The sequence below is a fragment of the Rhodobacter sp. genome, from assembly GCA_020637515.1.
Lineage (GTDB): Bacteria > Pseudomonadota > Alphaproteobacteria > Rhodobacterales > Rhodobacteraceae > Pararhodobacter.
Window position 1 is genome coordinate 621,461 of record JACKKG010000001.1, and the last position, 396,040, is coordinate 1,017,500.

388 protein-coding genes, 3 tRNA genes and 2 pseudogenes (1 of these 393 only partly in view) are annotated in these 396,040 nt (G+C 67.0%); 159 read left to right on the forward strand and 234 right to left on the reverse strand.

All coding sequences use genetic code 11. The annotated features are described in order from the left end of the window. Positions 1-63: 63 nt before the first annotated feature. The 3 genes and pseudogenes from H6900_03005 to H6900_03015 all read right to left on the reverse strand — a co-directional run bounded on the left by H6900_03005 (position 64) and on the right by H6900_03015 (position 2,258). On the reverse strand, positions 64-1,269 hold the full coding sequence (locus tag H6900_03005; GenBank protein MCC0072239.1) for a hypothetical protein: 1,206 nt from the start codon (positions 1,267-1,269) through the stop codon (positions 64-66). An 89-nt stretch (positions 1,270-1,358) separates the two neighbouring features. Further along, positions 1,359-1,826 carry a GNAT family N-acetyltransferase gene (locus H6900_03010; protein ID MCC0072240.1) on the reverse strand — a complete coding sequence of 156 codons (468 nt, stop codon included), beginning with the start codon at positions 1,824-1,826 and terminating at the stop codon, positions 1,359-1,361. Then, a pseudogene (locus tag H6900_03015) lies at positions 1,812-2,258 on the reverse strand (GNAT family N-acetyltransferase). The gene H6900_03010 and the pseudogene H6900_03015 overlap by 15 nt, the downstream one beginning before the upstream one ends. 169 nt (positions 2,259-2,427) lie before the next feature. Between H6900_03015 and smc the strand changes: the two are divergent. From smc to H6900_03035, 4 genes are all read left to right on the forward strand, one after another. Further along, entirely contained in the window at positions 2,428-5,877 is a 3,450-nt protein-coding gene (gene smc, locus H6900_03020) for a chromosome segregation protein SMC (GenBank protein MCC0072241.1), read from the forward strand. A gap of 123 nt (positions 5,878-6,000) precedes the next feature. Further along, the gene (locus H6900_03025; protein ID MCC0072242.1) at positions 6,001-6,453 is read left to right on the forward strand and encodes a GAF domain-containing protein; all 453 of its coding nucleotides are present in this window, start codon (positions 6,001-6,003) and stop codon (positions 6,451-6,453) included. A 1-nt stretch (position 6,454) separates the two neighbouring features. Further along, on the forward strand, positions 6,455-7,495 hold the full coding sequence (locus tag H6900_03030; GenBank protein ID MCC0072243.1) for a saccharopine dehydrogenase: 1,041 nt from the start codon (positions 6,455-6,457) through the stop codon (positions 7,493-7,495). 91 nt (positions 7,496-7,586) lie between these two features. Next, positions 7,587-8,930, forward strand: coding sequence for an MATE family efflux transporter (locus tag H6900_03035; protein MCC0072244.1), 1,344 nt, complete (start codon positions 7,587-7,589; stop codon positions 8,928-8,930). 42 nt (positions 8,931-8,972) lie between these two features. Here the strand turns inward: H6900_03035 and H6900_03040 are convergent. The 3 genes from H6900_03040 to H6900_03050 all read right to left on the reverse strand — a co-directional run bounded on the left by H6900_03040 (position 8,973) and on the right by H6900_03050 (position 10,369). Beyond that, a tRNA-Lys gene (locus H6900_03040) sits at positions 8,973-9,047 on the reverse strand. A 108-nt stretch (positions 9,048-9,155) separates the two neighbouring features. Beyond that, a complete protein-coding gene (locus tag H6900_03045) occupies positions 9,156-9,872 on the reverse strand; it encodes a response regulator (GenBank protein MCC0072245.1) in 717 nt (238 codons plus the stop codon). Beyond that, entirely contained in the window at positions 9,869-10,369 is a 501-nt protein-coding gene (locus tag H6900_03050) for a MarR family transcriptional regulator (protein MCC0072246.1), read from the reverse strand. Before H6900_03050 ends, H6900_03045 begins: the two co-directional genes overlap by 4 nt. 161 nt (positions 10,370-10,530) lie before the next feature. On the opposite strand from H6900_03050, the gene H6900_03055 reads away from it, so the two are divergent. Continuing rightward, positions 10,531-11,400 (forward strand): branched-chain amino acid aminotransferase, encoded by an 870-nt coding sequence (locus H6900_03055; GenBank protein ID MCC0072247.1) that lies wholly within the window; start codon positions 10,531-10,533, stop codon positions 11,398-11,400. A gap of 248 nt (positions 11,401-11,648) precedes the next feature. Here the strand turns inward: H6900_03055 and ubiG are convergent, their stop codons facing one another. Then, on the reverse strand, positions 11,649-12,389 hold the full coding sequence (gene ubiG / locus H6900_03060) for a bifunctional 2-polyprenyl-6-hydroxyphenol methylase/3-demethylubiquinol 3-O-methyltransferase UbiG (GenBank protein MCC0072248.1): 741 nt from the start codon (positions 12,387-12,389) through the stop codon (positions 11,649-11,651). Between the two features lie 73 nt (positions 12,390-12,462). On the opposite strand from ubiG, the gene pip reads away from it, so the two are divergent. Next, positions 12,463-13,437, forward strand: coding sequence for a prolyl aminopeptidase (gene pip, locus H6900_03065; protein MCC0072249.1), 975 nt, complete (start codon positions 12,463-12,465; stop codon positions 13,435-13,437). Here the strand turns inward: pip and H6900_03070 are convergent. Beyond that, complete coding sequence (locus H6900_03070; GenBank protein MCC0072250.1) at positions 13,434-14,279, reverse strand: esterase-like activity of phytase family protein; 846 nt, start codon at positions 14,277-14,279, stop codon at positions 13,434-13,436. The two genes, pip and H6900_03070, sit on opposite strands and share 4 nt — an antisense overlap. 182 nt (positions 14,280-14,461) lie before the next feature. Between H6900_03070 and rimP the strand changes: the two genes are divergently transcribed. Genes rimP through infB form a run of 4 tightly spaced genes read left to right on the forward strand, consistent with a single transcriptional unit; the run spans position 14,462 to position 19,896 of the window. After that, on the forward strand, positions 14,462-15,064 hold the full coding sequence (rimP, locus tag H6900_03075; GenBank protein ID MCC0072251.1) for a ribosome maturation factor RimP: 603 nt from the start codon (positions 14,462-14,464) through the stop codon (positions 15,062-15,064). 3 nt (positions 15,065-15,067) lie between these two features. Beyond that, the gene (nusA, locus tag H6900_03080; GenBank protein ID MCC0072252.1) at positions 15,068-16,678 is read left to right on the forward strand and encodes a transcription termination/antitermination protein NusA; all 1,611 of its coding nucleotides are present in this window, start codon (positions 15,068-15,070) and stop codon (positions 16,676-16,678) included. A 9-nt stretch (positions 16,679-16,687) separates the two neighbouring features. Then, the gene (locus H6900_03085) at positions 16,688-17,311 is read left to right on the forward strand and encodes an RNA-binding protein (protein ID MCC0072253.1); all 624 of its coding nucleotides are present in this window, start codon (positions 16,688-16,690) and stop codon (positions 17,309-17,311) included. 8 nt (positions 17,312-17,319) lie between these two features. Beyond that, positions 17,320-19,896 carry a translation initiation factor IF-2 gene (gene infB, locus H6900_03090; protein MCC0072254.1) on the forward strand — a complete coding sequence of 859 codons (2,577 nt, stop codon included), beginning with the start codon at positions 17,320-17,322 and terminating at the stop codon, positions 19,894-19,896. A gap of 50 nt (positions 19,897-19,946) precedes the next feature. Here infB and H6900_03095 read toward each other — a convergent pair whose 3' ends face one another. The 4 genes from H6900_03095 to deoC all read right to left on the reverse strand — a co-directional run bounded on the left by H6900_03095 (position 19,947) and on the right by deoC (position 24,248). Continuing rightward, a complete protein-coding gene (locus tag H6900_03095; protein ID MCC0072255.1) occupies positions 19,947-20,447 on the reverse strand; it encodes an N-acetyltransferase in 501 nt (166 codons plus the stop codon). 1 nt (position 20,448) lies between these two features. Further along, positions 20,449-20,712, reverse strand: a complete 264-nt coding sequence (locus tag H6900_03100; GenBank protein ID MCC0072256.1) for a YjhX family toxin — start codon at positions 20,710-20,712, stop codon at positions 20,449-20,451. Positions 20,713-20,992: 280 nt separating this feature from the next. Then, positions 20,993-23,290: an aldehyde dehydrogenase family protein gene (locus H6900_03105; protein ID MCC0072257.1), complete on the reverse strand. Its 2,298-nt coding sequence runs from the start codon at positions 23,288-23,290 to the stop codon at positions 20,993-20,995. Positions 23,291-23,297: 7 nt separating this feature from the next. Further along, on the reverse strand, positions 23,298-24,248 hold the full coding sequence (deoC, locus tag H6900_03110; protein MCC0072258.1) for a deoxyribose-phosphate aldolase: 951 nt from the start codon (positions 24,246-24,248) through the stop codon (positions 23,298-23,300). Positions 24,249-24,416: 168 nt separating this feature from the next. Here deoC and H6900_03115 point away from each other — a divergent pair, with 168 nt between their 5' ends. Both H6900_03115 and H6900_03120 read left to right on the forward strand, forming a co-directional pair. Further along, on the forward strand, positions 24,417-25,505 hold the full coding sequence (locus H6900_03115) for an ABC transporter ATP-binding protein (protein MCC0072259.1): 1,089 nt from the start codon (positions 24,417-24,419) through the stop codon (positions 25,503-25,505). A gap of 71 nt (positions 25,506-25,576) precedes the next feature. Then, on the forward strand, positions 25,577-26,950 hold the full coding sequence (locus H6900_03120) for a lytic murein transglycosylase (protein MCC0072260.1): 1,374 nt from the start codon (positions 25,577-25,579) through the stop codon (positions 26,948-26,950). 4 nt (positions 26,951-26,954) lie between these two features. Here H6900_03120 and fghA read toward each other — a convergent pair whose 3' ends face one another. From fghA to H6900_03235, 23 genes are all read right to left on the reverse strand, one after another. Then, positions 26,955-27,791: an S-formylglutathione hydrolase gene (fghA, locus tag H6900_03125; protein MCC0072261.1), complete on the reverse strand. Its 837-nt coding sequence runs from the start codon at positions 27,789-27,791 to the stop codon at positions 26,955-26,957. Continuing rightward, on the reverse strand, positions 27,791-28,900 hold the full coding sequence (locus H6900_03130) for an S-(hydroxymethyl)glutathione dehydrogenase/class III alcohol dehydrogenase (protein MCC0072262.1): 1,110 nt from the start codon (positions 28,898-28,900) through the stop codon (positions 27,791-27,793). The genes fghA and H6900_03130 overlap by 1 nt, the downstream gene beginning before the upstream one ends. A 139-nt stretch (positions 28,901-29,039) precedes the next feature. After that, a complete protein-coding gene (locus H6900_03135) occupies positions 29,040-30,212 on the reverse strand; it encodes an ABC transporter substrate-binding protein (GenBank protein MCC0072263.1) in 1,173 nt (390 codons plus the stop codon). A 70-nt stretch (positions 30,213-30,282) separates the two neighbouring features. Then, entirely contained in the window at positions 30,283-32,085 is a 1,803-nt protein-coding gene (locus H6900_03140; protein ID MCC0072264.1) for an AMP-binding protein, read from the reverse strand. A 25-nt stretch (positions 32,086-32,110) separates the two neighbouring features. After that, entirely contained in the window at positions 32,111-32,881 is a 771-nt protein-coding gene (locus H6900_03145) for an ABC transporter ATP-binding protein (GenBank protein MCC0072265.1), read from the reverse strand. Between the two features lies 1 nt (position 32,882). Further along, entirely contained in the window at positions 32,883-33,650 is a 768-nt protein-coding gene (locus H6900_03150) for an ABC transporter ATP-binding protein (protein ID MCC0072266.1), read from the reverse strand. Then, on the reverse strand, positions 33,647-34,723 hold the full coding sequence (locus tag H6900_03155) for a branched-chain amino acid ABC transporter permease (protein ID MCC0072267.1): 1,077 nt from the start codon (positions 34,721-34,723) through the stop codon (positions 33,647-33,649). Before H6900_03155 ends, H6900_03150 begins: the two co-directional genes overlap by 4 nt. A 3-nt stretch (positions 34,724-34,726) precedes the next feature. Next, the gene (locus tag H6900_03160) at positions 34,727-35,611 is read right to left on the reverse strand and encodes a branched-chain amino acid ABC transporter permease (protein ID MCC0072268.1); all 885 of its coding nucleotides are present in this window, start codon (positions 35,609-35,611) and stop codon (positions 34,727-34,729) included. Beyond that, positions 35,608-36,543, reverse strand: a complete 936-nt coding sequence (locus tag H6900_03165) for a helix-turn-helix transcriptional regulator (GenBank protein ID MCC0072269.1) — start codon at positions 36,541-36,543, stop codon at positions 35,608-35,610. Before H6900_03165 ends, H6900_03160 begins: the two co-directional genes overlap by 4 nt. Then, positions 36,540-37,724, reverse strand: coding sequence for an acetyl-CoA C-acyltransferase (locus H6900_03170; GenBank protein MCC0072270.1), 1,185 nt, complete (start codon positions 37,722-37,724; stop codon positions 36,540-36,542). Before H6900_03170 ends, H6900_03165 begins: the two co-directional genes overlap by 4 nt. Before the next feature lie 55 nt (positions 37,725-37,779). Beyond that, on the reverse strand, positions 37,780-38,988 hold the full coding sequence (locus H6900_03175) for a thiolase domain-containing protein (protein ID MCC0072271.1): 1,209 nt from the start codon (positions 38,986-38,988) through the stop codon (positions 37,780-37,782). Beyond that, positions 38,985-39,902: a nitronate monooxygenase gene (locus H6900_03180; protein MCC0072272.1), complete on the reverse strand. Its 918-nt coding sequence runs from the start codon at positions 39,900-39,902 to the stop codon at positions 38,985-38,987. The genes H6900_03175 and H6900_03180 overlap by 4 nt, the downstream gene beginning before the upstream one ends. Continuing rightward, complete coding sequence (locus H6900_03185) at positions 39,895-41,487, reverse strand: aldehyde dehydrogenase family protein (GenBank protein ID MCC0072273.1); 1,593 nt, start codon at positions 41,485-41,487, stop codon at positions 39,895-39,897. Before H6900_03185 ends, H6900_03180 begins: the two co-directional genes overlap by 8 nt. Positions 41,488-41,564: 77 nt before the next feature. Further along, positions 41,565-41,969, reverse strand: a complete 405-nt coding sequence (locus H6900_03190) for a lipocalin-like domain-containing protein (GenBank protein ID MCC0072274.1) — start codon at positions 41,967-41,969, stop codon at positions 41,565-41,567. Then, positions 41,969-43,399 (reverse strand): carotenoid oxygenase family protein, encoded by a 1,431-nt coding sequence (locus H6900_03195; GenBank protein MCC0072275.1) that lies wholly within the window; start codon positions 43,397-43,399, stop codon positions 41,969-41,971. The genes H6900_03190 and H6900_03195 overlap by 1 nt, the downstream gene beginning before the upstream one ends. A 58-nt stretch (positions 43,400-43,457) precedes the next feature. After that, positions 43,458-44,954 carry a carotenoid oxygenase family protein gene (locus tag H6900_03200; protein MCC0072276.1) on the reverse strand — a complete coding sequence of 499 codons (1,497 nt, stop codon included), beginning with the start codon at positions 44,952-44,954 and terminating at the stop codon, positions 43,458-43,460. Positions 44,955-45,101: 147 nt separating this feature from the next. Beyond that, entirely contained in the window at positions 45,102-45,449 is a 348-nt protein-coding gene (locus tag H6900_03205) for an antibiotic biosynthesis monooxygenase (GenBank protein MCC0072277.1), read from the reverse strand. A gap of 9 nt (positions 45,450-45,458) precedes the next feature. Continuing rightward, a complete protein-coding gene (locus H6900_03210; protein ID MCC0072278.1) occupies positions 45,459-46,772 on the reverse strand; it encodes a TRAP transporter large permease in 1,314 nt (437 codons plus the stop codon). A 3-nt stretch (positions 46,773-46,775) separates the two neighbouring features. After that, positions 46,776-47,276 carry a TRAP transporter small permease gene (locus tag H6900_03215; protein MCC0072279.1) on the reverse strand — a complete coding sequence of 167 codons (501 nt, stop codon included), beginning with the start codon at positions 47,274-47,276 and terminating at the stop codon, positions 46,776-46,778. A gap of 72 nt (positions 47,277-47,348) precedes the next feature. Continuing rightward, positions 47,349-48,347: a TRAP transporter substrate-binding protein gene (locus H6900_03220; protein ID MCC0072280.1), complete on the reverse strand. Its 999-nt coding sequence runs from the start codon at positions 48,345-48,347 to the stop codon at positions 47,349-47,351. A 34-nt stretch (positions 48,348-48,381) separates the two neighbouring features. Next, the gene (locus H6900_03225; protein ID MCC0072281.1) at positions 48,382-50,064 is read right to left on the reverse strand and encodes an acyl--CoA ligase; all 1,683 of its coding nucleotides are present in this window, start codon (positions 50,062-50,064) and stop codon (positions 48,382-48,384) included. Next, a complete protein-coding gene (locus H6900_03230) occupies positions 50,061-50,993 on the reverse strand; it encodes a nitronate monooxygenase (protein MCC0072282.1) in 933 nt (310 codons plus the stop codon). Before H6900_03230 ends, H6900_03225 begins: the two co-directional genes overlap by 4 nt. Further along, on the reverse strand, positions 50,990-51,706 hold the full coding sequence (locus H6900_03235) for an alpha/beta fold hydrolase (protein MCC0072283.1): 717 nt from the start codon (positions 51,704-51,706) through the stop codon (positions 50,990-50,992). Before H6900_03235 ends, H6900_03230 begins: the two co-directional genes overlap by 4 nt. A gap of 233 nt (positions 51,707-51,939) precedes the next feature. Here H6900_03235 and H6900_03240 point away from each other — a divergent pair, with 233 nt between their 5' ends. Genes H6900_03240 through H6900_03255 form a run of 4 tightly spaced genes read left to right on the forward strand, consistent with a single transcriptional unit; the run spans position 51,940 to position 55,714 of the window. Continuing rightward, a complete protein-coding gene (locus H6900_03240; protein MCC0072284.1) occupies positions 51,940-53,475 on the forward strand; it encodes a carotenoid oxygenase family protein in 1,536 nt (511 codons plus the stop codon). 45 nt (positions 53,476-53,520) lie between these two features. Further along, complete coding sequence (locus H6900_03245) at positions 53,521-54,450, forward strand: winged helix-turn-helix transcriptional regulator (protein MCC0072285.1); 930 nt, start codon at positions 53,521-53,523, stop codon at positions 54,448-54,450. A gap of 54 nt (positions 54,451-54,504) precedes the next feature. Next, entirely contained in the window at positions 54,505-55,311 is an 807-nt protein-coding gene (locus H6900_03250) for an IclR family transcriptional regulator (protein MCC0072286.1), read from the forward strand. Beyond that, entirely contained in the window at positions 55,304-55,714 is a 411-nt protein-coding gene (locus H6900_03255; GenBank protein MCC0072287.1) for a PaaI family thioesterase, read from the forward strand. The genes H6900_03250 and H6900_03255 overlap by 8 nt, the downstream gene beginning before the upstream one ends. A gap of 41 nt (positions 55,715-55,755) precedes the next feature. Here H6900_03255 and H6900_03260 read toward each other — a convergent pair whose 3' ends face one another. The 8 genes from H6900_03260 to H6900_03295 form a co-directional block, all read right to left on the reverse strand. Next, the gene (locus H6900_03260) at positions 55,756-57,054 is read right to left on the reverse strand and encodes a branched-chain amino acid ABC transporter permease (protein ID MCC0072288.1); all 1,299 of its coding nucleotides are present in this window, start codon (positions 57,052-57,054) and stop codon (positions 55,756-55,758) included. Next, the gene (locus tag H6900_03265; GenBank protein MCC0072289.1) at positions 57,051-58,061 is read right to left on the reverse strand and encodes a branched-chain amino acid ABC transporter permease; all 1,011 of its coding nucleotides are present in this window, start codon (positions 58,059-58,061) and stop codon (positions 57,051-57,053) included. Before H6900_03265 ends, H6900_03260 begins: the two co-directional genes overlap by 4 nt. An 81-nt stretch (positions 58,062-58,142) precedes the next feature. After that, positions 58,143-58,493, reverse strand: a complete 351-nt coding sequence (locus H6900_03270) for a hypothetical protein (protein ID MCC0072290.1) — start codon at positions 58,491-58,493, stop codon at positions 58,143-58,145. 35 nt (positions 58,494-58,528) lie between these two features. Continuing rightward, complete coding sequence (locus H6900_03275; protein ID MCC0072291.1) at positions 58,529-59,266, reverse strand: ABC transporter ATP-binding protein; 738 nt, start codon at positions 59,264-59,266, stop codon at positions 58,529-58,531. Continuing rightward, complete coding sequence (locus tag H6900_03280) at positions 59,259-60,050, reverse strand: ABC transporter ATP-binding protein (protein ID MCC0072292.1); 792 nt, start codon at positions 60,048-60,050, stop codon at positions 59,259-59,261. The genes H6900_03275 and H6900_03280 overlap by 8 nt, the downstream gene beginning before the upstream one ends. Positions 60,051-60,127: 77 nt before the next feature. Further along, complete coding sequence (locus tag H6900_03285) at positions 60,128-61,309, reverse strand: ABC transporter substrate-binding protein (protein ID MCC0072293.1); 1,182 nt, start codon at positions 61,307-61,309, stop codon at positions 60,128-60,130. Positions 61,310-61,479: 170 nt separating this feature from the next. Beyond that, the gene (locus H6900_03290) at positions 61,480-62,952 is read right to left on the reverse strand and encodes an acyl--CoA ligase (GenBank protein ID MCC0072294.1); all 1,473 of its coding nucleotides are present in this window, start codon (positions 62,950-62,952) and stop codon (positions 61,480-61,482) included. 72 nt (positions 62,953-63,024) lie between these two features. Beyond that, a complete protein-coding gene (locus H6900_03295) occupies positions 63,025-63,789 on the reverse strand; it encodes a FadR family transcriptional regulator (GenBank protein ID MCC0072295.1) in 765 nt (254 codons plus the stop codon). 24 nt (positions 63,790-63,813) lie between these two features. Here H6900_03295 and H6900_03300 point away from each other — a divergent pair, with 24 nt between their 5' ends. The 4 genes from H6900_03300 to H6900_03315 are packed head-to-tail and all read left to right on the forward strand — an operon-like array spanning position 63,814 to position 67,785. Beyond that, the gene (locus H6900_03300; GenBank protein ID MCC0072296.1) at positions 63,814-65,652 is read left to right on the forward strand and encodes an acyl-CoA dehydrogenase; all 1,839 of its coding nucleotides are present in this window, start codon (positions 63,814-63,816) and stop codon (positions 65,650-65,652) included. Continuing rightward, complete coding sequence (locus H6900_03305; protein MCC0072297.1) at positions 65,649-66,464, forward strand: SDR family oxidoreductase; 816 nt, start codon at positions 65,649-65,651, stop codon at positions 66,462-66,464. Before H6900_03300 ends, H6900_03305 begins: the two co-directional genes overlap by 4 nt. Beyond that, positions 66,461-66,913: a MaoC family dehydratase gene (locus H6900_03310; GenBank protein MCC0072298.1), complete on the forward strand. Its 453-nt coding sequence runs from the start codon at positions 66,461-66,463 to the stop codon at positions 66,911-66,913. Before H6900_03305 ends, H6900_03310 begins: the two co-directional genes overlap by 4 nt. Further along, positions 66,910-67,785 (forward strand): SDR family NAD(P)-dependent oxidoreductase, encoded by an 876-nt coding sequence (locus H6900_03315; GenBank protein MCC0072299.1) that lies wholly within the window; start codon positions 66,910-66,912, stop codon positions 67,783-67,785. Before H6900_03310 ends, H6900_03315 begins: the two co-directional genes overlap by 4 nt. Before the next feature lie 4 nt (positions 67,786-67,789). Here the strand turns inward: H6900_03315 and H6900_03320 are convergent, their stop codons facing one another. From H6900_03320 to H6900_03330, 3 genes are read right to left on the reverse strand one after another with little or no spacing between them, the layout of a single operon-like run. Beyond that, positions 67,790-69,334: a DHA2 family efflux MFS transporter permease subunit gene (locus H6900_03320; protein MCC0072300.1), complete on the reverse strand. Its 1,545-nt coding sequence runs from the start codon at positions 69,332-69,334 to the stop codon at positions 67,790-67,792. Further along, a complete protein-coding gene (locus H6900_03325; GenBank protein MCC0072301.1) occupies positions 69,331-70,443 on the reverse strand; it encodes an HlyD family secretion protein in 1,113 nt (370 codons plus the stop codon). Before H6900_03325 ends, H6900_03320 begins: the two co-directional genes overlap by 4 nt. Further along, positions 70,443-70,883, reverse strand: a complete 441-nt coding sequence (locus H6900_03330) for a MarR family transcriptional regulator (protein MCC0072302.1) — start codon at positions 70,881-70,883, stop codon at positions 70,443-70,445. The genes H6900_03325 and H6900_03330 overlap by 1 nt, the downstream gene beginning before the upstream one ends. Positions 70,884-71,045: 162 nt before the next feature. Here H6900_03330 and msrB point away from each other — a divergent pair, with 162 nt between their 5' ends. Genes msrB through H6900_03345 form a run of 3 tightly spaced genes read left to right on the forward strand, consistent with a single transcriptional unit; the run spans position 71,046 to position 72,572 of the window. Continuing rightward, complete coding sequence (gene msrB, locus H6900_03335) at positions 71,046-71,483, forward strand: peptide-methionine (R)-S-oxide reductase MsrB (GenBank protein ID MCC0072303.1); 438 nt, start codon at positions 71,046-71,048, stop codon at positions 71,481-71,483. Position 71,484: 1 nt separating this feature from the next. Then, complete coding sequence (gene msrA / locus H6900_03340) at positions 71,485-71,988, forward strand: peptide-methionine (S)-S-oxide reductase MsrA (GenBank protein MCC0072304.1); 504 nt, start codon at positions 71,485-71,487, stop codon at positions 71,986-71,988. Further along, positions 71,985-72,572, forward strand: a complete 588-nt coding sequence (locus tag H6900_03345; protein MCC0072305.1) for a uracil-DNA glycosylase family protein — start codon at positions 71,985-71,987, stop codon at positions 72,570-72,572. Before msrA ends, H6900_03345 begins: the two co-directional genes overlap by 4 nt. Here the strand turns inward: H6900_03345 and H6900_03350 are convergent. After that, positions 72,558-73,169, reverse strand: a complete 612-nt coding sequence (locus H6900_03350) for a helix-turn-helix transcriptional regulator (protein ID MCC0072306.1) — start codon at positions 73,167-73,169, stop codon at positions 72,558-72,560. The two genes, H6900_03345 and H6900_03350, sit on opposite strands and share 15 nt — an antisense overlap. 112 nt (positions 73,170-73,281) lie before the next feature. Between H6900_03350 and H6900_03355 the strand changes: the two genes are divergently transcribed. Genes H6900_03355 through H6900_03385 form a run of 7 tightly spaced genes read left to right on the forward strand, consistent with a single transcriptional unit; the run spans position 73,282 to position 80,524 of the window. Continuing rightward, on the forward strand, positions 73,282-74,406 hold the full coding sequence (locus tag H6900_03355; protein ID MCC0072307.1) for an FAD-binding oxidoreductase: 1,125 nt from the start codon (positions 73,282-73,284) through the stop codon (positions 74,404-74,406). Next, positions 74,403-75,689 (forward strand): TRAP transporter large permease, encoded by a 1,287-nt coding sequence (locus H6900_03360; protein MCC0072308.1) that lies wholly within the window; start codon positions 74,403-74,405, stop codon positions 75,687-75,689. The genes H6900_03355 and H6900_03360 overlap by 4 nt, the downstream gene beginning before the upstream one ends. Before the next feature lie 31 nt (positions 75,690-75,720). After that, positions 75,721-76,689: a TRAP transporter substrate-binding protein DctP gene (dctP, locus tag H6900_03365; protein ID MCC0072309.1), complete on the forward strand. Its 969-nt coding sequence runs from the start codon at positions 75,721-75,723 to the stop codon at positions 76,687-76,689. Between the two features lie 16 nt (positions 76,690-76,705). Then, entirely contained in the window at positions 76,706-77,242 is a 537-nt protein-coding gene (locus H6900_03370) for a TRAP transporter small permease subunit (GenBank protein ID MCC0072310.1), read from the forward strand. Continuing rightward, the gene (locus H6900_03375) at positions 77,239-78,696 is read left to right on the forward strand and encodes a M81 family metallopeptidase (GenBank protein MCC0072311.1); all 1,458 of its coding nucleotides are present in this window, start codon (positions 77,239-77,241) and stop codon (positions 78,694-78,696) included. The genes H6900_03370 and H6900_03375 overlap by 4 nt, the downstream gene beginning before the upstream one ends. Further along, positions 78,693-79,553, forward strand: a complete 861-nt coding sequence (locus H6900_03380) for an alpha/beta fold hydrolase (protein ID MCC0072312.1) — start codon at positions 78,693-78,695, stop codon at positions 79,551-79,553. The genes H6900_03375 and H6900_03380 overlap by 4 nt, the downstream gene beginning before the upstream one ends. Further along, positions 79,550-80,524, forward strand: a complete 975-nt coding sequence (locus tag H6900_03385; protein ID MCC0072313.1) for an ornithine cyclodeaminase family protein — start codon at positions 79,550-79,552, stop codon at positions 80,522-80,524. The genes H6900_03380 and H6900_03385 overlap by 4 nt, the downstream gene beginning before the upstream one ends. On the opposite strand, the gene H6900_03390 is transcribed toward H6900_03385, so the two are convergent. From H6900_03390 to H6900_03435, 10 genes are all read right to left on the reverse strand, one after another. Then, positions 80,514-81,629, reverse strand: a complete 1,116-nt coding sequence (locus H6900_03390; protein ID MCC0072314.1) for a class II histone deacetylase — start codon at positions 81,627-81,629, stop codon at positions 80,514-80,516. The genes H6900_03385 and H6900_03390 overlap by 11 nt on opposite strands. Before the next feature lie 32 nt (positions 81,630-81,661). Next, positions 81,662-82,624: a LuxR family transcriptional regulator gene (locus H6900_03395; GenBank protein MCC0072315.1), complete on the reverse strand. Its 963-nt coding sequence runs from the start codon at positions 82,622-82,624 to the stop codon at positions 81,662-81,664. Positions 82,625-82,683: 59 nt separating this feature from the next. Next, positions 82,684-84,996, reverse strand: coding sequence for a LamG domain-containing protein (locus tag H6900_03400; GenBank protein MCC0072316.1), 2,313 nt, complete (start codon positions 84,994-84,996; stop codon positions 82,684-82,686). 4 nt (positions 84,997-85,000) lie between these two features. Further along, a complete protein-coding gene (locus tag H6900_03405) occupies positions 85,001-86,530 on the reverse strand; it encodes a branched-chain amino acid ABC transporter permease (GenBank protein MCC0072317.1) in 1,530 nt (509 codons plus the stop codon). Then, complete coding sequence (locus tag H6900_03410; protein ID MCC0072318.1) at positions 86,527-87,453, reverse strand: branched-chain amino acid ABC transporter permease; 927 nt, start codon at positions 87,451-87,453, stop codon at positions 86,527-86,529. The genes H6900_03405 and H6900_03410 overlap by 4 nt, the downstream gene beginning before the upstream one ends. Then, a complete protein-coding gene (locus H6900_03415; GenBank protein MCC0072319.1) occupies positions 87,453-88,151 on the reverse strand; it encodes an ATP-binding cassette domain-containing protein in 699 nt (232 codons plus the stop codon). Before H6900_03415 ends, H6900_03410 begins: the two co-directional genes overlap by 1 nt. Next, the gene (locus H6900_03420; protein ID MCC0072320.1) at positions 88,151-88,876 is read right to left on the reverse strand and encodes an ATP-binding cassette domain-containing protein; all 726 of its coding nucleotides are present in this window, start codon (positions 88,874-88,876) and stop codon (positions 88,151-88,153) included. Before H6900_03420 ends, H6900_03415 begins: the two co-directional genes overlap by 1 nt. A gap of 74 nt (positions 88,877-88,950) precedes the next feature. Then, positions 88,951-90,198: an ABC transporter substrate-binding protein gene (locus tag H6900_03425; GenBank protein MCC0072321.1), complete on the reverse strand. Its 1,248-nt coding sequence runs from the start codon at positions 90,196-90,198 to the stop codon at positions 88,951-88,953. A 137-nt stretch (positions 90,199-90,335) separates the two neighbouring features. Next, entirely contained in the window at positions 90,336-90,893 is a 558-nt protein-coding gene (locus tag H6900_03430; GenBank protein ID MCC0072322.1) for an ActR/PrrA/RegA family redox response regulator transcription factor, read from the reverse strand. 90 nt (positions 90,894-90,983) lie between these two features. Beyond that, on the reverse strand, positions 90,984-91,631 hold the full coding sequence (locus H6900_03435; GenBank protein MCC0072323.1) for an SCO family protein: 648 nt from the start codon (positions 91,629-91,631) through the stop codon (positions 90,984-90,986). 99 nt (positions 91,632-91,730) lie between these two features. Here H6900_03435 and H6900_03440 point away from each other — a divergent pair, with 99 nt between their 5' ends. Then, entirely contained in the window at positions 91,731-93,116 is a 1,386-nt protein-coding gene (locus tag H6900_03440) for an ActS/PrrB/RegB family redox-sensitive histidine kinase (protein ID MCC0072324.1), read from the forward strand. 86 nt (positions 93,117-93,202) lie between these two features. Further along, a complete protein-coding gene (locus tag H6900_03445; GenBank protein ID MCC0072325.1) occupies positions 93,203-94,777 on the forward strand; it encodes a PAS-domain containing protein in 1,575 nt (524 codons plus the stop codon). A 70-nt stretch (positions 94,778-94,847) separates the two neighbouring features. Here H6900_03445 and trxA read toward each other — a convergent pair whose 3' ends face one another. Genes trxA through tsaE form a run of 4 tightly spaced genes read right to left on the reverse strand, consistent with a single transcriptional unit; the run spans position 94,848 to position 101,854 of the window. Further along, positions 94,848-95,168 carry a thioredoxin gene (trxA, locus tag H6900_03450; GenBank protein ID MCC0072326.1) on the reverse strand — a complete coding sequence of 107 codons (321 nt, stop codon included), beginning with the start codon at positions 95,166-95,168 and terminating at the stop codon, positions 94,848-94,850. A gap of 54 nt (positions 95,169-95,222) precedes the next feature. Continuing rightward, a complete protein-coding gene (addA, locus tag H6900_03455; protein MCC0072327.1) occupies positions 95,223-98,519 on the reverse strand; it encodes a double-strand break repair helicase AddA in 3,297 nt (1,098 codons plus the stop codon). Further along, positions 98,512-101,406, reverse strand: a complete 2,895-nt coding sequence (gene addB, locus H6900_03460) for a double-strand break repair protein AddB (GenBank protein ID MCC0072328.1) — start codon at positions 101,404-101,406, stop codon at positions 98,512-98,514. Before addB ends, addA begins: the two co-directional genes overlap by 8 nt. Next, the gene (tsaE, locus tag H6900_03465) at positions 101,399-101,854 is read right to left on the reverse strand and encodes a tRNA (adenosine(37)-N6)-threonylcarbamoyltransferase complex ATPase subunit type 1 TsaE (GenBank protein ID MCC0072329.1); all 456 of its coding nucleotides are present in this window, start codon (positions 101,852-101,854) and stop codon (positions 101,399-101,401) included. Before tsaE ends, addB begins: the two co-directional genes overlap by 8 nt. 100 nt (positions 101,855-101,954) lie before the next feature. On the opposite strand from tsaE, the gene hslV reads away from it, so the two are divergent. Next, entirely contained in the window at positions 101,955-102,512 is a 558-nt protein-coding gene (gene hslV / locus H6900_03470) for an ATP-dependent protease subunit HslV (GenBank protein ID MCC0072330.1), read from the forward strand. Beyond that, positions 102,509-103,807 (forward strand): ATP-dependent protease ATPase subunit HslU, encoded by a 1,299-nt coding sequence (hslU, locus tag H6900_03475; GenBank protein ID MCC0072331.1) that lies wholly within the window; start codon positions 102,509-102,511, stop codon positions 103,805-103,807. The genes hslV and hslU overlap by 4 nt, the downstream gene beginning before the upstream one ends. On the opposite strand, the gene H6900_03480 is transcribed toward hslU, so the two are convergent. Both H6900_03480 and H6900_03485 read right to left on the reverse strand, forming a co-directional pair. Continuing rightward, entirely contained in the window at positions 103,795-104,256 is a 462-nt protein-coding gene (locus H6900_03480; protein ID MCC0072332.1) for an acyl-CoA thioesterase, read from the reverse strand. The genes hslU and H6900_03480 overlap by 13 nt on opposite strands. Further along, on the reverse strand, positions 104,249-105,040 hold the full coding sequence (locus H6900_03485) for a hypothetical protein (GenBank protein ID MCC0072333.1): 792 nt from the start codon (positions 105,038-105,040) through the stop codon (positions 104,249-104,251). The genes H6900_03480 and H6900_03485 overlap by 8 nt, the downstream gene beginning before the upstream one ends. A 128-nt stretch (positions 105,041-105,168) precedes the next feature. On the opposite strand from H6900_03485, the gene H6900_03490 reads away from it, so the two are divergent. Further along, a complete protein-coding gene (locus tag H6900_03490; GenBank protein ID MCC0072334.1) occupies positions 105,169-106,398 on the forward strand; it encodes an argininosuccinate synthase in 1,230 nt (409 codons plus the stop codon). A 57-nt stretch (positions 106,399-106,455) separates the two neighbouring features. Here the strand turns inward: H6900_03490 and H6900_03495 are convergent, their stop codons facing one another. The 3 genes from H6900_03495 to H6900_03505 all read right to left on the reverse strand — a co-directional run bounded on the left by H6900_03495 (position 106,456) and on the right by H6900_03505 (position 109,835). Beyond that, positions 106,456-106,596, reverse strand: a complete 141-nt coding sequence (locus H6900_03495) for a hypothetical protein (protein ID MCC0072335.1) — start codon at positions 106,594-106,596, stop codon at positions 106,456-106,458. Positions 106,597-106,692: 96 nt separating this feature from the next. Then, the gene (locus H6900_03500; GenBank protein ID MCC0072336.1) at positions 106,693-107,568 is read right to left on the reverse strand and encodes a ribokinase; all 876 of its coding nucleotides are present in this window, start codon (positions 107,566-107,568) and stop codon (positions 106,693-106,695) included. Beyond that, the gene (locus H6900_03505) at positions 107,565-109,835 is read right to left on the reverse strand and encodes an NADP-dependent malic enzyme (protein MCC0072337.1); all 2,271 of its coding nucleotides are present in this window, start codon (positions 109,833-109,835) and stop codon (positions 107,565-107,567) included. The genes H6900_03500 and H6900_03505 overlap by 4 nt, the downstream gene beginning before the upstream one ends. Positions 109,836-109,983: 148 nt before the next feature. Here H6900_03505 and mutS point away from each other — a divergent pair, with 148 nt between their 5' ends. Continuing rightward, the gene (gene mutS, locus H6900_03510; GenBank protein MCC0072338.1) at positions 109,984-112,605 is read left to right on the forward strand and encodes a DNA mismatch repair protein MutS; all 2,622 of its coding nucleotides are present in this window, start codon (positions 109,984-109,986) and stop codon (positions 112,603-112,605) included. Between the two features lie 37 nt (positions 112,606-112,642). Here the strand turns inward: mutS and H6900_03515 are convergent, their stop codons facing one another. Together H6900_03515 and hrcA are read right to left on the reverse strand one after the other, a co-directional pair. After that, positions 112,643-113,191 carry a nucleotide exchange factor GrpE gene (locus tag H6900_03515; GenBank protein MCC0072339.1) on the reverse strand — a complete coding sequence of 183 codons (549 nt, stop codon included), beginning with the start codon at positions 113,189-113,191 and terminating at the stop codon, positions 112,643-112,645. A gap of 9 nt (positions 113,192-113,200) precedes the next feature. Beyond that, entirely contained in the window at positions 113,201-114,274 is a 1,074-nt protein-coding gene (gene hrcA / locus H6900_03520) for a heat-inducible transcriptional repressor HrcA (protein MCC0072340.1), read from the reverse strand. An 85-nt stretch (positions 114,275-114,359) separates the two neighbouring features. On the opposite strand from hrcA, the gene rph reads away from it, so the two are divergent. The 3 genes from rph to H6900_03535 are packed head-to-tail and all read left to right on the forward strand — an operon-like array spanning position 114,360 to position 116,832. Beyond that, positions 114,360-115,070: a ribonuclease PH gene (gene rph, locus H6900_03525; protein MCC0072341.1), complete on the forward strand. Its 711-nt coding sequence runs from the start codon at positions 114,360-114,362 to the stop codon at positions 115,068-115,070. After that, positions 115,070-115,675: an RdgB/HAM1 family non-canonical purine NTP pyrophosphatase gene (rdgB, locus tag H6900_03530; protein ID MCC0072342.1), complete on the forward strand. Its 606-nt coding sequence runs from the start codon at positions 115,070-115,072 to the stop codon at positions 115,673-115,675. The genes rph and rdgB overlap by 1 nt, the downstream gene beginning before the upstream one ends. Further along, complete coding sequence (locus H6900_03535; protein ID MCC0072343.1) at positions 115,672-116,832, forward strand: coproporphyrinogen III oxidase; 1,161 nt, start codon at positions 115,672-115,674, stop codon at positions 116,830-116,832. Before rdgB ends, H6900_03535 begins: the two co-directional genes overlap by 4 nt. 7 nt (positions 116,833-116,839) lie before the next feature. Here H6900_03535 and H6900_03540 read toward each other — a convergent pair whose 3' ends face one another. The 6 genes from H6900_03540 to rho are packed head-to-tail and all read right to left on the reverse strand — an operon-like array spanning position 116,840 to position 123,600. After that, entirely contained in the window at positions 116,840-117,742 is a 903-nt protein-coding gene (locus H6900_03540; GenBank protein ID MCC0072344.1) for a ParB/RepB/Spo0J family partition protein, read from the reverse strand. Between the two features lies 1 nt (position 117,743). Beyond that, positions 117,744-118,532 (reverse strand): ParA family protein, encoded by a 789-nt coding sequence (locus H6900_03545; protein MCC0072345.1) that lies wholly within the window; start codon positions 118,530-118,532, stop codon positions 117,744-117,746. Further along, positions 118,529-119,170 carry a 16S rRNA (guanine(527)-N(7))-methyltransferase RsmG gene (gene rsmG / locus H6900_03550; protein MCC0072346.1) on the reverse strand — a complete coding sequence of 214 codons (642 nt, stop codon included), beginning with the start codon at positions 119,168-119,170 and terminating at the stop codon, positions 118,529-118,531. The genes H6900_03545 and rsmG overlap by 4 nt, the downstream gene beginning before the upstream one ends. Then, positions 119,163-121,025 carry a tRNA uridine-5-carboxymethylaminomethyl(34) synthesis enzyme MnmG gene (gene mnmG / locus H6900_03555; GenBank protein MCC0072347.1) on the reverse strand — a complete coding sequence of 621 codons (1,863 nt, stop codon included), beginning with the start codon at positions 121,023-121,025 and terminating at the stop codon, positions 119,163-119,165. The genes rsmG and mnmG overlap by 8 nt, the downstream gene beginning before the upstream one ends. A 12-nt stretch (positions 121,026-121,037) precedes the next feature. Continuing rightward, positions 121,038-122,315, reverse strand: coding sequence for a tRNA uridine-5-carboxymethylaminomethyl(34) synthesis GTPase MnmE (mnmE, locus tag H6900_03560; GenBank protein ID MCC0072348.1), 1,278 nt, complete (start codon positions 122,313-122,315; stop codon positions 121,038-121,040). Between the two features lie 13 nt (positions 122,316-122,328). After that, complete coding sequence (gene rho, locus H6900_03565; protein MCC0072349.1) at positions 122,329-123,600, reverse strand: transcription termination factor Rho; 1,272 nt, start codon at positions 123,598-123,600, stop codon at positions 122,329-122,331. A gap of 475 nt (positions 123,601-124,075) precedes the next feature. Between rho and H6900_03570 the strand changes: the two genes are divergently transcribed. From H6900_03570 to H6900_03590, 5 genes are read left to right on the forward strand one after another with little or no spacing between them, the layout of a single operon-like run. After that, the gene (locus H6900_03570) at positions 124,076-124,666 is read left to right on the forward strand and encodes a Maf-like protein (GenBank protein MCC0072350.1); all 591 of its coding nucleotides are present in this window, start codon (positions 124,076-124,078) and stop codon (positions 124,664-124,666) included. Then, positions 124,663-125,484, forward strand: coding sequence for a shikimate dehydrogenase (locus H6900_03575; GenBank protein MCC0072351.1), 822 nt, complete (start codon positions 124,663-124,665; stop codon positions 125,482-125,484). The genes H6900_03570 and H6900_03575 overlap by 4 nt, the downstream gene beginning before the upstream one ends. Further along, positions 125,481-126,077 carry a dephospho-CoA kinase gene (locus H6900_03580; protein MCC0072352.1) on the forward strand — a complete coding sequence of 199 codons (597 nt, stop codon included), beginning with the start codon at positions 125,481-125,483 and terminating at the stop codon, positions 126,075-126,077. The genes H6900_03575 and H6900_03580 overlap by 4 nt, the downstream gene beginning before the upstream one ends. Then, positions 126,070-126,768: a DNA polymerase III subunit epsilon gene (dnaQ, locus tag H6900_03585; GenBank protein ID MCC0072353.1), complete on the forward strand. Its 699-nt coding sequence runs from the start codon at positions 126,070-126,072 to the stop codon at positions 126,766-126,768. Before H6900_03580 ends, dnaQ begins: the two co-directional genes overlap by 8 nt. Beyond that, positions 126,758-127,948 carry a TIGR03862 family flavoprotein gene (locus tag H6900_03590; protein MCC0072354.1) on the forward strand — a complete coding sequence of 397 codons (1,191 nt, stop codon included), beginning with the start codon at positions 126,758-126,760 and terminating at the stop codon, positions 127,946-127,948. The genes dnaQ and H6900_03590 overlap by 11 nt, the downstream gene beginning before the upstream one ends. Here the strand turns inward: H6900_03590 and H6900_03595 are convergent. From H6900_03595 to H6900_03615, 5 genes are all read right to left on the reverse strand, one after another. After that, positions 127,923-128,540, reverse strand: coding sequence for a 4'-phosphopantetheinyl transferase superfamily protein (locus H6900_03595; GenBank protein ID MCC0072355.1), 618 nt, complete (start codon positions 128,538-128,540; stop codon positions 127,923-127,925). The two genes, H6900_03590 and H6900_03595, sit on opposite strands and share 26 nt — an antisense overlap. Continuing rightward, positions 128,537-133,048, reverse strand: coding sequence for an LLM class flavin-dependent oxidoreductase (locus tag H6900_03600; GenBank protein MCC0072356.1), 4,512 nt, complete (start codon positions 133,046-133,048; stop codon positions 128,537-128,539). Before H6900_03600 ends, H6900_03595 begins: the two co-directional genes overlap by 4 nt. A 1-nt stretch (position 133,049) precedes the next feature. Continuing rightward, positions 133,050-133,994: a glycosyltransferase family 2 protein gene (locus tag H6900_03605; GenBank protein ID MCC0072357.1), complete on the reverse strand. Its 945-nt coding sequence runs from the start codon at positions 133,992-133,994 to the stop codon at positions 133,050-133,052. Continuing rightward, complete coding sequence (locus H6900_03610) at positions 133,991-140,329, reverse strand: SDR family NAD(P)-dependent oxidoreductase (protein MCC0072358.1); 6,339 nt, start codon at positions 140,327-140,329, stop codon at positions 133,991-133,993. Before H6900_03610 ends, H6900_03605 begins: the two co-directional genes overlap by 4 nt. 91 nt (positions 140,330-140,420) lie before the next feature. Then, positions 140,421-141,917 carry a hypothetical protein gene (locus H6900_03615; protein MCC0072359.1) on the reverse strand — a complete coding sequence of 499 codons (1,497 nt, stop codon included), beginning with the start codon at positions 141,915-141,917 and terminating at the stop codon, positions 140,421-140,423. A 119-nt stretch (positions 141,918-142,036) separates the two neighbouring features. Between H6900_03615 and H6900_03620 the strand changes: the two genes are divergently transcribed. Further along, the gene (locus tag H6900_03620) at positions 142,037-142,846 is read left to right on the forward strand and encodes a WecB/TagA/CpsF family glycosyltransferase (GenBank protein ID MCC0072360.1); all 810 of its coding nucleotides are present in this window, start codon (positions 142,037-142,039) and stop codon (positions 142,844-142,846) included. A 188-nt stretch (positions 142,847-143,034) separates the two neighbouring features. Here H6900_03620 and H6900_03625 read toward each other — a convergent pair whose 3' ends face one another. Further along, positions 143,035-144,000 carry a glycosyltransferase family 2 protein gene (locus H6900_03625; GenBank protein ID MCC0072361.1) on the reverse strand — a complete coding sequence of 322 codons (966 nt, stop codon included), beginning with the start codon at positions 143,998-144,000 and terminating at the stop codon, positions 143,035-143,037. Positions 144,001-144,124: 124 nt separating this feature from the next. On the opposite strand from H6900_03625, the gene H6900_03630 reads away from it, so the two are divergent. The 3 genes from H6900_03630 to H6900_03640 are packed head-to-tail and all read left to right on the forward strand — an operon-like array spanning position 144,125 to position 147,707. Then, a complete protein-coding gene (locus H6900_03630; protein MCC0072362.1) occupies positions 144,125-145,294 on the forward strand; it encodes an acetyl-CoA acetyltransferase in 1,170 nt (389 codons plus the stop codon). Beyond that, on the forward strand, positions 145,291-146,889 hold the full coding sequence (locus H6900_03635; protein MCC0072363.1) for an AMP-binding protein: 1,599 nt from the start codon (positions 145,291-145,293) through the stop codon (positions 146,887-146,889). Before H6900_03630 ends, H6900_03635 begins: the two co-directional genes overlap by 4 nt. After that, positions 146,886-147,707, forward strand: a complete 822-nt coding sequence (locus tag H6900_03640) for a hypothetical protein (GenBank protein MCC0072364.1) — start codon at positions 146,886-146,888, stop codon at positions 147,705-147,707. The genes H6900_03635 and H6900_03640 overlap by 4 nt, the downstream gene beginning before the upstream one ends. 9 nt (positions 147,708-147,716) lie before the next feature. Here H6900_03640 and idi read toward each other — a convergent pair whose 3' ends face one another. From idi to H6900_03660, 4 genes are all read right to left on the reverse strand, one after another. Continuing rightward, positions 147,717-148,238 carry an isopentenyl-diphosphate Delta-isomerase gene (idi, locus tag H6900_03645; GenBank protein ID MCC0072365.1) on the reverse strand — a complete coding sequence of 174 codons (522 nt, stop codon included), beginning with the start codon at positions 148,236-148,238 and terminating at the stop codon, positions 147,717-147,719. A gap of 54 nt (positions 148,239-148,292) precedes the next feature. After that, positions 148,293-149,600, reverse strand: coding sequence for a hypothetical protein (locus H6900_03650; GenBank protein MCC0072366.1), 1,308 nt, complete (start codon positions 149,598-149,600; stop codon positions 148,293-148,295). Positions 149,601-149,612: 12 nt separating this feature from the next. Continuing rightward, positions 149,613-150,494, reverse strand: a complete 882-nt coding sequence (locus H6900_03655) for a CpsD/CapB family tyrosine-protein kinase (protein ID MCC0072367.1) — start codon at positions 150,492-150,494, stop codon at positions 149,613-149,615. Between the two features lie 109 nt (positions 150,495-150,603). Continuing rightward, complete coding sequence (locus H6900_03660) at positions 150,604-151,911, reverse strand: oligosaccharide flippase family protein (GenBank protein MCC0072368.1); 1,308 nt, start codon at positions 151,909-151,911, stop codon at positions 150,604-150,606. A gap of 246 nt (positions 151,912-152,157) precedes the next feature. Between H6900_03660 and H6900_03665 the strand changes: the two genes are divergently transcribed. Then, entirely contained in the window at positions 152,158-153,378 is a 1,221-nt protein-coding gene (locus H6900_03665) for a glycosyltransferase (GenBank protein MCC0072369.1), read from the forward strand. On the opposite strand, the gene H6900_03670 is transcribed toward H6900_03665, so the two are convergent. Together H6900_03670 and H6900_03675 are read right to left on the reverse strand one after the other, a co-directional pair. After that, on the reverse strand, positions 153,351-154,163 hold the full coding sequence (locus H6900_03670) for a glycosyltransferase (protein ID MCC0072370.1): 813 nt from the start codon (positions 154,161-154,163) through the stop codon (positions 153,351-153,353). The two genes, H6900_03665 and H6900_03670, sit on opposite strands and share 28 nt — an antisense overlap. An 8-nt stretch (positions 154,164-154,171) precedes the next feature. Beyond that, entirely contained in the window at positions 154,172-155,875 is a 1,704-nt protein-coding gene (locus H6900_03675; GenBank protein ID MCC0072371.1) for a hypothetical protein, read from the reverse strand. 118 nt (positions 155,876-155,993) lie between these two features. Between H6900_03675 and H6900_03680 the strand changes: the two genes are divergently transcribed. After that, positions 155,994-157,151, forward strand: coding sequence for a glycosyltransferase (locus tag H6900_03680; protein ID MCC0072372.1), 1,158 nt, complete (start codon positions 155,994-155,996; stop codon positions 157,149-157,151). Here H6900_03680 and H6900_03685 read toward each other — a convergent pair. The 7 genes from H6900_03685 to H6900_03715 all read right to left on the reverse strand — a co-directional run bounded on the left by H6900_03685 (position 157,148) and on the right by H6900_03715 (position 163,637). Further along, a complete protein-coding gene (locus tag H6900_03685) occupies positions 157,148-157,990 on the reverse strand; it encodes a universal stress protein (GenBank protein MCC0072373.1) in 843 nt (280 codons plus the stop codon). The two genes, H6900_03680 and H6900_03685, sit on opposite strands and share 4 nt — an antisense overlap. Positions 157,991-158,002: 12 nt before the next feature. Further along, positions 158,003-159,499, reverse strand: a complete 1,497-nt coding sequence (locus tag H6900_03690; protein ID MCC0072374.1) for a SulP family inorganic anion transporter — start codon at positions 159,497-159,499, stop codon at positions 158,003-158,005. 181 nt (positions 159,500-159,680) lie between these two features. Beyond that, positions 159,681-160,331 (reverse strand): phosphoglycolate phosphatase, encoded by a 651-nt coding sequence (gene gph / locus H6900_03695; protein ID MCC0072375.1) that lies wholly within the window; start codon positions 160,329-160,331, stop codon positions 159,681-159,683. Then, on the reverse strand, positions 160,328-161,566 hold the full coding sequence (locus H6900_03700; protein ID MCC0072376.1) for an MFS transporter: 1,239 nt from the start codon (positions 161,564-161,566) through the stop codon (positions 160,328-160,330). Before H6900_03700 ends, gph begins: the two co-directional genes overlap by 4 nt. Positions 161,567-161,674: 108 nt before the next feature. Then, a complete protein-coding gene (locus H6900_03705) occupies positions 161,675-162,238 on the reverse strand; it encodes a peroxidase-related enzyme (GenBank protein MCC0072377.1) in 564 nt (187 codons plus the stop codon). Next, positions 162,235-162,915 (reverse strand): GNAT family N-acetyltransferase, encoded by a 681-nt coding sequence (locus tag H6900_03710; protein ID MCC0072378.1) that lies wholly within the window; start codon positions 162,913-162,915, stop codon positions 162,235-162,237. Before H6900_03710 ends, H6900_03705 begins: the two co-directional genes overlap by 4 nt. Then, positions 162,912-163,637: a competence/damage-inducible protein A gene (locus H6900_03715; protein MCC0072379.1), complete on the reverse strand. Its 726-nt coding sequence runs from the start codon at positions 163,635-163,637 to the stop codon at positions 162,912-162,914. Before H6900_03715 ends, H6900_03710 begins: the two co-directional genes overlap by 4 nt. A gap of 83 nt (positions 163,638-163,720) precedes the next feature. Between H6900_03715 and sfsA the strand changes: the two genes are divergently transcribed. Together sfsA and map are read left to right on the forward strand one after the other, a co-directional pair. Further along, positions 163,721-164,419: a DNA/RNA nuclease SfsA gene (gene sfsA / locus H6900_03720; GenBank protein MCC0072380.1), complete on the forward strand. Its 699-nt coding sequence runs from the start codon at positions 163,721-163,723 to the stop codon at positions 164,417-164,419. Between the two features lie 36 nt (positions 164,420-164,455). Continuing rightward, the gene (map, locus tag H6900_03725; GenBank protein MCC0072381.1) at positions 164,456-165,307 is read left to right on the forward strand and encodes a type I methionyl aminopeptidase; all 852 of its coding nucleotides are present in this window, start codon (positions 164,456-164,458) and stop codon (positions 165,305-165,307) included. A 53-nt stretch (positions 165,308-165,360) separates the two neighbouring features. Here the strand turns inward: map and H6900_03730 are convergent, their stop codons facing one another. The 5 genes from H6900_03730 to H6900_03750 form a co-directional block, all read right to left on the reverse strand. Then, positions 165,361-165,669 carry an H-NS histone family protein gene (locus H6900_03730; protein ID MCC0072382.1) on the reverse strand — a complete coding sequence of 103 codons (309 nt, stop codon included), beginning with the start codon at positions 165,667-165,669 and terminating at the stop codon, positions 165,361-165,363. Positions 165,670-165,750: 81 nt separating this feature from the next. Next, complete coding sequence (locus tag H6900_03735; GenBank protein ID MCC0072383.1) at positions 165,751-166,683, reverse strand: DMT family transporter; 933 nt, start codon at positions 166,681-166,683, stop codon at positions 165,751-165,753. Next, positions 166,680-167,123 carry a YaiI/YqxD family protein gene (locus H6900_03740; GenBank protein MCC0072384.1) on the reverse strand — a complete coding sequence of 148 codons (444 nt, stop codon included), beginning with the start codon at positions 167,121-167,123 and terminating at the stop codon, positions 166,680-166,682. Before H6900_03740 ends, H6900_03735 begins: the two co-directional genes overlap by 4 nt. Positions 167,124-167,188: 65 nt before the next feature. Then, complete coding sequence (locus H6900_03745) at positions 167,189-167,800, reverse strand: hypothetical protein (GenBank protein MCC0072385.1); 612 nt, start codon at positions 167,798-167,800, stop codon at positions 167,189-167,191. A gap of 9 nt (positions 167,801-167,809) precedes the next feature. After that, entirely contained in the window at positions 167,810-168,631 is an 822-nt protein-coding gene (locus H6900_03750) for an ABC transporter permease (protein MCC0072386.1), read from the reverse strand. Between the two features lie 119 nt (positions 168,632-168,750). Here H6900_03750 and cysQ point away from each other — a divergent pair, with 119 nt between their 5' ends. From cysQ to H6900_03780, 6 genes are all read left to right on the forward strand, one after another. After that, complete coding sequence (gene cysQ / locus H6900_03755) at positions 168,751-169,548, forward strand: 3'(2'),5'-bisphosphate nucleotidase CysQ (protein MCC0072387.1); 798 nt, start codon at positions 168,751-168,753, stop codon at positions 169,546-169,548. A gap of 153 nt (positions 169,549-169,701) precedes the next feature. Beyond that, positions 169,702-170,595, forward strand: a complete 894-nt coding sequence (gene galU / locus H6900_03760) for a UTP--glucose-1-phosphate uridylyltransferase GalU (GenBank protein MCC0072388.1) — start codon at positions 169,702-169,704, stop codon at positions 170,593-170,595. Positions 170,596-170,708: 113 nt separating this feature from the next. Further along, a complete protein-coding gene (locus H6900_03765; protein MCC0072389.1) occupies positions 170,709-171,731 on the forward strand; it encodes a glycosyltransferase family 2 protein in 1,023 nt (340 codons plus the stop codon). Positions 171,732-171,837: 106 nt separating this feature from the next. Then, complete coding sequence (locus H6900_03770; protein ID MCC0072390.1) at positions 171,838-172,848, forward strand: glycosyltransferase family 2 protein; 1,011 nt, start codon at positions 171,838-171,840, stop codon at positions 172,846-172,848. Next, positions 172,776-174,539, forward strand: a complete 1,764-nt coding sequence (locus H6900_03775) for a glycosyl transferase (protein MCC0072391.1) — start codon at positions 172,776-172,778, stop codon at positions 174,537-174,539. The genes H6900_03770 and H6900_03775 overlap by 73 nt, the downstream gene beginning before the upstream one ends. 3 nt (positions 174,540-174,542) lie before the next feature. Further along, a complete protein-coding gene (locus H6900_03780) occupies positions 174,543-175,913 on the forward strand; it encodes a nodulation protein NodH (GenBank protein ID MCC0072392.1) in 1,371 nt (456 codons plus the stop codon). Positions 175,914-176,210: 297 nt separating this feature from the next. Here H6900_03780 and H6900_03785 read toward each other — a convergent pair whose 3' ends face one another. The 3 genes from H6900_03785 to H6900_03795 all read right to left on the reverse strand — a co-directional run bounded on the left by H6900_03785 (position 176,211) and on the right by H6900_03795 (position 178,227). After that, the gene (locus H6900_03785) at positions 176,211-176,552 is read right to left on the reverse strand and encodes a DUF2853 family protein (protein MCC0072393.1); all 342 of its coding nucleotides are present in this window, start codon (positions 176,550-176,552) and stop codon (positions 176,211-176,213) included. A 106-nt stretch (positions 176,553-176,658) separates the two neighbouring features. Next, complete coding sequence (locus H6900_03790; protein ID MCC0072394.1) at positions 176,659-177,843, reverse strand: lytic murein transglycosylase; 1,185 nt, start codon at positions 177,841-177,843, stop codon at positions 176,659-176,661. Positions 177,844-177,915: 72 nt separating this feature from the next. Then, positions 177,916-178,227, reverse strand: a complete 312-nt coding sequence (locus H6900_03795; protein MCC0072395.1) for a winged helix-turn-helix transcriptional regulator — start codon at positions 178,225-178,227, stop codon at positions 177,916-177,918. Between the two features lie 250 nt (positions 178,228-178,477). On the opposite strand from H6900_03795, the gene H6900_03800 reads away from it, so the two are divergent. The 6 genes from H6900_03800 (at position 178,478) to H6900_03825 (ending at position 181,850) form a co-directional block, all read left to right on the forward strand. Continuing rightward, complete coding sequence (locus H6900_03800) at positions 178,478-178,813, forward strand: AtpZ/AtpI family protein (protein ID MCC0072396.1); 336 nt, start codon at positions 178,478-178,480, stop codon at positions 178,811-178,813. A gap of 47 nt (positions 178,814-178,860) precedes the next feature. Then, positions 178,861-179,592: a F0F1 ATP synthase subunit A gene (locus H6900_03805; GenBank protein ID MCC0072397.1), complete on the forward strand. Its 732-nt coding sequence runs from the start codon at positions 178,861-178,863 to the stop codon at positions 179,590-179,592. A 51-nt stretch (positions 179,593-179,643) separates the two neighbouring features. Continuing rightward, entirely contained in the window at positions 179,644-179,880 is a 237-nt protein-coding gene (locus H6900_03810) for a F0F1 ATP synthase subunit C (protein MCC0072398.1), read from the forward strand. Between the two features lie 78 nt (positions 179,881-179,958). After that, positions 179,959-180,537 (forward strand): F0F1 ATP synthase subunit B', encoded by a 579-nt coding sequence (locus H6900_03815; GenBank protein MCC0072399.1) that lies wholly within the window; start codon positions 179,959-179,961, stop codon positions 180,535-180,537. Next, positions 180,534-181,091 (forward strand): F0F1 ATP synthase subunit B, encoded by a 558-nt coding sequence (locus tag H6900_03820; protein MCC0072400.1) that lies wholly within the window; start codon positions 180,534-180,536, stop codon positions 181,089-181,091. Before H6900_03815 ends, H6900_03820 begins: the two co-directional genes overlap by 4 nt. Positions 181,092-181,223: 132 nt before the next feature. Further along, positions 181,224-181,850, forward strand: coding sequence for a LysE family translocator (locus H6900_03825; GenBank protein ID MCC0072401.1), 627 nt, complete (start codon positions 181,224-181,226; stop codon positions 181,848-181,850). Positions 181,851-181,868: 18 nt separating this feature from the next. Here the strand turns inward: H6900_03825 and H6900_03830 are convergent, their stop codons facing one another. Then, positions 181,869-182,912: an FAD-binding oxidoreductase gene (locus tag H6900_03830; protein MCC0072402.1), complete on the reverse strand. Its 1,044-nt coding sequence runs from the start codon at positions 182,910-182,912 to the stop codon at positions 181,869-181,871. 55 nt (positions 182,913-182,967) lie between these two features. Between H6900_03830 and mnmD the strand changes: the two genes are divergently transcribed. Both mnmD and H6900_03840 read left to right on the forward strand, forming a co-directional pair. Next, positions 182,968-183,621 (forward strand): tRNA (5-methylaminomethyl-2-thiouridine)(34)-methyltransferase MnmD, encoded by a 654-nt coding sequence (gene mnmD / locus H6900_03835; GenBank protein ID MCC0072403.1) that lies wholly within the window; start codon positions 182,968-182,970, stop codon positions 183,619-183,621. Continuing rightward, positions 183,618-184,496 carry a DMT family transporter gene (locus H6900_03840; GenBank protein MCC0072404.1) on the forward strand — a complete coding sequence of 293 codons (879 nt, stop codon included), beginning with the start codon at positions 183,618-183,620 and terminating at the stop codon, positions 184,494-184,496. The genes mnmD and H6900_03840 overlap by 4 nt, the downstream gene beginning before the upstream one ends. Here H6900_03840 and H6900_03845 read toward each other — a convergent pair. Then, complete coding sequence (locus H6900_03845) at positions 184,493-184,801, reverse strand: hypothetical protein (protein MCC0072405.1); 309 nt, start codon at positions 184,799-184,801, stop codon at positions 184,493-184,495. The genes H6900_03840 and H6900_03845 overlap by 4 nt on opposite strands. Before the next feature lie 206 nt (positions 184,802-185,007). Here H6900_03845 and H6900_03850 point away from each other — a divergent pair, with 206 nt between their 5' ends. Both H6900_03850 and H6900_03855 read left to right on the forward strand, forming a co-directional pair. Next, complete coding sequence (locus tag H6900_03850; GenBank protein MCC0072406.1) at positions 185,008-186,585, forward strand: GMC family oxidoreductase N-terminal domain-containing protein; 1,578 nt, start codon at positions 185,008-185,010, stop codon at positions 186,583-186,585. Positions 186,586-186,645: 60 nt separating this feature from the next. Then, positions 186,646-186,969: a DUF3775 domain-containing protein gene (locus tag H6900_03855; protein ID MCC0072407.1), complete on the forward strand. Its 324-nt coding sequence runs from the start codon at positions 186,646-186,648 to the stop codon at positions 186,967-186,969. Between the two features lie 150 nt (positions 186,970-187,119). Here the strand turns inward: H6900_03855 and fahA are convergent, their stop codons facing one another. Further along, positions 187,120-188,376, reverse strand: coding sequence for a fumarylacetoacetase (fahA, locus tag H6900_03860; protein MCC0072408.1), 1,257 nt, complete (start codon positions 188,374-188,376; stop codon positions 187,120-187,122). A 59-nt stretch (positions 188,377-188,435) separates the two neighbouring features. Beyond that, entirely contained in the window at positions 188,436-189,806 is a 1,371-nt protein-coding gene (locus tag H6900_03865; GenBank protein MCC0072409.1) for a homogentisate 1,2-dioxygenase, read from the reverse strand. Between the two features lie 144 nt (positions 189,807-189,950). On the opposite strand from H6900_03865, the gene H6900_03870 reads away from it, so the two are divergent. After that, entirely contained in the window at positions 189,951-190,388 is a 438-nt protein-coding gene (locus H6900_03870; protein MCC0072410.1) for a winged helix-turn-helix transcriptional regulator, read from the forward strand. On the opposite strand, the gene H6900_03875 is transcribed toward H6900_03870, so the two are convergent. From H6900_03875 to H6900_03890, 4 genes are all read right to left on the reverse strand, one after another. Then, on the reverse strand, positions 190,385-190,990 hold the full coding sequence (locus tag H6900_03875) for an HD family hydrolase (protein MCC0072411.1): 606 nt from the start codon (positions 190,988-190,990) through the stop codon (positions 190,385-190,387). The genes H6900_03870 and H6900_03875 overlap by 4 nt on opposite strands. A gap of 66 nt (positions 190,991-191,056) precedes the next feature. Then, entirely contained in the window at positions 191,057-191,539 is a 483-nt protein-coding gene (locus H6900_03880) for a hypothetical protein (protein ID MCC0072412.1), read from the reverse strand. A gap of 255 nt (positions 191,540-191,794) precedes the next feature. Continuing rightward, a complete protein-coding gene (secB, locus tag H6900_03885; GenBank protein ID MCC0072413.1) occupies positions 191,795-192,301 on the reverse strand; it encodes a protein-export chaperone SecB in 507 nt (168 codons plus the stop codon). 70 nt (positions 192,302-192,371) lie between these two features. Then, complete coding sequence (locus H6900_03890; GenBank protein MCC0072414.1) at positions 192,372-192,824, reverse strand: FxsA family protein; 453 nt, start codon at positions 192,822-192,824, stop codon at positions 192,372-192,374. 100 nt (positions 192,825-192,924) lie between these two features. Here H6900_03890 and H6900_03895 point away from each other — a divergent pair, with 100 nt between their 5' ends. Both H6900_03895 and H6900_03900 read left to right on the forward strand, forming a co-directional pair. Continuing rightward, a complete protein-coding gene (locus H6900_03895) occupies positions 192,925-193,584 on the forward strand; it encodes a Tim44 domain-containing protein (GenBank protein ID MCC0072415.1) in 660 nt (219 codons plus the stop codon). 34 nt (positions 193,585-193,618) lie between these two features. Continuing rightward, positions 193,619-194,245: a Smr/MutS family protein gene (locus H6900_03900; GenBank protein ID MCC0072416.1), complete on the forward strand. Its 627-nt coding sequence runs from the start codon at positions 193,619-193,621 to the stop codon at positions 194,243-194,245. A gap of 7 nt (positions 194,246-194,252) precedes the next feature. Here H6900_03900 and H6900_03905 read toward each other — a convergent pair whose 3' ends face one another. Beyond that, positions 194,253-195,431, reverse strand: a complete 1,179-nt coding sequence (locus tag H6900_03905) for an alpha/beta fold hydrolase (GenBank protein ID MCC0072417.1) — start codon at positions 195,429-195,431, stop codon at positions 194,253-194,255. Between the two features lie 114 nt (positions 195,432-195,545). On the opposite strand from H6900_03905, the gene ilvA reads away from it, so the two are divergent. After that, a complete protein-coding gene (gene ilvA / locus H6900_03910) occupies positions 195,546-196,793 on the forward strand; it encodes a threonine ammonia-lyase IlvA (protein MCC0072418.1) in 1,248 nt (415 codons plus the stop codon). Positions 196,794-196,852: 59 nt separating this feature from the next. On the opposite strand, the gene H6900_03915 is transcribed toward ilvA, so the two are convergent. Then, on the reverse strand, positions 196,853-197,179 hold the full coding sequence (locus H6900_03915) for an Hpt domain-containing protein (GenBank protein MCC0072419.1): 327 nt from the start codon (positions 197,177-197,179) through the stop codon (positions 196,853-196,855). Positions 197,180-197,310: 131 nt separating this feature from the next. Between H6900_03915 and H6900_03920 the strand changes: the two genes are divergently transcribed. Continuing rightward, entirely contained in the window at positions 197,311-198,609 is a 1,299-nt protein-coding gene (locus H6900_03920) for a SpoIIE family protein phosphatase (protein MCC0072420.1), read from the forward strand. Here the strand turns inward: H6900_03920 and H6900_03925 are convergent. From H6900_03925 to H6900_03960, 8 genes are all read right to left on the reverse strand, one after another. Further along, a complete protein-coding gene (locus H6900_03925) occupies positions 198,569-199,060 on the reverse strand; it encodes a hypothetical protein (protein ID MCC0072421.1) in 492 nt (163 codons plus the stop codon). The two genes, H6900_03920 and H6900_03925, sit on opposite strands and share 41 nt — an antisense overlap. Before the next feature lie 269 nt (positions 199,061-199,329). Beyond that, positions 199,330-200,538, reverse strand: a complete 1,209-nt coding sequence (locus H6900_03930) for a class I SAM-dependent RNA methyltransferase (protein ID MCC0072422.1) — start codon at positions 200,536-200,538, stop codon at positions 199,330-199,332. A 40-nt stretch (positions 200,539-200,578) separates the two neighbouring features. Further along, positions 200,579-200,998 (reverse strand): glyoxalase, encoded by a 420-nt coding sequence (locus H6900_03935; protein ID MCC0072423.1) that lies wholly within the window; start codon positions 200,996-200,998, stop codon positions 200,579-200,581. A gap of 1 nt (position 200,999) precedes the next feature. Continuing rightward, positions 201,000-202,835, reverse strand: coding sequence for an ABC transporter ATP-binding protein (locus H6900_03940; GenBank protein MCC0072424.1), 1,836 nt, complete (start codon positions 202,833-202,835; stop codon positions 201,000-201,002). A 1-nt stretch (position 202,836) separates the two neighbouring features. Continuing rightward, positions 202,837-204,720 (reverse strand): ABC transporter ATP-binding protein, encoded by a 1,884-nt coding sequence (locus H6900_03945; GenBank protein ID MCC0072425.1) that lies wholly within the window; start codon positions 204,718-204,720, stop codon positions 202,837-202,839. 7 nt (positions 204,721-204,727) lie between these two features. Beyond that, positions 204,728-205,879 carry a CCA tRNA nucleotidyltransferase gene (locus H6900_03950; protein MCC0072426.1) on the reverse strand — a complete coding sequence of 384 codons (1,152 nt, stop codon included), beginning with the start codon at positions 205,877-205,879 and terminating at the stop codon, positions 204,728-204,730. A 10-nt stretch (positions 205,880-205,889) separates the two neighbouring features. After that, positions 205,890-206,489 carry a CoA pyrophosphatase gene (locus H6900_03955; GenBank protein MCC0072427.1) on the reverse strand — a complete coding sequence of 200 codons (600 nt, stop codon included), beginning with the start codon at positions 206,487-206,489 and terminating at the stop codon, positions 205,890-205,892. Beyond that, positions 206,473-207,462: an Hsp33 family molecular chaperone HslO gene (locus H6900_03960; protein MCC0072428.1), complete on the reverse strand. Its 990-nt coding sequence runs from the start codon at positions 207,460-207,462 to the stop codon at positions 206,473-206,475. Before H6900_03960 ends, H6900_03955 begins: the two co-directional genes overlap by 17 nt. Before the next feature lie 116 nt (positions 207,463-207,578). On the opposite strand from H6900_03960, the gene H6900_03965 reads away from it, so the two are divergent. Further along, on the forward strand, positions 207,579-208,025 hold the full coding sequence (locus tag H6900_03965) for an NUDIX hydrolase (GenBank protein ID MCC0072429.1): 447 nt from the start codon (positions 207,579-207,581) through the stop codon (positions 208,023-208,025). Next, positions 208,022-208,510, forward strand: a complete 489-nt coding sequence (locus H6900_03970; GenBank protein ID MCC0072430.1) for a L,D-transpeptidase family protein — start codon at positions 208,022-208,024, stop codon at positions 208,508-208,510. The genes H6900_03965 and H6900_03970 overlap by 4 nt, the downstream gene beginning before the upstream one ends. A gap of 32 nt (positions 208,511-208,542) precedes the next feature. Here the strand turns inward: H6900_03970 and H6900_03975 are convergent, their stop codons facing one another. Next, complete coding sequence (locus H6900_03975) at positions 208,543-209,157, reverse strand: CAP domain-containing protein (GenBank protein MCC0072431.1); 615 nt, start codon at positions 209,155-209,157, stop codon at positions 208,543-208,545. A 150-nt stretch (positions 209,158-209,307) separates the two neighbouring features. Between H6900_03975 and H6900_03980 the strand changes: the two genes are divergently transcribed. Both H6900_03980 and H6900_03985 read left to right on the forward strand, forming a co-directional pair. Next, positions 209,308-209,946 (forward strand): L,D-transpeptidase, encoded by a 639-nt coding sequence (locus tag H6900_03980; protein MCC0072432.1) that lies wholly within the window; start codon positions 209,308-209,310, stop codon positions 209,944-209,946. Positions 209,947-210,094: 148 nt separating this feature from the next. Beyond that, positions 210,095-210,271: a hypothetical protein gene (locus H6900_03985; GenBank protein MCC0072433.1), complete on the forward strand. Its 177-nt coding sequence runs from the start codon at positions 210,095-210,097 to the stop codon at positions 210,269-210,271. Positions 210,272-210,352: 81 nt separating this feature from the next. Here the strand turns inward: H6900_03985 and H6900_03990 are convergent, their stop codons facing one another. Both H6900_03990 and H6900_03995 read right to left on the reverse strand, forming a co-directional pair. Beyond that, complete coding sequence (locus tag H6900_03990; GenBank protein ID MCC0072434.1) at positions 210,353-211,417, reverse strand: ferrochelatase; 1,065 nt, start codon at positions 211,415-211,417, stop codon at positions 210,353-210,355. Between the two features lie 51 nt (positions 211,418-211,468). Then, on the reverse strand, positions 211,469-212,329 hold the full coding sequence (locus tag H6900_03995; protein ID MCC0072435.1) for a methyltransferase domain-containing protein: 861 nt from the start codon (positions 212,327-212,329) through the stop codon (positions 211,469-211,471). Here H6900_03995 and H6900_04000 point away from each other — a divergent pair. The 4 genes from H6900_04000 to H6900_04015 all read left to right on the forward strand — a co-directional run bounded on the left by H6900_04000 (position 212,328) and on the right by H6900_04015 (position 214,717). After that, complete coding sequence (locus H6900_04000) at positions 212,328-213,098, forward strand: ComF family protein (protein ID MCC0072436.1); 771 nt, start codon at positions 212,328-212,330, stop codon at positions 213,096-213,098. The genes H6900_03995 and H6900_04000 overlap by 2 nt on opposite strands. A gap of 74 nt (positions 213,099-213,172) precedes the next feature. After that, on the forward strand, positions 213,173-213,430 hold the full coding sequence (gene grxC / locus H6900_04005; GenBank protein MCC0072437.1) for a glutaredoxin 3: 258 nt from the start codon (positions 213,173-213,175) through the stop codon (positions 213,428-213,430). 4 nt (positions 213,431-213,434) lie between these two features. After that, positions 213,435-214,280, forward strand: a complete 846-nt coding sequence (locus tag H6900_04010) for a carbon-nitrogen hydrolase family protein (GenBank protein MCC0072438.1) — start codon at positions 213,435-213,437, stop codon at positions 214,278-214,280. Further along, positions 214,277-214,717, forward strand: coding sequence for a MarR family transcriptional regulator (locus H6900_04015; GenBank protein MCC0072439.1), 441 nt, complete (start codon positions 214,277-214,279; stop codon positions 214,715-214,717). The genes H6900_04010 and H6900_04015 overlap by 4 nt, the downstream gene beginning before the upstream one ends. A gap of 124 nt (positions 214,718-214,841) precedes the next feature. On the opposite strand, the gene H6900_04020 is transcribed toward H6900_04015, so the two are convergent. Continuing rightward, on the reverse strand, positions 214,842-215,972 hold the full coding sequence (locus H6900_04020) for an alkane 1-monooxygenase (GenBank protein ID MCC0072440.1): 1,131 nt from the start codon (positions 215,970-215,972) through the stop codon (positions 214,842-214,844). A 21-nt stretch (positions 215,973-215,993) separates the two neighbouring features. After that, on the reverse strand, positions 215,994-217,058 hold the full coding sequence (locus H6900_04025) for an A/G-specific adenine glycosylase (protein MCC0072441.1): 1,065 nt from the start codon (positions 217,056-217,058) through the stop codon (positions 215,994-215,996). Positions 217,059-217,204: 146 nt separating this feature from the next. On the opposite strand from H6900_04025, the gene H6900_04030 reads away from it, so the two are divergent. Genes H6900_04030 through H6900_04040 form a run of 3 tightly spaced genes read left to right on the forward strand, consistent with a single transcriptional unit; the run spans position 217,205 to position 219,548 of the window. Then, a complete protein-coding gene (locus H6900_04030; GenBank protein ID MCC0072442.1) occupies positions 217,205-217,735 on the forward strand; it encodes a DUF721 domain-containing protein in 531 nt (176 codons plus the stop codon). After that, positions 217,732-218,427, forward strand: a complete 696-nt coding sequence (locus tag H6900_04035) for a thioredoxin domain-containing protein (protein ID MCC0072443.1) — start codon at positions 217,732-217,734, stop codon at positions 218,425-218,427. The genes H6900_04030 and H6900_04035 overlap by 4 nt, the downstream gene beginning before the upstream one ends. Continuing rightward, entirely contained in the window at positions 218,424-219,548 is a 1,125-nt protein-coding gene (locus H6900_04040; GenBank protein ID MCC0072444.1) for a CoA transferase, read from the forward strand. Before H6900_04035 ends, H6900_04040 begins: the two co-directional genes overlap by 4 nt. 3 nt (positions 219,549-219,551) lie before the next feature. Here H6900_04040 and corA read toward each other — a convergent pair whose 3' ends face one another. Both corA and H6900_04050 read right to left on the reverse strand, forming a co-directional pair. After that, positions 219,552-220,619, reverse strand: a complete 1,068-nt coding sequence (gene corA, locus H6900_04045; GenBank protein MCC0072445.1) for a magnesium/cobalt transporter CorA — start codon at positions 220,617-220,619, stop codon at positions 219,552-219,554. Between the two features lie 9 nt (positions 220,620-220,628). Then, positions 220,629-221,501: a DMT family transporter gene (locus H6900_04050; protein ID MCC0072446.1), complete on the reverse strand. Its 873-nt coding sequence runs from the start codon at positions 221,499-221,501 to the stop codon at positions 220,629-220,631. 211 nt (positions 221,502-221,712) lie between these two features. On the opposite strand from H6900_04050, the gene H6900_04055 reads away from it, so the two are divergent. The 4 genes from H6900_04055 (at position 221,713) to H6900_04070 (ending at position 225,039) form a co-directional block, all read left to right on the forward strand. Beyond that, on the forward strand, positions 221,713-223,188 hold the full coding sequence (locus H6900_04055; protein ID MCC0072447.1) for an AMP nucleosidase: 1,476 nt from the start codon (positions 221,713-221,715) through the stop codon (positions 223,186-223,188). A 167-nt stretch (positions 223,189-223,355) separates the two neighbouring features. Beyond that, positions 223,356-223,640 carry an HU family DNA-binding protein gene (locus tag H6900_04060; GenBank protein MCC0072448.1) on the forward strand — a complete coding sequence of 95 codons (285 nt, stop codon included), beginning with the start codon at positions 223,356-223,358 and terminating at the stop codon, positions 223,638-223,640. A 173-nt stretch (positions 223,641-223,813) separates the two neighbouring features. Further along, complete coding sequence (locus H6900_04065) at positions 223,814-224,158, forward strand: rhodanese-like domain-containing protein (GenBank protein ID MCC0072449.1); 345 nt, start codon at positions 223,814-223,816, stop codon at positions 224,156-224,158. Between the two features lie 245 nt (positions 224,159-224,403). Next, the gene (locus H6900_04070; GenBank protein ID MCC0072450.1) at positions 224,404-225,039 is read left to right on the forward strand and encodes a porin family protein; all 636 of its coding nucleotides are present in this window, start codon (positions 224,404-224,406) and stop codon (positions 225,037-225,039) included. Between the two features lie 55 nt (positions 225,040-225,094). On the opposite strand, the gene H6900_04075 is transcribed toward H6900_04070, so the two are convergent. Genes H6900_04075 through H6900_04110 form a run of 8 tightly spaced genes read right to left on the reverse strand, consistent with a single transcriptional unit; the run spans position 225,095 to position 232,930 of the window. Further along, the gene (locus H6900_04075) at positions 225,095-227,020 is read right to left on the reverse strand and encodes a 1-deoxy-D-xylulose-5-phosphate synthase (protein ID MCC0072451.1); all 1,926 of its coding nucleotides are present in this window, start codon (positions 227,018-227,020) and stop codon (positions 225,095-225,097) included. An 11-nt stretch (positions 227,021-227,031) separates the two neighbouring features. Then, positions 227,032-227,883 (reverse strand): polyprenyl synthetase family protein, encoded by an 852-nt coding sequence (locus H6900_04080; protein MCC0072452.1) that lies wholly within the window; start codon positions 227,881-227,883, stop codon positions 227,032-227,034. Further along, entirely contained in the window at positions 227,880-228,116 is a 237-nt protein-coding gene (locus H6900_04085; protein MCC0072453.1) for an exodeoxyribonuclease VII small subunit, read from the reverse strand. The genes H6900_04080 and H6900_04085 overlap by 4 nt, the downstream gene beginning before the upstream one ends. Then, a complete protein-coding gene (locus H6900_04090; protein MCC0072454.1) occupies positions 228,113-229,048 on the reverse strand; it encodes a histone deacetylase family protein in 936 nt (311 codons plus the stop codon). The genes H6900_04085 and H6900_04090 overlap by 4 nt, the downstream gene beginning before the upstream one ends. A 38-nt stretch (positions 229,049-229,086) precedes the next feature. Then, the gene (gene htpX / locus H6900_04095; GenBank protein ID MCC0072455.1) at positions 229,087-229,986 is read right to left on the reverse strand and encodes a zinc metalloprotease HtpX; all 900 of its coding nucleotides are present in this window, start codon (positions 229,984-229,986) and stop codon (positions 229,087-229,089) included. A gap of 54 nt (positions 229,987-230,040) precedes the next feature. Further along, positions 230,041-231,030, reverse strand: coding sequence for an adenosine kinase (locus H6900_04100; protein ID MCC0072456.1), 990 nt, complete (start codon positions 231,028-231,030; stop codon positions 230,041-230,043). Then, positions 231,027-231,671 (reverse strand): endonuclease III, encoded by a 645-nt coding sequence (gene nth / locus H6900_04105; protein ID MCC0072457.1) that lies wholly within the window; start codon positions 231,669-231,671, stop codon positions 231,027-231,029. The genes H6900_04100 and nth overlap by 4 nt, the downstream gene beginning before the upstream one ends. Positions 231,672-231,709: 38 nt before the next feature. Next, entirely contained in the window at positions 231,710-232,930 is a 1,221-nt protein-coding gene (locus tag H6900_04110; protein MCC0072458.1) for an MFS transporter, read from the reverse strand. Positions 232,931-233,045: 115 nt separating this feature from the next. Between H6900_04110 and H6900_04115 the strand changes: the two genes are divergently transcribed. The 5 genes from H6900_04115 (at position 233,046) to H6900_04135 (ending at position 237,025) form a co-directional block, all read left to right on the forward strand. Then, positions 233,046-234,251, forward strand: coding sequence for a 4Fe-4S dicluster domain-containing protein (locus H6900_04115; GenBank protein MCC0072459.1), 1,206 nt, complete (start codon positions 233,046-233,048; stop codon positions 234,249-234,251). 123 nt (positions 234,252-234,374) lie between these two features. Then, positions 234,375-235,208: a bifunctional helix-turn-helix domain-containing protein/methylated-DNA--[protein]-cysteine S-methyltransferase gene (locus H6900_04120; GenBank protein ID MCC0072460.1), complete on the forward strand. Its 834-nt coding sequence runs from the start codon at positions 234,375-234,377 to the stop codon at positions 235,206-235,208. A gap of 112 nt (positions 235,209-235,320) precedes the next feature. After that, on the forward strand, positions 235,321-235,959 hold the full coding sequence (locus tag H6900_04125) for an OmpA family protein (protein ID MCC0072461.1): 639 nt from the start codon (positions 235,321-235,323) through the stop codon (positions 235,957-235,959). 112 nt (positions 235,960-236,071) lie between these two features. Next, positions 236,072-236,842, forward strand: coding sequence for an FCD domain-containing protein (locus tag H6900_04130; GenBank protein ID MCC0072462.1), 771 nt, complete (start codon positions 236,072-236,074; stop codon positions 236,840-236,842). A gap of 9 nt (positions 236,843-236,851) precedes the next feature. Next, complete coding sequence (locus H6900_04135; GenBank protein MCC0072463.1) at positions 236,852-237,025, forward strand: hypothetical protein; 174 nt, start codon at positions 236,852-236,854, stop codon at positions 237,023-237,025. Positions 237,026-237,070: 45 nt separating this feature from the next. Here H6900_04135 and H6900_04140 read toward each other — a convergent pair whose 3' ends face one another. The 5 genes from H6900_04140 to H6900_04160 form a co-directional block, all read right to left on the reverse strand. Continuing rightward, a complete protein-coding gene (locus H6900_04140; protein ID MCC0072464.1) occupies positions 237,071-237,910 on the reverse strand; it encodes a hypothetical protein in 840 nt (279 codons plus the stop codon). Between the two features lie 100 nt (positions 237,911-238,010). Then, the gene (locus H6900_04145) at positions 238,011-238,937 is read right to left on the reverse strand and encodes an IS1595 family transposase (protein MCC0072465.1); all 927 of its coding nucleotides are present in this window, start codon (positions 238,935-238,937) and stop codon (positions 238,011-238,013) included. A 196-nt stretch (positions 238,938-239,133) separates the two neighbouring features. Continuing rightward, complete coding sequence (locus H6900_04150; protein MCC0072466.1) at positions 239,134-240,243, reverse strand: site-specific DNA-methyltransferase; 1,110 nt, start codon at positions 240,241-240,243, stop codon at positions 239,134-239,136. Between the two features lie 105 nt (positions 240,244-240,348). Next, the gene (locus tag H6900_04155; GenBank protein ID MCC0072467.1) at positions 240,349-240,975 is read right to left on the reverse strand and encodes a ribonuclease HII; all 627 of its coding nucleotides are present in this window, start codon (positions 240,973-240,975) and stop codon (positions 240,349-240,351) included. A 212-nt stretch (positions 240,976-241,187) separates the two neighbouring features. Continuing rightward, the gene (locus H6900_04160) at positions 241,188-241,820 is read right to left on the reverse strand and encodes a hypothetical protein (protein MCC0072468.1); all 633 of its coding nucleotides are present in this window, start codon (positions 241,818-241,820) and stop codon (positions 241,188-241,190) included. Positions 241,821-242,097: 277 nt separating this feature from the next. Between H6900_04160 and H6900_04165 the strand changes: the two genes are divergently transcribed. Continuing rightward, positions 242,098-242,391 (forward strand): hypothetical protein, encoded by a 294-nt coding sequence (locus H6900_04165; GenBank protein MCC0072469.1) that lies wholly within the window; start codon positions 242,098-242,100, stop codon positions 242,389-242,391. Next, positions 242,363-243,067, forward strand: coding sequence for a hypothetical protein (locus H6900_04170; protein MCC0072470.1), 705 nt, complete (start codon positions 242,363-242,365; stop codon positions 243,065-243,067). The genes H6900_04165 and H6900_04170 overlap by 29 nt, the downstream gene beginning before the upstream one ends. On the opposite strand, the gene H6900_04175 is transcribed toward H6900_04170, so the two are convergent. From H6900_04175 to H6900_04185, 3 genes are all read right to left on the reverse strand, one after another. After that, positions 243,051-243,923: a hypothetical protein gene (locus H6900_04175; GenBank protein ID MCC0072471.1), complete on the reverse strand. Its 873-nt coding sequence runs from the start codon at positions 243,921-243,923 to the stop codon at positions 243,051-243,053. The genes H6900_04170 and H6900_04175 overlap by 17 nt on opposite strands. A 108-nt stretch (positions 243,924-244,031) precedes the next feature. After that, positions 244,032-245,300 (reverse strand): phosphopantothenoylcysteine decarboxylase, encoded by a 1,269-nt coding sequence (locus H6900_04180; protein ID MCC0072472.1) that lies wholly within the window; start codon positions 245,298-245,300, stop codon positions 244,032-244,034. Then, the gene (locus H6900_04185) at positions 245,297-246,124 is read right to left on the reverse strand and encodes a transglutaminase family protein (GenBank protein ID MCC0072473.1); all 828 of its coding nucleotides are present in this window, start codon (positions 246,122-246,124) and stop codon (positions 245,297-245,299) included. Before H6900_04185 ends, H6900_04180 begins: the two co-directional genes overlap by 4 nt. Positions 246,125-246,728: 604 nt before the next feature. Between H6900_04185 and H6900_04190 the strand changes: the two genes are divergently transcribed. The 6 genes from H6900_04190 to H6900_04215 are packed head-to-tail and all read left to right on the forward strand — an operon-like array spanning position 246,729 to position 253,344. Then, the gene (locus H6900_04190; GenBank protein MCC0072474.1) at positions 246,729-247,604 is read left to right on the forward strand and encodes a branched-chain amino acid ABC transporter permease; all 876 of its coding nucleotides are present in this window, start codon (positions 246,729-246,731) and stop codon (positions 247,602-247,604) included. 4 nt (positions 247,605-247,608) lie between these two features. Then, the gene (locus H6900_04195) at positions 247,609-248,688 is read left to right on the forward strand and encodes a branched-chain amino acid ABC transporter permease (GenBank protein MCC0072475.1); all 1,080 of its coding nucleotides are present in this window, start codon (positions 247,609-247,611) and stop codon (positions 248,686-248,688) included. Continuing rightward, entirely contained in the window at positions 248,685-249,485 is an 801-nt protein-coding gene (locus tag H6900_04200) for an ABC transporter ATP-binding protein (protein MCC0072476.1), read from the forward strand. Before H6900_04195 ends, H6900_04200 begins: the two co-directional genes overlap by 4 nt. Next, positions 249,482-250,252: an ABC transporter ATP-binding protein gene (locus tag H6900_04205; GenBank protein MCC0072477.1), complete on the forward strand. Its 771-nt coding sequence runs from the start codon at positions 249,482-249,484 to the stop codon at positions 250,250-250,252. Before H6900_04200 ends, H6900_04205 begins: the two co-directional genes overlap by 4 nt. Beyond that, positions 250,249-252,108, forward strand: coding sequence for a long-chain fatty acid--CoA ligase (locus H6900_04210; protein MCC0072478.1), 1,860 nt, complete (start codon positions 250,249-250,251; stop codon positions 252,106-252,108). Before H6900_04205 ends, H6900_04210 begins: the two co-directional genes overlap by 4 nt. A 45-nt stretch (positions 252,109-252,153) precedes the next feature. Further along, a complete protein-coding gene (locus tag H6900_04215; GenBank protein ID MCC0072479.1) occupies positions 252,154-253,344 on the forward strand; it encodes an ABC transporter substrate-binding protein in 1,191 nt (396 codons plus the stop codon). A gap of 96 nt (positions 253,345-253,440) precedes the next feature. On the opposite strand, the gene gltB is transcribed toward H6900_04215, so the two are convergent. Genes gltB through H6900_04235 form a run of 4 tightly spaced genes read right to left on the reverse strand, consistent with a single transcriptional unit; the run spans position 253,441 to position 260,573 of the window. Next, positions 253,441-257,979 (reverse strand): glutamate synthase large subunit, encoded by a 4,539-nt coding sequence (gltB, locus tag H6900_04220; protein ID MCC0072480.1) that lies wholly within the window; start codon positions 257,977-257,979, stop codon positions 253,441-253,443. A gap of 13 nt (positions 257,980-257,992) precedes the next feature. Further along, positions 257,993-258,436 carry a GFA family protein gene (locus tag H6900_04225; GenBank protein ID MCC0072481.1) on the reverse strand — a complete coding sequence of 148 codons (444 nt, stop codon included), beginning with the start codon at positions 258,434-258,436 and terminating at the stop codon, positions 257,993-257,995. Continuing rightward, positions 258,433-259,140, reverse strand: coding sequence for a hypothetical protein (locus tag H6900_04230; protein ID MCC0072482.1), 708 nt, complete (start codon positions 259,138-259,140; stop codon positions 258,433-258,435). Before H6900_04230 ends, H6900_04225 begins: the two co-directional genes overlap by 4 nt. Continuing rightward, a complete protein-coding gene (locus tag H6900_04235; GenBank protein ID MCC0072483.1) occupies positions 259,137-260,573 on the reverse strand; it encodes an NAD(P)-dependent oxidoreductase in 1,437 nt (478 codons plus the stop codon). The genes H6900_04230 and H6900_04235 overlap by 4 nt, the downstream gene beginning before the upstream one ends. A gap of 211 nt (positions 260,574-260,784) precedes the next feature. Between H6900_04235 and H6900_04240 the strand changes: the two genes are divergently transcribed. Further along, entirely contained in the window at positions 260,785-261,588 is an 804-nt protein-coding gene (locus tag H6900_04240; GenBank protein MCC0072484.1) for an undecaprenyl-diphosphate phosphatase, read from the forward strand. Here H6900_04240 and H6900_04245 read toward each other — a convergent pair. Continuing rightward, a complete protein-coding gene (locus H6900_04245) occupies positions 261,579-262,568 on the reverse strand; it encodes a complex I NDUFA9 subunit family protein (GenBank protein ID MCC0072485.1) in 990 nt (329 codons plus the stop codon). The genes H6900_04240 and H6900_04245 overlap by 10 nt on opposite strands. 195 nt (positions 262,569-262,763) lie before the next feature. Here H6900_04245 and H6900_04250 point away from each other — a divergent pair. The 8 genes from H6900_04250 to H6900_04285 all read left to right on the forward strand — a co-directional run bounded on the left by H6900_04250 (position 262,764) and on the right by H6900_04285 (position 267,965). Beyond that, positions 262,764-262,848, forward strand: a tRNA-Leu gene (locus H6900_04250). Between the two features lie 159 nt (positions 262,849-263,007). Then, complete coding sequence (locus tag H6900_04255; GenBank protein ID MCC0072486.1) at positions 263,008-263,619, forward strand: ribonuclease D; 612 nt, start codon at positions 263,008-263,010, stop codon at positions 263,617-263,619. 7 nt (positions 263,620-263,626) lie between these two features. After that, positions 263,627-264,244 carry a hypothetical protein gene (locus H6900_04260; GenBank protein ID MCC0072487.1) on the forward strand — a complete coding sequence of 206 codons (618 nt, stop codon included), beginning with the start codon at positions 263,627-263,629 and terminating at the stop codon, positions 264,242-264,244. 9 nt (positions 264,245-264,253) lie between these two features. Next, entirely contained in the window at positions 264,254-264,751 is a 498-nt protein-coding gene (locus H6900_04265; GenBank protein ID MCC0072488.1) for an LptA/OstA family protein, read from the forward strand. Between the two features lie 6 nt (positions 264,752-264,757). After that, positions 264,758-265,498 carry an LPS export ABC transporter ATP-binding protein gene (gene lptB, locus H6900_04270; GenBank protein MCC0072489.1) on the forward strand — a complete coding sequence of 247 codons (741 nt, stop codon included), beginning with the start codon at positions 264,758-264,760 and terminating at the stop codon, positions 265,496-265,498. Between the two features lie 9 nt (positions 265,499-265,507). Then, positions 265,508-266,782, forward strand: a complete 1,275-nt coding sequence (locus tag H6900_04275; GenBank protein MCC0072490.1) for an RNA polymerase sigma-54 factor — start codon at positions 265,508-265,510, stop codon at positions 266,780-266,782. Positions 266,783-266,863: 81 nt separating this feature from the next. Beyond that, entirely contained in the window at positions 266,864-267,430 is a 567-nt protein-coding gene (gene raiA / locus H6900_04280) for a ribosome-associated translation inhibitor RaiA (GenBank protein MCC0072491.1), read from the forward strand. Positions 267,431-267,500: 70 nt separating this feature from the next. Continuing rightward, a complete protein-coding gene (locus tag H6900_04285) occupies positions 267,501-267,965 on the forward strand; it encodes a PTS sugar transporter subunit IIA (protein ID MCC0072492.1) in 465 nt (154 codons plus the stop codon). Between the two features lies 1 nt (position 267,966). On the opposite strand, the gene H6900_04290 is transcribed toward H6900_04285, so the two are convergent. From H6900_04290 to H6900_04300, 3 genes are all read right to left on the reverse strand, one after another. Continuing rightward, positions 267,967-268,617: an RluA family pseudouridine synthase gene (locus H6900_04290; GenBank protein MCC0072493.1), complete on the reverse strand. Its 651-nt coding sequence runs from the start codon at positions 268,615-268,617 to the stop codon at positions 267,967-267,969. Positions 268,618-268,646: 29 nt separating this feature from the next. Further along, the gene (locus tag H6900_04295) at positions 268,647-268,985 is read right to left on the reverse strand and encodes a DUF2794 domain-containing protein (GenBank protein MCC0072494.1); all 339 of its coding nucleotides are present in this window, start codon (positions 268,983-268,985) and stop codon (positions 268,647-268,649) included. A gap of 238 nt (positions 268,986-269,223) precedes the next feature. Next, positions 269,224-269,529: a hypothetical protein gene (locus H6900_04300; protein MCC0072495.1), complete on the reverse strand. Its 306-nt coding sequence runs from the start codon at positions 269,527-269,529 to the stop codon at positions 269,224-269,226. Between the two features lie 174 nt (positions 269,530-269,703). Between H6900_04300 and smpB the strand changes: the two genes are divergently transcribed. After that, a complete protein-coding gene (gene smpB / locus H6900_04305) occupies positions 269,704-270,180 on the forward strand; it encodes an SsrA-binding protein SmpB (protein ID MCC0072496.1) in 477 nt (158 codons plus the stop codon). A 3-nt stretch (positions 270,181-270,183) separates the two neighbouring features. On the opposite strand, the gene H6900_04310 is transcribed toward smpB, so the two are convergent. Further along, entirely contained in the window at positions 270,184-271,086 is a 903-nt protein-coding gene (locus H6900_04310; protein ID MCC0072497.1) for a methionyl-tRNA formyltransferase, read from the reverse strand. Positions 271,087-271,171: 85 nt separating this feature from the next. On the opposite strand from H6900_04310, the gene H6900_04315 reads away from it, so the two are divergent. Further along, complete coding sequence (locus H6900_04315; GenBank protein MCC0072498.1) at positions 271,172-271,420, forward strand: methionine synthase; 249 nt, start codon at positions 271,172-271,174, stop codon at positions 271,418-271,420. Here H6900_04315 and def (H6900_04320) read toward each other — a convergent pair. The 3 genes from def (H6900_04320) to H6900_04330 all read right to left on the reverse strand — a co-directional run bounded on the left by def (H6900_04320) (position 271,411) and on the right by H6900_04330 (position 273,002). Beyond that, positions 271,411-271,908, reverse strand: coding sequence for a peptide deformylase (gene def / locus H6900_04320; protein MCC0072499.1), 498 nt, complete (start codon positions 271,906-271,908; stop codon positions 271,411-271,413). The genes H6900_04315 and def (H6900_04320) overlap by 10 nt on opposite strands. Further along, positions 271,905-272,414, reverse strand: coding sequence for a peptide deformylase (gene def, locus H6900_04325; protein ID MCC0072500.1), 510 nt, complete (start codon positions 272,412-272,414; stop codon positions 271,905-271,907). The genes def (H6900_04320) and def (H6900_04325) overlap by 4 nt, the downstream gene beginning before the upstream one ends. A gap of 66 nt (positions 272,415-272,480) precedes the next feature. Further along, the gene (locus H6900_04330; protein ID MCC0072501.1) at positions 272,481-273,002 is read right to left on the reverse strand and encodes a peptide deformylase; all 522 of its coding nucleotides are present in this window, start codon (positions 273,000-273,002) and stop codon (positions 272,481-272,483) included. A gap of 96 nt (positions 273,003-273,098) precedes the next feature. Between H6900_04330 and H6900_04335 the strand changes: the two genes are divergently transcribed. After that, positions 273,099-274,271, forward strand: coding sequence for a pyridoxal phosphate-dependent aminotransferase (locus H6900_04335; protein MCC0072502.1), 1,173 nt, complete (start codon positions 273,099-273,101; stop codon positions 274,269-274,271). Positions 274,272-274,274: 3 nt separating this feature from the next. Here H6900_04335 and H6900_04340 read toward each other — a convergent pair whose 3' ends face one another. Further along, on the reverse strand, positions 274,275-274,628 hold the full coding sequence (locus tag H6900_04340) for a hypothetical protein (GenBank protein MCC0072503.1): 354 nt from the start codon (positions 274,626-274,628) through the stop codon (positions 274,275-274,277). 174 nt (positions 274,629-274,802) lie between these two features. Here H6900_04340 and H6900_04345 point away from each other — a divergent pair, with 174 nt between their 5' ends. After that, complete coding sequence (locus H6900_04345) at positions 274,803-275,777, forward strand: glutathione S-transferase family protein (GenBank protein MCC0072504.1); 975 nt, start codon at positions 274,803-274,805, stop codon at positions 275,775-275,777. 158 nt (positions 275,778-275,935) lie between these two features. Here the strand turns inward: H6900_04345 and H6900_04350 are convergent, their stop codons facing one another. Further along, on the reverse strand, positions 275,936-276,514 hold the full coding sequence (locus tag H6900_04350; protein ID MCC0072505.1) for a LysR family transcriptional regulator substrate-binding protein: 579 nt from the start codon (positions 276,512-276,514) through the stop codon (positions 275,936-275,938). Positions 276,515-276,580: 66 nt separating this feature from the next. Between H6900_04350 and H6900_04355 the strand changes: the two are divergent. Then, positions 276,581-277,336 (forward strand): annotated as a pseudogene (locus tag H6900_04355) (IS5 family transposase). Positions 277,337-277,652: 316 nt separating this feature from the next. On the opposite strand, the gene gyrB reads toward H6900_04355, so the two are convergent. From gyrB to rpsT, 8 genes are all read right to left on the reverse strand, one after another. Then, on the reverse strand, positions 277,653-280,091 hold the full coding sequence (gyrB, locus tag H6900_04360; GenBank protein MCC0072506.1) for a DNA topoisomerase (ATP-hydrolyzing) subunit B: 2,439 nt from the start codon (positions 280,089-280,091) through the stop codon (positions 277,653-277,655). A gap of 88 nt (positions 280,092-280,179) precedes the next feature. Further along, positions 280,180-280,551 (reverse strand): hypothetical protein, encoded by a 372-nt coding sequence (locus tag H6900_04365; protein MCC0072507.1) that lies wholly within the window; start codon positions 280,549-280,551, stop codon positions 280,180-280,182. Positions 280,552-280,620: 69 nt separating this feature from the next. After that, positions 280,621-281,241: a LysE family translocator gene (locus H6900_04370; protein MCC0072508.1), complete on the reverse strand. Its 621-nt coding sequence runs from the start codon at positions 281,239-281,241 to the stop codon at positions 280,621-280,623. After that, positions 281,238-281,654, reverse strand: a complete 417-nt coding sequence (locus H6900_04375; protein ID MCC0072509.1) for a VOC family protein — start codon at positions 281,652-281,654, stop codon at positions 281,238-281,240. The genes H6900_04370 and H6900_04375 overlap by 4 nt, the downstream gene beginning before the upstream one ends. Next, a complete protein-coding gene (gene recF / locus H6900_04380) occupies positions 281,651-282,748 on the reverse strand; it encodes a DNA replication/repair protein RecF (GenBank protein ID MCC0072510.1) in 1,098 nt (365 codons plus the stop codon). Before recF ends, H6900_04375 begins: the two co-directional genes overlap by 4 nt. Positions 282,749-282,857: 109 nt before the next feature. Further along, entirely contained in the window at positions 282,858-283,976 is a 1,119-nt protein-coding gene (locus tag H6900_04385) for a DNA polymerase III subunit beta (protein MCC0072511.1), read from the reverse strand. Positions 283,977-284,078: 102 nt separating this feature from the next. Beyond that, positions 284,079-285,452, reverse strand: a complete 1,374-nt coding sequence (gene dnaA / locus H6900_04390; GenBank protein ID MCC0072512.1) for a chromosomal replication initiator protein DnaA — start codon at positions 285,450-285,452, stop codon at positions 284,079-284,081. Positions 285,453-285,899: 447 nt separating this feature from the next. Continuing rightward, entirely contained in the window at positions 285,900-286,166 is a 267-nt protein-coding gene (rpsT, locus tag H6900_04395) for a 30S ribosomal protein S20 (GenBank protein MCC0072513.1), read from the reverse strand. Positions 286,167-286,425: 259 nt separating this feature from the next. On the opposite strand from rpsT, the gene H6900_04400 reads away from it, so the two are divergent. Continuing rightward, a complete protein-coding gene (locus H6900_04400) occupies positions 286,426-287,253 on the forward strand; it encodes a TauD/TfdA family dioxygenase (protein ID MCC0072514.1) in 828 nt (275 codons plus the stop codon). A gap of 35 nt (positions 287,254-287,288) precedes the next feature. On the opposite strand, the gene H6900_04405 is transcribed toward H6900_04400, so the two are convergent. Both H6900_04405 and mutM read right to left on the reverse strand, forming a co-directional pair. Continuing rightward, a complete protein-coding gene (locus tag H6900_04405; protein MCC0072515.1) occupies positions 287,289-288,065 on the reverse strand; it encodes an enoyl-CoA hydratase in 777 nt (258 codons plus the stop codon). A gap of 60 nt (positions 288,066-288,125) precedes the next feature. Further along, entirely contained in the window at positions 288,126-288,989 is an 864-nt protein-coding gene (gene mutM, locus H6900_04410) for a bifunctional DNA-formamidopyrimidine glycosylase/DNA-(apurinic or apyrimidinic site) lyase (protein MCC0072516.1), read from the reverse strand. 165 nt (positions 288,990-289,154) lie between these two features. Between mutM and ubiE the strand changes: the two genes are divergently transcribed. Beyond that, entirely contained in the window at positions 289,155-289,913 is a 759-nt protein-coding gene (gene ubiE, locus H6900_04415) for a bifunctional demethylmenaquinone methyltransferase/2-methoxy-6-polyprenyl-1,4-benzoquinol methylase UbiE (protein MCC0072517.1), read from the forward strand. Between the two features lies 1 nt (position 289,914). Continuing rightward, positions 289,915-291,444, forward strand: coding sequence for a 2-polyprenylphenol 6-hydroxylase (gene ubiB, locus H6900_04420; protein ID MCC0072518.1), 1,530 nt, complete (start codon positions 289,915-289,917; stop codon positions 291,442-291,444). A gap of 26 nt (positions 291,445-291,470) precedes the next feature. On the opposite strand, the gene flgD is transcribed toward ubiB, so the two are convergent. Together flgD and H6900_04430 are read right to left on the reverse strand one after the other, a co-directional pair. Then, on the reverse strand, positions 291,471-292,115 hold the full coding sequence (gene flgD, locus H6900_04425; protein MCC0072519.1) for a flagellar hook assembly protein FlgD: 645 nt from the start codon (positions 292,113-292,115) through the stop codon (positions 291,471-291,473). Between the two features lie 13 nt (positions 292,116-292,128). Next, positions 292,129-293,736, reverse strand: a complete 1,608-nt coding sequence (locus tag H6900_04430; protein MCC0072520.1) for a flagellar hook-length control protein FliK — start codon at positions 293,734-293,736, stop codon at positions 292,129-292,131. 100 nt (positions 293,737-293,836) lie between these two features. On the opposite strand from H6900_04430, the gene H6900_04435 reads away from it, so the two are divergent. The 7 genes from H6900_04435 (at position 293,837) to H6900_04465 (ending at position 298,120) form a co-directional block, all read left to right on the forward strand. Then, positions 293,837-294,142, forward strand: coding sequence for a rod-binding protein (locus H6900_04435; protein ID MCC0072521.1), 306 nt, complete (start codon positions 293,837-293,839; stop codon positions 294,140-294,142). Beyond that, positions 294,139-294,480 carry a hypothetical protein gene (locus H6900_04440; protein ID MCC0072522.1) on the forward strand — a complete coding sequence of 114 codons (342 nt, stop codon included), beginning with the start codon at positions 294,139-294,141 and terminating at the stop codon, positions 294,478-294,480. The genes H6900_04435 and H6900_04440 overlap by 4 nt, the downstream gene beginning before the upstream one ends. Before the next feature lie 285 nt (positions 294,481-294,765). Then, positions 294,766-296,046 (forward strand): flagellin, encoded by a 1,281-nt coding sequence (locus H6900_04445; GenBank protein MCC0072523.1) that lies wholly within the window; start codon positions 294,766-294,768, stop codon positions 296,044-296,046. Between the two features lie 79 nt (positions 296,047-296,125). Beyond that, on the forward strand, positions 296,126-296,506 hold the full coding sequence (gene flaF, locus H6900_04450) for a flagellar biosynthesis regulator FlaF (GenBank protein MCC0072524.1): 381 nt from the start codon (positions 296,126-296,128) through the stop codon (positions 296,504-296,506). After that, positions 296,503-296,907 carry a flagellar biosynthesis repressor FlbT gene (gene flbT, locus H6900_04455; protein MCC0072525.1) on the forward strand — a complete coding sequence of 135 codons (405 nt, stop codon included), beginning with the start codon at positions 296,503-296,505 and terminating at the stop codon, positions 296,905-296,907. The genes flaF and flbT overlap by 4 nt, the downstream gene beginning before the upstream one ends. Further along, positions 296,904-297,725 carry a DUF1217 domain-containing protein gene (locus H6900_04460; protein MCC0072526.1) on the forward strand — a complete coding sequence of 274 codons (822 nt, stop codon included), beginning with the start codon at positions 296,904-296,906 and terminating at the stop codon, positions 297,723-297,725. The genes flbT and H6900_04460 overlap by 4 nt, the downstream gene beginning before the upstream one ends. A gap of 191 nt (positions 297,726-297,916) precedes the next feature. Next, on the forward strand, positions 297,917-298,120 hold the full coding sequence (locus H6900_04465; GenBank protein ID MCC0072527.1) for a hypothetical protein: 204 nt from the start codon (positions 297,917-297,919) through the stop codon (positions 298,118-298,120). Between the two features lie 424 nt (positions 298,121-298,544). Here H6900_04465 and H6900_04470 read toward each other — a convergent pair whose 3' ends face one another. Continuing rightward, positions 298,545-299,417, reverse strand: a complete 873-nt coding sequence (locus H6900_04470; protein MCC0072528.1) for an N-formylglutamate amidohydrolase — start codon at positions 299,415-299,417, stop codon at positions 298,545-298,547. Positions 299,418-299,537: 120 nt separating this feature from the next. On the opposite strand from H6900_04470, the gene H6900_04475 reads away from it, so the two are divergent. Together H6900_04475 and rpmJ are read left to right on the forward strand one after the other, a co-directional pair. Next, positions 299,538-299,612, forward strand: a tRNA-Val gene (locus H6900_04475). Positions 299,613-299,710: 98 nt separating this feature from the next. Continuing rightward, positions 299,711-299,836: a 50S ribosomal protein L36 gene (rpmJ, locus tag H6900_04480; GenBank protein ID MCC0072529.1), complete on the forward strand. Its 126-nt coding sequence runs from the start codon at positions 299,711-299,713 to the stop codon at positions 299,834-299,836. 81 nt (positions 299,837-299,917) lie between these two features. Here the strand turns inward: rpmJ and H6900_04485 are convergent, their stop codons facing one another. From H6900_04485 to H6900_04520, 8 genes are all read right to left on the reverse strand, one after another. Then, entirely contained in the window at positions 299,918-301,567 is a 1,650-nt protein-coding gene (locus H6900_04485) for a peptidoglycan-binding protein (GenBank protein ID MCC0072530.1), read from the reverse strand. 35 nt (positions 301,568-301,602) lie between these two features. Continuing rightward, positions 301,603-302,823 (reverse strand): phenylacetate--CoA ligase family protein, encoded by a 1,221-nt coding sequence (locus H6900_04490; protein ID MCC0072531.1) that lies wholly within the window; start codon positions 302,821-302,823, stop codon positions 301,603-301,605. A 56-nt stretch (positions 302,824-302,879) separates the two neighbouring features. Beyond that, positions 302,880-303,704, reverse strand: a complete 825-nt coding sequence (locus tag H6900_04495) for an ABC transporter ATP-binding protein (protein MCC0072532.1) — start codon at positions 303,702-303,704, stop codon at positions 302,880-302,882. A 62-nt stretch (positions 303,705-303,766) separates the two neighbouring features. Continuing rightward, entirely contained in the window at positions 303,767-305,059 is a 1,293-nt protein-coding gene (locus H6900_04500; protein ID MCC0072533.1) for an ABC transporter substrate-binding protein, read from the reverse strand. A gap of 52 nt (positions 305,060-305,111) precedes the next feature. Continuing rightward, positions 305,112-306,188 carry a branched-chain amino acid ABC transporter permease gene (locus H6900_04505; protein MCC0072534.1) on the reverse strand — a complete coding sequence of 359 codons (1,077 nt, stop codon included), beginning with the start codon at positions 306,186-306,188 and terminating at the stop codon, positions 305,112-305,114. Positions 306,189-306,192: 4 nt separating this feature from the next. Further along, entirely contained in the window at positions 306,193-307,179 is a 987-nt protein-coding gene (locus H6900_04510) for a branched-chain amino acid ABC transporter permease (GenBank protein MCC0072535.1), read from the reverse strand. Continuing rightward, entirely contained in the window at positions 307,172-307,990 is an 819-nt protein-coding gene (locus H6900_04515; GenBank protein MCC0072536.1) for an ABC transporter ATP-binding protein, read from the reverse strand. The genes H6900_04510 and H6900_04515 overlap by 8 nt, the downstream gene beginning before the upstream one ends. 10 nt (positions 307,991-308,000) lie before the next feature. Beyond that, positions 308,001-309,944 carry an AMP-binding protein gene (locus H6900_04520; GenBank protein MCC0072537.1) on the reverse strand — a complete coding sequence of 648 codons (1,944 nt, stop codon included), beginning with the start codon at positions 309,942-309,944 and terminating at the stop codon, positions 308,001-308,003. Positions 309,945-310,176: 232 nt separating this feature from the next. On the opposite strand from H6900_04520, the gene H6900_04525 reads away from it, so the two are divergent. Continuing rightward, positions 310,177-311,103 carry a cation diffusion facilitator family transporter gene (locus tag H6900_04525; protein MCC0072538.1) on the forward strand — a complete coding sequence of 309 codons (927 nt, stop codon included), beginning with the start codon at positions 310,177-310,179 and terminating at the stop codon, positions 311,101-311,103. Positions 311,104-311,129: 26 nt separating this feature from the next. On the opposite strand, the gene H6900_04530 is transcribed toward H6900_04525, so the two are convergent. Genes H6900_04530 through H6900_04555 form a run of 6 tightly spaced genes read right to left on the reverse strand, consistent with a single transcriptional unit; the run spans position 311,130 to position 315,594 of the window. Beyond that, on the reverse strand, positions 311,130-311,402 hold the full coding sequence (locus H6900_04530; GenBank protein MCC0072539.1) for an HPr family phosphocarrier protein: 273 nt from the start codon (positions 311,400-311,402) through the stop codon (positions 311,130-311,132). Beyond that, the gene (locus H6900_04535; protein MCC0072540.1) at positions 311,399-311,800 is read right to left on the reverse strand and encodes a PTS fructose transporter subunit IIA; all 402 of its coding nucleotides are present in this window, start codon (positions 311,798-311,800) and stop codon (positions 311,399-311,401) included. The genes H6900_04530 and H6900_04535 overlap by 4 nt, the downstream gene beginning before the upstream one ends. A 4-nt stretch (positions 311,801-311,804) precedes the next feature. Then, complete coding sequence (gene rapZ / locus H6900_04540) at positions 311,805-312,704, reverse strand: RNase adapter RapZ (GenBank protein MCC0072541.1); 900 nt, start codon at positions 312,702-312,704, stop codon at positions 311,805-311,807. A gap of 3 nt (positions 312,705-312,707) precedes the next feature. After that, a complete protein-coding gene (locus H6900_04545) occupies positions 312,708-313,130 on the reverse strand; it encodes a serine kinase (protein MCC0072542.1) in 423 nt (140 codons plus the stop codon). A gap of 4 nt (positions 313,131-313,134) precedes the next feature. Further along, positions 313,135-314,835 (reverse strand): sensor histidine kinase, encoded by a 1,701-nt coding sequence (locus H6900_04550; protein ID MCC0072543.1) that lies wholly within the window; start codon positions 314,833-314,835, stop codon positions 313,135-313,137. A gap of 57 nt (positions 314,836-314,892) precedes the next feature. Then, positions 314,893-315,594: a response regulator transcription factor gene (locus H6900_04555; protein ID MCC0072544.1), complete on the reverse strand. Its 702-nt coding sequence runs from the start codon at positions 315,592-315,594 to the stop codon at positions 314,893-314,895. A 347-nt stretch (positions 315,595-315,941) separates the two neighbouring features. On the opposite strand from H6900_04555, the gene H6900_04560 reads away from it, so the two are divergent. Both H6900_04560 and H6900_04565 read left to right on the forward strand, forming a co-directional pair. Then, positions 315,942-317,540 (forward strand): phosphoenolpyruvate carboxykinase, encoded by a 1,599-nt coding sequence (locus tag H6900_04560; protein MCC0072545.1) that lies wholly within the window; start codon positions 315,942-315,944, stop codon positions 317,538-317,540. Next, positions 317,540-318,160, forward strand: a complete 621-nt coding sequence (locus H6900_04565) for a DUF3859 domain-containing protein (GenBank protein ID MCC0072546.1) — start codon at positions 317,540-317,542, stop codon at positions 318,158-318,160. The genes H6900_04560 and H6900_04565 overlap by 1 nt, the downstream gene beginning before the upstream one ends. Here H6900_04565 and H6900_04570 read toward each other — a convergent pair. Beyond that, a complete protein-coding gene (locus tag H6900_04570) occupies positions 318,129-318,899 on the reverse strand; it encodes a sulfite exporter TauE/SafE family protein (GenBank protein MCC0072547.1) in 771 nt (256 codons plus the stop codon). The genes H6900_04565 and H6900_04570 overlap by 32 nt on opposite strands. A gap of 162 nt (positions 318,900-319,061) precedes the next feature. On the opposite strand from H6900_04570, the gene H6900_04575 reads away from it, so the two are divergent. Continuing rightward, positions 319,062-320,732 (forward strand): acyl-CoA/acyl-ACP dehydrogenase, encoded by a 1,671-nt coding sequence (locus H6900_04575; protein MCC0072548.1) that lies wholly within the window; start codon positions 319,062-319,064, stop codon positions 320,730-320,732. A 3-nt stretch (positions 320,733-320,735) separates the two neighbouring features. Here the strand turns inward: H6900_04575 and H6900_04580 are convergent, their stop codons facing one another. The 6 genes from H6900_04580 to H6900_04605 form a co-directional block, all read right to left on the reverse strand. Then, a complete protein-coding gene (locus H6900_04580) occupies positions 320,736-321,212 on the reverse strand; it encodes an STAS/SEC14 domain-containing protein (protein ID MCC0072549.1) in 477 nt (158 codons plus the stop codon). 82 nt (positions 321,213-321,294) lie between these two features. Continuing rightward, entirely contained in the window at positions 321,295-322,539 is a 1,245-nt protein-coding gene (locus tag H6900_04585) for an MFS transporter (GenBank protein MCC0072550.1), read from the reverse strand. 245 nt (positions 322,540-322,784) lie between these two features. Beyond that, positions 322,785-324,059: a bifunctional folylpolyglutamate synthase/dihydrofolate synthase gene (locus H6900_04590; GenBank protein ID MCC0072551.1), complete on the reverse strand. Its 1,275-nt coding sequence runs from the start codon at positions 324,057-324,059 to the stop codon at positions 322,785-322,787. A gap of 38 nt (positions 324,060-324,097) precedes the next feature. Next, complete coding sequence (locus H6900_04595; protein ID MCC0072552.1) at positions 324,098-325,069, reverse strand: acetyl-CoA carboxylase carboxyltransferase subunit beta; 972 nt, start codon at positions 325,067-325,069, stop codon at positions 324,098-324,100. A gap of 70 nt (positions 325,070-325,139) precedes the next feature. After that, complete coding sequence (locus tag H6900_04600; protein ID MCC0072553.1) at positions 325,140-326,024, reverse strand: CPBP family intramembrane metalloprotease; 885 nt, start codon at positions 326,022-326,024, stop codon at positions 325,140-325,142. Further along, positions 326,024-326,629, reverse strand: coding sequence for a DNA-3-methyladenine glycosylase I (locus H6900_04605; GenBank protein MCC0072554.1), 606 nt, complete (start codon positions 326,627-326,629; stop codon positions 326,024-326,026). The genes H6900_04600 and H6900_04605 overlap by 1 nt, the downstream gene beginning before the upstream one ends. A gap of 69 nt (positions 326,630-326,698) precedes the next feature. Here H6900_04605 and H6900_04610 point away from each other — a divergent pair, with 69 nt between their 5' ends. Then, a complete protein-coding gene (locus H6900_04610; GenBank protein MCC0072555.1) occupies positions 326,699-327,382 on the forward strand; it encodes an NnrU family protein in 684 nt (227 codons plus the stop codon). Here H6900_04610 and H6900_04615 read toward each other — a convergent pair. Beyond that, a complete protein-coding gene (locus tag H6900_04615) occupies positions 327,379-327,915 on the reverse strand; it encodes a carbon monoxide dehydrogenase subunit G (protein ID MCC0072556.1) in 537 nt (178 codons plus the stop codon). The two genes, H6900_04610 and H6900_04615, sit on opposite strands and share 4 nt — an antisense overlap. A 151-nt stretch (positions 327,916-328,066) precedes the next feature. On the opposite strand from H6900_04615, the gene H6900_04620 reads away from it, so the two are divergent. Beyond that, on the forward strand, positions 328,067-328,723 hold the full coding sequence (locus H6900_04620) for a response regulator transcription factor (GenBank protein ID MCC0072557.1): 657 nt from the start codon (positions 328,067-328,069) through the stop codon (positions 328,721-328,723). 104 nt (positions 328,724-328,827) lie between these two features. Here the strand turns inward: H6900_04620 and paaZ are convergent, their stop codons facing one another. The 9 genes from paaZ to H6900_04665 all read right to left on the reverse strand — a co-directional run bounded on the left by paaZ (position 328,828) and on the right by H6900_04665 (position 337,668). Beyond that, positions 328,828-330,876, reverse strand: coding sequence for a phenylacetic acid degradation bifunctional protein PaaZ (gene paaZ, locus H6900_04625; protein ID MCC0072558.1), 2,049 nt, complete (start codon positions 330,874-330,876; stop codon positions 328,828-328,830). Between the two features lie 29 nt (positions 330,877-330,905). Continuing rightward, a complete protein-coding gene (locus tag H6900_04630) occupies positions 330,906-331,658 on the reverse strand; it encodes a phenylacetate-CoA oxygenase subunit PaaI (GenBank protein ID MCC0072559.1) in 753 nt (250 codons plus the stop codon). Positions 331,659-331,668: 10 nt separating this feature from the next. Further along, positions 331,669-332,742 carry a 2Fe-2S iron-sulfur cluster binding domain-containing protein gene (locus H6900_04635; GenBank protein ID MCC0072560.1) on the reverse strand — a complete coding sequence of 358 codons (1,074 nt, stop codon included), beginning with the start codon at positions 332,740-332,742 and terminating at the stop codon, positions 331,669-331,671. A 9-nt stretch (positions 332,743-332,751) separates the two neighbouring features. After that, complete coding sequence (gene paaJ, locus H6900_04640) at positions 332,752-333,267, reverse strand: phenylacetate-CoA oxygenase subunit PaaJ (GenBank protein MCC0072561.1); 516 nt, start codon at positions 333,265-333,267, stop codon at positions 332,752-332,754. Between the two features lie 4 nt (positions 333,268-333,271). Further along, positions 333,272-334,117: a phenylacetate-CoA oxygenase subunit PaaC gene (paaC, locus tag H6900_04645; GenBank protein ID MCC0072562.1), complete on the reverse strand. Its 846-nt coding sequence runs from the start codon at positions 334,115-334,117 to the stop codon at positions 333,272-333,274. Further along, positions 334,117-334,401, reverse strand: a complete 285-nt coding sequence (gene paaB / locus H6900_04650) for a 1,2-phenylacetyl-CoA epoxidase subunit B (protein MCC0072563.1) — start codon at positions 334,399-334,401, stop codon at positions 334,117-334,119. Before paaB ends, paaC begins: the two co-directional genes overlap by 1 nt. A gap of 67 nt (positions 334,402-334,468) precedes the next feature. Beyond that, entirely contained in the window at positions 334,469-335,446 is a 978-nt protein-coding gene (gene paaA, locus H6900_04655) for a 1,2-phenylacetyl-CoA epoxidase subunit A (GenBank protein ID MCC0072564.1), read from the reverse strand. A gap of 14 nt (positions 335,447-335,460) precedes the next feature. Then, positions 335,461-336,666, reverse strand: a complete 1,206-nt coding sequence (pcaF, locus tag H6900_04660; protein MCC0072565.1) for a 3-oxoadipyl-CoA thiolase — start codon at positions 336,664-336,666, stop codon at positions 335,461-335,463. Between the two features lie 90 nt (positions 336,667-336,756). Beyond that, a complete protein-coding gene (locus H6900_04665) occupies positions 336,757-337,668 on the reverse strand; it encodes a PaaX family transcriptional regulator (GenBank protein MCC0072566.1) in 912 nt (303 codons plus the stop codon). Between the two features lie 60 nt (positions 337,669-337,728). Here H6900_04665 and H6900_04670 point away from each other — a divergent pair, with 60 nt between their 5' ends. The 3 genes from H6900_04670 (at position 337,729) to H6900_04680 (ending at position 341,126) form a co-directional block, all read left to right on the forward strand. Further along, positions 337,729-338,637, forward strand: coding sequence for a DMT family transporter (locus H6900_04670; protein MCC0072567.1), 909 nt, complete (start codon positions 337,729-337,731; stop codon positions 338,635-338,637). Between the two features lie 116 nt (positions 338,638-338,753). Beyond that, on the forward strand, positions 338,754-339,848 hold the full coding sequence (locus H6900_04675) for a carboxynorspermidine decarboxylase (protein ID MCC0072568.1): 1,095 nt from the start codon (positions 338,754-338,756) through the stop codon (positions 339,846-339,848). A 39-nt stretch (positions 339,849-339,887) separates the two neighbouring features. Beyond that, a complete protein-coding gene (locus H6900_04680) occupies positions 339,888-341,126 on the forward strand; it encodes a saccharopine dehydrogenase family protein (GenBank protein MCC0072569.1) in 1,239 nt (412 codons plus the stop codon). Positions 341,127-341,217: 91 nt separating this feature from the next. On the opposite strand, the gene H6900_04685 is transcribed toward H6900_04680, so the two are convergent. Continuing rightward, a complete protein-coding gene (locus H6900_04685) occupies positions 341,218-342,006 on the reverse strand; it encodes an exodeoxyribonuclease III (protein ID MCC0072570.1) in 789 nt (262 codons plus the stop codon). Positions 342,007-342,084: 78 nt separating this feature from the next. On the opposite strand from H6900_04685, the gene H6900_04690 reads away from it, so the two are divergent. Then, complete coding sequence (locus tag H6900_04690) at positions 342,085-342,528, forward strand: hypothetical protein (GenBank protein ID MCC0072571.1); 444 nt, start codon at positions 342,085-342,087, stop codon at positions 342,526-342,528. Positions 342,529-342,681: 153 nt separating this feature from the next. Here H6900_04690 and H6900_04695 read toward each other — a convergent pair whose 3' ends face one another. Further along, complete coding sequence (locus H6900_04695; GenBank protein MCC0072572.1) at positions 342,682-343,368, reverse strand: response regulator transcription factor; 687 nt, start codon at positions 343,366-343,368, stop codon at positions 342,682-342,684. Between the two features lie 170 nt (positions 343,369-343,538). Here H6900_04695 and ribA point away from each other — a divergent pair, with 170 nt between their 5' ends. Together ribA and H6900_04705 are read left to right on the forward strand one after the other, a co-directional pair. Beyond that, on the forward strand, positions 343,539-344,618 hold the full coding sequence (gene ribA / locus H6900_04700) for a GTP cyclohydrolase II (protein ID MCC0072573.1): 1,080 nt from the start codon (positions 343,539-343,541) through the stop codon (positions 344,616-344,618). Beyond that, a complete protein-coding gene (locus H6900_04705; GenBank protein ID MCC0072574.1) occupies positions 344,615-345,118 on the forward strand; it encodes a L,D-transpeptidase family protein in 504 nt (167 codons plus the stop codon). Before ribA ends, H6900_04705 begins: the two co-directional genes overlap by 4 nt. 104 nt (positions 345,119-345,222) lie before the next feature. Here H6900_04705 and H6900_04710 read toward each other — a convergent pair whose 3' ends face one another. The 3 genes from H6900_04710 to sseA are packed head-to-tail and all read right to left on the reverse strand — an operon-like array spanning position 345,223 to position 347,843. After that, the gene (locus H6900_04710) at positions 345,223-346,401 is read right to left on the reverse strand and encodes an aspartate/tyrosine/aromatic aminotransferase (GenBank protein MCC0072575.1); all 1,179 of its coding nucleotides are present in this window, start codon (positions 346,399-346,401) and stop codon (positions 345,223-345,225) included. 22 nt (positions 346,402-346,423) lie between these two features. Continuing rightward, positions 346,424-346,990 carry a hypothetical protein gene (locus H6900_04715; GenBank protein MCC0072576.1) on the reverse strand — a complete coding sequence of 189 codons (567 nt, stop codon included), beginning with the start codon at positions 346,988-346,990 and terminating at the stop codon, positions 346,424-346,426. Position 346,991: 1 nt separating this feature from the next. Next, positions 346,992-347,843 (reverse strand): 3-mercaptopyruvate sulfurtransferase, encoded by an 852-nt coding sequence (gene sseA, locus H6900_04720; GenBank protein ID MCC0072577.1) that lies wholly within the window; start codon positions 347,841-347,843, stop codon positions 346,992-346,994. A 171-nt stretch (positions 347,844-348,014) separates the two neighbouring features. Between sseA and H6900_04725 the strand changes: the two genes are divergently transcribed. Then, positions 348,015-349,094: a cell division protein ZapE gene (locus H6900_04725; GenBank protein ID MCC0072578.1), complete on the forward strand. Its 1,080-nt coding sequence runs from the start codon at positions 348,015-348,017 to the stop codon at positions 349,092-349,094. A gap of 3 nt (positions 349,095-349,097) precedes the next feature. Here H6900_04725 and H6900_04730 read toward each other — a convergent pair whose 3' ends face one another. Then, positions 349,098-349,283 carry a hypothetical protein gene (locus H6900_04730; GenBank protein MCC0072579.1) on the reverse strand — a complete coding sequence of 62 codons (186 nt, stop codon included), beginning with the start codon at positions 349,281-349,283 and terminating at the stop codon, positions 349,098-349,100. A 56-nt stretch (positions 349,284-349,339) separates the two neighbouring features. Further along, positions 349,340-350,221 carry an epimerase gene (locus H6900_04735; protein ID MCC0072580.1) on the reverse strand — a complete coding sequence of 294 codons (882 nt, stop codon included), beginning with the start codon at positions 350,219-350,221 and terminating at the stop codon, positions 349,340-349,342. Between the two features lie 89 nt (positions 350,222-350,310). Between H6900_04735 and H6900_04740 the strand changes: the two genes are divergently transcribed. After that, the gene (locus H6900_04740) at positions 350,311-351,213 is read left to right on the forward strand and encodes a LysR family transcriptional regulator (GenBank protein ID MCC0072581.1); all 903 of its coding nucleotides are present in this window, start codon (positions 350,311-350,313) and stop codon (positions 351,211-351,213) included. Here H6900_04740 and H6900_04745 read toward each other — a convergent pair. After that, complete coding sequence (locus H6900_04745; protein MCC0072582.1) at positions 351,197-351,586, reverse strand: hypothetical protein; 390 nt, start codon at positions 351,584-351,586, stop codon at positions 351,197-351,199. The two genes, H6900_04740 and H6900_04745, sit on opposite strands and share 17 nt — an antisense overlap. Before the next feature lie 132 nt (positions 351,587-351,718). Between H6900_04745 and leuB the strand changes: the two genes are divergently transcribed. After that, complete coding sequence (gene leuB, locus H6900_04750) at positions 351,719-352,825, forward strand: 3-isopropylmalate dehydrogenase (protein ID MCC0072583.1); 1,107 nt, start codon at positions 351,719-351,721, stop codon at positions 352,823-352,825. Positions 352,826-352,877: 52 nt separating this feature from the next. On the opposite strand, the gene H6900_04755 is transcribed toward leuB, so the two are convergent. Next, positions 352,878-353,462, reverse strand: coding sequence for a TetR/AcrR family transcriptional regulator (locus H6900_04755; GenBank protein MCC0072584.1), 585 nt, complete (start codon positions 353,460-353,462; stop codon positions 352,878-352,880). Positions 353,463-353,511: 49 nt separating this feature from the next. On the opposite strand from H6900_04755, the gene H6900_04760 reads away from it, so the two are divergent. Next, positions 353,512-353,952: a VOC family protein gene (locus tag H6900_04760; protein MCC0072585.1), complete on the forward strand. Its 441-nt coding sequence runs from the start codon at positions 353,512-353,514 to the stop codon at positions 353,950-353,952. A gap of 22 nt (positions 353,953-353,974) precedes the next feature. On the opposite strand, the gene H6900_04765 is transcribed toward H6900_04760, so the two are convergent. Both H6900_04765 and H6900_04770 read right to left on the reverse strand, forming a co-directional pair. Further along, on the reverse strand, positions 353,975-355,501 hold the full coding sequence (locus H6900_04765; protein ID MCC0072586.1) for a Na/Pi cotransporter family protein: 1,527 nt from the start codon (positions 355,499-355,501) through the stop codon (positions 353,975-353,977). A 7-nt stretch (positions 355,502-355,508) separates the two neighbouring features. Continuing rightward, complete coding sequence (locus tag H6900_04770) at positions 355,509-356,687, reverse strand: acetyl-CoA C-acyltransferase (protein ID MCC0072587.1); 1,179 nt, start codon at positions 356,685-356,687, stop codon at positions 355,509-355,511. An 84-nt stretch (positions 356,688-356,771) separates the two neighbouring features. On the opposite strand from H6900_04770, the gene H6900_04775 reads away from it, so the two are divergent. Both H6900_04775 and H6900_04780 read left to right on the forward strand, forming a co-directional pair. After that, entirely contained in the window at positions 356,772-357,110 is a 339-nt protein-coding gene (locus tag H6900_04775) for an STAS domain-containing protein (protein MCC0072588.1), read from the forward strand. 23 nt (positions 357,111-357,133) lie between these two features. Beyond that, positions 357,134-357,622: an ATP-binding protein gene (locus H6900_04780; protein MCC0072589.1), complete on the forward strand. Its 489-nt coding sequence runs from the start codon at positions 357,134-357,136 to the stop codon at positions 357,620-357,622. Between the two features lie 42 nt (positions 357,623-357,664). Here the strand turns inward: H6900_04780 and hspQ are convergent, their stop codons facing one another. Next, positions 357,665-357,991 carry a heat shock protein HspQ gene (gene hspQ / locus H6900_04785; protein ID MCC0072590.1) on the reverse strand — a complete coding sequence of 109 codons (327 nt, stop codon included), beginning with the start codon at positions 357,989-357,991 and terminating at the stop codon, positions 357,665-357,667. A gap of 248 nt (positions 357,992-358,239) precedes the next feature. On the opposite strand from hspQ, the gene H6900_04790 reads away from it, so the two are divergent. Then, the gene (locus H6900_04790) at positions 358,240-358,827 is read left to right on the forward strand and encodes a lytic transglycosylase (protein MCC0072591.1); all 588 of its coding nucleotides are present in this window, start codon (positions 358,240-358,242) and stop codon (positions 358,825-358,827) included. A 2-nt stretch (positions 358,828-358,829) separates the two neighbouring features. Here the strand turns inward: H6900_04790 and H6900_04795 are convergent, their stop codons facing one another. Next, positions 358,830-359,447, reverse strand: coding sequence for an outer membrane lipoprotein carrier protein LolA (locus H6900_04795; protein ID MCC0072592.1), 618 nt, complete (start codon positions 359,445-359,447; stop codon positions 358,830-358,832). A gap of 146 nt (positions 359,448-359,593) precedes the next feature. Further along, the gene (locus H6900_04800; protein ID MCC0072593.1) at positions 359,594-360,247 is read right to left on the reverse strand and encodes a peroxiredoxin; all 654 of its coding nucleotides are present in this window, start codon (positions 360,245-360,247) and stop codon (positions 359,594-359,596) included. 132 nt (positions 360,248-360,379) lie between these two features. Between H6900_04800 and H6900_04805 the strand changes: the two genes are divergently transcribed. Together H6900_04805 and H6900_04810 are read left to right on the forward strand one after the other, a co-directional pair. Then, positions 360,380-361,825, forward strand: coding sequence for an aldehyde dehydrogenase family protein (locus tag H6900_04805; protein MCC0072594.1), 1,446 nt, complete (start codon positions 360,380-360,382; stop codon positions 361,823-361,825). A 10-nt stretch (positions 361,826-361,835) separates the two neighbouring features. Continuing rightward, positions 361,836-362,225 carry an HIT domain-containing protein gene (locus H6900_04810; protein ID MCC0072595.1) on the forward strand — a complete coding sequence of 130 codons (390 nt, stop codon included), beginning with the start codon at positions 361,836-361,838 and terminating at the stop codon, positions 362,223-362,225. A gap of 33 nt (positions 362,226-362,258) precedes the next feature. On the opposite strand, the gene H6900_04815 is transcribed toward H6900_04810, so the two are convergent. Both H6900_04815 and H6900_04820 read right to left on the reverse strand, forming a co-directional pair. Continuing rightward, entirely contained in the window at positions 362,259-364,493 is a 2,235-nt protein-coding gene (locus H6900_04815) for a xanthine dehydrogenase family protein molybdopterin-binding subunit (protein ID MCC0072596.1), read from the reverse strand. Continuing rightward, on the reverse strand, positions 364,490-364,945 hold the full coding sequence (locus H6900_04820) for a (2Fe-2S)-binding protein (GenBank protein MCC0072597.1): 456 nt from the start codon (positions 364,943-364,945) through the stop codon (positions 364,490-364,492). Before H6900_04820 ends, H6900_04815 begins: the two co-directional genes overlap by 4 nt. 92 nt (positions 364,946-365,037) lie before the next feature. Here H6900_04820 and H6900_04825 point away from each other — a divergent pair, with 92 nt between their 5' ends. Next, entirely contained in the window at positions 365,038-365,628 is a 591-nt protein-coding gene (locus H6900_04825; GenBank protein ID MCC0072598.1) for a TetR/AcrR family transcriptional regulator, read from the forward strand. Here H6900_04825 and kynA read toward each other — a convergent pair. The 6 genes from kynA to H6900_04855 form a co-directional block, all read right to left on the reverse strand. Then, on the reverse strand, positions 365,623-366,459 hold the full coding sequence (kynA, locus tag H6900_04830) for a tryptophan 2,3-dioxygenase (GenBank protein ID MCC0072599.1): 837 nt from the start codon (positions 366,457-366,459) through the stop codon (positions 365,623-365,625). The genes H6900_04825 and kynA overlap by 6 nt on opposite strands. Before the next feature lie 207 nt (positions 366,460-366,666). Beyond that, a complete protein-coding gene (kynU, locus tag H6900_04835; GenBank protein MCC0072600.1) occupies positions 366,667-367,863 on the reverse strand; it encodes a kynureninase in 1,197 nt (398 codons plus the stop codon). A gap of 144 nt (positions 367,864-368,007) precedes the next feature. Continuing rightward, positions 368,008-368,145 (reverse strand): hypothetical protein, encoded by a 138-nt coding sequence (locus tag H6900_04840; GenBank protein ID MCC0072601.1) that lies wholly within the window; start codon positions 368,143-368,145, stop codon positions 368,008-368,010. A 155-nt stretch (positions 368,146-368,300) separates the two neighbouring features. Beyond that, positions 368,301-368,699, reverse strand: coding sequence for a (deoxy)nucleoside triphosphate pyrophosphohydrolase (locus H6900_04845; protein ID MCC0072602.1), 399 nt, complete (start codon positions 368,697-368,699; stop codon positions 368,301-368,303). Positions 368,700-368,803: 104 nt separating this feature from the next. Further along, a complete protein-coding gene (gene argJ / locus H6900_04850; protein MCC0072603.1) occupies positions 368,804-370,144 on the reverse strand; it encodes a bifunctional glutamate N-acetyltransferase/amino-acid acetyltransferase ArgJ in 1,341 nt (446 codons plus the stop codon). Positions 370,145-370,224: 80 nt separating this feature from the next. Further along, entirely contained in the window at positions 370,225-371,124 is a 900-nt protein-coding gene (locus H6900_04855; GenBank protein MCC0072604.1) for a peptidylprolyl isomerase, read from the reverse strand. Between the two features lie 185 nt (positions 371,125-371,309). On the opposite strand from H6900_04855, the gene secA reads away from it, so the two are divergent. Beyond that, the gene (gene secA, locus H6900_04860) at positions 371,310-374,021 is read left to right on the forward strand and encodes a preprotein translocase subunit SecA (GenBank protein ID MCC0072605.1); all 2,712 of its coding nucleotides are present in this window, start codon (positions 371,310-371,312) and stop codon (positions 374,019-374,021) included. 201 nt (positions 374,022-374,222) lie between these two features. Continuing rightward, positions 374,223-375,497 (forward strand): hypothetical protein, encoded by a 1,275-nt coding sequence (locus tag H6900_04865; protein MCC0072606.1) that lies wholly within the window; start codon positions 374,223-374,225, stop codon positions 375,495-375,497. Between the two features lie 129 nt (positions 375,498-375,626). Here H6900_04865 and radC read toward each other — a convergent pair whose 3' ends face one another. The 4 genes from radC to H6900_04885 form a co-directional block, all read right to left on the reverse strand. Next, positions 375,627-376,376 (reverse strand): DNA repair protein RadC, encoded by a 750-nt coding sequence (gene radC, locus H6900_04870; protein ID MCC0072607.1) that lies wholly within the window; start codon positions 376,374-376,376, stop codon positions 375,627-375,629. Between the two features lie 91 nt (positions 376,377-376,467). Then, positions 376,468-377,631, reverse strand: a complete 1,164-nt coding sequence (dnaJ, locus tag H6900_04875; protein ID MCC0072608.1) for a molecular chaperone DnaJ — start codon at positions 377,629-377,631, stop codon at positions 376,468-376,470. 73 nt (positions 377,632-377,704) lie between these two features. Beyond that, the gene (gene dnaK, locus H6900_04880; protein ID MCC0072609.1) at positions 377,705-379,618 is read right to left on the reverse strand and encodes a molecular chaperone DnaK; all 1,914 of its coding nucleotides are present in this window, start codon (positions 379,616-379,618) and stop codon (positions 377,705-377,707) included. Between the two features lie 180 nt (positions 379,619-379,798). Continuing rightward, positions 379,799-380,725, reverse strand: coding sequence for an AEC family transporter (locus H6900_04885; GenBank protein MCC0072610.1), 927 nt, complete (start codon positions 380,723-380,725; stop codon positions 379,799-379,801). Between the two features lie 130 nt (positions 380,726-380,855). On the opposite strand from H6900_04885, the gene H6900_04890 reads away from it, so the two are divergent. Next, positions 380,856-382,751 carry an acyl-CoA synthetase gene (locus H6900_04890; protein ID MCC0072611.1) on the forward strand — a complete coding sequence of 632 codons (1,896 nt, stop codon included), beginning with the start codon at positions 380,856-380,858 and terminating at the stop codon, positions 382,749-382,751. 70 nt (positions 382,752-382,821) lie between these two features. Beyond that, positions 382,822-383,922 carry a GTP-binding protein gene (locus H6900_04895; protein MCC0072612.1) on the forward strand — a complete coding sequence of 367 codons (1,101 nt, stop codon included), beginning with the start codon at positions 382,822-382,824 and terminating at the stop codon, positions 383,920-383,922. Positions 383,923-383,973: 51 nt separating this feature from the next. Here H6900_04895 and H6900_04900 read toward each other — a convergent pair whose 3' ends face one another. The 4 genes from H6900_04900 to sdhC are packed head-to-tail and all read right to left on the reverse strand — an operon-like array spanning position 383,974 to position 387,356. Further along, the gene (locus H6900_04900; GenBank protein ID MCC0072613.1) at positions 383,974-384,753 is read right to left on the reverse strand and encodes a succinate dehydrogenase iron-sulfur subunit; all 780 of its coding nucleotides are present in this window, start codon (positions 384,751-384,753) and stop codon (positions 383,974-383,976) included. 13 nt (positions 384,754-384,766) lie between these two features. Continuing rightward, a complete protein-coding gene (locus H6900_04905; protein ID MCC0072614.1) occupies positions 384,767-386,572 on the reverse strand; it encodes a succinate dehydrogenase flavoprotein subunit in 1,806 nt (601 codons plus the stop codon). A gap of 11 nt (positions 386,573-386,583) precedes the next feature. Next, positions 386,584-386,961 carry a succinate dehydrogenase, hydrophobic membrane anchor protein gene (sdhD, locus tag H6900_04910; GenBank protein ID MCC0072615.1) on the reverse strand — a complete coding sequence of 126 codons (378 nt, stop codon included), beginning with the start codon at positions 386,959-386,961 and terminating at the stop codon, positions 386,584-386,586. A gap of 11 nt (positions 386,962-386,972) precedes the next feature. After that, entirely contained in the window at positions 386,973-387,356 is a 384-nt protein-coding gene (gene sdhC / locus H6900_04915) for a succinate dehydrogenase, cytochrome b556 subunit (GenBank protein MCC0072616.1), read from the reverse strand. A 600-nt stretch (positions 387,357-387,956) separates the two neighbouring features. Between sdhC and H6900_04920 the strand changes: the two genes are divergently transcribed. Both H6900_04920 and H6900_04925 read left to right on the forward strand, forming a co-directional pair. Continuing rightward, positions 387,957-388,676, forward strand: coding sequence for a hypothetical protein (locus H6900_04920; protein ID MCC0072617.1), 720 nt, complete (start codon positions 387,957-387,959; stop codon positions 388,674-388,676). Positions 388,677-388,891: 215 nt separating this feature from the next. Next, complete coding sequence (locus tag H6900_04925; protein MCC0072618.1) at positions 388,892-389,107, forward strand: hypothetical protein; 216 nt, start codon at positions 388,892-388,894, stop codon at positions 389,105-389,107. 128 nt (positions 389,108-389,235) lie between these two features. On the opposite strand, the gene H6900_04930 is transcribed toward H6900_04925, so the two are convergent. Genes H6900_04930 through H6900_04945 form a run of 4 tightly spaced genes read right to left on the reverse strand, consistent with a single transcriptional unit; the run spans position 389,236 to position 391,955 of the window. Beyond that, the gene (locus tag H6900_04930; protein MCC0072619.1) at positions 389,236-390,264 is read right to left on the reverse strand and encodes a MaoC family dehydratase; all 1,029 of its coding nucleotides are present in this window, start codon (positions 390,262-390,264) and stop codon (positions 389,236-389,238) included. 53 nt (positions 390,265-390,317) lie between these two features. After that, entirely contained in the window at positions 390,318-390,521 is a 204-nt protein-coding gene (locus H6900_04935) for a DUF1737 domain-containing protein (GenBank protein ID MCC0072620.1), read from the reverse strand. A 4-nt stretch (positions 390,522-390,525) separates the two neighbouring features. Continuing rightward, on the reverse strand, positions 390,526-391,080 hold the full coding sequence (locus H6900_04940; GenBank protein MCC0072621.1) for an NnrU family protein: 555 nt from the start codon (positions 391,078-391,080) through the stop codon (positions 390,526-390,528). Continuing rightward, entirely contained in the window at positions 391,080-391,955 is an 876-nt protein-coding gene (locus H6900_04945; protein ID MCC0072622.1) for a CoA ester lyase, read from the reverse strand. The genes H6900_04940 and H6900_04945 overlap by 1 nt, the downstream gene beginning before the upstream one ends. A 156-nt stretch (positions 391,956-392,111) precedes the next feature. On the opposite strand from H6900_04945, the gene H6900_04950 reads away from it, so the two are divergent. The 4 genes from H6900_04950 to pepT form a co-directional block, all read left to right on the forward strand. Next, the gene (locus H6900_04950) at positions 392,112-392,414 is read left to right on the forward strand and encodes a hypothetical protein (GenBank protein ID MCC0072623.1); all 303 of its coding nucleotides are present in this window, start codon (positions 392,112-392,114) and stop codon (positions 392,412-392,414) included. Positions 392,415-392,549: 135 nt separating this feature from the next. Beyond that, positions 392,550-393,512: a malate dehydrogenase gene (gene mdh / locus H6900_04955; protein ID MCC0072624.1), complete on the forward strand. Its 963-nt coding sequence runs from the start codon at positions 392,550-392,552 to the stop codon at positions 393,510-393,512. Positions 393,513-393,639: 127 nt separating this feature from the next. After that, positions 393,640-394,800, forward strand: a complete 1,161-nt coding sequence (locus H6900_04960; protein MCC0072625.1) for a cytochrome P450 — start codon at positions 393,640-393,642, stop codon at positions 394,798-394,800. Positions 394,801-394,923: 123 nt separating this feature from the next. Then, positions 394,924-396,040, forward strand: partial view of a peptidase T gene (gene pepT, locus H6900_04965; protein MCC0072626.1) — the 5' portion only. It continues 122 nt past the right edge of the window; 1,117 of the gene's 1,239 nt are visible here — the first part of the coding sequence; it begins with the start codon at positions 394,924-394,926; the stop codon falls past the right edge of the window.

Consider the following 396,040-nt stretch of genomic DNA (forward strand, 5'->3'; position numbering starts at 1 on the left):
AAAGCGGCCCCGCACCGGGGGGCCGCTCTGTCGTTGCCGGGATTGGCCCCGTCACTCTGCGAGTCACTCTGCGGGGACGGCCCGTTGCGTGCGCGGCGCGCCGAAATGGCGGCGGTTCAGCGTGAACACCAGCGCAATCATGGCGAATTGCGAGGCCAGCGCGATCGCGACCAGCACCCAGTAGACGGCGCTGAACTTGTCCACCAGGCCGACGGCCACCATCCCCTTGTGGATGAAGAACTGCATCAGCACCGTGAACCCGACGCCGGGGCAGACCAGGGCATAGCTCATGACCGAGGTTTCGCGCCCCCAGATGAACCGCCGGCCATAGCTGTGCCGATTCAGGATCAGGAACCCGAACAGCCCGAACAGCACCTGGATCGACACCATCTTGGCCAGGAACATGAAGGTCTGCGCATCGGTGGCATGGCCTTCGAACTGGGTGCCCAGCCCGTGCGTCTGGCGCATCATCAGGATGCCCAGGATGGTCATCAACGGGATCAGGATCATCAGCGTCGGCGCGGTTTCGGCGGTGGTGCCGTGATCCAGCATCGACCGGATGCCCAGGACAAGCGCGATACCGGCGATCAGGATTGCGGTGACCATCAGAAAGGTGCTGACCACGATCGAGGTGCCGACCACCGCGACATTGCCGCTCATTGCGGCCGGGGCGGCCATGCCGACGCCGATCATGGCAAAGGCAAAGGCCGGCAGGATCTGGCCAAAGCTGTTGTTCGCGGCAAAGTTGAAGCCGCCCTCGACCTTGATGCGGGCGATGAAGTGGCCATACAGCTTGAACGCCAGAACGGCGATCAGGATGAAGGCCGCCAGCGCCACCGGAAACAGGTATTCCACGACGGCCCAAAGGCCCGGCACGAACACCAGCCCGGCGATGAACACCCCGTTCACCGACATCGCAAGCGCCAGCGGCATCGCCATCAACTGGCTTTGCGCGTTGGTCTTGCTGAAGGCGGCGAAGGCCTCGGTGTGCCGCCAGGTGCTGTAGCGCGACAGGTTCCAGACCAGCGACTTCAGGTTCAGCAGGACGAACAGCGCGATCCCGGCCATGGCGGCGGCGATCATCGCCTGTTTCAGCGGGCTGCCGGCCTGAAAGGCGGCCTGGATGTCCTCGAACACCGGGACGGTCTTTCCGGGGTGCGGCACCCAGAACATCAGCCACATGAAGAATGTCACCGACAATCCGCCGGCACCAAGGGAAGACAGGAAATACATCGGGTTGTAAGTGTCCGAGGGACGGGTCGGGGTCATGACTGGCTCCTTAATATTCCAAATTCGGAATGTGTTACGAATTCCGAATCAAGAATTCGATTGGCCAGATTGTCGCAGCTGCAATGACCTCAGAGGTCCCGCACAAAGGTGATCGAGGTCGCCCGGGCGTAGCCTTCGTGCGCGGTGCGCGCCACCTCGCGAAACCCCATGGCCCGAAACGCGGCCTGATTGCGCGTCAACTCGACCCGCACTTGCAGCGTCACCGCAGGCAGGCCCAGCGCCCGCGCCCGACGCACCGCGTGGTCCACCATCACCCGCGACAGGCCGCGCCCGCGTGCGTCCTCGGCCACGGCCAGCTTGCCCAGATACAGCGTGCCCGGCTTTTGCGTCAGGATCATGCAGGCCAGGGGTCCGTCCCCCAGCACCCACAGTTCGTTGCGCACCGCGTCCCGGCGCAGATCGTCCGGCGTCATCCGCATCATGGACGAGGGCGGATCGATCACCCCGTCCATATAGGCAAAACTCGCCAGCAGCAGCGCATGGACGGGCGCCATGTCCTGATCCCCGTCCAACCGGCGCGGCACCAGCCGCTCCATGAAGATCGAGGACGGGCTCTCGCCATAGCCGCCGAACGGCCCGCGCCGCGTGAACCCGTGGCGCGCATAGAGCGCCAGCGCCTCGGTGTTCCGGGGCCCGGTTTCCAGATTGATCGGCAGGGCACGCGCCTTGGCCTCGGCGATCAGGCGGGTCAACAGGGCCCCGGCGGTCCCCCGGCCCCGGGCCCTGGGGGCGACGAACATCGACTTCACTTCGGCATGGTCCGGACGCAGCGCCAGTGCCGCGGTGCCGACGACCTGACCGTCGAGCGCGGCGGTGAAGAACAGGATGTCGGGCGCGCACAGGGCGTCGATCGACAGGTGGAAATTTTCCTCGGGCGGATACAGGCTTTGCAGATAGGCAAGGCTTTGGCGCAGCAGCGCGCTGGCCTGGGGGCTGCGGGGGGAATCGGCGGAAACGGTCAGCGGCATGGCACCCTCGGATCTGGCGCAAGGCTGGGCCAGCCCCCGCGCGCCGTCAATCCCCCAGCGACCCCCATATCTTGTGGATAACCTGCAAGATTCCGCCACATGCGGGCCGGGTTCCTTGACTCATCCGGTGCGGGTTCCCAAACTGCGCGCCAGTCTGCCCGAGAGTCCCGTGCATTTCACCCGCCTGCGCCTGAACGGTTTCAAAAGCTTCGTGGACCCCACCGAACTGGTGATCCGCGAGGGGCTGACGGGCGTTGTCGGCCCCAATGGATGCGGCAAGTCCAACCTGCTGGAAGCGTTGCGCTGGGTGATGGGCGAAAACCGCCCCACCGCGATGCGCGGCGCGGGGATGGAGGACGTGGTCTTTGCCGGCACCAAGTCGCGCGCCGCCCGCGCCTTTGCCGAGGTCGCGCTGACCCTGGACAACGCGGACCGGCTGGCGCCCGCCGGGTTCAACGACACCGACGCGCTGGAAGTGACGCGGCGCATCACGCGCGACGCGGGTTCCGCCTACAAGCTGAACGGCAAGGACGTGCGCGCGCGCGATGTGCAGATGCTGTTCGCAGACGCCTCGACCGGGGCGCACAGCCCGGCGCTGGTGCGGCAGGGGCAGATTTCCGAACTCATCAACGCCAAACCCAAGGCCCGCCGCAGGGTGCTGGAGGAAGCCGCCGGGATTTCCGGCCTGTATCAGCGCCGGCACGAGGCCGAGCTCAGGCTGAACGCGACGGAAACGAACCTCGAAAGGGTCGGCGACACGGTCGAACAACTGGCGCAGCAGTTGACGGTGCTGGCGCGCCAGGCCCGGCAGGCCGCGCGCTACCGTGAGATCGGTGTCGAGCTGCGTCGCAACGAGGGGATGATCCTGTATCGCCGCTGGCGCGAGGCCTCGCAGGCGCGCGCGCAGGTGCAATCCGCCCTGGCCGAGGCCGTGGCCCTGGCCGCCGCCGCCGAACGCGCCGCGCGCGAGTCCCGCGCCGCGCGCGAGGGCGCCGAGGATCGCCTGCCCCCCCTTCGCGAGGAAGAAGCGATCGCCGGTGCCATCTTGCAGCGTCTGCATGTCCAGCGCGACACCTTGACCGATCAGGAAGCCCGCGCCCGCGAGGCCGTGCAAACCCTGATGGCCCGGATCGAGCAGCTCAGGATGGATGCCCAGCGCGAGGCTGGCCTGGCGACCGACGCCGACGAAAGCATCGCGCGTCTGCGCTGGGAGGAAGAGCAACTCGCCCGCGCCTCGGACGGGCATGACGAGAAACTGGCCGAGGCGGTCGAGGCCGCGCGCGAGGCCTCGGATGTGCTGGCCGACATCGAGGCCCATCTGACCGAAGCGACCGAGGATGTCGCCCGTCTGGCCGCGCGCCACCAGTCGCTGACCCGCCAGGCCGCCGAGGCCCGCACCGAAGGGGCCCGCGCCGCCGCCGGGGCCCAGCGCGCCGCGGACGAGGCCGCGCAGGCCGCCGCCACGGTGGAAAACGCCCAGGCCGCGCAGGATCACGCGGCCGAGGCCCGCGATGCCGCGCAGGACCTGCTCGAGGCCGCCGAGGAGACCCTGTCCGAGACCGAAGCCGCCCGCGCCGAGGCCCAGTCCGTCGAGGTCGAATCGCGCGCCGCCCGCGCCAGCGCCGAGGGCGAGGTGACCGCGCTGTCCGCCGAACTGACCGCACTGGATCGGTTGATCGCCCGCGACACCGATGCCGGCGGCGCAATTCTGGAACAGATCCGCGTGGAACCCGGGTTCGAACGCGCCTTGGGGGCGGCACTGGGTGACGATCTCAATGCCCGCGCCGCCGAACAGGGCACCGGGTGGCGGGCGCTCGCGCCCTATGCCGACGCCGCCCCCCTGCCCGCCGGCGTCCAGCCCCTGGCGCAGCACGTCCGCGCGCCCGCCGAGCTGACGCGCCGCCTGTCGCAGGTGGGGCTGGTCGCGGCCGATCAGGCCGCCGCGCTCCATTCCGCGCTGCGCCCCGGCCAGCGGCTGGTGACCCCCGCGGGCGACCTGTGGCGCTGGGACGGCCTCATGCAGCGGGCCGAGGACGCGCCCAGCGCCGCTGCCCTCAGGCTGACGCAGAAGAACCGGCGCGACGCGCTGCGCGTCGAACTGGACCAGGCCGAGGCCCGTCTGCACGCCGCGCGCGATGCCCACCAGACCCGCCAGGCCCGGTTGCAGCAACTGACCGATGCCGACCGCATGGCGCGCGATGCCCGCCGGGCCGCCGAAACCCGCCTGACCGAGGCCCTGCGCGCCCTTTCCCGCGCCGAGGCCGACGCCAGCCTCGCGCAGTCGAAGCGCGAAAGCGCGGAGTTGGCGCTCGAACGGATGCAGGCCGAGGCCGAGGCCGCCGAAACGCGCCTGATCCAGGCCGAAGAGGCGCTGGCGGGGATCGACGATCTGGACGCCGGGCGCGCGCGTCTCGAAACCATCCGCACCCAGGTCGAGGCCGCGCGCATGGCAATGCTCGCCCGTCGCGCCGCCCAGGACGAGATCCGCCGCGAGGGCTCTGCCCGCCGCGCCCGCGCGCAAGAGGTCGCCCGTGACATCCAGGGCTGGACCGCGCGCAAGACGACCGCCGCCGACCGCATCGCCGATCTCGAACGCCGCGCCGACGAGGCCCAGGACGACCTGGCCGAGGCCACCGCCGCCCCTGAGGAAATCATCGCCCGGCGCGAGGAACTGTCCGAAGCCATCGCCGAGGCCGAGGCCCGCCGCACCGCCGCCGTCGAATCGCTGCTAGCGGGCGAAAGCGCGCTGAGGGCGGCCCAGGAATCCGAACGCGCCGCCGAACGCCACGCCGGCGAAAGCCGCGAGGCCCGCGCCCGCGCCGAGGCCCGCGTCGATGCCGCCGGCGAAGCCGTCGCGCTGGCCGCGAATCGCATCGCGGACGAGTTGGACACCACCCCGCAGGGCCTGCTCAATCAACTGGCCCTCAGCGCCGAGGACATGCCACCCTCGGACCATCTGGAAACCGAGATCGCGCGCCTGAAACGCGCCCGCGACGCGCTGGGCGCCGTCAACCTGCGGGCCGAGGAAGACGCCCGCGCCGTGGCCCAGGAACATGACACGCTGGTCACCGAAAAGGCCGACCTTGAGGCCGCCGTGGCCAAGCTGCGCTCTGGCATCGCGGCGCTGAACCGCGAGGGGCGCGAGCGGCTGCTGGCGGCCTTCGATCAGGTGAACACCAATTTCATGACGCTGTTCACCCATCTGTTCAACGGCGGCGAGGCCCGCCTGGTGTTGGTGGAATCGGACGACCCGCTCGAGGCCGGGCTGGAAATCCTCTGCCAGCCACCGGGCAAGAAACTGTCCTCGCTCAGCCTCTTGTCGGGCGGCGAACAGACACTGACGGCGCTGGCGCTGATTTTCGGCGTGTTCCTGGCCAACCCCGCGCCGATCTGCGTGCTGGACGAGGTGGACGCGCCACTCGACGACGCCAATGTGGTGCGTTTCGCCGATCTCCTGGACGAGATGACGCGCCGCACCGAGACCCGGTTCCTCATCATCACCCACAACGCGCTGACCATGGCGCGCATGGATCGGCTGTTTGGCGTGACGATGGCCGAACAGGGCGTCAGCCAGTTGGTCAGCGTGGACCTGAAACACGCCGAGGCCCTGGTCGCCTGACCGCCCCTTCTTTGTGCCGCAAATATCCCGGGGGGTGAATTTGCGCAGCAAAGAGGGGGGCTGGCCCCCCTTCCTCTGCCTGCCGCGCTGTGGCACATCGGGATGACAGACATAGGCCACCCCATGCCCGATTATCCCGCTCTCGCCGCCACGATCCGCGCCCTCACTCATGACGAGACCGACCCCGTCGCCCTGATGGCCACCCTCGCGTGCGAGGTGCACCACGCCGACGACCGCTTCGACTGGACGGGCTTTTACCGCGTCACCGAACCCGGCGTGCTGAAGATCGGCCCCTATCAAGGCGGGCACGGCTGCCTGGTGATTCCCTTCGACAAGGGCGTCTGCGGCGCGGCCGCCCGCACCGGGCAGGTGCAGCTGGTCCCCGACGTCGATGCCTTTCCCGGCCATATCGCCTGCGCCTCCAGCACGCGGTCGGAACTGGTGCTGCCGGTCTTTGGCCGGGGCGGCACCCTGATCGGGGTCTTCGATCTGGACAGCGACCGGCCCGATGCCTTCACCTGGGACGACGCGCGCGAACTGGCCGCGATCCTTCAGGAAACCTTTGCAGGAGTGTGAGATGGTCCATCTGTGGGTCCGGGCCGAGCAGCGCCCCAACGAGGAACGCGTCGGCCTGACGCCCGAGGGCGCGGCCACGCTGATCGCCCGGGGGTTCCGCGTCACCATCGAGGACAGCCCCACCCGCGCCCTGCCCCTGCAACCTTACCTGGACGCCGGCTGCGAGGCGGCGCCCTTTGCAAGCTGGCCCGCGGCCCCGGCCGATGCCATCGTTTTCGGGCTGAAGGAACTGCCCGACGACGGCACGCCCTTGCACCACCGGCATATCCTGTTCGGTCATGCCTATAAGGGGCAGCCCGACGGCCCCGCGCTGCTGGCCCGGTTCCAGGCCGGCGGCGGCACGCTTTTCGACCTGGAATCGCTGGTGGACGACACCGGCCGCAGGGTCGCCGCGTTCGGCTATTGGGCCGGGTTCGCGGGCGCGGGCGTCAGCGTGCTGGCCTGGACCGCGCAGCAGGCGGGCGGCCTCTGCCCGCCGGTCCGCCGCTGGGCCGACAAGACCGCGATGATCGCCGATCTGGCGGCGCGGCTGGGCGATGCCCGGCCCAGCGCCCTCATCATCGGTGCGCTGGGCCGGGTGGGCAGCGGCGCCGCCGACCTGTGCACGGCGCTGGGCCTGCCTGTCACACGCTGGGACGTGGCCGAAACCGCCAACGGCGGCCCCTTTCCGCAGGTGTTGGCGCACGCTTTGTTCTTCAACTGCATCCTCGCGCGCCCGGGCTGCCCGGTCTTTGTGCCGGCGGACAGCGGCACCCGGCCCCGTGCGCTGCGGGTCATCGGGGACATCGCCTGCGACCCGGGCAGCGCCTACAACCCGGTGCCCGTCTACGACCACGCAACCGATTGGGCGCACCCGGTGGTGCGGGTGCACGACGCACCCCCCCTCGATGTGATGGCGATCGACAACCTGCCCTCGTTGCTGCCGGTCGAATCGTCGCGGGATTTCGCCGCGCAATTGCTGCCGCACCTGCAAGGGCTGGACCGCCCGGACCAGGGCGTCTGGGCCCGGGCCGAAGGCGAATTCCGCCGCTTCACGGCCTGATGGCCCCGCAGGGGTTCACCTCGGCCCGATAAGCAGGCATAGAGAACGGTCCGGCGCCCCTTTTGCCCGGCGTATACTCTGGATCATCGACATGTCCGCCCCGACCGGCCTTCTTGCGAATGCCCGCGCCGTTCTGGTGCTGGGATTGCCCCTGGTGGGCAGCCATGTGGCGCAATTCGCGCTGCACATCACCGACACGATCATGCTGGGCTGGTATTCCGTCACCGATCTGGCCGCCGGGGCGTTGGGCGCGACGGTGTTCTTCGTGCTGTTCACGCTGGGGTCGGGTTACGGTCAGGCGGTGATGCCGATGGTCGCCACCGCCGCCGCGGCGGGCGACGACACCGAGGTCCGCCGCGCCACCCGCATGGGCATGTGGCTGTCCGTGGCCTTTGCCCTGCTGTTGCTGCCGCTGTTCCTGCTGGCCACGCCGCTTCTGGGTCTGTTGGGCCAGGACCCCGATGTCGCCCGGCTGGGCGGGGGCTACCTGTCGATCATCGGCCTGGGCATGGCACCGGCGCTGGTGGCGATGGCGGTAAAAAGCTACCTGGCCGCGCTGGGGCGCACGCAGGTGGTGCTGTGGGCCACGGTGGGCGGGGTGTTTGTCAATATCGGCGTCAACTGGTTGCTGATCTTCGGCAATCTGGGCTTTCCCGAGCTGGGCGCGCGGGGCGCGGCCATTGCCTCGGTCACGGTGCAGATGGTCACACTGGCAATCATGCTGGTCTATGCAACGAACCTGCGCGCCTTGCGGCATTACCACCTGCTGCAACGCTTCTGGCGCGCGGACTGGTCGGCACTCAGGCAGGTGAACGCGCTGGGCCTGCCGATCGGCGGCGCGATGCTGGCGGAAACCGGACTGTTCGGGGCCTCGGCCATCATGATGGGGTGGTTCGGCAAACTGTCGCTGGCCGCGCATTCCATCGCGCTCGAGGTGACGGCGGTGTTCTTCATGGTCCACCTGGGGCTGGCCAGCGCGGCGACCGTTCTGGTCGGCCGGGCGCGGGGTCGCGGCGACACCCGGGCGGTGCGCGACTCGGCGCTGGCGGCCGTCATGCTGTCGCTGATCTTTGCCGGTATCACGGTGCTGCTGTATCTGCTGTTCGCGGAACCGATGGTGGGCCTGTTTCTGAAACCCGACGACCCCGAACGCGACGCGATCATCCCGGTTGGCGTGTCGCTGCTGATGGTGGCGGCGCTGTTCCAACTGGCCGACGGCGGGCAGGCGATGGCGATGGGGCTGCTGCGCGGCATGCAGGATACGCGCCGGCCGATGGTCATCGCGGCCGTGTCGTATTGGCTGGTGGGGCTGCCCGTGGCCTATGGGCTGGGCTTTGTCGCCGGGCTGGGCGGGGTCGGCATCTGGCTGGGCCTGACCGCCGGCCTGACGGCCGCCGCCGGCCTGTTGCACTGGCGCTTCTGGCGCAACCTGTGAAAACGAGGAAACCCGGGCACAAGGCCCGGGTTTCGAAGAAAGTGGTGAGCCGGATAGGGATCGAACCTATGGCCAACTGATTAAAAGTCAGTTGCTCTACCGCTGAGCTACCGGCCCACGATGCGAGGCTAACTAGAAAGAACTCAGGCCGGGGTCAAGGCAGAATCCGCCCTTTTTTCAACCTTGCGTGCGGTTCTTTGTGCCCGGCGCAGGATCGCTTTGCGCTCAGCCCGCGCTCAGCATGTAGCCCTCGCCCCGCACGGTCTGCAAAAACCGGGGACGGCGCGGGTCGGGTTCAATCTTGCGCCGCAGGCGGGTGATCTGCACGTCGATCGCGCGTTCCTGCGCGGTTTCGGCCCGTGCACCCCGGTCGCGGCCCAGGTGATCGACCAGCGCCTCGCGGCTGACGACCTGCCCTGGACGGGCCGCCAGAACCCGCATCAGCGCCGATTCGGTCTGCGTCAGGCGCACCGGGTCGGACCCGTCGCGCAGCTCTCCGCTGTCCAGATCGTAGCGCATCCGCCCCAGAATCAGCGTCTGCGGGCCCGAGGGGCCCTGCTCGACCCGCGGTGCCCGGCGCAGGATGGCGTTGATCCGCAACACCAGTTCGCGCGGCTCGAACGGCTTGGCGACATAATCGTCGGCGCCTGCCTCGAATCCGGCGATCCGGTCGCGCGATTCGCCCCGGGCGGTCAGCAGGATCACCGGCGTCGCCGTCGACTCGCGCAGCCATTGGGTCAACGCGACCCCGTCTTCGCCCGGCATCATCACATCCAGAACGATCAGGTCAAAGGCCAGACCCGACAACAGCCGCCGCGCCTGGGCCGCGTCCCGGGCGGCGGTGATCATGAAGCCCTGCTTGATGAGATAGCGTTTCAGCAGTTCGCGAATACGTTCGTCGTCATCGACGATCAGCAGGTGCGCCGGCGAGAGGTCGCTCATGACTTGCCATCCTTGAGGGCGTGATACTGCGTGCGCATCGACTCGTCCATCATCGCCTCCAGCACCTGCCGGAACCCGGCCACCGCCTGCGGTCCCGCCGCCCGATACGCCGCGCGCATCCGCGCGCGCTGCGCCTCGGACAACTGCCGCTCAAGGTCTGCACCGCGCGGGGTCAGAAAGAGATGCCGCTCGCGCCGGTCCTTGCGGCCGACCCGCGATTCGACCAGGCCGTCGGCGATCAGCGCGCGCAACACCCGGTTCAGGGATTGCTTTGTCACCCCCAGGACCGCCAGCAGATTGTTCACCGTGGTGCCCTGACTGCGGTTGATGAAATGCAGCGCCCGGTGATGCGCGCGCCCATATTCCAGATCCGCAAGGATGCGATCCGGGTCGGCGGTAAAACCGCGATAGGCAAAGAACATCGCCTCGATACCCTTGCGAAGCTGCTCGTCGGTCAGGAACAGCAACGCCTCGCCGCTGGTGGTGACGTCCGCCATGCTCTGTGCATTCTCCTGCTCTGGGGCCGGGGTGTAGTTTAAGTCAGCGATGTTGACTTTCCAAGAATCTATTGCTAGCAAACCGGCAGTTTGACGCAAGAATATGTCCGAATCCATTCGGATGCACGCAACAATCCTAAACGAGCCTGGGAGAGATGACGATGGCCGGCGCCTATGACGACAGAGACGGGTTCATCTGGATGGACGGCGCGCTGGTGCCCTGGCGCTCGGCGAATGTCCACATTCTGACACACGCGCTGCACTATGCCTCGTCGGTGTTCGAGGGCGAACGCTGCTATTCGGGCAAGATCTTCAAAAGCCGCGAACACTCGGCCCGGCTGATCGAATCGGGACGGCTGCTGGATATGGAAATCCCCTATTCGGTCGATCAGATCGAAGAGGCGAAATATGCCATGCTCAAGGCCAACGGCTGGACCGACGCCTATGTGCGCGCGGTCGCCTGGCGCGGTTCGGGCGAGGACATGGGCGTCTCGGCGCGCAAGAACCCGGTGCGGCTGGCGGTCGCCGGCTGGGAATGGGGCGCCTATTACGGCGATGCGAAATGGCAAGGCGCCAGACTCGACATCGCGAAATGGAAACGCCCCTCGCCGGAAACCATCCCCACCGCCGCCAAGGCCGCCGGCCTCTACATGATCTGCACCATGTCCAAACACGCGGCCGAGGCCAAGGGCTGCTCGGACGCGCTGTTCATGGATTATCGCGGCTACGTGGCGGAAGCGACCGGCGCGAACGTGTTCTTTGTCAAGGACGGCGAAGTGCATACACCGCTGGCCGATGCCTTCCTCAACGGCATCACCCGCCAGACGATCATCGCAATGCTGAAGGACATGGGACTGACCGTCCACGAACGCCACATCATGCCCGAGGAACTGGCCAGCTTCTCGGAATGCTGGCTGACCGGCACCGCGGCCGAGGTGACACCCGTGGGCCAGATCGGCGACTTCCATTTCCAGGTCGGCGACCTGACGCGAAAAGTGTCGGACAGCTACGAGAAACTGGTCCGTAGCTGAGCCCAGCGGCAGCGGGGGCTGCCGCCCCCGCACCCCCGCTTCAAGGGGGGCACGCCCCCCTTGAAAATCCCCGTGCGTATTGGGGACAAGATGATGGGGGACCTGTGCCGGAATCATTCCCATCTTTGCGCCTGAAATATCCCGGGGGGTGTGGGGGGCAGCGCCCCCCACCGGGTCGCCCGAGGGCTGGAGGCTGGAAGCCTCCCGGCCGAGGGCGAAACCCCACCGATCTTTTGGCGCAGACCCGCCTAACCGCGGCGAACCGACGCGGTGACGTAGTTCACGCTGAGATCGCGGGCAGACAGTGACCAGCGCCACAGCACGGGGTTGAACACCATCCCCGTGCGATCCACCGGATCCAGCCCGGCATCGCGGATCATCGCATCCAGTTCGTCCGGGGTGATGAACTTGCGCCAGTCGTGCGTGCCCCTGGGCAGCCAGCGCATCACCACCTCGGCCCCGAAGATCGCCACCGCGTAGCTTTTCGGATTGCGATTGAGGGTCGAACAGATCATCAGCCCGCCGGGTTTCAACAGGTCGTGACACGCGGTCAGGTAGGCCAGTGGATCGGCGACATGCTCGACGACCTCCATGTTCAGCACCACGTCGAACCGTTCGCCCGCCGCCGCCAGGGCCTCGGCTGTGGTGTGGCGATAGTCGATCGTCAGGCCAGACTGCTCGGCATGGACGCGCGCCACCGGCAGGTTGCCCTCGGCCGCGTCGGCGCCCACAACCTGGGCACCCAGCCGCGCCATGGGTTCCGACAGCAGACCGCCGCCGCAGCCGATATCCAGCAGGCGCAGCCCGGCGAAGGGTTGCGGCGCGGTCAGGTCGCGGTCAAATTCGGCGGCAATCTGGCGGGTGACATAGTCCAGGCGGCAGGGATTCAGCATGTGCAGGGGCTTGAACTTTCCCTGCGGGTCCCACCACTCTGCGGCCATCGCTTCGAACTTGGCGACTTCGGCGGGGTCGATGGTGGTCGTGGTCATTTCAGGGCTCCGGCTTGCCTTTTGTGCCGCCATCTGCGTGGAATGGGGCGATGCGGGGTATATAGACCGGATGATGGACAAGTCCCACGAACAAAAGAGCGCAGTCGCGCATCTCTACCCGCCGCTCGAGCCCCATGCGCGGCACAGCCTGGACGTGGGCGACGGTCACACGCTCTATGTCGAGGAATCGGGCAATCCTGCGGGCCGCCCCGTCGTCGTGCTGCATGGCGGGCCGGGTGGCGGCTCCAGTCCCATGATGCGGCGATTCTTCGATCCGGCGCATTACCGCATCGTGCTGTTCGATCAGCGCGGTTGCGGGCGCTCGCGCCCCCATGCCAGCGTCAGCGCGAACAGCACGCAGCACCTGATCCGTGACATCGAGCAGATTCGCGCGACCCTGGGCATCGACCGCTGGATCGTGTTCGGCGGCAGCTGGGGCGCGACCCTGGCACTGGCCTATGCGCAGACCCACCCCGCGCGCGCCGCCTGGCTGGTGCTTCGCGGCGTTTTCCTGGGCACGGCCGAGGAACTGGACTGGTTCTATGGCGGCGGCGCGGGCCGTTTTTATCCCGACCTCTGGTCACGCTTTGTCGATCCCATCCCCGAGGGAGAGCGCGGCAACCTGATCGCCGCCTATCATCGCCGCCTGTTCAGCGGCAATTTCGCCGAGGAAGCCCGCTTTGCCCGCCTGTGGGCCGATTGGGAAAACGCGCTGGCCAGTGTCGAGACCCGGGTGTTCCATGACACCCCCGTCGATTACGCGCGCGCCTTTGCCCGGCTCGAGAATCACTATTTCACCAACCATTGCTTCTTCGAGAGCGACGGGCAGCTGATCGCCGACCTGCCCCGCATGGCCGAGGTTCCCGGCACCATCGTGCAGGGGCAGTTCGACATGATCTGCCCGCCGGTCACCGCCTGGCGGCTGCACCGACATTGGCCCAGCAGCACGCTGCGAATGGTGCCCATGGCCGGCCACGCCCTGTCCGAACCGGGCATCACGGCCGAGCTGGTGCGGGTGATGGACACGTTGCGCACCGCGCGGCGTTAGCCCAGGCGGAATTCGGCGATTTCGGTGCGTTGCAGGACGCTCTGATTGTCGTCGGACACGGTCGTCGCCCAGATCCGCCCGGCACCGTCCCGCGTGATCGAGATCCCCTCGTGATTGTCCAGCGCGCCCAGCGCGGTTTCCACCAGGGTTTCAGGCTGATCCCAGGCATCGGGGCGCAGGCGGCTGATGCGGGTCGCAAAGAACGCCAGACGGAACTTGCGCTCCAACAGATAGAGATTGCCGTCGGGGCCGAAATCCGCGCCCACCGGGACAAACCCGCCCCGTCGCGGCACCCGCCCGGCGACGTGCCACCGGTCGGTCAGCCGCCACAGGGGAAAACTGTCGCCGTCGGGGGTTTCGGGCAGGGTAAAGGCGACGCCCCGTGCATCCAGCGCCAACGCCTCGAGCGCGCGATTGCCCGGCAACCCGCGCCAGGCCGGATCGCGCGCCAGGCGTTGCGGGGCGCCCCGTTCGTCATCCAGCCGGGCAACGCGCGCGGGGCCTTCGTAGGACACGAACAGGGTGCCGTCGGGCCTCTGGTCCAGCCCCTCGCTGTCGCCGCCCCCGGCCAGGGGGAAATGCGCGATTTCCTCGATCCCGGTCAGGCGCTCGTCGGTGTCGCGCAGCAGCGCGATCCGCACCAGAAAGGCCCGGTCGCTCAGCACCAGGGCGCGGCGGCGGTCCGACCGCAGCTCGATCGCCGAGAAGCCGCCAAAATAGCGCCCCTGACCCTGCCAGCGCACCAGCGCGTCGGGGCGGCTGCTGACGGCGCGCGCGGCGCGCGCGGGCACCAGCGCGGCGGCGGCGGCCAGGGTCAGCAGATGGCGGCGCGAAATCGTCATGACGACGGACCCTATGGGCGAATTCCGGCGTGCGAAACCGCCCCCGACGACATATCGCTTGAAGTTTACCGGACGCAGGCGTATAGCCACCTCAACAGCGGCGCTGCGGGGTCCAAACCCGTAGCCCACCGAACAGTTTCGCGGGCCGCTTCGGCCCGTTTTTTCATTTCTGGAGGTCCGCGATGAGCGACTTCGCTTCCCCCGGCGACCTGGTGGCACGCACCGCCATCGACCGCCGTCTGGCCGAGATCGTCAAACCTGCTGTCGAGGCTGCCGGTTTCGAACTGGTGCGCCTGCGGCTGATGTCGGGCAAGACGCGCACCTTGCAGATCATGGCCGACCGCGCCGAGGGCGGGATCGAGATCGACGAACTGGGCGAGATCACCACCCTGGTCGGCGCTGTTCTGGACGTCGAGGACCCGCTGGAAGACGCCTATGTGCTGGAAGTGTCCAGCCCCGGCATCGACCGGCCCCTGACCCGGCTCAAGGATTTCGACACCTGGTCGGGTCACGAGGCCCGCATCGAGACCAGCGAACTGATCGACGGCCGCCGCCGGTTCAAGGGCACGCTTCAGGGCACCGAGGACGGCGAAGTGCTGATCGAGATCGAGGAACAGGGCGAACCCGTGACCATCGGCCTGCAATTCGAATGGCTCAGCGACGCCAAGCTGATCCTGACAGACGCGTTGATCGAGGAAACACTGCGCGCACGCAAAAGCGCCGGCGTCATCAACGAAACCGATTTTGACGACATCGAAACCGAACCCGCTTCCGAGGAGGAGTGATTCATGGCCATCACCAGCGCCAACCAGCTTGAACTGCTGCAAACCGCCGAAGCGGTCGCGCGTGAGAAACTGATCGATCCGGAACTGGTCGTTCAGGCGATGGAGGACAGCCTCGCACGCGCCGCCAAGTCGCGGTATGGCGCCGACATGGACATCCGCGTCCACATCGACCGCAAGACGGGCCGCGCGCAATTCACCCGCGTCCGCACCGTGGTCGAGGACGACCTGCTGGAAAACCATCATGCCGAAGTGACCGTCGCGCAGGCGAAGCAGTATCTCGCGGATCCGCAGATCGGCGACGAGATCGCCGACGAGGTGCCGCCGGTGGAACTGGGCCGAATCGCCGCCCAATCCGCCAAGCAGGTCATCTTGCAAAAAGTCCGCGAGGCCGAGCGCGACCGCCAGTATGACGAATTCCGCGACCGTGTCGGCACGATCATCAACGGCACCGTCAAGCGCGAGGAATACGGCAACATCATCGTCGATATCGGCCGCGGCGAGGGCATCCTGCGCCGCAACGAGAAGATCGGCCGCGAAAGCTATCGTCCCAACGACCGCATCCGCTGCTTCATCAAGGACGTCCGCCGCGAGGCCCGCGGGCCTCAGGTGTTCCTGTCGCGCACCGCGCCCGAATTCATGGCCGCGTTGTTCAAGATGGAAGTGCCGGAAATCTACGATGGCATCATCGAGATCAAGGCCGTCGCCCGCGACCCGGGTTCGCGCGCCAAGATCGCGGTTATCAGCTATGACAGCTCGATCGACCCGGTCGGCGCCTGCGTCGGTATGCGCGGCAGCCGCGTTCAGGCCGTGGTGAACGAGCTTCAGGGCGAGAAGATCGACATCATCCCGTGGAACGAGGAACAGGCGACCTTCCTGGTCAACGCGCTGCAACCGGCCGAGGTCTCCAAGGTCGTGATCGACGAGGACGCCGCCCGCATCGAGGTCGTGGTCCCCGACGAACAATTGTCGCTGGCCATCGGCCGTCGCGGCCAGAACGTGCGTCTGGCCAGCCAGCTCACCGGGCTGGACATCGACATCATGACCGAATCGGACGAATCGGCCCGTCGCCAGGCGGAATTCGCGGAACGCACCAAGCTGTTCATGGACGCGCTCGATGTCGATGAGATGATGGCGCAGCTTCTGGTGGCCGAGGGTTTCGGCAACCTCGAGGAGGTCGCCTATGTCGAGATCGACGAACTGCTGTCGATCGACGGCTTCGACGAGGACACCGCGACCGAATTGCAGGCCCGGGCCCGCGACCGGATCGAGGCGCTCAACCAGGCCGCGCTGGACAACGCCCGTTCGATGGGCGCGGAACCCAGCCTCATTGACTTCGAGGGTCTGACACCCCAGATGATCGAGGCACTGGCCAAGGACGGGGTCAAGACCCTGGACGACTTCGCCACCTGCGCCGACTGGGAACTGGCGGGCGGCTGGACCACCGTCGATGGCCAGCGGGTCAAGGACGACGGCATTCTGGAACCCTTCGACATGAGCCTGGAAGAGGCCCAGACGCTCATCATGACCGCGCGCGTTCAGCTTGGCTGGGTCGATCCCGCCGATCTGGCGCAGGCGGACGAGGACGAGACCGACGCCGAAGGCGACGAGGAGTAAGGACCAGCCATGACGCGGGGCGGGCGCGCAAAGGACCGGGATCAGCCGGATCGGCGCTGCATCGTCACGGGTGCGGTGCAACCCAAGGGCGGGCTGCTGCGCTTTGTCATCGGCCCCGAGGCCCAGGTCGTCCCCGACATCGAGGGGCGGCTGCCGGGCCGGGGCATCTATGTCGCCGCCGACGGCGCGACGCTGGCGCAGGCGGTGAAGCGCAAGCTTTTCGCCCGCGCCGCCCGCGCCCCGGTGACGGTGCCCGACGGGCTGGCCGGCACGGTCGAGGAATTGCTGACGCGGCGGGTGATCGAACTCGTGGCGCTGGCGCGAAAGGCGGGACAGGCGGTCGCGGGCTACGAAAAGGCGCGCGACTGGCTGGTCTCGGGGCAGGCGACGGTGCTGATCCAGGCCGCCGACGGGTCCGAGCGCGGCAAGACCAAGCTCAGACCCCCACCGGGCGAAGGGTCCCATGTCACCTGCCTGACAGCGCGGGAAATCGGTTTGGCTTTCGGCCGCGAACATGTGATACATGCGGCGCTTGCCGCTGGCGGTCTGTCCGCACGTGTAGTAGAGGAAGCGGCGAAGCTCGCGCGATTGCGCGGGCAGGACGGCGGTGAAACGCCCGCCGGAGAGGATTGACGAGACGCATGAGCGATACTGACGGCAAGAAACCCCTTGGGCTGCGTGGCGGCTCGACCCCCGGCCAGGTGAAGCAAAGCTTCAGCCACGGCCGGACGAAGGCGGTTGTTGTGGAAACCAAACGCAAGCGCGTGGTGGTGCCCAAGCCCGGTGCCGGCTCGTCGTCGGAGAGCTCGACGGCGTCAAAGGCTGCGGCTATCGGCGGCGGGTCGCGTCGCCCGGCTGGCATCTCCGAGGCCGAGCTTGAGCGCCGCCTCGCCGCGGTGCGCGCCGCAAAGGCCCGCGAGGCCGAGGACGCGCAGCAGCGCGCCAACGAGGAACGCCAGCGCGAGGAAGATCGCGAGCGCCGCCGCCAGGAGGTCGAAGCCCGCGAGCGCGAAGAGCGCGAGCGCGACGCCGCCCGCAAGGCCAAGGAAGAAGAAGAGGCCCGCAAGGTCGCCGAAGCCGAAAAGGCCGAAGCCGCCGCCAAGGCCGCCGAAGCCGCCCCCGCGCCCCGCGCCGACAAGGCCGCAGCGCCCGCCGCCGCTGGCGCTGGTGCCGCAGCGGCCGCAGCAGCGGCTGCACCCGCCGGCGACCGCACCGACCGCACCAGCCCGGTGCGCGGTGGTGGCACGCCGACCCCGCGCAAGGCCGAACGCGAACGCGAGGATCGCGACAGCCGCGGCAAGGTCCGCGACGACGGCGGCCGCCGCGCCGGCAAACTGACGCTGAACGCCGCGCTGGATGGCGAGGGCGGGCGGCACCGGTCGCTGGCCGCGATGAAGCGCAAGCAGGAAAAGGCCCGCGCCAAGGCGCTGGGCATGGGCCACAAGCCCGAGAAGCAGTCGCGCGATGTGCAGCTGCCGGAAACGATTGTCGTGCAGGAACTGGCCAACCGGATGGCCGAACGTGCCGCCGACATTGTCAAGGCGCTGATGAAGATGGGCATGATGGTCGCGATGAATCAGACCATCGACGCCGACACCGCCGAACTGGTGATCGAGGAATTCGGCCACCGGGCGGTGCGCGTGTCCGATTCGGACGTGGAACAGGTCATCGACACCGTTCTGGACAAGGCAGAGGATCTGCATCCGCGCCCGCCGATCATCACGATCATGGGCCACGTCGACCACGGCAAGACCTCGTTGCTGGACGCCATTCGCAAGACCAATGTCGTCTCGGGCGAAGCCGGCGGCATCACGCAGCACATCGGTGCCTATCAGGTGACAACCGATTCGGGGGCGGTGCTGACCTTCCTCGACACGCCCGGACACGCGGCCTTCACCTCGATGCGGGCCCGTGGCGCGCAGGTGACGGATATCGTCGTGCTGGTGGTCGCCGCCGATGACGCGGTCATGCCGCAGACCATCGAGGCGCTGAACCACGCGAAAGCGGCGGGCGTGCCGATGATCGTGGCGATCAACAAATGCGACAAGCCCTCGGCCGATCCGAACCGCGTGCGCACCGATCTGTTGCATCATGAGGTCGTGGTCGAACAGATGGGCGGCGACGTTCAGGATGTCGAGGTTTCGGCCCTGACCGGCAAAGGCCTGGACAACCTGCTGGAAGCCATCGCGCTGCAAGCCGAGATTCTGGAACTGACCGCGAACCCTGAACGCGCCGCCCAGGGCGCCGTGATCGAGGCCAAGCTGGACGTGGGCCGCGGCCCGGTCGCGACGGTTCTGGTCCAGCACGGCACGCTGCGCAAAGGCGACATCTTCGTCGTCGGCGAACAGTGGGGCAAGGTGCGCGCGCTCATCAACGACAAGGGCGAGCGCGTGGACGAGGCCGGCCCCTCGGTTCCCGTCGAGGTGCTGGGCCTGAACGGCACGCCCGAGGCCGGCGATGTTCTGAACGTGGTCGAGACCGAGGCGCAGGCGCGCGAAATCGCCGACTACCGCGAACAGGCCGCCAAGGACAAGCGCGCCGCCGCCGGTGCCGCGACCACGCTGGAACAGCTGATGGCCAAGGCCAAGGCCGACGAGAACGTGGCCGAAATGCCGGTTCTGGTGAAAGCCGACGTGCAGGGTTCGTCCGAAGCGATCGTGCAGGCGCTGGAAAAGGTCGGCAACGACGAAGTGCGCGTGCGCGTGCTGCACTATGGTGTCGGCGCGGTCACCGATTCTGATGTCGGCCTGGCGGAAGCCTCGGGCGCGCCGATCATCGCCTTCAACGTCCGCGCCAATGCGACCGCCCGCAACGCGGCGGCGCAAAAAGGCGTCGAGATCCGCTATTATTCGATCATCTACGACCTGATCGATGACATCAAGGCGGCGGCCTCGGGCCTGCTCAAGGACGAAGTGCGCGAGCATTTCATCGGCTACGCGGCGATCAAGGAAGTGTTCAAGGTCACGGGCGTCGGCAAGGTCGCCGGCTGTCTCGTCACCGAAGGCGTGGCCCGTCGCTCGGCCGGTGTCCGTCTGCTGCGTGACAACGTGGTGATCCACGAAGGCACGCTGAAAACGCTGAAGCGCTTCAAGGACGAGGTGAAGGAAGTCATCTCGGGCCAGGAATGCGGCATGGCGTTCGAAAACTACGACGACATTCGCCAAGGCGACGTCATCGAAATCTTCGAGCGCCAGACAGTGGAACGCAAGCTGGACTGATCGGCGTCAATCGGATGCAAGGGCCGGAGAGCAATCCCCGGCCCTTTTTCTTATGGCATATCCAGCGCAAAGGCCGGGTGGAGGAACAGTTCTCCCGCCGGTTCGACACCGGGTTCCAGCGGCAGGGCCAGGGTTGCGTAATCCGGCACGCCGGGCAGGAACAGGCCCGGCCAGACGCGAAAGCCGAAGCGGCGATAATAGGTCAGGTCGCCGACCAACACCGCGCCGCGTGCGGCACCGCGCAACCGGGCCAGCGCCTCGGTCATCAACGCGCTGCCGATACCCTGCCGCTGCTTCTCGGGCGACACGGCGAGGGGGCCGAACAGGCTCCATCCCTCCGCGTCGCCGATCCGTGCCGCCGAGACGGCAACATAACCAAGAATCACGCCATCCTCCTCGGCTACAAGCGAGAGTTGCAGCGCCCCATCGGCGCGCAGCAGGCGGACGATTTGCGCCTCGGTGCCGCTGGCGTGTGCGGCGGTCTTGAAGGCCTCGGTCACCACGGTGTCGATCCGCGTGGCGTCGCTGGCGATTTCGGGCCGAATCCGCATGTCAGCCCCCTTGATTGTCAAGTTGCGCACGCACGGCCAGTCGCCCGCGCCGCGAGATGCGATAGGCGCTGCCGGCGCGCGATTCGATCAGCCGTTTGCGACGCAAGGCCAGGAACACCGGCAGATCGCAATCGCTCAGGACCAGACCGTCGCGGGTGAAGCAGGTGATGTCGGTGATCTTGCGGCCGTCGTGGCGCTCATGCTGGATGCGGCCGCCAAGGGCCAGAACGTGCAGCGCACGCTGTTCGGGTCGTGAGATATTCATGGGTGTCCTGTGTGTCAGACATCAAACGCAAGCCGGTGGTTCGACCACACGGCGGTTCCTTGATCTGCAGGCTCTCTGGCAATCAGAGAGCCGATTCACACAAGCTCTGACATCCACACTCCATTGCGGCCGGTCTTCCGGCGGCGGATCCTTGGAATATGGACCGTTTCCCCGGAATTGCAACCGGTCCCGGCTGCGATGAACGGACAGGAAAGGGCCGAAGAGCGATCTTCGGCCCCGGCGTTTCGGTGCTTCCCAGCCCGAAAATTCGCCCCTGGCATCACGCGCCGTAGGGCACCCAGACCGTCTTGACCTGAACCGCGCGGCGCAGGAATTCGCGCGATTGCCCCTGGGGACCGGACCAGTCGCGGGTCAGGGGATCGGCCCAGACGGGTTTCAGATTGCCCGCCGATTGCGTTTCGGCGTTGGCGCAGGTCGTCGCATCGGCAAAGACCCACAGCGCCGCCACGTCGTCGTGCTTGGCCAGCGTGTCGGTCAGTTCGGCACGCGGCCCGGTGACGATGTTGACCACGCCACCCGGCACGTCCGAGGTGTCCAGCACCTGCACCAGGTCCAGCGCGGGCACCGGATTGGCCTGCGAGGGCACGGCGATCACCCGGTTGCCCATGGCGATCGCGGGCAGAACCGTGCTGACAAAGCCCAGAAGCGGCGCTTCCTCGGGGCAGACGATGCCCATCACACCAAAGGGTTCCTTCATCGCCAGCGTCACCTGCGACGAGGCGGTCGAATGCACCTTGCCGTCGTATTTGTCGGCCCAGGCGGCCCAGTAGAAGGCCCTTTCAACCGCCTGCGCGACCTCATCCCCGGGGCCAAGATCCCGCGCGCGGGCGTTCAGGTTCTCGGCCAGGAAATAGAGCACCTGCGCGCGGTTGTGACCCGTCACCCTGGACCAGCCGCCAGCCTTGTGCGCGGCCTCGACGGCGTTGCGGATGTCCTTGCGCCCGCCAAGCGGCACCTGCGCGCCCGGCACGGCATAGGAATAGCCGCCATCGGGTCGTTTCTGCGCGCCCCCGATATACAGCTTGCGCGTGCGGTCCACGGCATCGCCCGAGGCACCCGCCGGCAGGGGTGACAGCGCCTCGGGGGCGTTGCGCGCGCGCCCACCGGCGCCGGCGCCCGTCAGATAGGCCAGCATCCCCTCGCGCGCGCCCTCGCGCCCGTAACCCGATTCGCGCATCCCGCCAAAGGGTGCGTTCGCGTCGAACAGGTTGGTGCCGTTGATCCAGACGACGCCCGCCTTGACCTGCGCGGCAATGTCCAGCGCGGCGGTGATGTTCTCGTTCCAGATGCTGGCGGCCAGACCGTAGCGCGTGTTGTTCGCCAGCGCGACGGCCTCGTCCGGGGTGCGAAAGGTCATCAGCGCAACCACGGGGCCAAAGATTTCCTCGGTCATGGCGATGTTGGCCGCGCCCAGATCGGTCAGCAGCGCGGGCGGACAGAAGCAGCCCGGCCCGTTCGGCGCGGGGGCCTGGTGCAGCACCGCGCCCTCGGCCACCGCCTGATCGACGATGCCGCGAATGCGGTCCAGTTGCACCCGGTCCACCACGGCGCCGATATCGGTGGACTTGTCCAGAGGATCGCCCACGCGCAGCGTCGCCATGCGCGCTTTCAGCCGCCGGGTGAACCGCTCGGCCACCGATTCCTGCACCAGTATGCGCGACCCGGCGCAACAGACCTCGCCCTGGTTGAACCAGATCGCATCGACGACGCCTTCGACGGCGGCGTCCAGATCGGACTCGGCAAAGACGATGAAGGGCGATTTGCCGCCCAGTTCCAGGGTCAGCGCCTTGCCCGAGCCCGCCGTCGCCCGCCGGATCTGGCGGCCGACCTCGGTCGAGCCGGTGAACGCGATCTTGTCCACGTCCGAGGCCACCAGCGCCGCGCCCGTCCGCCCGTCGCCGGTAACGATGTTCACCACGCCCTTGGGCAGGCCGGCCTCGATGCACAGTTCGGCGAACAAAAGCGCGCTGAGCGGCGTCTGTTCGGCCGGTTTCAACACCACCGTATTTCCGGCCGCCAACGCAGGCGCGGCCTTCCACGCCAGCATGAGCAGCGGAAAGTTCCACGGGATGATCTGCCCGCAAACGCCATGCGGCCGCATCCCGGGGAATTCGTCTGCGATCAGTTCGGCCCAGCCGGCGTGGTGATAGAAGTGCCGCACCGCCAGCGGCACGTCGATGTCACGCGATTCGCGGATCGGCTTGCCGTTGTCCAGCGACTCGATCACGGCGAACAGCCGTTCGCGTTTCTGCATGAGCCGCGCCAGCGCGTAGAGATGCCGCGCGCGCTGCCCGCCAGAAAGGCCCGCCCATTTCCGCGCGGCCGCGCGCGCGGCCTTGACCGCCGCCGCCACGTCGGCCTCTGACCCCTGCGAGACCTGCGCCAGCACCGCGCCCGTCGCCGGATTGACGCTGTCAAAGGGGTCGCGCGGCGCGGTGAAGGCGCCAGCGATGAACTGGCCAAAGGTCCGGCCCTTCAACCAGTCCAGCGCCACGGCGGGCGATTCGGGGGCGGGGCCGTAATCCATGAGTGACAGAGCCTCGGAGACGGTGGGCATGGGAACCTCAGGCGATGGCGTGACGGTGCGCGGCGGCGTAGCGGCCGGTGACATGATGTTCGAGCTGGCGCTCGACATCGCCCAGCATGGACGAGGCACCGATGCGGAACAGGTCGGGTTCGAGCCAGGGGCGACCCAGCTCTTCCTTCATCAGGATCTGCCAGGCGATGGCATCCTTGGCGGTCTTCAACCCGCCCGCCGGCTTGAAGCCGATCCGGTAGCCCGTCCGCTCGCCATAGTCGCGCAGCGCCCGCACCATGGTCAGGCTGACCGGAAGCGTGGCGTTCACCCCCTCTTTCCCGGTCGAGGTCTTGATGAAATCCGCCCCCGCCTGCATCGCCACCATCGACGCCGCATAGACATTCGACAGCGTGACCAGATCCCCGGTCGCCAGAATCGCCTTCATGTGCGCCGCGCCGCTGGCCTCGCGCATGGCGGCGATCTCATCGTAAAGGGCGGTCCAGTCGCCGGCAAAGACATGCGCGCGGGTGATGACGATGTCGATTTCGTCGGCGCCGTGATCGACGGCATAGCGGATCTCGGCCAGGCGCAGGTCCAGCGGCATCAGCCCCGCCGGAAACCCGGTGGCGACCGAGGCCACGGGAATCCCCGCGTTGGACAGCGCCCGCTTGGCCGCGCCCACCATCGTCGGATAGACGCAGACCGCGCCGGTTTTCGGCATCTCGGACAGGCCCAGACCCTGGACGATGTGATCGGCCAGCGGGCGCCGCGCCTTGGCACACAGGCGCGCCACGCGGTCCTCGGTGTCGTCGCCGGACAGCGTTGTCAGGTCGGTGCAGCGGATCGCATTCACCAGCCAGGCGGCCTGATGCTCTTTCTTCACGCTGCGCCGCGTGGTCAGCGTGGCGGCGCGGCGCTCGGCGGCGGGGCGGTTGACCTGCACGCGGTCGAACCAGTCGGTCGTCAGCGGCAATCCGGGGTTTCTGGCGTGCGTCATGATGCGTCCGGCAGGGATATGGAACGCGCGATTATGCGCGGGCGCCGGCTGCCGCGCAATCCCCGTCCTGACCAACCGGTCAAAACACGGGGCCGTGCACGGGCGCATGGCAAATTGACATTCCGCCCCCCCGATCATAACCAAGTGCAACGGTAGGGATTACTGTCGATGACCGAACTGCCCAAGACCCTGACCTTCCGGATGCCGGCTGAGGCCTCGCCGCTGGGCTATCGCCAGCGGCCGACCACGCCCCTGCTGGAGGTCGAGCGCCTGCGCAAGACCTTTGCCCATGCCGATGCGCCGGCGGTGCACCGCGTCTCGCTGGCGCTGGGCGATGGCGAGCTGCTGGCGCTGCTGGGGCCGTCGGGCTGCGGCAAGACAACCACCCTCAGGATGATCGGCGGGTTCGAGCAGCCCGACGAGGGGCGCATCACCTTTCAGGGCCACGACATCACCCACCTGCCGCCCGAATCCCGTGGCATCGGCTTCGTCTTTCAGGACTATGCGCTGTTCCCGCATCTGAGCGTGCTGGACAACGTCAAGTTCGGACTGCGCGCCCTGCCCCGCGCCCAGGCGCAGGACCGCGCCGACGAGATGCTGCGCCTTGTCGGTCTGTCCGACCTGGGCAAGCGGCGCCCGCACCAGCTTTCCGGCGGCCAGCAACAGCGGGTCGCGCTGGCGAGGGCGCTCGCCGTCGCGCCCAAGCTGATCTTGCTGGACGAACCCTTTTCGAACCTCGACGCCAAGATGCGCGTGGAAACCCGGCAAGAGGTGCGCCGCCTGCTGAAAAAGACCGGCGCCACCGGCATTCTGGTGACCCACGACCAGGAGGAAGCCCTGGCGCTGGCCGACCGCATCGCGGTGATGGACGGCGGGCGCGTGGTGCAGGTCGGCACCCCGGACGAGATCTACCGCAACCCGGTCAGCGAATTCGTCGCGAATTTCATCGGTCGGTCGAACTTTCTGTCCGGCACGGCGACCGGCATGACCGTGCAGACCGACTTTGGCAACCTGCCGATGTCGCGCGCGGCGAATGGCGCGGTACGCCTGGCGGTGCGTCCCGAACAGATCATGCTCATGCCCGACCCCGAGGGCACCGCAACCATCGTCGGGCGCGAATTCCGGGGACATGACCAGATCTACTGGGTGCAGCAGGGCGACACCTGCCTCGAGGTGATCTCGGGGCCCGGGCAGCAATATGCCATCGGCGCGCGCGTGACGATGCGCATCTGCGATTGCGTGGTTCCGCTTACCTGAGCGCACCTCGCTTTTCCGGCTGCGCGCTTTGCGCTAATCTGGCGCAAACAAGAACAGAGCAGGCCCCCCGAATGCAGCTGCGCGCCGGACTTATCTGGCTTTTCACCATCCTGGCGATGACCGCCGAAAGCGCGGCCTCGGTCGAACGCTCGCCGTTCCCGCAGCCGCGCCCGACCGGCGGCGAGGCCCCGCCCCCGCAGACTCGGTTGGTGCAAGACAGCGCCACCGCCCCGGCCCGTTCGCGCCATCCGCAGGCGCGCCCCCAGGGGCTTCGCGCGCCGCAGGCCGGCACCGTCACCGCGACCCCGCGCGCGGGCCGGCGTGACCCTCAGTTCGACCGCTGGCTTGCCGGGTTTCGGCGCCGCGCGCTGAACGCCGGCATTCGGGCGCGCACCCTGGACACGGCCTTTGCCGGCGTCAGCCCCGACCCCGACATCTTGCAGCGCGAGGCCCACCAGCCCGAATTCAGCCGCCCGATCTGGGCCTATCTGGACAGCGCCGTTTCCCGCAGCCGGATCGAGAACGGCCAGCGCGCCCTGCGCGAGAACCGTCGCGTCCTGGACGAGATCGAAGCCCGCTATGGCGTGGACCGCGAGGTTGTCGTCGCGGTCTGGGGCATGGAAAGCGCCTATGGCACGCTCAGGGGGCAGACGCCGATCATTCCGGCGCTGGCAACGCTGGCCATGGGCTCTCGCCGGTCGGATTTCTACGAACAGCAACTGATCGGCGCGCTGCGCATCCTGCAATCGGGCGACGTGGACGCGCGGCACATGACCGGCAGTTGGGCCGGCGCGATGGGCCACACGCAGTTCATCCCGACCAGCTACCTGGCCTATGCGGTGGATTTCCGGGGCGACGGCGTGCGCGACATCTGGTCCGACGATCCGACCGATTCGCTGGCATCGACCGCCGCCTATCTGGCCAGCCACGGCTGGCAGCGCGGGCAACCCTGGGGGGTCGAGGTCCAGGTGCCGCGCGATTTCAACCCGCGCCTGGCCAACACCAGCCGCGATGTCGCGGAATGGCGGCGGCTGGGCCTGCGACCGGTTCGCGGCTCTGACCTGCCGCGTTCGGGCGAGGCGACCTTGCTGTTCCCGGCGGGGGCGCGCGGGCCGGCGATCCTGACCTTCCGCAACTTCCGCGTCATCAAGCGATACAACAACGCCGATGCCTATGCGATCGCCGTGGGCCATCTGGCCGACCGACTGCGCGGCGGGCGCGCCTTTGTCGGCGACTGGCCGCGCGACGACCGCCCCCTGAACCGCGCCGAGCGCGAGGAGCTGCAACGCCTGCTGGCGCGCGCGGGACACTATAGCGGCACCATCGACGGGCGGGTGGGCCAGGGCACGCTGGCAGGGGTGCGGGACTGGCAGGCGGCAAACGGGATGCCGCCCGACGGCTATGTCTCGTTGGCGCTGCTCGATGCCATGCGCCGCCGGCGCTGAGCGATCAGCGCAGGTGACGGGCGTGCCAATCCAGATGCGCGCCCATCAGACTGCCGATGAAGTAATAGGAATGGTCGTATCCCGGATGCAGGGTCAGCTCCAGCGGCTGGCCCGCCGCCTCGCACGCGGCGGCCAGCCGGTCAGGCCTGAGCTGGCTTTCGAGGAACCCGTCCGCCGCGCCCTGGTCCACCCGCATCGCCTGCACCCGGGCGCCACCCGCGATCAGGCGGCAGGCGTCATAATCGGCCCAGGCCGCCGGATCGGCGCCCAGATACCCGCCCAGCGCCTTTTGCCCCCAGGGGCAATCCGTCGGCGCGACGATCGGCGCAAAGGCACTGACCGAGCGGAAGCGGCCCGGATTGCGCAGCGCCACCGTCAGCGCGCCGTGTCCGCCCATGGAATGACCCATGATCGCCTGTCGCCCCATATCGACCGGGAAATGCTGCGCGATCAGCGCGGGCAGTTCGGATTCGACATAGCTGCGCATCCGGTAATGGCGCGACCAGGGCGCCTGGGTCGCATCCACATAGAACCCGGCCCCCAGGCCAAAGTCATAGGCCCCCTCGGGGTCGTCGGGCACATCCGACCCGCGCGGGCTGGTGTCGGGCGCGACGAACACCAGACCCAGCCGGGCGCAGGCGGCGCGGAATTCGCCCTTTTCGGTGACATTGGCCCATGAACAGGTCAGCCCCGACAGATACCAGACCACGGGGCGCGGGCCATTCCCGGCGGCCTCGGGCAGGAACACGCTGAACTCCATCGGCGTGCCGGTCTGGGCGCTGTCATGGCGCCAGACCTCTTGCCAGCCGCCATGCGCGCGCCAGCGTTGCAAACGCTCCATCAGAACACCACGACCGAGCGGATCGACTTGCCGGCGTGCATCAGGTCGAAGCCCTTGTTGATCTCTTCCAGCGTCAAGGTGTGGGTGATCATGGGATCGATCTCGATTTTCTTGTTCATGTACCAATCGACGATCTTGGGCACATCCGTGCGACCGCGCGCGCCGCCAAAGGCGCTGCCCTTCCAGACCCGGCCGGTGACCAACTGGAACGGCCGGGTGCTGATTTCCTTGCCGGCCTCGGCCACGCCGATCACGGTGGAAACGCCCCAGCCGCGATGGCACGCTTCCAGCGCCTGACGCATCACCGTGGTGTTGCCGGTGCAGTCAAAGGTGTAATCCGCACCGCCGTCGGTCATTTCGACCAGCTTGGCCACGATGTCGCCGTCGATCGTGGTGGGGTTGACGAAATCGGTCATGCCGAACATGCGGCCCCACTGGGCCTTGTCGTCGTTGATATCGACACCGATGATCTTGTCGGCGCCGACCAGGCGCGCGCCCTGGATCACGTTCAGGCCGATCCCGCCCAGACCGAAGACCACGACATTCGCGCCGGGCGTCACCTTGGCCGAGTTGATGACCGCGCCCACCCCGGTGGTCACGCCACAGCCGATGTAGCAGGCCTTGTCGAACGGCGCGTCCTCGCGGATTTTCGCGACGGCGATTTCCGGCAGCACGGTGAAGTTCGAAAAGGTCGAACACCCCATGTAGTGGTAGATCGTCTGCCCCTTGTAGCTGAAGCGACTGGTGCCATCGGGCATCAGCCCCTTGCCCTGCGTCGCCCGGATCGCGGTGCACAGGTTGGTCTTGCCCGACAGGCAGCTTTTGCACTGGCGGCATTCGGGCGTATACAGCGGGATCACGTGATCGCCCGGCTTGACCGAGGTCACACCGCGCCCGACCTCGCGCACGATGCCGGCACCCTCGTGGCCCAGGATCGACGGAAAGATCCCCTCGCTGTCGAATCCGTCCAGCGTGTAGGCGTCGGTGTGGCAGATGCCGGTCGCCATGATCTCGACCAGAACTTCGCCGTCCTTGGGCCCTTCCAGATCCAGTTCGACGATCTCGAGGGGTTTCTTCGCCTCGAAGGCGACGGCGGCACGGGTTTTCATGAGGGTCCTCCGGGGTTTTCGGCTTGCGGCAGACTAGCCGCACCCGGGGACCTGGCACAATGCCGGATGCGACGGATCGTTACCCCGGCCCGTCACCGAAAGGACGGGAGGGGGGGCGCGCCCCCCCTCCCGCAAGGGATCAGAACGGTTCGACCTGTTGCACCCAGACGCCATCCTGGACCTGGTCGATCGAAACCAGTTCGGGCATGGCGTGGTTGTTCACAAAGGTCTGCTCGCCGTAACTGGTGAAATCCTGGTGATGGCTGGCCTGCGCGGCGGCGACGAAACCGTCGGTCGTCAGATCCGTGCCGGCGGCGTCCAGACAGGACAGGAACCAGTTCGTATAGGAATAGGCGATCATCGCGTTCTCGTCCGGGTCGGCGTTGTAGGCCGCGCGATACGATTCGATAAAGGCATGGGCGTCGGGTTCGGTGGTATCCATCGGATACATCTTCCACCCGCCGACCCCATAGAGCCCGTTCACATCCGCGCCGCCCAGCGCCGCCACCAGCGAGGCCCGGCCGGGAATGCCGGTCAGCACCTTGACGTCGGTCCAGCCCAGCTTGTTCACCTCGGACATGACGCCCACGGTCTCGCGGATGATGGTGCCCGCGATGATGAGGTCGCAGTTCGCGGCCCGGCAGCGTGCCACCTGCGAGGAAAAGTCGATCTCGCCCGGCCGATACGAGGCGTCCTCGACGACCTCCATGCCCAGGCTGGCCATTGCCGGAACGACGCCCGCACGCATCAGATCGCCGAACGGCCCCTCCATCATGATCAGGCCGACCCGCTGCGAGCCCCAGACGGGGATCATGCGTTCCATCGCCTTCTGCATGGTCGTGTTGTAGTTCTGCACCGTGGTGAACAGCAGCGGCGAGTTGCCCGCGACCTGGTGCATGACGGCCGACGCCGCCCAGGGCGCAAAGACGATGGTGCCCGCTTCGACGGCCTGGCCGATGGTCGCCGCGTTGGTGCCCGATCCGAACGGGTTCAGCAGCGCGAACACCTCGTCCGAGCGGATCAGCTTTTGCACCGCGCGCACGGCCAACTGCGGCTGGCCGCCGTTGTCCTCGACGATGAAGCGGATCTGGCGGCCGTGGACACCGCCGGCCGCGTTGGCCTGGGCAATCGCCAGTTCGGTCGCGTTGCGCAGCCGTGCCATGCCGGCGGCGGCGGGACCGGACAGGTCGAGATGCGTGCCGATGACGATCTCATCGGCGCTGACTCCGGCGGCGCGCGCCGGGCGCAGACTGCCGCCAAGCGCCAGGGCCGCGGCACTGGTGGCGAGCATCTGACGACGGTTCATAGTCATGACTTCCTCCCATGTTGGGTTTGACGGGGTGATCGTGTGTTCGGCATGTCCTCCACTCCCTCCTGCCGCCTCAGGCGGGATACATGCCGTCGATGAGGGTCGCGTATTTCTGCGCGATGACCTTGCGTTTCAGCTTCATCGTGGGGGTCAGCTCTTCGTCCTCGGGGGTGAGAAGCTGGTCGATGATGCGGAAATCCTTGATCTGTTCAACCCGGGCGAGACGGGGATTCACGGCCGCGATCTCGGCGCGGATCAGATCGACCACGGCCGCCGCGCGCGTCAGGCTGGCGAAATCCGTATAGGGAATCGCGTTGTCCTGCGCGAATCGCGCGACGTGCTCCTGGTCGATCATCACCAGTGCGGTGACGAACCGCTTGCCCTCGCCGATGACCACCGCGTCGGTGATGTAGGGGCTGAACTTGAGCTGGCTTTCGATCTGCGTGGGCGTGATGTTCTTGCCGCCGGCGGTGATGATGATGTCCTTGATCCGGTCGCGGATCGCCAGATAGCCATGTTCGCTGATCTCGCCGCAGTCTCCGGTGCGAAGCCAGCCGTCGGGGGTGATCGCCTCGGCCGTCTTTTCGGGTTGCCGCCAGTAGCCGGCAAAGACATTCGCGCCCCGGATCTGGATTTCTCCCGCCTCGGCGATGCGGATCTCGGTATCGCCCGCCGGAAGACCTGCCCAGCCCAGCTTGATGCCCCGGGTCGGCGTCGCGGTGGCGAATCCCGCGGTTTCGGTCATGCCGAAGGCCTCGCGCAGTTCGACGCCGATGGACAGGAACCAGCGGATCAGGTCGGGCGGCACCGGCGCCGCGCCGGTCAACGCGCTGCGGCAATTCTGTAGCCCCAGAAAGATGCGGATGTTGCGGAATGCCAGCCAGGACAGCAGCCGGTCCACCGGGCCCGGCGTCGGCGGATCGCGCCCGTCGAGCTGGGCCTCGACCCCGGCGCGACCGCGCACCAGGGCCCGGCGATAGACCCAGCGCGCCGGGGCGATGGCGTCGCGCAGGAACAGTTCCACTTGCGAGTGCATCTTTTCCCAGAATCGCGGCGGTGCAAAGACGATGTGCGGCGCGACCTCGCGGATGTCGTTGGGCACGGTGCCGGCGTTTTCGGGAAAATGGACGATCAGCCCCAGCGCGATCGCGTTGAACACCGAAGCCATGCGTTCCGCGATGTGACACAGCGGCAGAAAGGACAGCGATTTGTCCCCGGGGTTGGCGGCCAGATACTCGGGCGCCTTGCACATCTGGAACACGGCGTTGCGGTTCGCGATCATCGCCCCCTTGGGCGCCCCCGTGGTGCCCGAGGTATAGACCAGGAACGCCAGATCGTCCGCCCGGCCCGCGTCGATCGAATCCTCGAAGTCCTGCGCGTGGGTCGCGGCGAGATCGTCGCCGCGTTGCACGAAACCGTCCCAGAATTCCACGCCCGGGTCATCGAGGCGGCGCAATCCCTCGCGTTCGATGACGATGATGCGGATCAGCGCCGGGCAGTTGGCACGGACCGACAGGGCCTTGTCCAGTTGCTCCTGGTTTTCGACCACCAGAACGCGGCACGCCGAATCCTGAAGGATGTATTGCAACTGCTCTGCCGACGCGGTCGGATAGACCCCACAGCCGACGATTCCCATGGCTTGCGCGCCGATGTCGGCGAAAACCCATTCGGGGCGGTTTTCGGCCAGCACGGCGATGACCTCGCCGCGTTCGACCCCCAGCGCGCCCAGGGCCAGCCCGACCGCGCGGGCGCGTTCGTAATACTGGGTCCAGCTGTAGCTTTGCCACAGGCCGCGCAGCTTGTGCCTGAGGGCAGGCCGCGCGCCCCATTCGCGCACGCGGGCGCGGAACACGCGGGCCGGTGTGTCGTGGCCCATGAAGCGGATCTCGGTGCTCATCGGCTCATCTCCAGGTCTTTCGACGTTTCCAGCGTTGGGCGGTGCCGGACAGGCCCTGCCCGCCGCCGCCGCCCAGATAGGCCTCGCGCACGTCCTCTTTCTGGCTGAGGGCGGCGCAGGTATCGGCGGCGACGATGCGCCCCAGTTCCATGATATACCCGTCATCGCCATGTTTCAGGGCGACGGCGGCGTTCTGTTCGACGACCAGCACGGCGGTGCCGGTCTCGTCGCGGATGCGCTGGATGATGCCGAAGATCTCGTGCACCAGCATCGGCGACAGGCCCAGGCTGGGTTCGTCCAGCATCAGCAGTTTCGGCGCGGACATATAGGCGCGGCCGATTGCCACCATCTGCTGTTCGCCGCCCGACAACAAGCCGGCGTGCTGCGCATCGCGTTCCTTGAGCCGGGGAAACCATTGATGCACCCGCTCGATGTCGCGGGCCACGGCGTCGCGGTCCTTGCGGGCAAAGGCGCCCATCAAGAGGTTGTCTCGCACCGAAAGGAACGGATAGACCTGACGCCCCTCGGGCACCAGAACCAGCCCCTTGCGCGCCACCGCGTCAGCATCCAGGCCCTGAATTTCCTGTCCCTGGAACAGGGCCTTGCCCTTGAACGGGTCGATGACGCCCGCCAGCGTGTTCAAAAGCGTCGTCTTGCCCGCACCGTTCGCGCCCAGGACGGCGGTGATCCGCCCCTCGGCCACGGTCAGGTTGACGCCCTTCATGGCGGCGATGGGCCCATACCAGGTTTCCAGGTTCTGCACGTCCAGAAGCATCTCAGGTCCCCAGATAAGCGGCGATGACGTCGGGATGGGCCTGCACTTCGGCCGGCGAACCCTCGGCCAGCAGACGGCCCTGCGCCATGCAGACCACGCGGTCGGCAACGGCACTGACCAGCGACATGTCGTGTTCGATCATCACCACGGTGATGCCCAGATCGCTGCGGATATCGTCGATCCAGAAGGCCAGGTCGCGCGTTTCCTCGGGGTTCAGACCCGAGGCCGGTTCATCCAGAAACAGCAGGTCGGGCCCCGAACACAGGGCGCGACCCAGCTCGACCACCTTGCGCACGCCATACGGCAGGCCCGCGACGGTGGCATTGCGCCAGGCCGAGAGGTCGAGGAATTCGATCACCTCCTCGGCCTTGGCGCGGTGCGCTTCCTCGATCCGGGTCAGGCCGGGGGTGCGCAACACCTGTTGCCACCAGGTCCCGGCGCCAAAGCGGTGCCGGCCCAGCAACAGGTTGTCCAGCACGCTGGCGGCATCGAACAATTCGATGTTCTGGAACGTCCGCGCAATGCCCAGATGGGCGATGTGCGCGCGCGGGGCGCGGGCGATATCCTGCCCCTTGAACAGTATCCGGCCCTTGGTGGCGTCGAACACCCGCGTGACCAGGTTCAACATTGACGTCTTGCCCGCGCCGTTCGGCCCGATCACGGCCAGAACCTCGCCGCTTTGAACGCGGATCGACAGGTCGGAAATCGCCCTGAGCCCGCCGAAATGCAGCGCCACGCGGTCCAGTTCCAGAAGGGGTGCGTCGCTCATCTGTTCCGCTCCGACTTCATGTAGGTTTTCTGCCGCCGGAACGTGTCACGGCGATAGAGGGGAAAGTTTTCCAGCAACGCGCGAATCTTCAGCCATCGCCCGTTCAGGCCCGTCGGCTCGAACAGAACGAAAAGGCCCAGCACCAGACCGGCGACAAAGATTTCCAGCCCGGTCTGCCGTTGCACGGCCGCCGGCAACAGGGATTTCAGGAAGGACACGGCGTTCGGCAGCAGCGAGATCAGGATCGCCCCCAGGATCGCCCCCCTGAGGCTGCCGATCCCGCCGATCACCACCATCAGCACCATGTCCAGCGACAACAGCAGCGTGAAGGCATCGGGCGTCAGATAGCCGATGTGATGCGCCATCAGTGCCCCCGCCAGCCCGGTGATCCCGGCCGACAGGCCAAAGGCACCGATCTTGACGCGGTTCACCTCGATCCCCAGCGCATAGGCGGCGGCCTCGGAGTCGCGCACACCCGTAAAGGCCCGGCCGACCCCGGATCGCATCAGATTGGCCAGCGCCAGCAGCACCAGCACCACCGTCGCCAGGCAGACGTAATAGAACACCCGGGGCGAACCCAGCGAGAACCCCAGCAGGCGGGGCGTTTCCACCAGCATCCCGGTGAATCCGCCGGTCACGCTGCGCCACATGCCGATCACCTGTTCGATGACGATGCTGAAGGCCAGCGTCACCATCGCCAGATACAGCCCCGAAACGCGGATCGCGGGTATCCCCACGACCAGCCCCACCGCCGCCGCGATCAGTCCGGCCAGCGGCATCGACACCAGGAACGGCACGCCATGCGCCATCAGCCAGGCGTGGGCATAGGCGCCGATCGCAACGAAACTGGCGTGCCCCAGGCTGACCTGTCCGGTGAACCCCGACAGCGTCATCAGCCCCAGCGAGGCGACGCACAGGATCAGCACGTAGCCAAGCTCGCCCACCAGATAGGTCGAGGCAACCACCGGCACCGCCAGCAACGCCACCAGCAGAAGACCATACCACAGCCAGTCGCCGCGATGGCGGAACAGCGCGAACCCTTGGGCATACCGCGTGTGATAGTCAAAGCGCATCGGTTACACCCTCCGCCCGTGGGCTTCGCCCATGATCCCGCGCGGGCGCAGGATCAGCACCGCGATCAGCACCAGATAGGGTGCGATATCCTTGAACCCGTCGGGCAGATAGACACCCGCGTATTGTTCGATCAGGCCGATCAGAACACCGCCCAGCACCGCGCCCGGCAGGCTGCCGAACCCGCCCAGCACGATCGCGGCCAGGGCCTTCAGCGTGATCAGCCACAGCGCCGTATCGACCAGCGACACCGGCGCCAGGAACATGCCGGCAATCGCCGCCGTGACGCCGCCCAGCGCCCAGACGAGCGAGTTGAGCCGCTTCACCTTGACCCCGTTCAGATACGCGGCCAACTGGTTCTGGCTGGCAGCCTGCATCGCCACCCCCAGCCGCGTGCGGCTGAAGAACAGCCACAGCATCACCGCGATCAGCAGCGCCACCAGCATGATGACCAGCGACAGCTCGGTCACCGCGACGCCCGCGATCTCGGTCGTCTGGCCGCTCCAGGGGGTCTGGTAGCTGCGCGAATCGGGGCCGAACCCCATGCTGACCGCGCCCCGGATCATGAAGGCCAGCGCGATCGTCAGCATCACGCCCGAGAACTGCGGCTGTCCCGCGATGCGCCGCACGATCACCGCGTCCAGCCCATAGGCCAGCGCGCCGATCCCCAGCGCCACCACCGGCAGCACCAGCCAGAAGGGCATCCCTGCCCGTTCGATCAGCGCCCAGGCGACAAAGGCCGACAGCACCAAAAGGTCGCCATGGGCAAAATTCAGAACCTCGGTCGCCTTGTGGATCAGCACGATCCCCAGCGCGACCAGCGCATAGATCGCCCCCACGGCGATGCCGTTGACAGTGACCTGCGCGAACAGGTCCAGCGCGCCGTTCATGCCGGATCTCCCATTTCAAAACTGACGTCCCAGGCGCTCAGCCGTTCGTGGCAATGCCCGCAGGTGGCGCGCGGGACAAAGGCCTTGCCGCAGGTCCGGTGCCGGGGCCGGATCGAGCTGGGCTCGTGGAAAAGTTGTTCGCTGGCCCAGGTGGACAGCAGCACGATATAGGGAAACAGCCCGCGGCTGGCCGCGGTCAGCAGATAGACGCGGCGCCGACCGTCGTCGCGGTCGGGTTCGACCGTCAGCAGGCCGGCCTCGACCATCGCCACCAGGCGGCGGCTCAGCAAAGGCGGGCTGATCCTGAGAACATGCGCGATCTGGTCGAAATGCCGACATCCCAGCACCGCCGCCGAGACGATCATCAGCGTCCAGCGATCCATCCTGAGCGCGAGATGCGACATCGCCCCGTCGCTGACCGTGACCTTGGGCGTGCGCATCCGTTCGGCCGGGTCATAGGGCAGGTGCGGGTTCGGTTTCAGCGACATGTCCAGATCGCGCAGCGAGACGACCTCGCCGCAGGCCTCGCAGGTCATCTGCGGCACAAAGGCGTGGCCGCAGGTCCGATGCACCAGCCGCCGGGGCAAGGCCAGGCGATCCTCGCCAAAACGGTGCTCCCAGTCCCAGGTCATGAGCGTGGCTTCATAGATCGCCATGCCCTTTTGCGTCAGATGATAGGCGAACCGTTCGGGGCGCTCCTGATACAGTCGCGGGCGCAGCATATCCATGTGCACCAGCGTCTTCAGCCGGTCGGACAGGGTGCGCCGCGGTATGCCCAGCCGGGTCTGGAAATCGTCGAACCGCTTGACCCCCATGAAGGCACCCATGAGGATCTGCATCGTCCAGCGATCCCCGATCATCTTCAGCGCATGGCTCAGCACCGAGGTGCTCAGCGCGTCGCGCAGCAGATCGAGGTCGGGCGCTACGCTCATGCGACGCGCTCGATGATGAGGGCCGAGGCCAAGCCCGCCGCACCGCAGGCTGCGATCAGCGCGCGCCGGCCGTCGCGACGGTCCAGTTCATCCAGCGCGGTGCCGATCAGTGCGCCGCCCGTGGATCCCATCGCATGGCCCAGCGCGATCGCCCCGCCGTTGACGTTCAGCCGATCCAGCCCGACGCCCATGTGCCGCGCGAAATGCAGCGCCAGCGCGGCAAAGCTTTCGTTCACTTCGAACAGGTCGATGTCGCCGACGCCCAGCCCCGCGCGCGCCAGCGCCGCGTTGGCGGCATCGACGCTGCCGGTCAGCGCCAACACCCGGTCCACCGCCAGTTCCGCCACCGCGAGAATCCGTGCCCGGGGCCTGAGACCCGCGCGCCGCGCTGCCCCCTCGGTCGCGACCAGCACGGCCGAGGCCCCGTCCGCCATCGCCGGTGAATTGCCCGCGTGGTGCACATGCGCCACATGCGCCAGCCCGGTGTGGGCCATGATCGCCGCGTCCATGCCGTATTTCTCGCCCATCTCGGCAAAGGCCGGGGACAGCGCCGACAGGCTTTCGACTGTGGTTCCGGCGCGCGGGGTTTCGTCCGCAGTCAACCCGCCCACCGGCACCAGCGAGGCAAAGCGCCCCTCGGCCCGCGCCGCGACCGCGCGCGCCTGGCTTTCGGCGGCAAAGGCGTCGCAATCGGCGCGGCTGAACCCTTCGGCTGTGGCGACGGCATCGGCGCTGATGCCGATGGCCACCAGCCCGGCGGCCTTCTGAAAGGCAAAGTCATGCGTCAGCGCGCCCTTGTCCGAGGCCATCGGCACGCGGGACATGCTCTCGACCCCGCCGCCGATGGCCAGACCGTCGGCCGCCTGCGCGCGCAGCGCGGCCAGACCGACCGCCGTGATGCCACTGGCGCAATAGCGGTTCACCGTCAGCCCGGGCGCGCTGTCGGGATAGCCGGCGGCAATCAGCCCCAGCTTGCCGATGTTCGCGCCCTGCTCGGCGGTCTGGGTGACGCAGCCGAACACCGCGTCCGCCAACACCCGGTCGCCCAGCGCGTGCCGGTCAGCCAGCGCGCGCAGGGGCGCGGCCAGCAGGTCCACCGGCTTCACCTCGTGAAGCGCGCCCTTGGCGTTGCCACGACCACGCGGTGTGCGCACCGCGTCGATGATGACCGCATATGTCATCCGAACCTCCCTTGCCGCCGGTCGAGCCGGCGTCTTCTCCCGCGTGGAGGGCCTCTTACTGGGCCTCGACCACGAAACTGACGACGGTGCCGAAGCTGCCGCCGATATTCAGCGTCTGGATGCGGCTTGCGCCGTCGATCTGCATGTCACCGGCCCGCCCCAGCACCTGGCGCGCCGCGTCGTGCAACATGCGCGATCCGGTCGCCCCAACCGGGTGCCCGCAACCGATCAAGCCCCCCGACATGTTCACCGGGCAGCGGCCGCCGGGCTCGATGATCCCGTCCTCGACCGCCTGCCAGCTTTGCCCCGGCGCGGTCAGCCCCAGGTGGTCGATGGCGATGTATTCGGTGGTCGTGAAACAGTCGTGGGTCTCGACCCCGCTCATCGCCTCGATCCCGCTGACACCGGCGCGGCGCCAGGCGTCTTCGATCGTCTGGCGGACGTGCGGAAAGACGTAGTCGCCGCTATGCGCGAGCTTGTCCTTGAACCGCAGACCGGCGTTGTGATGCCCCCAGCCGGCGATCTTCGCCGCGCGCTTGCCGGTGCGACGCGACCAGTCGGCGGCAAAGGCGGCCGAGGCCAGCACCAGCGACGACGCGCCGTCGGTGATCTGCCCGCAATCCTGACGCCGCGTCCCCGGCTCGATGATCGGATTGGCGTTGTCGTCATCGGTAAAGGACAGCGCGTTGAACGCCCAGCCGCGCGTTTGCGCCAGCGGGTTGCGCTTTGCGTTGCCATAGTTGATCTCGGCGATGCGGTTCAGATAGCGACGGTCCAGCCCATAGCGGCGGTCGTATTCCTGCGCGGCCAGGCCAAAGACGGCGGGCCACAGGAACTTGCACTCGATCCCCTCGTGACCCTGCCAGCCTGCGGCGTTCTGGTTGACGCTGGCGATGTCGCCGCGCGTGTTCTTGAACTCCTCGGCGCCGACGACCAGCACGCAATCATAGCGGCCGGCCTCGATCTCGGCCATCGCCGTCAGCACCGCCAGCGAGGCCGAGGCACAGGCCCCCTCGTGGCGCATCGCGGGCACGCCCCACAGCTCGGGCACCACCTGCGCGACCATCGCGCCCAGATGCGCCTGTTCGCGCTGCATCTCGCCAAAGGCGTTGCCGACATGAATCGACCCGACCTGCGAGGCATCGACCTGCGCATCCTCGAGCGCATCCAGAACCGAGGCGCGGATCATGTCGGAAATGTCCAGCCCCTCGCGCGACCAGGCGCGGGCAAAGTCGGTTTGCGAGGATCCGAGGATATAGGTCATGCGGTGCCTTTCTGGAAACGGGCGGTTGCGGCGGCGAATTCGCCAGCCAGGCGGTCCACGATGGATGCGGCGGGCTCGGTCCCGGTGACCGCGCCGACGCCCTGGCCCGCCGACCAGACGTCGGCCCAGCGTTTGCCCTTCAGGCTCTGGCTGCTGTCATAGGCGCGGTCGGGCGCGTCAGGCATCGCGTCGGGGTCGAATCCGTTGGCCTTGAGCGAGGGTTTCAGCCAGCTTGCGGGCGTGCCGGTGATCCCGGCGCTGATGAGCAGGTCCTCGATTTGCGCGGCCGCCAGCATGTCCTTGTAGTCCTGCGAGGCCAGACTTTCGGCCGCGGCGATGAAGGACGTGCCCATATAGACATAGTCCGCACCCGCGGCGATGGCGCCGGCGATGCCCCAGCCGTCGCTGATGCCCCCGCCGACGATGAGCGGCCCCTTGTGGAACTGGCGCACCGCGCTGACAAAGGCAAAGGGCGACAGCGTGCCGGTATGCCCGCCCGCCCCCGCGCAGATGCAGGCCAGACCGTCGGCGCCGGCCTCGATCGCCTTGCGCGCCAGCTTGGGCGAGGTGACGTCCGCGATCACCGTGCCGCCATAGGCGTGCACGGTCTCGATCGCGGGCTTGGGCGAGCCCAGCGCCGTCACCACGAAGGGCGGCTTGTGTTTCGCCACCAGCGCCAGGTCCTGCGGCAGGCGGGCGTTGGTGGAATGCGTCACCAGGTTGGCGCACCAGGGCGCATCGCCCACAGCCGCGGTGATGCGGGTCATCCAGTCGTCCAGTTGTTCGACGGTGCGGCAATTGGGCGTCGGAAACGCACCGACGATCCCGGCCTTGCAGGCGGCAATCACCAGATCGGGCCCCGAGACCAGGAACATCGGCGCGGCAAAGACAGGCAGGCGGAGGGCGTCAGTCATGGGACCTCGCGGGGCGGCGGGATTGGGCCACGGCGAACCGGGACGCGACAAAGGCCAGGGTGGTCAACGTGGCATTGCCCGCGCCGTTCAGGCCGGTGACGTGGTAATCGGAATAGGCGGCGGCGAAATTCAGCGGCATCGCGCCGGTCAGATTGATCGTCAGCTGCGCGCCAGCCCGTGCATAGGCCGTTTCGGCCCGGGTTATGAACGCCTCGTCCCGCGCATAGAGGAACCCGGTGATCCCGCCGTTCAGGCGTGCGTCCTCGGTCGCCTGATGCAGCGCATCCTCGGCGCTGTCGCAGTCGATGACAAAGCCGATGGGGCCAAAGCGTTCCTCGGCGTAGAGGTCCTGCGCCTCTTTTCCGACCTGCACCAGAAGGGGCGTCGCGGTGCGGGCCTGTGGAAACTCGGGGTGGCGATAGGCGCGGCTGTCCAGCAGCACCCGCCCCCGGGCCGAGGCCTGCTCGCGCACCCACTGGATCAGGCCCAGCGTCTGCGGCGCCTGCACCGTCGCCAGGATCATCGCGGCGCGGCGCGGGTCGTCGGTCAGCGCGGCGATGGCGTCGGCCAGCTTGCGCGCGACCACATCGCGCGGCACCGGTCCGTCGGGCGTGTCCACTTGTGGCGGCAGATAGACGTTCTGCGGGCTGGTGCACATCTGCGCCGAGAACATGCACATCGTCGTCGCCAGCGACCGGATCGCGGCATCGAGATCGTCGGCCCCGGCCAGCACCACGGTGTTGCACCCCGAGGTCTCGGTGAAGGCGATGGCGGGATGGGCGTTGGCCTCGACCCAGGCGCCGAACCGGGCAGAGCCGGTGAAATCCACGATGGCGCAATCGGGATGCTTGATCAGCACCTTGCCCAGCGGGTCCGCCACCGTGTCCATGCACAGCGTCACCAGGTTGGGATCAAAGCCCTGCTCGGCCAGCAGATCGCGCAACACCTGCACCGTGATCGCCATCGGAAGCACGCTGGCGGGGTGCGGCTTGACGATCACCGCGTTGCCCGTCGCCAGGCTGGCCAGGATCGACGGCCAGGCATTCCAGGTGGCGAAACTGGCGCAGGTGAAACACACCGCCACCCCGCGCGGCATCAGGCGGTAGGTCTTGTCCAGGCGGATCTCGTCACGGCCGAACCGTCGCGCCCATTCCGCCCGGGGCGTCACGCTGCGCATTGCCTGTTCGGCATGGACCAGCGCCTCGATCCCGCGGTCCAGCGCGTTCACGCCGGACCCGGCATAGGCCATGTTGTAGCTTTGACCTGCGGTGTGCATCACGGCAGGAACCAGCGTGAACAGGCGTGCATAGAGCCGATCCAGCCCCTCCATCAGCAGCATCAGGCGCGTGTCGATTTCCGCCGCCGCCCAGCCGGGGAGTGCGGCTTTGGCGGCGGCGAACAGGGCGTCGGGGCCTGCTTGCGGGTAGGTGATCCCCAACGGCACCTGTGTATAGGGCGAGACTTCTTCGCCCACCCATCCGGTTACGCCGGGCAGCGTCAGCGCGAACGGCTTGCCCAGCAACGCCTGGAACGCGGCCTCGCCCGCGGGTGCGGCGGTGTCGGCGTCAGGGTAGAGTTTCGGCATCTCGGGATAGGGCGACCAGCATTCGCGGCTGGCGCAGGCAGCCTGCGCGCGCCGGAACGTGGCGTGATGATCGACCATCAACGCCTCCACCTGAGACGATGGAACCGGGGGCCTTCCTGCGCCGAAAGCGTCAGGCTGTCGCCGTCCAGATCCACGTTGCGCACCTGCTCGGAGCCGACGAAATCGGGGTTCAGCGAATGCGTGACGGTATGCACCACCACGGTTTGGCCCGCGCGTTCCTCGATCCGCCAGGTGCCGGCATAGTGGAAATAGCTTTCGAACGCGGCCAGTCGCTCGGCTTCGGGGGCCGTCCGGGGGTTGCCGCCGGACCAGCGGGGCCGGTCCGCCCGCGCGATGCAGGCCGACATGCCGCCATCGGCGGTGTAGTGGATCAGCCCGGTCGGATCGGCGCCAAAGGGCTGCGTCACGCGGCCCGCGATCTCGATTTCCCAGCCGACCAGATGCCAGGTGCCTTGCAGCATCATGCCACCCTTGCCGCCGAAAGCTGATCGTCGCGCACCCAGCACGAATGGAACCCGTGCGGCACGCGCTGCGGCAGGATCACCCGCGCAACCGGCCCCTTGGCGATGTCGCGCGCGTCGGTGACCCAGACCTCGGACCGGTTCGCCAGCCCGTTCCAGACGAACCCCACGACATAGCCGTCGTCTTCCTCGGTAGCGCCGTCGCGCGGGGCAAAGGGCGCCTCGGAGAACCAATACCCCTCGCCCGGGTGATAGGCGAGCGCGGCCCCGGTTTGCAGGTCGTATTTCACAAGCCCGGCGAAATGCGGCTGTTCCAGCGTGCGCGGACGACCCATCAGCACGTTATAGGTGTAGCGGTTCTTCACCCCCTGATAGCGGGTGTTGATCATCGGGAATTCGGTGTTGAGGATATCGTCCACGATCCCCTCGCGCGTGGCGCCGGTGGTCAGGTTCATGCGCCACTGGTAAAGCTCGTAATCGGTGCCCTGCGTGCCGATGGTGAACAGCAGGCGCTGCACGTCCAGCCCGCCGTCATATCCGCGCGGATTGGCATAGGGCGTGCCCAGCATGACGATCTCGGTCTCGCCCTGCGCGTTCACCTCTTCCCAGGCGTTGGCGACGTGCAGCATGTAGCGCGGCTGGAATTCGAACCAGCGGATCTGGTCGGCGGTGCCATGGCGCGGGATCACCGCGAAACGGGTTGGCCAGTCCTGACGGAATTCCAGGCTGTAGCGGCCACGCGCCAGAGCCTCGGGATTGTTGATGAGCGGAAAGTCGTGCAGCACCGAATAGTTGCGGGTGATCGCCATGTCATGCGGCAGGCGCGGGCCGGGCAGTTCCACCGGAACCAGCGATTTCAGCGCCCCGTCGGCGCCGATGACGCCGTGATGCATATACGGATGACGGTTGCCATAGGCGAAAAAGACGAACTCGCCCGTCGCCTCATCGACCCGGCTGTGGGCCGAGATCTGCAAACCCACCAGGCGCGGGTCGGTTTCCAGCTTGCCCAGCGTGGTCAGGCTGCCGGGATCGACGGTATAAACCGCGCCGCCACGATACCACATCGAATAGAGCGTGCCGTTATGGAACTTCACATCCGTGTTCGAGGTGTTCTTCATCGCGTCGTCGGGCAGGGCGCCCTCGGGCATCCGTTCCTTGAGTCCCGGCCACAGCGACTGGCCGGCCTCGGTCTCGGCCTTCAGGCCGTCGGTCTGAACCCAGCGGTTGCGATAGGTGGCGCGCCCCCCCTGAAAGCGCACCGAATGCAGCATTCCGTCGCCATCGAACCAGTGATACTTGCCATGCGGCGCGTGCGCGGGCGACGGGCCGTTGCGGACATACATGCCGTTCAGATCCGCCGGCAGGTCGCCGATCACCTGAAGATCCTGGGCGACGACCTCGGAGTGGGTCGGCGCAAAGGGGCCGGCCATGCTGGCATTCGGAACGAACCAGTCCTGATCGGCGGGAATGTGATCCAGACCCATCGCCTCAGCCCCCCATCGCCGCGCGCGCCAGAACCCCGCCGTCGCGGAAATCGGCGCCGTTCGCCCAGCACGAATGCGTCCCCGAGGCCATCTGATGCGGCAGTTGCACCCGGCAGACAGGACCCTCGGCGAACCGCTTGCAGTCGATCAGCGCAACCTCGGACTTGCCGGTCTTTTCGTTGATGATGAAGGTCACCAGATAGCCGTCGTCCTCGTCCTTTGCGTTGACGCGCGGGGCAAAGGGCGCCTCCGAGGCGAACTGCCCCTCGGGCAGCGTGATCTGCCAGCTTTCGCCGGTTTGCAGGTCGGTCTTGACGTAGCCGTTGAAGATGAACCAGCCCGGAACCTGCAACGCCGAATAGGCAAAGCGATAGGGCAGGCCCGCGTATTTCTGGTTGAACATGCCGAATTCCATGATCCGGTCATCCAGTCGCTGTTCGGTCGTCTCGCCGGTTTTCAGGTTGAACCGCCAGCGATGCAGCTTCGTGCCCATCTTGTGCTGGTCCAGATAGGACATCATCCGCTCATACCCGGGCTTTGCGCCCTCGTAATTGGTCGGCATCGGGTCTTCCTGGAAATAGCCGTCCAGGACGATCTCGTCGCCTTCCTCATAGGCGTTGAGCCAATGCAGGACAAAGGTCGGCGCGGCCTCGAACCACATGATGTCCTCGGGCTGGCCACGGCGCGGGATGATCGCAAAGCGCGAGGGTTGGTCCTTGTAGAACCGCACCACATGCTTGTCGCGCTTCAGGGCCTCTGGGTCCCAGTAAAGCGGGAAATCGTTGAGGATCGCATAGTTCTGGGTAAAGGCCATGTCATGCGGCAGGCGCGGCCCGGGCAGCGGCACCGGGACGTAATGCACCAGGCGGTCGTTGCGATCGACCACGCCGTAATGCATGAACGGCGGCTTTTTCGAATAGTTGAAGAACAACAGCTCGCCGGTGTGTTCGTCAACCTTGGTATGGGCCGAGATCCCGTCCTCGGGCGACCAGTCGGGGATGCCGGCCTCGTCCAGCGTCAGCGGGTCCATGCGATACCCCTCGCCGCACTGGTAATAGGTTGTCAGCGCCTTGCCCGCGTGCACAACCACGTCGGTCGAGCTGGCGTCCTTCAGCGCACCATGCGCGCCCCAGCCGGGCCGCTTGGACAGGGCGGGGTCCTCCATCAGGCCAGCCCACAGACGCTCGCCGGCCTCGATCTCGGCCGCCAACCCCTTGGTTTTCACGAAACGGTTGCGATACTGAACCTTTCCGTCACGGAAAGCGGCCATGTGGATCATGCCGTCGCCGTCAAAGGGATGATACCGGCCCAGCGCCTGATGCAGCGGGTTCTGCGTGTTGCGCAGATAGACGCCGTCGATGTCCGTCGGGACCTGACCTTCCAGAACCACAAGGTCATCGGCGTTGACCTCGTCGTGTTGGGGGCTCCAGGGGCCTTGCAGATAGGGGTGATCTCCGGGTTCGATATTGCCTTTGAACCGCTTGACGACTTCAACGCTCATGGTTCGATCCCTTGTGTTACGGCGACAATAGGTAACGTTGTTGAACCCATGATTCCGACGAAACGTTATTCTGTCAATAATCTTTTCGGCTTGCGCGGCATTTCCCTGATTCGCCGTTCCGGCAGGCGGAACAGGACGGGAAGCGCGTCACAGACGGTCCAGATACACGGGCCGCAGCGGGGCCAGCGCCGCCTGCCCCTCGGGCGAGAGCTGGCCGTAGACCGTCAGCGCGCGCGGCTTGATGACGCCGAACAGGCGCCGCGCATAGAGCCGGTTGAACGTGGCGACATGCGCCATCATCGCGGCCTCGTCGGCGTAGCGTTCCAGGATGTGGCAGGCCGTGCCGTCGGCGGTGACGAACCAGTCATAGAGCTGGCAACCCGGCTCGTCGGCGCGGGTGGCGGCGGTCATCTCTTGCATCAGGGCCACAAGATCCGGGCGCTTGCCGGCGGGCAGGTCGGCCTGCATCACCCAGGTGATCGCTTGGTTTGTCATGGTCGGTCCTCAATGTGGCAGGTTGAACAGGTTGACCAGCGCCAGCGAGACCGCCGGAAACGCGATCAAGAGGCCCAGGCGGATCAGGTCCGCCACGATGAACGGCGCCACGCCGGCGTAGATCGTGGACAGCCTGGTGCGCGGCAGCATCGCCTTCATGACAAAGACGTTCATGCCGATCGGCGGGGTTATCATCCCGATCTCGATCACCATCACGGTCAGGATGCCCCACCAGATCGGGTCATAGCCGTAGCCCAGGATCAGCGGGTAGACGAAGGGAATGGTGATGACCATCGACGAGATCGTCTCAAAGATGGAGCCCAGGATCAGATACATGATCATCAGCAAGATCACGACCCAGATGCCCGGCAGGCCGGTGTCGCGGATGCCGGTCACGATCACCTCGGGCAGGCCCGAAATCGTCACCGCATAGGTAAAGATCGAGGCGCCGATGGTCATCAGGTAGATCATCGAGGTCGTCGCGGCGGTCTCGCGCAGGGCCGCCCAGAAGCCGGGCCAGGTCAACCGCCGGCGCAGCAGCGCGATCAGGAACGCCAGGAAAGCCCCGACCGAGGCGGACTCGTTGACCGAAAAGACACCGGCATAGATCCCCCCGGTCACCACGATCATCAACAAGATCGCGGTCCAGCCATCGCGCAGGGCGCGCAAGGATTCCGACCAGGGCTGCCGGTCGCCCGCCGCCGCCAGATCGGGATTGCGCCGCACCAGGATCAGGATCGTCAGCACATGCAGCGCGACCGCCAGCAGGCCGGGCAGCAACGCGGCGACGAACAGCGTCTTGACGAATTGCTCGGTCAGCACGCCATAGAGCACCAGGATGATCGACGGCGGGATCAGCATTCCCAACGTGCCCCCTGCGGCGATCGACCCGGTGGCCAGCCGTTCCGAGTAGTTGCGCTTCATCATCTCGGGCAGGGCGATGCGCGTCATGGTCGTCGCCGTCGCCACCGACGAGCCGCAGATCGCCCCGAAACCCGCGCAGCCGCCGATGGTGGCCACCGCCAGCCCGCCCCGCACATGCCCGAACAGCGCCTGCGCGATCCGGTAGAGATCAGAGCTGAGCCCGCCGACAGTGGCGAAGCTGCCCATCAGCAGGAACAACGGGATCACCGCCAGTTCCGTGCTGCCGACCTTGCCCACGGTTTCGGTTCCGAACAGGGTCAGCGCGGGGGTCAGGTCGCCCCGGATCATGCCAAAGGTCGCAACCCCGGCAACGCCCATCGCCACGCCGATGGGAACGTGCAACAGGATCAGCAGCAGCATCAACCCCATGCCGATCAGCCCGATGGTGGTGGGATCCATGGCTCAGACCTCTGACTCGGTGGTGGTATAGCCCAGCGCCTCGGCCAGGATGACGAACATCTGCGCGGGCACGCAGGCCCAGAAACAGGCGGTGGCGATCCACCACCAGGGCGCAATCGGCAGGTTCAGAACCATCGTATACTGGTGGTTTGCCGTCACGCGCAGGGCGTGCCGGGTCATGAACCAGGCGATGGCCAGGAACATGAGCCCGGTCATCAGCGCGCCGAACACCTCGAGCGCGCGGTTCGCCCAGGCCGGCAGAATCGACCCCAGAAAGGTCACCTTGATCTGCCGACGCTCCAGCAGACCGGCGGGAAAGCACGAGGCGATGATGAGAATCGTCAGCAATCCGGCGATGTCGGCGGCGCCGCGGATCGGCTGGCCAGTCGCCTCGCGCAGCACGATGTCGGCAACGGACAGTCCCGCGACCAGCAACAGGCACAGCACCCCCGCCGCTGCCGCGGCGCGCGAGATCAGAAGAAACGGACGTTCGATGGACTGCACGACTTGCCTCGGGGTCTGTCGGGAAAGGGCGAGGGGCCGGGCCAGAAGAACCCGGCCCCCGCGAAGCGTGGCTTACCGGGCGCGGATGTCGTCCAGCTTTGCCGTATAGGCCTCGATCAGACCGGGCGAGGCGGCGGCGGCCACCCGGTCGATGACCGGCTGCACGCGCGCCGCGATCGCAGCCCGTTCGGCATCCGAGGGGGTCACGACGGTATGCGCGGGATCGGCGCGCCAGGCGGCCATATTGGCGTCGATCGCCGCGCCGTATTCCGCGATCTGGCGATCCGCGATGAACTGCCCGCTTTGCGCCAGCAGGTCCTTCACGGGGTCGGGCAGCGAATCATAGACCCCCCGGTTCATGACGATGGCAAAGACCAGCACGCCCAGGTTGGCGTCATAATGGTTCGGCGCCACATCCGCGACGCGGAAGGTGCGCGCGACCGAGGCATCGGTCATCGCCCCGTCGATCAGGCCGCGGTCGATGTTTTCGGCCATTTCGCCCGCACCCAGGTTTTGCGGCACGCCGCCCAGGGCCTCGATCACGGCGGTCTGGATCTGCCCCGCCACGCGGATGCGCCGCCCGGCCAGATCGTCGATCGTCGGCATCGGGTCGCGAGTGTGGATCTGATACGCGCCCGAGGAATACATCGCGACGACATAGTAATCCTCGTAGCCGCGCAGGCGCCCCTCCTGATGGAGTTCGAGCGCGGCCAGCGACCCCTCGCGCGTGTCCGTGGCGAAACCCGGCAGTTCGAAGACGTCGAAATCGGGGAACACGCCGGGCGTGTAGCTGGGCACGGTCAGCGCCAGATCGGCCACGCCGTCCGCCACCATCTGGGCCTGGGCCAGCGGATTGCGGCCCAGCGTGCCGCCCGCGTAAAGCGTGATCTGCACATCGTTCGCGGCGGCGCCGGCGTTGAACCAGTCTACCCAGGGCTGATAGATCCGCTGCACCGTCGGCGAGGCCGCCGGAACGAACACGGCAAAGGCCAGGTCCCGCGCCATGGCCACCGGGGCGGCGAGAGTCAGGGCGATGCCGGCGGCAAGGCCGGTCAGGGTTCTCTTCAGCATTGGTTTCCTCCCTGTTGCTGATGAGGACGGCGGATCAAGCGACCGCGCCATCCGATTCCGCCAGCCAGCGGGCCAGCGCCTTGCGGTCCAGTTTCGCCAGGGGCGTGCGCGGCAGTGCGGCGCGGAATTCCAGCCGTTCGGGCCATTTGAACTTGGCCAGACCGGCGTGGTCGCAGAAGGTCTTGACCTGATCCAGGGTCAGCGTCCGGCCGGGCTGCATTGCCACGAACAGGCAGACCTTTTCGCCCATCTGCGCGTCGGCATAGGCGGCGACCGCAACCTCGCGCACGCCGGGCAGCGCCGACAGGGCGTTGTCCAGTTCGACGGGCGAGATCTTCATCCCGCCGCGCACGATCAACTCGCGCAAGCGGGCGTGAAAGCGGATCAGCGTGCCGCAATGCGCGATCTCGAACAGGTCACCCGACGGGAAATAGCCGTCCGCCGTGAACCGGCTGCGGTCGAACCCCGCGCGCGAATAATAGCCGGGCAGCAATGTCGGCCCCTTGAGATACATCTCGCCCAGGGCGCCGGGGGTGCTGACCGTCTTGCCCGTGGCCGGATCGACCAGCTTGAAGGTGCCGCCGTTGGCCGTGCGCAGGCCGGGGGTCCAGCTTTCATCGCCGTCGCGTGGAAAGAAACTCGCGCGCTGGCGCGGGTCCGGAACCCGCGCGCCCGAGGAACACATCTGCGCCCCCTCGTTCGAGCCAAAGAAATTGACCACCGGGATCTCGAATTCGCGTTCGAAGAATACGAACACCTCAGGGTCCGGCGGTGCCGATCCGGTGCCCAACGCGATCAGCCGGTGCAGCGCGGCGTGCAGGCCAGGGTCCCGGGCCTGTTCGCGCAGGTAGACCAGGACGGTCGGCGCGACCATCGTATAGGCGACATCTTCGGACTTGAGCTGGTCCAGGAACACGCCCACGTCGAACGGGTGATGCAGGATCAACGCGCCGGCGGTGCGCATCCAGCACATCATCAATCCGCCCACCGCGGCCGCGTTCACGAACGGAAACGGCGCCAGGACATTCGCCCCGTCGGGCAGGTCAAGCAGGCGCCAGGCCCCCAGCGAACTGGACATCATGTTGTTGTGCGTCTTTGGCACCGCCTTTGGCACCCCCTCGGTCCCCGAGGTCCAGAACACCGCGAACAGGTCGTCCGCGTCGAGAGGCACCGCCCCTGGTGCTGCCGCCGTGGCGGTATCCAGGGAAACCACGCCCGCCGGCAGGCCGTCGCCCAGGCCAAAGCGCCGCACGCCGTCTGGCAGGGCGTCGATCCGCTCGGCGTAATAGGGCTGCCCCTTCAACGTCGCGACCGAGATGTAGGCATCGAACGCGGCCACCTGCGCCAGGTCCCGCAACTCGGCCGAACGATAGGCGATGGAGATCGGGCTCAGCACCGCGCCGATCCGCGACAGCGCCAGATACAGGATCACCGTTTCCACGATGTTGGGCAGTTGCGTCGCAACCAGCGCGCCGGGCCCGACGCCCTGCGCCTGCAAGACGCCCGCCAGGCGATCGACCTCGGCCCGCATCTGGGCATAGGTCAGCCGGCGGGGCGCGCCCTCGAACACCTCGGCCCGGTTCGGTGCATCGACCAGCGCCAGACGGTCGGGCACGCGCGCGGCGGTCTCGGCGAACATCGCCGGCAGCGTCACCTCGCCCCACAGACCCAGCGCACGGTAATGCGCGCGGTCTTCGGCCGAAAACGGGCTGGTCATGCGCAAAGCTCCCGCGTGCGGGCCCTTGCGGCCTGATATTCACCGACCAGCCGTTCCACGATCGCGGCGGCGGGTTCGACGCGGGCGATCCGGCCCACGCCCTGACCGGCGCCCCAGATGCCGGACCAGGGCTTGACCGCCTCGTCCTTGCGTCCGGTGAAATTCATCTTGGCGACCGTGAACTCCAGCTGGGCCGGGTCCAGCCCCCGGGCGACCATCGAGGGTTTCAGCATCGACGCCCGCGCGCCGGTAAAGGCCCGGGTCACCATCAGGTCGGTTGCGTCCGAATCGACGCACATCTGGCGGTATTCCGGGGCCGCCATGTTTTCCTCGGCCGCCAGGAACGCGGTGCCGAGATAGGCGAAATCGGCCCCCAGAACGCGCGCCGCCAAAATCGCCTCGCCGGTGTTGATGGCCCCGGCAAGTGCGATCGGCCCGTCGAAGAACTGGCGCACGCGCTCGACAAAGACCATGGGGCTCAACTCGCCGGTATGACCGCCGGCACCGGCACAGACCAGCACCAGCCCGTCGGCGCCGGCCTCGACCGCCTTTTTCGCCAGCGCGACCGAGATGACATCGGCAAAGACCAGACCCCCATAGCCATGGACCGTCGGGATCACCGGCCTGGGGCTGCCCAGCGCGGTGATGACCACCGGCGGGCGGTGAATCGCCACCTGGTCCAGATCGCCCGCCAGACGCGGGCTGGTCGAATGGGTCACCAGGTTCAGCGCCCAGGGGGCATCGCCCGGCCCCAGCCGCGCGGCGATCTCGGCCATCCAGTCGCCCAGTTCGGCGCTGCTGCGCAGGTTGGGTGCGGGAAAGCTGCCGACGATCCCCGCCTTGCAGCACGCCACCACCAGATCGGGGTTCGAAACCAGGAACATCGGGGCGGCAATCGCCGGCAACCGAAGGGTGCTGAGATCGGTCATAGGGACTCCAGAAATGCGCGCAGATGGGTGGCAACCAGTTGGGGGCGCTCCAGCACCGGCATGTGGCCGACGCCATCGAGCAGGACAAAGCGTCCGGCGGCGACCCCTTCGGCCACCGCGCGCCCGGCATCGGGGGGCGTGACCGTGTCCTCGGCGCCGGTCAGCACCAGAACCGGGCAGGCAATCGCCGCAAGCCGGGCGGTCTGGTCCGGCCGGCCGGCCAGGGCGGCCTGATGGGCCGCGAAAGTCTCGATCCCGGTGGCGTCCGCCATGCGCAAGATCGTGTCCCGCAGCACCGGGTCCGCACGGCGCGCCGCGGACAGCATGGAATCGGCGATGCTGGCGGCCAGCGCCGGCATGCCCTCGCGCCGGGCCCAGGCGGCGACCTTGCCCCTGAGCGCGGCCCCCTTGGGCGAATCGGCGGCGGCATTGGTGCCGATCAGGACCAGACCCGCGACCCGGTCGGGCACCCGAAGCGCCAGCGCCAGCGCCAGATAGCTGCCCATCGACATGCCCACCAGCACCACCGGTTCAGTCGAACCCCCGGTCAGTCCCTCGGCCAGCGTGGTGACGAGCGACTCAAAGTCGTCGCCCTGCGGCAACGCGACCGCGCGGCCCTGCCCCAGGGCCGAAAGGACCGGGTCGAACAGACCGGGCGTGCAAAGCAGCCCGGGCAGGCACAGCACTGGCGGCATGGTGGTCCTCTCCCTCATATCCACATTGCTAGACTGTTCTCGCAGATCCGGTCAAGACGAAACTCCATTTTTCAAAACTATGTTTTGTTAAACGGAACGAATACCCGCAATTTCCTAGGAAATTCCGCTATTTCGTCTGACGATCGGGCCGGTCTCGCGCGGGTTTCGGTCTCGATTGACCGAGATTTGCTTGACGTCGCGATCAACTCTCGGCATTAGTGGTCTAGTTAAACACATAACCGGAGCGCCGCATGTCCCACGAACCCGACCTTGCCGTGACCGCCGCCAATGTCCGGATGTTCGCACCGGACGGCACGCCGCCGCCGGATGCTCCGGGCTGGATCTGGCACTACGACCACCCGTATCTGCACGGCCCCTTCGCGCCCACCGACATCGAATACGACGCCGACGATCTGGTGGTCGAGGGCGAGATTCCGGCCGATCTGTGCGGCGCCTATGTCATGAACGGCCCCTCGCAGCGGTTCGAGCCGGTGAACGACAAGTATCACTACTACGACGGCGACGCGCTGCTGAGGGCGATCTATTTCCGCGACGGCAAAGCCAGCTTCCGGCAGAAGTATCTGCGCAACGGCGCCTTCATCGTCGAGGACAAGGCCGGCAAGGCGATCTGGCCGGGTCTGGCCGGGCCGTATGACTTCCGCCTGCCCGGCACGCCGATCAAGGATGTGTCGAACACCGACGTCATCTTCTACAACGGCAAGCTGCTGTCGCTGTGGTACATGGCGGGCGATCCCTATCAGATCGACCCGCTGACGCTGGAAACCGTGGGACGCGAACGGCTGGGCGGAAAGCTGAAGCACCACGTTTCGGCGCATTCGAAAAGCGATCCCTTCACCGGCGAGATGTTCTTTTTCAACTATCAGGACGAGCCGCCCTACATGTCCTATGGCATGGCCAATCCGGACGGCACCCTCAGGTTCGACGTCGATATCGACCTGGCCGGGCCGCGTTCGCCGCACGACATGGGCCTGACGGAAAATTACGCGATCCTGCACGACCTGCCGTTCTATCACGACGTGGACCTGCTCAGGAAACACGGGCGGCGGGTGATGGGCTTTCACCGCGACGTGCCCGCGCGGTTCGGTCTGATCGACCGGTTCGGCCGCTCGCCAAAGGTGCAGTGGTTCGAGGCCAGCCCCTGCTACATCCTGCACATCTCGAACAGTTGGGAAGAGGGCGAGTGGGTTCATATGACCGGCTGCCGGCAGGACAACCCGATGCCGATGAAGGACCCCGCCGACAAGCATCTGGCGTCGATGATGGCCTACCGCCGCCGCACCCATGTCATGTACAAGTGGAGCTTCAACACCCGCACCGGCGAAACCCGCGAGGGCGAGATGGACGACCTCAACACCGAGTTCCCCACCGTCAACGCCAATTTCGTCGGCCGCAAGACGCGCTATGCCTACAACCAGATTCTGCCCCTTCCGCATGAGGGGTCGCTGGAAGGGCGCTGCCAGACCTTCAGCGGGTTCGTGCGCTACGATCTCGAGGGCGGGGCGATGCAGCGCTATGACTATGGCGCCGGGGTCTACGGGTCCGAGGCGCCGATCGCCCCGGCCCATGGCGCCACCCGCGACACGGCCGAGGGCAAGGCCTATGCCGTCAGCTTCGTCACGGATTCGAACGACTGGTCGTCGGCCTGCCTGATCTTCGATGCCGAGGACATCACCCGCCCCATTGCCAAGGTGAAGATCCCGCGCCGCATCTCCATCGGGTTCCACACCACCTGGGTGGATGGCGCGCAGATCTGGCCCGCCGCTTGAGCCTGCGCATTGCCAAGGTGGCGCACCCGTGCTTGGGTGCGCCGCATGGATGACGGCGAACACATCGTGACAGGCCCGCCCGCGACCTCGCTCAGGCGGGCGCTCATGGTGCTGGCCGATCCCTGGACCATGCTCATCCTGAAAGAGCTGTTCAACGGGGTCCGCCGGTTCAGCGCCTTTCAGCGCGCGCTGAACATTCCCAGGCAAACCCTGTCCTTGCGTCTGGCGCATCTGTGCCGCGAGCAGATGATGTATCGCCGCCCCACGGGTCCCGGCCATGCGGCGATGGATTATGCGCCCACGGCAAAGGCGCTGGATCTACAGGATGCGATGTATGCGATCTGGCTGTGGCATCAGTCGAATCCGGGCAGCGCCGCGATCCTGCCCTTCGACATCGTGCACCAGACCTGCGGCCATGTGCTCAGCGCGCATTGGTGCTGCACCGCCTGCGACGCCCCGGTCACCAGTGACGCCGTCACCATCCAACGCACCCAGCCCGACCAGATCGAAACCGACCCGCGCCCGCGCCTGGCGCGCCGCAACGACGCCAGCGTCACCGCCGGTTCGGATACCGACGGGCTGGTCGCGGCCTCGCTGGTCGGGGACCTGCCCTGCAACGAGATCCTGTATCTGCTGTTCCAGGAACCGCGCCACATGCTGTCGATCGCCCAGGACCTGGCGCTGGGGCCGGGGATCGTCCGCGACAGGCTGGACAAGCTGAAGGACCTGGGGCTGATCCACGAAGAGGCGCAGGGCCGCCGTCTGGTCTATTCCGTTCTGCCCCGGGCCGAGGGGTTCTACCCGCTGCTTCTGGCCATTGCCGACTGGGGCGATCGCTGGTGCAACGGCGGGCAAGCGCCGCCAGACCTCAGGGTGCACGCGTGTGGCGCGATCCTGCGCGCGCGCTACAAATGCGACCATTGCGGCGCCTGGCTCAGCCGCGAAACGCTGCGCATCCGGCCTCGGGGTGGTTGAGTTCCGTCTTTCGGAACAATATTCTGACATTCGAAACGAACCCCGGAGCCGCCCGTGACGCCCCCCGACGACGAAGACGAGACCCCGGACGACCCCAAGTTCGTCAGCGCCCTGTCGCGCGGGCTCTCGTTGCTGCGCGCCTTTCGCCCCAGCGAAACCTGGCTGTCGAACCACGCCTTTGCCCAGCGCACCGGCCTGCCCAAGGCAACCGTGACGCGCCTGACCTATACCCTGTGCAAGCTGGGCTATCTGCAACAGGGCGAACCGGGCGGGGAATACCGCCTGGGGCCGGGCGTTCTGACCCTCGGGTTCGGGGTTCTGGCGGGCATGGAGCTGAAAGACCGCGCCGCGCTGGAACTGGCCGACCTCTGCGCCGGCGACAATCCCAATGTCGCGGCCGCGCTGGGCGAACGCTATGGCCAGTCGGTGGTCTACCTGGCGACCCATCGCTCGCCCAATTCGGTGTCGATGGTGTTCCACCTGGGCGCGCAGGTGCCGCTGTTTCACAGCGCCATCGGCCGCGCGATCCTGATGGGCCTGCCCACCGCGATGCAGGACACGCTTCTGGACGAGGCCCTGCGCCAGTCACCGGCCGACCGCCACGACCGGCTGCGCAACGGCCTGTCCCGCGCGCGCGAGGATTTCGCGCGCTGGGGGTTCTGCACCTCGTTCGGGGAATGGCGCCCCGAGATCAACGGCATCGCGGTGCCGGTGATGCCCGTCCAGGGCCAGGCGCTGGCTGCCATCAACGTCGGCGGCTTCGCCTTTCTCAATCCCGAGGCCATGCTGCTGGACACCTATGCGCCGCGTCTTCTGCGCGCCGCACGAACCCTCAGCCTGAGGCCACCAGACCATGAATGACCCGATCGAAACGCCCCGCCGCCCTGGCTTTACCGGCCACATCGGGATGCGCAGAGCCGGCTTTGCGCAGGATTACGCCCAGTTCGAGCTGACCCTTGGGCCTGAGCATCTGAACCCGCTGGGCATCCCGCACGGCGGCGTCTACGCGACGATCCTGGACACCGCGCTGGGAAGTTCGGGCAGCTGGATGGGCGATCCCGACCGGTTCCTGCCGTCGATCACGTTGAACCTGAACGTCAGCTACCTGTCGCAGCCCAAAGGCGGCACGCGGCTGACCTGTGAGGGGCGACGCGTCGGCGGCGGGCGCAACATCTTCTTTGCCGAAGGCGAGGTGCGCGACGAGACCGGCCAGATTCTGGCCAGCGCCACGGGCACCTTCAAGCTGGTCAAACCGCGCGCCTGACGGCACAGGCGCGCGGCAACCCGTTTGTCACTTTTCGGGGGTCACTTTTCGGGGATCAGGCCGCGCGGCGCGAACCTCAGCACCACCAGCAGGATCAGCCCCATCGTCATCAGCCGCATGTAGGCCGCCGAATCCAGCAGATGCGCCCGCAGCGCCGAATCTGCCGGCATGGCCGAGGTCCCGACGGTAATCAGCCATGTGCCGATGGGCTCGACCTCGACCCACAGGAACCAGATCAGGAACCCGCCCAGAACGGCGCCCCAGTTGTTGCCCGATCCGCCGACGATCACCATCACCCAGATGAGGAACGTGAAGCGAAGCGGCTGATACGCGCCCGGCGTCATCAGGCCGTCCAGCGTGGTCAGCATCGCCCCCGCCAGCCCGCAGATCGCCGACCCCAGGATGAACACCTGAAGGTGCCGCGCCGTGACGTTCTTGCCCATCGCCCGCGCCGCGGTCTCGTTGTCGCGGATGGCGCGCATCATCCGGCCCCAGGGCGCGCGCCAGGCGCGTTCCGACAGCCACATGATCGCCGCCAGCACGACGATGAACAACGCCGCGTAGCACAGTTTGACGAACAGCGACGAGGCCTCGACCGTGCTGAGCCCGAGCCAGTCGGCCCAGCCCTGGAAGGTGACGCTGTTTTGCAGGTCCACCTCGTAGGGCACGGGGCGCGGCAGGCCGTTCACGTTGCGCACGCCGCGCGACAGCCAGTCCTCGTTCTTCATCACGGCGATGATGGTCTCGGCGATGCCCAGGGTGGCGATGGCCAGATAGTCCGACCGCAGGCCCAGGCTGACCTTGCCGATGACCCAGGCGACACCCGCCGCCATGGCCGCGCCGACCACCCAGGACAGCAGCACCGGCAGGCCCGCGCCCCCCAGATAGCCGGCCGAGGCCGTGTTGGTGCCTTCGACCGCATCGACCGCCGGGTCCAGCACCGCGCGATACAGCACGAAGCCCACGACCAGGACCGCGATCAGGGTCAGGGTCCGGCCCCAGCCCGGGCGCATCCGACGCCAGACCTGCACCGCCGCGACGATGGTCAGCACGCCCAGCGCCAGGCCGCCCAGGATGCCCAGGCCGCCCGCCGCCCAGGCGTCATGCACCGGCGGCATCGAGGTCAGCACCACCGCCAGCCCCCCGACCGCGACGAACCCCATGGTGCCGACCGAAAAGAGGCCCGCATAGCCCCACTGGATGTTCACCCCCAGCGCCATGATGGCCGAGATGAGGCACATGTTCACCAGCCCCATGGCCACCGACCAGCTTTGCAGATAGCCGACCAGCAGCAGCAGCACCGCCATGATGGCAAACAGCGTGATATTGCGAAGGTTCATAGCGATTGCCCCTTGAACAGGCCGGTCGGACGGATCAGCAGCACAACGACCAGCAGGACGAAGGACACCGCGAATTTGTAATCCGTGGACAGCAGCTGGACCAGCCCGTCAGGGGCCCAGCTTTCCGGCAGCAGGTATTGCAGGAACTTGCGAAAGGCGTAGGTCACGCCCACTTCGGACAGGGCGATGATATAGGCCCCGACCACGGCCCCCACGGGATTTCCCATGCCCCCCAGGATCGCCGCCGCGAACATCGGCAGCAGAAGCTGGAAATAGGTGAAGGGCTTGAAGCTTTTGTCCAGCCCGTAAAGCGTGCCCGCGACGGTCACCAGAACCGCCACGATCAGCCAGGTGATGACCACCACGCGCTCGGGGTTGATGCCGGACAGAAGCGCCAGATCCTCGTTGTCGGAATAGGCGCGCATCGACTTGCCCGCCCGCGTGCGGTTGAGGAACCAGAACAGGCCCGACACCACGATCAGCGTGGTGACGATGGTGATGACCTGGCTGACGCGCAGGCCCAGCCCCTCGTCCAGGCCCGTCGCATCGCGAAAATCACGCACCGTGAACAGGAAGCGCGCGCCATCGGCGAAATTCTGGTCGTTGGGCCCGATGATGAAGCGCACCAGCCCGTTCAACACGAACATCACCCCCAACGAGGCCATGACGACAACGATGGGCTGCGCCTTGACCCGGCGATAGAAGCGATAGACCGAGCGGTCGATCAGCAGCAGCATGATCGCCGTCGCGACGATGCCCGCAGGCAGGGCCAGCAGCGCCGAGGGCAACGGACCCAGCGACACACCCCAGCCTTGCAGCAGCCAGGTGACCAGCACGACGACCATCGTGCCAAAGGCCATGATGTCGCCATGCGCGAAATGCGAGAACCGCAAAATGCCGTAGATCAGCGTGATTCCCAAAGCGCCCAGCGCCAGCTGGCTGCCATAGGACAGCGCGGGAATCAGAACGAAGTTGGCCATGAGGACCAGGGCGTTCAGAATATCCATGTCGAAGCCTTTCCGGTTTCGATGGGGAAAGAGGCGGGCACACGGTGCCGGGTGTCAATGCGGGCCCGATCGCGGGAGGTCTCACGCATCCTGAAAATCCCCGCAATTGCCGTGCATCACCCAATCGACCTTGCCATCGAGCCCGACAAAGGTCAGCTCGACGGTCGGCGGCGCCCGCTCGATGCGCAGCATGAAGGCCCCCGAGTCATGATCCGCACCCCAGAGCACATGAGTCGAGTCGAAATCGAGCAAGCTCAGCCCCAGGTCGATGTCGCCCATGTGGAAGCCGATGACCGCGTCAATGGGCGTGCTGCGCTGTATCCGCGCCACGACCTCGGCGGGTTCGCACAGGCCATCGCTGGCACAGCGTTGGTCGAACCGGCAGTCGGCGGTTTGAAACGCCAGCGCCGCGCCGGGGGCCCCCAGGGCCATCAACGCAACTGTCCTGGATAGGGAAAACCGCATCGTTAACCCCCCAGAAAGGACCGGCGGACCTCGGGGTCGGCCAGCAGGGCCTGTCCGGTATCCGTGAACCGGTTGGCGCCTTGCACCAGGACATAGCCCTTGTGCGCGATCTCCAGTGCCTGACGGGCATTCTGTTCGACCATCAGGATGGAAATCCCCGTGCGCGCGATCTCGATGATGCGGTCGAAGAGTTCATCCATGACGATGGGCGACACGCCCGCCGTGGGCTCATCGAGCATCAGCACCGAGGGTTTGGTCATCAGCGCACGGCCGACGGCCACCTGCTGGCGCTGCCCGCCCGAAAGCTCGCCTGCCGCCTGGCGGCGTTTGTCGCGCAGGATCGGGAACAGCGCGTAGATCTGCTCCATCGTGGTGCGATAGTCGTCCTCGCGTATGAAGGCGCCCATCTCCAGGTTTTCCTCGACCGTCATCGAGGGGAAGATGTTGTTCGTCTGAGGAACGAACCCCATCCCCTTGGACACGCGGGCCTGCGGTGACAGGCCGGTGATGTCCTCGCCGTTCAGCCGCACCTGACCCTTGCGCAGGTTCAGCATCCCGAAAACGGCTTTCATCGCGGTCGATTTGCCGGCCCCGTTGGGCCCGACGATCACCGCGATCTCGCCCTTGTCCACGGCAATCGTGCAATCGTGCAGGATGTCCGCGCCACTGCCATAGCCGCCGGTCATGCTGTCGCCGATCAGCACCGCCTGGGGATCGGGTTTGACGGGATGTTCAGACATGCCCCACCTCCGCCTTGACCTTGTTCTTCAGACCGGTGCCCAGATAGGCCTCGATCACCTGTTCGTTGGCCTTGATCTCGTCCAGGGTGCCCTCGGCCAGGACCTTGCCCTCGGCCATGCAGATCACCGGGTTGCAGATACGGCCGATGAAATCCATGTCGTGCTCGATCACGACAAAGGTATAGCCGCGCTCCTGGTTCAGGCGCACGATGGCGTCGGCGATGGTGTTCAGAAGCGTCCGGTTCACGCCGGCGCCGACCTCGTCCAGAAAGACGATCTTGGCGTCGGTCATCATCGTGCGCCCCAGCTCCAGCAGCTTTTTCTGCCCGCCGGAAATCTGGCCCGCCTTTTGATCGGCGATGTGGTCGATGGTCAGGAATTCCAGCACCTCGTTGGCGCGCCGGCGGATTTCCTCATCCTCGAGTCGCACGCGGCGGCGCTGGAACCACGCCGACATCAGCGATTCGCCGGCCTGCCGCGCGGGGACCATCATCAGGTTCTCGCGCACGGTCATCGAATGAAACTCGTGTGCGATCTGAAAGGTCCTGAGCAGGCCCTTGTGGAACAGCTCGTGCGGTTCCAGCCCGGTGATGTCCTCGCCGGCCATGGTGACCCTGCCCGACGTGGGCTTCAGCACCCCGGCGATCACGTTGAACAGCGTCGTCTTGCCGGCACCGTTCGGGCCGATGAGGCCCGTGATCGACCCTTCGGCAATTTGCAGCGTCGCACCATCGACGGCATGAAAGCCGCCAAAGTGCTTGTGCAGATTCTCCACCCTGATCATGGGCGTTCTCCTGATAGGGAACAGCCCGAGACCGCGCAGCAGTCTCGGGCCATCCCTGTTTCAGTTGTCGGTGACGATCAGCGGAAACGAACCGTGGTGAACTCGTTGCCCTGGATTTCCAGCTCGCGGTAGTTGCCCGCGCTTTCACCCGGTCCGATCAGTTCCACGGCCGAGGCGCCGACATAGTCCACGTCGCCACCCGCCGCGATCACTTCCAGCGCGTGGGCCAGCTGGCCGGGATAGATCTGCTCGCCCGGCGCGTTGGCCACGTCCATCACGTGATCCTTGTAGTCGGCCGAGTTGGTCGAACCCGCCGCCGCCATGGCCAGCATCATCAGCGCCGCCGCGTCATACGATTCCGGCGCAAAGGCCGAGGTCCCGTCGATGCCGGCCGCGCTGGCCAGGTCCTGGAACATCTGCGTGCCGGGGTTGTCGGCGCCCGGAAGCTGGCCGTAGGACCCTTGCAGTTCCGAACCCATGGCGTCGATCAGGCTCTGGCCGATCATGCCGTCGGTCAGTTCGAACGTGTCGAACGCGCCCAGATCCAGCGCCGAGCGGATGATGCCGCGGCCGCCCTGGTCCACATAGCCGGCAACGACCAGAACGTCGCCGCCCGCCGCCGCCAACGCGGCGACTTCGGCCGAATAGTCGGCCTTGCCGTCTTCGTGGCTGGCAACCATGGTCACGGTGCCGCCGGCGGCCTCGAACGCGGTCTTGATCGCGTCGGCCAGGCCCGCGCCGTAGTCGTTGTTGGTATAGGTGATGGCGATCGAGTTGACACCGCGGTCACGCAGGATGCTGGCCGCGATCTGGCCCTGGCGCGCATCCGAGGGCGCGGTGCGGAAGAACAGGCCGTCATCCTCGGCGGTGGACAGCGCCGGCGAGGTCGCCGAGGGCGAGATCATCACCACGCCGTTGGGGCGCGCGGCGTTCTGCAGGATGGCGCCGGTCACGCCCGAGCAGTCTGCCCCGACGATGCCGTGGATGTGGTCCGAGGTGATGAGGCGTTCGGCCGTCGCCACCGCCAGACCCGAATCGATGCACCCGTCGTCGCCGCGCACCGGCACGATATTGCCCAGCGTGAACAGACCCGAGGCGTTCACTTCGGACATCGCCAGTTCGGCGGCAGCGGCCATGGTCGGGGTGATGGATTCCAGCGGGCCGGTGAAGCCCAGGATGACGCCGATATTCACGTCATCGGCATAGGCGGCACCAGCGGTCAGACCGGCGATCGCGGTCGTCAGCAGGAATTTTTTCATGGTCTTATCCTCTCCCAGTTGGGCTTTTTTGTTTGGTCGCCCGGAACCGCCCGCCCATTTGTGGCGGTCACCGGGGACATACCCCCATTTCAAGCCTATCTTTCAGAGGCACTCAACGCCCTTTTCGCAGGCACGCGCAGAATCTTTGCGCTTTCCGTAGGGTCAAGCGGTCAGTTGGGTCCGAATTCCCGCAACAGGTCGGGTTTGCGGATCTTCCCGGCCGAGGTCAGCGGCATCGCGGGCACGACGATCACCTGCTGCGGTTGCTTGTAGGCGGCCAGCCGCGCGCGCAGATGGGCGGCGATGGTTGCCGGCGCAACGTCGCCGTCGGTGGTGACATAGGCCAGCACCTCTTCGTTGCCGGGAACCCTGCGGCCCAGGACCGCCGCCTGAACCACGCCGGGGCAGCTCATCAGCGCGGCCTCGACCTCGGGCGGGTAGACGTTGAAGCCGGACCGGATGATGACCTCTTTCAGGCGCCCCACCAGATGCAGCGCGCCGTCGGGGTCGATTCGCGCCAGATCGCCGGTGCGCAGATAGCCGTCTTCGGTCATCGCCTGCGTCGTGGCCCGGGGGTTGAGGTAATACCCCAGCATCACGTTGGGGCCGCGAAACTCCAGCTCGCCCACGCCGTCAGGCCCGGGGTTGGCCACGCGCGCATCGCAACCGGGATAGGGATAGCCCACCGACCCGTCCGCCCGATAGGGCCCGAACGAGGTGCTGGAGATGCCCGGGCCGGCCTCGGTCAGGCCATACCCGTTCGCCAGCGGCAGGCCAAACAGGGCCTCGACCCGGGCTTTCAGCGCCGGGTCCAGGGGCGCGCCACCGCAGCCGATCATCCTGAGACGGGGGGCGTCCAGCCCGGTGCCGCCCTCGCACGCGCGCAGGATCTGTTCATACATCAACGGCACGCCCGACATGATCGTCGCCCCCTGGGCCAGCGCCGCCAACTGGCCGGCCACGCTGAACCGGGGCAACAGGCGGACACAAGCGCCCGACTGAAAGGCCGCCAGCAACGCGGTGGACAGGGCCATGATATGCGTGCAGGGCAGCGACAGCGCGATCTCGTCGCCCGGGCCCATGCCGCGCGACCGCGCGGAATGCGTGGCGTTGAACAGAAGACTGGCGTGCGACAGCATCACGCCCTTGGGTTCGCCGGTCGTGCCCGAGGTGTAGACCATCGCCGCGACCTGGTCCTCGGGCGTGGTGGCGACCGGCTCGGGCTGCGCCGCCGGATCGGTCAGCGCGATCCAGGGACGGCCCAGCACCACCGGCCCCGGCCCGGCACCGAGTCGGTCGGCATGGCCCTGCGCATCGACCGAAACATCGGTGGTGAACACGACCGCGCGCGGCGTGGCATGGGCGCGGATGGCGTCCAGCTCGGGGCCGGTCAGCCGCGCGTTCAGCGGAATGCACCAGGCGCGCAATCCCGCTGCCGCCAGAAACGCCACCGCCATCAGCACGCTGTTCTCGGCCACCACCAGCACACGGTCGCCGGGCCGCACGCCCAGGTCCCGCAGCGCCCGCGTGCCCTCGGCCACCGCGCGGCGCAGATCGGCATAGGTCAGGCGCGCGCCGTCGTGGTCGATCAGCGCGGGGGCATCGTCGGATTTGTCGGCGATCAGATCCTCGATCCAGCGCATCGGTGCCTCCGTGTTTCGCCTTGGCTACAGGCGGATCGACCGGGTCGTCAATAGAAATGGAAGTATGTTCCGTCAGCCGAAACTTGCAGGCAGCGGCTGGTCCGTATCCAGCCCGCAAACGTCATAGCCCCGTCGAAAATCCTGTATGTGGCGGCGCATCCAGGCCTCGGCCATGACGCCGTCGCGCGCGCGCAGGGCCGCGACGATCTGGCGATGCGCCTCGATCAGGCGGCGCGGGCCGCTGTCGCGCGTGCGCGGGTGGTCGAACAACTGCTTCAGCGCCGGAAAGAACAGTTGCGAGACCGGCTCGCGCGCCAGCATCAGCGCCTTGTTCGCCGCGATCGCCGCCAGCAGGGCGTGAAATTCGACGTCCAGCGCGATGATCGACCGCCCGGCGCGCACGGCGTCCTCCATCGCGGCCAGATTGGCGTCGAGCGCGGCCAGATCCGGCGGCGCGACATGCGCCGCGGCGCCACGCGCGGATTCGGGTTCCAGCAGCATCGAGGCCTCCCACAACTCGTGGAAGGTGACACCTTGCATCCGCAGGATCTGCGTGGCGCGCGGGGCCAGTTCGGCATGATCGGGCAGGCGCACCGCCAGCCGCCGCCCTGCGGCGCGCCCGACCAGGCCGCTTTTCTCAAGCTGCCGCAACCCTTCGCGCACGGTGTGGCGGGTCAGGCCGAAACTGTCAGCAAGCTGGGTCTCGGTCGGCAGCAGGGTGCCGGGGCGCAGGGTGCCGGCGACGATCTGCGCCTCGATCGTTTCGCAGACCACGCGATAGGCGGGCTTCACCTCGATACGTTGGAACATGCGGACCTCCTGCTGCCCTGCCGTCATAGCGGACGGGCGCCTCCGGTTCAAATGTTGTATTGTTCAACAAAGAAAGCTGCGTTACCCCTGTCCCATGCCGACGCAAGGGAGAGCGCCGTGACCGACACCCTTTTGCCCGCCGACCTGGTCGAATTCCTGCTGTTCGACTGGCTGGAACTGGACCGCACCCTGGCGCGACCCGGGTTCGCCGAACACGACCGCGAATCGATCCTGGCCCTGCTGGGTCTGGCGGACCGGATGGCGCGGGACAGCTTTCTGCCGCACTACAAGAAGGGCGATCAGGTCGAACCACGCCTGACACCCGCAGGCGAGGTCCAGGTCCTGCCCGAGGTCGGCGCCGCGCTCAAGGCCTATGCCGAGGCCGGCTTCCTGGCCGCGCCCTTTGCGCCCGACCTCGGCGGGCTGGGCCTGCCCGAACTGGTGCACATGGCGGCGACCGGCAGCTTCTTTGCCGCGAACCTGGCCACCGCCGGTTATGCCATGCTGACCGTCGGCAACGCGCGGCTGATGGTGCACAACGCCAGCCCGCAGCAGATCGCGGCCTTCGTGCCAAAGCAACTGGACGGTCGCGCCTTTGGCACCATGTGCCTGTCGGAACCGCAGGCGGGCTCGTCGCTGGCCGATGTCCGCACCCGGGCGGTGCCGGACGGGCAGGACGATCTGGGCGCGCGCTACCGGCTCAGCGGCAACAAGATGTGGATCTCGGGCGGGGATCAGGACCTTTCCGAAACGATCCATCACCTGGTGCTGGCCAAGATCCCCGATCCCGACGGCACCTTGCCCGAGGGCACCCGCGGCCTGTCGCTGTTCGTGGTGCCCAAACACCTGCCGGACGGCACGCGCAACGATGTCGTGGTGGCCGGGCTCAATCACAAGATGGGTTACAGGGGCACCTCGAACTGCCTGCTGAACTTTGGCGAGGGCACGCGCTATCGCCCTGGGGGGCAGGCGGGCGCGGTCGGCTGGCTGGTGGGCCAGCCGGGCCACGGGCTGGCCATCATGTTCCACATGATGAATGAGGCCCGGCTGGGCGTGGGTCTGGGTGCGGCCGCCAACGCCATGCGCGCGCACGCCCTGTCGGTGGACTATGCGCGCACCCGTTTGCAGGGGCGCACCGATCCAGGGGGCGCACCGGTGGCCATTGCCGCGCACCCCGACGTGGCGCGGATGCTGACCCGCCAGCAGGCGATCGCCGAGGCGGCGCTGTCGATGATCCTGTTCTGCGCCCATCTGGTCGATGACCGGGACACCGCCGCCACGCCCGAGGACCGCGCCCGCGCCGACCGCCTGCTGGGCCTGCTGACCCCGGCGGCCAAGACCTGGACCTCGGAATGGGGGCTCGAGGTCAACGCCATGGCCATCCAGATTCACGGTGGCTATGGCTATACCCGCGATTTCGACGTGGAGCAGCTCTACCGCGATCAGCGCCTGAACCCGATCCACGAGGGGACGACCGGCATCCAGGGCATCGACTTTGTCGGCCGCAAACTGCTGAAAGAGGGCGGCGCAGGGCTGGAGATGCTGGCCGAACGGATCGCCCGGACCATCGACCGCGCCAGCCACGCCGATCTGGCGGACGAGGCGCACGCGCTTTCCGCCGCATGGGCGCGGTTTCTGGACGTGCGCCAGGCCCTGCCCGCCATCCCGCGCGACCATTGGCTGGGCTTTGCCACCGACGTGCTGGACGGGTTCGGCACCACGCTGGCCGCCTGGATGCTGCTGGACCAGGCGCTGGTCGCGGACAGCGGCACCCGCCGCACGCTGGCGCGGTTCTTCATTGCCTATGACCTGCCGCGCGCGCTCAGGGCCTTTGACCTGGCGTTGCGCAAACCCGTTCCCCTGCTGGACTACACCGGAGACGCCCGATGATCGACCCCGCCCGCCTGTTCGACCTGACCGGCAAGACCGCCCTTGTGACCGGGGGCGCCACCGGCCTGGGCCGCACCGCCGCCGAGGCCCTGCTGGCCGCCGGTGCCCGCGTGCTGATCGCCTCGCGCAAGGGTGACGCCTGCGCCGAGGTGGCGCGCGCGTTGTCGGCGATCGGCCCGTGCGAGGGGTTCGCCGGCGATGTCGGCACCGAATCCGGCGTGGACGCGCTGGCGGCCGAGGTCGCGTCGCGCACCGACCGGCTGGACATCCTGATCAACAACGCCGGCGCCACCTGGGGCGAGCCCTTCGGCACCCATGGCTTCCGGGCCTTTGACCGCGTGCTGGCGGTGAACGTGACGGGCCTGTTCGTGCTGACCCAGCGGCTGATGCCGCTGCTGACGGCGGCAGGCACCGCGGACGACCCGGCGCGGATCGTCAACATCGGTTCGGTCATGGGCACGGTGCCGATTTCCGACGGCGCCTATTCCTATGCCGCGTCGAAAGCGGCGGTGCATCACCTGACGCGCGTGCTGGCGAACGAATTCTCGGGCCGGCACGTCACGACGAACGCGATCGCCCCCGGCCCGTTCGAAACCAAGATGACGCGCTATTCGCTGGGCGACGACGCCGGCAAATCGGCCGCCGCCGCCGTTGTGCCCATGGGCCGCATCGGCCGCGAGGACGATCTGGCCGGCACCGTGCTGTTCCTGACCGGGCGCGGCGGGGCCTATGTCTCGGGGGCGATCGTGCCGCTGGACGGCGGCATCTCGGCCCGGGCACCCCTGCACATGTTCCGCGAGGACGACGCATGAACGACCTGTCCGCACGCATCGGCACGGTGCTGGGCACCTCGGCCTGGATCGCGCTGGATCAGCCCCGCATCGACTCGTTTGCCGATGTGACCGAGGATCACCAGTTCATCCATTGCGATCCGGTCCGCGCCGCCGACAGCCCGTTCGGCGGCACCATCGCGCACGGGTTCCTGACGCTGTCCATGCTCAGCCGCATGGCGGCGCAGGCCTTGCCCATGTTGGGACAGGTGCGCGAAAGCCTGAACTACGGCTTCGACAAGGTGCGCTTCCTGTCGCCTGTCCCGTCGGGCGCGCGGGTCCGGGGCGTGTTCACGCTGCACGCGGTCGAGGACCGGCCCGGCAACCGGCAGATGCTGCGCCTGGCGGCCAGTGTCGAGATCGAGGGAACCGACCGCCCGGCGTTGATCGCCGAATGGCTGGTCATGCTGATTTACGGAGAAACCGCATGAGCAAGGATTTCACGGGCCGCGTGGCCATCGTCACCGGGGCAGGCGCCGGTCTGGGGCGCAGCCACGCGCTGGCCCTGGCGGCCGAGGGGGCGCGCGTCGCGCTCTTTGACCTTGTCGCACCGCAGTCGGTCGTTGACGAGATCCGCGCCGCGGGCGGCGAGGCCGTGGCCATCGCCTGCGACGTGGCCGACATGGACGCGGTCGCGCGCGGCGTGGCGCAGGTGATGGACGCCTGGGGCCGTGTCGATGTGCTGGTCAACAACGCCGGCATCCTGCGCGACAAGACCTTTGCCAAGCTCACGCCCGAGAATTTCGCCCTGGTGCTGGCCGTGCACCTGACGGGCAGCGTCAACTGCACCCGGGCGGTATGGGAAATCATGCGCAATCAGGGTTACGGGCGCGTGGTGCTGACCTCGTCGGCATCGGGGATCTATGGCAATTTTGGTCAGTCGAACTATGGCGCGGCCAAGGCGGCGATGATCGGGCTGATGAACGTGCTGCACCTCGAGGGGGCCAAGTTCGACATCCGCGTCAACACCCTGGCCCCGACCGCCGCCACCGGCATGACCGAAGGGCTGATCACGCCCGAGGAAGCGGCCCTGCTGGCGCCCGAGACCGTGTCGCCGGGCGTGCTGTATCTGACGCACCAGGACGCGCCCTCGCGCATGATCCTGGGCGCCGGCGCGGGAGTGTTCGCGGTGACCCACATCACCGAAACCGAAGGCGCCTGGTTGCCCCCCGAGAAGCGCACCGCCCGGGGAATCGCCGCCGCGATGGACCGCATCGACGACCCGGCGGGTGCCCGCACGCACGACAGCGCCCTGGACCAGACGCGCAAATTCGTCCGCATGGCGCGCGACGCCAGAGCCTGAAAGCTCAGTGTTCGCCCGGGGGCATCTGCGGCGCCGGGCCCCCGGCCGCCTTGGGCGAGCGCAGGAAGAACACGATCGGCACCGCGGCCAGCGTCAGCAGCAGCATCAGGAAGAAATTGTCCAGATAGGCCAGCATCGCCGCCTGCTGCGATACCAGCCCGTCGAGGATCCGCACATAGGCCGGATTGCCCGACAGCAGCCCCGGGGCCTGCAAGTGCACCTGGGGCGAATCGATGGTCAGCCGCGCGGCCAGTTCCTCGTGGTTGACCGACACCATCCGCGCCAGAACCGTGGTGACGATGGAAATCCCGACGCCCGAGCCCACGTTTCGCACCAGGCTGAAGAACGCCGTCGCATCGCCGCGATAGCGCGCGTCGAGCGTGGCAAAGGTCAGGGTGGACAACGGCACAAAGACAAAGCCCAGCCCGAACCCCTGAACGACTCCGGACCAGATCACCAGGCGATCGTCCATCATCGTGTCGAACCCCGTCATCATCCACGACGCCAGCGCGGTCGCGCCCAGCCCGAACAGCACCAGACCCCGCGCGTCGAACCGCGACACCAGCCGCCCGACCAGCACCATCGACAGCATGGTGCCCATCCCGCGCGGCGCCATGACCAGCCCGGTGGTCATCACCGGATAGCCCATCAGCCCCTGCAACAGCGGCGGCAGCAGCGCCAACCCGGAAAACAGCGTCATGCCGATGATGAAGATGAACACCAGCCCCATCGAGAAATTGCGGTCGCGGAACATGCGCAGATCGACGAACGGGTCATCGGCCGTCCAGCAATGGATGGCGAAAACCCACAGCCCGGCGATCGCCAGCCCGGTGTAGAGCCAGATCTCGGGCGCGTTGAACCAGTCCACCGCCTGCCCCCGGTCCAGCAGCAGTTGCAGCGCGCCCACCGCCAGCGCCAGCATGGCAAATCCGAAGAAATCGAAGCGCCGCACCCTGGGCTGGCCGTTGGGCAGGAAGATCAGAACCCCGGTCAGCGCCAGCGCACCCACCGGCAGGTTGATGAGGAACACATAGCGCCAGTTGAAATACTCGGTCAGCCAACCGCCCAGCGTGGGCCCGATGATCGGCCCCACCATGATCCCGGCCCCATAGATCGCCATCGCCTGGCCGATGCGCTCGCGCGGGTTGATGTCCAGAATGACGGTCTGCGCCAAAGGCACCAGCACCGCGCCAAAGATCCCCTGCGCGACACGGAACAGGATCATTTCTTCAAGCCCGGTCGCGACCCCGCACAGCAACGACGAGACCATGAATCCCGCGATGGCGATGGCGAACAGATTGCGCCGGCCCAGCCGGTCCACGGTCCAGCCGGTCATCGGCGTGGCGATGGCCGAGGCGACGATATACGAGGTGAGAACCCAGTTGATCTCCTCCTGGCTGGCACCCAGGCTGGCGGCCATATGCGGCAGCGCGACGTTGGCGATGGTGGTGTCCAGCACCTGCATGATCGTCGCCAGCATGATCGCCGCCGTCAGCCAGCCCCGGTGCTGAACCTCGAGGTTGGGTTTCGACAGGGTTTGCCCGCTCATCTCAGGCGATCCAGCCGCGTGCGTCCGGTGTCCACGGAAACCACCGCGCTCATCCCGTCGCGCAACCGTGACAGGTCGCCGCTGCCGACCGCGATGCGTACCGGCACGCGCTGGGTGACCTTGACCCAGTTGCCGGTGGCGTTCTGCGCCGGGATCAGCGCGAACTGCGAGCCGGTCGCGGCGCCCAGGCTCTCGACCGTGCCGGTGACCGCCAGATCGGGATAGGCGTCGATGCTGATCGTGACCGGCAGGCCGGGGGTGAGCAATTCGAGCTGGGTCTCGCGGAAATTGGCGTCGATCCAGGTCACATCGCGCTGCACCAGGCTGGCGATCGAGGTGCCAGGCACCACATATTGACCCACATTCAGATTGCCGATCTGGCTGACCACCCCCGACACCGGCGCGACGACCTGCGCCCGACCCAGGTTGCGTTCGGCCTGGGCACGCTGCGACTGCGCCGCGCGCACGGCGGGGAAGTCGTCGGTGGCGATCTGCGGATCGCCGCCCAGCGCGGCCACCGCCACGGCGACCCCGGCGCGCGCCAGCTCGACCGCGTTGTCGGCCGATTGCGCGGCCAGCGTGGCGTTGTCCAGCGCCGAGGGCGTGGACAGGCCGCGGTTCTCCAGCTCCTGCTGGCGCTCGTAATCACGGTGACGCACCTGGGCCAGGGCCTCGGCGGCGGTGACCTGGGCCTGCGCCGAGACCAGCCCGGCGCGCAACTGTTCGACCTGCAACCGCGAGGCCGCCAGCGCCGCGTCCGCCTGGGCCAGAGCGATGCGATAGGGCTCGGCGTCGATGGCAAACAGGGGGGCGCCGACCTCGACATACTGGTTCTCGGTAACGAAAACCTCGGTGATGCGGCCGGCGACATCGGCCGAAATCGGCACCAGGGGCTGGTGCACATAGGCGTTGTCGGTGGCGATGTAACGCCCGCCGGTCAACCAGACAAAGCTGCCACCCAGCGCCAGCAGCACGGGCACAAGCAGCATCAGACCCTTGCGGCTGCGCTTGCGCGGCTTGGCAGGCGCGGCGGCTGGCGCAGGCGCGGCGGCCTCGGGCGCGGGCGCGGCGGCGGGCGTTGGGTCGATTTTCTTGGAAACGGCGTTCATCAGTCAACGTCCTGCTCGGTCGCCGCCATGGCGACCAGATTGTCAAAGATATGCGTCAGCGCGTGGACCATGGTCGCGCGCTCGGGTTCGGACAGGCCGCTGAGGGCGCTGGCATAGACCTGGTTGGCGACATCGCGCGCGCGCGCCACGACCGGCACGGCGGCCTCGGTCAGGGTGACGCGCTTGGCGCGGCTGTCCAGCGGATCGGGCGCGCGCTGCACCAGGCCCTGGCTTTCCAGCCGCTCGATCACATCGCTGACGGTCATCGGGCTGACCTCGATCGCGGCGGCCAGGGCGGCCTGCGTCTGCCCGCCCTTGCGCGACAGCGTGGCCAGCACCCGCCACTGGTTCAGCGTCAGGCCCGTATCGCGCGTGCGGCGCTCGAACTCGGCCTTGAGCAGGCGCGAAACATCGTGAAGCAGCAGACCGAGGCTTTGCATGACAGGGCGTGTCCCAAAAGATACGAACCCATATAATATCGGTTCGTGCTTTTGTCCAGACAGCGGCCCCGCGGGGTCCCGCATCCGTCCGGTCACGGCGAGAAAGGACTTGCCCGGCGCGAAAGCCACCCCACATTTGAACCAAACGAACGGGAGAAGCACATGTCCTATCAGAAAACCCCTGCGGCACTGGCGCGTCTCACGCCCGAACAATACCGCGTCACCCAGCAAAGCGGCACCGAACGGCCGTTCAGCGGCGAATACGACCACCATTTCGAGCCGGGGATCTATGTGGACGTCGTCTCGGGCGAGCCGCTGTTCTCGTCTTCGCAAAAGTTCAACTCGGGCTGCGGCTGGCCGTCTTTTGCGAAACCCATCGCCAATGTGACCGAACACCGCGACACCACGCACGGGATGGTCCGCGTCGAGGTCCGCTCGCAGCATGGCGACAGCCACCTGGGACACGTCTTTCCCGATGGGCCGCGTGCCATGGGCGGGTTGCGCTATTGCATCAACTCGGCCAGCCTGCGGTTCGTGCCCAAGGCGCAGATGCAGGCCGAAGGTTACGGGGACTATCTGGATCAGGTCGAGGAGAACTGACATGACCGAACGCGCTGTGCTTGCCGGGGGCTGCTTCTGGGGAATGCAGGACCTGATTCGCAAACTGCCGGGCGTCACCGCGACCCGCGTCGGCTATACCGGCGGCGACGTGGCGAACGCGACCTATCGCAACCACGGCACCCACGCCGAGGCGATCGAGATCCTGTTCGACCCCGCGACGATCAGCTACCGCCAGTTGCTGGAGTTCTTCTTTCAGATCCACGACCCGACGACACCGAACCGGCAGGGCAACGATCTGGGGATGAGCTACCGCTCAGCCATCTATTACACCACCGAGGCCCAGCATCAGACCGCCCGCGACACGATCGCGGATGTCGATGCGTCGGGTTTGTGGCCCGGCCGGGTCGTGACCCAGGTCGAACCCGCCGGCGCCTTCTGGCAGGCCGAGCCCGAGCACCAGGATTACCTGGAACGCCTCCCCAACGGCTATACCTGCCATTTCCCGCGCCCCGGCTGGGTCCTGCCCAAACGCGCGGCGGAATGACCGACCCCGGGTCCTGCCGTCTCTGCGCGCAGGACTTTGCCCGCACCGCCACCGCACACGAACCGCGCCCGATCCTGTGGGCGCGGCCCACGGCGCGGATTCTGATCGCCGGGCAGGCGCCGGGGTTGCGGGTGCATCAGTCGGGCGTGCCCTTCGACGACCGTTCGGGCGACCGGCTGCGCGACTGGCTGGGGCTGGATCGCGCCCGATTCTACGACCGGGACCGCGTCGCCGTGGTGCCGATGGCCTTCTGCTTTCCAGGGTATGACGCCCGGGGCGCCGACCTGCCCCCGCCGCGCCGCTGCACCGACACCTGGCGCACCGGGGTTCTGGCGCAACTGACCGATCTGCGCGTGACCTTCGTCATCGGGCAGTATGCCCAACGCTGGCACCTGGGCGCACAGGCCACCCGGGGCGGCGTCACGGCCACCGTCGCGGGCTGGCGCGATCACGCGCCGCGCCTCTTTCCGCTGCCGCACCCGTCCTGGCGCAACAACGCCTTTCTCAGGCGCAATCCCTGGTTCGAATCCGACCTGCTGCCCGCCGCCCGAGATGCGGTCGAGGCGGCGCTAGGGGACGGTTGATTCCATCTCGGTGCAGACCACCAGGATGCGCGCGTCCTGCGCCCCGGCCGAGGCATAGAGATGCCCGCGCGCGCTGTCGAAATAGAGACTGTCGCCCTGGCGCAGGGTGACCGGGGCCTTGCCTTCGGCATAGACCGTCACCGCGCCCTCGAGCACCATCAGGAATTCCTGCCCCGGGTGACGCACGAAGTCGTCGAAATCCATCAGGTCGTGGGCCTTCAGCGTGCCCATCATCGGCACCATCGCCTTGTTGCGGATCTGCGGGAACAACATCTCATAGACATAGTTCCGCGTTTCCAGACGCTCGAAATTCCCCTTGGACGCCACGGCGAAACTGCCGGGCGCAAAGGCCGTGCCATCGGCGGCGAAGAATTCGGCCATGTCCACGCCGATGCCGCGCGCCAGTTGCAACATCCGGTCATAGGTCAACGACATCAGCCCGCGCTCGGCCTTGGAGATGGTCGAAACGGCCAACCCCGAGCGTTCCGACAGCTCGGCCAAAGTCCAGCCGCGCGCGCGGCGCAGCGCATGCAGACGGCGGCCGAATTCGGCGCGCTGGGTGTCTGGAAGCGGGGCAATCCTGGCAGAGACGGTCATGGCGCAATCATATCGGCTGACAGGGCAAAGGCAATTCTATTTTCCTATCGGAAAATTTCCCTTTCCGATCCGAAAAAGCGTGCTAACGTCGCCAGACGACGAGAGGGACAGAATGTCGCAGGCAACGGAACATCGCGGGATCGTCGTGATCGGTGCAGGGATCGCGGGGGCATCGGTCGCGGCCGAACTGGCGGCGGCGGGACAGGACGTTCTGCTGCTGGAACGCGAATCCGCGCCGGGGTATCACACCACCGGCCGCTCGGCCGCGCTGTTCACGCCGACCTACGGCCCGCCGGTCATCCGCGCGCTGACCCGGGCCTCGGGGCCGGCATTCCTCGCACCGCCGACCGCCGAGCGCCCGCACCCGCTGCTGCGCCCGCGCAAGGTCCTGTTCCTGGCCCGCCCGGACCAGGCCGAGGCCCTGGCCGCCTTGCAGGCCGAACTGGGCGCTATGATGCTGACATCGGCCCGGGCCCGCGCGCTGTTGCCGCTGCTGCGCGGCGACTATGCCGTCGGCGCCCTGCTGGACCCCGATGCCGCGGATATCGACGTCGAGGCCCTGCACCGCCAATATCTGCGCCCCCTCGGCCCCGCGCTCAGGCTCAAGTGCGAAGTGATGGCGCTGTCCCGCGATGGCGCGGGTTGGCGCATCGACACGCGGGCGGGCGCGATTCACGCCGATCTGGTGGTCAACGCCGCCGGTGCCTGGGCGGACGACCTGGCCGCGATGGCCGGTATCGAACGCATCGGCCTGACGCCCAAGCGGCGCACCGCGCTTCTGGTCGATCCGCCCGCCGGGTTGAACCCCGATCCCTGGCCCATGGCTGTCGATATCGACGAAGAATTCTACATCAAGCCCGATGCCGGAAAGCTGCTGCTGTCGCCCGCCGACGAGACCCCCTCGCCGCCTTGCGATGCCCAGCCCGAGGATCTGGACGTCGCCATCGCCATCGACCGGATCCAGACCGCGTTCGACCTGCCGGTGCGACGGGTCGCGCACAAATGGGCGGGGCTCAGGTCCTTTGTCGCGGACAAGGCGCCGGTCGTCGGCCACGCCCCCGATGCGCCCGGCTTTGTCTGGCTGGCGGGGCAAGGCGGCTATGGCATCCAGAGCGCCCCGGCCATGGCCCGCACCGCCGCCGCGCTGACCCTGGGTCGCCCGATCCCGGCCGACATCGCCGACCAGGGCGTCACGCCGCAGGCCCTGTCCCCCATCCGAAAGGGTCTGCGCCCATGATCTACCTGGTTCCGCTGATCGGCGCGCTGCTTCTGGCCTCGGGTCTGGCGATTGCCTATGTGATCGGCGGCGCGACGGTGCTGGCCTTCCTGGCAACCGACAACAGCCGCTACCTGGCCATCCTGCCGCAGCAGATCTTTTCCAAGATCGACGTCTTCGCGCTGATGGCGATGCCGCTGTTCATCCTGGCGGGCGAGGTGATGAACCGGGGCGGCGTGACGCGGGTGCTGATCCGGCTGGCGATGGCGCTGGTCGGGCGACTGCGTGGCGGGCTTGGGCATGTGAACGTGATGACCTCGGTGTTCTTCGCGGGGATCTCGGGCTCGGCGGTGGCGGACAGCGCCGCGGTGTCGAACACGCTGGTGCCGGCGATGACCGAGCAGGGCTACAAGCTGACCTATGCCGGTGCGATCACTGCCGCGTCGTCGATCATCGGGCCGATCGTGCCGCCGTCGATCATCATGATCTTTTATGGCGCGCTGATGGGGACCTCGGTCACGGCGCTGTTCATCGCCGGGATCGTGCCGGGCCTGCTGCTGGCCGCCGCGTTGATGGCGGTGAACGCCTATTACGCCTGGCGCGACGATCACCCCCGCCTGGCCCGCGGCGAGGTGCCGCCGCTGCTGCCGACGCTGGCCCACGCCCTGCCGGCGCTGTCGATCCCGCTGATCATCGTCGGCGGAATCGTGCTGGGCTGGATGACCCCGACCGAGGCCGCCGCCGTCGCGGTTCTGGCCGCCACCGGCGCGGGTTTCTTCTACGACCGGCTGGGCCCGCGCGCGATCCTCGAGTCGCTCAAGCGCACGGCCATGCTGTCGGGGTCGATCTTCATGATCATCTGCGCGGTGTCGGCGCTGGGCTACCTGGGCGCGATGGAGCGCCTGCCCGAGGCCATCGCCGGCACCGTCACCACCCTGGGGTTGAGCCCGATCCAGTATCTGATCCTGCTGAACGTCATCTTTCTGCTGTCTGGCATGGTGCTGGACATCACCGTCGCCTTGGCGCTGCTGGTGCCTTTGCTGGCGCCCGTCGCCATCGCCCAGGGCGCGGACCCGGTGCATCTGGGGATCGTGCTGTGCTTCAACCTGTGCCTGGGCCTGATCTCGCCGCCGCTGGGCGGGTGCCTGCTGATCGTGTCCACCGTCACCGGGCTGAACTATTGGCGGCTGGCACGCGCGATCCTGCCATTCCTGCTGGTCGAGATCGGCGTGCTGGTGCTGCTGACCGCAATTCCCGACCTGTCCCTCTGGCTGCCGCGCCAGATGGGGCTGATGGGCAACTGACCGACAACCGAAACCCAACATGGAGGGAGCCATGAAACCGACGACCATCCTGAAAGCCGCGAGCGTCCTCGCGCTGCTGACCACCGGGGCCGAGGCGCAGATCAAGGTCTCGCTGGACAGCCCCCCGGATCTGCAAGGCTCGGGCAGCTATGTCTGGGCGCACAGCTTTGCCAGTTATCTGAACGATCACGGCATCGCGGCCGAGGAATTCCAGCGCGGCGCCCTGGGCGGCGATGACGAGGTGTTCGACCAGGTCACCCAGGGCCTGGTCGAGGTCGGCATGTCGCCGCTGGGCATCGTCGGCTCGATCGACACGCTGATCTATGGCCTGCGCCTGCCCTATTTCTTCAACGGCATGGGCGACGTGGACCGCGCGCTCTATGACCACGGCATGCTCGATCGGATCAACGCCGCGCTGACGCCTTCGGGCGTGCGGGTGCTGGCGGTGGATACGGTGGGCCCGGCAACCGGCATCTTCAACACCCGCCACCCGGTCACGCAGATGTCGGACATGGCCGATCTCAGGATGCGCGCCCTCGATGAAAGCCAGATCGAGCTGTATCGCGCCTGGGGCTCGAACGGCACCATCGTCAGCTGGGCCGAGGTTCCGAACGCGCTGCAAACCGGCGTCGCGGACGGGTATCTGAACCCCGCCTTCGTGCCGCTTCTGTTCGGCCATACCGAGTTCATCCACTACTTCACCCCGGCCGAGATCTCGCCCTCGCTGCGCATCGCGATTGCGTCCGAGGACTGGTATTCCGGCCTCAGCGACGCGGACCGCGCCACGGTGGACGCCGCGGTCGCCGCCGCGAACACCGCGAACCGCGATTGGCTGGGCAGCCAGACGGGGGTCATGGACCAGTTGCGCGCCGCCGGGGTCGAGATCTCGGACATGTCGCCCGAGGCCCGCGCCGAATTCCGCGCCGCGTCCGAAGGCACCTGGAGCGCGATCGTCACGCCCGAGCAGCTTGCCCAGTGGCAGGCCGCCATCGCCCAGTGACCGGGGGCGCGCGATGATCCGATCGTTCGCCCGGGGGCTGGACCGCACGTCGGCCGCGCTGAACACCGTTGCCCTGCTGGGGGCGGTGCTGGCGGTGCTGGTGATGGTCTATGCCGCCGGCTGGCAGGTCATCGCGCGCTACATCCTGTCCTCGCCCCCCGTCTGGACCGAGGAACTCGCTCGGCGCGCGATGGTCTGGGCGGGGATGCTGGGGGCCTCGGCCGCGTTTCGCGCGGGCGCGGACCCGGTTCTGTTCCCCGGCGCGGCCACGCTGCGCGGCGGCGCGGGGCTGGCCCTGGCCCTGTTTCGTGCCGGCGGCGTCCTGTTGTTCGCGGCGCCGGTCCTGTGGTTCAGCCTGTTCGGCCCCAATCTGAACATGGCGCGCGGCTTCCTGGGCCGCAGCCTGGGCCGCACGGCCGAAATGATACCGCTGCCGATGATCTGGTTCACCGCCGCCGTGCCGCTCGCCTTTGCGCTGATCCTGGTCCACCTGGCCGCGCGCCTGGCCTTGCAGGCCACCGACCAATTGCCGACGGAACCGAACACGCCATGAAAACCTTCCTCGCCTGTCTCGCAACCGAGACAAACTCGTTCTCGCCGATGCCGACGGGCCTGTCGGGCTTTGCCGAAGGGATCATCCACCACGGCACCGCCACCCGGGACCCGGCGATCTACTGGACCGGCGCGCTGCACCTTTGGCGCGCGGCGGCCGAGGCGCGCGGCTGGCCCGTGGTCGAAAGCCTGGCGACCTTTGCCCAACCCTCGGGGCCGACCGTGCGCAAGGTCTACGAAGATTTCCGCGACGAGATCCTGCGCGACCTCAAGGCCGCGATGCCGGTGGATATCGTGCTGCTGCAACTGCACGGCGCGATGATCGCCGACGGCTATCCGGATTGCGAGGGCGACCTGATCGCCCGCATCCGCGAGATCGCGCCCACGGCCAAGATCGGCGCCACGCTGGACCCGCATTGCCACCTGACCCAGGCGATGATCGACAACGCCACCGCGCTGATCTGCTTCAAGGAATACCCGCATGTGGACGTGCTGGACCGCGCGCGCGAGCTGTTCACCCTGCTGGCCGATGCCGCCGAAGGGCGCATCCACCCCGTGATGCGCGACCACGATTGCCGCATCATCATGGCCATGCCCACGCCCGAGGGGCCGATGCGCGCCTTTGTCGATGCCATGACCGCGCGGGAATCCGAACCCGGCGTGCTGTCGCTGTCGCTGGCCCACGGGTTTCCCTGGGGCGACCACCCGCGCACGGGCGCGCGCGCGCTGGCGATCACCGACGGCGACCCCGCGCTAGCCGAACGCATGGCTCGCGAACTGGCGGAAAAACTGTGGCGCGAACGCAAGGACATCTTTCAGCAGGTGCTGAGCATCGACGCCGCGCTGGACCGCGCCGCCGGGCACAATCAGGGCCCGATCGTGCTGGCTGACATGTCGGACAACGCGGGCGGCGGCGCGCCATCGGATTCCACCTTTCTGTTGCGGGCGATGCTGGAACGGGGCCTGACCTCGATCGCATCGGGGATCTACTGGGACCCGGGCGTGGTGCGGCTGTGCCAGGACGCGGGCGAAGGCGCCACCTTGCCTGTGCGGCTGGGCGGCAAATGCGGGCCGATGTCGGGCGATCCCCTGGACCTGACGGTCACCATCCGCCGCGTCGCCACCGGCCTGACGCAACGCTTTGGCACGCTGCCGGTCAACCTGGGCACCGCGGTCTGGTTGCGGATCGAGGACGCGGATATTGATCTTGTGGTGAATGACTCCCGCACCCAGACCTTCCACCCTGAGGCCTTTACCGGGCTGGGCATCGATCTTGACCGCAAGCGGCATGTCTGCGTGAAATCCTCGAACCACTACCGCGCCGGGTTCGCGCCCATCGCCAGCACGATCATCCCCATTGCCTCGCCGGGGGCGATCACGCCCGACTTCACCGCGATTCCCTACCGCCACCGCGCCCTGAACTATTGGCCCAAGGTCGAGGACCCTTTCGCATGACCAACGCACTGATGGCTGCCCGCGACGCCTTTCTGGCGCGCTTTCCCGAAACCCGTATCGACCTGGACGGCCGCGACTGGGGCCTGATCGACACCGGCGGCGCGGGCGCGGTCTTTCTGTTCCTGCCCGGCACGCTGGGCCGGTCGGACGTGTTCTTTCAACAGATCGCGGCGCTGGCGGGCGACATGCGGGTGCTGTCGGTCAGCTATCCGGCTTCGGGTGGGGTGGTGGACTGGGCGGCCAGCCTGGTGACCCTGCTGGATCGGCTGGGGATCGACCGGGTGGCGGTGCTGGGCTCATCGCTGGGGGGCTATCTGGCGCAGTATTTCGCCGCCACCTATCCCGGCCGCGTGCGCCACCTCTTCGCCGCGAACACCCTGCACGAGATCGTCGAGGCCGCGCATCGCCCGCCCTATTCGCTGGACCTGTGGACCGCACCCATCGCAGAGCTGCGCAACGGGTTCCACATGGGCATGGGCGCCTGGGTGCAGGCCCATCCAGATCACGCCGAGATGGTCGAATTCCTGCTGGCCGAGGCCGACGGCCGCATTCTGGAATCCGAACTGCGCGCGCGTCTGGACGGGATCAAGACCGGCCCGGCGCTGCCGCCCCTGTCGAACGCCGCCGATACCGCCACGGTCATCGAAAGCACCGACGACCCGCTGATCCCGCCGCCGATGCGCGCCGCCGTCCGCGCCCGCAACGCGCCCGCGCCGGCGTTCCGCTTTGCCTGGGGCGGCCATTTCCCCTATCTGATCCGCCCCGATCTCTACACCGGATTGCTGCGCGCGCGGCTGGGATTGGCGCCTCTGCCGGCCGATTGGCGACCCGCCAACGACGGGGTGATGCAGGCATGAGGGTTCTGTCGAACACCGACATCGCCGCGCTGCTTCCGATGGATCAGGCGATCGCCGTGATCGACCGCACCATGCGCAGCGTGTCCAGCGGCGATGCGCAACTGCCGCTCAGGCATGTCGTGCCGGTGGGCGGGGCGAACATGATGGGCGTCATGTCGGGCGCGCTGGGCGATCCCATGTGCTTTGGCGTCAAGCTGGTCAGCCTGTTCCCCGGCAATCCGGCCAAGGGGCTTTCCGGCCATCGCGGCGCGGTGGTGCTGTTCGAAAGCGAAACCGGCGGCGCGGTGGCGATGATGGACGCCGGCCTGCTGACCGCGATCCGCACCGCCGCCGCCAGCGCCGTCGCCACCCGCGCGCTGGCCCGGGACCAGGCCACCCGCCTGACCATCGTCGGCACCGGCGAGCAGGCCGAACACCACCTGGCCGCCATGCTGGCCGTGCGGCCCATCGACTCCGTGCATATCGTCGGCCGCCGCGCCGAAAAGGCCGCCGCCTTTGCCGCCCATGCGGCCGCCGCGCACCCCGGGCTGACCCTGGTCCACGGCACCGATGTGCAGGCGGGGGTGCGGGGCGCGGACATTGTTTGCACCGTCACCAATTCCGCCACGCCGGTGCTGCTGGGCGACTGGCTGGAACCGGGGCAGCATGTGAACGTCGTCGGCGCCTCGATCCCGTCCAGGCGCGAGGTCGATGACGCGCTGGTCCTGCGCAGCGAGATCTTCTGCGATTATCGCCCCTCGCTGCTGGCCCAGGCGGGCGAGGTGGTGGACACCCTGAAAGCCGGCCTCATCACCGAAGACCACCTGAAGCCCGAGATCGGCGCCGTGCTGAACGGCGCGCCCGGGCGGTCCGGGCCCGAGGCGATCACCGTCTACCGGTCGCTGGGGATCGTCGCGCAGGATCTGGCCGCCGCGACCCATGCCCTGACCCGGGCCCAGAGCGAGGGACGCGGCCAGGTCGTCAGCTTCTGAACCCGCAAGCCCGCGCCTGCGCCTCGAGCCGGGCGCGCTGATAGGCGATCAGATCGGCGTCGGGCTGGGTGCTTTCGATCATCGGCAGGGTCGGGTCCTCGACCGCGGTGCGGTGGCCCGACAGCTCTTCGATCACGGCCAGACCGCAGAAGGGCACAACCGCCTCGGCATAGCCGCCTTCGTGCACCACCACCAGCTTGCCGCCGCACAGCGCGTCGGCCAGCGCCATGACGCGGCGCGTCATCGTGCGGAAGGTGCCGCCATGCGCCTGCATCCGCGCCAGCGGATCGAAGGCATTCGCATCATACCCCGAGGCGACGACGATCAGATCCGGCGCAAAGGCCCGCACCGCGGGTTCCACCAGCAGCTCGAACGCATCGAGATAGGTCTGGTGCCCCATCCCCGGCATCAATTCCACATTCAGATTGCAACCAGCGCCTGCCCCCTGGCCCCGGTTCGCGGCCAGGCCGGATTCGGGCGGGTAGCACAGGCTCTGATGCAGCGAGATCGTCAACGTATCGGCCCGCTCCAGATAGACCGCTTCGGTGCCGTTGCCGTGGTGCACGTCCCAGTCGATGACCGCCACCTTCAGGGGCCCATGCTCTGCCCGGGCGGATTCCAGCGCGATCGGGATATTCGCCAACAGACAGAACCCCATCCCCTGTTCGGGCCGGCAGTGGTGCCCCGGCGGCCGCGACAGGGAATAGGCGTTGCGATGCACACCCGCCAGAACATCCGCCACCGCCTGCCGCGCCAGGCCGGCGGACAGCGCGGCGATCTCGTAGCTGCCCGGGCCGAAGGGCGCGCCAAAGCCGGCCTCGCCGCCGCCGGCATCGCTCATCGCTTTCAGCCGGTCCAGATAGTCGGGCTCGTGCACGCGGTCCATCTCGGCGCGGGTGGCAGGACGGGCGCTGCGCACGTCCAGTTGCGCGGTCAGCCCCGACACGTCCATCAACGATTTCAGCCGTCGCTTGGTGTCCGGCGATTCCGGGTGGCCGGCGCCGCTGACGGGCTGCACCCAGCCACCGACCGGCATGACCAGCGCGTGCGGCACGCCCTGATGGTGCCACAGGCACCGCTCGTCGAAATAGAATCCGGTCCTCATGGGCCCTCCGGTCTGGCAGGAATTGGGGGATGTCAGGGTTCGCGCGAAACCGGCTGATCCGACAGGATCGCCCGGGTCAGCGCCGCCCGGCTGGAGACGCCGGCCTTTTCAAAGATGCGCGCGGTCTGGTTGCGCACCGTGGTCGGCGCGATCCCCAGTTCACGGGCGATTTCCTTGTGCGTGAACCCCTCGGCGATCAGTTCCGCAACCTCGCGTTCGCGGGCCGAGAAGTTGTCCAGCATCCGGCGCGGGATCAACCGCAGTTCCGTAAGCTTGTGCCCGCCCGCCAACGCGGTCGGATTGGCCAGCACGTTGAAGCCGCGCGCGTCCAGGAAATCGTCGAAACTGGCGCCTCCGCGCCCCGGTTCGCCGCGCCAGCCCGACCACAGGGTCAGGGCCGCCGCGCTGCCCGCGACCGGGCGGCCGTGGGCATCGACCAGCAAGCGCAGATCGCCCGCTCCCCCGTCCGAGGCCCGGTCGAGCATCCCCTGCATGTGGTCCAGCGCGCAGGACAGGAACGTCAGTTCGCCGGTGTCCAGGCTGCGCGCCGAAACACCGCTGCGATAGGCCGAGATGAACAACTGCGGCCTGAGCGGGTCCTGCGCGCGCGTGACCACGCTGAGCTTGCGCAGACCGTAGCGATCGGCCAGCGCGATCATCCCGTCGGTGTGGCGGCTGCCGTCGCGGTCGTATTGCGCCCAAAGCCGGCCCTCGGTCTTCATGTTCTTGACGTCGGTGGCCAGCAGGTCCTCGGACCGGATGACATTCCAGAAGGCGACATAATCGGCGGGCAGGTTGTGCAGGGTCGTGCCCATGATCTCGACCGAAGGGGGGGTCATGTCGGCCCAGCCCAGCCAGGCCGCGTCAAAACCGATGATGCCCGAGAGTTCCTCGGCCGCCCAGTTCAGCAACGCGGGGCCATCAAGATCGCGGCGCGCCTCGTGCAGGGCGCCGACGAACTGGCTGAAGGCTTGCAACTCCGTCCCCTCGCGCATGGCACGATCCCCCGGACGTTCCGTTCCGGGCTCAGCGTAGTGCCCCCTTGACGCCCGAGTCAACGCCACAGCTTTTCCTCGCCGATATGGGCGCCGCCCGGCAGCGGCCCGGGTTTCACAAAGGCATCGAGGACGTTCTTCATGAAGCGCGCGACGTTGTTCTGCCCGCCGTTCACCGGCAGCGCCATCGACCAGGCGATCGAGCCGATCCCCAGGCAGGCGCCGTCGTTCGCGGTGGTGAAATAGGTGATGTCGGCGCGCACCTGAGGGTCCTGCGTGCCGCCGCGCCCCGGAAAGGCATAGGTGATTTCCTCGCTCACCAGCGGGTAGTTGTCGGAAAACCCGTCGGCCATGCCCAGCAGCAGCGTGTGCGGCGGCGTGCCCAGCGCCAGGTCGTAGCGGTCGATCTCGATCCCCGCCGCGCCGCCCAGGCCCAGGCCGAATTCGCCGATCTTCTCGTCGGCACCGATACCGTCGAACATCCAGTCCACGCGCTTGTGGAAACTGTCGGGCATCCGTTCGAAATGGGTGCAGCGGTCCATGCCTTCGGCGGTAAAGCCGATGCCGACGATCTTTTGCGGCGCCCGCCCGCGCGACCGCCACAGGCCCGAGCGTTCGCCAGTGCAGGCCAGATAGCCCTCGCCGGCCTCGGCCTGCCAGGCGCGCGAGCCGGTGTCGAGCTTGCGCACTTCCATGATCTCGGGTTCGCCCTGGCGCAGGCCCGAAACCCAGTAATACCCGTTGCCGCCGGCATAGATCACCCGGCCGCCCCGGGTCAGATAGTCCTCGGTCGCGTCCATCATGCGTTCGGAATAGTATTCCGGATGCGTGCTGTTGATGACCACGCGGTAGGGTTCCAGCGCGGCCGCGCCTTCGGCGTGGAGGTCGTGGTCGGTCAGGATCTCATAGTCGTGGCCCGATTGTTCCATCCACCAGATCAGCGACAGGTCGGCAGGCAAGGCCCAGGGGAACCCCATGGCCGAACTGCGATACTTTGGCCGGATGTTCAGGATCGGTCGCAAGTAGCTGGAATAGCAGCACCCCGCGCCGTCCGAATGGTGGTCATAGGTGCTGAGACCGAATTCGTTCAGCTTGACGAAATCCACGTCGCGCCGGGTCAGGATCGGCGTGTGCGCGGTGATCGCCTGGGCGATCGGCGCCTCATAGGCCAGATGCTCGTTCGCATAGGCCAGGTAGGTAAAGGTGGACATCAGGATCGCCACCGGCGCTTTCGGCGTCTCGGCGCGGACGAAAAAGGGGACGTGGTCCTCGGCCCCGTCTGTGGTCAGCTTCAGCGCGTAGACCCCGCTTTTCAGCCCCTTGAGCACCGTCCATTCGACCGTCGGCTCCCAGCGGCAATCGGTCATCGCATCGTCGTGGAAATGCACACCGCCGTATTGGCCGGGGTTCAGCCGGTAGCTGTCATCGCGACCCTGCCAGTTCCAGCCGGTCATGCCGCGCACCGGGCGGTTCATCCCCTGCGCGTGCAGCCCGTGCGGCCCCACGTCCTGGATGGTATCGCCGATGCCGGTATCGGTATAGCCCAGCGTCGGGTCCCACCAGGCGACAAGACCCTGCGAAACAGGCTCTGCACCGGCGGAAATCGCCTGAATCTCGTCATCCGACAGGACCCGGTTCCATAGCCCGGTGCGGTCGATCTTGCCGTTGTAGAGCGTTTCGACAAAGCGGCCGCGCTGGTCGTTCCAGTCGCTGGCCCCGGCCCACAGGAACGGGGCCTCGGCCACCGCCGCCTTTGGCGCGGTGTTCAGAACCGAGGTGACGATGCTGTCGTAATCATAGGGCGCAACCAGCCCCAACTTGCCGTTGTAGCGCCCCACCCGGCCCAGTTGCACCAGCCGCGCGCGTTTGGTCGCGGCGTCCCAGGTGGCGGCGACGAAATACCAGCTGCGCGGGATCAGCGGCACCTCGGCGGTGACCTGGTCCACGTCCTGCCCGTCGCCGACCCAGAATTCCAGGTGCCCCTCAGGGTTGATGCCCAGCGCCCAACCCTGCGAGCCCGAGATGTCCCAGCGCCCCAGCATGGTCTGCCGCCGCGTGCCGGGCGCGGTGGGAAAGACGAAACCCGCCAGCGTGAAGCTGCCGTCGGCGACGTCGTGCACCTCCATCCCCGAGACCTGCGCATACGAGCCCTTCTGCGTGAACTGGCGCCGGACGTGCAGGCGGTCGGGCATGGCGCCCGGCACGGCCTCTTCCACGAAACCGGGGCCGGCGGCATTCTCGTCGCCGTGCAGCAGACGCACCAGGGTGGCGCGCGCCTCGGTCACGCCCTCGGCCGAGATCATGAACCGCATCGCGTCGCCGGGTTTCACCGACCAGGGGGTGCAGTAACCAAAGATGCGGTGCTTGGCCATGTCGTCAGCTTTCCAACAGATCGTTGACCCGCAGCAGGAAGACGGCGTGATACGCCTCGTCGCGGGTTTGATAGACGCGGTCGTCCACGACGCGCGGCGGCTTGCCCGGCTCGCCCGACAGGGCCATCACGGTATAGGTCCAGGCCTCGGGCGGGCCGTCCTGCAAGATGGCGTATTTGTCGGGCATCTCGCCCCGGCGGAAATAGTTCAGCACCCGCGCCAGCGCGTCGGAATGCGGCCCCAGAGGCGCGGCCTTGTGTTCCTCGAGCAGGTCGGGCGTGATGAGGGTCTTCAGCCGGTCGCGCAGGCGACGGTCGAACCGGCGATAGGCGATCTCTTGCTTGTCGGGGATTTCGGTGGCCTCTTCGGGCATGACTTCTCCTCCCTTGCGGGTGCGGGCGGCGCGGCGTTCCGATTTGATGCGGTTGCGCCAGCCCCGAAACTGGGTGCGGACATCGGCAAGACCGGCGTGCGTTGTGAGGGTCACGGCGATCATCACCGCCGCGATCAGGATGATGCGCAACGGGCCCAGGTCGATCAGTGCGCGGTCGATCACCACCACGATTGCGGTGCCGATCACCGCGCCTTCGGCCCGACCCATGCCGCCGATGACGATCATCGCGAACATCAGCAGAAGCTGATCCAGCGAGAACACGTTCAGACTGATCGAGCGGTAGAGCATCGCGTAATAGGCGCCGACAAAGCCCAGCGCGGCGGACGAGATCAGGAAGACGTTCAGCCGCGCGCGGCGATAGTCGATGCCGGTGGCCTCGGCGAAATCCTCGTCCTCGCGGGCGGCTTGCAGTTGCAGTCCCAACCGTTCCGAGTTGATGAACCGGAACAGCAGCAGCGCGGCCAGCAGCAGGACAAAGGCCGAGGCAAAGCTCAGCAGCAACCCGGGCCGTTGCAGATACCAGTCCTGCGGAATGAAGCTGCCGACGTTGTTGATCGAACTGTTCTGCGGCGCCAGCGCGCGGATCTGGCTGATCGACACGCGGCAGATCTCGGCCACGCCGATGGTCAGCAGCGCGTAATAGAGCCCGTCGATCCGGGTCGAGGGCAGCGCCAGCAACCCGCCGACCACCAGCCCGACCAAGGCGCCGACGACGAACATCAGCGGCCAGGGCACGCCCAGATACACGTTCGTCGCGGCCGAGGCATAGGCCGCCAGCCCCACGACCGCCATCGTCGCCAGCGACAGGATACCCGCCGCGCCGATGATGAGCGTCCAGATGACGTTGATCGCGGCGAACACGCAGAACACCACCGCCACCTGCAACAAGGTGTCGGGCAGCAGCGGCGCGGCGCAGACCAGCGCCCCCAGGCCCAGGAACCACCACAGGGGGCGCTTGTCGGCCAGGCGGCGCTCGCGTTGCAGGGTCTTGGGGTTGTAGCCGCCGCGCCATTTCAGCCAGTGGCGGCTCAGCCCCGGAACGCGGGCACGGTGCCAGTCGCGGGTGCCGTCGGGCACCAGCACATATTCGTGCCGCCGGTTTCCGACGCGGTGAAAGACGGGGGCAATCGGGTCTGTCATTTCCGTGTCTCGTCCAGCAGGCCGCCGATACCGCGCGGGCGAATGATCAGCACAAGGATGATGAAGCCGAACTGCACCAGCAGAACCATCCGCTGACCCAGGAACGGAAGGGCGCCGGTCACGGCCTCGAGCGTGCCGATCAGGAGGGCCGCCACCGCTGCCCCGGGCACCGACCCCAGCCCCCCCAGCAGCGCGATGATCATGCCCTTGATAAGCGGCATCGCACCCGCGCCGGGGCTGACATAGACCGTCTGCGAAAGCAGCACCGCGGCCGCGCCCGCCATAGCGCCGGTCACCGCCATCACCGGCAGCGCCGTGCGCCGCACCGATATGCCCGACAGCGCCGCCCCCTCGGGGTTCTGCATCATGGCGCGAATCTCCAGCCCCTTGCGGCTGTAGCGCAGCCAGGCCAGCGCCACGCCCAACAGCACGACCGTCGCGCCGATGGTCGCGGCCTGGTCATAGCGCAGGGGAATGCCCAGCAGCGACAGCCGGCCGAAGCCAAAGACATTGGGCAGCGCCTGTTGCCGGGGGCCGAACCACCACAGCAGCGCCTGCACCGTCGCCAGGTTGATCGCCAGCGTGACGATCATCCCGCGCACCGCAAAGTTGGCCTTGTCGTGGATCGGCAGAAAGGCCAGCAGATAGATCACCATGCCGAACAGCGCGCCGACGCCGACCCCCGCCGCCAGCAGAACCGCCAGCCGGATCACGCCCAGCGCCGCCCAGCCGTGAAACAGGCTGTCGATCCCTGGCAGCACCGCGTTGCCGATCACCAGCGTGCCGTAGCCGGCGACCGCAAAGGTCGCCCCGTGCGCCATGTTCAGCATCCCGATCGAGGACCACAGCAACGAGATGCCGATCGCCATCAGCGCATAAATCGCGCTGAGGTTCAGGGCGTAGACGATCAGTGCCGCATCCATCAGCCCAGCTCCACATGTCCGACATCGCCGCGCAGGCGCCCGGCGTGCATCCCGATCATCCGGTCCACCTGCCCGTCCAGCAGGCTGACATTCTGCTCGGCGATGACGATCGCGCCGTCCCGCACGTCGATTTCCCGCAGCGCGGCGACGACCCGCTGGCTGATGACCGGTGCCAGACCCAGCGAGGGTTCGTCGATCAGATAGAGCCGCGCCTCGGTCATCAGCGCGCGGCCGACGCTGACCATCCGGCGTTCGCCGCCCGACAGCGTGCCGACGGTGGTGTTCTCAAGCTTTCGCAGCGGCGGGAACAGATCGAAGATCATCTCGCGCCGTTTCGCACGTTCGCGCCAGGCGTTGCGCGACCAGGCACCGCAATCCAGGTGTTGGCGCACGGTGAGGCCGGGAAAGATCGCGTCGCCCTGCGGGGTCATCGCCACGCCCAGCCGCACGATGCCAGGCGTCCGGCGCCCCTCGCCCAGGCTGCGCTGGCCGCCGATCTCGATCCCGTCGAACAGGATCGAACCGCGCTGCCAGCCGACCAGGTGGGTGATGGCGCGGAACAGCGTGGTCTTGCCGTGCCCGTTCAGGCCGACGATGGCCAGCCGTTCGCCGCGCTCGACGGTAAAGTTGATCTCGTGCAGCACACGCAGGGGGCCATAGCCCGCCGACAGATCGCTGATCTGCAAGATCGCGCTCATCAGCCAGCCCCCTCGAAATAGGCCGCGCGCACGGCGGGATCCTTGAACACCCCCTCGGGCGTGCCCTCGGCGATGACCTCGCCCAGGTTCAGCACCGTCACACGGTCCGCCAGCGCCTCGAGCAGTTCGAGCCGGTGTTCGATCACGATCACCGCCAGGTGGTATTCATCGACCAGCGTGCGCAGCAGCAGGTCCAGTTCGTCGATCTCGGTGTTGATGAGCCCCGAGGCCGGTTCGTCCATCAGCAGGACCTTGGGCCGCCGCATCAGCAGGCACGCCAGCAGCAGTTTCCGGCGGTCGAAGGTGTCGAGACTGCCGGAGGGGCGGCTCCACGGCACGGTCAGGTTGACCAGACGCGCCGCCCATTCCGCCCGGTGACGCGACAGAAAGGGACGATAGGCCATGCGCGCGGCGCGAAACGTCTCGCCCACCGTCAGGGCCGAGGGGACGACCGGGCTTTGATACGTCCGCGCCAACCCCAGGCGCGAGCGGCGCACGATGTCCAGGCGGGTCACCTCCTGACCGTCCAGCGTGACGCGACCCTGTTGCGCGACATACCGGCCAGAGAGGACCTCGAACAGGCTGGTCTTGCCGGCGCCGTTCGGGCCGATCAGGCCCAGGACCTCGCCGCGGCTGACATGCAGGCCGACGTCGGACAGGATCTGGCGGCCGCCCAGCGACAGGCACACGCCTTCACAGGCGAAAATGGAGGTGGGGGATTGCATCGCGTCTCGCAGGCCGGAGGGGTCAGGGACGAAAGGGGCAGAGGGCGGGCCCTGAGGACCCGCCCCGCCACGGATCACTGCGCCCAGGCCGGCGTGCGATAGGACGATTCGGCCAGTTCGGCGGGCAGGATGATGCGGTGATGGTTGTCTTGCACCTGATAGATCAGATGCGGGATGCCATCGGCCAGAACATCGGTTTCCCACGGATAGTTGAGCGGGCGCTGCTGCGGCCGGTCAAAGGTGTAGGTGCCGGCGATCCCTTCATAGCGCAGGTGACGGATCGCTTCGCCGACCGCGTCGAAGTCGGACGGATCGACGGTCTGCCAGACCTGCGCCAGCATGTGGATCGTGTCCCAGCCCGAGGCCGGGTAGACCTCGCCCATGTTCTCGCCGTGCTGCGCCATATAGGCCTCGCGGAAGGCCGTGCCCTGCTCGGTGCGCGGCGTGCCCAGGACCGTGCCCCAGATCATGCCTTCGCCGGCGCCGCGGGCCAGGTCCAGAAACTCGGGCTGCGAGGGGCCGTATTGCAGGTAGACCAGCGAATTGGGCGTCGGATCATAAGCGAATTGCTGGGCAAAGGCCGCCAGTTCCGCCGCAACCCAGTGCGACACGAAGATCACGCCCGCGCCCTCGTCCTTCAGCGCGTTGATGACCGGGGTCCAGTCCTGCACCGGGAACTGGATATCGGTCACCGCCGCCAGCTCCCACCGGCCATCGGAATCGGCAATGGCGCGCTGCGCGGCCTGGCTGATGACCTGGGTATAGGCGATCTGTTCCTGAACGATGTGGATGCGGTGGTTCGCCGGCGTCCAGTCGCCCGAGGCCTCGAGTCGGTCCAGATAGCGGACGAAGCCATAGCCATACCAGGTTTCATCCGGGTCGATCATGAAGATGTTGCGATAGCGTTCGGGGTTCTGTTCGACCAGTTGCACCGATGCCAGCGAGGTGTTGCCGTGCATGTAGGGCACGCCCGTCGCCGCCGCCGCATCCATCGCCGGTTGCGGGATGATGACAAAGGCCGAGGCAATGGCACTGACGCCGCGCGCGTTCAGCGTCTGGATCGCGCCGACCGTGCCTTCGGGCGACAGCAGGTCGATATCCACGACCTCGGCCCTGAGCATCCGGCCGTTGACCCCGCCGTGCGAATTGATGTCCTCGATCGCCATGTTCACGCCGTTCAGCCAGTCGGCGTGGTCGGCCACGCCCGCCAGGCTGGTCTGCGCGGTGGGGATCCCGATGAGAATGTCGTCGCCTTCTGCCCAGGCGGGGGCAGCAAGCGTGATCGCCGTTGCGGCGGCAAGTCCGGCAAGTCTGGAAACCATGTCGTCAACTCCCTGTGTGTAGGTCTTTGTATTTTTAGGGATCACGAAAACATGTTTCGGCAGGGTCGCCTATGATGCAAATGCACCAATTCCGGCCGCGCCGGGCCGGACGTCACGGATTATCCTGGGATTTCGCCCTAGCGCGGGCTGCGTTTGGCCAGAATGCGCTGCAAGGTGCGGCGATGCATCGACAGCCGCCGCGCGGTTTCCGACACGTTGCGGTCGCACTGTTCATAGACGCGCTGGATGTGTTCCCAGCGCACCCGGTCGGCCGACATGGGGTTTTCCGGCGGCTCGGGCAGAACGGCACCCTCGCGCTGCAACAGCGCGTTCACCACCTCTTCGGCATCGGCGGGTTTGGACAGATAGTCTGTCGCGCCGATCTTGACCGCGGCGACGGCCGTGGCGATCGCCCCGTAACCCGTCAGCACGACGATTCGCGCATCCGGCCGCTTGGCGCGCAGAACCTCGACCACGTCCAGCCCGTTGCCATCCTCGAGCCTGAGGTCGATCACCGCATAGGCCGGCGGCCGCGCCACGGCCAGAGCCTTGCCCGCCGCCACCGACGAGGCCGTCTCGACCGCGAACCCCCGCCGCTCCATCGCCCGGGCGAGGCGTTTCAGGAACACCTCGTCATCATCGACCAACAGAAGCGAGGGATCCCCACCAAGATCGAGAGGGCTGTCGTCGGCCATGCGTGCTTCCCCGGGTTGCTGAGTTCGATCTAGTGTCACAACGACCCGAGGTCAAACCCGGATGCACGATTCCGCATGGGAATGTGGGGGTTACATGTGCTCGATGAAGCACTGCGTGCGGGCCGCGACCTCCTCGGCGGGGGTGTCGTGGCGAAAGACCTCGACCGTGCCGTGCCCGGGCAGCACCAGATAGGTAAAGGTCGAATGGTCCACCAGGTAATACTGCGGATCGTCCGAATCCTGCCGCGCGAAATAGGTGCGATAGGCCCGCGAGGCAGCCCGCACCTGGTCCTCGGACCCGGTCAGACCGACCATCCGCGGGTGAAAGATCGCGGCGAACTCGCCCACCACTTCGGGCGTGTCGCGGTTCGGGTCGATCGAGATGAACACCGGCTGCACCATGGTGCCGTTCGATTCCAGGATCTCGGTTGCCAGCGCGTTGCGCGCGTTGTCCAGCGGGCAGACATCCGGGCAGAAGGTATAGCCGAAATAGACCAGCGAGGGCATCGTCAGCACATCCTGGTCGGTCACCGTCTGGCCCTGACTGTTGATCAGCGTGAACGGCCCGCCAATCGACGACAGCCCGCCCTGCACCACGGTCTGCCGACAGGGCGCGAAAGGGTCGTCGCCGCCGCCGGTCCACGCGGTCAACCAGGCAGGCCGGGCCACAAACAGGCCGATCGCCACCAGAAAAACCACTGTCAGGACCGCGGCCCCGATTGCATAGGCGCGTGTCATGTGCCGCCCTCCGTTCCGTTCATCGCGTTCGCGTGCTTGATGCCCCAGCCTGCCGCGCTTATCAATGCGCGAACCCGTGACCGCGACAACAGGCCGCCAATGGACACGCCCACCCCGGGCCTCATGAACCGCGATGTCCAGGGCCATTGGGTCCGGCTGGAGACGCTGACCCGCGTGCGCTGGCTGGCGGTGGCCGGGCAGATCGCCGCGCTTCTGGCGGCGCGTTTCGTCTTTGAGCTGGAATTCGCGCTGGTCGTCTGCCTGTCGGTGGTTGGCGTTTCGGCGGTGTCGAACGTCCTCAGCGCCTTTGTCTTTCCGCGTTCGAAACGCCTGTCCGAGATCGAGGCCCTGCTGACGCTGCTGTTCGACACGACGCAACTGTCGCTGCTGCTGTTCCTGACCGGCGGCCTGAACAATCCGTTCGCGCTGTTGCTGATTGCGCCCGTGACGATTGCCGGCACCGCGCTGCAACTGCGGTCGATCCTGCTGCTGGGCGGGGCGACGACAGTGCTGGCGTCGCTGCTGGCGTTCTCGTTCGAGCCGTTGACGCTGGCCGGTGTCCCGTTGCTGCTGCCCGATCTGTTCCGCTTCGGATTCTGGTTGGCGCTGGTCATCGGGATCGTGTTCATCGGGTTCTATTCGCGCTCGATCGCCAGCGAGAAACACGCCCTGACCGAGGCCCTGCTGGCGATGCGCATGGCCTTGGCGCGCGAGCAGAAACTGACCGACCTGGGGGGCGTGGTCGCCGCCGCGGCGCACGAACTGGGCACGCCGCTGGCGACGATCCGGCTGATCTCGGGCGAGTTGATGGATGCGCTGGACGATCCCGACCTGGCCGAGGACGCCCGACTGATCCGCGAACAGACTGACCGCTGCCGTGCGATTCTGCGTTCGATGGGACAGGCCGGCAAGGACGACCTGCACATGCGCCACGCTCCGCTCGAGGCCGTGCTGGCCGATGCCGCTGCGCCGCATACCGAACGCGGCCCGCATGTGCATTTCGATCTGCTGGGGTCCGCGTCGCCGATGCCCGAGATCCAGCGCCGCCCCGAGATCCTGCACGGGCTGCGCAACCTGATCCAGAACGCGGTCGATTTCGCCCAGGGCCATGTCTGGATCGAGGCCGACTGGACCGACACCCGCATCCACCTGCGGGTGATCGACGACGGCTCAGGCTATCCCCCGCATTTGCTGGACCGCATCGGCGAACCCTATCTGCGCGATCGCCGCACCGAGGAGTCGCGCAATGATCCGCGCCCGGGCTACGAGGGGATGGGCCTGGGCCTGTTCATCGCCAAGACCTTGCTGGAACGCACCGGCGCGACCGTCCGCTTTGACAATTGCACCAGCCGCGACCGCCTGCCGCGCGGATTTTCCGGCCTCCGCTGCGGCGCGATGGCCGAAGTGACCTGGCCGCGCCGCGCGATCGAGGCCGACGCCCGCCGCGCATTGGGCGAGAACGCCCCCTTCGACAACGAGTCGTAAACGGGTCTTAACCCGGATTTAACCAATCCGGCCGAATCCTGACAGCGACTCGTGACCGTTCGCGGGGCTGGTTTCAGGAAGATCCCATGCAGATGACGTTCGCTCTTGCCCTCGTCCTGGTCGGAACTTCGGCTCTGACAGCGTTGGCCATTCTCATGATCGCCGGCGCCCTGGGCCGTCCCCGCGTGCGCGCCGCGTCCTCGTCCTTTGGCGCGGGCGGCGACACGGCCTTTCTGTTCGATGGCCAGACGCTGCTGGATGCCAACCCGCGCGGTCACCGGCTGCTCGATTCCCTGCGCCAGACCGAGGGCGAGGAAGGCACCGACTGGACCCGCCTCACCAGCCACCTGACGCGCGAATTCCCCGATCTGCCGCAGGCGCTGGCCGACCTGCCCACGAACCGGCACGCGAAGCTGTCGGGCGCCGCGGATCGTGCGACGGACCTGAGGCTGGACTGGTTCGAAGGCACGCAGCGGCTGACCCTGATCGACACCCTGGCCGAGGATGGCAGCGTTTTGCTGGATCGCCTGAGCTACCGCGCCCTGCAAGAGGAACTGACGCTGCTGCGCCAGGTCAGCGAATCCGCGCCGCTTCTGCTGTGGCGCGAAACCGGGGACGGGCAGGTCAACTGGGCCAACGGCGGCTATCTGCGTCGCGCCAGCGAATCGCAGCGTGGCGAGGGCATGTCCTGGCCGCTGCCCGCGCTGTTTCCCGCGGGCGAGCCCGGCCCCGCCACCCGCGTCGGCCTGCCCGCCACCGGCAACGCCCGCGCCGCCTGGTTCGACGTCACCCGCGTCCCCGATGGCGACACGACCCTGGTCTACGCCCTGCCCGCCGACGACGCCCACAAAGCCGAGCGCACCAAGCGCGATTTCATCCAGACGCTGACAAAGACCTTTGCCACCCTTCCGATCGGGCTTGCCGTGTTCGACCGCGCCCGCCGCTTGCAGATGTTCAACCCCGCGCTCACCGACCTGACGGGGCTAGAGCCCGAATTCCTGCTGTCCCGCCCTGGGATCGAAGGGTTCCTGAACCGGATGCGCGAGAAGCATGTCATGCCCGAACCGCGCGACTATCGCACCTGGGCGCGCCGGTTGCTCGACATCGAAACCTCGGCCCCCGGTGGCGATTTCGAGGAAACCTGGTCCCTGCCCGGCGGCCAGACCTATCGGTTTTCCGCCAGCCCGCACCCCGATGGGGCGCTGGCCTTCCTGATCGAGGACATCACCTCGGAAACCCATCTGACCCGCAATGTCCGGGCCGAAATGGAAACCAGCCAGTCGGTGCTGAACCAGTTGGACGACGCGATCGCCGTCTTTGCCCCGAACGGGCAACTGGTGCTGACCAACAACGCCTTTACCCGCCTGTGGACCCTGGAGGGCGAGGATTCGCTGGGCGCCGTCACCCTGCCCGAGGCGCTGGACAACTGGCGCGAGGCCAGCGCCGACCCTGACCTCTGGGCGCGCGTCGCCGCGCTGGGCCGCGCCGGCACGGGCGACGGTCAGCCGGTGCGCGGCGTGATGCGCATGGAGGACGGCGAGGCCCTGACCGTCGAGGCGCGGCGCACATCGACCGGCGCGCTGATGATCGCCTTTGCGCAGGACGCGGCCCCTGCCCTGACCGCCACGCCGCGCGCGCAGGTGTTGCGAGCCAGCGCCTGACCCGATTTGCCCAACAAAAAACGCCGGAACCCGTGGGTCCCGGCGTTTCCCGTGTCTTGCTGGCGGTGCGTCAGATCGAAGCTTCGATCCAGCTTTGCAGCGCGGCCTTGGGCGCGGCGCCGACCTTGTTCGCGACGATCTTGCCATCCTTCACCAGGAACAGCGCGGGAATGCCGCGAATGCCCATGGCGGCCGTCACTTGCGGATTTTCGTCCACGTTGACCTTGGCGATCTTCACCCGGCCCTCGAATTCGGTCGAGAGTTCTTCCAGCGCCGGGCCGATCTGCCGGCACGGGCCGCACCATTCGGCCCAGAAGTCGATGACGACGGGCAGGTCGCTGTTGCGCACTTCGGCATCGAAGGTCGCGTCGGTCACGGGAAAGGTAGCCATGGGGTGTCTCCTGAGAGGGGAATCTGGATCGGGCTGAAATTGCTCTGTCGATACCTATGTAGACCCCAGTTCCGGGTCAAGCCCGGCGCGGCCAAGAGCCGCGCTCGTCGCGGCCTGCGGCAACGGCATGAGGGTGGCGTTCGCTGTCCAGAGCAGCGCCGTCTCGATGCGCCGCCCGGGATAGAGCGGCGCCAGAAGATGCGCATAGGCCCCCATCTGCCTGAGCAGGCCCTCGGGCACCTGTTCGACCGTGGCGGGGATCTGCCGGTTGGATTTGAAATCGACCGCCAGCACCTGGTCCGGCCGGATCAGCAGCCGGTCGATGATCCCCCACATCGTCCGTCCCTGCCAGGTTCCCGACAGCGCGACTTCGACCAACGCGTCGCCTCCCAGAACCGGGGCCAGCGCGGGGGCGTTCAGAACGGCCAGCGCCTCGGCCAGGACCTCGGGCGCGTCAGCGGCCAGCTGCGCGCCGCGCGCCGCGCGGTCCGCGGCGGGCAAGGGCGCCAGTTCCTCGAGAAGACGATGGATCAGGCGGCCACGTTCCAGCGCGACCTCGGTCTCGTCGCCATCGCCGTGCAGCGCCTTGGCCCCCCCCAGCGCGCTGGGGGTCAGCGGCGGCGCGGCGACCCGGGCCACCGGCAGGGGCGGCAGATCGACGCCGCGCGGCGCGGGGGTGGCGGGGGCCTCGGGCCGGGTGGGCGCGGGCCAATCGCCGTGCGCGTGCCGCAGCCCCGGCCCCGTCGGCGACGCAATCGGCACTGGCGCCAGCGCCTGCATCGCCGCCGCGACACGGCCATACCAGGTTCCGTCCCCCTCGACCTCGCCGGCGCCGCAGACGATCAGCCATTTCTCGGCCCGGGTCAGCGCCACATAAAGCAACCGGTCGCTTTCCTCGTCGCGCAACTGCTTCTCGGCGGCATCGGCCTGCTGCTGGGCGTCGGTTGCCTCGGCCGCGACGGCGCGCAGGATCGGCACGCCCTGCGCCAACGCGACCGTGTTGCGGTTGGTCACCTTGCGCGCGGCGGTGTCGGGCAGAATCACGATCGGCGATTCCAGCCCTTTCGAGCCGTGCACCGTCATCACCCTGAGCCGCCGCCCAGCCGATTCGGTCTGGCGCTTGACCTCGGCGTCCGAGGCCTCGAGCCAGCCCAGAAACCCGTCCAGCGAGGGGACGTGCCCCTCCTCGTAGCTGAGCGCGAGATCGACAAAGGCCTCCAGTGCCTCGTCCACCTCGGCACCGAACCGCGCGCGGATGCGCCGCCGTCCGTCGTGCCGCGTCAGGACCCGTTCGATCAATTCATAGGGCCTGAGGAAATCCACCTGGCCGCGCAGATCGTCCAGAACGGCCCGGGTTTCGACATGGGCGGGATCGGCGCGCAGGCTTTCCCACAGATACCCGCGCCGCCCGTGCGCCAGCCGGAACAGCGCGTCCTCGCTCCATCCGAACAGGGGCGAGCGCAGCGCGACGGCAAGCGACAGGTCGTCTTCGGGCAGGGCTAGGAACCGCAACAGCGCGATCAGATCCTTGATCGCCAGTTCCTCGCCCAGGACCAGACGGTCGGCCCCGGCAATGGCCAGTCCCTGCGCCTTGCACGCACGGATCAGCGCACGGAACAACAACGCCCGCCGCCGCACCAGGATCAGCACATCGCCTTCGTGCAGGGGGCGCGGACCGTCGCGCGTGGCGATCTGTTCGCCCCGGTCGATCATGGCGCGGATTTCCGCCGCAACGGCGCGGGCCAGCACCACGTCAGGATCGTCGGCGGAAACCCGGTCCATCGGCTGGTCCCAAGGGGTTTCCTCGGGCTTTTCGGTCTTTGGCACCGGCGGCCACAGATCGACGCGCCCGGCCATCGCCGGGAAAAAGGCCAGGTGTTCCGGCGCGCCGCCCAGACCGCCCGAATCCAGCGTGAAACACTGGTCCACCAGCCGCAGCACCGCGTCCGACGACCGGAACGAGTGGCGAAGTTCCATCAACGACAACCCCTGCCCGGCATCCCCGAGCCGCTGGCGGAACCGCTCGCGCGTGGACTCGAAGCCGTGCAGATCGGCGCCCTGGAAGGAATAGATCGATTGTTTGCGGTCACCGACCACGAAGATCGTGCGCAGATCGTCGCGCGCGCCCTGCCCGGCGGTGAATTCCTGCGTCAACTGGTCAATGACCTGCCATTGTTCGGGGCTGGTGTCCTGGGCTTCGTCCACCAGGATGTGATCGATGCCGCCGTCCAGCTTGAACAGCACCCATTGCGCCACATCGCTGACGCTGAGAAGGCGGCGCGCCAGCCGGATCAGATCGTCGAAATCCAGCCAGCCGCGCTGCGCCTTGGCGGCGTCGAAGGCGGGCAGCCAGAGCCGGGCGAACCGGTGCAGGTCCCGGACCAGGGCCGCGGCCGCCAAGCCCTGGCGCCGGCTGCGCGCCCCCTCGACCCGCTCGCCCAGCGCGTCGAGGGCGGCCAGATCGTCGGGTCCGACGGTCCTGGCGGTGTCCTTGGTGATGTGCTTGCCGGTCTTGGCGGAAAAGGGCACCTTTGCCTTGGCGCCGGTGAGAAGTCGATCTTCCAGCAAAGGCAGATCCGCAAAGCCGCGCCATTGCGACAGGGTGTCGGCCAGCTTCTGGTCCATCGACGTGCCGGCGCGCAACTTGGGCACCAGGCGGGCGAACAGGTCGGCCTCGTCGCCCTGAAGAACCTCGGCTTCCAGACGGGCCTCGGAATCGCCCGGGTGCAGGCCGAACAGCGCATGGAAATCGGGCGTTTCACCGCTGAAAGCGTCTCTGTGCCTGCCGATTTCGGCCAAAAGGTCGCCAAAGGCCTCCTCGTTCAGACGTTGCAGCAAGGCGGTCATCGCGCCGGCCTCGGGTCCCCGGGCGAACCGGTCCAGCAGGTCGATTCGCAACTGTTGCAGGCTGCGTTCGTCAGCCTCGGCAAAGTCGGGCGAGACCGCGGCCTCCAGCGGAAACCGCCTGAGCAGAGACGAACAGAAAGCGTGGATCGTCTGGATCTTCAGCCCGCCGGGGGTCTCGATCGCCCGCGCAAAGAGCCGGCGCGCGCTGGCCAGCAGGTCGGTGCTGCCAGGAGGTTCGTCCAGCGCGCGCAGCGCCTCTTGCAGACGGGCGTCGGACAACATGGCCCATTCGCCCAACCGCTTGAACAGCCGGTTCTGCATCTCGCTGGCCGCGGCCTTGGTATAGGTCAGGCACAGAATCCGCTGCGGCGGCGTGCCGTTCAGCAACAGTCGCGCCACCCGGTCGATCAACACCTTGGTCTTGCCCGAGCCCGCATTGGCCGACAGCCAGGTCGACTCGTGTGGTGCGGTGGCGCGGATCTGGTTCAGCGTCGCCTCATCCATCGGCGTCCCCCACCTGCACGGTTTCGGCGGCATCGCCGGGCAGCCATTCGCCGCGCCGGGACAGCGCGTCGAAATCGCCATGATGGCGCTCCAGTTCGACGGCGCGCAGCGCGGTGAACCCCTGCCCCGGATCCCGATAGCGGTCAATCAGACCGATCAAACGGCGGCGATGGTCGTCCAGCTTCTCGGGCGCGACATCGGCCGGGACCTGTTTGAAACTGGTGCCCAACCCGATGAAGGCGGCGCTTTCCACCGCCTCGGGCGCGACGCCCTTGAAAGCCCCGGCCTCGGCCATCAGGGACAGAAAGACCAGCTGCTTGTTGAAATGTTCCTGCTGCTTGGCGCTGGGCGGCGTGCCGGTCTTGTAGTCGTAAAGCCTCAGCCGCCCGTCCGGGGCGCGGTCTATTCGGTCGGGCTGGCCGGTCAGGGTAAATGGCGGTTCCGCCAGCACCAGCGCGCCCTTTTCCTCGGTCAGGACCGGCGTTCCGTCCAGCCCCGCGTTCCAGGCGACGAACGCGCCGGCGACCCTGTTGAGCCGGGCCAGCCAGTGCAGCCGGGTGGCCTGCCAGGGGCATTCCTCTGTCAGAATCGTCTCTGCAACAGCGAAAAACGTCTCGATCGAACCCGGCGTGCCGGGGGGGTGCAGCTTTAGATAGGCATCCGGGATACGGTGCAGAACCGTCCCCCTGAGACGCGCATCGGCCTGCGGCGCCAGAGGGTCGAGCGGTCCGAGTTTCAGGATCCGCTCGGCGTAGATCGCAAAGGGGTCACGGATCAGGGTCTCGAACCGGGTGACCGGCAGGGTATTCAACCGGGCCGAGGCCGGCGGCGCCGGCGCGGGACGGGGGTTGCGTTGCGCGCAGGCTGCCGGAACCTGCCGCAAATCGGATTCAAGTGTCATGGCCAGATCCAGCCATTGCCGCCCGCGTTCGCGCATCGCTTGCAACGCCACATCGCCGCCTTGCGCGGGAAGGCCGCCGATCAGGTTGAGCAACCGATTCAGCCAGCGCGAGGGGACGGTCTCGGCCTCGGCGTCCCTGGTGGCGCGGCTGAGCACGACCTCGGGCGCACCGGCGGCCTGCTGAAAGTCATGCGCCGACAGCCCGATTTGGCGTTCGGGCAACAACAGCCCGGCCTCCAATCGCATCCGGCGGTTGAACCATGGGTCGGGGCGTGGGGCGGCGGGCCAGGTGCCCTCGGTCAGGCCACCCAACACAACCAGATCCGCACCCTGCGCGCGCGCCTCGAGCGTGCCCCAGATCATGACGCGCGGATCGCTTTCGCGACTTTCGCGAACCTCTCGGCCAACGAAAAGCGTCTCTAACAAGGCGGAATAGTCAAAGGAAAGCATCGTCCCGCTGAGGTCGGACTCGGCCGCGAGATCGTCGAAAAGGGCGCGGGCCTCGATCCCGGCGGCCTCGGTCCACAACTCGCCGGTGCCGGTGCCGGTGACGCCGGCGGCAAGCCCGCTCGCCAGGATCTGGTGCGCGCCGACCCAGTCCGACAGGGGGCGCTCACCCTCGCCCGGAAGGCTCTGAATCAGGGAAATCAACCAGTCCGACCAGGGCGCGCGATCCTCGGTCCGGGCCGCCCAGGCGGACAGCGCGGCGGCATCGGGATAGGGGATCGTATTCCGCCTGAGATGCAGCTCCAGATCGCGCGTGTGGCGCAAATGCGTGCCCCGATCAGCCGCGCTGTGTGCGATCGGGTGCTTGAGCAGCGCGATCAGCGCCTCGGCGCTGGCGTTGCCGCCCAGCAAGGCCGCGGTCTGCCGCAGGAATCGCCCCGGAGCGGACAGCGAAAGCGGCCGCCCGGCGCTGTCGTCCGGGCGAATGTGCCACCGGTCCAGCGCGGCCGTGACCCGCCGCGCAAGGGCCCGATCCGGCGTTATCAGAGCCGCTTTCTTGCCGCTCACCGCCGCGTCGCGCAGGCAGAGCGCGATGGCGAGAGCCTCGTGCCGGGGGGTGCGCGCCTCGATCAGCGTCAGCCCGGCGGTGGCGTGATCCAGCACGCCCAGGCCCGGGCCATCCTGCAACCATTGATCGGTCACGGGCGCGGGACGCAATGCGAGCGAAATCAACGCATTGCGCGCCGATCCTGCAACCCTTTCGGTCGCCCAGGGCCGAACCGGACGGAACCGCACATAGCGAAACTGGGGGTGGTCCTCGGCCGTGAGCGGATTATCCAGTGTTTCCCAGACCTTGTCAGGCATCGTGACATCGTGGCCAGGCAGCACCAGCGCCCCTTGCGGCAAACGGGCGACGGCGTGCATCAACAACGCCGTGGGGCCGCGGGACCCGGTGGACCCCGCAACGATCAGCGGATGCGCAGGCGGCGCCTGGTCCCACTGCGCCAGCAACCGCTGAACCGCCGCCCTGAGCCTCGCCTGCGGCCCCGAGGCCGGACCGAGAAACCGCGCGATCAACCGAATGAAGCGCAGCGAGCGATCCCAATGCTGCGAATGCTGGCTGACGTCCAGCGTGTCGAGCCTGTCCAGCGGCACCCCCTCGCCCTGCATCTCGTCCAGCAGGGAAAACAGGCTCTCGGCCAGCGAAAACGCGGCCGAGGTCGGCCCCAGGTCAGGTTGGCTGTGCAACAGTTGGCGGATCAGTTGCGCCAGTTCCAGCCGCGCGCGCAGGGGCGCGGTCGCGCCCTCGGCCAGGTCCGAGATCAGGCGGATGCGCGGCAGGAACCCGGGGCCGTGCTCGATCATGGCGTCGCGCAGCCGGGCCTGCATCCGCGCGGTGTTGACCAGAACCTCGACCCGGGCCATCGCGTCGGGCGGGTGTCCCTGCAAGCGGTCGCGCAACCCCTGCGCCAGAACCCGAGGAAAATCGGCGCCGGGCGGCACACCGAAAACGCGCGGTTCGGGGCTGGGATCAAACATCGCGCAAACGGTCCTTCCAGTCGCCGCCCGTGGCGGACAGGCTCACGCTGCGACCGTCGCCTTGAAGCGAAAATCGCAACGTCAGAGCCGATTCCGGCCGGTCCCGACCCAGCTTCTCGGGCCATTCGACCAGGCAAAGCGCGGTGTCGAAGGCATCGATCAAACCCAGTTCGACAGCCTCGTCGGGATGCGACAGCCGGTAAAGGTCGGCGTGCCAGATCTCGAACCCGACATCGTAGGTCTGCACCAAGGTAAAGGTCGGCGAGGGCACGTCCTCGACCGCGCCCAGCGCATGGATCAGCGCGCGGGCGAAATGGGTCTTTCCGGCGCCGATCTGACCCTCGAGCAGCAGCACGTCGCCAGGCCCGAGAACCGGCACCAGGCGCTGGGCAAAGGCATCGGTGGCGGCCGGATCGGGCAGGAAGATCGGGGTATGCAGCGGCGTCATGGCCGCAGCTTATCGCCCGATCCGCGGCCCCGCCAGAGGGGGTTCTTGCGGCAATGCGCCCCCACCGCCATATAGGGCACAACAGAGGAAAGGCATGGATATGGCAGACGACAGCTTTCCGGGATGGCACGGCACGACGATCCTGGCGGTGCGCCGGGGCGGCGAAGTGGTGGTCGCGGGCGACGGGCAGGTCAGCCTGGGGCAGACCGTCATCAAGGGCACCGCGCGCAAGGTGCGGCGCATCGGTCCGCCGGGCCGCGAGGTGGTCGTCGGTTTTGCCGGATCGACCGCCGACGCCTTTACCCTGCTGGAACGGCTGGAGAAAAAGCTCGAGGCGACGCCCGGGCAACTGGCGCGCGCCTGTGTCGATCTGGCAAAGGACTGGCGCACCGACAAGTATCTGCAAAAACTCGAGGCGATGCTGATCGTCACCGATGGCCAGGAACTGCTGGTGGTGACTGGCGCGGGCGATGTGCTCGAGCCGGAATACGACGTGGCGGCCATCGGTTCGGGCGGGAATTTCGCGGCCGCCGCCGCGCGCGGGTTGATGGAGACCGACCTCGGGGCCGAGGACGTCGCCCGCAAGGCAATGGCCATCGCGGCGTCGATCTGTGTCTATACCAACGGCAACCTGACGGTGGAGACCATCCGCAAATGACCGACCTGACCCCCCGCGAAATCGTCAGCGAACTGGATCGATTCATCATCGGACAGGCCGAGGCCAAGCGCGCCGTCGCGGTCGCCCTGCGCAACCGCTGGCGACGCAAGCATCTGGCGCCCGAACTGCGCGACGAGGTCTATCCGAAGAACATCCTGATGATCGGCCCGACCGGCGTCGGCAAGACCGAGATCAGCCGCCGGTTGGCGAAACTGGCCAAGGCCCCGTTTCTCAAGGTCGAAGCGACCAAGTTCACCGAGGTCGGCTATGTCGGCCGCGATGTGGAACAGATCGTCCGGGATCTGGTGGATGCGGCAATGGTCATGACGCGCGACGCGATGCGCGACGATGTGCGCGCCCGCGCCCAGCAAAACGCCGAAGAGCGCGTGCTGGACGCAATCGCCGGAAAGGACGCGCGTTCCGGCACCCGCGATCTGTTCCGCAAGAAGCTGCGCGCGGGCGAGCTGGACGATACGGTCATCGAACTGGATATCGCCGAGGCCGGCCCCCAGATGCCGATGTTCGAAATGCCGGGTATGCCGGCGCAGGGGATGAACCTGGGCGACCTGTTCGGCAAGGCGTTCGGCGGGCGCCGGGTGAAAAAGCGCATGACCGTGTCGGAAAGCCATGAGATCCTGCTGAGCGAGGAAGCCGACAAGCTTCTGGACGAGGACACCGTCAAGGCCGCCGCGCTGGAGGCTGTCGAACAGAACGGCATCGTGTTCCTGGATGAGATCGACAAGGTGTGCGCCCGGGCGGAAACGCGCGGCGCCGATGTCAGCCGCGAGGGCGTGCAGCGCGATCTGTTGCCGCTGATCGAGGGCACGACCGTCAGCACCAAGCACGGGCCGGTCAAGACCGACCACATCCTGTTCATCGCCTCGGGCGCGTTCCATGTGGCCAAACCGTCGGACCTGTTGCCCGAGTTGCAAGGGCGCCTGCCGATCCGGGTAGAGCTGCGCGCACTGACCGAGGAAGACTTCGTCCGCATCCTGACCGAGCCGGACAATGCCCTGACGCTGCAATATTCCGCCCTGATGGGTACCGAGGACGTCACCGTCACCTTTACCGACGACGGCATCCGCGCCCTGGCGCAGATCGCGGCCGAGGTGAACCGCTCGGTCGAAAACATCGGCGCGCGCCGTCTCTATACAGTGATGGAGCGCGTGTTCGAGGACCTCTCGTTTGCCGCGCCTGACCGGGGGGGCCAGTCGGTCACGGTGGACGCCGCCTTTGTCGAAGAAAACATCGGCGAACTGGCGCGCTCGACCGACCTCAGCCGCTACGTTCTCTGACGCGTCTGGGGGGAAACCTGGGGCTCGGGGGTCAGAAAGGGTGCAAGGCGTTCGCGCACGGCATCGGGCATGGGCGCCGATTTGCGCGTTTTCGGATCGAAGAAGACCTCGGTCAGGTCATAGGTCGCGTGCAGAACGCCGGTTTCCGCGTGGATCATGCGCAGATGAAAGGTCATCGACCGGCCCCCCAGCCGGCGGACCGTGCCGTCGATGACAAACCCGTCGCCGGCCTTCAGCTCACGGATGAAACTGGTTTCCGCCCTGGCCGAGACAATGTGAACGCCGTGCTCTTTCAGCATCCAGGACACCGGAATGCCCAGCGCGGTGTAGAGAAAAAAGGACGCGTCGTCGAAAAAAGGCGCGTAATGGCGCACGTTCATGTGGCCGAAGATGTCGTGATGCCAGGGGTGCACCACGCCGCGCAGCAGTTCGGGGCGCTGGTCAGGCATTGAGGCTCCGTTTTTCGATGAAGTGGCCGTAGAGCGTGGTCAGGATCGAAACGCCGCAAAGCATGGTGATCCATTGCCCCGCCGTGTTCCAGACCATGCCCAGAACGAACGAGCCGCGCATCAGGATCGGTGTCGGCAGGCCCAGCAACGCATTGGCCAGCGTGGTCACGAAGGCCAGCACCAGAAGCGGCCAGAATGCCCCGCGCGTGGCGGCCCAGGCCTGTTTGACCGACAGACGTTCGCCCACCGCCGCGGCCGGAAGAATGAGCGACACACGATACGAAATCAGCACGATCGGCAGGATCAGCAACACCAGGGTCAGCAACCAGACGAAACGCGCCGCGCCCGGGCCCAGGGCCTGAACGACCAGAAAACCCAGGAACCCCACCACCGCGCCCAGCGCCACGCCGACCAGCATCAGGGTCAGCGTCAGCACGATACCGGCAACCAGATAGCGCCAGACCGCGGCGCCGTTCCAGCGCGGGCCCGTGGGGGTCGGGTATTCCTCGAGCAGGATGAAACGGTGCCAGGCGACGGCCGACCACAGAAAAGCCACGGCAACCAGGATCACCGCGACGAACGCCACCAGCCCGCCACCCGCACCCAGGCGTGACGGCTCCAGCGTTCCCGGGTGCTCGATCATTCCCAGCGAGGGCGCCAGCGTGGCCGACAGCACCGCCAGCGCGACCAGGGTGACCCCCAGAGGCAGGCTGACCCGCAGCGCCGCGCCGAAATTGCCCAGAATCATCCTGAGCGCGTGCAAGAACAGTTGAAAGCCCAGCATGAATTCCCCGCGCCATGACCCTGCGGACCAGTCTTTGCGGCCCTTCCGGGGATGTCAATCGCTGCCAGGTGTTGCGCCGGTTTCGCAAAGACGATAGCGAAGGCGCGATCCAAACATGGAGTTCTCTCATGTCCGCGCCCAAGAAAGTCGTGCTGGCCTATTCCGGCGGGCTCGATACCTCGATCATCCTGAAATGGCTGCAAACCGAATACGGCTGCGAAGTGGTCACCTTCACCGCCGACCTCGGCCAGGGCGAGGAACTGGAGCCCGCGCGCGCCAAGGCGCTGATGCTGGGCATCAAGGAAGAGAACATCCACATCGTCGATGTGCGCGAGGAATTCGTGCGCGATTTCGTGTTCCCGATGTTCCGCGCCAACGCGGTCTACGAGGGGCTTTATCTGCTGGGCACGTCGATCGCGCGGCCCCTGATCTCCAAGCACCTGGTCGAACTGGCGCATGAACATGGCGCCGACGCCGTGGCGCATGGGGCCACCGGCAAGGGCAACGATCAGGTCCGGTTCGAACTGTCCGCCCTGGCGCTGGACCCGTCGATCCAGGTGATCGCGCCCTGGCGGATCTGGGATCTGTCCTCGCGCACGAAACTGTTGGAATTCGCGGAACAGAACCAGATTCCGATCGCCAAGAACAAGCGCGGCGAGGCGCCCTTCTCGGTCGATGCGAACCTTCTGCACACCTCGTCCGAGGGCACGGTGCTGGAGGACCCGGGCGTCGAGGCCCCCGATTACGTCGCCCAGCGCATCGTCGCGGTCGAGGATGCGCCGAACGAGCCCGAGTTCATCGAGGTCACCTTTGAACAAGGCGACGCCGTGGCGATCAACGGCGAGACGCTGTCGCCCGCAACGCTGCTGACCCGGCTGAACGAACTGGGCGCCAAGCATGGCATCGGCCTGCTGGACTTTGTCGAAAACCGCTTTGTCGGGATGAAGTCGCGCGGTGTCTACGAAACCCCCGGCGGCACGATCCTGCTGGAGGCGCATCGCGGCATCGAGCAGATCACGCTGGACGCGGGCGCGGGCCATCTGAAGGATTCGATCATGCCGCGCTATGCGGAACTGATCTACAACGGGTTCTGGTTCTCGCCCGAACGCGAGGCGCTGCAAGCCCTGATCGACAAGACGCAAGAGCACGTCACCGGCACGGTGAAGCTGAAACTCTACAAGGGCGTGGCGCGGACGGTCGCTCGCTGGTCGGATCATTCGCTCTACAGCGAAAAGCATGTGACCTTTGAAGAGGACGCGGGCGCCTATGACCAGAAGGACGCCGCCGGCTTCATCCGCCTGAACGCGCTGCGCTTGAAACTGATCGCGACGCGGAATGCGCGGGTCGCTGGCAAGTAAGCGCCACGCGGCGGCAAGGCAAAGGGCGGGTTGCGGCGACGCGGCCCGCCTTTTTCGTCAGAAAACCAGCGCCGCCAGACCGAGCCACATCAGCGAACCGACCATCATCGCCACCACCAGCGCACCGCCGGCAGACAGGGACGCGCCGCGATGTTCCGGCGCGGCGACATAATCGGCGGTTTCGACCTGCGTGTTCATGACGGCCCCTTTCAGAGTTTTCCGCAGCGTGGCGGCAATCCCTGAATGAAGGGTGAATCGGGACGAAAAAATGGCGCTGATGCGAAGATTTGAGGGTCAGTCGCGGCCCAGAAGCACGGCGACCTCGGCCCTGCGGGGCATCGCGCCGGCCGCACCGGGGCGGGTCACCTGCAACGCAGCCGCCGCGGCGGCGTAGCGCAGCGCCTGTTCGGGCGCGTCGCCCTGGTCCAGCGCGGCGGCCAGAGACCCCGCGAAACAGTCGCCGGCGCCTGTCGTGTCCACCGCGGTCACCGCGAATGCGGGCACGAAAAGCGGCTCTGCGCCGTCGGAAATCCACTCGGCCCCGGCGGCGCCCCGGGTCACGATCACGGCCTGCACCGGCAGATCGGTCAGCGCCCGGCCGGTCGCCTGCATCAGCGCCCGGGCCTCGCCCGCGTTGACCAGCAGATGCGTCACATGGGGCAGAACCGCCAGCAGGGGCTCAAGCGCAAAGGGAGCGGCGGAATAGAAAACCGCCATGCCGCGCGCCCGGGCCAGCTGCGCGGCGTCCACCTGGTGCGAGGTTTCGTTTTGCAGCATCAGGATGTCGCCCGGGCCGCCCTGCGCCAGCGCAGCGGCGATGCGGCCCGGGTCTTGCGCCAGATTGGCGCCCGAACTGATGATGATCTGGTTTTCGCCCGCATCGTCCACGGCAACGATGGCGTGCCCCGTCCCCTGCGCCACGCGGGCGATGTGGTCCAGGGAAACGCCCTGGGCCGTCAGGGCGGACTCGATCCAGGCATCCCCCTGCCCCACGGCACCGATATGGACAACCTTCGCCCCGGCCCTCAGCGCCGCGACGCTCTGGTTCACGCCCTTGCCGCCCAGGCCGGACACATGGCTGCGCGCGGACAGCGTTTCCCCGGCCCGTGGCAAGGCCTCCAGCCGATACACATGGTCGATGTTGATCGAACCCAGGCAAAAGACCGTCATTTCGACGTCAGACCCACGCGGCAGGCGGCCATGACGGCCATGTTCATGATGTCGTTGACCGTCGCCCCCGTGGACAGGATCTGAATAGGCTTTGGCACCCCGGTCAGGATCGGGCCGATGACCGTGGCACCGGCCATTTCCTGCATCAGCTTGACCGAGATCGAGGCCGAGTGCCGCGCCGGCACCACCAGGATGTTCGCCGGGCCGGTCAGCCGAGAGAACGGATAATGCGCCGCCGCATTGGCGTTCAGCGCCACGTCCACGGTCATCTCGCCCTCGTATTCGAAATCGACGCCGCGGCGATCCAGAACGTCCGGCGCGAGGTGCATCTTCTGCGCGCGTTCCGACACCGGATACCCGAATGTCGAGAAGCTGACAAAGGCCACGCGTGGCTCAAGTCCCAGGGACCGCGCCACACCGGCGGCGCGGGTGGCGATGTCGGCAAGGTCGTCTTCCTCGGGCCATTCGTGCACCAATGTGTCGGCGATCAGAACGATGCGCCCCTTGTGCAGCAGCGCCGAGACACCGACCGCCCCGTCCTGCGCCCGGGCGTCGAAGACATGGTTGATCATGTCCATGACCAGCGCTGACTTGCGCGTCGCACCGGTGACCAGCCCGTCGCCATGGCCATGCGCCAGCATCAACGCGGAAAAGATGTGCCGGTCGCGCGTGGCCATCCGGTGAACATCGCGCTGATCGAAGCCTTTGCGCTGCAAGCGTTTGTAAAGAAAAGACTTATAGGCATCCAGGTGGCGGCTGTTGGCGGCGTTGACGATGCTGAGTTCGCGCACCGCGTCGCCCAGACCGGCGGTTTCGAGACGCCGCTTCACGTCCTCGTCCTGACCCACGACCAGCGCCTTTCCCAGGCCCGCCCGTTGATAGGCGACCGCCGCGCGCAACACGCGCTCGTCGTCGCCCTCGGCAAAGATCATGCGGGACTGGGCCTGTCGCGCGCGCGCGAACAGGCTTTGCTGGATCGAAGCCGTCGGGTCCATCCGCGAGCGCAGCGTGTGGCGATAGGCGTCCATGTCGATGATCGGCCGCCGGGCAACGCCGGTGTCCATCCCTGCCTTGGCCACCGCGGGTGGGATCGTGTAGATCAGCCGCGGGTCAAAGGGCGTGGGGATGATGTAGTCGCGCCCGAAGCTGAGCTTGCGGCCATAGGCCATCGCGACCTCGTCGGGCACATCCTCACGCGCGAGTTCGGCCAGGGCCCGGGCGCAGGCGATCTTCATCTCGTCGTTGATCGCGCGCGCGTGGATGTCCAGCGCGCCGCGGAAGAGATAGGGAAAGCCCAGGACGTTGTTCACCTGGTTCGGATAGTCCGACCGGCCGGTGGCCACGATCGCATCGGGGCGGACCGCGTGCGCCTCTTCCGGTGTGATTTCAGGGTCGGGGTTGGCCATGGCAAAGATGACCGGATTGTCGGCCATGGCCTGCACCATCTCGGGCGTCACCGCCCCCTTGGCCGACACCCCCAGGAACACATCGGCGCCGACCATCGCCTCTTCCAGCGTGCGGGCGTCGGTGACGGCGGCGTGGGCCGATTTCCACTGGTTCATGCCCTCGGTGCGGCCCTGGTAGATCACGCCCTTGGTGTCGCACATGATGCAGTTGTCGTGCCGGGCGCCCATGCTTTTCAGCAATTCCAGACAGGCGATCCCGGCCGCGCCGGCGCCGTTCAGCACGATGCGGCAATCCTCGATCCGCTTGCCCGACAGCTCCAGCGCGTTGATGAGCCCGGCCGCGCAGATCACCGCCGTGCCGTGCTGGTCGTCGTGAAACACCGGAATATCGCAGAGTTCCTTGAGGCGCTGCTCGATGATGAAGCATTCAGGCGCCTTGATGTCCTCAAGGTTGATGCCGCCGAACGTGGGCGACATGAGGTGCACGGCCTTGATGATCTCATCCGCGTCCTCGGTCGCCAGCTCGATATCGATGGCGTTCACGTCGGCAAAGCGCTTGAACAGGACGGCCTTGCCCTCCATCACCGGCTTGGAGGCCAGCGCGCCCAGGTTGCCCATCCCCAGGATCGCCGTGCCGTTCGACACCACGGCCACCATGTTGCCCTTGACGGTATAGTCATAGGCCAGCCCGGGATCGCGCGCGATGTGTTCGACCGGCACCGCGACGCCCGGGGAATAGGCCAGCGACAGGTCGCGCTGGGTGGCCATCGGGGTCGTGGCGACAACCTCGTATTTGCCGGGGGTCGGTTCAAAGTGATAGGCCAGCGCCTCTTCGGGCGTGATGCGGGATTTGCGCGACATGGGGTCCTCCAGATCGACCTTCCATAGCGCGGCCCATGCGCTGGAACAACAAGCGCGAACGGGCCTTTTCGCTGCGGGGGCGATTTCGTAGGGTCGCCCGATGACAGGAGTGACCAGCGTGAGCGATCCGCAGCCCGGTGTAACGCCGATGATGGCGCAATATCTCGAGATCAAGAGCCAGCACGCCGACGCGCTGCTGTTCTATCGCATGGGCGATTTCTACGAGATGTTCTTTGAGGACGCGGTGGCGGCCTCGGCCGCGCTGGATATCGCGCTCACCAAACGCGGCCTGCATCTGGGCGAGGATATCCCGATGTGCGGGGTGCCGATCCACGCCGCCGAGGGCTATCTGCTGACGCTGATCCGAAAGGGATTTCGCGTCGCCATCGCCGAACAGATGGAGGACCCGGCCGAGGCCCGCAAGCGCGGCGCCAAATCCGTCGTGCGGCGCGAGGTTGTGCGGCTGGTCACACCCGGCACGCTGACCGAGGACGCGCTGCTGGAGCCCCGGCGCCACAACTTTCTGGCCGCCTGGAGCGATATCCGCGGCGAAGCGGCCCTGGCCTGGGCCGATATTTCCACAGGCGAGTTCCGCGTGGTCCCCTGCCCCCGTGTGCGCCTGGCCCCGGAACTGGCGCGCCTGGCCGCGCGGGAGCTCGTCGTGCCCGAGGATCTGGCGCACGACTTGCACGACATGGCATCCGAACTGGGGTTGGTGTTGGCCGAACGGGGGCGCGCGGCCTTCGACAGCACGGCCGCCGTGAAACGGCTGTGCGCGCTGTTCGGCGTGGGCACTCTGGACGGGTTCGGTGCCTTTGACCGGGCCGAATTGTCGGCGCTGGGGGCCCTGGCCGACTACCTGGACCTGACGCAAAAAGGCCGGATGCCCCTGTTGCGCCCGCCGGTTCGCGAGAATGCCGGCGCGGCGATGCAGATCGACGGGCCCACGCGGCGCAATCTGGAACTGACCCAGGCGCTGGCGGGCGGGCGGGACGGCTCGTTGCTGGCCGCGATCGACACCACGATCACCGCGGGCGGCGCCCGGCTGCTGGAGCGGCGCCTGTCCTCGCCCTCGTGCGATCTGGGGGTGATTCGCGCGCGATTGGCGGCGGTCGAGGCGCTGGTGGGCGACGATCTGCTGCGCGCCGACCTGCGCGCGGCGCTGAAATCGGTGCCCGACATCGACCGCGCGCTGTCGCGGCTGGCGCTGGACCGGGGCGGTCCGCGCGATCTGGCGATGCTGCGGGCGGGCCTGTCCCAGGCGGGCATCCTGGCCGGACAAATCGCCGACGATCTGCCCGAGGCGCTGGTCGCCGCCCGGCGCGCCTTGCAGGGGCATGACGCGCTGGCCGGACTGCTGGGCGGCACCCTGGTCGAGGACCCGCCATTGCTGGCGCGCGACGGCGGGTTCATCGCGGCGGGCGTCGATCCGGACCTGGATTCCGCGCGCGAACTGCGCGACGAGGGGCGCGGCGTCATCGCCCGTATGCAGGCCGACTATGCGGCCGAAAGCGGCATCCCGTCGTTGAAGATCAAGCATAACAACGTGCTGGGCTATTTCATCGAGACCACCGCGACCCATGCGGAAAGGATGCTGTCACCGCCGTTGAACGAGCGTTTCCTGCACCGGCAGACGACCGCGAACCAGGTGCGGTTCACCACCGTCGCGCTGTCCGAGATGGAGACGCGGATCCTGAACGCCGGCGCCCGGGCGCTGGAGATCGAGAAGCGGATCTTTGGCGAATTGCGCGACGCCGTGCTGGCGCAGGCGGGGCCCGTGCATGGCGCCGCACGCGCCCTGGCCGAGGTGGACGTGACCGCCGCCTTTGCCGAGCTGGCCCGGGTGCGCGACTGGTGCAAACCCGTGGTGGACGATAGCCGCGACTTTGTGGTCGAATCCGGTCGCCACCCGGTCGTCGAGGCGGCGCTGGCCCGGTCCGGCCGGCCGTTTGTGGCGAACGGGCTGGACCTGGAACCCACGGGCAAGGGCGCGGCCGTATGGCTGGTGACCGGGCCGAACATGGCGGGTAAATCGACCTTTCTGCGCCAGAACGCGCTCATCGCCATTCTGGCGCAGGCCGGGGGCTATGTTCCGGCGCAGTCGGCGCGGGTGGGCCTGGTGGAACAGGTGTTCAGCCGGGTCGGGGCCTCGGACGATCTGGCGCGGGGGCGGTCCACCTTCATGGTGGAGATGGTCGAAACGGCGGCCATCGTGAACCAGGCGGGGCCCAGGGCCTTTGTCATCCTGGACGAAATCGGCCGTGGAACCGCGACCTATGACGGTCTGTCCATCGCCTGGGCCGTGCTGGAGCATCTGCACGGCGTGAACCGGTGCCGCGCCCTGTTCGCGACCCATTACCACGAGATGGTGGCCCTGGCCGACCGGCTGGAGGGGGTGGAGAACGCCACCGTCTCGGTCCGCGAGTGGGAGGGCGACGTCGTCTTTCTGCATGAGGTCCGCAAGGGGGCAGCCGACCGGTCCTATGGGGTGCAGGTCGCCCGACTGGCCGGCCTGCCCGACGCGGTGATCGGCCGCGCGCGCGAGGTGCTGGACATGCTCGAACGCGGGGACCAGGGGCAGCGCGGCGCAAAGACGCTGATCGACGACCTGCCGCTGTTCGCGGCGGCGCCCCAACGCCCGACACCGAGGGCGGAACCCAAGGAATCCCAGGTCGAGGCGCGGCTGAAGGGCGTTCATCCGGATACCTTGACCCCGCGCGAGGCGCTGGCGCTGGTCTATGAGTTGCGGGACCTTCTGGGGCAGGCCTAGGATGGGCAAACCTGCCCATCCGGCCGGGTTCGCCGGGTCAGCCCGGGGTCGATGATACGCCGACCTGGGCCGGACGCAGCAGGTGTTCGTGCAGCCGAAACCCTTCCGAGACCACCTGGATGATCTGCCCGGCCTTTGTCCCGGGCACGGGCGCTTCGAACATCGCCTCATGGAAATGCGGGTCGAACGGTTCCCCGACCTCGGGGGCGACCCGTTCGATGCCGTGGCGCGAGAAGATGTTGGCGAGATCCCGGAGCGTCAGGTCGAGCCCGTCGGCCAGCCCCTTTGCCTGCTCGCGAAGGCCGTCGTCCATCAGCGAAAGCGCGCGGTTCAGGTTGTCATAGACCGACAGCATGTCCCGCGCGAGTTTCTGGCCGCCGTAGATCGCGGCCTCGCGGCGGTCCTTTTCGGCGCGTTTGCGGATGTTTTCCAGATCCGCAAGCGAGCGCATCAGACGATCGCGCATTTCGGCGCGCTCGACCTCGAACGCTGCCATGGCGGCGTCAAGCGCCGCGGCGGGATCCAGCTCGGCGGTTTCCGGGGCCTCGACCTGCGATTCGGCCGGGTTTTCTTGTGGCTCTGCCATGTCTTCCTCTTACTCGGAACCCAGATCGGAGAGCATCCGTCCCACGAGCTGGGCTGTATAATCCACAATCGGCACGATGCGCCCGTAGTTCAGCCGGGTGGGGCCAATCACGCCGACCGCGCCGACAATCTTGCTGTCGGCGTTCATATATGGAGAAACCACCAGAGTGGAACCCGTCAGCGAAAAAAGCTTGTTCTCGGCACCGATGAAAATGCGCACTCCGTCGCCGCGTTCGGTAAGGTCCAGCACCTCGGCGATGTCGCGCTTGCGTTCGAGGTCGTCGAACAACTCGCGGATGCGCACCAGCCCGTCCGAATCCGTCTGATCGAGAAGGTTCGCACGCCCCCGGACGATCAGGCGCTCGTGGCGCTCGCCCTCGTTTTCCCAAAGGGCCATGCCGCGTTCGACCAGGTCACCGGCGATCGTGTCGATCTCCTGCCGGCGCTGCGTGATTTCGGTGCGCAGGCGTTGGCGCAGTCCCGACAGGGTCAGGCCGTTGGCGAAAGCGTTGATGAAGTTCACGGCTTCGCGCAGCGAGGACGGCAGCAATCCGGGTGGGGGGGTGAAGACGCGGTTCTCGACCTGGCCGTCGGCAAAGACCAGCACCACAAGCGCGCGATCGTTTGAAATGGGCACGAATTCGATGTGGCGGATCGGTGCCTCGTGCTTTGGCGCAAGGACCAGGCTGGCGCCTTTGGTGATGCCGGACAAGGCATTTCCGACCCGGTCGAGCATCGTGGTGATATCGCGTTCATTGCTGCCGCGGGTCGCTTCGAGCATCTCACGGTCCGCGGCGGTCACGGGATCGACCTCGAGCAAGGCATCGACGAACAGGCGAAGCCCCTGCTGCGTGGGAACACGGCCAGCCGAGACATGCGGCGCCTCGATCAGGCCCATGTATTCCAGATCCTGCATCACGTTGCGAATCGTGGCCGCCGACAGTTTCTCGTGAAAATCACGGGTGATGGTGCGCGAACCGACCGGCGTTCCGCTGTGCAGATAGGATTCGACCACCCGGCGGAATACCTCGCGGGCGCGGTCGTTCAGGTCGTGCAGGGCTTTGGTCTGGTCTGGGGCGGGCATGGGTTCTGGCTCTCGGTCCGTCAATCCGGTTGCATCCGCACCGACTGCCCCTGTAATTGGGAACAAATCGAAACGGGAGCCGGCAATGCGTCCTTCGGGAAGAAAACTAGATGAAATGCGAGCGGTTTCAATCGAAACCGGCGTGATGCGCCATGCTGAGGGCTCGTGCCTGATCAAGGTGGGCAACACGCATGTCCTGTGTTCGGCCACGATCGAGGACCGCACACCGCCGTTTTTGAAGAATACCGGGCTCGGCTGGGTGACGGCGGAATACGGGATGCTGCCGCGGGCCACGAATTCGCGCAACCGGCGCGAGGCTGCGCAGGGAAAGCAGACTGGAAGAACAGTAGAAATTCAAAGACTTATCGGTCGCTCACTCCGCGCCGGGGTTGACCGATCGGCGCTGGGCGAACGGCAGATCACGATCGATTGCGACGTGATCCAGGCTGATGGCGGCACGCGTTGCGCGGCGATCACCGGCGGCTGGGTCGCCTTGCGCCTGGCCGTGGACAGGCTGATGAAGACGGGAACGATCTCGACCGATCCGATCATCGGTCACGTCGCTGCGGTATCTTGCGGGTTCTATGCCGGTCAGGCGGTTCTGGATCTGGATTATGATGAAGACAGCGCCGCCGGTGTGGACGGCAATTTCATCATGTTGGGTGACGGCCGATTGATCGAGGTTCAGATGTCGGGCGAGGGCACGGTGTTTTCTCGTGGAGATCTGGACCGCATGGTGGACCTTGCCGAAGCAGGCGTCGGCTGTCTGGTGGCGGCGCAAAAGGCAGCGTTGTGATGGCGACGCTGGGCGACCGCCTGCTGTTCGCCACCCACAACGAGGGCAAGGTCGAAGAGCTGCGTGCGCTGTTTCAGCCGCTTGGGGTCGGGCTGGTCTCAGCGCGCGAATTGGGTTTGCCCGAACCTGCGGAGACTGAAACCACCTTTGTCGGGAATGCCCGCATCAAGGCCCATGCCGCGGCGCGCGCCTCGGGCTTGCCCGCGCTGGCCGATGACAGCGGCCTTTGCGTGGATGCTTTGGGCGGCGCTCCCGGGGTCTACACGGCGGACTGGGCGGAAGGCCCGGGTGGGAGGGATTTCCTCAGGGCGATGACGCGCACTTACGATGCGCTGCTGGCGAACGGTGCCAAGGAGCCCTGGTCGGCGCGGTTTCGCTGCACGCTGGTCCTGGCCTTTCCCGACGGGCAGGACGAGGTCTACGAGGGTGAGGTGTCGGGTCGGCTCGTCTGGCCCCTCCGCGGTGCTTTGGGGCATGGCTACGACCCGATGTTCATGCCGGATGGCGACACCCGGACCTTTGCGGAAATGGCTCCGGACGAAAAAAACGCCGTTTCGCACCGGGCCCGGGCCCTTGAAGCCCTGATCGCAAAACGTTTCACGTGAAACATCCGGTCGGCGAGGATTGGCGACACGGCGGCTTCGGGCTTTACGTTCACTGGCCCTTTTGCGCGTCGAAATGTCCCTATTGCGATTTCAACAGCCACGTTGCAGTGCGCATCGACCAGGCGGCATGGCGCGACGCCTATATCGCCGAGATCGAGGCTTGGGGTGAGAAGACCCGCGGCCGGGTTCTGGATACCTTGTTCTTTGGCGGGGGGACGCCGTCCCTGATGGAACCGCAAACCGTAGCGGCGGTCGTCGATGCGGCGCGCCGCACCTGGAGCTTCCGAAACAGCATCGAAATCACGTTGGAGGCGAACCCGACCTCGGTAGAAGCGGCGCGGTTTCAGGGCTTTTCAGAGGCCGGGATCAATCGGGTGTCGCTGGGGGTTCAGGCGCTTGACGACGCCGCATTGCGGCTTCTGGGCCGGCAGCACAGCGTCAAAGAAGCCCTCGCCGCACTGGACATCGCCAAGCAGTATTTCGCCCGGACAAGTTTTGATCTGATCTATGCGCGCCAAAACCAGAGCCTTTCGGACTGGCGGCGAGAACTCGTTCTGGCCCTTGCCTTTGAGCCAGAGCATCTGTCGCTCTACCAACTGACCATTGAGGATGGCACCGTCTTTGCCGCGCGGCATCGCGTGGGCAAGCTCCCCGGACTGCCGGCCGAGGACGCCGGCGCCGACATGTTCGATTTGACCCAGGACCTGTGCGACGCGGCCGGCTTGCCTGCCTATGAGGTGTCGAATCATGCCAAGCCGGGCCAGGAATCGCGCCACAACAGCATTTACTGGAACTATGGCGATTACATCGGTGTCGGGCCCGGGGCGCATGGGCGGGTCACGGTCCAGGGGCAAAGGCTGGCGACCGAGAGCGTGAAAGCCCCCGGGGCCTGGCTCGACCTCAGGCGCCGGGGGCTGACAACCCACGCGGCCGCACTGTCCCCGGGTGAACAGGCGAGCGAATATCTGATGATGGCGCTACGGCTTTCTCGAGGGGCAGATCTCGCGCGCTTCGCCGCGCTGGGCGGGACACCCCTTGATCAGAAGGCGCTCGACCCTCTTCTGGAGCTCGGGCTTGTCTGGCAAAACGGGCGCCGGATAGGAGCCACCAAGGCTGGGCGGCCGATCCTTAACGCCATTCTTCGCGCACTTCTTTGAGGCTGTATCACCGCACGGACGACAGCAGTTGGCAAAGCTGGTCGAGCTGATCCAGAGTCTGGTATCGGATGGTGACCTGCCCTTCCCCGCCCGCACGATGGTCGATTACCACGCTCATGCCCAGGTTTGCGGACAAGTCCTCCTCGAGCACCCGGGTGTCGGCATCCTTCTGACGCGAATTGCCTCGCTTTTGCGAAGCAGGGTGGCCGATCCGGCGGGCGAGATCCTCGGTCTCGCGCACGGAAAGTCCCTCGCCCGCGACCTTGAGGGCCAGGGAAACCGGGTCAGGTGCCGTCACGAGCGCGCGCGCATGGCCGGCCGAAATCGTTCCGGCCACCACCATGTTCTGCACATCCTGCGGCAAGGTCAGCAGTCGCAGAAGGTTGGCGATGTGGCTGCGGCTCTTTCCCAGCGCCTCGGCGACCTTCTCTTGCGTGTGGCCGAATCGGTCGATGAGCTGCCTGTAGCCCGCAGCCTCCTCGATCGCGTTCAGACCCTCGCGCTGGATGTTCTCGATGATCGCAACTTCCAGCACTTCCTGGTCGCTGAAGGCGCGGATCAGAACGGGGACCTCGCCCAACCTGGCCAGCTGCGCGGCGCGCCAGCGTCTTTCGCCTGCCACGATTTCGAACTTGCCAGGCTCGGTCGCGACAGGGCGCACAACGAGCGGCTGAACGATGCCCTTCTCGCGAATCGATTGCGAGAGTTCTTCAAGCGCACGCTCATCAAAGGCTCTGCGCGGCTGGTCTGGGTTCGCGCGAATCGCTTCGATCGGTAGATTTTGCAATCCTGCGCGCTGCTGCGGAGCCTCGGAAACGGGGTCGTTGACTCCGGCATCCACGCCGATATCCGCCATAAGTGCCGACAATCCGCGGCCAAGGCCACGGCGCTCGTTCTTGCGCTGGGTCATGTCAGGCCTCCCTGTTGCGATTGCTGTTGTTCTTGAGGAATTCAGCGGCAAAGGCGCGGTAGGCCATCGCACCCTTTGAAAGCGGATCATAGGTCAGCGCCGGAACCGCAAACGAGGGCGCCTCGCTCAACCGGACGTTTCGCGGAATGACGGTTTGGTAGACCAGTTCGCCCAGGGTTTCGCGTGCGTCCCGCTCGACCTGCTGCGAAAGGTTGTTGCGTTGGTCATGCATGGTCAGAAGAACCCCTTCGACCCTGAGCGCGGGGTTGGCGGTCTGGCGAATTTCGCGAATGGTCAGCATGAGCTGCGAAAGGCCTTCAAGTGCGAAGAACTCGCTTTGCAGGGGGATCAGAACGGAATCTGCGGCAACGAGCGCGTTGACCGTAAGCAGGTTCAGGGACGGCGGGCAGTCGATCAGAACGAAATCGAACGCCTTCTCGGCCAGCCCCTTGCTGGCAAGCGCATCCTTCAGCAGATAGCTGCGCTTGTTAACATTGTAGAGCTGCACATCAGAGGACGACAGCTCGGTCGTTGACGGAACGATGCTGACGCCCTCGGTCTGGGTCGCCACGATGACCGAGGTGACATCGGCATCGCCGAGAAGCAGGTCGTAAATGGTCTGGGTTCTTTGTTCGGGAGAAATGCCGAATCCGGTGGACGCGTTGCCCTGAGGGTCCATGTCCATGACGAGAACCCTTCGGCCAACCTCGGCCAGACTGGCCGCGAGATTGATCGCGGTCGTCGTCTTTGCAACACCGCCTTTCTGATTGGCAATGGCAACGATTTTCATCGGTCGGTTTCCATGGGGCGTAGGTTCCTGATGACCAGAACTGCGCTATCGGGATCGACGATGCTGGGAACCGGCTCAAACTCGAATTGCCACGATCTGCGCGCCAATTCAACTTCCTCTCGCCAACTGCGGCCTTTTGGGAACAGACAGACCCCTCCGGACGCGAGATGACGGAACGCGTGGCCCAGCAGCGCGGGAAGTGAGGCCAACGCGCGGGCAGAAACGACGTCCGCGTGGAACGGGGGCAGGCTTTCAATGCGCGAATTGAAGACATCCGCAGACAAGCCAAGCTCGGCCACTTGGAGCTTCAGAAAGGCGCATTTTCTCCTGTCCGATTCGATCAGCGCAAATCTCGGGCTTGGCGAGCGATCTCTGCACAGAATCGCCAGGACCAACGCAGGAAAGCCTCCGCCCGCCCCGATGTCGCACCAGGTCGAAAATCCTGCCGGTGCGGCATCAAGAAGTTGCGCTGAATCCTGAATGTGGCGGCTCCACAACTCACTCTCGGTTCCCCGAGCAATCAGGTTGATCGCTGCGGACCATTTGAGCGTTTCGATTTCCAGGCGCTTGAGCGATTCGAGTGTTTCACGTGAAACATCAAGCCTCGCGTAGCGGCCGAACCCGTCCCCCTCACGCACGAATTGCTCTTTTCTGAGCGTGCAGACGCGCCAACAAGACAACCAATGCGGCCGGTGTAATCCCTTCGATCCTTGAGGCTGCGGCTATGGTCCCGGGTCGCGCCGAAGTCAATTTGGCGCGAACTTCCGTGGACAGGGAAGGCAAAAGCGAAAAATCGAAATCCTTTGGTATTTCAAGACACTCTTCCGCCCGGAGTTTCTTCGCCTCGTTCGTCTGCCGTTCAACATAGGGAGCATAGAAAGCGTCCGTGGCGACCTGGTCCAGGTCAAGACGGGCAACGTCCGTCAGGAGCTGCGCCAAACTGTCCAGAGTTCCGGCCTCAGACTTGAGCAAGGCCGCGACTGTCAGAAAGCTGCGCTTTTGTCCATCTTTTGGTCGGGTCAAAGGAACCGAATCCCAATCGCAGCTCGAAAAGTCCTGAGAATCCAGTCGGCGCGCCAAGGCGTCCAGTCGCTCCATCTTGCGGTGGAACTGGTCGCTGCGCGTCGCATCGATCAAACCGAGTGCCTCGGCCATCGGCGTTAGCCTTTGGTCGGCATTGTCGGCGCGCAAGGACAAACGATATTCGGCCCGGGAGGTGAACATTCGGTATGGTTCCGTCACTCCTTTCGACGTCAGATCATCGATCATCACGCCAATGTAGCTGTCAAATCGGCTCATTGGCAGGGCATCACCAAATCCCGCCGCCGACGCCGCGTTTGCCCCTGCGAGGAGGCCCTGCGCACCCGCTTCCTCATACCCCGTCGTGCCGTTGATCTGGCCGGCCAGAAACACCCCTGGAATTGCCGACAGCTCCAGCTTTCGGGAAAGCGAGCGGGGATCAATATAATCGTATTCTATGGCATAGCCAAAGTGCAGAACGCTCACCTGCTCCAGACCCCGAATCGATCTCAAGAAGACCTCTTGGACGTCCCTGGGAAGCGAGGTCGAAATACCGTTCGGATAGACCGTGAAATCGTTGACGCCCTCGGGCTCCAGAAAGACATTGTGCGAGGCCTTGTCCGCGAAACGTGTCACCTTGTCCTCGACCGAGGGGCAGTAGCGCGGTCCGACGCCAGTGATGTTGCCCGAACGCATCGCAGACAGGTGGAGGCTGTCGCGGATAATTTCGTGGGTTCTTTCGTTGGTTTCCGTGATCCCGCAGGCGATTTGCGGGGCAACCGGGGTCGAATTCAGGAATGACATCATGACAGGGTCTTCGTCACCGTCCTGCCGGCCGATCTGGTCCCAACGGATCGTCCGTCCGTCCAGTCGCGCGGGTGTGCCCGTTTTCAGCCGCCCAACACCGCTGGCCACCTCCCGAAGGCGGTCGCCCAGTCGGTCCGCGGCCGCGGCTCCTCGTCGGCCGGCCGGTAGACGCTCGCTACCCAGATGTATCTCACCGCGCAAAAAGGTTCCCGTGGTCAGAACAACGGCCTTGCCCTGGATGCGCACATCGTTCGCCAGCACCACGCCCGCGACAGCCCCGCCCTCAACCGCAAGATCGACGACCTCTGCCTCGATAACCGTCAGCCCGGCCCGCAAGGACACCTGTTTCTGCACAAATTCCGCATAGCGTTTCCGATCCGCCTGCACCCTGGGCCCTTGAACGGCGGGGCCCCGTGACCGATTCAGCAGCCGGAACTGGATCCCCGCATAATCAGCCGCTAGCCCCATCAAGCCGCCCAATGCATCGATTTCGCGCACCAGATGCCCCTTGCCGATCCCGCCGATCGCAGGATTGCAGGACATCACGCCAAGATCGCCGAATCGAAAGGTGACAAGGGCTGTGCGCGCCCCTCGACGCTCTGCAGCCAGGGCAGCCTCGACACCTGCGTGGCCGCCACCCACCACGATGACATCAAAATGTTTCACGTGAAACGAGCCTCATTTCCCGATGCAGAAAGACGAAAAGATTCGCCCCAGAACATCTTCTACATCCACACGGCCGACAATTCCATCCAGGCATCCAAGCGTTCGGCGCAAGTCCTCGCCGACCAGTTCCCACGTGGCGCCAACGCGCAACATGGCTATGGCGCGCTCCAGAGTCACCCTCGCCCGCTCGATCTGATCGAAATGTCGCTCGCGCGAAAAGACCTGAGACCCTGCCACCCGGCTCGCAAGCTCTCGTTCGATGCGTTGCAACAAATCCGCGATGCCTTCGCCCGTCTTCCCTGAAAGCCCCGGCAAACCCCATAGATCCGCCTTGGACAACAGCACGATGTCGCCGCTTTGCGCTTCCCTGGTCTGCTCTCCCGGCGCAGTCAACAGATGAATGCGCAGATCGGCCGCCCGCGCCCGCGCAATGCCCCGGTCGATGCCCAGCCTCTCGATCTCGTCAGTCGCGTCGCGCAAGCCGGCCGTGTCGATCAGGGTTACGGCATGGCCGCCGATCTCCATCCGAACCTCGATCACGTCCCGGGTCGTGCCCGCGCGGGCCGACGTTATCGCCGCCTCTCTTCCCGCCAAGGCATTGAGAAGTGTAGACTTTCCCGCATTCACGGGCCCGACGATCGCGATCTCGAACCCCTCGCGCACAACCTCGGCTGCGCGTCGCCTGGACAGCTGCTCGACAAACCCCTGCTGGACGCGGACCAGGGGCTCAAGGACGTGCTCGGTCAGATCCTCGGGCAGGTCCTCGTCCGCAAAGTCCAGCGCCGCCTCCAGCATCGCCAGACCTTGCAACAAATCCTCGCGCCAATGGCCGATCATCCGGCCCGCGCTGCCATCCATCACGCGCAAGGCCTGCCGCCTTTGCCCCTCGGTCTCGGCGTCAATGAGATCCGCCAGTCCTTCGACTTCCGTCAAATCCATGCGCCCGGCCAGAAAGGCCCTGCGGGTGAACTCGCCCGCGTCCGCGGCACGGACTCCCTCCAGCGCCAGACAGGCCCGCAGCAGGGCCGAAACGACCGCCACGCTGCCATGAACCTGAAACTCGCACACCGCCTCGCCGGTAAAGCTGTGCCCCTCGGAAAAGACCAGGACCAGGCCGTGATCGATCAATCCGCCCTCGGAATCGCGAAACCGCGCCAGCGTGGCGACCCGCTCTTGCGGAACCCGGCCCGCGATCGTTTCGCAAACCGCAAGCGCCCTCGGCCCCGAGACTCTGACAACCGCAACCCCCGCCCGGCCCCGTGCCGAAGCCAGCGCAACGATCGTATCCATGACAAACCTCCTGTCAGGAGTTCATCGAATCGAAGAATTCCCCATTCGTCTTGGTCTGCTTCAGCTTCGAGATCAGGAACTCGATCGCATCCGTCGTTCCCATCGGGTTCAGGATACGCCGCAACACAAAGGTCTTCTGCAAGTTCGACTTGTCGACCAGCAGCTCTTCCTTTCGCGTGCCGGACTTGAGGATATCCATCGCCGGGAACACACGCTTGTCCGCGACCTTGCGGTCCAGCACGATCTCGCTGTTGCCGGTTCCCTTGAATTCCTCGAAGATCACTTCGTCCATGCGGCTGCCGGTATCGATCAACGCCGTCGCGATGATGGTCAACGAGCCGCCCTCTTCGATGTTGCGCGCCGCGCCAAAGAACCGCTTGGGCCGCTGAAGCGCGTTCGCATCGACACCGCCCGTCAACACCTTGCCGGACGACGGCACCACCGTGTTGAAGGCCCGGCCCAGACGGGTGATCGAGTCCAGCAAAATGACGACATCGCGCTTGTGCTCGACCAGACGCTTGGCCTTTTCGATGACCATCTCCGCCACCGCCACATGCCGCGACGCCGGCTCGTCAAAGGTCGAGGACACGACCTCGCCCTTCACCGACCGCTGCATGTCGGTCACTTCTTCGGGCCGTTCGTCGATCAGCAACACGATCAGATAGCATTCCGGGTGATTGCTCGAGATCGAATGCGCGATGTTCTGCATGAGCACCGTCTTGCCGGTGCGCGGCGGCGCCACGATCAACGCCCGTTGACCCTTGCCCAGTGGTGCCACGATGTCGATGATCCGCGCCGAACGATCCTTGATCGTCGGGTCTTCGATTTCCATCTTCAACCGCTCGTCAGGATAGAGCGGCGTCAGGTTGTCGAAATGCACCTTGTGGCGTGCCCGTTCCGGATCGTCGAAATTGATCCGCGTCACCTTGGTCAGCGCGAAATACTTCTCGTTCTCGCCGGGCGCTACGATCACACCTTCGATCGTGTCGCCGGTGCGCAGGCTGAATTGGCGGATCATCTCGGGCGAGACATAGATGTCATCGGGACCTGGCAGATAGTTCGCCTCGGTCGAACGCAGAAAGCCGAACCCGTCCTGCAACACTTCAAGCACGCCGTCGCCGCCGATCTCCCAACCTTCCTCCGCGCGCTCTTTCAGGATCGAGAACATCATCTCGCCCTTGCGCATCGAGGGCGCGTTCTCGATCTCCAGCTCCTCGGCCATGGACAATAGCGCGGCAGGCGTCTGCGCTTTCAGATCGGACAGGTTCAAGCGGTTCTCGGCCATGATTAGCCCCCTTCGGCGCACCATGGCACCGGTTTTCTCAGCAATGACGATCGGAAGATGCTAACGCCGGACGGCGCCGCTTTGACGCCCCATAGGCCAGTTGAACGCCCAAGTCAATCTGACGCGAATCCGGCGCAACCGGACCCCTTCTCTTCTTTCATAAAGAAAAAAGAATAGAATGATGATGATGTAGATTGGCCCGTGGATAACCCGTGTTCCATGATTACCCCCGAACTTGTTCACAGGACCGACGGACCCTGATCCAACCCTTGGTCATTGAAAAGAAAAGGGAAACATACTGCCCGCGCTGCCGTTCCCCGGCCCGGCCCGGGTTTTCCCCAGGCAGCCCCGGCAGGTTTTCCCGTGTGGATAAACGGCCCCCGTCACTTGACAAAACTTGCCGGGAAACGCGATCTGATCGCAAACCACCGTGACCACCATTGTTTGCCCTGCGCCGCCGCACAGGTTTATCCACATGACTGTCCTCACCCTCGCTTCGGGATCCAGCGTCCGTGCCACGCTTCTGCGCAATGCAGGGGTAGCGATTGACGTGCGTCCGGCGCGCATCGACGAAGAGAACCTGCGCGATTCGCTGCTCGCCGAAGGCGCCACGCCGCACGACCTTGCGGATGCCCTGGCCGAACACAAGGCGCTGAAGATCGCCCCGCAGGCGCCACTCGTCCTGGGCTGCGACCAGATCCTGGAATGCGACGGCCGGATCTATAGCAAACCCTCCTCGCCGCAGGATGCCCTGGCCCAGCTTGCGGACCTGCGCGGCAAGACCCATCGCCTGCACACCGCCGCCGTGCTCTACGCGATGGGCGAACCCGTCTGGCGCCATGTCGCCACACCCCGGCTGACGATGCGCGCCTTTTCCGACGCCTTTCTTCAGTCCTATGTCGCCACCCAATGGGATCAGATCCGCCACTGTGTCGGCTGCTACCAGATCGAGGGCGCGGGCCTGCGCCTGTTCGACCGGATCGAGGGCGACCTGTTCAGCATTCAGGGCCTTCCGCTTCTGGAACTGCTCTCCATCCTCACCTTGCGCAAGGATATCGACGGTTGAGCCAGCAAATCCCCCTCGCGGCGGTCATCGGGTTCCCGGTGGCGCATAGCAGATCGCCCAGGCTGCACGGCCATTGGCTGGCCCGCTACGGGATCGCTGGCCATTACGTTCCGCTGGCCATTGCGCCCCAGGACTTTGCCCAGGCGCTCGCGCAGTTGCCGCGCATGGGTTTCGTCGGTGCGAATGTGACCATCCCGCACAAGGAAACGGCCTTGGCGCTGGCCGATCGCGTGACGCCGCTTGCCGACCGGATCGGTGCCGCCAATACGCTGCTGTTTACGCCCGACGGGATCGAGGCCGACAACACCGACGCCTACGGATTTACCCAGAACATCCGCGAGGGTCTGCCGGGCTGGTCGCCCCGGCGCGTGGCACTGATCGGTGCCGGCGGCGCCAGCCGCGCGGTGATCGTCGCGCTGCAAGACGCCGGTGCGCAGGACATTCTGTTGACCAACCGCAGTCCGGACCGTGCGCTGGATCTGGCGGCTGATTTCGGCCCCGGCGTCACCCCCGTGCCCTGGCGCGACCGGCAGGCGATGCTGGACGGGTGCGACACCCTGGTGAATGCGACGTCGCTGGGCATGACCGGCCAACCCGCGCTGGATCTCGACCTTGGCGCCCTGCCCGTTTCGGCGGTCGTGAACGATCTGGTCTATGCGCCGCTCGAAACCCCGTTGCTGGCCGCGGCGCGCGCGCGCGGGAATCTGGGGATCGATGGTCTGGGGATGTTGCTGCATCAGGCCGCGCCCGGCTTCGAACGCTGGTTCGGCATCCGCCCCACCGTGGACCAGGATCTGCGCAAGGCGGTGCTGGCATGAGCGTCGTTCTGGGTCTGACCGGCTCCATCGGCATGGGCAAATCCACCACCACCGGCTTTTTCCGCGAGGCCGGCGTGCCGGTCTGGGATGCCGATGCCGCCGTGCACCAACTTTATTCCCCGGGCGGTGCGGCGGTGGCCTCGATCGCGCAACTCCACCCTGCGGCCGTCCGAGACCAGGCCATCGACCGCGCGGTCCTGCGCGCGTGGATCGCAACCGACCCCAACGCGCTGAAGCGGATCGAGGCCGTCGTGCACCCGCTCGTCGCCGCCTCGCGCGCCGCGTTCCTCCAGGACAACGCCGATGCGCCGCTGGTTGTCCTGGATGTGCCCTTGCTGTTCGAAACCGGCGGCGATGGCTATTGCGACGAAACCCTGGTCGTCACCGCCCCGCCCGATGTCCAGCGCGCCCGCGTCCTGTCCCGGCCGGGCATGACCGACGCGCATTTGCAGACCATCCTGGCCAAACAGATGCCCGACGCCCAGAAACGCTCCCGCGCCAATCATGTGATCGAGACCCTGAGCCTGGATCAGACCCGCGCCGCCGTGCTCGACCTGATCTTTCGGTTGACCGGAACCCGGCCCCATGCGTGAGATCGTCCTGGACACCGAAACCACCGGGTTCGAACCCGCCGAGGGCCACCGCCTGGTCGAAATCGGCTGCGTCGAGCTGTTCAACCACATGCCGACCGGGCGCACCTATCACCAGTATATCAACCCCGACCGCGACATGCCGGCCGAGGCCTTTGCCGTCCATGGCCTGTCCGAGGATTTTCTGCGCTCCCAGCCCCTGTTCGCCCAGATCGCCGACGCCTTTCTGGATTTCGTGGATGGCGGCACGCTGGTGATCCACAACGCGGCCTTCGACATGAAGTTCCTGAACTGGGAATTGGCGAACGCCCGCAAGCGACAGTTGCCGACCGACCGCGTGGTGGACACGCTGACGATGGCGCGGCGCAAGTTTCCGGGCTCGCCCGCCACGCTGGACGCTCTCTGCCGCAGATTTGGCGTGGACAACTCCAACCGAACCCTGCACGGCGCGCTGCTCGACTCGGAAATCCTGGCCGAGGTCTATCTCGAATTGATCGGCGGCCGTCAGCCCGATTTCGCGCTGGGGGTGCAGCAGCAGAAACAGCGCACCTCGGATGCGACGACGACGGCGTGGCGCCCGCGCCCGCGCCCCACACCGCTGCCCCCGCGCCTGACCGCGACCGAATCCGCCGCGCATGACGCGCTGATCGCCAAGATGGGCGACAAGGCGATCTGGCGCCGCCATGACAACTGACCATGCCCTGGTGATCGGCGCTGGGCCGGCCGGCCTCATGGCGGCCGACCAGCTCTTGCGCGCAGGCGTTCCCACCCTGGTGGTCGAGGCCAAGCCATCGCCCGCCCGCAAATTCCTGATGGCCGGGAAATCGGGGCTGAACCTGACAAAGGACGAACCCCTGTCCGAATTCGTCCCGAACTATGCCGAATCCGGCGATTGGCTGCGCCCCATGCTGGCTGAATTCGGCCCCGCGCAGGTTCAGGCCTGGGCGCGCGCGCTGGGTTGCGATGTGTTTACAGGGACGTCCGGCCGGGTCTTTCCGCGCGCCATGAAGGCCTCGCCGCTGCTGCGCGCCTGGCTGCGCGACCTGGGCGCGCGGGGACTGGATCTGCGCACCCGCTGGCGGTGGACCGGGCTGTCCGAGGGGTTTGTCTTTGACACACCGCAGGGTCCGCAAACCCTGCGCCCGGTCGCAACGGTTCTGGCGCTGGGCGGCGCAAGCTGGGCGCGCCTGGGGTCAGACGGCGCCTGGGCTTCGATCCTCGCCGCTCAGGGGATCCCCCTGGTGCCGTTCCAGCCCGCGAACATGGGCTTCCTGGCCGCCTGGTCGCCCCACATGACGCCCCATTTCGGCGCCCCGCTGAAATCCATCGCCCTGATTGCCGGGGCCCAGCGCGCGCGAGGCGAGGCTGTGATCTCGGCCCGCGGGATCGAGGGGGGCGGCATCTACGCCGTCAGCCGCGCCTTGCGGGACGGCGCGGCGCTGCACATCGACTTGTTTCCCGATATCGATCTGGCGCGGCTGACCGAACGTCTGGCGGCACGACCCAGGGCCGAGTCCGCAACCAACAGCTTGAAAAAGCTGGGTCTTTCCGGCGCACGTTTGGCCCTGGTCCTGGAATGCGCGCGCCCGCTTCCTGCCGATGCGGCCGCGCGCGCCCGGTTGCTCAAATCGCTGCCGATCCCGCTGACCGGCCCCCGCCCGACGGACGAGGCCATCTCGACCGCCGGCGGCATTCCCCGCTCGGCGCTGGACGCGGATCTGATGCTCACGGCCCTGCCCGGGGTCTTTGCCGCCGGCGAAATGCTGGATTGGGAGGCCCCGACCGGCGGCTACCTGCTGACCGCCTGTTTCGCCACGGGCCGCATTGCCGGACAGGCGGCCGCCCGGTTCATAGCGCGATCGCGGTCAGGATGAACCCGTCCGCCCGCGCGAATCGCCCGTCGATCCGATCGCCTGGTCGAAACGGACCGACCGCGCGCTGAAAACGGGCGCTGAATACCGCGTCGCCCAAAGTGACCGCGAACACATCAAAGCCGAACAACTCTCTGCTCAGCGGGTATTGCGCCTTGTAGGCGCATTCCTTGGCGCTGAAGATCACCCGCGCCAACCGCCCGGCGTCGGCCCGCCCGCGCAGCCAATCGCGCTCGGCGGGCAGCAATATGGTGTCCCAGACCTCGGCCGGCAGGTCCTCGTCGTGTTCGAGATCCACACCGACCATCCGATGGGACCGCGACGCCACGGCCAGCGCCCAATACCCCGCGTGGGTGATCGACCCGACCCAGCCCGTGGGCCAGACGGGGGCACGATCGGTCCCCATCGGGATCGGCCGGGCCGCGCCCAGGGCGGCGCGCGCGGCCTTTCTGCCGGTTGCGAATTCGTCCTTTCGGGCCGCAACGGCGCCGGTCATGGCCGCGGCCTCCTGGGGGAACAGATCGGCGGGGCCGATCCGCTCTACCCCCAGGGACAGCCCGGGCAGAACCCGGGCGGCCATGGCGCGCAGGCTCATCCCAGTTTGCTCAACCGCTCGGCCCGCATCGCGCGGCGCCTGGACATCGCGTCCAACCGCCCGCGCGCCGCCTCGGCCTCGGCCTCGACCGGGGCCTCGGCGACGGGTTTGGGACCGGCCGGCTTCAACTTTGCGTCGATGTGAGAGGCCAGCGCCGACAGAACCGGGAAGCGGAAGACGTCGGTGATCGACAGGCCCGGCAGCGCCAGCGCCTCGCGGATCTCGCGGTGCGCCTGCACCGCCAACAGCGAATGCCCGCCCAGCTGGAAGAAGTTGTCGCCCGGCTTCACCTCGGCCACGCCCAGCACATGGCGCCAGATCCCGGCGATCCGCACCATGGTGTCGCCGCCGTTCGCCGCGACCGGCGCCTCGATCACCGCGGGCCGCACCAGCATCGGCGCGGGCAGGGCTTTTCGGTCGATCTTCTTGTTCGGCGTCAACGGGAAGCGATCCAGCCGGACCACATGCGCGGGCACCATATGGGCGGGCAAAGTGCGTGCCAGCGCCGCTTTCAGCGCCGCGGTGTCCGCAGACCCCAGGACATAGGCCACCAGCCGCACGTCGCCGGGCTGATCCTCGCGCGCGATGACCACGCTTTGCGTGACGCCGGGCTGGGCATCCAGCGCGGTCTCGATCTCGCCCAGCTCGATCCGGTAGCCGCGCAGCTTGACCTGATGGTCGGCGCGGCCCAGGAAGTCGATGCCGCCATCGGCCCGCAGACGCACCAGATCGCCGGTGCGGTAGAGCCGCGCGCCCCCGATCTGCACAAAGCGGTCCGCCGTCAGGTCCGCGCGTTGCCAATACCCGCGCGTGACACCCGCGCCGCCGATCCACAATTCCCCCTCGGCGCCGATGGGAACCGGGCGCCGGGCTTCGTCCAGCACGTGCAGGGCGGTGTTGGCGATGGGCGTGCCGATACCCACAACCCCTTCGCCGCCGCGCGACAGGGCGGTGGTGGACCAGATGGTGGTTTCGGTCGGGCCATACATGTTCTGCACGGGCGCACCGGTGATCTGCGCCAGATCCGCCGCCAGCGCACCCGGCAAGGCCTCGCCGCCGATCAGGATCTGTTTCACGCGACTCAGCGCTGCCCGGGCTTCGTCATTGCCCACCAGCATCCGCGCCATCGAGGGCGTGCATTGCAGATGCGTCACGCCGTGGCGCTGGATCTGCGCTGCCAGCGAAAAATCGTCGGGCGCCAGCTGCGCGGGCGCGTTCGAGCGGCGCAACACCTCGGCCAGCGGATAGAGCCCCTCGAGCACCTGCGCGGTCGGGATGCCGTAGTCGATCAGGCAGCCGATCTCGGTCACGCCGATGCGCTTCAGTTGCTCGACCCGGCGCTGGCAGTCCTCGACCGTGCCAAACAGGCCCGAATCCTCGAAATACCGGTTGAAGGCATACTCGAGGATGCCGTCCACCTCGTCCTGGCTGAGCGTGCGCAGGTCGATGTCCATCGGGTTCGACACGCCTTTGGGCTTCTTGAATGCGGGAAAGGCCCAGGCGTATTGCTTGACCAGCCCAGCCGCCGACAAGAGATAGCTTTTCATCGGCCCGCGCGCCGTTTCGCGCGCCAGCTCACGGGTGCGCGCCACATAGGTGTGCAGCATCAGCGTGACGCTGAAGTCCCGCGGATCGTGGCCCGCGGTGCGCAGGGCCTCATGATAGATCCGGATCTTTCCGGCGACCTCGTCGATGGACTGGCCCAAAAGGTGCGTCAGCACGTGCGCACCGATCTCGCCCGCCTCGCGCCAGGTGTCGGGGTTGCCGGCGATGGTCAGCCAAAGCGGCAGTTCCCTTGAGACCGGGCGCGGCAGCGACTGGATCGCGCGGGTTTCGCCGTTGTGGTCGAAATCGACCGCGTCGCCGCGCCACAGGCGGCGGATCTTGTCGATGGTGTCGAACATCGCGGCCTTGTTGTTCGGCACGCTGTTCTCGGGCCTCAGCACGAAGTCCACGGGATGCCAGCCGCTGGCGATTCCCAACCCGGCGCGGCCGTTGGTCAGGTTGTCGATGACGGCCCATTCCTCGGCGATGCGCACGGGATGGTGCAGGGGCGCCACGCAGGACCCGGACCGCACATCGATGTTGCGTGTCACCGCGGCCACCGCGGCGCCGGTCACGGCGGGGTTCGGATAGGGGCCGCCGAACGCATGGAAATGGCGTTCGGGTGTCCAGACGGCCTTGAATCCGTGGGTATCGGCGAATTTCGCGCCCTCCAGCAGCAATTCGTATTTCTGCGGGCCGGGGCCGTCGTCATTTCCCCAGTAGAACAGGCTGAAGTCCATCTTTTGGTCGGACACCGGCATCGACCCGCCCGAGACCATCATCCGGTCCTCGTCCGAGGTCAGCACCAGCTTGAAGCCGCGCGCCAGCGTCCAGAACAGTTCCAGCACCGAGATATCGAAGCTGAGCGAGGTGACGGCCAGCCAGACCCCGGCCGGATCGTGCGGGATGCGGTCATCCATCCCGGCAAAGAAGTTTGCCACGTTGCGGTGTTCGACCATCACGCCCTTGGGCTTGCCGGTCGAGCCCGAGGTATAGATCAGATACGCCAGATCCTGCGGCGCCGCGCCGGTGGCGGGGTTGTCCTCGCTGGCGGCATTCAGCCGTGTGTCGGTGTCCAGCACCAGCAGATCGGCGGCATGGGCGGGCAGGATGTCGATCAGCGCGGATTGCGTGACGATCACGGGCGCGCCCGAATCCGTCAGAAAGTGTTGCAGGCGCTCGGCGGGATAGGCCGGGTCCATCGGCACATAGGCGCCGCCCGCCTTCAGGATACCCAGTGCGCCGATCAACAGATCGGGCGAGCGACGGGCGCACAGCGCGACCGGCGTGTCGGGCCCGATTCCCATCGCTTGCAGCACATGCGCCACCCGGTTCGCCCGCGCGTTCATCTGGGCATAGGTCAGGCTGACGCCTTCGAACACCAGCGCCACGGCGTCAGGCGTGCGGGCGACCTGCGCTTCGAACAGGCGGTTAATGGTCTGGTTGTCAAAGGCGCGCGCGGTGTCGTTCAGCCGATCCAGAATCTGCCGCTCGGGCGCGCTGAGAAGATCGAGCTCGGCGATTGGGCCCTCGGCTTTGGCCAGATGGGCGATGCGGGCGGCGAACAGATCGAGCGTCCCCTCGTCCACGCGCGACAGATCGGCGCACAGGCTCACCCCTTGAGGGCCCGCGACGACGCACAGCGCCGTGCCGTCGATCCGCGTGCCGGTCTCGCTGAGACCCAGCGCCGGAACCGCCAGCGGGGACAGCGCCGGGTCGCGGCCGATCAGGTCGCGCGCATAGGCGGGTTTCGACACGGCTGTGGCGGAAAACGCGGCAACGTCGGCTTCCAGCGCGGCCAGGGTTTCCCCCTGCGGCGTCATCGGCAACCAGCCCGCGATATAGCCGGGGGCGGTGGCCTGCGCGGCCTCTGTCGCGGCGCCACGATAGGCCCAGCCGCCGGGCGCATAGGCGGCGATGATCGCCACCGCACGCTGGGCGGACACACCCGGCAACGCGCGCGTGGCAAGTCCCTGCCCGCCGGATCGGGCCGCCAGATCGGCCGCCGCGAACCCGTTCAGCGCCGCGCGCCAGTATCCATCGCCCGCCGCGATACCGGCCATGGCCGGCGTCAGGCTGTCGGGTGCGGGGGCCAGACCCTCGCCGAGCGGGGCGACATCGTGAACCGGCAAGCCGGCCAGACAGGTCAGCCCCAGCCGCACTGCGCCGTCCGCGCAGGCCACGACCAGCGTGTCACCCGTTTCCAGCACGGTCCCGGGCGTGCCCGACGCATCGACCCGTTTGGCCGAGGCGACGGCGTAAACGCCTTTCGCGGTTTCGATCTTGGGCAGCGCCAGCGGGTTCCAGTAGCCGCCATGATCCAGCGCCCGGACCAGCCGCAGCACCTCGGTGACCGGGCGCGAGAAATCCAGCCGCCCCGCCCTCTGGGGCCGGTCGTCGCGCCGGCACACGCTGCGCTGCGTCAGATCCTGCGCCTGCCCGGGTTCGTCGCGTTCCAGTGCCTCGACCACGGCAGGGAATGTTTCGATCGCGGCGCCATAGCAGCGGGCGTTCAGCGAAAAGGCCGTGTCGTCGGGGCCGATGTCGAACAACCGTTGAGCCAGCACGCGGCCCTCGTCCACGCCGCCCTCGATCCGGTGCCAGGTGATCCCGTGCCGGGCCTCGCCGTTCAGCAGGGCCCAGACCGGCGCATTCAGCCCGGCATAACGCGGCAGCGGCCCGTCGTGAAAGTTCACCGCCCCCTTGCGCGCCCGCGCGATCAGGGCCCCGGGCAGCACCGACAGGTTGGCGATGGACAAGAGCCAGTCGAATTCGGCCGAGATCCGGTCTGCGATCCCCTTGCCGGGCGCGACGACGGGTATGCCTGCGCCCGTGGCCCAGGCGATGACCTCGGCGTTGCGGCTGGCGATCGTGGCGATGTGGTGCCCGCGGCCGGTCAGAACCTTCGCGCATTCGACCAGCAGGGATTCATTCCCGACGAGGACACAAGAAAACGGGGGCATACTAACTCTCCTGGGGTCTGCGCGTTCCCCATTCATGTTTCACAAGATCGCGGAGAAAATATGGCGGCGTATGGGGTTTCTTGCGCTGCACCAGCACCCTGAGACCATACAGCCCCAGCCCCGCCACATGCGCGAGCGTCGCCGCCAGGGCATAGAGCCGCCCGTGGTTCTTTTGAAAATAGTGCCGGCGCGAGGCGAACCAGTAGCCCGGCACGCGGCGCCATTCCTTCATCCCTGTGCTGACCGATCCCAGATGCATCACCCGGCTTTCGACCACATAGACCGTGGGCCAACCCGCCCGCGCGGCGCGCAGGCACAGGTCGGTTTCCTCGAAATACAGAAAGAAGCTCTCGTCGAACAGGCCGACCTGGTCCAGCACCGATCGCCGCATCAGCACGCTGGCCCCGGCCAGCCAGTCCACCGGCGTGGTTTCGGTCGGCAGGTCGGGCGCCACGATGGAATTCTTCAGCAACCGCGAGACCGGGCCGGTCTTTGCCGCGCCCTCGAATTCGCTGGCGATGGTCGGAAAGCGGAACGCGGTGGTGTGCGGCGCGCCGTCGTCGCCGTGGATGTGCGAGCCGGCAAAACCGACTGCGGGGTGGCTGTCCAGATAGGCGACCAGCGTGCGGATCGCGTCGGGGGCGGGAAAGGCATCCGAGTTCAGGATATAGACGTAATCGGGCCGCGCGCCGTCCGGCAGACCCGCACGGATGCCGCAGTTGTTGCCCGCGCCGTAGCCGCCGTTTCGCCCCGATTGCAGCACGCGCACCCGGGGCCAGTCGCGGGTGGCCTCGGCCATCGACTCGTAGGAACCGTCCTGGCTGTCGTTATCGACCAGCGTGATCGCGCCGTCGATCCCCTCCATCGCGACCATGGCGGCGCGGGCCGCTTTCAGCGACATTTCGGCCGTGCGCCAGTTGAGGATCACGCACAGAACGGTGCTCATGCCTCGGCCTCCGCGATCAGCGCGCGCAGTTTGGCGGCCATCACCCGCACGTTGGGTTCCAGAACCATGCTGTCATGGTCGCCCGGAACCTCGTGCACGCTGAGCCTAGGCATCCAGCGCGACCAGTCGTTGTCATCATACACATATTCCTTTGCCCGGCTCACCCATTGTCCGCCAGTCACCTTCCAGTGACGATCCAGAGGCGGCCGGAACAGCGCGACCGGCGCGTCAAAGGGGGTCATGGCCACATGCGGCAGCGCGTCGCGAAAGGCGGCCTCGATGGCGCGGTTGTGGAAACCGCTGTCGCCCTCGCCCGCGGCCTCGTCGGCTCTCGCGGCCTCTTGCGCTTTCCACGCGCGGCGCGAGTCCAGCCATTCCTTCAGATAGCCGGGACCCTTGCGGCGGAACTCGGCCAGCTTGATCGCGGCCTTGTCGGCACGGCTGAGCGTGGGCCGCATGGGCACCGGTGTGTCCAGCAGCGTCAGCAGGCGCACCTCCTCGCCGGCCGCGCGAAGTTGGCGCGCCATTTCCAGCGCCGTCAACCCGCCGCCCGAAAAACCGCCCAGCAGATAGGGCCCGTGGGGCTGCACTTGCCGAACCTCGGCCAGGTAGTCGCGCGCGGCCTCGTCCAGGCGGCGGTGCGGTTCGGCCCCGCCTAGCAGACCCCGCGCCTGAAGCCCGTAGAACGGCCGGTCGGTGCCCAGCAATTGCGCCAGATGCCTGAGGTTCAGCACGTTGCCGAACATCCCGGCAACCAGGAAGAACGGGGTCTTTGGCCCGCCCTCGCCCTCGTGCATGGGCACCAGGAATTCATAGCGGCGTTGCGGCGCGGCCACCGCCGGGGCGCTGCCGGTTTCGGTGATGCCGGCGACCTCGGCCACCCGGGCGGCGACCTTTTCCACGGTCGGCGCCTCGAACAGCAGCGAGATGGGGAAATCCACCGCCCAGGTCTTTTTCACCCGCGCGAACAGCCGCACGGCGATCAGCGAATGCCCGCCCAGGTCGAAAAAGCTGTCCTGAACGCCGACGCCCTGAACGCCCAGCAATTCCTCGAACATCGACACCAGCATCCGTTCGACATCGTTGCGCGGTGCCAGATAGTCGCTGTCCAGATTGGGGCGTTCGAATTTCTGGCCCTCGCTGACAGCCTGTTCCTGCGGTTGCGCCGCTTCCTGGATCAGTTCCGGCAAGGTCAGAGACGAAATCACCACCTGCGACCGCCCGGTCGCCAGCGCCCGCAGAAAACCCTCGGCGCCCTCGGCAGGGGTCAGTCCCTGCGCCAGGTTGCGCGCAAAGCGTTCCTCGCCCGGGGTCAGCGCCCGGTCGGCGGGATTCTGGTCAAAGGCCACCTCGGACGGCAGCAGCGGCGCGGGCGTGCCAAAGCCCCCATCAAGCCGCTTGATGGTGAAGCGCGTGATCTCGGCGCAGACCGTGCCGTCGGGGGTGGCCAGCGTGATGTCGAAACTGGCGAACCCGGGTTCGGCGGGGGCGATGCGAACGTGGCTGACGATCGCGGCCGGCAGCGCGCGATACACGCGGACGCGGCCATAGGACACCGGCACCCACAGGGCGCGGCCCTGATAGCCCGGGATCAACCCCATGGCCCAGCCCGTCGCCAGATCGGTCAACGCGGGGTGCAGCACATAGCCCTGGTCCAGATCGTCGCGGAACGCGGGCGGCAGGGACAGATGCGCCAGCCCTTCGCCCTGCCCATAGGCCTGCCGGTTCAGGACGCGCCAGCGCGGACCAAAGGCCAGGTGCGATTCCTGCCCTGTGGCGATGCCGTGCGCGTCTTCCTGAACGTCGCGGGTGCAGCGCGCCTGGATCGCGGCCACATCCAGCGGCGCGGCCGCGGGAATCGCCCCCATGTTGACGCGCCCCGAGGCGTTCAGCGCGAATCCCTTGCGCCCGCGCAGCGTGACCTCGGACCTGAGCGCGAACTCGTAACCCGCATCAGACCGGCCGAGCGTGACCTCGACCGCGCGGGGTTGATCGACCTCGAGCGCGCGGAAGAATGTCAGATCGGCGATTTCAAAGGGCTCGACCTCGCCCTGGCCGTGCAGCGATTGCGCCGCGATCTCAAGGATGCCGGTGCCGGGAACCAGCGCGCGCCCGTCCTTGGTGCGGTGCTCGTCCAGCAACCACATGTCGGTGGAATAGGTCGCCCGGAACCGGCGGTTCATCTGGGCGTCGAACCCGGCGGTGTCCAGAAGCGGCACCCCGGCGGGCGTTTCCGGCATCGCCGGGCCCTGCCCCATCCGCGCCGCCATCGCCTCGGCCGCCATGCCGACCTCGGCCCAGATGCCCCAGTCGATGGCGGTCACCCGGGTCTTGCCGGTGCGGGCCCTGGCCCAGGCGTTCAGGTATTCGTTGGCGGCGACATAATCGACCTGCCCGGCCGGCGCCGTCAGCGTCGAGGTCGAGGAGAAGACCACGATCCGATCCACCGCGCCATCGGGCAGCAGCGCGTCGAGCACCCGCGTGCCGTGCACCTTGGGCGCAAAGACGCTTTCGACGCTGCCCACCGTTTTCGCCAGCAAGGGCGCGTCGTCGATGGTTCCGGCGGCGTGGATCACCCCGTGAATCCGCCCAAAGCGGGCCTTGGCGGTGTCGAAAGCCGCGCGCATCTCGTCGATGTTGCACACGTCGGCGGCGGCGACCAGAACCTCGGCGCCCAGCGATTCCAGTCTCTCCACCTGCAGAATCCGGCGCATCGCCGGATCGCCCGATTCCTTCAGGGCGGCCCATTGGTCGCGCGGCGGCAGGCCTGCGCGCGAAATCAGCGCGATCCTGGCGCCGCTGCGCCGGATCAACGCCTCGGCCACCGATTGACCGATCCCGCCGAAGCCCCCGGTGATGACCCAGGCGGCACCCCGGGGCAGATCGGGCTCTTGCGTCAGGGGTTGCGGTCGCAGGCGTTGTTCGTAACGTTTGCCCCCGCGCAGGGCGGCAATGGCGTTGCCGGGCGTGGCGAGCAGTTCCTCAAGCAGCGGCTGCACCAGATCGGGATGACCGCCGCGCCGCCGGGTGAGTGGATCGATATCCAGCGTGGACACGCTCAGGCCGGCGATCTCGTGCGGGATCACGCGCGCGGGCCCGGCGATCATCGCCTTTTCCGGCCAGCGCAGACCCTCAGCGCGGACCTGTGCGGCGCCGGCGGTGATGACGGTCAGGTGGATCGGACCGGCCAGCCCCTCGGCCCCGATCGCCTGTCCCAGGAACATCAGCGAATAGAACCCTTGTTCGACATGCGCCTGAAAGGCGTTCGATCCGGCGCGGAACCGTTCCTCGCCCGAGGCCAGCCAGAAATGCGCGATGCGCGTCGGCACCGTGCCGCGATGCACCAGATCCTGGATGAGCTGGTCATAACCCTCGCGCCCGCGTTCCGTGGGCAGGGTATAGGCCGTCTCGGTGCGGCGGCGAAAGGAGTCGCCAGCCTGAACCTCGATCACCTTGTGCCCGGCGGCGCGCAGCCGTGCGAGGACCGGCGCGGCGATGCCGTCCTGGTCCGCGAACACCAGCCAGGTTTCGGCGGGCACCGTGTCGAGGTCGGTGTCGATGTCGAAATCCAGATCCGCCGACCGCGCAACCCAGCCGAGGCGCGTGCCCATGTCGGCCACATCGGCGATCCGCGCCGGCAGGGTGTTGACGATCTCGGCGCTGGGCGCGGCGGGGGCGATGAAATATTCGCGGCGTTCGAACGGATAGGTGGGCAGGGGCACGCGGTTGCGCCGCGCCTCTCCCCAGATCTGCGACCAGTCGAACGTGCCGCCCAGCGCCCAGATCCGCCCCAGCAGACCCATGTGATAGAGATCGTCGGCGATGTCCTCGTCGGGATGGCGCAGCACCGCCAGAACCTGTTGCGGTGGCACCGCGCCATGCATCCGGGTCAGCGAGGACAGCGCCTTGCCCGGGCCGACCTCGATCCAGATGCGATTGGGCGTTTCGGCGAGCGTAGAGACGCAATCCGCGAACATCACGGTGCCGCGCAGGTGTTGCGTCCAGTAGTCGGGGCTGGTCGCCTGTTCGGCGGTCAGGGGTTGGCCCGTGCGGTTCGAGATGATCGGCAAACGCGGCGGCGCCAGCGGGATCGAGGCCAGATAGGCCCGGAACTGCGATAGGATCGGTTCGAGCATCCGCGAATGAGCGGCGATGTCGATGGCGATGCGCTGGGTCTCGACCCCTTCGGCCTGAAGCCGGGCGGCCAGGTCGTCCAGCGCGGCATCGGGGCCGCTGACAACGGTGAGGTCCGGTGCGTTCACGCTGGCCAGGTCCAGGTCGCCAAGATACGGGCCCAGCGCGTCCACCGACAGCGGCACCGACAGCATTCCACCTGCCGGCACGGTATCGAACAGCGAGCCGCGCAGATGCACCAGGCCGATGCAGTCCTCGAAGCTGAGGACACCCGCCAGACAGGCGGCGGTGTTCTCGCCCATGGAATGACCGACCAGCGCGGCGGGCTGCACGCCCCAGGCCATGAGCATCTGCGCCAGCGCGTATTCCGTGATCATGATGAGCGGCAGTTGCACCGAGGGGCGCTTCAACGCCACATCGGCCGCGGCCTCGGCGCCCGGTTCGGGCAACCAGAGGGCGCGCAGGTCATAATCCAGACGGGGTTGCAGGATCTCAAGCCCGCGGTCCATCCATTCGGCAAAGACCGGTTCGGTTTCGTAGAGATCGCGCGCCATGCCCGCGTATTGCGCGCCGCCGCCGGGGAACAGGAACACCACGTCGGGGTTGTCCAGCGCGGTATGGGAAAAGACCCGGCGCGGATTGTCGCTGTCCAGCAGCGCGGCGGCCTCGGCAGGGCTTTCGGCCACCACCACGCGGCGCTTGTCAAAGGCGCGGCGGCCCTTGTGCAGGGTCCAGGCGACATCGGCCAGATCGGTGCCGGGCGCATCGCGCAGATGCTGCGCAAGGGTCTTTGCTTGCTGATCCAGCGCGCCCCGCGTCCGGGCCGACAGCGTGAGCAACTGGAACGGCCAGTCGCTGGCTTCCGATGCGGCGCGCGCCGGCGCCTCTTGCAAGATGACATGCGCGTTGGTGCCGCCCACGCCCAGCGAATTGACGCCCGCCCGTCGCGGATGGCCGCGGCTTTCCCAGGGGGTCAGCGCCGCGTTCACGGCAAAGGGCGAGGATTCGAAATCGATCGTCGGGTTCGGGGCCTCGAACCCCAGCGAGGGGGGCATTTCCCGATGGTGCAGCGCCAGCGCAACCTTGATGAGGCTGGCCACCCCGGCGGCGGTGTCGAGATGGCCGATATTCGTCTTGACCGACCCGATGCGGCAGAACTGCGTGGCGTCGGTGGTTTCGCGAAACGCCTCGGTCATGGCGGCAACCTCGATCGGATCGCCCAGATAGGTGCCGGTGCCATGGCATTCGATGTAATCCACCGTCTCGGCGGGGACGTCGGCCACGGCCTGCGCCTCGGCGACGCAGCGCGCCTGCCCCTCGACCGAGGGGGCGAGGTAGCCGGCCTTTTGCGCGCCGTCGTTGTTGATGGCGCTGCCCTTGACCACCGCCCAGATGTGATCGCCGTCCGCCACGGCATCACCGAGACGTTTCAACACCACGCAGCCCGCGCCCGAGCCGAACACCGTGCCCTGCGCGCGATGGTCGAAGGCGTGGCATTCACCGTCGGGGCTGAGGATCTCGTTCTCCTTGTAGAGATACCCGCGCCCCTGCGGCAGTTCGATGGTCACCCCGCCGGCCAGCGCCATGTCGCATTCGCCCGACAACAGCGCCTGCGCCGCGTAATGCAACGCCACCAACGAGGTCGAGCACGCGGTCTGCACGTTCACCGAAGGGCCGCGCAGGTCGAAGATATGGCTGACCCGAGTGGACAGGAAATCCTTGTCATTGCCGGTATGGCGCAGCAGGAACATGCCCACGTCGCGCACCAGATCGCGGTTCGAACACAGGTTGAAATAGAAATAGCTGCCCATGCCGCAGCCGGCATAGACGCCGATGGTGCCGCCGAACCCCTCGGGCGTGTGGCCGGCGTTTTCCAGGGCCTCCCAGGCGACCTCAAGGAATTGGCGGTGCTGGGGGTCCAGGATCGCGGCTTCCTTGGGGGAAAAGCCGAAGAATTCGGCGTCGAAGTCGGCGAACCGGTCCAGCGGGGCGGCAAAAGGCACGTAATTGGCCTGCCGCATCAGGGCGGGGTCTTCGCCGGCCGCGATCAGCTCGTCCTCGGACAGGCGGCGGATTGCCCGCAGCCCGTTCCGCAGATTGTGCCAATAGGCCCCGATCGACGCCGCGCCTGGCAGATGCGCGGCCATGCCGACAATGGCGAGATCGGTTTCGGACGGGGCGGTTTCGGTGGCGGAGGACATAGGCAACCCTGCAAGAACGACATTCAAAGCCGAGACAATCGCGGTTTCTGGGCGAGAGTAGCCCGATATTCGGGCCGAAAGGTGGCGCCCCTCACATCAGCGTTCGCGGACCGCCCGGGGGTGGCGCGTGCTGACCCAGAACCACACCGGAATGCGCCCGGCGCAAACGGGCCTCCCGCGAGGCCAGCGTTTGCATGCGCATCGACTCGGCGTAGCCCAGCAGCGCACCGGCGATCAACCAGGTGAACGGGATCAGTGTGGCGTTCGGCAGCAGGTCCAGCATGTTAACCGCCAGCACCAGCACCAGCGCGGACACCGATACCGGAACCGGTTGCGCGCCGGGGCGCCGGGCCTCGAGCCAGATCAGGAACACGGGCAGCGCCAGCAGGCCGAACATCGCGATGTAGCCCAACCAGCCATAATTGCCGATGACGATGATCCACTGCCCATCGACGACCGTCAGACTTTCGCCGGTGGCCGGATCATAGACCATGAACCGGCCCCAACCCCCCCAGCCGAACAGCGGCTTGTCGGCGACGTGGTTCAGGATCAGGTCCTCGTTGTTGAACCGGTATTCCAGCGACTGGGCGCGCTCCTCGCTGATCTGCTGGACATGCTGAATGATCGCATCGGTCGGGATCACGCCAGAGCCGCGCAGCATCGGATAGGCGATCACCAGCGACACCAGCACCACGCCGATCAGCAGATGCAACCGCGGGCGCAGGATCATCACGGCCGGGACAAAGATCAGCGTATACAGCAGCGGACCCATCGATTTTGTCAGCACGACCAGAAAAAAGCCGAAGCCGACCACCAGCAACCGTTTGCCCGACTGGGCGGCGGCGGCGCTGCGCGCCCGTGCGGCGGCGGCCATCGCCACCATGAAGGCAAAGAAGGCCACCCAAAGCCCGTGCGGCATGAACACAAAGGGCCGGAACCCGCCTTGCCGGATCGCCTGCGCGAAATCGTGCTGAAAGAACCCGTAGAGCCGGGTGTGCAGTTGCGGGCTGAAGCGCACTTCCCACAGCATCAGGGGCGCATACATCGCCCCGGCGATGACCAGCGCCAACAGGATCTCGTGGATCGCCTTTTCGGTGCTCAATGCCTCGCGCGCCAGAAAGAATGGCAGCATCAGGAACACCTGCTGCACCAGGGCCGAGGCCGAATCGTAGATCCTGAGCCCGGGCAACCCCGGCACCTCCAGCGCGTTGTGGTCGATCAGCCGCATCGTGCCGAAATGATCCACGCCGAACGAGATCGGCTCCAGGTTGGTCAGCACCGTGATCGCGGGGCTGACGATGAACAACCCCAGCAGCAGCCGCCCGGCCCATCCCTTCGGGAACAGGCCCGGCATTCGGTGCCACATCGACCAGCAGACGAAAAAGGCCGTCAGGTTGGGAATGCTTTCCTTGTTCAGCGGCGGCACCAGGGGAAAGTTGAAGGCGCTGAGCTGCGGCAGGAACATGTAGCCGCCCAGGATCGACCAGATCAGCGCGCGCTCCAGCGACATCTTGCGGAACATGACGACGATCACGATCGGCCAGCCCAGCAGGGCCAGCATCGCGTTGGTGTTGCCGATCTCTAGCATGTCCGCGTGCCCCCCGGGCCCCGCGGATGGGATTTCGGTGTCATCGCTCGATCCGTTCGCCTCGCGGGCCCTCTGCCGGGGCTTTCGCAGTCACGTCAGGGTAACTATACCTGTGCATCATGGCCCTGTCTGCCCCAAGCGGACAGTCTGCGGGCCAATTGCGTCCAGAGTATGAGGGTTTCGTGGAGTTTTCCTTTCCGCCGCACGCGATCCGGGTGAACATGCCCGACACCGCCACCCTGCTGGCCGAGGTTCGCCGCCGGTTCCGCGAGCACGAGGGGTTCGCGCTGGCGACCATCAATCTGGACCACCTGGTGAAACTGGCCCGCGATCCGGATTTCCGCGCCGTCTATGCCGCGCAGGACCTGGTCTGCGCGGATGGCAATCCGATCGTCTGGCTGTCGAAACTGGCCAGGAAACCCGTGACGCTGGTGCCCGGGTCGGACGCAGTGCTGCCCCTCGCCGGCCTCGCGGCGCGCGAGGGCGTGACCGTGGCGCTGATGGGATCGACCGAAGAGGCCCTCTCGGCCGCCGCCGCCGCGCTCGAGGACCGCGTGCCGGGCCTCAGCGTCAGCCTGTGCATCGCACCCCCCATGGGCTTCGACCCCACCGGGGACGAGGCCCGCTCGATCCTGAATCGGCTCTCGGCCTCGGGCGCGGGACTGACCTTCATCGCACTGGGGGCGCCAAAGCAGGAGAGCTTTGCCGCCTTTGGCCGCACCGTCGCGCCGCAAATGGGGTTCGCCTCGATCGGCGCCGGGCTGGACTTCCTGGCCGGGCGACAGAAACGCGCGCCGAAATGGGTGCGCGCGATTGCCATGGAATGGGCTTGGCGAATGCTGTCGAACCCGCGCCGCCTGGCAAAGCGGTATGCAGAATGCGCGCTGATCCTGCCGGGCGAAGCCGCCCGCGCGTGGCGCCAGCGGTAAGCGGGGCAGGGGGCCAGCCCCCTCTTTGCTGCGCAAATTCACCCCCGGGATATTTCCGGCACAAAGAGGGCGCCTTAACCCTTCGTTAACCCCGCCCTTCTTTGTGCGACAAATATCCTCGGGGGTATCCAAAGGGGGTGGAAAACCCCCTTTGGGCGGGGGGTTCGGGGGGCGGCAGCCCCCCGACGCTACTTGTATTCGATCAACGTGGCCCGGGCGCCGCTGAACCGGCGAATGTGAAACCGCAACGCGCCGACTGCTTCGGGAAATTTGCCCAGCGTGTTGAAAAAGGCACCGGACCAGCCCAGACGGCGGTGCAGGCGGACCACCTGCAGCGGATAGACCAGCAGCACCAGCAGCGCCGCCGGATGCCATAGCGACCCCAGCAGCGCCACCAGCGGGATCGCCACGCCCCAGACCCAGATGCGGTTTGCCTCGGCTTGCCAATGAGGGGCTTGGGGGGTGTGAAAACGGGTCGCGCCTTCGGTAAAGGCATAGCCTGCGCGCTCGGTCCGTTTCCACCATTGGGAAAAGCGGGTGATACCGGCGTCGTGCCAGGTCATCTCGGCCTCGATACGCCAGACCGTCCAGCCCTGCGCCCGCAGCCTCAGGCACAGTTCGGGCTCTTCCCCCGCGATCAGGTCGTCGCGGAAGCCGCGCACCGCCGTCACCGCCTGATAGCGCATCAGCGCGTCGCCGCCGCAGGCCCGGGATTCGCCAACCGGGGTGTTCCATTCCGCGTCGATCAGGGTGTTGTAGACACTGTTTTCCGGATATTGTTCGCGCCGCCGGCCACAGACCACCGCAGCGCGCAGGTTTTCGGCCAGAAAGGCCATGGCGCGGGGCATCCAGCCCTCGCGCAGGATACAGTCGCCGTCGATGAACTGCACGAAATCCGGGGGCGCCGATCGCAGCGCCTTCAGCCCGGCGTTGCGGGCCCGGGCCGCGGTAAAGGGCTGTGTCATGTCCAGCTCGATCACCTCGGCTCCGGCCTCTCGCGCGGCTTGCTGGCTGCCGTCGGTCGAACCAGAGTCGACATAGACCACATGGCGCACCTGCCCCGCGAGCGACGCCAGGCACGCGACCAGCCGCGCGCCTTCGTTGCGCCCGATCACCACGGCATCGACAACTGGCTTCGGCTTTGCCTTTGGCATGTCCCGCCTCTCCACCCGTTTGGGATAGGGCAGCGCGCGGGCCGGTGTCCAGAGCGCCAATCCCTCTGGGCAAGAGCGCGCGAATGTGTTGCATTCCTGCCTGTGTCACATGAGGAGACCCGTCATGCCCCGCGCCCAGATCGTCGGTTGGAGTCATTCGCATTTCGGCAAGGCCGACGAACCGGATACCGAAAGCCTGATCGCGGCGATCCTGGCGCCGGCGCTGGAGCACGCGGGCGTCCCGGCCGAGGACGTGGACGGCATCTTTGTCGGCGTCTTCAACGGGGGCTTCAGCCGGCAGGATTTCCAGGGGGCGCTGGTCGCGCTGGCCGACGACCGGCTGCGCCATACCCCCGCGATCCGTTACGAGAACGCCTGCGCCACCGGGTCGGCCGCGCTTTACGGGGCGATGGATTTCATCGAATCGGGCCGGGGCCGCATCGCGCTGGTGGTTGGTGCCGAAAAGATGACCGCGACCCCCACCGCGCAGGTCGGCGACATCCTGCTGGGCGCCTCGTATGTCAAGGAAGAGGCCGAGGTGCAGGGCGGGTTCGCCGGGCTCTTTGGCCAGATCGCCGGCCGCTATTTCCAGCGGTATGGCGATCAGTCCGATGCGCTGGCAATGATCGCGGCCAAGAACCACGCCAACGGGATGGCCAATCCTTATGCCCACATGCGCAAGGATTTCGGCTTTGCCTTTTGCAACACCCCGTCTGACAAGAACCCCCATGTCGCGGGCCCTCTCAGGCGCACCGACTGCTCGCTGGTGTCCGATGGCGCGGCGATTCTGGTGCTGGCGGACGAGGACACCGCGCGCGATCTGAAACGCGCGATCGCCTTTCGCGCGCGGGTTCAGGCCAATGATTTCCTGCCGATGTCAAAACGCGACGTGCTGGAATTCGCCGGTGCGCGCAAGGCCTGGTCGGGCGCCCTGGACGCCGCGGGCCTGACGCTGGACGATCTGTCCCTTGTGGAAACGCATGACTGCTTCACCGTCGCCGAGATGCTGGAATACGAGGCCATGGGCCTGGCCGAGCGCGGGCAGGGCCACCGGGTCATCCGCGAGGGCATCACGGCAAAGGACGGCAGGTTGCCCGTGAACCCCTCGGGCGGGTTGAAGTCCAAGGGGCATCCGATCGGCGCCACCGGCGTGTCGATGCATGTCATGGCAGCGATGCAACTGGCGGGCGAGGCCGGCGACATGGCGGTGCCCGACGCGCGGGTCGCGGGCGTGTTCAACATGGGCGGCGTCGCGGTGGCGAACTACTGTTCCATCCTGGAGCGCGTGAAATGAGGGCGGATCTGTCCGGTGGAATTCAACCGGTCAGCACGCGGGTGATGAACCTGTCGCATTTCCTGACCGACATCGCCCGCCGCCACCCCGATGCGCCGGGCTTTGTCTGGGGCGAGCGCACCTGGAGCTGGGCCCAGATGGAAGCCCGCGCCGCCGCCTTTGCCGAGGTGCTGATCCAGCGGTTCGGCGCGCGCAAGGGCGACCGCATCCTGGTGCAGTCGGCCAACAACAACCAGATGTTCGAAGCGATGTTCGGCTGCTGGCGCGCGGGGTGCGTCTGGGTGCCCGCCAACTTTCGCCAGACGCCCGAGGACGTGGCCTTTCTCGCCCAGTCGTCGCAGGCCCGCGGGATGCTGGTCGGGGCCGAGTTCGCGGCCCACGCCGCCGCCTGCGCGCCCAGCCTCGATTTCACCATCGCCATCGGCGCGGCGGATTTCGCCCCGGATTACGAGGGCCTGATCGCCCCGTATCTGGGCCAGGCGCGCCCCGCCGTGGCGGTGCAGCGCGACGATCCCTGCTGGTTCTTCTTCACCTCGGGCACCACGGGCCGGCCCAAGGCGGCGGTTCTGACCCATGGGCAGATGGGCTTTGTCGTGACCAACCATCTGTGCGACCTGATGCCCGGCACCGGTGCGGACTGGGGCGGGCACGATGCCTCGCTGGTGGTGGCGCCGCTCAGCCATGGCGCGGGGATTCACCAACTGGCGCAGGTCGCGCATGGCGTGGCGTCGATCCTGCCCACCGGTGCCAAACTGGACCCGGCCGAGGTCTGGTCGCTGGTCGAACGCCACCGTGTCACCAACATGTTCACCGTGCCGACCATCGTGAAGCTGCTGGTCGAACACCCGGCGGTCGATGCGCACGACCATTCGAGCCTGCGCTATGTGATCTATGCCGGTGCGCCGATGTATCGCGCGGACCAGATCACCGCGCTGGAAAAGCTTGGCCCGGTGCTGGTGCAGTATTTCGGCCTGGGCGAGGTAACGGGCAACATCACCGTCCTGCCCCCCGTCCATCACGGTGCGGGCGACATGAAGCTGGGCACCTGCGGCTTTGCGCGCACCGGGATGCAAGTCACGGTCCAGCGTGACGACGGCAGCGAATGCGCGCCCCTGGAAACCGGCGAAATCTGCGCCACCGGCCCCGCCGTCTTTGCCGGCTACTACAACAACCCCGAGGCCAACGCGAAAAGCTTTCGCGACGGCTGGTTCCGCACCGGCGATCTGGGCCACATGGACGAACAAGGGTTCGTCTATCTGACCGGGCGCGCGTCGGACATGTATATCTCGGGCGGGTCGAACATCTACCCGCGCGAGATCGAGGAAAAGATCCTGCTGCACCCCGCCATTTCCGAGGTCGCCGTCCTGGGCGTGCCGAACCGCAAATGGGGTGAGGTCGGGCTGGCCGTTTGCGTGCCCAACGCCGCGGTTTCGGGCGATGATCTGCTGGCCTGGATGGCCGACAAGGTGGCGCGCTACAAGCTGCCGCATCACGTCGTGTTCTGGGACGAGATGCCGAAATCGGCCTATGGCAAGATCACAAAGAAGATGATCCGCGAGGCGCTGGAGGCACGCGGTCAGGTGCCGCCCGAATGATCGCGACGCTTTCGCATCCGGGCCCGGCATCCGCGAGGCGCTGGGCCGCCGCGCCTTGCCACGCCCAGCCGATCGAGGTCACGCTGCCGGTGGCCGACACGCTGGCGCAATCCGCCGCGCTGGCCCTGGCGGGATTCGACGGCGGCTGGATCGAGATTCGTGACGAGACCCTTGCCAACCTGGACTTTGTCATACCGGGCCCCGATCCGACCGGCGCGCACGCAGCCTGGTATGCCGGGCCGCACCGGATGGGCGCGGGGCGGATCGATCACCTGGGGATGCATGTGGGGCTGAAGGACGGCGCCCCCTGGATCCACGGGCACGGCGCGTTTGACGCGCCCGGCTGGCGGGGGCCGGGGTTCGGGCACATCCTGCCCCATGAAAGCCGCCTCGCCCGGCCGATCCGCGCGCGGGGGTGGGGCATCCGGGGCGCGCGCCTGGCCGTCGCCGCCGACCCCGAGACGCATTTCCCGCTGTTCCAGCCGGCCGATCTGGGCGGTGGCGGGGGTGCCGCGTTGATCACCACGCGGCCCAATCAGGATATGGGCGCCGCCATCGCGGCGGCCGCGGCCGCGGTCGGGATCACCCGGGGGCGCATCCTGGGACTGGGATCGCTGGTGCATCCCAGGTTGCAAGGTCAGGCGCCGATCGACAGCTACGCCACCGAAATCCTGCTGACGCAGGGCTTTTTGGACAAGGGCCTCGCCCGGATCGAGGCCGAGGTGGTGACGCTGGACGCGACGCTGCACAAGGGATGGCTGACCCCGGGCGAAAACGGCGTCTGCATCACCGCCGAGGTTCTGGTGCTGGCGTCCTAGCCGCGCGGGTCAGAACCCCGGCAGCACCTGCGCGCCGTGCTCATGCAGGTAGATCCGCAGCCAGGGGGTAAAGGCCTCGGGGCGTTGTTCGATCTCGCGGTGCAGATCGGCCGCGGTGATCCAGCGGTGATCCATCACTTCCTCAGGGTTTTCGACGACGGTGGGCGGGGTGTCGCAGCGCGCCAGGAACAGGTCCACCACCTCGTGTTCGATCATCCCCGCGCCGACCGCCGCACGGTATTCGACCACGCCGCGATGTTCCAGCGCCAGGTCGGAAAGGCCCAGTTCCTCGAACAGGCGGCGGGCGGCGCAGACGGCGGGGTCTTCGGCCCACAGGGGATGGGTGCAGCAGGTGTTCGCCCAAAGCCCCGGCGTGTGATACTTGCCCAGCGCGCGGCGCTGGATCAGCAGCCGGTCGCCGGCCACGACAAAGACCGACACCGCCGGATGCCGCAGCCCCTGCGCGTGCACGGCAATCTTGTCCATCGGTTGCAAGCGGCCGTCGATCCAGACGGGAATCTGCTGGTTCATTCTGACACCGATCCTTTTGCGCCTTTTGCCCCGGATCGGCGGGCAGCGAAAGGGTCAGATCAGCCCCATCGCCAGCGCAACCGCCAGCGCCGCCGCGATCAGCACCAAACCGCCGAAGGCCCAGATCATCTGCCGGCGGCGTTTCTCGCGCCGGGGCATGGCGAACGGGATCGACACCACCGGACGCAGGTTCAGATCGCGTTCCATCCGTTGCGCCGTGCGCATTACCGGGTGCAGCCATTCCAGGGCATAGGCCAGCATCCCGCCCAGCCCCAGCCCGGCGATCACGCCCAGCAGTGCGACCTTCTTGCGGCTGGTCGAGATCGGATACAGCGGCACCAGCGCGTGTTCGAGCAGTTCGAACCGTTCCGATTGCTGGTCGTCCTCGATCCGGGCGCCCAACTCGGCCTCGCGGCGGCGGTCGGCGGCGGCGGTAAGCTGGGTCTGCAATTGCTCCATCTGGCGTTCCATCGCCTGGACCTGTTGCTGATAGCCGGGCGCGCGGGTCAACAGGCCCTGGATCTCGGCGATGCGCGCGTTCAGCACGTTCGCCTGGTTCGTCAATTGGTCGATATCGTCGGTCAACTGCGCGATCCGGCGCTGCGTCACCGCCCGCCGCGAGGCGCTGTCTTGCGTCGCCAGTTCGTTCTGCGCCGCGGAAATGCGGGTTTGCAGCTCCATCAGGGATTCGGTCAGCCGGCCTTGCTCCTCGCGCCGTGCGGTCACGGCGTCAGGCATGTAGGCCTCATTCGTGGAGCGGTAGCTGGCGATATCGTCCTCGAGCGCGGTGATCGCGGCCTGAAGGCGATTCTCCTCCGAGCGGAAGAATTCCAGCGCCTGCTGCGCGTTCGACTGGCGCGCATCGACGCTTTGCTGCACCAATTCGTTCGCCAGTTCGTTGGCGATCGCGGCGGCGGTTTCCGGGTTCCGGTCCGAGGCCGAGACGATCAGCGCCGACAGCGAGCCGTCGCGGGTAAAGCCCTGCTGCGCGGCCGCGACCGAGGTGATGCTGAACGACTGCCGCATCCGGGCAACCTGTTCGACCGGGCTGAGCGGCGCACCGTCGAACAGGTTGTAGCGCTGGGCGAGATCCAGCAACGCCTCGCGCGACATCAGGCGCTGTTCGATCACCTGCACGCGGCGGGTCACGTCGGGTGTGGTCGCCCCGGCGCCCCCGCCATCCTCGGCGACGGCAATCACGGGGTTGATGACCTGGATCACCGCGCTGGCGCTGTAGACGCGCGGCGTGCGCACGGCCATGAGGAGCCCGCCCACCGTGCCCAGCAGCAGGATCAGCGCCATCAGTTTCCAGCGGCGGCGCAGAAAGCTGAACACCTCGTGAAGGTTCTGGATCGGTCCCATGGGCGCCCCCGTTCAGCGCCGCCGCGTGGACCGGCGCGAATCGCGGTCCTCGGACTTGTTCAGGACGATGCCCAGCAGGGGAAGCTGCCCCTCAAGGATCCGCTCGCATTCCAGGATGTCGCGCGCGGTGCTGTTCAGACCATCGGCCACCAGCAGGACCGCGTCCAGTTGCGGCATCAGCGCCATCATCACGGCGTCATCCAGAAGCGGCGGCAGATCGAGGATCACGACATCGGGCGCGGCGACTTCCATCAAGGCGCGCCAACGCAGGATCGTGTCGGGCGAATAGAGACGTTCGTCCGCGGCGGGCACCGGATGGTCGTTCAGCGCCAGCGCCATCGAATCGCCCACGCGCACCAGTTGCGACAGCGGATCGCGCGTGCCGCCCAGCACATCGTCCAGCGAACCGGGCGCGCTGAGCCCCAGCATGTCTGCCAGGCCCGGATCGGCAAGATCGCCATCCAGCAGCAGAACCCGCTGGGTTTCCAGCCGGGCGATGCTGACGGCCAGCCCGGCGGCGACAAAGCTGCGCCCCGCCCCGCGCCGGGCCGAGGTCACGCCGATCCGTCGCCAGCCCTTGTCCGCGGTCACCCTCAGCAATTGCGTGCGCAACTGGTCCATCGCCGTGCCGCCGACGCTGCCGCGGGCAAAGGACGGCGCACTGCCCTTTGCCGACAGGCGATCGGGGGCACTCAGGACTTGCGGGATCTCGGCCCAGACGGAATCGGCGGCGCCCCGCCGGTGGCTGCGCGGCAGGCCGGTGCGCGCGTTGGTGACGCGCCCTTGCAGCATCGGCGCATGGGCGATGGGGCGCGTGGGCGGCGGGGTGTCCTCGTCGCCATCGCGAGGAACCTTCCAGCCCAGTCGTTGTTCCAGAATGCGCGTGTTGATCATGGAAACCCCTCATGGTGGCCCCCGGGGGCCACCCTCGATGCCGACAGTCTTAACAGGGGATGACCGGAAAGCCTGTCACAAATAGGGCAGAACAAAGGTGTTTGCCGCCCTAGAGGTCAAAGACCCGCGCCAGGACATCGCCATGCAGCGCCAGCACCAGACCCAGCAGCGCCAGCGCGATTGCCGCCATCACCCCGTCATGCAACGGGTCCCAGGCGCCATATTTGCGCGCCAGCCGCACCTGAAGCGGATAGGACAGCAGCGCGGTCGTGGCCATCGACAGTGGCGCGCCAGGAATTCCGATCTGCGGCACCAGCGTGATGAGCAGCGTCACCAGAACCACCGCGCGTGTGGCGTTCAGCGTGAAAAAGCCACGCGAATCGCCCGAGGCCAGCGCCACCTGATCATAGGTCAGGAACAGCATCTGCGGCAGCAGCGCCATCGCCACCAGCGTCGTCACCGCCCCCGAGGCCGCATAGCGCGGGTCATAGAGCCACGCGACGATATAGATGCCGGCCAGCGCCAGCGGGGTCACCCCGGCCACCAACATGCCCGACAGCATGAAACGGATGCGGCGCAGGCGGCCGAAATTCTCGGCAGATTCCGATGGCGGGCTGGCGCGGTAGATCGGGATCATCAGCCGCTGAACCAGCAACTGGCCCAGCATCAGCGGAAATCCGGCCAGGAAATAGCCGATATTGTAAAGGCCCAGTTGCTCCAGCGACAGGTAATGCCCCAGGATCAACTTGTCGCTTTGCAGCACCAGAAAGCCGGCGACCGTGCTGAAAAAGATCCAGCGGCCGTAATGAATCAGCTCATGCGCCGAATCGCTGTCCAGGTGCCAGCGGTTCGAGATCCCCGGCAGCATGACCCAGGCCAGGCCGGCGCGTGCAGCCGCGGCAACCAGGTTGCCGGCGACCAGCGCCCAGATCGATTGCGTGACCCAGGCGAGCAGCAGCATGACGATCACGCTGATGACCTGCGCGCTGATTTCCAGGATCGTCACTCGGCCCAGCGCCATGTGACGCGAGGCGGTCTCGGCCCGCGTGGGTTCCAGCGACAGGATCAGCAGGCTGGTCGCGGCGACGGGCACCATCTGGAACAGCAGCGGCTCATGGTAGAACCAGGCCATCGGCCAGGCCAACGCGCAGGCGATGGCGAAGAGCATCACCGCGCGGATCATGTTCAGCGTCCAGGCGGTGTTCAGGAAATCGGGGTCGTCGCCCCGTTTGGACGACTGGATCGCGGGCTGGATGCCCAGGTCCGACAGCATCGTCAGGCCGACCAGCAGGACCGTGACCAGGGCCATGGTGCCGAACGCCTCGGGGAACAGCAGCCGCGCCAGGATCAGGTTCGAACCGAAGCGGATCGCCTGTTGCGCGCCGAACCCGGCGATGGTGAACATCGACGAGCGCATGATGCGGGCGGTCAGTCCGGTTCCCTGAGGCTTGGCTTGTGCGGTCACGGCAACATCGGTCAAAACGGGTTACTCCGGTTGCGGGAATCGCCTGTCGGGTCAGACTGGCTCGGATACCGGCAGATCTGCATGGTAAATACGGCACCAGTGTGGCGACGCAAGCGCCTTGCCAATGTCATGCCGGCTTCTTGAATTCGCCCGATTTCGCCCTTAGCGCGAGTATTCATCGAAATGACAGGTGCCCGCGTGAAGATCGGCTACATACTGAACACCTACCCCGCGCCTTCGCACAGCTTCATCCGGCGCGAGATTCGCGCGCTTGAGCGGCGGGGCATCGGGGTAGAGCGTCTGGCGATGCGCCCCTTCGACGGCGAGCTTGTCGATCCCGGCGACCGAGACGAGGCCACCCGGACCGACCATGTGCTGTCCCAGGGCGTGCCGGCGCTGATCTGGTCGGTGTTCCTGGCCGGGCTTCAGTCGCCGCTGGGAATCTGGCAGGCCTTTGCGCTGACCCTCAAGGCGGCGCGCGGATCCGAGGCCGGGCTGCTCAGGCATCTGGTCTATTTCATCGAGGCCGCCTATGTCGCGCGGCAGGTCGTGGCCCGCAGGATCGACCGGATGCACGCCCATTTCGGCACCAACGCCGCCACCGTTGCGATGCTGGCCGCCCAGATGACGGGCCGGCCCTACAGCTTCACCGTGCACGGACCCGAGGAATTCGACAAACCGGCGGCGCTGGCCTTGCCGCTGAAGATTCGCAAGGCCGATTTCGTCGTCGCGATCTCGTCCTTCGGGCGCAGCCAGCTGTGCCGTTTGGTCGAGTATCGCCACTGGTCGCGCATCAAGGTGGTGCATTGCGGAATCGAGCCGCAGCTCTATGCATCGGTCCGCACTTATCCAGAGACGCGGCCGCTGTCGCTGGTCAACATCGGGCGCTTTTCCGAACAGAAGGGCCAGATGATCCTGATCGAGGCCATGGCCGAGGTCATGCGCCGTGGTCTGGATGTCCACCTGACGCTGGTCGGCGACGGCGAACTGCGCCGGCCGATCGAACGCGCCATCGCGCACGAGGGTCTGGGCCACCGCGTCACGCTGACCGGTTGGCTGGACGAATCCGGCGTTCGCCGCGCCATCGACGCCGCCCATGCGCTGGTGCTGCCCTCTTTTGCCGAGGGTCTGCCGATGGTGGTGATGGAGGCCATGGTGGCCGCCCGCCCGGTCATCGCCACCTGGATCGCCGGCGTGCCAGAGTTGATGCAGGCCGGGCGCACCGGCTGGCTGGTGCCGGCCGGCGACGCCGACGCCCTGGCCGAGGCGATCATCGAAATGGCCAGCACCCCTTCGGATGCATTGCGCCGCATGGGAACCACCGGCCGCGCGCGCGTGATGATGCGCCACAACATCGACACCGAGGCCGCGAAGCTGGCCCAGCTTTTCGCTCAGCGCCCGCGAACCCAACCCGACTGATCGCGCCCGCCAAGGCGCACCGCCAGCTTGACCGCCGTATAGACGGCAAAGGCCGGCGGGTCCGCGACCAGCCGCCGCAGCAGCCACCCGCGCGAGGGGCTGTCCTTGCCCTCGTTCGCCATCAGATCGGGGGCCAGCGCCGTCAGTTCGACCACGCCCTGGTCCTGCCGTCTGCGCACCCGCACCAGACGGGCGAACCCCTCGACCAGCGGCCAGTGATAGGGGGCGGGCAGCTTCACCCGTTCGTCCGGGGCGAACTGGATGCGCACATAGGTGTCATCCGAAATGATCGCCGGAAACGCATCCCAGCGCGCGCGACCTGCCGCGTTCACCGCGAACAGCCCGAACCCGGGAACGCCCTGCGCGACAAAGGGCAGCCGCACCCAGAACCGCGCATAGGCCCGGCTGACCCAACTCCGCGCCGTCACCACGGGCGTGCCCGAGACATAGCGCGCCCCCGGCACCGCCAGCGCCGCCGCGATCTGCGCCATGAGCGGGGGCGAAACCTGCACGTCGGCGTCCAGATAGGCGCGCAGCGGATACACGGCCGCCGCGTCGCCCGCGTTCAGTGCGCCGGGCTTGCCCAGCGCGGGCAGGTCCAGCACCGTCAGCGCCCAGCCGCGCGCGGCAAAGGCCCCGTCATGCCCCCGGGCGCGGGCCACCGTGTCGTCGGTGCAGCCGTTCGCCGCGACCACGACCTGCGCCACGGCCGGCCCGTCCGAGGCCAGCAGCGCCGCCAGGCAGGCGTCGATATAGGCCCCCTCGTTGCAGGCGGGCAGGATCACCGACAGGGTCACGGCCGGGTGGCCTCGATCAGGGCGTCCCAGCGCGGGTTCCGGTCACCCAGGAACCTGAGCGTCCCCCAACTGCCCCAGATCGACGGTTTGCCGATGTCCATATAGGCCATGAACGGCGCGGGCGTGAGCTGCCGCCACCCGGCGATCAGCGCGCGATACAGATCGCCCATCTGCGGCGCATAGTTCAGGGCCTCGAAAAAGGCGACCAGCTCGGTGTCGCCGTGGTCCTCGGGCCGGACGACGACATGCGTGCCGCCCTCGTACATGACCAGCGCCAGCCCATAGTCCCGCGCCACCGCGACATGATGCGCCAGCGTCCGGTCCAGCAGGTCCTGGATGGAGTTTTCGGCATCGCCCGAGGTGCCGCCGTTCAGCAGCTCGGCTGCCGCCCAGTCCAGGGCCCGGTCGAAGCGGTGCGCGCTGACATAGCTGTCGCGCGCGGCGCCGGTCAGCCCCTGGCTGTCGGCCTGTTGCTCGGCCGCCGCGCGGCTGTCGTGCAACCATTGCTGGATCATCTCGCGTTTGCGTTCGGAATGCAGTTCGGCGGTGAAATAGCCGGTCACGGCCAACACGTCGAAGACCTCGTGCGGGGGGCGATGGGCCGGGTCCTCGGCCACATAGTCGGGCGCCTCCAGCATGTCGTGTTCCAGCCCCAGCCAGCCGGTGAACAGCCCCAGGACCCGCACGCGCCGGGCCGTCTGGTCGCCATAGACCGCGTCGATCACGCGCATCACCTCGGCCGCGCGGACCGCGCCGAATTCCACCCATTTCCAATCCTGGTTCCAACGCGCGCGCGCGTTCTGTTCCGCCCAGTCGGCCTGTTGGAAACCCCAGTTCCAGACCTCGTTCGAGAATTCGAACCAGGCGCGCAAATCGGGCCTGAGCCCGTCGCGCACCATCTGCGCAAAGGCGCGGACATAGGCGTCATCGGCCAGATGGGGCAGGGTGAACCAGGGCTCGGCGCCCGTCTCGTTCGCCAGCCTGAGCATCACTTCGAGCGGAACACCGCGCCGCGACCAGGAATAATCCGATACCTGCGCGCGCTCGTCCCAGTGCTGCACGGTGGAATTGTTGGTCAACATCCAGTCCATGAACCGCAATTGTGCCGCATCGCCCACCAACGCCAGCCAGTCGGGGTTGAAGATCTCGCCCGCCGCAAAGCGTGCCAGATTGCGTTCGTGCACGACCGACAGGTTCCTGAGGGTGCCGCGGTTGAATTCGATCAGCACCGCACCCTCGCCCGGGACATAGTCGAAGGTGGCGGAATGATCGCCGTAGCGCACGTTCCGCACCGCGCCGCTGAACCCCAGATAGGCCGTGCCTTCCCATTGCGCGTGCCAGGTTCCCGCGGTCGAGGTCATGCCCGCCGGCAGATCCTGCAACACAAAGGTCGAGATCCGCCGCACGCTGCGCGGAAAGGACACGATCCATCCCTCGTCATCGAGCGCCCCGGCAGCGCGCAGCGCGTCCTCGTCCATACCGCCCCACTGGTTCGGCAGGTGGCCCGTCCAGCGGGTGGCGTTGTGCATTACGTCGATGAAGGGCAGTTCCGTGGACCAGCCGACGACCTCGGCCAGGTTCAGCCCCAGTGCGCGACGCCCTTCGCGTGGGGCGACGTCGATCTGGGCGGCGGCCGGCAAGATCATCGCCAACACCATCGCCACCACCAGCGCGGGGGCCCGGAACAGTCGTGAATCCATCGAAAAGGTTCCAATCTTCAGCATCCGGCGATTTTGGATGGACTTTCCGGGCGTTTCCACTGTTTTCTCAGGCAACAAACGGTTGCAGGAAACGACAGGTCGAATGGCTAGCCTGGTCATGCTCTCTCCCGCCCCGCTGATCGAACTGCCCGGCGGCGAGGTGGTTCTCGACGTGAAGTTCGTCGAGGGCATGAAACTGCATTGCCAGCTCTGGCCCGGGGTCGTGCGCTGCGTCATGCGCCGGACCGGCGTTCCGATCGAGGACCCTGTGCGCTATGCCGCCGCAAAGCTGGGGTTCGACCTGATCGTGCTGGACCCCGGCGATCCGGTTCCGGAACTGCTGCTTGACGAGGCTTCGGTCGTCTATGTCGCGGCCGACGACATGCAGTATCTGCATCTGCCGCAGGCGATGCTGGGCCGGTTCGGAAAGCTCGTCTACACGATCGAGGAACCGTTGAGCGGGCACCTGGCGCAGGTGATGGCGCGGCCCGCGTCGATCCGCCGGCGGCTGGGGTCCCTGCTGTGGACGCTCAGGCAGGAACCGCGGCTGCGCGCCGCGCTCAGGGACGCGGCCGGCATCCAGTGCGACGGGTATCCCGCGCATGATGCCTATCGCCGGCTGAACCCGCGCGCCTTGCGCTTTCTGGACAACCGCATCCGCACCCCGATGTTCGTGCGCGAGGGGGAACAACGGGCCCGTGCCGAGGCCCTGCGCCGGGGCGATCCGTTGCGCCTGGCCTGGTTCGGGCTGCTCGACGCGGCCTCGGGGGTTCAGGATCTGCTGCGGCTGGCGCATCTGCTGGACCTGCGCGGCCTGCCCTTCCATATGGCGCTGTTCGGCTCTGGTCCGCTCGAGGGGCGGTTGCGCGATGGCATCGCCGCGCTGGGGTTGAAGGATCGGGTGACGCTGGGTCCCATGGGGGCCTTCGACCCGGTTCTGGTGCCGCGCCTGCGCCGCGAGGCCGATCTGTTCGTGCAGCCCCGCCGCCTGCCGACGCCGCTGGGGTCCTATGTCGAGGCCTTGGGCTGCGGCTTGCCGATCCTGGGTTACCGCAACCGCATGTGGCGACGGATGCAGGCCGAATCGCAGGCGGGCTGGACGGTGCACCCGTCCCCGTCCGCGATGGCGCGGCGCATCGAACGGCTGCACGCCGACCGCGAGGCGATCATCGCGGCCTCGGTCCGGGGTGTCGATTTCGCGCGCAAGTGCAGCTTCGAGACGGTCTTTGCCAGCCGCATGACCGACCTGCGCGAGATCGCGGGGCTGGAACCCTAGCGATACAGCAGGACCGGGGCGCGGACGGTCTGGATCATCGCGGTCGTGGTCGATCCGATGATCAGGGTGCGGATGCGGCTGTGGCCATAGGCGCCCATCACCAGCAGGTCGAACCCGTCCTCGGCAATCAGGCGGCCCAGCACCGCGTCGGGCTCTCCGGGCAGGGTGCGGGGCGTGACGGAAAGCCCGGCCGCCCTGAGCCGCGTCAGGGCGGGTTCGGTCACCGCGGGGTTCGTGCCGCCGACATGCGCGACCGTGACCGAAAGCCCCGCAAAGACCGGGCTGTTGGCCATGCGGTCCACGGCGCGGCGGGCGCTGGGGCTGTCGTCATAGGCCAGCAGAACCCGCGCGACGGGACGAAAGGCACGCGCCGCCACCAGAACGGGCACCTGCGTGCTGCGCACGATGCGTTCCAGGTTAGACCCCAGGTGGCCGCTGGCGAAATCCGCGCCCTCGCCGCGTTTGCCCAGGACGATGGCGCGGGTGTCGGCTTCGACCTCGTGCAGGGCGTCCAGCAGGTCGCCCCGACGCAGACGCCGCGACACCTGCGTCACGCCATCCGCGCGCAGGATCGTTTCGGCATCCTCGAGGATCGCGTGCCCCTGTGCGGCGGCCAGTTTCGCGCGCTGTTCGTCCAGCGCCGCCAGTTCGCTCAGCAGTTTCGACCGCGCGCCCAGCCGCAACGCGCCGGACAGGTCCGGCGTGTCCACCCCCGAGGGCCGGCCCAGGACATGCATCGCCTCGACCGGGGCGCCCAGCCGCGCGGCGATCCAGGCGGCGTGGTGGCAGACGCTTTGCGCATAGATCGAACCATCCAGCAACGCCAGGATCTTGCTCATGTCCTACCCCCCTCAATGCCCGCCCAGCGCATCCATCGCGCCGGGCTTGTCGTGAATGGCCAGCGTATCGACCAGCGTTTCCGAGGCCCGGTTCAGGCCGATGACCTGCACAGTGGCCCCCTCGCGGCGGAACTTCAGCACCACCATATCCAACGCCTGAACCGAGCTGATGTCCCAGATATGCGCGCGGCTCACGTCGATGACGGCGTGATCCAGCACCTCGCGGAAATCGAAGGCGGCAGCAAACTGTTCGACCGAAGCATAGAAAAGCTGCCCCTCGACGACATAGGTGCGGGTGCGCCCGTCCGCCGACAGGGTGGACTGCACGCGGAAAAGCTGCGCGATCTTGCCGGCAAAGAAGATCCCCGACAGCAGCACGCCGACCAGCACCCCGATGGCCAGGTTGTGCGTGTAGACCACGGTGACCACGGTCGCGATCATCACGACCGAGGACGAGCGCGGATGCACCCGCAGCGCGGTGATCGACGACCAGGAAAACGTGCCGATGGACACCATGATCATGATCGCGACCAGCGCCGGCATCGGGATGCGCGCCACCAGATCGCCCAGTCCCGTCACCAGGACCAGCAGCACCAGCCCGGCGGTAAAGGTCGAAAGCCGCCCCCGACCGCCGGATTTCACGTTGATCATGGATTGCCCGATCATCGCGCAGCCTGCCATGCCGCCGATGAATGCGGTCGCCATGTTCGCCACGCCCTGACCGATGCATTCCTGGTTGCGGTCGGACCGGGTGTCGGTCAGCTCGTCCACCAGGTTCTGCGTCATCAGGCTTTCCAGCAGGCCCACCACCGCGACAGCGGCGGAATAGGGCAGGATGATGAGGACCGTCTCCCAGGTCAGCGGCACGTCGGGGATCAGGAAAACGGGCAGCGTGTCGGGCAGGGCGCCCATGTCGCCCACGGTGCGCACATCCCATCCCATGCCCACGACCAGCGCGGTCAGCACCAGGATCGTGACCAGCGGCGAAGGCACCGCCCGGGTCAGCAACGGAAACAGGTAGATGATCGCCAGCCCGGCCGCGACCAGCGCATAGGTCAGCCAGGTGACCCCCGGGGTGGCGGGGTTCAGTTCGGGCAGTTGGGCCATGAAGATCAGGATCGCCAGCGCGTTGACGAAACCCGTCATCACCGACTTGGACACGAAGCGCATGAACCGGCCCAGCCGCAGCAGTCCGGCGCCCACCTGCAAGACCCCGGCCAGCACGGTCGCCGCCAGCAGGTATTGCAGCCCATGGTCGCGCACCAGCGTCACCATCAGCACCGCCGTTGCCGCGGTCGCGGCCGAGATCATCCCGGGCCGCCCGCCGACAAAGGCGATCAGCACGGCGATGGAAAAGCTGGCATACAGCCCCACCTTGGGATCGACGCCGGCGATGATGGAAAAGGCGATCGCCTCAGGGATCAGCGCCAGTGCCACGACCAGGCCGGACAGCAGGTCGCCGCGAATGTTGCCGAACCATTGGGCGCGGTAGTCCAGAAGAGAGATCATCAGCAATCCTGCGGCCAGTGTCGGTTGGCCCGTCGGGGGGGGGGCCGGCACGGGGTCAGCACGCGTCAAAGGGTTGTCCGGCGGATCAGCGGCCGGAAGAGCCACCCGGGATCGCACCGGGTCCGAAAGGGATTTCGGCGCATAGACGGCATTTCGCCCGGGATCGCAACCCGAAACGGTCTCAGCGCGCCAGGGCCCGGGCGATGGCGGGCAGGTCGGCCCAGTCCTCAAAGGCGCGCTGATGCGCGATTTCGGCGACCGGGGTCTTGCGGTAGCCCGAGGTGAACAGGGCAAAGGGCACCCCGGCCGCCTGCGCGGTGGCGGCATCGACCTCGCTGTCGCCGACATAGACGGCGGGGCCCTCGCCCAGTCCCGCGAGCGTGGCGCGCAGAGGTGCGGGGTCGGGCTTGTTGACCGGCAGGCTGTCGCCGCCCAGAACGGTTTCGAACAACGCTCCCCATCCGAAATGCGCCAGAACGCTGAGGGTTGGCGCGATGGGTTTGTTGGTGCACAGCCCCAGGCGCCAGCCTTGCGATTTCAGCAGGTGCAGGGCCTGTTCCACACCCGGATAGATGCGGGTCAGGGCGTGCGCGACCTCGTATTCCCGGGCAAAATGCTGGCGCAGCCGCTCGGTCCGGGGGGCCTCGTTGCCGCCCGCCGCCGCCCGTTCCAGCCGCTCGACATAGACGCGGGCGCCGTTGCCGATGAAGCTGCGCGACTGCTCGGCGGTCACCGGGGGCAGCCCCTCGGACGCCAGCGCCGCGCATCCGGCGGCGTGGATGTCGGGCGCGCTGTCGATCAGCGTGCCGTCCAGATCAAAGACCGCCCTCATGCCGGAACCATCTGCGGGCGGTTCTCGCGGATCGGCAGATGCACCAGCGCCGAGAACGCGCCAACCCCCACGCCGATCCACCACACCAGGGTATAGTTGCCGTAGACGTCATACAGCTTGCCGCCCAGCCAGACGCCCAGGAAGCCGCCGATCTGGTGGCTGAGGAAGACGATCCCGTAGAGCGTGCCCATGTAGCGCAGCCCGTAAATATGCGCGACCAGCCCCGAGGTCAGCGGCACCGTCGCCAGCCACAGCGCGCCCATCACCAGCGAGAAGATCAGCACCGATCCGGGCGTGATCGGCAGCGCGATGAACAGCGCGGCGGCGATGGTGCGGCCCAGGTAGATGCCGGCCAGCAGGTATTTCTTGCTCCAGCGTTTTCCGGCCCAGGCGGCGGTCAGCGTGCCCGCGATATTCGCCAGCCCGATGACCGAGATCGCCACCGCCCCCAGCGCCGAGGTCGTGGAAATCCCCAGCGCGGCCAGGAAACCGTTGGGGGCGATGGCGCCGCAGGTTTCCGCCACCATCGCCGGGAAATGCGCGGTGATGAAGGCCAGTTGATAGCCGCACGAGAAGAACCCCAGGAAAATCAGGGTGAAGCTGGGATCGCGGAACGCGCGGGTCAGCGCCTGACCCAGCGATTGCTCCAGTTCGGCACGGCTGGCCAACTGCGGGCTGCGCATCATCGGCAGCGCGAACAGGGTCGCCAGGATTGCGACGGCAAAGATCAGAAAGACGGTCTGCCACGGGAACGAGGCCAGCAGCAATTCGGCGATCGGTGCGCCGATCACCTGACCCGCCGACCCCGCCGCCGTGGCGATCCCCAGCGCAAGCGACCGGTTCTCGTCAGAGGCGGCGCGCCCCACCACGGCCAGGATCACGCCGAACCCGGTGCCGGCGATGCCGAAACCCACCAGAATCTCATAGGCCTGCATCGCGCCCGGGGTGATGGCCCAGGACGACAGCACCAGCCCCAGCGCATAGGTCAACGCGCCCAGGATGATCGCCTTGCGGTCGCCGAATCGTTCCGCCAGCGCGCCAAAGATCGGCTGACCGATCCCCCAGGCCAGGTTCTGGATGGCGATCGCCAAGGAAAATTCCGATCGGGGCCAGCCGAATTCGCTGGCGATGGGGATCTGGAACACCCCAAACGAGGCCCGCGCGGCAAAGCCGAACAGGATGATGATGCACCCGCCGATCAGAACGGGGGTGATGAGGGGGGCCTTTTGCGACATGCGGGCGGACTCGATGCGGCCGGAGAGGGGGCTCTGCCCACGATCTCCGGCGTGTTTGCGGCAAGGTGAATGCGAAAGGTGCCCCGGGTGGCGCCCGGGTCAAGCCCCTCAGCGGAACTGTGCGTGGTACTCGGCGTTCGGTTCCATCGCGATAGCCGAGGCGACGCGGTTCGACATGTTGTAGAACCCGGTGACCGAGGCGATGTCAAAGATGTCGCGGTCGGTGAAACCCACGTCGCGCAGCGCCTGCCGGTCGGTCTCGACGATCTCGCTGGAGGCCTTGGTGGCCTTTTCGACAAAGGCCAGCATGGCGGTCTGCCGGGCGTCCAGATGCGCCATGCGCCAGTTCATCACCAGCGCCTCGCCCAGCGCCGGGTTGCCCGACAACTGCCGCAAAGCCGCGCCATGCGCGACCTGGCAATACCAGCAACGGTTGATCGAGCTGACGACGACGGCGATCATCTCGCGTTCCAGTTTCGACAGGCCCGAGGCGCCCAGCATCAGGTCGTTATACATCGCCGTGAAGGCGTTCAGCTTGGTGATGTCGAAGCTGTGCGCCCGCAGCACGTTGGGGATCATCCCCAGCTTTTCCTGGCAGATGTCGAAATACCGTTGCGTGGCCTCGGGCAGCGGATCGACCGGCGGCAGATCGAGGGCGGAAATGCGGGTCATCGGGTCTTCTCCCTGTAGTGGTAGACGGAAACCTCGGCCATGCCGAGGGCGGAATAAAGCGCGCGGGCCGGGGCGTTCGCCTGCGTGACGGCCAATGCAAAGGTGTCGGCGCCGTTTTGCGCCGCCCAGTCCGCAATGCCGCGCACCATGTAGCGGGCGACGCCCTGGCGGCGGAACGCGGGCTCCACGTGCAGGGCGTGCAGCATGGCGATCCCCCGGTTCACGGCGGCGAACCCGACCCCGGCGGCGCGATTCTGAAAGCGCGCGATGAAGCCCATCCTGGGCAGGCAGGCGCGATGCATGACCGCCAGCCGTTCGGGCCCGATCCCGCCCTCGGCCCACAGCGCGCGCTGAATGGCCAGCGGCGGCCACATCGGCAACAAGGAAATCGGGCGCGGGGCCTCGGCCACGGTGGCGACGGGGGCGGCCATCAGCACGGTCGGGTCCACGACATGGTAACCGCGCGCCTCGAGCGCGGCATCCAGCGCCTGCTGGCCGGGGCGGACCTGAAACAACGGGTCGTCGGGCAGGTCGGCGGGGTCGAATTCGCCCGTCAGGACCGTCGCGCTGACCCGCTTGCCGCCGCCCGCGCCATCGGCGCGCCGATAGCCCCCGACGGTTTCACTTGCCGCGGGCGGCCAGGTGGCGTCCAGCGCGTCGAACAGCGCGGCGCTCATGGTTGGGCCGCCAGCGCCGCCAGCGCCACCATCGCCGCGTCCAGTTGCGCGGCGTCGGTGCCGCGCACCACCAGTTGCGTGCCATAGGCGCCGTTTCGCTGATAAGGATACGAGCCAAAGCTGAGATCGGGATAGCGCGCGGCCAGATCGGCCAGCGGGCGCGCGATCTCGCCCTCGCCGCGCTGCACGTCGATCATCTGGCTGAGCAGCGGATCGCCGCCCGTCAGGCCCGGCAGAACGCCCGCGACCATCGCCTCGAAGATCGCGGGAACGCCGGCCATCACATGGACATTGCCCAGCGTGAACCCGGGCGCGGCAGAGATCGGGTTGTCGATCAGCGCGGCGCCTTCAGGGATGCGGGCCATCCTGAGGCGCATCTCGTTCAGCTCCAGCCCGGTGCGCTGGTAATGCGCGCGCAGGATCTGGTGCGCATCCTCGCGCACGCCGATGGGGGCGCCAAAGGCGGCGGCAACCGCGTCGGCGGTGATGTCGTCATGCGTCGGGCCGATCCCGCCCGAGGTGAACACATGGTCATGCGAGGCCCTGAGCGCGTTCACCGCCAGCACGATCGCGTCGTGTTCGTCGGCCACCACACGCACCTCACGCAGGCGGATGCCACGGGCGGTCAGGGCGTTGGCCAGGTGGTGGGTGTTGGTGTCACGGGTGCGACCCGAAAGGATCTCATCCCCGATGACGAGCATGGCGGCGGTGGGGTTCGGCATGGCGGTCTCTTTCCTGATTGTCCGGACGTTACCCCGCTTTGCGGGCGTTTCCAATCGGGCGCGGCGGGGTTATTCCCGGGGGTATGGAGTTTCCTCGCCCCCTGCACCGCGCCACCCTGATCCGCCGCTACAAGCGGTTTCTCGCGGATATGGATCTGGACGGCCGGACGGTGACGGTGCATTGCGCGAACCCCGGGTCGATGCTGGGCATGGCCGACCCCGGCATGACCTGCTGGATCGAAGCCAACGACGACCCCGCGCGAAAACTGCGCTGGTCGTGGAAACTGGTCGAAACGGGCACCGGCCGGGCGGTGGTGGATACCGCCCTCGCCAACCGCGTGGTGGCCGAGGCCCTGCGCGGCGGCTTCCTGAATGCGGGCGATTTCCGCGCCGAGGTCAAGATCGGCCAATCCTCGCGCCTGGATTTCGTGCTGGGCGACGGCACCTTGCTTGAGGTGAAAAGCGTCACCCTCGCGCGGGGCGGCTGGGGTGAATTCCCCGACAGCGTGACCGCCCGCGGCACAAGGCACCTGCACGAACTGACGCGCGCCGCGGCGCAGGGGCAGGGCGCCGCGATGCTCTATCTGATGTCGCGCGACGATGTCGCGCGGGTGCGGATCGCCGCTGACATCGACCCCGCCTATGCGCGCGCCTTCGATCAGGCGCGCGCCGCCGGGGTGCGGATGCTGGCACTGGGCACGCGGATCACCCCGCAAGGGGTGCAGGCGACAGGGCCGGTTCCGGTGGACGACAGCCCCCAGTCTGGCGTTTCGCGCGGATAACGCCTATTTAGGGCCGGCAGAACAAGAGGTCCGCCCGTGAACGATACCCACAATGGCCAGGTCACCCGCGACGGCATCCGCATCCATTCGGCCGAGGATTTCGCCGGAATGCGCAAGGCCGGGCAGGTCGCCGCACAGATCCTCGACGATATCGCGCCGCATGTCGCCCCGGGCCAGACCACCGGCGCCCTCGATCGCCTGATCGAGGGGATGGTGCACGCTCACGGCGCCAAATCGGCGACCATCGGCTATCGCGGCTACAAGCATGCCAGTTGCATCAGCACCAATCACGTCGTCTGCCACGGCATTCCCGGCAGCGCCATTCCCACCGGCCGCAACGAGAAGAAGCGCACCGACGACGCCTTTCAGGACGGCGACATCCTGAACATCGACGTGACGGTGATCGTTGACGGCTGGTATGGCGACACCTCGCGCATGTATATCGCCGGCACGCCGAAACCCTTTGCGATGCGGCTGATCCAGGTCACCCATGACGCGCTGATGAAGGGGATCGAGGCCGTCCGTCCGGGCAACACCTTTGGCGACATCGGCTACGCGATCCAGAGCTATGTCGAGGCGCAGCGCATGTCCGTGGTGCGCGATTTCTGCGGCCACGGGCTGGGTCGGGTGTTCCACGCGCCGCCGAACGTGCTGCACTATGGCCGACCGGGGCGCGAGGCGGTGCTGGAGGAAGGCATGTTCTTCACCATCGAGCCGATGGTGAACCTGGGACGCGCTGAAACCAAGGTCCTTTCCGACGATTGGACCGCCATCACCCGCGACAAATCCCTGTCGGCCCAATTCGAACATTCGGTCGGCGTTACCTCTGGCGGTTGCGAAATCTTTACGCTCTCGCCTGCTGACCGATTTTATCCCACCTGGGGTTGAAAAAAAATAGCCGCCCGGCCAGGGCGGCTATTTTCCTGGCACGATACGGCCTGTCAAATTGCCAGATCGTCCAGCGATTTACCGGCCGACAGCGCCGCTTCGATCCAATGAGGCCGCCGTCCCCGACCAGTCCAGGTTTGCGACGGATCGGCCGGATTGGCGTATTTCGGCGCGGCCGGCTTGCGAGTGCGCTTGACGCCCAGGCTGGCCAGATCGGCCGGCGAAAGGCCCCGCTCGCGGGCAAAGGCCTCGACCTCGGCCAGGGCCTTGCGGCGCTCGCGCTCGGTGAAATCGGTTATGGCGGCTTCCACGTCCTTTCTGAGTTGCTTCAACTCAGCCAGCGACAGACTGTCCAGATCCATCATCTCGTCCTTTTTATAGGTTCCTCAAAAAAATCGAATGGCAGGTCTACTAAAAAACGTCAATTGCATTTCGCAAAACTGTTACCTCGCAGCGGGTCGGGCTTCGCGCAGGACCATGTATATACCGGCCCCCAGGATCAGCGCAATTCCGATCCAGGAAACCGCATCCGGCCAATCGCCGAAAACCGTCAGCCCCCAGAAAATGGCCATGGGCAATGCCGCGTATTCCAGAGGGGCGACCAGCGCCGCCTCGCACAGCCGATAAGCCTGCGAGATCATCAACCCGCCCAGGGCCGTGCCGAACCCGGCCAGCGCAAAGAACGGCAGATCGGCGGGCGCGGGCCAGACCCATTCGCGCAACAGGAACGAAAGCGTGCTGTCGCCGCCCGGATCAAAGCGCCCGTTGCCGACCGCCAGCCCGAATACGACGCTGAAGGCGATGAAGGTCAGCTGAATGTAGAACGCCATCGTCGCCGCGCTTTCGCCCGGGCCCAGCTTGCGCGTCATCGTGTTCAGCCCCGCGTAGCACGCCGCCGAGACCAGCGGCAGCAGCGCAATGGTGCTGAACGTGTCGCTGCCGGGGCGGACCATGACCATTGCGCCCAACAGGCCAACCGCAATGGCAGCCCAGCGGCGCGGCCCGACGTGTTCGCCCAGGAACAGGATCGAGAACAACGCGATCATCAGCGGGCTGACGTAGAAGATCGCTGTCGCGTTCGCCAGCGGCATGGCGGACAGCGCCAGGAAGAAGGTCATGTTGGCCGCCACGACGAAGGCGCCGCGCAGCAGGTGCTTGCCCGGCTGACGGGTGCGCAGCAGACCATATCCGCCAGCCAGCGGAATGACCGCCCCCAGCAGGATCGCCAGACCGATCACCGAACGGATCAGCACGATCTCGTGCAGCGGATAGCCGCCCGACAGGAACTTGATCGACATGTCGCCCAGCGAAAAGGCCAGCGACCCGCCCACCGCGCTGAGCGTGCCCAGCGTGACGGCCGAGGGCGACGCCCTCATCGCTTCGCGCCCAGCAGGCGTTCCAGAGTCTGCGTGAACCGCGACCGGTCGCGGGCAGAAAAGCTTTTGCCCGAACCCTGGCGGAACGGATCGGCGGCCCGCAGGTCCGCCGCAAGGTCGCGCATCGCCAGCACCTGGCCGATGTTCGCCGGCGTCAGCACCGTGCCGTCCGGCTTCAGCACCTGTGCGCCGGTGTCGATACAGCGCGCGGCCAGCGGAATGTCGGCGGTGACCACCACATCGTCCGGGCCGGTCTGCGCGGCAATCCATTTGTCCGCCGCGTCGGCGCCCTGATCGACATAGACATTCTGCACCAGCGGGTGATCGACCGGTCGGATACCGCCGTTCGAAACGATGCGGACCGCCACGCCGTGGCGCAGGGCGACACGCAAGGATTCCTCGCGCACGGGGCAGGCGTCGGCATCGATGAAAAGCGGCATGGGCACCTGTCGGGTCAACGCGCACATTTAGGCGCCCCGCGGCCCGCTTGGCAAGGCGCGGGCGTTCAGTGGCCCAGCCGGCAGCAGCCGCTCAGCCCACCGCCCGGAGTGCCGCGCCAGTAGACCTGAACCTCCAACCCATAGGGCAGGTCGCTCATGCCATCCGAACACAGGCCCTGGCGCACCACGGCAAAGCCCTGCCGCGCGCCGGTGAACGGCACGGCGAGGGTGCGCGGATACTGCGTTTGCGGCAGGTTCGGCGCATCCGTGACCAGCGCGAAATCGCCATCGGCGGCGCTGTAGTCCGCGCCATTCGTCGGCAGGTGAAAGGCCAGCGTCCAGAAAGGCTCGGTCCCGACGCAGGTCATCGCAACGGTGCCGTCGATCCAGCGATCGGTCCCCCGGCGCGTCAGATAGCGCATCGACGCCCAGCCGCCGTCTTCGTGATGGCGCACCAGACCCCAGGCGCGATCCTCGGACAGGCCGACAACCTCGATGTCGGTGGCGTTCGGCGCCAGATGGCCCACGATGGCGGCGCGCGCCGAAGGTTCGGCCCGGATGTTCAGCACGTCGTTCCCGGCGACGCCCGAGACGCGGTGCAGCGCGGGAAAGTCCTGCGCCAGCGCGGCCTGCGCCGTCAGGATCGTGACCAGCAGGGCAAGAATGCGGGCAATCATGACCCCCTCCTAATGTTTGGCGCCCCAGCTCAGCGAGGCCTGCCGCCGCGTGTAGAATTCGCCCATCAGGCCCAGAAGCAGCGCGGCAAAGGTAATGGCGACCGGGTAAAACAGGTTCGTATAGTGCGGATTGTAATTCAGGAACGCGAACCCGCGCGCCTGGTCGATGATGTGAAACAGCGGGTTCCATTCGAAATAGGGCAGCATCGCGCCGGGCAGCGCATTGGCGACGAACATCTTGCCCGAGGCGAACATGTTGATGCGCGAATAGATCTGCGACAGCATGACGACGGCCTTGGGCGCCCAGGGCTTTGCGGCCAGGAACACCATGCCGATGGCCACGCCGGAAAACCAGCCCAGCAGCAGCATCAGGATGCAACCCAGCGGGTCGTAGATTTCGAGCGGCATCCAGGCGGCATCGTAGAGAAACAGCACCACGAACATCGACAGAAGCTGGATATACAACTCGCCCAGCGCGGCGGCGCCGATGGCGACGATGGTGTTCATCGGCGCGTGCTTCATCATGGCCGAGGTCGGCCCCTCGGCCGCGACGACCGCCGACATGGCCTTGACGTGGCCCATATACAGGAACACGCCGGTCATCAGATACAGCATGAAGTCGCCGCGAATGCCGCGCGATCCCCAGCCGGTGAAATAATACATCGCCCAGAACACCCCGACCAGCATCACCGTCTGGAAGATGTTCAGCAGCAGGCCGATCAGCGCGTTCCCGTGCGAGTTGCGGGCGCTGCGCACGGCGGCGTGGAACGTCAGCTCGGCGATCGTGAACGCCGAGGCGAACCAGGTTTCATGGCTGCGATTGTTGAGCATCCGCGCTTTCCTGCCGTTCCCGGGCTGACCCCGGGGTTGTGGACTTGTGTTCCGGCAGGGCCAGAGGGTAAGCCCAAACCCGTTGTCGATCAACTCGACCCTGATACCGAAGGCGTCTCATGACCCAAGACTTTCACCAACTGGTTGAAACCGCGTTTCGAGCGATCGCCCTGAAAGCCGGCGCCGTCATCATGGAGGTTTATGGACGCCCCGATTTCGAAGCGCGCACCAAATCCGACAGTTCGCCCGTGACCGAAGCCGACGAAGCCGCCGATGCGCTGATCCGGGCCGAGCTGGCGGAGGTGTTTCCCGACCTTCCCGTCGTGACCGAGGAACTGACCGAATCCCACCGCATCCAGGCCACGCGCTTCATCATCGTCGATCCTCTGGACGGAACCAAGGAATTCGTCCAGCGGCGCGGCGATTTCACGGTGAACATCGCGCTGGTCGAAAACGGCGTGCCGGTGCGCGGTGTGGTCTATGCTCCGGCCCGCGCGCGCCTGTTCTACACCCGCGCAGACGGGTCGTCGGTCGAAGAGGCCGGCCCCTTTGGCGCCGATCCGGGCGCCCGGACGGCGATTCGCGTGTCGCAGCCCGACAACGCGGCGCTTCTGGTCGTGGCCTCGAAATCGCACCGGGACGCGGCGACGGATACCTATATCAACTGCTACGCCGTCAAGGACGCCAAGAGCGCGGGCTCGTCGCTGAAATTCTGCCTGGTCGCCACCGGCGAGGCCGATTTCTACCCCCGCCTGGGCCGCACCATGGAATGGGACACCGCCGCCGGTCATGCGGTCGTTCTGGGCGCCGGCGGGCAGGTGCTGCGCTTCGACGACCATACGCCTCTGACCTATGGCAAGCCGGGCTATGAAAACCCGTTCTTCCTGGTTCTGTCGCCCGGGGTGGCGCTGCGCTGATTCAACTCTGGCGGGTTTCGGGGCCCGCCAGACTAATTTCCCCAAATTAACCCTAAAAGCCCGATTTCCAGCCACAAACGCGCCCAGATTGCGAAGCAGAACCTGCATATCGACGGGCAGAACGCTCGTCTTCACAGCAAGGTGGAAGATCCGATGCGCAATAAAGTCACGAAGGCTGTGTTCCCCGTCGCCGGGATGGGCACGCGTTTCCTGCCCGCTACGAAATCCGTTCCGAAAGAGGTCCTGACGCTGGTTGACCGCCCGTTGATCCAATACGCGATCGACGAGGCGCGCGAAGCCGGGATCACCGAATTCATCTTTGTCACCTCGCGCGGGAAAAGCGCGCTTGAGGACTACTTCGACCGCGCCCCCGAACTGGAGCAGTCGCTGAAGGCGAAGAACAAGACCGACCTGCTGAACATCTACAACGAGACCTGCATGGATTCGGGCGCCATCGCGTATGTTCGCCAGAACCAGGCGCTGGGCCTGGGCCACGCGGTCTGGTGTGCCCGCCATCTGATCGGGGACGAACCCTTTGCGGTGCTGCTGCCCGACGACGTGATCGCCGCCGAAAAGCCCTGCCTGAAGCAGATGGTCGAGGCGTATGAGGAAACCGGCGGCAACATGGTCGCCGCGATGGAGGTCCCGGCCGAGAAAGCCTCGTCCTATGGCGTGCTGGACGTGCCCGCGGGGATCAGCCCCCTGCTGCCGGTGCGCGGCATGGTCGAGAAACCCGCCCCGGGCACCGCGCCTTCGAACCTGGCGGTGATCGGCCGTTACATCCTGTCGCCCGATGTGCTGCGCGCCCTTGACGGCCAGCAGACCGGCGCGGGCGGGGAAATCCAGCTGACCGACGCCATCGCCAAGCAGATCGAGGCCAAGAACAACGTCTATGGCTACCGCTTCCAGGGTCAGCGATTCGACTGCGGGTCCAAGGCGGGGTTCTTGCAGGCGACGGTGGCCTTCGGCCTGGCGCGCGCCGACCTGCGCGACGAGCTGGAAGACTACATCTACGACATGATGGCGATGCGCGCGGCCGCCGAATAAGGCCCGACACGCCACCGAACCGGACGAGAGGGGGCTTGTCGCCCCCTCTTCGCATTCGCGGATTCACCCCCGCGCGTATTTCGGGCAAGATGACGCCCGGACGTGAGGGGCGAATGGGCAAGGCAGGCGCGTTGATCGAGGCATTGCGGTGGCGGCGGCGGCGGCAGATGCGGCTGGCGCGGGCCTGGCGCAAGCGGCGCGAACTGGCGGCGCTGGCCGACCGGACCGATGCGATACGCAAAGGCGACGTGCTGGCCTTTCTGGTCCTGCGCAACGAGGCCCAACGCCTGCCGCATCTGCTGGCCCATTACCGCGCGCTGGGCGTCGCGCATTTTCTGGTCGTGGACAATGACAGCACCGACGCCAGCCGCGACCTGCTGGTCGATCAGGCGGATGTCTCGGTCTGGCATACGCGGGCCAGCTACCGTGCCGCGCGCTTTGGCGTGGACTGGGTGCAGGCGCTGCTGATGCGCCACGGCGACGGGCATTGGTGCCTGACGGTCGATGCCGACGAACTGCTGGTCTATCCGCACCACGACACCCGCCCGCTGCCGGCGCTGACAGCCTGGCTCGAGTCCGAGGGAGAGCGCAGTTTCGGCGCGCTGATGCTGGATCTCTATCCCCGGGGCCCGCTGGACGCCGCCCCTTTTGGCCCCGGCCAGGACCCGCTTGAGGTTCTGTGCTGGTATGACAGCGCCAACTACACGATCCAGCAAAAGCCCGAAAGCGGTGCGCTGTGGATCCAGGGTGGGCCGCGCGCGCGGGCCTTTTTCGCGGACGCGCCGCACAAGGGCCCGACCCTGACCAAGGTGCCGCTGGTCAAATGGTCCTGGCGCTATGCCTATGTCAATTCGACCCATACGCTGCTGCCGCACGCGCTGAACCGCATCTATGCCACCGACGGCGGCGAGAAACTGTCGGGCGTGTTGCTGCACACCAAGTTCCTGCCCGGCATCGGCGCGCGCTCGGCCGAGGAAAAAACCCGCCGCCAGCATTTCGGTGCGCCCGGTGCCTTTGACGCCTATTACGACGCGCTGACCGCCGCACCGGATCTGTGGCATCCCCACGCCAGCCGCTACCGGGGCTGGCGCCAGCTCGAGGCCGAGGGGCTGATGTCGCGCGGTGGTTGGGCATGAGGCGCCGGTCGCTCCAGGCCGGAAACCCGTCCGAAAGTTTTCGGTTTGATCCTGATTCGCGCCGGGGTAGACCGGACGAATCAGGCTGTTTGTTACGGGTGATCGGTTGGGCATTGTGACGTCATACCGCCTGCGGTGGAACCGCAAGCGCTGGTTGATCCGCGCCCGCCGCAAGGCGCGGGACCTCAGGCCTTTGGCGGATCGCACAGCGGCGCTGGGCCCGCGCAGTATCCTGTTGTTCGCGACCCTCAGGAACGAACGGCCCCGGCTGCCCTGGTTCCTGAAATACTACCGGGATCTGGGCGTCGAACATTTCCTGTTCATCGACAACGGCTCGGACGACGGGTCGGCCGACTATCTGACGGCGCAGCCCGACGCCTCGGTCTGGTCCACCACGGCCAGCTATGCCGGCGCGCGGTTCGGCGTGGACTGGATCAACGCGCTGCTGGCCCGGCACGCGCACGGGCGCTGGGCGCTGGTGGTCGATGTCGATGAGTTCTTTCTGTATCCGTTCTGCGATACGCGCCCGCTGCGTGCGCTGACCGACTGGCTGGACGATGCCGGGCTGCGCAGTTTCGGCACGCTGATCCTGGACATGTATCCCAAGGGCCCGGTCGGCGATCAGCCCTGCGCCGAGGGGCAGAATCCGTTCGAGATCGCGCATTGGTTCGACAGCGCGAACTACGCCATCACGCGCAACGGCCAATACGGCAACCTGTGGATTCAGGGCGGCCCCCGGGCACGCGGGTTCTTTGCCGAACAGCCCCGCGCCGCGCCCGCGCTGAACAAGGTGCCGCTGGTGAAATGGGACCGGGGCTATGCCTATGTCAGCTCGACCCACATGTTGCTGCCGCGCGGGCTGAACCTGACCTATGACACGCTGGGGGGCGAAAAGGCCTCGGGGTGCCTGTTGCACGCAAAATTCCTCGAGACGCTGGGCGACAAGGCCCGCGAGGAAATCCAGCGCGCGCAACATTACGCCGGTGGGCGCGAATACCAGGCCTATGCCGCCGTGCTTTCCGACCGCACGGATCTGTGGAACAAATGGTCCGAACGCTTCATCAACTGGCGCCAGCTGGAGATCCTGGGGCTGATGTCGAAAGGGAACTGGGCGTGAGCGCGCGGCTGGGCTTCATCATGCTGGTGCATACCGCGCTGCACCGCGCGGCGCAGGTTGCCCGGTATGTCGCCGAGGCCGGCAGCCCGCTGGTGATCCATGTCGATGCCTCGACCTCTGCCGCGCAGTATCAGACGCTGGTGCAGGCGCTGGCGGACCTGCCCGGGGTTCGCTTCTGCCGCCGTCACCGGGGCGAATGGGGCACCTGGTCGCTGGTTGCCGCGATGCAGACGGCGACCGAGATGCTGCTCGACACCTGCCCTGAGGTGGAAAGGGTCTATGCCCTGTCCGGCGCCTGCATGCCGCTCAGACCGATCGCGGAGCTGGCCGCCTGGCTGGACCGCCACCCCGACACCGATTTCATCGAATCGGTGAACGTGGCCGATGTGAACTGGACCAAGGGCGGTCTGCACGAGGAACGCTTCACGTTGCATTTCCCCATCGGGTTCAAGCGCAACAAATGGCTGTTCGATCGGCTGGTCGATGCGCAGCGGCTGCTCAGGGTGCGGCGCGACATTCCCGACGGGATCGTGCCGCACATGGGCTCGCAATGGTGGTGTCTGACGCGCGAAACCCTTCAGGCGATCCTGAAGGACCCGATGCGCCGCCCGTTCGAACGGTATTTCCGGCGCGTCTGGATTCCCGACGAAAGCTATTTCCAGACTCTGGTGCGGCTGCACGCCCGCCGCATCGAAAGCCGGTCCCTGACACTGGGAAAATTCGACCACACCGGCCGGCCGCATGTGTTCTATGACGACCACCTGCAACTGCTGCGCCGCTCAGAATGCTTCATGGTGCGCAAGGTCTGGCCCGGCGCGGACCGGCTGTATCAGCACTTCCTCGCCCCGCGCGAAAGCACCTCCAGCGCCGAGCCCCAGCCCTCGCGCATCGACCGGCATTTCGCCAAGGCCACCGCGCAGCGCGTGCGGGGTCGGCCGGGTCTGTATATGGCCAGCCGCTTTCCCGTGAAGAACCGCGAGAACGGCAAGACAGCCGAGCCCTATTCCGTCTTTCAGGGCTTTACCGAGGTGTTCCAGGATTTCGAGGGCTGGCTGTCCGCCGTGGCCAACTGCCGCGTGCACGGCCATCTCTTTGCCCCGCACAAGGTCGAATTCGCCAACCGCGAAAAGATCTTTGCCGGAGGGCTGTCGGACAGCGCCGGATTGCGCGACTACAATCCCCGCGCCTTTCTGACCAACCTGCTGTGGGCCACCCGGGGCGAGCGCCAGTGCTTCCAGTTCGGTCCGGGCGACACGCAGGGCAGGAAATTCGATCTGCTGTGGCTGATGGCGGCGGATTCCAACGCGCAGATTTCGGTCATCTCGGGCGCCTGGGCGGTGCCGCTCTACCGTTCGGGTCGCCCGACCGCCGAAATCCGCCGCGAGGCCGCCCGCCTGCAACGCATCGAAACGCAGATGATCGAAATCCTGCAATCGCCCGGCACGCGCGCCCGCATCCGCATCTGGACCATGGCCGAGTTCCTGGAAAACCCGGCCGAGCCCCTGCACACCCTGTTCGACGAGATCGCCCCGCATTCGCAGGCGCGCCTGATCCGGCTGCCCGATCTGGTGGACTTGTCCGGTTTCGGCACCTTCCTGCAAGAGCTGCGCAATCAGGGGATGCAGCCCGTGCTGATGGGGGAATTCCCGCAGACCCCGGTCAGCCCCGACCCCTCGCATCGGATGAAGTAACGCATGGCATTCGACTATTTCGTGGTTCTCGCCGAAATGCGCACCGGCTCGAACCTGCTGGAATCGAACCTGAACGCCTTTGACGGCATCGAATGCCACGGCGAGCTGTTCAACCCGGGGTTCATCAACACGCCGGCAACGGAACGCTATCGCGATGTCACCCTGGCGCAGCGCGATGGCGATCCGTGGCGGCTGCTCAACGCGGTGCGGGCGGGGGGCGGGCGGATGGTGGGCTTCCGGCTGTTTCACGATCACGACCGGCGCATCTGGGACCACGTTCTGGCCGACACCGCCTGCGCCAAGATCGTGCTGACGCGCAATCCGCTGGACAGCTACGTCTCACGCAAGATCGCCGCAGCGACGAACCAGTGGAAACTGGGCGACGTGAAGCACCGCAAGCAGAGCCGCGTCGCCTTTGACGGGGCCGAGTTCGAGGCCCATCTCGCCCGGTTGCAAGCCACCCAGATCGAGATTCAGCGAGTCTTGCAGACCACCGGGCAGTCGGCGTTCTACATCGGCTATGACGATGCCAACGACCTGTCGGTCCTGAACGGGCTGGCCCGTTGGCTGGGGGTGTCCGCGCGCATCGCCGACCTGCCGCGCGCGCTGAAAAAGCAAAACCCTGAGCCCCTGGAGCAGAAGCTCACCAACCCGCAGGCCCTGCCGCAGGCGCTGGCCCGGATCGACCGTTTCGATCTGACCCGGACCCCCAACTTCGAGGTCCGCCGCGGCCCCCTGCTGCCCGGCATCCACGCGGCCCTCTCGGTGCCGCTGCTGTTCCTGCCGATGCGCGGCGGTCCCGAGGGGGCGGTGCTGGACTGGATGGCCGCGATCGACGCGATCGCACCCGCCGACCTGCCCCATGATTTCGACCAGGGGCGGCTTGAGCAGTGGCGCCGTGCGCATCCCGGGTTCCGCAGTTTCACGGTTCTGCGCCACCCGTTGCGCCGCGCCCATGCGGTGTTCCGAAACCGCGTTCTGACCGGCGACATGCAGCCGGTGCGCGAGCATATGACCCGTCTGTTCGATTTCCGCCCCGAGGACGGAGAGCGCGCCGGATTCAAGGCGTTTCTCAGGTTCTGCGACGCCAGCCTGTCGGGGCAGACCGGGTTGCAGCCGTGGCCGGCCTTTGCCTCGCAGGCGGCCAATCTCGAGGGCTACGCGCAGGCCGTGATCCCCGATCTGATCCTGCGCGAGGACGACCTGACCGAGGATCTGGCCACCCTGGGCCGCCGCCTTGGCATCCGAACCCCGCCCGCCTATGTCCCCGAGGGCGACACGGGGCTGGCCGCGGTCCTGGACGACGAGGTCCGCGCGCTGGCGCGACGCGCCTACCGGCGGGATTACGAGGTGTTCGGCTTCGCCGACCTGTGACGCTGGCCGGAAATCGCCGCCTTGGTTCCCATCCCGGCCCGCGGTCTGTTCGTGGCACCGGGGGCCGTGGCCGGCGTTCAGATGGGCGGCGGGTCACGGCAAGGCAGGACGCGAAAATTCGATGGGGGGCGCCGGTCACCCGGAACCCCCCATCTTCCCACGTGCCCTTCGCACCACACGTGTAAACTGGATATGTCCCGGGCCATCCTGGCCCCATGAACAGACCCTGCCACGCGCAGTCGATTCCCGCAAAGGAAAGCTGCGCGGCATTTAAGACAAATGCCGCGCGGCGCGGTTTCAGCCGTAGACCGATTCCTTGCCGAAATGCTTGGTCAGCATGTAATACATCACCGCGCGATACTTGTTGCGCTCGGACTTGCCATAGGTCTGGATCGCGGCGGCGATCGCTTCGTCCAGGGCGGGGCCATCGGCCAGACCCAGCTTCTTCATCAGGAAGTTCTTCTTGACGGTCTCGATCTCGCCGGGCTGGCTGCCCGCCACGGTTGACGCGTCGGCGTCATAGATCGACGGGCCGCAGCCAATGGTGACCTTGGTCAGAAGCGCCATGTCCGGATCCATGCCGCATTTGTTGCGCAGGTCGTCGGCGTATTTGGCAATCAGTTCGTCGCGGCGTCCCATTGGTGTCTCCCTCTGGACAAGAATGCTCTGTTTCCCTCGCGCCGAGATTATGGAGGCCCACCCCCTCGCCGCAAGGGAAAATCACCCGGCCCTTTCCCCGCCGGGGTCACAAACGGCGCAGCAACTCGGGCGTCGGCCAGCCATCGGCGGGCAAACCCAACTGCGCCTGCACATCCTGAACGGCCGCGCGGGTGCCAGCGCCCAGGATCCCGTCGATGGCGCCGACGTCATGGCCGCGTGCCTCGAGCCGGCGCTGCAACTCGCGCATGCCGTTCTGGTCCAGCCCCTGATCGGGGTTGCCCGCGTCATAGACCGGCGCGCCTTCGATCCGGGTGGCGAAATAGGCGGCGGTCACGACATAGGTGAAGGACTGGTTCCATTCGAACATCACGCGGAAGTTGTCGAAGATCATGAACGCCGGGCCGCGATAGCCCTGGGGCAGGATCACCGAGGCGCTCAACCGTCCCGACGGCATCGGCACGCCCCGCGCCTGCACGCCCAGCCGCTGCCAGTCGCCGACGCTCATCTGTGTGCGCAGGCCCGTGCGGGTCAGGTCCAGCCCCTGCGGGATCGTCACCTCGACCAGCCAGGGTTCGTTGGGGCGCCAGCCGTGGTGGCGCAGCAGCGCGGCCCCGGTCAGCACCGCGTCGGGCATCGAACCCCGCACATCCACATGCCCGTTGCCGTCCGCATCCACACCCAACGCCAGAATATCGCGCGGCAGCATCTGCACCATGCCGATCTCGCCAGCCCAGGCGCCCTGGGTGGTGGCCGGGTCCAGATCGCCCCGGCGATAGAGTTCGGCCATGGCCAGCAGTTGCGGGCGGAACAGCTCGGGCCGCCGGCAATCATGGGCCAGGGTCGCCAGCGCGTTGGCGGTGTTGATGTCACCCTGGAAGGCCCCGAAATCGGTCTCGAAGGCCAGGAAGGCCAGCATCACGCCCGGGTTGATCCCGAATTCGCGTTGCAGCCGCTGGAACAGGGCCGGTTGCTGCCGCAGGATCTGCCGCGCGCGGTCCAGCCGGTTCTGACTGATGAGCGAGCGCGAAAAATCGATGAACGGGCGCTGGAAGAACCCCTGCCCCCTGTCGCGCCGCAGCACGGTGTCATCCTGCCTGAGGCGGCCAAAGAAGCGATCGGCGGTGTCGGCGGGCAGTCCGCCGCGCACGGCCTCGGCGCGCAGGTCGCCGATAAAGCTGGACCAACTGCCGCCGCAGGGCGCGTTCTGCGCCTGCGCGGTCATGGGAAAGAGGCTGATAAGGGACATCGCGGCGGCAAGAAGGGAACGCATGAAAACTCCTGTCGGGACCGCCGCGAGCGTAGCAAGCCCGCGACCCGGGGCCAAGCCCGCTGTGGCCTCGGCTCACTCGCCCTCGGGCGGGAGGTTCAGCTCGGCTTGCAGGAACCGCTCGAACGCGTCCAGGTTCAGCGGCTCGAACTGGCCGAACGCCTGCATCCAGACCGAAGCCGCGCGCATGGCGTCGGGTTCAAGCTTGCACCACTTCACCCGCCCGCGCTTTTCCTGACTGATGAGCCGCGCCTCGGCCAGGATCGCCAGATGCTTTGAGATCGCCGCCAGCGAGATCGAAAACGGTTCGGCCACGTCGGTGACGGCCATGTCGTCCTCGAGCAGCATGGTCAGGATCGCCCGCCGCGTCGGATCGGCCAGCGCCATGAAGACCGTGTCGAGGGGATCGGACGTGCTCACCCGCAAAGGCGTAGCGGTGACCACCGGGACGGTCAAGCGACGTTCAACGCATCGGTTGAATGTCCGCGCCGCCGCCTGATAGCGCCCAACAGCACACGGCAGCGTGAGCGGCCGAAAATTATCCTAGCCATTTCAATAGCTTGAACCGCGGCTTTCAGCCTTGACTCTGACCCCACCCCTCCGTAGGTTCCGCCCGACTGTCCCAAGGGGTTCAGCAATGTCGGAACCGAACGATCTGGAGCGTCTGAAGGCGCTCGACGAGCGGCTCGCAAAGCTGAAAAAGGCCAATCAGCCGGGCCCCAAGGTGCAGCAACAAGGCCATGAGATGGCGAATGTCGCCTGGCGCATGGTCACCGAGCTTGTCGCCGGTCTGCTGATCGGTTTTGGCATCGGATACGGGTTGGATGTGCTGTTCGGCACGATGCCCCTGTTTCTGGTGCTGTTCATTCTGCTGGGCCTGGCGGCCGGGATTCGCGTGATGATGCGATCCGCCGCCGAGGTCCAGCGCCAGAGCCAGGAGGCGGCGACGGCCGCCCGGAACGAAGGGGACTAGACGTGTCGGAAGCAGCGCATAACAGCGAAGGTCTTGTGTTCCATCCGATGGACCAGTTCATCGTGCGCCCGCTGTTCGGCGACGATGGCGTCGTGGGCCCCCTGACCTTTACCAACGCGGCGCTTTGGATGCTGGTTGCCGTGCTTATGGCGACCTTGCTGTTTGTGGTCGGCACCCGGGGCCGGTCGATCGTGCCGACCCGCGTGCAGTCGATCGCGGAACTCGCCTACGGCTTTGTCCACAAGATGGTCGAGGACGTGTCCGGCAAGGACGGGCTGAAGTTCTTCCCCTACATCTTCACCCTGTTCATCTTCATCGTCTTCTCGAACTTTCTGGGCCTGATCCCGGGGGCGTTCACCTCGACCTCGCATATTGCCGTGACGGCGGTGCTGGCGGTGGCGGTGTTCCTGACCGTGACGATCGTCGGCTTCGTCAAGAATGGCGCGGGTTTCCTGGGCCTGTTCTGGGTGACCTCGGCGCCGCTGCCGCTGCGCCCGATCCTGGCCCTGATCGAGATCATCAGCTACTTCGTGCGCCCGGTCAGCCATTCCATTCGTCTTGCCGGCAACATGATGGCCGGTCACGCGGTCATCAAGGTGTTCGCCGCCTTTGCCCCGCTGATCCTGATGTCCACCATCGGCCTCGCCGTCACGCCGCTGTCGATCCTGGCGATCACCGCGATGTACGGGCTTGAAATCCTCGTGGCCTTTATCCAGGCCTACGTCTTCACCATTCTGACCTGCGTCTACCTCAAGGATGCGCTGCATCCGCACCACTGACGCCTGTCGAATTCTCTCTCAGCCAAATTCCAACCGTAAGGAGTGACGAACATGGAAGGCTCGATCGTTCAAATGGGTGCGTACATCGGCGCTGGCCTGGCCTGCATGGGCATGGGCGGGGCTGCGGTCGGTGTGGGCAACGTTGCCGGCAACTTCCTGTCGGGCGCGCTGCGCAACCCGTCGGCTGCCGCTGGCCAGACCGCCACGCTGTTCATCGGTATCGCGTTCGCCGAAGCGCTGGGGATCTTCTCGTTCCTCGTCGCGCTGCTGCTGATGTTCGCCGTCTGATCCTGATCTATCCGTGATCCTTACGGCCGGGTGGATCGCACGATCCATCCGGCGGATACGGTCAATCAGGAGGACGCCATGTCAGCAGAAACCGCCGCAGGGCACGCTGCCGAAACCGGGGCAACCGCCGCTGGCCATGCTGCCGAGGCGGCCGGGTCTGGTGGGATGCCGCAGCTCGACATCACCACGTTCCCGAACCAGATCATCTGGCTCGTGATCGCGCTGGTCGTGCTGTATTTCATTCTCTCGCGCGTGGCGCTGCCCCGTATCGGTTCGGTCCTGGCCGAACGGACGGGCACCATCACCAACGATATCGCCGCCGCCGAGACCTACAAACAGCAGGCCGCTGACGCCGAGGCCGCCTATCACAAGGCCCTCGACGACGCGCGCGCCGCCGCCGCCAAGGTGATCGACGAAGCCCGCGCCGACATCCAGAAGGATCTGGACGTCGCCATCGCCAAGGCCGATGCCGAAATCGCCGCCCGCACCGCGGAATCCGAAGCGCGCATCGCGGACATCCGCGCCAGCGCCGCCGAGGCCGTGTCCGAGGTCGCCAAGGACACCACCAAGGAAATCCTTGGGGCGTTCGGCGTCAAGGCGGACGCGCGGTCCGTGACGGCCGCGATCAACGCCCGCCTGAAAGGGGGTGCCGCATGACCCGCATTCTGACGCTGGTTCTGGCACTGGCCGCCACGCCCGCGCTGGCGGCCGAAGAAAACTTCTTCTCGCTGCGTAGCACCGAGTTCGTGGTCTGGATCGCCTTTCTTGTCTTCCTGGCCGTGCTGGTGTTCTTCAAGGTGCCGGGCATGATCGGCGCCATGCTGGACAAGCGTGCCGATACGATTCGCGCCGAGTTGGACGAAGCCCGCAAGCTGCGCGAGGAAGCGCAGGAACTGCGCGCCTCGTTCGAGCGCAAGAAGGCCGAAGTCAAGGATCAGGCCGAACGGATCGTCGCCAAGGCCAGGGCTGACGCGGAACTGGCCGCGCAGCAGGCGAGGGCGGATCTTGAAACCTCGATCGTGCGCCGTCTGAAGGCCGCCGAGGATCAGATCGCCTCGGCCGAGGCCTCGGCCGTGCGCGCGGTGCGCGACCAGGCGATCGCCGTGGCCATCTCGGCCTCGCGCGAGCTGATCGCCAAGAAGATGGAAGCCGAAGACGCCGCCAAGCTGATCGAAAGCTCGATTGCCACGGTGGATGCCCGCCTGCACTGAGGCCCCCTCGGATACCGTTCGCAAAGGCCCCGCTCCGGCGGGGCCTTTCGCGTTTGCGGACCCGCGGTGCCCCCTTTACGCCGGCGGGCCGGCGTGGCTTTCTGAGGGCGCCTCGCCAGAAAGGAACCGACGATGGACCTGCACACCTGGTTTGCCTTTGTTGCCGCGTCGCTGGCGTTGCTGATCATTCCCGGGCCGACGATCCTGCTGGTGCTGAGCTATGCCATCAGCCAGGGCCGGCGGGTTGCACTGGCCATGGCGGCGGGCGTGGCGCTGGGAGATCTGATCGCGATGACCACCTCGCTGGCCGGCCTGGGCGCGCTGGTGCTGGCCTCGGCGGCGCTGTTTACGGTGCTGAAGTGGATCGGCGCGGTGTATCTGGTCTATCTGGGCATCAAGCTGGTCCGCAGCGCCGGCAGTGCCCGTCTGGGCCCGGTCGAATCCCTTGCGGCGACCCGCCCGGCCGCGGTTTTCGCCCATGCGGCGACGGTGACCGCGCTGAACCCCAAGTCCATCGCCTTTTTCATCGCCTTTGTGCCGCAGTTCGTCGCGGCGGATCGGGCACTGCTGCCGCAATTCGCGGTGCTTGTCGTCACTTTCGTGGGCCTCGCGGCGATCAATGCGCTGGCCTATGCCCTGCTCGCCGACCGCCTGCGCGCAAAGGTGGCGCGGCCGTCGGTGCTGGCGTGGTTCTCGCGGCTGGGCGGCGGCGCGCTGATCGCCATGGGCATCGCGACGGCGGCCTTCCGCCGGGCGTGAACCGCCGGGACCCGTCCCTCAACCCAGGTTGTCGCTGACCCGAAATCCCTGCGGGATGGCGTCGGCGCCGTCCAGCAACAGGTCGGCCGCCAGCTCGGCCAGCCTGGGCGCCATGCCGAAGCCGATCTTGAACCCGCCGTTCAGCACGAACTGACCGTCACGCCCGGGCCACGGCCCCAGCATCGGCGCGCGCGAGGGGCTGCGCGGACGCACCCCGGCCCAGCGTTCCAGAACCGGCGCGGCGGCCAGGTCGGGGCAGACCGCACGCACCCGCGCGATCAGGTCATCAAGCTGTGCATCGGTCGTGTCGGGGGCGGCAAAGTCGCGTTCGCTGGTCGATCCGATGGCCACCGTGGCGTCCGCGTGTGGCACGATATGCAACCCGTCGGCGAAAAGCTGGGGCGAATCCCGCCAATCGGCCGCCAGCAAGGCCGCTTGCCCCTTGACCCCGTTGCCCATGGGACGGCCCAGATCCGCGCCCAGGTCGCGCAACCCCTGCGCGCCGGTGGCCCATAGAACCGTCCAGCCCGGCGGCGGCACGGTGCCCTGTTCGACCGTCACGCCGCGCGTGGCCAGTGCGGCGACCAGCGCCGTGGCGGCACCCCGGGGCGACAGGCGCGCGCTCAGCGTGTCATGGATCACCAGCCCCGTGCCCGAGATTACCCTGGGCCCCGCCACCGCGTGGGCCGGCACCACCTGCCACGTCGCCCGCCCCTGCCACAGCTCGCGCGCCGTCTCGCCGCGTTCGCGCGCGCGGGCCACGGCGGCGTCATCCGCCAGGGGCTGCACCCGGCCCAGCCGGGCATAGCCCGGCGTGCCCCCGCCCGCGCTGGCGACCGCGTGCCAGAACCCCTCGGCCATCATCAGGCTGTCGAATTGAAAGGCCTTTTTCGCGTTCCATTGTTCGGGCACATGCGGCGCCAGCGCGCCGACCACCCCGCCCGAGGCCCCCGCGCCGATGCGCGAGGCCTCGATCACGCGGACCCGCGCACCGCGCCGCGCCATCGCCCAGGCCGAGGCGAGCCCGAAAATCCCCGCGCCCATGACCGCGATTTGTGCCATTGCCTTTCCCCCGCCGCCGCGTAAAGGTCGCCGCGTTGTAGCCCTTCACATGCGTATGAACCAGCCCGCTCTGACATGGACCGACAGCGACACGCCCGTCGCCACCGCCTTTGACGACCCGTATTTCACCGGCGGGCTCGATGAGACGCGGCATGTCTTTTTGGCCGGCAACGACCTGCCCGGGCGGTTACGTGCCGGTTTTCATGTGGCCGAACTGGGCTTTGGCACCGGGCTGAACCTGCTGGCGCTGGCGCAGGTCTGGGTCGGCCCCGGCACCCTGCGCTTCACCTCGTTCGAGGCCTTTCCCATGGCCCGGTCCGATATGGCCCGCGCGCTGGCCCCCTTTTCCCTGCCCGGAACCGACGCCCTGGTCGCGCAATGGCAGGGCGATGGTCCGGTGCGTTGCATCGACCTGCCGGGTATCGCGGCCGAAATCCGGATCGGCGACGCCCGGCAGACCCTGCCACCCTGGCCAGACCGCGCGGATGCCTGGTTCCTGGACGGTTTTGCCCCCGCCCGAAACCCCGAACTGTGGAACGACGCCCTTCTGCAGCAGGTCGCCCGCCATACCGGGCCCGGGGGAACCGCGGCCACCTATACCGCCGCCGGCCATGTCCGCCGCGCGCTCGAGTCCGGTGGCTTTCGCGTCACCCGCCAGCCCGGTTTCGGCCGCAAGAAACACATGACAACCGCCCGGATGCCCACATGAGCCGCGAACAGAACACCACCCTCGGGATCTGGCTGATGATCGCCGTCACGCTGGTCTTTGCCCTTCAGGACGGGATCTCGACCCACCTGGCGGGGCAATACAACGTCTTCATGATCATCATGATCCGGTATTGGTTCTTTGCGACCTTTGTCATCACCGTCGCCAGCCGCAAGGCCGGTGGCATACGCAACGCCGCGCGCACCCACGCACCCAAGGCGCAGGTCTTTCGCGGCCTTTTGCTGGCGCTGGAGATCCTGGTCGCGGTCAAGGGCTTTGTCGTGCTGGGGCTGGTGGAATCGCACGCCGTCTTTGCCGTCTATCCGCTGCTGATCGCCGCGCTGTCCGGCCCCGTCCTGGGCGAGCGCGTGGGCTGGCGGCGCTGGGTCGCCATCGGCATCGGCTTTGCCGGGGTCCTGGTGATCCTGGAACCGGGGTTCGGCGTGTTCCGGATCGGCGCGCTGATCCCGTTTCTGGCCGCGCTGATGTTCGCCCTTTACGGTCTGGTGACGCGCTATGTCGGGCGCTACGACAGCAGCGCGGTCAGCTTCTTCTGGACGGGCATCATGGGCCTGATCGTGACCACCGGGGTGGGCGTGTTCCACTGGCAGCCGATGGTGGGTTCGGATTGGGTCTGGATGCTGCTACTGTGCATCACCTCGGCCGGCAGCCACTACATGCTGATCCGCGCCTACGAGGTCGCCGAGGCCAGCGCGATCCAGCCCTTTGCCTATCTGCAACTGGTCTTTGCCAGCCTTATCGGCATCGTCGTGTTCCACGAAACGCTGCGCCCCAATGTGGCCATCGGGGCGGCGATCGTGGTCTGTGCGGGTCTGTTCACCCTGTGGCGTGCGCGCCAGGTGGCGGTCCGGCGTTAGCCGCCGCACATCTGCTGCGCGAGATCGCCAAAGGTCCGGTAGCGCGCCCAGAATTCGTTGTCGGCGCGGGTCGAAGACATGCGCACCGCCTGGGCCTCGTCCGGGTTGGTGAAGAAACGTGCCGCGCGGCGCTGTTCGGATCGGGTCAGCGTATGGTCGGCAGCGGCATCGATGCAGCGGCACAACTGGCGGCTGGACTGCGGCCGATCCGATCGATTGCAGGCGGTTTCGATCGGGCCGGCCATCGCCGCAACGGGGGCCAGCGTCGTCAACGCAAGGGCGGCGGCGATCATCAGGTGTTTCATGTCTGCCTCGATCCAAAGGTCGTGCGACTCTTGCCGAGTCGTCTTAACAATCCGTTATAAACTGTCGTTATTGTTACCAAAAATGACCAGAGACCTCAACCGCTAGGGCTGGTATCGGCGGATTTCCCCGCCGCAACATCCTGCCCGCGGCCATTGCGCCCGAATCGCGCTGCCCCTAACGTGACGGGGCAGCATCGGGGGCTCTGATGGCGGATTGGGACTATATCATCGTCGGCGCGGGCAGCGCGGGGTCGCTTCTGGCGAACCGCTTGAGCGAACGCCACCGGGTTCTGTTGCTTGAGGCCGGGGGGCGCGACAACTACATCTGGGTGCATGTGCCCGTCGGGTATCTCTATTGCATCGACAATCCCCGCACCGACTGGCGCCTGCGCACCGCGGCCGAGCCGGGGCTGAACGGCCGCAGCCTGCTCTATCCCCGGGGCAAGGTGCTGGGCGGGTGCAGTTCGATCAACGGGATGCTCTATCTGCGCGGGCAGGCGGCGGATTACGATCAGTGGCGCCAGATGGGCAACACCGGATGGGGCTGGGACGATGTGCTGCCCTATTTCAAGAAACACGAGGATTACGCCGCCGGAGACCCGGGCGACATGCACGGCACCGGCGGCGAGTGGCGGGTCGAAAACCAGCGCCTGCGCTGGCAGATTCTGGATGACTGGGCGCGCGCCGCGCAGGAAACCGGAATTCCCGCGACGCAGGATTTCAACACCGGCGACAACGAGGGCGTGGCCTATTTCAAGGTGAACCAGCGCAAGGGTTGGCGCTGGAATACCGCAAAGGCGTTTCTGCGCCCGGCCCGCGCCCGAATCGAGGTGCACACGAACGCCCACGCTACCGGCCTGATCCTTGATGGCAACCGTTGCACCGGCGTGCGCTATCTGCGCGACGGTCAACCGACCGAAGCCCGCGCCAACGCCGAGGTGATCCTGACCGCGGGGTCCGTCGGTTCGACCCAGTTGCTGCAACTGGCGGGGATCGGCCCGGCCGACCGCCTGCGCCAACTGGGAATCGCGCCGCTCCACGACTGCGACGCGGGCGAAAACCTGCAAGACCACCTGCAACTGCGCCTGGCCTTCAAGGTGACGGGCGCGCGCACGCTGAACACGATGGCCAACAGTCTGTTCGGAAAGGCCCGGATCGCAGCCGAATATGCGCTGTTCCGCTCGGGACCGATGTCGATGTCGCCCAGCCAACTGGGGGCCTTTGCACGCTCGGGCCCGGGGGTCGAACGGGCCGATCTGGAATACCATGTGCAGCCACTCAGCCTCGAGGCCTTTGGTCAGCCGCCCCACGACTTTCCGGCCGTCACGGCCTCGGTCTGTCATCTCAGGCCGGATAGCCGGGGGTCGATCCGCGTGACCACCCGCGATCCGATGACCCCACCGGAAATCGCGCCGAACTACCTGTCGGCCGAAACCGACAAGCACGTCGCCGCCAACGCGATCCGGCTGACCCGGCGGATCATGGCGGCGCCGGCCCTGGCGAAATACCGGCCGCAGGAATTCAAACCCGGCCCCGCGCTGCAAACCGAGGCCGAGCTGATCCGCGCCGCCGGCGACATCGGCACGACGATCTTTCACCCCGTCGGCACCTGCCGCATGGGCACCGATCCGCGCGCCGTGGTGACGCCGGATCTGCGCGTGAACGGCGTGCGCGGGCTCAGGGTGGCCGATGCCTCGATCATGCCGACGATTCCGTCGGGCAACACCAACTCGCCGACCATCATGATCGCGGAAAAGGCCGCGGCGATGATTCTGGGCGGCTAACACGACCCCTTGCACGCCGCCGCGCCCCGGGCGATGCTTGCCCCAGACAGGAGATGCGCCATGACGCCCGACATCAGTATCAAGAAGGTGGTCCACATCATCTTTCAGGCGCGCGAATCCGGGCGCCCGGGCGAATTGCACGCCTTCATCGACGCGCTGAACGACGATGAAAAGGCCAACCTGGTGGCGATTGCTTGGGTCGGCCGCGGCGCCTTCGAACCCGAGGATTTCGCCGAGGCCCTGGAAACCGCCTTTGCCGAGGCGACCACCCCGACGGCGGATTACCTGATGGGCATGCCGCACCTGTCCGAGAACCTGGAAGCGGGCCTTGAAGCCCTCGAAATCGACGTCACCGAAGCCGAGGAAGACTTTTACGACCGTTGACAGGCCCGTCTGGCCAGGCCACCCCTTGCGGCATGCCGGCAAGCGGACCGGGCGGGTGAAGCGCCTGTCAACCCGCCCTTCTTTGTGCGGCAAATATCCCGGGGGTGAGCCGCGCCAGCGGCGAGGGGGCTGGCCCCCTGCGCCGGTGGGTCAGCGCGCGTAGGGATCGGCCAGGGCCGGCAGGATCGTGCCGCTGCAATCGCCAAAGCCGATGGTATAGCCGTCGCCACGGCACTGGCCTTTCAGCGTCAGGCGGTCGCCGTCCTCCAGAAAGCTGCGCGTCTGTCCGCCCGGCAGGGAAAGCGGCTCTTGCCCGCCCCAACTGAGTTCGAGCAGCGATCCGCGCGAGTCCTTGACCGGCCCCGAGATGGTGCCAGACCCCAGCAGATCCCCGACCCGCATCGCGCACCCCGACGTGGTGTGGTGCGCCAGTTGCTGCGCGGCCGAATAATACATTTCCCGGTAGTTGGTGCGCGAAATGACGCTGGGCGCGGCGCCCTGCGGCGCCAGTTCGACATCGAGCGCGATGTCATACAGCATTGGGCCCGGTTCCTGCAAATAGGGCAGCAGGGGCTGTTCGCGATCGGGCGCGGCGGTGCGGAAGGGTTCCAGCGCCGCCTTGGTGACGATCCAGGGCGAAATGGTGGTGGCCGTCGCCTTTGACTGGAACGGGCCCAGCGGCACATATTCCCACGCCTGGATATCGCGCGCCGACCAGTCGTTCAGCAAGACATAGCCAAAGATCATCGCGTCGGCTTCCGCCACCGTCACCGGCCCGCTCGAGGGCTGGCCGACCACCGCGCCCATCTCCAGCTCCAGGTCGAAACGGGCACAAGGCGCCCAGCGCGGCGCGGCATCCTGCGGGCCCTTCAACTGACCCCAGGGGCGGCGCACGTCCGTGCCCGACACGACCACCGACGAAGCCCGGCCGTTGTAGCCGATCGGGATATGCAACCAGTTGGGCGGCAGCGCGTTCTCGGGGCCGCGGAACATGGTGCCGACGTTGAACGCGTGGTTCCGGCCGGCATAGAAATCGGTGTATTCACTGACCGTGAACGGCATGTGCAGCGTCACGCCGGCCAGCGCGTGCAGATAGGGTTCGACCTGGTCGCGGGTGTCGCTGCCCTGGGCCAGGTGGCCGATGAGCTGGCGGCGCAGCTTGTCCCAGACCGCGGGGCCCGCGGCCATCAGCGGGTTCCACGCGGGGGTGTTCAACAGGGGCGTGTCGGCGGGTGCCAGAAGCCCGGCCTTTTCCATGCCGGCCAGATCCAGCACGAAATCGCCGATCGCCACGCCACAGCGCGCCGAAAGCGCCGGGGTCGAAAAGACGCCGCAGGGCAGGTTGTTCAGGGGAAACGGACAGGTGGGGTCGTTGGCGGTTTCGACCCAGGAGCGAATGAGCGACATGGAATCTCCTGCGGGTTGGGCGGCGACGGACGGGCAACAGGGCCCGTCCGGCAAAGATCTCAGTCCTTGATACCGGGTGTGCCGTCGAATTTCTTCTCAAGCGTGGTCCAGCATTCCAGGTAATCGTCCTGCAAGGGCGCGGTTTCGGCGGCCCATTGGGTCAGGTGCTGCGGAAAGCGCGTTTCAAACATGAACGACATGGTGTTGTCCAACAGATGCGGCTTCAGATCCGCGTTGGACGCCCCTTCAAAGGCGTCGCGGTCCGGCCCGTGCGGCAACATGCAGTTGTGCAGGCTCAGCCCGCCCGGCAGAAAGCCCTGCGGCTTGGCGTCATACTGGCCATAGATGTTGCCCATCAGCTCGGACATGATGTTCTTGTGATACCACGGCGGGCGGAAGGTGTGATCGGCCACCATCCAGCGTTCGCGGAACAACACGAAGTCGATGTTGGCCGTGCCCTCCTGCCCCGAGGGCGCCGTCAGCACCGTGAAGATCGACGGGTCGGGGTGGTCGAACAGGATCGCGCCCACCGGCGAATAGGTGCGCAGGTCGTATTTCACCGGGCAATAGTTGCCGTGCCAGGCCACCACGTCCAGCGGCGAGTGGTCGATCCGCGTCTCGTGGAACTGGCCGCACCACTTGATGACCACGCGCGAGGGTGCCTCGCGGTCCTCGAACGCGGCGACCGGCGTCTTGAAGTCGCGCGGATTGGCCATGCAGTTGGCGCCGATCGGCCCGCGCGACGGCAGGTCGAATTTCTGGCCGTAATTCTCGCACACAAAGCCCCGGCAGGGCCCCTCCAGAACCTCGACCCGATACACCAGGCCGCGCGGCAGGATGGCGATTTCCTTGGGCTCCAGGTCGATCACGCCCATTTCGGTGCAGAACCGCAGGCGCCCCTCTTGCGGCACGACCAGCAACTCACTGTCGGCCGAAAAGAAGTATTCGTCCACCATCGACGCGGTCACCAGGTAGACATGGCTGGCCATGCCGACCTGCGTGTTCACGTCGCCGGCGGTGGTCACGGTGCGCATTCCGGTGATCCAGCTCAGGCTTTCGCCGACGCCCGGCATCGGGATCGGGTCCCAGCGATACTGGCCCAGGCTGATGACGTCGGGCAGCACATGCGGGGCCGATTTCCAGCCGTCCACGGCGATCTTGCGGAACCGGCCGGTGTGCTTGACCGACGGGCGGATGCGGTAGCACCAGGTGCGTTCGTTCTGGCCGCGCGGCGCGGTAAAGGCGGTGCCCGAAAGCTGTTCGGCATAGAGACCGTAGTTGCATTTCTGCGGGCTGTTCTGACCTTGGGGCAGGGCGCCGGGCAGGGCCTCGGTTTCGAAATCGTTGCCGAAGCCGGGCATGTAGCCGTCATGCGGACCACCGGCCGAAGGGGCGCGGGTCATGCCGTCGGGAAGGGAAGGGTTGGTCATGGGGTTTCCTGTTCGCTCAGGATAATCGTCATCTCTCGTATCACTTAACATTTATTGCAGTTGCAACAATGTCAAGGGCCGAGCGCCTTGCCGTTGCTTTCGACGCTGCTTTGTGGTCGGCTCGCCGGACGCTTGGAGACGCCCATGACCGACGCCCCCGATTTCGACCTGAACACGTTTCTTCCCTACCGTATGAACGCGGCCGCCAGCCGGATCAGCCGTGCCTTTGCCGACCGCTACCGCGAGGATTTCGGCATCACCATCCCCGAATGGCGGGTCCTGGTGCATTTGCATCATGCGGGCGACGTGTCGGTGCGCGACATCGAATCACGGGTGGACATGGAAAAGTCCAAGGTCAGCCGCGCCGCCTCGCGGCTCGAGGCGGCGGGCTATGTCAGCAAGGCGGTGAACGATCAGGACCGCAGGCTTCTGGCGCTGCGACTCACCGATTCGGGGCACGATCTGGTCGCTCGGGTGCTGCCGGTGGCGATGCAGTATCAAGACGAGATGCTGGAACGTCTGGGACCGCTGGCACCGGGCCTGACCGCCGCCCTGGACGTTCTGCTGACACCCGGGGATTAACGCCCGGGGGCCGCGTCCACCTGCGCCATCAACTGGGCGTGGCGGTCGATGAAGGCCGCGCGAACCTCGGCCGGGGGGCGGGGGGCGATGGTGACGCCGGCGGCCTGGGGCGTCGGACGGCCAAAGATCCGGTCGGCCTCGGCCTTGGAAAAGCCGGCGATCTGCGTCGCTTCCAGCCATGCGCTGACGATATCGGCTTTCTTGATGAGGGTCTTGATCGGTGTAGGCAGCACAGCGGGCAGGCCAAAACGGATGTGAATCGCCGCCGTCAGCCGTTCGTCCAGCGCGCCGTAATCGGGCCCGACGGCGGCCTTCACCGGCGAGATCATGTCCCCGATGACGTATTCCGGCGCGTCATGCAGCAGCGCAGCCAGGCGCCAGCGCGGGGCCAGGCCCGGTTCCATCCGTCCAAGCAGCGATTCGACCAGCAGCGAATGCTCGGCCACCGAATAGGGCCAGTCGCCGGTGGTCTGACCGTTCCAGCGCGCGACAAAGGCCAGCCCGTGGGCGATATCCTGCAACTCGATATCAACGGGGGTCGGGTCCAGCAGGTCCAGCCTGCGCCCCGAGAGCATCCTCTGCCAGGCGCGCGCCTGCTTCATCCGCTGTCCCCGTCCGGTTTCTCTGGCGTCGATACCGAAACACGAACCCGTGGTAAAGCGGGCGGTTCACAGCCCCGGTCTGGCCGGCAGCAGGGCGAGGATGGCCAGCGCCAGCCCGATCCCGCCGACGCCCAGCACCATCAAGGACCGGGACCAGCGGCGCGTTCGCCGGGCCGGCGGAGCGGCGTCGATGGGCCGCGGCGGCAGCGGGGTGGGCAGGTCGTCGTCCAGCCAGGCATCGGCCGACAGGATACCGGATTTGGCCGGGGCCGGGGCCGGGGCACTGTCCGACGGCAGATCGGCGCGCATTCCGGCACCGTAAGGGGTGCGAATCGGCTTGTCGGTGCCGATCTGTTCGACCGAGGCGATCAATCCCGCCAGGTCGATCCCCAGGGCACCGCCCGGCGGCGGGTCCGTCGGCACGGCGGGAATGTCGGCGTCTGCCAGAGTGTCCGGTGCCGCGTCAGGCCCCAGCAGGGATTGGGTGGCACGGGCGATTTGCAGGGCCGAGGCCCGCCGCCCGCTGCGCAGGCTGGGCCACCGACCCATCAGCTGAGCGCGCCGCAATGGCGGCCGCGGCGCGGTGTTGGGATTGCGCAAAATCCCGACCCGTGCCTGGCGGTCCTGGCGCGAGGGGCGCCGGCTGTCGGTTTCAAGCGTGGTGCTGGTCACGGGTGGCAACCCCCTTTGTCGGCACCCCGGCACCCGGGGCGGTTCCGCCAGCATCGCCCAGGGCCGTTAAGAAAGCGCAAACGCGAACGGCCGGGCGCGGGGCCCGGCCGTCCGGCAATCGTGGGGGTCGCCTCAGGCGACGGGCGTGTTGCCCTGCTGACGCATCAGTTGCTGGCGATACATCTGCATGAAGTCGATCATTTCCAGGTTCAGAGGCGGGAAGCCGCCGTCGCGCGTCACGTCCGAGATGATGCGTCGGGCATAGGGGAAGACGATGCGCGGGCATTCGATCAGCAGGAACGGATGCAGCTGGTCCTGCGGCAGGCCCTCGATCAGGAAGATCGCGCCGTATTCCAGTTCCGCCAGATACAGGGTCTGGTTGGTTTCCTTGGTCTTGGCTTCGACCTTGTATTTCGAGATCACCTCGAAATGGCCGTCCTGTTCGCGCTTTTTCGCGTCCAGGCTGACCTGCACCTGGATGTCGGGCTGACCCGCAGGCAGGATGCCGGTGCCGCGCACGACGGCGTTTTCGAACGACAGGTCGCGCACGAACTGCGCCAGAACCTGGAATTTCACCTGCGGCTGCGCGCCGGGTTGCGCACCGGCCTGGGGCGCGGCTCCGTTGCCAGTCTCGGCCATGACACTCTCCTGATGACTATGGGTCTGACGGCGTTCTAGCAGGAGGTTCCCGGCGCCTCAAGGACGGGCCTCACGGTCGGCGCGGTCGCTCGATGCGGTGATCGGTATCCAGGGGATCGCGCGCCGGATCGCGCACGCTGAACTCGCCTTCGACGACATCGTCCTGCCAGACCCGGGTCGTCACCGTGGCTCTGGCACCGATCAGCCGCACCAGCGCGCGTTGCAGGGGCGGCAGCAGCAGCAGCAGGCCCAGCGTGTCGGTCAGGAACCCCGGCAGGATCAGCAGAATCCCCGCCAGAACCCGGAACGCGCCCTGCGCCAGAAATGTGCCCGGGTCGATCCTGAGACCGCCCTGCATCATCGCCAGCGCCCGCGCCTGCTGTCCGCGCAGGATGGTCACGCCCAGCATCGCGCCCAGCACAATCAGCAGCAACGTGGTGCCGACACCGATCTGCCCGCCGATGGCGATGAACAGCGCGATCTCGATCAACGGCAGGGCGACAAAGAGCAGCAGCAGGGGCAAACCGGAAAATCCCTTTGGGTGTTGTGGTGGACTTAGGCCTTCGCGCACCCTACATAGTCACCGATTGGTTGAAACCAAGCCCGAGTGCTTTGAGGAAACGATGGATAACGCCGTGATACAACTCCTGGTCCTGGCCGGAATTGCCGTTTTCCTGATCCTGAAGCTGCGCAATGTCCTGGGCACGCGCGACGGTTTCGAACCGGGTCAGGCCCCCGCGCCGGGCCCCGCCCCCACCCCGCGCCGCGGATTCGAGGTGATCGAAGGTGGCGAGGATCGCGACATCACCGACCATGTTCCCGCTGGCAGCGCCTCTGCCACCGCGCTGGCCGGCATGAAGCGCGCCGAGCCCGGCTTCAATGTCGGCGAGTTCCTGAACGGTGCGCGCCAGGCCTATGAGATGATCCTCATGGGGTTCGAGCGTGGCCAACTGGACGATCTGGTGCCCCTGCTGTCGCGCGACGTGTTCGAAAGCTTTGACGAGGTCGTGCAATTGCGCGAACGCCAGGGGCTGACGGTCGAGGCCAGTTTCATCGGCGTGCGCGAGATCGAGCTGACCGAAGCCCGTTTCGACGCCGCCACCCGCGAGGGCGAGGTGACGGTGCGCCTGGTGGGCGAGCTGACCTCGGTCGTGCGCGACCGCGACGGCAAGGTGGTCGAGGGCGATGCGACCCGCATCAAGCAAGAGCGCGACCGGTGGACCTTTGCCCGCGTGATGGGGTCGGAAAACCCCAACTGGCGGCTGGTCGCGACCGGCGACTGATCGTCGCGCGGCCGGTGGCAGAAAGCGTCGCGCCATGAGCCGCCGCCTGACCGACGAGGAGCGCGAGATCTGGCAGCGCGTCGTGCGCAACGCGCGGCGCCTGTTGCCCGCGCAAGACCCCGCCCCCGACACCCGCACGCGCGCGGCCCCCGACCCGCAGGCCGCGCCGCGCCCCCCGGCCGAATCGGCCACCCCGCCCCGCGCCGTGGCCCTGCCGATGCCGCCCGGGGCCCTGCGCGGGACCCCCGCGCCACGGGTCAGTCTGGATCTGGCGCCCACGATCAGCGAAAGGCTGGCGCGCGAGCCGGTGCGTATGGATCGCAGCCTGCACCGCGCCATGTCGCGCGGCAAGCTCGAGCCCGAGGCCCGGATCGACCTGCATGGCATGACGGTCGCGCAGGCCCATGGCGCGCTGACGGGCTTCATCCTGTCGGCGCAGGCGCGCGGGCTCAGGCTGGTGTTGGTCATCACCGGCAAGGGACGCAAGGCCGGATCGGACCACGCCGCGCCGATGCCGGCCAGACAGGGCGTGCTGAAGCACGAGGTGCCGCACTGGCTGCGCAGCGCGCCGCTGGGTCCGCTGGTGCTGGAATTGCGCGAATCGCACCGCGCGCACGGCGGGGCGGGGGCGTATTACGTTTACCTGCGCAAGCGTCGCTAGGACGCCGTCAGCGCACCTGCGGCGCCGTCGAGGCGCCGATCGATCCGGTCAGCCGCTGCAACCAGTAAGGCACCACGCTGCGCCGGCGCGACGGGTCCGAGGTCAACGGCGTCAGGATCACCTCGGTCGTGTTCTGCAATGTCAGGATCGTCGCCGGCAGCAGCGGAAGCGACCCGGCGGTGTCACGCGACAACGCGGCGTTCATCGCCCCCATCTGGTTCAGCAAACCGATCAGCGCCGGCGAAGACCCCACCGTGAAATGCCCGCCGCCCCGGCTGAAGGCGCTGACATCGACCACGGTGACATCCAGCCCCTCGACCGGCTGGGCATTGGGCATGTTGCCCAACCGAGCGCGTTCGCCCGTCAGGCTGGCCGACAGCATCAGCACCCGGTCGCGCTGCGAGGTGACGATGAGGAACGGCTCGGGCAGGTGGCCGATATCGCGCACCTGCTGGCGGAACAGTTCGATATCCACATCGGGCGAGATCAGGATGACGCCGCCCACCGCCGACAGGGCCGGATCGTGCGTCAGGGCCATCTGGCGCAGCACCTCCATCGTCAGATGACTGCCCATCGAATGCGCCATCAGGATGATCCGGTGCGGTCCCGCGGCGGCGACGCGGCGGATCATCTGCACCATGCCGTCGCGCGCATAGAGGGCGCTGTCGCGGTCATGCGCATAGGCCAGAGGCGCCCCCAGCGAGGGCCAGGAATAATGCAGGATCACCCCTGGCAGGTTCAGGTCGTAATCCAGCTGCGCGGTGCGGAACACGCCTTCGACAAAGGTCGTGTTGAACCCATGGACAAAGATCACTGCCTCGCGCGCGTCGGGGGCCTGTTCGTTCAGCCGTTGGCGCACCGCGTTCTCGAACTGCGGGCCGGTCAGTTGCTGCGCGCCGGCCAGCATGAAATCGCGTTCGGGGTTGCCCGGCTGGCGTCCGCGCGGGCGCGTGATCTCGCCGCGCTCGCGGTCGGGCGGGATCGAGACGGTATACCGGCCAAAGGTTTCCTCGGCGTCACGCGACCAGCCGGGAATTTCCGGCTGCTCGGGATCGGGGCCGCGCGTCGTCGCCACCAGAATCGGCACCCAGACCGCACCGGGTGCCGTCCCGTCAACGAAATCCGCGCGCTCGCGCTGGGCGCAAGCGGCCAGAAAAGCCAGGGCAAGGATGGTAAACGTGCGCATGGACGGTCCGCTGACAGGATCGCCCGCTGCATACACCATGCTGGGCGCGCCGTCAGGGGGTGATGCGGCGGATTGCGCCTTTCCCGGCGGCTCCTCGCGCAGTAGAGCATGGGAATGCGCGATATCCTCAACTCAGCCCGCACCGCCACCGCCGAACTGCGCCAGTTGTTCGAGCCGACGCCGCTGCAACGCAACGACCACCTGTCGGCCCGCTTCGGCGCCGAGGTCTGGTTGAAACGCGAGGACCTGACGCCGGTGCGCAGCTACAAGATCCGCGGCGCCTTCAACGCCATGCGGCGGTTGCTGGATGCGTCCCCCGACCAGGACACTTTCGTCTGCGCCTCGGCCGGAAACCATGCGCAGGGCGTCGCCTTTGCCTGCCGCCATTTCGGCAAGCGCGGCGTGATCTTCATGCCGGTGACCACCCCGCGCCAAAAGATCGACAAGACCCGCATCTTTGGCGGCGAGGCCGTCGAAATCCGGCTGATCGGCGACTATTTCGACCAGTCGCTGGCCGCCGCCCAACGCTTTTGCACCGAGGTGGGCGCGCATTTCCTGTCGCCCTTCGACGACGAGGATGTGATCGAGGGGCAGGCCTCGGTCGGGGTCGAGATCGTCGAACAGCTGGGGCGGATGCCCGATGTGATGGTCCTGCCGGTCGGTGGCGGCGGGCTGGCCGCGGGCGTGCGGCGCTATTTCGCCGCGCTCGATGCCCCGACCGCGTTCCGCTATGTCGAACCCCTGGGCGGCGCCAGCCTGACCGCCGCCTTGCGCGCCGGCGGGCCGGTCACGCTGCCGCGGGTGGACAGTTTCGTCGATGGCGCCGCCGTCGCCCGTATCGGCGCGCGGCCCTTTGCCGCCCTCGCGGACGAGGCGCCCACTCAGGTGCTGCTGGCGCCCGAGGACCGGATTTGCGGCACCATGCTGGACATGCTGAACGTCGAGGGCATCGTGCTGGAGCCCGCCGGCGCGCTGTCGGTCGATGCGCTGCCCGATCTGGGCGACCTGATACGCGGGCGCACCGTGGTTTGCGTCACCTCGGGCGGGAATTTCGACTTTGAGCGCCTGCCCGAGGTCAAGGAACGCGCGATGCGCTGGGCCGGCACCAAGAAGTATTTCATCCTGCGGATGCCCCAGCGCCCCGGAGCCCTGCGCGACTTTCTCGAGATTCTGGGACCCGAGGATGATATCGCCCGTTTCGAATACCTGAAGAAATCCGCGCGCAACTTTGGTTCGGTGCTGATCGGGATCGAGACGAACCATGCCGACAACATCGCCGCGCTGTTTGCCCGCATGGATGCCGCCGGGTTCGATTACCGCGACGTGACGGTGGACGAGACCTTGGCAAATTTCCTGGTCTGAACGGCCCGCGACGTCCGGCGTCTGCGCGGGCCCCCTCCACCGAACCCGGGGCGCACCCGTCACGCCGCGCGCCGCGCCAGGCCCGTCAGGAACTGCTCGCGCGAGGTTGCGTGGCAGCGCCGGATCGCGCCCAGATCCACCTGCCCCCCCCGCCCGTCATTGGCCCGGTTTTCGCCGTCGGTGCATAGCGTGGCAAAGTCCCGAAATCCCAGGTTCAGCGCGGCCCCCTTGAGGAAATGCAGCCGCGCCGCCAGTGTCGCGTCGTCGTCGCACCCGTCGAGTTGCGCGATTCCATCGGCAACCTCTTGCAGGAAAACATCGACGATCTCGCCAAAGGCGTCGCCCATGTCGGCCCTCAGTTCATCCACCTGCGCCCAGTCGATCATTGCCCGTTCCTTTCGTCCCTCGCAGAGTGACGCGCAACCTCTGAGTGAAATCTTAACGTGAAAAAACAACTGAAAACAATTGTATGTTTCAGGAGTTGTTAAAACGGCTGCGTCACAACCGGGCTGAGTTCATGAAAAGGTGTGTCGTGTCATCGTTGCAACCCAGCGCCGCAAGCCCCCCTCATCCACCGTCCTTCGCGGCGGAGGACGCCATTCGCCATGTCCTGATCGTGGATGATTCGCGCGCGCAGCGGATGCTGGTCGAAGCCGGCCTGCGCGGCCACGGGTTCACCGTGCATCACGCGGCCTCGGGGGCTGAGGCGCTCGCCCTTTGCACCCGGATCGAGGTGGATCTGGTGCTGTCCGACTGGATGATGCCGGGCATGACCGGGGTCGATTTCTGCCGCGCGCTGCGGGCCCGGCCCAGCGACCGCTATATCTATTTCATCCTGCTGACCTCGAAATCCGACAAGGCCGCCGTGGCCGAAGGGCTGGATGTCGGCGCCGACGATTTCCTGGCCAAGCCGCTCGATCCCGGCGAATTGCGCGCGCGGGTGAACGCCGGGGCGCGGGTGCTGGCCATGGAACGCGCGCTCAGGGGCAGCAACCTGCTGCTCAGCGATGCACTGGCAAAGTTGCAGACGCTCTACGATTCGCTCGATCGCGATCTGGTCGAGGCGCGCAATCTGCAACAATCGCTGCTGCGCGAACGCCATCATCGCACGGCCGAGGGGCGGGTCAGCCTGCTGCTGCGCCCCTCGGGGCCGGTGGGCGGCGACATGGTGGGTTTCTTCGACATCGGCGCGCGGCAGACCGGGCTCTATGCGTTCGATGTGTCGGGCCATGGCGTGACCTCGGCGCTGATGACCGCCCGGCTGTCGGGCCTGCTGACCGGCGCCTCGGCGGATCACAACATCGCCATCTCGGTCGGGCCGGCCGGCCCGGTCGGGCACCCGCCTGAGCAGGTGGCGGCGGCCATGAACCGCCTCATGTTGTCCGAAATCCAGACGGAACGCTACGTGACCCTCGCCTATGCCGAGATCGACCGCCTGAGCGGGGTGGTCCGCATGGTGCAGGCCGGGCATCCGCACCCGATGATCCAGCACGCCTCGGGGCGGGTCAGCCTGCTGGGGTCGGGCGGCCTTCCGGTCGGTCTGCTGGAGGGGGCGGAATACAGCGGGTTCCAGACGCGGCTGCACCCGGGCGAGCGGCTGCTTCTGGTGTCGGACGGGGTTACCGAATGCCCCGATCCCAGCGGCGAGGAACTGGGGCATGAGGGGCTGGAACGCATCCTGCGCAACCTGTCCGACCTGCATGACACCGCGCTTCTGGATGCGCTGATGTGGGAACTGGCGCGCTGGCACGGGTCCGAGGACTTTCCCGATGACGTCAGTTGCGCGCTGTTCGAATACGACGGTCCAGCGGGGTGAAACAGGCGCAACCCAGCGCCCGGCGAAACGCCGCCGCGTCGGTATCCGGTCGCAGGAGACAGGCCTGCAAGGCGCCGTTCGTCAGGCGCACCGCCAGCAGCGCCGTCCGTATGGCGGTGGCCAGGATGATCGCGGGTCCGGCCCCGCAATCGCGCGGCCCGCCCGGGATTTGGGGCGCTGGCCGGTGGTGGCTCGTCACACCGGCCAGCGCGGCCCCGGGGACCAGACGCTGATCCAGGAGCCGCCGGATCACCAGCCCCCGCCGCAGGGGTGTGCGGTTCGCCACAGCGATCTCGGCGGTGCCCTCGCCATCCAGATCGCCGAGACCCGCGACGGCCATCCAGCGCGAGGAAAGCGAGGCCGGGATCAGCCCGCAGGGGCCATGGACCGACCGCCGTGCGCCGTGCGTCAGGTCGCTTTCGACCACCACGGGCCCCGGACCGGCCGTCACCGGTCACCTCGGCCAGGCGCACCATGCTGTCCACGGACACGCGGGTGCGGGGCAGGCGGATCTCGCGTGTCGAGCCCTCGCCCGGAACCCGCGCCAGCGCGCCGTGATCGGCTACGTCCGGGCCCATTGGCTGATGTCCGTAACGCACCGTCGGTTCGATCGGCGTGGCGCGGGCGATACCCGGCACCGGCGCGGGGTCGCGGTCCGGCGCCTGCGCGGCCGCCAGCGACAAGGCGCAGGCGGTGGACAGCCCCGGCAGCCGGTGCGCCCTAGTTACGGTGGAACCGCGCGGCCAGTTCGACATGGGCTGACCAGCGGAACTGATCGACAACCTGCACCCAGTCCAGCCGATAGCCTGCGTTCACCAGCGTGCGGGCATCGCGGGCAAAGCTGACCGGGTTGCAACTGACGTGGGCGATCACCGGAACGGCGGCGTGGGCCAGCTCGGCCACCTGGGCCTCGGCGCCGGCGCGCGGAGGGTCGAGAACGACGGCCTGAAAGCGGGCCAGTTCGTCGGGCAACAGGGGGCGCCGGAACAGATCGCGGGCTTCGGTCGTGACCCGTTTCAGACCGGACGCGCCGCGCCAGCCGCGATCCAGCGCCGCCAGCATCGGCGCGGCCGCTTCGACGGCATGCACCTCGGCCGTTTCGGCCAGCGGCAAGGCAAAGGTGCCGCACCCGGCGAACAGGTCCAGCACCTGCCGCGCCGGGCCGACGGCCTCGCGCACCGCGTCCAGCAGCGCGGCCTCGCCCTGAGGGGTCGCTTGCAGAAAGGCGCCCGGCGGAGGCGAGACCCGGGCCCGGCCCATCGCCAGCACGGGGGGTTCCTCTTGCGCCAGGACCTCGCCGTTCCACGACAGCCGCGCCAGGCGGTGTTGGCCGGCGATCCGGGGCAGGGACAGGCGCAGGGCAGTATCCAGGGGCTTGCCCCCTTCGACCGCGATCTCGACACCCTGGAGGAACAGCGTGGCCGTAAGCCGCACCTCGGCCTTGCGCGAGCCGCCTTCGAGCACCAGCGCCTCCATGGCCGGCAGCGCGGCCAAGAGCGCGGGGTCCAGCAGGCGGCAGTCGGGCACCGGCGTCACCGTGTCCGAGGCGCGCCCGTGGAACCCCACCAGGGCGCCCGATTTCAACCGCCGCCCCGTCAGCGTCGCCCGCCGCCGCGAACCGGGCGGCGAGGTCAGGACCGGCCGCAACGGCGCGTCCAACCCCTGCGCGATCAGGGCCTGCCGGACGACGCCCAGCTTCCAGTCCGCGACGAACCCGTCCGAGGCGTGCATCAGCGCGCAGCCGCCGCAAGCCTTGTAATGGCGGCACGGCGCGGCGACGCGCTGCGGCGAGGGCGTCACGATCCTGGGTTGCGCGACACGGCCCTCGACCGCCGTGCCCTCGACCGTCTCGCCAGGCAGGACGCGGGCAAAGACCAGGCCGTCGCCGACCCCCTCGGCGCGCAGGGTGAGACGCTCGATAACCGTCATGCGGCCCCCCTTTGGGCGTGACAGATGGCCCGCGCCGACATCAGCCGGGCACCGCGGGCGAAAAGGCGTAGCCCTCGGGCGTCAGGATCGTCGCCTCGCGCAGACCGTGCGGCTTTGTGGCCGGAGGTTCGATCACCACGCCGCCAAGGTCGTTGGCCCGCGCGACCGCTGCGTCCGGGTCGATTCCGAACAGGTAGAACTGCGCGCCGGCGCCGCGCGGCGGGCTTTCGGGCACAATGCCCAGCAAGGGATGCGCACCAAAGGTGCCGTCCGCGTGCAGCTGGATCAGAACCGCGCCATGGCGGATCAGCGCGAAATCGTTGCTGAGCCGGTGCACACCCAGCCCGAACACGCCGGCCAGGAACGCCGCCATCGCGCGAACGTCGCGGCACAGCAGATTCACCCCCAGCCCGGTCAGGCTGCGGCCGAAATCGGCGGCATTCACGGTTTCCAGATCCATCTCAGGCGACCTCGTCTTCGTCCACACCCAGGAACCCGCCCGACTGACGGGCCCAGAAGCGCGCGTAACGGCCCCCCTGCGCCAGCAGCGCGTCATGGGTGCCTTCCTCGACGATCCGGCCGGCGTCAAGCACGATGATGCGGTCCATGCGGGCGATGGTGGACAGCCGGTGCGCGATCGCCAGCACGGTCTTGCCCGCCATCACCTGGCCCAGCGCCTTCTGGATCTGCGCCTCGACCTCGCTGTCCAGGGCCGAGGTCGCCTCGTCCAGCACCAGGATCGGCGCGTCCTTCAGAAAGGCCCGGGCCAGCGCGATCCGCTGCCGCTGCCCGCCCGACAGCCGCACGCCGCGTTCGCCAAGCTGCGCGTCATACCCGATGCGCCCGGCGGAATCGCGCAGGTCCAGGATGAATTCGTGGGCCTCGGCGGCCTCGGCGGCGGCGACCAGGTCGGCGTCGGTCGCGTCGGGCCGCCCATAGCGGATGTTGTCGCGGGCCGAACGGTTGAACATCGCCGTGTCCTGCGTGACCATGCCGATCTGCCGTCGCAGGCTTTCCTGCGTGACGCTGCGCACGTCGATCCCGTCGATCCTGACCGCGCCCTTTTCGGTATCGTAGAGCCGCAGCAGCAGCGCCACCAGCGTCGATTTCCCCGCACCCGAGGCGCCGACGATGCCGATCCGTTCGCCCGGGTGGATCGTCAGGTTCAGCCCGTCCACACCGCCCGTGCGCCGGCCATAGGCAAAGGTGACGTCATCGAACCGGATCTCGCCCTTGACCGGGGGCAGGTCGCGCGCGCCCTGGGTGTCGCTCAGCGCATGTGGGGCGGACAGGGTGCGCATCCCGTCCTCGACCTCGCCGACGTTGCCGTAGATGCCCATCAAGGTGAAACTGACCCAGCCAGTCATCTGCGCCAGGCGGATCGCCACGGTGCCCGCCGCAACGATGGCCCCGGTCGTGGTCTGACCGAGCGTCCACAGCCACAGCGTGCCGCCGACCAGCAGCACCGGCAGCAGACCCGCGATCAGCATCAACGCGATGCGGAAGCTGGCCGAGACCCGACCATAGGACAGCACGCGCTCACGGTAACCCTGCATCGCGTTCAGGGCATTGCGATCCTCGTGCCGGGCATGGGCGAACAGCTTGACGGTGCGGATGTTGGTGATCGTATCCACGACATGGCCCGTCACCATCGCCCGCGCGCCCGCCCGTGCGGCGGCGCGTTTGCGGATATGCGGCATGAACGCGCGGATCAGCGCCAGGTAGCAGGCCGACCAGATCACCAGCACCAGGCCCAGCCGCCAGTCGATGGACCCCACCAGGGCCGCCGATCCGATCAGCGACGACAGCGCGAAGGCGACGGTGTTGATGCTTTCGGCCACGACCTCGGTCAGGGCGCGCGCGGTCTGGATCTGCTTTTGCGCGATCCGGCCGGCAAAGTCGTTGTCGAAAAAGCCGATGTCCTGCCCCATGGTGAACCGGTTCAGCCGCGACAGCACCAGGGGTTCCACGTTCGGCGCGATGGTCAGGAAATTCGCCGCGCTGTTCAGGCCAAAGGCCAGCGGCCTGAGCAGCAGGAAAAACGCGGCAAAGGCCAGCAGCATGACCCAGTTGTCGGCAAAGAAGGTGGCGATCTGCCCACCCGTCGCCGCATCGACCACCATGCCCATGACCAGCGCCGACATCACCTCGGTCACGCCGCCCAGGGCCGAGATCCCGGTGGAGATCCAGATGCCCGGCCAGGCGCCGCTCAGCGCCCAGCGGATGAAGGCCCCCAGCCGGCCGGGGGGTGGCCCTTCGGCCGGATGGAACGGGTGGATCAGGGTCGATAGGGGCATGTCAGTCCGTCGTATCCTCGGTTCCGATGAAGCCGCCCGACTGGCGCGCCCAGAACTGGGCGTAGAGCCCGCCCTGCGCCAGCAGTTCGGTATGGGTGCCGTCCTCGACGATACGGCCGTCGTCCAGCACCACGATGCGGTCCATCCGGGCGATGGTGGACAGCCGGTGCGCGATGGCGATCACCGTCTTGCCCTCCATCACGCCGTAAAGCGTATCCTGAATGGCCGCCTCGACCTCGCTGTCCAGGGCCGAGGTCGCCTCGTCCAGCACCAGGATCGGCGCGTCCTTCAGGATCACGCGGGCGATGGCGATACGCTGGCGCTGGCCGCCCGACAGTTTCACGCCGCGTTCGCCCACCCGCGCGTCATAGCCCCGCCGGCCCTGGGCGTCGCTCAAGGCCGCGATGAAATCCACGGCCTCGGCGCGTCCGGCGGCCTCGATCATCTGCGCCTCGGTCGCGCCGGGGCGGCCGTAGAGGATGTTTTCGCGCACCGACCGATGCAGCAACGAGGTGTCCTGCTGCACCATGCCGATCTGCGCGCGCAGGCTGTCCTGCGTCACTTGCGCGATGTCCTGCCCGTCGATCAGGATGCGCCCGGCCTCGGTGTCGTAGAACCGCAAGAGCAGTTTGACCAGGGTTGACTTGCCCGAGCCCGAGCGCCCGATCAGGCCAATTTTTTCGCCCGGGCGAATCGCCAGGCTCAGGTCCTGCAACCCGCCCGATCCGCGCCCGTAATGGTGGCTGACGGATTCGATGTCGATTCGGCCCTGGCGAAAGTCCAGCGGCTTTGCGCCGGGGGCGTCGGTCAGGGTGATCGGCTGGGCGATGGTTTCCATCCCCTCGGCCACCACGCCGAGGTTGCGAAAGAACGAGCTGACCGCCCACATGATCCAACCCGTCATCGCGTTGAGCCTGAGCACCAGCGCCGAGGCCGCCGCGACGACGCCGACGCTGGCCGCATCGCCGGACCACAGCCAGATCGCCCAGCCCACCACGGCGACGATCAGAAAACCGTTCAGCGCGACCAGGCACAGGTCCATGACCGTGAAGATGCGCATCTCTTTCTGAAAGGTGACGCGCGCGTGCTCGATAGCTTCGCGCGCGTGCTCGTTCTCCAGGTCCTGCTGGGCGAACAGCTTGACGGAATGGATATTGGTATAGGCGTCGATCACCCGCGCCGTGACCGCACTGCGGGCGTCCGAGGCGGCCTTGGACGCCGGTCCGACGTTGCGGATCGTCCAGCGCACCAGCAACCCGTAAAGCGCCAGCCACAGCAAGAGCGGCAGCACCAGCCGGGCATCGGCCCCCGCCAGCAGCACGGCGGCGCCCGCGATATACGCGATGGAAAAGCTGAGCGCGTCAAAGATCTGGAACACCGCCTCGCCGGCCGCCGGCGGGGTCTGCATGATGCGGTTGGCGATGCGCCCGGCAAAATCGTTCTCGAACCAGCCGACCGACTGGCGCAGCACATGGCGATGCGCGCGCCAGCGGATCAGGGTGCCGAAATTGGGCAGGATCGCGTTGTTGATCAGCCCCACGTCCAGCACCTGCAACAGCGGGCGGATCAGCAGCAGGAAGACGGCGACCGCCAGCAATTCCCAACCATGCGCGGCCCAGAACCCCTGCACGCCGCTTGCGTCCAGCAGGTCCACGACCCGGCCCAGATACCACAGCAGCCAGATCTCGAAGAATGCGACGGTGATCGAGGCCAGCCCGGTCAGGACGAACACTTTGCGGAAGGGCCGGGCATAGGCGTTCAGGAACGGCCACAACCGCCGCGGGGGCGTGTCGTCCTGGGGATAGTCCACATAGGGATCGACAAGGGTTTCGAATACCTTGAACACGCGCAATTCCTTCACTTGTGAAGGCAATCTAGGCGTCATTCCGGGCTTAGGCCAGCCCCAGGAACGCCAACAGATCGCCGCGCGTCGGACGCAGGTCCTGGTCCAGCCAGTGGGCCTGGGCCCGAGCCAGTGCGCGGCCCAGGTCGGGGCCTTGCAGCACCGGCATCAGATCGGCGGGTTTCAGCGGAAAATCGGCGTGCGCGCCGCGCGCCACCTGCGCCTGCCAATCGGCGGCGGGCGGGGTTTCCAGCAGCGCCGCCCGCCCCAGCAGCGCGTCGCTGCCCAGCCTGAGGCCCAGCCGCCAGCCCAGCGCGGCGGCGGTGTCCATACCGCCGAAGGCGTCCCGGACACGGGTGAAATCGCGGGTTTCGGCCTTGGACAGGCGCAGCCCTGCAAGATCGCCGGTCAGCACCGCAAGCCGCCGGGTCCAGCCGCCCGGCTTGCCGTCTTCCAGATGCACCAGCACCGGCAGCGCCTGCGGCATCGCTCCGGGCAGGACATGCGCCAGCACGCCCGTGCGGTCCATCGCGGCGACGGCGGGTGCGGGATCGGCGGCGGCCAGCAGTTTCTTCAACTCGGCCGTGATCCGCTCACGCGAAAGCGTCTCCAGCATGGCGGAATGTTCGGCGCAGGCGGCCAGGGCGTCAGGGTCCAGCCCCTGCGCGGGGTCGCCATACTGGGCGTGAAAGCGAAAGAACCTGAGGATGCGCAGAAAGTCCTCGCGGATGCGGGCGTCGGGCGTGCCCACGAATCGAAGCCGCCGCGCGCGCAGGTCCGCCAGACCGCCCAGCGGATCGACCAGGGTGCCGTCGGCCTGCGCATAGAGCGCGTTCATGGTGAAATCGCGCCGCGCCGCGTCCTGATGCAGGCTGGCCCCGAACGAGACCCGGGCGTGCCGGCCAAAGGTCTCTGCATCGTGGCGAAAGGTGGTCACCTCGAACCCTTCGCCGTGGGCGACAACGGTGATCGTGCCATGCGCGAGCCCGGTCGGCACGGGCCTGAGCCCGGCCTTTTCCGCCAGGTCAGAGACGGTTTCGGGCAGGGCGTCGGTGGCGATGTCCACATCCGTCACCGGCACGCCCAGCAGCGCGTTGCGCACGCAGCCGCCCACCGCCAGCGCGTGATACCCGGCGCCCGTGAGCATCCCCAGCACGGCCTGCGTGCCCGGGTTCGCCAGCCAGCCGCCCGCGAGTTTCATGCCCGGCCCCTCATGCCACCCGCGCCGCCAGCGCCCTGAGCATCCGCGCCGTCGCGCCCCAGATGTAATAGGGCCCCCAGGGCACGGTGTAATAGCTGCGCCACTGGCCCAGCCATTGACGGCGCTGGATGGAATAGGCCGACACGTCCATCAGATGCGCCAGCGGCACCAGGAACGCTTCCTCGACCTCGCCGGCCTCGACCACGGGGGTATACGGTCCGGTCACATGACCCAGGATCGGCGTGACGCTGAAACCCGTGACGGTTTCATGCGGGGCCATCGCCCCCAGCACGGTGACCTGCGCCGGGTTCAGGCCGACCTCCTCGTGGGCCTCGCGCAGGGCGGCGGCCCGGGCGTCGGCGTCGGTGGGATCGACCTTGCCGCCCGGAAAGGCGATCTGCCCGGGGTGGTGTTTCAACCCCGAGGCACGCTTGGTCAGCAGCATCGACCAGCCGCCGGGCGTTTGCACCAGCGGCATCAGAACGGCGGCCGGACGCAGCACGCGCCCTTTGGGCCGGAACTGCGGCGAGAGGTCGAAATCGCTGGATTCCGGCCCCTCGCCTTTCAGCGCCGCGGCCAACCGCCCAAGCGTGTCAGGTCTTTGCAGCATCCTCGGCCTCGAACCCCACGGTTTTCGGGTCCAGCACATAATGCGCGCCGCAGAATTGGCAGTCGGCGGTCACCAGGCCGTCCTCGGTGGTCATGTGCGCGATGTCGCGGGCCGAATAGATCGACAGCGACTGGCGCACCTTGTCTTCCGAACAGGTGCAACCGAACTCGATGCGCTGGGCATCGAAGACGCGCGGCGCCTCCTCGTGGAACAGCCGCACCAGCAAATCGGTCGGCTGCACCGAAGGGCCGATCAGTTCCAGCTCTTCGACGGTGTCCAGCAGCACGTTCGCGCGGGTCCAGTTCTCGGCGTCCTCGCCTTGCACCAGATCGGCGGCCTTCAGCAGACCGCCCTCGCCGGTGGCCTCTTGCGCGTGGGGGCTGGCCTTGGGCATGTGCTGCACCATGACCCCGCCGGCGCGCCAATGCTCGGGCTTGCCGGGCATCTGCGACTTGCCAAAGGCGACGGCAAAGCGGGTCGGCAACTGCTCGGACTGGGCGAAATAGGCCTCGGCGCAGTCGGCCAGCGACTGACCGGCGATCGGCGTGACCCCCTGATAGGGCTGCATGTCCTGCCCCTGGTCGATGATGAGCGCCAGATACCCCTCGCCGATCTGGCTGAACGGGTCTTCGGTCAGGCTGAGCCGCTCGGCGTCATAACTGGCATAACCCCTGATGCGCGCGGGCGCGCCCTCGGATTCGGGGGCGTAGTAATCGGTCGCGATGAGCCGCGCCGGCCCCTTGCCGCGAATTTGCAGCGACAGCCGCCAGCGCAGTTTCAGCGTCTGGCCGATCATTGCCGTCAGCAGCACCGCCTCGGCGACCAAAGCCTCGATCGGATCGGGGTATCTGTGCTGCGCCAGAACAGAGTCCAGCACGCCATCGACACGCGCGACCCGGCCGCGGATGTCGGCCTTGTCCAGTTGGAACGGCAGGATGGTATCATCCCAGGCGATTTGCGCACCGAGGGTCATGGTGTAACCTTCACGTCAGGGCTTGGCTTTGAGGCCCTCATATAGGTAGCAAATGCAAAGGGCCAAGGGGCAAAGGCGATTCGCCCCCCGCAAGACCCGCAGGCAGAGGACAGGCAATGACCCCGCGTTATGGCGCCCCACCCGAAAGCGGCCGCCGCTATACCCGCCGCGCGGGGGCCTATGCCGTGCTTTGGCGCGACGGCGAGGTGCTGCTGACCCATCAGGACCAACCCTGGCCCGAATTTCAGCTTCCTGGCGGGGGCATCGACCCGGGCGAATCGCCCCTGCGCGCGCTGCACCGCGAGGTGCGCGAGGAAACCGGCTGGCGCATCGCCCGGCCGCGTCGGCTGGGGGTCTTTCGTCGGTTCACGCACATGCCCGAATACGATCTTTGGGCGGAAAAGCTGTGCACCGTCTATCTGGCCTATCCGGTGCGCCCCCTTGGGCCGCCGACCGAAGCTGGCCACAGCGCCCTCTGGATGGACCCGCACACCGCCGCCGATCTGCTGGGAAACCCCGGCGACGCGGCCTTTCTGAGGGGGGTGACGGCATGGCTTTCATGATCGCGCGGCGCAGTTTCGTGCTGCTGGCGCTGGCCGCCTGTTCGCGCGCGCCGCGGTTCCTGGACTACAACGGCCCCGAGGTGACGCAGATCCGCGTTTACAAGACCGAGCGCCGGATGGAATTGATGCACGACGCCGAGGTGCTGCGCAGCTACGACATCGGGCTGGGCTTTGCGCCCGCCGGGCACAAGCAACGCTATGGCGACGGTCGCACGCCCGAGGGCGAATACACCATCGACCGGCGCAACCCGCAAAGCCTGTATCACCTGTCGCTGGGGATCTCGTATCCGAACGAACAGGACCGCGCGCGCGCCGAGGCCGCCGGCGAAGACCCCGGCGGCGACATCTTCATCCATGGGCGCGGGCGCGGGAACCGGTTCGTGCGCGGCGACTGGACGGTCGGCTGCATCGCCGTCACCGATTCCGAGATCGAGGAAATCTATTCGATGGTGCAGACCGGCACGCCGATCGTGATCTATCCCTGAACCGGCCGCCCTGAACCGACCGCACGGCCGGCTCAGTTGTGGCCCGGCGGCATCGTGTCGGTGCGGTTCGGCCGCGTGTCGGCCAGGGGGGCCTGAACCTCGATCTGCTGGGCGGTGCGGGTGCCGTTATTGGCCGTCCCGGTGGTCAGGCACCACCACAGCTTTCCGTTCTGTTCCTGATACCAGGCAAAGCCCAGTTCGGTGGCGCGCGGGTCCAGGATGATCGCCCGGGTATCGTCTTGCGACAGCCAGGCGGTCAGGGTCTCCAGCTCGGTCTCATAGCTTTCCGAGATCGTCTCGCCCAGGAAATGACCGCTGTAGCCGACGCGCCGCACCCGGTCGATGGGCGAGGACCCGTCCGAACCGAAGTGCCAGGGCCGGCCCTGCACCGACATGTCCCGCGCCTGTGTCGCCGCGGCCGAGGTCAGGTCGAGGTTGTATTCGATCGGCCCCATGCCGCGCTGCTGGCGCACGGTGTTGATGGCGTCGCGCATCCGGGCCTGGATCTGCGGCACGTCGCGGTCGGTGATGCGGTAGATCACCGGCACCGGGCGGCCGTCCGGTCCCAGCCGCATCGGTGTCCCGGGGGCGGTGCAGGCGGCGACGGCAGCAACGGCAACGAGCGCGGGATAAGCGGGGCTGGGCATGAGGTTCCTGTGGGTTTCAAGCCTTTACCTCGTAGCGAATCGGGGCGCGGATTTCAAATGCAACTCGGCGTGATGGCCCCGGCTTGCGTTGCGACGGCGGCGATTTTGCCGTATAACAGCCAAAAAACATCGAGCGTCCGAGGCAGTCCCATGACATCCGATCCCTTCCGGCGGCTTTCCCGCCGCGGTTTTCTGGCGGGCAGCGCGGCGCTGGGCGGCACCGCGTTGAGCGCGCCGGCCCTGCTGGCGCAGACGGCCCCGACCGCCGCCCAGACCGCCGCGCTGGCCAATTCGACCGAGGTCGAGCAGGACATCCGCGAAACCACCGTGCGCAACATCGCCAGTTTCCGCACGCTGGAATGGCAAGACCATTTCCCCGACCTGCGCAAGGGTGCGATCCTGGCGGATACCGAAAGCCGCTGCGTGCATTTCTGGTCCGAGGATGGAAACACCTATCGGCTGTATCCTTCGTCCGTGCCGATGACCGACGACCTGACCCGCCGCGGCCGCACCGAGATCGTGCGCAAGGTGGTCGGCCCCGAATGGCGGCCCACGCCTTCGATGCGGGAACGCTATCCCGAATGGCCGGAATACGTCGGCCCCGGTCCGGACAATCCGCTGGGCACGCACGCGATGTATCTGGGCTGGCAATATTACCGCATCCACGGCACCCACGACACGCGCAAGATCGGGCGGCGGTCGTCGAGCGGGTGCATCGGTCTCTACAACGAACACATCGCCGAGCTTTTCGGCTTCGCACAAGTAGGCACGCAGGTGTTGCTAATTTGACGACATTGGGGCGAACTGCACGGAATCCCCACGAGCCCCGTTGCATTTCGGCCCGCAAACTGCTTTTCAAGGCGTTACGAGGTATCGTCTTGGGTGCACATCCCTGTCCTCAAAGAACAACAGGCGTGTGCGAATACTGGAGGTTGACATGAAGAAACTTGCTCTCGCTGGTCTGATGGCCGTCGTCGGCACCGCTGCTCTGGCTTCGGGCTACGTCGAACCGATGGTCGAGCCGGAAGTGGTTGTGGCTCACTCGTCGTCGTCGGTCGGCGGCGTCATCGTTCCGCTGCTGCTGCTGGTTCTGGTCGCCGCTCTGGCGAACTGATCCGCTTCACAGCGATCGAACCAAAGGGGTCAGGCCATGCCTGGCCCCTTTCGGTTTTTCGGGCCCCGCGAATCGCGCGGCCTAGCCCAGCCAGCCGCGCAGATTCTCGGCCACGATGGCAGCCAGCGCGTCCATATGCGCCGATTCGTCGTTCAGGCAGGGCACATAGGTGAACGATTCGCCGCCGGCGTGCTCGAACGCCTCGCGGATCTCGCCCTGGATTTCCTCGAGCGTTTCGATGCAATCGGCGGCAAAGGCCGGTGCGATCACGGCGATTCGCTTCACCCCCGATTCGGCCAGCCTGGCGACATGCTGAACCGTATAGGGCCGCAGCCATTCCTCGCGGCCGAACACCGACTGAAAGCTGGTGTGGATCGACTCGGCCCCCCAGCCCAGCCGCTCGCGCAGCAGGCGCGTCGTCTTCTGGCATTGGCAATGATAGGGGTCGCCCTCGCGCAGATAGCGCTGCGGCATCCCGTGATAGGACGCGACCAGAACCTCGGGCTTTTCCGCCGCCGCCGCATAGGCGCGCTCGACCGATTGCGCCAGCGCCTCGATATAGCGCGAATCATCGAAATAGGCGGGCACGGTGCGCGCGGCGGGCTGCCATTTCTGCCCCATCAGCGCGCGAAAGAACTGATCGTTCGCGGTGGCCGTCGTGGCCCCGGCGTATTGCGGATAGAGCGGGAAGAACAGGATCTTTTCGCACCCCTCGCGCACCATCCGGTCCACCACCGACCGGGTCGAGGGGTTGCCGTATCGCATGCAGAAGTCCACCTGCACCGCATCCCCGAACCGCGCCTGCATCCGCTCTGCCAGCGCCGCGGTCTGGGCCTTGGTGATCGTCATCAGCGGGCTTTCGCCCTTGTCGTGATTCCAGATGGATTTGTAGTTCGCGCCCGAGGTGAACGGCCGTTTGGTCAGGATGATCGCCTGCAACAGCGGCTGCCACTTCCACGCGGCGATGTCGATCACCCGCTTGTCGGACAGGAATTCGTTCAGATACCGGCGCATCGACCAATAGTCGTAATGGTCGGGCGTTCCCAGGTTGGCGATCAGCACGCCCACCTTGGCGCGCGCAACGGGGACGTGATCGGCGGGGGCATGGGCCAGGCGGCCGGTCCCGGGCTGGTCGAGGGTCGTCATCGGCTTCCTTTCGGGTGGCGTGGGATGCAGCTAGCGCAGCCGGCAGCGGCGTCAATCCCGTGAGGGACCGGGTGCGGCGAATGGCGCGGGTTCAAGCCCCGTTTCGGTGGTTCCCAGGGCCTCGGCCAGGCGATGGGCGGCGGATCCCGGCCGCAGGGGTTGCGGCTGCGTGTCGGCGGGCGCCCAGCCGGTCAGCACCAGCGTTTCCACGGTCGCGCCGATGCGGCCCTGCGCATCGGCGAAATTGTCGGCATAAAGCTGCGCCGCGCGGCCCAGCATGGCGCGCGGCATCGGCATGCGGTGCCGGGAGGCCAGCGCGTTCGTCTCGCCCATCGCGCGCAGATCGCGCACCAGATGCATGAGATCGCGGTAGAGGATCCGCCGGGTGAACCCGTCCGCCACCGGCAGGGCCAGCCCCGCGCGTTGCAGCAGGGCGCCCAGGTCGCGGATCTCGCCCATCGGCACCACGCGCGGCGACAGACCGCCCGTCACATCGCTTTCGGCCTGCGCCAGAACGGCGCGCAATTCGTGCAGGGTCTGCCCGCCGAACAGCACCCCCAGGAACAACCCGTCGGGTTTCAGCGCCCGGCGGGCCTGGATGATCTGGCCCAGCGGATCGTCGGCCCAGTGCAAGGCCAGCGCGTGCACCACCAGATCATGGGCGCCCTCGGCCAGGTCCAGCACCGGCGCGTCGGCAACGATCCGCGCGCCCGGCAGCCGCCCCTGCCAGACCTGCGCAAAAGGGGTCACAACGGCGGGTGCCGTAAACTGTCTGTTAACCTCGGTGAGTCTTTCCTGAACCTCGTCGGCGGCGTCTTCGTGCAGGAACAGCGCGGGGTCGCGCAGGGCGCGCGCGCGGTGCAGGGCCAGCGCGGCGCGGTCGGTCAGGGCAGGGGGATGCGTGGTGTTCATGGAACCTGTGTTCGGTGCGCTCGGCGGCGGTGTCAAGGGCGCGCGCCATGTGCTGACGCTGGGCGTCAACCTGCTGTATCCACCCGCGTGCCTGGCCTGCGACGCCCCCGTGACCGAGAACGGCGCGCTCTGCCCGTCGTGCTGGGCCGACACGCCGTTCAACACCGGGCTGTCGTGCGATCTCTGCGGTGCGCCGCTGGCCGGCGGCATCGAGGATGCGCCCGTGCGCTGCGACGATTGCCAGCATACCGCCCGCCCCTGGAGCCATGGCCGCGCCGCGCTGGTCTACGGGGCCACGGCCCGGGCCCTGGTCCTGGGCCTGAAACACGCCGACCGGCTGGAGATCGCCGCCCCGGCCGGCCAGTGGATGGCCCGCGCGGTGGCCCCGCTGATTCGCGCCGATACGCTGATCGCCCCGGTCCCGCTGCATCGCTTGCGGTTGTTCCGGCGGCGTTACAACCAATCCGCCCTGCTGGCCGCCGCGCTGGGCCGCGCGCTGCAAAGGCCGCATTGCCCGGACCTGTTGCGCCGCAACCGCGCCACCGACAGCCAGGACGGCCGCTCGCGCGAGGGCCGGTTCCAGAACCTGCGCGGCGCGATCGTCGCCAATCCGCCCCGCGCGGCACGGATCGAGGGGCGGCATATCCTGCTGGTCGATGACGTGATGACCTCGGGCGCGACGCTCGCCGCCGCGACCGAGGCCTGCTATCAGGCGGGCGCCGACGACGTGGACGTGGTGGTCCTGGCCCGGGTGACGCGCGGCGAATGAGCCTGCGGGCCGGTTAACGGTTCACAAGGCCATGATCGCGCATTACATCCGTTGCAGATGCGAAAGGACGCGCCATGCCACTTGTGGAAATCTACACCTCGCCCTTCTGTGGTTATTGCCACGCGGCCAAGCGGTTGCTGAAGGACAAGGGCGTCGCCTATACCGAGATCGACGTGATGCAGCACCCAGAGCGCAAGCCCGAGATGATCAACCGCGCCAACGGTGGCCGCACCGTGCCGCAGATCTTCATCGACGGGCAGCACATGGGGGGCTGCGACGATCTCTATGCGCTGGACCGCCGCGGCGGTCTCGACCCTTTGCTGAAAGGGTGAGCCGATGCGCGCGGGCCTGGTGCAACTGACCGTCGGCGACCTTCCGGTCGAGAACGTGGCCCCGGTGCGCGCGGCGGTGCGCGCGGCAATCGCGGGCGGCGCGGGCTTCGTGCTGACGCCTGAGTGCACGAACGGCATCTCGGCCGACCGCCAGCACCAGCACCGTGTCCTGACCGAGGAAGCCGCCGACCCGGTGCTTTCCATGCTGCGCAACGAGGCCGCGCGCGCCGGCGTCTGGGTGCTGGCGGGCTCGGTCATCGTCAAGACCGGTGACGCCACGGACGACCGCTTTGCCAACCGGTCGGTGCTGATCGGCCCGGATGGCGCCGTGGCTGCGCGCTACGACAAGATCCACCTGTTCGACGTGCAGGTGTCGGAAACCGAAACCTACCGCGAATCCGCCGGCATCCGGCCGGGTGACCGGGCGGTTCTGGCGCAGACACCCTTTGCCGCGCTGGGCATGACGATCTGCTACGACATCCGCTTTCCCCATCTCTACCGGGCCCTGGCGCAGGCCGGCGCGCAGGTGCTGACCGTGCCCGCCGCCTTCAGCCCGGTCACCGGCGCCGCGCATTGGGAAACGCTGCTGCGCGCCCGGGCGATCGAAACCGGCTGTTACGTCCTGGCGCCCGCACAGACCGGCACCCATCCCCAGACCACCGGACGCGTCCGCGCGACCCACGGCCACAGCCTGGCCGTGGCGCCCTGGGGCGAGGTGCTGGCGGACGCGGGCACGCAACCGGGCGTGGTCTATGCCGATCTCGACCTCGAGGCGGTGCGCAGCGCCCGCGCGCGGGTGCCGTCGCTGACGCACGACCGGCCCCATGCCCCGCCGGAACCCGCCGCATGAAACCGATCGACGACCTGGCGGTTGCCCTCTTTGCCGAACTGTTCATGGCCGATCAACTGGCCCGCGCCCGGCTGAGCCGGGTGCTGCCCCGGGGCATGGAATTGTCGCATTTCAGCGTGCTGAACCATCTGGCCCGCAAGCAGGAAGAGCGCACGCCCGCGCAACTGGCGAAGGCGTTCCACGTCACGCGCGGCGCCATGACCAACACCTTGTCCAAGCTGGAGATGGCCGGGCATGTCCATATCCGCCCCGATTGGGACGACGCGCGGCGCAAGTTCGTGTCGATCAGCCCCTCGGGCCGGCAGGCGCGCGACGCGGCGCTGCAATCCATCGCGCCGGTGATCGCGGGGCTGGCGCGCAAGGTCGGCATCGAAAAGGTCCGCGCCGCGCTGCCGGTTCTGCGCGAATTGCGGTCCGAACTGGAAAGCGACGAATGAGAGGCGGGCGCCCGGGCGCGCCCGGGCGCGGCGGGGGGCCAGCCCCCCGCACCCCCCGCCAAAGGGGGTTTTCCACCCCCTTTGGATACCCCCGAGGATATTTCCGGCACAAAGAAGGGTGCGGTCAGCTGGCGCCTCGCGGCATCGGGTTGCGGGCGGTCTTGTAGGCCGACCAGTCCTGGATCCCGGGGTAGAACTGTCGCCGCCAGGCGCGTACCCTGGGGTTCATGATCCGCCGCCACAGGGGAGGGATCGCCGCCGCGATGACCATGGCCTGATAGCCCAGCGGCAGTTGAGGGGCGCTGTCGGTGCCATAGGTTTGCAGCAGCGGAAAGCGGCGGTCGGGTTTGTAGTGGTGGTCCGAGTGGCGTTGCAGGTTGATGAACAGCCAGTTCGACGCCATATGCGCCGCGTTCCAGCTGTGGTGCGGGCGGACGGGTTCGTAGCGGCCGTCGCCCAGGTGCTCGCGCGTGAGGCCGTAGTGTTCGACGTAGTTCGTCAGCTCCAGCAGCCAGATCGCGATCAGCGCCTGCAATGCGAACAGCGCAACGCCCCAGCCGCCGGCGATGGCCCAGGCCAGCGCCAGGAAGCCCGCCTGCAACAGCGCGTAGCGCCAGAACGGGTTGCTGTGGTGCCACACGGGTTTGCCGCCCCGGGCCAGCAGCGCGCGTTCCGCCCGAAAGGCGCTTTGCGGGCAGGACCCGAGCACCCGGGCAAAGAAGCGCCAGAAGCCCTCGTTGTAGCGCGCGGTCACGGGATCGCGCGGGGTGGCGACCCACAGGTGATGGACGCGCAGATGCTCGCTGCGGAAATGGCTGTAGAGGACCGACGCCATCAGGATATCCCCAAGCCATCGTTCCAGCGGGGTTTTCTGGTGCATGAGTTCGTGCGCGTAGACGATCCCCACCCCGCCCGTCGCGATACCCAGGCAGCCGAACAGCAGCGCCTGCTCGTGCCCGTTCAGGTGGCCCGAGCGCGTGACCCAAGCCATCAGGCCGAAGATCATCGCCAACTGGACCGGCGCCCAGACCAGCGTGACCAGTCGGTGCCAGAACAGCCGCGAGACGGGCGTGTCGGGGTCGGGATTGGCCTGGTTCAGCCCCAGGGCGCGGTCCAGCAGGGAAAAGACGCCGAACACATAGACATCGGCCAGAAGCGGCCACAGCCCTCCCATCCAGGCGCCAAATCCCAGCACCGGCACGATACCCAGGGACAGCCAGAAGGGCAGGGCGGGGACAAGGCGGGCGTCGGGCATGGGAACCTCCGGTGGCGCAGTCTAAGCGTCGCCGTCCGCGCGGAAAAGCCCATCCATTGCCGCATGGTCCCAGACCTTGCGCATCACGGTCGGCAGGCTGGAGGGATCGAAACCGGGCCGGAACGCGCCCCTCTCGGGCAAGTGGCCCAGCGGCACGCGGGCCAGCGCCACCGTCAGGTCCAGGTGGAAATGCGTGAAGCTGTGGCGCACCGTGCCGTCGAGCAGCCGCCAGTCGGCGGACAGGGGGGGCGCGGGGGCGGGGTCCTCGACCCAGTCGGTGCCGGGAAAGCCGGGCATACCGCCCAGCAGCCCGCGCGGGGGCCGGGTTTCGACGAGCGGAGCGCCATCCGCGCGCAGCGCGACATAGGCGATGCCGCGGCGCGTCGGCTTGGGTTTCTTTGGCGTCTTGCGGGGCAGGTCGGCGGCAATCCCCTGGGCCAGGGCGGCGCAGAACCCGGCCAGCGGGCAGGTCGCGCACGCCGGGCGCCGGGGCGTGCAAACCGTGGCGCCCAGATCCATCATCGCCTGGGCAAAGTCGCCGGGCCGGTCCCGTGGTGTCAGGCGCGCGGCCAGCCGGGCGAGGCGGGGCTTTGCCCCGGGCAGCGGCGTTTCCTCGGCGAACAGGCGGGCGGTGACGCGCTCGACATTGCCATCGACGACGGTTTCGGCCCGGTCAAAAGCGATCGCGGCGACCGCCGCCGCGGTATAGGCGCCGATCCCGGGCAGGGCGCGCAGGGCCGTGGCGGTATCGGGAAAGGCGCCCATCGCCGCCACCTGACGCGCGCAGGCCAGCAGGTTGCGGGCGCGGGCGTAATAGCCCAGCCCGGCCCATTCGGCCATCACATGGGCATCCTGCGCGCCGGCCAGCGCCTGCACGTCGGGCCAGCGCGTGGTGAAGCGGTGGAAATACCCTTTGACCGCCGCCACCGTGGTCTGTTGCAGCATCACCTCGCTCAGCCAGACGCGATAGGGGTCGGGGCGCTGGCCGGCCGCGCGTTCGGCCGGACCGACGCGCCAGGGCAGGACCCGGGCGGCGCCGTCATACCAGCGCAGCAGCGCGGCGGAAGCTTCGGTTTCGTCACACATTCTTGACGCGCCCCCCATCGGTCCCTCTGGCCAAGGCCGGGGAATGGCTTAGAATACCCCGGACCCTTGGAAAAGCCCGATCCGCAGCCACCATGACCGCAACCGCCGACCATTCCCAGCCGCCGCGCAAGAAAAGCGACCGGCGGATGCGTGGCTTCGAGCCTGCCGGCGGTCTGCTGCGTGAGCCGATTCGCAAGGCGGGCGAAACGCGCGGTTTCGCCGTCACCCGCCTGCTGACCCATTGGCCCGAGGTTGCCGGCCCCGATCTGGCGCCTCTATGCCGCCCGGTCAAGGTGAGCTATGCGCAGCAAGGGCTGGGGGCGACGCTGACCCTGCTGGCCTCGGGGGCGGCCGCGCCCCTGGTGCAGATGCAGCTCGAACGTCTGCGCGAAAAGGTGAACGCGATCTATGGTTACGCCGCGATTTCCCGAATTCGCGTGACGCAGACCGCCGCGCAGGGGTTCGCCGAACCTCAGCGCCCGTTCGAAGGACCGAATGTCGCCCGCCCCAGCCCCCAGGCGCTGCACCGCGCGCAAGAGGTCGTCGCGGGGCTGACCGCGGGCGTCGGCGACAGCGCGTTGCGCGCGGCGCTGGACCGCCTGGCGCTGGGCATCCTGTCACGTCAGACACAGCGCGACCCCCTGACGGGTCGCGCCGAAGGAAAGGAAGACCGATGAAACGACGCACCCTTCTGCTTTCGGGCGGCGCCGCGCTGGCAGCCGTGGGCGCCTATGGCGGCTATACCAGCCTGACCGGCCGCGCGCTGCCCGGCATGTCCGCGCTGGCCCCGAGCGCGGCCTTTGCGCAAAGCACCGGGGGCACCGATCCGGTGGACATCTCGCGCGTGCAGGAGATGGAGGAAGGCAACCCCGACGCCGCGGTCACGGTGATCGAGTTCGCCTCGTTCACCTGCCCGCATTGCGCGCATTTCAACCAGACGGTCTATCGCCAGCTCAAGGAAGCCTATATCGACACCGGCCTGATTCGCTTCGTCTACCGCGAGGTGTATTTCGACGCCTACGGCCTGTGGGCGGCGATGGTCGCGCGCTGCGGCGGCGAGATGCGCTATTTCGGTATCGTCGACATGCTCTATGCGGAACAGCGCGAATGGACGCATGGCGACGACCAGACCGCGGTGGCCGACAACCTGCGCCGCATCGGGAGGCGGGCCGGCATGACCGACGACCAGTTGAACACCTGTCTGACCGACCGTGAGATGGCAATGGCGCTGATGCAGGTCTATCAGAACAACCAGCGCGAATATAACATCCCGGGCACGCCGTCCTTCGTCATCAACGGCGAATTGCATTCCAACATGAGCTTCGAGGAATTCCAGGCGATCCTCGATCCGCTGCTGGGACGCTCATGAGTTCGAAGCCGCTGGCCGGCCTGCGCGTCGTCGAGCTGGCCCGCATCCTGGCCGGTCCCTGGGCCGGCCAGACCCTGGCGGATCTGGGCGCCGAGGTCATCAAGGTCGAGGCACCCGAAGGGGACGACACCCGCCGCTGGGGCCCGCCCTTCATCGACCGGGACGGCACGCCCGTCGCCGCGTATTTCCACGCGGCCAATCGCGGCAAGCGGTCGGTCGTGGCCGATTTCCGCACGCCCGAAGGCCAGGCCAAGGTTCGCGCCCTGCTTGCCGACGCCGACATCCTGATCGAGAATTTCAAGCTGGGTGGCCTGGCGAAATATGGGCTGGACTATCCGACCCTCAAGCAGGATTTCCCCGGGCTGATCTATTGCTCGATCACCGGGTTCGGTCAGGACGGACCCTACGCGCATCGCGCGGGCTATGATTACATCATCCAGGGCATGTCGGGCCTGATGTCCATCACCGGCCCGGCCGAGGGCGAGCCGCATCGCGTCGGCGTCGCCGTCACCGACCTGTTCACCGGCGTCTATGCCGCCACCGCGATCCTGGCCGCCGTGGTCGAACGCGCGCGCACCGGCACGGGCGCGCATCTGGACCTGGCGCTGCTGGATTGCGCGGTTTCGGTGATGGCGAACCAGGCGATGAACTACCTGTCCACCGGCACGCCGCCCGGGCGCACCGGGAACTGGCACCCCAATCTGGGCCCCTACCAGGTGTTCGAATGCGCGGACGGGCATATCATCATCGCCACCGGCAACGACGGCCAGTATCAGCGCCTGTGTCACCTGCTGGGCCTGCCCGGGCTGATCGACGATCCGGCCTATCGGACCAATGCCGACCGCGTGGCGAATCGCGCGGCGCTGTCCGACGCGCTGAGTGCGGCGACCCGGCGCTGGACAAAGGCCGACCTGCTGCGCGGGTGCGAGGATCAGGGCGTGCCCGCCGGGCCGATCAACACCCTGGACGAGGTTTTCGCCGACCCGCAGGTGCAGGCGCGCGGCATGGCGCTGGACCTGGGGCCGCATCCTGGCGTGCGCTCGCCCTTTGTGATCGACGGGGAACGCTGCGCCTCCGACCTGCCGGCGCCGGCGCTGGGCGAGGGCGACCGCAACGGCTGAGCCTCAGCGCCGCCGTCTGCCCAGCCAGCCCTTGCGCCGGAACCACGCGGTCAGCGCCAGCGCGATGACCGCCATCAGCATCAGCACCGCCGGGTAGCCCCAGCGCCAATGCAGTTCGGGCATATCGACGAAATTCATCCCGTAGACGCCGACGATGAAGGTCAGCGGGATAAAGATCGTCGCGATCAGCGTGAGCACCTGCATGACTTCGTTCATGCGGTTCGACTGCGCCGACAGGAAGATGTCCACCAGCCCGCTCGCGATCTCACGATAGGTTTCGATCATGTCGATCAATTGGAACGTATGGTCCTGGGCATCGCGCAGATAGATGCGCGTCGATTCGCAAAACCGTGGGTGTTCCTCGCGCAGGATGGCCGACAGCATGTCGCGCATCGGCCAGATCGTGCTGCGCAGCGCCATCAGGTCGTGCTTTGTCGCGTGGATCGTGCCGATCGTGACCGCGCCGGTTTCGGCGATGATCGCGTCTTCCAGCGATTCCAGCCGCTCGCCCATCCGGTCCACGACCGGAAAGAAGGAATCGATGGCCGCGTCGATCAGCGCATAGGTCAGGTAATCGGCCCCGCGCCCCCGGATCGGGCTTTGCGGGTTGCGCAGCCGGGCGCGCACCGGGTCGAACACGTCGCCCGGGCGGTTCTCAAAGGTGATGACGGCGCGTCCGGCCAGGAACACCGACACCTGTTCGGTGGACAGGTCGTCCGCCGTAGGGTCCGGCATCCTGAGCACCAGGAACTGGTGGTTTTCGTAATCCTCGGCCTTGGGTCGCTGGTTCCGGCTGACGACGTCCTCCATCGCCAGCGGATGCAGGCTGAACACCCGCGCGAGGGATTGCAGCGTGGTCAGGTCGCCCAACCCGGTGACGTTCAGCCAGAGAACCCGGCCCTCGGGCGGGGGTGCGATCTCGGGGCTGTCGGTTTCCTCGACCCCGTCGGGGCCGATGAGCATGGCGTGCAGCCTGGGTTTGCCGGCATCGGGGTCGATGGTCATCGTCCCCGGGGCCGAGCCGGGCGGGCTGCGATGCGGCTTGCGGTAGCGGAACAGTCTCAGGGCCATGGTGCCAGCCTAGCGTGACGCCGGCGCCTTGGAAAGCTGGACCGCCAGGATCCCGGCCATGATGATCAGCACGCCGATGACATCCGTGGTCCCCAGCCGTTCGCCCAGCAGCGCCGCCGCGATCGCCACCCCGAAGAACGGATTGAGAAAGTGAAAGGTCGCGCCCCGGACCGCGCCGATCCGTTGCACCAGCTTGAACCAGACCCAGGTCGCGGCCAGCCCGGGCACCAGGGTGGTATAGGCGAACGCCCCCAGCAGGCGCGGCGTCCAGTGGACGGCCGGTTCCTCGAACAGTAGGGCCGGGCCGATCAGCGCCGCCGCGCCCACCAGCATCTGAAGGCCGACGACCATCATCACGTTCCCACCAGACGAGGCCCCCCGCAGCGCCAGCGTGGCGACCGTCAGCGCGATCGCGGCCAGCACGCACAGCGCCACGCCCAGCGGGTCCAGCCCGCCCGAGAACCGCGCGCCCATGATGATGACGACGCCGCCGAACCCCGCGAACAGCCCCGCGACCGCCATCGGTTTCAGCCGGTCGCCCATGAACAGAAAGCCCGCCAGCGCCACCATCAGCGGCAGCGTCGATGCGATGATGGCAGCGGCCGAGGCCTCGACCCACTGCATGGCCACGAAGTTCAGGCCCAGATAGGCCGCGTTCTGGCACAGGCCGAAGATGATCGTTGCCCGCCACTGGCTGCGGGTCAGCCGCCAGCTTTCGCCCAGCATCCGCGCCACCGCGATCCCCACCAGCCCCGAGATGAGGAACCGTGCCGACAATGCGAACAGGGGCGGCGCATCGGCCACGATCATCCGCGCCGAGGTAAAGGCCGACGACCACATGAAGGCAAAGGCCAGCCCCATCAACAGCGCGCGGAAATCCATGGGCCCCCCTTCGGTCCGGGCCAATGGGGCCCCTGGCCGCAGGGATACCGGGCTTTTGCGGACGAGGGAAGGGGCGCGCGACCCCTTCCCTTCGACCGGCGCCTCTGGCATCGTGGCGCATGGAAACGCCGATCTCTCCCCGAAAGTCCGTGTTACGTTCCTGCCGCCTCGGTGCGGCACCGAGGGGTCTGGCACAAGCATTGAGCAGAGCATGAAACCGACCCGTTCCCTTCCTGTCGAACTCGCCCCGCCGTCCGAGCCGCGCGCCTTCACCGACGCCGCGCGCGCCGTCGCGCATTTGCAGGCGCTCTACGACCAGGCCACCGATTTCCTGGTCGCGCGCTTTCAGCAGGTGCTGGAAGACGGCCATCCCCGGGCCCGCTACCGCGCCTTTTACCCCGAGATCCGACTGACGACCTCGACCTACGACCTGCCGGATTCGCGGCTGGCTTTTGGCTATGTGCCCGAGCCGGGCACCTACGCCACCACCGTGACCCGCCCCGACCTGTTCAGCAATTACCTGGAACAGCAGATCGGCCTCTTGCTGAAGAACCACAATCAGCCGGTGATGATCGGCTTTTCCGACACGCCCATCCCGCTGCACTTTGCCATGGCGGGCCGGGGCGACGTGGCGCTGACGGGCGAGCTGACCTTTACCCTGCGCGACATCTTCGATGTGCCCGACCTGTCCATCACCAACGATGACATCGTCAACGGCGAGGGGGTGCGCAACGCCGACGGGTCGGTGCCGCTGGCGCCGTTCACCGCGCAGCGCGTGGACTATTCGCTGGCCCGGCTGGCGCATTACACCGCCACCGATCCCGAGCATTTCCAGAACCACGTCCTGTTCACGAACTATCAGTTCTATGTCGATGAATTCGAGGCCTACGCGCGCAAGGTGCTGGCCGATCCAGACAGCGGCTATTCCGCTTTTGTCGCGCCGGGCAATGCCGTCATCACCGAATCCGACGCCACGATCCCGGCGCTGCCGCGACTGCCGCAGATGCCGACCTATCACCTGAAACGACCGGGCGGGCAGGGGATCACGCTGGTCAACATCGGCGTCGGACCGTCGAACGCCAAGACCGCGACCGACCATATCGCCGTGCTGCGCCCGCACGCGTGGCTGATGGTCGGCCATTGCGCGGGGCTGCGCAACAGTCAGTCGCTGGGCGATTTCGTGCTGGCCCACGCCTATCTGCGCGAAGATAACGTCCTGAACGAGGATCTGCCCGTCTGGGTGCCGATCCCCGCCCTGGCCGAGATCCAGATCGCCCTGCAAGAGGCCGTGGCCGAGATCACCCAACTCAAGGATTACGAGTTGAAGCGCATCATGCGCACCGGCACCGTCGCCACCATCGACAACCGCAACTGGGAATTGCGCGACCAGTCCGGTCCGGTGCAGCGCCTGTCGCAATCGCGGGCCATCGCGCTGGACATGGAAAGCGCGACGATCGCCGCCAACGGTTTTCGGTTCCGCGTGCCCTATGGAACGCTCTTGTGCGTGTCCGACAAACCCCTGCACGGCGAGCTGAAATTGCCGGGCATGGCCAGCGCCTTTTACAAGACGCAGGTCGCGCGGCATCTGCTGATCGGCGTTCGGGCGATGGAGCGGTTGCGCGACATGCCGCTGGACCGCATCCACAGCCGCAAGCTGCGCAGCTTTGACGAGACGGCCTTTCTGTAGCGCCGCGCCAGTCCCGCGCCGGGGCCAATTCGCCCGTTTTTTTGGCGTATTTGCTGGGGCTGAGGCGGCTTTGTGATTGTATGGCTTTCGTTCAGCCGATACACGCGATCTATCCCGCAGGGCAGACGATCGGCCGTGCGACCACGAACATCAGACGGAGAGAAACAATGAACAAGCCGATGACCAAGACGCAGCTCGTCGCCGCGCTGGCCGAAAAGATGGGCGCTGACAAGAAAACCGCCGCCTCGGCGCTGGACAATCTGGCCGAGCTGGTCGCCGCTGAAGTCGCCGCCGGCGGCGCCGTCACGCTGCCGGGCATCGGCAAGGTCTCGTGCCGCGCTCGCCCTGAGCGCGAGGTGCGCAACCCCGCCACCGGCGAGACCATCACCAAACCGGCCGACCGCGCCGTCAAGGTGACCGTCGCCAAGGCTCTGAAAGACGCCGTGGCCTGATCGGTCCGCGTTCACGTCGCTGCCAGGGCCGCCCGCCAGGGCGGCCTTTTCGTTTGCGGCCGCCCCGCGTCACCGCGTCGCGGATAACATATACGATAAATTGAATATTTCGATTGAAACCTCTCCTGCCCGGCCTTAGCTCTGCCGCATCAACCGCTGAACAGGAGAGCCCCGTGGCTTACACCGAGAAATTCCAGGCCCTCGCCGATGCTGCCCAGGCACGCGTGCAGGGTGTCGCCCCCGCCGACGTCGCCGCGCTGATCGCCAGAGGTGCCGTCGCGCTGGACATCCGCGATCCCGACGAACACGCCAAGGGGCATATCCCCGGGTCCATCAACCTGTCGCGCGGCAAGCTCGAAATGAATGTCGAAAGCCTGCTGCCCGATCTTGAGACCGAGATCCTTTGCTACTGCAACGCCTACAACCGGGGCGCGCTGTCGGCGGCGACCTTGCAGGATATGGGTTACACGAACGCGCGCTTCATCGCGGGCGGCCTGAACGCCTGGAAGGCGCTGTAAGCCGAGGTATGCGTGGTCCTGGCCGACACAGTCGCGGCGCAGTCTGGCGCCGCCCTGTGGAACGGATCGGGACTTGGACGAGCCGGGACCCCCGGGGTTGCCGGCCCTTTTTCTGTCCTGATTGGAGGAAAGCGCCGATTGGGGTTCCATCCCCGGACGAGCCCCCCGGCGAGACCGTGTCTTTTCAAAAATGCGAAATCATGATTTAGTAACTCTGAATACCGACAACATCAGAAGAAAAAATCATGTTCAAAGCGATTCGGATTTCGAAACTCGTCGCCGCCTCGGTGCTCGCCTCGGGGCTTTTTGCGGGGGCCGCGATGGCCTCGGGGCCCGTGGTCGTCGATCCCGAGCCCGTGCTGGTCGCGCCGGCGCCCGCCGTCACCGATTGGTCGGGTTTTTACGGCGGCCTCAGCTATTCTGACGTCTCGGGTCGCGTGAACTACGTCAACGCCCCCGTTGCGGGCCCCGCGATGGTCGGCACCTCGGGCATGGGGGCCTTTGCGGGCTATAACTGGCAGCGCGGGAATGTCGTCTTTGGTGGCGAGCTCAACTACGTCGCGTTCGCGACGCCGATGGTGGGCTTTCCGACATCGAATCAGGAAAACCTGACCGAATTGCGCGCCCGCCTGGGCTATGCCCGGGGGCGCAGCATGGCTTACGGTTTTGTCGGTGCCGCGCGCTCGAACCTGCTGGACAATATTGGGAACAGGTTCAACCAGACGGGAACGGTGTATGGCCTGGGCCTGCAAGTCGCGCTCAGTCACAACATGTTCGTCGGGGTCGAGGTCGCGCGTCGCGATGTCCGGGGAACCACTGGGGCAAACACCGTTGGCACACTGCTCGATACGGTGTCGCTGCGGGTCGGCTATCAGTTCTGATCCACGCAATCAAAACCGCAACGGCCGCGTCAGGAAAGGCGCGGCCGTTTGCGTTTCAGGCCCGTTTGCCCACCAACGCCACGCCCAGCACGCCCAGCACCCGGGCTTCGATATCGGCGGCGGTCAGGCCGGCGGCTTGATACATCTGCTCGGGCGAGGCCTGGTCGATGAACACATCGGGCAGCACCATCGCGCGGAATTTCAGCCCGTTGTCGAACACGCCCTCATCCGCCAGAAGCTGCGCCACATGGCTGCCAAAGCCGCCGACCGCGCCTTCCTCGATGGTGATGAGCGCCTCGTGGTCGCGCGCCAGACGCAGGATCAGGTCGCGGTCGAGAGGCTTTGCAAACCGCGCGTCGGCGACGGTGGGGGCGATGCCTCGTGCCTCCAGCGACTCGGCGGCTTTCAGGACCTCGGCCAGGCGGGTGCCAAAGGACAGGATCGCCACGCGCGCGCCCTCGCGGATCACGCGGCCGCGGCCGATCTCCAGCGGGACGCCGCGTTCGGGCATCTCGACGCCCACGCCCTCGCCACGCGGAAAGCGGAACGCGATGGGGCCGGTGTCATGCGCGGCGGCGGTGGCGACCATGTGCACCAACTCGGCCTCGTCGGCGGCGGCCATGACGACCATGCCGGGCAGGTTCGCCAGATAGGCGACGTCGAAGCTGCCCGCATGGGTGGCGCCGTCCGCGCCCACCAGCCCCGCGCGGTCGATGGCGAAGCGCACCGGCAGACCCTGCAACGCCACGTCATGCACGACCTGGTCGTATCCGCGTTGCAGAAAGGTGGAATACATCGCGCAGAACGGCTTCAACCCGCCCGCCGCCAGCCCGGCGCAAAAGGTGACGCCGTGCTGTTCGGCGATGCCGACGTCGAAACAGCGTTGCGGAAAGCGTTCCGCGAACAGGTTCAGACCCGTGCCGTCGGGCATCGCGGCGGTGACGGCGACGATCTTGTCATCGGCCTCGCCTGCCTGGATCAGGGCCTGGGCGAAAACCTTGGTGTAGCTGGGCGCGTTCGAGGGCGCCTTGTGCTGCTTGCCGGTCAGCACGTCGAATTTCGCCGTCGCGTGCCCTTTGTCGGCGGCCAGTTCGGCGGGGCGATAGCCCTTGCCCTTGCGCGTCAGCACATGGATCAGTGTCGGCCCCGTGGCGCGCGCGTGCAGGGTGCGCAGCACCGCCAGCAGGCTGTCCATGTCATGCCCGTCGATCGGCCCGACATAGTTGAAGCCCAGCTCCTCAAACAACGTGCCGCCGACGGCCATGTGCTTCAGCATGTCCTTGGCGCGCCTGGCCCCCTCTTGCAGGGGGGGCGGCAGCAGCGCCAGGGCGCCCTTGGCGGCGGCCTTGAGGTCCTGCAAGGGCCGCTCGGCATAAAGCCGCGACAGATAGGACGACAGCGCACCGGTCGGCGGGGCGATGGACATCTCGTTGTCGTTCAGCACCACGAACAGCCGCTTGCCCAGATGGCCGGCGTTGTTCAACGCCTCGAACGCCATGCCGGCGGACATCGAGCCGTCGCCGATCACGGCGATGGCGTCGCCCAGCGCCGGATCGGGCGCGCCGCCCAGATCGTGCGCCACCTTGAACCCCAGCGCGGCGCTGATCGAGGTCGAACTGTGCGCCGTGCCGAACGGGTCATAGACGCTTTCCGCGCGCTTGGTGAAACCGGACAAGCCGTCCTTTTGCCTGAGCGTGCGGATGCGGTCGCGGCGGCCGGTCAGGATCTTGTGCGGATAGGACTGGTGCGAGACGTCCCAGATCAGCCGGTCGCGCGGCGTGTCGAACACCGCGTGCAGCGCGACCGTCAGCTCGACCACGCCCAGACCTGCGCCCAGGTGACCGCCGGTCTCGCTGACCGCGCTGATCGTCTCGGCGCGCAATTCGTCGGCGACCTGCTTCAACTGCGGGTCGCTCAGGCGCTTCAGATCGGCGGGGCTGGAGACGCGGTCCAGCAGCGGTGTGGCGGGTCGGTCTGACATGGGCCCTCCGGCTACTTGTCGCGGCTGATAACGAAGCGCGCGGCATCCCGCAAGGTCGCGGCCCGGTCTCCATAGGATGCCAGAGCGTCGCAGGCCTGTGAAGTCAACTCGGCGGCACGGGCGCGCGCGGGTTCCAGACCCAGCAGCGAGACAAAGGTTGCTTTCCCCGCCGCCGCGTCCTTGTTCAGGCGCTTGCCGGCCGTCGCCTCGTCGCCCTCGTGGTCCAGGATGTCGTCGGCGATCTGGAACGCCAGACCCAGGGCACGCGCGTAATCCGCCAGCGGCGCCGGATCGGCCCCCGCCAGAACCGGCCCCACGGTGCAGGACCAGCCGAACAACGCGCCGGTCTTGCCCTGTTGCAGATGCGTGATCTGCGCCAGCGTCAGCGGCTGCGCGGCCGTTTCGGCGGCGATGTCCAGCGCCTGCCCCAGCACCATGCCCTGCGCGCCGGCGGCGCGCGCCAGTCCGGCGACCAGGGGCGCGCTGCCTGTCCCGGCGGCCAGTTCAAAGGCCAGGGCCTGCAAGGCGTCGCCGGCCAGGATCGCCGTGGCCTCGTCATAGGCGACATGCACGGTCGGCCGGCCCCGGCGCAGATCGTCGTCGTCCATCGCGGGCAGGTCGTCGTGCACCAGCGAATACGCGTGCATCGCCTCGATCGCGGCGGCGGCGGTCAGCGCGGTGTCGCGCGCCACGCCGTGCAATGCGCCGCTTTCCAGAACCAGGAAACCGCGCAGGCCCTTGCCGCCGACCAGCGCGTGACCCATCGCGGCGCGCACCCGGCTGTCGGGCAGCGCGGCCAGGGCCGTGTCCAGCCGCCCGGACACGGCCCTGGCGGCGGCATCCAGAGCGGCGGTAAAGCTCATTGCGCGTCGAAAGGCGCGGTGCCCGAGGGCTGACCGTTTTCCGCCAGCGTGATCTGTTCGATGCGCGCCTGCGCCTGCGCCAGCTTGGCCTCGCAGTGCCGCTTCAGATCGGCGCCGCGTTCATACAGCGCGATGGACTTGTCCAGATCGACATTGCCGCTTTCCAGCTGGCCGACCACCTGCTCCAATTCCTTGAGCGCCTCTTCAAAGGACAATTCGCCGACCTGTTTCATGCGCCCCGCTCCATCAGCACCTTGACATGCGCGGCGGTCGAGGCCGCCAGCGCGTCGAGGTTATACCCCCCTTCCAGCGCACTGACCACCCGGCCGCCGGCGTGCGTGTCGGCCAGATCGCAAATGCGCCGGGTGATCCAGTCGAAATCCTCGACCCCAAGGGCCAGTTGCGCCAGCGGGTCGTCGCGATGCGCGTCAAAGCCCGCGGACACCAGGATCAGCTCGGGCGCAAAGGCGTCCACGCGGGGAAAGACCTGCGCCTCCCAGGCGGCGCGAAACGCGGGGCCGTCGGTGCCGGGGGGCAGTGGCAGGTTCAGCACGGTGCCCAGGGCGCCGGTTTCGTCCGCGCGCCCGGTGCCCGGCCACAGCGGAAACTGGTGGCTGGACACGAACAGCGCGCGCCCCTCGGACCACAGCAGATCCTGCGTGCCATTGCCGTGGTGCACGTCGAAATCCAGCACGGCGACGCGCCGCAATCCGTGATGATCCAGCGCGCGTTTCGCGGCGATGGCGACATTGCCGAACAGACAGAACCCCATGGGCTTTGCCGTTTCCGCGTGGTGCCCCGGCGGGCGGATCGCGGCAAAGGCATTGCGCCCCTCGCCCGCGATCACCGCATCCAGCGCCCCCAGCAATGCGCCCAGGCCGTTCAGCGCCGCGTCCCAACTGCCCGAGGACAGCCAGGTGTCCGCATCGAGCTGCACCTGACCCAGCACCGGCACTGCGTCGCGGATCTGGTCCACATAGCTTTGCGGGTGGCAACGCAACACTTCCGACACCGGCGCGGGCGGGGCCTGGCGGCGGTCGAGCGCGGCGAACCCGGGGTCATCCAGGGCCGAAAGGATCGTGCGCAGTCGGTCCACCCGTTCCGGGTGCCCCTCAGGGGTGACATGGGTCAGACAGGCGGGATCGGTAAAGAACAGGGTGCTCATGGCAGCAGGCTAAACGCGCAATCGGTGGCCTTCAAGCCTCAGCTCCACGGGCCGCCATAGTCGCGCCGCGCGCGCCGTGGCGCCGGCCGGCCGGTGTCGCCCATCTCGCGCGCAAGCGCCTCGAGGGCAGCGATGCGGTTTTCCGTGTTCGGGTGGGTCGAGAACAGCTTGTCCCGCGCGCCGCCGTGCAGCGGGTTGATGATGAACAAATGCGCCGAGGCCGGGTTGCGTTCCGCCGTCGGGTTGTCGATCCGTTCGGCATAGGCCTGGATCTTGCGCAGCGCGTCGGCCAGCCACAGCGGATGACCGCAGATCTGCGCACCGATGCGGTCGGCCTCGTATTCGCGCGAGCGTGACACCGCCATCTGCACCAGCGCGGCCGCCATCGGTGCCAGAAACATCACCGCGATCATGGCAATGGGATTGGACCGCTCGCGATCGCCGCCGCGAAAGAAGAAGGCAAAGTTCGCCAGCATCGAGATCGCCCCCGCGAACGTCGCGGTCACGGTCATCGTCAGCGTGTCGTAATTGCGGATATGGGCCATCTCGTGCGCGACGACGGCGGACACCTCGTCCCGGCTGAGCCGCTGCATCAGGCCCGTGGACACCGCGACCGCCGCGTTGTCGGGGTTGCGCCCGGTGGCAAAGGCATTGGGCTGGTCGCTGTCGATCACATAGACCGCCGGTGTCGGCAGTTGCGCGTTCTGCGCCAGTTCCATGACGATCTGCTGCAATTCGGGCGCGGTATGGGCATCGACCGGGCGGGCGTTGTGCATCCTGAGCACCGCCTTGTCCGAATTCCACCAGGTCAAGGCGTTCATGCCCGCCGCGATCACCAGCGCGATCAACGCGCCGGCCTGCCCGCCGATGACATAACCCACCGCCAGAAACAGGCCGGTCATCGCGGCCATCAGGATCCCGGTCTTGACGTAGCCCATGGCTTACCTCCGTCTCTGACCGCTGATATGGGGCGGCTCAGCCCTGCTGCAAGATCACAGCAGCCCTTCGGCGCGGAACAACGCCAGCACATCGGCGCGGGGGCGGGCGCCGATATGGCCGATGACTTCGGCGGCGGCAATGTTGCCCATGCGCCCGCAGGTTTCCAGCGATTGCCCGGTGGCCAGCCCATAGAGGAACCCGGCCGCGAACTGGTCGCCCGCGCCGGTGGCATCGACGGGCGTGACGCTGCGCACGGGGGCCTCGACCCGGCGGCCGTTCTGGATCAGCACCACCGGATCGCCCGAGCGCGTGCACACCACGATCCCGCATTCCTGCGCGGCCCGCGCCAGTGCGTCGTCCAGGTCGTTTTCCTCGTAGAGCGAGGTCAGCTCTTTCTCGTTGCCGATCACATAGTCCATGTCCTCGGCCACCAGCCGGCGAAAGTCGGCGCGGTGGCGGTCCACGCAGAACGGGTCGGACAGCGCGATCCCCACGCGGCCGCCGCCCTTGTGACAGGCCCGCGCGGCTTTCAGGAAAGCCTCCTTGCCCTTGTCCTTGTCGAACAGATACCCCTCGAGGAACACGATCCCGCTGTCGGCCATGACGCGTTCGTCCACGTCATCGGGCCCGACCTCGGCCGAAATGCCCAGATAGGTGTTCATCGACCGCTCGCCGTCCGGCGTGACGAAGATCATCGACCGCGAGGTCGGCAGTTCGCCCCCGGTGACGGGCGGGTTCACAAAGGCGGTGCCGGCGCGTTCGGTGTCCTGCGCAAAGAACCGCCCCAGGCTGTCGTCGCGCACGCGCCCCACCAGCGCCGTCTTCAGCCCCAGTGCGCCGATGCCCGCGATCGTGTTGCACACCGACCCGCCCGAGGCCTCTTGCCGGTCCTTCATCGCGCCATAAAGCGTTTCGGCGCGCTCGCGTTCGATCAGCTGCATGATGCCCTTGTGGATGCCCATGTGATCCAGGAAATGGTCGTTCACGGTGCTGATGACATCGACGATGGCGTTGCCGATCCCGGCGACTTGGTAGCGTTTCACAGGGTTTTCTCCTCAAAGGGGCAAAGGTCGCGGATCAGGCAGTCCCCGCATCGGGGCTTGCGTGCGACACAGATATAACGGCCGTGCAGGATCAGCCAGTGATGGGCATGGCGCTGGAATTCGGCGGGGACGTTATCCTCGATCGCGCGTTCGACCGCCTCGACCGTCTTGCCGGGGGCGATGCCGGTGCGATTGCCGACGCGGAAAATATGCGTGTCCACCGCTTGCGCGGGCAAGCCCCACCACATGTTCAGCACCACGTTCGCGGTCTTGCGCCCCACGCCGGGCAGCGACTGAAGCGCGGCGCGCGACGAGGGCACCTGCCCGCCATACCGATCGACCAGGATCCGGCTCAGCTGGATGACATTCCTGGCCTTGTTGCGGAACAGGCCGATCGTCTTGATATGTTCGATCAGCCCGTCTTCGCCCAGCGCCAGCATCTTTTCGGGCGTATCGGCCACCGGCCACAGCCCGCGCGTGGCCTTGTTCACGCCCGCGTCGGTCGCCTGCGCCGACAGCGCCACGGCGACCAGCAGGGTGTAGACATTCACATGCTCCAGCTCGCCCCTGGGTTCGGCCTCGGCGGCCTGAAACCGGGAAAAGATCTCGCGTAGCGTGAGGAAATCGAGTTGCGCGGTCATGCGGGCTCTTTGCCTCGTCGGCGGGATGGGGGCAAGCCTCAGTCCTGACGCGGGCGGCGCAGCAGCCGGCCGATCAGGAACGAGGTGCGGGGCGTGTAGACATAGGCGGTGCGGGTTTCCGGTGCCGGGCGCATCTGCATACGCACCAGGCCAAAGACGATCAGCAGCACATGCGCCAGCGCGATGAAGACGAACATCGACGACGGCCCAAAGGCCGAGATCAGCGCCGAGGCGATCACCGGGCTGGCGATGGCGCCCACCGCATAGAGGAACATCTGCGCCGCGCTCAATTCCACCCGCTCGTGCTGTTCGGCAAAGTCATGCGCATGCGCGGTCGAGATGGAATAGATCGGAAAGGTCGTGAAGCCAAAGAACCCCGCGGCCAGGAAGATCGTGACGATGTTGCCCTGCGCCCCGGCCACCATTGCGCCACACCCCAGGATCGACGCGACCGAGATCCCGATCAGGACCTTTCTGCGGTCGAACTTGTCCGCGACCCAGCCGATGGGGAATTGCGCCAGGGCCCCGCCCACCACATAGGCCGACAGGAACAGCGCGATTCGGTCGGCCTCGAGCCCGACGGCAATGCCGTAGAGCGGGCCGACCATGCGAAATGCCGCGCCCGTGATCCCCGAAACGACGACCCCCACCGCGCCCAGCGGCGACTTGTCCCAGGCCAGCCTGGGACGCAAGCGGGGGGCCTCGCCCGCCGCCGGGGCCTCGGCCCGGGTCAGCAGCAGCGGGAACAGCGCCGCGCACATGAACAGCGCCAGCAGGTTGTAGCTGACATAGGCGGCCGGGGTCAGAAAGGCGATCATCACCTGCGCGCCCAGGTTGCCCGACACGTCCACCATCCGGTAGACCCCCATCGCGCGCCCGCGCGTCTGGTTCGTGACCTTGGATTGCAGCCAGGCCTCGATGATCGTGTAGCACCCCGCCACCGCCAGCCCTGAGGCCATCCGCATCAATGCCCAGGCCCAGGGATCGACCCACATCATATGCGCCATGATGCCGATCGTGCCAGCTGCGGCAAAGGCGGCAAAGGCGCGGGAATGGCCAACCGTGCCCATCAGGCGCGGTGCCCACCAGCAACCGATGAAGAAGCCCAGGAAATGCGCCGACCCCATGGCGCCGATCTGTTCGGCGGTAAAGCCCAGCGCGGTGCCCGACAGCGCATCCAGCGGGACGACGCCCCCCAAACCCAGTTGCAGCAGGAACACCGAGGCAAAGAGCGCGGCGAAAGAGATCAGCAGGGTCATGGGGCATGCCTAAGATGAGTGCCGATACCTTGGCGCGAAGCGCGCGTGCCGTCCAGACGCGAAAGCTTGACCTCGGCGCGGCGCCGCCCCTAGCCTGCACCCGGAAGGAGACCGCATGACCGCCCAGACCCCGCCGGCCGCCGGACACAACCGCCCGCCCCAGCCCGATCCCTCGCGGCCCGACGACGCCCTGGCCGGGATCGAGGTGACGGCGGATTTCACCCGTTTTCGGCAACGCGACGACGTGTTCACCCGGGCCTTCTGGGACGACACGGTGCGCAGCAAGGCCACCGACGCCTTCTTTGCCAGCTACCGCATCGACGCCACGCCGCGAAAGGGCGACGGATTCCAGCAACGCGATTTCGCCCTGCGCAACGCCGCCTGGCTGGTCAGCGACATCGTGTCGAATCGCAGCGCCTCGGAGGGGCGGCGCGAGGGCTTCCAGGCGCCGATCCGCGCCGACACGCCGGTCGCGCCGGTGCAGGTGCCGGTCGATGACCCGGCGCGCATGGCGGCCGAGGTCAAGCGCATCGCCCGTTTCTTTGGCGCCGACCTGTGTGGAATCACCGGCTTTGACGACCGCTGGATCTATGAAACCCAGGTCGATACCCGCGATTTCAGCGAAACGCCGGTGGATCTGCCCCAGGGGCTGGGCCACGTGATCGTGCTGGGCCACCAGATGGACGCGCCGCTTGTGCAGACCTATCCCAGTGCGCTGGCGGGCGCCGCCACGGGGCGCGAATACAGCCACGAGGCGGCGATCGTCATGCAGCTGGCCGCCTATATCCGCAACCTGGGCTATCAGGCCGTGGCCTCGATGAACGATACGGGGCTGGTCATCCCCTTTGCGATCCAGGCCGGGCTTGGCGAATACGCCCGCAACCAGATGGTTATCACGCCCGAGTTCGGCCCCCGGCTGCGGTTCTCGAAGATCTTTACCGACCTGCCGCTGGCCCACGACCGTCCCCGCCCGCACGGGGTCAAGGCGGTCTGCGACATCTGCACCCGCTGCGCCGATGCCTGCCCGGTCAAGGCGCTGCCCTTTGGCCCGCCCTCGGACCAGGCGCCGGGCCGCAGCGCCATCCGGGGCGTGGTCAAATGGACCTCGGACGCCGAGAAATGCTTTGGCTACTGGGCAAAGCTGTCGTCGGATTGCGCGATCTGCCTGCGGGTCTGTCCGTTCAACCGCGACTATTCCCGCTGGCGCAACCGTGCCTGGCTGAAACTGGCGCTGTCGCCCCTGCGCCGGCTGGCGCTGTGGCTGGACGACCGCTCGAAACGGGCGCAACGGCTGAAACCGCGCGACTGGTGGGGCGGGTGATTGCGCAGGTTCCGGGTCGAGCCAGGGGTGCGGCGGTTCTAGGGTGACGGTCCGGAACCGGGGGGTTTTCCACCCCCCGGACCCCCCGGAGCGTATTTTCGACAAGATGATGGGGCGCGGGTCATGCAAGAGGAACGGGGCTATCACTATGGCGTCATGGCGCGCGCGATCGCCGAAATCGATGCCGCTGGCGGCGAGCGTGTGGCGCTCGAGGATCTGGCGGCGCGTTTGGGGATGAGCGCGGCGCATTTCCAGCGGCTGTTCACGCAATGGGTGGGCGTCTCGCCGAAACGCTATCAGCAATACCTGGCGCTGGGCCAGGCGCGGCGGATGCTGGCCGAGCGGTTCACCGTTCTCGACGCCGCGCATGAGGCGGGGTTGTCGGGGCCGGGCCGGCTGCACGACCTGTTCCTGCGTTGGGAGGCGATGACGCCCGGCGAATACGCGCGGGGCGGCGAGGGACTGGGCATCCGATGGGGCTGGTTCGACACGCCCTTTGGCGAGGCGCTGGTCATGGGCACCGAGCGCGGCCTGTGCGGGCTGGGCTTTGCCGCCGAGATGGGCCGCGAGGCCGCCTTTGCCGACCTGCGCGGGCGCTGGCCCAAGGCCTGCTTCCACGAGGACCCGGCCGCGCTGCGCGCCTGGGTCGAGGCCGCGCTGGGTGGGCGCGAGGCGCCGCTCTACCTGATCGGCGCGCCCTTTCAGATCAAGGTCTGGGAGGCGTTGCTGGCGATCCCCTCGGGGCAGGTCACGACCTACTCCGAGATCGCGCGCGCCATCGGCCAGCCCAGCGCGAACCGCGCCGTCGGCGCGGCGGTGGGGCGCAACCCCATCAGCCTGCTGATCCCCTGCCACCGGGCGCTGGCAAAGTCGGGGGCGTTGACCGGCTACCATTGGGGCCTGCCGGTCAAACGCGCCCTTCTGGCCTGGGAGGCCGCCCGTGCCGATGCCGCCTGATCGGTGGCATTCCGCCGATCAATCGAACGTGACGGTCGGGCCCGCTTGGCGGGACTGTCGGCAGGCCGGCCCAAGCGATACCCTGCGCGCAGTCATATTCAAGGAGTTTGCCATGACTGCGAAAAAGGCCATTCTTGCCGTCTCTGCCCTGGCGCTTGTCGCCGCGTGCACCCAGGCCGACGGGCAGCTCGATCGGCGCCGGACGGGCGCACTGGCGGGCGGGGTGATCGGTGGCCTGGTCGGCGCGGCCAACGGTGGCAACAACAGCACGCCCGAGGTGCTGATCGGCGCCGGTCTGGGCGCGCTGGCGGGCGGGGCCATCGGCGGCGTGCTGGACCGTCAGGCGGGCGAATTGCGCCAGTCGCTGGGCCCGGATGTCGGCGTGGTGAACACCGGCAACGAAATCGTCGTGACCATGCCGCAGGATATCCTGTTCGCGACCGACAGCGCCGCGCTGCGACCGGATCTGCAATCGGATCTGCGCACCATTGCCGCGAACCTGCAACGCTATCCCGACAGCGTCGTAGTGGTCACCGGCCACACCGATTCGACCGGCACCGCCGCGCACAACCAGGCGCTGAGCGAGCGGCGCGCGGATGCGGTGGCGGGGGTGCTGATCTCCTCGGGCGTGCCGGCACGGCGCATCCAGGCGGTGGGCGCGGGGCAGACGCAGCCGATCGCATCGAACGGCTCGGCCTCGGGGCGGGCGCAGAACCGCCGGGTCGAGATCACCATCCGTCCGACCAACTGACCCCGGGCATTCGCACGATGGGGCCGGGCCGCGCGCCCGGCCCCTTTTTGTGACAAACCCGTTGCTTGCCGGGTTCCGTGGTCATATCTTTTGACCAATCGAAGGAAAGGCCATGCCGTTTCAGCCCGTTCAACAGGAAAAGCTGGCCCAGGGGGTCGTTCGGCAGATCGAACTGCTGATCCTGCGCGGGCTGCTGCGGCCCGGCGAGCGTCTGCCGTCAGAGCGCGAACTGGCCGAGCGGATGGGCGTCAGCCGCCCGTCGCTGCGCGAGGCGATCGCGGAATTGCAGGCCAAGGGGCTGCTGATCAGTCGCGCCGGGTCGGGCGTTTTCGTCGCCGACATGCTGGGGTCGGCCTTTTCCGAGGCGCTCATCACCCTGTTCGGGGCGCATGACGAGGCGGTTTTCGACTATGTCAGTTTTCGGCGCGATCTCGAAGGGATGGCGGCGGAACGGGCGGCGCGCTTCGGCTCGGGGACCGACCTGAAGGTGATCGACGCGGTCTTTCGAAAGATGGAAGCGGCCCATTCCAAGAAGAACCCCGCCGACGAGGCCGCGCTGGACGCCGAATTCCACCTGGCAATCATCGAGGCCAGCCACAACATCATCATGCTGCACATGCTGCGGGCGATGTTCGACCTGTTGAAGGAAGGGGTGTTCTACAACCGTCAGCAGATGTATCGCCAGCGCACCACGCGCGACCAGTTGCTGGATCAGCACCGGGCGATCAACGCGGCGATCCAGGCGCGCGATCCGGTCGCCGCCAGGGCTGCCGCCGAGGCGCATATGAGCTATGTGGAACAGGCCCTTGCGGATGTGCGCAAGGCCGACCGAAACGAGGATATCGCGCGGCTGAGGTATCAGCACGAACTGGCGCGGGAATGAAGGATCGATATGGCAGACTACAGCAAATCGGGCGGCCGCAGCGCCCCCGGCAAACAACCCCGCAACAAGACCGAGAACGAGCACCCCAAGGGCAAGCTGGGCGGTGCCCCTGACAAGGCCGCGCTGCTGGAACGCCTGAAAAAGGCGGCCGAGGCAAAAAAGGGGGCCTACATACGTAACTAGCCAAGCTATCAGACGCGCCCATCCTCCGGCGCGTCTGATAGCAGATCACTTGTCGCTCGGCTTGAGATACATCACGTACTGCATCGGCTTCTTGCCATAGTGCTGAGCGACCCTTTGGCGAAGCTCGTGGATATCATCGCAGGTCTTAGCCATACCGATGACCTCCCAACACCGTGAGACCAATTGCCTAACACCAAGGTTCTCGGTGAGCTGGCGGTGCCAATGGACGCCTGCCGGTGGCTTATTGTTCTTGAGATAGTCTGCTACGTCGGCGTCAAGGGTATCGTAGACCAGTTCGATCACCAACTTTCCCCACCACTTTGGGCGGGTTTGCAGTGGGGTTTCCCATCCTGTGAGGCGACCGAATTCCTCCCAAAGTTCGTCTGGGAATGTCTTCTCCCACGCCCGGAGTTCATCGGCTATAAAAGCTCGTAGCTTGACCTGCAGGGCATCTTCCGCGCGGTCATACTGATAGCCTGTTGCTTCGTCGATCAGCGCATCAAGGCCAGTCCGTGTCAGACCGGCAGTCAGCACCGCGCACTTGATGGCAATCTCGCGCTGTCGGTCCGTCAGCGATGCCCCCTCGTAGAGCGCTTGGACGTAGCCCCGACAGATCAGCTCGAAGTGCTCTGTAGTCATTCCCCGACCAGTGAACTGCGTCCCGGGTATCGTGAACTCCAAAAGTTCGCCCAGGATTAAGTCACTGTTAATATACGATTTTAGTGCCGCAGCGCCAACATAGCTGCCCAGGTTGCCGCTGTCGGCTCCGGACATGGATTTGATCGCAGAGCGTAGAGCTATGACGCGGTCTTCGGTATTGAGGACGTACACATCCAATTCATCTCCGCCGAGATCAATCTTGCCGCGCCACTTGGCGAATGGCATCCCGCCGTGGATCACGTCTGATGGTGTTACCCTCGGCGCAATGGCCTCGACAACGTCCTCAAAAGTCGCGTCGATTGGTTCGATTACGTCTTTCTTCTCGTCAGGCATTGATCAGTCCTTTGTAAGTCAGCCGCTTTCCAGCCATGCGGTCGATGGTCATTCCGATGAAATCCATAGTGCCGATCTGCGCCGTGTTGTGGCGGAAGGAGAACTCCTTCACATAGCGATGCAGGTGCTTGGCGCTCATGTAGTGATAGATTCCGATGTAGCCGCGCTTGAGCAGGGACCAGAAGCTTTCGATGCCGTTGGTGTGCGCCATGTCGCGGACGTATTCTCCGGCAGAGTGGTTAATGCGGATATGGTTGTAACCAGCGCCAGCTAGGCCGATATAGCCGCCGTGGGTATCGGTGACGATGGTTGCGCCGGCGTTGCAGTGCTGACGCACAAAGTGCTCAAGGGTCGAAGCCTTGGTGTTCTCAACGACGACCGCGCGGACTTCTCCGGATTGATCGCGGACGCCAACAACTGCGGTCTTGCCAACCGCACCACGACCGGCGCGAAGTTTCTTATCGGCATGTTTGTTCTTCTCGCGACCACCAACATAGGTTTCATCGACCTGCATCTGACCGTCCATGTGGTCGTCACGGTCTTTCAGCCAAGTCTCGCGAATACGCTGGGCAAGGAACCATGCGGTTTTCTGAGTGACGCCAAGTTCGCGCGCCATCTGCGTGCTGGGGATGCCCTTGCGGGCGCTGGTTAGCATGTAGATGGCCAGAAGCCACTTGATCAGTGGGAGACGGCTTTCTGCAAGCACAGTGCCAGTGCGGACGCTGAAATGCTTGCGACAGTCCTTGCAGCGGTAGGGCATGGGCTTGTGGTCTTTGCACTCGGTCACGCTGACCGAACCGCAGTGACCACAAACAGGCTCATTGCCCCAACGCTTTGCCTCAAAGAACTTGCGCGCGGCATCTTCATCCGGGAACTTGCGGAAGAACTCAAAGGTGGAGAGGGTTTCAGGCTTCGACATGGCGCAAGCTCCTTCTGCACCATGAATAACATAACTAGCCAAAGTAAGCAAGTGATTTTTGGCTAGTTAAATATGTAGACCCCCAAAAAAGGGCTGGCCGGCCCGGCGCATAAAAAAACCCCCGGCACGAAGCCGGGGGATCAAGTGGCGTCCAGAGCTTGGGGTTCCGGACGCTGGCGGTAAACTTGGGGTGGCGTCAGGCGTCGCGGGCCATTTCGGACCGGATCTGCTGACGCAGGATGTCGATGGGGATCAATTGCCCGTCGCGCTTGAATTGCCAATAGGTCCAGCCGTTGCACGAGGGCGCACCCTCGAGCGCGGCACCCACCTGGTGGATCGAGCCGCGGTGCGTCTCGCTGACCAGCGATCCGTCGGCGCGCACCTTGGCGGGCTTGCCGCGGGGCGAAACCAGCACTTCGCCGGGCCTGAGCATCCCGCGTTCGACCAACTGGCCGAAGGGCACGCGCGGCTCGGCGCGTTTCGACGAGGTCGTCTCGAGCGCCGAGGAATCCAGTGCGCGCACCTTGGCCAACCGTTTGGTGGCGGCGGCGCGGTAGGCGTCCTCGCGCTCGATGCCGATGAAATGGCGGCCCAGCATCTTGGCCACGGCGCCGGTGGTGCCGGTGCCAAAGAACGGGTCCAGCACCACGTCGCCCGGGTTCGTCGTGCCGATCAGCACGCGGTGCAGCAGGCTTTCGGGCTTTTGCGTCGGATGCGCCTTGTTTCCGTCGTCGTCCTTGAGCCGCTCGTGCCCGGTGCAGATCGGCAGCACCCAGTCCGAGCGCATCTGCGTGCCCTCGTTCAGGGCTTTCAGCGCCTCATAGTTGAACGTGTATTTCGATGTCTCGGCCTTTGACGCCCAGATCAGCGTTTCATGCGCGTTGGTCAGGCGCTTGCCCTTGAAGTTGGGCATCGGGTTCGACTTGCGCCAGATGACATCGTTCAGCACCCAATATCCTGCGTCCTGCAACGCCGCGCCGACGCGAAAGATGTTGTGATAGCTGCCGATGACCCAGATCGCGCCGTCGGGTTTCAACAGGCGGCGCGCGGCCTTCAGCCAGTCGCGCGTGAACTGGTCATAGGCGGCGAAACTGGCGAACTGGTCCCAGTGATCGGTCACCGCGTCCACCGCCGAATTGTCCGGCCGGTGAAGCGCGCCCTTCAGCTGAAGGTTGTAGGGCGGGTCCGCAAAGATCAGGTCCACGCTGCCCGCGGGCAACGCATTCATGAGCTCGATGCAATCACCCGCAAGAATCTGGTCGAGCGGAAGCGTGTCAGCCTCCGGCGCCCGGGTCTTGGTTGCCATGTCTGCCTCGTTCGGGCGCCGTCTTGTGTTTCGCGGCGCTCCGTTACACGCAAAGATGATTCAATCCAGAGTCCACGTCAATTCCTTTTTGAATCAGCGCGTTATTTAATGTTCTTCACACAATATCTTGCGCACCGGGGCAAAGGTCCGCCTATGATGTGGGGTCACGCCCAGGTCGCGCAGCGCCGCGCGATGTCCGGCCGAGGGGTATCCCGCGTTTTTTTCCCAGCCATATCCGGGGTTTGCCAGTGAAAGTTCACGCATTATCGCGTCGCGTTCGACCTTTGCCAGGATCGAGGCGGCGGCGATCGACAGGCTGCGCGCGTCGCCCTTGACCACGGTCTGGGCGGGGATCGTCAAGCCCTTGGGCAGGCGGTTGCCGTCGATCAGCGCGTGTTCGGCCGCCGGGGTCAGGGCGTCCAGCGCGCGGCGCATCGCCAGGTGGCTGGCCTGAAGGATGTTGAGGGTGTCGATCTCCTCGACGCTGGCATGGGCGATGGCCCAGGCGACGGCAGTGTCGCGGATCGCGGCGGCCAGACGGGTGCGCGCGGCCTCGGTCAGGCGCTTGCTGTCGTCGATGCCGGGCGGGATGCGGCCCGGATCGAGGATCACGGCGGCGGCAGAGACCGGGCCGGCCAGCGGACCGCGGCCGACCTCGTCCACGCCGGCAACCAGGCGCAGGCCGGTCGCGGTTTCCAGGCTGAAATCGGGGGTGATGCGAGCAGGCGCCATACAGTCTTGAACCACGCGCACCGGGCCCGGGCAAGAGCGGGGGCGAGCCTTGCGGCCCGCCCCCTTCCCGGCTGGGGGGCCGGGACCGTCCTGGAGTGCCGTCGCGCGTCAAGTCGGAACCAGTAACCAGCCCACTCGCATCGGCACGACTTTGAAAGGGATTCGTGAAGAAAGGATTTCGTCAGTTGGCGCGGGACACTCCAGGATGTTCCTCAACGGCGGCGATAGCCCGCGTCCTCGAGGCAGCGCGCGTTGTAGATGCGGTCGCCATCGGTCGAGGTCACGCGGCATTCCCCGGGCAGGTCGCGCAGGCCCTCGTTACGCAGGCAGCTGGACCAGTAGCCCGCGACGCGGCGGCCGTTCTGGCGATAGTGCATCTCGCACGAGTCGGGCAACCAGGCGTGGTGGCCATGGCGCGGCGGCGACATGCGCGGCGGCTCGGCCCGGGGCGGGTCGTAGCGCGGCGGATCGGCGCGGCGCATGGAGCCTCCGCGATACCCGGCCTGATACATGCAGTCGGCGACATAGCCGGTGCGGTTGCGGCCCTGGTAGCGGAATTCATAGCGGCACTGGTTGGGCAGGCCCTGATAGCCCGCGCGGTTCAGGCACCGGCCGTTGTAGACATCGACATTGCGCCAGTCGATCCGCACCGTTTCCAGGCACTCGTCGGGCAGCATCCAGCGCCCGGCATAGGACGGGCGGTTGTTCTCGTCGATGGCGTGGACGATGGCGCCGATGACGATCGCGCCGGCGATGAACCGGAAGAGGTCGGCATCGTCGGCCCTGGCCTGCTGGGGCGTGGTGGCGAATCCGGCCAGGGCGACCGCCCCGGCAGCGAGGGCCATGGTCAGCCGTCGCGGAAGAAGGGGGAGAGCAAAGCGCATGGCAGCAACCTTTCTGCGTGACACGAAAGCGGGGGACGGGTGGCACCCCTGTGTGTCGGGGTCGGCGCCGTCATGGTTCAACCTTGGGACCCGCCCCCGCTGACAGGCAATAGCGCGCCCCGGTTATCCGATAACGCGCCGCGCCGGTGTCGGCCCGGACGCGGCGATATTGCATAGCAGCGGCAGCATGGGCATGGTCTGGGCAAGCGACGGACTCAGCCGTGCAAGGACCACGACGATGCGAACCAAAACCCTATCCCTGGCGCTGGGCGCCCTGATGGCGATGGCATTGCCCGCCCAGGCGGCCTGTTACGCCGATTATCGCGCCCAGCAGCAAAGCCCGGTGCGGTTCCATTACGGCATTGCGCAGATTTCGGACGGGGCCTGTGGCAGCACCGGCGCCGCCGCAAACGAGTTGCGCGCCCGTCTGGCGCGGAACGGCTGGACCTTGGTCGATGTTTTGTCCACATTCAGGGATGATGGACTGGCGTCGAGGCGGGGCAATGCCGGACAATACTTCCTCCGTTACTGATCTGACACGCGCGGGAACGCGCGCGGTCTATCTGGGGCTGGCCGCCATCGTCGCCATTCTGGCGCTGGCGGCCTTTCTGCTGTTCCTGAACCTGCCCGACACCAACGCCTTCAACGCGCGTGTCACCCAGATTTTCGCCGAGAACGCCAACCTGACCCAGGACGCCGAATTGCGCCTGCTCGAGATTCTGGCGCAGTCCGGCACCACCTTTACCGAAGTTCTGGTCAGCTACCGCGCGGTGATCTTCGTGCTGATCGTCTTTGCCAGCCTGCTGCTGATTACCGCGCTGGTGCTGGTGCTGGCGCTGATCGTGCTGAACCGGCGCCTGGCCGTGGTGCAAAAGTCGGGGATTCAGGTGTCGTCGCTGGTGATCTCGCGCGGCGAGCGCAAGGTTTATCTGAACGACATGGAGTTCAACCTGACCGAGGCCGCGGTCGAGGCCCTGGCCGTGCTGGCCGAGGCCCGCATGGATGACGAGATGATGACCGGCGCCTCGCTGGAATCGGTGATCTCGGGCCGGCGCGAGGCCGATTGCGACGAAGCCGCCGGCGCAACCCGGATCAAGCGGCTGCGCGATTCGCTGGGCAACCAGATGGTCAGCGAACTGCTGGTCCGCAACATTCCCCGCCAGGGCTATATGCTGGCGGTCGAGAAAGACGTCATCCGGATGATCTGACCTGCCGGGCCTGGTCCAGGATGGACGGCCATGCCTGGCCGGTGAAATCGTCGTGCCCGTCGCCCCCGGGATTGCGATCAAAGGCGCCGCGCATCATGGCCAGCATTTCCTGCGACAGGCAATCGGTCAGGAACCCGCCCGTCCAGTCAAAGGCGGCGTGCATGTCGGCGACCGAGGTGTTCCGACGCAGGCAGCTGTCCAGAGCCGACGCGGAAAGCGGCGTCGTCACCTCGAACAGGACCGAGTTGAAGTCGCTGTGCCCGGCATAGGCCACATGATCCCGCAGCTTGAACATGGTGCTGGCGATCCAGGGGTTCTTGTAGAACATGTAATCCTGCTGGACGATCAGTCCGCCCTGCGCGACATGCGGCAGGAAGTTCAGCACCAGATGGTCGTTGATGGCCCAGGATTTGGACAGGTCGATGAACAGCAGCGCGATCGGGCCGGTGGTCCAGCGGGCCTTGCGGATATCGGCCTTGGTGGACACGACGTTGTAGTCCCGGGTCAGGGATTGAAACAGCGGGTAGATGTCCAGCCCGTCGAACTTCGGATGTCCGCGCGCATACAGGAACTTCTCTTTCTGCCCCTCGGACGCGCTGAACAGATCGAAGCTCTGGATCGGCGGTCTCTGTCCCTGGTTCATCGCCACCCCGCATCCCAGCGCCGAGGTCGATCCCCCCATGAACGGGCCCAGGTCCACCAGGGCACCGCGCGAGAAATCGGTCATGGCGGCCAGGAAGGCCAGCATCCGCTGTTCCTCGACCGAGAGCATCGTGGGGAACTGCCGGATCGCTTGCGGCAGCGGGAAGGATCGGGATTTCCAGGGTTTGGTCGCCAGGAAGTCTGCCAGTGACACCGTCGTAGACCCCGCGCCTGTGAATCGGGCCGACGCTATACCCCGCCGGTGCCCCGGTCAACCAAGGCGCGAAAGGGGCCGTCGCGCAACGGCCCCTTTGCTCTGCCCCTACTCGGCCGCGGCTTGCATCGCGGCGGGTTGGGCCAGATCCTCCAGATGGTCCGCGATCGCGGCGGCGATCGCGCGTTTGTCATCGACCGGCGTCACGCCATCGCGGCGCACCAGAAGCGCGCGCTGTTCGGTGCCGCGCGTGTCCTCGCCGCGCGTGGCGACGATCAGGCTGCACTGGTCCAGGCGCTTCGAGGCGACGCGGATCAGCTCTTCCTCGGTGACGCCTTCCAGATACTTGAAGGCGATGGTGTGCATCGCGCCACCGGCGGCCATCGCCATGTCGATCACCTTTTCCGTCGGCTCCAGTTCCAGCATCAGGCTGGCCTGACCCGAGGCGATCTTGCCGCTCACCGCCTGTTTCGGCCGGTAATCCGCCACCCCGGCCGAAAAGACCCCGGCGAACAGCCCTGCCTTTGCCCGCGCGACCACCGTGTCGCGATAGGCGTCATAGGTGCGCGTCACCGTGACCGGCATCGGCGTCTTCGGTTGCCAGGCGCCGTCGCCCAGGATCAGCTCGGCCGCGGCGCCGCGCCAGGTCAGTTCCTCGGCCACGCGGGCGCCCAGACGGCCGCGAAAGCGGTTGACGATGCGCCGCACCCCGTCAATGGGCACGGGCGTGGGACCGGCGGTGACCATGATCCGCCGCCCCGCCAGGGCCGAGGTGCTGAGCGCGCGGCCGACGGCGATGCACAACAGTTCGGTCTCAGGAAGGTTGTGTTTGCCATAGGCGTCGCGCGGGGCGATCAGCCGCACGCCCTGCGCCGCCAGCCGGCGCGCGTTGTCCACCAGTTGCGCGTTGTGCATGGTGCCGTGCATCGTCGGCGCCACCAGCACCTGGGTGCGCCCCTGCTCCATCCGGCCCAGCGCCGAGATCAGCGTGGCGGTGACGACGGTGTCGCCGATCCCGTGCGCCATCTTGGCAAGGGTCGAATGGGTGGCGGGGGCGACCAGATAGGCGTCGAACGGCGCCCCGTCGCTGAGGTGTTCGGCGCGCCAGGTCAGAGCGGTCACGACCGGCCCCAGCGTCGCCCATTCCAGCGCCTCGCGCGCGACGTAGTGCAGCGCGTCCTCGCTGGCAAAGGCGACGACCGAGGCCCCGTGCCGCCTGAGGCCGCGCGCGACCTCGGGCGCCTTCATTGCCGCGATGCCGCCCGTGACCAGCAACGCGATGCGCTTGCCGGCCAGCCGGTCCGACACCCGGGGCACGTCATGGTCGCCCATGCCCGAGGGCGTGGGCGCGCGGAAATCCCAATCATACAGGCTCATGCCCGCACCTCCTGGTCCTCGGCGGTGGCGTTCGCCTCGGCCGCGCGGCCCCAGCGCAGATGCGCCCCGCGCGCCCGGTCCACCCTGGTGTTCAGGGCTTCGAAGTGGCGGGTCTGGAATCGGCTTTTCTTGCCCATCTCGTCCACGATGGCGTCCACGACCTGGATCTCGAACAGATCGAGGTGCTGGATCTCCATCGCCGGGATATAGGGCGCGCCCTCGGCCAGGACGGGTTCCTCGCGATGCGCCATCCAGGGGAACATCTCCAGGAAGATGCGATAGCTGGCATAGTCATAGGACGAATCGCAGCCGTGCCAGCGGTCGCCCAGTTTCACGGCGGCAAAGTAGTGCTTCACGGTCGGGCGTTGCAGCGCCAGCCAGCCGGACGGCATCAGCTTGCCCAGCACACTGGTGGACATGGGGATTTCGACGAACCCGGCCTCGAGCCCGGCAGCGCGCAGCAGCGCCACCTGAAGGTTTGTCTTGGTCGTGCACATGCCCACGCCCCGGCGCAGGGTGTCCGAGGCGCGCTCTTGCCAGGCGCCGAAACGGTAGGGCATCTTGTGCACGAATCGCAGCACCGCCTCGGCGGTCGAGGCCGGCGAGGCCCGCCGCAGGCGCGCGGCCTGCCGCCGGATGTCGGGATGCGTCACGTCGCAAAGCGTGCCGGGATCGGGCAGGGCCGCGGGCGGGGTCGCGTCGGCCTCGGCGGCATCGGCGGCGACCAGGGCCTTGGCCAACGCGCGACGCAGGCTGCGGTGGCGGGGTTGCGCCCAGTCCTGCGCGCCGGTATCCAGCGTCCAGATCCGGGCCGGCAGATCCATGGCTTGCAACGTCTGGCCGGTCGGGCCAAAGTGGTTTCCGGGCCCGAACCAGTCGCGCGGCCCGGCCAGGCGACCGTCCAGCACGACGTGCAGGGGATGCGCGGCGCCATCGGACAGGGCGGTTCCCGGCGCCAGCGTGGTCACACGGCCCTGCGCGAACAGATCCTCGTCGAATGCGTCCAGATACAGACCCAGAGTTGAATCGCGGAACAGATCAAGCAATTCAAGGTTGAGTTTATGTGCAGCAGTCATTGGATTTTGTCCCCCATGTCAAGGCTGTGCAGCAGACGGGCCGGCCTCTCCAATCGGGCAGCGATCCGAGACCGGTCACACGCGCAGGTTAGCGCCCTCATGCACGCGGAAGAAGAGTTTTGTTTCCAAAACAAAAACAAATCAGTGGATTGTTGCCGCGAGCGAACCAACCCCGGCGGGTGTGCGGTCGGGGGCGGGCGCAACCTTCCGTAACGTCGCTTAGGTCTTTCCGAACGAAAATTAAGTTGAAACGAACCCCTCGAACCGCAATTCTGGGTTCAGGCGCCTGGAGAGGACCGGCACCGCCGACCAACGGCGGGTCAGGAGGGGCGCCGGTCTGGGAGGGCCACCCATGGATGTTTTGCAACTGCTGTTGAGCGGTCTCGCCAACGGCTGCGTTTACGGCCTTGTCGCGCTGGGCTTCGTGCTGATCTACAAGGCGACCGAAGCGGTCAATTTCGCCCAGGGCGATTTCATGATGCTGGGCGCCTATGTGATGGTCGGCCTGGTGAACCCGGAATACCTGGGCCTGAACTTCTGGCTGGCCGTGCCGCTCGCGCTCTTGATCCTCGGCGCGCTGGGCTATCTGCTGGACCTGACGGTGATCCGCTTCATGTTCGGCCAGAGCCAGACGGCAGTGGTGATCCTGACCATCGCGCTGGGCTATGTGATCCGTTTCGTGGCCGGGCTGATCTGGGGGCATGAACCCGTCAACCTGCACTCGCCGCTGGCGCTGGGCGATGTCCGCATGGGCGGCGTCGTGCTGAGCCTGGCGGATATCGCGGTGATCGTCGTCACGCTGCTGATGACGCTGTTCCTGTTCCAGTTCTTTCAGCGCACCAAGCTGGGGCTGGCGATGCAGGCGTCTTCGCAGAACCAGATGGCGGCCTATTACATGGGCATCCCGGTGCGCCGGGTGCAGGGGGCGGTCTGGGCGCTGGCCGGGGTCGTCGCCTGCGTCGCGGGGATTCTCTATGCGTCCAAGGGCACGCTGGCCATTTCCGCCGGGTTCATCGGCATCAAGGCCTTTGCGGCGGCGGTCATCGGCGGGTTCGGCAGCCTGCCCGGCGCGCTGATGGGGGGCATCATCGTCGGTGTGATCGAACCCTTTGCCGCCCGCTACCTGCCGACGGGCTACAGCCAGATCGCACCCTATGCGCTGCTGATCCTGGTCCTTGTTTTCCGTCCGCATGGCCTGTTCGCGCAGGTCCGCGTGAAAAAGGTCTGACGCCATGCGCTTTCATTTCAAGACGAGTTACGATCAGGACATCCGGCTGTTCCCCGACTGGTGGAACTTTTCGCTGTATGCCGCGCTGCTGCTGCTGCTGCTGGTCATGCCGTGGCTGATCGACGACTTTTACCTGGGCGAGGTCACGAACGTGCTGATCTGGTCCGTCGCCGGGCTGGGGCTGATGATCCTGACCGGGCAGACCGGGCTGGTCAGCCTGGGGCATTCGGCCTTCATGGCGCTGGGCTGCTACCTGACGGTAAACTTCATGGATGCAGGGCTGCCGTTCCTGGTGGCGTTCCTGCTGGCCGGGGTCGTCACCGGCGTGGTCGGCGCGCTGGTGGCCTTGCCGGCGCTGAAGCTGCACGGCGTCTATCTGTCGATCTTCACCCTGGCGCTCGCGATCCTGGCGGATGACATCATCGTCATCCTGGACCACTGGACCGGCGGCGTGAACGGCATCTTCGCGCCCGAGATCTGGATCTTCGGGTTCGAGATCAACCGCTGGGCCATGCCGGCCAGCTGGTATTACCTGGCGCTGGGCACCGCGCTATTCGTGACCCTGATCTATCGCAACCTGTTGCGCGCGCCGCTGGGCCGGGCCTTTGCCGCCGTGCGCGATTCAGAGATCTCGGCGCAGGCGATGGGGGTGGACGTGGCCCGCACCAAGACCCTGGCCTTTGGCTTTTCCTGCGCCTTTGCCGGCATGGGGGGCGCGCTGATGGGGCTGTTCGCGGGGGCCTTCAACAACGAGACCTTCAACTTCCTGCTGGCGATCCAGCTATTGATGATGATCATCATCGGCGGGCTGGGGTTCATCCACGGCGCCTTTCTGGGGGCGATCGTGATCGCCTTTCTGCCGCAGCTTCTGGCGATCGGCACCGATTCGCTGGGGATCAACAGCGTGCCGGGCCTGGAGACCGGCGTGTTCGGCATGATCCTGATCGCCTTCATCCTGTTCGAGCCGATGGGCCTGTATGGCCGATGGCTGAAAATCCGGACATGGCTGGAGCTGTTCCCCTTTGCCCGGCGTGACATGTTCCGCCGCCAGAAGACCTATCTCAAGACGGAGCGCCTGAGATGAGCCTTTTGACGCTTGAAAACGTGACACTGAAGTTCGGCGGCGTCACCGCGGTGAACAACTTGTCGATGTCGGTGAACGAGGGCGAGGTCTTCGCGCTGGTCGGCCCCAACGGTGCCGGCAAATCGACCGTGTTCAACATGATCAGCCGGTTCTACACGCCGGTGCGCGGGTCCATCGCCTTTGACGGCCGCGATCTGCTGGCGTGCCGGCCCAGCCAGGTGCCGGGCCTGGGCATCGCGCGAACCTTTCAGAACATCGAGCTGTTCGAACGGGCGACCGTGTTGCAGAACCTGTTGGTCGGCCGCCACCGCCACCGCAAGACGACCCTGATCGAAGAGATGCTCTTCATCGGTCGCACCCGCGAGCAGGAACGCCAGCACCGCCACGCGGTCGAGGAAGTCATCGACTTTCTGGACCTGCAAGCCTACCGCGACAAGATGATCGCCGGCTTGCCCTATGGCGTGCGCAAGGTGGTGGAACTGGCCCGCGCGCTGGCCACGAAGCCCCGGTTGCTGCTGCTGGATGAGCCGGCCTCGGGCCTCAGCGTCGAGGAAACGCAGGACATGCGCTGGTGGATCGACGACATCCGCCGCCAGATGGGCGTCACGGTTCTGATGGTCGAACACGACATGGGCCTGGTCAGCAAGGTCTGCGACCGGGTCCTGGCGCTGGCCGACGGCGCGAAACTGGCCGAGGGCACCCCGGCCGAGGTTCAGGCCCACCCCGCCGTGATCGAGGCCTATCTGGGCACCGCCGCGATTTCAAAGACCGCGAACGCGAAAGGAGAGCGGGTATGACCGCGCTGCTTGAGGTTCGGAACCTCGAAACCTTTTATGGGCCGATCATGGCCATTCGCGGCGTCTCGCTCGAGGTGCACAAGGGCCAGGTGGTCACCGTGCTGGGCGCCAACGGTGCGGGCAAGACGACCCTGCTGAAGACGATCTCGGGCATCATGGACCCGGAAAAGGGCCAGGTCCTGTTCGAGGGTCGGGAAATCCAGGGCCGCGAGCCGCACCAGATCGTCCGCCGCGGCATCGTCCAGGTGCCCGAGGGGCGCGAGGTCTTTCCCCTGCTCACGGTCGAGGAAAACCTGGCCCTGGGCGCCTATACCCGCACCGACAAGGCCGAGATCGCGCGCGACCGCGACCTGGTGTTCAGCTATTTCCCGATCCTCGCCGAACGCCGCCTGCAAGAGGCCGGCACCCTCAGCGGTGGGCAGCAGCAGATGCTGGCCATCGGCCGCGGACTGATGCTGAGACCCAAGATCATGCTGCTGGATGAACCCAGCCTTGGCCTGTCGCCCCTGCTGACGCAGGAAATCTTCACCATCCTCAAGCGGCTGAACACCGACGAGGGGGTGACGATGATGCTGGTCGAACAGAACGCCGCCGTGGCGCTGGATCTGGCCGACCAGGGCTATGTCATGGAACTGGGGCGTATCGTCATGGCCGATTCGGCCGAGAAACTGGCCGCCTCCGAGGACATCCAGAGCTTTTACCTGGGCCATGCCAACGAAGGCGCCCGCGGCGAACGGCGCTGGAAAAAGAGGAAGACCTGGCGATGAGCGGCGACAAGCTTCTGCGTGGCGTGCGCATCAACGCCCAGCCGATGACCCGCCCGGTGCGGATCGACGGTCACACCACCGTGCCCCGCCTGCTGCGCGCCCGGGCGCAGGAAAACGGCGATCACCCGGCACACCGTGAAAAGGACCTGGGCATCTGGCAGGCCTATTCCTGGACCGACTATCTGCATCATGTGCGCCTGATCGGCATGGGCTTGCGCGCGCTGGGGCTGAAACGGGGCGACGTGATCTCGATCCTGTCCGAGGACAACAAGGAATGGATGTATTGCGACATGGCCGCGCAATGCATGGGGGCCGTGTCGTCGGGTGTCTACACCACGGACAGCGCCAGCCAGTTGGCCTATCTGGTCAACGATTCGGGGTCGAAGTTCCTGTTCGTCGAAAACGAGGAACAGCTCGACAAGTTTCTCGAGGTCGCGGACCAGATGCCGGGTTTGCAGCGGGTCATCATCTTCGACCCTGAGGGACTGCACGCCTTTGCCCATGACAAATGCATGCTGCTGTCCGACCTTTACGAGATGGGCCGCCAGACCGACGACGAGGCCCTGTTCAACGCCGAGATCGACGCCGTGCAGCCCGGCGACGTGGGGGTGCTGATCTATACCTCGGGCACCACGGGCCAGCCCAAGGGGGTGCAGATCACGCAGGAAAACATTCTTGCCGGCATGGAAACCTCGCTCTACGGCCTGCCGTTCCAGAAGCACGCCGAACAGCTCTGCTTCCTGCCTCTGTGCCATATCCTCGAACGCATCGTCTCGCTCTATACGCCGCTGGTCGTGTCCTCGACGGTGAATTTCGCGGAAAGCCCCGAAACCGTGTTCGACAACCTGCGCGAGATCAGCCCGCATGGGTTCGTCGCGGTGCCGCGCGTGTGGGAAAAAATCTATTCCCGCGTGCTGGTCATGGCGCAGGAGGCGACGCCGCTGGGCCGCTGGGCCTTTGCCCGCGCGCTCAAGGCCGGGCAGGCCCGCGCCGCCTACACGATGGAGGGGCGCCCCGTCCCCGGCGGCACCGCGTTGCGCTACCGGATCTGGGATTTCCTGGTGCTGGCCAATCTGCGCCGGATGCTGGGCATGGACCGCATCGCCCAGGGCCTGACCGGCGCCGCGCCGATCTCGCCCGAGCTGCTGAAATGGTATCACGCGATCGGCGTGCCGCTTTACGAGGGGTTCGGCATGTCCGAAACCACCGGGGTCGCCACCATCAACCTGCCGGGGCACAACAAGGTGGGCTCGGTCGGGCGGCCCAATCCGGGGGTCGAGGTGCGCATCGCCGATGACGGCGAGATTCAGGTCAAGGGGCTCAACGTCTTTGGCGGCTATCTGAACAAGCCCGAAAAATCCGCCGAGGCCTTTACCCCGGACGGCTGGCTGCGCACCGGCGACGTCGGCCGGATCGAAGACGGTTATCTGACGATCACCGGGCGCATCAAGGACATCATCATCACCGCGGGCGGCAAGAACATCACCCCCGCCGAGATCGAAAGCCGGCTGAAGTTCAGCCACTACATCAGCGACGCGGTCGTCATCGGCGACCGGCGCAAGTATCTGACCTGCCTCATCATGATCGACCAGGAGAATGTCGAGAAATTCGCGCAGGACAACAAGGTGCCGTTCAGCGACTTTCGCAGCCTGTGCCGCGCCGAGCCGGTGCTGGATCTGATCCGGCGCGAGGTCGAGGACGTGAACCGGGAATTCGCGCGCGTCGAACAGATCAAGGATTTCCGCTTGATCGACGTGCTGCTGACCGCCGAGGATGAGGAACTCACGGCGACGATGAAGCTGAAACGCGCCACCGTCGAAACGCGGCACAAGGCGCTGATCGACGCGATGTATTAACAGGGCCCCGGAGGAGGGGCCCGCAAACGGGGAGGACGACACGACATGACGAAAACGATCCTGATGGCGGCCGCAATGGCAGCCACGGTGGTTGCGGGGGGCGCCGGCGCGCAGACCCGCGGCGTCACCGACACCGAGATCCTGCTGGGCGGCGTGCACGACCTGTCGGGCGTGTTCGCGGCGGTCTCGACCCCGGCGGTCAACGGCGCGAATCTGCTGTTCGAACAGGTCAACGCCGCCGGCGGCGTGCACGGTCGCCAGATCCGCTATCTGGTCGAGGATCACGGCTATCAACTGCCGCGCGCGACCCAGGGCTACAACAAGCTGATCGAACGTGACGGCGTCTTTGCGATGCTGCTGAACCTGGGCACGCCGCACAACCTGGCGCATTACCCGCTGATGGAACGGCGCGGCGTGCCGAACATGTTCCCGCTGACGGCCGCCCGCGCGATCCTGCCCGATCCGCCCGGGATGAACTTCACGTCGTTCTCCAGCTATTACGACCAGATCGCCGCCGGCATCCAGTATCTGCACGAGACGACCGGCGCGACGCATGTCTGCTCGATGTATCTGCCCACGGACTTCGGCGAGGAAATCGCCCTGTCCTCGCGCGAGACGGCCGAGCGGCTGGGCCTGACCTATGTCGATGAAACCACCCACCGCCCCGAGGAAGAAGATTTCGTGGGCGCGGTCAGCCGCCTGCGCGATGCGGGCTGCCAGATCGTCACGCAGGCTCTGGGTGTGCGCGCGGGCATCACCGTGGTCGGCACGGCCAAGCGGCTGGGCTGGGACGACGTGAGCTTCCTCACCTCGTCGGCCGGGTTCCTGGAACCCGTGGCGATGGTGCCGGGCGGCGTGACCGACGGGCTCTATGCCTCGGCGGGTTGGCAGGACCTGCGCGCGCGCGCCGATCAGCCGGCACCGGCCGAGTTCATCGCGGCCTATGAGGCGCGCTACGGCCAGCCGGCGTCGGGCTTCGCCATGCTGGGCTATACCGCGGCGCGTCAGGTGGTGATGGCGCTGGAAGCGGCCGGGCGCGACCTGACGACCGACAGCTTCCTGCAAGGGATGTACACGCTGGATTATGACGACGCGCTGCTGGGGACGCACATCCGCTTCTCGGCGGAAGATCACCAGGGCGCGAACGACATCTTCATCAGCCAGGTCGGCGGCGGCCAGTGGAATACGCTGGCCCGTATCGACGGCAACACGATGCAGGTCGTCCCGGTCGAGTGATCGCCCGGACCCGTGACAAGGGAAAGGGGCCGGTTCGACCGGCCCCTTTTCTTGCGCGGCGCATCGTAGGGTGCGTGCGAGCACGCACCTTACCCGTCATTCGGCGGGCATCGCCTGGACCTCGTGTGTCAGCGGGTGCGGCAGGTGCACCAGCATCTCCTTGGGGCAGACTTGCAGGAAGTGGCCCTTTTCCAGATCCCAGTGGCGCAGGATTTCGGTGCCGCGCTGGCTCTCGGTCGCCTCGACATGCTGCTCGATCAGCGATTTGAGCTGATCTTCCCAATGGGCGACCGTGACCGGGCAGGTGACCAGCGTCTCGGTGTTCATCAGGTTCAGCGCTGTGCCGTCGGGATCATAGACATAGGCCATGCCGCCCGTCATCCCGGCGCCGAAGTTGGCGCCGATGGATCCCAGGACCACCGCCACGCCGCCGGTCATGTATTCGCACCCGTTCGAGCCGCAGCCCTCGACCACGACCTGCGCGCCCGAGTTTCGCACCGCGAAGCGTTCGCCCGCCCGGCCCGCCGCGAACAGCTTGCCGTCGGTGGCACCGTAGAGAACGGTGTTGCCGATGATCGTGTTCTCGGCCGCCTTCAGCGGCGAGGACATGCGCGGACGCACCACGATCAGCCCGCCCGAAAGGCCCTTGCCGACATAGTCGTTGGCGTCGCCGAAAACCTCGAGCTTCAGACCGCGCACGCCGAAGGCACCCAGCGACTGACCGGCCGAGCCCGCCAGTTTGACCGTCAGGTGATCCGGCTGAAGGCTGTTCTTCATGCCGAACTTCTTGACGATATGGCTGGACGCACGGGTGCCCACGGTGCGGTGCGTGTTCCGCACCGCATAGGAAAGCTGCATCTTCTCGCCATCCTCGAAGAAACGGGCGGCGTCGCGGATGATCTCGCTGTCCAGCGTTTCCGGCACGGCGTTGCGCGGCTTGTCGCGGTCGTAGCGGATGTTGCGCGCGCCATCGACGGTGATCAGCATCGGGTTCAGGTCCAGATCGTCGAGATGCGCCGACCCGCGGCTGACCTGCGTCAGCAGGTCCGCCCTGCCGATGATCTCGTCGATCGACCGCGCGCCCAGCGAGGCCAGTATCTCGCGCACTTCGGTCGCGTAGAAGGTGATGAGGTTCACCACCTTGTCCGCACTGCCCGTGAACTTGGCCCTGAGGTCCGGGTTCTGCGTGCAGACGCCGACCGGGCAGGTGTTCGACTGGCACTGACGCACCATGATGCAACCCATCGCGATCAAAGCAGCGGTGCCGATGCCGAATTCCTCGGCGCCCAGCATCGCGGCCATGACGATGTCGCGGCCGGTGCGCAACCCGCCGTCGGTGCGCAGCGTCACCCGGTCGCGCAGGTTGTTCATCGCCAGCACCTGATGGGCCTCGGTCAGGCCCATTTCCCAGGGCAGGCCCGCGTATTTGACCGAGGTCGCCGGACTGGCCCCCGTGCCGCCGTTGTGCCCCGAGATGAGGATCACGTCGGCCTTGGCCTTGGCGACGCCCGCCGCGATGGTGCCGACGCCCGAGGACGCCACCAGCTTCACCGTCACCTTGGCGCGCGGGTTGATCTGCTTGAGATCGTAGATCAGCTGCGCCAGATCCTCGATCGAGTAGATGTCATGGTGCGGCGGCGGCGAGATCAGCGTCACGCCGGGGGTCGAATGGCGCAGGCGCGCGATCAGCGCCGTGACCTTCATCCCCGGCAACTGGCCACCCTCGCCGGGCTTGGCGCCCTGCGCGACCTTGATCTCCAGTTCTTCGCACTGGTTCAGGTATTCGGCCGTCACGCCGAACCGCCCCGAGGCCACCTGCTTGATCTTGGCCGACGGATTGTCGCCGTTCGGCTCAGGGTGGAAATGCGCCGGGTCCTCGCCACCCTCGCCGCTGTCCGACTTGGCGCCGATGCGGTTCATGGCGACGTTGAGGGTCTTGTGCGCCTCGGGCGAGAGGGCACCCAGGGACATGCCCGGGGTGACGAACCGTTTGCGGATCGAGGTGATCGATTCCACCTCTTCCAGCGGGATTGCGCGGCCCAGCGGCTTGAAGTCCAGCAGATCGCGCAGATGGATCGGCGGGTTGGCCTGCATCGCGGCGGAATACTTGCGCCACATGTCGTAGCTGGCACGGTCGCACGCCGATTGCAGCAGGTGCATGGTCTGCGCTTCCCAGGCGTGTTTCTCGCCCGAGCGCCGCGCCTTGTAGAACCCGCCGACCGGCAGCGGGCCGACCGGGGCCTTCCAGCCCTTGGCATGGACCTGCTCCAGCTTCCACTGGATGCCGTGCAGACCGATGCCGGAAATGCGGCTGTGCATCCCCGGGAAATATTCGGCCACCAGCGCGCGGCTGAGGCCGACGGCCTCGAAGTTCAGGCCGCCGCGATAGGACGAGATGACCGAGATCCCCATCTTGGACATGATCTTCAGCAGGCCCGCGTCGATCGCGTCGCGGTAGCGGCGCATCGCGTCGGTCAGCGTGCCGTCCAACAGGCCGCGCGCGATGCGGTCGGCGATCGTGTCCTGCGCCAGATAGGCGTTGACCGTGGTCGCGCCGCACCCGATCAGCACCGCGAAATAATGCGGGTCGATGCATTCCGCCGCCCGCACGTTGAGCGAGGTGAAGGTCCTCAGCCCCTTGCGCGTCAGCCAGGAATGCACCGCGCTGGTGGCCAGGATCATCGGCATCGGCACACGGCCTTCGCCCTGGTGTTCGTCCGTCAGCACGATATGACCCGAGCCCGAGCGCACCGCGTCTTCGGCTTCGGCGCGGATGCGCTCCAGCCCCAGGCGCAGCGAATCCTCGTTGGCGCGGTCGTCAAAGGTGCAGTCGATGGTCACGACACTGTCGCCGAACTGGGCGACCATGACCTTGAATTCCTCGTTCGCGATGAACGGGGATTCCAGCACCAGGATTTCGGTCTGCGCGCTGCTTTCGTCCAGCACGTTCTTCAGGTTGCCAAAGCGGGTTTTCAGGCTCATCACCCGGCTTTCGCGCAGGCTGTCGATCGGCGGGTTGGTCACCTGGCTGAAGTTCTGGCGGAAGAAATGGCTGAGCGGGCGATAGATCTTCGACAGCACCGCGGCGGGTGTGTCGTCGCCCATCGAGGCGACCATTTCCTTGCCGTCCTCGGCCATGGGGGTCAGGACCTGCTCGACCTCCTCCATCGAATAGCCGGCCGCGATCTGGCGGCGGCGCAGCGCCTCGCCCTGGAACATCGGCTGTTCGGGCACGTCCTTCAGCAGGTTGTTCAGCTCGACGATCTTCTCGATCCAGTCGCCGAACGGCTGGCTGGCCGCCAGGCGATCCTTCAGCGCCACATCGCGATAGAGCTTGCCGTCCTTCATATCGACGGCGATCATCTGGCCCGGTCCCAGCGCGCCCTTTTCGCGCACGCTCAGCTCGTCCACCGGCACCATCCCGGCCTCGGACCCGGCGATCAGCATCCCGTCGCCGGTGACGACATACCGCATCGGCCTGAGGCCGTTCCGGTCAAGCCCGCCGCAGACCCAGCGGCCATCGGTCATCGCCAGCGCGGCGGGGCCGTCCCAGGGTTCCATCACCGAGTTGCAATAGGCATACATGTCCTGCCAGGCTTTCGGCAGTTCCACCGTGGTCTTGGACCAGGCCTCGGGCACCAGCATGGTCTTGGCCATCGGGGCCGAGCGGCCCGAACGCACCAGAACCTCGAACACCGCGTCCAGCGCCCCCGAATCCGAGGCCCCCGCAGGGATGATCGGCTTGATGTCCTCGGCCATCTCGCCGAACGTGGACGAGGCCATGCGGATCTCGTGCGACTTCATCCAGTTGACGTTGCCCTTGAGCGTGTTGATCTCGCCGTTGTGGGCCAACATGCGGAACGGCTGCGCCAGCCACCATTGCGGGAAGGTGTTGGTCGAATACCTCTGGTGATAGATCGCAAAGGACGAGATGAACCGCTCATCCTGAAGATCGGGATAGAAAACGGCGACCTGTTCGGCCAGCATCATGCCCTTGTAGATGATCGAGCGGCACGACAGCGAGCACAGGTAGAGCCCCGAGATCCCCGCCGCCGCCGCCGCCTTTTCGATCCGGCGGCGGATCACGTAAAGCTCTCGCTCAAAGGTCTCGTCGTCGGTGCCCTTGGTGTTCTTGATGAGGATCTGCTCGATCTCGGGGCGGGTGGCGTTGGCCTTTTCGCCCAGAACCTCGGTGTTCACGGGCACATGGCGCCAGCCATAGATGTAATAGCCCATGCGCAGCACCTCGGTTTCGACGATGGTGCGGCAAAGTTCCTGCGCGCCAAAATCGGTGCGCGGCAGGAACACCTGACCCACGGCAATCAGCGCGTTCAGGTCGGGTTCGTGGCCGGTGCGGCGGATCTGATCGTAGAAGAAGGGCACCGGGATCTGCACATGAATGCCCGCACCGTCGCCCGTCTTGCCGTCGGCATCGACCGCGCCGCGGTGCCACACCGCCTTGAGCGCGTTGATCCCGTTCTCGACCACCTTGCGCGAGGGTTTGCCATCGATCGACACCACAAGACCCACCCCGCACGAGGCGTGCTCGTCCTCGCATTTGTAAAGGCCGTTCTCGTGCATCCAGGCGCGCTTGGCTTCCTCGGCGGCGACCCAGCTTTCGTCATAGACGGTCATGGCGATCTCCTTCTCACTCGCTGTCGAGCAGGCTGAATTTTTCGATGCAGTCCTGCCGGGTCATCAGGGTCCGGCCCTCACCCGCATAGGCATAGCTGTCGGGTTTGTGGTCGATGTAGATTTCGTTCGAGAATTCCAGCCCGTTCGGATCGTCGAACAGGCCGATGGGCAATTCGGTATCGCCGGCAAAGGGGCCGTCGGCGGTCACGCGGAAATAGAGATTCGATCCGCACTCGCGGCACCAGGCGCGCATCGCCCAGGGGCTGGTCTGGCGGGTCGCGACATGGTCCTCGCCCTGCCAGTCGATGTTGCCTGTCGGCACGGTCAGGCCCAGCAGGGCCGAACCCGTCCAGCGGCGGCACATCTCGCAATGGCAGGCGCCGAATTGGGTCTTGGTCAGCCGGGCGGTGAAACGCACCGCGCCGCACAGGCAGCCGCCAGTTCTGGTGTCGGTCATGCCGGGCCTCCGGGCTGGGGCTGGGGCAGGGCGCTCATCAGCGCGCTGCAACCGCGCGTCGGGGTTTCCGACATGAACCCCGGCTCGCCGGGATAGACGAATTCGACGGGGGTGGAATCGCGCGTGACCTGCTGGCCTTCGGCGTCGGTGAACCGCCGGATCCCCGAGAAGAACCGCCGATGCCGGGCCGAGACATATTCAGCCCCTTCGATCGTGGTCCGCACCTGGCCGTCTGGCGCGGTCACCTGAAAGGCGTATTCGGTGGCCAGCAAGGGTTCGCCGTCGATCGCGACATGTTCCCCGGTCAGGCGATCGTAACCGCTGATGCGCAGCGTTTCGCCGTCGCGGATCTCGGAAAAGACATAGCGGTTTTCGCCGGTGTCCAGCAGTTGCGACAGCGAAACCGGGTCTGCCCCGTCTTCGATGAACCGCGAGACCGCGCCGTCGGGCAAGCTTTGCGACCAGAGCCAGCGGCCCTCGTCATCGGTGCCCGCCATATAGAAGGGCCCGTCCTGGTCGAAATCGACGCGCAGGCGCGGGCCGCCGATGGACGGGCAAAGATAGTGGTGTTCGACCACGCAATCGGTGTTCTGCACGGTCAGATAGGCCGTGCAGTCGGGCGGCACCAGGGCAGCCTGCGCCGCCGCCGTCCCCGCGATCAGGGACAGCGCCAGGCCCGGGACGAGGCGCGCCGGCGCGGTCATTGCGCCGCGACAGCGGCGGGTTGCGCCAGATAGTCCAGGATCGCGTCGGCGGCCTCGCGGCCGTCGCGGATCGCCCAGACCACCAGCGAGGCGCCGCGCACGATGTCGCCCACGGCAAAGACGCCGGGCAGGCTGGACATGTGGGTGGCGTGGTCGCAGCGGATCGTGCCCCAGCGGGTCACCGTCAGCTCGGGCACGCCCCACAGCGAGGGCAGGGCCTCGGGTTCGAAACCCAGCGCCTTGATGACCAGGTCGGCGGGTTCCAGGTAATCCGCGCCCTCGATCAGTTCGGGCGACCGCCGCCCCGAGGCATCCGGCGCGCCCAGCCGCATCGTCTGCACCACCACCCCGGCGACCGCGCTGTCGCCCTCGAATCCGGCGGGCGCCGTCAGCCAGACGAATTCGACGCCTTCTTCCTCGGCGTTCTGGACCTCGCGCTGCGAGCCGGGCATGTTCTCGCGGTCGCGGCGATAGAGCAGCTTGACCGAGGCCGCGCCCTGACGAATCGCCGTGCGCACGCAGTCCATCGCCGTGTCGCCGCCGCCCAGGACCACGACGCGCTTGCCCTCGGCGTTCAGCACGCCCTCGTCATACGCCGGCACATCGTCGCCAAAGCTCTTGCGGTTGGACGCGGTCAGATAGTCCAGCGCCTTGACGATGCCGGGCAGGTCCGACCCCGGCGCTTTCAGGTCGCGCGACTTGTAGACGCCGGTCGCGATCAGCACCGCGTCATGCTTGCCGCGGATCGCGTCAAAGCTGATGTCCTCGCCCACGCTGCAATTCATCACGAATTGCACGCCCGCGGCCTCGAGCTGTTCGATACGGCGCAGGACGACCGATTTTTCCAGCTTGAAGCTGGGGATGCCATAGGTCATCAGCCCGCCCGCGCGGTCATAGCGGTCATAGACCGTGACCTGAATGCCCGCCCGGCGCAGCCGGTCGGCGGCCGACAGCCCGCCCGGACCCGCGCCGATGATGGCGACCGACTGGTCGCGTTCGGCCATCGGGGTGCCCGGGGTGACCCAGCCGTTTTCCCAGGCCGTGTCCGTGATGTATTTTTCCACCGCGCCGATGGTGACGGTGCCATGCCCGGACTGTTCGATGACGCAATTGCCCTCGCACAGGCGGTCTTGCGGGCAGATGCGGCCGCAGATCTCGGGGAAGGTGTTGGTCGATTGCGCGAGGTCATACGCCTCGTGCAGGCGCCCGGTCGCAGTCAACATCAGCCAGTCGGGAATGTTGTTGTGCAACGGGCAATGCGCCTGGCAATAGGGCACGCCACACTGGCTGCATCGGCTGGCCTGCTCCGCGGCCTTCTCGGCGGCGAATTCCTGGTAGATCTCGTCGAAATCCTCGCGGCGTTCATCGGCCTGCCGTTTCGAGGGCATCTCTTTTGGCTTGGTGACGAACTGAAGCATGCGCTGAACAGCCATGGCGGGGCCTCCCAATGTGTCGCGCAGACATACGACGATCCGTTTCGCAAGAAAAGTCAGTATAAGTTACCTATCGGCACTTTATTTCCCCTCTCGAAGGGTCCTCGGGCGCCGATCTGCCGGAAAAAAGGGACCAAACCGGACCTATTTTCGCTCTTTCGAATCCGCGAAAAGCCGGTAGTCTTCGCGCATCGTCATCCGGGACAGCGCGATGAGCTTTCTTCACCTCCTGATTCTGGCCTTGATTCAAGGCATTACAGAATTCCTGCCGATCTCGTCCTCGGCCCACCTGATCCTGTTCCCGCAACTGACGGGACTGGCGGACCAGGGCGTCGCGATCGATGTCTCTGTCCATGTCGGAACGCTGGCGGCGGTGATGCTCTACTTTCGCGCGGATGTGGCGATGGTGCTGCGCGGTCTGCCCGACCTGATTCGCGGCCGAATCGATTCGCCCGGCGCGCGCATGGCCTTTCTGCTGCTCATCGCCACGATCCCGGTGATGGCGCTGGGCCTGGTGCTGAAAGAAACCGGCATGATGGAGCGGATGCGCTCGATGGCGGTGATCGGCTGGACGATGCTGGGCTTTGGACTGGTGCTGTATGCCGCCGACAAGCTGGGCACCGAACATCGCCGGGCCGAAGGCTGGACCCTGCGCGACGCGATCGTCCTGGGCCTGTGGCAGGCGGTGGCGCTGATCCCGGGCACCTCGCGTTCGGGCAGCACGATCACCGGCGCCCGCTTTCTGGGATTCGAACGCCACGACGCGGCGCGGCTGAGCATGTTGATGTCGATCCCGACGATCATCGCCTCGGGCGCGCTGACGGCCCTGGACCTGGTCGAGACCGCCAATGCCCAGGCGCTGCACGACGGCACCGTGGGCGCGGTGATCTCGTTCCTGGCGGCCCTGGTGGCCTTGAAGCTGATGATGCGGTTCCTGGCCGCGGTCAGCTTCACGCCCTATGTCATCTACCGCGTGATCCTGGGGATCGTGCTGCTGTATATGGCTTATTCCTGACGGCGCAGGCCCTTGGCCGATTCCTTGATCGCCTCGTACTGACCGGCGGGGCGGAAGCGCCACAGATAGGTCGGCAGGATCAGGTCCATCGGAGTCGCCTCGATCCGCAGGGCCTTCAGCCCCTTGGCGCCGTCGCTCACCACGTTGTCGGTGGCCAGCGCGGCCAGCTGATCGCGGGTCAGTGTGGTGTTGGAATAGAGCCCCGCGGTCAGGACCTGCGCCGCGCCCAGCAGGCGTGCGGTCAGCCCGGCCATCCAGCCCGGCATGGACACGATCACCCGGCGTCGGCGGATCTCGGTCAGCATCATGGCCATCAGATCGTGGAAGCGCATCGCATCGGGGCCGCCCAGCTCATAGGTGCCGGCAGGGGCCTGCCCCATCGCGCCCTTGGCGATCGCGGCGGCCACGTCGTCCACATAGACCGGTTGCAGGCGCGTATCGCCGTGCGCGATGGGCAGCACCGGCGAAAAGCGCGTCATCGCGGCAAAGCGGTTGAAGAACCCGTCCTCGGGGCCGAAGATGATCGAAGGACGCAGGATAACCGCATCGGGGAACGCGGCCCTGACCGCCGCCTCGCCCGCGGCCTTGCTGCGCTGATAGGCGCTGTCCGACGCATCGCTGGCCCCGATGGCCGAGACATGCACCAGATGCGCCACGCCGGCCTCGGCCGCCAGGCGGGCCACCAGGCCCGCGCCGTCGGCCTGCACGGCCGAGAAGGTGTTCCTGCCCCGTTCGAACAGGATGCCGGCGCAGTTCACCACCGCGTCGGCCCCCGTGATCGCCGCCCGGACCGAGGCTTCGTCACGAATGTTGCACAGCACGGGCTCGACCTGTCCGACAAAACCGTAGGTGCGCACATAGAGCCGCTCGTTCGGCCGCCGGGTCGCCACGCGAACACGCCATCCGGCCTGCGCCATGCGCCGCGCGACATAGCGCCCCACAAAGCCCGAACCGCCCAGGATCGTGACCAGTTTCGTCATCTCGCCCTCCGCGCCATGCACCATCGCCTTGATTGCTCAATACCCCTGCACCCCCAGCGCCACAAGCCAAAACCAGACCGCCGCCCGGTCCCGCGCCGCACCGCGGCGAAAGAATTTTTGGCGCCCCTCGCGATTTTTTCGTGCCCCCCGTTGACACTATCCGGGCCCGGGGATAATCAGCCGCTCACGCAACCTGCCCAGGTGGCGGAATTGGTAGACGCGCAGGTTTCAGGTACCTGTGCCGCAAGGCGTGGAGGTTCGAGTCCTCTCCTGGGCACCAGTTCTTCGGAACGATGCAAAAGAAACCCAAGGCAACTTGGGTTTTTTTGTTTTTCAGGCCGCGCGCGGCGATGCCCCGGCGCAGGGCCTTGCGAAACCCCCTACCCAGAGCGGTCCCTTGGCGTTAGACCGACGCCCGGAACGGCTGACGAGGGGACCCATGGCGAACACGCTTTACAAGAACGATCTGCCCGACGGGCTGGACCTGGGGCCGGTGGTCGCCATCGACTGCGAGACGATGGGCCTGAACCCGCATCGCGACCGGCTGTGTCTGGTGCAGCTTTCGGGCGGCGACGGCAACGCGCATCTGGTGCAGATCACGCAGGACCAGACCGACGCGCCCAACCTCAAGCGCCTGCTTGCCGATCCAGCGGTGTTGAAGCTGTTCCATTTCGGGCGGTTCGACATCGCCGTAATGTATCACCGCTTTGGCGTGCTGGCGGCGCCTGTCTGGTGCACCAAGATCGCCTCGAAACTGGTGCGCACCTATACCGATCGGCATGGGCTGAAATACCTGCTGTCCGAATTGCTGAACGTGGACATTTCCAAGATGCAGCAATCCAGCGACTGGGGGGCCGACCAGATCACCCCGGCGCAAAAGGATTACGCGGCCTCGGACGTGCTGTATCTGCACCGCCTGAAAGAGTCGCTGGAAACCATGCTGCGCCGCGAGGGCCGGATGGCGACCGCGCAGGCCTGTTTCGATTTCCTGCCGCATCGTGCGGCGCTGGACCTGGCGGGCTGGCCCGAGGTGGACATCTTCGCGCATTGACATGAGCATGACGGACCAGAGCCCGCGCCAGACGCGCTATTCCCGCACGGTCGGCATCCTGAAGGTGGTGCTGCCTCTTGTGGCTCTGGTCATGCTGTCGCTGGTCTTTCTGACGGCTCGCACCATCGACCCGCGGCTGGCGATCCGCACCGCCGAGATCGACGTCGAGGATCGCGCCCGCGACCCGCGCCTGTCGGGCGCGCGCTTTGCCGGGGTGACGGATGACGGCGCCGCGCTGACCATCGTCGCCGAAACCGCCCGGTTCGACCCGCACGCGGCGCTGAAACTCGATGTGACGGGCCTGACCCTGCATCTCGAGGGGCGGTCGGGCGAGGATCTGTCCGCCACCGCCTCGGAAGGGGTGATCGACCGCGGCGCGGGGCGGTTCTCGATGTCGGGCGGTCTGGATCTGTCCGTGACCCCGGGCTATGCGCTGCACACCGAGACCCTGACCGGCCTGCTGGATTCCACCCGGATCGAGGCCCCCGGCCAGATCACCGGCAGCGCCCCGGCGGGGGAAATCACCGCCCAACACATGCTGTTGCAAGCCGATTCGACCGATGGCGCCGGTTACCGGCTTGTTTTTGGGGGCGGTGTAAGGTTGTTATATCAGCCAGAGAATTGAGGAAACCGAATGTCGCGTCTCGTCCCCGGCCTGATCCTGGCGCTGTTCGCGCTTGCCGCGCCCGCCCTGGCCCAGGATGGCGTGCCGATCAGTTTCGGGCAATCGCTGCGGCTGGACGGGTCCGCGCTTGAGGTGACGGCCGACACTTTGCAGGTGGACCAGACAACCGGCGCCTCGGAATTCTCGGGCAATGTGCTGGCGGTGCAAGGTGACATGCGGATCGCCGCCGGTGCCCTGCGGCTGGAATACGCGCCCGGCAACAGCGAAGGGTCGCAGCGGATCAGCCGGCTGATTGCCTCGGGCGGGGTGACGATGGTGACGCCAGCCGAAGCGATGGAGGCCGATCAGGCCGTCTGGTCGCTGGATGCGCAAACCCTTGAAATGACCGGCAACGTGATGCTGCTGCAAGGCCAGAACATGTTGTCGGGGCAACGGTTCGTCGCCGATCTGCGCAGCGGCGCGGGGCGCATGGTCGGCCGGGTCCGCACCACGATCCGCACGGACTGATCCCTGATGAACGACCGGACCCAGGACGATGGCGGGCTCGAAATCGCCGGGCTGCGCAAAAGCTACAAGCGCCGCCCGGTGCTGCGCGGCATCGACCTGACCCTGCGCCGGGGCGAGGTCGTCGCGCTGCTGGGTCCGAACGGATCGGGCAAGACGACGTGTTTCTACTGCGTCGCGGGCCTGGTTCCGGCGGACGGCGGGCGGGTCAGCATCGACGGAACCGACGTGTCCGGCTGGCCGATGTATCGCCGCGCCCGCATGGGGATCGGCTATCTGCCGCAGGAAATGTCGATTTTTCGCGGCCTCACGGTCGAGGACAATATCAAGGCGATCCTTGAGATCACCGAACCGGACCGCGCAACCCGCGAGGCGCGGCTTGAGGAGTTGCTCGACGATTTCTCGATCGCGCGGCTGCGAAAGTCGCCGGCGCTGGCCTTGTCGGGCGGCGAGCGGCGTCGCGCCGAGATCGCCCGCTGCCTGGCCTCGAACCCGTCCTTTGTGTTGCTGGACGAACCCTTTGCCGGCGTGGACCCGATCGCCGTGGGGGATATCCGCGCGCTGGTGTCGGATCTGACGGCGCGCGGAATCGGCGTGCTGATTACCGACCACAACGTGCGCGAGACGCTTGAGATCGTGGACCGGGCCTATATCCTGCATGATGGAACCGTGCTGATGAGCGGCACGGCGGACGAGGTGGTGGCCGATGCCGATGTGCGCCGGGTCTACCTGGGCGACAGCTTTCGCTGACGGGTGCGCATGGCGCTGAACCCGCGCCTGGAACTGCGCCAGGAGCAGCGTTTGGCGCTGACGCCTGCGGTGCGTGTGCGCCTGTCCGTGCTGCGCATGAGCCCGACCGACCTGGACGAGGAAATCGCCCGCGAGGTTGCCCGCAACCCGTTTCTTGTGGTGGACGCGCCGCGGGGTGGGGCGCAGTCGCTGCCCCTGGCCGACGATCTGGCCGCCCCCGTGCAGTCCTTTCACGAGGATCTGCGCCGCCAGCTCGCGCTGATGGACCTGTCGTCGCCCGTTCGCGCGGCGGCCCTGCTGCTGGTGGGCGAGTTGGGCGAGGACGGGCTTCTGGGCACCGACATCGACACACTGGCGGCCGAGTTGGCGATCGACCCCGCCCCGTTGCACGCCGGACTTGAGGCCCTGCAACGCTGCGACCCGGTCGGCGTGGGGGCGCGCGATGTGCGCGACTGCCTGCGCCTGCAACTGGAGGACCGCGGCCTGGACCGGGCGGCGGCCCTGGCCACGCTGGACCTGCTGGCGGTCTTTGCCCGGCGGGACTGGCCCGCGGCGGCGCGGGCGTTGGGGCTGACCCCGGCCCAGGCGCGCGACCGGGCGGCGATGCTGCGCAACCTGTCGCCCCGGCCCATCGCGCCGGGTCTCAATGACCGCGCGGTGACCCTGCGCCCTGACCTTCGGCTGGTGCGCCACGACGACGGCACGCTGTCGCTGTTGCCCGACGACGGCGCGCGGCCGGCCGTGGCGCTCGACCTTGCCATGGTCCGCCGGGCCGAGGCCGAGGGCTTTGCCGCCGAACTCTTGCAGCGCGCCCGGGCGCTGATCGCCGCGCTGGACATGCGGGGCCAGACCCTGACCCGAATCGGTGCCTGGCTGGTCGGCCGGCAAGCCGGCTTTTTCACCGACGGGCCCGGGGCGCTGGCGCCCGTGACCCAGGCGGCGCTGGCCGCCGATCTGGGCCTGCACCCTTCGACCGTCAGCCGCGCGCTGTCGGGCAAGGCGGTCGATGTGGACGGGCGCCTGTGGCCGCTGTCGGTGTTCTTTTCGTCTGCGTTGGCGGGGGCGGACGGGCCGGTTTCCGCAAGGGCGGTGCAACGGCGGGTTGCGGAACTGATCGCCGCGGAACCGTCGCATCGTCCGCATTCCGACAACGCACTTGCCAAAATCTTGCGCGAGCAGGGCGTTGACATCGCACGCCGAACTGTCACCAAATACAGGGAAGGCCTGCGCATTCCTCCGTCATCGACGCGCCGCAGACTGGCCGCCGAACGGCGCGGGGAATGATCCGCAACGACAGGCCGAGAACGGCGGAACGCCCAGGTTCATACCGACCCCGGGTTGTCCGTCAGCACGAAGGAGAGGCCCATGCGGTACCAGATCAGCGGAAAACAGATCGATGTCGGCGATGCGCTTCAGTCGCATGTGAAAAGCGAACTGGGCGAAGTGATGGACAAGTATTCCCAACGCCCCACCGACGCGATCGTTGTGTTTTCCCGTGACGGCCACAACCATGTTTGCGAATCGACGGTGCATCTGTCGACCGGGCTGACGGCCCAGGCCAAGGGCCAGGCCGCCGATATCTATGCGGCATTCGATGCGTGTTGCGAACGCATGGACAAGCAATTGCGCCGTTACAAGCGGCGTCTGAAGGACCACCACCGGGACCGGCCCGGCCCGGTTGAATTCGCCGGGGCATCCTCGTATATCCTCGCCGCTGAGGATGATGCGGACGGAACCGAGCCCGACTCGTTGCAGCCGATGATCATCGCCGAGATGGAAACGCGGATTCCGCAGATCTCGGCCGGTGAGGCGGTGATGCAGATGGAGCTGGCTCAGTCCAAGCTGCTGGTGTTCCGAAACGAGCGTCACGGTGGCCTGAATGTGGTCTACCGGCGCGACGACGGGAACATCGGCTGGATCGATCCGCAGTGACGTTTCGGGCCCCGCGCGGCGCAAGTCGCCGGGGCCCACTCACCAAGGCGAAGAAGGCAGGAGCAACTGCATGGAACTGGCCGATCTGTTGACCCCCGGATCCATCCGGGTCTGCAACGCCGTGAAAAGCAAGAAGCGCCTCTTTCAGGACCTCGCCGAAATCGCCTCCAGCGCCCACGGGATCGACGAATCGATCGCCATCGACGCGTTGCAGGAACGTGAAAGCCTGGGGCCGACGGGTGTCGGCCACGGGGTGGCGCTGCCGCACGCCCGCATCGACGGTATCGAACGGGTTCGCGGCATCTTCATCCGCCTGGACCGCCCCCTGGATTACGGCTCGGTCGATCGTGCGCCCGTCGATCTGGTCTTTGCGCTGTTTGCCCCGCGCGATGCCGGTGTCGAGCATCTCAAGGCCCTGGCGCTGGTCTCGCGCACGCTGCGCGACGCGGGCGTCTGCGCCAAGCTGCGCCAGAACGAAGAGCCCGACAAACTGTTCGCCATCCTGACCGAGCACCCTGACAGCAAGGCCGCGTGACCTAGAACGGCACCGGCGCGCGAAAACGCATCGTCGCCCCGCTGGACGGGTGGCGCAGGCGCAGTTCCTCGGCGTGCAGCATCAGCCGAGGGTAGTCGCGCGCCGCCCCCGTGGCATAGAGCGGATCGCCCAGGATCGGGTGCCCCAGCGACAGCATGTGCACCCGCAACTGATGGCTGCGCCCGGTCAGGGGCTTCAGCGCCATGCGGGTGTTGTCCCCTTCCGTCCGCAGGGCGCGCCAGTCGGTTTGCGCGGGCCGCCCGTTCACCGGGTCCACCATCTGCCGGGGCCGGTTCGGCCAATCGACGGTCAGCGGCAGGTCCACGCGGCCCTTGGGCGCGCTCAGGTGGCCGGCGACCAGTGCGATATACCGCTTCTGGGTCTTGCGCTCTTCGAACTGGCGGCCCAGATGCGCCTGCGCCTGTTGCGTCAGCGCAAAGACAATCACCCCCGAGGTGTCCAGATCCAGCCGGTGCACCAGACGGACCTGGGGGTGTCGCGCCTTCAGCCGCGCGATCAGGCAATCCGCCCGATCCTCGCCCCGCCCGGGCACACTGAGCAGGCCCGAGGGCTTGTCGGCCACCAGAAGGTCGTCGTCGAGATGCAGGATCACCGGATCGCCCGGCGGCGGGGCATAGATGAAATCGCTCATAGCCCCGGGGCTTAGCGCGGGCCGCGGGGTCAGTCCAGCGCGCGCAGGAGTTTGCGCTCAAGCGGGGCGAGCACGCTGCGCAGGGTGGTGCCGCGTTTCAGCACCTGGCCTTCGGGGCCGAACAGCGCATACAGCCCTTGCCGGTTTCGCAGCGCGGGGATCTTTTCGATCCGATACAGCGGGTTTTCGGCCGCGCGGCGAAAGATCGAAAAGACCGCGCGGTCGCGCAGGCAGGAAATCCCGTAGTCGCGCCACAGCCCGGCGGCAACGTGGCGGCCATAGACGGACAGGATCTCGCCCAGTTCGAATCGGTCGAAACTGACCTGTTCGTAGGGATGCGACGGGGGAACGGTGTTCTGGACGTTCATGTCGGAATCGTGACGCCGGCGGGCACGGAAATCAAGGGATTCGCCCGGCCAGGGGGGCAAGTCGGGTCAATTTTCCCCCGCAAAACCACCCCAAAACCGTGAAAACGCCATGGTCGGCGGGGATACTGACACCCATGTAGCTGGTAGGGCGCGTGTCGCTGAGCGGGGGGCCCCCACCTTCCACGACGGGCACGCGAAGTCCGGCGGGCCGGGTGCCGTTCGCATCCGGCCCGTCCCTTTATCCACACGACAGCGCGACGATCCGGCGCCGGTTCTGGCGGCTGACCTCGACGTTCAGGCGGCGGGGATTGTAATCCATCGTCACCGGGTCGCCGGTGGCGAACACGCGGATCGGGCCGGCCACCGGAAACGATTCGGGCACCGGACCGCCGACCAGATGTTGCAGACCGGCCGCGCCACAGGCGTCGGGCTGGATCGGGCGCGCCGGCGGGGCGGCCCGGCCCGGCGAAACCCGGGGTCCCGCGGCCCCCGGCGATCCCGGCGCGATCCGCGGCGGTGCGCGATCCGCTCTGGCCGGTTCCATGCGCGGCGCCGTCGGACCCGAGGGCGGCGGCGCCGGCTGGCCGGTCATCTGGCACGCGCCCAGCAGGAACGCGGCGCACAGGGGCAACACCAACGGTTTCATCGCGGCCTCCTTTCCGGCGGCTTTCACGGGCCGCCACTGGACAGGCCCCCATCAAACCAATATCTCGCGGCCATGGCCCAGAAAAAACACGACCCCAACAGCAAAGTGATCGCCGAGAACCGTCGCGCGCGGTTCGATTACTTCATCGAGAGCGATCTCGAATGCGGCATCATGCTGCTGGGCTCAGAGGTGAAGTCGCTGCGCCAGGGCGGCGCCAACATCGCCGAAAGCTATGCCTCGGTCGAAGAGGGCGAGCTGTGGCTGGTGAACGGCGCCATCGCCCCCTATGCACAGGCAAAGACCTGGGGCCACGAGGAACGCCGCAAGCGCAAGCTGCTGGTCAGCCGCAAGGAACTGGCGCGGCTGTGGGCGGCCACGGCCAAGCAGGGCATGACACTGGTGCCGCTGGTGATGTATTTCAACGACCGGGGCATCGTGAAGCTGAAGATCGGCATCGCCAAGGGCAAGAAGCTGGCCGACAAGCGCGAGACCGAGGCAAAGCGCGACTGGGATCGCCAGAAGCGCCGCCTGCTGAAGGAACAGGGCTGAGGGTCAGCCCAGCCGCGTGCCGGGCGGCCAGCCCAGCCCGCGCAACAGTTCGACGGCCTCCATAGGTCGCTTGCCCTCGCGCTGGGCGCGGTCGATCCGCACCGCGCCGGTGCCGCAGGCCACGGTCAGGCCGTCCAGAACCAGCCCCGGATCGCCCGCCCCCGGCACCGCGACCGCGTTCAGCAGCTTCAACCGCCCGCTCGGCGTGTCGCTCCAGGCGCCGGGAAAGGGGGAAAGGCCGCGGATCTTGCGCGCCACCGCCACGGCCGGCTGGGTCCAGTCCACCCGGGCCTCGGTCTTGTCGATCTTGGCGGCATAGGTGACCCCTTGGTCGGGCTGCGGCTGGGGCACCAGATCGGGCAGGCGCGCCAGGGCCTCGACGATCAGCGCCGCGCCCATGGTCGAAAGACGGTCGTGCAACTGGTCGGTGGTTTCCTCGGGGCCGATGGGGGTCGCCTGACGCAGCAGCACCGGGCCGGTGTCCAGCCCGGCCTCCATCCGCATGATGCAGACCCCGGTTTCCGCGTCGCCCGCCATGATCGCGCGGTGGATCGGGGCCGCCCCCCGCCAGCGCGGCAGCAACGAGGCGTGGATGTTCAGGCACCCGTGGCGCGGCGCGTCCAGCACGGGTTGCGGCAGGATCAGCCCATAGGCCACGACCACCGCAACATCGGCATCGAGGGCGGCAAAGGCGGCCTGATCCGCCGGATCGCGCAACCGCGCGGGGTGGCGCACCGGCAGGCCCAGCGCCAGCGCGCGGGCATGAACCGGGGTCGGGCGTTCCTGCTTTCCGCGCCCGGCGGGGCGGGGGGGCTGGCAATAGACGCAGACCACCTCGTGCGAGCGGTGCAGGCTATCCAGCACCGGGACCGAGAAGTCGGGCGTTCCCATGAAGATCACACGCATCGCAGGCCCCCCTTGCCGCATTGTCGCGTCGGCCGGACCGCGCTAGACTGGGGCAGGTAACCCCGATCGACGGACAGGTTCAAGGATGCGCGTGATCTCGCTGCTTTGCTACGCTCTGGCGGGCCTGCTTGGCGCCGCTGCCATCGCATTCAACCTGTATGCCCAATCGCTGGCCTGCGCCTTTGGCAACGCCGGCGGGCGGTGCCGCCTGCGCTGGCCCTGGCAGATGGCGGCCGAGGATGTTCAGATCTTCGTCCTGATCCCGCTGATCGGGGTGGGGGTGCTGGTGTTGCTGGGTTGGCTGGCGGGCCGCGCCGGACGGCGTCAGGGCTGAGCCTTGCGCGCCTTGCGCAACAGCATGTCGCGCTTCACCTTGCCGAGACGGTCGAAATACATCCGCCCGTTCAGATGGTCGATCTGGTGCTGCACGCTGGTCGCCCAGAGGCCGACGAAATCCCGCTCTTCCATCGCGCCCTGATCGTTCAGAAAGCGCACGGTCACCGCCCGGGGCCGGCTGATGCGCGCGTGAACGCCGGGCAGGTTGGGGCTGGCCTCGTCGTGGTCGCGCAACTGGACGGATTCGTGCAGCACTTCGGGGTTGGCCATCCGCACCGCCTGGCCACGCGCCTCCGAGGCATCCACCACCGCCAGCCGCAGCATTACGCCGATCTGGTTGCCCGCCAGTCCGACCCCCGGCATGGCCTCCATCGTGTCGATCATGTCGGCCCAGATCGCGCGAATTTCGTCGGTGATGGTGTCAACGGGCTGCGCGGGGGTGCGCAGGCGCGCGTCGGGCCAGGGCAGGCAGCGGCGAACGGTCATGAGGGGGTTCCCAACGCGGTCAACAGGGGCGAGACGGCGAGGCGCGCATCCTCGGGCATCAGGTCGATGCACAGCCGGCCGTTCAGGTGGTCCAGTTCGTGCTGCGCGCAAACGGCCTCGAACCCGTCCATCCGGGCCTGATGCCGGGCACCGTCGAGGTCCGTCCAGCGCAGCACCACCCAGTCGGGCCGCGCCACGCGGGCCGGAACGCCGGGCATGGACAGGCACCCCTCGGTCTGGACCACCAGCGTGTCCGATGTGGCCAGGATTTCGGGGTTCACGCAGACGCGCGGACTGGGCGTGCCCTCTTTCCAGGTGCAATCCATGACGAACAACCGGCGCGGCACCGCGACCTGCGGCCCCGCCAGCCCCCGCCCGGGCGCGGCATACATCGTTTCCAGCATATCCGCCGCCAGCCGCCGCAGCGCCGTGTCAAAGGCCGTCACCGGCGTGCAGGGCCGGCGCAGCATGGGGTCGGGGAACTGGACAATCGGCAGGATCGACATGCGCCCGGCGTATCACCCGGCGCGGGCGCCGTCCATCGCCCGAAGGCCCCGTGCGCCAGTCGGCGATCAGCCGCGCGCGCGCTCGCGCTTCAGCTTTTCCATCCTTCGGGTAATCATCTGGCGCTTGATCGGCCCCAGGTAGTCGATGAACAGCTTTCCGTTCAGGTGGTCGAATTCATGCTGCGCGCAGGTCGCCCAGAGGTGGTCGAATTCTTCCTCGTGCTGCGCGCCGTCGAGACCCAGCCACCGCATCCGCACGCGGGCCGGGCGCGTCACCTCGGCATATTGTTCGGGGATCGACAGGCAGCCTTCCTCGTAGGTGTTGCTCTCGTCCGAGGTCCAGGTGATCTCGGGGTTGATCAGCACCATGGGCCTGGCGGCGGTGTCCTTGTCCTTGACGCAATCCATCACGAACAGTCGTTGCATGACGCCGACCTGCGGCGCCGCCAGGCCGACGCCCGGCGCGTCATACATGGTTTCCAGCATGTCTTCGGCCAGCGCGCCGATTTCGGGCGTGACGGAAACGACGGGTTCGCAGACCTTTTTCAGGCGCGGATCGGGATGAATAAGGATCGGTCGCAGGCTCATGGCGATGATCTAGGCGATTGCGGGCCACTTCGCAATGTCCGGGGTTGCGCTGGCCGCCGGACGCGGCATTGTGCTTCACATGAGAAGGAGACCGGCATGAGTTTCGACGAGATCATCGACCGCCGCGGCACGCATTCCGCCAAATGGGACGTGATGGAGGCCCTCTATGGCGTCAGCCCCGAGGACGGCATTTCCATGTGGGTGGCCGACATGGATTTCCGCCCGCCTCAGGTGGTGCAGGACGCGCTGGCGCAGATGCTGGCGCATGGCATCTACGGCTATTTCGGCCCCGATACCGATTACCGGGCCGCGATCACATGGTGGATGCAGAATCGCCACGGCTGGACCGTCGATCCCGCACATATCTTCACCACCCACGGGCTGGTCAACGGCACCGGCCATTGCGTGCAGGCCTTTACCCAGCCGGGCGACGAGGTGGTGCTGTTCACCCCGGTCTACCACGCCTTTGCCAAGGTGATCCTGGGCGCGGGGCGCAAGGTCCTGGAATGCCCGCTGGTCGCGGTCGGCGGCCGCATGACGATGGATTTCGCCGCCTATGACGGGCTGGTCAGCGACCGCACGAAGATGATCGTTCTGTGCTCGCCGCACAACCCGGGCGGCCAGATCTGGACGGCCGAGGAATTGCGCGGTGTCGCCGATTTCGCCAGGCGCCATGACCTGCTGCTGGTCTCGGACGAGATTCACGCCGACCTGGTGATGCCCGGACACACGCACACCGTCATGGCCAACGCCGCGCCCGACGTGGCGGACCGGCTGGTGATGATGACGGCCGCGACAAAGACCTTCAACATCGCCGGCGCGCATACCGGCAACATCATCATCGCCGATGACGCACTGCGCGCCCGGTTCGAGCGGTATTTCCTGGGCACCGGCACCTCGCCCAACTCGTTCGGGGTGGCGATGGTCACCGCCGCCTATTCCCCCGAGGGGGCGGCCTGGGTCGATTCGCTGATGACCTATCTCGACGAGAACCGGAAGATCTTTGAATCGGGCATCGCCGCGATCCCCGGTGCGCAGGTCGTCCCGTTGCAGGCCACCTATCTGGAATGGGTCGATTTCGCGGGCACCGGCATGAGCCCGGACGAGATCGCCCGCCGCGTGGAACGTGACGCCCGCATCGCCGCGAACCATGGCAACACCTTCGGAACCGGCGGCGAAACCTTCATGCGGTTCAACATTGCCACCCCCCGCGCCCGCGTGATCGAGGCGGTCACGCGATTGCAGAAAGCCTTTGGCGATCTTCAGTAAGGTCTAGGCCGGGCGGGGCAGATACCCGTCCGGCCCCGTCCGATCGTCGGCATAGTCGCGGATCGGACGCGTGCCGATCACCGTCTCACGCTTGAATTCATAGGTCATCTCGCCGCCTTCGTCGGCCGCGGCGACAATCAGCGCGCGGCTCAGATGGCGGGGGCCGTCGTAGATGTCCACGAATCCGCGCGGCGGTTGCGGACGGCTGGCATCGACGGCGAACCCCTGATCCCACATCCGCAGGATCGGGAACACGGCATCGCCCGCATGCACGCTTAGCCGGTTGCTTTTGCGTTGCGCGCGGGTCTGTGCGGCCTTCAGGCCGCGGCGAATGTCCTCTGGCAAGAATTCGAACATGTCAGTCTCCCATCCTGGGTGCCATGGTTGCCGGCCATTCTGGCAAAAACAAGTTACCCGAGGATGACGCCGCCACTTCTTTTTCCGCTGTGCACTGGCGAACACACGCTGCGCCCGCAGCGCGGTTGACGTGCGGCAGTGCAGAGACGACCTTTGGTCGAAACGGAGGACCCCATGGGACAACTGATCGACGGCCAATGGTCGGACCGCTGGTATGACACCGCCGCGACCGGGGGCGCGTTCAAGCGCAGCGTCGCGGGCTGGCGCAACTGGGTGACGGCGGACGGCGCGGCCGGCCCCACGGGCGCCGGCGGCTTCAAGGCCGAGAGCGGGCGCTATCACCTCTATGTCTCGTATGCCTGCCCCTGGGCACACCGCACGCTGATCTTCCGCGAGATCAAGGGCCTGACGGATCATATCACGGTTTCGGTGGTGCACCCCGACATGCTGGGCAAGGGGTGGGAATTCCGGACCGATTTCCCGGGTGCCACCGGCGATGCGCTGTTCGGCGCCGAGGTCCTGCACCAGATCTATACCCGCGCCGATCCCGGGGCGACCTGCCGCGTGACCGTGCCGGTGCTCTGGGACCGCGAGACGGGAACCATCGTGTCCAACGAAAGCTCCGAGATCATCCGGATGCTGAACGCGGCCTTCGACGGCCTGACCGGCAATACGCTGGACCTGTGGCCCGAGGGGCTGCGCGCGGCCATCGATCCCGTCAACGCCCGCGTCTACGACACCGTGAACAACGGCGTCTACAAGGCCGGCTTCGCCACCACGCAGTCGGCCTATGACGCGGCCGTCGAACCCTTGTTCGGGACGCTCGACTGGCTCGAGGATCGCCTGTCGCACCGGCGCTACCTGATGGGCGCGGACCTGACCGAGGCCGACATCCGGCTGTTCACCACGCTGGTGCGCTTCGACACGGTCTATCACGGGCACTTCAAATGCAATCGCCGCCGGCTGCTGGATTACCCCAACCTCTGGGCCTATACGCGCGATCTCTACCAGGGCCCGGGCGTGGCCGGGACGGTCCGACTGGACCACATCACCCGGCATTATCACTACAGCCACGACACCATCAATCCGCACCGCATCGTGCCGATCGGGCCGGTTCTGGACTTCAAGGCGCCGCACGGCCGGGGATGACAGGTAGGGTGCGTGCGAGCACGCACCTTACGGCGGATGGAACCGTGCGCAAGGCTGCGCGGCAGCGACTGAAAAGAAACGAAGAATCCGGGGCCATCGAACAAAAGGTTTGCGGCGCCGATCTCGTGCCCGGCAGGAACAGCCAAGCGTCGGAACGCTCAGCTTGCTTCAGCGGGTTGCAGCAGTTTCATGAACCGCTCTACGGCTTGATTGACCGCGCCGTCTTCCCGCCCGATGATGCCGATCGGGCGCGAGAACAGTTCATGGTCGAGATCCAGAAAGGTCAGCCGATCGCGCAGATACGGCTGCGTGCTCAGCCGGGGCAGTGTGCTGATCATGTCTGTCGCGGCCACCACATCGAGCACGCTCTCGATCGAGTCCGTCTCAAATCCGATCTGCATGCGCTCTATGCCCATGGCGATCAGGGCCGCTTCTGTCTGCTGACGCAACAGGCTTCCACGGGAATGGGCAACCCAGGTCTGATGCTCCAGCGAGGCCGGATCGAGGCTGCGTCGGTTGCACAGCGGGTGCCCCGTCCGGCACAAGATGCCCACGCGATCATTCAGAATCGGCCGGAATTCCAGCGGCGCGCCCCGGTCCATCAGGTTGCGCGGGCCGACCACGAGGTCGATCTGCCCGCGCTCCAGCATCGTGCGGAGCTCGTGGACCAGGCCCACCTTCAGCTCCACCCGGCAGCCGGGGTTGTCCTGCATGAAGCGGGTGATGCGCGACGCCATGTAGGCTCAGGACCCATTGATTTCCGCCTGTCGGCATGATTCACCGCCGGAAAAACGAGCGGTGACATGTCTGATCTCTTCTGGCTGAGCGACGCGCAGATGGCGCGTCTGGAGCCCTTCTTTCCCAAGTCCCACGGCAAGCCACGCGTCGATGATCGGCGGGTGCTGAGCGGGATTGTCTTCATCAATCGCAATGGCTTGCGGTGGCGGGATGCGCCGAAGGAATATGGCCCGCACAAGACGCTCTACAACCGTTGGAAGCGGTGGAGCGACAAGGGCATCTTTGCCCGGATAATGGTCGGCCTGGCGGCAGCTCATGGCGAGGAAAAGACCGCGATGATCGATGCGACCTACCTGAAGGCACACCGAACAGCGTCCAGTCTCGGCGTCAAAAAGGGGGGCGTGGACGCCTGATTGGCCGCACCAAGGGCGGTATGAACACCAAGCTGCACGCCATCTGCGACAGCCTAGGGCGTCCAATCAGCTTCTTCGTCACCGCCGGACAAGTCAGCGACTACATCGGCGCGGCGGCCTTGTTGAGCAGCCTGCCACAGGTCGACTGGCTGCTCGGGGATCGCGGCTATGATGCCGATTGGTTCAGAGATGCGTTGAAAGACAAGGGCATATGCGCCTGCATCCCGGGCCGGAAGCAGCGAAAGAAGCCCGTCAAATACGACAAGCGCCGCTACAAACGGCGTAACCGCATCGAGATCATGTTCGGCAGGCTCAAGGACTGGCGGCGTGGCAACCCGATACGACCGATGCCCGAAGGTCTTCCTCTCAGCCATCATGCTCGCCTCTATCGTCATCTATTGGCTATGAGTCCTGACCCTATGACGACCCCGATTCGGCCCCGGTGCGCCATGCCATGACCGAACTCATGCTGCGCAGGATCATCGTGCTTCAAGATCGCGCGCCGCTTCCGGCTTATCGCGCCTGATCCGGATCGACAAAGACGGCATCGACGGCCCATTGGCCGGCCACCCTCGGACCTGCCGCGGGATCGTTCCGCCACCGTTCCGTGATGGATGCGCTGGGCACGCCCCTGACGCGCGGCTCTTTCCGGCGACGCAAACATACTGGGAAATCGCGCGATCTATTGGGGTTCGCGCAATGTCATGCGCGAACCCACGCGGTGTCAGGCGTCCAGGTTTTCCACGTTCAACGCGTTGCGCTGGATGAACTCGCGGCGGGGCTCGACCACGTCGCCCATCAGCTTCGAGAAGATGTCGTCGGCCTCGGCCACGTCCTCGACGCGCACCTGAAGCAGCGTCCGCGCCTCGGGGTCCAGCGTGGTTTCCCACAGCTGTTCGGGGTTCATCTCGCCCAGACCCTTGTAGCGTTGCAGGGTCAGGCCGCGCTGCCCCTCGTCCAGCATCGCCTTCAGCAGGTCGATCGGCCCATGGATCACCTGCGCGCGGTCCCGGCGCGACAGGTTCGAGGCATGGGTGTAGACATTGCGCGTTTCGCCGGAAATCCGCGACAGGCGCCGCGCCTCGCCCGAGCGCAGGACCGCGCCGTCCAGCGTGCGCAGCTCTTCGACACCCCTGAGGATGCGCGACAGCTTGATGCCGTGGTCCTGGGTGATCCGCCCGGTCCAGCCGCGTTCGTATTCCTTGGCCACCATGTCCAGCCGTCGCGCCACATCGTCGGCCACGGCCTGAAGATCGGCATCCGCCCGGCCCGGGTCAAAGGCGCCGGACAGCGCCGCCTGTTCCAGGATGCCGCGCGGATAATGCGTGGGAAACGCATCGAGCACGCGCTTGAAGCTGCGCGCGGCCTCGACCACGCGGTGCAGGTCGCCGCCCGCGATCTCCTCGCCGTTGGTCAGCTTGAGGGTGGCGCCGTCGATGCCCTGCGCGATCAGGTAATCCTCGAGCGCGGGCTGATCCTTGAGATAGACCTCGGACTTGCCGCGCGCGACCTTGTAGAGCGGCGGCTCGGCGATATAGAGGTGCCCGGCTTCGATCAACTGCGGCATCTGCCGGAAGAAGAACGTCAGCAGCAGCGTGCGGATGTGCGCGCCATCCACGTCGGCGTCGGTCATGATGACGATCTTGTGGTAGCGCAGCTTGGACAGGTCGAATTCGTCCCGCCCGATGCCGGTGCCCATCGCGGTGATGAGCGTGCCGATTTCCTGGCTGGACAGCATGCGGTCAAAGCGCGCGCGTTCCACGTTCAGGATCTTGCCGCGCAGCGGCAGCACGGCCTGATTGTGGCGCGAGCGCCCCTGTTTGGCCGACCCGCCGGCCGAGTCCCCCTCGACCAGGAACAATTCGGACTTGGCAGGGTCGCGTTCCTGGCAATCCGCCAGCTTGCCGGGCAGGCTGGCCACGTCCAGCGCCGTCTTGCGCCGGGTCAGGTCGCGCGCCTTGCGGGCGGCCTCGCGGGCCAGGGCGGCCTCGATGATCTTGCCGACGATCTGGCGGGCCGGGCCGGGGTTTTCCTCGAACCACTCGCCCAGTTTCTCGTTCACCAGGTTCTCGACCGCCGGGCGCACCTCGCTCGATACCAGCTTGTCCTTGGTCTGGCTGCTGAACTTGGGATCGGGCACCTTGACCGACAGCACGCAGGTCAGCCCCTCGCGCGCATCGTCGCCGGAAAAGGCGATCTTTTCCTTTTTCGCGATTCCGCTTTCTTGCGCGTATTTGGTGATCGTTCGGGTCAGCGCGCCGCGGAAACCGGCCAGATGGGTGCCGCCGTCGCGCTGCGGGATGTTGTTGGTAAAGGGCAGCACGGTCTCGTGGTAGCTGTCGTTCCACCACATCGCGACTTCGACGCCGATGCCGTCCTTTTCCCCTGAAATGAAGATCGGCTCGGGCATCACAGGTTGCTTCGAGCGGTCAAGGAAGCGCACGAATTCGCGCACGCCGCCCTCATAGCAGAATTCGGATTTCAGGGATTCGGCGGGGCGCTCGTCCTCGATGACGATCTGCACGCCGCTGTTGAGGAACGCAAGCTCGCGCAGCCGGTTCTCCAGCGTCTTGAAGCTGTATTCCAGGTTCGAAAAGGTCCCGTCGGGTCGGTTCGTCTTTGCCGCGGCAAGGAAGCGCACCTCGGTGCCCTTCTCGCCCTCGGCGGCGGGGCCGACGGCGCGCAGATGTTCGGTCGTGTTGCCGTTTTCAAAGCGCGCGACCCATTCCTGGCCGCCGCGCCAGATGCGCAGTTCCAGCCAGTCGCTGAGGGCGTTCACAACGGACACGCCGACGCCGTGCAACCCGCCCGAAACCTTGTAGCTGTTCTGGTCGAATTTGCCGCCCGCGTGCAACTGGGTCATGATGACCTCGGCCGCCGAGACGCCTTCCTCGGTGTGGATGTCGGTGGGGATGCCGCGCCCGTTGTCGCGCACGGACACGCTGTTGTCAGCGTGAATCTTCACGGAAACGCGGGTCGCATGGCCGGCCAGAGCCTCGTCGATGCCGTTGTCCACGACTTCGTAGACCATGTGGTGCAGGCCTGAGCCGTCATCGGTGTCGCCGATATACATCCCCGGACGCTTGCGAACAGCGTCCAGGCCCTTGAGAACCTTGATGGAATCCGCGCCGTATTCCTCGCGCGGGGCGGGTTGAGCCGTCATGCCGTCCGTCCGTGATTATCCTGCACGACTGATAGCGGATTCCGGGGGGGTTGTCACGCGCGGGACACAAGATTTGGGGCATTGGCGCCTATTGTCGTGCCAATTGCGCGACCGCGCTCACCGATCCGTCGGGATAGGTCCATTCGATCAGCAGACCCTGCCGCCCGTCGCTGCGGATCATGACCCTCAGGTCGTCGGCGCACAGCGTCCGGCCGGCAACCAGATGCTCGGTCGCGAACAGTCGTCCGTCGGATTCGGACCCCAGTGTCCAATACGCTGAACAGGGGAAATCGGGGTAGTCCACCACCGCGCCGTCGGGCCTGAGGAACAGCGTCATCGCCCAGCGCGTGCCGCCGGTTTCGATCCCGTCGCCGCGCCAGATCCCGGTGAACCGCGAGGCCAGGGATTGGGCGGCGGCGGGTTGGGCCAGCATGGCAAGGATCAGCGCGAGTCGGAACATGGCGGAACCGGGGGCAAGGGGCGGGATCGAGGCGTCCAGCGTTCACCCCCGGGGCCCGTCCGTCAACCCTCAGGTGAACGGGATGACCAGGCCCACCAGGATCAGCAACCCGCCCGAGACCATGTTCAGCCGGGCCAGCGCGCGCGGGCTGCGCAAAAGCTGGCGCGCGCGGTGCAGGAACAGCGCCAGCCCCAGATTGCCCAGCATCGGCACCGTCGCCGATACACCGATGATGGCCGCGATATCGGCCCCGGTGACGCGGCTCAGATCGAAGAAACCGGGCAACACGCCCATGTAGAACAGGATCGCCTTGGGGTTGCCGATCACCGCCGCCACACCGACGGCGAACCCGGGCAGGATGCCGGGCCGGGTCATGCGGCTGTCGGCGTCGGGCGCCCGGGCCGGCGCGCGGATCAGCAGCACCCCCATGACCAGGAACACCCCCGCCGCGATCCAGCGCAGCGCCGACAGGAAACCGCCATAGAGCGACAGGATCCAGCTCAGGCCAAAGATCGCGCAGAGCGGCCAGACCAGATCGCCCAGCGCGACGCCGATCGCCAGGGGCCAGGCGGCGGCCATGCCGCCCGACAGCGCCCGCGCGGTCAGCGCAACCCAGACCGGGCCGGGGATCGCCCACAACACCGCCATGCCGCCGGCATAGAGCAGCAGCTCCTGCAAGGTGACGGTCATGCCAGCCGACCCTCTGCATCGAGGGGCCAGAACGGGTTGTGCGCCAGCTCCCAGACGTGGCCGTCGGGGTCCGCGAAATAGCCCGAATAGCCGCCCCAGAAAACCGCCCTGGGGGATTTCAGCGCGGTGGCACCGGCGGCGAGCGCGCGGGCAAAGGCGGTGTCCACCTCGGCCGGGGTGGCGAAATTCTGTGCCAGGGTGATCGCGCCCGTGCCAAGCGCCACCCCGGGCCGGCCCTGATCCTCGGCCAGTGCATCGCGGCCGAACAGCGCCAGTTTCATCCCGCCGATGTCATAGAACACCACGCCGGGATTGCGGTCGTCGCCCTGCCAGCCGAGCGCGCCATAAAAGGCCTTTGCGCGGGGCAGATCGGCAACGCCCAGGGTGACGAGGGTGATGCGCTGCGGGGTCATGGCAGGGGAACCTCTTCGATCCGCGACTGGCCGGCGGTTTCGGTGACGTGAAAGGCCTGCGCGCGGTCGCGCAGCGGGGTGAACAGTTCGGGCCCGGTGCCCGTAAGGAACGCCTGGGCGCCCAGCGCGCAGAGCGCATCATACAGGGCGCCGCGCCGCCCCTCGTCCAGATGCGCGGCAACCTCGTCCAGCAGCAGGATCGGCGCCAGCCCCTGATCGCGGGCCAGCGCGCGGGCATGGGCCAGAACCGTGGCGATCAGCAACGCCTTCTGTTCCCCGGTCGAGCATTGCGCCGCCGGCATCCCGCGCGCCACCCACAACGCCGACAGGTCCGCGCGATGCGGCCCCACCAGGCTGCGCCCGGCCTGCATGTCGCGCCGCCGCCCCTCGGCCAGGGCGCGGGCCAGATCGGTTTCGCTGTCGGGCGATTCGTCCTGAAGCCCGAGATCGGCCTGCGGGAACGGGCTGTCGGGGTCGCTGGCGCCGGCCAGCCGGTCCAGCGCATCGCGGCGGTTGCGCGTGACCTGCGCCCCGCACAGCGCCATGCGCTGTTCCAGCGCCAGATACCAGGCCGCGTCCGCGACCCCCTCGCGCAGCAGGCGGTTGCGCTCACGCATGGCCTTTTCGTAGCCCAGCGCGGCCTCGGCGTGGTCGGGGGTGAAGCCCAGCACCAGCCGGTCCAGGAACCGGCGGCGGCCCTCGGCGCCCTCGATCCAAAGGCGGTCCATGGCGGGGGTCAGCCACAGCATCGGGGCCAGCTGCCCCAGCGCGGATTGCGGCTGCGTCTTGCCGTCGATGCGCACGCTGCGGTTCTGGTCGGGGCGGGCCTCGGTCAGCAATTCATGCGGGGTGCCGTTGCGCTGAAGCTCGGCCTCGATGCGCCAGCCCAGCCCCGCCTGCCGGCCGATCAGATCCTCGGGCGCGGCGCGCCTGAGCCCGCGCCCGGGGGACAGAAGCGATACGGCCTCAAGCAGGTTGGTCTTGCCCGCCCCATTGTCGCCGAACAGCGCCACCGGCCGGCCATCGAACGCCGCCTGCACGCGCGGATGCGAGCGGAACTGCGACAGGGTGAGGCGGGACAGATGGAGCGTCATGGAACCCCGGCGGGCTGCTGGGCCCGGGCAAGAGGGGCCTTGCCCCCCTCTTCGGCTGCGCCGAATTCACCCCGCAGAGACGTCGCGGCAGATGAAAGGCGCGGTGGCGTCAGACCCGCATCGGCATCACGACATAGACCGCCGATGTATCCGACCCCTCGCGCACCAGCGCCGGGTCGCCCGAGGCATTCAGCAGGAACACGGCATTCTCGCGGTCGATCTGGCTGGCGATTTCCAGCAGATACTTGGCGTTGAAGCCGATCTCGAGCCGTTCGTCACCATAGGCCACGACCAGCTCTTCCTGGGCCATGCCGCTGTCGGGCGAGTTCACCGTCAGCGTGACCTTGTCTTCCTCGAGGATCAGCTTCACCGCGCGCGAGCGTTCCGAGGACACGGTCGCCACCCGGTCCACCGCCTTGGCGAATTCGCTGGCGTCCACTTCCAGACGCTTGGTGTTGCCGGTCGGAATGACGCGGGTGTAGTCGGGAAAGGTGCCATCGATCACCTTGGACGTCAGCGCGATTTCCGAGGTGGCAAAGCGCACCTTGGTTTCGCTGACCGAAATGGCGATGTCGGCTTCCTCGTCCTCCAGCAGCTTGCGCAGTTCATTCACCGTCTTGCGCGGCACGATCACGCCGGGCATCCCCTCGGCGCCCGGGGGCAGGGGCGCGTCGATGCGGGCCAGGCGGTGCCCGTCGGTCGCGACGCAGCGCAGCACGCGGCCCTCCTCGCCCTCGGCGACATGCAGGTAGACGCCGTTCAGGTAATAGCGCGTTTCCTCGGTCGAGATCGCGAATTTCGATTTCTCGAACAGGCGGCGCAGCATTCCGGCCTTGGCGCCGAAATTCGTCTGGTATTCGGACGACGCCATGACCGGGAAATCCTCGCGCGGGAGGGTCGCCAAGGCAAAGGTCGATCGCCCGGCCTCGACCGTGAGGCGCCCGGTGCGGGGATCGTCGGTCAACGAGACCAGCGCGCCGTCGGGCAACTTGCGCACGATCTCGTGCAGCATGACGGCCGACACCGTGGTCGCGCCGGCGCGTTCGACCATCGCGGGGGCCTTGTCCACGACCTCGATATCCAGGTCGGTGGCGCGGAACGATACGCTGTCGCCCTCGGCCTCGATCAGCACATTCGCGAGGATCGGAATGGTGTTGCGCCGCTCGACCACGGATTGCGCCTGGCTGACGGCCTTCAGCAGCGTTGCGCGTTCGATGCTCAGCTTCATCGCGATGCCCTCCGACACATGAGGCCGGTGCCGACAGGTGCCGGCCCGGCCAGTCTTGTTCTGTTCCTGTTTGTTTGCGGCCCTTTGCGGGCCGCGTCAAGGTCAGCTTTCCAGAAGCCGGCGCAAGAGAACCAGGTCCTCGCTCAACTGCGAATCGGTTGCGCGCAGTTCCTCGACCTTGCGCACGCCGTGCAGGATGGTGGTGTGATCGCGGCCACCGAAGCGGCGGCCGATCTCGGGCAGGGACCGGGTTGTCATGTGCTTGGCCAGATACATGGCGATTTGCCGGGGCCGGGCGATGGTGCGCAAACGCTTGGGGCCGATCATGTCGGACAGGCGAATGTTGTAGTGCTCGGCCACCTTGCGCTGGATTTCCTCGACCGTGACCTTGCGCTCCGACGAGCGCAGGATGTCGGCCAGACAATCCTGCGCCAGGTCCAGCGTCACCTCTCGGCCCAGCAGCGAGGCCAGCGCGAACAGCCGCGTCAGCGCGCCTTCCAGCACCCGCACGTTGGTGGTGATGCGATGCGCCAGGAATTCGAGAACGTCGCCCGCGATCGCCACATCGCCATAATTGGCGCGGTTCTGGTCCACCTTCTGTTGCAAGATGCCCAGCCGCAATTCGTAGTCCGTCGGGTGCAGATCCACCACCAGCCCCGAGGACAGCCGGCTCTTGATCCGCTCCTCGAGATCCTTGATCTCGCCCGGTGCGCGGTCGGCGGAAATCACGATCTGCTTGTTCTGGTCGATCAGCGCATTGAAGGTATGGAAGAATTCTTCCTGCGTGGATTCCTTGCCGGCGATGAACTGGACGTCATCGACCATCAGGATATCGACCGAACGGAACAGGCTCTTGAAGTCCATGATCTGCTTTTCGCGCAGCGCCTGCACAAAGCGATACATGAACTGTTCGGCACTCAGGTAAAGGACGCGGGCCTCGGGGTTGCGGGCCTGCAATTCCCAGGCGATGGCGTGCATGAGATGCGTCTTGCCCAGCCCGACCCCGCCATACAGGAACAGCGGGTTGAACACCGCGGCGCCGCCCTCGGCCACGCGGCGCGCGGCGGCATGGGCCAGGGCATTGGGTTTGCCCACCACGAAATTGTCGAAGGTAAAGCGCGAATCCAGTGCCGCGCCGGGCAGGTCGTCATCGGCGCGCGCCGCGCCCGCGGGACGCGCGGCGGGTTCGACCGTGGCCAGCGTGCGTTGAACGCGCTCTTGCGACTGCGCGCTGCGCGCCAGCACCGTGATCTCGATGCGGTGCGCGACCGAATCGCGGACATTCAGCGCACCGACGATCTGGTCGGCATAATTGCGCGTCACCCAGTTGGCGATGAAATTGGTCGGCGCGCTCAATTGTGCGACGCCGCCGTCGATTCGCGTCAGCTCCAGAGGGGCGATCCAGGTCGTGAAATTGTTGTCGCCGACCAATCTCCGAAGTTTGTTTTTCGCATCGCCCCACACACCGTTTGTCATTCTGTCCCGACCCATGGCCCGCTAAAAAAACGCGGGTTCTTCCAGTTCTTGTTTGTTTGGCCCGGTTTCCCCGGGTTCCTCTGATGCGACCCAAACCCCACGGCCCGGCAGCGGGCCATGCTGACAGCGTCGGGGGGTCGGCTTCGTTCCCGGAAACGCAAGGGGCGCCTGCGCAAAACAGACAACAGCAAGCAGCGCGGACCGGTTGGTCCGTTCGGGCACGACACCGCGTTTCAGGCGACCCCCCCAGGGCTTTGTGAATCGCAAGGGCACGCTAGCAACAGGTCCGCGGGCGCGTCCACCGAACAACTTGCTTGACAGCGCCTGTTGCAAAAAGGAATCGGACCAGCGTGGGTTTCGTGCCACAGAGGCCCCTGGACCGGCATGAAAAAAGCGCACCCGAGGGCGCGCTTTTTCTTTTAATTTTAAGAACTTGATCGCGTCGGATCAGGCGTTCAGGGCCTTAACGCGCGACGCCAGGCGCGACATCTTGCGCGCGGCGGTGTTCTTGTGCAGCACGCCCTTCGAGACGCCCCGCGCCAGTTCCGGCTGAACCTCAAGCAGCGCCGCCTTGGCGACCGCGGCATCGCCCGAGGCGATCGCTTCTTCCACCTTGCGCAGATAGGTGCGGATGCGCGAACGGCGGGCTTTGTTCACTTCAAAGCGGGCTTCGTTCTGGCGCGCGCGCTTCTTGGACTGGGGCGTATTGGCCATGTCTGGGCTCTTTCCGGGTCTGTTACAATATCGTTGCACACAGACCCGCCGATCCATCGGGATCAGGTCGATTCTTGCCTAAGCGGGCCCACGCGCATGTGAGGGCGGCATATAGGCCAATGCCGGCGGAAAGGAAACAGGAAAGTTGGCGCCCCGGGGCCCGCAAACGGTATGGACACGCCTGACAGGGTCCCGCACAGTTGGGGACAGGCCCGCAGCGGGCCCAGGCAAGCCGAAACCCGGAGGGGGCGCCCGCGCCATGCAGATCCGACGACTCACCGGCACGATCGGCGCCGAAATCCTGGATGCGGACCTGCGCCGCGACGACGACGCGGCCGCGATTCGGGCGGCCTTTGTCACGCATTCCGTCGTGGTGATCCGCGATCAGCGTCTGACCCCTGAGGACCATCTGGCCTTTGCCCGCCGCTTTGGCCCGATCAACGTCAACCGGTTCTTTGCCGCCCACCCTGAGCATCGCGAAATCGCCCTGGTGCTGAAGGAACCCGACCAGACCGGCGCCATCGGCGAGGAGTGGCACACCGACCACGCCTATGACAGCGCGCCGGCGATGGGGTCGATTCTGCACGCGATCGAGACCCCGCCCTATGGTGGCGATACCGTCTTTGCGTCGATGGGCGCGGCCTATGAGGGCCTGTCCGAACGGTTCCGCGCGATGATCGCAGGGCTCAGCGCCTGGCATTCCTCGCGCCATGTGTTCGGGGACACGCAGAAGGACACCGATTCGGTCCGCAGCGGGCGGGTCGGGAACGCGGCCGCCGCCACGCAGGATTCGCTGCATCCCGTCGTGATCCGGCACCCGCTGTCGGGCCGCAAGGGGCTGTTCGTGAATCCTCAGTTCACCACCCGGATCGACGGACTGTTGCCGCTGGAATCCGAGTCCGTTCTGGGCGCGCTCTATCGGCACTGCCAAAAACCCGAGTTCCAGTGCCGCGTGTCGTGGCGGGCCGGCGACGTGACCCTGTGGGACAACCGCGCCACCTGGCACAAGGCGATCAACGACTATCAGGGCCACCGGCGGCTGATGCATCGGGTCACGGTCGAAGGCGTGCCCCTGACCGCTGCCTGAACGACAAAGGCCGGGCGAGGGGCCCGGCCTGGTGTTCAACGGTCGCGGAACTGCGCTTCGCGCTTTTCCAGAAAGGCGCTCATGCCCTCTTTCTGGTCCTCGGTGTTGAACAGCGCGTGGAAGATGCGGCGCTCGAACAGGATGCCTTCGCGCAGCGTGGTCTCATAGCTGCGGTTCACGGCCTCTTTCACAACCTTGGTGGCGATGCCCGACTTCGACGCGATTTTCTGCGCCGCCGCCATCGCCTCGTCGATTAGTTTCTTGGCGGGGACAACACGGCTGACCAGGCCCGAGCGTTCGGCCTCGTCCGCATCCATGAAGCGGCCGGTCAGGTGCATGTCCATTGCCTTGGACTTGCCGACAAAACGCGTCAGACGCTGGGTGCCGCCAATGCCCGCGACGACGCCCAGGTTGATCTCGGGCTGGCCGAACTTGGCATTGTCGCCGGCAATGATGAAATCGCACATCATCGCCAGTTCGCAGCCACCGCCCAGCGCGTAGCCCGCGACGGCGGCGATGATCGGCTTGCGAACGGCCAGCAGGGCGTCGGTTTCCGGGGTGAAAAAGTCCTCTTCGAACATCTCGACGAAGCTTTTCTTCGACATTTCGCTGATGTCGGCCCCGGCGGCAAAGGCCTTTTCGGACCCGGTCAGGACGATGCAGCGCACCTTGTCGTTCTTGTCGGCCGCCCTGAGCGCATCGGCCAGTTCGCCCAGCAATTGCGAATTCAGCGCATTCAGCGCCTCGGGCCGGTTCAGACGGATCAGCGCAACGTAATGCGCGACCTCGACCACAATCGTTTCATACGCCATGAGGGGTTCCCTTTGGTCGTTTCCGCGCCCGTGCATATCAGGATGAGGCGGGCGATCAAGCTATCTCTGACAGGCGGGGCAGTAGTAGGTCGAGCGCCCGCCCTGCACGATACGGCGGATGGTCCCGTGGCAGTCCGGCGTCGGGCAGGGGGCGCCCTCGCGGTCGTAGACGCGAAAGGAATGCTGGAAATAACCCAGTTCGCCATCGGCCTGCCGATAGTCCCGCAGGCTTGAGCCGCCGGCGGTGATCGCCTCGGTCAGGACGGTGCGGATCTCTTGCGCCAGCCGGTCCAGCCGCGCGCGGCCGATCCGCCCGCCCGCGCGTTCGGGGTGGATGCCGGCCCGGTTCAGGGCCTCGCACACATAGATGTTGCCCAGCCCCGCGACCAACCGCTGATCCAGCAGCAACGCCTTGATGGGCCCCTTGCGCCCCTTGAGTCGTGCGGCCAGATGATCGGCCGAGAACCCGTTGCCCAAGGGTTCCGGCCCCAGCGCGGCCAGCAACGGGTGGCTTTCCAGGCCGGCCGTGGCCATCAGGTCCATCGCGCCGAAACGTCGCGGGTCGTTGAAGGTGATGCGCGCGCCGCCTTCCATGTCCAGCACGACATGATCGTGTTTCTCGGCCACCGGGTGGGTGTGGTGGAACTGCCCCGGCACAAAGGGCGCGGTCAGGCCAGACACCGTCATCCGCCCCGACATGCCCAGATGGATCAGCAGCGTTTCGCCGGTGTCCAGGTCGGCCAGGATGTATTTCGACCGCCGGCGCAGGCGCTCGACGCGCGCCCCGGTCAGCCGTTCGGCCATGCGCGGCGGAAAGGGCCAGCGCAAGTCGGGGCGGCGGATGTCGGCGCGCGCGATGCGCTGGCCCTCCATCGCCGGGGACAGCCCGCGGCGGACGGTTTCGACCTCGGGCAGTTCGGGCATTGCGGGACCTCGGCGCGGGTGGGCACGGGGCCAACCTATCCGCCCGCGTCGCCGCCGACAACGGCGCGCGCCCGTGGCCGCCGTCACCCGCGGGCGTCCCGGTCGCATTGTGAGACCGGCCAACCTCGGCTAAGGAGGGGCAACGCGCAAGATCACGGTGGCAGCATGAGCCCGACGGACCAGACCCGCACCACGCATTTCGGTTTCCAGACCGTGGACGAGACCCGCAAGGCCGGCATGGTCCACGGGGTCTTTTCCTCGGTCGCGTCGAAATACGATGTCATGAACGACCTCATGAGCTTCAGCATTCACCGGGTCTGGAAGGACGCGATGATGGATTGGCTTGCGCCGCGCGGGGGTCAGCATCTGCTGGACGTCGCCGGCGGGACCGGCGATGTGGCCTTTCGGTTCCTGCAACGCGCCGGCGACACGGCGCGGGCGACGGTCCTCGACATGACCGCGCCGATGCTGGACGAGGGTCGCAAACGGGCCGAGGCCGAACGGATGGCCGACCGGCTGGACTGGGTGGTGGGCGATGCCATGGCCCTGCCGTTCGCGGCGAACACCTTTGACGCCTACACGATCAGCTTCGGTATCCGCAACGTCGTCCGCATCCCGGACGCCCTGACCGAGGCCTACCGCGTGCTGAAACCCGGCGGGCGGCTGATGGTGCTGGAATTCAGCCAGATCCCGAACGATCTGATGCAGAAGGTCTACGACCTCTATTCCTTCAACATCATCCCGCGCATGGGGCAGGTCGTGGCGGGGGACCGCGACAGCTATCAGTATCTGGTCGAATCGATCCGCAAATTCCCCGATCAAGAGACCTTTGCGGCAATGATCCGGCAGGCAGGCTTCGGGCAGGTGAAATACCGCAACCTGACGATGGGGATCGCCGCGCTGCATTCCGGATGGAAGATCTGACGTGAAGGGCCCGCACAACCTCTGGCGGCTGATCCGCACGGGCGCGACGTTCGAACGAACCGGCGCGATGCGCGTCGTCCTCGAGGCGATGAATGTCCCGCCGCGCCTGCGGTTCGTCGCGCGGGTCATGGGTTGGCCTTTTGCCTGGCTGGGACACAAGGGCGATCCGGCGCTGCCCCCCGTGACCCGGGCGCTGACCGCGCTGGGCCCGGCCTATATCAAGTTCGGGCAGATCCTTTCGACACGGCCCGACATCGTCGGTCTGGATCTGGCGAACCAGCTTCGCTACCTGCAGGACAAGCTGCCACCCTTCCCGACCGCGCAGGCGCGCCAGATGATCGAGGACGCGCTGGAACAGCCCGTGGATACGCTGTTTTCCGAGTTCTCGGAACCCGTGGCCGCGGCCTCGATCGCGCAGGTGCATCGCGCGCGCGCCGCCGAAACCGGCGCGGATGTCGCGGTCAAGGTGCTGCGCCCCGGCATTGTCAGGGCGTTCCGGCGCGATCTGGACGCCTTCTACCTGGCCGCCGGGATCATCGAACGCTTCCTTCCCTCGACCCGGCGGTTGCGGCCGACCGACGTGATCGCCCATTTCGAGGGCGTGGTCATGGGTGAACTGGACCTGCGCCTGGAAACCGCCGCCGCCGCCGAATTCGCCGCAAACACCGAAGCCGACGCCGGGTTTCGCGTGCCGAGCCCGGTGTGGAGCCTGTCGGCGCGCAGCGTGATGACGCTGGGCTGGGCCGAGGGGGTCTCGCTGGGCGACAACGCGGCCATCGACGCGCTGGGCGTGGACCGGATCGAGCTGGGCGAACGGGTGCTGCGGCTGTTCCTCAGCCACGCGCTGCGCGACGGCTATTTCCACGCCGACATGCATCAGGGCAACCTGAAGGTCGCGCCGAACGGTGACCTGATCGCCTATGATTTTGGCATCATGGGGTCGATCGACGAGTACACCCGCCGGGTCTATGCCGAGATCCTCTACGGTTTCATCCGCAAGGACTACCGCCGTGTTGCCGAGGTGCATTTCGAAGCCGGCTATGTCCCCGCCGACCGCGACATCGACGAATTCGCGCGCGCGCTCAGGGCGGTCGGCGAGCCGATCTTCGGGATGCAGGCGGACCGGATCTCGATGGCGCGCCTGCTGAATTATCTGTTCGACGTGACGGAACGGTTCGGAATGCAGACCCGGACCGAGCTGATCTTGTTGCAGCGGACGATGGTTGTCGTCGAAGGGGTCGCGCGGTCGCTGAACCCGTCGATCAATATCTGGACCGTCGCGCAGCCGGTGGTCGAGGATTACATCCGCACCAATCTGGGGCCGGCCGCGTTGATGCGCGATCTGGCGCGGGCGGCCCAGGTTCTGGGCCGGTTCGGACCGCATCTGCCCAGTGCGATCGAACAGGCCCTCATCGGTCTGCGCACGCCGCGGCAGGCGCCCGAACCGCGGCGCGATCTGTCCGCGCTGGCATGGTTCCTGGCGGGTGCCGGGCTTGCGGGTGTGGTGGCCCTGACCGCGCTGCTGATCTGAACCGCGGCCCGTCGGGTCCTGGCCGATCATGCGGCCGGGCGGCGCAATCCGGTCACGCTCGCGCTGTCCACCATCAGGCCACCCGGCATGACCAGCATCGTCGCGCCGTTTTCATAACGCGCTTCCAGCACCGGGACATAGGCCGCGACCGGCTGGGTATCCAGAATCGAATCTCCCTGCCGCGATTCCACCTCGAACGTGTAGGTGCCGTCGGGCAGGGGCGAGCCGCTGCTGTCGAGCCCGTCCCATTGGTAGCTTTGCAACGCCGGGTCGATCGCGCGGCTATCGACGATCGCCCCGGTCGAATCGCGCACGATCAGCGTCGCCGAATCCGCCCCCAGTGCCGGGTCCGGCGCCAAGGCGACGGGGTCGCCGCCATACCAGGCGCCGCCGAACACGCGCGCCTCCATACCGACCCAGGACCCCAGGTCCGACAGCCCGCCCTGGCCCAGCATCGCGTTCAGCAACTGGTTGGTGAAGGTTTGCTGCTCGACCCCGGCAAAGGTGGCGAGCTGCACTGCGAAATCCGAGGCATCCATCGGGTTCAGCGGGTCCTGGTTCTGCATCTGAACGGTCAACATGTTGAGAAACGTCAGATAGTCCGACTGATTGGTCGATGTCTGTGCACCGGCTGCGGCGCCGCTGGTGCTGAACGATGAGGTGATCTGCATGGAGGGTCTCCGGTCAAAGGCGAAGGTCGAGGCGGTCGGTTGCAACCCTCTCGGGCCGGTGGGTGGCCGGGCGGGGCGGGTCGGTCGTTACCCCGCCCGGCATCGTGTCACGTTGTTCGGGCGCAGCGTGGCCCTGTTGGGCCTGGCCCTGCGAGGTGTGGCCCTGCCCGGCCTGCCCGCCGTCGAAGCGCAGCGAAATCTGGCTGTGTCCCAGCGCGCGCAGATCGGATTCCAGCGCGGCGATGTGGCGGCGCATCAGGTCCAGCGTCTCGGGTCGGTCGGCGTGGATCACCAGCAGGCTGCCCTGATCGTGACTGACCAGCTTCAGTCGGACGGGCCCCAGTTCCTCAGGGTCGAGGCGCAGTTCGAACCCGGGGCCATCCCGCTCGGGCATCGCGGCGCCGATCTGGCCTGCGACATGGCGCAGAATCTCGGCCTGATTGGCCGGCGCGGTCAGCGACAGCGACGGCGTCGGGTTGTGGGGCGCGGGCGCGGTCAGCGGATCGCCACGCAAGGGTGGCAAATCGTTGGCCGGAATGCCGTCCCCGGTGGTGCCGGTGTCGCGTGCGGGGGCGGATTGTTCGGTCTGGCGGATCTTGTGCGGGGCGGCGATGGGCGTGGCGGGTGGCATATCGGGGCGCCTGTCGGCAACGATGCCGGTGTCAGGCGGGGTGTCGGGCCGGGGGGCAGCCGGGGGCGGGACCGGGCCGGTGGGGTCGGCCGCCCCGGACACCGGGCCAGAGGCCGGCAGGGGCGCGGCCCGTGGTGCCGCGCGCGGCTGCGGCGCCATGGCGGGCAGCAAGGTGACCCGATATTCCGCCCCTGAAGGGAGGCGCGTGGGCACGGATCGCCCGGTCGCCGCGGGTTCGCCGCGATCTGGCGGCCCCGCGAGTGGGGCGGGAAACTCCGGGCTGTCCGGTGCGACCGGCAGGGCGTCGATCCGCGGGGTGGCGCTGCCGATGGGCACGGATGCGGGGATGCGGGGCAGGTCGGTGGCGGTCGTGCCCCGGCGTTCGCCCACCGGGTGCGTGCTGGCCGGCGGCGCAGGATCGGCGGGGGCGCTGCGCCGCAAGCTGGCGAAAACCGCCGCTGCCCGGCCGGGGCCGTCATCCGTTTCGGCGCGCACCCCGGGCGCCGCCCGTGGGATCGCGAGGGCTGGTCCCGCCGCCACGGCGCCCGGTTCCGAAGTGGCCGCCCCGTCGCCGGGCAGGGCCATTTGCGATGGGTCCACCATCGCGCGAGGGGGCACCTGAACGGGCATCGACCCGGCGATCACGCCGTCAGACCCGCGCGTGCTCGGGCGTGGGTCCGGCGCGATAGGGTCGGCCAGGTCCGGAACCGCGTCGCCGGACGGTTGGCGAGGTGTGCCCGCGGCGGGCAGCGGGATGGCCGCGTTTGCCCCGACCGGCGGCGGATCGTCGTCGGTGTCATTCGATTGCGGCGAATCATCGGGGGCCTGCGCATGATCCGGCGCGCCTGCCACATCTGGGGCCGGGGCCGTGGGTTGCCCCCAGGTTTCGCGCAACTGCATGAGAATCTTCTGGAAATCCGCACCTTTGAGCGATGGCCTTGGGGGCGGCGCGGTGGGCAGGACGGTGTCGGTCAGAATGGCGGGCAGCATGACGAGCCTCGGTCTTTCGGGTTCCTCCGGTCTACCAGCCGTTGGTTACCGCTTCTTTACCGGCATCGCCGATGCTGACCCCAGACGCAGAGGAGCCGCCATGACCGTGATTCCCCCGACCCTGACCTCTTCCCCGACCGGGCCCGCAGCCCGCGCGCCCGATGCCCTCAGGCGCAGCGCCGAAGCCCTGGAAAGCGCCTTTCTGGCCGAGATGCTGAAGGCGGCCGGCGTGTTCAAACCCTCGGAAACCATGGGTGGCGGCGCGGGCGAAGAGCAGTTCACCTCGTTCCTGGCCGACGCGCAGGCGCAGGCCCTGGTCGCACGCGGCGGCATCGGGCTGGCCGATTCGATCGAACAGGCATTGCGCGTGCGGGCGCAAGGCGCGCAACCGGACCCCTTGCGATGAGCCGGAGCGATCTGAAGCGCATGATCGCCGTGCTGGAGCGCGAACGCGCGGCGCTGGCCGCGGTCGATCTGCCGCAGCTGGAGCGTTTGATGCCCCGCAAGGCCGCGCTGCTCGCGCGGATCGAGGGGGACACCGTCGCCGATCCTGCCCTGCTGCAACGCATGGGCAACGCCGCCCGCCGCAATGCCCGCCTGTTCGAGGCGCTGATCGGCGGCATTCGCGATACCCGTGAACTGATCGCGCGGGTGCGCACGGGCGCGCGCGGGCAGACCTATGGCCGAAACGGTGCGCGGGCGATCCTGGACCCGCCATCGGGAACGGTGCACCGGCGCGCGTGACGCGGTTCAAGGGGCGGCCAGACGGGGCCGCCCCTTTGCATTCGCGGGGCTTTCCGGACCCCGGAGCGATGCGGGAATTTCGCGATGAATTTGAAGGAAATGCACCGTGACGGAGGGGTCACGATTAAGTCCATCTTAGCGAATCGCGGCGAGGGTTGCAGGGCACCCAGGGGGTGGCGCGCCGTCCGGGAACCCGGATCGCCGCAGGTCCAGAAAGGGCTTGGTCGCCGTTCGCGAGACGGCAAGCAACCGGCGTGAATACGCCATCAAGACAAGGGAATACCAATGTCCTCGATTCTGACCAACAACTCCGCCATGGTCGCGCTGCAGACCCTGCGCACGATCAACACCAACATGTCGAAGACCCAGAACGAGATCTCGACCGGCAAGTCGGTCTCGAACGCCCGCGACAACTCGGCGATCTGGTCCATCTCGAAGACGATGGAATCGGATGTGAAGGGCTTCAAGGGCATCGCCGACAGCCTGGCCCTGGGCTCGTCCACCATCGCTGTGGCGCGCTCGGCGTCGGAACAGATCACCGACCTTCTGACCGAGATCAAGGGCAAGATCGTTGCCGCCCAGGAAGACAACGTCGACCGTGACAAGATCCAGACCGATCTGTCGGCGCTGCGCAGCCAGATCTCGTCGATCACCGGCGCGGCGCAGTTCAACGGCCTCAACCTGTTGTCGAACCGCGAAAGCGGGGCCACGGTGGCCAATATCGTGGCCAACACCGGCACCGGCGCGGGCGTTCTGGGCTCTGGCAGCGTCAACATCCTGTCGTCGCTGGACCGCAGTTCCTCGGGGTCGGTGACGGCTTCGACGATCTCGGCGAGCAAGGCGGACCTGGGGATGCAGGCTTCGACCGCTGGCGTTGGCACCGACATCGCGGCCTCGGCGTTCACCGGCGCGGGCGCGATCACGGCCGGCAACACCGGCACGCTGACCGTCGCCGGCGACACCACAACCACCGCCCGCGCGGGCAACAAGGTGCTGGCGGGCGACACCTACACGATCGGTGGCCTGACCGGGATCTCGAACGCGGTGCGCTATGTGGCGCGCGACGGGGATACCGTCCAGGACATCGCGGCGAACCTGACCAACCGCCTGAACTTCGAGGCCGAATCGGCGGGTGTGAAGATCTCGGCCGCGCTGGGCTCGAACGGGGCGATCACGATCACGAACAACACCGCGGCCAGCATCACCACCACGGCCGGGGCGACCACGGCCGGAACGTCAGGCGGCGGGCTCGAGATCCTGAAGGATATCGATGTCTCGACCGAGAACGGCGCCAAGGCCGCCTTGTCCGCGATCGAGGGGCTGACGCAGACCGCAGTCGGCGCCGCGGCGGACTTCGGCTCGGTCCAGGGGCGAATTGACGTGCAGAGCAAGTATGTCAACAGCCTGATGGATTCGCTCAAGTCGGGGATCGGGTCGCTGGTTGACGCGGATATGGAGGAAACCTCGGCGCGGCTGCAGGCGTTGCAGGTGCAGCAGCAGCTCGGTGTTCAGGCGCTCTCGATCGCCAACCAGGCGCCGCAGAACATCCTCTCGCTGTTCCGCTGAGGACCCTGGGGGGCCGGGTCCTGACGACCCGGCCCCTTGCTCGCCGCCTGACCCCTGACTTCGCACAACGAGGCCCCCGATGAGCGTCGCCACACACGCGCACTCGACCTATGCCATTCACGCCGGAGCCCTGCGGACGCCGCGCGATATCGAATACGATGTCCTGGCCCGGATCACCGGCCGTCTGCGGTCCCATCTGCCGCACCCCAGGGGCCGCGTCGATGCGGCGCTGGCCGAGGTCCTGAACGACAATCGCCGCCTGTGGACCGCGTTTGCCTCGGACCTGGCGCATCCGGACAACAGCTTTGACGCCACCTTGCGGGCGCGTCTGTTCTATCTGGCGGAATTCACCCTGAAACACACCGCCGACGTTCTGAAAGGCGACGCCAGCGCCGATGTTCTGGCCGAGATCAACACCGCGGTGATGCGCGGCCTGCGCGGACAGGGAGCGGGCGCATGACCGGGCTGATCCTGAAACTCGCGCCCCATGAACGGGTGCTGATCAATGGCGCGGTGATCGAGAACGGCGAACGCCGCAGCCGACTGTCGATCGTCACGCCCAATGCGAACATCCTGCGTCTGCGCGATGCCATCCACCCCGAGGAGGTCAGAACGCCTGTGCGGCGCGTGGCCTATATCGCGCAATTGGTGCTGTCGGGCGATGCCGATCCTGACGAGGCCAGCCCGCAATTGTTGCGCGGGATCGAACAGCTGAGCCAGGTGATGACCGATTCCGACAGCCGGGGCCTGCTGGACCGGGCGACGCGCGCCGTTCTGAGCCAGGAATTCTACCCCGCGATGCGGCATCTCAGGGCGCTTTTGCCGCGCGAAGAGCGGCTCTTCGCGGCGATGCGGCAATGAGCTTCCAGCCGATCCTGCCCCTCGACGGTTATGTCGGCTGGCGCTTCTTGCAGCGCACCCTGGACAGCCAGCAGCGCAGCTTTGCAAACGCACCGGCCGCGCAGCGCGACGAGACCTATTATCGCGAGACAATCGCCAAGATTGGCAGCGCCGAGGAACTGGTCAAGGATCGCCGCCTTTTGCGCGTCACGTTGACCGCCTTCGGTTTGCAAGACGACCTGCCGAACCGCGCCTATGTGCAGAAGGTGCTGGAAAGCTCGGTCTATGACGACACCAGCTTTGCCAGTCGGCTGGCCGACAAGCGCTATCTGGCCATGGCCAAGGCGTTCAGCTTTGCCGACCGCACCGTTCCGCGCAATCAGTTGAGCGGGTTCGCCGACACCATCCTTGGGCAATACCGCGACCGGTCGTTCGAGATCGCCGTGGGGGACCAGAACGATTCGATGCGCATGGCGCTGGCCCTCGGGCGCGATCTGGGCGCCCTGGCCGCGCAGGACAGCAGCGAGGCGACGCGCTGGTATACCGTTCTGGGCACGCCCAACCTGCGACAGGTCTTCGAGACGGCCTACAATCTGCCGTCAAGCTTCGGCACGCTGGACATCGACCAACAGGTTCAGATCCTGAAAGATCGCACCGAACGGCTGACCGGGTCGAACACGATCGCGCAATTCACGGATCCCGCTGCCATCGACACGCTGACTCGGCGGTTCTTCCTGATCGGGCAGGTCGCGCAAATTCAGGCCGCCGGCACGGGCAACTCCGCGCTGACCCTGTTGCAAAGCGGGCAGGCATCGTTGAAGGCCATGCTGGGGCGATGACGCAGGCGTCGGGCACGCCGGCCCCTGTGGTGGCTGGCGCTGCGCGCTGGGCCCATGGCGTCGGCAAATCGCGCCGCCCACGATCATTTTCCCGGCATCGGCGGCCGGATTCATGGGTCATTTGCGCAAAATCAACGACCGGGACGCGCGGTCACGTTAAGATCATGGCGTGGGAAAGGAGCACGACAGCCATGACCATGTATCCGATCACGGCCCTGTGCCAGATGTGGCAAACCCAAGTTGAGCAGACCTTGCGGGTCTGGGCTTGGTGGGCACAATTCGTGCCGCAAGAAAGTGCAGCGGAACTGTCCGCCGATGCCGAGGCCGAGGCGCGCGCCTCGGCGCCCTCGGTGCAGACCAAGACGGCGCGCAAACGCGCCGCCGCGGCGGTCTGACCCCGGGGGCAAGGATCGCGCGGGCGGAACCCGTCGAGGGCCCGACCGTCGTGTTCACGGCCGGGCCGGGCTGCGCCTGTCGCGGCGCGGACGGTTGGGGACCGGCAAGCGGAGGCTGACGCAAGGCGGCGGTTGATCCCGCGAGCGGTGCGCGGGGGATCAAACGCCCGGATCACCTGCGCCGGCATCTTGGTTGCCCCCGGTCGTCACCCGCTTGCGACACCCGCTTTCGACGGGCGCTTGCGACAACCGCTTTCGACTGGCGTCGGAACCCGCCGTCCCGTCCGTACGGGCACGCGCGCCATCTTGGTCGCCAGCGTGCCGGTGGTGCCCCGTGTTCGATTCGCGAGCGATCGGGCCGTGCGCGGAAGCGCCGCCAGGGACGCCCGCGCCGATGCCGCGCCCGGATCGTTTCGATTGCCCGCTATTCGGCTGCCATGTCCAGCGCCTTGCCGCCCAGATCCAGCGCCGCCAGATCCCGCACCACGCCGCGCATGACCGCCTGAAAGGCGGGGAAATCCGCGCGCGGCTCGATGCGTGCTTCATCCATGTAGAGGCTGCGGTCGATTTCGATCTGAAGGGCGTGCATCCCCTGCGAGGGCCGGCCATAGCGCTGCACGACATAAGCCCCGGCAAAGGGGGCGTTGCGCGCGACGGTAAACCCCGCGCCGCGCAGGACGGATTCGACCGCCCGCACCACGTCGTCGCGCGCCGAGGCCCCCCAGCGGTCGCCAACGATGATTTCGGGTCGCGCCGCGCCACGCGCGACATGGCCCGAAAGGGCCTCGTGCGGCATCGAATGCATGTCGCACAGCAGCACCTGCCCGAAGCGGCGATGCTGTCGGCCCAGCAGGTCGGACAACGCGGCGTGGTAGGGCGCCCAATAGCACGCGATCCGGTCCCGGGCCTCGTCCAGGGTCAGCTTGCCGTGGTAGATCGAACGCCCGTTTGCCACCACCCGTGCCAGCACCCCCAGCCCCGAGGCGACGCGCGGGTTCAACCCGGCGCGGGGTGCCCCCTCGATCAGGGCGGGGTCCAGCTCGTCGTCGGCGCGGTTGAAATCGACATAGGCGCGCGGCACGTCGCTGTGGATCAACGCGGCGCCAAAGCGCGGGGCATCGGCCAGCAGCAGGTCCACGAACGCATCCTCGGACGAGCGCAGGACACGGGCGGTCACCTGCGCGCGATCCAGCAGATCGGTCGGATAGACCCGCCCAGAATGCGGCGAGGCGAAGACCACGCAAGAGCGCGCTTCGGCGGGTTCGACGATGTGGACCGGGGTCGGCATCTGCGGCATTCCTCTGCCCGAACTATAACGGCGAAAATTGCGCTGCGGAAAGCCCTTGAACATGACCGCGAGTCCTTTTATAGACCCGTCCACAGACGCGGCTTGCCCCTCGTGGTGGGCCGATGTTCCGGGCGCGTAGCTCAGTGGTAGAGCACTACGTTGACATCGTAGGGGTCACAAGTTCGAACCTTGTCGTGCCCACCATCGCCCTTTTTGGGGCAGGTGACCATCGCGCCCCCAGGCGAAAGCTGACGGGGCGTTAAAGTTTCAAGGCGCCTGGCGCCGCGAAGAGGAGAAGGCCGATGAAGGTCAGAAATTCGCTGCGCTCGCTCAAGCAGCGCCACCGCGATTGCCAGGTCGTGCGCCGCAAAGGCCGGATCTATGTGATCAACAAGACCCAGAAGAAGTTCAAGGCCCGCCAGGGCTGATCTCTTCGGGATCCGAATCAAGGGCCGCTCCGGGCAATCCGGCGCGGCCCTTTTCGTTGTCTGCGGGCGCGGCCCGATGCGTCAGCGCAGGATGTCCACCATCCCTTCGGCCATCAGGCGGGCCACGATCGACGGCGTCAGATAACCCGTGACCGGCAGGTCCGCGCTGCGCTGATAGCGGCGGATCGCGCGCCGGGTCTGGCGGTCGAACGTGCCGTCCACCGCGCCCGGTTCCAGCCCCAGCCGGTCCAGGCGCTGCTCGATGATCTGTTTCGAGAATGCGGGAAGATGCATCGCGTCTTCTTCGGCCTGGGCGGCGGCGGTGTCCACCTGGGGCTCACGCGGGCGGCGCAATTCCTCGATCCGGGTGTTGGCCTGGTCGGCAAAGGCGCCCTGCGGGAAGTCCTGCAAATAGGCGCGATAGGCCAGCACGGTATCGGCCTGCTGCGCCTGGTCCCAGGCGGCGCGGTCACGCGCCTGCGCGGCGGCCCGGCGTTGCGATTCGATCTGGTCCAGCCGGTCCTGTGCAATGCTGGCAAAGATCCCGTCGGGATAGCGGTCCAGGTAGGCGCGCATGCCGGCCTCGTCCGCGCCCGACCCCGTGTCACGCCAGAAGGCCCGATCCAGCCGTTCCTGTTCGCGCTGGCGTTCGCGCGCCTCGGATTCCAGTTGCGCGGCGCGCCGGGCGCCCTGCTGCGCCAGTTCGAAAACCTGGTCGCGGTTCAGAAAGCCGGTCTGCTCGAATCGGTTCGCCCCCTGCCAGGCGCCCACGGCGGACCGCGTGCCGCGCCCGAAAATGCCGTCGATGCCGCGCGGATCGTAGCCCAGGATCGTCAGGTCGCGCTGAATCGCGCGGCGCTCGTCGCGGCTGAGACCCAGCGCGGCCTCGATCCGCTCGGGTGTGTTCAACAGGCGCTGGCGGGCCTCTTGCGCCTGTGCGGCATAGGTCCCGTTCGGATAGGTGGCCAGATAGGCGTCATACCCCTCGACGCTGTCGGCATCGACCGCGCTACCCCAGGCCTGACGTTCGGCATCGACCGCGGGTTGCCAGTCAGCGGGTAGAAAGGACAGGTAGGGCGGGTTGAACCCGTCGATCTCCAGGTCCGAGCGCCGGCTGGCGGCGGCGCCCAGATTGGTCCCGGGCGCGGCCATGTCGCGCAGAAAGGCCGCCACGCCAGCGCCGGTGCCATGCACCAGCGTCACGCCCTGCGGCACGTCGATGGTGCCGGGCAGTCCGGGCTGGAACCCGTTGCCGGGCGTCACCGGAAAGCCGTAGTCCGCAATCGCCACCACCGCGCCGCCCTGGATCTGGCCGGCCAGCGCCAGCAGCGTCTCCAGCCGCACGCCATAGCTTTCGATGGTGGCGAAATCCGGTGCACGGGCCTCGGTCCCCATCAGCCAGATGCCGTGGGCGGCGTTGATCGCATAGCCCGAAAACACGATGATGACGCGCTGTGCGTCACCGGCGCGCAAGGTCGCGCCCAACTGCGACAGCGCCGCGCGCAGCGCGTCGGTGCCCAGATCGGTCGCCACGTCCACGTCGAACCCCGAGGCCCGGAATGTCCCCTCGGCCTGCACGACCCCGCGCGCGCCGCGGGCGTCGCGCAGCGATGCGTAATCCTCGTTTGCGACGATCAGCACAGCGCCCGTCGATGCATCGGCACCCCGGGCGGCAAACGATCCGGCGGCGGCGATCAGGACCGCGAAAGCGGTGGTGAAACGGGTCGTCATGGCTGGCCTCCGTAGCAAAGTGCGGAGGGGAAAGGTTACTCGTAGGCGCGCAGATCCTCGATCACCTTGCCGTCATTGGGCAGGGTGCCCGGTGGCACCAGCTCCACGGTCCCCCGCATTTTCAGCGTATCCAGCACGCTGCCTTCATACAATGCCGGATTGGTGGCGCGGGTTTCGATGCGGACGGTCATCACGTCCATCTCGCCCTGACGCGAGGCGACGACCCGGGCGCGGCAGACCTCTTCGTGGCGGCTGACAAAGGCGGCGACCTGCTCGGGGCGCACGAACATGCCCTTGATCTTGGTCGTCTGGTCGGCGCGGCCCATCCAGCCCTTGATGCGCAGGTTGGTGCGACCGCAGGGGCTTTCACCGGGCAGGATGGCGCTGAGATCGCCAGTCGCGAAACGCACCAGCGGATAGTCGCGGTTGAGCGTGGTCACGACGACCTCGCCCACCTCGCCGTGGGGGACCGGATCGCCCGTGCCAGGGCGGACGATCTCGACCACGACACCCTCGTCCAGGATCATGCCCTCCATCGCCGCGCTCTCATAGGCGATGTTGCCCAGGTCGGCGGTCGCATAGCATTGCCGGCAGGCGATACCCCGATCGGCATAGTATTGGCGCAGGCTGGGAAACAGCGCGCCGCCGCCGACCGCGGCCTTGGTGATCGCCAGCGCAACGCCCAGGTCGTCGGCCTTGTCCAGGATGATCTTCAGGAAATCCGGCGTGCCGGCGTAGGCGGTCGTGCCGATGTCGCGGGCCGCGCGCACCTGCAATTCGGTCTGCCCGGTTCCGGCGGGCAGCACCGCTGCGCCCACCGCCCGCGCACCGTTTTCGAACATCATGCCGGCGGGCGTCAGGTGATAGCCAAAGCAGTTGTGGACGATGTCGCCCTTGCCGATGCCCGTCGCGTGCAGGAACCGGCCCAGCCGATACCAGTCATGCGCCATGCGGCCGGGTTCGTAGATCGGCCCGGGGGACTGAAAGACATGGTCGAATTCATGCGCTTGCAACGCGGCAAACCCGCCAAATGGCGCGGAATCGGCCTGCGCCGCCACCAGTTCGGACTTGCGCAGAACCGGCAGGCTGGCCAGCGCGGCGGCGTCGGTGATCGCATGCGCATCGACGCCCGCCAGGACGCGCCCCAGCCCCGCAGTCGCCTGCGCGCGTTCGATCAGCGCGGGCAGGTCGCGCGCCAGATCGGCGGCGCGCTGATCGGCCGAGCGTGTTTCCAACGGGTCGAAATACTGGCTCATCATGTTCGCGGGCAGTCCCGCCTCCTGTAAACGCAAGGACACAGATCTCGGTCGGTTCATGCCAGCCAACGCTTGCGGCGTCGATAGCTGCGCACATCACGAAAGCTCTTTCTGCCCTTGTCCGACATGCCCAGATAGAATTCGGCGACGTCGGGGTTCTCGCGCAGCGCCTTGGCGGTGCCGTCCATCACGACGCGGCCGTTTTCCAGGATATAGCCGGTGTGGGCATAGCGCAGCGCGACGTTGGTGTTCTGTTCGGCCAGCAGGAAGGTCACGCCCTGCTCTTCGTTCAGGCGTTTGACGATCTCGAAGATCTGTTCCACCAGCTGCGGCGCCAGGCCCATCGACGGTTCGTCCAGCAGGATCGTCTCGGGCCGGGCCATCATCGCGCGGCCGATCGCGACCATCTGCTGTTCCCCGCCCGAGGTGTAACCCGCCTGCGATTTGCGCCGGGTCTTGAGACGGGGGAAATATTCATAGACCATCTCCAGATCGGCCGAGACCGCGCCGCGCCCATCGCCGCGCGTGTAGCTGCCGGTCAACAGGTTTTCCTCGACCGTGAGATGTTCGAAACAATGCCGGCCTTCCATCACCTGGATGATGCCGGTCTTGACCAGATCGGCGGGGTTCTTGCCCGCCAGGTTCTCGCCGCGATAGTGGACCGAACCCTTGGTCACGTCGCCGCGTTCGGATTTCAACAGGCCCGAGATCGATTTCAGCGTGGTCGATTTCCCCGCGCCGTTGCCGCCCAGCAACGCGGTGATGCCGCCCTTTGGCACGGTCAGGCTGACCCCTTTGAGCACCAGAATGACGTGATTGTAGATCACCTCGATGTTGTTGACTTCAAGCAGCGTCTCAGACTGGGCGTCGGTGTCGAACATGGCACGGGTCCGTCAGAAGAGGGGGGAGGAGGGGCGCCGCAGCGCCCCTCCGGAAGGTCACGTCAGTTGCAGGCAGCCGGCGTGATGTTGTTTTCCTGAGCATAGGCAGCGGCGTCCTCGGTCGCGAGTTGGCCGATCAGCTCACGATCCGACTGGATCCAGTCGGTGATGAGGTGCCAGCGCCCTTCCGAGGCGTTCCACTGTTGCAGCATCGCCTGGCCGGGGCCGCCGTGGTTGGCGCAAGTCACCTGGAACGGCGCCGAGAAGCTGGGCAGGCCCAGTTCGGCAAGACGTTCGTTGGTGATGTTCAGATGCTCCATCCCGTCGCGCATTTCCTCGGGCGTGATCTGCGCGTGACCGGTCATCTCTTGCGCGGTGCGCGCGGCCTCGACCGCCAGCATCGCCGCATAGAGACCGCGCGAATAGACCGCCGAGCCGATCTGATCGCCGGCGCCGGCCGCCAGGCCGCGATCGACGACATACTGCTGGATGTCCTGATACAGCGGGTATTCGGTGCCGATCCCGTGGAAGGTCAGCGCGGTATACCCGTCGGCGCCAGCGCCCACCGGAACCACGTCGTTTTCCGAGCCCGACCACCAGATGCCGATGAAGTGGTCCATCGGGAAGCGGATGTTCGCGGCTTCCTGGATCGCCACGGCGCTCATCACGCCCCAGCCCCACATCAGCACGTAATCCGGGCGCTCACGGCGGATTTGCAGCCACTGCGAGCCCTGCTCTTGCCCGGGGTGATCGACGGCGATCTGCACCAGTTCAAAGCCCAGCCGCTCGGACAGGATTTCCAGCGTGCGGATCGGTTCGCGCCCATAGGCCGAGTTGTGATAGAGCAGCACGATCTTCTTGCCCTGCAACGAGCCGTCGTTCTGGCTGAGCAGGTAGTTGATCGCGACCGACGCGCCGTCCCAGTAGTTGGCCGGGAAGTTGAACACGTAGGGGAAGGTCGCGCCCTCCATCGCCGAGGTGCGGCCATAGCCGGTGGTCAGCATCGGGATGTGATCTTCGGTCACGCGCGGGATCAGCTGATAGGTGATCCCGGTGGACAGCGGCTGGATCACCAGCGGGCTGTCGCCGCGCACCGATTCATAGCATTCCACGCCACGCTCGGTGTTGTAGGCGGTTTCGCACTCGGTGATGCGGATCGGCAGGCCGCCGATACCGCCATCGCGCTCGTTGATGAGCGTCAGATAGTCGTGATAGCCGTCGGCAAAGGGGATGCCGCCGGGGGCGTAGGGCCCGGTCCGATAGCTGAGCATCGGAAAGTGCAGGGTCTGTGCGACGGCGGGTGCCGCCAGCACGGTCGTCGCCGCAAGCAGCGCGGCCAGCGTGGTCATCTTCATTGGTTTCTCCTCCCAGTCGATGACGGATGTTATTCTCCGGCCCGGCCCGCAATCAGTGCGGGAAAGGCCAAAGTCGCAGTTTTTCCTTGATCGTGCGCCACAGCGCGGCCATGCCGTGCGGCTCGGCGATCAGCACCACGACGATCAGCGCGCCGATGATCATGACCTCGAGGTGGCGTGCCAGGTCGGTGGGCCATCCCAGGCCGTCCACCAGCACCAGCTTCAGCAGCACTGGCAGGATCACCAGAAAGGCCGCCCCCAGGAAGGACCCCAGGATCGACCCAAGGCCGCCGATGATGACCATGAACAGCACCAGGAACGACTTGTTGATGCCGAACGCCTCGCCGGCCTCGGCCGCACCCAGGTAGACGCCGAACATCAGCGCCCCGGCCACACCGACAAAGAACGACGACACGGCAAAGGCGCTGAGCTTGGCGATCAGGGGGTTCACGCCGATGATCTCGGCGGCGATGTCCATGTCGCGGATCGACATCCACTTGCGCCCCACGGTCCCGCGCGTCAGGTTCCGCGCCATCCAGGCCATGGCGACGGCAAAGATCAGGCAGGTCATGTAGACCGCGGTCGAACTGGCCGCTGCGCCGGTGACGGTGATGCCGAACATGGTGCGTTCCGGCATCGAAATCTGCCCGGTGGGCGAATAATTGTAGAACCAGCTCACGCGCGTGAACAACCAGATCAGGAAGAACTGCGCGGCCAGTGTCGCCACCGCCAGGTAGAACCCCTTGATCTTCAGGGACGGCAGGCCGAACAGCACGCCCACGCCGGCCGTCACCACGCCCGACAGCAGGAACACGATGTAGATGTTCAGCCCCGGAAAGCTGGTGGTCAGCTTGAAGGTGGCATAGGCGCCGACGGCCATGAACGCCGCCGTTCCCAGGCTGAGCTGCCCGCAATAGCCGATCAGGATGTTCAGACCCAGCGCCGCGATCACATAGATCAGGAACGGCACCACGACCGCGTTGGCCCAATAGTCGCCCAGGATGAAGGGCATGACCAGGAACGCGAACCCCAGCGCGACCCAATAGGCGGCGCGATCGAATCGGATCGGAAAGGTCTGGTTGTCGCTGGCGTAGGACGTCTTGAAATCGCCCGCTTCACGGTAAAGCATGGTCTCAGACCCTCTCGATGATCTTTTCGCCGAACAGGCCCTGCGGACGGAACAGCAGGAACAGCAGCGCCAGCATGTAGGCGAACCAGTTTTCGGTCGCGCCGCCGATGATCGGTTGCATGAAGAAATCGAACAGCTTTTCGCCGACGCCGATCAGCAGCCCGCCGACGATCGCCCCCGGGATCGAGGTGAACCCCCCCAGGATCAGCACCGGCAGCGCCTTCAGCGCGATCAGCGACAGCGAGAACTGAACCCCTGACTTCGACCCCCACATCACCCCCGCGACCAGCGCGACGATGCCGGCGATGGACCAGGTCAGCACCCAGATAAACCGCAACGAGATCCCCACCGACAGCGCCGCCTGGTGGTCGTCGGCCACGGCGCGCAGCGCGCGGCCCTGCTTGGTGTATTGCGAGAAGAGGACCAGCGCGGTCACCAGAACGCCCGCGATGACCAGCGCCCACAGGTTCAGCGTGTCCAGATAGAACCCGTAGCCCAGCAGGTTGTAGGTCACCTCGTCCACCCAGGCGGACATGCCCTGCGGGATGCCGACGTCCAGGCGCTTGACCTCGGCGCCCCACATGATGTCGCCCAGACCTTCGAGGAAATAGGACAGGCCGATGGTGGCCATGAACAGGATGATCGGCTCCTGGTTGACCAGATGCTTCAGCACCAGCCGTTCGATCAGCCAGGCCAGCGCGACCATCACCGCGACGGTCAGCACGATCGCCAGCAGGCTGGGCAGCGTCCAGCCGAATTCGTGGATCGAGGTCCCCAAAAGCGCGTTGAAGAGCGGCGCAAAGGGCACCTGGCCCTGCTGGAACCCCACCAGCGTCAGCGCCGCGAACAGCGCCATGACGCCCTGCGCAAAGTTGAAGATGCCCGAGGCCTTGAAGATCAGCACAAAACCCAGCGCGACCAGCGAATACATGATGCCGACGGTCAACCCGTTCAGGGCCGCTTCCAGCGCGAAAAGGACCGTATCACTCATGGGCCACCCCCAGATAGGCGTCGATGACGTCCTGATTGTTGCGCACCTCGTCAGGGGTGCCGTCACCGATCTTCTTGCCGTAATCCATCACCACCACACGGTCCGACAGGTCCATGACCACGCCCATGTCGTGTTCGATCAGCACGATGGTGGTGCCGAATTCGTCGTTTACGTCCAGGATGAAGCGGGACATGTCCTCTTTCTCCTCGACGTTCATGCCGGCCATCGGCTCGTCGAGAAGCAGGATCTGCGGTTCCGCGGCCAAGGCGCGCGCCAGTTCCACGCGCTTTTTCAGCCCGTAGGGCAGGCGCGCGACAGGCGTCTTGCGGATGTGCTGGATTTCCAGGAAGTCGATGACCTTTTCGACCTTTTCGCGGTGTTCGTCTTCCTCGCGCGCGGCCTTGCCCCACCACATTGCCTGGGCCAGGAAGCCCGACTTCATGATGTTCATCCGCCCGGTCATGATGTTGTCCAGAACCGTCATCCCTTCGAACAGGGCGATGTTCTGGAACGTCCGGGCGATGCCCATGCGGGCCACCTGGTAGGGGCGCATCCGCGGGCGCTTGTAGCCCTTGTAGATCACGTCGCCTTCCTGCGGGTTGTAGAACCCCGAGATGACGTTCAGCATCGACGACTTGCCCGCGCCGTTGGGGCCGATGATCGCGCGGATCTCGCCGGTGCGGATGTCGAAACTGATGTTCTTGATCGCCTCGACCCCGCCAAAGCGCAGGGTGATGTTCTTCAACTCCATCACCACGCCGCCGATCTGGCGACCGTCCGCGGTGACATAGCCTTCTTGCGTATCCAGCATTCCCTGCCCCTTATTCCGCGGCAACCTGCGCCGCGCCGGTGTCGAAGACCCGGGCATCGCGCAGTTCCAGCGTGGCTTTCAGCACGCCCTTGCGGCCGTCCTCGTAGCTGACCTCGGTTTCGGTATAGACCGAGGCCGCGCCGTCATAGAGCCCGGCGATCAGGTCCGCGTATTTCTGCTCGACGATGTTGCGCCGGACCTTGCGGGTGCGGGTCATCTCGCCGTCGTCGGCATCGAGTTCCTTGTGCAGCACCAGGAAACGGTGGATCTGGCAGCCCGACAGCATCGGGTCCTGCGCGACCGAGGCGTTCACCGTCTCGACATGCTCCTGGATCGAACCGAGGACGCGCGGGTGCCCGGCCAGTTCCTGATAGCTGGAATAGGCGATGTTGTTGCGTTCCGCCCAGTTGCCCACGGCGGCCAGGTCGATGTTGATGAAGGCGACGCAGTGGTCGCGGTCGTTGCCGAACAGCACGGCCTCCAGGATGTCGGGATAGAACTTCAGCTTGTTCTCGACATATTTGGGCGCGAACATCCGGCCGTCGGCCAGCTTGCCCACGTCCTTGGCGCGGTCGATGATCCTGAGATGCCCGGTGCCATCCTCGAAGAAGCCGGCGTCCCCCGTCGCGACCCAGCCATCGGCGTCCTTGGTCGAGGCGGTGCTTTCGGGGTTCTTGTAATATTCCACGAACACCCCGGGCGAGCGGTAGAACACCTCGCCGTTTTCGGCGATGCGCACCTCGACCCCGGGGCTGGGCACGCCCACGGTGTCCGAACGGACCTCGCCATCGGGCTGCTGGGTGATGAACACCGACGCCTCGGTCTGGCCGTAGAGCTGCTTCAGGTTGATGCCCAGCGAGCGGTAGAAATCGAAGATCTCGGGACCGATCGCCTCGCCGGCGGTATAGGCAACGCGGATGTTCGACAGGCCCAGCGTGTTTTTCAGCGGGCCATAGACCAGCGCCTCGCCCATGCGGTATTTCAGCCGGTCCGCGGCGCTGACGGGCTTGCCGTCCAGGATCGCGCCGCCGACCTTTCGCGCGTGGGCCATGTAGCGGTCAAAGAGGCGCTTCTTGGTGGCGCCCGCGTCCTCCATGCGGATCATGACGGTGGTCAGCATCGTCTCGAATACGCGCGGCGGGGCAAAGAAATAGCTGGGGCCGATCTCGCGCAGGTCATGCATCATGGTTTCGGCGTTCTCGGGGCAGTTCACGCAGAACCCGGTCCAATACGCCTGGCCGACCGAAAAGATGAAATCGCCCACCCAGGCCATCGGCAGATAGGCGAGGACTTCCTCGTTCAGGCCCAGGTGGTCGAACTCGGCCGAGGCTTTCGCCGTCTCGATGATGTTGCGGTTCGACAGCACCACGCCCTTGGGCTTTCCGGTGGTGCCCGAGGTGTAGAGCATCACGCAGGTGCTGTCATAGGTCAGTTCGGCCCGGCGCGCGGCCAGTTCCGCCTCGAACCGGCTGTGGCCGGCGCGGCCCTCGGCCTGCACGTCGGACAGCCAGTTCATGCGGCCGTGGTCGTATTTGCGCATTCCGCGCTTGTCGAGATAAAGGATCTGTTCGATGCTTTGCGCGCTGCCCTGGACCTCGATGACCTTGTCCACCTGCTCCTGATCGCCGCAAATGGCAAAGCGCGCGCCGCAATGCTCCAGCACATAGGCCATCTCGTCGGCCACCGCGTCCTGATAGAGAGCGACCGGAACCGCCCCCACCGATTGCGCGGCGACCATCGCCCAATACAACGCCGGGCGGTTGCGACCGATGATCGCGACATAGTCGCCCCGGTTCATGCCCAGGGCCAGAAAGCCCAGGGCCATGGCGTCGATCTCGGCCGCGGTTTCCTTCCAGGTCCAGGCCTGCCAGATGCCGAATTCCTTTTCGCGGTAGGCGGTCGAATTGGCGAACTGCACCGCGTTGCGTGCCAGCAGGGCCGGCACGGATTGCAGCGCCGCTTGTTTGGCGGTCGTGGTCACGAACAGTCTCCTCCCCAGTCGAATGCTGACGGGCCGTCCTCAACGACTGCCGCATCCGTTGCATGAATTGGTGGCGGCCGAGTATTGCCGGAGTTTTGCCCAATCCTAACGAATTGTTTCAGCCGATCCACAGGCCCTGGCACCCTCGCGGGGGCGCGTCCCGGCACTCTGGACCCCGCCACGCGACGAGGGCATGGTGGCCGGTATGAAAACCGTCGCCGCCATCCCCGATTCCCGCCACAGCCGGCGGCTGAACCTGTCCGCCGGGGTGGCCTCGGTCGCGGTGGCGGTAACGCTGGTCGTGTTGAAACTGTGGGCGCTGGTCATGACGGGCGCGCTGTCGGTCGCGGCCTCGCTGGCGGACAACGCGCTTGATGTCATGGTTTCGGTCGCGGCGCTGGCGGCGATCGGCTACGCCACCCGCCCGGCTGACGAGGACCACACCTTTGGCCATACCTCGGCCGAGGATCTGGCCGCGCTGTTGCAATCGGCCCTGGTGTTGATCTCGGCCGGGATGATCGGCGTGCTGGCGGCCCTGCGCCTGTTCGCCGCCGAACCCGCACCCGTCCAGGCCGAGGGCTGGGGCATTGCCGTGATGGCGGTTTCGGTCGTGCTGACCGGCGCGCTGGTGCTATGGCAACGCCATGTCGCCAAGGCCACCGGCAACCGCGTCGTGGCCGCCGATTCCCTGCACTACCTGGGCGATCTGCTGCCGACGCTGGGGGTGCTGGTGGCGCTTGGGGCGTCCTCGCTGTGGGGGCTGGCGCGGGTGGATTCGGTCATCGCCTTGCTGGCCGCGCTGTGGCTGGCGCGCAGCGGTGCCAGTATCGGGCGCGGGGCCTGGGATGCGCTGATGGATCACGCCGCCCCGCCCGAGGTGCTGGACCAGGTTCACGCCATCGCCAACGACTGGCCGGGGCTGAAGGGCCACCACGACCTGCGCACGCGCATGGCGGGCAGCCGCACCTTCATCGGCCTGCACGTCGAACTGGACGGCGAGATGTCCCTGAACGAGGCGCACCGCATCGCCGACGGGCTGGAACACAAGCTGGAAAGCATGATCCCCGATTCGGATGTCATCATCCACCTGGACCCGGTCGGTCCGGGGTCCGGCCGGGTCGCGCGGGGTTGAGGTCAGGCCTCAGGCCCGGGCCGGTCTCAGAAGGGTTCGCCGAACCGGTTCGCGACCAGCTTGGCCAGGGCCGCCAGCAGCGCGTCGGCCTGGGCGCCGTCGGTCCGCACGCGGATCTCGGTCCCGCGCGAGGCTGCCAGCATCAGCAGCCCCATGATCGAATCGCCCGAGACGCGCATCCCGTCCTTTTCGACCTCGGCCCTGGCGTCGTGGGCCTCGACCACCTCGACGAATTTTGCCGAGGCTCGCGCGTGCAGCCCCTTTTCATTGACGATCTTCAGGACCTTCTCGGCACTCACACTCCGCTCCCCCCGCTGTTTTCGTAGGAATTGATATACTTGCGCCCTGCCTCCAGCGCGGCGGCGGCGGCATCCGGCACCGACAGGCGGCGCGACTTTGCCAGCTTGATCAGCATCGGCAGGTTCGCCCCATAGAGAATCCGGCGGTCATCGGCGCAGCACGCCGGCAGCGACAGGTTCGATGGCGAGCCGCCCCACATGTCGGTGACCACCACCACCCCGTCGCCGCGGTCCACGGAATCGGCCGCGGCGCAGATTTCGGCCTGCTTCGCGGCCCGGTTGTGGTCATATTCGATCGAGATTGCCCGGATGCCGGATTGCTTGCCCACGACATGTTCGACCGCGGCGAGATACTCGCGCGCCAATCCGCCATGTGCGACGATCACGATTCCGATCACGCCTTCATCCTTGCCCACTCGGCGCGCGCCCAAAGCCGCGTCGTTCCAGCTCCCGGTGTCTCTTTGCCACCCGCCAGCCCTGGTCCGCAAGCGTCCTGGCCATTTTTTCTGCAAGTGCAACCGAACGGTGTTTGCCGCCCGTGCAGCCAAAGGCAATGGTCAGGCTGGTCTTGCCCTCGTCGACAAAGGCGTCCAGCAACGAGGCGATCAATTCATGCACCCGGCGGAAGAAGTCGTCGAAGCGGGGGTCGCTTTCGACATGGGCGGCAACCGCGGGGTCGCGCCCATCCAGGGCGCGCAAGTCCTCGACCCAATGCGGATTGGCCAGAAAGCGGCAGTCGAACACCATGTCCACGCCACGCGGCAGCCCGCGCTTGTAGGAAAACGATTGCACCGACAACGTCATCGGCCGGCCCGAGCGCGGCGCGAACCAGCGCGCGATCTCGGCCCGCAGGTTGTGCGGCGTCAGGCTGCCGGTCTCGATCAGGACATCGGCGCGGTCGCGCACCGGCGTCAGCAGCTCCAGCTCGTGCGCGACCCCGGTCACCGGCGAATCCTCGGGGCTGAGGGGATGGCGGCGGCGGGTTTCGGAAAAGCGCCGCACCAACGTGTCGGCGTCGCAATCCAGATACAGCAGATCCGCCGCCACCCCTGGCAGCCGGTGCAGACGGTCCACCAGTTCGATCAGCGCCTCGGACGAGAAATCGCGGTTGCGCACGTCCAGCCCCAGCGCCAGCGGCCGGGGCAGGGGTGGGCCGTCCAGCAACCGCGGGATCAGCGACAGCGGCAGGTTGTCGATCGCCTCGAATCCCAGATCCTCGAGCGCATTGATCGCGGTCGAGCGCCCGGCACCCGAGGGCCCGGTCACCATCACCACCCGCACTGTTTCGGCACCATCCTGCATCGCCTAGACCCTTGCCCCGCGGCCCAGAAGATAGTGCGCAAGCGCGCGCGCAAAACCCTCGTCGGGGCGTCCGGGCAGACACGCCAGCGTGATCCCGGCCAGGCTGCGGGTGCGCGGTTCGGGCAGACGCTCGGCGCTCTCGGCCAGATCGACCGCCAGCACGATGCGCGCCAGTCGCCGGTGCGTCAGCCGCAGCAGGCCCAGGCCGCGGGCCTCGATCAGGCCGGCGATGGTGCGGGGCGGGCGGGCGAACAGCGCGCCGCCGTCACCCATCAGTTGCACGCGGTCGTCAGCGACCAGCTCGGCGCCCAGGCCGATCAGCGCCAGCGCCAGTTGCGATTTCCCCGCGCCCGACGGCCCCAGGATCAGCACGCCCCGCTCGGGGCCAAAGGCCACGGCCGAGGCGTGGAGGGGCCCCAGGTGCATCGCCCTAGAGCGGCAGGCCGACGACGAACCGCGCGCCCAGCGGTGGCGAGTTGCGGTCGGCGTTGGTGGGGCGGATGTTCTCGGCCCAGATGACCCCGCCGTGGGCCTCGACGATCTGCTTCGAGATCGCCAGCCCCAGGCCGGAATGGTTGCCGAAATCCTGCGGCCGTTCGGAATAGAAGCGTTTGAACACCTTGGTCAGCGCCGCGTCGGGGATGCCGGGGCCGGTATCCTCGACCACCACCAGCACCCGGTTGTCGCGCTTTCGCGCCCAGATGCGGACCGCGTCGCCCTCGCCGCAAAAGCTGATGGCATTGGTGATGAGGTTGACAAAGACCTGCGCCAACCGCGCCTCGAGCCCCTGGATCAGGATCGGATCGCGGGGCAGTTCGGTGATGAATTCGACACCCTTGGCCTCGGCTTCCTGCGCCAGGTGCTGGCTGAGATTGTCCAGCGTCTTGCACAGGTTGAAGGTCTCTTCCTCTTCCTTCACCAACTCGCTGTCCAGCCGCGAGGCATTCGAGGTGTCGGAAATCAGACGGTCCAGGCGGCGCACGTCGTGTTCGATCACGTCGAGCAGCCGGGTGACCTGGTCTTCGCGTTTCGCGACGCGCAGCGTCCCCACGGCCGAACGCAGGCTGGCCAACGGGTTCTTGATCTCGTGCGCCACGTCGGCCGCGAACTGTTCGTTGGCGTCGATCCGGTCGTAAAGCGCGCTGACCATCCCGCGCATGGCCGAGGACAGGCGGCCGATCTCGTCGGGTCGGCCGGTCAGGTCGGGGATCCGCACCCGCCCGGGGGACATGCGCCGCGCGTTGCGGTCGCGGCCCATCTCGGCGGCGGTGGCCAGGTCGGCCAGCGGGTTCGCGATGGTCGAGGCCAGCACCAGGCTCAGCCCGACCGACACCAGCAGCGCGACGATGAACATCTGAAGCACCTGCTCGCGCTCGGTCCGCAGCATCCGTTCGATATGCGACGGGATCTCTTGCATGATGACGGCGCCGACCGGGGTGCCGTCCACCAGGACCGGCGCCGCAGCCAGCATGCGGAACCCTTCGTCGAGCCGCAGCACCCGACTGGCGGAATGCCCGTTCATCGCCTGGGCGTGCAGGTCCGCCAGCAGGGCGGCGGGGTCGGGCTGGGGCGAACGGTCCCCCGGCACGATGGCGCTGAGGGCGGACCAGATCGTGTCCAGCACGTTCGAGATCAGGGTCGGCTGGGTATCGACCTGCAAGGATTCGACCGGGGTCGAGCTGCGCCGTCCCGACCCGCGCCGCGCCAGTTCGATGCCGCCGGTGGCGTCCATCACCAAGACTTCGGTCTCGCTGTCGAGCGCGAGCGCGCCCAGCGCCGTGCGTCGGGCCAGCGCGGCCTCGGTCGTGTCATAGGCCGGGTGCGCGGGCAGGATCGCGGGCAAGGCCCCCAGCATGTCGGCCAGGCCCTCGGCCTGGGTGACAAGAGCGCGTTCATGCTGGCTGGCGAGTGTGTCGCGGAACGGGTTGGTGAACAGCACCCCCGCGACCAGCAGCACCAGCGCCAGCATGTTGAACAGGATGATCTTGCGTGCCAGGGGCGAGTGGAAGATGGAAAACAAGCCGCGCCGCGCGCGGTGAATCCGCACCTCGGTATCGACCGCGCTTTGCGGGCGCACCCAGTCGTCGCCAAGGACGACATCACTGCCGGGCGCCCCGGTCTGCGTGTTCACCTATGCCCCCACAGAGCTGTTACCGCCACCAACGGCCTGATCGGGATATCCGCCGTCTCAGGCCTCGTTATACTTGTATCCGATCCCGTAGAGCGTTTCGATCGACGAGAAATCCTCGTCCACCGAGCGCATCTTCTTGCGCAGGCGCTTGATGTGGCTGTCGATGGTGCGATCGTCCACATAGACCTGATCGTCATAGGCCACGTCCATCAGCTGATCGCGGCTTTTCACGAAGCCGGGGCGCTGGGCCAGCGCCTGCAACAGCAGGAATTCGGTCACCGTCAAGGTGACTTCCTGGCCCTTCCAGGTCACGGCGTGGCGCAGCGGGTCCATCGTCAGCGAGCCGCGCACCATGACCTTGGTGTCCTCGGTCGTGCCGACCTCGTTGGTTTCGACCGCCTGCTGGCGCCTTAGAAGCGAACGGATGCGTTCGATCAGCAGGCGCTGCGAGAAGGGTTTCTTGACGTAATCGTCCGCCCCCATCCGCAGGCCCAGAACCTCGTCGATCTCGTCATCCTTGGAGGTCAGGAAGATCACCGGCATCTGCGTCTTCTGGCGCAGACGCTGAAGCAGTTCCATGCCGTCCATGCGCGGCATCTTGATGTCCAAGACTGCCATGTCCGGCAACTTGCGATTGAAAGCGTCGAGGGCCGACTGGCCGTCGTTGTAGGTTTCGACCTCGAAACCCTCGGCCTCAAGCGAGATCGAGACCGACGTCAGGATGTTCCTGTCGTCATCGACAAGTGCGATCTTTGACATATGCCTGTCCTTGTGTGCTGCTCATTGGTCTTATTTTTGCCAACATTGTGATGTTTTCCACAGAGAGAATCAACTGAATAGTCAGCCTGCGCCGCATCCCGAGGGTGATTTTGCCCCCGACCGGTGAAGAATTCCCTTAAGGCGACCGCGTTTTCCGATCCGCTGCGACAGTTTGCGATAACAGGACGATGTTGGCGCTAAACGGGGAAATGTGTCCTGTTCCTCCACGAAATCGCCATGATATAGGCCAAGTGACGGTTGAGGAGACCGGTCAGCAGCCCGCCCAAGGCAGGGGGCGGAGCGCACTATTCATTCTGAGCCAAGCGGCATGGCCAAGGAGCGAGCCTATGACTTCCGGACGCGTCAACCCCAATCAACGGCTTGAGGACCAGGGCATTACCGGGCTGGGCTCGGTGTCCTACAACCTGATGGAACCGGCACTGGTGCAGGCCGCGATCGCGCGCGGCGAGGGCACGCTGGGGCAGGGCGGGGCGTTCCTGGTTTCCACCGGCAAGTTCACCGGCCGCTCGCCCAAGGACAAACATGTGGTGCGCACCCCGTCGGTGGAAGACACCATCTGGTGGGACAACAACCGCCCGATGGAGCCGGCGGCCTTTGACCGGCTCTATGACGACATGCTCGCCCACATGAAAGGTCGCGACTATTTCGTGCAGGACCTGTTCGGGGGCGCCGACCCCGAGCATCGCCTGGACGTGCGCATGGTCACCGAACTGGCATGGCACGGGCTTTTCATCCGCCACCTGCTGCGCCGCCCCTCGCGCGCGGAACTGGACAGTTTCGTGCCGGAATGGACGATCATCAACTGCCCGTCGTTCAAGGCCGACCCGGAACGCCACGGCTGCCGCAGCGATACCGTGATCGCCCTGAACTTTGACCGCAAGCTGATCCTGATCGGCAACACCGAATACGCCGGCGAGAACAAGAAATCCGTGTTCACGCTGCTGAACTACATCCTGCCCGGCAAGGGCGTGATGGCGATGCACTGCTCGGCCAACCACGAAATTGGCAACCCCGCCAATTCGGCGGTGTTCTTTGGCCTGTCGGGCACTGGCAAGACCACGCTTTCGGCCGACCCCTCGCGCACGCTGATCGGCGATGACGAACACGGCTGGTCGGGCAACGGCATCTTCAACTTCGAGGGCGGCTGCTACGCCAAGACCATCAACCTGTCGGCCGAGGCCGAGCCCGAGATCTACGGAACGACGACGCGCTTCGGCACCGTGATCGAGAACATGGTCTACAACCCCGAGACGTTCGATCTGGATTTCCAGGACGCCAGCCTGACCGAGAACATGCGCTGCGCCTATCCCCTCGAGGCGATCTCGAACGCCTCGGGCACCGGCTTGGGCGGGCATCCGAAGAACGTGATCCTGCTGACCTGTGACGCTTACGGCGTGCTGCCGCCGATCGCGCGTCTGACGCCGGCGCAGGCGATGTATCACTTCCTTTCGGGCTTCACCTCGAAGACGCCGGGCACCGAGCGCGGCGTCGTGGAACCGACGCCGACCTTCTCGACCTGCTTTGGCGCGCCCTTCATGCCGCGCCGGCCTGAGGTCTACGGCAAGCTGCTGCAAGAGAAGATCGCCGAATACGGGTCGGAATGCTGGCTGGTGAACACCGGCTGGACCGGCGGCGCCTTTGGCACCGGCAAGCGGATGCCGATCAAGGCCACCCGCGCCCTGCTGACGGCGGCCATGAACGGCACGCTGTCGGCCGGCGAGTTCCGCAAGGACCCCAACTTCGGTTTCGAGGTGCCGGTCTCGTGCGCGGGCGTGGACGAAACCCTGCTGGATCCGCGCCGCACTTGGGCCGATCCGGCCGCCTATGACGCCCAGGCGAGCAAGCTGGTGCACATGTTCAGCGAGAATTTCGCGCAATATGTGCCCTATATCGACGACGACGTGAAAGCCGCCGCAATCGGTTGATGGGCCGCACCGCGCCCTTCCACGAACCGCGCACGCCCGGCCTGTCGGGCGCGTGCAGGACCTTGGCGATCGCGGGGGCTGTCCTGCTGACCGGCGCGCCCGCCCTGGCGCAGGTCGTGGGCCCCGTTTCGGCCCGCGTCGCCGATCTGACCGCCGGCCTGTTCTGCGCCCCGCCCGAGGGCGGGCGCCGGCCCGCGCCCGACACCATGACCGGCTGGATCCATGTCCCCGACGAACCCGTTCGCATGGTCGCCGAGGGCAACGAGGCCCCGGCGGTGCTGGGGATGGGCTTTGGTGTGCGCTACGCCATCGCGCCGGGCACCGATCTGGTGACGCGCTACACGGTGACGCACCCGCCGATCCCGCCGTCGGGCATCACCGAACAGCATTGGGACGGCATGGCGCTGGCGGGGGGTGGCGACACCGCGTTCTTCCAGTTCGACGTGCCCGAGGAACTGCAACCGGGCACCTGGACCTTTTCGGTCGAAGCCGGCGGCGAGACGCTGTTCACCATGGCCTTTACCGTGCGCGCGGCGCAGGATCTGCCGGCCCTGGCGTCGCTGTGCCGGGGTGGTGCCTTGCTGTCCGCTAACCCATCAGGCCGCGGCGCAGCAGGTTGAGCGCGCTCAGCGCCAGCAGGATCAGCATCCAGCGTTTGAATCGCACCGGGTCCAGCCGGTCCTGCACCCGGTAGCCCATCGCCATCCCCAGCCCGGCTGGCACCAGCATCGCCGCCGACAGCACGGCCGTCCGGGCGTTCAGCACGCCCGAGCGCAGATGCGCCATCGTCAGCACCACCGCGCCCATGGTGAAGATCACCGACATGACGCGGATCATCTCGGTCTTTTCGACCTTGGCGGCCAGCAGATAGACGATCGACGGCGGGCCCCAGATGCCCGAGATCCCTCCATACAGGCCGCCGATCAGGCCCGCGCCCATTTCGATCGGAGCTTTCCAGCGCGGCGGAATGTCGGGTGCCCAGCCGCTCAGTTGCAGTCCGGCAAAGAACAGCACCGCGATGCCCAGCAACAGGAACATCGCCTGCTGCGGCAGGACCACGACAAAGGGCGCGGTAATCAGGATGCCGGTCATCGTCATCACGATGATGCGCCAGAACCGCAGCCCCGACTGCGCCGCCGCGACCACGCCTTGCCTGAGAGACTGGTGCAGGTTTGTCGCCAGCACCGGCAGGATCACGGCCGCCAGCGCGGTCTGCACGGGCATGAAGGACGGCAGCACCGCGATCATGATGAGCGGCATCGCAAAGCCGACCGCACCCTTGACGAATCCCGCGGCCAACGTGACCAGGCAGGCCAGCGCAAAGGCCCACAACGGCAACCCGGCAATGACGCTTTCCATGAGGATCCTCCATTTCCGAGCCTGTTTAACGGGTTAAGAAACGCGCTGCATCAGCAAAGTGGCGGCGACATATTCCTGCGAAACCCGATGCGCAGTTGAATTATTGTTGCGCTGCACCTGCGAAGTCGCTATCCGCTTTGGCAGTATCGAAAGGAGTCTCCCATGCCCCACGACGGCCAGGACCGGACCGCCCCCGCCCCGCTGATGGACGATCTGCAAACCCGTGTCGCCGCGCTTCAGGCGCCGCTCGACGCGCTGCTGGCCACCGCGACAGACCGCGTGCGGGCCATGGTCAGCGCCGGTGGCAAGGTCTCGGGCGGGCTGATCGACGCGAACCAGCGCGCCGCGCACGGGTTGGCCTGGCTGGCCACCTATGTCGAGGCGATCCGCCAGATGTCGGCCTGGGCCGCGCGGCTGTCCGACACCGGCGCCTTTGGCGAGATCGAGGCCCTGCTGTTGCAGATCGGCGCGGGCGAGTATCTGGCACAGATTCTGGGCGGCATTCCGATGAACCAGGGCGAGATCCTGCGCCCCTCGGATATCGGGCTGGCGGCGGGCGATCTGGCGTCACTGGCGGACCAGCCGGTTTTGTCGGGCAACAGCCCCGCCGCGCGCGCCCGCCTGGTCGCGCTGATGCGCCAGAACCATGGCCGCGCGACCTTTGGCGCGACGGGCCTGGACGAAGAGCTGGAGATGATCCGCGACCAATTCCGCCGCTTTGCCGATGAAAAGGTGGCGCCGTTCGCGCATGACTGGCACCTCAAGGACGATTTCATCCCGATGGAGATCATCGAGGACCTGGCCGACATGGGTGTCTTTGGCCTGACCATCCCCGAGAACCTGGGCGGCCTCGGGCTGTCCAAGGCCTCGATGGTCGTCGTGTCCGAGGAACTGTCGCGCGGCTATATCGGTGTCGGCTCGTTGGGCACGCGCTCGGAAATCGCGGCCGAACTGATCCTGGCCGGCGGCACCGACGCGCAGAAATCCGAATGGTTGCCCAAGATCGCCTCGGCCGAGATCCTGCCGACGGCCGTGTTCACGGAACCGAACACGGGTTCTGACCTGGGCAGCCTGCGGACCCGCGCGGTCAAGGTGGGCGACGATTACGAGGTGACCGGCAACAAGACCTGGATCACCCACGCCGCGCGCACCCATGTCATGACCCTGCTGGCGCGCACCGACCCGAACACCACGGATTATCGCGGCCTGTCGATGTTCCTGGCCGAAAAGGCCCCCGGCACCGACGAGAACCCCTTTCCCACCCCCGGCATGACGGGCGGCGAGATCGAAGTCCTGGGTTACCGCGGGATGAAGGAATACGAACTGGGGTTCGACGGGTTCAAGGTGAAGGGCGAGAACCTTCTGGGCGGCGAAGAGGGCAAGGGTTTCAAGCAGCTCATGCAGACCTTTGAAAGCGCCCGCATCCAGACCGCGGCCCGCGCCATCGGCGTGGCGCAGAACGCGCTCGAGGTCGGGATGCAATACGCCGAGGACCGCAAGCAATTCGGCCGCGCGATCATCGACTTCCCGCGTGTCGCCGACAAGTTGGCGATGATGGCGGTCGAGATCATGATCGCCCGGCAACTGACCTATTTCAGCGCCTGGCAAAAGGATCACGACAAACGCTGCGACCTCGAGGCCGGCATGGCGAAACTGCTGGGCGCCCGCGTGGCCTGGGCGGCGGCGGACAACGCGCTGCAAATCCATGGCGGCAACGGGTTCGCGCTGGAATACCAGATCAGCCGCATCCTGTGCGACGCGCGTATTCTCAACATCTTCGAAGGCGCGGGCGAGATCCAGGCGCAGGTCATCGCCCGCCGTCTTCTGGGCTAGGGCTCAGCGCCGCGGCGGAACCATCGAGTCCGCCTCGGGGGTCATGTCCTCGGCCAGCGGCAGCGTGCCGCTGGCAGCGATGCCGGGGCCAGCGGCCGGTTCGTCGCGCGCCTGGATCCACGCCTTGGCGGCCTCCAGTTCGGCCCGCGGAAAGGTCCGCACCGGGCAGGGCATCAGCGGCGCGAACATCCGCACGCCGTTGCGGATCCAGCCGGCATCGCTGACCACAGCGACGCGGGCGAATTTCGACAGGTGTTCGACCCCGACCTTGGCGTCCTGGACCATCGCGCCCAGCGTGTAGCCGGCGAAATCCTCGCCCAGGACATAGAGCAGCTTGACCTTGCCCTCGGCGGCGATGCGCGCCTCGATCGCGGGGATCAGTTCCCTGGTATAGGCGTCGTGGTCGATCTCGCCCGAGGCTTCAAAGGCCAGCGTATCGGCGGGGAAACCATCGAGCAGCCGGAAATGACCGTGAGTCATGGCAAAGCTCCTTTCGTCGGGGTTGTGGCACGATACTAACCCCATCCCGACGCGACAGGCCAAACCAAACCTTCGTGACGGCTCAGACCGGGCCGGCCGTTCCGCGGCGCACCCGCGCTGCCGGGGCCACGCCCAGCATCGGATGCAACCGCGACGCCAGAACGAACATCGCCGCCATCCCCAGTCCGACCACCCCAAAGATGCCCTGGATCGGTGCGACCATCAGCACCAGCGCGCCGACGCCCGGCGTCATGATCCCCGAAACGTCGCGAAAGCTGGAATAGACGGCGGCCATTTCCGTGCGCTCACTGGGTTTCACCGCCATCAGAAAGGGCAACCCGCCCGACACGTCCAGCAAGATCAGGAACCCCGACGCCAGGAACAGGCAGGCCACCGCCAGCACCGGCACCGGCGAGACCGCCGCCAGCAGGAACCCGCAGGCCGCGCAGAAAAAGCCGGTGCGCACCGCGACCCGCACGCTGTGTCGCTGCACCCAGCGCAGCATCAGGGGCGTGACGAACAGGAACCCGTTGGTGACCGACACCAGAACGCCGCCCAACTCGGCGTTCAGCCCGTTCTCGATGGCGTAGATCGGCAGATAGACGATATAGCCCCACCAGCCGCAGGACCGCAGCACCGCGAACAGCCAGCCCGCGATCAACCGGGGCTGGGCAAAGAACCGGCCCAGAAAGGCCAGCGGGTTGGGCGCCGTGCCGCGCGCCTTCTGGATCAGCTTGCCGTTGCCCAGCCTCAGCCACCAGAAGACGGCGATCTGCACCAGCGCGAAACACGCCGCCATCAGAAACGGGATCGGCTCCCACAGGCGATACAGCGCGACTCCGCTGACCGGGCCGGCGGTCCAGGACAGCGCCCCATAGAACATGCGCAGGGTCTCGGTGCGGCCCAGGTCGTTCTTGGCGACATAGTCCAGCACATAGGCGTTCAGGCAGATGAAGCAGGTCACCGTCGCCAGCGTGCAGGCAACCAGCGCGGGCACGATCATCAGCCCGCCCACGGCGCCGCACAGACCGCCGACCAGATACAGGCTGGCGCCCAGCGTATACAGCCAGCGGCGCGGAATCGCCCTGTTGACCCAGGGCAGCAGCAACCCCACGCACAAGGACGTCAGCCCGATCGCGAAATACACCCGCGAGACATGCCCCGCGTCGCCCAGCGCCCGATACATCGCCAGCGGGAACACCGATAGCAGCGTGCCCCGGATCATCGCCTCGATCCCCGACAACGTGGCAAAGGCGCGCGCGCCCGGTTTGCGGGCAGCGCCGGCGGGCGGGTGCCGCAGCCACTCGGGGATGGAGCGTTCGAACATCGGGGGGCCTCCTGTCCGTCAGCCCAACCGATCCAACCGCCGCTGTCGCTCTCGCCAGCGACGCCGACAAGGTCGCATTTCGCCCGCCCCTTCTTTGTGCCGGAAATATCCTCGGGGGGTGAATTCGCGGCACGCGAAGAGGGGGGCAGACAGCCCCCCTGCCGCGCGGCGCGCGTCCGCGCCGCGCCGGGTCGCCCGAGGGCTGCGGCCTGGAAGGCCGCCGGCCGAGGGCGAAACCCCCCCGCTTACCCGTTTTCGCGCAGGATCGAACCCGCCAGATACAGCGAGCCGCAGATCAGCACCCGCGCTTCGGGGGTCGTTCGGGCGATGGTCTCCAGCGCCGCAAGGACCGTGTCGGCCGTGTCCGCCTGCAACCCCGCAGCGCGCGCCGCGGTGGCGGTCTCGTCGGCGCTGAGCGTGTTTGACTCGCCCGGGATGGAAACCGCGGACAGCGTCTGCGCGTGACCGGCCAGCGGGCGCATGAACCCCACAACGTCCTTTGTGTTCAACATCCCGCAGATCAGCCGGGTCGGTCGCGGCGGCAGCCGGTCCAGCGTCGCCGCGATCGCCTCGCCAGCCGCCGGGTTGTGCCCCCCGTCCAGCCACAGTTCGATGCCCGGCGCGGCGGTGACCAGCGGGCCTTCCTTCAGCCGCTGCATCCGCGCCGGCCAGAAGGCGCGCGTCACCGCCGCCTCGCAGGCCGTTTCCCCGAAACCCAGCGTTCTGAGCGCGGCCAGCGCGGCGCCGGCGTTCTCGATCTGATGCACCCCCGGCAGGTTCGGCAGCGGCAGGTCCACAAGCCCGCGCTCGTCCTCGAACACCAGCCGGCCCCGCTCTTCGCGGGCGGTCCACTGCTGGCCCGAGGCGATCAGCGGCGCCCCCAGTCGCGCGGCACGGGCCTCGATGACCTCCAGCGCGGCTTCGCGTTGCGGGCCGACGACGCAGGGCACCCCGCGTTTCATGATCCCCGCCTTTTCGCCCGCGATCTCGGCCAGTGTCTCGCCCAGATACTGCTGGTGGTCGATGGACACCGGGGTGATGATCGTCAGCGCGGGTTTCTCGACGACATTCGTCGCATCCAGCCGCCCGCCCAGCCCCACTTCGAGCAGCAGGTAATCGGCCGGGGTCCGCGCAAAGGCCAGGATCGCCGCGCAGGTGGTGATCTCGAAGAAGGTGATCGGCGCGCCGCCATTCTTCGCGTAGCATTCGTCCAGCAGTGCTGTCAGCGCGGGTTCCGAGATCAGCGTGCCCGCCACCCGGATCCGTTCGTGAAACCGTGCCAGATGCGGCGAGGTATAGGCGTGAACGCGCTTGCCCTCGGCCTCGAGCCCGGCGCGAATCATCGCCTGGGTCGAGCCCTTTCCATTGGTGCCGGCGACGTGGATCACCGGCGGAAGCGCGTTCTGGGGATTGCCCAGCGCATCGAGAAGCGACCACACGCGATCCAGCGTGAGGTCGATGATCTTGGGGTGCAGCGCCATCATCCGCTGGAGGATGGCGTCGGAATTGGGGCTGGTCACGATCGAAAGGCCGCTGTCAGAGGGACGGGGAAACGGGCTTACTTCTTTTTCGACTCGGGCTTTGGCTTGGCCGGGTCCTGGGTCTTTTCCGGGGCGGCCGGCGCGGCGGCGGCCGGCGCGGTCTCAGGGTCCGGCGCGGGCAGTTCGCCCTGGACCGCAGGCGGCAGGCCCAGCAGCATCCGCGTGATCACGATCAGTTCGTCGCGCATCTGCTTTCGATGGGTCACGCGGTCCAGCATCCCGTGGTCCAGCAGATATTCGGCGCGCTGGAACCCTTCGGGCAGTTTCTCGCGGATGGTCTGTTCGATGACCCGGGGGCCGGCAAAGCAGATCAGTGCGTTCGGCTCGGCGATCTGGATGTCGCCCAGCATCGCATAGCTGGCGGTGACGCCGCCCGTGGTCGGATGGGTCAGCACGCAGATATAGGGCAGTCCGGCCTCTTTCAGCATTTGCAGGGCGACCGTGGTGCGCGGCATCTGCATCAGCGACAGGATCCCCTCCTGCATCCGCGCCCCGCCGGCGGCGGCAAAGACGATCAGCGGCGCGCGGCGCTCGATGGCGCGTTCGCAAGCGGCGATCAGGGCGTTTCCGACGAACATCCCCATGGACCCGCCCATGAAGCTGAAATCCTGCGCCGCGCAGACGACCGGAGTGCGGCCGATCTCGCCCTCGGCGACCAGCATCGCTTCCCGTTCGCCGGTTGCCTTTTGCGCGGCCTTCAGCCGTTCGGGGTATTTCTTCTGGTCGCGGAATTGCAAGGGATCGGCGACCGGATCGGGCACTGCCACCTCGGCGAACACACCGCCATCGAACAGCGCCGCGAAGCGCGCGCGCGGGCTGATCGCCATGTGATGGTTGCAGCCGGTGCAGACCTGCAGATTGTCCGTCAACTCGCGGTGAAACAGCATCGTGCCGCACTCGGGGCATTTCGACCACAGGTTCTCGGGCACCTCGCGGCGCGAGAACAACGAGTTGATCGTCGGCCGGACATAGTTGGTGATCCAGTTCATCGAAGCCCCCGAGGTTGGCGCGACCGTGATCGCGCGACCCAGATAAGCCCCGCGCGCCGCGAATGCAACATCAGCGGCGGCGCAGCCAGGCAACGCAGGCCAGCCAGACCAGCGCCAGGACCGCCATGTCGGCCAGCATCAGAGGTCTGAGCATCGTGTCGGGCACCGGCCCGCCCCGAACCCGGAACAGCGCCAGCCCGGTCAGCGTGTTCGACAGGCTCAGCACCAAGATCGCCATCGCGTTGTTGGCGAAATGCAGCCCCCAGGCCAGGCCCAGCGACCCCGTGCGCGCCGTCAGATCCGAGGCGACCAGCCCGAACAGCCCGGCCGCCAGCACCATCAGCCAAAGGTCCCCCCCCGAGGCCGAGCCGTAATGCGCCAGGCCGAACAGGATCGTCGGCACCGTCAGGTAGATCAGCGGGCGGCCAAAGCGCGCCGCCAGTTGGCCCTGAACATAGCCGCGAAACACCAGTTCCTCGGCCCCGGTCTGAATCAGCAGCCCCAGCACCGCCACCGGCAACCAGCGCGCCCACTCCTGCGGCGGCAGGTTCAGCTCCAGCGCCGGCAGGACCGGCAGCATCGCCAGGGTCAGCGCCCCCCCGACCAGGGTCAGGATCGCGACGCCGGCCACGAAATCGCGCAGCACCAGCGCCGGGCGGCCGGTCGCGCTGGCCAGACCGCGCCCATGCAGAACCCGCAGCACCCACCAGACGCCCAGCCAAGCCCCCGCAAAGCTGGCCAGCATCAGCACCACAGCGCCGGGATCGGCGGCCCGCGCCATCCGCGCCAGATGCGATTCCAGCCCGTCAAGACCGCCCAGAAGCCACAGCCCGACACCGATCGCGACCATCCACAGCCCATAGGTGGCCACGATCAGGCCAAAGCCCAGCACCGTGCGCCAAAGCTGGGACCGAGGGCGCGCCCGGGCGATCAGCGCGGCATAGGCGGGGCTCATCACGCCCGTCCCGGCGGGACGAACCCGGCCCGCAGTGCCGCCGCCCGGGCCCGCTGCGCGCAGCCCTCGGCGTGGTCGTTGATCAGCCCCATGGCCTGCATGAAGGCGTGCACCGTCGTTGGCCCGACGAATTTCCAGCCCCGTTTCTTCAGGTCCCGCGACAGCGCCAGCGATGCCGGCGAGATCGCCGCGCCGTGTTCGGGGGGCTCCTCGGGTTCGAAGCTCCAGACATGCGCGGCGAGCGAGCCCGTTTCGGCGACCAGTTCCAGCATCCGCCGGGCGTTGTTGACGGTGGCCTCGATCTTGCCGCGATGGCGCACGATTCCCGCGTCCGCCAGCAGCCGCGCGACATCGCTCTCGGTAAAGGCCGCCACCTGCTCCGGATCGAACCCGGCAAAGGCAGTCCGGAAATTCTCGCGCTTTTCCAGGATGGTGCGCCAGCTCAGGCCGGATTGAAACGATTCCAGGCACAGCTTTTCGAACAGCCTGCGATCATCCGCCACGGGATAGCCCCAGTCGTGATCGTGATAGGTGACATATTGGTCGGTCGCCACGCACCAGGCGCAGCGCGGCTGGCCATCGGGGCCGGGAAGGATCTTTGTCATACCTGTCCTCTTGGGTTCCCGGGCATTGTCGGGGAAACTGGCGGCAGGTCAATCGCGCGGGGGCACATCATGGCGGAATGGAGCGAATTCGCGGGGGCCATGCTGGTCTTCATCGGGTCGCATGCGCTGACCGCCCGGCCAGCGTGGAAATCGGCGCTGGTGGCGCGGCTGGGTCATGCCGGGTTCGGTCTGCTCTATTCGGCGCTGTCGATCGGGTTGCTGGCATGGGTGATCGTTGCCGCCGGGCGCGCACCCTTTGTGCCGCTCTGGCCGCCGGGTCGCTGGCAGGTCTGGCTGGCGCTGGGGCTGATGCTGGCGGCATCGCTGCTGGGCGCGGGGGCGCTGGGCGGGGTGAACCCCCTGTCTTTCGGGTCACGCGGGGCGCCGTTCGACCCCGAGCATCCTGGCATCGCCGGGATCCATCGCCACCCGCTGTTGCTGGCGCTGGCGCTGTGGGCGCTGGCGCATCTGATCGCCAACGGCGATCTGGCGCATGTCCTGCTGTTCGGGCCGATGGGGGTGTTTGCGCTGCTGGGCATGGCCGCCATCGACCGACGCAAGCGGCGCACGCTGCCCGACTGGCACCGCCTGGCGCGGAACACCTCGCTGATCCCGCTGGCGCCGCTGCTCACCGGGCGATGGCGTCCCGGGCGATTCGCGCTGCCCGAGGCGGTGGCCGGGGTCCTGGTCTGGGCGCTGCTGCTGTGGCTGCACCCGATGGTGATCGGCCCCGACCCGCTGGCCGGGCTTTAGTCGCCGCCCAGCATCCGCTTGAACCAGCCCTTCTTCTTGCCGGCGTCGGTGTCCGCGTCCACGCCCGCGTCGGTTTCGGCATCGGCCTCTTTGGGTCCCTCGACCGCCTCGGCAAAGCGCTCGAAGAAATCGTCCGCCATCTTGCGCGCGAACCCGTCGATGATGCGGCTGCCCAGTTGCGCCAGCTTGCCGCCGACCTTGGCCTCGACCTGATAGGACAAGGTCGTGCCGCTGCCCTCGGGCGTCAGCGTCACGTGCGCCGAACCCTTGGCAAAGCCCGCCGCGCCGCCCTTGCCCTCGCCGGTCAGGGTCAGGCTCTGGCCCTCGATCACGTCGGAAAAGGTGACGACGCCGGTAAACCGCGCCTTGACCGGGCCGACCTTCTGGACGACGACAGCCTCATAACCCCCGGCCACCGATCCGCTCAGCGATTCACAGCCCGGGACGGCCTCTTTCAGCACCTCGGCATCCAGCAACGCGGCCCAGACCACGGCGGGCGCGGCGTCGATCAGGCGGGTATCCGTCAGTTCCATGCGTATCCTCCTCCGGTCGCGACGGCGAGAATACGCCAGACCCGGGGGCGCGTGAAAGCCGCCTTTGGTCTGTGAGACCTTGGTCGCATGGCCGCCCTGTTCCGTGCCACCGCCCGGGCTGGTATCCTGAACCCGCTCAGGAGGCCCCGCCATGTCCGCTACATTCGCCCGCGCGCTGATCGTCGATGACCACCCGCTGTTTTGCGACGCGCTGGCACTGACGCTGCGCGGAATCGCCGGCGTGGCGGATGTGGATTGCGCGCACTCGCTGGCGGCCGCGCTCGAGCGGTTCGAAACGGCGCCCCGGCCGGACCTGGTGCTGCTGGACCTGGACCTGCCCGATGTCGAAGGTCTGGACGGCCTGATCCGGCTGCGCGCGGGGCAACCCGACCTGCCGGTTCTGGTGGTCTCGTCGATGGCCGAACCGCGCCTTGTGCGGGCGGCGCTGGCGGCGGGCGCGGCGGGCTTCGTCCCCAAGCATTCCGGCCGCGAGGCGTTTCGCGCCGCGCTCGACGCGCTGGGCCGCGGCGACTGCTGGCGACCCGACGGTCTGGGCGACGAAACCGAGGCGGGGACCGAAACCTCGGTCGCCCGGCTGACGCAACTGACCCGTCAGCAGGCGCGTATCCTGGACCTGCTGTGCCAGGGCCGCCTGAACAAGCAGATTGCCTGGGAACTGTCGATCGCGGAAACCACGGTCAAGGCCCACGTCACCGCGATCATGCGCAAACTGGGCGTGCAAAGCCGAACGCAGGCTGTCCTGATCGCCCAGCAAGCCAAATTCACCAGCTTCATGCCCGAGGCCTGACGCCCCCCTTCTTTGTGCCGGAAATATCCTCGGGGGTATCCAAAGGGGGTGGAAAACCCCCTTTGGGCGGGGGGGTCGGGGGGCGGCAGCCCCCCGACGCCTGCTCACATCGGCCAGTGCTTCGCCACCATGGTGAGCACGTCATACTGCGCCACGACCGCGCCATTCTGGTTGCTGACCTTGCAATCCCACCGCACCTCGCCGTGCTCGGCATTTTCGCGCGGGTTGATCTCCTTGCAGGTCAGCTCCACGCCCAGCGTATCGCCCGGGTTCACCGGCGTCAGGAACCGCAGGTTGTCGACGCCGTAATTCGCCAGAACCGGCCCGGGGTCGGGTTGCACGAACAGGCCCGCGGCAAAGCTGACGATCAGATACCCATGCGCCACACGCCCGTCAAAGAACGGATTCGCGCGCGCCGCGTCCTCGTCCATATGGGCATAGAAGGTGTCGCCGGTGAAATGGGCGAAATGTTCGATGTCGTCCAGCGTGACCGTGCGGGTCGCAGTGACGATCCGGTCGCCCACGCGCAGATCCTCCAGCGATTTGCGGAACGGGTGCACATCCTCGCGCACCGGCGCGCCGGGCTGCCAACGCCCGGTGACGGCGCTCAGCAGGCGCGGGGTGCCCTGCACGGCGGTGCGCTGCATGAAGTGTTTCACGCCGCGAATCCCGCCCATTTCCTCGCCACCGCCGGCGCGGCCCGGGCCGCCGTGCACCAGGTTGGGCAGCGGTGCCCCGTGGCCGGTGCTGGTGGCCGCGCTGGCGCGGTTGCCGATCAGGATGCGCCCGTGGAACGGCGCCATGCCCAGCACGGCCCGTTCCGCCACCACGGCCGAATCGGTGAACACCGAGGCCGCGAGCGAGCCCTTGCCGCGCTGTGTCAGCGCAATTGCCTCGTCGAGGTCGTCATAGGGCATCACGGTGCTGACCGGTCCGAAGGCCTCGACATCATGCACCGCGCGGGCCACGCTGGGCTTGTCGCAAAACAGCACCACCGGGTTCAGGAACGCGCCGGCGTCGGGATCGCCCGAGGTCAGCGTGACCGCGTCGGGGTTGCCCACGACGATCTCGGCATCCGCCTGAAGATCGCGGATTCGCGCCCGCACCTCGTCGCGCTGCGCCATCGAGGCCAGCGCGCCCATGCGCGTGCCCGCGTCGCCCGGCAGTCCCACGCCCGTCTTGCCCAGCTCCGCGCCCAGCGCGGCGATGACCGCCTGTTCCTGCCCGCGGGGCACCAGAACGCGGCGGATGGCGGTGCATTTCTGCCCCGCCTTGACCGTCATCTCGCGCGTGACCTCTTTCACGAACAGGTCGAATTCCGGCGTGCCCGGCACCGCATCGGGGCCCAGAACGCTGGCATTGAGACTGTCCGCCTCCATCGTGAAGCGCACCGAATTCTCGACGATCGCGCGCCCGGATTTCAGCATCCGCCCGGTGCTGGCCGACCCGGTAAAGGTGACCACGTCCTGACCCGTCACATGGTCCAGCAGGTCGCCGGTCGAACCGCAGATCAGTTGCAGCGCGCCGTCGGGCAAAAGCCCGGTCTCGATGATCCGGCGCACCACCAGTTCGGTCAGATACGCGGTCTGCGAGGCCGGCTTGATGATCGCGGGCATCCCCGCCAGCAGCGTCGGCGAAAGCTTTTCCAGCATCCCCCAGACGGGAAAGTTGAACGCGTTGATGTGCACCGCGACGCCCTGCAAGGGTGACAGGATGTGCTGGGCGGCAAAGCTGCCGTCCTTGGACAGGGGTTCCACGTTGCCCTCGACCAGCACGCGGGTGTTGGGCAATTCGCGTCGCCCCTGCCCCGAGTAGCTGAACAGCGTGTGAATGCCGCCCTCGATATCCACCATCCCGTCGCGCGGGGTGGCGCCGGTGGCCAGCGACAGCGCGTGGAACGCGTCCTTGTGGTCGGTCAGCGCCTTGCCCAGGGCCTTCAACATCTCGGCCCGCTGGTGGAACGTCATCGCCCTGAGCGCGCCACCCGCGCGGCGCCCGAATTCCAGCGCCTCGGCCATGTCCAGCCCCGAGGCGTCGATGGTGGCCACCGCCGCGCCGGTGCCCGCGTCGCGCAGGACGATACCGTCGCGCGCGCCCGCTTTCCATTCACCGCAGATGTAGCTTTTCAGGGCATAGGGGGTCTGGGCCGTCATGTCGGCTCCTTTCAGGATCAGCGGTCGGGTCAGTTCAGCGAGAGATCGGCGACGATCGCCCGGACGGCGGTTTGCCAATCGGCCAGCATCGCCTCGTTGGTGCGGTGGCGCAGCCCCAGGCGGGCCAGCCGTTCGTAGCGCGCGGAATTGGCGGCGCCAAAGCCCGCCGCCACGCGCGGATGCCAATAGGCGATCGAACTGCGCGCGGCTTCGCGCCCGGCCTCGGTCCGGGCGATCTGCGTCAGCCCCTCGATCCCCAGTTCGGCATGGCGCCCCTCGACCGGGGCGATGGCGCGGAACACCTCGGCCAGCGGCTGATACGAGACCTGCGCCATTTCGGCCAGTTGCAGCCTTGCGGCCTGGCCCTGCAACACGTTCATCACCACCGCATCGACCCAGCCGGTCAGCGGGTAGCGGAACACCGAAAGCCGCATGTCGCCTTCTTGCCGGCTGGCGCCGATGTCGGTGTCGCGCGGCAGACGCGCAGCCCAGGGGTGCACCCCCTCGTAGCGGTCCGAATCGACGCCGAAATCGGCCATCACCGCCAGCACCCGTTCGGCGTGGTCGGCCTTTTCCAGCGTGATGCGCGCGGCGGCAATACGGCTCTTGATGCCGGGGGCGTCATTGATCGCGGCCGCGAACCCGGCCGAGGCCGCCAGTTCGCTGTCCACGAAACTGGCCATCAACCGCAGCAACTCGCCGCGATAGCGCGCCGGCACATTGCCCGGCGAGGTCAGCTTGCCGCCGTGGGCGAGATAGTCCTCGATGCTCATGTCGGTCATGACGGGGCCCTCATTGATCGTAGCTGACGACCACGCGGTCGCTCAGCGGGTAGCACTGGCAGGTCAGCACATAGCCCTGGTTGACCTCGTAATCCTCCAGCGCGTGATTGGTGTGCATCTCGACGTCGCCTTCCAGCACCTTGGCGCGGCAGGTCGAACAGACCCCCGCCTTGCAGGCATAGGGTGCGTCCAGCTTGTTCGCCAATGCCGCGTCCAGCAGGCTTTCGCCGGTCTTGGGCATCCGGAAGGTTCGGGTCGCGCCGTCCAGCGTGACCGTCGCCTCGCAGGCATCGCCGGTGTCGGCGGTGCGGCTGACGGCCTTTTGTTTCGCGCGCCCCGGCTGGCCCGAGGCGAACAGCTCGAACTTGATCTGGGCATCGGTGAGACCGTGCGCCTTCAGGCTGCGCGCGATGGTCAGCATCATCGGTTCCGGCCCGCAGATGAAGGCCGTGTCCACATCGGCGGCATCCACCCAATGGGTGAACAGGGCGGTCAGCTTGCCTTCGTCCACCAGCCCGGTGAACAGCTCGATCTCCTGCCCTTCGGCCTCGAGCACATGGATCACCGACAGCCGGCCCAGATACAGGTTCTTCAGATCCTCCAGTTCCTCGCGGAACATGATCGAATTGATCTGCTTGTTCGCATAGACCAGCGTGAAGCGCGACCTGGGCTCGCGCGTCAGCACGGTTTTCAGGATCGACAGCACCGGCGTGATGCCCGATCCGCCGGCAAATCCCAGATAGTGCCGCGCCGCCCCGGCATCGAGGGCCGTGTGGAAATTGCCCATCGGCGGCATCGCTTCCAGCACCGCGCCGGGGGCGAGATTCTCGTTTGCCCAGGTGCTGAAGGCGCCGCCATCGACACGCTTGATGCCGACCTTCAACAGGCCCTCGTCCAGGCCCGCGCAGATCGAATAGGATCGGCGCAGCTCCTCGCCGTCAAAGTCGCGGCGAAAGGTCAGATACTGACCTTGGGTAAAGGAAAATCGCGCGGCGTCCTCAGGGCGGGGGCGCAGGGTGACGACAACTGCGTCGCGGGTGTCCTTGTGCACGTCGATCACGTCGAGGGGCAGGAATCGGGCCATGTCAGCACCTCAGATGCATTTGAAATAGTCGAAGGGTTCCAGGCAATCGGCGCAGCGATACGCCGCCTTGCAGGGGGTCGAGCCGAACTGGCTGACCTTTTCCGTATGGGTCGAGCCGCAGCGCGGGCAGGGCACCGCCAGGTTGCTGCCGCCCTCGGTCAAGCGCGCGATCCGCCCCGCCAGCACGCCGTCGGCGGCGGTGCCGTCGATCGGCGGCGCGATCCCGTAGAGCCTGAGCGCGTCGCGGGCCGCGGGCTTGATCCAGTCGGATGTCCAGGCCGGGCTCAGCCGCCGTTCCAACCGCAGGTCAGCGACGCCTTCGGCGCGTAGCTTGCGCTCGATCTCCAGGTTGATGACACTGGTCGCGGGGCAGCCGGAATAGGTGGGTGTGACGGTGACCACCAATGTCTCGCCGTCATAGGCGACATCGCGGATGATCCCCAGATCGGTCAGACTGATGACCGGGATCTCGGGGTCGGGGACCTCGCCCAGCCAGGACCAGACCTGTTCCAGCGGCACGCCCATCGCATCACCACCGCGCGTCGGGATAGGCGCGTTGCAGCCATTGCATGGCGGACAGGAGATGCCCCAAATGCTCGCTGTGGCGGCCCTGCTTTCCGCCCTTGTGGGCGAAATCGCTGGACGGGCGGGTCAGCGTGGCCTCGGTCAGCACCGCGCCCACGACATCGTCCCAACCCGCGCGCAGGCTTTCGGGCGCGGGCATGATCCCGGCCTGGGCCAGGCGCGCGTCGGTGGCGTCGCCCAGGAACATCTCGCCCGTGTAGCCCCAAAGCGCCTCGAGCGCGGCCTGCATCCTGGCGTGGCTTTCGTCGGTTCCGTCGCCCAGGCGGATCACCAGATCGGCCGAACGTTCGATGTGATAGGCCACTTCCTTGCCGGCCTTTGCGGCGATCTCGGCGATGCGCGCATCGTTCGACCCCTCGAGCGCCTTCAGCATCGGCTGGTGCCAGGCGTCGAACAGGAATTGGCGCATCAGCGTCACGCCGAAATCGCCGTTCGGGCGTTCGACCAGCAGCAGGTTGCGGAAATCCCAGGCATCCCGGCGAAAGGCCAGCGTGTCGGCGTCGCGGCCCTGGCCCTCGACCTCGCCGGCAAGACCCAGCCAGAGCTGCGTCTGTCCGATCAGGTCCAGCGCCATGTTGGCCAGCGCGATGTCCTCTTCCAGGATCGGCGCGTGGCCGCACCATTCGGACACCCGGTGCCCCAGGATCAGCGTGTTGTCGCCCAGCCGCGTCAGGCCGGTGAACAGGTCATGCTCGGGCGAGCCCGCCGCAAGCGGCGCGCGCCCCGTGCCGCCCGCCTTGCGCGCGAGTTCCGCGGCATCGGGCGTCATCATGTCGGACATCGCGGGCATCACATATGCCCCACTTCGTCGGGAATGTCGTAGAACGTCGGATGGCGATAGACCTTGGCGTTCGAGGGTTCGAACAGGGGGCCCTTGTCGGACGGGGCCGAGGCCGTGATGTCGCCCGATTTGACGACCCAGATCGACACCCCTTCGTTGCGGCGGGTGTAGACGTCACGCGCGTGGCGGATCGCCAGTTCGGCGTCAGGGGCGTGCAGACTGCCGACGTGACGATGGTTCAGCCCGTGCTGACCCCGGATGAAGACTTCCCAAAGCGGCCATTCGTTGGACATGGACCAGGCCCTTTCATCTTGCGTTGAATACTCTCGGCGGGAGGGGCGGGGGGTGAGATCCCCCCGCCTATTCGGCGGCCACGCGGCGCGCGGCGGCCTTGCGGGCGTGGGCCATCAGTCCGTCACGGAACCATGCGCCGTCGGCCCAGGCCTTTTGCCGGGCTTCCATCCGGTCGGCGTTGCACGGACCGTTGCCCTTCAGCACCTCGTAGAACTCGGACCAGTCCGGTTCGCTGAAGTCCCAGCCACCCTTTTCCTCGTTCCAGGCCAGCGCCTCGTCGGGGATCGTCAGGCCCAGGTAATGCGCCTGGGGCACCGTCTGATCGACGAATTTCTGGCGCAGCTCGTCGTTGGTGTTGATCTTGATCTTCCAGGCCATCGACTGCGCCGAGTGCACGCTGTCCTTGTCCGAGGGGCCGAACATCATCAGGCTGGGATACCAGAAGCGGTTCAGCGCATCCTGGGCCATCGCCTTCTGTTCCGGCGTGCCTTGCGCCATCACGCGGATCAGGTCGTAGCCCTGACGCTGGTGAAAGCTCTCTTCCTTGCAGATGCGGATCATCGCCCGGCTGTAGGGCCCGAACGAGGTGCGTTGCAGCGGCACCTGGTTCATGATCGCCGCGCCATCGACCAGCCAGCCAACGGCGCCGATATCGGCCCAGTTCAGCGTCGGATAATTGAAGATCGACGAATACTTCATGCGGCCGGACAGCAGCTGTTCGGTCAGGTCGTCGCGCGATACGCCCAGCGTTTCCGCCGCGCAATAGAGATAGAGCCCGTGCCCCGCCTCGTCCTGCACCTTGGCCAGCAGGATCGCCTTGCGCTCCAGCGTCGGTGCGCGGGTGATCCAGTTGCCCTCGGGCAGTTGGCCGACCACCTCGGAATGCGCGTGCTGGCCGATCTGGCGGATCAGCGTCTTGCGGTAGCCTTCGGGCATCCAGTCCTTGGGCTCGATCTTTTCACCCGCGTCGATGCGCGCCTGAAAGGCGGCCAGCTTCTCGGGGTCGTCGTTGGTCGCCTCGGATTTCACCATCTGAGCATACATGACAGCCTCCTCAATCAGACCCGTTCCATGACCAGGGCGATGCCCTGGCCCACACCCACGCACATCGTGCACAGCGCATAGCGCCCGCCGGTGCGTTGCAGTTGCCACATTGCCGTGCCGACCAGCCGCGCGCCGGACATGCCCAGCGGATGACCGATGGCGATCGCGCCGCCCAGCGGGTTCACGCGCGGGTCGTCGTCCGCCAGCCCCAGGTCGCGCAGCACCGCCAGCCCTTGCGCGGCAAAGGCCTCGTTCAGTTCGATCACGTCCATCTGGTCCAGGCTCAGGCCCGTGCGCGCCATCAGCTTGCGCACCGCGGGCACGGGGCCCACGCCCATGATGCGCGGCTCGACCCCGGCCGCGGCCATGCCGACAACGCGCGCCCTGGGCGTCAGCCCCTGCGCCCGGGCTGCCGCTTCCGAGGCGACGATCACCGCCGCCGCGCCGTCGTTCACGCCGCTGGCATTGCCCGCGGTGACCGTCCGGTCGGCCCCGTTCACACCCTTGAGCTTTGCAAGTTGCTCGAAGGTCACGTCGGGGCGCGGGTGTTCATCGGTATCGACCACACGCGGGTCGCCCTTGCGCTGGGGGATCACCACCGGCGCGATCTCGTTCGCGAACAGGCCCGCCGCCTGCGCCGCCGCCCAGCGTTGCTGCGATCGCTGCGCGAACGCGTCCTGATCGGCGCGGTTGATGCCCCAGTCGGCGGCGACATTGTCCGCGGTTTCCGGCATGGAATCGATGCCGTAGCGGGACTTCATCGCCGGATTCACGAAACGCCATCCGATCGTGGTGTCATAGACCGCGTTGGCGCGGGAAAAGGCGGCGTCGGCCTTTGGCATGACAAAGGGCGCGCGGCTCATGCTTTCGACACCGCCCGCGATCATGAAGTCGGCGTCGCCCGCCCGGATCGCCCGCGCGGCCGATCCGACCGCATCCATCCCCGAGCCGCAAAGCCGGTTCACGGTGCTGCCCGGGACACCCACCGGCAAGCCCGCCAGCAGCACCGCCATGCGCGCCACGTTGCGATTGTCCTCGCCCGCCTGGTTGGCACAGCCATAGATGACATCGTCAACGGCGGACCAGTCGGTTCCGGCGTTTCGTTCCATCAGCGCCTTCAGCGGCGCGGCGGCCAGGTCGTCGGCACGAACCCCCGCAAGGGCCCCGCCATAGCGGCCAATCGGCGTGCGCACCGCATCGCAGATGAAAGCTTCGGTCATCGGTATCCTCCCATTCGCTGACCGCTTGGTCACTTTATAGGGCGCGTCATGTCACAAATCAACGGAAATTATCCAGTGGTTTGTGACATGTCAGCCAGTTCGCAGCACTGCGCTGCGAAGCCCTTGATCCGGCGTGTTTTTGTCCAGGTCCAGACGCGCCATTGTCGCGGGCGTCGTGGCGGGTAACGGGCCGTCCGCGCCCTCGAAACGGGATCCGGCGAACGAATCGGCGGCCGGGCTCAACGCAGCATAGAGACGGTGGAACAGCGCGCGGGCGGCGTGACCGGGCCAGTCGGCGGGCAGGGCCTGGGGCGGCAGGCGGGGATCGCGCAACAAGGCGCCGCGCCAGACATGGACCAGCAGCAACCGCGCCGCCATCGCGTGGGCGCCGTCCCGGGTGCCATCCAGGGCGCCGATCCCTTCGAGCGGCGCGAACCGGGCGATCAGATCGCGATAAGCCTGGGCGTGGGGCGCCAGATCCCAGCCATGCGCGGCAAAGTCGGGCAACAGGTCCATCGCGCCGGCGGGCTCGGTGTCGAAGGCCAGCATCCCCTCGGGCACCGGCCCGCGCGCGGGTCCGACCGCCAGTTGCGGGCGCAGCCGGGCAAAGCCCTGTCGCTCCAACCGGGGCATCAGAGCCTCGGCATCGTCGGCGGGCAGATGCACGAAGCGCCAGCGCCAGGGCTCGGGCGGGCCATAGATCAGGCGGCCGGCGGCCTCGAACTCGGCCTGGGCACCGTCGGACAGACGGTAGAAACTGCGCCGCCCGCGCCGCCATCCCTCCAATTGTCCCGAGGCCACCAACCGCGACACGGCGGTCCGCACCAGGGTTTCGCTGATGCCCACCGCGGCGCAGGTTTCGATGATGGTGCCGATCCAGACGGCGCCGCCCCGGGGCACCACCGCGTCGCCGTAGAGCGTGACGATGAACCCGGCCGCACGCAGCGGCAGGACCTGCACCAGGTCGGCGACGATTTCGGACACAGAGGACGCATCGGACATGCCCCATCCTCGACCCTCGCGAGGGCTTGCGCAAGCCCGCGGCGCGTGCGACGGCGGGGCATGACCAACCTCGCCACCCCCAGCCGCCCCACCCTGACCAACTGGATCGAGATCGCCGCGCTGGGCGTCATCTGGGGCGCCAGCTTCCTGTCGGTTCATGTCGCGCTGACGGGTTTCGGCCCGCTGACCGTGGCCGCCGGCCGTATCGGCATCGCCGCCGCCACGCTGGCGTTGCTGTGCGTGCTGCTGCGCCTTCCGCTGCCGTCCCTGCACGCCGACCGGCGGGTCTGGCGGCACGCGCTGGGCATGGCGGTGTTCACCAACGTCCTGCCCTTTGCGGTGATCGCCTGGGCGCAACAGACGGTGCAGTCCAGCTTTGTCGGTATCACGATGGCGCTGGTGCCGCTGTTCACGTTGGTCATGGCCCATGTCGCCCTGCCCGGCGAGCGGTTGACCCTGCCGCGCATCGCCGGGGTGTTGCTGGGGCTGGTGGGCGTGGTGGTGCTGATCGGGCTGGACGGGTTGACGCTGACGGGCGAACCCTGGCACGCGCTGGCGCAATTGTCTTGCGTCGGCGTCACCGTCAGTTACGCGCTGGGGTCGATCGTGACGCGGCGCTGCCCGGCGGTTGACCCGGTTGCCTTTTCCACCGCATCGCTGCTGCTGGCCGCCGCGATGATCGTGCCCGTGGCCCTGGCGGTCGAGGGGGTGCCCCACGCACCCCCCGCCCCGGCGCTGTGGGCGCTGGCCTATCTGGGGCTGATGCCGACGGCCTTTGCCACGCTGATCCTGGTGCATGTGGTGCGCAGCGCGGGGCCGACCTTTCTGACGCAGACCAACTATCAGGTTCCGGTCTGGTCGGTTCTGTTCGGCACGCTTCTGCTGAGCGAGCCGCTGCCTCCGCAATTCCTGGCCGCGCTGGGGCTGATCCTGGCCGGGCTGGCCGTCAGCCGCATGGCGCGCCGCTGAGTTTCGCCGCGCTGCCGCGGAAATTTCATTTGTGCCGGGGGAGTGATGCCTGTATCAGCGCCGCGCGCGCTGGAATGCCGCTCTGACCCCTTTTGCCACCGGGAGGGCCCGAGATGTTGCAGACCCCTTATTACCTGATCGACAAGGCGCGGCTGCTGCCGAACATGGAAAAGATCGCCTGGCTGCGCGAGCGGTCCGGGGCGAAATCGCTGCTGGCGCTGAAATGCTTCGCCACCTGGTCGGTCTTTGATTTCATGGCGCAGTATATGGACGGCACGACCAGTTCCTCGCTCTACGAGGTGCGTCTGGGGCGGGAAAAATTCGGCAAGGAAACGCACGCCTATTCCGTGGCCTACGCCGATCACGAGATCGACGAGGTGCTGGCGCATTCGGACAAGATCATCTTCAACACCATCGGCCAGCTTTCCCGGTTCGACGCGAAAAGCGCGGGCGTGACGCGCGGGCTCAGGGTCAATCCGGGGGTTTCGACCTCGGATTTCGACCTTGCCGATCCCGCGCGGCCCTTTTCGCGCCTGGGCGAGCATGACCCGGAAAAGATCGCGCAGGTGGCGGACAAGATCACCGGCTTCATGTTCCACAACAACTGTGAGAACGCGGATTTCGACCGCTTCGACGCGATGCTGACGCTGATCGAGCAGCGGTTCGGCTTCCTGATCCGCGACATGGACTGGATCAGCCTGGGCGGCGGCATCCATTTCACCGGCGATGGCTATCCGCTGGACCGACTGGCCGACCGGCTGAAACGCTTTGCCGATAGCAACGGCGTGCAGGTCTACCTGGAACCCGGCGAGGCCGCGATCACCAACGCGGCAACCCTCGAGGTGACGGTGCTGGACACGCTGCACAACGGCAAGAACCTGGCCATCGTGGACAGCTCGATCGAGGCGCATATGCTGGACCTGCTGATCTATCGCCAGTCGGCCAAGGTCAGCCCGAACGCCGGTCCCCATGACTGGATGGTCTGCGGCAAGTCCTGCCTGGCCGGCGACATCTTTGGCGAGTTCCACTTTGCCGAACCGCTGCAAGCCGGGGATCGCCTGTCGATCCAGGACGCGGCCGGTTACACGATGGTCAAGAAGAACTGGTTCAATGGCGTGAAGATGCCGGCGATCGCGGTGCGCGAGCTGGACGGCAGCGTCCGGCTGGTTCGCGATTTCGGCTACGAGGATTTCGCGGCAGCCCTGTCGTGAACGGTTGAAACCTGAGTCCCAAGGAGGTGCATGGGCGAAATGAAACGCAATATCCTGATCATCGGAGCCGGGGGCGTTGCCCAGGTCGTCGCGCACAAGGCCGCGCAGAACAACGACATTCTGGGCGACATCCATATCGCCAGCCGGACCCTTTCCAAATGCGAGGCGATCCTGGCCTCGGTCCGTGAAAAGGGGGCGATGAAGGTGGATGGCGTGTTGCAGGCCCATGCCGTGAACGCCCGCGACACCGCCGCCGTCGCCGCGCTGATCCGCGAGACCGGCGCCGGGATCGTCATCAACGTCGCGCAGGCGTTCGTGAACATGCCGGTGCTGGACGCCTGCGTGGAAACCGGCGTCGCCTATCTGGACACCGCGATCCACGAGGAACCCGACCAGATCTGCGAGGCGCCGCCGTGGTATGGAAACTACGAGTGGAAGCGAAAGGCCGCCTGCGCCGAAAAGCGGGTGACCGCGATCCTGGGCGTGGGCTTCGACCCGGGCGTGGTGAACGCCTATGCGCGCTTTGGCATCGACACCTGTGTGCCCGAGGTCGAATCGATCGACATCATCGATATCAACGCGGGCTCGCACGGGCGCTGGTTCTCGACCAACTTCGACCCCGAGATCAATTTCCGCGAGTTCACCGGCACGGTCTATTCCTGGCAGAACGGCGCCTGGCAGTCGAACACCATGTTCGAGGTCGGCCACGAGTGGGACCTGCCCGTCGTCGGCAAGCAGAAAACCTACCTGACGGGCCATGACGAGGTGCATTCGCTGGCCACCCATTATCCGCAGGCCGACGTGCGCTTCTGGATGGGGTTCGGCGATCACTACATCAACGTCTTCACGGTGCTGAAGAACCTGGGCCTGCTGTCGGAAAAGCCCGTCACCACCGCCGAGGGGCTCGAGGTGATCCCGCTCAAGGTGGTCAAGGCGGTGCTGCCCGATCCGGCCTCGTTGGCGCCGGACTATGTGGGCAAGACCTGTATCGGCACGCTGGTGAAGGGCACGAAGGACGGCAAACCGGCCGAAGTGCTGGTCTACAACATCGCCGACCACAAGGACGCCTATCTCGAGGTCGGCTCGCAGGGGATCAGCTACACCGCCGGCGTGCCTCCGGTCGCGGCGGCGATGCTGATCGCGGATGGCACCTGGGACGTGGCCAGGATGGTCAACGTCGAGGAACTGGACCCCAGGCCGTTCTTCACGATCCTCGACCGGATCGGTCTGCCGACCCGCATCCGCGATACGGCCGGCGATCGCGCCTGGAACGCCTGACGGACAAAGGGGGGCTGTCTGCCCCCCTCTTCGCGTGCCGCGAATTCACCCCCCGAGGATATTTCCGGCACAAAGAAGGGGCGGGTTCGGGTCAGAGGTCGAACTGCGCCAACACGGGGGCGTGGTCCGAGGGTTGGTCCCAGCCGCGGGCGGCGCGCAGGATGCGCGAGGCGTGCGCCGCGTTGGCGATGTCGGGGCTGGCCCAGATGTGATCCAGGCGGCGGCCCTTGTCGGCGGTGTCCCAGTCCTTTGCGCGGTAGGACCACCAAGAATACAGGAGCCCGTCAGGAATGTCCTGGCGGGTCACGTCGACCCAGCCCGCGGCGGTGCGGGTGTCCTCGAACAAGGCGACCTCGACCGGGGTGTGGCTGACGACCTTGAGAAGGGCCTTGTGGTTCCAGACGTCATCCGCGCGCGGGGCGATGTTCAGGTCGCCCACCAGGATCGCCTTTTCCGGTCGGTCGGCGCGGAAGCGATCGCGCATCTCGGCCATGAAATCCAGCTTGTGGCCGAATTTCTCGTTCGCCTCGCGGTCGGGGATGTCGCCGCCGGCGGGCACATAGCAATTGTGGATCGTCACCCCATTGTCCAGCGTGGCCGCGACATGGCGCGCGTCGCCCTTGCCGACCCAGTCGATATGGCCCGCGTCCCTGAGCGGCAGGCGCGACAGGATGGCGACGCCGTTGTAGCCCTTTTGCCCGCGCGCGACCATGTGGCCGTAGCCAAGCGCGGCGAAATCCCCGAGCGGGATCTGATCCACCGGGCTCTTGCATTCCTGAAGGCAGAGCACGTCGGGCGCCTGTTCGGACAGGAATTTTTGAACCAGCGGGCTACGCAAGCGGACGGAATTGATGTTCCAGGTGGCGAGGGTGAAGGGCATGGCGGGATCTCCTGACGCCGCAAAGACCTACACGCCGCCGACCTGTTTAGAAACCCGTTTCCTGCGCCCGAGGTGACCATGCGCCCGATCCTGCCGTTGCTCGTATTCCTGATGCTTGCCCCTGCCGCCCGCGCCGAGGGGGTTCTTCTGACCCGCGCCGGCCGGACCGAGACCCTGCGCGTCGCCCCGCAGACGCTGGGCAACCGATCGTCGTGGGATGGCGACCCGGCGTCGCTGACCTTCGCCTTTGACGCGACGGGGCGCGACGGGGTCTACGGGCTGACCGTGTCGCTGAGCGGCGGGCGCGCGACCTCGGTGATCCTGTGGCTGCCCGAGGGTCGCTATCTGGCCATGGAGGCGCTGGAGACCCGGCTGTCGCCGGTGCAGATTGACGGCCCTGCGCTGCACGTTGCCGGACACACCGTCGCGCGCGATGACGCCTTGCGGCTGGAATTCGACCTGGTGCTGCCGACGATTGATTTTGCGCCCACCCCGGGCCCCGGGCCCGACCCGCAGGACTGAAAAAAAGGCCGGGCGCGAAGCCCGGCCAAGTCCAACAGGGAGGAAGCGTGTCATGACCCCGACACGCGAGGGGAGGGACAGTGAGAAACGATTCTCACAAAACAGATAAGAACTGGTAAACGCGGCAACAATAGGGCGCGCGGTGAAACAGTTTCACGGCACCAGCCGGTAGCCGCCCGGTTCCGTCACCAGAAGCCGCGCGTTCGAGGGGTCGGGCTCGATCTTCTGGCGCAGGCGGTAGATGTGCGTTTCCAGCGTGTGGGTCGTCACGCCCGCGTTGTAGCCCCAGACCTCGTGCAGCAGGACCTCGCGCGGGGCCAGGCCATCGGGCGCGCGATAGAGGAACTTCAGGATGTTCGTCTCTTTCTCGGTCAGGCGGATCTTGCGCTCGCGCGGGTCGACCAGCATCTTCTGCGCGGGCTTGAACTGATAGTCGCCCAACTGGAACACGGCATTTTCGGATTGTTCGTGCTGGCGCAACTGGGCGCGGATGCGGGCCAGCAGCACCGGGAACTTGAACGGCTTGGTGATGTAGTCGTTCGCGCCCGAATCCAGGCCCAGGATCATGTCGGCGTCGGTATCCTGGCCGGTCAGCATCAGGATCGGGCACTTCACGCCCGATTTCCGCATCCGTTTGCACAGCTCGCGGCCGTCGGTGTCGGGCAGGCCGACGTCCAGGATGACCAGGTCGTATTGCTCCTCGCGCACGCGGTCCATCGCGGCCGCGCCGTCGCCGGCTTCGAAGGTGTCGAAATCCTCGGTCGCCACCAGTTGCTCGGCCAGGGCCTCGCGCAGGTCCTCGTCGTCATCGACCAGCAGAATCTTGTTCAGTTTCGACATGTCGGCGTCCTCGCACTCGGGCTTGTTCTGCGTCCAAGGTGTTGCGGCGGCGCGAAAGGTTCAAGAAACGGCGGAAAATCTCACGCGGACGTGTCGGGGGCGTGGGGAATGTTTCAATTTCGCCCGGGGTATCTTACATCCGGGGCGGAAATGTTTCAGCATGTTGGCCCATGTCGCTGTCGCCCAGTCCCCTCGAACGCCTGAATCGCGCCCGCGCGGACTTGCGCATCGGCTTGCCGGTGGTGCTGACCGCGGGCGCCCAGTCCGCCCTTGTCGCCGCCGCCGAGACCCTGGATGCGGACCGGCTGGCGACGATGCGCACGCTTGGGGCGCCGGTCCTGGCGATCACGGCGCATCGGGCGCAGACCCTCAAGGCGCGTGCCTACGACGGCGATCTGGCCCGGATACGGCTGCCCACCGAGGCCGATATCGCCTGGGTCGAGGCCCTGGCAGACCCCGCCGACGACCTGACGCATCCCATGAAGGGCCCGCTGACCTCGGAACGCGACGGCGCCGCCGATCTGCACCGCGCGGCGATTCGCCTGGTGAAGTCGGCGCAGCTCCTGCCCGCCGCGCTGGTGGTCCAGACCGCCAAAGCTCCGGCCCTCGCCGCGTCGCACGGGCTGACGTCCCTGTCGGCCCAGGACACGCACAGCCCGCAAACGCGGCTCTCGTCGGTGATTGCGGCGCGGTTGCCAATGCGGCTGGCGGGCGCGGGACGGCTGCATGTTTTCCGCCCCGAGGACGGCGGCATCGAACATTACGCGATCGAGGTCGGCCGCCCGATGCGCGATGCGCCGGTGCTGGCCCGGCTGCATTCGGCCTGTTTCACCGGCGATGTTCTGGGATCGCTGAAATGCGACTGCGGTCCGCAGCTTCACGCCGCTCTGGTGGCCATGCATCAGGCCGGATCTGGCGTTCTGCTCTATCTGAACCAGGAGGGGCGCGGCATCGGCCTGGCCAACAAGATGCGCGCCTATTCGCTTCAGGATCAGGGGTTCGACACGGTCGAAGCCAACCACAGGCTGGGGTTCGAGGACGACGAACGCGATTTCCGTCTGGGGGCCGAACTGCTGCGCAAGCTGGGGTTCGGGGCGGTGCGGTTGCTGACCAACAATCCGCGCAAGGTCGCGATGCTGGAAAAGGGTGGCATCGCGGTGACCGAGCGGGTGCCGCTCAAGGTCGGTGAAACCGCCGAGAACGCGGCCTATCTGGCGACCAAGGCGGCGAAATCGGGGCATCTGTTGTGAGCCCGGGCGACCTGGTGCTGACGCCCACGGGGCTGCGCTTCCTGGGGCGCCGCTTTCCCTGCTCCATCGGCCGCGGCGGCGTTACCTTGCAAAAGCGCGAAGGCGACGGCGCCACCCCCGCGGGCGATCACCGGATCACCGGGATGCTCTACCGCCCCGACCGGCTGCCGGCGCGGGTGCTGCCGGGCTGGGCCCGCCCGATCGGCCTGCGCGACCTGTGGTGCGATGACCCCGCGCATCCGGCCTACAACCGCCCCGCGCGCGCGCCCCTCGCCGCCAGTCACGAGGTCCTGCGCCGCGCCGACCCGCTCTATGACCTGATCCTGCTGACCGACTGGAACGCCGCGCCCCCGCAGCCGGGCCGGGGTTCGGCGATCTTTCTGCATCGCTGGCGTCGGACCGGGTATCCGACGGCGGGCTGCATCGCCTTTGCCGCCGCAGATCTTCTGTGGATCGCCCGCCGCATCGCCCCGGGCGCGGGACTTTTCGTCCGGGGCTAGCGCGTGCTGTTGCCCTTCTTTGTGCCGGAAATATCCTCGGGGGTATCCAAAGGGGGTGGAAAACCCCCTTTGGCGGGGGGTGCGGGGGGCTGGCCCCCCGCTGCCTACAGCACCGCGGCGATGGCTTTCGCGACCTGCGGGATGCTCTCGTCCGTCAGCCCGGCCATGTTCAGCCGTCCGCCGCCGACGACATAGACGCCGAACTCCTCGCGCAGGCGCAGGATCTGTTCGTCCGTCCCCCCAAGAACCGAGAACATCCCCCGCTGGTCGGCCAGGAATCCGAACCGGTCCGATCCGCAAGCGTCGCGCAGCGCCCGCGCCAGGGACCGGCGCAGCCCATTCATCCGGTCGCGCATCGCCGTCAGCTCGTCGCTCCATTCGGCGCGCATCGCCGCGTCGCCCAGGATCTCGGTCACCACCCGCGCGCCATGGTCCGGCGGAAAGCTGATGGTCTGACGGTTCAGGGTTTCCAGCGTGCCTTGCACCAATGCCCGTTCGTCTTCGGGGCATTGCACCAGGCAGACGCCGGTCCGCTCGCGGTAGAGCCCGAAATTCTTCGAGGCCGAGGCAACGACGATCAGCCGCTCGACCCGCCCTGCCAGCAGCCGCACACCGGCCGCGTCCTTGTCCAGTCCGTCGCCAAAGCCCTGATAGGCGAAATCGACAAAGGGGATCAGCCCGCGCGCGTTGCAGAACGCGGCCACCTGCGCCCAGTCGTCGGCGTTCAGATCGGCGCCGGTGGGGTTGTGGCAACAGCCGTGAAGGATCACCACATCCCCCGCCCTGGCGCTTTCAAGGTCCTGCCACATCGCCTCTCGCGCCACCGCGCCGGTCTCGGCGTCGTAATAGCGATAGGGTTTCCATTGCAGCCCGGCGGCCTTGGTCAGCGCCATGTGGTTCGGCCAGGTCGGCGCGGAAATCCACACCGTCGCACCCGGATTGGCCGCATGGACCAGATCGAGCCCCAGCTTCACGCCCCCCGTGCCCCCGGTCGAGGTCGTCCCGGCCAGCCGCGCGGGATCGGCCGCGTCGCCCAGCACCAGCCCGGCCATCGCCTGGCGGAACGCCGGATCGCCGGAAAGCGTGGTGTAGCTCTTGGTGTCCTGCTCGTTCACCAGTTTCTGTTCCGCCGTCTTGACGGCGCGCATCACCGGGGTCCGGCCCTGGGGGTCCTTGTAGACACCCAGCCCCAGGTCCACCTTGGCGCTGCGCGGGTCCTCGCGGAACAGCGTCATGACCTTCAGGATCGGGTCGGCGGTGGGGGCGGGGAGAACCTTGAACATGGCGCGTTCCTAATGCAGGGGCCTAGAGCAGGGGTTGCAGAAAGGTCTGGTCGCGGGTCAGCACGCGGCTGCGGACCTCGGTGCGGGCGGGCGTGAAACCCATGCGCTGGTATTGCGCCAAGGCGCGGGGGTGGTCCAGCGTGCAGGTGTTGACGGTCATCAAATGCGTGCCGGGGCGGTCCCACCCGGTCAGGATCGCGGTCTTCAGCAGGAAGCTGCCCAGCCCCTGACCGACGGCCTCGGGCACCAGGCCGAAATAGGCCAGGTCACAGGTTCCGGCCTGGCGCCAGTCCAGCAGGAAGAACCCCTGCGGCCACCCTTTGCCCATCAGCGTGTAAAGCGCGACATCGGCGTGCTGCACCCAGTCGCGCACGGCCTCGGTCGGTTCGGCGTGCATGTCGGTCCAGGCGTAATCGCGCCCCACCGCGTCATAGAGCGCCAGAAACCACCAGGCGGGCGGGTCCTCGGCGCGGATCAGCGCGTGGTCGTGCCCGATGGGCTGGGCCGGCCAGCCATAGGACGGGCGGCGGTCCATCTCCAGCCAGGTGACGCGATAATCGACGGTTTCGCCGGCCTTGCGGGCGATCATGTCAGCCTTTCTCGACCTTCAGATCGGGATACATGCCCCATTCCGACCACGAGCCATCATAGAGCGCGTGGTTCCGGTGGCCGACGATCTCCAGCGCCAGGCTGATGACCGCGGCGGTCACGCCCGACCCGCACGAGGTGATGACCGGGCGGTTCAGATCGACACCCGCCGCCACCAGCGCGGCGCGCAGCGCATCGGGGTCCTTCATCGTGCCATCGGCGTTCTGCAAGTTGGCGAAGGGCAGGCTCAACGAGCCGGGGATGTGCCCCGCGCGCAGTCCGGGGCGCGGTTCCTCGACCTCGCCACGGAAACGCTCGGCGCTGCGGGCATCGACAATCTGCCAATCCCCCAGCTTCGAGGCCGAGGCCACCTGGCTCACGTCCTTCACCAGATGCGCCTGGCGCTGCACGGTGATGTGGCGGTCGCGCACCATGGGGGGCAGGTCCTCGATCTCGCGGCCCTCGGCCTTCCACTTGGGCAGGCCGCCGTCCAGCACCGCGACATCCATCTTGCCCATCAGCCGAAAGGTCCACCAGACGCGCGGCGCCGACCAGACGCCCTTGGTGTCATAGACCACCACCTGGTGCCCGTCGCCCACGCCCAGCGCCCGCATCCGGCTGACGAACTTCTCGGGCGGGGGGGCCATGTGCGGCAGGGCCGACCGCTGGTCGCTGATCTCGTCGATGTCGAAGAACCGCGCGCCGGGGATATGTTCGTCCCGATACTCGGCCCTGGCGTCGCGCCCGGTGGCCGGCATGTGCCACGAGGCATCGAGAATGCGCAGGTCCGGGTCGCCCATATGGGCGGCCAGCCAGTCGGTGGACACAAGCGTGCGGGGATCGTCGGTCGCCATGCGGTCTCTTCCTTGCCTGAGGTCCTCCATGGGATACCGTCAGCCGGACGGGTCAGGCAAGGGCAGAAGCGCCCGTTCCGGCGCCTGCGTGGCCGCCCGGTGACGCCCGGGGTGCAGCCGGGCGCGCAACGGATGCTGGCGCTGCGGGGCGGGCCGCGCTAAATCCGCCTCATGCGACAGACCCTGACCGAACTCTATGATGCGCGTGTGGCCAAGGGCGAGATCCGCCCCGACGCGGCCCAACGCGCCGTCCTGCCCCTGCTGGACGAACGCCGCGCTGCCTTGGAAACCCCGCAGAAGAAGGGTCTTCTGGGGGGGCTGTTCAAGAAACCGCCCCAAGGGCCCCGGGGGCTGTATCTGTGGGGCGGTGTCGGGCGCGGAAAGTCGATGCTGATGGACCTGTTCGAACAGGCGACCGACATCGATGCCAAGCGCCGCGTGCATTTCCACGCCTTCATGCAGGAAATCCACCACGGGATGCACGAAGCCCGCAAGACCGGCGTGGACGACGCGCTGGCGCCTGTAGCCAGGGCGGTGGCGCAGGATCTGCGGCTGCTGGCCTTTGACGAGATGCAGATCACCGACATCACCGATGCGATGATCGTCGGCCGGCTGTTCCAGATGCTGATGGAGGCCGGCGTGGTGATCGTCACCACCTCGAACCGCCCGCCCGAGGATCTTTACAAGAACGGCCTGAACCGGGCGCTGTTCCTGCCGTTCATCGCCCTGCTGCGCGCGCGCATGGAGGTGATCGAACTGCAAAGCGAGACCGACTATCGCCAACACCGGCTGACCGGCGCGCAGGTCTATTTCACGCCCGCCGATGCCGGCGCCCATGCGGCGATGGATGCGCTCTGGTCCGAGCTGACGGGCGTTGGCGCCGGCACGCCCCTGGTGCTGGAGGTGCAGGGCCGCAAGGTCGAGATCCCGCACCACCACAACGCCGTCGCGCGCACCGGCTTCTGGGACCTGTGCGGGCGCCCGCTGGGGCCGGCGGACTATCTGGCGCTGGCCGACCGCGTGCGGGTCCTGATGATCGAGGACATCCCCCATCTGTCCGCCGCCAACTACAACGAGGCCAAGCGCTTCGTCACGCTGATCGACGCGCTTTACGAGGGGCGCGTGCGGCTGATCGCCAGTGCCGCCGATCAGCCCGAACGGCTGTATATGGAAGGGGCCGGCGCGTTCGAATTCGAACGAACCGCCAGCCGCTTGCGCGAGATGCAGGCCATCGACTGGGGCAGCGCCTGAGGGTTACTCGGCGCTGCCGGTCCGCTCGATCTTGCTGTAGGCCTTCAGCTTGGCGTCCCCCTTGGCGCGTTCTCGCTGTTGCAGGTCCTTGGTCGCCTGCGCGGGCTGCTTGCCGCGCTCGATCTCGGCGAATTTCGCCATCTTGGAACCCGAGGCGCCGTGGTCATGATCCAGGGGATGTTTCGACATCGGTTTCTCCTTTGAATCTGCCGGGCTGACAATCCTAGCGTGAATCCGGGCGCAAGTCACGCCGCGGCGGCGGAAGTCAGCGCAAGGGTCTGCATCAGCACCTGATCCAGCGGCGTATCCTGCCAGTCGGGCAGCAGGGCGTGCAGGCGCGCGCCGTCCATCCGGTGCGGGGTCTCGTAGAGATAGCGCATCTCGCCCAGTTCCCGCGCCAGTTCCCAGACCGGGCCGGCCAGCCGCATCGCCCACCAGGGAAACCGGTCAAAGCCCAGCGAGCGGCCGGTCAGGTGTTCGATCCGGTCCTTCAACTGCCGCGCGCTGAAGGTATGGCCCGGAAAGGGCACGTCACAGAATGCGGGCAGCGCGGCGCGGCGTTCGGCCAGCATCACGCCTGCGCGGGCCATGTCGGGCAGCCAGGCATGGGCGCGCACCACGTCGGGGTCGCCGGGCGCCGTCACGCGACCCTTGGCCAGATTGCGCAGATAGAGGTATTGCAGCACCGAATCGGTGGCCCGGGCATCCATGAAATCGCCTGCCCGCAAGAGGATCGTCTGCACCCCTTCGGTCGCGGCGGTGCGATAGCGGGCCTCGACCTCGGCGCGGATGCGGCCCTTGCGGCTGCGGGGCGCGTGCGGGGTGTGTTCGTCCCAGGGGCCGGGCTGGTCGCCGAACACATAGACATTGCCCGGAAACAGCACCGTCGCCCCTGAGGTCTTTGCCGCCGCCAGGACCTGCGTGGTGATCTGCGGCAGGATGCGGTCCCAATCGTGGTAATTCGGCGGGTTCAACCCGTTCACGATGACCGCGCAGCCCTGCGCGGCCAGGTCCATGTCAGTGCCGCGCTTGTAGGCCCGGGTTTGCCAGCCGGCGGCGCGGAAGGCGGCGGTGAAATTGCGGCCGATCTTGCCGTTGGCACCAAGGATGAGGGCGGTCTGGGTCATGGGGATCTCCTTTTGCGACGGGCAGAAGATGAGGCCCGGCTTCCCCAAAGAAAATTGCATACAGGCGCATGTCATGTATTCATGAATGAATGGACAAGTTGAGCTCACTGGACTGGTCGCTGGTGCAGGCCTTTCTCGCCGTGGCGGAAACGGGCAGCCTGTCGGCGGCGGCGCGGGCCCTGGGGCGCAGCCAGCCGACGCTGGGCCGCCAGATCAAGACGATCGAGGGACAACTGGGCGCCGACCTGTTCCACCGCCAGCCCCGGGGGTTTTCCCTGACCGAGGACGGGCAGGCGCTGCTCGAACCCGCCCGCGCGATGCGCGACGCGGCGAATCGCATGGCGCTGACCGTGGCAGGCCACGAGGCGCGGCTCGAAGGCAGCGTGCGCGTCACCGCCAGCGTCGCGGTGTCGGTCTGGCATCTGCCGCCGGTTCTGGCCGCCCTGCGCGTGGCCGAGCCCCTGATCCGCATCGACCTGGTGCCCACGGACCGGACCTCGAATCTGCTGTATCGCGAGGCCGACATCGCGATTCGCATGTATCGGCCGACCCAGCAGGACCTGATCGCCCGGCACCTTGGCGACGTGGGCATCGCGGCCTTTGCGGCAAAAACCTACCTGGCCAGGCGCGGCATGCCCCGGACGGCGCAGGACCTGGGTCAGCACGATCTGGTGGGCATGGACCGGGAAACCCTGCTGATCGACGGGTTTCGCCAGGGCGGGATGCTGGCGACCCGCGACTGGTTCGCGACCCGCAGCGACGACATCGTCGTTGCCTGGGAACTGGTGCGCGCTGGCTGCGGGATCGGCTTTGCCCAGCGCAGTATCGGCGCCCGCGATCCCCTGGTGCAGGAAATCGACCTGGGTTTTCCCCTGCCGCGCCTGCCCGTCTGGCTGACTGCCCACCCCGTGATGCGGCGCACCCCCCGGGTGCGCCGGGTCTGGGACCTGCTCGCCGAAGGTCTGGCGCCGATGTTCAGGGCCGGGGCGTAAGCGAACCGCCCCAGGCGATCAACTGATTGATGAGCGGGCGAATGCGCGGCCCCTCGCGGTCGCAGGTGTCCGGTTTGTCCAACATGGCAAAGGCCGGGCGGTAGAACCGGTCGTCATAGGCGTTGCTGTCCAGCACCCCCAGCGCCGCCGCCACCAGATCGGCCGAGCCGGTGACCAGCGCGAATTCCTCGGGCGTCAGGCCATGGCCCGGGCAATTCTCGCTCACGACATTCGCCGTGACCAACTGCATCAGAAGATGCTCTTGTTCGCCGGTCGGCAGCGGCGGAATCCGCGGCAAGGGCACTGTGACGCCGCCATCGGCCCAGGCCGATGCGGCCAACAGGGTCAGGGCAAGAACGAGCAGGGGTTTCATCAAGGGCTCCGTCTGGAAAACTGGCCCAGACTAGCACGGCGGCGCTGTGCGTGGCACGGGATTTGCGGCGCGCTTGACCCGGCGACACAGGCGCGCTAGGCCCCTTCGCGCACCCAGATACAGGAGTCCCCCGTGGCCAATCCTTCCCTGCTCATCCTCGCCGGCGACGGCATCGGCCCCGAAGTCATGGCCGAGGTGAAGAAGATCATCGCCTGGATGGGCGACAAGCGCGGCGTCACCTTCGATGTCAGCGAGGACCTGGTGGGCGGCTGTGCCTATGACGTGCACGGCAAGCCCCTCGCCGACGCGACGATGGAAAAGGCGCAGGCGGTGGACGCGGTCCTGTTGGGCGCCGTCGGCGGGCCCAAGTATGACGCCCTCGATTTCAGCGTGAAACCCGAACGCGGCCTGCTGCGCCTGCGCAAGGAAATGGACCTGTATTCGAACCTGCGCCCCGCGCAGTGCTTTGATGCGCTGGCCGATTTCTCGTCGCTGAAAAAGGACGTGGTGGCCGGGCTCGACATCATGATCGTGCGCGAGCTGACCTCGGGTGTCTATTTCGGCGAGCCGCGCGGCATCTTCACCGAAGGCAACGAGCGCGTCGGCATCAACACCCAGCGGTATACCGAAAGCGAGATCGCCCGCGTCGCGCGTTCGGCCTTTGAGCTGGCGCGCAAACGCAACAACAAGGTCTGCTCGATGGAAAAGGCCAACGTCATGGAATCGGGCATTCTGTGGCGCGAGGTCGTGCAGAAGGTCCACGACGAGGAATACCCCGATGTCGCCCTGTCGCACATGTATGCCGACAACGGCGCGATGCAGCTGGTGCGCAACCCCAAGCAATTCGATGTGATCGTCACCGACAACCTGTTTGGCGACCTGCTGTCCGACGCGGCGGCGATGCTGACCGGTTCGCTGGGCATGTTGCCCTCGGCCAGCCTGGGTGCGCCGATGGCCAACGGCCGGCCCAAGGCGCTGTATGAGCCGGTGCACGGTTCGGCCCCCGACATCGCCGGCCAGGGCAAGGCCAACCCGATCGCCTGCATCCTGTCCTTTGCCATGGCGCTGCGCTATTCTTTCGACTTGGGGGCCGAGGCCGACCGCGTCGAAAAGGCCGTGGAACGGGTTCTGGCCGACGGTGTGCGCACGGGCGACCTGATGGGCCCCGAGGGGGGCACCCCGGTGTCGACCAGCCAGATGGGCGACGCCATCGTCGCGGCGCTGGACGCCAGCCTCTGAGCGCGGGAACATCGTCGAACGGCCCGGCCCGCGTGCCGGGCCGTTTGGCGTTTCAGACCACCCCCAGAAGCCGCATTCCCAGGCGCGCCACGCCATCGGCAAAAGCGTCGTCCAGTGGCCGATGCCCGGCCAAAAGGCGGTAGAACAGCGGCGCGTAGAGCATGTCCAGCACCAGGTCGATATCCGGCGGCGCCGGGATCGTTCCCAGCGCGACAGCCCGCGCGATCTGGTCGCGACCGGCTTCGCGGCTGGCCAGGATGACCTGGTTGCGAAAGGCGCGCGTGATCTCGGCCTCGGGGTCCGCGGCCGCAAGCGCCAGGGCGATCTGCCGGCCACGCCCTGCGGCAAAGGCCGTGGTCAGGCCGCGCAACTGGGTTCGCAACCAATCCTCGAGCGTATCCCCCGCGACGGGCGCTTTCGGCGACGGTTCGGCCATCAGGGCGGCCATGGCCAGTTCCAGCGCGTTCGCCCAGTGGCGGTAGAGCGTCGGCTTGCCCACGCCCGACTGCGCAGCGACCGCTTCCATCGTCAATCGGCCCAGGCCCTGGTCGAACAGGATCGCGCGCGCAGCCCGCAGCGCGTTCGCGCGCGCAGCCTGCGATGATGGGCGGCCTCGATGGGGTTTGTCTTGATTCATTGTGATACGAAACGTAACGTAATAAAAACCACTGTCAACGAGGTGATCCATGACCGGTCTCGCCCTGACCCCGTATCTGACCTGTCGCGATGCCGCGTCGGCGATCGACTTCTACGGTCGCGCCTTTGACGCGCGCGAGGTGTTCCGCCTGACCGATCCCGCGGACGGGCGCGTGGGACACGCCGAGTTGCGCATCGGTGCGGCGCGGGTGATGCTGGCCGACGAATACCCCGACTTCGGTGCGCTCAGCCCCGATGCACTGGGTGGTTCGCCGGTCTTGCTGCACCTGGAATGCGATGACGTGGATGCCCTGACGGCGCAGGCCACCCGGGCCGGTGCGATGCTGCTGCGCGCGCCCGCGACGCAAAGCTTCGGCGAACGCAATGCGATGGTGCAGGACCCGTTCGGCCACCGCTGGATGCTGACCCGGACGGTCGAGGTCGTCGCGCCCGAGGACATGCAACGCCGTTGGGACGAGGGGGCCGGGTAACCGGCCCCGGTCCGCTTGCCTGTCAGAGATCGGTATAGCCCGCGATGCTGGCCGCGTGGCGGGCGATGCGGGCCATCCATCGCACCGCGTCGGTGCGGTCGAACAGGTCCTGGACACGGTCGCCCATGACGCGCTGGTGCAGGGTGAGGTCGCGGTAGACCAGCGCCCGGCGTTCGATCAGACCGGCCAGCCTTTGCAGATCGGCGGCGGTGGGGTCCGGCGACCGCAGCCGCCCGGCCAGCGCGCGGCCAGCGCGGCGCAGGCGCGCGTTCCCCGCGATCACGGCAAGCGGCGCCCGCCGTTCGATCCGCGCGACCAGCCGATGCAGATGGTCCATCCGGTGCAACAGGGCGGTCTGGCGGTCTTGCAGGTCCTGGCGCCCCTCGGGCAGGCGCAGATGGGTCAGGAATTCCTCGAGCCGATCCTGCGCGGGGTCCAGCCGGGGCGCCAGAGTGGCCATCGGGCGCAGGTCCTCATGCGGTCCCAGCGCGGCGCCGATGGCGGAAAAGACCAGGCGCTGCATGGCGGTCGCGGTGGTCTCGGCGGCGGTGAGGGCGGCCTCGGGCTGGGCGCGCAGCAAGGGATCGAGCGCCCGGGTCAGGCTGTCGCCCGCATCCGGGACCAGCCGGGCCACCAGCGCGGCAAAGCGTGGGGTCAGCGGCAGAAAGATCAGCGCGCCCACCAGGTTGAACCCGGTGTGGAACAGCACCAGCGCCGTCAGGTCGTCGCCGCCCAGCCGGTGCAGGGGCAGCGCCAGCAGGCTCAGCATTGGAAAGGCCAGCACCGCGGTGCCCAGGTTGAACAACAGGTTCGCCAGCGCGGTCTGCCGCATGGCCGGTCCGCCCCCCAGCGACGCCAGCAGGGCCGTCAGCGTGGTGCCCAGATTCAGACCGATCACCAGCGCGGCCGCCTGAGCGAAGGTCAGCGCCCCCCCCGCCAGCAACACCAGCGTGATCGCCATCCCGGCCGAGGAACTCTGCACCACCGCGACCAGCGCGAACCCCACCGCGATCAGGGCCAGCCGTCCCGGCACCGTGTCGCCCGGCAGCGTTTCAGGGCCGAACCAGCCTTGCGTCAGCGCGGCCACGCCCTGCATCAGGTCCAGGCCGATGAACAACAGGCACAGCCCGGCCACGCCGCGCGCAATGCGAACCACCCGGCCCTGGCCCAGCACCAGCGCCAGCGCCGCGACGAACATCACGGGCTGCGCGATGATGCCGATCTTCAGCTTGAGGCCCAGGAAGGTGACGATCCAGCCGGTGACCGTGGTGCCGACATTCGCGCCGTAGAGCACGCCCAGCGACTGCGGAAAGCCGATCAGCCCGGCGCCGACAAAACCCACGGTCATCACGGTTGTCGCGCTCGAGGACTGGATCACCGCCGTCGCCGCCGCGCCCGTCAGCGCGCCGCGCAGGGGCGTGCCTGTGAAGCGGGTCAGCACATGACGCAGCCGTGGCCCGGCGGCGTCGCGCAGCGATTCCGTCAGGATCTTCATTCCGAACAGGAACAGGCCGATCCCGCCCAGAACCGCAAGCAGACCCTCGCTCAACGCCGGCTCAAGGGCGTTCGATGGCGATTGCGGTGCCTTCGCCGCCGCCGATGCAGATCGCCGCGACGCCGCGTTTGAGGCCGCGGTTTTCCAGCGCGTGCAGCAGCGTGACGATGATCCGCGCGCCCGAGGCCCCGATCGGATGCCCCAACGCGCAGGCGCCGCCGTTCACGTTCATTCGGTCGCGGGCGATGCCCATGTCCTGCATGAAGGCCATCGGGACCACGGCGAAGGCTTCGTTGACCTCCCACAGATCGACCGAATCGACCGCCCAGCCCAACCGCTGCAACAGCTTTCGCGCCGCCGGGATCGGCGCGGTGCTGAACCAGCCCGGTTCCTGGGCGTGGCTGGTGTGGCCCCGGATCACCGCGCGGATCGGGGCGCCCATCGCCTCGGCTCTGGCGCGAGTCGCCAGAACCAGCGCCGCAGCTCCGTCCGAGATCGACGACGCGTTCGCCGCTGTCACCGTGCCGTCCTTTCGAAAGGCGGGTTTCAGGGTCGGGATCTTCTCGGGACGGGCGTTCGCGGGTTGCTCGTCGGCGGTGATGGTGACCTCGCCCTTGCGGGTGTGCACGGTAACGGCCGCGATTTCGCCGTCAAAAGCGCCGTTGGCCTGCGCCGACAGCGCATTGGTCAGCGAGCCCAGCGCGTAATCGTCCTGGGCCTCGCGCGTGAACTGGTATTTCTCGGCGCAATCCTCAGCGAAGGTGCCCATCAGGCGGCCCTTGTCATAGGCGTCCTCAAGCCCGTCCAGGAACATGTGGTCGATGACCTGCCCGTGGCCCATGCGATACCCGCCGCGCGCCTTTGGCAGCAGGTAGGGGGCCTCGCTCATGCTTTCCATGCCGCCGGCGACCATCAGGCCCGTGTGGCCCAGCGCCAGCTGGTCATGCGCGATCATCACCGCCTTCATGCCCGATCCGCACATCTTGTTCAGCGTGGTGGCGGGGACTTCCTGGCCCAGACCGGCCCGGAACCCCGCCTGACGCGCCGGGGCCTGCCCCTGACCGGCGGGCAGGACGCAGCCCATCAACAGTTCCTCGACCCGCTCAGGGGGGGTGCCGGCGCTTTCCAATGCGGCGGCGATGGCGGTTCCGCCCAGGGACGCCGCCGGAACGCCGTTGAAGACGCCCTGAAACCCGCCCATGGGGGTGCGCGCTGCGCCGATGATGACCACTTCGGACATGGGTGCCTCCTATCGTCGTGAACCTTTTGGAAAGACTTAGACCCTAGGGTGGTGCGGGAACAAGCTGCGATTGTGGAGGCGAGTGTGGACATCAGCACGCATCGTTCGGGCCAGGCGCTGGTCATAGCGGTCAGGGATAGCCGCGTGGACGCGGCGGTTGCGATCGACTTCAAGGAAGCCGTGCGCAACGCGGCGGAAATGGAAAGCGGCTCGCCCGTGATCCTGGACCTGTCCCAGGTCACCTTTCTGGACAGCAGCGGATTGGGGGCCGTGGTCGCCGTGATGAAGCTGCTGGGCTCTGACCGGCCGTTGCAGTTGGCCGGGTTGACGCCGCCCGTGGCCAAGGTGTTTCGCCTGACGCGGATGGACAGCGTCTTCACCATCCATGCACACGCCCCGGGCAATCTGAAGGCCGTGGGATGATCTTGGGCAACCGGGGGGCTGACATGCCGGACACCGCCTTTCCCTCTGGCGTCGCGGGACCATCCGACACGGGGGAACCGATCGGCCGCTGGTGCTTTGCGCGCCGCTTTCCGGCCGGGGACCGCGAAACCCGCCGGGTGCTGGCGGATCTGATCGACGGGCTGGGTCAGGCCGGCGTGGGCGAGGACGACCGATCCAACGCCGAGCTGATCCTGGCCGAGGTTCTGAACAACATCGCCGAACACGCCTATGCCGACGGCGTCGGCCCGGTCGAGTTGCGGGTCGAGGTCCGGCGCAGCGGTCTGGCCTGCCAGATTGCCGACCGCGGACAGCCGATGCCGGCCAGCGACGCGCCGGACCCCGATCTGCCCTTGATCGCCCCGCCCGACCATCTGCCCGAGGGGGGGTTCGGCTGGCACATCATCCGCTGCCTGACCAGCGATCTGCGCTATGCCCGCGACCGGGGATGGAATCGGTTGACCATGCATATGCCGTGGTCGGGCTACGACTGAGGCGATGCACGCGGCACGGGGCCCGCGCGCCAGCGGCCGGGGTCAGTTCAACTGCACCTGCAACGGGTAGAACCCATCCTCGAAATCCCCGAACAGTTCGGGAAGATCGGGGTGATCCACGGGCTCGCCGGTTTCGTCGGCGATCAGGTTCTGCTCGGACACATAGGCGACGTAATAGGAATTATCATTCTCGGCCAGCAGGTGATAGAACGGCTGGTCCTTTGAGGGTCGGCTTTCCTCGGGGATGGCATCATACCATTCCTGGGTGTTGGCGAACATCGCATCGACGTCAAAGACCACCCCCCGGAAGGGATGCTTCCGGTGGCGGACAACCTGTCCAAGCCTGAACTTCGCCTGAGACGTCAGCATGAACGAACCCTTTCTGACGATTTTTTATCCTGAGTCGCCTTGGAAGGTCCATACGATGGATGCTGAGGGGCTGGAAACAGACTGTGAAAACCGTTCCAACAGTGGCGAAAATGCGGCGAAATCGTGGCACCGCCGCCCGGCCCGCGGTTTCTGCGCCCTGCCGACAGGGAATTTACCGGCAAACCGTTTCAAATTGGCGCGAAATCGGCTAGGAAGGACAAAAGACAAAAAAGACTTGAGGCAGATTCATGAGCAGCGTTCTCCGCCTGGTGGCGGTGGCCTTCCTGCTGGCGTCCTGTGGGGGCGGTCGCGACCATGCGCCGCCGCGCAATCTCGACGACGCCTGCGCCCTGGCCACCGAACGGCCCGCCTATTTCCGTGCGATGCGCGATTCCGAACGGCGCTGGAACGTCCCGGTTCCCGTGCAGATGGCGATCATCCACGCAGAAAGCCGATTCGACGGCGATGCGCGCACGCCGCACCGCTACGCGCTGGGCGTGATCCCGATGGGGCGGCAAAGTTCGGCCTTTGGCTACAGCCAGGCGCTGGACGGCACCTGGGAGGATTACCAGACCCAGACCCGCAACCGGCACGCGCGGCGCGACGATATCGAGGACGCGACCGATTTCATCGGCTGGTATGCCTCCGAGGCCTATGCCCGAAACGGCATCCACCCGACCGACGCGCGCAATCTGTATCTGTCCTATCATGAGGGGCACGCGGGCTATGCGCGCGGCAGCCACAACAGCCAGCGCTGGCTGACCGATCTGGCCGACCGTGTCGCGCAGCGCGCGGCGATGTATGATTCGCAACTGCGCGCCTGCAACCGCCGCTGAGATCAGCGGTTGGTGCTCAGACCTCGGCGCTGCAATTCGGCGTCGAGGTTGAACAACAACGACCCCAGCGTGACGCCGGTGCGAAAGGTGCCCAGGATGACCGTGGTCTCCTGCCCGGTGTCGTCGGCCACCACCCATTGCCGCAACTCGGTCGGGTTGGCGCTGAACGCCAGCCGGATGCTGCCGTATTCGGGATGATCGGGGTCCTGGGCGACCAGCGTCGTGACGGGCCCGTCCTGCGTATGCCCGACGATCATGTCGGCGCGGTCCAGGTTCACCGGGTCGTCAAGGATCAGCGCCAGCGGCGTGCGGCTGAGCGGATAGGTCGTCGGCCCCGCGTTCGAGCGCGCGTCGAAGATGAAGACCGAGCCCGCCGAAGCCAGCACCAGCGTCCGATCGGGTGCGTCGTATTCGAACCGGATGCGCCCCGGCCGACGGATCATCAGCCGCCCCGTGGACAGGGTTCCATCCGGATTGATCTGCGTGAAATCCGCCTGCGCGGTCAGGAAGCTGTTGAAATAACGCGAAATCTCGGCCAGAGGGATCGGCTGGGCTGCCGCGGGTGCGGCCAGCGCCATCGGCGCGAGGGTCAAGGCGGCAAGGAACGAACGGCGTTTCATGCCCCACAGATACCGCAGCCGCGCGGCCGCTGCATCTGCGAAGTGACTCACGCCCCAACACAAGCGCGAGACGGCGGCAAAAACCCGCCCGGGCCGGGGCCTCGGGCGGGTCGGAGGGCGGGTCGGATCGGTCGGTAACGGGCCGATCAGTTCGGCGCTTTGGTCTTGCGCAGGTAGGGCAGGGGGACGTCCACCTGGCCGAACCGGGCCTTGGCATCCTCGGTCGTCACCGACAGCGCCACGATCACGTCATCGCCCGGCTGCCAGTCGGCCGGCGTCGCAAAGGGCTGACCGTCGGTCTGGCGAATGGCATCCAGCGCGCGCAGGATCTCGGAGAAGTTGCGCCCGACCGACATCGGGTAGATCAGCATCAGGCGGATCTTCTTGTCGGGTCCGATGATGAAGGTCGTGCGCACGGTGGCGGTGTCGTTGGCGGTGCGTCCGTCGGGCAGATAGGCCTCGGCCGGGAGCATGTCATAGAGCTTTGCAACCGTCAGATCGGGGTCGGCGATGATCGGAAAGGACATTGCCGTTCCGCCATAGGTCCGGACATCGTCCATCCATTTCTTGTGCTCTTCGACGCCGTCGATCGAGATACCCGCCAGCTTGCAGTTGCGCTTGGCGAATTCGCCCGCCAGCTTTGCCGCCGCCGAGAATTCGGTGGTGCAGACCGGGGTGAAGTCCTTTGGGTGGCTGAACAGCACCGTGTAACCGTCACCGATGTAATCGTGCCAGGTCAGTGTGCCCTGGGTGGTCTCGGCGGTGAAATTCGGTGCGACGTCGTTGATGCGCAGGCTCATGGTGTCCTCATAATCCGGGTGAAGAATTCACGTTTCTACGAGATAGGGCGAGAGCGCCCGATTGATAACCCCTCCCCTTGCCCTTGTCTTGGGGGAGTGACAGTCTGTCGCGAAAATTCGCAGGAGACCGCCATGCTGGACAAGCGCAAATTCTACATCAACGGGGCGTGGGTGAACCCGATCGACGGGCGGGACCTCGATGTCATCGACCCATCGACCGAAGAAGCGGTTGCCGTGATTTCGGCGGGCGGAACCGCCGATACCGATGCGGCCGTGGCCGCGGCAAAGGCGGCGCTGCCCGCTTTCATGCAAAGCGCCCCGGCCGAACGGCTGGCCCTGGTGAAGCGCATCCTCGAGGTCTACACCCGCCGCAACGACGAGATGGGCGCCGCGATCAGCCTGGAGATGGGCGCGCCCATCGACATGGCAAAGACCGCGCAGTCGGGCTCTGGCACCTGGCATATCGACAACTTCATTCGCGCCTTTGACCAGATCGAATGGGAGGCCCCGCTCAGCGACAAGGCGCCTGAGGATCGGATCATCAAGGAGGCCGTGGGCGTCTGCGCCCTGATCACGCCCTGGAACTGGCCGATGAACCAGGTCACGCTCAAGGTGATCCCGGCGCTGCTGGCGGGCTGCACGATGGTGCTGAAACCGTCCGAGATCGCGCCGCTGTCGTCGATGCTGTTCGCCGAAATCCTGCACGAGGCCGGCGTGCCGCCCGGGGTGTTCAACCTGGTCAACGGCGACGGCGCGGGGGTGGGCACGCGGCTGTCCGGCCATCCCGACGTTGACATGGTCAGCTTCACCGGATCGACCCGCGCGGGTATCGCCATCTCGAAGAATGCGGCCGAAACGCTGAAGCACGTCCACCTTGAGCTGGGCGGCAAGGGGGCCAATATCATCTTCGCCGACGCCGACGAAAAGGCCGTGGTGCGGGGGGCGCGTCACTGCTTCAACAACACCGGGCAGTCGTGCAATGCGCCGACCCGGATGCTGGTCGAACGCTCGATCTACGACAAGGCGGTCGAGATCGCGGCCGAAACCGCGCTCAAGACCAGGGTCGCCAGCGCGCACGAGGCCGGAGGGCATATCGGCCCGGTCGTCAGCCAGGCGCAGTTCGACAAGATCCAGGGCCTGATCCAGAAGGGTATCGACGAAGGCGCGCGGCTGGTCGCTGGTGGCCTGGGCCGTCCCGATGGTCTGAACCGCGGCTATTTCGTGCGTCCGACGGTCTTTGCCGACGTGTCGAACGACATGACCATCGCGCGCGAGGAAATCTTTGGCCCGGTGCTGTCGATCATCCCCTTCGACACCGAGGCCCAGGCCTTGCAGATCGCCAACGACACGCCCTATGGCCTGACCAACTATGTGCAGTCGCAAGACGGGGCGAAACGCAACCGCCTGGCCCGCCGCCTGCGTTCGGGCATGGTCGAGATGAACGGCAAGTCGCGCGGACGGGGCTCGCCCTTTGGCGGCATGAAGGCGTCGGGGCGCGGGCGTGAGGGTGGCGTATGGGGGATCGAGGATTTCCTCGAGGTCAAGGCCGTCTCGGGCTGGTCGGCGGACGACGCATAAGGGCACAACCATGGCTTATGTCTATGATACCAACAACATCTTCGCCCGGATCCTGCGCGGCGAGATCCCTTGCAACAAGCTGCTGGAAACCGCGCATTCGCTGGCGTTCCACGACATCCGCCCCCAGGCGCCGGTGCATGTTCTGGTGATCCCCAAGGGGCCCTATGTGACCTTCGACCACTTCGCGATCGAGGCCACGGATGCCGAGCGCGCGGATTTTGTCGCCGCCATCGGCCAGGTTTGCAGGACTTTGGGCATCCAGCCGTGCGAGGGCGGCACCGGCTACCGCGCCATTTCCAACGCCGGCGACGATGGCGTGCAGGAGGTGCCGCACCTGCATGTGCACATCATGTCGGGGCGGATGCTGGGCCATATGGTCAGCCGGCCGCCGGCCGCGTGACCAGAAAAGGGGGCCGAAAGGCCCCCTTGTTTGTCACAGCACAAAGGTGAATTGCCCGTCCAGCGGCAGCGTGCGGGCGCGCGTTCCGGTCAGGTCGAACAGCGCGTTGGCCAGGGCTGGCGCGGCGGGCGGTGTGCCGGGTTCGCCCGCGCCGCCGATATGCGGGTTGTTCGCCAGCAGCCGCACCTCGGTCACGGGGGCGCCCGACATGCGAATGGCGTCGTAATCGGGGAAATTCTGCTGCTGCACCATGCCGTCGGCAAAGCTGATGCGCCCGTGCACCGCAGCGGACAGGCCATAAAGCATCCCGCCCTCCATCTGCGCGGCCAGGATGCCCGGGTCCAGCGGGATGCCGACATCGGCGGCGATCCAGGCGCGGGCGATGCGGATGGCGCCGCCTTCGTCGCGCACCTCGATCACCTGAGCGACGGGCGTGCCAAAGCTCCAGACCATCGCCACGCCGCGGCCGGTGCCCGGTGCCTTGGGCTGGTCCCAGCCGGACATGTCGCGCACGGCCTCGAGCACGCCCGCCGCGGCCGCGCTTTCGCCCTGTGCCATCGCCAGACGAAAGGCCAACGGGTCCTGACCGGCGGCGTGGGCCAGTTCGTCGATGAAGCTTTCGTGCGTGAACCCGTTGTGGCTGGCCCCGACCGAGCGCCAGAAGCCCACCGGAATGGCAAGGTCGGCCCTGTAGCCCCGGACGCGGTAGTTCGGGATCGCATAGGGCTGATCGAAGCCGCCCTCGACGATCGCGCGGTCGGGCCCGGCCATCGGCAGCCCCATCATCCGCCCGCCCGCCTGTGCCATCAACCCGGGCGAGGCGATCCGCGCATCGAACAGCACGGCCCGCCCGCCAGACACCGCGCCCTTCATGCGCGCAATGGCGGCCGGGCGGTAAAAGTCATGCGTCACGTCCTCTTCGCGCGACCAGGTGACGTTTACGGGCGTGCCGGGCATGGCCCGCGCGACCTTGGCCGCGACCGCGGCATAGTCGGATTCGATGCGCCGCCCGAACCCGCCGCCCAGAAAGGTTGTGTGCACGACCACATTGCCGGGGTCGATGCCGGCGGCCTCGGCGGCGGCGCGGGCCTGGATGAACGGCCCCTGGTTGGGCGACCACAGCTCCAGCGTCTCGCCGTCGAACAGCGCGGTGGCGTTCATCGGCTCCATCGTGGTGTGGGCCAGATAGGGCAGGCGGTATTCGGCTTCGATCATGGTGCCGCCGGTGTCGCTGTCGGCATCGCCATCGTCGCGCATGGTGGAATCGGGGCTGTCATCAAAGGCCGCCAGCAGGCGCTCGGTGATGCCGGCGTCGTCGGCCGGATAGGGCGCGGGACCCCAGTCGCAGGTCACCGCCTGCGCGCCCTGGATCGCCGTCCAGGTGTTGCGCGCGACCACCGCGACGCCGTCGCCGATATCGATCACCCGTTCCACCCCGGGGATCGCCAGGGCGGGCGCCGGGTCGAACGCTTGCATGGTGCCCCCCAGCCGCGGAGAGCGTTTGACCGAGGCGAATTTCATCCCCGGCAGGCGCGTGTCGATGCCGAAAGCGGCGGTTCCGTTCACCTTTGCAGGGATGTCCGGCCGCGGCAGGGCGGTGCCCAGCAGCCGCCAGTCCGATGCCGGGCGCGGCTCGGCCTGGACCGGGGTCATCTGCGCGGCGTCGGCGGCCAGTTCGGCATAGGTCAGGCGGGTGCCGTCGGCGCCCAGGACCGCGCCCCCCTCGGTCGAGAGGGTCGCGACCGCGACACCCAGGCGCCGGGCGGCGGCGGCCTTCAGCGTCTCGCGCGCGCTGGCCCCGGCCAGGCGCAGGCGGACGAACCCGTCGCGGATGCTGGTCGAACCGCCGGTGAGTTGCAGCTTCAGGGGTCGTGCGACCACACCGATCGATTCCGCCAGAGTGCGTTGCCATTCGGGCCGCGCATAGTCGGGGCCCGGCAGCGCGCCTTCCAGGAGCGCGCCGTTGTAATACGCGCCCGAGGCCGGACCATGCAGCAACCGGACGCTGGACCAGTCCAGGTTCAGTTCTTCGGCCAGGCAGGCGGCGAGGGTGGTCTGTGCGCCCTGGCCCATCTCGGCCCGGCCGGTGACGATGGTCACCCCGTCGGCGTCGATGATGAGGAACGGGTTCAACGCGGTGCCCGTTTCCGGGTGCAGCGGGTTCGGAACCCCCTTTTTCACCTGATAGACGCCAAAGGCGACGCCCCCCGCGATTGCAACCGAGCCCACCAGAAGCGTGCGGCGCGTGATCTTTCCCAGCCGGCTCATTGCGTGCCCTCCCGCAGGGTTGCCGCGGCGTCGTGGATCGCGGCGCGGATGCGCGAATAGGTGCCGCAGCGGCACAGGTTCCCGGCCATCGCGGTGTCGATGTCGTCATCCGTGGGGTCGGGATTTTCCGCCAGCAGCGCCGCCGCCTGCATGATCTGGCCCGACTGGCAATAGCCGCATTGCGGCACCTGGTGGCGCACCCAGGCCTCTTGCAGGGCATGTGGGGCCAGCCCCTCGATGGTGGTGACATCGCCCCAGACATCCGCCAGCGCGACCTGGCACGATCGCACCGCCTCGCCGTCGATATGCACCGTGCAGGCGCCACAGGCGGCGACACCGCAGCCGAATTTGGTGCCCGTCATGCCCAGTTCGTCGCGCAGCACCCACAGCAGGGGCGTGTCGTCGGGGGCGTCGATGTCGTGGGGTTGGCCGTTGATCGTCAGGCGGGTCATGGAATCCTCCGGCGAATCGCTTTCTGACAAAATGGACCAGAATTGTCATCGTGTAAATTGACAAAATGGACCCAAACTGTCAGAACGCTTGCATGAACACGCAGCCCCTGCCCGACACCGACCCTCGCCGTGCCGCGATCCTTTCGGCGGCCAGCGCGGTGTTCGCACGCTACGGCTTCCGGCGCTCTGCGATGGAGGACATCGCCGCACAGGCCGGTCTCTCGCGCGGGGCGCTTTATCTGCACTATCGCAACAAGCAGGATATCTTCCGATCGATCGTGCAGGCCTATTTCGATCTGGCCGAGACGCGGATGCGCGCGGCCCTGGCCGCCGGAACCGACCCGGTGGCCACGCTCCAGGCGGCATTCGAGGCCAAGATCGGGCCTGAGATGGCGCCGCTCTTCGAATCGCCGCATGGCGCCGAGTTGCTGGATGCGAATTTCGCCACCGCCGCCGATATCGTCGCCCGGGGCGAGGCCCGCCTGACCGCCCTGCTGGCCGATTGGCTGGCCGCGCAACGGGACGCGGGCGGCGCCGTGTTCGATGGTGACGCCCAGTCGCTGGCCGCCACCATCATTGCGGCGCTGGGCGGCGTGAAGCACACCGGCGGCCGCTATGCCGCGATCCGCGCCGATATGGCGCGGCTCGCGCAGATCCTCGGGCGGGGGCTCAGCCCCTCATAGGGCAGTGCGCAGGTGCCAGAGTTCGGGGAACAGTTCGACCTCGAGCATCCGCCGCAGATACTGCACCCCTGACGTGCCCCCGGTGCCCCGCTTGAAGCCGATGATGCGTTCCACCGTGGTGACGTGGTTGAAACGCCAGCGGCGGAAGTAATCCTCGAAATCCACCAACTTCTCGGCCAGTTCGTAAAGCTCCCAGTGGTTTTCCGGATCGGCATAGACCGCGCGCCACGCGGCCTCGACCGCGTCATGGGCCTGCCAGGGCTGGCGCAGGTCGCGTTCCAGAACCTCGGTGGGAATGGCGAACCCGGCCCCGGCCAGTTGCCGGATCGCCACGTCATAGAGCGAGGGCTGCGACAGTTCGGCCTCGAGCGCGGCGGTCAGGTCCTCGCGGTGGGCGTGCGGGCGCAACATAGCGGTGTTGCGGTTGCCGACGGCGTATTCGATCATCCGGTATTGCCACGACTGAAACCCCGACGACTGACCCAATTCCTGCCGGAAGCGGGTGTATTCGCTGGGGGTCATGGTGCGCAGCACGTCCCAGGCGCCGTTCAATTGCTCGAAGATGCGCGCGACACGGCTCAGCATCTTGAAAGCCGGCCGCGCGGCCCCCCGAGCCAGCTGGTCGCGGGCGGCGCCGATCTCGTGCAACGCCAGCCGCATCCACAACTCGCTGGTCTGGTGCTGGATGATGAACAGCATCTCGTCATGCGCCGAGGTGCGCAGCTTCTGCGCCGACAGGATCGCGTCGAGCGACAGGTAATCGGTATAGGACATGCGGCCGTCAAAAGCCATTTGCGCGCCGTCGCGCGCGGGGTCGTAAGCGTTGGACATTGTCGTCTCCTGAATGCGGTAAAAGAGGGTCGCGGGCTCAGCCCACGGACCGCGCATTCAGTTTCCCGACCATCGCCATGCGCTTCCACAGAGCGATCCAACCCGCCGGCCGGCACAGCGGCGGCAAGGGGTTTCCAAAGGGGCCCACAGGCCCCTTTGGCGAGGGGGTTCGGGGGGCGAGCAGCCCCCCGATGTCCCCGCGAAGCCTCATGTCACCGCCGCCCGGATCTTGAATTCCGGCCGGTCCCAGGCGTCGCCTGCCATGATCTCGGCCAGGATTTCAACCGCGCGGCGCACCTCGTCCAGACCGATGAACAGCGGCGTGAAGCCGAACCGCAGCGTGTCTGGCGCCCGGAAATCGCCGATCACGCCGCGCGCGATCAGCGCCTGCATGATCGCATAACCCTCGGGGTGGCGGAAACTGACCTGACTGCCACGGCGCGCCGGGTCGCGCGGGGTGGACAGGGTCAGGGTCGGGCAGGCGGCCTCGACCCCGGCGATGAACGCCTCTGTCAGTTCCAGCGACCGCGCGCGCAGATCGGCGATCTCGACCCCGTCCCAGACATCCAGCGCCGCGTCCAGCGCCGCCAGTTGCAGCACCGGCGGCGTGCCCACGCGCATCCGCTCGATTCCGCGGCCCGGGCGGTAGTCCAGGTCAAAGGCGAAGGGCGCCTCGTGCCCCAGCCAGCCGGACAGCGCCGGGCGCGCGACCTCGGCATGGCGCGGCGCGACATAGATGAAGGCCGGTCCACCGGGGCCCGAATTGAGGTATTTATAGGTGCAGCCAACGGCAAAATCGGCGCCGCCCGGCCCGACCTGAACATCCGTGGCCCCCGCCGAATGCGCCAGGTCCCAGACCGCCAGCGCGCCCACCTCATGGGCCTTTGCGGTCAGCGCCGGCATGTCATGGCGGCGGCCCGTGCGATAATCCACTTCGGTCAGCATCAGGACGGCGACGGTGTCGTCGAGGGCCGCCTCGACCGCTTCGGGCGCCACGGTTTTCAGCGTGTAGCCCTGGCCCAGGGTGCGGCACAAACCTTCGGCCATATAAAGATCCGACGGAAAGTTGCCCGTATCGGACAGGATCACCGTCTTGCCCGGCCGCATCTGCAACGACGACGCCAACGCCTGGTAGACCTTGATCGACAGCGTGTCGCCCATCACCACATGCCCGGGTTCGGCGCCGATCAGGCGGGCGATACGGTCGCCGATCCGGGTGGGCAGGGCCATCCAGCCGGCCTTGTTCCAGCCGGTGATCAGAAGCTTGCCCCATTCGTCGCTGATCGCCTGCCCGACGCGCGCGGCGACGTTGCGCGGCAGCGGTCCCAGCGAGTTCCCGTCAAGGTAGATGACCCCCTCGGGCAGATCGAACTGGGCGCGGGTTCGGGCGAAATCGGTGGGCATGAAACCTCCTGGACGGGTAGCCGGAGGCTATCCCTGACGCCCCAATGCTTCAAGCTTAAAGTGGATCAACGACCAAGGGGCGGGAACCCCTGGAGTGGTCCCCGCCCCTGACCGTGTCACGCAGCCCGTGCCCGAAGGCCCGTATCAGGCGGCGCGCTTTTGCACCGGGCGCCCGGCATAGGTCGTTTCACCGACCTTGACCACCACCAACCCCGAGGCGGTGGTCCGCACGAATTCGCCCTGAATGCTGAGGTAGCGGCCGATCATGATGGTTTTCAGCATGGTCTTTCCCTCGTTTCCCATGCCCCATTTGTGCCACATTTCACCCGGTTTCGCCAGAGTTATGTCGCATTTTATCGTTCAGGATCAAGAACTTGATTGTTCCACTGTCACCAGTTTGGAAACCCATTCCCGGCCGCGGGGCGATTGTCCGCGCCCTACAGCCAATCGCGCAGGATCGGGATCAGCGGAAGGTCCGCGGGCGGCATCGGATACTGCGTCAACTGGCGTGCATGGACCCATTGCAGTTGTTGACCTTCGCGCGGCGTGACGATTCCCTCCCATCGCCGGCAGGCGAACAACGGCATCAGCAAGTGGAAATCCGGGTATCCGTGGCTGGCAAAGGTCAGCGGCGCCAGGCAGGATTGCCAGGTCTCGATCCCCAGTTCCTCGTGCAGTTCGCGGATCAGCGCGATTTCCGGCGACTCGCCGGGTTCGACCTTGCCGCCGGGAAACTCCCACAAGCCGGCCAGCGACTTGCCCGGCGGGCGTTGGGCCAGCAACACACGGCCGTCGGCGTCGATCAGCGCGACGGCAGAGACGAGAACCAGTTTCATGGGCAGGGCTCCGGTTGAGAGGCCGGGCGGGACCACCCCCAGCCCCCCGGGCGTCTTTCAGGCAACAGGGTGGGCCCGCGGCCAGGGGCTGCGGGCCACGGCCCTCACGAGCGGTAGTCGGCGTTGATGTCGATATAGCGATGCGTCAGGTCGCAGGTCCAGACCGTGGCCTTGCCCTTGCCGATGCCCAGATCGACGCCGATTTCCAGTTCCTGGTTCTTCATGTAGCCCGCGCCGTCGGCTTCCTCGTAGCCCGGATCCACCAACCCCCCCGAGGCGACGGTGAACGGCCCAAAGGTGATGCCCAGCCGGTCGCGGTCGGCGGCGGCGCCCGATTTCCCCACGGCGGCGACGATGCGGCCCCAGTTCGGATCCTCGCCGGCGATGGCGGTCTTGACCAGGGGCGAATTGGCGATGCTGAGGGCTGCGCGTTTCGCATCGGCGTTGTCGGCGGCGCCGGTGACGGTGATGCCGACGAATTTGGTCGCGCCCTCGCCATCGCGCACGACCTGATGCGCGAGGTTCAGCATGACATCCGACAGCGCGCGTTCAAAGGCCTTGGCCTCGGCCGAGCGCATGTTGCCCAACGCCGGGCCCTGGCCGGTGGCGGCGACAAGCAGCGTGTCCGAGGTCGAGGTGTCGCTGTCCACGGTGATGCAGTTGAACGAGGTGTCGGTCAGGCGGCTGACGATGGATTGCAGCGCCTTGCGCGAAATGGCGACGTCGGTGAAGATATAGACCAGCATCGTCGCCATGTCGGGCGCGATCATGCCCGAACCCTTGGCGATCCCGGCGATGCGGGCGGTCTGGCCGGCGATCTCGACCTCGGCCATGGCGCCCTTGGGGTAGGTATCGGTGGTCATGATCGCCCGCGCCGCGTCGGCGATGCCCTGTGGCGACAATCCGGCGACCAGCCCGTCCAGCGCGCTCTCGATCCGTTCGTGGGGCAGGGGTTCGCCGATCACCCCGGTCGAAGAGGTGAAGACGCGGCTTTCCGGCACGCCCAGCCTGGACGCCACCGCCGCCGAAAGCGCGTGAACCGAGGTCCAGCCGCGTGCGCCGGTAAAGGCGTTCGAATTGCCCGAGTTCACCAGGATGGCGGCGCCCTGATCGGCGCCGTCGTTCAGCCCGATCTTGGCCTGGCAATCCAGCACGGCGGCCGAGCGCGTGGCCGAGCGCGTGAAGGTGCCCGCAACGACCGATCCGGGGGCCAGGCGGGCCAGCATCACGTCGGTGCGGTTCTTGTAGCGCACGCCGGCCTGGGTGGTGGCGAACTCGACGCCCGCGATCTGCGGCAGAAGCGGGAAACCGTCCTTGGGCGCCAGCGGCGAAACGACCGTCACCTTGGTCGCGGGGACGGCCTGCGGCGCGGCCGCCAACTGCATTTCCAGGGCCTTGGCCCGGGCTTTCCACTTTTTGGCTTTCGCCTTGTATTTCTTGGCCATGGCCAGGCTCCTTGAACGGGATCGGCCCGCGCCCCGGGGTGGGGTGCGGGCCGGTTGGCATCACGATACGCGGCGCCGCGTCAGTCGTCCAGAAGGGTCGTCTGGCTGAGCAGGCCGGGGTCCACGTCGGCCGAGAGGTTCTCGACCGTGGTCTGCGCGGTGAGCTGGTCGATGAACGCGCGCGAGGCGTCGCGCTGGATCTGCTGCACAAGGTCGTCGTGCACCTGCTCCAGCGGGGGGACCTGCTGGATGCGGGTGTCCTCCAGCTTGATCACATGCCAGCCGAAACGGGTCTGCACGGGCTGCGAAACCTGCCCGGGTTCCAGCGCTTCGACCGCGGCCTGGAAGTCGGGGATCATCGCGCCAGCCGCGAACCAGCCCAGGTCGCCACCGTTCTGCGCCGAGCCGTCGGTGGACATTTCCCGCGCGACATCGGCGAAATCGCGACCGCCAGCCAGCGCGGCCTCGACCTGCTGGGCCTCTTCTTCGGTTGCAACCAGGATATGGGCGGCGTGGTATTCGGTCACCGGGTCGCCGGCCGCGTATTGCGCGGCAAAGGCGTCATAGGCCGCAGCGATGCTTTCGTCGGTCACGGCCGCGTTGACGGCGGCGACCAGGGCCGAATTGGCGATGAAGTTGCGGGTCTCGTTTTGCAGCAGGACCTGTTCGCGATGCGACAGGCTGCCCGCGTGCGACTGTGCGAGGACCTCTTGTTCGATCAGTTGCTGCACGATGGCCGGGAACAGGGTCGCGTCGGGCACCTGGGCGAATTGCTGCGGCAGTTGGGTGCGCAGCGCGATCGCGTTGCCCAGCGTGATCGCCACGTCGCCGACGCGCGCGATCACGGTATCGGCGGTCGCGGTGCTGGTGACGGCGTCGGTCGCGGCGGCATCGGCAGCGGGCGCGTCCTCGGCCAGGGCCGGCAGCGCCAGCGTGGCAACGAGTGCCGCCGCCAGTGCAAATCGAGCGTTTTTGAACATGCAAAGCTCCTGAATCGCGCCCTTGGGGGCGGCTGTGATTGACACCTGTTTGGCCGCCCCTTACATGCCAGAGCGACTTTTTCATTGCTCGGGCTGGACAGTCGCGCCCTGTTTAGGAAAGCAGCCGCCAACCGGCAACCCCGCCGGAGACGTCACCCGGTCACACAAAGGCGAGCGGAGAACACATGTTGGGCCTCGGAACACTCAGCCGAAAGGTTTTCGGCACTGCGAACGATCGCAAGGTCAAGTCCGTCCGACCCCTCGTCGCCAAGATCAACGCCCTCGAGGACGAGTTCGTCGCCCTGGACGACGCCGGACTGGTGGCCAAGACCGAGGAGTTCAAGCGCCGCTATCAGGACGGCGAAAGCCTGGATTCCCTGCTGCCGGAAGCCTTTGCCAACTGCCGCGAGGGGGCCCGGCGCGCCCTGGGGTTGCGGGCGTTCGACGTGCAGCTGATCGGCGGGATCTTCCTGCATCAGGGCAACATCGCCGAGATGAAGACCGGCGAGGGCAAGACCCTGGTCGCCACCTTCCCGGCCTATCTGAACGCGCTCAGCGGCAAGGGCGTGCACGTTGTAACGGTCAACGACTATCTCGCGCGCCGCGACGCCGACTGGATGGGCAAGGTCTATGCCAAGCTGGGGCTGAAAACCGGCGTCGTCGTGCCGCATCAACCGGACGACGAAAAGCGCATCGCCTATCAGGCGGATGTCACCTATGCGACCAACAACGAGCTGGGCTTCGATTATCTGCGCGACAACATGAAGACCGACCTCGGTCAGATGATGCAGCGCGGTCACAATTTCGCGATCGTGGACGAGGTGGACAGCATCCTCATCGACGAGGCGCGCACGCCGCTCATCATCTCGGGCATGTCGCAAGACCGCGGGAACCTGTATGTGCGGGTGAACGCGCTGATCCCCTCGCTGGTCGAGGAAGACTATACCCTGGACGAAAAGCAGCGCACCTCGACCTATACCGACGAGGGCAACGAGCATATCGAGCAACTGCTCTACCAGGCCGAGATCCTGCCCGAGGGGCAGTCGCTCTATGATCCGGAATCGACCACGGTCGTGCACCACGTCAACCAGGCCCTGCGCGCGCACAAGATGCTGCACAAGGATCAGCATTACATCGTGCGCGACGGCAAGATCGTCCTGATCGACGAATTCACCGGCCGGATGATGCTGGGCCGGCAGTTGTCCGAGGGGCTGCACCAGGCGGTCGAGGCCAAGGAAGGGCTGGATATCCAGCCCGAGACGGTGACGATGGCCTCGATCACCTTTCAGAACTATTTCCGCCTCTATGCGAAGCTGGGCGGCATGACCGGCACCGCCGCGACCGAGGCCGAGGAATTCAAGGAAATCTACAACCTCGGCGTGGTCGAGATCCCGACCAACCGGCCCATCGCCCGCGTCGATGAACATGACCAGGTCTATCGCTCGGCGCGCGAGAAATTCGTGGGCGTGATCGAGGAAATCAAGCTGGCGCACGCAAAGGGGCAGCCGGTTCTGGTGGGCACGACCTCGATCGAAAAGTCCGAGGAACTCAGCAAGATGCTGACCGACGCCGGCATTCCGCACAACGTGCTGAACGCCCGCCAGCACGAGCGCGAGGCGCATATCGTGGCCGAGGCCGGCCGCGTCGGCGCCGTGACCATCGCCACCAACATGGCCGGCCGCGGGACCGACATCCAGCTTGGCGGCAACGTCGAGATGCGCGTGCAGGACGAACTGACCAACGGCGCCGACCCCATCGCCCTGCGCGAACGGATCGAGGCCGAGGTCGCGGTCGAGAAGGCCAAGGTGCTGGAGGCTGGCGGCCTGTTCGTGCTGGCCACCGAGCGCCACGAAAGCCGCCGCATCGACAACCAGCTGCGCGGCCGCTCGGGCCGTCAGGGGGACCCGGGGCGCTCGGTGTTCTTTCTGTCGCTCGATGACGACCTGATGCGCATCTTCGGCTCGGAACGGCTGGAAAAGGTGCTGTCCACCCTGGGCATGAAAGAGGGCGAGGCGATCGTCCATCCCTGGGTGAACAAGTCGCTCGAAAAGGCCCAGGCCAAGGTCGAGGCCCGCAACTTCGACATTCGCAAGACGCTGTTGAAGTTCGACAACGTGATGAACGACCAGCGCCGCGTGATCTTCGAACAGCGCCTGGAAATCCTCAAGGCCGAGGACGTCGGCGAGATCGTCGCCGACATGCGCCACGCGACGGTGGACGATCTGGTCACCCGGCATCTGCCGGCTGGCAGCTATGCCGACCAGTGGGACGTGGACGGGTTGACCGCCGATGCGCGCGAGAAGCTGTTCCTGGACCTGCCCGTTGCCGAATGGGCGACCGAGGACGGCGTTGACCAGGAGGTCGTGCGCGAACGGCTGGCTGCGGCCTCGGATGCGCTGATGGCGGAAAAGGAAACCGCCTACGGCGCCGAGACGATGCGCAATCTGGAAAAGCAGTTGCTGTTGCAGGTCATCGACACCAAGTGGCGCGAACATATCGTCACGCTCGATCACCTGCGTTCGGCGGTGAATTTCCGCGGCCTCGCGCAGCGCGATCCGCTGAACGAATACAAATCCGAGGCCTTCGTGCTGTTCGAACACATGCTCGGCGCCCTGCGCGAGGATGTGACGCGAATGATCGCGCGGTTGAAGCCGATCTCGCCCGAAGAACAGCAGCAGATGGTCCGGCAGATGGAATTGCAGGCCGCAGCCGCGCGCGAGGACGGGCGCCTGGCCACGCCGATCGACCTGCCGACGATCGGCGGAGAGGCCACCGCCGTCCCCCGCGCCGGGTTCGATGCGGCCGACTCCTCGACCTGGGGCAATCCCGGCCGCAACGAACCCTGCCCCTGCGGATCGGGCAAGAAGTTCAAGCACTGCCACGGCGCGCTGGCCTGAACGCGGCACCCTCGTGTCTTGCGGCGCGCCCTGGTGGCGCGCCGTTTGCATGACGTGGCCAGGGTCAGGATTGGGCGTTCGCCGGCCGGGCCCCCGGGGGGTAGGCCGGTCGATTGCCGTGAAACGACCCCGTATGTGCCCCAAAGCTGCCCAAGTCGGCCCCGATAAAGGCCCGGTCATTCATTCGAGCCGGAGTCCGCCATGAACAGGGTCCGCATTGTTGCTATCTCTGCCGTTGCCCTTGGGGCAGCGGTTGTCGCCGGAACGCAGTTCCAGCAATCGTCGTCGCAACCCGCGCCGGACGTGGTCGCGCAGGACCCCGACGCGGCACTGGCCCAGGCCCAGGCGTATGCCCGGTCCGTGGCCCCGGCCGCAGAGACCTCGTTGGCTGCCCTGGGCACCGCAGACCAGGCCCCGGCCGCCGCGCCGTCGAACGCCGCCCAACCTGCGGCCGATGCCGCCACGCGTAGCGTTGCGCCGCAGATGGCCAGCATCCTGCCCGGGGACCAGGCCGCGCGACCCGAACCCCCGCGCCGCGAACCGCCACGCCCCGCACCTGCGCCTGAAATGCAGGCTGCCCATGCGGCCGAATCGGCCTCGGCCCCGGTGGCTGCCGCCAGCGTCCTGCCGCGTTCCGAACTGGCCAGCGCCGAATCCACCGGCACCCCGCGCGAGGACATGACCCGCGAGATCGTCGAACGGGCGCTGCAACCGGCGCCGCCCGCGTTTCCCCCGGTTGACGCCACGGCCGACGAAGGGCCGGTCCAGCCGCTCGATCCAGAGCTCGAAGCCGAACTGAACGCTTGCGCCGTCTGGCTGGTGGTCACCGCTGCGCAGGACGCGATGCTGGACGCCAGCGTCTACGCCCCGTGCGATCAAGGGGCTCAGGTTTCGATCAGCCATGCGGGCCTGACCTTCGACACCCATCTGGGGGCGGACGGCCAGCTCATGACGCAGATCCCCGCCCTGGTCGAGGATGCCACGGTCACGCTGACCTTTGCCGACGGACGGACCGCAAGCGACAGCACCAGCGTGTCCGATCTGGCCAATGTCGAACGGGTCGTTCTGGGATGGCAGGGGCCGGTCGCGCTGGCGCTGCACGCCTATGAATTCGGCGCGCATTTCGGCGATACCGGCCATGTCCACGCGGGCCATCCGCTGGCCCCCGGGATCGATGGCCACGGCTTCCTGACGGTGCTGGGCGATCCGTCGATCGAACACGCCCATCTGGCGCAGGTCTATTCCTATCCCCGGGGCGAATCGCCGCGCACGGGCGAGGTCGCGCTTGAGATCGAGGTACCGGTTACCGACGCGAGCTGTGGCCAGACCCTGACGGCAAACTCGCTGGAGCTGCACGGCGGTGCCCCCGGTCAGGTTCGCGCGATCAGTCTGGACATGCCGGCCTGCGACGGCGCGGGGGGCTATGTGGTCCTGCCCGGTGTGCTGCCGGAACTGCAGATCGCCCAGTTGCAATAGGGCGGTCCCCGGCTGGCCGGAACCGCAACGATCGAACAGGGGGCCTGGCGCGTTTCGCCGGGCCCCCGGTCTTTGTGTCCGGCCGCCATGCGCCCCCCGACAGGCAGCATGGCCCCAGCCACCAGAGCATCACAGCAACCCTTCCGCCCGGAAGCTGAATTCGCGCGATTTTCCGATGATCAGATGGTCGTGCAAGGTGAGCGAGAGCGCCTCGGCTCCCTGGCGGATGCGGTCGGTGAGGGCGATGTCCTGCTGGCTGGGCGTCGGATCGCCCGAGGGGTGATTGTGCACGAGGATCAGCGCCGAAGCCTCCAGTTCCAGGCCCCGGCGCAGAACCTCGCGGGGATAGACGGGGACATGATCGACCGTGCCGCGGCCCTGTTCCTCATCCGCGATCAGGCAATTCTTGCGGTCCAGATAGAGCACGCGCACATGCTCGACGGCCCGGTGCGCCATGACGGTGTGGCAATAGTCCAGCAGCGCGTCCCACGACGAAATCACCGGACGGTTCAGCATCCGCGCCCGGGTCAGCCGGGCGGCGGCGGCCTCGGTCAGTTTCAGCGCGACGATGACCGTTTCGCCGACGCCGGGGACCTTGCGCAAGTGCGACTCCGGGGCGGTGATGACCCCGGCGAGCCCGTCGAAGCGGTCCATCAGCGCCCTGGCGAGCGGCTTGACGTCCTGCCGGGGGATGGCGCCGAACAGGATGAGTTCCAGCAGTTCATAATCCGGCACCGCGCCCGCGCCCCCTTCGAGAAACCGGGCCCGCAGGCGTTTGCGGTGGTCCCTGAGGTAAGAGGGCAGTGCCGGGCCGCCCGCCGGTCGGGCATCGGCAAACAGGGGAAGCGGGGCTTCCGAAAGGGCATCGGGCTGGCGCATGGCCAAGCCTGGACCGGGACTGGTTGAGAAAGCGTTAACGAAAACGGCGGCCCCGAGAGACCGCCGCATCGGTGTCACGCCAAAGGGGCGATCAGCCCTTCATGCCTTCCCAGAAGCTTTTGACCTTGCCGAAGAAACTGGTCCCTTCCGGGTGGTTGTCCTGCGACAGCGATTCGAACTCGCGAAGCAGTTCCTTTTGCCGTGTGGTCAGGTTCACCGGCGTTTCGACGCCCAGTTCGATCAGCATGTCGCCGGCACCGCCGCCACGCAGCGCGGGCATCCCCTTGCCGCGCAGGCGCATCTGTTTGCCCGCCTGGGCCCCCGCCGGAATCTTCACGCGTGATCGGCCGCCGTCGATTGTCGGCACTTCAACCTCGCCGCCCAGGGCCGCGGTGGTAAAGCTGACCGGGACGCGGCAATGCAGATCCAGACCGTCACGCTGGAAAAGTGCGTGCTCGCGCACCTCGATGAAGATGTAGAGATCGCCCGCGGGGCCACCCCTGAGCCCGGCCTCGCCCTCGCCCGACAGGCGAATGCGCGTGCCGGTCTCGACCCCGGCCGGGATGTTGACCGAAAGCGAGCGTTCCTTTTCAACCCGGCCGGCCCCCTTGCAGGATTTGCACGGGTTCTTGACGATCTGCCCCAAACCGCCGCAGGTGGGGCAAGTGCGTTCGACGGTGAAGAAGCCCTGCTGCGCGCGGACCTTGCCCATACCCGAACAGGTCGGGCAGGTGACGGGCTCGGCGCCCCCTTCGGCGCCGGTGCCGTGGCACTCGTCGCAGGTGGTCAGGGTCGGCACGCGGATGGATTTCTGCGTGCCTTTATAGGCCTCTTCCAGAGACACACGCAGGTTGTAGCGCAGGTCCGAACCGCGGCTGGCGCGATTGCGCGCGCCGCCGCCGGCCCCGCTGCGGCCGCCCATGAAATCGCCGAACAGATCCTCGAACACATCCGAAAAGGCCGAGGAGAAATCGCCCCCCGGGTGCCCGCCCCGTGGCCCGCGCGGGCCGGCGCTGGCGCCCATGCCACCCTCGAACGCAGCATGACCGTAACGATCATAGGCCGCCTTCTTGTCGGCGTCCTTGAGCACGTCATAGGCCTCGTTCACTTCCTTGAACTGGGCCTCGGCGTCGGGGTTGTCCTTGTTGCGGTCGGGGTGCAGTTCCTTCGCCTTGGTGCGGTAGGCCTTTTTCAGCTCGTCCGCCGACGCGCCGCGGGCCGCACCCAGGACTTCGTAATAGTCGCGCTTGGCCATCCGTGGACCTCACCTTTCAACAGCAAGGCCCCGGTCCGGCATGACCGGCCGGGGCCCCGCGGATCACACGGCGTCAGCCGCGACGCTTGTTGTCGTCGAGGTCCTCGAAGTCGGCATCGACGATGTCGTCATCGACCGGGCGCGGCTCGTCGTCCGAGGACCCGTCCTCGCCGGTTTCCTGCTGCGCCTTGTAGATCGCTTCGCCAAGCTTCATCGAGGCATCGCGGACGTTGTTGATGCCCGACTTGATCTTCTCGGCATCGTCGCCTTCCAGCGTGTCCTTCAGCGCGGCGATGGCCAGTTCGATCGCTTCGACGGTCGTCGGGTCCACCTTGTCCTTGTATTCGGACAGCGACTTTTCGGTCGAGTGGATCAGGCTTTCGGCCTGGTTCTTTGCCTCGACCAGATCACGGCGGGCCTTGTCGGCGTCGGCGTTCGCCTCGGCGTCCTTGATCATCTGTTCGATATCGGCATCCGACAGACCGCCCGAAGCCTGGATCGTGATCCGCTGCTCCTTGTTGGTGGCCTTGTCGCGGGCCGACACGTTGACGATGCCGTTCGCGTCGATGTCGAAGGTCACCTCGATCTGCGGCAGGCCACGCGGCGCGGGGGGGATCCCCTCGAGGTTGAACTGGCCCAGGATCTTGTTGTCCGCGGCCATTTCGCGCTCGCCCTGGAACACCCGGATCGTCACCGCGTTCTGGTTGTCCTCGGCAGTCGAGAACACCTGCGATTTCTTGGTCGGGATCGTGGTGTTGCGGTCGATCAGGCGGGTAAAGACACCCCCCAGCGTTTCGATGCCCAGCGACAGCGGCGTGACGTCCAGCAGGACCACGTCCTTGACGTCGCCTTGCAGCACGCCGGCCTGGATGGCGGCGCCCATCGCCACGACTTCGTCAGGGTTCACGCCCTTGTGGGGCTCTTTGCCGAAGAACTTGGTGACTTCCTCGAGGACCTTAGGCATCCGGGTCATGCCGCCGACCAGCACGACCTCGTCGATGTCGCCTTTCGACAGGCCGGCATCCTTCAGCGCCTGCGCGCAGGGCTTCATCGACTTGACGATCAGGTCGCCGACCAGGCTTTCCAGCTTGGCGCGGGTCAGTTTCATGACCAGGTGCAGCGGCTGCCCGGTGTTCTTGTCCATCGAGATGAACGGCTGGTTGATCTCGGTCTGCTGGCTGGAGGACAGCTCGATCTTGGCCTTTTCCGACGCCTCTTTCAGGCGCTGAAGGGCCATCTTGTCCAGGCTCAGATCGACGCCATGCTCTTTCTTGAACTCGTCCACCAGGTAGGTGACGATCCGCATGTCGAAGTCTTCGCCACCCAGGAAGGTGTCGCCGTTTGTCGATTTCACCTCGAACAGGCCGTCGTCGATTTCCAGGATCGAGATGTCGAAGGTCCCGCCGCCGAGGTCATAGACCGCGATCGTCTTGGAGCCTTCCTTGTCCAGGCCATAGGCCAGCGCGGCCGCGGTCGGTTCGTTGATGATGCGCAGCACTTCCAGGCCGGCGATCTTGCCCGCGTCCTTGGTCGCCTGACGCTGCGCGTCGTTGAAATAGGCGGGCACGGTGATGACGGCCTGCGTGACGGATTCACCCAGGTAGCTTTCGGCGGTTTCCTTCATCTTTTGCAGGATGAAGGCGCTGATCTGGCTGGGCGAGTATTTGTCGCTCCGAACCTCGACCCAGGCGTCGCCGTTGCCGCCGTCCACGATCTTGTAGGGGACGAGCTTGCGATCCTTTTCGACCTCGGCATCCGAGGTCCGGCGCCCGATCAGGCGCTTCACCGCAAAGACGGTGTTGGTGGGGTTGGTCACGGCCTGGCGCTTTGCCGGCTGGCCGACCAGACGTTCGCTTTCGGTGAAACCAACGATCGACGGCGTGGTGCGCGCGCCTTCCGAGTTCTCGATGACGCGGGGCTGCGAGCCTTCCATGATGGCCACGCAGGAGTTGGTCGTCCCGAGGTCGATCCCGATGACTTTAGCCATATTGAAATCCTCTTTCCTTCGGCGATGTTGTGGGGCGACGATCCTGTCAGGCTTCGCCTCCCCGATCCCAGAACCGGGGACCCCTTCAGGGCGTTTTTCCCGGCTTCGTGGGCTATATAGGGAGGGGGAAACGGGCCTGCAAGCGCCCGCACCGTGCCAATTTCAAACGAGTTTCACGGATCACCCGCCAACCTGGGCGATCACCAGCGGAACCGTCAGCACGCTGAGCGCAGTCGAGATCAGGATCGCGGCGGATACGCGGGCGACGGCGACGCCGAAATGCTGCGCCAGGATATAGACATTGCCGGCGACGGGCAGCGCGGCGGCACTGACCAGCACGCCGGCCGCATAGGCGTCAACGTGAAAGATCCAGATCGCGGCGCCCCCCACGGCCAGCGGGTGCAGCACCAGCTTGGCAAAGCTCAGCCACCCGGCAACGGTCAGGCGTTCCGCGCGCCTGTTGGTCAGGCTGGCGCCGATGGCGAACAGCGCGCCGGGCGTGGCGGCAGCCCCCAGCAGCGCGGTGGTTGCGGTCAAGGGGCCGGGCAGGGGCAGGCCGGTCGCCGACCACGACAGCCCGGCGGCCATCGCCACAACCATCGGATTGCGCGCCAGCCCCAGCCCGATCAGGCGGGGCAGGGCGGGGGTCAGGCGGCCTTCGCGGGCCAGCGTGATGATGACGGTCAGCAGGCTGGAAAACACGATCAGGTCGATCGAAAGAACCAGCAGCACCGTGCGCGCGGCCTGATCGCCCAGCAGCAGCACCAACATCGGCACGCCCAGAAAGCCGGTGTTGCCGATGACGGCGGTGTGGGCCTCCATCACCGCCTCGGTCAGGGGGCGCAGGCGGACGAACGCCACGGCCAGCGCGATCAGGTAGACCACGCCGCAGCCCCAAAGATAGGCCGCCGCCGCCCGAGGTTCAAAGATCTCGGACGGCGACATGCTGGCCGAGAACCCGAACAGCATGGCCGAGAGGGCAAAGTAGAAGACGAACTTGGTCAGCCAGGCGGTGGCCTCGGGCGGGAAGAATCCGATCTTGCCGGCGCCGTATCCCAGCCCGATGACCGCGAAAAAGGGCAAGGTTTGCAGAAAGACCGCCAGCATGAACCCGAGGTAACACGCCCTGCGCGCCCTCGCCAGTAGGAGACGACGCCACGGCATTGATTGAAACGGCTTCGCAAAACCGGCATCCTCGGCGCGAGGGGCGCGGATCGTCGCGCCTGGGAGGATGACCATGACGCGCCAATTCGCCACCGCCGCCGACTCTGCCGCCATCGAGGCCGAAATGCCCTGGTCCGAGCGCGACGTTCCCGTCACCGTCTATGACAGGATCGTCCGCACCCGGGCCCTGCACGGCAAGGGCAAGGCGTTTTCGTTCCAGCTGTTCGCCGAGGACGGCGCCCCGGCCGAGACGCTGACCTGGGCCGAATTCCTGGCGCGCGTGACGCAGGCGGCCAATTTCTTCCGCAGTCTGGGCGTGGGCGAGGGCGATACCGTCGCCTATGTGCTGCCCACGATCAACGAAACCGCGATCACCCTGTTCGGCGCGATGGCGGCCGGGATCGTCAACCCGATCAATCCGCTTCTGGAACCCGAAAAGATCGCCGGCATCCTGCGCGAGACAAATGCCAGGGTGGTCGTCACCCTGCGCGCCTTTCCCAAGACGGACGTGGCGCAGAAGGTTGCCGAAGCTGTTGCCAACGCCCCCAATGTCAAGCACGTGGTCGAGGTGGACCTGAACCACTACATGACCGGCGTGAAAAAGATGCTGGTGCCGTTGATCCGGCCCAAGAACCCGGTTCGGCACAGCGCGAAGATCTGGCATTTCTACCGCGAATTGCAAAAGCAGCCCGACCAGCGGCTGACCTTCGACCAGACACAGCAGGACCGGGTCTGCGCCTATTTCCATACCGGCGGCACGACGGGGCTGCCCAAGGTCGCGCAGCACAAGGCCTCGGGGCTGATGTATAACGGCTGGCTGGGGGCGGAACTGTTGCTGAGCGAGGAGGACACGATCCTCTGCCCGCTGCCCCTGTTCCACGTCTTTGCCGCCTATCCGGTGGTGATGGCGGCGGTGACGGCGGGCGCGCATGTGGTGCTGCCGACGCCCCAGGGCTACCGCGGGGATCATGTGTTCGACAATTTCTGGAAGCTGGTCGAACGCTGGCGCGCGACCTTCATCATCACCGTGCCGACCGCCCTGTCGGCGCTGATGCAGCGCCCGGTCAACGCCGATATTTCCACGCTGAAGAGCGGCTTCTCGGGCTCGGCCGCGCTGCCTGTCGAGCTGTTCAAACGCTTCGAACAGGCGACCGGCGTCGCCATCGTGGAAGGTTACGGCCTGACCGAGGCAACCTGCCTGGTGTCGGCCAACCCGGTCAGCGGGCAGAAGAAGATCGGCTCGGTCGGGCTGCCGTTCCCCTATACGGACGTCAAGATCGCCCATTGCGCGGCGGATGGAACCGTCACCCGGGAATGCGGCGTGGACGAGGTGGGCGAGATCTGCGTCGCAAACCCCGGCGTCTGGGCCGGAAACACCTATACCGAGGCGGCGAAGAACAAGGGCCTCTATGCCGGCGGCACGCATTTGCGCACCGGCGATCTGGGGCGGATCGACGCCGACGGGTATCTGTGGATCACCGGGCGGGCCAAGGATCTGATCATCCGGGGCGGGCACAACATCGACCCCGCCATGATCGAGGAGGCGATGCTGGCGCACCCCGCCGTCGCCTTTGCCGGCGCCATCGGCCAGCCCGACGCATCGGCGGGCGAATTGCCGTGCGTCTATGTGGAACTGGTCGCGGGCGCGACCGTCACCACCCGCGAGTTGATCGACCACGCGGCCGAGCGCATTCCCGAACGCGCCGCGGTGCCGAAATGGATCGAGGTTCTGCCCGAGCTGCCCAAGACCGCCGTGGGCAAGGTGTTCAAGCCCGATCTGCGCCGCATGGCGATCACGCGGGTCTTCGACAAGGCCTTCAAGGACGCCGGGCTCGCTGCCCATGTCGCCGGCGTGATCGAGGACAAGAAACGCGGCCTGGTGGCGCAGGTTGCGCGGCAGGGCACGGTGGACGAGGGCAAGCTGCGCGACCTGCTGGGGCAGTATACGGTCGCCTGGGACCTGGTCTGACGGTTTGGTTCCGGGCGTTGCCTTTCGGCGCCCGGGGCCTTAGCTCTGCGCCCAGACAGGAGGCCCCGCCATGCCCGCACCGATTCCCGTGACCCTGCTGACCGGTTTCCTCGGCTCTGGCAAGACGACCTTGCTGAACGCCCTGCTCAAGGACCCGGGGATGGAGCGCGCCGCGGTCGTCATCAACGAGTTCGGCGAGATCGGACTGGATCACGACCTGATCGAAAGCTCGACCGAGACGATGGTGCTTATGGCCTCGGGGTGCCTGTGCTGCACGGTGCGCGGCGATCTGGCCGAGACGCTGAATGACCTGCGCGAACGGCGCGATGCGAGTGAGATCGCCTTTGATCGCGTGGTGATCGAAACCACTGGCATCGCCGATCCCGCGCCCATCGTGCAGACCCTGGTGATGGACGGCGACCTGTCCTATGACTTTGCGCTGGATGGCGTGGTGGTGACCGCCGACGCCGCGACCGGCGCGCAGACGCTGGACAAGCAGTTCGAGGCCGTCCAGCAGGTGGCGATGGCCGACCGCATCGTGCTGACAAAGACCGACCTGGTGACGCCCGCGCAACTGGCCGCGTTCGAAAAGCGGCTGGCCGCGATCAACCCGGGTGCGCCGCGCCACCGGGCCGATCATGGGCGGATCGACCCCGCCCTGCTGTTCGGCCTGGCGCCGCGCCCCGAAAGCACGCAGGCGCAGGCGCTGGCCTGGGTGGCCGCCCAGCCGAAAAAGGCCAGCCTTCCGCCCCTGAGCGGGTTGAAGCAGACGCAACCCGCCGGAATGGGGCAAAGCTATGGCTTGTTCGGCGTGGGCAGCACGGCCGGCGCGCGCCCCTCGCACGACGGGCGCGTCACCTCGCAGTCGATCGAGATCGCACAGCCGATTTCGCCCATCGTCTTCGATCTGTGGCTGGAAAGCCTGATGAATTCCGCTGCCGCCGACATCCTGCGGCTGAAGGGCGTGGTGCATGTCGAGGGGATGAAGCATCCCTTTGCCCTGCACGGCGTCCAGCACATCTTTCACCCGCCCGTGCCGCTGACCCATTGGCCCGAGGGCGACAAGACCACCCGCATCGTCGTCATCGGACGCGATCTGCCGCCCGGGTATCTTGAGGACAGCCTGTCTTTCCTGCGCTCGGCGCCGCCGGTCACGGAACACCGGCTGTAACGCAAAAGGCCCCGGATCGCTCCGGGGCCTTTCGGTTTGCGGTGTCGTGGATCACACGACCCGTTCGACCATCATCTTCTTGATCTCGGCGATGGCCTTGGCCGGGTTCAGCCCTTTGGGGCAGGTCGAGGCGCAGTTCATGATCGTGTGGCAGCGATACAGTTTGAACGGATCGTGCAGATCGTCCAGACGCTCGCCCGTGGTCTCGTCGCGCGAATCGATGATCCAGCGATAGGCGTGCAACAGCGCCGCCGGGCCCAGATAGCGGTCGGCGTTCCACCAGTAGCTGGGGCACGAGGTCGAGCAGCACGCGCACATGACGCACTCATACAGACCGTCCAGCTTGGCGCGATCCTCGATCGACTGCTTCCATTCCTTGGCCGGGGTGTTCGACTTGGTTTCCAGCCAGGGCATGATCGATTCATGCTGGGCATAGAAATGCGTCAGATCCGGCACCAGATCCTTGACCACCGGCATGTGCGGCAAGGGGTAGATCTTCACGTCGCCCTTGATCTCGTCCATGCCAAAGATGCAGGCCAAGGTGTTGCGCCCGTCGATGTTCATCGCGCAGGACCCGCAGATCCCCTCGCGGCACGACCGCCGGAAGGTCAGCGTCGGGTCGATCTCGTTCTTGATCTTGATGAGCGCGTCCAGGACCATCGGCCCGCAGGTGTCCATATCGACGAAATAGGTATCGACACGGGGGTTTTCGCCATCGTCGGGCGACCAGCGGTAGATGCGGAAGGTCCGGGTGTTCTTTGCGCCCTCGGGCTTTGGCCAGGTCTTGCCGGTGCGGATCTTCGAGTTCTTCGGCAGGGTGAGTTGAACCATCTGCGTGCCCTCCTCAGTAAACCCGCGCCTTGGGCGCGATCTTTTTCAGCGAGATGCCGCCGTCCTCTTCCCGCGTCAGCGGATCCAGGACCACGGGGCGATAGTCGAGGCGCACGTCAGCCCCGGCGACCCACGACAGCGTGTGCTTGCGCCAGTTGGCATCGTCGCGGTTCGGATAATCCTCGTGCGCATGGGCGCCGCGCGATTCCTTGCGGGCCTCGGCGCCGACGATGGTCGCCATCGCGCAGGGCATGAGGTTTTCCAGCTCCAGCGTTTCCATCAGGTCGCTGTTCCAGATCATCGAGCGGTCCGTCACCTTGATGTCCGACAGTTTGCCGGCGACGGCCTTCATCTTCTCGACCCCTTCGGCCAGCGACTTGTCGGTGCGGAAGACGGCGGCGTCGGCCTGCATGGTCTTCTGCATCTCCAGCCGCAATTCGGCGGTCGGCGTGCCACCCGAGGCATGGCGCAGCCGGTCGAAGCGGTCCAGCGCGGCCTCGACCGCGGCCTTGGACGAGTCGCGGTTGGCGGCGGCGGGGTCGATGATCTCGCCGGCGCGGATCGCCGCGGCGCGGCCGAACACCACAAGGTCGATCAGACTGTTCGACCCCAGCCGGTTCGCCCCGTGCACGCTGGCGCAGGCGGCCTCGCCCACGGCCATCAGGCCGGGCGCGGTGCGGGTCGGGTTCTGGCCGTCGGCGTTCAGCACCTCGCCCCAGTAGTTGGTCGGAATGCCGCCCATGTTGTAGTGCACGGTCGGCAGCACCGGGATCGGTTCCTTGGTCACGTCCACCCCGGCGAAAATGCGCGCGGATTCGGAAATCCCCGGCAGGCGCAGGTGCAGCGTTTCCGGCGGCAGGTGGTTCAGGTGCAGATGGATGTGATCCTTGTTCGGACCGACACCGCGACCCTCGCGGATCTCCATCGTCATGCAGCGCGAAACCACGTCGCGGCTGGCGAGGTCCTTGTAGGTCGGCGCATAGCGTTCCATGAACCGCTCGCCTTCCGAGTTGGTCAGATACCCGCCTTCGCCGCGCGCGCCCTCGGTGATGAGGCAGCCGGCGCCGTAGATCCCGGTGGGGTGAAACTGCACGAATTCCATGTCCTGGAGCGGCAGGCCGGCGCGGGCGATCATGCCGTTGCCGTCGCCGGTGCAGGTATGCGCCGAGGTCGCGCTGAAGAACGCGCGGCCATAACCGCCGGTGGCCAGCACCACGGTCTTGGCATTGAACTGGTGCAGCGTGCCGTCATCCAGTTTCCACGCCAGCACGCCGGTGCATTCACCGTCGTCCGTCATCAGCAGGTCGGTGGCGAAATACTCGATGTAGAACTGCGCCTTTTCCTTCAGCGAGCGGCCATAGAGCGTGTGCAGCATGGCGTGGCCGGTGCGGTCGGCGGCGGCGCAGGTGCGCTGCACGGGCGGGCCCTCGCCGAACTCGGTGGTATGGCCGCCGAACGGGCGTTGATAGATCTTGCCCTCTTCGGTGCGCGAGAAGGGCACGCCGTAGTGCTCCAGCTCATAGACCGCGGCGGGGGCAGAGCGCGCCAGGTATTCCATCGCGTCCGTGTCGCCCAGCCAGTCCGAGCCCTTGACGGTGTCATACATGTGCCACTGCCAGCTGTCGGGGCCCATGTTGCCCAGGCTGGCGGCAATGCCGCCCTGCGCCGCGACAGTGTGCGAGCGGGTCGGGAACACCTTGGTGATGCAGGCGGTCTTCAGGCCCTGTTCGGCCATGCCCAGCGTCGCGCGCAGACCAGCGCCGCCAGCCCCGACCACGACCACGTCATAGGTGTGTTGTTCGATTTGATAAGCAGACATTCGGTCGGTCCTCAGGCGCGGAACAGGATGGTGGCGACGGCCAGGACGCCGCAGACGGCCAGCGTCGCGCTGAACAGCTTGGTCAGGATCACCAGCACCAGCCGCGCGCCGCCGTCGAGGTAGTCCTCGATCACCACCTGCATCCCGATGGCAAAGTGCCAGCAGGCGACGGCGATGAACAGGATGGCGGTGACGGCGTTGCCGAACTGGCCATAGGTGGCGATCAGCGCCTCATGGCCGCCGCCCAGGGCGCGACCGAAAGGGATCAGGAACAGGATCGTCAGCGGCACCAGCGCGATCGAGGTCAGGCGCTGCATCCAGAAGTGATGCACGCCCTCGTTGGCGCGGCCCAGCCCGGCGACGGCGTTATAGTCGGTCTTGTAGCTCATGGCGCCCTCCGTCAGACCAGCATCAGCGTGAGAACGGTCAGCACCACCGAGGCGCCGATCACATACCAGTTCGACCGGGCCACCACGGGCAGATCGAAGCCCTTGCCCAAATCAAAGAAGAAATGGCGGATGCCGTTCGCGAAATGGAACCACAGCGCCCAGAGCGAGCCGATCAGCACCAGCTTGCCGAACCACGAGGTCAGCAGCCCGTCGGCGACGGCGAAATACCCGGGCGAATAGGCGCCGGCGACGAACCACCAGATCACCAGGATGCCGCCGGCCATCATGCCGACGCCGGTGATCCGGGTCATGATCGAAATCTTCGCGACCAGTGGCAGGCGATAGATTTGCAGGTGCGGGGAAAGCGGCCGATTGCCCCGGTTCACGTCAGCCATGATGGGTCCCTCTCTCTTGGCGCGCCCGGCCCCGGGAACGAACCTCCGAGGTCGGCTGGCTTTGCCGTTTGCATACCGCATTTTTCCGGCAAGTCACGCGTCCAATCGCGAAAAACCGGGCGACATTCGCGGGAATTCGACGAAAATCCGCAAATGTGATCACGCATTCCGGCACTGTGATCACAAGATTGCGCTCTCGCCCGCCCGCGGCGCGTTTCCCCCATTCCGCCCGTGACCCGGTGGTGGGCGGGGCCACCCGCGACATCGGGCGGACCCCTGTGGAACAAAGCCGATCCGTCCCGTATCGACCGACTCGCAAGCGCCCAGGCGGTGCCGCATCAAGACTGCGTGACCTTGCCGCCTGGATCGAAAATCAGGGGCGAAAGCCGGCATTCCGAGCGGATTTTTGCCAATTTATCGCGCTTGAGGGGCAATTTCCAAGGCAACCGCGCCTTGCCGTTGCACACTTGCCGCAATGAGGCGCGAATATCGACAAAATGAGATGGCGGCGTTGACACTTTTGCCGGAGCGGTGGCACTAAAGGGCGAAATGCGAGCATCGGTCGCAAACGTGGCCAGTTACGGACAGGAAGACAGGCTAATGAAACATATTTTCCTTGCAACTGCCGCGGCGATCGCGCTGGGCGCGCCGGCTGCGACTGCGCAGACCATCGGCATGGCGGGCATTCCCTCGGGCTTTGGCGTTGCGGGCAACGTGGTGGCGCTCGGCTTCTCGGGGAGCTACAGCCAGCAACTGCGCGGCGTGGCGCCGAACCAGACCCATTGGGACGCCGCGACCTCGGCGACCTTCGGGTTCGGAAACCCGGTGTCGGGCGTGGGTGTCGAAGTCGGCATCAACCTGACGTCGTTCCGCCGCTTCGGCCAGTCGGGCCATCTGTCGGTGGGCGTGCACCGCATGTTCCAGGCCAATGATCGCGGCGTGTTCTCGGCGGCTCTGCGCGCCGACTACCTGGGCGCCTGGGGCGACATCAAGACGTATAACCCGGCCTACTCGTTGATCGGCAGCTACGCGACCAGCGTCGGTTCGCGCCTGGCCATGTTCTCGGCGGGTGTCGGCACCGGCTGGGGCCAGAACGGTTCGGACCGCACCACGCGGGGCGCCGTCGGTTTTGGCATCGGCCTGAACGGCCAGTGGGCCGCCAGCGTCGGCTACGTCGGCCAGGAATCGGTCATCGGTGCCGTGTGGCAGCCGCCGGCGCTGAACGGCGCCTCGGTCGCCTTCTCGATCCGCAACATCGAGGATTCGGGCAACGCCACCTTTGCGGTCGATATCGGCCGGGCCTTTGCGCTGATGCGCTGATGTGACCTGGCGGAGGCAGGACCAACTGCCTTCGCATCCGCTTGGCGGGGTCTGCTGACCCCGTTGCCCACAGTCGGCGGATCCGCAAAGACGATGCCGGCGACCGGGACCAAGGCAAACGCAGAGTTGCCATGCGGGACAGAGTTTTCTCATCGCCGTGCGCCTGACCGGGCCGCAACGGTAACGCAACCAGAATTCAGATACGAGGTATCGCCATGAAAACCCTTCTTCTGACCGCCGCCGCCGCCCTGGCGCTGACCGCCGCTTCGGCCGCCGTCGCCGCGACCGGCCCCGGCTCGCCCTCGCCGACCCCGCCCGGAACGTCGCCGGTTCCGGTGCCCACGTCCTTGAGCGGCAACTTCACGCCCGGATCGTTTGTCACGATCACCCTCGTCGGCGGCCACTATGTGTTCAGCTTCGGTCCCAACTGACACGGGCACGCTGAAGATCGTCTCGACTGAAACGGGCGGCACCGACAGGGCCGCCCGTTTTCGTTTCTCGGCATTCCGGTGACCGGCCCGGCCGCGCGCGGCCACAGGGCCTGGGCAGGGCGCGCCTGTCAGACGGGGATCAGCGCCCAATAGTCCAGATCCAGCAACACCTCGGGCCGGTATTTCCCGTCCTCGCCGCGCAGATCCGTGCCGTTGCCACTGGTTGCAACCAACCGCAGGCGAAGGGCGCCGACGCCGGGCGCCGCGGTTTCGGCCTTGTCCAGAACCTGAGACCATGCCCGGACCGTCATGCCGCTGAAACACGGATTGGCGTGCGCGCCGCCGTTGATGGCGACCATCATCTGGGCATTCGCCAGCCCGTTGAAGCTGAGCGCCCGCGCCAGGCTGATGACGTGTCCGCCATAGATCAGCCGCCGCCCGTCAGGCCGGAAGGTGGCGTCGAAATGCACCTTGGCGGTGTTTTGCCAAAGGCGGGTCGCCAGCATGTGTTCCGCTTCCTCGACGGTGACGCCATCGACGTGTTCGATGACCTCGCCCACCGCGTAATCGCCCAGCCGATAGGTTTCGCCGGCAAGGTCGGTGTCGTAACGGTCGAATCGCAACCCCGGGGGCACCACCAGGTCCGCAGCCGCGACCGCTTTTGCCAGTTCCGGAACCACGGCCACGGGCGCGGGCGCCTCGGGATCGCGTTTGCGCACCATCACCCAGCGCACATAGGACAGCACCGGTTCATCGTGCTGGTTGCGGCCCGTGGTGCGGACATAAACGACCCCTGACGTGCCGTTCGAATTCTCTTTCAGCCCGATCACTTCCGAGACCGAGGACAGCGTGTCGCCCGGATAGACCGGCGCCAGGAATCGCCCCTCGGCATAGCCCAGGTTGGCGACGGCGTTCAGGCTGATGTCTGGCACGGTCTTGCCGAACACCGTATGAAAGACGATCAGATCGTCCAGCGGGCTTTGCGGCAGGCCGCAGTCCCGCGCGAACGCGTCCGAGGAATAGAGCGCGCCGCGCGCCGGATACAGCGCGTGATACAGCGCCCGCTCGCCGCCCGACAGCGTGCGTGGCACCGCGTGGCGGATCACCTGGCCGACGGTATAGTCCTCGAAAAACCGGCCGGAATTCGTCTTCATGATGGTCTCACGCCCGGGGGCGCCCCTTCAATTTGCGGGAAACAGGTGGTGGCCGGTCACTGCTCGCCCAGCTTGATTTCGGGTGTGTAGGTGCCCGGCGCGTCCTTGACCACGGCCTGGGCGCAGCGCATCACGCCGCGCCCCGCGTCGAACGCATACGAAGGCGAGCCGTGCAGCTCCCACCCCTTGTTCAGGGCCGCCGTCACCTTGTGGCAAAAGGCCGAGGTGTCGTCCTCGGTCAGCAGTCGATACAGTTTCATCGCGTCACCCGAATGGATTGTAGCCCAGCCATTTGTGAATCATGCCGACCGCGCCCATGACCACGACCGCGCCGATGACGGCGGCGATCTCCTTGCTGACGACGGTGGGCGTCTCGGGCTTGTCCCAATAGGGCGCGTCGCGGTTGATCAGATAGACCGAGACCTGAGCCCAGACCAGCAACCCGCCGAACAGGATCAACGAGGCCAGGTCGCCGTTCACCAGAAGATGCGCGATCGCCCACAGGCGCACGCCCCAAAGCTGCGGGTGCCGCACATACCGCGTCGCGGCGGTTTTCATGCCCGAGGCAGCGAACAGATAAAAGGCCAGCAACACCAACAGATTGTTCAGGTGGCGCAGCCCGCCGTCCACCGGCCAGACCGGATCGACCGGGGCCCAACGATAACCCAGCACCATCGCCACGATGCCGGCCACCGACAGCAGCGTCACCAGGCCCTTGCCCGAGTCGCCAGCGGATTGCCGGCTGGCCGGTGCAAGGCGTTTCCACCAGTGACTGCCGGACCACAACACCAGACCCAAAACGAGCAGCGCGTATCCCATTATCCCAGAGCCTTCTGCAATTGTGCGATCGCCTCGGCGCGGGCCAGAACCTGCCGGGCCGTGACAATATGCAGATTCTCGACGATCTTGCCATCCACCACGGCCACACCCAGGCCCTTTGCCGTCGCCTCGTCAAAGGCGGCGATCTGCCGGCGCGCCAGGTCGATGGCCTGGGCGTCGGGGGCAAAGACGGTGTTGGCGATGTCCAGTTGCGCCGGGTGGATCAGCGTCTTGCCGTCAAAGCCCAGGTCGCGCCCCTGTTCGCATTCGGCGCGCAGCCCCGCATCGTCCTTGAAGGCGTTGTAGACGCCATCGACGGCGACGATACCCGCGGCCCGGGCCGCCAGCAGGCAGGATTGCAGCGCGAATTGCAGCGGCAGACGGTCGGCGCGGAAGCGGCAGTTCAGTTCCTTCGCCAGGTCGTTCGTGCCCATGACGAAGCCCGCCATGCGTGGCGCCTTGGCGATGCTGGCGGCGTTCTGGATGCCATCGGGCGTTTCCATCATCGCCCAGATGGTGGTGTTCGCGGTCTCGGCGCGGGCGTCCAGCCGGTTCGCCAGGGCCTGGATGTCGGCCACGCTGTTGACCTTGGGCAGCAGCACCGCCTCGGGTTTCGCCAGCGAGAGAACCTCGAGGTCGAGCGCGCCCCAGTCGGTATCAAAGCCGTTGATCCGCACCAGCTTTGCGCGGGGGCCATAGTCGGCCGCGGCCAGCGTGTTGGCCAGAAGTTCGCGCGCGTTGGCTTTCTCGTCGATGGCGACGGCGTCCTCCAGATCGAAGATGATCGCATCGGCGGCCAGTGAGCGGGCCTTGTCCAGCGCCCGCTCCTTGGAGCCGGGGATATACAGGACGGAACGGAACGGGCGGCTGTCCATGATTCTCTCTCGTGAAACAAAGTTGCGCGCAGAGCATCAAACGCAGTCACAAATGGCAAGTCTTAATTTTCTGCATCGCAGAGAGAACGCCGTGTTCGCGCGGTCTTTGCCGTGTCTTGTGCAGACTGAGGGCCCCTGTCCAGGAAAGGTCCCGCCATGCTGCGCGCGCTTCTGTCCGCCACCCTCGCCCTACTGTCGTTCGGCACGCCGGGCGCCGCCCAGACCCTGCCCTGCGCCGCGCGCGAGCGGCTTCTGGCCTTTGTCATCGACGAGCGCGGCCAGACGCGCCTGGCCAGCGGCGAGGCCGCGCAGGGCGCCACGATCGAACTGTTCGCCGGCGACTCGGGCGAGTGGACACTGCTTCTTTCGCTGCCCGACGGCCGGTCCTGCCTGCTGGCCAACGGGCGCCATTTCGTCGCGACCGGGGGGCTGCAACCCGCGCGGGGCAACCCGGCCTAGGGCTGGCCCACCGGATGCGACGCTGGCAGCGATAACAGCGTCACAATCCGGGGTGCTGCGCTGCCGCGAGGCTTGCGCGGACCCCGGCGAGGGCTTAGGCAGGACGCGAAACAGCAACCTGACCGGAGACTTCCCATGGCCAGACCCAAAATCGCGCTGATCGGCGCGGGCCAGATCGGCGGCACCCTCGCCCATCTCGCCGCGATCAAGGAACTGGGCGACGTCGTGATGTTCGACATCGCCGAGGGCATTCCGCAGGGCAAGGCGCTCGATATCGCCGAGTCGGGCCCGTCCGAAGGGTTCGACGGCCATTTCCGCGGCACCAACGATTATGCCGACATCGCCGGAGCGGATGTCTGCATCGTCACCGCCGGCGTGCCGCGCAAGCCGGGCATGTCGCGCGACGACCTGCTGGGGATCAACCTGAAGGTCATGAAATCGGTGGGCGAGGGCATCAAGGCGCACGCGCCGGATGCGTTCGTGATCTGCATCACCAACCCGCTCGATGCCATGGTCTGGGCGCTGCGCGAATTCTCGGGTCTGCCGCGTGAGAAGGTGGTCGGCATGGCCGGCGTGCTCGACTCGGCCCGGTTCCGCCATTTCCTGGCGAGCGAATTCAACGTGTCGATGCGCGACGTCACGGCCTTTGTTCTGGGTGGCCACGGCGACACGATGGTGCCGCTGGCGCGCTATTCGACGGTCGCGGGTATTCCGCTGCCGGACCTGGTGCAAATGGGCTGGACCACGCAGGAACGCCTGGATGCGATCATCCAGCGCACCCGCGACGGCGGCGCCGAAATCGTCGGCCTGCTGAAGACGGGCTCGGCGTTCTATGCGCCTGCCACCTCGGCGATCGAGATGGCCGAGGCCTATCTGAAGGACCAGAAGCGCCTGCTGCCCTGCGCGGCCTATGTGGATGGCGCCTTTGGCCTGAAGGGTCTGTATGTCGGCGTGCCCACGATCATCGGCGCCGGTGGCATCGAACGTGTCGTGGACATCAAGATGACCGCCGACGAACAGGCGATGTTCGACAAGTCGGTGACCGCCGTGAAAGGCCTGGTCGAGGCCTGCAAGGCGATCGACCCCTCGCTGGCCTGACGCTGGCCGGCTCGCGCAAGGATCGGAACGCGCGCCCCGATGGGGCGCGCGTTTTTCATGGGCGGGTCTGTGCGTTGACAGGGCTGCGCGGTCGGTGATTACCTCCTCGCAGACTGGAGGAGGCCCCATGTCCGATGCCCCCGTATTCGAGATCGACCCCGCAGCCTTCTGGGCCGATCCTTATCCGACGCTCAAGGCGATGCGCGCCGCCGGTCCGGTGCTGTTCGTGCCGCAACTGGGCGCGACCCTGCTGACACGCCGCGATGATGTCTTCGAGAACGAGAAGAAGATCGAGATCTTCTCCTCGGATCAGCCCGGCGGGTTGATGACGCAGCTCATGGGGCAGAACATGATGCGCAAGGACGGCGCCGCGCATCAGGCCGAACGCGCCGCCATCTTTCCGACAGTCTCGCCGCGCACGGTCAAGACCGTCTGGCGCAATGCGTTCGAGGGGTTCACCGCCGCGATCCTCGACGATCTGCGCCCTGTGCGCCGCGCCGACATGGTGCGCGACATCGCCATGCGGATTTCCGGCGAGGCATTGAAGGTCATCACCGGGCTGACCCAGATCGGCTGGGACGAGATGGACCGCGTCAGCCAGGGCATGATTGACGGGTGCGCCAACTACGCCGGCGACCCGGCGGTGACGGCGCGTTGCAACGACTGCACCGCCGCCATCGACCGCTATATCGATGCGCGCGTGCCCGCGCTGCTGGCCGCGCCCGACCATTCGCTGCTGTCGGTGCAGCTACAGGCCGGGCTGACCGAAGCGCAATACCGCGCCAACGTGAAACTGGCGATCTCGGGCGGGCAGAACGAACCGCGCGACGTGATCGCCGGGCTGACCTGGGCGATGCTGACCCATCCCGACCAGCGCGCCCTGGTGACCGAGGGCACCAAGACCTGGCTCGATGCGTTCGAGGAATACGCCCGCTGGATCGCTCCGGTGGGCATGTCGCCGCGCCGGGTCGCGCAGCGCCACGTCCTGCACGGTGTCACGCTCGAACCCGAGGACCGGGTGTTCCTGATGTTCGGTTCGGCGAACCGCGACGAGGCCGTCTTTGCGCGGCCCGACCATTTCGACCTGACGCAGGATTGCGGGCCGGCGGTCAGCTTCGGCGCGGGGCCGCATTTTTGCGCCGGCGCCTGGGCCGCGCGCAGCCTGATCGCCGATGTGGCGATGCCGATGATCTTTGACCGGCTTCCCGGCCTCAGGCTGGATGGCGAGACGCGCTTTGGCGGCTGGGCGTTTCGCGGGCCTCTGGTGATGCCGGTGGCATGGGATTGACCGGGGCAGTGGGCGCGGCCTTTCGCGGCCCGAGGGCTTCGCCCGCGGGGATTCGCGCCACAACGAGGGGGCGTTGACATTGTCCCGGCGCTGGCGTCCGATCCCGGAAAAAAGGAGCCCCCCATGTCCGACTTCGATGCCGAACTCGCCGACCGCCTGATCCGCTATTGCGCCATCGACAGCCAGTCGGATGCCGACAGCCCGACCGCCCCCTCGACCGCGATCCAGCTGGACATGCAGCGCCTTCTGGTGACCGAGTTGCAGCAGATGGGCGCCGAGGACGTGCGGCTGACGGCCTATGGCGCTGTGCTGGCGACGATCCCGGGCACCGTCGAAGGGCCGACAGTCGGCTTTCTGGCGCACGTCGATACTGCGCCCCAGTTCAACGCCCAGGGCGTGAAGCCGCGCATCATCAGGGGCTACAACGGCGGCGCGATCACCTATCCCGACGCCCCCGGCCTGATCCTGACACCCGAGGCGTTCCCCTATCTCGCGCAGAAGGTCGGGCACGACATCATCACGGCCTCGGGCTTGACGCTGCTGGGGGCGGACGACAAGGCGGGCGTGGCGATCGTCATGACCGCCGCCCGGCACATGCTGGCAAACCCCGATGTCGCGCGCCCCCGCCTGCGCCTGGCCTTCACCCCCGACGAGGAAATCGGCCGTGGTGTCGATCCCCGCCTGCCCGCCGACCTGGGGGCCGATTTCGCCTATACCTTTGACGGCGGCGCGCTGGGCGAGATCGAGTTCGAGACCTTCTCGGCCGACGGCGCGGTGGTGACGATTCGCGGCGTGTCGATCCACCCGGGCTATGCCACGGGAAAGCTGGTGAACGCGATTCACCTGGCGTCAAAGATCATCCAGACCCTGCCGCAGGCAACCCTGACGCCCGAGACGACCGCCGGCCGCGACGGGTTCATCCACGCCACGGACATGGACGGCGGCGCCTCGGAAATGCGGATCAAGTTCATCCTGCGCGACTTTGAACGCGACGGGCTGGCGGCCAAGGGTGCGCTGCTGCGCCAGGTCTGCGACGCCGTCGCCGCAACCGAGCCGCGCGCCGAGATCACCTGCACCATAACGCCCCAATATCGCAACATGCGCTATTGGCTGGAAACCGACATGACCCCGGTGGATCTGGCGCGTGACGCGGCGCGGAGCCTTGGGATCGACCCGCTTTCGGTGCCGATTCGCGGCGGCACCGACGGCTCGCGGCTGACCGAAATGGGCGTGCCCTGCC

Bases quoted from the DNA above. Each gene is read 5' to 3' on its own strand.
- H6900_03005 (MCC0072239.1), bottom strand. From the start codon at position 1,269: ATGACCCCGACCCGTCCCTCGGACACTTACAACCCGATGTATTTCCTG.
- H6900_03010 (MCC0072240.1), bottom strand. From the start codon at position 1,826: ATGGAGCGGCTGGTGCCGCGCCGGTTGGACGGGGATCAGGACATGGCG.
- H6900_03025 (MCC0072242.1), top strand. From the start codon at position 6,001: ATGCCCGATTATCCCGCTCTCGCCGCCACGATCCGCGCCCTCACTCAT.
- H6900_03030 (MCC0072243.1), top strand. From the start codon at position 6,455: ATGGTCCATCTGTGGGTCCGGGCCGAGCAGCGCCCCAACGAGGAACGC.
- H6900_03035 (MCC0072244.1), top strand. From the start codon at position 7,587: ATGTCCGCCCCGACCGGCCTTCTTGCGAATGCCCGCGCCGTTCTGGTG.
- H6900_03045 (MCC0072245.1), bottom strand. From the start codon at position 9,872: ATGAGCGACCTCTCGCCGGCGCACCTGCTGATCGTCGATGACGACGAA.
- H6900_03050 (MCC0072246.1), bottom strand. From the start codon at position 10,369: ATGGCGGACGTCACCACCAGCGGCGAGGCGTTGCTGTTCCTGACCGAC.
- H6900_03055 (MCC0072247.1), top strand. From the start codon at position 10,531: ATGGCCGGCGCCTATGACGACAGAGACGGGTTCATCTGGATGGACGGC.
- ubiG (MCC0072248.1), bottom strand. From the start codon at position 12,389: ATGACCACGACCACCATCGACCCCGCCGAAGTCGCCAAGTTCGAAGCG.
- pip (MCC0072249.1), top strand. From the start codon at position 12,463: ATGGACAAGTCCCACGAACAAAAGAGCGCAGTCGCGCATCTCTACCCG.
- H6900_03070 (MCC0072250.1), bottom strand. From the start codon at position 14,279: ATGACGATTTCGCGCCGCCATCTGCTGACCCTGGCCGCCGCCGCCGCG.
- rimP (MCC0072251.1), top strand. From the start codon at position 14,462: ATGAGCGACTTCGCTTCCCCCGGCGACCTGGTGGCACGCACCGCCATC.
- nusA (MCC0072252.1), top strand. From the start codon at position 15,068: ATGGCCATCACCAGCGCCAACCAGCTTGAACTGCTGCAAACCGCCGAA.
- H6900_03085 (MCC0072253.1), top strand. From the start codon at position 16,688: ATGACGCGGGGCGGGCGCGCAAAGGACCGGGATCAGCCGGATCGGCGC.
- infB (MCC0072254.1), top strand. From the start codon at position 17,320: ATGAGCGATACTGACGGCAAGAAACCCCTTGGGCTGCGTGGCGGCTCG.
- H6900_03095 (MCC0072255.1), bottom strand. From the start codon at position 20,447: ATGCGGATTCGGCCCGAAATCGCCAGCGACGCCACGCGGATCGACACC.
- H6900_03100 (MCC0072256.1), bottom strand. From the start codon at position 20,712: ATGAATATCTCACGACCCGAACAGCGTGCGCTGCACGTTCTGGCCCTT.
- H6900_03105 (MCC0072257.1), bottom strand. From the start codon at position 23,290: ATGCCCACCGTCTCCGAGGCTCTGTCACTCATGGATTACGGCCCCGCC.
- deoC (MCC0072258.1), bottom strand. From the start codon at position 24,248: ATGACGCACGCCAGAAACCCCGGATTGCCGCTGACGACCGACTGGTTC.
- H6900_03115 (MCC0072259.1), top strand. From the start codon at position 24,417: ATGACCGAACTGCCCAAGACCCTGACCTTCCGGATGCCGGCTGAGGCC.
- H6900_03120 (MCC0072260.1), top strand. From the start codon at position 25,577: ATGCAGCTGCGCGCCGGACTTATCTGGCTTTTCACCATCCTGGCGATG.
- fghA (MCC0072261.1), bottom strand. From the start codon at position 27,791: ATGGAGCGTTTGCAACGCTGGCGCGCGCATGGCGGCTGGCAAGAGGTC.
- H6900_03130 (MCC0072262.1), bottom strand. From the start codon at position 28,900: ATGAAAACCCGTGCCGCCGTCGCCTTCGAGGCGAAGAAACCCCTCGAG.
- H6900_03135 (MCC0072263.1), bottom strand. From the start codon at position 30,212: ATGACTATGAACCGTCGTCAGATGCTCGCCACCAGTGCCGCGGCCCTG.
- H6900_03140 (MCC0072264.1), bottom strand. From the start codon at position 32,085: ATGGGCCACGACACACCGGCCCGCGTGTTCCGCGCCCGCGTGCGCGAA.
- H6900_03145 (MCC0072265.1), bottom strand. From the start codon at position 32,881: ATGCTTCTGGACGTGCAGAACCTGGAAACCTGGTATGGGCCCATCGCC.
- H6900_03150 (MCC0072266.1), bottom strand. From the start codon at position 33,650: ATGAGCGACGCACCCCTTCTGGAACTGGACCGCGTGGCGCTGCATTTC.
- H6900_03155 (MCC0072267.1), bottom strand. From the start codon at position 34,723: ATGCGCTTTGACTATCACACGCGGTATGCCCAAGGGTTCGCGCTGTTC.
- H6900_03160 (MCC0072268.1), bottom strand. From the start codon at position 35,611: ATGAACGGCGCGCTGGACCTGTTCGCGCAGGTCACTGTCAACGGCATC.
- H6900_03165 (MCC0072269.1), bottom strand. From the start codon at position 36,543: ATGAGCGTAGCGCCCGACCTCGATCTGCTGCGCGACGCGCTGAGCACC.
- H6900_03170 (MCC0072270.1), bottom strand. From the start codon at position 37,724: ATGACATATGCGGTCATCATCGACGCGGTGCGCACACCGCGTGGTCGT.
- H6900_03175 (MCC0072271.1), bottom strand. From the start codon at position 38,988: ATGACCTATATCCTCGGATCCTCGCAAACCGACTTTGCCCGCGCCTGG.
- H6900_03180 (MCC0072272.1), bottom strand. From the start codon at position 39,902: ATGACTGACGCCCTCCGCCTGCCTGTCTTTGCCGCGCCGATGTTCCTG.
- H6900_03185 (MCC0072273.1), bottom strand. From the start codon at position 41,487: ATGCCGAAACTCTACCCTGACGCCGACACCGCCGCACCCGCGGGCGAG.
- H6900_03190 (MCC0072274.1), bottom strand. From the start codon at position 41,969: ATGCTGCAAGGCACCTGGCATCTGGTCGGCTGGGAAATCGAGATCGCG.
- H6900_03195 (MCC0072275.1), bottom strand. From the start codon at position 43,399: ATGGCCGGCCCCTTTGCGCCGACCCACTCCGAGGTCGTCGCCCAGGAT.
- H6900_03200 (MCC0072276.1), bottom strand. From the start codon at position 44,954: ATGAGCGTTGAAGTCGTCAAGCGGTTCAAAGGCAATATCGAACCCGGA.
- H6900_03205 (MCC0072277.1), bottom strand. From the start codon at position 45,449: ATGACAAACCAAGCGATCACCTGGGTGATGCAGGCCGACCTGCCCGCC.
- H6900_03210 (MCC0072278.1), bottom strand. From the start codon at position 46,772: ATGGATCCCACCACCATCGGGCTGATCGGCATGGGGTTGATGCTGCTG.
- H6900_03220 (MCC0072280.1), bottom strand. From the start codon at position 48,347: ATGCTGAAGAGAACCCTGACCGGCCTTGCCGCCGGCATCGCCCTGACT.
- H6900_03225 (MCC0072281.1), bottom strand. From the start codon at position 50,064: ATGACCAGCCCGTTTTCGGCCGAAGACCGCGCGCATTACCGTGCGCTG.
- H6900_03230 (MCC0072282.1), bottom strand. From the start codon at position 50,993: ATGACCGATCTCAGCACCCTTCGGTTGCCGGCGATTGCCGCCCCGATG.
- H6900_03235 (MCC0072283.1), bottom strand. From the start codon at position 51,706: ATGAGGGAGAGGACCACCATGCCGCCAGTGCTGTGCCTGCCCGGGCTG.
- H6900_03240 (MCC0072284.1), top strand. From the start codon at position 51,940: ATGTCCCACGAACCCGACCTTGCCGTGACCGCCGCCAATGTCCGGATG.
- H6900_03245 (MCC0072285.1), top strand. From the start codon at position 53,521: ATGGATGACGGCGAACACATCGTGACAGGCCCGCCCGCGACCTCGCTC.
- H6900_03255 (MCC0072287.1), top strand. From the start codon at position 55,304: ATGAATGACCCGATCGAAACGCCCCGCCGCCCTGGCTTTACCGGCCAC.
- H6900_03260 (MCC0072288.1), bottom strand. From the start codon at position 57,054: ATGAACCTTCGCAATATCACGCTGTTTGCCATCATGGCGGTGCTGCTG.
- H6900_03265 (MCC0072289.1), bottom strand. From the start codon at position 58,061: ATGGATATTCTGAACGCCCTGGTCCTCATGGCCAACTTCGTTCTGATT.
- H6900_03270 (MCC0072290.1), bottom strand. From the start codon at position 58,493: ATGGCCCTGGGGGCCCCCGGCGCGGCGCTGGCGTTTCAAACCGCCGAC.
- H6900_03275 (MCC0072291.1), bottom strand. From the start codon at position 59,266: ATGTCTGAACATCCCGTCAAACCCGATCCCCAGGCGGTGCTGATCGGC.
- H6900_03280 (MCC0072292.1), bottom strand. From the start codon at position 60,050: ATGATCAGGGTGGAGAATCTGCACAAGCACTTTGGCGGCTTTCATGCC.
- H6900_03285 (MCC0072293.1), bottom strand. From the start codon at position 61,309: ATGAAAAAATTCCTGCTGACGACCGCGATCGCCGGTCTGACCGCTGGT.
- H6900_03290 (MCC0072294.1), bottom strand. From the start codon at position 62,952: ATGCGCTGGATCGAGGATCTGATCGCCGACAAATCCGACGATGCCCCC.
- H6900_03295 (MCC0072295.1), bottom strand. From the start codon at position 63,789: ATGACGGCAGGGCAGCAGGAGGTCCGCATGTTCCAACGTATCGAGGTG.
- H6900_03300 (MCC0072296.1), top strand. From the start codon at position 63,814: ATGTTGTATTGTTCAACAAAGAAAGCTGCGTTACCCCTGTCCCATGCC.
- H6900_03305 (MCC0072297.1), top strand. From the start codon at position 65,649: ATGATCGACCCCGCCCGCCTGTTCGACCTGACCGGCAAGACCGCCCTT.
- H6900_03310 (MCC0072298.1), top strand. From the start codon at position 66,461: ATGAACGACCTGTCCGCACGCATCGGCACGGTGCTGGGCACCTCGGCC.
- H6900_03315 (MCC0072299.1), top strand. From the start codon at position 66,910: ATGAGCAAGGATTTCACGGGCCGCGTGGCCATCGTCACCGGGGCAGGC.
- H6900_03320 (MCC0072300.1), bottom strand. From the start codon at position 69,334: ATGAGCGGGCAAACCCTGTCGAAACCCAACCTCGAGGTTCAGCACCGG.
- H6900_03325 (MCC0072301.1), bottom strand. From the start codon at position 70,443: ATGAACGCCGTTTCCAAGAAAATCGACCCAACGCCCGCCGCCGCGCCC.
- H6900_03330 (MCC0072302.1), bottom strand. From the start codon at position 70,883: ATGCAAAGCCTCGGTCTGCTGCTTCACGATGTTTCGCGCCTGCTCAAG.
- msrB (MCC0072303.1), top strand. From the start codon at position 71,046: ATGTCCTATCAGAAAACCCCTGCGGCACTGGCGCGTCTCACGCCCGAA.
- msrA (MCC0072304.1), top strand. From the start codon at position 71,485: ATGACCGAACGCGCTGTGCTTGCCGGGGGCTGCTTCTGGGGAATGCAG.
- H6900_03345 (MCC0072305.1), top strand. From the start codon at position 71,985: ATGACCGACCCCGGGTCCTGCCGTCTCTGCGCGCAGGACTTTGCCCGC.
- H6900_03350 (MCC0072306.1), bottom strand. From the start codon at position 73,169: ATGACCGTCTCTGCCAGGATTGCCCCGCTTCCAGACACCCAGCGCGCC.
- H6900_03355 (MCC0072307.1), top strand. From the start codon at position 73,282: ATGTCGCAGGCAACGGAACATCGCGGGATCGTCGTGATCGGTGCAGGG.
- H6900_03360 (MCC0072308.1), top strand. From the start codon at position 74,403: ATGATCTACCTGGTTCCGCTGATCGGCGCGCTGCTTCTGGCCTCGGGT.
- dctP (MCC0072309.1), top strand. From the start codon at position 75,721: ATGAAACCGACGACCATCCTGAAAGCCGCGAGCGTCCTCGCGCTGCTG.
- H6900_03375 (MCC0072311.1), top strand. From the start codon at position 77,239: ATGAAAACCTTCCTCGCCTGTCTCGCAACCGAGACAAACTCGTTCTCG.
- H6900_03380 (MCC0072312.1), top strand. From the start codon at position 78,693: ATGACCAACGCACTGATGGCTGCCCGCGACGCCTTTCTGGCGCGCTTT.
- H6900_03385 (MCC0072313.1), top strand. From the start codon at position 79,550: ATGAGGGTTCTGTCGAACACCGACATCGCCGCGCTGCTTCCGATGGAT.
- H6900_03390 (MCC0072314.1), bottom strand. From the start codon at position 81,629: ATGAGGACCGGATTCTATTTCGACGAGCGGTGCCTGTGGCACCATCAG.
- H6900_03395 (MCC0072315.1), bottom strand. From the start codon at position 82,624: ATGCGCGAGGGGACGGAGTTGCAAGCCTTCAGCCAGTTCGTCGGCGCC.
- H6900_03400 (MCC0072316.1), bottom strand. From the start codon at position 84,996: ATGGCCAAGCACCGCATCTTTGGTTACTGCACCCCCTGGTCGGTGAAA.
- H6900_03405 (MCC0072317.1), bottom strand. From the start codon at position 86,530: ATGACAGACCCGATTGCCCCCGTCTTTCACCGCGTCGGAAACCGGCGG.
- H6900_03410 (MCC0072318.1), bottom strand. From the start codon at position 87,453: ATGGATGCGGCACTGATCGTCTACGCCCTGAACCTCAGCGCGATTTAT.
- H6900_03415 (MCC0072319.1), bottom strand. From the start codon at position 88,151: ATGAGCGCGATCTTGCAGATCAGCGATCTGTCGGCGGGCTATGGCCCC.
- H6900_03420 (MCC0072320.1), bottom strand. From the start codon at position 88,876: ATGCAATCCCCCACCTCCATTTTCGCCTGTGAAGGCGTGTGCCTGTCG.
- H6900_03425 (MCC0072321.1), bottom strand. From the start codon at position 90,198: ATGGTTTCCAGACTTGCCGGACTTGCCGCCGCAACGGCGATCACGCTT.
- H6900_03430 (MCC0072322.1), bottom strand. From the start codon at position 90,893: ATGGCCGACGACAGCCCTCTCGATCTTGGTGGGGATCCCTCGCTTCTG.
- H6900_03435 (MCC0072323.1), bottom strand. From the start codon at position 91,631: ATGACACGCGCCTATGCAATCGGGGCCGCGGTCCTGACAGTGGTTTTT.
- H6900_03440 (MCC0072324.1), top strand. From the start codon at position 91,731: ATGGACACGCCCACCCCGGGCCTCATGAACCGCGATGTCCAGGGCCAT.
- H6900_03445 (MCC0072325.1), top strand. From the start codon at position 93,203: ATGCAGATGACGTTCGCTCTTGCCCTCGTCCTGGTCGGAACTTCGGCT.
- trxA (MCC0072326.1), bottom strand. From the start codon at position 95,168: ATGGCTACCTTTCCCGTGACCGACGCGACCTTCGATGCCGAAGTGCGC.
- addA (MCC0072327.1), bottom strand. From the start codon at position 98,519: ATGGATGAGGCGACGCTGAACCAGATCCGCGCCACCGCACCACACGAG.
- addB (MCC0072328.1), bottom strand. From the start codon at position 101,406: ATGTTTGATCCCAGCCCCGAACCGCGCGTTTTCGGTGTGCCGCCCGGC.
- tsaE (MCC0072329.1), bottom strand. From the start codon at position 101,854: ATGACGCCGCTGCATACCCCGATCTTCCTGCCCGATCCGGCCGCCACC.
- hslV (MCC0072330.1), top strand. From the start codon at position 101,955: ATGGCAGACGACAGCTTTCCGGGATGGCACGGCACGACGATCCTGGCG.
- hslU (MCC0072331.1), top strand. From the start codon at position 102,509: ATGACCGACCTGACCCCCCGCGAAATCGTCAGCGAACTGGATCGATTC.
- H6900_03480 (MCC0072332.1), bottom strand. From the start codon at position 104,256: ATGCCTGACCAGCGCCCCGAACTGCTGCGCGGCGTGGTGCACCCCTGG.
- H6900_03485 (MCC0072333.1), bottom strand. From the start codon at position 105,040: ATGCTGGGCTTTCAACTGTTCTTGCACGCGCTCAGGATGATTCTGGGC.
- H6900_03490 (MCC0072334.1), top strand. From the start codon at position 105,169: ATGTCCGCGCCCAAGAAAGTCGTGCTGGCCTATTCCGGCGGGCTCGAT.
- H6900_03495 (MCC0072335.1), bottom strand. From the start codon at position 106,596: ATGAACACGCAGGTCGAAACCGCCGATTATGTCGCCGCGCCGGAACAT.
- H6900_03500 (MCC0072336.1), bottom strand. From the start codon at position 107,568: ATGACGGTCTTTTGCCTGGGTTCGATCAACATCGACCATGTGTATCGG.
- H6900_03505 (MCC0072337.1), bottom strand. From the start codon at position 109,835: ATGTCGCGCAAATCCCGCATCACGCCCGAAGAGGCGCTGGCCTATCAC.
- mutS (MCC0072338.1), top strand. From the start codon at position 109,984: ATGATGGCGCAATATCTCGAGATCAAGAGCCAGCACGCCGACGCGCTG.
- H6900_03515 (MCC0072339.1), bottom strand. From the start codon at position 113,191: ATGGCAGAGCCACAAGAAAACCCGGCCGAATCGCAGGTCGAGGCCCCG.
- hrcA (MCC0072340.1), bottom strand. From the start codon at position 114,274: ATGCCCGCCCCAGACCAGACCAAAGCCCTGCACGACCTGAACGACCGC.
- rph (MCC0072341.1), top strand. From the start codon at position 114,360: ATGCGTCCTTCGGGAAGAAAACTAGATGAAATGCGAGCGGTTTCAATC.
- rdgB (MCC0072342.1), top strand. From the start codon at position 115,070: ATGGCGACGCTGGGCGACCGCCTGCTGTTCGCCACCCACAACGAGGGC.
- H6900_03540 (MCC0072344.1), bottom strand. From the start codon at position 117,742: ATGACCCAGCGCAAGAACGAGCGCCGTGGCCTTGGCCGCGGATTGTCG.
- H6900_03545 (MCC0072345.1), bottom strand. From the start codon at position 118,532: ATGAAAATCGTTGCCATTGCCAATCAGAAAGGCGGTGTTGCAAAGACG.
- mnmE (MCC0072348.1), bottom strand. From the start codon at position 122,315: ATGGATACGATCGTTGCGCTGGCTTCGGCACGGGGCCGGGCGGGGGTT.
- rho (MCC0072349.1), bottom strand. From the start codon at position 123,600: ATGGCCGAGAACCGCTTGAACCTGTCCGATCTGAAAGCGCAGACGCCT.
- H6900_03570 (MCC0072350.1), top strand. From the start codon at position 124,076: ATGACTGTCCTCACCCTCGCTTCGGGATCCAGCGTCCGTGCCACGCTT.
- H6900_03580 (MCC0072352.1), top strand. From the start codon at position 125,481: ATGAGCGTCGTTCTGGGTCTGACCGGCTCCATCGGCATGGGCAAATCC.
- dnaQ (MCC0072353.1), top strand. From the start codon at position 126,070: ATGCGTGAGATCGTCCTGGACACCGAAACCACCGGGTTCGAACCCGCC.
- H6900_03590 (MCC0072354.1), top strand. From the start codon at position 126,758: ATGACAACTGACCATGCCCTGGTGATCGGCGCTGGGCCGGCCGGCCTC.
- H6900_03595 (MCC0072355.1), bottom strand. From the start codon at position 128,540: ATGAGCCTGCGCGCCATGGCCGCCCGGGTTCTGCCCGGGCTGTCCCTG.
- H6900_03600 (MCC0072356.1), bottom strand. From the start codon at position 133,048: ATGCCCCCGTTTTCTTGTGTCCTCGTCGGGAATGAATCCCTGCTGGTC.
- H6900_03605 (MCC0072357.1), bottom strand. From the start codon at position 133,994: ATGAGCACCGTTCTGTGCGTGATCCTCAACTGGCGCACGGCCGAAATG.
- H6900_03610 (MCC0072358.1), bottom strand. From the start codon at position 140,329: ATGTCCTCCGCCACCGAAACCGCCCCGTCCGAAACCGATCTCGCCATT.
- H6900_03615 (MCC0072359.1), bottom strand. From the start codon at position 141,917: ATGCTAGAGATCGGCAACACCAACGCGATGCTGGCCCTGCTGGGCTGG.
- H6900_03620 (MCC0072360.1), top strand. From the start codon at position 142,037: ATGGCCCTGTCTGCCCCAAGCGGACAGTCTGCGGGCCAATTGCGTCCA.
- H6900_03625 (MCC0072361.1), bottom strand. From the start codon at position 144,000: ATGCCAAAGGCAAAGCCGAAGCCAGTTGTCGATGCCGTGGTGATCGGG.
- H6900_03630 (MCC0072362.1), top strand. From the start codon at position 144,125: ATGCCCCGCGCCCAGATCGTCGGTTGGAGTCATTCGCATTTCGGCAAG.
- H6900_03635 (MCC0072363.1), top strand. From the start codon at position 145,291: ATGAGGGCGGATCTGTCCGGTGGAATTCAACCGGTCAGCACGCGGGTG.
- H6900_03640 (MCC0072364.1), top strand. From the start codon at position 146,886: ATGATCGCGACGCTTTCGCATCCGGGCCCGGCATCCGCGAGGCGCTGG.
- idi (MCC0072365.1), bottom strand. From the start codon at position 148,238: ATGAACCAGCAGATTCCCGTCTGGATCGACGGCCGCTTGCAACCGATG.
- H6900_03650 (MCC0072366.1), bottom strand. From the start codon at position 149,600: ATGGGACCGATCCAGAACCTTCACGAGGTGTTCAGCTTTCTGCGCCGC.
- H6900_03655 (MCC0072367.1), bottom strand. From the start codon at position 150,494: ATGATCAACACGCGCATTCTGGAACAACGACTGGGCTGGAAGGTTCCT.
- H6900_03660 (MCC0072368.1), bottom strand. From the start codon at position 151,911: ATGCGCTCGTCGATGTTCACCATCGCCGGGTTCGGCGCGCAACAGGCG.
- H6900_03675 (MCC0072371.1), bottom strand. From the start codon at position 155,875: ATGGATTCACGACTGTTCCGGGCCCCCGCGCTGGTGGTGGCGATGGTG.
- H6900_03680 (MCC0072372.1), top strand. From the start codon at position 155,994: ATGCTCTCTCCCGCCCCGCTGATCGAACTGCCCGGCGGCGAGGTGGTT.
- H6900_03685 (MCC0072373.1), bottom strand. From the start codon at position 157,990: ATGAGCAAGATCCTGGCGTTGCTGGATGGTTCGATCTATGCGCAAAGC.
- H6900_03690 (MCC0072374.1), bottom strand. From the start codon at position 159,499: ATGATCTCTCTTCTGGACTACCGCGCCCAATGGTTCGGCAACATTCGC.
- gph (MCC0072375.1), bottom strand. From the start codon at position 160,331: ATGAGGGCGGTCTTTGATCTGGACGGCACGCTGATCGACAGCGCGCCC.
- H6900_03700 (MCC0072376.1), bottom strand. From the start codon at position 161,566: ATGTCGCAAAAGGCCCCCCTCATCACCCCCGTTCTGATCGGCGGGTGC.
- H6900_03705 (MCC0072377.1), bottom strand. From the start codon at position 162,238: ATGACCCGCATTTCCGCCCTCGATCTGCCGCCGGTCGATCCGCTGCCC.
- H6900_03710 (MCC0072378.1), bottom strand. From the start codon at position 162,915: ATGAGCGCCGCGCTGTTCGACGCGCTGGACGCCACCTGGCCGCCCGCG.
- H6900_03715 (MCC0072379.1), bottom strand. From the start codon at position 163,637: ATGCCGAACCCCACCGCCGCCATGCTCGTCATCGGGGATGAGATCCTT.
- sfsA (MCC0072380.1), top strand. From the start codon at position 163,721: ATGGAGTTTCCTCGCCCCCTGCACCGCGCCACCCTGATCCGCCGCTAC.
- H6900_03730 (MCC0072382.1), bottom strand. From the start codon at position 165,669: ATGGATCTGGACAGTCTGTCGCTGGCTGAGTTGAAGCAACTCAGAAAG.
- H6900_03735 (MCC0072383.1), bottom strand. From the start codon at position 166,683: ATGAGGGCGTCGCCCTCGGCCGTCACGCTGGGCACGCTCAGCGCGGTG.
- H6900_03740 (MCC0072384.1), bottom strand. From the start codon at position 167,123: ATGCCGCTTTTCATCGATGCCGACGCCTGCCCCGTGCGCGAGGAATCC.
- H6900_03745 (MCC0072385.1), bottom strand. From the start codon at position 167,800: ATGATTGCCCGCATTCTTGCCCTGCTGGTCACGATCCTGACGGCGCAG.
- H6900_03750 (MCC0072386.1), bottom strand. From the start codon at position 168,631: ATGCTCAACAATCGCAGCCATGAAACCTGGTTCGCCTCGGCGTTCACG.
- cysQ (MCC0072387.1), top strand. From the start codon at position 168,751: ATGACCCAAGACTTTCACCAACTGGTTGAAACCGCGTTTCGAGCGATC.
- galU (MCC0072388.1), top strand. From the start codon at position 169,702: ATGCGCAATAAAGTCACGAAGGCTGTGTTCCCCGTCGCCGGGATGGGC.
- H6900_03765 (MCC0072389.1), top strand. From the start codon at position 170,709: ATGGGCAAGGCAGGCGCGTTGATCGAGGCATTGCGGTGGCGGCGGCGG.
- H6900_03775 (MCC0072391.1), top strand. From the start codon at position 172,776: ATGGTCCGAACGCTTCATCAACTGGCGCCAGCTGGAGATCCTGGGGCT.
- H6900_03780 (MCC0072392.1), top strand. From the start codon at position 174,543: ATGGCATTCGACTATTTCGTGGTTCTCGCCGAAATGCGCACCGGCTCG.
- H6900_03785 (MCC0072393.1), bottom strand. From the start codon at position 176,552: ATGGGACGCCGCGACGAACTGATTGCCAAATACGCCGACGACCTGCGC.
- H6900_03790 (MCC0072394.1), bottom strand. From the start codon at position 177,843: ATGCGTTCCCTTCTTGCCGCCGCGATGTCCCTTATCAGCCTCTTTCCC.
- H6900_03795 (MCC0072395.1), bottom strand. From the start codon at position 178,227: ATGGCGCTGGCCGATCCGACGCGGCGGGCGATCCTGACCATGCTGCTC.
- H6900_03800 (MCC0072396.1), top strand. From the start codon at position 178,478: ATGTCGGAACCGAACGATCTGGAGCGTCTGAAGGCGCTCGACGAGCGG.
- H6900_03805 (MCC0072397.1), top strand. From the start codon at position 178,861: ATGGACCAGTTCATCGTGCGCCCGCTGTTCGGCGACGATGGCGTCGTG.
- H6900_03810 (MCC0072398.1), top strand. From the start codon at position 179,644: ATGGAAGGCTCGATCGTTCAAATGGGTGCGTACATCGGCGCTGGCCTG.
- H6900_03815 (MCC0072399.1), top strand. From the start codon at position 179,959: ATGTCAGCAGAAACCGCCGCAGGGCACGCTGCCGAAACCGGGGCAACC.
- H6900_03820 (MCC0072400.1), top strand. From the start codon at position 180,534: ATGACCCGCATTCTGACGCTGGTTCTGGCACTGGCCGCCACGCCCGCG.
- H6900_03825 (MCC0072401.1), top strand. From the start codon at position 181,224: ATGGACCTGCACACCTGGTTTGCCTTTGTTGCCGCGTCGCTGGCGTTG.
- H6900_03830 (MCC0072402.1), bottom strand. From the start codon at position 182,912: ATGGCACAAATCGCGGTCATGGGCGCGGGGATTTTCGGGCTCGCCTCG.
- mnmD (MCC0072403.1), top strand. From the start codon at position 182,968: ATGAACCAGCCCGCTCTGACATGGACCGACAGCGACACGCCCGTCGCC.
- H6900_03840 (MCC0072404.1), top strand. From the start codon at position 183,618: ATGAGCCGCGAACAGAACACCACCCTCGGGATCTGGCTGATGATCGCC.
- H6900_03845 (MCC0072405.1), bottom strand. From the start codon at position 184,801: ATGAAACACCTGATGATCGCCGCCGCCCTTGCGTTGACGACGCTGGCC.
- H6900_03850 (MCC0072406.1), top strand. From the start codon at position 185,008: ATGGCGGATTGGGACTATATCATCGTCGGCGCGGGCAGCGCGGGGTCG.
- H6900_03855 (MCC0072407.1), top strand. From the start codon at position 186,646: ATGACGCCCGACATCAGTATCAAGAAGGTGGTCCACATCATCTTTCAG.
- fahA (MCC0072408.1), bottom strand. From the start codon at position 188,376: ATGTCGCTCATTCGCTCCTGGGTCGAAACCGCCAACGACCCCACCTGT.
- H6900_03865 (MCC0072409.1), bottom strand. From the start codon at position 189,806: ATGACCAACCCTTCCCTTCCCGACGGCATGACCCGCGCCCCTTCGGCC.
- H6900_03870 (MCC0072410.1), top strand. From the start codon at position 189,951: ATGACCGACGCCCCCGATTTCGACCTGAACACGTTTCTTCCCTACCGT.
- H6900_03875 (MCC0072411.1), bottom strand. From the start codon at position 190,990: ATGAAGCAGGCGCGCGCCTGGCAGAGGATGCTCTCGGGGCGCAGGCTG.
- H6900_03880 (MCC0072412.1), bottom strand. From the start codon at position 191,539: ATGGGTCGGTGGCCCAGCCTGCGCAGCGGGCGGCGGGCCTCGGCCCTG.
- secB (MCC0072413.1), bottom strand. From the start codon at position 192,301: ATGGCCGAGACTGGCAACGGAGCCGCGCCCCAGGCCGGTGCGCAACCC.
- H6900_03895 (MCC0072415.1), top strand. From the start codon at position 192,925: ATGGATAACGCCGTGATACAACTCCTGGTCCTGGCCGGAATTGCCGTT.
- H6900_03900 (MCC0072416.1), top strand. From the start codon at position 193,619: ATGAGCCGCCGCCTGACCGACGAGGAGCGCGAGATCTGGCAGCGCGTC.
- H6900_03905 (MCC0072417.1), bottom strand. From the start codon at position 195,431: ATGCGCACGTTTACCATCCTTGCCCTGGCTTTTCTGGCCGCTTGCGCC.
- ilvA (MCC0072418.1), top strand. From the start codon at position 195,546: ATGCGCGATATCCTCAACTCAGCCCGCACCGCCACCGCCGAACTGCGC.
- H6900_03915 (MCC0072419.1), bottom strand. From the start codon at position 197,179: ATGATCGACTGGGCGCAGGTGGATGAACTGAGGGCCGACATGGGCGAC.
- H6900_03920 (MCC0072420.1), top strand. From the start codon at position 197,311: ATGAAAAGGTGTGTCGTGTCATCGTTGCAACCCAGCGCCGCAAGCCCC.
- H6900_03930 (MCC0072422.1), bottom strand. From the start codon at position 200,538: ATGACGGTTATCGAGCGTCTCACCCTGCGCGCCGAGGGGGTCGGCGAC.
- H6900_03935 (MCC0072423.1), bottom strand. From the start codon at position 200,998: ATGGATCTGGAAACCGTGAATGCCGCCGATTTCGGCCGCAGCCTGACC.
- H6900_03940 (MCC0072424.1), bottom strand. From the start codon at position 202,835: ATGCCCCTATCGACCCTGATCCACCCGTTCCATCCGGCCGAAGGGCCA.
- H6900_03945 (MCC0072425.1), bottom strand. From the start codon at position 204,720: ATGACGCCTAGATTGCCTTCACAAGTGAAGGAATTGCGCGTGTTCAAG.
- H6900_03950 (MCC0072426.1), bottom strand. From the start codon at position 205,879: ATGAAACTCGCGGGCGGCTGGCTGGCGAACCCGGGCACGCAGGCCGTG.
- H6900_03955 (MCC0072427.1), bottom strand. From the start codon at position 206,489: ATGCTGCAAAGACCTGACACGCTTGGGCGGTTGGCCGCGGCGCTGAAA.
- H6900_03960 (MCC0072428.1), bottom strand. From the start codon at position 207,462: ATGACCCTCGGTGCGCAAATCGCCTGGGATGATACCATCCTGCCGTTC.
- H6900_03965 (MCC0072429.1), top strand. From the start codon at position 207,579: ATGACCCCGCGTTATGGCGCCCCACCCGAAAGCGGCCGCCGCTATACC.
- H6900_03970 (MCC0072430.1), top strand. From the start codon at position 208,022: ATGATCGCGCGGCGCAGTTTCGTGCTGCTGGCGCTGGCCGCCTGTTCG.
- H6900_03975 (MCC0072431.1), bottom strand. From the start codon at position 209,157: ATGCCCAGCCCCGCTTATCCCGCGCTCGTTGCCGTTGCTGCCGTCGCC.
- H6900_03980 (MCC0072432.1), top strand. From the start codon at position 209,308: ATGACATCCGATCCCTTCCGGCGGCTTTCCCGCCGCGGTTTTCTGGCG.
- H6900_03985 (MCC0072433.1), top strand. From the start codon at position 210,095: ATGAAGAAACTTGCTCTCGCTGGTCTGATGGCCGTCGTCGGCACCGCT.
- H6900_03990 (MCC0072434.1), bottom strand. From the start codon at position 211,417: ATGACGACCCTCGACCAGCCCGGGACCGGCCGCCTGGCCCATGCCCCC.
- H6900_04000 (MCC0072436.1), top strand. From the start codon at position 212,328: ATGGAACCTGTGTTCGGTGCGCTCGGCGGCGGTGTCAAGGGCGCGCGC.
- H6900_03995 (MCC0072435.1), bottom strand. From the start codon at position 212,329: ATGAACACCACGCATCCCCCTGCCCTGACCGACCGCGCCGCGCTGGCC.
- grxC (MCC0072437.1), top strand. From the start codon at position 213,173: ATGCCACTTGTGGAAATCTACACCTCGCCCTTCTGTGGTTATTGCCAC.
- H6900_04010 (MCC0072438.1), top strand. From the start codon at position 213,435: ATGCGCGCGGGCCTGGTGCAACTGACCGTCGGCGACCTTCCGGTCGAG.
- H6900_04015 (MCC0072439.1), top strand. From the start codon at position 214,277: ATGAAACCGATCGACGACCTGGCGGTTGCCCTCTTTGCCGAACTGTTC.
- H6900_04020 (MCC0072440.1), bottom strand. From the start codon at position 215,972: ATGCCCGACGCCCGCCTTGTCCCCGCCCTGCCCTTCTGGCTGTCCCTG.
- H6900_04025 (MCC0072441.1), bottom strand. From the start codon at position 217,058: ATGTGTGACGAAACCGAAGCTTCCGCCGCGCTGCTGCGCTGGTATGAC.
- H6900_04030 (MCC0072442.1), top strand. From the start codon at position 217,205: ATGCGTGGCTTCGAGCCTGCCGGCGGTCTGCTGCGTGAGCCGATTCGC.
- H6900_04035 (MCC0072443.1), top strand. From the start codon at position 217,732: ATGAAACGACGCACCCTTCTGCTTTCGGGCGGCGCCGCGCTGGCAGCC.
- H6900_04040 (MCC0072444.1), top strand. From the start codon at position 218,424: ATGAGTTCGAAGCCGCTGGCCGGCCTGCGCGTCGTCGAGCTGGCCCGC.
- corA (MCC0072445.1), bottom strand. From the start codon at position 220,619: ATGGCCCTGAGACTGTTCCGCTACCGCAAGCCGCATCGCAGCCCGCCC.
- H6900_04050 (MCC0072446.1), bottom strand. From the start codon at position 221,501: ATGGATTTCCGCGCGCTGTTGATGGGGCTGGCCTTTGCCTTCATGTGG.
- H6900_04055 (MCC0072447.1), top strand. From the start codon at position 221,713: ATGAAACCGACCCGTTCCCTTCCTGTCGAACTCGCCCCGCCGTCCGAG.
- H6900_04060 (MCC0072448.1), top strand. From the start codon at position 223,356: ATGAACAAGCCGATGACCAAGACGCAGCTCGTCGCCGCGCTGGCCGAA.
- H6900_04070 (MCC0072450.1), top strand. From the start codon at position 224,404: ATGTTCAAAGCGATTCGGATTTCGAAACTCGTCGCCGCCTCGGTGCTC.
- H6900_04075 (MCC0072451.1), bottom strand. From the start codon at position 227,020: ATGTCAGACCGACCCGCCACACCGCTGCTGGACCGCGTCTCCAGCCCC.
- H6900_04080 (MCC0072452.1), bottom strand. From the start codon at position 227,883: ATGAGCTTTACCGCCGCTCTGGATGCCGCCGCCAGGGCCGTGTCCGGG.
- H6900_04085 (MCC0072453.1), bottom strand. From the start codon at position 228,116: ATGAAACAGGTCGGCGAATTGTCCTTTGAAGAGGCGCTCAAGGAATTG.
- H6900_04090 (MCC0072454.1), bottom strand. From the start codon at position 229,048: ATGAGCACCCTGTTCTTTACCGATCCCGCCTGTCTGACCCATGTCACC.
- htpX (MCC0072455.1), bottom strand. From the start codon at position 229,986: ATGGGCTACGTCAAGACCGGGATCCTGATGGCCGCGATGACCGGCCTG.
- nth (MCC0072457.1), bottom strand. From the start codon at position 231,671: ATGACCGCGCAACTCGATTTCCTCACGCTACGCGAGATCTTTTCCCGG.
- H6900_04110 (MCC0072458.1), bottom strand. From the start codon at position 232,930: ATGACCCTGCTGATCTCTTTCGCCGCGCTCTTTGCCTCGGTGTTCCTG.
- H6900_04115 (MCC0072459.1), top strand. From the start codon at position 233,046: ATGACCGCCCAGACCCCGCCGGCCGCCGGACACAACCGCCCGCCCCAG.
- H6900_04120 (MCC0072460.1), top strand. From the start codon at position 234,375: ATGCAAGAGGAACGGGGCTATCACTATGGCGTCATGGCGCGCGCGATC.
- H6900_04125 (MCC0072461.1), top strand. From the start codon at position 235,321: ATGACTGCGAAAAAGGCCATTCTTGCCGTCTCTGCCCTGGCGCTTGTC.
- H6900_04130 (MCC0072462.1), top strand. From the start codon at position 236,072: ATGCCGTTTCAGCCCGTTCAACAGGAAAAGCTGGCCCAGGGGGTCGTT.
- H6900_04135 (MCC0072463.1), top strand. From the start codon at position 236,852: ATGGCAGACTACAGCAAATCGGGCGGCCGCAGCGCCCCCGGCAAACAA.
- H6900_04140 (MCC0072464.1), bottom strand. From the start codon at position 237,910: ATGCCATTCGCCAAGTGGCGCGGCAAGATTGATCTCGGCGGAGATGAA.
- H6900_04145 (MCC0072465.1), bottom strand. From the start codon at position 238,937: ATGTCGAAGCCTGAAACCCTCTCCACCTTTGAGTTCTTCCGCAAGTTC.
- H6900_04150 (MCC0072466.1), bottom strand. From the start codon at position 240,243: ATGGCAACCAAGACCCGGGCGCCGGAGGCTGACACGCTTCCGCTCGAC.
- H6900_04155 (MCC0072467.1), bottom strand. From the start codon at position 240,975: ATGGCGCCTGCTCGCATCACCCCCGATTTCAGCCTGGAAACCGCGACC.
- H6900_04160 (MCC0072468.1), bottom strand. From the start codon at position 241,820: ATGGCCCTCGCTGCCGGGGCGGTCGCCCTGGCCGGATTCGCCACCACG.
- H6900_04165 (MCC0072469.1), top strand. From the start codon at position 242,098: ATGCGAACCAAAACCCTATCCCTGGCGCTGGGCGCCCTGATGGCGATG.
- H6900_04170 (MCC0072470.1), top strand. From the start codon at position 242,363: ATGCCGGACAATACTTCCTCCGTTACTGATCTGACACGCGCGGGAACG.
- H6900_04180 (MCC0072472.1), bottom strand. From the start codon at position 245,300: ATGAGCCTGTATGATTGGGATTTCCGCGCGCCCACGCCCTCGGGCATG.
- H6900_04185 (MCC0072473.1), bottom strand. From the start codon at position 246,124: ATGGATCTGCCGGCCCGGATCTGGACGCTGGATACCGGCGCGCAGGAC.
- H6900_04190 (MCC0072474.1), top strand. From the start codon at position 246,729: ATGGATGTTTTGCAACTGCTGTTGAGCGGTCTCGCCAACGGCTGCGTT.
- H6900_04195 (MCC0072475.1), top strand. From the start codon at position 247,609: ATGCGCTTTCATTTCAAGACGAGTTACGATCAGGACATCCGGCTGTTC.
- H6900_04200 (MCC0072476.1), top strand. From the start codon at position 248,685: ATGAGCCTTTTGACGCTTGAAAACGTGACACTGAAGTTCGGCGGCGTC.
- H6900_04205 (MCC0072477.1), top strand. From the start codon at position 249,482: ATGACCGCGCTGCTTGAGGTTCGGAACCTCGAAACCTTTTATGGGCCG.
- H6900_04210 (MCC0072478.1), top strand. From the start codon at position 250,249: ATGAGCGGCGACAAGCTTCTGCGTGGCGTGCGCATCAACGCCCAGCCG.
- H6900_04215 (MCC0072479.1), top strand. From the start codon at position 252,154: ATGACGAAAACGATCCTGATGGCGGCCGCAATGGCAGCCACGGTGGTT.
- gltB (MCC0072480.1), bottom strand. From the start codon at position 257,979: ATGACCGTCTATGACGAAAGCTGGGTCGCCGCCGAGGAAGCCAAGCGC.
- H6900_04225 (MCC0072481.1), bottom strand. From the start codon at position 258,436: ATGACCGACACCAGAACTGGCGGCTGCCTGTGCGGCGCGGTGCGTTTC.
- H6900_04230 (MCC0072482.1), bottom strand. From the start codon at position 259,140: ATGACCGCGCCGGCGCGCCTCGTCCCGGGCCTGGCGCTGTCCCTGATC.
- H6900_04235 (MCC0072483.1), bottom strand. From the start codon at position 260,573: ATGGCTGTTCAGCGCATGCTTCAGTTCGTCACCAAGCCAAAAGAGATG.
- H6900_04240 (MCC0072484.1), top strand. From the start codon at position 260,785: ATGAGCTTTCTTCACCTCCTGATTCTGGCCTTGATTCAAGGCATTACA.
- H6900_04245 (MCC0072485.1), bottom strand. From the start codon at position 262,568: ATGACGAAACTGGTCACGATCCTGGGCGGTTCGGGCTTTGTGGGGCGC.
- H6900_04255 (MCC0072486.1), top strand. From the start codon at position 263,008: ATGGCGAACACGCTTTACAAGAACGATCTGCCCGACGGGCTGGACCTG.
- H6900_04260 (MCC0072487.1), top strand. From the start codon at position 263,627: ATGACGGACCAGAGCCCGCGCCAGACGCGCTATTCCCGCACGGTCGGC.
- H6900_04265 (MCC0072488.1), top strand. From the start codon at position 264,254: ATGTCGCGTCTCGTCCCCGGCCTGATCCTGGCGCTGTTCGCGCTTGCC.
- lptB (MCC0072489.1), top strand. From the start codon at position 264,758: ATGAACGACCGGACCCAGGACGATGGCGGGCTCGAAATCGCCGGGCTG.
- H6900_04275 (MCC0072490.1), top strand. From the start codon at position 265,508: ATGGCGCTGAACCCGCGCCTGGAACTGCGCCAGGAGCAGCGTTTGGCG.
- raiA (MCC0072491.1), top strand. From the start codon at position 266,864: ATGCGGTACCAGATCAGCGGAAAACAGATCGATGTCGGCGATGCGCTT.
- H6900_04285 (MCC0072492.1), top strand. From the start codon at position 267,501: ATGGAACTGGCCGATCTGTTGACCCCCGGATCCATCCGGGTCTGCAAC.
- H6900_04290 (MCC0072493.1), bottom strand. From the start codon at position 268,617: ATGAGCGATTTCATCTATGCCCCGCCGCCGGGCGATCCGGTGATCCTG.
- H6900_04295 (MCC0072494.1), bottom strand. From the start codon at position 268,985: ATGAACGTCCAGAACACCGTTCCCCCGTCGCATCCCTACGAACAGGTC.
- H6900_04300 (MCC0072495.1), bottom strand. From the start codon at position 269,529: ATGGAACCGGCCAGAGCGGATCGCGCACCGCCGCGGATCGCGCCGGGA.
- smpB (MCC0072496.1), top strand. From the start codon at position 269,704: ATGGCCCAGAAAAAACACGACCCCAACAGCAAAGTGATCGCCGAGAAC.
- H6900_04310 (MCC0072497.1), bottom strand. From the start codon at position 271,086: ATGCGTGTGATCTTCATGGGAACGCCCGACTTCTCGGTCCCGGTGCTG.
- H6900_04315 (MCC0072498.1), top strand. From the start codon at position 271,172: ATGCGCGTGATCTCGCTGCTTTGCTACGCTCTGGCGGGCCTGCTTGGC.
- def (MCC0072499.1), bottom strand. From the start codon at position 271,908: ATGACCGTTCGCCGCTGCCTGCCCTGGCCCGACGCGCGCCTGCGCACC.
- def (MCC0072500.1), bottom strand. From the start codon at position 272,414: ATGTCGATCCTGCCGATTGTCCAGTTCCCCGACCCCATGCTGCGCCGG.
- H6900_04330 (MCC0072501.1), bottom strand. From the start codon at position 273,002: ATGAGCCTGCGACCGATCCTTATTCATCCCGATCCGCGCCTGAAAAAG.
- H6900_04335 (MCC0072502.1), top strand. From the start codon at position 273,099: ATGAGTTTCGACGAGATCATCGACCGCCGCGGCACGCATTCCGCCAAA.
- H6900_04340 (MCC0072503.1), bottom strand. From the start codon at position 274,628: ATGTTCGAATTCTTGCCAGAGGACATTCGCCGCGGCCTGAAGGCCGCA.
- H6900_04345 (MCC0072504.1), top strand. From the start codon at position 274,803: ATGGGACAACTGATCGACGGCCAATGGTCGGACCGCTGGTATGACACC.
- H6900_04350 (MCC0072505.1), bottom strand. From the start codon at position 276,514: ATGGCGTCGCGCATCACCCGCTTCATGCAGGACAACCCCGGCTGCCGG.
- gyrB (MCC0072506.1), bottom strand. From the start codon at position 280,091: ATGACGGCTCAACCCGCCCCGCGCGAGGAATACGGCGCGGATTCCATC.
- H6900_04365 (MCC0072507.1), bottom strand. From the start codon at position 280,551: ATGTTCCGACTCGCGCTGATCCTTGCCATGCTGGCCCAACCCGCCGCC.
- H6900_04370 (MCC0072508.1), bottom strand. From the start codon at position 281,241: ATGACCGTCACCTTGCAGGAGCTGCTGCTCTATGCCGGCGGCATGGCG.
- H6900_04375 (MCC0072509.1), bottom strand. From the start codon at position 281,654: ATGACCCCGCAGCGCATCACCCTCGTCACCCTGGGCGTTGCCGATCTG.
- recF (MCC0072510.1), bottom strand. From the start codon at position 282,748: ATGACGCTCCATCTGTCCCGCCTCACCCTGTCGCAGTTCCGCTCGCAT.
- H6900_04385 (MCC0072511.1), bottom strand. From the start codon at position 283,976: ATGAAGCTGAGCATCGAACGCGCAACGCTGCTGAAGGCCGTCAGCCAG.
- dnaA (MCC0072512.1), bottom strand. From the start codon at position 285,452: ATGACAAACGGTGTGTGGGGCGATGCGAAAAACAAACTTCGGAGATTG.
- rpsT (MCC0072513.1), bottom strand. From the start codon at position 286,166: ATGGCCAATACGCCCCAGTCCAAGAAGCGCGCGCGCCAGAACGAAGCC.
- H6900_04400 (MCC0072514.1), top strand. From the start codon at position 286,426: ATGCAGATCCGACGACTCACCGGCACGATCGGCGCCGAAATCCTGGAT.
- H6900_04405 (MCC0072515.1), bottom strand. From the start codon at position 288,065: ATGGCGTATGAAACGATTGTGGTCGAGGTCGCGCATTACGTTGCGCTG.
- mutM (MCC0072516.1), bottom strand. From the start codon at position 288,989: ATGCCCGAACTGCCCGAGGTCGAAACCGTCCGCCGCGGGCTGTCCCCG.
- ubiE (MCC0072517.1), top strand. From the start codon at position 289,155: ATGAGCCCGACGGACCAGACCCGCACCACGCATTTCGGTTTCCAGACC.
- flgD (MCC0072519.1), bottom strand. From the start codon at position 292,115: ATGCAGATCACCTCATCGTTCAGCACCAGCGGCGCCGCAGCCGGTGCA.
- H6900_04430 (MCC0072520.1), bottom strand. From the start codon at position 293,736: ATGCTGCCCGCCATTCTGACCGACACCGTCCTGCCCACCGCGCCGCCC.
- H6900_04435 (MCC0072521.1), top strand. From the start codon at position 293,837: ATGACCGTGATTCCCCCGACCCTGACCTCTTCCCCGACCGGGCCCGCA.
- H6900_04440 (MCC0072522.1), top strand. From the start codon at position 294,139: ATGAGCCGGAGCGATCTGAAGCGCATGATCGCCGTGCTGGAGCGCGAA.
- H6900_04445 (MCC0072523.1), top strand. From the start codon at position 294,766: ATGTCCTCGATTCTGACCAACAACTCCGCCATGGTCGCGCTGCAGACC.
- flaF (MCC0072524.1), top strand. From the start codon at position 296,126: ATGAGCGTCGCCACACACGCGCACTCGACCTATGCCATTCACGCCGGA.
- flbT (MCC0072525.1), top strand. From the start codon at position 296,503: ATGACCGGGCTGATCCTGAAACTCGCGCCCCATGAACGGGTGCTGATC.
- H6900_04460 (MCC0072526.1), top strand. From the start codon at position 296,904: ATGAGCTTCCAGCCGATCCTGCCCCTCGACGGTTATGTCGGCTGGCGC.
- H6900_04465 (MCC0072527.1), top strand. From the start codon at position 297,917: ATGACCATGTATCCGATCACGGCCCTGTGCCAGATGTGGCAAACCCAA.
- H6900_04470 (MCC0072528.1), bottom strand. From the start codon at position 299,417: ATGCCGCAGATGCCGACCCCGGTCCACATCGTCGAACCCGCCGAAGCG.
- rpmJ (MCC0072529.1), top strand. From the start codon at position 299,711: ATGAAGGTCAGAAATTCGCTGCGCTCGCTCAAGCAGCGCCACCGCGAT.
- H6900_04485 (MCC0072530.1), bottom strand. From the start codon at position 301,567: ATGACGACCCGTTTCACCACCGCTTTCGCGGTCCTGATCGCCGCCGCC.
- H6900_04490 (MCC0072531.1), bottom strand. From the start codon at position 302,823: ATGAGCCAGTATTTCGACCCGTTGGAAACACGCTCGGCCGATCAGCGC.
- H6900_04495 (MCC0072532.1), bottom strand. From the start codon at position 303,704: ATGTTCGACACCGACGCCCAGTCTGAGACGCTGCTTGAAGTCAACAAC.
- H6900_04500 (MCC0072533.1), bottom strand. From the start codon at position 305,059: ATGAAGATGACCACGCTGGCCGCGCTGCTTGCGGCGACGACCGTGCTG.
- H6900_04505 (MCC0072534.1), bottom strand. From the start codon at position 306,188: ATGCTTTACCGTGAAGCGGGCGATTTCAAGACGTCCTACGCCAGCGAC.
- H6900_04510 (MCC0072535.1), bottom strand. From the start codon at position 307,179: ATGAGTGATACGGTCCTTTTCGCGCTGGAAGCGGCCCTGAACGGGTTG.
- H6900_04515 (MCC0072536.1), bottom strand. From the start codon at position 307,990: ATGCTGGATACGCAAGAAGGCTATGTCACCGCGGACGGTCGCCAGATC.
- H6900_04525 (MCC0072538.1), top strand. From the start codon at position 310,177: ATGAAAACCGTCGCCGCCATCCCCGATTCCCGCCACAGCCGGCGGCTG.
- rapZ (MCC0072541.1), bottom strand. From the start codon at position 312,704: ATGCAGGATGGTGCCGAAACAGTGCGGGTGGTGATGGTGACCGGGCCC.
- H6900_04545 (MCC0072542.1), bottom strand. From the start codon at position 313,130: ATGCACCTGGGGCCCCTCCACGCCTCGGCCGTGGCCTTTGGCCCCGAG.
- H6900_04555 (MCC0072544.1), bottom strand. From the start codon at position 315,594: ATGTCAAAGATCGCACTTGTCGATGACGACAGGAACATCCTGACGTCG.
- H6900_04560 (MCC0072545.1), top strand. From the start codon at position 315,942: ATGACTTCCGGACGCGTCAACCCCAATCAACGGCTTGAGGACCAGGGC.
- H6900_04565 (MCC0072546.1), top strand. From the start codon at position 317,540: ATGGGCCGCACCGCGCCCTTCCACGAACCGCGCACGCCCGGCCTGTCG.
- H6900_04570 (MCC0072547.1), bottom strand. From the start codon at position 318,899: ATGGAAAGCGTCATTGCCGGGTTGCCGTTGTGGGCCTTTGCGCTGGCC.
- H6900_04575 (MCC0072548.1), top strand. From the start codon at position 319,062: ATGCCCCACGACGGCCAGGACCGGACCGCCCCCGCCCCGCTGATGGAC.
- H6900_04580 (MCC0072549.1), bottom strand. From the start codon at position 321,212: ATGACTCACGGTCATTTCCGGCTGCTCGATGGTTTCCCCGCCGATACG.
- H6900_04585 (MCC0072550.1), bottom strand. From the start codon at position 322,539: ATGTTCGAACGCTCCATCCCCGAGTGGCTGCGGCACCCGCCCGCCGGC.
- H6900_04595 (MCC0072552.1), bottom strand. From the start codon at position 325,069: ATGAACTGGATCACCAACTATGTCCGGCCGACGATCAACTCGTTGTTC.
- H6900_04600 (MCC0072553.1), bottom strand. From the start codon at position 326,024: ATGAGCCCCGCCTATGCCGCGCTGATCGCCCGGGCGCGCCCTCGGTCC.
- H6900_04605 (MCC0072554.1), bottom strand. From the start codon at position 326,629: ATGACAAAGATCCTTCCCGGCCCCGATGGCCAGCCGCGCTGCGCCTGG.
- H6900_04610 (MCC0072555.1), top strand. From the start codon at position 326,699: ATGGCGGAATGGAGCGAATTCGCGGGGGCCATGCTGGTCTTCATCGGG.
- H6900_04615 (MCC0072556.1), bottom strand. From the start codon at position 327,915: ATGGAACTGACGGATACCCGCCTGATCGACGCCGCGCCCGCCGTGGTC.
- H6900_04620 (MCC0072557.1), top strand. From the start codon at position 328,067: ATGTCCGCTACATTCGCCCGCGCGCTGATCGTCGATGACCACCCGCTG.
- paaZ (MCC0072558.1), bottom strand. From the start codon at position 330,876: ATGACGGCCCAGACCCCCTATGCCCTGAAAAGCTACATCTGCGGTGAA.
- H6900_04630 (MCC0072559.1), bottom strand. From the start codon at position 331,658: ATGACCGACATGAGCATCGAGGACTATCTCGCCCACGGCGGCAAGCTG.
- H6900_04635 (MCC0072560.1), bottom strand. From the start codon at position 332,742: ATGGCCCGATTCCTGCCCCTCGACGTGATCGACGTGCACAAGGACACC.
- paaJ (MCC0072561.1), bottom strand. From the start codon at position 333,267: ATGGGCGTGCCGCTGGAACAGGTCTGGTCCTGGCTGGGCGAGGTCCCC.
- paaC (MCC0072562.1), bottom strand. From the start codon at position 334,117: ATGCCCGCGATGTCCGACATGATGACGCCCGATGCCGCGGAACTCGCG.
- paaB (MCC0072563.1), bottom strand. From the start codon at position 334,401: ATGTCCAACGAATGGCCGCTTTGGGAAGTCTTCATCCGGGGTCAGCAC.
- paaA (MCC0072564.1), bottom strand. From the start codon at position 335,446: ATGTATGCTCAGATGGTGAAATCCGAGGCGACCAACGACGACCCCGAG.
- pcaF (MCC0072565.1), bottom strand. From the start codon at position 336,666: ATGACCGAAGCTTTCATCTGCGATGCGGTGCGCACGCCGATTGGCCGC.
- H6900_04665 (MCC0072566.1), bottom strand. From the start codon at position 337,668: ATGTCCGATGCGTCCTCTGTGTCCGAAATCGTCGCCGACCTGGTGCAG.
- H6900_04670 (MCC0072567.1), top strand. From the start codon at position 337,729: ATGACCAACCTCGCCACCCCCAGCCGCCCCACCCTGACCAACTGGATC.
- H6900_04680 (MCC0072569.1), top strand. From the start codon at position 339,888: ATGAAACGCAATATCCTGATCATCGGAGCCGGGGGCGTTGCCCAGGTC.
- H6900_04685 (MCC0072570.1), bottom strand. From the start codon at position 342,006: ATGCCCTTCACCCTCGCCACCTGGAACATCAATTCCGTCCGCTTGCGT.
- H6900_04690 (MCC0072571.1), top strand. From the start codon at position 342,085: ATGCGCCCGATCCTGCCGTTGCTCGTATTCCTGATGCTTGCCCCTGCC.
- H6900_04695 (MCC0072572.1), bottom strand. From the start codon at position 343,368: ATGTCGAAACTGAACAAGATTCTGCTGGTCGATGACGACGAGGACCTG.
- ribA (MCC0072573.1), top strand. From the start codon at position 343,539: ATGTCGCTGTCGCCCAGTCCCCTCGAACGCCTGAATCGCGCCCGCGCG.
- H6900_04710 (MCC0072575.1), bottom strand. From the start codon at position 346,401: ATGTTCAAGGTTCTCCCCGCCCCCACCGCCGACCCGATCCTGAAGGTC.
- H6900_04715 (MCC0072576.1), bottom strand. From the start codon at position 346,990: ATGATCGCCCGCAAGGCCGGCGAAACCGTCGATTATCGCGTCACCTGG.
- sseA (MCC0072577.1), bottom strand. From the start codon at position 347,843: ATGGCGACCGACGATCCCCGCACGCTTGTGTCCACCGACTGGCTGGCC.
- H6900_04725 (MCC0072578.1), top strand. From the start codon at position 348,015: ATGCGACAGACCCTGACCGAACTCTATGATGCGCGTGTGGCCAAGGGC.
- H6900_04730 (MCC0072579.1), bottom strand. From the start codon at position 349,283: ATGTCGAAACATCCCCTGGATCATGACCACGGCGCCTCGGGTTCCAAG.
- H6900_04735 (MCC0072580.1), bottom strand. From the start codon at position 350,221: ATGACCCAGACCGCCCTCATCCTTGGTGCCAACGGCAAGATCGGCCGC.
- H6900_04740 (MCC0072581.1), top strand. From the start codon at position 350,311: ATGGACAAGTTGAGCTCACTGGACTGGTCGCTGGTGCAGGCCTTTCTC.
- H6900_04745 (MCC0072582.1), bottom strand. From the start codon at position 351,586: ATGAAACCCCTGCTCGTTCTTGCCCTGACCCTGTTGGCCGCATCGGCC.
- H6900_04755 (MCC0072584.1), bottom strand. From the start codon at position 353,462: ATGAATCAAGACAAACCCCATCGAGGCCGCCCATCATCGCAGGCTGCG.
- H6900_04760 (MCC0072585.1), top strand. From the start codon at position 353,512: ATGACCGGTCTCGCCCTGACCCCGTATCTGACCTGTCGCGATGCCGCG.
- H6900_04770 (MCC0072587.1), bottom strand. From the start codon at position 356,687: ATGTCCGAAGTGGTCATCATCGGCGCAGCGCGCACCCCCATGGGCGGG.
- H6900_04780 (MCC0072589.1), top strand. From the start codon at position 357,134: ATGCCGGACACCGCCTTTCCCTCTGGCGTCGCGGGACCATCCGACACG.
- hspQ (MCC0072590.1), bottom strand. From the start codon at position 357,991: ATGCTGACGTCTCAGGCGAAGTTCAGGCTTGGACAGGTTGTCCGCCAC.
- H6900_04790 (MCC0072591.1), top strand. From the start codon at position 358,240: ATGAGCAGCGTTCTCCGCCTGGTGGCGGTGGCCTTCCTGCTGGCGTCC.
- H6900_04795 (MCC0072592.1), bottom strand. From the start codon at position 359,447: ATGAAACGCCGTTCGTTCCTTGCCGCCTTGACCCTCGCGCCGATGGCG.
- H6900_04800 (MCC0072593.1), bottom strand. From the start codon at position 360,247: ATGAGCCTGCGCATCAACGACGTCGCACCGAATTTCACCGCCGAGACC.
- H6900_04805 (MCC0072594.1), top strand. From the start codon at position 360,380: ATGCTGGACAAGCGCAAATTCTACATCAACGGGGCGTGGGTGAACCCG.
- H6900_04810 (MCC0072595.1), top strand. From the start codon at position 361,836: ATGGCTTATGTCTATGATACCAACAACATCTTCGCCCGGATCCTGCGC.
- H6900_04815 (MCC0072596.1), bottom strand. From the start codon at position 364,493: ATGAGCCGGCTGGGAAAGATCACGCGCCGCACGCTTCTGGTGGGCTCG.
- H6900_04820 (MCC0072597.1), bottom strand. From the start codon at position 364,945: ATGACCCGCCTGACGATCAACGGCCAACCCCACGACATCGACGCCCCC.
- H6900_04825 (MCC0072598.1), top strand. From the start codon at position 365,038: ATGAACACGCAGCCCCTGCCCGACACCGACCCTCGCCGTGCCGCGATC.
- kynA (MCC0072599.1), bottom strand. From the start codon at position 366,459: ATGTCCAACGCTTACGACCCCGCGCGCGACGGCGCGCAAATGGCTTTT.
- kynU (MCC0072600.1), bottom strand. From the start codon at position 367,863: ATGCCCACCGATTTCGCCCGAACCCGCGCCCAGTTCGATCTGCCCGAG.
- H6900_04840 (MCC0072601.1), bottom strand. From the start codon at position 368,145: ATGCTGAAAACCATCATGATCGGCCGCTACCTCAGCATTCAGGGCGAA.
- H6900_04845 (MCC0072602.1), bottom strand. From the start codon at position 368,699: ATGAAACTGGTTCTCGTCTCTGCCGTCGCGCTGATCGACGCCGACGGC.
- argJ (MCC0072603.1), bottom strand. From the start codon at position 370,144: ATGGCCAAGAAATACAAGGCGAAAGCCAAAAAGTGGAAAGCCCGGGCC.
- H6900_04855 (MCC0072604.1), bottom strand. From the start codon at position 371,124: ATGTTCAAAAACGCTCGATTTGCACTGGCGGCGGCACTCGTTGCCACG.
- secA (MCC0072605.1), top strand. From the start codon at position 371,310: ATGTTGGGCCTCGGAACACTCAGCCGAAAGGTTTTCGGCACTGCGAAC.
- H6900_04865 (MCC0072606.1), top strand. From the start codon at position 374,223: ATGAACAGGGTCCGCATTGTTGCTATCTCTGCCGTTGCCCTTGGGGCA.
- radC (MCC0072607.1), bottom strand. From the start codon at position 376,376: ATGCGCCAGCCCGATGCCCTTTCGGAAGCCCCGCTTCCCCTGTTTGCC.
- dnaJ (MCC0072608.1), bottom strand. From the start codon at position 377,631: ATGGCCAAGCGCGACTATTACGAAGTCCTGGGTGCGGCCCGCGGCGCG.
- dnaK (MCC0072609.1), bottom strand. From the start codon at position 379,618: ATGGCTAAAGTCATCGGGATCGACCTCGGGACGACCAACTCCTGCGTG.
- H6900_04885 (MCC0072610.1), bottom strand. From the start codon at position 380,725: ATGCTGGCGGTCTTTCTGCAAACCTTGCCCTTTTTCGCGGTCATCGGG.
- H6900_04890 (MCC0072611.1), top strand. From the start codon at position 380,856: ATGACGCGCCAATTCGCCACCGCCGCCGACTCTGCCGCCATCGAGGCC.
- H6900_04895 (MCC0072612.1), top strand. From the start codon at position 382,822: ATGCCCGCACCGATTCCCGTGACCCTGCTGACCGGTTTCCTCGGCTCT.
- H6900_04900 (MCC0072613.1), bottom strand. From the start codon at position 384,753: ATGGTTCAACTCACCCTGCCGAAGAACTCGAAGATCCGCACCGGCAAG.
- H6900_04905 (MCC0072614.1), bottom strand. From the start codon at position 386,572: ATGTCTGCTTATCAAATCGAACAACACACCTATGACGTGGTCGTGGTC.
- sdhD (MCC0072615.1), bottom strand. From the start codon at position 386,961: ATGAGCTACAAGACCGACTATAACGCCGTCGCCGGGCTGGGCCGCGCC.
- sdhC (MCC0072616.1), bottom strand. From the start codon at position 387,356: ATGGCTGACGTGAACCGGGGCAATCGGCCGCTTTCCCCGCACCTGCAA.
- H6900_04920 (MCC0072617.1), top strand. From the start codon at position 387,957: ATGAAACATATTTTCCTTGCAACTGCCGCGGCGATCGCGCTGGGCGCG.
- H6900_04925 (MCC0072618.1), top strand. From the start codon at position 388,892: ATGAAAACCCTTCTTCTGACCGCCGCCGCCGCCCTGGCGCTGACCGCC.
- H6900_04935 (MCC0072620.1), bottom strand. From the start codon at position 390,521: ATGAAACTGTATCGACTGCTGACCGAGGACGACACCTCGGCCTTTTGC.
- H6900_04940 (MCC0072621.1), bottom strand. From the start codon at position 391,080: ATGGGATACGCGCTGCTCGTTTTGGGTCTGGTGTTGTGGTCCGGCAGT.
- H6900_04945 (MCC0072622.1), bottom strand. From the start codon at position 391,955: ATGGACAGCCGCCCGTTCCGTTCCGTCCTGTATATCCCCGGCTCCAAG.
- H6900_04950 (MCC0072623.1), top strand. From the start codon at position 392,112: ATGCTGCGCGCGCTTCTGTCCGCCACCCTCGCCCTACTGTCGTTCGGC.
- mdh (MCC0072624.1), top strand. From the start codon at position 392,550: ATGGCCAGACCCAAAATCGCGCTGATCGGCGCGGGCCAGATCGGCGGC.
- H6900_04960 (MCC0072625.1), top strand. From the start codon at position 393,640: ATGTCCGATGCCCCCGTATTCGAGATCGACCCCGCAGCCTTCTGGGCC.